This window comes from Nocardia vaccinii NBRC 15922, assembly GCF_001613305.1.
Lineage (GTDB): Bacteria > Actinomycetota > Actinomycetes > Mycobacteriales > Mycobacteriaceae > Nocardia > Nocardia vaccinii.
Genome location: NZ_BDCC01000007.1, coordinates 1 through 431,322 on the forward strand (window position 1 = coordinate 1; position 431,322 = coordinate 431,322).

At 66.2% G+C, this 431,322-nt stretch carries 358 protein-coding genes, 6 tRNA genes, 1 other RNA gene and 6 pseudogenes; 192 read left to right on the forward strand and 179 right to left on the reverse strand.

All coding sequences use genetic code 11. The features are described 5' to 3' along the window. The 4 genes and pseudogenes from NV1_RS02800 to dprE1 all read right to left on the reverse strand — a co-directional run. A pseudogene (locus NV1_RS02800) lies at window positions 1-639 on the reverse strand (glycosyl transferase); the annotation flags it as partial. 250 nt (window positions 640-889) lie between these two features. After that, a complete protein-coding gene (locus tag NV1_RS02805; RefSeq protein ID WP_067885187.1) occupies window positions 890-2,821 on the reverse strand; it encodes a galactan 5-O-arabinofuranosyltransferase in 1,932 nt (643 codons plus the stop codon). Between the two features lie 234 nt (window positions 2,822-3,055). Next, entirely contained in the window at window positions 3,056-3,817 is a 762-nt protein-coding gene (dprE2, locus tag NV1_RS02810) for a decaprenylphospho-beta-D-erythro-pentofuranosid-2-ulose 2-reductase (protein ID WP_067885189.1), read from the reverse strand. Beyond that, window positions 3,814-5,298, reverse strand: a complete 1,485-nt coding sequence (gene dprE1, locus NV1_RS02815) for a decaprenylphosphoryl-beta-D-ribose oxidase (RefSeq protein WP_084525067.1) — start codon at window positions 5,296-5,298, stop codon at window positions 3,814-3,816. The genes dprE2 and dprE1 overlap by 4 nt, the downstream gene beginning before the upstream one ends. Before the next feature lie 154 nt (window positions 5,299-5,452). On the opposite strand from dprE1, the gene NV1_RS02820 reads away from it, so the two are divergent. Then, the gene (locus tag NV1_RS02820; RefSeq protein ID WP_281181778.1) at window positions 5,453-5,932 is read left to right on the forward strand and encodes a GtrA family protein; all 480 of its coding nucleotides are present in this window, start codon (window positions 5,453-5,455) and stop codon (window positions 5,930-5,932) included. A 293-nt stretch (window positions 5,933-6,225) separates the two neighbouring features. Here NV1_RS02820 and NV1_RS02825 read toward each other — a convergent pair whose 3' ends face one another. Then, window positions 6,226-8,442, reverse strand: coding sequence for a molybdopterin oxidoreductase family protein (locus NV1_RS02825; protein ID WP_067885191.1), 2,217 nt, complete (start codon window positions 8,440-8,442; stop codon window positions 6,226-6,228). Between the two features lie 114 nt (window positions 8,443-8,556). Next, window positions 8,557-9,042 (reverse strand): hypothetical protein, encoded by a 486-nt coding sequence (locus NV1_RS02830; protein ID WP_067885747.1) that lies wholly within the window; start codon window positions 9,040-9,042, stop codon window positions 8,557-8,559. A gap of 362 nt (window positions 9,043-9,404) precedes the next feature. Between NV1_RS02830 and NV1_RS02835 the strand changes: the two genes are divergently transcribed. The 3 genes from NV1_RS02835 (at window position 9,405) to NV1_RS02845 (ending at window position 12,169) form a co-directional block, all read left to right on the forward strand. Further along, a complete protein-coding gene (locus tag NV1_RS02835) occupies window positions 9,405-9,959 on the forward strand; it encodes a DUF4282 domain-containing protein (RefSeq protein WP_067885193.1) in 555 nt (184 codons plus the stop codon). Window positions 9,960-10,141: 182 nt separating this feature from the next. Next, window positions 10,142-11,020, forward strand: coding sequence for a helix-turn-helix domain-containing protein (locus NV1_RS02840; protein ID WP_067885195.1), 879 nt, complete (start codon window positions 10,142-10,144; stop codon window positions 11,018-11,020). Window positions 11,021-11,488: 468 nt separating this feature from the next. Then, window positions 11,489-12,169, forward strand: a complete 681-nt coding sequence (locus NV1_RS02845) for an MspA family porin (RefSeq protein WP_169813277.1) — start codon at window positions 11,489-11,491, stop codon at window positions 12,167-12,169. 363 nt (window positions 12,170-12,532) lie between these two features. Here NV1_RS02845 and NV1_RS02850 read toward each other — a convergent pair whose 3' ends face one another. Next, entirely contained in the window at window positions 12,533-12,934 is a 402-nt protein-coding gene (locus NV1_RS02850) for a MarR family winged helix-turn-helix transcriptional regulator (protein ID WP_067885198.1), read from the reverse strand. 86 nt (window positions 12,935-13,020) lie between these two features. Between NV1_RS02850 and NV1_RS02855 the strand changes: the two genes are divergently transcribed. After that, window positions 13,021-14,634, forward strand: coding sequence for an MFS transporter (locus NV1_RS02855; protein WP_084525068.1), 1,614 nt, complete (start codon window positions 13,021-13,023; stop codon window positions 14,632-14,634). A 111-nt stretch (window positions 14,635-14,745) separates the two neighbouring features. On the opposite strand, the gene NV1_RS02860 is transcribed toward NV1_RS02855, so the two are convergent. Both NV1_RS02860 and rfbA read right to left on the reverse strand, forming a co-directional pair. Next, window positions 14,746-15,306: a dTDP-4-dehydrorhamnose 3,5-epimerase family protein gene (locus tag NV1_RS02860; protein ID WP_067885200.1), complete on the reverse strand. Its 561-nt coding sequence runs from the start codon at window positions 15,304-15,306 to the stop codon at window positions 14,746-14,748. A gap of 1 nt (window position 15,307) precedes the next feature. Then, window positions 15,308-16,207 (reverse strand): glucose-1-phosphate thymidylyltransferase RfbA, encoded by a 900-nt coding sequence (gene rfbA, locus NV1_RS02865; protein ID WP_067885202.1) that lies wholly within the window; start codon window positions 16,205-16,207, stop codon window positions 15,308-15,310. A gap of 342 nt (window positions 16,208-16,549) precedes the next feature. On the opposite strand from rfbA, the gene NV1_RS02870 reads away from it, so the two are divergent. Continuing rightward, window positions 16,550-17,434, forward strand: a complete 885-nt coding sequence (locus tag NV1_RS02870; RefSeq protein ID WP_245713532.1) for an alpha/beta hydrolase — start codon at window positions 16,550-16,552, stop codon at window positions 17,432-17,434. A 108-nt stretch (window positions 17,435-17,542) separates the two neighbouring features. Here NV1_RS02870 and NV1_RS02875 read toward each other — a convergent pair whose 3' ends face one another. Beyond that, window positions 17,543-18,256, reverse strand: a complete 714-nt coding sequence (locus tag NV1_RS02875) for a DUF8020 domain-containing protein (protein ID WP_067885206.1) — start codon at window positions 18,254-18,256, stop codon at window positions 17,543-17,545. Window positions 18,257-18,565: 309 nt separating this feature from the next. Between NV1_RS02875 and rfbB the strand changes: the two genes are divergently transcribed. Next, window positions 18,566-19,567 carry a dTDP-glucose 4,6-dehydratase gene (rfbB, locus tag NV1_RS02880; RefSeq protein WP_067885748.1) on the forward strand — a complete coding sequence of 334 codons (1,002 nt, stop codon included), beginning with the start codon at window positions 18,566-18,568 and terminating at the stop codon, window positions 19,565-19,567. Between the two features lie 16 nt (window positions 19,568-19,583). On the opposite strand, the gene NV1_RS02885 is transcribed toward rfbB, so the two are convergent. Together NV1_RS02885 and NV1_RS02890 are read right to left on the reverse strand one after the other, a co-directional pair. After that, window positions 19,584-21,149: a DUF2142 domain-containing protein gene (locus NV1_RS02885; RefSeq protein ID WP_067885208.1), complete on the reverse strand. Its 1,566-nt coding sequence runs from the start codon at window positions 21,147-21,149 to the stop codon at window positions 19,584-19,586. Beyond that, complete coding sequence (locus NV1_RS02890; RefSeq protein ID WP_067885210.1) at window positions 21,146-22,111, reverse strand: glycosyltransferase; 966 nt, start codon at window positions 22,109-22,111, stop codon at window positions 21,146-21,148. Before NV1_RS02890 ends, NV1_RS02885 begins: the two co-directional genes overlap by 4 nt. Window positions 22,112-22,555: 444 nt before the next feature. Here NV1_RS02890 and NV1_RS02895 point away from each other — a divergent pair, with 444 nt between their 5' ends. Together NV1_RS02895 and NV1_RS02900 are read left to right on the forward strand one after the other, a co-directional pair. Next, on the forward strand, window positions 22,556-23,065 hold the full coding sequence (locus tag NV1_RS02895) for a GtrA family protein (RefSeq protein WP_245713533.1): 510 nt from the start codon (window positions 22,556-22,558) through the stop codon (window positions 23,063-23,065). Window positions 23,066-23,131: 66 nt separating this feature from the next. Continuing rightward, complete coding sequence (locus NV1_RS02900; RefSeq protein WP_067885212.1) at window positions 23,132-25,036, forward strand: glycosyltransferase; 1,905 nt, start codon at window positions 23,132-23,134, stop codon at window positions 25,034-25,036. A gap of 203 nt (window positions 25,037-25,239) precedes the next feature. Here NV1_RS02900 and NV1_RS02905 read toward each other — a convergent pair whose 3' ends face one another. The 7 genes from NV1_RS02905 to NV1_RS02935 all read right to left on the reverse strand — a co-directional run bounded on the left by NV1_RS02905 (window position 25,240) and on the right by NV1_RS02935 (window position 31,650). Continuing rightward, the gene (locus NV1_RS02905; protein ID WP_067885214.1) at window positions 25,240-25,845 is read right to left on the reverse strand and encodes a TetR/AcrR family transcriptional regulator; all 606 of its coding nucleotides are present in this window, start codon (window positions 25,843-25,845) and stop codon (window positions 25,240-25,242) included. 94 nt (window positions 25,846-25,939) lie between these two features. Beyond that, a complete protein-coding gene (locus NV1_RS02910) occupies window positions 25,940-26,788 on the reverse strand; it encodes an SDR family oxidoreductase (RefSeq protein ID WP_067885216.1) in 849 nt (282 codons plus the stop codon). A 644-nt stretch (window positions 26,789-27,432) separates the two neighbouring features. After that, on the reverse strand, window positions 27,433-28,320 hold the full coding sequence (locus NV1_RS43160; RefSeq protein ID WP_157116458.1) for a hypothetical protein: 888 nt from the start codon (window positions 28,318-28,320) through the stop codon (window positions 27,433-27,435). Between the two features lie 29 nt (window positions 28,321-28,349). Next, window positions 28,350-29,312, reverse strand: a complete 963-nt coding sequence (glfT1, locus tag NV1_RS02920; RefSeq protein ID WP_067885218.1) for a galactofuranosyltransferase GlfT1 — start codon at window positions 29,310-29,312, stop codon at window positions 28,350-28,352. Beyond that, the gene (wzt, locus tag NV1_RS02925; protein ID WP_067885220.1) at window positions 29,309-30,124 is read right to left on the reverse strand and encodes a galactan export ABC transporter ATP-binding subunit Wzt/RfbE; all 816 of its coding nucleotides are present in this window, start codon (window positions 30,122-30,124) and stop codon (window positions 29,309-29,311) included. Before wzt ends, glfT1 begins: the two co-directional genes overlap by 4 nt. Window positions 30,125-30,132: 8 nt before the next feature. Next, a complete protein-coding gene (gene wzm / locus NV1_RS02930; RefSeq protein ID WP_084525017.1) occupies window positions 30,133-31,026 on the reverse strand; it encodes a galactan export ABC transporter permease subunit Wzm/RfbD in 894 nt (297 codons plus the stop codon). A 33-nt stretch (window positions 31,027-31,059) separates the two neighbouring features. After that, complete coding sequence (locus NV1_RS02935) at window positions 31,060-31,650, reverse strand: bacterial proteasome activator family protein (RefSeq protein ID WP_067885756.1); 591 nt, start codon at window positions 31,648-31,650, stop codon at window positions 31,060-31,062. Between the two features lie 371 nt (window positions 31,651-32,021). Between NV1_RS02935 and NV1_RS02940 the strand changes: the two genes are divergently transcribed. Beyond that, the gene (locus NV1_RS02940) at window positions 32,022-33,224 is read left to right on the forward strand and encodes a cysteine desulfurase-like protein (RefSeq protein ID WP_067885222.1); all 1,203 of its coding nucleotides are present in this window, start codon (window positions 32,022-32,024) and stop codon (window positions 33,222-33,224) included. Between the two features lie 181 nt (window positions 33,225-33,405). On the opposite strand, the gene NV1_RS02945 is transcribed toward NV1_RS02940, so the two are convergent. Further along, complete coding sequence (locus tag NV1_RS02945; RefSeq protein ID WP_067885757.1) at window positions 33,406-34,398, reverse strand: NAD(P)H-quinone oxidoreductase; 993 nt, start codon at window positions 34,396-34,398, stop codon at window positions 33,406-33,408. 199 nt (window positions 34,399-34,597) lie between these two features. Between NV1_RS02945 and NV1_RS02950 the strand changes: the two genes are divergently transcribed. Together NV1_RS02950 and NV1_RS02955 are read left to right on the forward strand one after the other, a co-directional pair. Beyond that, a complete protein-coding gene (locus NV1_RS02950) occupies window positions 34,598-35,776 on the forward strand; it encodes an alpha-hydroxy-acid oxidizing protein (RefSeq protein WP_067885224.1) in 1,179 nt (392 codons plus the stop codon). An 86-nt stretch (window positions 35,777-35,862) separates the two neighbouring features. Then, window positions 35,863-36,357: a MarR family winged helix-turn-helix transcriptional regulator gene (locus tag NV1_RS02955; RefSeq protein WP_067885226.1), complete on the forward strand. Its 495-nt coding sequence runs from the start codon at window positions 35,863-35,865 to the stop codon at window positions 36,355-36,357. Window positions 36,358-36,548: 191 nt separating this feature from the next. On the opposite strand, the gene NV1_RS02960 is transcribed toward NV1_RS02955, so the two are convergent. Continuing rightward, the gene (locus NV1_RS02960) at window positions 36,549-37,517 is read right to left on the reverse strand and encodes an alpha/beta hydrolase (RefSeq protein ID WP_067885228.1); all 969 of its coding nucleotides are present in this window, start codon (window positions 37,515-37,517) and stop codon (window positions 36,549-36,551) included. 125 nt (window positions 37,518-37,642) lie between these two features. Between NV1_RS02960 and NV1_RS02965 the strand changes: the two genes are divergently transcribed. Beyond that, the gene (locus NV1_RS02965; protein ID WP_067885229.1) at window positions 37,643-38,107 is read left to right on the forward strand and encodes a MarR family winged helix-turn-helix transcriptional regulator; all 465 of its coding nucleotides are present in this window, start codon (window positions 37,643-37,645) and stop codon (window positions 38,105-38,107) included. A gap of 393 nt (window positions 38,108-38,500) precedes the next feature. Continuing rightward, a complete protein-coding gene (locus tag NV1_RS43165; RefSeq protein ID WP_157116460.1) occupies window positions 38,501-39,106 on the forward strand; it encodes a hypothetical protein in 606 nt (201 codons plus the stop codon). Window positions 39,107-39,241: 135 nt separating this feature from the next. Here the strand turns inward: NV1_RS43165 and NV1_RS02975 are convergent, their stop codons facing one another. Beyond that, on the reverse strand, window positions 39,242-39,715 hold the full coding sequence (locus NV1_RS02975; RefSeq protein WP_067885232.1) for an NUDIX domain-containing protein: 474 nt from the start codon (window positions 39,713-39,715) through the stop codon (window positions 39,242-39,244). Window positions 39,716-40,121: 406 nt separating this feature from the next. Here NV1_RS02975 and NV1_RS02980 point away from each other — a divergent pair, with 406 nt between their 5' ends. Next, on the forward strand, window positions 40,122-40,865 hold the full coding sequence (locus NV1_RS02980; RefSeq protein ID WP_067885234.1) for a DUF5131 family protein: 744 nt from the start codon (window positions 40,122-40,124) through the stop codon (window positions 40,863-40,865). Here the strand turns inward: NV1_RS02980 and tcmP are convergent. Continuing rightward, on the reverse strand, window positions 40,855-41,895 hold the full coding sequence (tcmP, locus tag NV1_RS02985; protein ID WP_067885236.1) for a three-Cys-motif partner protein TcmP: 1,041 nt from the start codon (window positions 41,893-41,895) through the stop codon (window positions 40,855-40,857). The genes NV1_RS02980 and tcmP overlap by 11 nt on opposite strands. A gap of 799 nt (window positions 41,896-42,694) precedes the next feature. Between tcmP and NV1_RS43170 the strand changes: the two genes are divergently transcribed. After that, window positions 42,695-42,982, forward strand: a complete 288-nt coding sequence (locus NV1_RS43170; RefSeq protein ID WP_067885238.1) for a CU044_2847 family protein — start codon at window positions 42,695-42,697, stop codon at window positions 42,980-42,982. Between the two features lie 624 nt (window positions 42,983-43,606). Here NV1_RS43170 and NV1_RS02995 read toward each other — a convergent pair. After that, complete coding sequence (locus tag NV1_RS02995) at window positions 43,607-46,510, reverse strand: CHAT domain-containing protein (protein WP_169813278.1); 2,904 nt, start codon at window positions 46,508-46,510, stop codon at window positions 43,607-43,609. A gap of 573 nt (window positions 46,511-47,083) precedes the next feature. Here NV1_RS02995 and NV1_RS03000 point away from each other — a divergent pair. Both NV1_RS03000 and NV1_RS45030 read left to right on the forward strand, forming a co-directional pair. Then, window positions 47,084-47,461 carry a CU044_2847 family protein gene (locus NV1_RS03000; RefSeq protein ID WP_157116462.1) on the forward strand — a complete coding sequence of 126 codons (378 nt, stop codon included), beginning with the start codon at window positions 47,084-47,086 and terminating at the stop codon, window positions 47,459-47,461. Between the two features lie 694 nt (window positions 47,462-48,155). After that, complete coding sequence (locus tag NV1_RS45030; protein WP_157116464.1) at window positions 48,156-48,572, forward strand: site-specific integrase; 417 nt, start codon at window positions 48,156-48,158, stop codon at window positions 48,570-48,572. A gap of 234 nt (window positions 48,573-48,806) precedes the next feature. Here NV1_RS45030 and NV1_RS03010 read toward each other — a convergent pair. After that, window positions 48,807-48,891: transfer RNA gene (locus NV1_RS03010), tRNA-Ser, on the reverse strand. 136 nt (window positions 48,892-49,027) lie between these two features. Here NV1_RS03010 and NV1_RS03015 point away from each other — a divergent pair. Next, window positions 49,028-50,083 carry an alpha/beta hydrolase gene (locus tag NV1_RS03015; RefSeq protein WP_067885759.1) on the forward strand — a complete coding sequence of 352 codons (1,056 nt, stop codon included), beginning with the start codon at window positions 49,028-49,030 and terminating at the stop codon, window positions 50,081-50,083. A 15-nt stretch (window positions 50,084-50,098) separates the two neighbouring features. Here the strand turns inward: NV1_RS03015 and hisC are convergent, their stop codons facing one another. Beyond that, window positions 50,099-51,178: a histidinol-phosphate transaminase gene (hisC, locus tag NV1_RS03020; protein WP_067885244.1), complete on the reverse strand. Its 1,080-nt coding sequence runs from the start codon at window positions 51,176-51,178 to the stop codon at window positions 50,099-50,101. 122 nt (window positions 51,179-51,300) lie between these two features. Between hisC and NV1_RS03025 the strand changes: the two genes are divergently transcribed. From NV1_RS03025 to NV1_RS03035, 3 genes are all read left to right on the forward strand, one after another. Continuing rightward, window positions 51,301-52,017 carry a dienelactone hydrolase family protein gene (locus NV1_RS03025; protein ID WP_067885246.1) on the forward strand — a complete coding sequence of 239 codons (717 nt, stop codon included), beginning with the start codon at window positions 51,301-51,303 and terminating at the stop codon, window positions 52,015-52,017. A gap of 86 nt (window positions 52,018-52,103) precedes the next feature. Further along, window positions 52,104-52,193: transfer RNA gene (locus tag NV1_RS03030), tRNA-Ser, on the forward strand. Between the two features lie 36 nt (window positions 52,194-52,229). Beyond that, a tRNA-Arg gene (locus NV1_RS03035) sits at window positions 52,230-52,302 on the forward strand. A gap of 70 nt (window positions 52,303-52,372) precedes the next feature. Here NV1_RS03035 and NV1_RS03040 read toward each other — a convergent pair. The 3 genes from NV1_RS03040 to NV1_RS03045 are packed head-to-tail and all read right to left on the reverse strand — an operon-like array spanning window position 52,373 to window position 54,262. After that, a complete protein-coding gene (locus tag NV1_RS03040) occupies window positions 52,373-53,677 on the reverse strand; it encodes a tyrosine-type recombinase/integrase (protein ID WP_067885248.1) in 1,305 nt (434 codons plus the stop codon). A 1-nt stretch (window position 53,678) separates the two neighbouring features. After that, entirely contained in the window at window positions 53,679-53,876 is a 198-nt protein-coding gene (locus NV1_RS41775; protein ID WP_084525020.1) for a helix-turn-helix transcriptional regulator, read from the reverse strand. 53 nt (window positions 53,877-53,929) lie between these two features. Continuing rightward, window positions 53,930-54,262, reverse strand: a complete 333-nt coding sequence (locus NV1_RS03045; RefSeq protein ID WP_157116465.1) for a hypothetical protein — start codon at window positions 54,260-54,262, stop codon at window positions 53,930-53,932. Between the two features lie 383 nt (window positions 54,263-54,645). Between NV1_RS03045 and NV1_RS03050 the strand changes: the two genes are divergently transcribed. The 7 genes from NV1_RS03050 to NV1_RS03080 all read left to right on the forward strand — a co-directional run bounded on the left by NV1_RS03050 (window position 54,646) and on the right by NV1_RS03080 (window position 62,811). Beyond that, entirely contained in the window at window positions 54,646-55,038 is a 393-nt protein-coding gene (locus tag NV1_RS03050) for an SseB family protein (RefSeq protein ID WP_067885251.1), read from the forward strand. After that, the gene (locus NV1_RS03055; protein ID WP_067885253.1) at window positions 55,031-55,576 is read left to right on the forward strand and encodes a type VII secretion target; all 546 of its coding nucleotides are present in this window, start codon (window positions 55,031-55,033) and stop codon (window positions 55,574-55,576) included. The genes NV1_RS03050 and NV1_RS03055 overlap by 8 nt, the downstream gene beginning before the upstream one ends. A gap of 9 nt (window positions 55,577-55,585) precedes the next feature. After that, window positions 55,586-60,295, forward strand: a complete 4,710-nt coding sequence (locus NV1_RS03060) for a putative T7SS-secreted protein (RefSeq protein WP_157116467.1) — start codon at window positions 55,586-55,588, stop codon at window positions 60,293-60,295. A gap of 5 nt (window positions 60,296-60,300) precedes the next feature. Further along, window positions 60,301-60,975 carry an Imm50 family immunity protein gene (locus NV1_RS03065; protein WP_245713547.1) on the forward strand — a complete coding sequence of 225 codons (675 nt, stop codon included), beginning with the start codon at window positions 60,301-60,303 and terminating at the stop codon, window positions 60,973-60,975. A 45-nt stretch (window positions 60,976-61,020) separates the two neighbouring features. Beyond that, window positions 61,021-61,386, forward strand: coding sequence for a hypothetical protein (locus NV1_RS03070; protein ID WP_067885761.1), 366 nt, complete (start codon window positions 61,021-61,023; stop codon window positions 61,384-61,386). Beyond that, window positions 61,383-61,730 (forward strand): hypothetical protein, encoded by a 348-nt coding sequence (locus NV1_RS03075; RefSeq protein WP_067885259.1) that lies wholly within the window; start codon window positions 61,383-61,385, stop codon window positions 61,728-61,730. The genes NV1_RS03070 and NV1_RS03075 overlap by 4 nt, the downstream gene beginning before the upstream one ends. 295 nt (window positions 61,731-62,025) lie before the next feature. Continuing rightward, complete coding sequence (locus tag NV1_RS03080; RefSeq protein WP_245713535.1) at window positions 62,026-62,811, forward strand: SDR family NAD(P)-dependent oxidoreductase; 786 nt, start codon at window positions 62,026-62,028, stop codon at window positions 62,809-62,811. Between the two features lie 91 nt (window positions 62,812-62,902). Here NV1_RS03080 and NV1_RS03085 read toward each other — a convergent pair whose 3' ends face one another. Further along, complete coding sequence (locus NV1_RS03085; protein WP_067885763.1) at window positions 62,903-63,565, reverse strand: chloramphenicol phosphotransferase CPT family protein; 663 nt, start codon at window positions 63,563-63,565, stop codon at window positions 62,903-62,905. Between the two features lie 95 nt (window positions 63,566-63,660). On the opposite strand from NV1_RS03085, the gene NV1_RS03090 reads away from it, so the two are divergent. Next, window positions 63,661-64,416, forward strand: a complete 756-nt coding sequence (locus tag NV1_RS03090; RefSeq protein ID WP_067885263.1) for a class I SAM-dependent methyltransferase — start codon at window positions 63,661-63,663, stop codon at window positions 64,414-64,416. A 104-nt stretch (window positions 64,417-64,520) separates the two neighbouring features. Then, complete coding sequence (locus NV1_RS03095; protein ID WP_218026908.1) at window positions 64,521-64,991, forward strand: GNAT family N-acetyltransferase; 471 nt, start codon at window positions 64,521-64,523, stop codon at window positions 64,989-64,991. A gap of 190 nt (window positions 64,992-65,181) precedes the next feature. On the opposite strand, the gene NV1_RS03100 is transcribed toward NV1_RS03095, so the two are convergent. The 8 genes from NV1_RS03100 to NV1_RS43175 all read right to left on the reverse strand — a co-directional run bounded on the left by NV1_RS03100 (window position 65,182) and on the right by NV1_RS43175 (window position 71,089). Continuing rightward, complete coding sequence (locus NV1_RS03100) at window positions 65,182-65,760, reverse strand: hypothetical protein (protein WP_067885266.1); 579 nt, start codon at window positions 65,758-65,760, stop codon at window positions 65,182-65,184. A gap of 227 nt (window positions 65,761-65,987) precedes the next feature. Continuing rightward, window positions 65,988-66,893: a coiled-coil domain-containing protein gene (locus tag NV1_RS03105; RefSeq protein WP_067885767.1), complete on the reverse strand. Its 906-nt coding sequence runs from the start codon at window positions 66,891-66,893 to the stop codon at window positions 65,988-65,990. A 203-nt stretch (window positions 66,894-67,096) separates the two neighbouring features. Next, window positions 67,097-67,639, reverse strand: a complete 543-nt coding sequence (locus tag NV1_RS03110; RefSeq protein ID WP_218026909.1) for a hypothetical protein — start codon at window positions 67,637-67,639, stop codon at window positions 67,097-67,099. A gap of 118 nt (window positions 67,640-67,757) precedes the next feature. Further along, the gene (locus NV1_RS03115; RefSeq protein ID WP_084525023.1) at window positions 67,758-68,525 is read right to left on the reverse strand and encodes a hypothetical protein; all 768 of its coding nucleotides are present in this window, start codon (window positions 68,523-68,525) and stop codon (window positions 67,758-67,760) included. Between the two features lie 289 nt (window positions 68,526-68,814). Then, window positions 68,815-69,234, reverse strand: coding sequence for a (R)-mandelonitrile lyase (locus NV1_RS45435; protein ID WP_067885268.1), 420 nt, complete (start codon window positions 69,232-69,234; stop codon window positions 68,815-68,817). Between the two features lie 85 nt (window positions 69,235-69,319). Next, window positions 69,320-69,709 carry a MerR family transcriptional regulator gene (locus NV1_RS45440; RefSeq protein ID WP_067885270.1) on the reverse strand — a complete coding sequence of 130 codons (390 nt, stop codon included), beginning with the start codon at window positions 69,707-69,709 and terminating at the stop codon, window positions 69,320-69,322. Between the two features lie 67 nt (window positions 69,710-69,776). Further along, window positions 69,777-70,439, reverse strand: a complete 663-nt coding sequence (locus tag NV1_RS03130; protein WP_218026910.1) for a tyrosine-type recombinase/integrase — start codon at window positions 70,437-70,439, stop codon at window positions 69,777-69,779. A gap of 353 nt (window positions 70,440-70,792) precedes the next feature. Next, entirely contained in the window at window positions 70,793-71,089 is a 297-nt protein-coding gene (locus tag NV1_RS43175; protein ID WP_157116469.1) for a hypothetical protein, read from the reverse strand. 759 nt (window positions 71,090-71,848) lie between these two features. Between NV1_RS43175 and NV1_RS03140 the strand changes: the two genes are divergently transcribed. Beyond that, entirely contained in the window at window positions 71,849-76,414 is a 4,566-nt protein-coding gene (locus tag NV1_RS03140; protein ID WP_218026911.1) for an NACHT domain-containing protein, read from the forward strand. Between the two features lie 484 nt (window positions 76,415-76,898). Beyond that, entirely contained in the window at window positions 76,899-78,062 is a 1,164-nt protein-coding gene (locus NV1_RS03145; RefSeq protein ID WP_157116471.1) for an IS110 family RNA-guided transposase, read from the forward strand. Between the two features lie 161 nt (window positions 78,063-78,223). Here NV1_RS03145 and NV1_RS03150 read toward each other — a convergent pair whose 3' ends face one another. After that, a complete protein-coding gene (locus NV1_RS03150; protein ID WP_067885275.1) occupies window positions 78,224-79,246 on the reverse strand; it encodes a GAF domain-containing protein in 1,023 nt (340 codons plus the stop codon). Window positions 79,247-80,692: 1,446 nt separating this feature from the next. On the opposite strand from NV1_RS03150, the gene NV1_RS03155 reads away from it, so the two are divergent. Further along, window positions 80,693-81,508, forward strand: coding sequence for a DUF6545 domain-containing protein (locus NV1_RS03155; RefSeq protein WP_067885276.1), 816 nt, complete (start codon window positions 80,693-80,695; stop codon window positions 81,506-81,508). Between the two features lie 32 nt (window positions 81,509-81,540). On the opposite strand, the gene NV1_RS03160 is transcribed toward NV1_RS03155, so the two are convergent. Then, a complete protein-coding gene (locus NV1_RS03160) occupies window positions 81,541-81,960 on the reverse strand; it encodes a hypothetical protein (RefSeq protein WP_067885278.1) in 420 nt (139 codons plus the stop codon). Further along, window positions 81,947-82,747 (reverse strand): helix-turn-helix domain-containing protein, encoded by an 801-nt coding sequence (locus tag NV1_RS03165; RefSeq protein WP_067885280.1) that lies wholly within the window; start codon window positions 82,745-82,747, stop codon window positions 81,947-81,949. The genes NV1_RS03160 and NV1_RS03165 overlap by 14 nt, the downstream gene beginning before the upstream one ends. Before the next feature lie 813 nt (window positions 82,748-83,560). Between NV1_RS03165 and NV1_RS46685 the strand changes: the two are divergent. The 19 genes and pseudogenes from NV1_RS46685 to NV1_RS03255 all read left to right on the forward strand — a co-directional run. Beyond that, window positions 83,561-84,085 (forward strand): annotated as a pseudogene (locus NV1_RS46685) (cutinase family protein); the annotation flags it as partial. A gap of 39 nt (window positions 84,086-84,124) precedes the next feature. Continuing rightward, window positions 84,125-84,610, forward strand: coding sequence for a hypothetical protein (locus NV1_RS45445; protein ID WP_067885282.1), 486 nt, complete (start codon window positions 84,125-84,127; stop codon window positions 84,608-84,610). 124 nt (window positions 84,611-84,734) lie between these two features. Continuing rightward, the gene (locus tag NV1_RS03175) at window positions 84,735-86,663 is read left to right on the forward strand and encodes an MFS transporter (protein WP_067885284.1); all 1,929 of its coding nucleotides are present in this window, start codon (window positions 84,735-84,737) and stop codon (window positions 86,661-86,663) included. A gap of 3 nt (window positions 86,664-86,666) precedes the next feature. Further along, window positions 86,667-87,734, forward strand: coding sequence for an acyl-CoA thioesterase (locus NV1_RS03180; protein ID WP_307627950.1), 1,068 nt, complete (start codon window positions 86,667-86,669; stop codon window positions 87,732-87,734). Window positions 87,735-87,954: 220 nt separating this feature from the next. Next, window positions 87,955-88,341, forward strand: a complete 387-nt coding sequence (locus NV1_RS03185) for a hypothetical protein (RefSeq protein WP_157116473.1) — start codon at window positions 87,955-87,957, stop codon at window positions 88,339-88,341. 430 nt (window positions 88,342-88,771) lie between these two features. Then, window positions 88,772-89,794 (forward strand): hypothetical protein, encoded by a 1,023-nt coding sequence (locus tag NV1_RS03190; protein ID WP_157116475.1) that lies wholly within the window; start codon window positions 88,772-88,774, stop codon window positions 89,792-89,794. A 196-nt stretch (window positions 89,795-89,990) separates the two neighbouring features. Next, window positions 89,991-91,025: a C40 family peptidase gene (locus NV1_RS03195; RefSeq protein ID WP_084525071.1), complete on the forward strand. Its 1,035-nt coding sequence runs from the start codon at window positions 89,991-89,993 to the stop codon at window positions 91,023-91,025. A gap of 206 nt (window positions 91,026-91,231) precedes the next feature. Next, window positions 91,232-91,648, forward strand: a complete 417-nt coding sequence (locus NV1_RS03200) for a hypothetical protein (protein ID WP_157116477.1) — start codon at window positions 91,232-91,234, stop codon at window positions 91,646-91,648. Next, entirely contained in the window at window positions 91,645-92,160 is a 516-nt protein-coding gene (locus NV1_RS03205; RefSeq protein WP_067885296.1) for a hypothetical protein, read from the forward strand. The genes NV1_RS03200 and NV1_RS03205 overlap by 4 nt, the downstream gene beginning before the upstream one ends. Before the next feature lie 27 nt (window positions 92,161-92,187). Then, the gene (locus NV1_RS03210; protein ID WP_067885298.1) at window positions 92,188-92,484 is read left to right on the forward strand and encodes a hypothetical protein; all 297 of its coding nucleotides are present in this window, start codon (window positions 92,188-92,190) and stop codon (window positions 92,482-92,484) included. Between the two features lie 11 nt (window positions 92,485-92,495). Beyond that, complete coding sequence (locus NV1_RS43180; protein ID WP_157116478.1) at window positions 92,496-92,999, forward strand: hypothetical protein; 504 nt, start codon at window positions 92,496-92,498, stop codon at window positions 92,997-92,999. 186 nt (window positions 93,000-93,185) lie between these two features. Continuing rightward, the gene (locus NV1_RS03220) at window positions 93,186-93,869 is read left to right on the forward strand and encodes a DUF8175 domain-containg protein (protein ID WP_067885300.1); all 684 of its coding nucleotides are present in this window, start codon (window positions 93,186-93,188) and stop codon (window positions 93,867-93,869) included. Window positions 93,870-93,892: 23 nt separating this feature from the next. Then, complete coding sequence (locus NV1_RS03225) at window positions 93,893-95,413, forward strand: hypothetical protein (RefSeq protein WP_067885302.1); 1,521 nt, start codon at window positions 93,893-93,895, stop codon at window positions 95,411-95,413. 16 nt (window positions 95,414-95,429) lie between these two features. Further along, entirely contained in the window at window positions 95,430-96,917 is a 1,488-nt protein-coding gene (locus NV1_RS03230) for an SCO6880 family protein (RefSeq protein ID WP_067885304.1), read from the forward strand. Continuing rightward, a complete protein-coding gene (locus tag NV1_RS03235; protein WP_084525030.1) occupies window positions 96,914-98,485 on the forward strand; it encodes a hypothetical protein in 1,572 nt (523 codons plus the stop codon). Before NV1_RS03230 ends, NV1_RS03235 begins: the two co-directional genes overlap by 4 nt. Before the next feature lie 146 nt (window positions 98,486-98,631). Continuing rightward, the gene (locus NV1_RS03240; protein WP_157116479.1) at window positions 98,632-99,201 is read left to right on the forward strand and encodes a hypothetical protein; all 570 of its coding nucleotides are present in this window, start codon (window positions 98,632-98,634) and stop codon (window positions 99,199-99,201) included. Further along, on the forward strand, window positions 99,191-100,900 hold the full coding sequence (locus NV1_RS03245) for a type IV secretory system conjugative DNA transfer family protein (protein WP_067885308.1): 1,710 nt from the start codon (window positions 99,191-99,193) through the stop codon (window positions 100,898-100,900). Before NV1_RS03240 ends, NV1_RS03245 begins: the two co-directional genes overlap by 11 nt. Continuing rightward, window positions 100,897-101,466 carry a DUF4913 domain-containing protein gene (locus NV1_RS03250; protein WP_067885310.1) on the forward strand — a complete coding sequence of 190 codons (570 nt, stop codon included), beginning with the start codon at window positions 100,897-100,899 and terminating at the stop codon, window positions 101,464-101,466. Before NV1_RS03245 ends, NV1_RS03250 begins: the two co-directional genes overlap by 4 nt. Before the next feature lie 77 nt (window positions 101,467-101,543). Then, window positions 101,544-102,113 carry a hypothetical protein gene (locus tag NV1_RS03255; protein ID WP_067885311.1) on the forward strand — a complete coding sequence of 190 codons (570 nt, stop codon included), beginning with the start codon at window positions 101,544-101,546 and terminating at the stop codon, window positions 102,111-102,113. 369 nt (window positions 102,114-102,482) lie between these two features. On the opposite strand, the gene NV1_RS03260 is transcribed toward NV1_RS03255, so the two are convergent. From NV1_RS03260 to NV1_RS03295, 8 genes and pseudogenes are all read right to left on the reverse strand, one after another. Continuing rightward, window positions 102,483-102,902, reverse strand: coding sequence for a hypothetical protein (locus NV1_RS03260; protein WP_157116480.1), 420 nt, complete (start codon window positions 102,900-102,902; stop codon window positions 102,483-102,485). After that, entirely contained in the window at window positions 102,899-103,363 is a 465-nt protein-coding gene (locus NV1_RS03265) for a hypothetical protein (RefSeq protein ID WP_157116482.1), read from the reverse strand. The genes NV1_RS03260 and NV1_RS03265 overlap by 4 nt, the downstream gene beginning before the upstream one ends. Window positions 103,364-103,787: 424 nt before the next feature. Next, window positions 103,788-104,666, reverse strand: a complete 879-nt coding sequence (locus tag NV1_RS03270; RefSeq protein WP_169813279.1) for an IS3 family transposase — start codon at window positions 104,664-104,666, stop codon at window positions 103,788-103,790. 11 nt (window positions 104,667-104,677) lie between these two features. Next, on the reverse strand, window positions 104,678-105,106 hold the full coding sequence (locus NV1_RS44415) for a transposase (protein WP_084525031.1): 429 nt from the start codon (window positions 105,104-105,106) through the stop codon (window positions 104,678-104,680). Between the two features lie 190 nt (window positions 105,107-105,296). Then, window positions 105,297-106,646: pseudogene (locus NV1_RS03280) on the reverse strand (IS4 family transposase); the annotation flags it as partial. A 2,874-nt stretch (window positions 106,647-109,520) separates the two neighbouring features. Beyond that, window positions 109,521-112,004, reverse strand: coding sequence for a hypothetical protein (locus tag NV1_RS03285; protein ID WP_067885318.1), 2,484 nt, complete (start codon window positions 112,002-112,004; stop codon window positions 109,521-109,523). Beyond that, window positions 112,001-113,512 carry a relaxase/mobilization nuclease domain-containing protein gene (locus NV1_RS03290; RefSeq protein ID WP_067885320.1) on the reverse strand — a complete coding sequence of 504 codons (1,512 nt, stop codon included), beginning with the start codon at window positions 113,510-113,512 and terminating at the stop codon, window positions 112,001-112,003. The genes NV1_RS03285 and NV1_RS03290 overlap by 4 nt, the downstream gene beginning before the upstream one ends. Then, window positions 113,509-113,919: a plasmid mobilization protein gene (locus NV1_RS03295; protein WP_067885322.1), complete on the reverse strand. Its 411-nt coding sequence runs from the start codon at window positions 113,917-113,919 to the stop codon at window positions 113,509-113,511. The genes NV1_RS03290 and NV1_RS03295 overlap by 4 nt, the downstream gene beginning before the upstream one ends. A gap of 384 nt (window positions 113,920-114,303) precedes the next feature. Here NV1_RS03295 and NV1_RS03300 point away from each other — a divergent pair, with 384 nt between their 5' ends. Beyond that, the gene (locus tag NV1_RS03300; protein ID WP_067885324.1) at window positions 114,304-115,278 is read left to right on the forward strand and encodes an HNH endonuclease signature motif containing protein; all 975 of its coding nucleotides are present in this window, start codon (window positions 114,304-114,306) and stop codon (window positions 115,276-115,278) included. 431 nt (window positions 115,279-115,709) lie between these two features. Here the strand turns inward: NV1_RS03300 and NV1_RS03310 are convergent, their stop codons facing one another. Further along, on the reverse strand, window positions 115,710-117,944 hold the full coding sequence (locus NV1_RS03310) for a hypothetical protein (RefSeq protein ID WP_157116486.1): 2,235 nt from the start codon (window positions 117,942-117,944) through the stop codon (window positions 115,710-115,712). Between the two features lie 803 nt (window positions 117,945-118,747). Here NV1_RS03310 and NV1_RS43185 point away from each other — a divergent pair. Further along, entirely contained in the window at window positions 118,748-118,891 is a 144-nt protein-coding gene (locus NV1_RS43185) for a hypothetical protein (protein WP_157116488.1), read from the forward strand. A gap of 280 nt (window positions 118,892-119,171) precedes the next feature. After that, window positions 119,172-119,606, forward strand: a complete 435-nt coding sequence (locus tag NV1_RS03315) for a hypothetical protein (protein WP_169813281.1) — start codon at window positions 119,172-119,174, stop codon at window positions 119,604-119,606. A 1,011-nt stretch (window positions 119,607-120,617) separates the two neighbouring features. Here NV1_RS03315 and NV1_RS03325 read toward each other — a convergent pair. Further along, complete coding sequence (locus NV1_RS03325; protein ID WP_157116490.1) at window positions 120,618-121,316, reverse strand: hypothetical protein; 699 nt, start codon at window positions 121,314-121,316, stop codon at window positions 120,618-120,620. Between NV1_RS03325 and NV1_RS47205 the strand changes: the two genes are divergently transcribed. Continuing rightward, the gene (locus NV1_RS47205) at window positions 121,243-121,452 is read left to right on the forward strand and encodes a DUF7172 family protein (RefSeq protein WP_444980807.1); all 210 of its coding nucleotides are present in this window, start codon (window positions 121,243-121,245) and stop codon (window positions 121,450-121,452) included. The genes NV1_RS03325 and NV1_RS47205 overlap by 74 nt on opposite strands. Here NV1_RS47205 and NV1_RS03330 read toward each other — a convergent pair. Further along, window positions 121,382-121,570: a hypothetical protein gene (locus tag NV1_RS03330; protein WP_157116492.1), complete on the reverse strand. Its 189-nt coding sequence runs from the start codon at window positions 121,568-121,570 to the stop codon at window positions 121,382-121,384. The two genes, NV1_RS47205 and NV1_RS03330, sit on opposite strands and share 71 nt — an antisense overlap. Here NV1_RS03330 and NV1_RS47210 point away from each other — a divergent pair. The 6 genes from NV1_RS47210 (at window position 121,518) to NV1_RS03355 (ending at window position 130,022) form a co-directional block, all read left to right on the forward strand. Next, complete coding sequence (locus NV1_RS47210) at window positions 121,518-121,685, forward strand: hypothetical protein (RefSeq protein WP_444980809.1); 168 nt, start codon at window positions 121,518-121,520, stop codon at window positions 121,683-121,685. The genes NV1_RS03330 and NV1_RS47210 overlap by 53 nt on opposite strands. 88 nt (window positions 121,686-121,773) lie before the next feature. After that, entirely contained in the window at window positions 121,774-123,642 is a 1,869-nt protein-coding gene (locus NV1_RS03335; protein ID WP_157116494.1) for a ScoMcrA-related endonuclease, read from the forward strand. Between the two features lie 232 nt (window positions 123,643-123,874). Continuing rightward, complete coding sequence (locus tag NV1_RS03340; protein WP_157116496.1) at window positions 123,875-124,273, forward strand: hypothetical protein; 399 nt, start codon at window positions 123,875-123,877, stop codon at window positions 124,271-124,273. Between the two features lie 304 nt (window positions 124,274-124,577). Further along, the gene (locus NV1_RS03345; protein WP_067885342.1) at window positions 124,578-126,080 is read left to right on the forward strand and encodes an ATP-binding protein; all 1,503 of its coding nucleotides are present in this window, start codon (window positions 124,578-124,580) and stop codon (window positions 126,078-126,080) included. Then, window positions 126,073-127,062, forward strand: coding sequence for a PD-(D/E)XK motif protein (locus NV1_RS03350; protein ID WP_245713536.1), 990 nt, complete (start codon window positions 126,073-126,075; stop codon window positions 127,060-127,062). Before NV1_RS03345 ends, NV1_RS03350 begins: the two co-directional genes overlap by 8 nt. Next, window positions 127,059-130,022 carry a Z1 domain-containing protein gene (locus NV1_RS03355; protein WP_067885346.1) on the forward strand — a complete coding sequence of 988 codons (2,964 nt, stop codon included), beginning with the start codon at window positions 127,059-127,061 and terminating at the stop codon, window positions 130,020-130,022. The genes NV1_RS03350 and NV1_RS03355 overlap by 4 nt, the downstream gene beginning before the upstream one ends. Before the next feature lie 106 nt (window positions 130,023-130,128). Here NV1_RS03355 and NV1_RS03360 read toward each other — a convergent pair whose 3' ends face one another. The 20 genes from NV1_RS03360 to NV1_RS43195 form a co-directional block, all read right to left on the reverse strand. Next, window positions 130,129-137,400, reverse strand: a complete 7,272-nt coding sequence (locus NV1_RS03360) for a helicase-like domain-containing protein (RefSeq protein ID WP_245713548.1) — start codon at window positions 137,398-137,400, stop codon at window positions 130,129-130,131. 92 nt (window positions 137,401-137,492) lie between these two features. After that, window positions 137,493-137,813, reverse strand: coding sequence for a hypothetical protein (locus tag NV1_RS03365; protein ID WP_157116497.1), 321 nt, complete (start codon window positions 137,811-137,813; stop codon window positions 137,493-137,495). A 561-nt stretch (window positions 137,814-138,374) separates the two neighbouring features. Next, window positions 138,375-138,788, reverse strand: a complete 414-nt coding sequence (locus tag NV1_RS03375; protein WP_067885353.1) for a hypothetical protein — start codon at window positions 138,786-138,788, stop codon at window positions 138,375-138,377. Between the two features lie 131 nt (window positions 138,789-138,919). Continuing rightward, window positions 138,920-139,876 carry a hypothetical protein gene (locus NV1_RS03380; protein ID WP_157116499.1) on the reverse strand — a complete coding sequence of 319 codons (957 nt, stop codon included), beginning with the start codon at window positions 139,874-139,876 and terminating at the stop codon, window positions 138,920-138,922. Window positions 139,877-139,896: 20 nt separating this feature from the next. Further along, window positions 139,897-140,370 (reverse strand): DUF8176 domain-containing protein, encoded by a 474-nt coding sequence (locus NV1_RS03385; RefSeq protein WP_157116501.1) that lies wholly within the window; start codon window positions 140,368-140,370, stop codon window positions 139,897-139,899. Between the two features lie 204 nt (window positions 140,371-140,574). Beyond that, the gene (locus tag NV1_RS46575; protein ID WP_067885358.1) at window positions 140,575-142,527 is read right to left on the reverse strand and encodes a glutaredoxin domain-containing protein; all 1,953 of its coding nucleotides are present in this window, start codon (window positions 142,525-142,527) and stop codon (window positions 140,575-140,577) included. Between the two features lie 258 nt (window positions 142,528-142,785). Continuing rightward, entirely contained in the window at window positions 142,786-142,989 is a 204-nt protein-coding gene (locus tag NV1_RS03395; RefSeq protein ID WP_067885360.1) for a hypothetical protein, read from the reverse strand. Window positions 142,990-143,177: 188 nt separating this feature from the next. Then, a complete protein-coding gene (locus NV1_RS41795; protein WP_084525032.1) occupies window positions 143,178-143,624 on the reverse strand; it encodes a hypothetical protein in 447 nt (148 codons plus the stop codon). A 396-nt stretch (window positions 143,625-144,020) separates the two neighbouring features. Beyond that, a complete protein-coding gene (locus NV1_RS03400; RefSeq protein ID WP_169813282.1) occupies window positions 144,021-145,379 on the reverse strand; it encodes a DUF459 domain-containing protein in 1,359 nt (452 codons plus the stop codon). A gap of 38 nt (window positions 145,380-145,417) precedes the next feature. Further along, complete coding sequence (locus NV1_RS03405; RefSeq protein WP_067885364.1) at window positions 145,418-147,106, reverse strand: carbamoyltransferase family protein; 1,689 nt, start codon at window positions 147,104-147,106, stop codon at window positions 145,418-145,420. Window positions 147,107-147,109: 3 nt separating this feature from the next. Next, on the reverse strand, window positions 147,110-148,264 hold the full coding sequence (locus NV1_RS03410) for a glycosyltransferase family 9 protein (protein WP_067885366.1): 1,155 nt from the start codon (window positions 148,262-148,264) through the stop codon (window positions 147,110-147,112). Then, entirely contained in the window at window positions 148,261-149,535 is a 1,275-nt protein-coding gene (locus tag NV1_RS03415; RefSeq protein ID WP_067885368.1) for a PLP-dependent aminotransferase family protein, read from the reverse strand. Before NV1_RS03415 ends, NV1_RS03410 begins: the two co-directional genes overlap by 4 nt. Further along, a complete protein-coding gene (locus tag NV1_RS03420) occupies window positions 149,532-150,806 on the reverse strand; it encodes a cytochrome P450 (RefSeq protein WP_067885370.1) in 1,275 nt (424 codons plus the stop codon). Before NV1_RS03420 ends, NV1_RS03415 begins: the two co-directional genes overlap by 4 nt. Continuing rightward, window positions 150,803-151,912 carry a hypothetical protein gene (locus tag NV1_RS03425; protein ID WP_157116503.1) on the reverse strand — a complete coding sequence of 370 codons (1,110 nt, stop codon included), beginning with the start codon at window positions 151,910-151,912 and terminating at the stop codon, window positions 150,803-150,805. Before NV1_RS03425 ends, NV1_RS03420 begins: the two co-directional genes overlap by 4 nt. A gap of 14 nt (window positions 151,913-151,926) precedes the next feature. Continuing rightward, entirely contained in the window at window positions 151,927-152,904 is a 978-nt protein-coding gene (locus NV1_RS03430) for an NAD-dependent epimerase/dehydratase family protein (protein ID WP_067885374.1), read from the reverse strand. Continuing rightward, window positions 152,901-154,907: a PfkB family carbohydrate kinase gene (locus tag NV1_RS03435; RefSeq protein ID WP_157116506.1), complete on the reverse strand. Its 2,007-nt coding sequence runs from the start codon at window positions 154,905-154,907 to the stop codon at window positions 152,901-152,903. Before NV1_RS03435 ends, NV1_RS03430 begins: the two co-directional genes overlap by 4 nt. A 92-nt stretch (window positions 154,908-154,999) precedes the next feature. Next, the gene (locus NV1_RS03440; protein WP_067885376.1) at window positions 155,000-155,836 is read right to left on the reverse strand and encodes an SAM-dependent methyltransferase; all 837 of its coding nucleotides are present in this window, start codon (window positions 155,834-155,836) and stop codon (window positions 155,000-155,002) included. Window positions 155,837-156,053: 217 nt separating this feature from the next. Continuing rightward, entirely contained in the window at window positions 156,054-157,076 is a 1,023-nt protein-coding gene (locus NV1_RS03445; protein WP_084525034.1) for a nucleoside hydrolase, read from the reverse strand. Then, window positions 157,061-157,279, reverse strand: a complete 219-nt coding sequence (locus NV1_RS44425; RefSeq protein ID WP_067885380.1) for a hypothetical protein — start codon at window positions 157,277-157,279, stop codon at window positions 157,061-157,063. The genes NV1_RS03445 and NV1_RS44425 overlap by 16 nt, the downstream gene beginning before the upstream one ends. A gap of 213 nt (window positions 157,280-157,492) precedes the next feature. Beyond that, window positions 157,493-157,759: a hypothetical protein gene (locus tag NV1_RS43195; RefSeq protein WP_157116507.1), complete on the reverse strand. Its 267-nt coding sequence runs from the start codon at window positions 157,757-157,759 to the stop codon at window positions 157,493-157,495. A gap of 78 nt (window positions 157,760-157,837) precedes the next feature. Between NV1_RS43195 and NV1_RS03455 the strand changes: the two genes are divergently transcribed. The 3 genes from NV1_RS03455 to NV1_RS41805 all read left to right on the forward strand — a co-directional run bounded on the left by NV1_RS03455 (window position 157,838) and on the right by NV1_RS41805 (window position 160,717). After that, complete coding sequence (locus tag NV1_RS03455; RefSeq protein ID WP_245713537.1) at window positions 157,838-158,620, forward strand: aminotransferase class IV family protein; 783 nt, start codon at window positions 157,838-157,840, stop codon at window positions 158,618-158,620. Window positions 158,621-158,686: 66 nt separating this feature from the next. Beyond that, window positions 158,687-159,604, forward strand: a complete 918-nt coding sequence (locus NV1_RS03460; protein ID WP_218026912.1) for an SUMF1/EgtB/PvdO family nonheme iron enzyme — start codon at window positions 158,687-158,689, stop codon at window positions 159,602-159,604. Window positions 159,605-160,114: 510 nt separating this feature from the next. After that, complete coding sequence (locus tag NV1_RS41805; RefSeq protein ID WP_084525035.1) at window positions 160,115-160,717, forward strand: NUDIX hydrolase; 603 nt, start codon at window positions 160,115-160,117, stop codon at window positions 160,715-160,717. On the opposite strand, the gene NV1_RS03470 is transcribed toward NV1_RS41805, so the two are convergent. Continuing rightward, window positions 160,649-161,731: a helix-turn-helix domain-containing protein gene (locus NV1_RS03470; RefSeq protein ID WP_067885384.1), complete on the reverse strand. Its 1,083-nt coding sequence runs from the start codon at window positions 161,729-161,731 to the stop codon at window positions 160,649-160,651. The genes NV1_RS41805 and NV1_RS03470 overlap by 69 nt on opposite strands. Before the next feature lie 172 nt (window positions 161,732-161,903). Between NV1_RS03470 and NV1_RS03475 the strand changes: the two genes are divergently transcribed. Further along, a complete protein-coding gene (locus NV1_RS03475) occupies window positions 161,904-162,731 on the forward strand; it encodes a DUF5753 domain-containing protein (protein WP_245713538.1) in 828 nt (275 codons plus the stop codon). Between the two features lie 159 nt (window positions 162,732-162,890). Here the strand turns inward: NV1_RS03475 and NV1_RS03480 are convergent, their stop codons facing one another. The 3 genes from NV1_RS03480 to NV1_RS03490 all read right to left on the reverse strand — a co-directional run bounded on the left by NV1_RS03480 (window position 162,891) and on the right by NV1_RS03490 (window position 166,968). Further along, window positions 162,891-163,244, reverse strand: coding sequence for a hypothetical protein (locus NV1_RS03480; protein ID WP_067885386.1), 354 nt, complete (start codon window positions 163,242-163,244; stop codon window positions 162,891-162,893). Window positions 163,245-163,362: 118 nt separating this feature from the next. Beyond that, the gene (locus tag NV1_RS03485) at window positions 163,363-164,280 is read right to left on the reverse strand and encodes a phosphotransferase (RefSeq protein WP_067885388.1); all 918 of its coding nucleotides are present in this window, start codon (window positions 164,278-164,280) and stop codon (window positions 163,363-163,365) included. A 3-nt stretch (window positions 164,281-164,283) separates the two neighbouring features. Further along, complete coding sequence (locus tag NV1_RS03490; RefSeq protein ID WP_157116509.1) at window positions 164,284-166,968, reverse strand: ATP/GTP-binding protein; 2,685 nt, start codon at window positions 166,966-166,968, stop codon at window positions 164,284-164,286. A 479-nt stretch (window positions 166,969-167,447) separates the two neighbouring features. On the opposite strand from NV1_RS03490, the gene NV1_RS43200 reads away from it, so the two are divergent. After that, window positions 167,448-168,824 (forward strand): hypothetical protein, encoded by a 1,377-nt coding sequence (locus NV1_RS43200; RefSeq protein WP_157116511.1) that lies wholly within the window; start codon window positions 167,448-167,450, stop codon window positions 168,822-168,824. Between the two features lie 15 nt (window positions 168,825-168,839). Here NV1_RS43200 and NV1_RS03500 read toward each other — a convergent pair whose 3' ends face one another. The 4 genes from NV1_RS03500 to NV1_RS43210 form a co-directional block, all read right to left on the reverse strand. Continuing rightward, window positions 168,840-169,697: a hypothetical protein gene (locus NV1_RS03500; protein ID WP_067885391.1), complete on the reverse strand. Its 858-nt coding sequence runs from the start codon at window positions 169,695-169,697 to the stop codon at window positions 168,840-168,842. Continuing rightward, window positions 169,672-170,760, reverse strand: coding sequence for a hypothetical protein (locus NV1_RS45460; RefSeq protein WP_245713539.1), 1,089 nt, complete (start codon window positions 170,758-170,760; stop codon window positions 169,672-169,674). Before NV1_RS45460 ends, NV1_RS03500 begins: the two co-directional genes overlap by 26 nt. An 87-nt stretch (window positions 170,761-170,847) precedes the next feature. Continuing rightward, a complete protein-coding gene (locus tag NV1_RS43205) occupies window positions 170,848-172,926 on the reverse strand; it encodes a hypothetical protein (protein ID WP_157116513.1) in 2,079 nt (692 codons plus the stop codon). A 314-nt stretch (window positions 172,927-173,240) separates the two neighbouring features. After that, window positions 173,241-174,605: a hypothetical protein gene (locus NV1_RS43210; RefSeq protein ID WP_157116515.1), complete on the reverse strand. Its 1,365-nt coding sequence runs from the start codon at window positions 174,603-174,605 to the stop codon at window positions 173,241-173,243. Window positions 174,606-175,713: 1,108 nt separating this feature from the next. Between NV1_RS43210 and NV1_RS43215 the strand changes: the two genes are divergently transcribed. Genes NV1_RS43215 through NV1_RS03530 form a run of 3 tightly spaced genes read left to right on the forward strand, consistent with a single transcriptional unit; the run spans window position 175,714 to window position 177,674 of the window. Beyond that, entirely contained in the window at window positions 175,714-176,100 is a 387-nt protein-coding gene (locus tag NV1_RS43215; protein ID WP_157116518.1) for a hypothetical protein, read from the forward strand. Beyond that, on the forward strand, window positions 176,087-176,431 hold the full coding sequence (locus NV1_RS41810; protein ID WP_084525038.1) for a helix-turn-helix transcriptional regulator: 345 nt from the start codon (window positions 176,087-176,089) through the stop codon (window positions 176,429-176,431). The genes NV1_RS43215 and NV1_RS41810 overlap by 14 nt, the downstream gene beginning before the upstream one ends. After that, window positions 176,415-177,674 carry a type II toxin-antitoxin system HipA family toxin gene (locus NV1_RS03530; protein WP_157116520.1) on the forward strand — a complete coding sequence of 420 codons (1,260 nt, stop codon included), beginning with the start codon at window positions 176,415-176,417 and terminating at the stop codon, window positions 177,672-177,674. The genes NV1_RS41810 and NV1_RS03530 overlap by 17 nt, the downstream gene beginning before the upstream one ends. Window positions 177,675-178,226: 552 nt before the next feature. Here NV1_RS03530 and NV1_RS43220 read toward each other — a convergent pair. Then, complete coding sequence (locus tag NV1_RS43220; RefSeq protein WP_169813283.1) at window positions 178,227-178,595, reverse strand: HEAT repeat domain-containing protein; 369 nt, start codon at window positions 178,593-178,595, stop codon at window positions 178,227-178,229. 945 nt (window positions 178,596-179,540) lie between these two features. After that, window positions 179,541-180,464, reverse strand: a complete 924-nt coding sequence (locus NV1_RS03535; RefSeq protein WP_067885401.1) for a helix-turn-helix domain-containing protein — start codon at window positions 180,462-180,464, stop codon at window positions 179,541-179,543. A gap of 118 nt (window positions 180,465-180,582) precedes the next feature. Between NV1_RS03535 and NV1_RS03540 the strand changes: the two genes are divergently transcribed. Continuing rightward, entirely contained in the window at window positions 180,583-181,626 is a 1,044-nt protein-coding gene (locus NV1_RS03540; RefSeq protein WP_067885798.1) for an NAD(P)-dependent alcohol dehydrogenase, read from the forward strand. Between the two features lie 81 nt (window positions 181,627-181,707). Here the strand turns inward: NV1_RS03540 and NV1_RS03545 are convergent, their stop codons facing one another. The 4 genes from NV1_RS03545 to NV1_RS03560 form a co-directional block, all read right to left on the reverse strand. Next, window positions 181,708-182,379: a PAS and ANTAR domain-containing protein gene (locus NV1_RS03545; RefSeq protein ID WP_067885799.1), complete on the reverse strand. Its 672-nt coding sequence runs from the start codon at window positions 182,377-182,379 to the stop codon at window positions 181,708-181,710. Window positions 182,380-182,597: 218 nt separating this feature from the next. Beyond that, the gene (locus tag NV1_RS03550; RefSeq protein WP_084525074.1) at window positions 182,598-182,858 is read right to left on the reverse strand and encodes a transglycosylase family protein; all 261 of its coding nucleotides are present in this window, start codon (window positions 182,856-182,858) and stop codon (window positions 182,598-182,600) included. Between the two features lie 611 nt (window positions 182,859-183,469). Continuing rightward, the gene (locus NV1_RS03555; protein WP_245713540.1) at window positions 183,470-183,985 is read right to left on the reverse strand and encodes a DUF2231 domain-containing protein; all 516 of its coding nucleotides are present in this window, start codon (window positions 183,983-183,985) and stop codon (window positions 183,470-183,472) included. 75 nt (window positions 183,986-184,060) lie between these two features. Next, a complete protein-coding gene (locus NV1_RS03560; protein WP_067885405.1) occupies window positions 184,061-185,428 on the reverse strand; it encodes a glucose-6-phosphate dehydrogenase in 1,368 nt (455 codons plus the stop codon). Between the two features lie 567 nt (window positions 185,429-185,995). On the opposite strand from NV1_RS03560, the gene NV1_RS03570 reads away from it, so the two are divergent. Then, complete coding sequence (locus tag NV1_RS03570) at window positions 185,996-187,231, forward strand: cytochrome P450 family protein (RefSeq protein WP_067885409.1); 1,236 nt, start codon at window positions 185,996-185,998, stop codon at window positions 187,229-187,231. Window positions 187,232-187,256: 25 nt separating this feature from the next. On the opposite strand, the gene NV1_RS03575 is transcribed toward NV1_RS03570, so the two are convergent. Further along, a complete protein-coding gene (locus NV1_RS03575) occupies window positions 187,257-190,037 on the reverse strand; it encodes a helix-turn-helix transcriptional regulator (RefSeq protein ID WP_169813284.1) in 2,781 nt (926 codons plus the stop codon). 209 nt (window positions 190,038-190,246) lie between these two features. On the opposite strand from NV1_RS03575, the gene NV1_RS03580 reads away from it, so the two are divergent. Next, window positions 190,247-191,449, forward strand: coding sequence for a phosphotransferase (locus NV1_RS03580; protein WP_245713541.1), 1,203 nt, complete (start codon window positions 190,247-190,249; stop codon window positions 191,447-191,449). Here NV1_RS03580 and yczE read toward each other — a convergent pair. Beyond that, complete coding sequence (yczE, locus tag NV1_RS03585) at window positions 191,382-192,122, reverse strand: membrane protein YczE (protein WP_218026913.1); 741 nt, start codon at window positions 192,120-192,122, stop codon at window positions 191,382-191,384. The two genes, NV1_RS03580 and yczE, sit on opposite strands and share 68 nt — an antisense overlap. A gap of 60 nt (window positions 192,123-192,182) precedes the next feature. On the opposite strand from yczE, the gene yczR reads away from it, so the two are divergent. Further along, window positions 192,183-193,574: a MocR-like transcription factor YczR gene (gene yczR, locus NV1_RS03590; RefSeq protein WP_067885413.1), complete on the forward strand. Its 1,392-nt coding sequence runs from the start codon at window positions 192,183-192,185 to the stop codon at window positions 193,572-193,574. A 114-nt stretch (window positions 193,575-193,688) separates the two neighbouring features. On the opposite strand, the gene NV1_RS03595 is transcribed toward yczR, so the two are convergent. Beyond that, window positions 193,689-193,892 (reverse strand): hypothetical protein, encoded by a 204-nt coding sequence (locus NV1_RS03595; RefSeq protein ID WP_157116524.1) that lies wholly within the window; start codon window positions 193,890-193,892, stop codon window positions 193,689-193,691. A 780-nt stretch (window positions 193,893-194,672) separates the two neighbouring features. On the opposite strand from NV1_RS03595, the gene NV1_RS03600 reads away from it, so the two are divergent. From NV1_RS03600 to NV1_RS03625, 6 genes are all read left to right on the forward strand, one after another. Beyond that, a complete protein-coding gene (locus NV1_RS03600; protein ID WP_067885803.1) occupies window positions 194,673-195,815 on the forward strand; it encodes a DNA cytosine methyltransferase in 1,143 nt (380 codons plus the stop codon). An 18-nt stretch (window positions 195,816-195,833) separates the two neighbouring features. Then, complete coding sequence (locus NV1_RS03605; protein WP_067885804.1) at window positions 195,834-196,250, forward strand: very short patch repair endonuclease; 417 nt, start codon at window positions 195,834-195,836, stop codon at window positions 196,248-196,250. Between the two features lie 474 nt (window positions 196,251-196,724). Further along, window positions 196,725-197,498, forward strand: a complete 774-nt coding sequence (locus NV1_RS03610) for a DUF998 domain-containing protein (RefSeq protein WP_067885417.1) — start codon at window positions 196,725-196,727, stop codon at window positions 197,496-197,498. 244 nt (window positions 197,499-197,742) lie between these two features. Next, on the forward strand, window positions 197,743-199,590 hold the full coding sequence (locus NV1_RS03615; RefSeq protein WP_067885419.1) for an ABC transporter ATP-binding protein: 1,848 nt from the start codon (window positions 197,743-197,745) through the stop codon (window positions 199,588-199,590). Window positions 199,591-199,863: 273 nt separating this feature from the next. After that, window positions 199,864-201,666 carry an ABC transporter ATP-binding protein gene (locus NV1_RS03620; protein WP_245713549.1) on the forward strand — a complete coding sequence of 601 codons (1,803 nt, stop codon included), beginning with the start codon at window positions 199,864-199,866 and terminating at the stop codon, window positions 201,664-201,666. A 299-nt stretch (window positions 201,667-201,965) separates the two neighbouring features. Continuing rightward, window positions 201,966-202,565 (forward strand): putative glycolipid-binding domain-containing protein, encoded by a 600-nt coding sequence (locus tag NV1_RS03625; protein ID WP_281181783.1) that lies wholly within the window; start codon window positions 201,966-201,968, stop codon window positions 202,563-202,565. 3 nt (window positions 202,566-202,568) lie between these two features. Here NV1_RS03625 and NV1_RS03630 read toward each other — a convergent pair whose 3' ends face one another. Next, window positions 202,569-203,519, reverse strand: a complete 951-nt coding sequence (locus NV1_RS03630) for a prephenate dehydrogenase (protein WP_067885421.1) — start codon at window positions 203,517-203,519, stop codon at window positions 202,569-202,571. A gap of 58 nt (window positions 203,520-203,577) precedes the next feature. On the opposite strand from NV1_RS03630, the gene NV1_RS03635 reads away from it, so the two are divergent. From NV1_RS03635 to NV1_RS03645, 3 genes are all read left to right on the forward strand, one after another. After that, window positions 203,578-204,117: a tRNA adenosine deaminase-associated protein gene (locus tag NV1_RS03635; RefSeq protein ID WP_067885423.1), complete on the forward strand. Its 540-nt coding sequence runs from the start codon at window positions 203,578-203,580 to the stop codon at window positions 204,115-204,117. Between the two features lie 36 nt (window positions 204,118-204,153). Next, window positions 204,154-204,588, forward strand: coding sequence for a nucleoside deaminase (locus tag NV1_RS03640; RefSeq protein ID WP_373864581.1), 435 nt, complete (start codon window positions 204,154-204,156; stop codon window positions 204,586-204,588). A gap of 65 nt (window positions 204,589-204,653) precedes the next feature. Continuing rightward, window positions 204,654-204,744: transfer RNA gene (locus NV1_RS03645), tRNA-Ser, on the forward strand. Window positions 204,745-204,758: 14 nt separating this feature from the next. Here the strand turns inward: NV1_RS03645 and NV1_RS46690 are convergent. Next, a complete protein-coding gene (locus NV1_RS46690) occupies window positions 204,759-205,169 on the reverse strand; it encodes a DUF6374 family protein (protein ID WP_373864576.1) in 411 nt (136 codons plus the stop codon). 98 nt (window positions 205,170-205,267) lie between these two features. Here NV1_RS46690 and NV1_RS03655 point away from each other — a divergent pair, with 98 nt between their 5' ends. After that, the gene (locus NV1_RS03655) at window positions 205,268-205,855 is read left to right on the forward strand and encodes a TetR/AcrR family transcriptional regulator (RefSeq protein ID WP_157116528.1); all 588 of its coding nucleotides are present in this window, start codon (window positions 205,268-205,270) and stop codon (window positions 205,853-205,855) included. A 75-nt stretch (window positions 205,856-205,930) separates the two neighbouring features. After that, window positions 205,931-206,794 (forward strand): NmrA family NAD(P)-binding protein, encoded by an 864-nt coding sequence (locus NV1_RS03660; RefSeq protein WP_067885809.1) that lies wholly within the window; start codon window positions 205,931-205,933, stop codon window positions 206,792-206,794. A gap of 19 nt (window positions 206,795-206,813) precedes the next feature. On the opposite strand, the gene NV1_RS03665 is transcribed toward NV1_RS03660, so the two are convergent. The 3 genes from NV1_RS03665 to NV1_RS03675 all read right to left on the reverse strand — a co-directional run bounded on the left by NV1_RS03665 (window position 206,814) and on the right by NV1_RS03675 (window position 209,074). Then, the gene (locus NV1_RS03665; RefSeq protein ID WP_067885429.1) at window positions 206,814-207,449 is read right to left on the reverse strand and encodes a LysE family translocator; all 636 of its coding nucleotides are present in this window, start codon (window positions 207,447-207,449) and stop codon (window positions 206,814-206,816) included. A gap of 261 nt (window positions 207,450-207,710) precedes the next feature. Continuing rightward, window positions 207,711-208,400: a DUF4190 domain-containing protein gene (locus NV1_RS03670; RefSeq protein ID WP_067885432.1), complete on the reverse strand. Its 690-nt coding sequence runs from the start codon at window positions 208,398-208,400 to the stop codon at window positions 207,711-207,713. Between the two features lie 188 nt (window positions 208,401-208,588). Beyond that, a complete protein-coding gene (locus NV1_RS03675; protein ID WP_067885434.1) occupies window positions 208,589-209,074 on the reverse strand; it encodes a carboxymuconolactone decarboxylase family protein in 486 nt (161 codons plus the stop codon). Window positions 209,075-209,236: 162 nt separating this feature from the next. Between NV1_RS03675 and NV1_RS03680 the strand changes: the two genes are divergently transcribed. Next, entirely contained in the window at window positions 209,237-210,163 is a 927-nt protein-coding gene (locus tag NV1_RS03680; protein WP_067885810.1) for an RNA polymerase sigma-70 factor, read from the forward strand. 22 nt (window positions 210,164-210,185) lie between these two features. Here NV1_RS03680 and NV1_RS03685 read toward each other — a convergent pair whose 3' ends face one another. Beyond that, window positions 210,186-211,118, reverse strand: coding sequence for a GlxA family transcriptional regulator (locus NV1_RS03685; protein ID WP_067885436.1), 933 nt, complete (start codon window positions 211,116-211,118; stop codon window positions 210,186-210,188). Window positions 211,119-211,190: 72 nt separating this feature from the next. On the opposite strand from NV1_RS03685, the gene NV1_RS03690 reads away from it, so the two are divergent. After that, on the forward strand, window positions 211,191-211,853 hold the full coding sequence (locus tag NV1_RS03690; protein ID WP_067885438.1) for an HD domain-containing protein: 663 nt from the start codon (window positions 211,191-211,193) through the stop codon (window positions 211,851-211,853). A gap of 17 nt (window positions 211,854-211,870) precedes the next feature. Then, window positions 211,871-212,290 carry a RidA family protein gene (locus NV1_RS03695; protein WP_067885811.1) on the forward strand — a complete coding sequence of 140 codons (420 nt, stop codon included), beginning with the start codon at window positions 211,871-211,873 and terminating at the stop codon, window positions 212,288-212,290. A gap of 151 nt (window positions 212,291-212,441) precedes the next feature. Here the strand turns inward: NV1_RS03695 and rox are convergent, their stop codons facing one another. Both rox and NV1_RS03705 read right to left on the reverse strand, forming a co-directional pair. Continuing rightward, the gene (rox, locus tag NV1_RS03700) at window positions 212,442-213,869 is read right to left on the reverse strand and encodes a rifampin monooxygenase (RefSeq protein WP_067885440.1); all 1,428 of its coding nucleotides are present in this window, start codon (window positions 213,867-213,869) and stop codon (window positions 212,442-212,444) included. 204 nt (window positions 213,870-214,073) lie between these two features. Further along, window positions 214,074-214,475 (reverse strand): VOC family protein, encoded by a 402-nt coding sequence (locus NV1_RS03705; protein ID WP_067885442.1) that lies wholly within the window; start codon window positions 214,473-214,475, stop codon window positions 214,074-214,076. A 117-nt stretch (window positions 214,476-214,592) separates the two neighbouring features. Between NV1_RS03705 and NV1_RS03710 the strand changes: the two genes are divergently transcribed. After that, entirely contained in the window at window positions 214,593-215,528 is a 936-nt protein-coding gene (locus NV1_RS03710; RefSeq protein WP_067885444.1) for an LLM class F420-dependent oxidoreductase, read from the forward strand. 60 nt (window positions 215,529-215,588) lie between these two features. On the opposite strand, the gene NV1_RS03715 is transcribed toward NV1_RS03710, so the two are convergent. Beyond that, window positions 215,589-217,952 carry an MMPL family transporter gene (locus NV1_RS03715; protein WP_067885446.1) on the reverse strand — a complete coding sequence of 788 codons (2,364 nt, stop codon included), beginning with the start codon at window positions 217,950-217,952 and terminating at the stop codon, window positions 215,589-215,591. A gap of 199 nt (window positions 217,953-218,151) precedes the next feature. Here NV1_RS03715 and NV1_RS03720 point away from each other — a divergent pair, with 199 nt between their 5' ends. The 7 genes from NV1_RS03720 (at window position 218,152) to tgt (ending at window position 224,984) form a co-directional block, all read left to right on the forward strand. Further along, the gene (locus NV1_RS03720; RefSeq protein ID WP_067885448.1) at window positions 218,152-218,736 is read left to right on the forward strand and encodes a TetR/AcrR family transcriptional regulator; all 585 of its coding nucleotides are present in this window, start codon (window positions 218,152-218,154) and stop codon (window positions 218,734-218,736) included. Window positions 218,737-218,739: 3 nt separating this feature from the next. After that, window positions 218,740-219,279 carry an RrF2 family transcriptional regulator gene (locus NV1_RS03725; RefSeq protein ID WP_067885449.1) on the forward strand — a complete coding sequence of 180 codons (540 nt, stop codon included), beginning with the start codon at window positions 218,740-218,742 and terminating at the stop codon, window positions 219,277-219,279. A gap of 109 nt (window positions 219,280-219,388) precedes the next feature. Continuing rightward, window positions 219,389-221,125 carry an ABC transporter ATP-binding protein gene (locus NV1_RS03730; protein ID WP_067885451.1) on the forward strand — a complete coding sequence of 579 codons (1,737 nt, stop codon included), beginning with the start codon at window positions 219,389-219,391 and terminating at the stop codon, window positions 221,123-221,125. After that, on the forward strand, window positions 221,122-223,062 hold the full coding sequence (locus NV1_RS03735) for an ABC transporter ATP-binding protein (RefSeq protein WP_067885453.1): 1,941 nt from the start codon (window positions 221,122-221,124) through the stop codon (window positions 223,060-223,062). The genes NV1_RS03730 and NV1_RS03735 overlap by 4 nt, the downstream gene beginning before the upstream one ends. Window positions 223,063-223,147: 85 nt before the next feature. Continuing rightward, window positions 223,148-223,348, forward strand: a complete 201-nt coding sequence (locus NV1_RS03740; protein WP_067885455.1) for a hypothetical protein — start codon at window positions 223,148-223,150, stop codon at window positions 223,346-223,348. A 2-nt stretch (window positions 223,349-223,350) separates the two neighbouring features. After that, window positions 223,351-223,659 (forward strand): type II toxin-antitoxin system PemK/MazF family toxin, encoded by a 309-nt coding sequence (locus NV1_RS03745; RefSeq protein WP_067885457.1) that lies wholly within the window; start codon window positions 223,351-223,353, stop codon window positions 223,657-223,659. Window positions 223,660-223,733: 74 nt separating this feature from the next. Next, window positions 223,734-224,984: a tRNA guanosine(34) transglycosylase Tgt gene (tgt, locus tag NV1_RS03750; protein WP_067885459.1), complete on the forward strand. Its 1,251-nt coding sequence runs from the start codon at window positions 223,734-223,736 to the stop codon at window positions 224,982-224,984. A gap of 226 nt (window positions 224,985-225,210) precedes the next feature. Here tgt and NV1_RS03755 read toward each other — a convergent pair whose 3' ends face one another. Next, window positions 225,211-225,984, reverse strand: coding sequence for a queuosine precursor transporter (locus NV1_RS03755; RefSeq protein WP_157116531.1), 774 nt, complete (start codon window positions 225,982-225,984; stop codon window positions 225,211-225,213). Window positions 225,985-226,033: 49 nt separating this feature from the next. Here NV1_RS03755 and NV1_RS03760 point away from each other — a divergent pair, with 49 nt between their 5' ends. Then, window positions 226,034-226,537 carry a DUF4190 domain-containing protein gene (locus NV1_RS03760; protein ID WP_067885461.1) on the forward strand — a complete coding sequence of 168 codons (504 nt, stop codon included), beginning with the start codon at window positions 226,034-226,036 and terminating at the stop codon, window positions 226,535-226,537. Window positions 226,538-226,615: 78 nt separating this feature from the next. On the opposite strand, the gene NV1_RS03765 is transcribed toward NV1_RS03760, so the two are convergent. From NV1_RS03765 to NV1_RS03775, 3 genes are read right to left on the reverse strand one after another with little or no spacing between them, the layout of a single operon-like run. Then, entirely contained in the window at window positions 226,616-227,431 is an 816-nt protein-coding gene (locus NV1_RS03765) for an RDD family protein (RefSeq protein WP_067885463.1), read from the reverse strand. A gap of 50 nt (window positions 227,432-227,481) precedes the next feature. Next, window positions 227,482-228,402 carry a tRNA glutamyl-Q(34) synthetase GluQRS gene (gene gluQRS / locus NV1_RS03770; protein WP_067885465.1) on the reverse strand — a complete coding sequence of 307 codons (921 nt, stop codon included), beginning with the start codon at window positions 228,400-228,402 and terminating at the stop codon, window positions 227,482-227,484. Then, window positions 228,399-228,875 (reverse strand): DUF309 domain-containing protein, encoded by a 477-nt coding sequence (locus NV1_RS03775; RefSeq protein ID WP_067885813.1) that lies wholly within the window; start codon window positions 228,873-228,875, stop codon window positions 228,399-228,401. The genes gluQRS and NV1_RS03775 overlap by 4 nt, the downstream gene beginning before the upstream one ends. A gap of 367 nt (window positions 228,876-229,242) precedes the next feature. On the opposite strand from NV1_RS03775, the gene NV1_RS03780 reads away from it, so the two are divergent. Next, a complete protein-coding gene (locus NV1_RS03780; RefSeq protein WP_067885467.1) occupies window positions 229,243-229,452 on the forward strand; it encodes a DUF397 domain-containing protein in 210 nt (69 codons plus the stop codon). Between the two features lie 65 nt (window positions 229,453-229,517). On the opposite strand, the gene qcrB is transcribed toward NV1_RS03780, so the two are convergent. After that, window positions 229,518-231,149, reverse strand: coding sequence for a cytochrome bc1 complex cytochrome b subunit (gene qcrB, locus NV1_RS03785; RefSeq protein ID WP_067885469.1), 1,632 nt, complete (start codon window positions 231,147-231,149; stop codon window positions 229,518-229,520). Window positions 231,150-231,263: 114 nt separating this feature from the next. On the opposite strand from qcrB, the gene NV1_RS03790 reads away from it, so the two are divergent. Beyond that, window positions 231,264-232,619: a WS/DGAT domain-containing protein gene (locus NV1_RS03790; RefSeq protein WP_067885470.1), complete on the forward strand. Its 1,356-nt coding sequence runs from the start codon at window positions 231,264-231,266 to the stop codon at window positions 232,617-232,619. A gap of 558 nt (window positions 232,620-233,177) precedes the next feature. Here NV1_RS03790 and NV1_RS03795 read toward each other — a convergent pair. After that, window positions 233,178-234,353 carry an MFS transporter gene (locus NV1_RS03795; protein ID WP_218026914.1) on the reverse strand — a complete coding sequence of 392 codons (1,176 nt, stop codon included), beginning with the start codon at window positions 234,351-234,353 and terminating at the stop codon, window positions 233,178-233,180. Between the two features lie 95 nt (window positions 234,354-234,448). Here NV1_RS03795 and NV1_RS03800 point away from each other — a divergent pair, with 95 nt between their 5' ends. Next, complete coding sequence (locus NV1_RS03800) at window positions 234,449-235,039, forward strand: TetR/AcrR family transcriptional regulator (RefSeq protein WP_067885472.1); 591 nt, start codon at window positions 234,449-234,451, stop codon at window positions 235,037-235,039. Window positions 235,040-235,091: 52 nt separating this feature from the next. Here the strand turns inward: NV1_RS03800 and NV1_RS03805 are convergent. Both NV1_RS03805 and NV1_RS03810 read right to left on the reverse strand, forming a co-directional pair. Then, window positions 235,092-235,176 (reverse strand) — tRNA-Ser (locus NV1_RS03805). Between the two features lie 64 nt (window positions 235,177-235,240). Beyond that, entirely contained in the window at window positions 235,241-236,245 is a 1,005-nt protein-coding gene (locus tag NV1_RS03810; RefSeq protein ID WP_067885474.1) for a hypothetical protein, read from the reverse strand. A 138-nt stretch (window positions 236,246-236,383) separates the two neighbouring features. On the opposite strand from NV1_RS03810, the gene ffs reads away from it, so the two are divergent. Further along, window positions 236,384-236,478, forward strand: an RNA gene (ffs, locus tag NV1_RS03815) — signal recognition particle sRNA small type. 439 nt (window positions 236,479-236,917) lie between these two features. Then, window positions 236,918-238,207 carry an aspartate aminotransferase type Ic gene (locus tag NV1_RS03820; protein ID WP_067885820.1) on the forward strand — a complete coding sequence of 430 codons (1,290 nt, stop codon included), beginning with the start codon at window positions 236,918-236,920 and terminating at the stop codon, window positions 238,205-238,207. A gap of 108 nt (window positions 238,208-238,315) precedes the next feature. Here the strand turns inward: NV1_RS03820 and NV1_RS03825 are convergent, their stop codons facing one another. Beyond that, on the reverse strand, window positions 238,316-239,140 hold the full coding sequence (locus NV1_RS03825) for a methyltransferase domain-containing protein (protein WP_067885476.1): 825 nt from the start codon (window positions 239,138-239,140) through the stop codon (window positions 238,316-238,318). Between the two features lie 172 nt (window positions 239,141-239,312). Here NV1_RS03825 and NV1_RS03830 point away from each other — a divergent pair, with 172 nt between their 5' ends. Then, entirely contained in the window at window positions 239,313-239,888 is a 576-nt protein-coding gene (locus NV1_RS03830) for an HhH-GPD-type base excision DNA repair protein (protein ID WP_067885478.1), read from the forward strand. Window positions 239,889-240,073: 185 nt separating this feature from the next. Here NV1_RS03830 and NV1_RS03835 read toward each other — a convergent pair whose 3' ends face one another. Both NV1_RS03835 and NV1_RS03840 read right to left on the reverse strand, forming a co-directional pair. After that, window positions 240,074-240,826, reverse strand: coding sequence for a hypothetical protein (locus tag NV1_RS03835; protein WP_067885479.1), 753 nt, complete (start codon window positions 240,824-240,826; stop codon window positions 240,074-240,076). A 532-nt stretch (window positions 240,827-241,358) separates the two neighbouring features. Beyond that, window positions 241,359-242,510: an LLM class flavin-dependent oxidoreductase gene (locus tag NV1_RS03840; protein WP_067885481.1), complete on the reverse strand. Its 1,152-nt coding sequence runs from the start codon at window positions 242,508-242,510 to the stop codon at window positions 241,359-241,361. Window positions 242,511-242,977: 467 nt separating this feature from the next. Between NV1_RS03840 and NV1_RS03845 the strand changes: the two genes are divergently transcribed. The 7 genes and pseudogenes from NV1_RS03845 (at window position 242,978) to NV1_RS03875 (ending at window position 251,131) form a co-directional block, all read left to right on the forward strand. Further along, window positions 242,978-243,676 (forward strand): DUF8020 domain-containing protein, encoded by a 699-nt coding sequence (locus NV1_RS03845; RefSeq protein ID WP_373864577.1) that lies wholly within the window; start codon window positions 242,978-242,980, stop codon window positions 243,674-243,676. Between the two features lie 123 nt (window positions 243,677-243,799). After that, complete coding sequence (locus NV1_RS03850) at window positions 243,800-245,020, forward strand: acyl-CoA dehydrogenase family protein (protein WP_067885485.1); 1,221 nt, start codon at window positions 243,800-243,802, stop codon at window positions 245,018-245,020. Beyond that, window positions 245,017-246,449 (forward strand): annotated as a pseudogene (locus NV1_RS03855) (LLM class flavin-dependent oxidoreductase). Before NV1_RS03850 ends, NV1_RS03855 begins: the two are co-directional and overlap by 4 nt. Before the next feature lie 100 nt (window positions 246,450-246,549). Beyond that, a complete protein-coding gene (locus NV1_RS03860) occupies window positions 246,550-247,920 on the forward strand; it encodes a styrene monooxygenase/indole monooxygenase family protein (protein ID WP_067885487.1) in 1,371 nt (456 codons plus the stop codon). A 202-nt stretch (window positions 247,921-248,122) separates the two neighbouring features. Continuing rightward, complete coding sequence (gene sfnG, locus NV1_RS03865) at window positions 248,123-249,238, forward strand: dimethylsulfone monooxygenase SfnG (RefSeq protein ID WP_067885488.1); 1,116 nt, start codon at window positions 248,123-248,125, stop codon at window positions 249,236-249,238. Next, complete coding sequence (locus NV1_RS03870; protein WP_067885491.1) at window positions 249,238-250,458, forward strand: SfnB family sulfur acquisition oxidoreductase; 1,221 nt, start codon at window positions 249,238-249,240, stop codon at window positions 250,456-250,458. The genes sfnG and NV1_RS03870 overlap by 1 nt, the downstream gene beginning before the upstream one ends. A 157-nt stretch (window positions 250,459-250,615) precedes the next feature. Beyond that, the gene (locus tag NV1_RS03875) at window positions 250,616-251,131 is read left to right on the forward strand and encodes a flavin reductase family protein (protein ID WP_067885493.1); all 516 of its coding nucleotides are present in this window, start codon (window positions 250,616-250,618) and stop codon (window positions 251,129-251,131) included. A 98-nt stretch (window positions 251,132-251,229) separates the two neighbouring features. On the opposite strand, the gene NV1_RS03880 is transcribed toward NV1_RS03875, so the two are convergent. Together NV1_RS03880 and NV1_RS03885 are read right to left on the reverse strand one after the other, a co-directional pair. After that, window positions 251,230-251,934 (reverse strand): hypothetical protein, encoded by a 705-nt coding sequence (locus tag NV1_RS03880; protein ID WP_157116533.1) that lies wholly within the window; start codon window positions 251,932-251,934, stop codon window positions 251,230-251,232. A gap of 84 nt (window positions 251,935-252,018) precedes the next feature. Then, window positions 252,019-252,645 (reverse strand): DUF8020 domain-containing protein, encoded by a 627-nt coding sequence (locus NV1_RS03885; protein WP_067885497.1) that lies wholly within the window; start codon window positions 252,643-252,645, stop codon window positions 252,019-252,021. Between the two features lie 290 nt (window positions 252,646-252,935). On the opposite strand from NV1_RS03885, the gene NV1_RS03890 reads away from it, so the two are divergent. Then, a complete protein-coding gene (locus NV1_RS03890; protein ID WP_067885499.1) occupies window positions 252,936-253,670 on the forward strand; it encodes an LppU/SCO3897 family protein in 735 nt (244 codons plus the stop codon). Window positions 253,671-253,686: 16 nt separating this feature from the next. Here the strand turns inward: NV1_RS03890 and NV1_RS03895 are convergent, their stop codons facing one another. Beyond that, window positions 253,687-254,550 carry an SDR family oxidoreductase gene (locus tag NV1_RS03895; protein WP_067885501.1) on the reverse strand — a complete coding sequence of 288 codons (864 nt, stop codon included), beginning with the start codon at window positions 254,548-254,550 and terminating at the stop codon, window positions 253,687-253,689. Window positions 254,551-255,208: 658 nt separating this feature from the next. On the opposite strand from NV1_RS03895, the gene NV1_RS03900 reads away from it, so the two are divergent. Beyond that, window positions 255,209-257,062: an ArnT family glycosyltransferase gene (locus NV1_RS03900; RefSeq protein ID WP_157116535.1), complete on the forward strand. Its 1,854-nt coding sequence runs from the start codon at window positions 255,209-255,211 to the stop codon at window positions 257,060-257,062. Window positions 257,063-257,083: 21 nt separating this feature from the next. Here the strand turns inward: NV1_RS03900 and NV1_RS03905 are convergent, their stop codons facing one another. Then, window positions 257,084-258,310 carry an arylsulfotransferase family protein gene (locus NV1_RS03905; protein ID WP_067885505.1) on the reverse strand — a complete coding sequence of 409 codons (1,227 nt, stop codon included), beginning with the start codon at window positions 258,308-258,310 and terminating at the stop codon, window positions 257,084-257,086. 389 nt (window positions 258,311-258,699) lie between these two features. Between NV1_RS03905 and NV1_RS03910 the strand changes: the two genes are divergently transcribed. Continuing rightward, window positions 258,700-259,956, forward strand: a complete 1,257-nt coding sequence (locus tag NV1_RS03910; RefSeq protein ID WP_067885507.1) for an ROK family protein — start codon at window positions 258,700-258,702, stop codon at window positions 259,954-259,956. A 382-nt stretch (window positions 259,957-260,338) separates the two neighbouring features. Here the strand turns inward: NV1_RS03910 and NV1_RS03915 are convergent, their stop codons facing one another. After that, entirely contained in the window at window positions 260,339-261,451 is a 1,113-nt protein-coding gene (locus NV1_RS03915; protein WP_067885509.1) for an FAD-dependent monooxygenase, read from the reverse strand. Between the two features lie 98 nt (window positions 261,452-261,549). Between NV1_RS03915 and NV1_RS03920 the strand changes: the two genes are divergently transcribed. Then, complete coding sequence (locus NV1_RS03920; protein WP_169813285.1) at window positions 261,550-262,101, forward strand: TetR/AcrR family transcriptional regulator; 552 nt, start codon at window positions 261,550-261,552, stop codon at window positions 262,099-262,101. A gap of 6 nt (window positions 262,102-262,107) precedes the next feature. Here NV1_RS03920 and NV1_RS03925 read toward each other — a convergent pair whose 3' ends face one another. Next, window positions 262,108-263,715, reverse strand: coding sequence for a DUF2207 family protein (locus NV1_RS03925; RefSeq protein WP_067885513.1), 1,608 nt, complete (start codon window positions 263,713-263,715; stop codon window positions 262,108-262,110). Window positions 263,716-263,790: 75 nt separating this feature from the next. On the opposite strand from NV1_RS03925, the gene NV1_RS03930 reads away from it, so the two are divergent. Both NV1_RS03930 and NV1_RS03935 read left to right on the forward strand, forming a co-directional pair. After that, entirely contained in the window at window positions 263,791-265,038 is a 1,248-nt protein-coding gene (locus NV1_RS03930) for a neutral zinc metallopeptidase (protein WP_245713543.1), read from the forward strand. A gap of 272 nt (window positions 265,039-265,310) precedes the next feature. Continuing rightward, window positions 265,311-266,426 (forward strand): neutral zinc metallopeptidase, encoded by a 1,116-nt coding sequence (locus tag NV1_RS03935; protein ID WP_084525044.1) that lies wholly within the window; start codon window positions 265,311-265,313, stop codon window positions 266,424-266,426. Here NV1_RS03935 and NV1_RS03940 read toward each other — a convergent pair whose 3' ends face one another. The 4 genes from NV1_RS03940 to NV1_RS03955 all read right to left on the reverse strand — a co-directional run bounded on the left by NV1_RS03940 (window position 266,427) and on the right by NV1_RS03955 (window position 271,699). Further along, window positions 266,427-267,131: a TetR/AcrR family transcriptional regulator gene (locus tag NV1_RS03940; protein ID WP_067885515.1), complete on the reverse strand. Its 705-nt coding sequence runs from the start codon at window positions 267,129-267,131 to the stop codon at window positions 266,427-266,429. Continuing rightward, window positions 267,128-269,326 (reverse strand): MMPL family transporter, encoded by a 2,199-nt coding sequence (locus tag NV1_RS03945; protein WP_307628013.1) that lies wholly within the window; start codon window positions 269,324-269,326, stop codon window positions 267,128-267,130. The genes NV1_RS03940 and NV1_RS03945 overlap by 4 nt, the downstream gene beginning before the upstream one ends. 114 nt (window positions 269,327-269,440) lie before the next feature. After that, the gene (locus NV1_RS03950; RefSeq protein ID WP_084525045.1) at window positions 269,441-270,778 is read right to left on the reverse strand and encodes an ammonium transporter; all 1,338 of its coding nucleotides are present in this window, start codon (window positions 270,776-270,778) and stop codon (window positions 269,441-269,443) included. A gap of 93 nt (window positions 270,779-270,871) precedes the next feature. Continuing rightward, on the reverse strand, window positions 270,872-271,699 hold the full coding sequence (locus NV1_RS03955) for a hypothetical protein (protein WP_067885521.1): 828 nt from the start codon (window positions 271,697-271,699) through the stop codon (window positions 270,872-270,874). Window positions 271,700-272,431: 732 nt separating this feature from the next. Here NV1_RS03955 and NV1_RS03960 point away from each other — a divergent pair. From NV1_RS03960 to NV1_RS03975, 4 genes and pseudogenes are all read left to right on the forward strand, one after another. Beyond that, window positions 272,432-274,030 (forward strand): annotated as a pseudogene (locus NV1_RS03960) (DNA polymerase III subunit gamma and tau); the annotation flags it as partial. Window positions 274,031-275,994: 1,964 nt separating this feature from the next. Continuing rightward, complete coding sequence (locus tag NV1_RS03965; protein WP_067885523.1) at window positions 275,995-277,206, forward strand: acetyl-CoA C-acetyltransferase; 1,212 nt, start codon at window positions 275,995-275,997, stop codon at window positions 277,204-277,206. A gap of 111 nt (window positions 277,207-277,317) precedes the next feature. Next, window positions 277,318-279,462, forward strand: coding sequence for a 3-hydroxyacyl-CoA dehydrogenase NAD-binding domain-containing protein (locus NV1_RS03970; RefSeq protein ID WP_067885525.1), 2,145 nt, complete (start codon window positions 277,318-277,320; stop codon window positions 279,460-279,462). Window positions 279,463-279,667: 205 nt separating this feature from the next. After that, window positions 279,668-283,285 carry a serine/threonine-protein kinase gene (locus NV1_RS03975; protein WP_067885527.1) on the forward strand — a complete coding sequence of 1,206 codons (3,618 nt, stop codon included), beginning with the start codon at window positions 279,668-279,670 and terminating at the stop codon, window positions 283,283-283,285. A 19-nt stretch (window positions 283,286-283,304) separates the two neighbouring features. On the opposite strand, the gene NV1_RS03980 is transcribed toward NV1_RS03975, so the two are convergent. Together NV1_RS03980 and NV1_RS03985 are read right to left on the reverse strand one after the other, a co-directional pair. Further along, a complete protein-coding gene (locus NV1_RS03980) occupies window positions 283,305-284,624 on the reverse strand; it encodes a class I SAM-dependent methyltransferase (RefSeq protein WP_067885529.1) in 1,320 nt (439 codons plus the stop codon). Continuing rightward, entirely contained in the window at window positions 284,621-286,051 is a 1,431-nt protein-coding gene (locus tag NV1_RS03985) for an FAD-binding oxidoreductase (protein WP_067885531.1), read from the reverse strand. Before NV1_RS03985 ends, NV1_RS03980 begins: the two co-directional genes overlap by 4 nt. Window positions 286,052-286,638: 587 nt before the next feature. On the opposite strand from NV1_RS03985, the gene NV1_RS03990 reads away from it, so the two are divergent. Next, window positions 286,639-287,073 carry an SRPBCC family protein gene (locus NV1_RS03990; RefSeq protein WP_067885826.1) on the forward strand — a complete coding sequence of 145 codons (435 nt, stop codon included), beginning with the start codon at window positions 286,639-286,641 and terminating at the stop codon, window positions 287,071-287,073. A gap of 157 nt (window positions 287,074-287,230) precedes the next feature. On the opposite strand, the gene NV1_RS03995 is transcribed toward NV1_RS03990, so the two are convergent. Beyond that, window positions 287,231-287,818, reverse strand: coding sequence for a hypothetical protein (locus tag NV1_RS03995; protein ID WP_157116537.1), 588 nt, complete (start codon window positions 287,816-287,818; stop codon window positions 287,231-287,233). 123 nt (window positions 287,819-287,941) lie between these two features. Here NV1_RS03995 and NV1_RS04000 point away from each other — a divergent pair, with 123 nt between their 5' ends. Genes NV1_RS04000 through NV1_RS04010 form a run of 3 tightly spaced genes read left to right on the forward strand, consistent with a single transcriptional unit; the run spans window position 287,942 to window position 289,583 of the window. Beyond that, complete coding sequence (locus NV1_RS04000; RefSeq protein WP_067885532.1) at window positions 287,942-288,277, forward strand: YbaB/EbfC family nucleoid-associated protein; 336 nt, start codon at window positions 287,942-287,944, stop codon at window positions 288,275-288,277. 15 nt (window positions 288,278-288,292) lie between these two features. Then, a complete protein-coding gene (gene recR, locus NV1_RS04005) occupies window positions 288,293-288,901 on the forward strand; it encodes a recombination mediator RecR (RefSeq protein WP_067885534.1) in 609 nt (202 codons plus the stop codon). Window positions 288,902-288,944: 43 nt separating this feature from the next. Beyond that, a complete protein-coding gene (locus tag NV1_RS04010) occupies window positions 288,945-289,583 on the forward strand; it encodes a hypothetical protein (protein WP_067885536.1) in 639 nt (212 codons plus the stop codon). A 66-nt stretch (window positions 289,584-289,649) separates the two neighbouring features. On the opposite strand, the gene NV1_RS04015 is transcribed toward NV1_RS04010, so the two are convergent. Beyond that, window positions 289,650-290,783 (reverse strand): DUF5685 family protein, encoded by a 1,134-nt coding sequence (locus tag NV1_RS04015; protein ID WP_067885537.1) that lies wholly within the window; start codon window positions 290,781-290,783, stop codon window positions 289,650-289,652. A 552-nt stretch (window positions 290,784-291,335) separates the two neighbouring features. Between NV1_RS04015 and NV1_RS04020 the strand changes: the two genes are divergently transcribed. The 3 genes from NV1_RS04020 (at window position 291,336) to NV1_RS41815 (ending at window position 296,664) form a co-directional block, all read left to right on the forward strand. Beyond that, entirely contained in the window at window positions 291,336-292,451 is a 1,116-nt protein-coding gene (locus NV1_RS04020) for a PLP-dependent cysteine synthase family protein (protein WP_067885830.1), read from the forward strand. Window positions 292,452-292,663: 212 nt separating this feature from the next. Next, window positions 292,664-294,487 (forward strand): 2-isopropylmalate synthase, encoded by a 1,824-nt coding sequence (gene leuA / locus NV1_RS04025; protein ID WP_067885539.1) that lies wholly within the window; start codon window positions 292,664-292,666, stop codon window positions 294,485-294,487. A 584-nt stretch (window positions 294,488-295,071) separates the two neighbouring features. After that, complete coding sequence (locus NV1_RS41815) at window positions 295,072-296,664, forward strand: nucleotide-binding protein (RefSeq protein WP_084525079.1); 1,593 nt, start codon at window positions 295,072-295,074, stop codon at window positions 296,662-296,664. 485 nt (window positions 296,665-297,149) lie between these two features. On the opposite strand, the gene NV1_RS04035 is transcribed toward NV1_RS41815, so the two are convergent. After that, entirely contained in the window at window positions 297,150-298,115 is a 966-nt protein-coding gene (locus tag NV1_RS04035) for a LysR family transcriptional regulator (RefSeq protein ID WP_067885832.1), read from the reverse strand. Between the two features lie 93 nt (window positions 298,116-298,208). Here NV1_RS04035 and NV1_RS04040 point away from each other — a divergent pair, with 93 nt between their 5' ends. The 6 genes from NV1_RS04040 (at window position 298,209) to NV1_RS04065 (ending at window position 306,152) form a co-directional block, all read left to right on the forward strand. Then, window positions 298,209-299,228 (forward strand): EamA family transporter, encoded by a 1,020-nt coding sequence (locus NV1_RS04040; protein WP_084525048.1) that lies wholly within the window; start codon window positions 298,209-298,211, stop codon window positions 299,226-299,228. Window positions 299,229-299,407: 179 nt separating this feature from the next. Then, complete coding sequence (locus NV1_RS04045; RefSeq protein ID WP_067885541.1) at window positions 299,408-301,165, forward strand: hydroxysqualene dehydroxylase; 1,758 nt, start codon at window positions 299,408-299,410, stop codon at window positions 301,163-301,165. A gap of 419 nt (window positions 301,166-301,584) precedes the next feature. Next, window positions 301,585-302,805 carry a Mur ligase family protein gene (locus NV1_RS04050; RefSeq protein WP_067885834.1) on the forward strand — a complete coding sequence of 407 codons (1,221 nt, stop codon included), beginning with the start codon at window positions 301,585-301,587 and terminating at the stop codon, window positions 302,803-302,805. Between the two features lie 49 nt (window positions 302,806-302,854). Beyond that, window positions 302,855-303,565, forward strand: a complete 711-nt coding sequence (locus NV1_RS04055; RefSeq protein ID WP_067885543.1) for a type 1 glutamine amidotransferase — start codon at window positions 302,855-302,857, stop codon at window positions 303,563-303,565. A gap of 132 nt (window positions 303,566-303,697) precedes the next feature. Beyond that, complete coding sequence (locus NV1_RS04060) at window positions 303,698-305,311, forward strand: GMC oxidoreductase (RefSeq protein ID WP_444980808.1); 1,614 nt, start codon at window positions 303,698-303,700, stop codon at window positions 305,309-305,311. A gap of 61 nt (window positions 305,312-305,372) precedes the next feature. Further along, window positions 305,373-306,152, forward strand: coding sequence for a hypothetical protein (locus tag NV1_RS04065; protein ID WP_067885547.1), 780 nt, complete (start codon window positions 305,373-305,375; stop codon window positions 306,150-306,152). 71 nt (window positions 306,153-306,223) lie between these two features. On the opposite strand, the gene NV1_RS04070 is transcribed toward NV1_RS04065, so the two are convergent. From NV1_RS04070 to NV1_RS04085, 4 genes are all read right to left on the reverse strand, one after another. Further along, window positions 306,224-307,435 carry a low temperature requirement protein A gene (locus NV1_RS04070; RefSeq protein WP_067885549.1) on the reverse strand — a complete coding sequence of 404 codons (1,212 nt, stop codon included), beginning with the start codon at window positions 307,433-307,435 and terminating at the stop codon, window positions 306,224-306,226. Window positions 307,436-307,496: 61 nt separating this feature from the next. Beyond that, the gene (locus NV1_RS04075; RefSeq protein ID WP_067885551.1) at window positions 307,497-307,955 is read right to left on the reverse strand and encodes an SRPBCC family protein; all 459 of its coding nucleotides are present in this window, start codon (window positions 307,953-307,955) and stop codon (window positions 307,497-307,499) included. 203 nt (window positions 307,956-308,158) lie between these two features. Beyond that, window positions 308,159-308,341 (reverse strand): DUF1918 domain-containing protein, encoded by a 183-nt coding sequence (locus tag NV1_RS04080; RefSeq protein ID WP_067885553.1) that lies wholly within the window; start codon window positions 308,339-308,341, stop codon window positions 308,159-308,161. Window positions 308,342-308,457: 116 nt separating this feature from the next. Further along, a complete protein-coding gene (locus NV1_RS04085) occupies window positions 308,458-308,934 on the reverse strand; it encodes a MarR family winged helix-turn-helix transcriptional regulator (RefSeq protein WP_067885555.1) in 477 nt (158 codons plus the stop codon). Window positions 308,935-309,072: 138 nt separating this feature from the next. Here NV1_RS04085 and NV1_RS04090 point away from each other — a divergent pair, with 138 nt between their 5' ends. From NV1_RS04090 to NV1_RS04100, 3 genes are all read left to right on the forward strand, one after another. Beyond that, window positions 309,073-309,552, forward strand: coding sequence for an SgcJ/EcaC family oxidoreductase (locus tag NV1_RS04090; RefSeq protein WP_067885557.1), 480 nt, complete (start codon window positions 309,073-309,075; stop codon window positions 309,550-309,552). A 68-nt stretch (window positions 309,553-309,620) separates the two neighbouring features. Continuing rightward, window positions 309,621-310,886 carry an aspartate kinase gene (locus tag NV1_RS04095; protein ID WP_067885559.1) on the forward strand — a complete coding sequence of 422 codons (1,266 nt, stop codon included), beginning with the start codon at window positions 309,621-309,623 and terminating at the stop codon, window positions 310,884-310,886. Between the two features lie 141 nt (window positions 310,887-311,027). After that, window positions 311,028-312,062, forward strand: a complete 1,035-nt coding sequence (locus NV1_RS04100; protein ID WP_067885561.1) for an aspartate-semialdehyde dehydrogenase — start codon at window positions 311,028-311,030, stop codon at window positions 312,060-312,062. 238 nt (window positions 312,063-312,300) lie between these two features. On the opposite strand, the gene NV1_RS04105 is transcribed toward NV1_RS04100, so the two are convergent. Continuing rightward, window positions 312,301-312,891: a TetR/AcrR family transcriptional regulator gene (locus NV1_RS04105; RefSeq protein ID WP_067885563.1), complete on the reverse strand. Its 591-nt coding sequence runs from the start codon at window positions 312,889-312,891 to the stop codon at window positions 312,301-312,303. 90 nt (window positions 312,892-312,981) lie between these two features. Here NV1_RS04105 and NV1_RS04110 point away from each other — a divergent pair, with 90 nt between their 5' ends. After that, entirely contained in the window at window positions 312,982-313,401 is a 420-nt protein-coding gene (locus NV1_RS04110) for a nuclear transport factor 2 family protein (protein ID WP_067885565.1), read from the forward strand. Window positions 313,402-313,441: 40 nt separating this feature from the next. Here NV1_RS04110 and NV1_RS04115 read toward each other — a convergent pair whose 3' ends face one another. Then, window positions 313,442-314,782 carry a serine hydrolase domain-containing protein gene (locus NV1_RS04115; protein WP_067885836.1) on the reverse strand — a complete coding sequence of 447 codons (1,341 nt, stop codon included), beginning with the start codon at window positions 314,780-314,782 and terminating at the stop codon, window positions 313,442-313,444. 449 nt (window positions 314,783-315,231) lie between these two features. On the opposite strand from NV1_RS04115, the gene NV1_RS04120 reads away from it, so the two are divergent. Further along, complete coding sequence (locus NV1_RS04120; RefSeq protein WP_067885567.1) at window positions 315,232-316,716, forward strand: ATP-binding protein; 1,485 nt, start codon at window positions 315,232-315,234, stop codon at window positions 316,714-316,716. 24 nt (window positions 316,717-316,740) lie between these two features. After that, window positions 316,741-318,204, forward strand: coding sequence for a tetratricopeptide repeat protein (locus NV1_RS04125; protein WP_067885569.1), 1,464 nt, complete (start codon window positions 316,741-316,743; stop codon window positions 318,202-318,204). A gap of 108 nt (window positions 318,205-318,312) precedes the next feature. Here the strand turns inward: NV1_RS04125 and NV1_RS04130 are convergent, their stop codons facing one another. From NV1_RS04130 to NV1_RS04160, 6 genes are all read right to left on the reverse strand, one after another. Then, complete coding sequence (locus NV1_RS04130) at window positions 318,313-318,792, reverse strand: MarR family winged helix-turn-helix transcriptional regulator (RefSeq protein ID WP_067885570.1); 480 nt, start codon at window positions 318,790-318,792, stop codon at window positions 318,313-318,315. Window positions 318,793-319,308: 516 nt separating this feature from the next. Then, window positions 319,309-319,971 (reverse strand): LUD domain-containing protein, encoded by a 663-nt coding sequence (locus NV1_RS04135; protein WP_169813286.1) that lies wholly within the window; start codon window positions 319,969-319,971, stop codon window positions 319,309-319,311. A gap of 306 nt (window positions 319,972-320,277) precedes the next feature. Next, the gene (locus NV1_RS04140) at window positions 320,278-321,417 is read right to left on the reverse strand and encodes a transcription termination factor Rho, short form (protein ID WP_067885574.1); all 1,140 of its coding nucleotides are present in this window, start codon (window positions 321,415-321,417) and stop codon (window positions 320,278-320,280) included. Between the two features lie 357 nt (window positions 321,418-321,774). Beyond that, window positions 321,775-323,625 carry a chloride channel protein gene (locus tag NV1_RS04145; protein ID WP_067885576.1) on the reverse strand — a complete coding sequence of 617 codons (1,851 nt, stop codon included), beginning with the start codon at window positions 323,623-323,625 and terminating at the stop codon, window positions 321,775-321,777. Then, window positions 323,622-324,098 carry a MarR family winged helix-turn-helix transcriptional regulator gene (locus tag NV1_RS04150; protein ID WP_067885578.1) on the reverse strand — a complete coding sequence of 159 codons (477 nt, stop codon included), beginning with the start codon at window positions 324,096-324,098 and terminating at the stop codon, window positions 323,622-323,624. The genes NV1_RS04145 and NV1_RS04150 overlap by 4 nt, the downstream gene beginning before the upstream one ends. 393 nt (window positions 324,099-324,491) lie before the next feature. Next, window positions 324,492-326,132 (reverse strand): GMC family oxidoreductase, encoded by a 1,641-nt coding sequence (locus NV1_RS04160; protein ID WP_067885582.1) that lies wholly within the window; start codon window positions 326,130-326,132, stop codon window positions 324,492-324,494. Window positions 326,133-326,386: 254 nt separating this feature from the next. Between NV1_RS04160 and NV1_RS04165 the strand changes: the two genes are divergently transcribed. Together NV1_RS04165 and NV1_RS04170 are read left to right on the forward strand one after the other, a co-directional pair. Further along, a complete protein-coding gene (locus NV1_RS04165) occupies window positions 326,387-327,622 on the forward strand; it encodes a cytochrome P450 (protein ID WP_067885583.1) in 1,236 nt (411 codons plus the stop codon). A gap of 30 nt (window positions 327,623-327,652) precedes the next feature. Then, on the forward strand, window positions 327,653-328,144 hold the full coding sequence (locus tag NV1_RS04170) for a glutathione peroxidase (RefSeq protein WP_067885585.1): 492 nt from the start codon (window positions 327,653-327,655) through the stop codon (window positions 328,142-328,144). A 59-nt stretch (window positions 328,145-328,203) separates the two neighbouring features. On the opposite strand, the gene cyp51 is transcribed toward NV1_RS04170, so the two are convergent. Then, window positions 328,204-329,556, reverse strand: a complete 1,353-nt coding sequence (gene cyp51 / locus NV1_RS04175; RefSeq protein WP_067885587.1) for a lanosterol 14-alpha demethylase — start codon at window positions 329,554-329,556, stop codon at window positions 328,204-328,206. A gap of 249 nt (window positions 329,557-329,805) precedes the next feature. Here cyp51 and NV1_RS04180 point away from each other — a divergent pair, with 249 nt between their 5' ends. Then, the gene (locus NV1_RS04180) at window positions 329,806-330,285 is read left to right on the forward strand and encodes a DUF6194 family protein (protein WP_067885590.1); all 480 of its coding nucleotides are present in this window, start codon (window positions 329,806-329,808) and stop codon (window positions 330,283-330,285) included. Window positions 330,286-330,315: 30 nt separating this feature from the next. Further along, the gene (locus tag NV1_RS04185; protein WP_067885592.1) at window positions 330,316-331,182 is read left to right on the forward strand and encodes an alpha/beta fold hydrolase; all 867 of its coding nucleotides are present in this window, start codon (window positions 330,316-330,318) and stop codon (window positions 331,180-331,182) included. 289 nt (window positions 331,183-331,471) lie between these two features. On the opposite strand, the gene NV1_RS04190 is transcribed toward NV1_RS04185, so the two are convergent. After that, on the reverse strand, window positions 331,472-332,035 hold the full coding sequence (locus NV1_RS04190) for a TetR/AcrR family transcriptional regulator (RefSeq protein ID WP_067885594.1): 564 nt from the start codon (window positions 332,033-332,035) through the stop codon (window positions 331,472-331,474). A gap of 126 nt (window positions 332,036-332,161) precedes the next feature. On the opposite strand from NV1_RS04190, the gene NV1_RS04195 reads away from it, so the two are divergent. After that, window positions 332,162-332,830, forward strand: coding sequence for a class I SAM-dependent methyltransferase (locus tag NV1_RS04195; protein WP_067885596.1), 669 nt, complete (start codon window positions 332,162-332,164; stop codon window positions 332,828-332,830). A 21-nt stretch (window positions 332,831-332,851) separates the two neighbouring features. On the opposite strand, the gene NV1_RS04200 is transcribed toward NV1_RS04195, so the two are convergent. The 9 genes from NV1_RS04200 to NV1_RS04235 form a co-directional block, all read right to left on the reverse strand. Then, complete coding sequence (locus tag NV1_RS04200; RefSeq protein WP_067885597.1) at window positions 332,852-333,925, reverse strand: prenyltransferase; 1,074 nt, start codon at window positions 333,923-333,925, stop codon at window positions 332,852-332,854. Then, window positions 333,912-334,643, reverse strand: a complete 732-nt coding sequence (locus tag NV1_RS04205; RefSeq protein ID WP_067885599.1) for a class I SAM-dependent methyltransferase — start codon at window positions 334,641-334,643, stop codon at window positions 333,912-333,914. The genes NV1_RS04200 and NV1_RS04205 overlap by 14 nt, the downstream gene beginning before the upstream one ends. Further along, on the reverse strand, window positions 334,644-335,879 hold the full coding sequence (locus NV1_RS04210) for a glycosyltransferase family 4 protein (RefSeq protein ID WP_067885601.1): 1,236 nt from the start codon (window positions 335,877-335,879) through the stop codon (window positions 334,644-334,646). A gap of 36 nt (window positions 335,880-335,915) precedes the next feature. Next, on the reverse strand, window positions 335,916-336,776 hold the full coding sequence (locus NV1_RS04215) for an LLM class F420-dependent oxidoreductase (protein WP_067885603.1): 861 nt from the start codon (window positions 336,774-336,776) through the stop codon (window positions 335,916-335,918). Between the two features lie 92 nt (window positions 336,777-336,868). Further along, a complete protein-coding gene (locus NV1_RS04220) occupies window positions 336,869-338,347 on the reverse strand; it encodes an FAD-dependent oxidoreductase (RefSeq protein WP_067885605.1) in 1,479 nt (492 codons plus the stop codon). Between the two features lie 83 nt (window positions 338,348-338,430). Then, window positions 338,431-338,832, reverse strand: a complete 402-nt coding sequence (locus tag NV1_RS04225) for a carboxymuconolactone decarboxylase family protein (protein WP_067885607.1) — start codon at window positions 338,830-338,832, stop codon at window positions 338,431-338,433. Beyond that, on the reverse strand, window positions 338,829-338,981 hold the full coding sequence (locus NV1_RS43230) for a hypothetical protein (RefSeq protein ID WP_157116542.1): 153 nt from the start codon (window positions 338,979-338,981) through the stop codon (window positions 338,829-338,831). Before NV1_RS43230 ends, NV1_RS04225 begins: the two co-directional genes overlap by 4 nt. Then, entirely contained in the window at window positions 338,978-339,880 is a 903-nt protein-coding gene (locus NV1_RS04230; protein WP_067885609.1) for an NAD(P)-dependent oxidoreductase, read from the reverse strand. Before NV1_RS04230 ends, NV1_RS43230 begins: the two co-directional genes overlap by 4 nt. Continuing rightward, complete coding sequence (locus NV1_RS04235) at window positions 339,877-340,629, reverse strand: SDR family oxidoreductase (protein ID WP_067885611.1); 753 nt, start codon at window positions 340,627-340,629, stop codon at window positions 339,877-339,879. The genes NV1_RS04230 and NV1_RS04235 overlap by 4 nt, the downstream gene beginning before the upstream one ends. A 429-nt stretch (window positions 340,630-341,058) precedes the next feature. Between NV1_RS04235 and NV1_RS04240 the strand changes: the two genes are divergently transcribed. The 11 genes from NV1_RS04240 (at window position 341,059) to NV1_RS04285 (ending at window position 355,438) form a co-directional block, all read left to right on the forward strand. Next, entirely contained in the window at window positions 341,059-341,439 is a 381-nt protein-coding gene (locus tag NV1_RS04240; RefSeq protein ID WP_067885612.1) for a hypothetical protein, read from the forward strand. After that, window positions 341,436-342,065: a DUF3558 family protein gene (locus tag NV1_RS41825; protein WP_084525050.1), complete on the forward strand. Its 630-nt coding sequence runs from the start codon at window positions 341,436-341,438 to the stop codon at window positions 342,063-342,065. Before NV1_RS04240 ends, NV1_RS41825 begins: the two co-directional genes overlap by 4 nt. 119 nt (window positions 342,066-342,184) lie before the next feature. After that, entirely contained in the window at window positions 342,185-343,399 is a 1,215-nt protein-coding gene (locus tag NV1_RS04245; RefSeq protein ID WP_067885614.1) for a hypothetical protein, read from the forward strand. Next, entirely contained in the window at window positions 343,396-344,109 is a 714-nt protein-coding gene (locus NV1_RS04250; RefSeq protein WP_067885616.1) for an ESX secretion-associated protein EspG, read from the forward strand. The genes NV1_RS04245 and NV1_RS04250 overlap by 4 nt, the downstream gene beginning before the upstream one ends. 91 nt (window positions 344,110-344,200) lie before the next feature. Beyond that, entirely contained in the window at window positions 344,201-344,575 is a 375-nt protein-coding gene (locus NV1_RS04255; RefSeq protein ID WP_067885618.1) for a hypothetical protein, read from the forward strand. A 44-nt stretch (window positions 344,576-344,619) separates the two neighbouring features. Next, window positions 344,620-346,737 carry a hypothetical protein gene (locus NV1_RS04260; RefSeq protein ID WP_157116544.1) on the forward strand — a complete coding sequence of 706 codons (2,118 nt, stop codon included), beginning with the start codon at window positions 344,620-344,622 and terminating at the stop codon, window positions 346,735-346,737. Next, window positions 346,734-347,105 carry a hypothetical protein gene (locus tag NV1_RS04265; protein WP_067885621.1) on the forward strand — a complete coding sequence of 124 codons (372 nt, stop codon included), beginning with the start codon at window positions 346,734-346,736 and terminating at the stop codon, window positions 347,103-347,105. The genes NV1_RS04260 and NV1_RS04265 overlap by 4 nt, the downstream gene beginning before the upstream one ends. 185 nt (window positions 347,106-347,290) lie before the next feature. After that, the gene (locus NV1_RS04270; RefSeq protein WP_157116546.1) at window positions 347,291-347,737 is read left to right on the forward strand and encodes a YbaB/EbfC family nucleoid-associated protein; all 447 of its coding nucleotides are present in this window, start codon (window positions 347,291-347,293) and stop codon (window positions 347,735-347,737) included. A 119-nt stretch (window positions 347,738-347,856) separates the two neighbouring features. Next, a complete protein-coding gene (locus NV1_RS04275; protein WP_157116548.1) occupies window positions 347,857-348,153 on the forward strand; it encodes a hypothetical protein in 297 nt (98 codons plus the stop codon). 12 nt (window positions 348,154-348,165) lie between these two features. Further along, the gene (locus tag NV1_RS04280; RefSeq protein ID WP_084525051.1) at window positions 348,166-355,143 is read left to right on the forward strand and encodes a toxin glutamine deamidase domain-containing protein; all 6,978 of its coding nucleotides are present in this window, start codon (window positions 348,166-348,168) and stop codon (window positions 355,141-355,143) included. Continuing rightward, window positions 355,130-355,438 carry a hypothetical protein gene (locus NV1_RS04285; RefSeq protein WP_067885629.1) on the forward strand — a complete coding sequence of 103 codons (309 nt, stop codon included), beginning with the start codon at window positions 355,130-355,132 and terminating at the stop codon, window positions 355,436-355,438. The genes NV1_RS04280 and NV1_RS04285 overlap by 14 nt, the downstream gene beginning before the upstream one ends. Window positions 355,439-355,575: 137 nt before the next feature. On the opposite strand, the gene NV1_RS04290 is transcribed toward NV1_RS04285, so the two are convergent. Next, entirely contained in the window at window positions 355,576-356,130 is a 555-nt protein-coding gene (locus tag NV1_RS04290) for a hypothetical protein (protein ID WP_067885631.1), read from the reverse strand. A 77-nt stretch (window positions 356,131-356,207) separates the two neighbouring features. Beyond that, window positions 356,208-357,038 (reverse strand): hypothetical protein, encoded by an 831-nt coding sequence (locus NV1_RS04295; RefSeq protein WP_157116550.1) that lies wholly within the window; start codon window positions 357,036-357,038, stop codon window positions 356,208-356,210. A gap of 336 nt (window positions 357,039-357,374) precedes the next feature. Between NV1_RS04295 and NV1_RS04300 the strand changes: the two genes are divergently transcribed. From NV1_RS04300 to NV1_RS04335, 8 genes are all read left to right on the forward strand, one after another. Further along, the gene (locus tag NV1_RS04300; RefSeq protein WP_067885838.1) at window positions 357,375-357,773 is read left to right on the forward strand and encodes a hypothetical protein; all 399 of its coding nucleotides are present in this window, start codon (window positions 357,375-357,377) and stop codon (window positions 357,771-357,773) included. A 613-nt stretch (window positions 357,774-358,386) separates the two neighbouring features. After that, a complete protein-coding gene (locus NV1_RS04305) occupies window positions 358,387-359,592 on the forward strand; it encodes a cytochrome P450 (protein ID WP_067885845.1) in 1,206 nt (401 codons plus the stop codon). Window positions 359,593-359,638: 46 nt separating this feature from the next. Then, window positions 359,639-360,445, forward strand: a complete 807-nt coding sequence (locus NV1_RS04310) for an SDR family oxidoreductase (protein WP_067885634.1) — start codon at window positions 359,639-359,641, stop codon at window positions 360,443-360,445. Beyond that, the gene (locus tag NV1_RS04315; protein ID WP_067885636.1) at window positions 360,445-360,636 is read left to right on the forward strand and encodes a ferredoxin; all 192 of its coding nucleotides are present in this window, start codon (window positions 360,445-360,447) and stop codon (window positions 360,634-360,636) included. The genes NV1_RS04310 and NV1_RS04315 overlap by 1 nt, the downstream gene beginning before the upstream one ends. 51 nt (window positions 360,637-360,687) lie before the next feature. Continuing rightward, on the forward strand, window positions 360,688-361,239 hold the full coding sequence (locus tag NV1_RS04320; RefSeq protein WP_067885638.1) for a hypothetical protein: 552 nt from the start codon (window positions 360,688-360,690) through the stop codon (window positions 361,237-361,239). Continuing rightward, window positions 361,236-362,477 carry a hypothetical protein gene (locus NV1_RS04325; RefSeq protein WP_373864579.1) on the forward strand — a complete coding sequence of 414 codons (1,242 nt, stop codon included), beginning with the start codon at window positions 361,236-361,238 and terminating at the stop codon, window positions 362,475-362,477. The genes NV1_RS04320 and NV1_RS04325 overlap by 4 nt, the downstream gene beginning before the upstream one ends. A 36-nt stretch (window positions 362,478-362,513) precedes the next feature. Beyond that, window positions 362,514-364,121, forward strand: coding sequence for an acyl-CoA synthetase (locus NV1_RS04330; protein ID WP_067885642.1), 1,608 nt, complete (start codon window positions 362,514-362,516; stop codon window positions 364,119-364,121). Window positions 364,122-364,217: 96 nt separating this feature from the next. Then, complete coding sequence (locus NV1_RS04335) at window positions 364,218-364,910, forward strand: acetoacetate decarboxylase family protein (RefSeq protein WP_067885644.1); 693 nt, start codon at window positions 364,218-364,220, stop codon at window positions 364,908-364,910. Window positions 364,911-365,062: 152 nt separating this feature from the next. Here the strand turns inward: NV1_RS04335 and NV1_RS04340 are convergent, their stop codons facing one another. Continuing rightward, window positions 365,063-365,884, reverse strand: coding sequence for a crotonase/enoyl-CoA hydratase family protein (locus NV1_RS04340; protein ID WP_067885646.1), 822 nt, complete (start codon window positions 365,882-365,884; stop codon window positions 365,063-365,065). Between the two features lie 124 nt (window positions 365,885-366,008). On the opposite strand from NV1_RS04340, the gene NV1_RS04345 reads away from it, so the two are divergent. After that, window positions 366,009-367,607 carry a succinic semialdehyde dehydrogenase gene (locus NV1_RS04345; RefSeq protein WP_067885648.1) on the forward strand — a complete coding sequence of 533 codons (1,599 nt, stop codon included), beginning with the start codon at window positions 366,009-366,011 and terminating at the stop codon, window positions 367,605-367,607. Between the two features lie 114 nt (window positions 367,608-367,721). Here NV1_RS04345 and nicT read toward each other — a convergent pair whose 3' ends face one another. Continuing rightward, window positions 367,722-368,825 (reverse strand): Nickel transporter NicT, encoded by a 1,104-nt coding sequence (gene nicT, locus NV1_RS04350; protein WP_067885846.1) that lies wholly within the window; start codon window positions 368,823-368,825, stop codon window positions 367,722-367,724. A gap of 291 nt (window positions 368,826-369,116) precedes the next feature. On the opposite strand from nicT, the gene NV1_RS04355 reads away from it, so the two are divergent. Next, window positions 369,117-370,811, forward strand: coding sequence for an FAD-dependent oxidoreductase (locus tag NV1_RS04355; protein WP_067885650.1), 1,695 nt, complete (start codon window positions 369,117-369,119; stop codon window positions 370,809-370,811). 194 nt (window positions 370,812-371,005) lie between these two features. Beyond that, the gene (locus NV1_RS04360; RefSeq protein WP_157116552.1) at window positions 371,006-371,908 is read left to right on the forward strand and encodes a helix-turn-helix domain-containing protein; all 903 of its coding nucleotides are present in this window, start codon (window positions 371,006-371,008) and stop codon (window positions 371,906-371,908) included. Window positions 371,909-371,957: 49 nt separating this feature from the next. Here NV1_RS04360 and NV1_RS04365 read toward each other — a convergent pair whose 3' ends face one another. Further along, the gene (locus tag NV1_RS04365) at window positions 371,958-372,758 is read right to left on the reverse strand and encodes an SAM-dependent methyltransferase (protein ID WP_067885652.1); all 801 of its coding nucleotides are present in this window, start codon (window positions 372,756-372,758) and stop codon (window positions 371,958-371,960) included. A gap of 870 nt (window positions 372,759-373,628) precedes the next feature. On the opposite strand from NV1_RS04365, the gene NV1_RS43235 reads away from it, so the two are divergent. Further along, the gene (locus tag NV1_RS43235; RefSeq protein WP_157116554.1) at window positions 373,629-373,820 is read left to right on the forward strand and encodes a hypothetical protein; all 192 of its coding nucleotides are present in this window, start codon (window positions 373,629-373,631) and stop codon (window positions 373,818-373,820) included. Window positions 373,821-373,883: 63 nt separating this feature from the next. On the opposite strand, the gene NV1_RS04370 is transcribed toward NV1_RS43235, so the two are convergent. From NV1_RS04370 to NV1_RS04385, 4 genes are all read right to left on the reverse strand, one after another. Continuing rightward, complete coding sequence (locus NV1_RS04370) at window positions 373,884-374,867, reverse strand: alpha/beta hydrolase (RefSeq protein WP_067885848.1); 984 nt, start codon at window positions 374,865-374,867, stop codon at window positions 373,884-373,886. A 294-nt stretch (window positions 374,868-375,161) separates the two neighbouring features. Continuing rightward, window positions 375,162-375,235 (reverse strand) — tRNA-Pro (locus NV1_RS04375). A 56-nt stretch (window positions 375,236-375,291) separates the two neighbouring features. Next, window positions 375,292-376,833: a DUF8017 domain-containing protein gene (locus NV1_RS04380; RefSeq protein ID WP_067885654.1), complete on the reverse strand. Its 1,542-nt coding sequence runs from the start codon at window positions 376,831-376,833 to the stop codon at window positions 375,292-375,294. 43 nt (window positions 376,834-376,876) lie between these two features. Continuing rightward, window positions 376,877-377,839 carry a metallophosphoesterase gene (locus NV1_RS04385; RefSeq protein ID WP_067885656.1) on the reverse strand — a complete coding sequence of 321 codons (963 nt, stop codon included), beginning with the start codon at window positions 377,837-377,839 and terminating at the stop codon, window positions 376,877-376,879. A 116-nt stretch (window positions 377,840-377,955) separates the two neighbouring features. On the opposite strand from NV1_RS04385, the gene NV1_RS04390 reads away from it, so the two are divergent. Next, window positions 377,956-378,420, forward strand: coding sequence for a GatB/YqeY domain-containing protein (locus NV1_RS04390; RefSeq protein WP_067885658.1), 465 nt, complete (start codon window positions 377,956-377,958; stop codon window positions 378,418-378,420). An 80-nt stretch (window positions 378,421-378,500) separates the two neighbouring features. On the opposite strand, the gene NV1_RS04395 is transcribed toward NV1_RS04390, so the two are convergent. Then, window positions 378,501-380,864 carry a penicillin-binding protein gene (locus NV1_RS04395; RefSeq protein ID WP_067885664.1) on the reverse strand — a complete coding sequence of 788 codons (2,364 nt, stop codon included), beginning with the start codon at window positions 380,862-380,864 and terminating at the stop codon, window positions 378,501-378,503. 365 nt (window positions 380,865-381,229) lie between these two features. Between NV1_RS04395 and NV1_RS04400 the strand changes: the two genes are divergently transcribed. After that, window positions 381,230-381,553 carry a WhiB family transcriptional regulator gene (locus NV1_RS04400; protein WP_067885666.1) on the forward strand — a complete coding sequence of 108 codons (324 nt, stop codon included), beginning with the start codon at window positions 381,230-381,232 and terminating at the stop codon, window positions 381,551-381,553. Window positions 381,554-381,636: 83 nt separating this feature from the next. Here NV1_RS04400 and bagB read toward each other — a convergent pair whose 3' ends face one another. Both bagB and bagA read right to left on the reverse strand, forming a co-directional pair. Continuing rightward, window positions 381,637-382,839 carry an ATPase BagB gene (gene bagB, locus NV1_RS04405; RefSeq protein ID WP_067885668.1) on the reverse strand — a complete coding sequence of 401 codons (1,203 nt, stop codon included), beginning with the start codon at window positions 382,837-382,839 and terminating at the stop codon, window positions 381,637-381,639. Beyond that, window positions 382,839-383,885, reverse strand: a complete 1,047-nt coding sequence (gene bagA, locus NV1_RS04410) for an ATPase BagA (protein ID WP_174557401.1) — start codon at window positions 383,883-383,885, stop codon at window positions 382,839-382,841. Before bagA ends, bagB begins: the two co-directional genes overlap by 1 nt. A gap of 462 nt (window positions 383,886-384,347) precedes the next feature. Between bagA and sp36 the strand changes: the two genes are divergently transcribed. The 3 genes from sp36 to NV1_RS04420 all read left to right on the forward strand — a co-directional run bounded on the left by sp36 (window position 384,348) and on the right by NV1_RS04420 (window position 385,843). Then, the gene (gene sp36 / locus NV1_RS43240; RefSeq protein WP_085997622.1) at window positions 384,348-384,512 is read left to right on the forward strand and encodes a Sp36 family protein; all 165 of its coding nucleotides are present in this window, start codon (window positions 384,348-384,350) and stop codon (window positions 384,510-384,512) included. After that, entirely contained in the window at window positions 384,512-384,973 is a 462-nt protein-coding gene (locus NV1_RS04415) for a RidA family protein (protein WP_067885669.1), read from the forward strand. The genes sp36 and NV1_RS04415 overlap by 1 nt, the downstream gene beginning before the upstream one ends. Before the next feature lie 75 nt (window positions 384,974-385,048). Further along, window positions 385,049-385,843: an MBL fold metallo-hydrolase gene (locus NV1_RS04420; RefSeq protein WP_067885671.1), complete on the forward strand. Its 795-nt coding sequence runs from the start codon at window positions 385,049-385,051 to the stop codon at window positions 385,841-385,843. Between the two features lie 271 nt (window positions 385,844-386,114). On the opposite strand, the gene NV1_RS04425 is transcribed toward NV1_RS04420, so the two are convergent. Further along, window positions 386,115-386,789: a Crp/Fnr family transcriptional regulator gene (locus NV1_RS04425; RefSeq protein ID WP_040817786.1), complete on the reverse strand. Its 675-nt coding sequence runs from the start codon at window positions 386,787-386,789 to the stop codon at window positions 386,115-386,117. 247 nt (window positions 386,790-387,036) lie between these two features. After that, a complete protein-coding gene (locus NV1_RS04430; RefSeq protein WP_067885672.1) occupies window positions 387,037-387,279 on the reverse strand; it encodes a hypothetical protein in 243 nt (80 codons plus the stop codon). A 292-nt stretch (window positions 387,280-387,571) separates the two neighbouring features. On the opposite strand from NV1_RS04430, the gene nth reads away from it, so the two are divergent. The 4 genes from nth (at window position 387,572) to NV1_RS04450 (ending at window position 391,038) form a co-directional block, all read left to right on the forward strand. Continuing rightward, window positions 387,572-388,252: an endonuclease III gene (gene nth, locus NV1_RS04435; RefSeq protein WP_245713552.1), complete on the forward strand. Its 681-nt coding sequence runs from the start codon at window positions 387,572-387,574 to the stop codon at window positions 388,250-388,252. 5 nt (window positions 388,253-388,257) lie between these two features. Then, window positions 388,258-388,887: a TlpA family protein disulfide reductase gene (locus NV1_RS04440; RefSeq protein WP_067885854.1), complete on the forward strand. Its 630-nt coding sequence runs from the start codon at window positions 388,258-388,260 to the stop codon at window positions 388,885-388,887. 182 nt (window positions 388,888-389,069) lie between these two features. Continuing rightward, a complete protein-coding gene (locus tag NV1_RS04445) occupies window positions 389,070-389,786 on the forward strand; it encodes an NUDIX hydrolase (protein ID WP_245713553.1) in 717 nt (238 codons plus the stop codon). A gap of 58 nt (window positions 389,787-389,844) precedes the next feature. Next, entirely contained in the window at window positions 389,845-391,038 is a 1,194-nt protein-coding gene (locus NV1_RS04450; RefSeq protein WP_067885673.1) for a MarP family serine protease, read from the forward strand. A gap of 874 nt (window positions 391,039-391,912) precedes the next feature. Here the strand turns inward: NV1_RS04450 and NV1_RS04455 are convergent. Then, window positions 391,913-392,248, reverse strand: a complete 336-nt coding sequence (locus NV1_RS04455) for a histone-like nucleoid-structuring protein Lsr2 (RefSeq protein WP_067885675.1) — start codon at window positions 392,246-392,248, stop codon at window positions 391,913-391,915. A 629-nt stretch (window positions 392,249-392,877) separates the two neighbouring features. Here NV1_RS04455 and NV1_RS04460 point away from each other — a divergent pair. Further along, entirely contained in the window at window positions 392,878-393,969 is a 1,092-nt protein-coding gene (locus NV1_RS04460) for a sensor domain-containing diguanylate cyclase (protein WP_084525054.1), read from the forward strand. Between the two features lie 43 nt (window positions 393,970-394,012). Here NV1_RS04460 and NV1_RS04465 read toward each other — a convergent pair whose 3' ends face one another. The 4 genes from NV1_RS04465 to NV1_RS04475 all read right to left on the reverse strand — a co-directional run bounded on the left by NV1_RS04465 (window position 394,013) and on the right by NV1_RS04475 (window position 396,325). After that, the gene (locus tag NV1_RS04465; protein ID WP_067885858.1) at window positions 394,013-394,210 is read right to left on the reverse strand and encodes a hypothetical protein; all 198 of its coding nucleotides are present in this window, start codon (window positions 394,208-394,210) and stop codon (window positions 394,013-394,015) included. Between the two features lie 347 nt (window positions 394,211-394,557). Further along, window positions 394,558-394,659, reverse strand: coding sequence for an Lsr2 family DNA-binding protein (locus tag NV1_RS46695; RefSeq protein WP_084525055.1), 102 nt, complete (start codon window positions 394,657-394,659; stop codon window positions 394,558-394,560). 344 nt (window positions 394,660-395,003) lie between these two features. After that, complete coding sequence (locus NV1_RS04470; RefSeq protein ID WP_067885679.1) at window positions 395,004-395,228, reverse strand: hypothetical protein; 225 nt, start codon at window positions 395,226-395,228, stop codon at window positions 395,004-395,006. A 437-nt stretch (window positions 395,229-395,665) separates the two neighbouring features. After that, window positions 395,666-396,325: a hypothetical protein gene (locus tag NV1_RS04475; RefSeq protein WP_067885681.1), complete on the reverse strand. Its 660-nt coding sequence runs from the start codon at window positions 396,323-396,325 to the stop codon at window positions 395,666-395,668. 911 nt (window positions 396,326-397,236) lie between these two features. Here NV1_RS04475 and NV1_RS04480 point away from each other — a divergent pair. After that, window positions 397,237-397,590, forward strand: a complete 354-nt coding sequence (locus NV1_RS04480; RefSeq protein WP_067885685.1) for a hypothetical protein — start codon at window positions 397,237-397,239, stop codon at window positions 397,588-397,590. 459 nt (window positions 397,591-398,049) lie between these two features. Continuing rightward, window positions 398,050-398,373, forward strand: coding sequence for a hypothetical protein (locus NV1_RS04485; RefSeq protein ID WP_157116556.1), 324 nt, complete (start codon window positions 398,050-398,052; stop codon window positions 398,371-398,373). A gap of 853 nt (window positions 398,374-399,226) precedes the next feature. Here NV1_RS04485 and NV1_RS04490 read toward each other — a convergent pair. The 4 genes from NV1_RS04490 to NV1_RS04505 all read right to left on the reverse strand — a co-directional run bounded on the left by NV1_RS04490 (window position 399,227) and on the right by NV1_RS04505 (window position 403,205). Further along, a complete protein-coding gene (locus tag NV1_RS04490) occupies window positions 399,227-400,657 on the reverse strand; it encodes a site-specific integrase (protein WP_157116557.1) in 1,431 nt (476 codons plus the stop codon). Window positions 400,658-400,758: 101 nt separating this feature from the next. Then, the gene (locus tag NV1_RS46700; protein ID WP_373864580.1) at window positions 400,759-401,064 is read right to left on the reverse strand and encodes a helix-turn-helix transcriptional regulator; all 306 of its coding nucleotides are present in this window, start codon (window positions 401,062-401,064) and stop codon (window positions 400,759-400,761) included. A 435-nt stretch (window positions 401,065-401,499) separates the two neighbouring features. Next, window positions 401,500-402,474: a TRM11 family SAM-dependent methyltransferase gene (locus NV1_RS04500; protein ID WP_067885691.1), complete on the reverse strand. Its 975-nt coding sequence runs from the start codon at window positions 402,472-402,474 to the stop codon at window positions 401,500-401,502. Between the two features lie 71 nt (window positions 402,475-402,545). Beyond that, window positions 402,546-403,205, reverse strand: coding sequence for a hypothetical protein (locus tag NV1_RS04505; RefSeq protein WP_157116559.1), 660 nt, complete (start codon window positions 403,203-403,205; stop codon window positions 402,546-402,548). Window positions 403,206-403,678: 473 nt separating this feature from the next. Between NV1_RS04505 and NV1_RS04510 the strand changes: the two genes are divergently transcribed. The 12 genes from NV1_RS04510 to NV1_RS04575 all read left to right on the forward strand — a co-directional run bounded on the left by NV1_RS04510 (window position 403,679) and on the right by NV1_RS04575 (window position 419,754). Beyond that, on the forward strand, window positions 403,679-404,596 hold the full coding sequence (locus tag NV1_RS04510) for a copper transporter family protein (protein ID WP_067885697.1): 918 nt from the start codon (window positions 403,679-403,681) through the stop codon (window positions 404,594-404,596). A gap of 74 nt (window positions 404,597-404,670) precedes the next feature. Continuing rightward, window positions 404,671-405,006: a pilin gene (locus NV1_RS04515; protein ID WP_245713545.1), complete on the forward strand. Its 336-nt coding sequence runs from the start codon at window positions 404,671-404,673 to the stop codon at window positions 405,004-405,006. A 1-nt stretch (window position 405,007) separates the two neighbouring features. Continuing rightward, on the forward strand, window positions 405,008-406,882 hold the full coding sequence (locus tag NV1_RS04525) for a TrbL/VirB6 family protein (RefSeq protein WP_157116561.1): 1,875 nt from the start codon (window positions 405,008-405,010) through the stop codon (window positions 406,880-406,882). Next, on the forward strand, window positions 406,879-409,905 hold the full coding sequence (locus tag NV1_RS41840) for a PrgI family protein (protein ID WP_084525056.1): 3,027 nt from the start codon (window positions 406,879-406,881) through the stop codon (window positions 409,903-409,905). Before NV1_RS04525 ends, NV1_RS41840 begins: the two co-directional genes overlap by 4 nt. Then, entirely contained in the window at window positions 409,905-412,466 is a 2,562-nt protein-coding gene (locus NV1_RS04535) for a type IV secretory system conjugative DNA transfer family protein (protein ID WP_067885708.1), read from the forward strand. Before NV1_RS41840 ends, NV1_RS04535 begins: the two co-directional genes overlap by 1 nt. A 107-nt stretch (window positions 412,467-412,573) precedes the next feature. Beyond that, window positions 412,574-413,596 (forward strand): replication-relaxation family protein, encoded by a 1,023-nt coding sequence (locus NV1_RS04540; protein ID WP_084525057.1) that lies wholly within the window; start codon window positions 412,574-412,576, stop codon window positions 413,594-413,596. Continuing rightward, on the forward strand, window positions 413,596-414,618 hold the full coding sequence (locus tag NV1_RS04545; RefSeq protein WP_067885712.1) for a C40 family peptidase: 1,023 nt from the start codon (window positions 413,596-413,598) through the stop codon (window positions 414,616-414,618). Before NV1_RS04540 ends, NV1_RS04545 begins: the two co-directional genes overlap by 1 nt. Before the next feature lie 326 nt (window positions 414,619-414,944). After that, window positions 414,945-415,295, forward strand: coding sequence for a hypothetical protein (locus tag NV1_RS04550; RefSeq protein ID WP_067885714.1), 351 nt, complete (start codon window positions 414,945-414,947; stop codon window positions 415,293-415,295). A gap of 694 nt (window positions 415,296-415,989) precedes the next feature. Further along, entirely contained in the window at window positions 415,990-416,607 is a 618-nt protein-coding gene (locus tag NV1_RS43245) for a hypothetical protein (protein WP_067885717.1), read from the forward strand. Between the two features lie 119 nt (window positions 416,608-416,726). Then, window positions 416,727-417,515: a hypothetical protein gene (locus NV1_RS04565; RefSeq protein ID WP_067885718.1), complete on the forward strand. Its 789-nt coding sequence runs from the start codon at window positions 416,727-416,729 to the stop codon at window positions 417,513-417,515. Between the two features lie 68 nt (window positions 417,516-417,583). Next, entirely contained in the window at window positions 417,584-417,976 is a 393-nt protein-coding gene (locus NV1_RS04570) for a restriction system modified-DNA reader domain-containing protein (RefSeq protein ID WP_067885719.1), read from the forward strand. 311 nt (window positions 417,977-418,287) lie between these two features. Beyond that, window positions 418,288-419,754 (forward strand): cutinase family protein, encoded by a 1,467-nt coding sequence (locus NV1_RS04575; RefSeq protein WP_067885720.1) that lies wholly within the window; start codon window positions 418,288-418,290, stop codon window positions 419,752-419,754. Between the two features lie 733 nt (window positions 419,755-420,487). Here NV1_RS04575 and NV1_RS04580 read toward each other — a convergent pair. The 9 genes and pseudogenes from NV1_RS04580 to NV1_RS04620 all read right to left on the reverse strand — a co-directional run. Next, window positions 420,488-421,069 (reverse strand): hypothetical protein, encoded by a 582-nt coding sequence (locus NV1_RS04580; RefSeq protein WP_157116565.1) that lies wholly within the window; start codon window positions 421,067-421,069, stop codon window positions 420,488-420,490. A gap of 99 nt (window positions 421,070-421,168) precedes the next feature. Beyond that, window positions 421,169-422,536, reverse strand: a complete 1,368-nt coding sequence (locus tag NV1_RS43250; RefSeq protein ID WP_067885724.1) for a hypothetical protein — start codon at window positions 422,534-422,536, stop codon at window positions 421,169-421,171. 759 nt (window positions 422,537-423,295) lie between these two features. Further along, entirely contained in the window at window positions 423,296-425,344 is a 2,049-nt protein-coding gene (locus NV1_RS04590) for a winged helix-turn-helix domain-containing protein (RefSeq protein WP_067885728.1), read from the reverse strand. 76 nt (window positions 425,345-425,420) lie between these two features. Next, window positions 425,421-426,134, reverse strand: coding sequence for a DUF8176 domain-containing protein (locus tag NV1_RS04595; protein WP_157116567.1), 714 nt, complete (start codon window positions 426,132-426,134; stop codon window positions 425,421-425,423). Between the two features lie 85 nt (window positions 426,135-426,219). Further along, a complete protein-coding gene (locus tag NV1_RS04600; protein ID WP_067885733.1) occupies window positions 426,220-427,398 on the reverse strand; it encodes a lipase family protein in 1,179 nt (392 codons plus the stop codon). A gap of 146 nt (window positions 427,399-427,544) precedes the next feature. Further along, window positions 427,545-428,657, reverse strand: a complete 1,113-nt coding sequence (locus NV1_RS04605) for a lipase family protein (RefSeq protein ID WP_067885738.1) — start codon at window positions 428,655-428,657, stop codon at window positions 427,545-427,547. Next, window positions 428,654-429,925: a cutinase family protein gene (locus NV1_RS04610; protein WP_084525065.1), complete on the reverse strand. Its 1,272-nt coding sequence runs from the start codon at window positions 429,923-429,925 to the stop codon at window positions 428,654-428,656. The genes NV1_RS04605 and NV1_RS04610 overlap by 4 nt, the downstream gene beginning before the upstream one ends. After that, a complete protein-coding gene (locus NV1_RS04615; RefSeq protein ID WP_084525066.1) occupies window positions 429,922-430,794 on the reverse strand; it encodes a hypothetical protein in 873 nt (290 codons plus the stop codon). The genes NV1_RS04610 and NV1_RS04615 overlap by 4 nt, the downstream gene beginning before the upstream one ends. A 3-nt stretch (window positions 430,795-430,797) precedes the next feature. Next, window positions 430,798-431,322: pseudogene (locus NV1_RS04620) on the reverse strand (hypothetical protein); the annotation flags it as partial.

A 431,322-nucleotide genomic window follows, 5' to 3' on the forward strand; every position in this document is an offset into this window, starting at 1 on the left:
CCGAACGGCGAGGCGGGCCGCGAACCTGGTGCGGGCCCGGTCCGATGCGCTGAGGCGGTCCTCGGCGACGGCTCGGCGGGCCATGCGGATGAGCAGGGCGGCGATGGCGGGCAGGGCGGCGAGCAGGACGAAATTGGGATGGGCGTTGGCGTGGGAGATCATCGCCGGCGCGAAACCGCAGAACAGGCCGCCGACGGCCGCGGCGAAGCGTGAGCGCACCAGTTCGCGGGAGAACAGCCAGTACCAGGCGAAGGCGGTGCCGGACAGGCCCGCCGTGAGGACCAGCACGAAGGTGACCGTCGGACCGAACAGCATGGTGACCGGGATGAGCGGCACGCCGACGCCGAACATGGCCGTATTGGCCATCATGTTCACGCCGTCGGGGAAATTCTGCAGGTGGGTGCCCAGCGGGTTCTGTAGATGGGCGATCGCGTGGGCGGTCTCGGCGAAGAACCACTCCCACATGAACTGGTCTTGTCCGCTCTTGACCAGGTAGCCGTTGTGGGTGTCCCGCCACTGACCGGACAGCACGTACGTTGCGAGCAGCAGATAGACGCCTGCGATGACCAGATCGGCGCGGGAGAGCGGAAGCCGTCGTCGGCGCGGGACGCCCTGCTCGTCCGTTGGGGGCCGGTCCAGAACCGCGGTCGCGGCGTCTCCCGCCGTCTGCTCGGTTCGATCCGTTGCCCGCACCGATACCACTGGTAGAACTCCTCCTGCCGATCACGATCAGCGGCCCACGCTACCTCCGAGTTCCGGACGCGCGCAGATCGGACGGGGAGTTATCCACAAGAAAAAGGCTTCTTCCACAAGGTTATGCACAGGCCGGGCGGCAGGTGTGGATCGCCACCATGTCACCGGGAAAGAGCTGAAACCCCTGGTGGAAGTCCTATTCGTGGTCTCGGACGACGACCAGTGTGAACGGCCCGATATCCGTGGTCTCGAAATGAGGGTCCGCGAACAACGTCTTCGGGAACGTCACCGAATATCGCCGCACGTTCGGATCGTTCGGATACACATCCGAGGACAGGCGCAGGGTGTAGCTGTCACCGCTGCTGCGGAACAGGAAGGCATCCGGCGCGCGCCAGGGTGAGTGCGCCAGCGCGTCGCGGAGTTCACCCGGCGACTTCAGCTTGCTCCAGCGAGTGATCTCGGCGGCGCGGGCGGAGAAATCGGCCAGCGGATTGGCGTAGTGCGGGGTCAGCGCCTGGAAACCGTAGTACGGGTAGTAGGACAGGAAGCTGGTGTCGGCGGTGAGGGCCACGGTCTGGTTGCGCGGCCGCCCGGTCTGCGCCAGCAGGGCGGCATCGACGTCGTGATAGTGCGATACCGCCGACGGGCTGCGCTGATCGGCGCGCACACCGTCGCCGTCGGTATCGGTGTAAGCGGTGGTGATCTCGGTGTTCAGGATGCTCGGAATGTCCTGGGTGAACGCGAGCGCGCCGAGCACACCGACCGCGACGGTCACCGCGCGAAACCGTTCGGGCTCGTTGAGGGCTCGATACACCGCCCGGGTCCCCTCGGCGAATCCGAAGACCCCGGCCGCGGCCAGCAGCACCTGCAGGATCGGCTCCAGCCGGAACGCCAGCAGTGTGGTTCCGGCGGCCGTCGCCGTCATCGACAGCAGCGACCACAGATAGATCGCCACCACCGCGATACCCAGCGCCTGTGCCCGCCGCGAACTCGCCGCCCGCAGCACCAGCCAGATTGTGCCGATCAGGCACAGCGCACCGAGCAGCGAGAATTCGAACATCGGAAAGGCCAGCTGCGAGCCGGGCTCGGGCAGATAGTGCAGCGCGGCGTTGGACATGTGCGCGCTCAGAGACTTTCGCAGGTAGGGCCCGTAGGTGATCAGGCCGAGTACCCCGGAGATGACGCCGATCACGATGAGCCGCAACAGAATCGGTCCCAGCGCCCGCAACCACCACAGCCCCGCCCGAGCACTGTCCCGGCGTCGCCGCGCAATCGCCGCGAGCCACGCGAAAAACGCCATCAGGCATACGGCGAATACCGCGATGCCGAAGAACAACGTGTAGAACATGGCCGAGACGCCCAGGAAGATCCCGGTGCCGATGACCGCTCCCCAACCGCCCGCCGTCGCGACGGACGCGTCCGGGCCGGAAACTCGCGGCCGGTGCAGCGCGCCCCACGCCAGCAGCATCGCCGGCGCGAACAGCACCACCAGAACCGCGCTGTACGCCTCCGGCGACGCGTACGCCACCATCACGGCCGTGGTCGCCGCCGCGGCCCCGATCGCCCAATCGGCGCGAATCAGCTTGGACCACAACACCAGTGCCAGCACCGAGGCCACCGCCAGCGATACGATCGCCCACGGCTTGAACGCCTCCCACCCCGGCAGCCCGAGCAGACTCGCCACTCGGCCCCCGAGCCAGAACCATCCGGCCGAGTAGTAGGGCGGCAGATCGGTGTAGGTCATATCGTGCAGCGCGGCGGAATCGGTGAGCCGCGTGAGATATTCGGTCCGGAACTCCTGATCCACCGAGATCCCGAACAGGTACAGCTTGGTAGCCGCCAGCGGCATACCCAACGTCACCGTGACGAACGCCGAAATCCCCGCCCACGACAGCGCTTTCGCCAGCCAGGGCCATCGCCGAAGCCGAATGAGCGTCACCGCCGCGACGAGCAGCACCGCCGCGCCGACCTGTCCGACGGTCGTGATCGCCCGAGTCACATTGGACGCGTTGAACGCCGGCCAGTGCACCACCGAGAACGCCTCGAGCCCGACCACGGCCACGACAACAGCGACGACAGTCGCGAGCACCGCATCCCCGGTAGCCCCCCCGACCCGCCGCCCCACCATCGAAACCCGCCCGATCCTGTGCACTGTGCCTCCGGTCTTCTCGCCACGCTGCTCGAGCGTCCGTCGCCGCGGGCCAGCCTAGCCAGTCGTCATCGCGCCGACCGAGGAGGTCCAGTCGGTGACGGGTGGGTATCGATGCCGGTTGTAGCCGAGATTGATCTAGCAATACGCCTGCATCCGAGCCTATAGCGCCTGCTCCCCGGGACCGTTTGTGGCCGTCCCGGGGCGGGGACTCTAGATGGGGAGGCGGCGGAAGATCGGGCGCGGGATGTGGCGCAGGATCATCATCACGAAGCGGAACTGGTTGGGGGCCCAGACCAGTTCCTTGCCCTTCTGGGCGGACGAAACCGCAAGCGTCGCAATATCTTCCTTGTCGACGGTGAGCGGCGCCTCCTTGACGTGCGCGGAGAACCGGGTACGCACCATGCCGGGGCGGATGACCGTCACGCGCGGGCCGTGCGGGCGCAACGCCTCGCCGAGGCCGAGGTAGAACCCGTCCAGTCCGGCCTTGGTGGAGCCGTAGACGAAGTTGGAGCGACGCACTCGCTCACCGGCGACCGAGGACATGACGATGATCCGCCCGAAGCCCTGCGCCTTCATCTTCTCGCCCAGCAGCACGCCGACCGAGACCGAGGCGGTGTAGTTGACCTGAGCCACCCGGACGGCCTTGGCCTGGTTCTGCCACAGCTCCTCCGGATCGCCGTCCAGGGCGAACGCGACGATCGCGACGTCGATATCGCCCGCGCTCCACGCCGCCTCGATCACCTTGGAGTGGCTCTCGGTGTCCAGGGCGTCGAAATCGATGACCTCGACCGCGGATGCGCCCGCGGCCTCCATCTGCGCGACCGCGTCCGCGCGCAGCGGATCGTTCGGCAGCGCGGCCAGGACGATGCGCGCCGGACCCTTCTTCAGGTATTCGGCGCAGATCGCCAGGCCGATTTCCGAGGTGCCGCCCAGGAGCAGAATCGTCTGCGGGTTACCTACGGCGTTGATCACTGCAGCTCCAGCCTTCTCGCCATATCGGACATGAAAACGCCTGTGGGATCGACGCTTCGGCGGATCTTGATCCACTCGTCGATCCGGGGGTACATCTGGTGGAACGCCTCCGCGGTGGTCCGGGAGTCCTTCGCGGTGTAGAGCCGGCCGCCGAATTCCATGACGCGGCGGTCCAGATCGCTGACCAGCTCGTTGAGGCCGGGACGGATCGGGAAGTCGCAGCAGATGTTCCAGCCCGGCATGGGGAAGCTCAGCGGAGCCGGGTTGCCCGGACCGAACAGCTTGAAGACATTCAGCGCCGAAATGTGTCCGGACGCCTGGATATCGATGATGATCCGCTTGAATTCGTCGACGGCCTCGGTCGGCACCACGAACTGGTACTGCAGGAATCCCGCCGGGCCGTAGGCGCGGTTCCACTCCGCGATCATGTCCAGCGGGTGATAGAACTGCGTCAGGTTCTGGATCTTGCCGGTGTAGTCGCCGCCCATCGCGTAGTACGCCTCGCCGACCGCACCCAGCGTCAGCCGGTTGGCGGTGAAGCTCGGGAAGATGTTCGGCACCGTCAACAGCTGCGGCGCGTCGAACTTCAGCGGGTTCTTCTGCTTCTTCTTCGGCAGCTCGTCGACCTTCGCGAGGCGACCGCGAGTGATGCAGGCCCGGCCCAGTTTCGGCGCGGGGTTCATCACGTCGAACCACGCACTCGAGTACGTGTAGTTCGCCTCGCTGCCGTCGCTGTGCGCGGCGATGGTCTCGTCCAACGTCGTGGTCTTGACGCCGTCGTTGATGAAGTAGGCGGTCTCGGTCGGCGCCATCTCGATGCTCGCGCGCAGGATGATGCCGGTCAGCCCGTTGCCACCGACCGTCGCCCAGAACAACTTGGCGTTGCGCTTGGGCGTGATGTGCTGCACCTGGCCGTCGGCGGTGAGCAGCTCGATCGAGCGGACGTGGTTGCCGAAGCTGCCCTCGCTGTGGTGGTTCTTGCCGTGGATGTCGGAGGCGATCGCACCGCCGATGGTGACCTGCCGGGTGCCCGGCAGCACGGGAACCCACAGCCCGAACGGCAACGCGGCCTTCATCAGCTGATCCAGGCTGACGCCGCCGTCGACGTCGACCATGCGGGTGTCGCGGTCGATCCGATGGATCCGGTTCATCGCGGTCATATCGACGACCAGGCCGCCCGCGTTCTGCGCGTGGTCGCCGTAGGAGCGGCCCAGTCCGCGCGCGATGACGCCGCGGCGCAGGTGCGCCGGCTTGGACTCGTTGTCCTCGGCGACCATGACGACGGCGCGGGCGATCACTTCCGGATCACCCGTCGAGAGCACTTCGGAAGTGGTTGGCGCGGTGCGACCCCACCCGGTCAGCCGACGGGTGTGCGTGGCGAGTGCTGGGGATTCCTGCGACCCAGCGCTGCCGATCTGCGGTTCGCCGCCCTCACTGGCGGCCGTATCCGCGGCTGTGGAGGTCTGAGCTTTCGTGGACATCGGCATAGAGGCTACAGGTATCGCCGGAGGAAGGACCGGGCGTCACCGCCGCCTGCCCCGGATGGAACTCACATCACAGTGCGCTGGGAAGTTACTGGGCATCCGATCTGCACGGGGACTGGCGTGCCGATCCGGGCCCGCTACGCTCGTGCCCGTGACCGCGCACCCCCATCTTCCGCTGCCGCCCGAGTTGCCTCTGTCCGACGAGCCCGGCGGGTCGGATGTCGATCTGAAGACACAGATCGTCCGGTTCATCCTGACCGGTGTGCTGTCGGCGGTGGTGGACTTCGGGCTGTACCTGGTGCTGTGGAAGGGCGCGGGCCTCGACCGCGACATCGCCAAGGCCTGCAGTTTCATCGTCGGCACCACGACGGCGTATCTGATCAACCGGCGCTGGACGTTCAAGGCCGAACCCAGTCGCGCCCGTTTCATCGCGGTGGTCGTGCTCTACGCGATCACCTTCGCCGCCCAGGTCGGCATCAATGCGCTGCTGAATACGATCCTGCCCGCGATGAAGCTGCACGTCCTGGGCCACCCGGTGACGCTCGCGGTCCTGGTCGCCTTCGTGATCGCGCAGGGTGTGGCCACCGTGATCAACTTCGTCGTGCAGCGCGCGGTCATCTTCAAGATCTGACCCGCCTCCCCGGGACTTCAGCGTGTCGTCGAGTGCGTGGAGACTCGGGCGTCGGGGCGGCGGGGCGGCGGGGCGGCGGTTGAGAGCCGATTACCTTTCGGGCGTACCCGGGGAGTTACCCATGTCCGTACGAAACCAGTTGTCACCTGCTTCTTTCCGTGACTTCAGTGTGCGGGTCAGTGCACCGAGACTTGGGCGTCGGGTCGATGGCTGAGAATTGATTGCGTACCGGGGTTACCGATGTTCGTGCGAGATCGGTGATTCTTTCAGGCGACCTGTTGCTGTTGGATGACTCAGGCGGGGGTCAGGGTTACCGGGACTCCGTTGAAGACCGCGTTGCCGGAAGGAACGTCGACCAGCGAAACGTCGGTGAGGGTGTTCGCGTTGACCCCGGGGTGGGTGCGGGCGACCGATTGGGTGTCGTTCTCCTCGTGGCCCCAGCCGTGCGGGAGGCTGACCACGCCGGGCATGATCTCGTCGGTCGCTTCCACCGGGACGGTGACCGCGCCCGCCGCGGATTTCACCACCGCGTGGTCGGTGAGGCCGAGCCGTTCCACGTCGTCGGGGTGGATGTGCAGGGTGCAGGTGTTCGATCCGCCGACCAGGGTCGGGATGTTGTGCATCCAGCTGTTGTTGGAACGCAGCTGACGCCGGCCGATGAGCAGCAGTTCGGGTGCGGTGTCGGCGAGGCGCTCGCGCAGCCGGGACAGATCCTCCAGCAGCGGCTGCGGTGCGAGTTCCACTCGGCGCGAGGCGGTGCGCAGGATTCCGGGCAGGCGCGGGCGCAGCGGACCCAGGTCGATGCCGTGCGGATTGTCCAGCAGCACTTGGAGATTCAAATCGTCGCGGACGGCGGCGTCGTCCTCGGCTGTGGTGGGATTCCACTCCCCGTACGGGCCCAGGCGCAGCATCATATCGATGCGCTGCTCGGTGCTGTTCTCTCCGTGCAGTTCCTCGCGACGGTCCAGCAGTCCGGCCTTGTGCAGCGTTCCGGCGATGACCAGTTCGTCGACGGCGGCGATCGGATCGCGGCTCGGTTCGGGTTGCTGCCCGGAAACCGCCATCGCCAAGCGGGCGAGGATCTCCGCCTCCGAGGCGCTGTCGCCCAGCGGTACCAGCGGGCGCGAGTAGCGCGCGTAGTTGCGCACCGCGAATTGCAGCAGCGCGAAGTCGTAATGCGGCGACTGCACGGTGCGCGGAGGCGGCAGGATCACATCGGCGTGCCGGGTGGTTTCGTTGAGGTATCGATCCACGCTCACCATGAATTCCAGTTCGGCGAGCGCCGAGGCGAGCCGGGGCCCGCCCGGTGCGGACACCACCGGATTCCCGGCGACGGTGATCAGCGCCCGGATCTGTCCCTCACCCGGTGTGCGGATCTCCTCGGCGAGTGCGGCGATCGGGAATTCGCCCATGGCCTCGGGCAATTCGCGGACGCGAGTGGTCCAGCGGCCGAGCCGGAACGGACGGGTCCGCACGATCCCGAGCGCGGCGGCGGTGGCGAACATCGCCCCGCCGGGACGATCCAGATTGCCGGTGAGCACGTTGATCACATCCACCAGCCATTGCGTGAGCGTGCCGAATTCGGCGGTACACGTACCGATTCGGGCATAAACCGCGGCGCTGGGCGCGGCGGCGAGTTCACGGGCCAGCCGGATCACGGTGTCCGCGGGGACGCCGGTGCGTCCGGCGACCACGTGGGGGGTGAAATCGGCCGCGGCCGAGCGCACCTCGTCCAGGCCCTCGACCGGTACGCGGATATCGGTGAGATTCTCCGCGAAGAGCGTGTGCACGATCCCGAACAGCAGATAGGCATCGCTTCCGGGGCGGATGAACAGATGTTCGTCGGCCAGTTTCGCGGTGCGCGTGCGCCGGGGGTCCACCACCACGAGCCGACCGCCGCGCTTGCGCAGTGCCTTCAACCGCCCCGGATAATCCGGCGCGGTGCACAGCGACCCGTTGGACTCCAACGGATTCGCGCCGAGCATCAGCAGATAATCGGTGCGATCCAGATCCGGCACCGGAACGGCCAGCGGATCACCGAACATCAGTCCGCTGGCGACCTGTTTGGGCATTTGATCGGCGGTGCTGGCCGAATACAGATTGCGAGTGCTCAACGCGCGCAGCAATACCGGGACGTACAGTGCCCCGGCGACGGTGTGCGCGTTGGGGTTTCCCAGATACAGCGCCGTGGCCGAGCGTCCGAATTCCTGGACCAGCGCCGGAATCCGTTCGGCGATCAGATCGAACGCCTCCTGCCAGGAGGCGGTGCGCCAGCTGTCATCGGCGCGATCGCGGATCATCGGCTGGGTGAGCCGGTCCGGATCGGCGTCCAGATGTCCCAGACTCGCACCCTTCGGGCACAGGAATCCGCGGCTGAACGGGTCCTCCCGATCCCCGCGTACCCCGATGACGTGATCCTCGGCGTCGAGGGTCAGCTCTAATCCGCACACCGCCTCGCACAGCGGGCAGGTGCGCAACAGGGTGCGAGGAGCATTCGTGACGTCGGTCATAGCACCATCATCACCCGCACCGCCGACCGCCGAAATGTAAACGGCCATACACAACACAAAACCGCGAGAACCGGGTGATTCTCGCGGTTTTGTTGTTGAAACTTCAGCCTTGGCTCAGCTGGCGATGCGGGCCAGCTGCGGCTTGCGCCGTCCGGTGGTGGCCGAACGGACGGCCGCGCCCAGCGCGACCACCGGTGGGATCCAGCGAGCCTCGCTCGGGGCGACGCCCCAGCAGGCGTCGCCGGTCGAGAGCTGAGTCGGCGGCAGCGGGATGCCCGCGCCGTCGGTGTGGACGATTGCGCCTGCCTTGCGCAGAGCCTCGATCGCCATGGCTGCCTTGGCAATACCGGTGACGAGGTGGATCTCGCGGCGCTCGGCTCCCGGGATCTCGATGACCGGGCCCGTCAGGTCGTTGGCTCGCAAGAACCGGCGCACGGCCGCGGCGAGTTCGCCGGTGACCTCGATGCCCGATACATCCTCATCGGTGATCAGGCAGATGCCGTTGGCCGTTTCGGCGACCGTCCAGCCGCGCTGGATGTAGTCCTGCGCGCTAGCGGCCAGCGTGGCCGCCTTGACGGAAGTCGGAAACGTCGTACGCACTGTCTTCTCCATTCCCCGTAAAGATCTGGGTCCTGCTTCGATGCTCTTTGGTCTTGCTGCTGTCACTAGCTGGTCACGAGTCATATCGGGATGCGGCATCCGCGGTGTTACAAGTCCTCGAAACTTTTTCGGCAGCCGTAGAATTCATCACAAGTCGGGTGGACTGATTCATAACGGCTATCACCCGGACGGTGTCGCCTTCGGCTGTCATGGCTCCTACCTTCTCGCCGCTGCCTGTGAATCTCCGAGGTGCTGCCTGTGAATCAAATCCGTTGAGACTGGCAGATTCCCAACGGAATTCTTAACGCCGGCTGGGAGCCATCGCATTGCCGCAGGGCGCGGCCGGGTAGAGGATCACGGATATGACCGATGACCCCGGCGAATCCGTGAGCGTCGAGCCGGACCAGGAGTACCTCGCCTGGCGCGAATCCGTGGCCCAGCGGCTGCCGCTGCGCTCGCGGAGTACGGGCGAGGAGCCGCGCGCGGAGCCCTTCCGGAGTCCGGGGGCGTTCGGTGAATGGTGTGCGTCGGCCGCGCGGGCCCTGCTCGACGTGCAGTTCGCGCGGCCCGCGACCCGCACCCTGCTGCCGCTGGCCTACATTCTGGGCCTGGCCTTCGCGATCGCGGTGCCGATCGTGCTGACCGTGCTGCTGTGGCAGGTCTCCTTACCGCTGGGGATCGTATTTCTGGTGGTGGTCGCGGTGCCGCTGGGACTCACTATCGCCGCCGTGGTGCGGCTGGCGCTGGAGTTCCTGGTGAACGCCGCGCGTCTGGCCGGTCGCGTCGAGCACATCACCGAACTGGCGGACGATCTGTTCCAGGCGCTGTCCGATGTGGCCGAACCGGTCAACCAGCTGTCCGAGGATGTGCGAGCGGTGCAGTTCTGGCGGTTCCGGAAGCGTCCCCCGCGAAAATAACCCCGGTTGGCTCATCTGTGAGGTTGGCGTGAATGCGCCACACCCCATATCGGGAGATCGTTTTGTTGTGCGACAATCCGAGCTCGGGTCCGGACAGCCGAATCCGGTATCGCATAAGGGTTTTGCCGTTCGGCGTGCCGCGATGGCGAGTACGATCGGCGCACGGACGCAGGGGGAAGTACATGGGTCTACCGCACGGGATCACCGGTTCGACGATGCCCCGCCGCCAGCTGGGCCGGCGCCTGCGTGATCTGCGCAACCAGGCCCGGATGACCACGCGGGTGGCGGCGCAGCGGCTGGAATGGTCCGAGGCCAAGATCTGGCGGATCGAAACCGGGCAGACCTCGTTGCGCGGCCTGGACGTCGAGGCCATGTGCAAGGTCTACGGCGCCTCGGGAGAAGCGGCCGAACCGCTGATCGCGCTGGCTCGGGAGACCAAGGCGCGCGGCTGGTGGACCGAGTACAGCGATGTGATCGCCGAGGGTTTCGAGGTGTACCTGGGGCTCGAGGAGGCCGCCACCCGCCTGTCCAGCTACGAGAACGAACTGGTTCCCGGCCTGTTGCAGACGCCGGACTACGCCCGCGCGGTGCTGACCGGCGCGCGCCCGGACATCTCGTCCGTCGAGGTCGATCGACGGGTGGCGGTGCGAATCGCCCGCCAGGCGGTACTCACCCGCGACTCGAAGCCGCTTCGGCTGGAAGCGATGATCACCGAGGCGTTGCTGTGGCACCGCATCGGCGGCGCCGGAGTGATGGCCGCCCAGCTCGACCACCTGCGCCGACTGTGCGAGTTACCCAATATCGAGATCCGCGTCGTACCAACCGATTCCGGCTACCACGAGGGTATGGACTCGGGCAGCTTCACCCTACTCGAATTCGACGACACCACGGGCGAACTCACCGAGCCCCCGGTGGTCTTCGTCCAGAACTACACCGGCACAGCCTATTTCGATAAAGAGAACGAAATCACCCGCTACCGCCAGGCTTTCGAGAGTATCCGCGCAGTGACCATCGACGCCCGCGCCCCCCTCGAACAGGCTCGCGCAGGCCTGAACTCATAATTCCGCACCCGCCCTCGACCCACCGTCCCGAGCGCCCCCCGCGACAACTGGTTTCGCAAGAACACGGGTGACTCCATGTACTCGCATCGAAGTACCTTGCGATTGGTGCGGTTGTCAAGGTGTACACATCCGCATCACCCGCCGAATCCTCGTGGATGACCGAAGAACAGGGACGGTGGCTGCTGGACCGGCTCCCCTGACACCTCGGGAGAACCGCGACCGGTGAACTCCGGCCGCAGCCCTACCCGAAATCCCAGACATGAATCCTGCTGCCGTACCAGAATGTGCGATCGGCATTCGCCGCACGCGCGTCCCGTGGCAACGACCCGATTCACCATGACAGCAGGGATGCCCGGTCGGCAACACCTGTCGCGGCGATGCTGTCCGGCCCACTGTCCGCGTTATGCTGGTCGACCGATAGCTGCATGGGTCCGCTTCTGCGATGTCTGCCGAGAGAACAGGATCGCTATGCGATGTCCACTCACCGTCGCCGCAGCCACTACGGTTGCGGCATGTATGGCCGTCCTCGGCCTGTGGGGCGGTGGTGTCGGTCGGGCCCAATCCCCCGGCGCGAATATCGCCGGTGCGGGAGTTCATCTGACGGCCTCGGTCGACAAGATCGGGGTGAACCCGCCGGGTGACCGGACTCCGAACGTCCTGATGACGTTCTCGCATGCCGTACAGGTTTCCGGCGATTACTCCGTCGACGTCGGTGGCGACCCGATCCGGTCCGGTCAGGCCGTCGCGGGGTTCCTCCTGGGCTGCGGGATCAGTACAGCCGGCGTCAAGGTCGGAATCGGAACCGGTCAAATACTCGCCACCGGAAATTCCTCAGCACTCGCGCCGCCGAACGTCGCAATCAGCGCTCCGGCCAGGGGCAGCCTCGGGCCCCGCGTCCGTGGATTGCTGGGCCTGGGCGAATTCCTGGGCGTGAGCTTGGAGCCCGGCCAGGTCACCACCGCGACCACGGCGACAATCAAGCTCGATGGCAGGACCGCGTTCCCGTTCCGAATCAGGTTCGACAATGCCGCGCTGAATGTCTCGCAATGCACCAGCCCAGTGGCGGCCGTCCCATTCATCACCACCACCGTGTCCACCGCACAGGCAATGACGCAGACAACTTCCTACGGCAATCAGTTCACCTTCTGACACACCGGACCCGACGCCAAATCCCATACCGCGCAAGTAATCCCGTCAACGTCCCAACGCGCGACATCGTCCGCACGGTGCTCACCGGTCGCTCCGCAGGCCACGTGGCGACGTCGATCGCGGCCTGGCACACCAGGATTGCGGCCATCGCCACCAGTTCCGGCGTGAGTGTCGGCACCTCCGACTCGGAGTTCCACGAAGTCGGGACCGCTCGCCGCCTTTGGAACGACGCTACAACCAGACCGCTGGACCGTTCGATGGGAGTCCACTCCCGAGGACCTCCCGGCTCGAATCGAACGGCATGAACGAGGACGAGCATTCCCCGGCAACACGAAGAGGCGGGCGGAGTGAGGCGGGGGAGCCTCAGAGGAGCTGGGCCAGGATTTCGCGGTGGGTGTGGGCGGAGTCGGCGTGGACGGCGCGGCCCTTGTCGGTGAGGCAGACGAAGATGGCGCGGCGGTCGTCGCTGCACATGCTGCGGCTGACCAGGCCGTCGCGCTCGAGGCGGGCGACGGCGCGGGACAGGGCGCTCTGACTCAGGTAGATGTCGGCGGCCAGATCACTCATCCGGTACGTCTCACAGGCGGCGTCGACCAGGCGGTCCAGCGTTTCGAATTCGCTCAGGCCGATGCGGTGCCGGTGCTGCAGCTCCTTCTCCAGAGCGCAGGACACCGTCGCATGTTTGTCCAGGAGCTCGCGCCACTGACCCACCAGCGCGGTGGGTGCTGCCGCTCGCGGCGCTGACGCTGTCGACGCCTTTGTCATGCCGCCATCTTAGTGGTCCGAACTGAACGATGCAAACGCATTAAATGCTTGCACATTTAATGCGCACGCAAGTAATGTTCCGGGTCATGACTTCCACGGCAACGTCCTCGGCCAGCTCCGCTGCCGATACCCGGTGGTCAGCACGCCTCTGGGGCATGTTGATCACGCTGTGCATCGTGTTGTTCCTCGACGGACTCGACGTCTCGATGATCGGTGTCGCCCTGCCGTCCATCGGTAAAGATCTGCACCTGGGCACTTCGACCCTGCAATGGCTGGTCAGCGGCTATGTGCTGGGGTACGGCGGATTGCTGCTGCTCGGCGGGCGCACCGCCGATCTGCTCGGCCGACGCCGCGTATTCCTGATCGCGCTGGGCGTGTTCGCCCTGGCCTCGCTCGCGGGCGGGCTGGTCAGCTCGGCCGCACTGCTGATCGCGACCCGCTTCATCAAGGGGCTGGCCGCGGCGTTCACCGCGCCGACCGGCTTGTCCATCATCACCACCAACTTCGCCGAGGGGCCGGCCCGCAACCGTGCGCTGTCCATCTACACCGTGTTCGGCGCGGGCGGCTACTCCATGGGTCTGGTGTTCGGCGGTCTGATGACAGGTCTCGGCTGGCGCTGGACCTTCCTGCTCCCGGTGCCGATCGCGTTGGCCGCGTTGATCGCCGCGGCCGTCCTGGTTCCCCGCGACCGCCGGAAGGGCGGGTCCGAGGGCGCTGACGCAGCGGGCGGACATGATCTGCTGGGCGCGCTGCTGTCCACCGCGGCCATGCTGCTGCTGGTCTACACCGTGGTTTCCGCACCTCGGGCCGGATGGGCGTCGGCCCGCACGGTCGGTTCGTTCGCCACGGTGGCGGCATTGTTCATCGGCTTCGTGGCGGTGGAGAAGCGGGTGCGGCATCCGCTGATCCGGCTCGGCATCCTGCGCCGCGCCACGCTGGTACGGGCCAGTCTGGTCATCGGCGCGCTGGCGGGGTCGTACTTCAGCTGGCAGTTCATCGTGACGCTGTATCTACAGGACACGCTGCACTGGTCGCCGCTGCAACTGGCCATGGCACTGCTGCCGGTGGGGCTGCTGGTGGCGCTGTCCTCCATGTTCTCCGACAAGCTGGTCGACCGGTTCGGCACCGGCCCGATCATCGCGGTCACCATGATCGCGATGAGCATCGGCTACCTGCTGTTCCTGCGAGTGAACACGCACCCGTCCTACCTGGCGGTCATCCTGCCCGCAGTGCTGCTGGTCGGCATCGGCTGGATCGGTTTCCCGTCGATCAACATCCAGGCCACCGCCGGTATCGATGACGAGGAGCAAGGTCTGGCCGCCGGCGTGCTGCAAACGTCGATGCAGGTCGGCGCGGCGATCGTCCTTGCCATCAACACCGCGATCATCGCGTCCGACGCCCATACCGACGGCTCGCCCGCGGCCGTCCTGAGTGGCTACCGCCCGGGCCTGATCTTCGTCGGCGTTGTGGCGATCATCGGCGCGCTGGTGGCGCTGACCCACTTCCTGCCCGCCGTATCTTCGGCCTCCGCTTCGCTCCGGCGTGTTCGCGGCCCCCGAAGTCTCACCGCTCGGCCCCGGGTCGGGCACTCGTTCCTCGCACCCGCCACGCGTCCGAACGACGAAACGAGCCGCGAACGGGAGTTGGCGTTGTCCGGGGTATCGGAACCGGGTGAGTTGAGTGCGGGTCTCGATAGCTGAAAGGGTTCAACAGCGAAATGGGCTGTGAAAGGAGACTTCTCCATCCGCAGCCCATTTCGGCGGTGGTGATCCGAGCCGATGCCGGCGGATTGTTTTGTCCGCGAACGACGGTCAGCCGCGCAGTGTGCGCAGGCTCGGGGCCGCGGCATCCTTCGGGGAACGGACGTAGGTCAGGGGTTGGCCGTCGCGGCCGGTGGTCGGCCAATCGATGGCGAGGTCCGGGTCGAAAGCGTCTATGTCGCGGTCGAATTCGGGGGAGTATTCGAGCGAGCAGAGGTACGTGGCGGTGGAATCGTCCGCGAGGGACAGCAGGGCGTGACCGAGGCCGTCGGAGAGGTATACCGATCGGCGGTCCGCATCATCGATCAGCACGGTGTCCCAGGTGCCGAAGGTGGGGGAGTCGGGACGCAGATCCACCACGACGTCCAGGAAAGCGCCACGCACGCAGGTCACGTATTTTGCCTGGCCGGGCGGGGTTTCGGTGTAGTGGATACCGCGCAGCACTCCGGCCGCGGACACCGAGGTGTTGACCTGCCGAAGATCGAACGGCCGCCCGACCACCTTCTCGAACTCCGAGGCCTTGAACGACTCGAGGAACACCCCGCGATCGTCGCCGTGCAGCCGCGGCGTGAACTCCCAGGCGCCGGGTACGGACAACTCTCGAATCTGCATCTCACCAATCCTGTTCGTGTTCGGGCGGATTCGTCTCGCGCCCGCGTGCGAGCAGGCCGAACAGATACTCGCCGTAGCCCGAGCGGGTCAGCGGTTCGGCCAACCGCGCGAGCTGTTCGTCGTCGATATAGCCCATCCGCCACGCGACCTCTTCGGGCGCGCCGATCTTCAGGCCCTGGCGTTCCTCGATGGTACGGACGTAGTTGGCCGCGTCCAGCAGCGAATCGAAGGTTCCCGTGTCGAGCCAGGCGGTGCCGCGGGCCAGCACGTCCACCTGGAGTCTGTTCTGCTCCAGATAGGTCCGGTTGATATCGCTGATCTCGTATTCGCCACGCGCCGAGGGACGTAGTGCGCGGGCGATCTCGACGACGTCGTTGTCGTAGAAGTACAGCCCCGGGACGGCGTAACTCGAGCGCGGCTTCGCGGGCTTCTCCTCGATGGAGATCGCACGGCCCGCGGCGAACTCGACCACTCCGTAGGCGGTGGGATCGGACACCGGGTAGGCGAAGATCGCACCGCCGGTGATCCGGTGGAACCGCCGCAGCCGCGTGCCCAGGCCCGGCCCGTGGAAGATGTTGTCGCCCAGCACGAGGGCGGCCGGTTCGTTGCCGATGTGATCGGCGCCGAGGACGAACGCCCGCGCCAGCCCGTCCGGTTCGGGCTGCACGACGTAGCTGATCGCGATGCCGAACTGCGATCCGTCGCCGAGCAGCCGGGTGAAGGAGAGGGCATCCTCGGGTGTGGTGATGATCAGGATGTCCCGGATGCCGGCCAGCATCAGGGTCGAGAGCGGGTAGTACACCATCGGCTTGTCGTAGACCGGGACCAGTTGTTTGCTCACCCCGCGCGTGATCGGATGCAGCCGTGTTCCGGTGCCACCGGCCAAGATGATTCCGCGCATGTCACACAAGTCTGCCAGCTACGGCGGGATAGGGCTCGACGAGGTTCCGACTCGGCGGCGAAATCGTCACGGCGGGTTATCCGGAGCTCGATCCGGCCGATTCATATTGTGTAGATCACTTCTGCGTGGTCTGCTGAAACGACACCGTGTGAGATGTCAGCGCCGACAACTCGCCGCCGGAGTTCCGGTTGCCGGTGATGCGGCGCGTCCGGAGTGAGGTGGTGCGTGATGACGGCCCTTGGAGTACGAGATTCCGGATCGGGTGTCGTGGCGAATCCAGACGGGAGCAGTCTGACCTCCCGAATGTTGCTATTCGCTTGCCGGGGATTCGTAGGACCGTTCGTGCGGCGCTATCCGGTCACCCCGCTGACCATGCCGGCCGCGCGAATACTCGTCGACGGACTCTCCGCCTTGCGACCGGGGCCCGCGGGGGTGGAACGGGAACAGGTGTGGCTCAACGGTTTCCGGATGGAGATCCTGCGTCCCGCCGGCGCCCGCAAGGCGTTGCGCGACGGTGTGGTGATGTACCTGCACGGCGGCGGGTTCTTCCTGTGCGGCCTGGATACGCATCGTCCGATCGCGGCCGCGATCGCCCGGCGCACCGGCCTCGCGGTGGTCAACGTCGAATATCGCCAACTGCCCGGCATCACCATCGCCGAGTCGGTCGAGGACTGCCTGACCGCGTACCGGTGGTTGATGCGGCACGGGGTCGATCCCGCCCGGATCGTCTTCGCCGGCGACTCGGCCGGCGGATATCTGAGTTTCGTGACCGCGTTGCGCGCGGTCGAGGCGGGTCTGCCGTCCCCGGCCGGGCTGGTCGGCCTGTCTCCGCTGCTGGACCTGGACTGCGCGGCCAAACAGGATTACATGAACGTGGAGCGCGACGCCTACATCCCGCTCTGCGGACTCGAGCAGGTGGTCGAGCACGGTGCGAAGGTCCAGGGGCTGCTGGATCCGGCGCTCTCGCCGGTCAACGGCGCGCTGGCGAGTCTGCCCCCGGCGCTGCTGATCGTCGGTGAGGACGAATTGCTGCGCTACGACTGCGAACTGATGGCCGAGCGGCTGACCGCGGCCGGGGTGCCGAACTCCCTGGAGTTGTGGCGCGGCCAGGTGCACGCGTTCATGAGCATCCTGCCGAACATGCCCGAGAGCCGGTCGGCCCTGGGCCGGGTGGCGCGTTTCGTGCGTGCCCGGATCGAGGTGGAAACTCCCGCGCGCACCGCATGAGAATTCGTGCGCCGCAACAGGACTCGATCGAGGCCGCCGCACGTCCCGAATGCGAAAGCGCCCCCGCACGGTCGAACCGTGCGGGGGCGCTGTCCGTCTGGAGCGGTATTACTTGCTCTTGGGCGCGACGAACGGCGCGTTGATCGTGGTGAAGTACTGCGCCGCGGCCGCGATCGCGACCGGAGCGGTCACCAGCAGCTGGCCCGCGAGGGTGCCCAGCGCGCCGACGGCGATGATGCCGCCGAGGCAGCCGATCGCGGCGGCCGGAATGAACGCACCGAACAGGCCGACGATGGCCGCGGCCGCGACGGTGGCACCGGCGATGCCGCCGAGCACGCAACCGACCGCGCCGCCGCCCAGGCCACCGACCAGGGTGCCGATGGTGGCGCCGGTGCCGATGGTGTCCTTCATGCGGTTGAACGCGGCCTGCTCACGGTCGTACGGGGTCTTCCACGGCGCGCTGTCCTGGTAGGGCAGGTCGACCGGCTTGTAGACCGCGTGCTGCATGTCGAACTGCGGGGTCAGCGTCGCGGTGTGATCGGCGATGTTCGCCGCGATCGGGAACTCGAAGTCGTCGACCCGGAACTTCAGCGGCGTTCCGGCCAGCACGGTGCCGTTGGCAGCCTTGATCTTGAAGACGCCGTTCTCGACGTCCATCGAACCGGCATCGGTCTTGATGATGGTCGCGGTCTTGGTGGTGGTGGCCTTGTAGTCGACCGCGCCGTTGGCGGCGGTGGCCGGGGCCGCGTTCACGGTGCCAGCGGTGATGCCGAGCGCGGCGATCACCAGGGCCGACGTCGCGGCGAATTTCCTCATCAACATGTTCGTGGAACCTCGGTGGTTTCGAATCGGGGGGACCAGGGAATCGAAATCCAGGTCAGCTAACGCCCGGTGAATCGACCGTGACCCTTAATTCAAATTCTGTTCACCGAGCGGTACCGGCGGTTTGTGAGCTTGCCGAAAATCGCAGCGCGCGTACGGTTTTGGGCAAGCTACCGGACCACCGGTCGGGTGCCTCTAGTGATGAACATCACACCGAATGAAGGTATCCAGTGCTGGAAACTTGACCTGAATAAGGTATTGACACGGCGCGCACTCAGGGTATCCGCTCGGCGGATATCATCGGTGATCGTGCGATTGCTCATTACCGGAGGCGCCGGATTCATCGGCGCGAACTTCGTCCGGCACACCGTCGCCCAGCGACCGGATATCCGGGTCGTGGTACTCGACGCGCTGACCTATGCCGGTAACCGGGCCTCGCTGGATTCGATCGCGGATCGAATCGAGTTCGTGCGCGGGGATATCACCGACGCGGAATTGGTCGATCGGCTGGTGGGCGGTTCGGACGCGGTCGTGCACTTCGCCGCGGAATCGCACAACGACAACTCCCTGGCCCGGCCGTGGCCATTCGTACAGACCAATATCGTGGGCACATACACGCTGCTCGAGGCGGTGCGGCGGCACGACGTGCGGTATCACCACATCTCCACCGACGAGGTCTACGGCGACCTGGACGCGCAGTCCCCGGCATTCACCGAGAACACTCCTTACAATCCGTCCAGTCCTTATTCGGCGTCCAAGGCCTCGAGCGACATGCTGGTGCGGGCCTGGGTGCGTTCGTTCGGGGTGCGCGCGACGATCTCCAACTGCAGCAATAATTACGGTCCGTATCAGCATGTGGAGAAGTTCATTCCGCGTCAGATCACCAATCTCATCGATGATGTGCGGCCGCGGCTGTACGGCGCGGGCAATCAGATCCGGGACTGGATTCACGTCGAGGACCACAACCGGGCGGTCTGGACGATTCTGGAATCCGGTCGTATCGGGCAAACCTATCTGATCGGTGCGAACGGCGAACTCGACAACAAATCCGTGGTACAGCTGATCCTCACCGAATTCGGCCGCGATCCGGACGATTTCGACCACGTCACCGATCGGCCCGGACACGACCGCCGCTACGCCATCGACGCGAGCCTGTTGCGCACCGAACTCGGCTGGACGCCGCGATACGGCGATTTCCGCGCCGGACTGGCCGCCACCATCGAGTGGTATCGCGAGAACGAAACCTGGTGGCGGCCGGGCAAGGCCGCCGTCGAAAACGCGTATGCCGAAGCGGGGGAGCGGGTTCTGTAACCCGCGCCCCGGCCGGTCAGCCCCAGACCATGAAGCGGTACTTCAGGACCGCGGCCACCAGCGCCACGATCGTCGCCACGACGATCACCACGGCCGGACCGCGCACCGGTGTGCGACCGGCGGAGTCGGTCAGCCGCAACGGTATCCAGCGCAGCAGCACCGCAAGGCCCACGATGGCCAGCGGGACGAAGTAGCGCCCCTGCACCCCGTCGACGAGATAGAACCCGACCGGCGAGAAGGACATGTACAGCGTCACATAGATCATCGCGACACTCGCCACGATCACCAGCGCGACGATCGCGATGCGCAGCCGCGCCGCGGACATCCGCTCGGCGATCCCGGCGCTCACCGCGAATGCCAGCAGGCAGGCCACGATCGACAGCGCCGGCACCTCGACATAGGCGAAGCCGAGCTCACCGAAGAACTGGGTGAACCAGTTCTGATCCCGGAGCCAGATGCTGTGGATGAAGATCTGCGTGAACCGCCCCGGATGTTCCAGGATGAACTGCAACTGATCGCCCGGCCGCACCGAATGCCATTGCGCGGGAGGCCGCATCAGGCCCATCCCGTCACCGACCGGCGCGGCGATCTTCATCCACGCCGCGAACAGCGCCGCCCCGAGAACCGCGAAGCACCACGGGATCCAGCGCAGGACGCGGCCGAATCCGTACTGCCGCGCGGGAATCAGCGCGAGCAGCATCGCCAGCAGGACATAGGTCGGTTTGCTCAGCGGTAGCGCGATCGTGGCGAACAGTGCGGCCACGACCTCGCCGCGCGACAGGCGCGCGTTCAGGAACAGACCCTTCACCAGCAGGCAGGAGACCAGAACGGCGAGTGCGTTGGTGATCGTGTCGGCGGTGACCGTACCGGCTTGGAACAGCGCGATCGGCAGTACCGACACCGTGAACGCCAGCCACTGCACCCGATATCCGCGCAACGCGCGCAGTCCGAATGCGACCAGCACCAGATAGGCGATCAGTCCGGCGAGCCTGGTCAGCAGCACCGTCTGCCCGACGTTCAGCCCCGCCGCCTCCGCGATGCGCAGGCCCACGGCCGCGGGCACGTACGGAACCGGGGAGTAGGCGGCGGTATTGGTGAACCACATCTGCTTGGTCGCCGAGGAGACCGGCGCGTCCCCGAGCCGGTCGTACTGTGCGCGACCGGCGGACAGCGGTGCGGGTTCGGGCGGTTTGCGGTTGTAGTCCCGGAACGCGTAGTTCATCATCGCGTCGATGCTCACCGGAATCTGCCCGCCGTAGGCGACCCCGCGCGAGTCCGCGATCCGCTGCGGTCCGAACCCGCCGTGCGCGACCTGGTAGGACCGGCCGAACTGGGTGAGTTCGTCGTGTCCCCAGAACGGCGGCGTGAGCACGGTGAACACCGCGCCGAAGACCGCGGCGACCAGGACGAACGCGAGCGCGGCCGGGCCCAGGTGGCGCCGTACCCAGTGCGCCACGGCGCTGGTGCGGCGCCCCTTGGGTGAATCCGTCTGTGCCGCAGCGTCTTCGGACTTGCCTCCGGTCCGATGCCCGGCGTCGTCGGCGGGCGATCGGTCTGCTTCGGGTTCGGCCTGCGTGGTCATCCGGCCCGCCCGGCAGATTCGGGTACCGCCGCGCCCACGGCCGAATACCGCAGATACATCAGCCTGGCGGCCTCGTGGCGGGACCGGCGGATGCCGTCCAGGATCAGCCCCGCGGTCCAGGCCAGACTGCCCAGCAGCAACAGGGTGAAAGCCAGGAACAAGGTGGGGAATCGAGGCACCGAATGGATCTCGTAGAACTGCACGATGATCGGCACGGTCAGGATGATCGAGATCAGCCAGGCCAGTGTGCCGAACAGCCCGTAGAAGGCGACCGGACGCTCGTGCCGGGCCAGGCCGATGATCAGCGCCAGGATCTTGAAGCCGTCGTGGTAGGTGCGCAGTTTGCTCTCACTGCCCGCGGGTCGATCGCGGAAACCGACCGGGACCTGGGTCTGCGGCACCCGCAGGTGCAGCGAATGCACCGTGAGCTCGGTTTCGATCTCGAATTCGCGCGAGACCGCCGGGAAACTCTTGACGAATCGGCGCGAGAACACCCGATAGCCCGAGAGCATGTCCTCGACGTTATCGCCGAAGACCTTGCCGACGACGCCGTTGAGTACCTTGTTACCCGTTTCGTGACCGGTGCGGTATGCCGAGGCGCCCGCGTCCTCACGGCGAACGCCCAGTACGTGGTCGTAGGGCCCGGACAGCAGGGCCTCGATCATCTGCGGCGCGGCGGCGGCGTCGTAGGTGTCGTCGCCGTCGATCATCAGATAGATGTCGGCCTCGATGTCGGCGAAGGCACGCCGGACTACGTTGCCCTTGCCCTTGGTCGTCTCGGTGCGCACGATCGCACCCGCTTCGCGAGCCCGCTCGGCGGTGGCGTCGGTGCTCAGATTGTCGTAGACGTAGACGACGATATCCGGCACGGCAGCCTTGAGGTCGCTGACGACCTTGGCGACCGCGGCCTCCTCGTTATGACACGGCACCACAGCGGCGATGCGAAATTCGGTGGGGTCCACCCCGTCAATCCCTCGGTATTTTGATCGGCCGACGAAATTACGAACACCGGGAGGCTACAGGGCTCCCACGGGCCACTGTTCGCGAACCCTGGATACGAGCTGTGCCGAACCCTCGGCCTTCGGAGCGGGTATGGCCCACCCCGAGGGCGATTCGCGGAACGCTGGGAGTTCGCGGCGTGTCATGATCCCTCCGATTCCCGCGCCACGCCGACGCGGAGGTTCACTCCACGTCTCGTAGGGCGGACGCGTGGCTGGTGCGCGGCACGGGGCGAGCGGTGAGACTCGGGTGACCGCGTACACGCCGGGGCGCAGGACGGAATGCGGCTCGCGCCCGTCGCCGGTCCGACGCTGCCGGGTGCGAGGAATGAGTGCCGGGCACGGGCTCAGCGGTGAGATTCGGGGGCCGCGAACATGCCGGAACGGAGCGGAGGCGAAGATTGCAGCGTGTCCCGGAGTGAGATAGTGGCCGAGGAAACCGGGAGATCCGGTGCTGCCCTGCTCGGCAGGTTGATCGCCGCATTGCGGACCGGCGGAGCATTTCTGGTGGTCGGCGGGATCGGGTTCCTGGTCGACGCGGGCACCTACAACCTGCTGGTGTTCTGGGGCGGTCACGGTGTGCTGTACCGCTCGCCGCTGATCGCGAAGATCATCGCGATCGCGGTCGCGACGGTGGTCACCTATTTCGGCAACAAATGGTGGACCTTCGCGCACAAGAAGGGCGGCAGCGCGGCGCGCGAATATCTGCTGTACACCGTGTTCAACCTGATCGCCATCGCATTGCAGCTCGGCTGCCTGGGGTTTTCCCGGTATGTGCTGCATCTTTCGACGCCGCTGTCGGACAACATCTCGGGCACACTCATCGGTCAGATCGTGGCCGTTATTTTCCGCTATTGGGCATACGACAAATTCGTGTTCACCGGCGCGTCGGCGGCCCGCCCCGACAACCAGGCGTGAGTCGGCGATAATGATTGCCGCCGCACAGGAATCACCGAGCAGACGAAACACAGAGGGAAATCCAGTATGGAACAGTCGGCTGGTCAGGCCGTGACCGAGAACGACCGGCGCTCCGTCGCCCCCACGCCGGGGGTGCGGGCCGCGGAAAACCTCGCGCCGGACCGGTTGGTGCTGGCGCGCGGCGTGTTCACCGGCCCCGCGCCCAAGATCAGCGACGAACTGTATGCGGTGGTCAAAGGCAAATCACGGCGTGAGCGGCTGTCGTTACGGCTGGACAAAGGGGTCAGCGCGCATACCAACACCTATTTCGGCCGGTTCGCCGCCAGTTACTGGCAGCGGTGGACCACCGTGACCGAGGTCGAGGTCGCGATGACCCTCGAGGTGGGTGATCGGGCGCGCATCCGGCTGGCGGCCTCCGATATCGCCGGGCACCGCCGCATCATCGACTCCGCCGACGTGTCGAGCGATGGCCGGGTCGTGCTGCGCGCACCGTTGGACCAGTACGTCGACGGCGGTGCGCTGTGGCTCGAATTCGACGCTGTAGGTGGCGAACTCGGCATCAGCGAACTGGCCTGGAGCGCACCCGCCCCCGAACGCGTGCGCCCGCTGGCCGTCGCGATCTGCACGTTCAACCGAGCCGAGGACTGCGCGCACACCGTCGCGGCACTGGCCTCGGATCCGGTGGTGCTGTCGGCGCTGACCGCGGTGTACGTGGTGGATCAGGGCACCGATCTGGTGCAGAACCGTCCGCTGTACCAGGAGACCGCGCCGCGGTTCGGCGAGAAGCTGCACTACATCCGCCAGCCCAATCTCGGTGGCGCGGGCGGCTTCACGCGCGGCCTGTACGAGGTGTCCGCGCCGGGCAGTTTCGCCGATTCCGAGCACGCCGACATCATCCTGATGGACGACGACATCCTCTGCGAGCCGGAAACCGTTGTGCGACTTCAGGCTTTCGCCAATCTGACCGTGGAGCCGACACTGGTCGGCGCGCAGATGCTGTTCCTGCTCAACCCCGACTACCTCAACGTCGGCGCGGAGGAGGTGCATCTGGGCGAGCTCAGGCACGGTCAGAAGGTGCCCAAGGCGTTGCGCAACACCAGCATGCTCAAACGCAATCAGGAACGCCGGGTGGACGCGGGCTACAACGCCTGGTGGACCTGCCTGATCCCGGCCGAGGTGGTGGACCGGATCGGGCTTCCGGTGCCGATCTTCTTCCAGTGGGACGACGTGGAATACGGCATCCGGGCCCGCGAGGCGGGTTTCGTGACGGTGACGCTGCCGAACGCCGCGGTGTGGCACGCGGACTTCTACTGGAAGGACTACGACGACTGGGCGCGCTATTTCAGCATGCGCAACTCGCTCATCGTCGGGTCGATGCATACCGACCTGGATCCCAAAGTCGTTACCCGCCAACTATTCCGGACTCTGGCCGAACACCTCGTCGCGATGCAGTACGGCCTGGTGCACACCACGTTGCAGGGCATCGAGGATTTCCTGAAGGGCCCGAAGGTGTTGCGGGACGGCGGAATCGCGGCCCTCGCCGCCGCGCGCGGGACTCGCTCGGAGTACGAGGAGACGGTCAAACATCCGGCCGCGACGGCTCCGGTCCGGTCCGCCGACATCCAGGTGCGCCGCGACGTCGGCGATCCCAGCCGCCCGGTCCTGGTGCTGATCAAGCGTGCGATCCAGCAGTGGACCGGCCGTACCCAGCCGGGCCTCAAGGCCGTCACCCGCGAGGATGCGCACTGGTGGCACGTGGCCCTGTTCAACCACGTCATGGTCACCGACGCCTCCCAGTCCGGTGTGCGAATCCGCAAGCGGGACAAGGCCAAGGCTCGCGCCCTGCTGCTGCGCACCATCCGCGTCCTGCGCCGGCTCCGCCGCGAACTCCCCGCCCTGAGCCGGCAATACCGCACCGCCATGCCCGAACTCACCAGCCGGGAAAACTGGGAACGCTTGTACGAGCTGTAATTTCGGTGCTGTAGCTTCGGCCTCCGCTTCGCTGCGGCGGGGCGGGGACCTTTTCCAACCCCGCCCCTCCCCTCTCTGCTCCGGTCAGTGCAGGCCCGGGGTGGCGGAGCGGAGCGGCCTCGGAGTGGGCATTGCTCGGGGTGTGCGGAACGCAGGTGATCCTGGGTGTCCTGCCGTGGGCGGCGGAACTCGTGGTCGCGAGGTCAGTTGTCGTCGCGGGGCCGGCTGGCGGTCAAGAGGATTCGGGCTGCCTCGGCGACGTCGTCTTCGAGCCAAGAGGGTAGTTTCCCTTGGCGGGCGTGGCGGCGCAGGGCGGCGTTGGGGAGGTCGACCACGGCATTGGCCACGCGGTCCAGATCGCGAGGGTCGGTGCTGTGGAACAGCTCTCGGGTGAGGCGCTGGATGTGGGCGACGAGGGGGGCGTTCATCTGCTCGAGCCGGTGGCGCAAATCGGATTCGGGTTCGCCGTCGAGCAGGTCGCGAGGGCGCAGCTGCAGCAGCAGGCGCGCGTCCTCGGGCAGGTTGCGGGCGAAAACTATTGCCGCTACTGCCATTCCGACCGCTGCCTCGAGCGCGTCGGGATGTTCGGCCGCGGCGAGCGCGCGGGCCTGGAAACGTTCCAGGGCCCGAATCCAGGTCGCGACGAGGACGCCGTTGCGGTTGCCGAACCGGTGGTAGAGCGTGCCGACCGGCGCACCACTGGCCGCCGCGATCGCGGCGACGCTGGCCGCGCGTGGACCGTCCCGCAGCACCAGGCTGCGGGCGGCGTCCAGGATCGCGTCGGTGTCGTGCTTGCGGGGCGGCGCCATCTACCAGTGCATTCCTCGGTCGGGAAGTCCATCGCTGACGGCACCCCAGACTAGTCCGGCCCGGACCTGGCACGGCGTCCGGGCGCGGACCGGATCAGAGGAACAGGTCGGTGGTGAGCGGTCCGCCGCCCGGGGTCACCCGGTATTTGTCCAGGTCGGTGATGCCGTGTTCGGCGAGTACCTCGTCATCGATGTAGAAGTTGCCGGTGGCGCTCTTGGCGGGTGAGGTCAGCACCAGGTACGCGGCGTCGGCGTAGATGTCGGGAGTGCGCGAGGTGGAGACCATTTCGTCGCCGCCGAGCAGGTTGCGGACCGCCGCGGTGGCGATGGTGGTGCGCGGCCACAATGAGTTCACCCCGATGCCGTACTTGCGCAGTTCCTCGGCCAAACCCAGTGTGGTGAGCGACATTCCGTATTTGGCGATGGTGTAGCCGAGCGAGGCGCCGGCCCACTTCGGGTCCAGGTTCAGCGGCGGCGAGAGAGTCAGGATATGCGGGTTGCGGTCGGCCTCGGCCGAGGCCCGCAGCGCCGGAATGCTCAGTTTGGACAGCAGGAAACTGCCGCGGCAGTTGATGTCCTGCATCAGGTCGTACTTCTTCATCGACAGCTGTTCGGTGGGCGCGAGATCGATCGCGGAGGCGTTGTTCACCACGATGTCGATACCGCCGAACCGGTCCACGGTCTCCTGCACCGCGCGGGCAACGCCCTCGTCATCGCGCACATCGCCGACGAATTTGTGCACGACGCCGCCCGCTTCCTCGAGTTCCGCGGCGGCGGTGTGGATGGTGCCGGGCAACTTGGGATGCGGCTGATCGGTCTTGGCGATCAGGGTGATATTGGCCCCGTCGGTGGCGGCACGCTTGGCGATCTCGAGTCCGATGCCCCGGCTGCCGCCGGACATGATCATGGTCCTGCCCGATAGCGGCTTTGCTGCGTTCGTCATGCCTGTCTCCAATCTTCTCGGCGTCGCTCCCACTCGATGATCTCGAATGAGCCGCCGCCGGTGTCCGGATCGACCTGAAACGCACACTAAGCCACAGTCGGTGACTATGCAATCAGTTGCATATAACGTCACACTGCGCGAGCTCGACCGGACTATCGGACGGATTCGGCGAAATCGGATGGCGGAGAATCAGTTCACCGGTGCACAGGCCACCGATGTTGGTATCCGCCCGCGGCAGCGCGCACGCGAGAGCCCGGTGGGTGTCGCGATGCGTTCGCTCCCCTTGCGGATAATCCGCAGGGATCGCGCGGGCCGGGACCCAGCCGGTATCGAACAGCCGTGCATACCCAGCGAAAACGGCTGTATTCCAGCCGTGCGGACAGGGGTCGCGTCGACGGAGAGAGGTGTCGCGGGCGACCGGCCGGTAGGGCGGTCCGGTCGCCGCGCGCAGGACTCAGCGCAACGGGAAGCGGAGGGAGATGGGTGTGGCAACGAGGGTCGCCTCACCACCTCGCAGCCCGGTCCCCCCTGACCGGAAATTCGCCTTCACGTATCTCACCTCCTGCCCTTCGATGGCTGCTGAACTGTGATACCTACTGTCGCAGTCCCTTATCCGGACCGCAACGGAATTTTGCGGCGGCTGCTTACGCGGCCAGGCCGACGAAGAGCTCGAGCAGGATCAGAACCGCCAGGACGCCCCAGATGATGTACATGGCCGTGACGCCGGGCGTCTTCTGCGGTACCGGGCCGATCGCGCCCTTGAGCATCCACATCACCGGTGAGCGGTAGTAGACCTTGGTGCTCTGCCCGTCGGCGACGGGTACGACCGCGTCACCCGGACCGAAATCCCAGATCCACTTGGTCTTGACCTGTACGTGGTACTGACCCGCGCCGACCGGGATATGTGTTGTGCCCCAACGTGCTCCGGGCACCTCCTGCCCGTTCAGCAGAATCCTCGGGCTGCTCAGCGCGAGCAGGGCCTGCATCGGGAAGTACGACGCCTCCACCACGATTCCGGGCGGTCCGGGCTGCGGCTGGAAGAAATCCGCTTGCGGCGCACCGTAGTTCGGCTGCGGGTACGGAGCGGGTTGCCCGCCGTAGGGATTCGCCGGACCACCGAACTGCTGTGGCGCACCCGGATTCGGCGCACCGTATCCCGGCTGCGGAATGCCCTGCTGCGGATAGCCGGGCTGCGGAATGCCCTGCTGCGGGTAACCCGGCTGCGGAACGCCCTGCTGCGGATAGCCGGGCTGGGAAACGCCCTGCTGCGGGTAACCCGGCTGCGGAATCCCGGGCGAGGAAATGTTCTGCGGCTGTGGGTAACCGGGCTGCTGATAGCCGACCTGCGGATAGCCCGGCACCGAATTACCTTGCGGCTGTGGGTAACCCGGTTGCGGCACCGCGGTCTGCCCCGGACCGGTCTGCGGCTGCGGTGTGCCCTGCGTGCTGTGTCCGTTGGGCGACTGCGGCGCACCGGGACTCGGCTGTGGGCTGTTCGGCTGCCAAGGCTGCCCGTAGGGTGGTTCGCTCACGACGCCGTGCCTCCAAAGAAAGTGCTGGTCTAACCGGGTTTGTGGAATTGCTCGCGCCGCCCGAGCCGCCGCAGGCGCAACCATTCTCGCAGACCCGCCGGATCTTTCTGCTGTACCAGGAAGAACCACGAGAATCGGGCCCACTCCTGCGGCAACAGCTTTCGCATACCGGGCTGTGCCATGAGATATCCGCGATTGCGGTAGGTGAAGTACCGCTTCACCGGATCGTCCGGATACTGGGTGTGCATGCGTCCGCCCAGAATAGGCTTGAACTCCGCGGACCCGTTGGGGTGCAGATAGGCCGTGCGCAAACAGGTTCCGAACGGCAGACCCGAACGCACCAGACGCCGATGCACCTCCACCTCGTCACCGCGTACGAACAACCGCAGATCCGGCACGCCGATCACGTCCACCGCGCGAGCGGAGATCAGCGCGCCGTTGAACAGCGAGGCGATACCCGGCAGCAGATCCTCCTCGCCGTCCGAGCTTTCCGAGGAGGTGTACAGCTCCGAACGCCGGCGCCGCCACACCACACCGCGGCGCAGCGGGAAGGCCAGCTGATCCGGATCGTCGATATCGCAGACCACCGGGGACACCTCGGCCAGGCCGTGCGCCGTCGCGCAGTCCGCGAGCGTGGCCAGCACCTCGGGCCCCTCGGGACGTCCGTCGTCATCGGCCAGCCACACCCAGTCCGCACCGAGCGTCAGCGCGTGCAGCATGCCCAGCGCGAAACCGCCCGCGCCGCCCAGATTGTGCTCCGAACCCAGATAGGTCGACTCCACCGGCTGCTCACGCACCAGTTCGCCGACCTCGGGCTCGTTGGCGTTGTCCACGACGATCAGGTGATCGATCGGACGTGTCTGCGCGGTGAGCACCTTCAGCGATTCGGCGAGCAGTTCGCGACGCTTGTGCGTGACGACCACCGCGACGATCCGGGACGTCGGACCGGGGCCGGACAGCTGCGCGCCGTCACCCGAGACCTGATCACTCATGAACGATTGTGCTCCAGTTCCCGTGCGAGTTCGCGCTGTATCTGGGCGACGTGGTCACCGGCCTCCGGACCCTCGTAGGCCCGCACCACTTCCTCGATGCCGCCGCGCATCCGCACGGTGCCGTGATCGATCCAGATCGCGGAATCGCAGAGCTGGGCGAGGAATTCGTTGGAATGGCTGCAAAATACCAGGATGCCCGAGCGGGCCACCAGATCGCGCAGCCGGTTGCGCGCCTTCTTCAGGAAATCCGCGTCGACCGCGCCGATACCCTCGTCCAGCAGCAGAATCTCCGGGTCGATGGAGGTCACCACGCCCATCGCCAGGCGCACCCGCATACCGGTCGAATAGGTGCGCAGCGGCATGCTCAGGTATTCGCCGAGTTCGGTGAATTCGGCGATCTCGTCGACCTTCGCCAGCATCTGCTTGCGAGTCTGTCCGAGGAACAGCCCGCGAATGATGATGTTCTCGTATCCGGAGATCTCCGGATCCATGCCCACGCCCAGATCGAATACCGGCGCGACCCGCCCGCGCACCTGCGCACTGCCGCGGGTGGGTTCGTAGATCCCCGAAAGCAGCCGCAGCAGAGTCGATTTGCCCGCGCCGTTGTGCCCGACGAGCCCGACGCGATCGCCCTCGGAGAAGGACAGGGTGATCTCGCGCAGCGCCTCGACCACCACCACGTCGGATTGATTGCGTCCGATCGCGCCGCCCGCCTTGCCCAGGAACGCCTTCTTCAGCGATCGCGACTTGGCGTCGAAGATCGGGAATTCCACCCATGCGTCATGGGTTTCGATGCTCACTCGCTCGGTCATATGGCCCTTTACACCCAGTACGGGACGCGAGAACGGAACTGCTTCATGGCCAGGATCGCCACCGCCCAGCCCACCACGGTGATGCCCAGCACCACAACCCAGCTCAGCAGGCTCGACGGCTCACCGAGCAGCGGGGCACGCACGATCTCCAGATAGTGATAGGTGGGAATGATCTCGATCAGCCGGGCGCGTTCGCCGATCGCGCCGGTGTGATCGGCGAGTGACTTGGTATTCCACATCACCGGCGTCAGCACGAACAGCATCAGCGTCATACTGCTGAGGATCGGCGCGATATCGCGGTAGCGGGTGGCGAAGATGCCGAACACCAACGTCACCCACATGGCGTTGAGGAAGATCAACGCGATCGCCGGAATCGCCAGCAGCACACTCCAATGCAGGTGATGCCACAGGCCCGCGACCGGGATGAGAATCACGTAGATGATCAGGTTGTGCGCGAAGAACAGCAGCTGCCGCCACACCAGCCGGTAGACGTGCACGCTCAACGCCGACGGGAGTTGTTTGATCAACCCCTCATTGGCGATGAAGATCTCCGAGCCCTCCAGAATGCTGTTCTGGATGATGTTCCAGGTGATCAGGCCGACCGTCACATACGCCACGTACGCCCGGAGGTCCTGACCCAGCAGTGTCGAATAGAGCACCGCCATCGCGCCCGCCTGCACCGCGGTCGCGATGGTGATCCAGAACGGGCCCAGGACCGATCGCCGATAGCGCTGTTTGATGTCCTGCCAGCCCAGCGACAGCCATAGCTCACGCTGGGAGAAGCCGTCGCGCAGATCCTTGAACGCACGCCGGAACGATTGGGAATCGGACACTATGGCTACCGAGACGTCGGCCGGGCTCTGTTCGGCGACCGCCGACTCGGCAGGGGCAGCTGCAGGCACAGTGCTCGACTGTAGCGGAAGACGGATGCCGCTCTACAGGTACTGGCCACTGACTCCCGAGGACCCCTGCTGACCGCCCTCGCGCGGAACGTGCATTCCGGGCGGGAGTGCGTGACGCATCTGTTCGAGCTGCGCGCGGGCGGCCATCTGCTGCGCGAACAGCGCGGTCTGAATGCCATGGAACAAACCCTCCAGCCAGCCGACCAGCTGGGCCTGGGCGATGCGCAATTCGGCGTCGGAGGGGATGGTGCCCTCGCCGAACGGCAGCGCCAGCCGCTCCAGTTCCTCGCGCAACTCCGGTGCCAGGCCCTGTTCCAGTTCGCGGATCGAGGTCTTGTGGATCTCGCGCAGCCGGGTGCGGCTGGCATCGTCGAGTGGCGCGTGCCGCACTTCTTCCAGGAGCTGTTTGATCATGGTGCCGATCCGCATGACCTTGGCGGGCTGCTCGACCATATCGGCCAGCGACTCCTCCTTGGCCTCCTCTTCGCCGACCCCGGCAGCGCCTTCGCCGACCACCTGGCCGGTGAGCGGCGATGCACCGCGGGAACTGGCAGGCACGACCAGCGGCTGGCCGTCGGGTCCGATCACCACGATGGAATCCGATTCTCCGTCCGAGTGCGTCATGGCCTCCATCATGTCCGGTTCGAGCGCGATGCGCTAAGCGGGTAGGCGGGTAGGCGGGTTCGCGGCCCGTCGCGCCGTTCGCAGGCGTGGCGGGTGTGGGGAACGAGACATGGGGCCGAGCGGTGAGACCTCGGGGGCCGCGAACAGCCGGAGCGAAGCGGAGGCAAATTGAACACAGTATTCTGTGGCGGTCGTGTCCGCATCGTATGTGGTGCTCGGTTTGCTGAAAGTCGGTTACCCATGTTGCGTGATCTCCCACCCGGTAGCCCGCTCGGCGCGGGTTCCGCGGCACTGCCCTCGTCAGTGTGCGACCGGTCGTTTGCCGTGAACACGGTTACGCCGACTTGCCCCCTGCGCTTAGAGTGGCCTGCATGACTTACGACGTCGCACGGGTTCGGGGCCTCATACCGTCCCTGGGCGACGGGTGGATCCATCTCGACCCGCAGGCGGGCATGCTTGTTCCGGATTCGGTATCGCGTGCCGTCTCAACGGGTTTCCGCACGTCGGCCTTTTCGCACACGAATCGCCATGCCGCCGCCCGGCGTAGCGGCGCCATCCTGGACGCGGCCCGAGAGGCCGTAGCGGACCTGGTCGGCGGTGATCCGGCGGGCGTCGTGCTCGGTCCGGATCGGGCGGTCCTGCTGGCCTGGCTGGCCGAATCGCTGAGCTCCCGGCTCGGCCTGGGCACCGGGATCGTGCTCTCGCGCCTGGACGACGAGGCGAATGTCGCGCCGTGGCTGCGGATCGCGAATCGGTATGGGGCGCACGTGCGCTGGGCCGAGGTGGAGATCGAGACCTGTGAGATGCCGGCCTGGCAGTTCGAGGAGTTGATCGGGCCGACCGCGCGCCTGGTCGCGCTGACCGCCGCCTCGCCGATCGTCGGTTCGGCCCCGTCGGTGCGGGTGGCCGCCGATCGCGTGCACGACGTCGGCGGGCTGCTGGTCGCCGACTGCTTCGGCGCCGCGCCCTACGCGCTGATCGATATCGACGATCTCAACGCCGACGTGGTCGCCCTGTCGGCTCCGGCGTGGGGTGGTCCGCAGATCGGTGCGCTGGTGTTCCGCGATCCGGCCTTCCTGGACCGGATTCCGTCGATGTCGCTGAATCCGTACGCCAAGGGCGCCGAGCGGCTCGAGGTCGGTGGGCATCAGTACGCGCTGCTGGCCGGACTCACCACCTCGATCGACTATCTGGCCGGTTTGGACGAGCAGGCCACCGGCTCCCGGCGGGAGCGGCTCGAGATGTCGATCACCTCGCTGCAGGACTATCATGATCACCTGTTCGAGCACCTCATGGAGGTGCTCGATCGCATCCCGAACCTGACCGTCATCGGCCGGGCCTCCACCCGTATCCCGACGGTGAGTTTCACCATCTCCGGATTGCAGGCCGAGAAGGTGTCCGCGAAACTCGCCGATCTGCGCATCGGCACGCTGTCCGGTGCGCACGGCGGGAGTCGTCTGCTCGACGCGCTGGGCGTGAACGACGAGGGCGGCGCGGTGACCATCGGATTGGCACCGTACACAACGAAATTCGAGATCGACCAGCTCGGCCGGGCGCTCACCTCGCTGGACTGAGGTAAGGCGCTCGCCCGCCTCTCCGCGATTTCAGCGTGCCGTCGGGTGCCTCGAGATTTTCGCTTCGGGCCGGCGGTTGGGGGTGTGGTCGGTGTTCGGGCGTGCCCGACGAGTTACCCATGTTGTTGCGAAATCAGTTGTCGCGTTGTGCCGAAGACGACGGGTTCGGCGCGGTTGCGGGTCAGTCCTCCTCGCGTATCCGCAGGATGACCTTGCCGACGGTTTCCGCGGAATCGAGCAGTTCGTGCGCGGCGGCGGCCTCGGTGACGGGGAGTTCGGCGTGCACGACCGGGACTACGGTGCCCTGGGCGATCAGCGGCCACAGATTGCGGTGTAGTTCGGTGACGATCTCGGCCTTGCTGGATCGTCCGGTGGCCGGGCGTCTGCGCAGATTGGTGGCATGCACGGTGCCGCGCTTACCCAGCAGCGTGGACAGATTGATCTCGCCCTTGACCCCGCCCTGCATACCGATGACGCACAACTGGCCGTCGTCGGCGAGAGCCTCGATATTGCGGCCCAGATACGCCGCGCCCATATTGTCGAGAATGATGTCCGCGCCGCCGAATTCGGCGAGAGTGGCGACGAAATCCTCCTCGCGATAATTGATCAGGATGCTCGCGCCGAATTCCTTGCAGCGATCGAGCTTTCCCTGCGATCCGGCCGTCACCGCGACCCGTGCGCCCCGGCTGACCGCCACCTGAATGGCGTGCGTCCCGATCCCGCTGCCGCCGCCGTGGATCAGCAGCAGCTGCCCGGCGTGCAGTCCGGCCCGCATGACCAGATTCGACCAGACGGTCGCCGCGACCTCCGGAAGTGCCGCTGCCACAGCGAGATCCATCCCCTCCGGCACCGGCAGCAGTTGCGTCGCCGGAACCGCCACCTGCTCGGCGTATCCGCCCCCGGACAGCAGCGCGCACACCCGATCACCGGGGTGCCAATCCCGCACGCCATCCCCGACCTGCGCGATCACTCCCGAACATTCCAGCCCGAGGGTTTCGCCGGCCCCCGGCGGCGGTGGATAGAACCCCTGCCGCTGCAACACATCCGCCCGGTTCACCCCCGCCGCGGTGACGTCGACCAGCACCTCCCCGGCCGCTGGACCGGGCAGGTCGGGACGCTGCGCCCACCGCATCACCTCGGGCCCCCCGAAGCCGTCCAGCTCGATCGCATACATGACGCTCATTGTGGACTGCGCCGGCCTCCGATGCGGTCCCGGGCCCACCCGGGTGGCACCGCCGAGCCGCGTCCACGCGGATGCGCAGGCTGTCCGCACGGTGAAGTTCAGGGGGCTTGCGCCGGGCCGCTGGAATTCGATGCGTCGCGGGTGCGGATACCCGATCCGCGGGCCGACGCGGCAGGCTAGCGTTGCCCGAATGAGCAGCTTCGCCGACTTCCAGAACGAAATCTATCTGGCCGGGTTGTCCGGCGTGGTTCCGGAGCTGCCGATGTCGGCCGCGGGGTTGGAGCGGCGGGCGCGCGAGCAGCTGGATGCGGTGGCCTACGCGTATGTGGCGGGCAGCGCCTCGGCGGAGCGGACCGCGGCGGCGAATGCGGCCGCCTTCGATCGGCATCGGCTGGTGCCGCGGATGTGGCGCGGGACGAGCGGTCCCGGCGGGCGGGAGCTGTCGGTCGAGGTGCTGGGCACGAAGCTCGCGGCGCCGGTGCTCACCGCGCCGATCGGTGTGCTGGAGCTGCTGCGCGAACAGGGTGAGACGCTCGTCGCGGAGGTCACCCGGGAACTGGGTGTCGGCATGGTCCTGTCGACCGCGTCCTCCACACCGATCGAGGAGGTCGGTGCGGCCGCGGGCGCGTGGTGGTACCAGCTGTACTGGCCCAACGATCACGATCTGGCCCGATCACTGGTCGAACGGGCCGCCGGGGCCGGGGCCCGGGCCATCGTCGTCACCGCCGACACTCCCGGAATGGGTTGGCGCCCACGCGATCTCGAACTCGGACATCTGCCTTTCCTGCAGGGCAAGGGCATCGCGAACTACCTCTCCGACCCCGTCTTCCGCGCGAAACTCGCCACCCCGCCGGAGGAGAGCGAGGAGGCCATGCGGATAGCCGTGCTCACCTGGGTGGGACTGTTCGGCAACCACACCCTGCGTGCCGCGGACATCGGGCGGTTGCGTGAGTGGACCGATCTGCCGATCGCGGTGAAGGGCGTCCTGCATCCCACCGACGCCCGCGAACTGATCGATGCGGGCGCCGACGCTGTCGTGGTGAGCAATCATGGCGGCCGCCAGGTCGACGGCTCGATCGCCGCACTGGACGCCCTGCCCGAGATCGTCGCCGCGATCGGCGACCGGGCCGACGTCCTGTTCGATTCGGGCGTGCGCACCGGTTCGGACGTCATGATCGCTCTGGCGCTGGGGGCGAAGGCCGTGCTCTACGGACGTCCGTGGGCGTACGGCCTCGGCCTGGCCGGTCGCGACGGCGTCCGCCACGCCCTGCGCCTGCTGCTGGCCGATTTCGACGCATCGATGGGACTTTCGGGCTTCCGCCGTCCCGCCGACCTGGATCGCAGCGTGTTGCGGAGCGCGCCGAACTGAAGAACGGGCCGGGCCGCCCAACGATCGTGACGTGGACCGGCCCCTGAGGTGTCGGTGCGGATCGGCCCGGCAAATAGACTGTCCGGATGATCGAGGAACCGAGCGGTCGCACGGCGGCAGAGCCGAGGTGGCTCAGCTCGGCCGAGCAGCGGACCTGGCGCGCCTACATGGACGGCCATCAGCGCCTGATGGCGGAACTGAATCGTCAGCTTCAGCGTGACAGCGACCTGAGCGTCGCCGAGTACCGCATTCTGGTGCTGCTGTCCGAAGCTCCTGACCGTTCTCTCCGGATGAGCGATCTCGCCGACGGCGTCCTGTCCTCCAGAAGCCGTCTCACACACCAGATCCGGCGCATGGAATCCGCGGGCATGGTCCGCCGCACCTCCTGCGAGGAGGACGGCCGAGGCGTCCGCGCTCACCTCACCGACGAGGGTATGCAACGCCTGCGCGCCGCCTCCGCCGGCCATGTAACCGAAGTCCGCCGCGACTTCGTAGACCTGCTCACCCCCACCCAACTCCGCGTCATAGCCGAGGTTTTCGAACTGGTCGACGCCGAACTCTCCGACCGCAACACCAAATAGCCGACTTCTCCGAGGAAGCCGGCGTTGACCCGTTTCTCGGGAATGGTCATACCTGTACAGCCTGCCGCGCTTCGCGATGCGAGCGAAGGGGCCGAATAGCCGGGCCCCGATACTGGTCGGCCGGGTATGGCGTGAGCGGCCTGAGGTCCCCGGTGGCCGGCTGTGCTGTTGCGAACCACCGGGGATGGTGATCAGTTGGTGCCCAGGGCATTTCGCAGCGTAGTGATGGCCTGGGTGATGGCGGCCTCCGCGGCGTGGGTGCCGCGCAGGGCGTTGAGCATGACGAAATCGTGGATGATGCCCTGGTAGCGGATGGCGGTGACCGGAACTCCGGCCTGGCGGAGTTTGCCGGCGTAGGCCTCGCCCTCGTCGCGCAGGACGTCGGCCTCGCCGGTGATGACCAGCGCCGGGGGAAGTCCGGCGAGTTGGTCGAGAGTGGCGCGCAGCGGTGAGGCGGTGATCTGGGCACGCTCGGTTTCATCGGTGGTGTACTGATCCCAGAACCACTTCATCCCCTCGCGTGCGAGGAAGTAGCCCTCGGCGAACTGGTGATAGGAGCCGGTGTCGAAGCTCGCATCGGTGACCGGATAGAACAGGACCTGCGCGACCAGCGGGACGTCGCCGCGCTCCTTGGCCATCAGCGTGAGCGCGGCGGTCATATTGCCGCCGACGCTGTCACCGGCCACGGCGATCCGGCCGGCGTCCAGGTTCTTCGCCGCCCCCTCGGCGACGACCCACTGCGCGACGGCGTAGTTCTGCTCGATGGCGACGGGGTAGCGAGCCTCGGGTGTGCGGTCGTACTCGGGGAAGACCACGGCGGCATTCGCGCCGACCGCGAGTTCGCGAACCAGGCGGTCGTGCGTGTGCGCGTCACCGAAAACCCAACCGGCCCCATGGATGTAGATGATGACCGGCAGAGTGCCCTCGGCGCCTGCGGGCCGTACGATTCGAGCCTCGACCGAACCGGTCGGCCCACCCGGGACGGTCACCCATTCCTCGTCGATCGCGGGCTTCGCGATCTCCCCGGCCTGAACCTCGTCGACGGTCTTGCGCCCTTCGTCGACCGGCAGCTGATACAGGAACGGCGGCTTCGACGTGGCCTGGGCGAACTCGGCCGCGGCCTGCTCGAGCACCGGCGCGACGGGCGTGTACTCCGACATCTCTTGCTCCTCCTCCGTGGGGCCCGGGTGGATCCCCGCTGCGCAAAACCTAGCGTGCAATTACATTGTGCGCAAGCAAAACGTTCCCGTTGAAATAGCTCGATCGGCGATGTAGCGTCGGCGCGATGACCAGTAACCCCGGCGAGGGTCCGCCGCGGGAGTTCTCCCTGCTCCTGGACGACCAGCTCTGCTTCGCCCTCTACGCGGCCTCCCGCGCGGTCACTCAGCGCTACCGCCCCCTGCTCGAGAACCTCGGCCTGACCTACCCGCAATACCTGGTCCTACTGGTTCTCTGGGAACACGACACCGTCCCCGTCAAGGACATCGGCGCGGCCCTCCAACTCGACTACGGCACGTTGACGCCCCTGGTCAAGCGTTTGGAGACAGCGGGTTTCGTCCGCCGCGAACGCGACCCCGAAGACGAGCGAACCGTCCGGGTAAGCCTCACCCCCCACGGCGCGGACCTGCGCGACCGGGCCCGCGAAATCCCCGCCGCCATAGGCGCGGCAATGGCATTGCCGGACAACGACTTCGCCGAAGCCAAACGAATCCTGCGCCAGTTGACGATCAACGTCTCGACCCGACGCTGACCCGGGCCCGTCGGAATTCTGCGGGCGGGATTGGCCGCGTAGCTCGAGCGGCAAAGTTGCGGCACTGTGCATTCGACGCGATCACCACGCCGGTTGTAGCTGCTTCGAAGCGTGGTGTGTCGAGCGCTCAGGGGTGTCGCCCCCCGTTCCCGCTCACCGGCTGAGGGGAGTGTGATCGGCAGTCCGTGCCCGAACGCGCAAAGTTTCTGCGGTGCAAGGGTCTTCGGCCCCCGAAGTTTCCGTCTGGTCGGCCCTTACCTCGGCCGAAGATTCGCGGGGTAATAGCGGGCAGGAGTCGTCGAAGGTACTGCCCCGCAGTCGCGGAACGAGTGAGCGGCATCGAACGAATGGGGGAAAACCCGTCCCATGTCAGATTGTCGAAAGCACGGCCTTGTGCCGACACTCGTGCTGGTACCTGCCGTAGCCAGTCTGTACTTCGTCACCGGTTGTGGTCCGGACTCGACGACAGCCGGTCCGGAATCGCCTATTACCACGAGCAACTGGCTTACCCGAACCACAACGCAGACAACACAACCGGCGACAACGCCGCCGCTCCGATCGGCCACGCCACCATCGACTCCGCAGACCACGACCGAAACCACGCCCCCACAATCCGAAGACCTCGAGCTCGACGCGGACTTCGCCGCCGTATGCGCCAACGCTGTCACCGGACTCCGCGTGGACGACAGCGAATGCGATGACGCCACCGACGACTACTTCGGCGACGCCACAGACGTCGCCACCTACGCGGCCGCAGGTCTTGCTGGTGGCGCGCTGGGCGCGGCCATGTGGTACTACTTCTCGGTCCGAAACCGAGTGGCAGCCCCCGCAATCGGCACCCTGGTCCGCGACGGCACCTACACAACCCCGTACCTGATCGACGGCCGCCCCTCGGTCATCTATCGAACCGGCAGCATCGACGAAAAGGGCGGCCTACTGACCAAAACGACCATCCACCGCGGCGGCCTCGGCCTGCGCCCGCACAGCAGCCATTCGTGAGCCGGGACGAGTCCTTCGGGCGCGCGACACATATTCATGGCTCATTCAGCCGAACCGCACTGTCGATAGGCGAACGTCTCCTGTTCTGCGGTCTCTGCCGATAGATGGCGGACTGGGGAACAGCACCAGCCGCAGCTATCGATTGCGAGAGCCTTCTGCCGCTGCTTGCTCCTGGAGCGCGCGGTACCCGGCGAGCACCTGCCGAACCGCATCCGTAACCGGCGGCTCCTCGGTGAGCGCGGTCCAGGCGTAGGCGTCGTGCTCCTGGAGCCGCACGGGATCAGCACCGGCCACGTCGACCGCGAAGTTGAACTGGCGCGACTTCTTCCCACTGCCCGATTGATAGTCGAAGCTGCCGAGGTAGCTGCGCACGACAGTGACATCGAGACCGGTTTCTTCCTCGACCTCGCGGATCAGAGCTCGATCGAGGGTTTCGCCGCGTTCGGCTTTCCCGCTGGGCAATTCCCAAATCCCGCCCATGAAGTCGTCTTCGGGCCGCTGAAGCAGCAGCACTCTGTTGCTGTGCTGGACAACGGCACCGACAACCAATTGCTGGACCCCGTCGCAGATCGCGTCGGTGGTGAGTCGTTCGAGCAACACAGGGTCCACAAAACTGCCCTTTCAGTTCGCCGAATCGAACGCCTCGAGAAGATTCCGAAAGCTCCGGTGATGGAGCGCGCCAGCACAAGATCGCTGCGAACGACCTGTTCAGCGGGAGAAAACCTGCGGTGGGTGTGGGATTTGAACCCACGGTGGCGTGAACCACGACGGTTTTCAAGGTCGTTTGTCTCGACGTTTGGGCGAATCATGTTGTTGTTGGCGAGTGTTGAGCAAGCGAGCTGACCAGGCGATTTGATCGTTGGCGACGTTGGTGAGATTGGCGACGTCGGGGGCTGCTGCGGGCTCGTTGCGGGCTCGCAGCAGCCTTGCGGCTCCGAGGGGTTTGCGGTCGGAACGTCGGTCCCGGCCGTCTCGATAGAACTAATGTCAAGCAAAACTTGGGAGGAGGGGTGTTATGGCAGACAAGTCGGCGATCGAGTGGACCGAGGCGACATGGAACCCGGTGACGGGCTGCGATCGCGTTTCGGCTGGCTGCGATCACTGCTATGCAATGGTGCTAGCGAAGCGGCTCAAGGCAATGGGTGCCGAGAAGTACCAGTCCGATGGCGACCCACGCACGTCCGGGCCGGGATTCGGTGTGACTCTGCACCCCCAGGCGCTCGATATCCCACGGCGGTGGCGAGCGCCACGCGTGGTCTTCGTGAACTCGATGTCCGACCTGTTCCATGCCAAAGTGCCGGTCACTTACATCCGTGACGTGTTCGACGTCATGCGGGAGACGCCGCAGCACACCTACCAGGTCCTGACCAAGCGCGCGTTGCGTCTTCGTCGGCTCGCTGGGCAACTAGAGTGGCCTGCGAACATGTGGCTGGGTGTCTCGGTGGAGAACGCCGACCACCTCGACCGTGTCGACCATCTGCGGGAGGTGCCCGCGGCGGTGCGGTTCCTCTCGTGCGAGCCGCTACTCGGCCCGCTCGACGGTCTGCGGCTGGACGGTATTGGATGGGTTATCGCCGGAGGCGAGTCCGGGGTAGGGCATCGGCCGATGGATCCGGAATGGGTGCGCGATATCCGCGACGCCTGTGACACGGCTGACGTGCCGTTCTTCTTCAAACAGTGGGGAGGACGGACACCGAAGGCCCTGGGCCGCGAGTTGGACGGGCGGCTCTGGGACGAGATGCCCGTACTCACGGCTTGATGTTGCGATCCTCGAATATCGGTGACCGTGCACGGGCGGCCTGTGGTTTTTGCTGGCTGTGCGCGGTCCACCATTCTCTGCTGGAGGGCCACCAGTAGTCTTCGGGCTGCCACAGCACCCTGCCGGCGACATCGGGTTTGACGACCGGGGGAGCGAAGAGTGTCAGCATCCCGGTTTTCTCTTCCTGCTCGATCTTCGCCAGTTGCTTGGCTTCGGCCATCATTTGGGGTTCCCTCATGGCGGCCTTCGCGTACAGGCTTTTCATGATGTTGTCGCCGGCGTAGTGGTCGGTGGCGAAGACCATGTCGTAGATGGTGGTCCGGTTCCGCATCCGCATCGGGATACGTTGGGTGTATCGGTAGCTGAGGTGTTGGGCGAGCCGGAAGCGGATCAGATTGGTCATCTCGTCGCGATACTGGTCAGGAGTGATGATGTTGCGTTCACGTGCGGTCTGGATGTTCAGCCACTTGTCGGTGCCGTAGAAGCGAGTGACCTTCTCGCGGAACCGTTCACTGTTGGTGCCGCGCACCCCGCGGGCAATGAAGGTCGGTGAGACCAGCAGCCACAGTTCGGGTTTCGTTCGGGCGGTCGGTCCCTTGAACTGGGAGACCTTCACGATTGTCGACCACTCGATCTCAGCTGCCTGCTGGTCGATGAACACGAACATCGGAGCGCGGTTGAAAGGGCGTAGATACGCCAGGACGCTGTCGATCGTTCGGTTGCAGTCACCTGGGAAGCTGCGGAAATTCTTGTCTGGAAAGTCTTGTCGCAGAATCGCTTCCAACTGCTCGGCACGGTCCGGTAGCTCGCAAAAGACATGTCGGGTGAACCCGTTGTCGGCTGACAGAACGCGCCGCGGCGATCCGTCGATTCTCTCGCCGGTGTGCCGTGCGATGTTCTCGGGTTGCCCGGCCATGAGGTCCAGGTAGACCGTCTCTTTGGCTGACTTCGATGCGATGTTGAACGCGTTGACGTAGTCGCCGAGGATCAACAGCTTGTTGTTCGTCCAGTAGGACCATTGCCGCGCCATGCCGGCCTCCCCTGTCACCCCTGCGAGGCCGAGGTCGAGTCAAGGCCCAGCCCTTTCAGGGTAGGACTCGCCACGCGGCTTGCGTGCGCAGTTTGCACGAATTGCCGTGTTGCGCTGAATGATTCACAGCTGCTGTTCGAGACTTGTTCGAATCGCGAGAGTGTAGCCAGGGTTGGGAGATGCTGCCGTGACCTATTCGTCCCGAACGAAGATCGCGGGGTGTTTGCCCTGTTCGGGTGGATGTTGGCAGTGTTGGTGATGCGACTCGACCTGCAGTTTTCGGCGTTGGTTGAGTTGGCTGGTGCCGGGCGGGTTCGGTGATGCTGCGGACGAGTTGCGGACGGAGCATCATCGCAAGTCCCACACGTCAATCACCCATCGAACTCTATTGCTGCATACAGAGGAATCCTTTGGCTCCGATGGTCTTTGATTCTCCAGAAATAAGTTTGAAGGATTTAGTTCATACCATTGTGTCGGTGATCGTAGTTGCTTATCGCGGAAGCTTTGAAATCTGTCTTCTGGTCCGCTATCTCATTTCCAAGCAACCCCTAAATTAGCTAGCTGCCTGGCGATCCAGCACATGATCGTACGGAAAGCGGGAATCGGAACGGAGGTGGGCCTCGGGCTGGAGTGCGCACTCAGGGCCGACCGACTTCTTTGGCGACTGCACCACAATCCGTTGAGCGTCGAGTGCTCGAACATAGATTCATACACCCTTTGGCCCTATTCAGAAGAAGAGGTGGAGCGATAATAGGACGAGGAATCTGCATCGGAAGGTCGATCGGGAAAGGGGCGGGTCGTGGAGACGGTGGTTTTCCCGCTGGAGCAGGGTGGGCAGGTTCTGGTGCGGGCGGTAACCGACGATCGGTACGGCGGGGTTGTCACCCGTGGCGGAGGGGAACGTGCGGAACAGGCGGTGGCAACGGCGCAGCAGACGTTCGAGTCAGCGTTGGGGACGATCCGGGTGGTAGCGGAGGGGGTGTTGGGCCAGTTCGGCCTGGAACTGAACGCGAAAGCGGGAGCGATGGTGGCCTCGGCAGGTGCAAGTGCGCAGCTTCGCGTCGAGTTGTCCTGGCACCCCCGCTGATCAACAACCTGCCCGCCGAGTTGAGGCGAGTGATCGCGTCGCTGCGCGATCATCTTTTTCAGCGACGCGTAGAAGATCGCGAAATCCCAGACTGCTGGGACCGGACCTCAGTCCCCCTGGCAGTCCGCCCGGGTTTGCCCCGCCGACCAGAGGTATTCGAGGTGGCAGACGGTGGGTGAGAAGGCTGCTTGGTGGGGAAAAACCGGGACGAACAGAGGGACGAAAAGTGAGGTGACTAAACGGGGGAGTGACTGGACTGAGGGAATGACGAGACCGAGGAGGACCGGCACAATGTGAGACCGGCATCGGGTGGGTTGGGGCGGTGGGGCTCGATCGGCCGGCGTGCGAATAGATGAGAGGGTATCGGACGATCAACGGCGGCTCGAGAGGTTCAGGCGTGGTGCCGATCGACGTTGCTTGAATCGGATTTGTGTCCTCCCAGGTGAAAGAACTCGGCCAGAACCATGAGGCCACGATGCCGGCCGAAAAGCCGCGCCGCCACCTGTGGCAGCGGTGAGCCGGATTGAAGAGAGGCAACTCGGTGATGGTGCACGGCACCCTCTGCAGCAAGTCGACGGGATGGGTAGATGTGCCGTCCCGCGGTCAGACGTCGATGGGAATCCACTATCGATGTTCGATCACCGACACCGTGTTGTCATCGGAATTGATGACGTAGACGGTGTGGGTGCTCGGGTCCACCGCCACCCCTTTCGGGTACTTGCCGACCGGCACGGTGGCGGTGACGGTGCGCGTGGAGCCGTCGATCGCCGACACCGTGCCGTCTGGCTCGGCGTTGGCGACGTAGACGGTGTGGGTACTCGGGTCCACCGCCACCCCGACCGGGTACCCGCCGACCCGCACGGTGGCGGTGACGGTGCGCGTGGAGCCGTCGATCACCGACACCTTGTTGTCACCCTTAGTGGCGACGTAGACGGTGTGGGTACCCGGGTCCACCGCCACCCCCTCCGGGAGCTTGCCGACCGGCACGGTGGCGGTGACGGTGCGCGTGGAGCCGTCGATCACCGACACCGTGCCGTCTTGCTCGTTGGCGACGTAGACGGTGTGGGTACCCGGGTCCACCACCATCCAATCCATGTGCTTGCCGACCGGCACGGTGGCGGTGACGGTGCGCGTGGAGCCGTCGATCACCGACACCGTGTTGTCACTGTCACTGTTGACGTAGACGGTCCGGGTGCTCGGGTCCACCGCCACCCCAGTCGGGTACTTGCTGACCGGCACGGTGGCGGTGATGGTGCGCGTGGAGCCGTCGATCACCGACACCGTGCCGTCTTGCTCGTTGGTCACGTAGACGGTCTGCGCGCCCGGGTCCACCGCCACCCCCCGCGGGCTCCCGCCGACGGGCACGGTGGCGCTGACAGTGTATGGACCCGCCGTCAGCGCTGTAGGCGGACCCTGACTCGGGCCCTGTTCTCGAATGAGGAACACAGTCAGCACCACGACTCCTACCACCGCGAGTGTGCCGGCGCCCACCAGTATTGGTCTGAGTGGCAAACGCTTTCGGATTCGGCTCGCCGCGCGCTCGTGCTTTGCCTCATGAATCGCGCCGCGCTCTTTGCCGGGGTGAACGCCTGGTGCGGCTTCGGTTGTGGCGTCTTGCGGGACAGGTTCGCGTTCCGCGGTCTCGACCAGGTCGTGCTTTGCGCCCAGATCCCCCGGTCCGGCGGTTTTCTTCTGCCGCTCGTGTGCCGGCGGTGGCGATGTGGGCGTGGCGGCTTGGTTGTCGGCTGCTGGTTTCGTCGCCGCCAGCTTGTGTTGTGATGTCGTCCGCAGTGCCGCGACGTCGCGGTAGCCCGGATGGTCGCGCTCGATCGCCGCGAACAGCTCGGCGGCCTGCTGCCAGTGTTGTTGGTCGAGGTGGTTGAGCGCTTGCGCATACCGGTCAGCGAGCTCGGCCTCGGCGATCTTGGCGTGAGAGTCGGAGACGATCCCACCCGGGTCGGGATGGTCGGGGTCGAGGCGGGCCAGCTCCTCGGCGGCAGCCACCACGGCCTTCCATCGCCGCGCCTGGTGCAGGGCGGTCATCTCGTCCACCAGTGTCTTACGTCGCCGGGCGGTGCGCGCTTGCTCCAACCGTGCAGCGACATCCGAAGAGTCCGGATCGAGACGGGTCAGGTTCTCGAGCGCGGTCACCGCGGTGTCCCAGTCGGCGTCAGCCGTGGCGGCGTCGGCCTTGGCCAACCAGGTTTCGATGTCGCGGTGTCGGCGCGCTTCCGTTAGTCGTGTTTCGATTCGGACCTCATCCGGATAACCGGCTTGGAGGACCTCGAATCGTTGCACGGTTTCGGTCCAGCGTTGAGCGAAGAATGCGTTCAGCGCGTCGGCCCACCGTGGATCGGCCAGCAGGTCTGGGGGGCCTTCGGGCATGGGAGGCAGGAGCGGTGGGGGTTCGGGTGGGCGCCCGGTGAAATGGAACAACTGGGTGTTTTCGCCGCGCACATAAAGGACCGGGGTAACCCATTCCAGGGTTGCGCTACCCAATCCGAGAATTTCGATGCGCCCACTTCGAACCGCGTCGTCGACGCTGCGCCCGCGCGCCAAAGCCGTGTAGAAGCCGCGCGGAAAGGCCACCGCTGCGATATCACTGACATTGAACTGCATGGCAGCCACCGCGCTGATGCCCCGATGGACGAGCGTGGCCGCTGTGCCGGAGAACAAGTCGTGGCTGCCGCCCTGGCCGGAAGCGCACGAGTTCAGCACCACCAATCGAGGGGTCGGATCAGCCTCGCCGAGCAGGTCGGCCAGCGAGGTGGCATCGACCCAGTCCGCGCGCCGGTCCTCTCGAACCAGCGCGATCTGCCCCTCCCCCCGCTCGGGGTCATAGGCGCCGTGTCCGATGAAGTGCAGCACATGCCACTCGCCCTGCAATAGACGTTCGTGCACGCTCGACCACGAGGCGTCGGTCAGCCAATGCACCTGAACCTGCCCGGCAGCAGTCGGGCCCCTCAATGCCTGGTCCAGCCGCTGCTTCTCGGCATCGGCATTCAACTCCGGCAAGCCCCTCGGCGAGGCCACGATGCCCAGTATTCGCAATGGCGGGTGCACCGGCAGGGCCTCAGGGGTGTCAGGAGCATCGATGTGGCGAACCAGCGGTTCGGTGCGACAGATGTACGCCTGAAGGTCATCGTCATAGAGCGCCTCCCACGGCATCACCGCCAACTCCGGGGCGGTGATCCGCAGCACGACTCGAAGTTTCTTGCCACGCTCATGTGCCACCGCCAGGCTGGCGTGGTACGTGGCGCCTATCGGACCGCTGAACAGGGCTCGAAACAACTCCGACCCGATCTCGCGCAGCGGCTTCTCCAGTTCTGGAACCCCCGGGCCCCGCGCCCGCGCGGCAGAGGCCAACACCGTGGTCTCCAAGCTGTGGGACCGGTCCAGCAGCGCATCGATGTCCAATTCGAATGTCGAATTCGGCTCGCCCCCGCTGGCCGCACGCAGGACCTTCGCAGCATATTCCCCCTGACGAGATCCCGGGCGTAGCTCGAGTTCGATCTCCGCGTCGACCACCACGCCTCCTCACGCTCAGATCGGAACCGCCTCCACCGCTTCCCTCATCTGTCACGCATCGATTCGACGTTCGTACTTCCAGCCGGAACGGGCTTGCCCACGCCTTGTGCATCTTAAGCGGTTCGCGCTGATGCCGTACGAAATCCCACCGCGTCACTTTTCGGTATCCAAAGGCAGGGACAAGCGACGATCGGCCGCGGTTTTGCTTGGTCGCTAATCCGATCTACCGGAGACCTCGCCCATATGACAACGCGCCCAACATGTTCCACCGAAAGCGCAAGAGGGGCGGCCGTGGTGCCACCCCCGACCATCACTTCGATACGGGCCCCTGAGGCGATCGATTCTCGGGTCGGTGCGGGTGTCGTGGTCGCCGTGGCCGAGAAGTGCAGTATCTGCCACGTGTTGGGTGGTAGCAGTGTCTCGTGCACGCCCTCCCAGCCTCCCAGCTGGTCTGCGTCAACCATTCCAGCTCGAAGCCTAGAAAAATCCGTGCAGTATTTCCGGGTCGGCAGCATCGGAATACATTTCATTGAGAGGGCAATACCGATTCCTTCGACAACAGGGAGCGATGTGGTGGAGACAGTATCCTTTCCCACGGCTCGTGGAGGCGAGGTCTTGGTGCGGGTCGCCGCTGTCGAGCCGACCTACGGCGATGTCGTAACTCGGGGTGGGCGAGCCGAACAAACCGTCACCGAGGCCGGGCAGACCTTCGAATCGGCGCTGGGAACGATCCGCGACGTAGCCGAGGCCGTCCTTCACCAGCTGGCCAGGCTGGCTGTCCCACCCGAGGAGGTGCGAGTCGAATTCGGTTTGGAACTGAACGCCAAGGCTGCAGCCGTGGTGGCCTCGGCCTCAGCGACGGCACAGCTGCATGTCGCGCTGTCATGGAACCCGCCACGTCACCGAACCGACCAACCGCCTCAGTCAGAAACCACGTCTCGATCCATATAGTCGCGCGGGTTTCGGGGCGTGGGTGCGGCGAGTGCGGGTGGTGGCACAGGTAATCCCGCCTGCCTGTCGGGGGTAAGCGTAGGCATTCCGGGTGTAAAATTGTGCGCTCGATTAATTCTATCAAGGCGTGTTCGACTCACAGGCGCAGCCGAATTATTGGTACAAGCAGCATCGGTGCAGCCAAATTTATCTCAGCAGTCAATGGATCGCTGAGATTCGCTTCAAAGGGGGAGGCATGAATCGGACCGGCTTCTGCGTTGTTGGACTTGTGGGCGGGTCGACGGTGAGCCTGGTCGGACGGGAGACTGGACCGAGGACCGGCACGGGATAACCGGCACACGGTAAATTTGGGCGCGTGTCGAGTTCGCGATTCTGGGTTGTAGAGAGTGATTTGTCGAGTAGGCGACCGGCACCGGGGAAGGATTTCATGGAGGCGAGTTGGTGCGACCGGCCGGCTGTTATGGACGGCATCAGCGGGTCGGTCCGTTCAGCATTGATTCCGATCCGTCGGCGCGCTGAATTGAATACGCTGCGGCGGCAAGGGCATCGGCAATTGCTGTTTCGATTGTGGACCCGATATTTTCGAGGCTATGAGATGTGCGGCGGTGCCTCAGTTCGATTCGGTAACAACACGTCGACCCAGTCATAGAACAGGTGCGCACCGGCCACCGGTGGTGAGGGCTGCACAACTACGGTGGCCGAGGATGCTCGGAGCACAGACAAGGTGTGGCGAGCGGTTTCCAGCGGCAGTTCGTACGTCATCAAGACCGCGTCTGCCGAGACGAGTTCCTGTTGGGTGCGGTCGATATCTGTTGGTGTGATTGCTATTTCATCGGGGATGCGTCACAGGAATGTGGTTTCGCCCGAAGCGCCGACGAAGCAAAGGCACAGTGGGTATTCGCGGAAGGGCATCGTGGAGACCGACACGAAGAACCACACCACCCGCGAGGTGCCGGTCCCAGAATTCCTGGCGGCTGAACTGGCCTGGAAGGCCGACAATCTCGCACCGAGAGTGCTGGTTTTTCCCAACCGTGCCGGTGAATATCTGACCTCGAGCGAGTTTCGGTGGGCGTTCGATCAAGCAGTCAAGGCAACCGGGTGCATGGCGTGATTCCGCATGGATTGCGCCATACCGCGGCGTCGCTCGCGATCCGCGCCGGCAAAAGAAGGTCGTTCAGAAGATGCTCGGGCACAAGACGGCCACGCTGACGCTCGATCTGTATGGCCACCTGTATCCGGATGATCTCGGCCGGTATGCAGGCGGGTGCCGTGGCTGCTGCGGGCCAATTGCGGGCTGTACCCGAAGAACCCGACGCCGAAGACGATGAAAATAGCTCTCCACCTGCGGTGGGTGTGGGATTTGAACCCACGGTGGCGTGAACCACGACGGTTTTCAAGACCGTTCCCTTAGGCCGCTCGGGCAACCCACCTCGCCTCGCGTAGGAGCGAGGCTGTTTCAGAGTAGCGGCGGGAGGGGTGGGTTGCCGAATCGGCGGTTCGAGGTGGTTCGGGGTGTCGGTGTCGCCTCACAGGAACGATTCAGGGGACTCTGGCAGTATGTCGGCCATGAGGCGCCGTTGGACCCGGCGTCGGGTTGCCGGCGCTCTCGCGTGTGTCGCACTGGTGATCGGTGCGGCCACGGGGACAACGCCGACCGCACTCGCTGGTCCGCCAGTGAATACCGGGTCTTCGGACGGTCCCGAACCGCAGGCTCCGGTGGATGATCCGCGCCCGTTCGCGGCCTCGATCGACCACATTCAGAAGATCACCGATAACCGGTTGAAGGTGTTCGTGCGGTCGCCCGCGATGGGGCGAACCGTGCCGGTGGAGCTATTGCTGCCGAAGGGCCACAGCGGCCCGCGCCCGACGCTGTACATGCTCGACGGGCGCAGTGCGAGCAACGAAGTGAACAACTGGACCAAATACGGCGGTGCGGTGCAGTTCTTCGCCGACAAGAACGTCAACGTGGTGCTCACGCTCGGCGGCCCCGCCAGTTACTACACCGATTGGCAGCACTCGGACCCGGTGCTGGGCACCAATAAGTGGGAGACCTTCCTCACCCGCGAGCTACCTCCGCTGATCGACGCGAAGTTCGACGGCAACGGTCGCAAGGCCCTCGAAGGCGTGTCGATGGGCGCGGAGGCGGCGATGATGCTGGCGATGCGGCATCCGGGTGCGTATCGCGCGGTCGCGGCGCACAGCGGCTGCTACGCCATGGGTTCGGACGTCGGCCAGGCGCAGGCGCGCGCGATCGTCAGCACCTACAAGGGGAACCCGGACAACATGTTCGGTGAGCAGACCAACCCCGCCTGGCTCGCGCACGACGTGATGACGCACGCCGATCAGCTGCGCGGCACGGCCCTGTTCCTGTCCGCGGGTAACGGTATGCCCGGCACGTTCGACGGTCCGAGCAATCCCGATTCCCGCACCTCGGTCATCTTCGGCGGCCCGCTCGAGGCGGGCGCGTACGCCTGCACGATGGCGCTGGCCGACCGCCTCGACCGCATGCAGATCCCCGCGGAGGTCGATCTGCGCAACGTCGGCACACATTCCTGGCCGTACTGGGCCGCCGAGCTGCCGCGGGCATGGCCGACGCTGGCCGGTGCGTTAGGCATCCGCTGAGTCGGCCCTACCGCGTCACCCCAGGAAACGCCCGGAGATCTCCGGATCGGTCGCGAACGCGAGGAACTTGTCGTTCTCGTGCGGATCACCCGCGGTCACCCGCACACCGTCCACGCCGTAGGGCCGCACCAGCACCCCGGCCGCCGCGCTCGCCTCGCCGAATTCCGCACTGCGCGAACCCAATGCGAGCCAGACGAAGTTGGCCTCGCTCGGGACCACCGGATATCCGGCGGCCAGCAGCGCCGCGCGCATCCGATCACGTTCGGCGACAGTGTGTTCGGTGCGATCGAGCAGTTCGTCGCGGGCCTCGAGGGAGGCCATCGCCGCCGCCTGGGCGAGACGGTTCACGCTGAACGGGATGTGCACCTTGAGCAGTGCGGTGATCACCTCGGGATCGCCGACCGCGTAGCCGACGCGCAGTCCGGCCAGCCCGTAGGCTTTCGAAAAGGTCCGCAGCACAAGAACGTTCGGGCGGTCGCGGCCGATCTCGACACCGTTCGGATGATCGTCGGCGGGCAGCCGCAGATATTCGTGGTAGGCCTCGTCCAGGACCACCAGAATGCGCTCGGGCACCTTGTCGAGGAACCGGATCAGCTCGGCGCGGCCCACAGCCGTGCCCGTCGGATTGTTCGGATTGCAGACGAAGATCAGGCGCGTGCGCTCGGTGATCGCGGCGGCCATCGCGTCGAGGTCGTGTACCAGGCCATCGGTCAGCGGCACCTGCACGGACGTCGCGTTACCCACCTGCGTGACGATCGGATACGCCTCGAACGACCGCCACGCGAACAGCACCTCGTCGGTGGGCGAATCGCAGGTGATCTGGACCAGCTCCTGGCACAGCGCGACACTGCCGCACCCCACCGCGACCCGCTCGACCTCGATGCCGTGGAACGCCGCGATGGCTGCGCGAAGTTCGCCGGACTGGTTGTCCGGATACCGGTTGGCCTGTTCGGCGGCCTCGGCGATGGCCTTGGCGACGGTCGGCAACGGTCCGAGGGTGGTCTCGTTGCTGGCCAGTTTCACCGCGCCGGGGTGGCTGCGGCCGGGGGAGTAGGCCGGGATGGACTCGAGGTCCGGACGAATACGAGCGGTCACCCCTCCACATTAGACGTGCGGTACGGCAGCGATTACCCGGTGGATGCCACGGGAATTCCCCGCGCGAATATTCGATGTACGAGTTGTCCGGAATGTTACCCGGGCGAACTATTGTTGGCGTCATGCCGGGCAGCTATCACGACAACGCGCCCCTGCGCGCCGGCAACCCCGGCCAAGCGCAGGACGGACAGGCCACCACAATCGCGCGAGTACCCATTCGGGTGATCGAACCGGAGCGCCGTGCGCGCGGCGGAATCGTCCTGCTGCACGAGTCGCGAGAATTCGCCGAAACATTGCTGGAACTGATGACGGCGCTATCGGTCGAGGGGTGGATCGTTGTGGCGCCCAATCTGTTCCATCGCGAGGCCGACGGCGACCAGATTTTCGGCGAGGAGTTGTTCGCCGATTTCGACGCCTGTTTCGACTGGCTCCTCGAGCGCGGCGTCTTCCCGGATCTGACCGGGGTTCTCGGATTCGACAGCGCCGGAACCGCCGCGTTTCTCGTCGCCACGAATCGCCGGATCGGCGCGGCGGTCAGTGTCGCCGCGCCCGGTATCGACGAGCCGCTGACCGACCGCGCCGACGCGCTGGTTCGGGCCGCCGCCCAACTGCAGGCCCCGTGGCTGGGTCTGTACGGCGCGGACGATCCGGCCATTCCCGCCGAACAGGTCGAACGCCTTCGAGATGCCGCCGCATTCGCCGCGGTGGCGACCCTGGTCGTCAGCTATCCGGGCCTGGGGCACCGCCCCGATCGCCTCGCCTCCGACTCCTCCGACGCGGACGAACTGGTCTCCGCGCACACCAGAATCTTCGACTGGTTCGATTCTCACCTACGTTGACCAGCCGTTTTGCGTCCTGAGCTGTAGCTCTGTACTCTTTCGTCTCGGCGGTTCGAAAGGACCGGGCCCTCGAAGAGAAGGCTCCAGGAGGCGTGCCAGAGCGGCCGAATGGGACTCACTGCTAATGAGTTGTCCCTTCACGGGGACCGGAGGTTCAAATCCTCTCGCCTCCGCCACCGTCCGGTCCGCCGGGCACACAACTGGATAGACCTGCGCCCGTAGCTCAACGGATAGAGCATCTGACTACGGATCAGAAGGTTAGGGGTTCGAATCCCTTCGGGCGCGCTTTTTACCTGCGGAAACAGGTTTGTGGTCACTATGCCGAACGTGCCGTTTCCCGGCTTTTCCCCGTTATTCATGCTGCATCTCCGATGAACTTGTCGAGCGCGGGCGTGGAGTCCGGCGCCAGCTGCTTCTTCGCGATGTAGTACTCCTCGGTCACCTTCGAGCCGACCCGGTGCCCCAGCTGGAGTCCGGCCTGAGCCGCGTCGTACTCCTCTGCGATAAGGGTTGCTACCGTGGCGCGGAATGTCTTGGGAACCACGTGGGCGAACGTGTCACCGCGGGCGCTGCGAAAGGACCGGCGGAAGTTGCTCGGGTCCCGCCAGTTCCCGTTGCGGTCCGGGAAGATCGGTGACTCGTCGTCATCGGCCCAATCCTCGGCACCGAGCGAGATCAGTAGCGCTACCGCGAAACTGGGTAGATAGACGGTCCGCTTACCATCTTCTCCGGTCTTGGTGTACTCCTGCCGGTAGGTCTTGCGCCCCTTCGTCTTGGCGGGCTTGACGGTGCCGAGGATGTCGATCATCCAGCGCTCGCCCGTTTTCTTCGGACGGTGCACATCACACCGCCGGAAACCGAGTGCTTCGCCTGGTCTGGCTCCGGTGGCCAGCAGCATGTCACCGACCAACACGACGTGGGGGTCGCGATGTGGACCGGTCGTGTAGGCAGGTGTACCCGGGATCTCCTCTCCGCGTTGCCAGGCCCGCAACTGCGCACGCAGGGCCGTCAACTGCTCCTGCAGCAGAACGACCGGATTGCCGCGCTCGGACCGGATCGGTTTGAGGCATGCGATCGGATGCTGACCAGGCAGGATCGCGCCGTGGCGTACCGCCAGATCCATCATCCCGGACATCACGATCCGGTGGAACTTCGCCTTCTGGCGATGTCCCTGAGCGAGGATCGCCTGTTCGTGCAAGACGTACCGAGGTGTGCTGACCTCCGAGATCGATACGTTCTCGAACTGCTTCTTGATTGTCAGCATGTCCGGCTTGTATCGCTGGTCGGGCGTGCCGTCCTTCTTGAGCCGAGGCTTGCTGGGGTTGATCTCGGCACGGTATCGCTCGACCGTCTCCGTGCTGATTCCCTCATCTTGTTCACACTCGGCGATCCAGAGGTCTGCGAGCACGGGGATCTTGGTATGAGGCGAGATCTGGTCACTGCCGAGGAGTTCGGTATTCAACGCCTCGATGTACTTCTTCAGGGCCGCCTTCGCGGCCTCTTTGCTACGCCCTGTCTTGCCTCTCTCCAGAATCTTGCCGTCGGTCGGCCGTCGCCAGTTTCCCGCGGCGTACCAACCCGTTGCCTGGCCGGCGGTGTTCGTCACGCGCCGATAGAAGATGTCCCCCAACTGTCCTGGCTGGAGTATCGCCTTCCCCATATCACCTTCCTTGATTCGATTGGCACCGTTGCTCCCACGCGAGGACTTCCTCGCTGAGGTAGCGAACGTGCCCACCGCCGAGCCGAATGCATCGTGGCCCTTTCCCCGCGCTCGCCCAGTTGGCCAGCGTCTTGGTTGTGAGCCTTAGACGTTCGGCGACTTCCGCTCGGGTCAGGTACGTCGTATTCGTGGTGGGCATCTGGACTCTCCAGGGGGATGCAAGGCTGTGACAAGGGGGTGGCTGTTCGCCCGTCAGTTGCCCAAGAAGGAAGGCTCGCAGTCGCGCAAGCGAGCTTCGATATCGGCAAAGGCAATGGTGATCTTGTGTCGTCGCCGGAAATTCCGGTCGGCCATGACGATGCCTACATTCCCGTCGCATGTGATCCGCGGCTTTCCGGTCCACCTCTGACTGATGGTGCCGCAGCGCTTCTCGACGTCTGTGCGGATAAGTAGTGCTGCGGTGGCGAAGACCATGAGGCGATGGCTGTCGGCGGCAGGCACGCTGACACGGGTTATGGACGGAGTGAGCGTGAGCCTGGGGTAGCCACACACCAATTCGAGCGGCGGACCGACATCGGTGGACATGGTTCCCCTTCCCTTGCACGACCACGTGCTCAGGCGCGCTCACATACCCGCGGGTTCCGTAGAGATCGTCCGTCCCCTGCTAGAAGGTCGAGAGTGCGCCAGAAGCTCGACGTCTGGATACTAACTGGAAAGTTCTGGTGCGTCTACATCAATAACTATCCAATACGGATAGTTCGCACTGTCTCGTCTGCCGCTGATGACGTGTCTGCGGAGTGTCAGCGGCCAGTGGCAACCTGGTAGCTGAGACATCAGTGAGGGGCTGCAGATGCTCCTAATATGTTCTGGCGTAACGCCTTTGGTCACGATCGCCCAGGGTGCGTCGTGGCAGCGGGGACCTGTTCCGCGCGGCGTGCCGACGGTAGAAGTTCGGTATCATCCTTGCGATGAAGGGGTTGGGATCGGGTTCGTGCACACGCCGTCTCCTGGTGGAGATGAGCGCGGTCCGCTCCGGGTTCGCAGACAAGAAGGCGCTGCAGTCGACGTTCGCTGATGCGCTGTTGGTGCTTCCGGTCGCTGGCGAGCAGCACGACCTTCTGACCGCCGACCACTCGGGAGTCTCGTGGGTTCTCGCGTTCACCTCGGTGCGTGAGTTCGCGTTGTACGGCCGAGCACAGGGCGCCGACGATCGACAGTGGGATTACCTGACCTGCCGCGGGAGCCGCCTACGCGACATCGTGTCCGGCGCGTCGCGGGGGATAGCCCTCGATGTGGCTGGGCAGGCTCCGCTGCTGCTTCCTCCGGGTTGGGATCGAGATGGTGAGGACGTCCGTGGCTGACAAACTTCAGGTCGACCCGAAGGTCTTGCAGCAGGCCGCAGACGGAATCAACGGCGTCATCAAAGAACTTCAGACGATCGGCATGTCCGAAGAAGCAATGGCCGGACGTGGCTTCGACTCGTTGAAACTGTCGGGCCTGACAATCGGAACGGACGGGCTCAAAACCGCCTTCGACAGCTTCTGCGACAAGTGGGAGTGGGGTGTGCGGGCGTTGATGCAGGACGCCAACGTGATAGCGCAGAGTCTGGGGCTCGCGGCCGGCTCCTATCACATGGAAGACGAATACTTCTCCGGCGTACTGAAAATCGCGGCGGTCGACCTGGCAGGAGACCCGAATATCAGCGACGACAAGGCACGCAACATGAGCTGGTCGCAGATCGGCAACCAGGAGCTATCGGACTACACGACGTCGGGATACAACCTGCAATCGTTCGAAACCGCAGGCCACAACGCGATGACCAACTGGGGCCAAGCATTTCAGCAGATGGGCCCGTCCGGAACCATCAACAGCGCGGAACATGATCTGACCGGTAAATAGGGGGCGGCAATGGGTCTCATGGACGATCTCGGCATCGGTGGCGTCGTCCACGGTATCGAGCATGCCGCCGGCGAAGCCGTAGAAGCCGTCGGTGACACCGTCGCCACTGGGCTGGACGACATCGGACTGCAAAGCGCGGGCAATGCGGTACGCCATTTCGCGGACGCCGTCGGTGACCGGTTGGGTGCGACGCCGAGCGAGTTGAACCTCGGCCAGACTCAGGACCCCAAAGAACTCGTTCACGGGGACCCGGACTCGCTGGCTGATGTGGTCGGCAAACTGCAGACGTTCGCGAAGGCGTTCGAGGAGACCGCGCAGGCGCTCAAACAGATCGACTCGGGCAACTGGACCGGCCAGGCCGCCGAGGCGTTTCACACTGTCTACCAAAACCATCCACGGGAATGGGAGAACGCCGCGGATGCTTGCACCAACGCCGCCAACGCATTGAACTCGTTCGTCTCGGTGTTGCGGTGGGCGCAGGGGCAGGCAGCCGGCGCAATTGCCGAGTACAACGAAGCGCTCACCGCCCACACCAATGCCGTCAACGTCTACAACCAGCAGGTCGCCGCCTATAACTCGAGTGGTGGCAAGACCGCGAAGCCCGGGCCGTTCGTCGACCCCGGCAAGAGCAAGGCCCAACAGGCCCAAGCCATGCTCAATGCCGCACGGGAGCAGCGCAATTCGGCCTCCCAGGAAGCCGTCAGCGCGCTCAATACCGCCGCGGCGCTCGCCCCACCGGAGCCGTCCATGGCCGATCGGCTGCGCATGGATGCAAGCGATGCGCTGACCGAACTGAACACCAGTTTCGATCATCTCGGCGGTGGCATCATCGAAGGCGTCACCGGCATCGTCCGCATGGCCAATACGCTGAATCCGTTCACCGCGTACAACATGACCCACCCTGCGACGTATCTGCAGAACGTGTCTGCCACCGCCGCGGGACTCGGTGTCATGGCCACCAACCCGGTCGCGGCATTCCATGACCTCGTCGGAGCCGGTTGGAGCAGCGACCCCGCCGAAGCCCTGGGTCGTCTTGTTCCCAACGTCGCCCTCGCTGTCGCGACAGGCGGCGGAGGCGAAGCCGCCGACGCCGCTGCCGATGCGGCTTCCGCTGCCACTCGCGCGGCGGATGTCGGGGCGGATGCCGGACTCGCCCAAGACCTTCCAAAAGAAGTCCCCGAGATCTCCGACGCGCGCCCGACTGAACCGGCGCAGACCGATCAACCCGCGTGCAATGGTGTCGGCGAACCGGTCGATGCGGCCACAGGTGCGATGTACTTGCCGGAGACCGATCTGGTGTTGCCGGGTGTGCTGCCGCTGGTTCTGACTCGCCGCTATCACAGTCGCTACGACGCGGGCCGGTGCTTCGGCCGGCGCTGGGCCTCGAGCCTCGACGAACGCATCGAAATCGACCGCGACGGCGTGGTATTGGTCGGTGCGGACGGTGAGCTCGTCACCTACCCGCACGGCCCGGTCGGTTCGCCTGCCGACCCGTCCCACCACGCCGTGAAAAAGCCGCTGACCCGTATGGAGCACGGCGGTTACCGTCTCGACGAACCTGTGCAAGGTCTGACTCGCCACTATGGCCGGTTGCCCGATGCGGCATTGCCGGGCGGGATCTACCCACTGGTCGCGATTACCGACCGCCACGGCAACCGGATCATCATCCGCCGTGACGACACCGCCCGTGTCGTCGAACTCGAGCACTCTGGCGGCTACCGGGTCCTGGCGTCGCTCGATGAGGCCGGCCATGTCACCGCTGTGGACGTGGTAGAGGCCGACGGCAGCCGAGTTCGTGTGCGCGCGTTCGGTTACGACGAGTTCGGTCATCTGACTCAGATCATCAACGGCTCAGGGCAGGCCACTCAGTACGCCTACGAAGCGCACGAACTGATGACGTCCTGGACGGACCGCAACGGCTACACCTACCGCTACGAGTACGACAGCGAGGGCCGGGTCGTCGCCCAGGACGGCGACGACGGTGTGTTCGCAGGGACTTTCGACTACCTCGATTTGCCCGATGGCCGGCATCTGACGCGTCACACCGACTCCACCGGCGCCGTCAACACCTATCTGATCGATGAGAACTACGACGTCGCCGCCGTCACCGACCCGTTGGGCAACACCACCGCGATCGGCCACGATTCGCAACACCGCCCGGACGTCCGGATCGATGCGCTGGGTCGTGCCACCCGATATCGCCACGACGAGTCGGGACAGCTTGCCGCACAGCGTCGTCCGGATGGCCGTGAAATGCACATCCAGTACCACGCGCCCGGAAAACCTTCTCGCGTCAAGCAATTCGACGATACCGTCTGGACCTACCAGTACGACGAACACGCCAACCTCACCGCGATCATCGACCCCGTTGGCGGCACAACACAATACGAGCATCACCCCCGCGGCGGCACGTCCATCGTCACCACGCCTGCCGGCGGGCACACCCTCATCGACCGCAATCCCGCCGGCCTTCCGATCGCCGTCACCGATCCCAACGGCAGCGTCACACGTTACGTCCACGATTCCCTCGGTCGCGTCGTCGCCGTCCATCGCCCCGACGGCACAGTCGTCACCGTCGAGCGGTCGATCGACGGAAAACCGCTGCGCCGCAAACATTCCGACGGTACAACCGAAACCTGGACCTGGGACGGGGAAGGAAACCTGCTCTCACACACCGACGCGAGCGGCAATACGACCAGCTACACCTACGGTCCTTTCGACAAGCCGACCGCTCATATCGCACCGGACGGCGCGGTTACCCGCTACCGGTGGGACACCGAGACCCGGCTCACCGCGGTCACCAATCCGCAGGGATTGACCTGGACCTACAGTTACGATCCGTGTGGTCGCTTGGCGTCCGAGACCGACTTCGATGGCCTGACAACCGAATACCGTTACGACCCGGCTGGGCAGTTGGTAGCTCGCGTCCGGGATGGCGTCGAGATCGGCTACAGGCACGACGAACTCGGCGACGTGATCGCCGAGCACGCTGCCGACGGTGAGGTCATCTACACCCGCGACCCGATGGGACGCATCCTCACCGCCACCGGCGACGTCGAGGTGGTCTTCAAACGCGATGCCTTGGGGCGCGTTACGTGCGAAACCGTCGACGGAAACGGCGTGGACTCCGTCTACGACGGCGGTCGCCGCATCCGCCGCACCACCCCGACCGGCAGCATCGACTACCACCACGACCCTGCCGGGCGTCTCGTCGATATCCAGACCGCGGGCCGACACATCCGATTCGAATACGACCCCGTTGGCCGCGAGACTCGCCGGACCCTCGGGCGAGGCCTGGTATTCGAAACCTCGTGGACCTCACGTGGTCTGCCCGCCGAACAGACTCTCATCGCAGGTTCCGGCAGCGGCAACGTCTCTTCCCTGGATCTTCCTGGATTGCCGCCGCCCGTCCCTACTGAAGCTGAACGTCTACTTCTCGAGCGGACATACACCTACCGGCCCGACACAGCCCTGGCGGCAGTCCACGACACCCTGGTCGGTGCCCGCACCTACGCCCTCGACGCTGCCGGCCGCGTCACAGCCGTGACTGGCAGCCAGACCGAGGATTACGGCTACGACGTCGCTGGGAACCTCACGACAAGCCGCGTGGCAGCTGAGGGTATTCCTGACAGCGAAGGCGCCCGCAACGAGTACCACGGCACCCGTCTGGTTCGAGGAGGCCGATCCACCTGGCATCACGACCATCTCGGTCGGCCCGTCCGCCAAACGGTCGCTCGTCTTTCCCGCAAACCCGAAACTTGGCACTACGAATGGGACTCACGCGACCGGCTCCGCGCCGTCACCACGCCCGACGGCAACCGTTGGACCTACACGTACGACCCCTTCGGTAGGCGCGTGCGTAAGACCGGCGTGACAACCGCCGGCACCGTCCTCGCCGACGTCCACTTCACTTGGGATGGCGATCATCTCGCCGCCGAAACCGACAGTGCGGGCAAGACCACAGCGTGGACTTATCGGCCGGGCGGTGTCACACCAATTGCGCAGCACGAGACCGAGACTTTCGATCAATCCGCTGTCGACCGACGGTTCTACGCCATTGTTACCGACCTGGTCGGTAGCGTGACCAGCCTCGTCGATCCCGATTCCGAAACCATTGCGGGTTGCGCCAATACCACGCTCTGGGGTCAGACCACGTGGACCGGCACAGCCACCACCCCTCTCCGCTTCCCTGGCCAATACTTCGATCCTGAAACGGGCCTCCACTACAACCGCCACCGCTACTATCACCCCGACACCGCCCGATACCTCACCACTGACCCCCTCGGCCTCACCCCAGCACCCAATCCCGCCACGTACGTCGACAACCCGACAGGGTGGATAGATCCACTGGGCCTTGCCCCAATCAGCGATTGCGGTGCACAGGATGACGTGCCCAGTCGTAACGAAGCATTCCGGAACGCCAAACGCGATCTCGATATCCCCATGAATCAGCAGCCCGACGCGGTCACCCACGAACCGTTCACAGACAAATGGGGCAAGCGGATTCTCGACGACAACGGGATGCCGATCGACGTACGGGAATACACCTTTACCCGTCCGGACGGCAGCAGGGTTGTCATCCAAGACCACGGTGCCGGGCATTACTATGGACCGAGCGCAGCAGGAAACCAAGGTCCGCATTTCAACGTCCGACCCGACTGGGATACTAGGCACGGGAATGTCCCAGGTACACAAGACCATTACCCTTTCGGAAAGTGAACAAGATGAGTTGGATCGAGCTCCTGACCGATGCACGCGCGATACGAGCTATCTACAGGGATAACCCGCCATCGCTGGACAACTTGACGATGCATGAACTATGCCTGCACCGCGACGGGCCGCGTGCTGTCATCAACGCAGTCCTCGCCGAGTTCCCCTCTGACCCGCCCAAAAAATGGCGCGATCAAGGCTTCAATACTGTCTACATCAAGCTATACCTCGAAGGCGTTACCAAGGCCGATATCTCTGGTATAGATACCGACTCGCGGATCAACCTCCAACTGAACCGCGAAGACGGACAGATCCACGCCACCACCGGCCCCGGCTCGACAACCACATTCGACATATGGTCAGATTTCCTCATCTTGAATTCAATTTCTGCATATCACACGTCACCGGTGGCGGACCAACGTGTCGTCGTCGTCGAAGCGCCTGCTGAGGCGGCTGAGGCTCCTTGGGCCTTCATCGTGCGATGCGAAAGCGGGATCGTCGAGCCGGGCAACGAATTCCACTACGTCCAAGACCCGGCCGGCACCAGGACGCCTTCAAGGCTCCGCGTTACACGGATCCTCAGCTCGGGGAGCGAGACCGACACACTGGACCCGCCTAATTCGGGCTTGCTGGTCCTGACAGGCAAGACCAACAGGCCACCTGCGGTCGGCGACAGACTGGTCGGATAGTCCAACTAGTCTGATTCGAGTACCGGATGGGATTGCCCTATGGCGATGACAGAGATCGAGCACCCCATGGCGACGGCGCGCGTTCGATGGCTGCGTCCTGAAGAAGGCGGCCGGAAATCAGGGCCGCCCACGGCTAGTGTGTACTCGGCAACGATGGCGTTCAAACTCGACCCCGATGCTGCACCGGGATGGGAGCTGGCTGCGGATCCGTTCCTGAGCATTTTGGTGAAACGGCCTGATACTCGTGGGAACGTTGAAGAAGAACTGGCGACGATCGGTTTTCTTGCACCTGATTCGGCGCGCCCCTATCTTCATCCCGCAGCGGAGTTCGTCATAATGGAAGGACCGTCGGTCGTTGCCGAGGCGGCGGTGCAGGATGTCATCGAGCAGGCCGACACTCAGGGGAAATGAGTTTGGAGACCACGACGCTTTGGCGTCCCACCGGCCCAATCGAACTCGATCTTGTACGCGAGTCGGGCTGGCGGGCTTGGCCACCTCGACTTCCTGGCCAGCCGATCTTCTATCCGGTGTTGAACGAGGATTACGCGATCAAGATCGCGCGTGACTGGAATGTCCAATTCGACGGCGCGGGATACGTCACTCGGTTCCAGGTAGACACCGGATTTCTGACTCGATATCCCGTCCGGCAGGTAGGTGGCGAAACCATTCTCGAATTATGGGTTCCAGCCGACGAACTGAGTGAGTTCAACAAGCATATTGTCGGCCTCATAGAAGTCGTGCATGAATTCAACTGACGGACATCTCTTCGATACGATGCATACGCGAGTATGCTCCCGCGTAATTCAGTGAGACCGACTTCGTAACCAAGGTAAAGGGGTTGACTGCAGTATGGCGACACAAAAACCGCCGGTTACTCGTGCTCGCCGCGCGTGTCTGTCAGCCATCTTGCTGGTCGCATACACTTCCGTGGTGCGTAGCAGGTGTTGACCACAGTAGGCTGAGGGTATGCATCGCCGTTGGATCGCTTCGGCCAGAACGCTTTTCGAGCCGAAAGATAACACTAGGACTCGCTTCTACCAGGATTCGGTGGTGGCGGTTACCGGGGCGGGCTCGGGGATCGGACGGGCTTTGGCTCTGGAGTTGAGTCGGCGGGGTGCACTCTTGGCATTGGCCGACATCGACATGGCGAGGGTTCGTGAGACGCGGGAGATGTGTTCGACCTCCGACGATGTCGAGGTCTTCCAGGTCGACGTTCGAGACCATGACTCGGTCGCAGCCTTCGCCTCGGACACCATCGAGCGGTTCGGTCACTGCGACGTGCTGATCGCCAACGCCGGCGTGCTGCACGTCGGATCCGTGGAATCCACCAGCTACAGCGAATTCGACGATGTCATGGCCATCAACTACTTCGGAACGGTGAACTGCGTCAAGGCATTCCTGCCACATTTGCGCGCTACCGGCCGAGCTGCCCGCATCGCCACCATCTCCTCAGCTGTGGGTCTTGTCGGAATGCCGGAGCATGCCGCTTACAGTGCGAGCAAGTTCGCGGTCCGAGGGTTCGCTGAAAGCCTGCGCGCGGAACTCGCCGACACGAATATCGCGGTAACCGCCGTCTACCCGGGAGGAATCCGCACATCGATCGCGCGGACCGCACTGCTGGCCGCGTCCGTCGACCGGGACGAAGTGGTCGAGCGGTTCGAGAACCGGGTTGCGCGTACCGACGCGGACACCGCGGCCGGGGTCGTCCTTGCAGGGGTTGAGGCGGGGCGCGGGCGAGTGCTGATCGGTGCCGACGCTTGGCTGGCGGAGATCGCGGCGAGGCTCGCTGGCCCGCACTTCGATCGGATCGTCAAAGCAGTCGCAAGGATGGCGTGATCGCCTCTGACGCAACGCAACTCGTTGATTGATGATGATTATCCGTTGCCAGTTGAGGTGACGCAGTCTGTGGTTCGTGAGCAGGGCTGCGTCAGGTGTGTGGCAGATTCCGGTGGTGGTGCTCTGCCGGATTGTTGACGCAGGTCAGTGCTTCGGTGGTGGTACGTAGACGGTCGAAGGCTCGGCGGGTTGGCTTTTGGTCGAGGAATGTTCTGATCCGGACGGAGCAGGTTTCGATGGTGTCGGTGCTGGTGTCGATTTCGAGGTCATAGATGCGGTGGGCGTGGACCCGTTCGATCTGTTTGGCTGCCGTTCCGATCGGGCGGTCGCCGCGCTGTTGTTCTCTGCGTTGTAGTTCGTCGATCGAGCAGTGGACGCCAACGAATATGACGTCGATTCCGGTCAGGACGGTCAGGCAGTCCTGCAGCCGCCAGGGCTCGCTGAGGACGTGATCCATGATGATGTCGTTGCCCGCCAACGCCATTGCGGCGACCGCTCGATGGAACCCGGCGCGGGTTCGCCGCAGGACCTCGGTGAGCACGGTCGGGTCGAGTTCGTTGGTGCGGGTTTCCGAGCGCATCGCGCCGATCATGTCGACGCCGATGTGGAAGAACGGCCGCTCGAGATCGATTTGGAGTTGACGGGCGATGCTCGACCTGCCCGAACTCGACGCGCCGTTGAGCAGAATGATCTGACCGGGCGCGACTTCGCCGGGAACGTCGAGGTCGTCGGCGGTGTCGGAGAGGCTGTGCATGTCTTCCATGATGGTGCAACGGCCGGTCACCAGCGATACCGAGTGGCGGGAAAACCAGTCGATACTTCATATGGAGGCTGGCAGAATGCTCCCGCATGGAACGGGCTTTCGAGGAGCTCCTGGACGAAGCGGCAGCGGCACCCGTGGAAGGCTGGGACTTCTCCTGGCTCGACGGGCGGGCCAGCGAGCAGCGGCCATCGTGGGGCTACCAGCGGCTGATGAGCGCCCGGCTGAAGACCGCGACCGCTGCCCTGGACATCCAGACCGGTGGCGGCGAAGTCCTCGCCGAGGCCGAGGTGTTTCCGCCGACCATGGCCGCAACCGAGTCGTGGCCCCCCAACCTGGCCAAGGCCACCGCGCTACTGCACCCGCGGGGCGTGGTCGTCGTTGCCGATCCGGACGATCCGCCGCTACCGTTCGCCGACGCCGCGTTCGACCTGGTGACCAGCAGACACCCGGTCACCATCTGGTGGGACGAAATCGCCCGAGTCCTGCGACCGGGCGGAACCTATCTGGCTCAACATGTGGGTCCTGCCAGCGTGTTCGAACTGGTCGAGTACTTCCTCGGCTCACAGCCCGAGGCACGGCGCGGACGCCACCCCGACGACGAAGCCGCCGACGCCGAGACCGCCGCCCTGCAGATCCTCGATTTACGCACCGAGCGACTCCGCATCGAGTTCCACGACATCGGCGCGGTCGTGTACTTCCTACGAAAGGTCATCTGGATGGTCCCCGGCTTCACCGTCGACGAGCATCTGGACCGACTTCGCCTGCTCCACAACCAGATCCAGCAGCAAGGCCCGTTCATCGCCCACTCCGCCCGCACCCTGATCGAAGCCATAAAGCTCTGACGGGGCACACCTGGCAAGGTCCGATCGGATCGTGCTCGACGCGCACGAGACACCGTTACCGCGCTATGCCCCTTCGGGGATGCCAGCGGTGCGAAGATCGGCAGGTGACCGAACTCCGACGAACCGGTGAGGTGATCGTGCCTGCGACGATGCGGGATTACCGGGAGGTGCTCGACAACCATGCTCGCTTCTGGGGTGAGCGTGACCTGCGGTCCTTGCATGTGGCCGCGCTGGTGCACGAGTTCCCCGAGACGAATCTTGCGGCAGCCGCCGACGACGGAATCCGTGGATATGTCTTCGGATTCGTCACCCCGGAGCGAATGGCCTACGCACACTTGATCGCCACTCGTGACGACGCGCGTGGGACCGGGCTCGGCCGCCGTCTGTACGAGGCGTTCTCTGCGGCCGCGGCGGCACAGGGCGCGGTCGGCCTCAAGGCCATCACCTCACCGAACAATCGGAGCTCGATCGCATTTCACGAGCGCCTCGGCTTCGAAGCCCGCGTGGTCGCTGACTACAACGGGCCGGGAGTGGATCGAGTCGTCTTCACCAAGGACCTACACCGCAACTCGTGACCGGCAAGGTCATCGCAGGACGGTCGCCGATGGTGTCGGATTTCGCCGATATCAACAGCTCTCGCGCCCTTCGACGCTGGAGTTCACCGAAAGCCGCCGTCGGAATTACCAGCCTAGCCATAGCCGTTCGTCCCGCTCAGGTGACGAGACTGCTGGACCGGCCTGTATCCGGGCGTCGGAGAGTTGTGACTCAACCCGCTCGGCGTTCGAGGTCGCGCAGGCTGTGCTCCAGATTTGACGCGATTTTGTCCAGAACCCTTGGGGCGTAAGCCGCGACTTCCTCGAACGTCGACTCGGCTGACACATCCCCGTCGTGGTAGTAGCGTAGGTACTGCGCGATGTCTTCGCGTTCCTCCCAAGGCAGGCCACGAAACGGGTCGCGGGCGTGGTAGTCGTGCATGTTCGACAGGTGGATGAAGCGGCAACCGAAGCGATATACCCGTTCGGTCCACCCCTCGTGAATCCTCTGTGCGAGATCGACCATGTCGCGGTCGGTCACTCGCCGCGGCCGGCCGTTGCTCGTGGGCAGCGTCCAGATCTCGCCGGCGACAGCTTGGTGTAGAAGTTGCCTGCGGAGTCCGGTGTCGACCTGCTCCAAAAGAAAAATGACGCGGACCATAGAGTCCAATTCCTGGCGCAAGGTACCGACGGCGGTGGATAACCATCCTCGCTGAGCCGCTACCGACATGACTTCTCGGTGCTCATTCGACCGTGCCCGTACCTGTCGGCAAAACCAAACCACATCATCTTGCGACGCGACCTCGCTCATGTGGTGACCATAGGTGCTTTGCCGTTCGGAAGAGAAACGTGACCTCCCGAACTGCTGCCAGGTGACGCACACTCCCACGTGCTCAGTACGGATGAGCTCGACGGGCTGAGCCAGATGACCGGTGCCGGCACCTCCTTCCGCGGACCGGCGGGGTGGCGGCCCTGCGGTTCATGGTCGACGGAATGCGCGCGTTGACCGCTGCCGCGCCCGATACGGCGTGGGTCCGCTCAGACGCCGGGAGTCGATTGCTTGCGAGCCCGTTCGACGCGGCGTTCGACACCCTCCAGATGTTTCTGCGCACGCCGCATGGCCTCGCGAGCCGAACGCTCGGTGGCGGCCGTGAATCGGCGGCGGTGTTCGGCTTCGGTCAGCTCAGCACGCAGGGCTTGGATGCGGCCGTCGAGATCAGCGAGATCGGCGGCCGCGGTGTCATGGTCTGATCGTGCGGAAGTCACAGCGGCGCGGGCGGATTCGACTTCGGCGAGCATCTCCTCGAGCTCGCGCCGCGCCTCGGCCTGGGGATCGGGGGCGGGCCCGTCGGCAGCCGTGGGATCGGCGCGGCGACGAGTCCGCGCGGCCGATTTCTCAGTGCGATCCTCGGTGGGATCGGCTGTCGGCGAGCGCGTTCCGCGGCTGCGGTGCCCAGCGCCGGGAACCGCGGCGGGGCCGAATCCCTCGTAAGTGGCTGCGGCGGTGAGGGTTCCGGTGCGCAGCCTGTCGGCGACCGACTGATCCGCCAGTGCCGCCTGCAGGCTCGCGCCGATATCCCGGAGGACGGGTTCGGACAGCCGCTGGCCCCGGCCCGTGGCCAGCTCGGCGGCCTTGTGGGTGAGGGCGTTGACCACTTTTTGCCGCTGCGGGGTGAGGGCCCGCAGCTGTTCGGCCGATAGTCGGCGCTGGGCATCACCGAGGGCGTCGCCCACCTCCAGTAGTGCGCGGACGTCATCGCTCGCCTCACGAGACAGCAGATTCAGCGCCCACGCGGCGACCGTCGGCCGCCGGAGCTTGCCGATGGCGGCGGCCAGGGCCTTGTCCCCGGCGTCGCGGGCTTGGCGCGCCCGCTCGGTACGGGCGGCCACGAACTCGGCGGGCGGGAGCCCGTAGAGTTCGGCCACGACCTGGTCGAGCGTCATGCCGCCCCAGCCTACGGGCACGCGCGCCATCCGCCCCGTGGGATGCCATGGTCAGCGATTGGCCGGCCCGGAAAGGGACCGCGACGATCCAGCCGTGCGCACCGCTCGGATCGAGCGAGAACCAACTGCCGTGCAGCAGTGCACATCGCGCGGGTAGCGGCATGATGGTGTGTTGAAACGATCGTTCAGGAGCTGGACCTGCCCTATTCATCGTGCCTAGTGGTGAGAGTCCGGACGGCGCTGTCGTACTGGTCGCGGTCGAATAGAAACGGCCCGAAGGTTCCATAGTCACGGGTAGGGCGGTAAGGCTGCTGGAAACGATCCCATACGACCAGATCGCCGGTCAGGGTGATCCGGGTCAGCATCGGCCAACAGGCCAACTCCCCGCATTCGCAGGCGAGTACGGGTGTCTTCTGTTCGCTGGTGAGGCGTGTGGTTCCGTGGAAATGACTTATCGCCGACCCGAACTTCACGAACCGAGGGACGATGCCGCCATAGGCGCCGCCCGCCGGCTGCATGCCGACGTTGAGTTCGAAGCTGTCGACGAGATCGAGCAAGGGGACGGTATCGATGCAGGGAATGATCCGATGCACATCGGTGCGTCCGGGCGGTCCCGGACGGTAGTCGAAACTGATCTCGCTGATGGAAGCCCGCGGCCGGCGCCGCACCGGCACCTGATCTCGAGATCTCCTGCGCCTGGCCGCACGACGATCGGTGTCGGTCGTCCAGGCCTTGCCGGGGTTCACCGGCGAAGGCGCACGGCGCCCTTCTCATCCGAAACAATCACGCCACCACCATAACCAGGAACCACTTATCTGCAAGCCTTCCGGCGTTCCTATTGGTCAAGGTCGAAATTTTCAGCTGTCAGCACCAGGGCAGGCGCAGTGCCTCGACATCGGGTGCCGCCTGGAGTAGATCGATCAGCTCGGTCGGGCCAGCCACTTTCGTGCCACACAGGTCCCAATCGGACCAGGTGATCCAGGACCGGTCGGCAGCCCACATATTCGAGGGTGAGCCGACTCCGCTGGGATGGTCGTACAGGTCTGCGGCGTCGCCGAGAAGGCCGCAGACAGTGACTCCGGTGTCGAACTCACCGCTGACTGCCGGGCCGAAATAGGCCACGCACGGGGTATCCGCACCACCCCGGCACCAGGCGATCAGAACGTCGATCAGCGTTTGCCACGACTCGCGATCGAGAGAGCCCTCGGCAGGCGGGCGGATACTCACCGGCCAGCTCCCGCTCGGGTGTGCGTCGGACAGACTGCGGAAACTGGGGTATTGCCCCTCGGCAACTGCTGGCTGGCCGAGCCGGGGCGCAAGTTCGGTCCAGCGCAACCTTTTCCAACCTGGTCCAGGATGCACGGAGCGGCCTAGCTCGTTTCCGATCAAGACCGACCTGTCGTCGAGATCGAATCCGGGGATTGTCGACCGCTGCTCGAGTCCGGCGGCCAGTCGCTGCCGCTGCTGCTGGTCGTAGGTGAGTTCCGCTTGGCCCGACTCGTGCTCGTACATCGCATGCAACAGCCACGTCGCATCGGGTTGTGAGTCGATCTTGTACCCACACCACCCGAGATCAGTTTTGGGCGCGCCGAGCCACGAAACCAGTTCTCGATCAGCGACATTCCAGTTCACGACCGGAATCGTACAGAGCGTTGTCGACCAATTCTCTGTCGCGATGCTTGCACGCAGCAACGGTCCACGTGCTCCGAAGCGGAAGAGCGGCTGCCCGCCGTTCCTGCACGAACCGGCCACTCGAACACTCGCTCATCGGCAGACGCGTGCGGTCGGCCGGACTGGCTACTTTGTCGGACAGCGGATCCGACGCCCTTGGTAGAACTCACGAGAATCAGCGGATTGCGACTGCTCGCACCCGTGCCGGTTTCGGCGTACGTCCACGGTCACCGAATGCATCTTCCGGTGGTCATGAACACGATCCGGTGCCGGGTGCAGCGAGGTAGGTGTTGTCGTCGACGTGTGCGCGCCAGTAAGCGTCGACACCGTCGTCGTCGGCCTCTTGCATGGCGATGTGGGTCATGAAAGAGCCGGGCGCGGCACCGTGCCAGTGGTACTCGCCGGGTCGGGTGACGATGGTGTCGCCGGCGCGGATCTCTTGGAGCGCACCGCCTTCGGCTTGGACGCGGCCCACACCCTCGACGACGTGCAGGATCTGCCCGAAGGGGTGGGAATGCCAGGCCGAGCGGGCGCCGGGGGCGAAGTGGACCGAAAACGCGCGCAGCCGGGAAGGCTTGTCGGCGATTGCGAGTTCGTCGACGAAGACGTCGCCGGTGAACCGTTGCGCGGGTGCTGGTGTGCTGTCGGGGTGTGTGCGGATGACGATCACGGCGTCGACCTCCAGGCTTTCACTGAAATTCGGTGCCGGCGGCTGCCGGTCCCGGGCGACGCTAGGTGCTCGAGTGGGCTCGAGGTCAAACCTGCGGTGCACCAGGCCCTTGGCCGGTGCGGGCCAGGCCGGTGTACTTGACGATCTTGGCCTCGACCGTAGCCAGACACTCGTCGAGCTCGGCACGAGCGGTAAGCATGGCGTTCCGGTGCTCGCCGAGCACGCGCAGGACACCCGCGACGCCGTCTGCGCCCGATTCGCGGTGGGTGATGTAGCCGCGGAGCCGATCCAGCGGCATCCCGGTGGCCCGCATCTGCCGCAGAAACACCAGCCAGCGCACCGCGTCATCGTTGAACAGGCGCCTGCCCGCGCTGTCTCGATCGGCGTGGCAGAGCAGCCCCAAAGAGTCGTAGTAGCGAATCGTGCCGACATTGAGCCCCGACCGCGTCGCAGCCTCACCGATATAGATCGCCATGCCGCCGACCCTATCGACCATCGACGCGCTACCGGCGCGCGCTCATCGGCATGTGAGTGTTGAGTTGTCATGTGCCCGAAGCCATGTAGGCAGCGAGGATGTAGTTCGCGTGCCGGTCGAGGTTGGTTCGAGCTCGGTCGTAGCGCATCGTCGTGCGCGGGTCGGCATGGCGAGCGGCGATCTGAACATCACGCAGGTCGACGCCGGCGTCGAGCATGGTCGTGACGAAGGTGTGGCGCAGCATGTGCGGGTGCATGTGGGGAAGCCGGACCACCGAAACCTCGACCAGGGCGCGCAGGCGCCGGGTGGCGCAGTGGCGATCCATCCGCCGACCGCGGGTGTTGAGCAGGATCGGCCCGAGGTCACGGTCGGCGATGGCGCGGTCGATGCCGCGTCCGACTGCGGGCGGTAAGGGGATCAGCACGATCTTGGCGCCTTTACCGACCACGCGCAGGACTCGGTGGCCGTGTTCTTCGCCGATGTCGGCAATGTCGGTGTGGCAGGCTTCGAAGATCCGCAACCCGAGCATTCCGAGCATGACCACCAGCGCGAAGTCGAACGGGTTGGCCGAGTCGCGTGCAGCGCTCAGCAGCGCTTCGAACTGCAGATGTGAAAGTTTAAGCGTCGGTGACTCGTTCGACACCCGCGGTCGGCGAACGTACTCGGCTGGGGAGTGTTCCAGGACACCGTCGATGACGCAGGTGCGGTAGAAACCGGTAACCACCGCCATGCGCCTGGCGACGGTGGCGGGTTTGAATCGGCGGACTTCACGCAGCCGACATAGCGTTCGACCTCGACCCGGTTCATCGCCAGCGGGCTGGCCTGATGCTCGAGGCACCAAGCGAAATACAGGCGCAGGTCCGAGGTGCAGTGGATGCGAGAGGTTCCGGAGAACCGAGCGAGGTAGGCCGCTGAGGCCAGCCGCAACACGAGATCGTCACCGGCGAAGGCGACATCGATGTCAGCTGAAGTGCTCATACACCACGATGCGCCCGGACCCGGGGTCACCGGAATCCGTTACGGCTCGGACCAGCGCGGGTCGCGGCATGACAGGACGATTCGACCTGGATGTAAAGCCGCCAGTTATCGGGGCGCGTCGTTGCCTTCGTACTCACCGAGATTGATGAGCGAGACCCGCTCGGACCAGCTATCCCAGGCCACATGTTTCAGGCAGGTCCGGTAGTAGTTGTCGTAGCCCATCAGGTCGCCGTAGGCCACTTGCTCCTGCGCGAGGTCGGGTGGGCCGAAGTAGTCCAGAAACTCGCGGTAGTTGCGAAGAAAGTTGAAGTGTTCGAGGTGGCTGTTCCTGCCGTACAACGCGAATCCGGCCACCCTGCCGCTCTTGACCAGATAGCTGGTTCCGCCTGCGAAGTGAACCATTGCCCTCTCGCCTAGCGCGTTGGAGATCAACTCGTCACGCGAGACCCATCGGCCGTCGCTGTCGTAGCACCCGGTTGGGGAGTCGACAGTCCGATACATGAGCGGGTACGAAAGCTCTGTAATCCTGTCCGGCTGGATAACTTCCGCAGCTATCGCCCCGTATGGCACGCCAGCGCAACACAGCCAGGACAGCTGGAGGTCCGGCCTCGCGAGCATGTCCAGTTGATCCAAGATCTCGATCATCTGGCAGACCCTACCCGGGCCGGTGTCGTAGGCGGCCTGCAGCGTGGTGCGGGCGTCAGCGCTGCCCTTGCAGGACAAACAGCCTTGTAAGCGGCATTTGCGGATGTTCGGTGACCTGTCGAGCCGCCTGGATGGCGTCGGCCGTCGAATGGGACTGCTGCAGGATCAGGTGACCGAGCGAGACCAGTAGGGCGCGGTCCGACCGTCCGCGCCAGCTTGCCGCTGCGCTCGATCATCAAAGCGTGTCAGTGACGATGACCGCCGCCCCGGCCCCTCTGGCAATGAGACAAGCCACCCTCCCTGAACTCGTTGACGGGGACAGTATCCGAGCCGTGCGACACGGAGACCGCCGCGGCCACCCTGCAGCGCGCTTCAGCCGCGCGAGCACCAGCCGACAGGTTCGGGCGAGCCGATGTGGGGTTAGCAACGGACCGCCTGGTGAAGCTGGACCTCCACCACGGTGTCGGCGCGGGAATCGGTGTCCTGGCGAATGATTGGAGCTGACAGCTGAATGTCATGAGCAACTGTCATGATGGGGAGATCGAGAAATACGAACAGTCGAGCAGCACGGCACCTGCCACGCCAAAGCATTTGGCACCGTCCCGAATGGCCGGCGCCAGTGGTGGCGTCGCGGACAAGCTAGGCAATAAATACGAGTTGGCTTGGGCCATCCGTCACGCTCTGCTCTGCATCCAGGACGGGCGCCGCAGTCTCACGCTCGAGGAGATCGACCCTGAGCTGGCTGACGGCTCGGAGTTCACCTACGTCAACGAGCACGGCGACATCGCGGTGACCCAGGTGAAGCGCCAGAACAACATCACCGATCACTGGACGATCGCAGCCCTAAGAGGTCGCGGAGTCTTGGCGGCAGCTGCTCGCCACGTTGCTGCTGGGCGTGAGTTCCACTTCAGTTCGATGACTCCGAGTGGGGCACTTCGGGTCATGGCTGGCTTGTCACGGCAATCGGCGGACGCACAGCAGTTCGTTGCGCATCAGCTCACGCGCGAGTTGAGACCAAGCTTCGATGAGCTGACCGCGGCGAATGTTTTCGGAAGCTCTGAGGCGGCCTGGCAGACCCTGCGCGGTATGTGGATTGAGATTGAAGTCGAAGAGCAGATGGTCATCACCAACGCCATGCTCGCCGACGTGAGTTTGGAGGGCGCGACCGGCGACCTCATGGCGGTGGCCATAGGTGCGGTACTGCTCGACAACCTGCGCACGCGGATGACGCAACGCGAGCTGCTCGACGCTCTTGCTCGAAAGGGCATCACAAGGCGCGGCTCCCAGACCACGCGAACGTCCCATGAGCAGGTGGTGGCAACGACCCAGAGCTGGCGCGGCACGATCGAGCGCGAACTGCTCTCGCCACCGATCGAGAGGCAAGAAGCTGTAGCTCTCGTCGACCTCATGACTACGACCCGGCTTGCACTTGTCGTCGGGGCTGGCGGTGGTGGAAAGAGTACTGTGCTTTACCAGGCTGCCCGTGAGTTCGAGGCGCAGGACGCCGAGGTATTGGCGTTCCGGCTCGACCGCCGTGGCGCCTTCGGTTCGACCGTCGAACTGGGCATTCAGCTGGGCTTCTCGATCTCGCCGGTTGCGGCGTTGCGACAGGCGGCAGACGGCCGCGACGCATTCCTGATCATCGACCAACTCGACGCCGTGTCGCTAGTGTCTGGGCGCCTCTCAGAGCGCTACGACGTCATTGCCGATCTCATTCGAGAAGCAACGGCGGTTGACGGGGTGCGCGTCATCTTGGCCTGCCGACTATTCGACGTCGAGAACGACCACCGCATCCGCAAACTCGATGCGCGGAACGATGTCGAGCGCCTGACCGTCGAGCCGCTACCTGACGAAGCAGCGGCAGGCGCTGTCGCAGCCATGGGTCTCGATCCAGAATTGCTCACTGCTACGCAACGTGCACTCCTCCGGTCACCGCTTAACCTTGTCCTGCTGGAGACGATCGCCGACCAGCCAGGTGCCTTGAACTTCACCTCCCGAGGGTCGTTGTTCGAAGCCTTCTGGCTGCGCAAAGAACAGACCTCCGAGGAGCGACGGCCCGGAACGTTGTTCAACGACGTGCTGGCCCGGATCGCTCACACCGCGAGCGACAACCAGACGTTGTCCGTCCCTGTCGAGATCCTCGGTCCTGGCGACTTCATCAAACACGCACGGGTCCTCGCCTCCGAACAGGTCATCGCGATCGAAGACGACCGGGTCTCCTTCTTTCACGAGACGTTCTTCGACTTCACATTCGCCCGCCAGTGGCTGTCACGACACCAGTCGATGGTCGAATTCCTTTGCGCCCAAGAGCAAGAACTGTTCCGACGCGCACAGGTGCGGCAGATCCTCGAGCTTCTCCGTGAGCGAGATCCCGATCGGTTCCGGACGGAGGTCGAGGCGGTCCTAAGCAGCGCAGATATTCGCTTCCACATCAAGGAGACAGTGGTTGCCGTCTTCGCGAACGTCAGTGCTCCGACACTCGAGGATGTCGAACTTGTGCTGCGCCTTGCCGACAGGGGATCCACGCTCACGAAACGGCTTTTGTTGCAGCTCGCACGCCCTACGTGGTTCGGCCCCTTCTACGCCCAGGGTCACATTGAAAGGTGGCTCGACGGCGGCGACGCCGCACTACGCGATAGGAGCGTCAACTGGATGGGCAGCGCCGGAGCCGAGCATGGCGCCGAGGTGGCTGACCTCTTGATGGCGCGGAAGCAGTCACCCGACTATGTGATGTGGCTCCGTTGGGTGACGCAACGCGCCGACCTGCACCTCCACCGGCGGCTGTTCGAGCTGTTGCTAGACGCAATCCGTGCCGGCCAGATCGACCCAGCCGATCAGAACCACTGGCTGTCGGTACACAAGCTGGCGGAACACCAGCCACTTTGGGCAATCGAGATGCTCAAGGCCTGCTTCGTGGAGAGCCCATCTGCTCTGGCGCTCGGTGGCGACGGCAAAGTAACGCTCCTCGGCATTCATGAGTACGGCGCCACTCAGATGATCGAGACAGCGTGCAAAGCAGAACCGCAAGCGTTCGCCGAGGCGTTCGTTCCGCACCTGCTGGCAATCATGGAGGCCACGCACTACGACCGTCTCGAGCAGGATCTTCTTCGCGACCGGCACTTCAGTCTGAGGCTTCGAATGGAGCCAAGGTATGGCGACGTCGGTGACGCGTTGTACAACGGCGCGGCGGACGCGCTCGGGAAGTGTGCGCAGACGTCGCCGGAAGCCATCGAGTCGATGCTGCAGCTCCTGGCCGCTAACGAACACGACGCAGCGCAGTCGTTGTTGTATCGCGCACTGATTGCTGGGGCCGTGACCTTTGCCTCGTGGGCAGCCGAGCTGATTCTCCAAGGTGGCAACCGCCTGAAAGCGGGCTACTTGTCCGATTCGCACTGGCTCTCGCGTGAGGTCGTTGAGGCCATAGCGCCGATTGTCAGCGACGAGGTCCACCTTCAGCTCGAAGAGCAGCTCCGAGACCTTCCCGCGACATACCAATCTTCCGACCTCCACTACAGGCTTCGGTCGTTCGGCTACACCGCCTTCAAGTTCCTATCAGCGCTCGACCCCGGGCGGCTAACACCGCTGGGACTTCGACGACTACAGGAGTACCAGCGCAAGTTCGACCGCGATTTGCCCGAGCCACCGACCGGCATCATCGAGTACACGGTCGGGTCGCCGATTGGTGGCTCAGCCACAGGCAAGATGAGCAACGCACAGTGGCTGCAGGCCATGGCAAAGCACGGCAACGACGACCGTGACTTCGGCAGCGAGATAGGCGGTGCTCGCGAGTTGGCGCAGCAGCTGAAGGCGCGCACGGCTGAGGATCCTCTTCGATTCGCTGGATTGGCCATGCAATTGACGCCCGAGGTCAACGCGGCCTATCCCGGTGCGATCCTGTGGGGCTTCGGAGAAGCATCAATTCCGGAGGGAGCGCAGCACGCTGTCTTCGACGCGATCCGTTACGTCATGAGCCTCGGCCTCGATAACTGTGACCGCTGGCTTGGCTGGGCGGTCCGTCACGTCTATGACGAGGCACCTTTGGACATCGTTGAGATGGTCCTGGACCGAGCGCTGCACGCTCCTGACCCTGTCGACAACTCGCCCGTCTTCGTACGCCGAGACGACCACCAACCCGGACGTGACATGTTCCAGAACGGATACAACACCTCGCGAGGAAGCTTGGCTAAGTCGCTCGGCGACCTCCTGGTCCACGACCTTGATGGCACGCGCACGGAACTCGTGGCCCCGCGCCTCGCCGAGCTGGCGAGCGACCCAGTACTGAATGTCCGCGCCTGTGTCGCCCACACCATCGCTGCCTGCCTACGGCATGCACGGCCAACGGCCTACACAGCCTTCGAACGCCTCATCGATGCCGACGATCTCCTACTTGCCTCGGACAGGTTGGACGACCTGATGATCTATATCGGCAACGCCGATCCAGAGGTGATCGATCCGGTTATCAATCGCATGCTCGGCTCAACAGATGCCGAGGTTCGGAGGGCAGGGGGTTGCCTGGCGGCATTTGCTGCGCTGCAATGGGGGCGTCCAGCGCTAATGGAGCGAGCTCTGGCCAGCGATGTGGAAGTTCGACGCGGCCTGGCTGAGGTCTGCGCCGCAAGGGTTGATCGATCCGCCGATTCAGAACTCGTGCTGTCCACTCTGCGCCAGCTGATGCATGACGAGGACGATGAGGTTCGGAAAAAGGTCGGCACCCTGGCCGGTCACCTGCGTGGAGACGACCTGCGCCCTTACACCGAGTTCTTGGCTGACTTGATCGCGTCACCAAGCTACGTACACGCGGCCCGGCAACTGCTCATCACGCTGCAGGAAGCGCCGGACAAGGTCGACGATCTCATCGACCTCGCTGTACACCACTTTCTGAACATCCATAGTGAAGACGTGGCCGACATCAGGACTGGTGCTGCCGGGGATGCTCATTACGTCTCGGATCTGGTGGTCCGTGGGTTGGCGCAGACTCGCGACCGACAGCGCATCACGGCGCTACTCGATATCCTTGATCGCCTGCTCGAACTCGGTGTCTACGGAGTCGATCGAGCAATTGATGGAGCCGTGCGCACCTAGCTAGGAACTGGTGTTTGACAAGGCGTCCCTCCGACATGCATTTCTCGGGGTCAAGGTCAACATCCCGCACCAGCGGGCACTTCCACCCGGAGTTGATCAACTTCGCCGTGGTCAGAAGCTATCTGGACACCGCGGCGACGTGGGGGAAGGACCAATCCTCGTTCTCGGCAAAAAGTTTCGATTAGCGACCACGCCAGAATCGTGAGGATCAGTTCCCTAGCAGTCGCCCCCGCTACACCACAGAACGTCCGCTCATCGGCTACTTAAGACTGGCGCCTGGGTCTGATCCCGGCCAGGATCGGGCCCAGGTACCCGGTGGGAGGCTCCCTCAGCGGCTGCCCGCCGATCGTTGGTGTGGCTCACTCATGGCTTGTGTCCCACCGGGTTACCGTGCGGGCGTGGCTGGAAAGGGGTTTGCCCTGGCTCGAAGTAGCGGTGCCTTCCTGCACGGACACCTGTTCGTTCGGACTCTCGGAAGGAAACCGTGACGGTCATCATCGGGATGGACCCGCACAAACGCTCGGCCACCATCGAAATCATCGACCCGTCCGCCACCGTAGTGGCGACCGGCCGCTATAGCACCGACAATGCCGGCTACCAGGAAATGCTCATTGCGGCACAGCAATTCCCGGAGCGGGTATGGGCTATCGAGGGCTGCAACGGTGTCGGCCGGCACCTGGCACACCGGCTGATCCACGACGGTGAAACGGTGGTCGACGTCCCGGCCAAGCTGTCGGCGCAGGTGCGGGTATTCGCTACCGGCAATGGACGCAAAACCGATCCGGTCGACGCCCATTCGGTCGCGCTGGCCGCGCTGCGGTCGCCGAATTTGCGGCGAGTGCAAGCAGATCCGGAACTGGTCGCGCTCGGCCTGCTGGTCGATCGTCGTGACGAGTTGGGCCGCGCTCGCACCGAACTGTTGAACCGGATCCATCGGTTGCTGCTGGAACTGGTGCCCGGCGGTGCCAAGAGGTTCCTGTCCGCGATGCAGGCCCGCGCTCTGGCTGACACCATCGCACCGGCCGACCCGGCCGCCAGGGTACGGTTGCGGCTGGTGTTGGAGTTGATCGATGATCTCGAGGTCGTCGACCGCAAGACCAAAGCCGCGGACAAGGAACTCAAGCAACTAGTCCTGGACCGCGGATCAACGCTGATGGATTTGTATGGGATCGGCCCGTCCAGCGCAGCCCGGCTGCTCGCGGACGCCGATGACATCCACCGCTTCGCCAGCCGGGACCGGTTCGCGTCCTGGAATGGCACCGCTCCCTTGGATGCTTCATCCGGGCAGCAGCAGCGGCATCGGCTCTCCCGCGCCGGTAACCGGAGAATCAATCGAGTCCTGCATGTCATGGCGATCGTTCAACTGCGATACCAGACCGCCGGCCGCGTCTACTACGACGGCAAACGCGCCGCTGGAAAGACCTCGATGGAATCGATGCGGGCGCTCAAACGGCGCCTGTCGAACGTGGTCTACAACCGGATGCTCGCCGACCAGCGGCGACGAGACACGGCAGGCCCGGGAGGGCACTCGGGAACGACTATCGAATCCAGCGCGACCGGCCTGACCCCGCACACCGATCCTTCGGACAAGCCACAACCCGGACCTACCAGCATCCAGCCTAACGCCCAACTAACCACTGCCCCTTGACATAAAGGGGAGCCATGAGAGTGCGTCCGCGGACGTCAAGTCGCCGGTACGCTTGCGGATGAGTCCTATTTCGCCGATGCCAAAAGATCCCGGCCATGCCGACGTCAGGATTCACCAGCGTAGCCAATCAGGATCTCGTACAGCGTTGTTACAGTGGGGCATCATGGCTGGATCGATTCGGCGAGCTTGACGGTGACCAGCGCGGCGGTGGTGCTCTGGTCCAGCGGCATCAATACTGACCTGGCGTCCAGTGCGGTCCAACTGCCGTCGAGTGCACGGACACGCACTTGGCCGGCTGTCCGGCCTTCGCGGAGGCCGTGGGACATTGCGCGAGCGATGGGCATGTCGTCGGGGTGAATTGCCGGCGTCGGTTCGCCTTGTAGAGCCTCCCATGCGATGCCCGGCATCGGTGGGCCCATCCATCGCAGCATCTGGAGGGTTCTGGTGTTGAAGATGACGCGGAATTCGCCCTCGTCGGCAGAGGTTTCGAGAACACGGTGCTCGAGGATGGTCGGGGGCGGTGCGATGGGTGTGGCGGTCGCCGGACCGATGTCGTGTGTGATGCCCCGCACCAGTTTATGGATAGTGCCGTCGGGTCCGGGTTCGTGACTGATCCGGCAGGAGTAGTGGGCTGCCCGAAGTTCGCCATCTTGGCGTCGAACTGTCCACACCTGTTGGACTTCGTGACCTTCTTCTGCGCCGACGAGTGGGGCCAACGCGTTGCCCTGTTCGTTGTAGTTCGGTGTAAGCGGGTCACCGAACACGGCGGCTATCGAGTGCTCGCGGATCGCGTCGAATTGTTCCGGTGGATAGCCCATCAGGTCCAGCAGATCGTCGCTTCGGGTAGAGGTCCCTGCCGTGATATCGAAGTACCAGGCTCCGACGGCGTCCCGCGGTGGCAGGGATTCGCTCGGCGGCCCTGACCAGAGCATGATGCCGTGCAGGCGTTGCGGCGAGATCAAAAGCGGCACAGTGACTGTGCGGCGCGTTCCGTCGGCGGAGATCCGGTCGACCGGCAAGTAGGTGGCCGCCGTCTGTGCGATCGCGGACCTGGCTTCGGTCAATGTGGTCCGGCTGATGATGCGATCAAGGGGCAGAAAGGTCTTCGGACTGCTGCCTACTGCGATCACGGTGGGCTTCCGCCCCTGAAACACTTCGAGCACAAGCCATCTCGTCGCTGCCATATCGCCCCCTCGATGGTTGTAAGTGGTGATCCGCTGCTCGTCGGTCGCGATACGAGCTCAACTGCAGCGCCAGCTGCCAGCTGACCCCCCAAGCCTGCCTCCCGTCACGGCTACGAAACGCGCACGGGAGGAATTCTTGTTTCCCGCCCACTTCTAGCAGCCTACGGCCGCGGCGGGATCGTCGCACGGTAGCCAGGCTCGAGTGCTGGCGGATTACCTTGTCCATCAGCGTAATAGACGCTGCTGAAACCGAGATCGGCGCTGCAGCCCCCTGTTCCGTTGCCGATGGGAGAAACGGCAAAGTGACGACAGTCCAGCATGTGATGTTCGACGATCCCTACTTTTCCTCCCCGGCCGAGGTCGTTCGTCAGCTCGCTCCTGAGTGTCCGATCCATAAAATCACTGCCCCCCGCATCGGGTCAGCGGCTGGATGGTCACAGGGTACGAGCTGGCCAAGGAGACGCTGACCATCCGGCCGTGATCGTTGCGATGAACCACCGGTCCGACAGCGCGGACTGCATCGGTGGGCTGCCGTCCGCGTCCCGCGTATAGCGATCGAGTAACACCTTTCGCTCTGGGCCGCGATCGGGAACGGGCTTGGGGCAACGGCTTTCGACCTTCTCGGGCCTGGAGCGCCGCTTCGAAACTCGAAGGTCGAGCCGGAGCGCCGCGTGCAAACGCAATCTTGCGTTCTGAACCGTTAGCGAGATAGGGTCGGCGAAGCGCTCCCGGTTTGCCGGGACTCCTGTCGGCATTCGATGTGTCGCTTGCAGCGCGTCCAGAACTTCTGGTGAACCACGTCTCGTGGCATCACGGGGAGTCTATTTGACGTGAGGCGACGACAGATGACGTGTAGCCAGAAAGGCACGCCGGGCAGGTCTTGCCGGCCCACGTATGCGCTGGCTCACAGCGGTTGTCGCGATTCAGCGCGCAGGGCGGCGAATCCTCGGCGCTTTCAGTTCTTTGTCATCTTGGCCGAGGAGATGGCGGGTCGCCAAGCCGTTCATTCTGGGGGCTACCGACAGCTGGAGACGTTCGGCCGCAGTCGCGGTCCGCCGCTTCGCAGAGCGGACAAAGACGTTCGGTAGCGGTCTTACTTTCGAGATCAAGTCAGCAGTGTCGACACATGTATCGGGTGCTCGGGGGAGAGGAACGGTCATGTTCATCAGCGATGGAGATGGCAAGGGGCCGCAGCGGCGGCAGCGCGATGATCGGCCTGGGGACCAGTGCCGTGGGCGGCCTGGGCGGCCCAGGGGTGATGCCGCCTGCAGATCGGTTCCGTCGGGTGGCAAGAGCGTGCCCTCGCTCGGCGGACCTTTCGATAATTGGGACTTGGGGCGCGAGACGGGAGGCCGGCCCGGCGTCGGCCAGGAATCTGTAGCGCCTGTTATCGGGGAGTCCGCACCATGGCCATCCGTAAACCTCGAGTGCTATTCGAGGGAGATTGTGCGAGCCATCTTCGCCGCGGTGCCGCTGGCGGCGCCGTGGACGATCGCTCAGTTCTGCGGTTGGTTCGGTGCGGCGACAGGGCTGGAGGTCCGAGTAGCGCCATGGCGCGTGGACGGTGCCGCACCACCGAAGTGCGCGGCCTTGGTGGTGGTCGGTGGTCGAGTGATCGTGCGGTTCGACGAGCGACGTTCGGACCGGCACAAGTCGCAGCAGATCATGCACGAGTTCGCGCACCTGCTCTGTGATCATCTGGGCGACAACAAATTCGCCGTCGGCACCGGCCTCTTCACGCGCGGGCTGGACTTGGCCAAGATCGGTGCGGTTGTACAGCGGCAGGCGCTGGACTCCGAGTCCGAGGTGCAGGCCGAGATCGTCGGGACGCACCTGGCGGTGATGAGTCACGAGGTGATTCGCCTCTGGCCGGCCGGGGCTTCGTGTGTTCCCGCGGCGATTGTGCGGCGGGGCGCGAAACGACGAGTGCAGGTCCTGGCACCGCTGTGGGAGGCATTGACTCAAGCGGCTCCCGCGGTCCGGCTGTGTGACGCCCTGTCGCTGCGGTCGCCGGCGGTTGCGGTGCACAGGATGCTCATCGAGATGGAGGATGCGGTGATGACGCTCGCTTCGGTGCTCATTCCCCCGGGGGACGGCAGCGTCGAGGGCTGGGTGACGTCGATTGCTGACGCCCTCGTCGGTGGTGGAGTCGAGGCCCCGGCTTCGGCATTGGGGTTCAGCCCGCAGTGGCCGAGTGACGAGCGCGTGGTCCTGGATATCGCGAGAGCCTGGATGCGCAAGGGGCGGAAGGGCGTTCGTTAACCCGGTAGCGGCGGCTACGCTCCGGCGGAATGTCAGGCACTTTCCGCCGGAGCAGCCGAGATGGATTCGCCGTTCTCGATCATGGCGATCATCGCTTCGATGGTCTCGATGTCCAAGTCGTGAACACCACGGGCAGCCAGATGCCCATCCCGGTCCCGGATCAAGATCCATAGCTGGACCAGCAGATCGAGCCGGGTGACCTCCGAACTGTCGCTCTCCGAGGAGGACAGATAAAGGCCCGGAACTCCGAACTCCGCGCAAAGCGCTGCGGCGACCTCTGGGGCGAGCGAAAGTCGTTGCCCGGCACGCGCTTCGGCGATAACGAGTGGATCGATGAACTCGTCTGTTCGCTGCGACACCGCAGTCGCTACCTCGTCGACTGACCGCTCCGGCTGATCGCGATTGTGCCCCAACTCGAACAATCTGTTGATCTTGACTTCAAGCGTCAGCATTCGGTCTCCTTTGGGCAATGCGCGTGGTGAACAACTCTGAAAAGCGGGTTTGGTCCTCGGCGGACAGATCGTTTTCGTGTCCGAGTAACCAGCGCAGGTATGTCAGTTCTTCCATGTCGTGCTCGTCCGGCGCGATCGGTTTGCGAGCAAGCTGAACGGCGAGCAGCGTCGCGACGAAGGGGTCGGCGACGACTCCGGCCGCTCGTCGGCCCTCGACCTGGGCCAATGTCCAGGCGCGCAGCAGGCGATCGGTGCAGCGACCGATCGTCTCCCGCACTGCCAGGAGTTCGGGATCGTCAATGTTCTGAACCTTGGCCGCCAAGGCTTGGTCGGCCTGGATGAGGTCGAGCATGCTCTGCAGCGGCAGCAGGACTGGGAATACGTCGGTGGGAACGCGGGGCGGATCCTTAAGAACACCAGGTTGATCCGCTGGAGCTATGGTCTCGATCGGCGTCGGCGCCTGTCCGCTCTGGTACAGGCCCTTCACGGAGTCATCGGTGTATCCGTAGGCGCGATCGAGTTGTCGGTAGTTGCTGGCCCGCGGAACCGAAGCACCGGACTCGATGCGGCTCAGGCTCGGATGTGTCATCCCGGCGAGCTTGGCGGCCGCCCGCAGTGTGAGCCCTCGCTGCTCTCGGCGATCTTTCAAGATCTGGCCGTTGCGGTGGGCTTCGTCCTCCGGAATCGCCGGCGTGCTGGCCGAGCCACCGTCACCCGGCGGCGACGATAAACCTCCGGAAGGTTGTGGTGCGTTGTCGGCAGCGTTCTGATCCCCACGCTTGTCCATCTCGCAACTGTAGCAGCCAAAGCATCCACGACCTACCCGGCCAAAGCACCAAACTGCCGCTATAAACTTACCAATCTGGTTGTGTGTGGATAGTTTTATGGTTAGTATTCGTCTCGTCGAACGTACGCAGCCGGAGATTGCCCGGCGTCGAACCGACAGCGGTCCGTATCCGGCACTGACACCCGAAGGGAGGGGAACCGTGGACCCTGCGACCATCGTCTGGCTAGGGGAAACTGTTGTGGATGCGCTGATCAGTGTCGTCCATGTCGGCGAACTCGTCCTGTCGTATATTCCGATTCCGTAACCCCCTGCGGAACTGCGACAGGTTCGGAGACCGGCCCTCGTGGTGTCCTTCCCCCCACGCGCCGCGAGGGCCGGATCTCAATTTCGCGGGTATTGACCTGCACTCTCTTTCCGAGCGTGTGCTTCATCACGTTTGATCCTCTGAAAATCCTTGGTGCCCAGTGATTTTGCCGACAAGGTGACGCTGGTGTGGGCCGGATTCTGGCAGCAGCAGCAACGAGCGAGCATCGCCTGGGCACGCCTATCCAGTGAGGACACGTGTTGCCACGCTCCGCCGTCACCGACGAACTGTCTCAGCGCAACGTCGCAAAGTGTCGTCGCCGAAGGTCTCTTCGTACAGTATGGGGCGCCGCGGCCTGCACCGCGGCGGTCATGGCAGTGGCAGGAACCGCCGCGGCCGAAGAAGACGCCGTCCCCATCCCGCCCGGCCCTTGCCCGGGGCTGTACGTGCTCGGTGTTCCGGGAACTACCGAATCTAGCTCTAGCGCAGACCCTTTCGCCGATACAGGGATGCTCGGTCGGGTATACGGCCCGCTCGCGCAAGGTGTAAATGTCCAGCACCTCACGATCCCGTATCCCGCGGCTTTCGGCGGAGCGCCGGGGACCGGACCTGGCATCGAAACCTTCGCCCAGTCAGCGACCAACGCCCAGAACCGCCTGAACGCGACCGCCGGCGAGATCGCAACACGCTGCCCTCACACCAAGATTGGCGTTGTTGGGTTTTCCCAAGGCGGAGGCGTCGCTACTGAGTTCGCACGGCAGGTCGGGGCGGGGAACGGGCCGGTAGACCCGAACCGGATTGCCGGAGTCGCCGCATTGTCGGACTGGACGAGACCACATGGCGCAGAAGCCTTTCCGGGACGTCCCGGCCAAATAGTTCCGGACCCGGCACCGAGTACCGACGGTGCCGCGACCTCTCGCATTCGCCTGGCTCCGGTTCCCGGAAGCGGTGGAATAGACCCGGACACAGCAGGATTCGGTCAGCTCGCTGGGAGAGTCGGCGAATTCTGCTCGCCCGGTGACCTCAGTTGCGATGCACCGGACCATGCCGAAGCGTTACGAACGGCCGCAGAGTTGGCCGCACGATCGGATCTGCGCGATCCGATCGCTGCGGTGCAGTCTCTCGGAGCATCCTGGGCGACAACCGCGGCCACGACGAGCACCCACGTCGTGCTCGACGACATACAGATCGACAACACCGGCCAGGTCAATTATCGCCCCGGACAAACAGTCTCTCAACGATTGGCCGAGGCTGCAGACCCACGCACGCCGGTCCCCACGACACAACAGGCACAGCAGGCATCGGACAAAATAGCCCGAGCCGGGGCAGCGATTGCCGCCGACCCGCTTCGCCAGATTCCGGCGTTGGTTGCGCAGGTCGGCTCGGCGGTCGGCGCCAATCTGGCAGCTAACGCAGACCTCCTCAACCCCGTGGTTCTGGCCCGCTACGCAGGTGTCGTGGGCACCCACACCGGATACGGCACCGACGGCGCTGCGCAACAGGCTGGAAACTGGTTCGCCGCGATCTCCCACGACATCACCCCGGGCGCACACCGATGAGGGCCGTCCGCACGCTGGTGGCCCGATGCATTATCGCCTGCACACCACAGTTTGGGTCCACAGCAAAGTCACAAGCCCCACAACGACTTTCGGATACGCCGCATGGCCTGACCGGAGGTCAGCGATGACCCCGACGAACAGACCGCCGACAGCACGCCCGCTTCCCGAGCTGCCGAGCACCGGGGTGATGGTGGTAAACATCATCAGCGGACCGGCGTCCCTCGCGACGTGGATCAGGGACTCCTTCCGCGCCGCGCTCAGCACACTCGACGGAGTCGCCGGGCTACGAGAATTCCAGCTCGTACGGGTCGCGAGCTCGGAACCTGCGGTGTTCGCCTCGATCACCGTGTGGAACGCGATCGAAGACTTTCGAGCATGGCGCGCCAGTCCCGCCTTCCGTGAGGCACATCCTGATCGGGCTCTCTACCAAAAGGAATTCGGCGAGCTCCTCGCGGTACAGGAGGAGTATCCGATCGACCCACGCACTGTCGGCGTCGATCCTGGTGCCGCAACCATGCGCCGACTGTCCGCCGAACATCCGGAGCTGATCCCTGCAGATGGGCAGCTGGTGTACGAGGTGCTCTGGTCGCGTAGTGCAAACCGGACGCGAACGCCGCGCAAAGCCGGGATTCTGGCGATCGCCTGTGTCGCAACGTTTATGGGCTTTCTGGACACAGCGATCGTGAACATGACCTACAGCTCGATGGCCGCGCAGTTTCCCTCGCCGGGTTCTCAACTGACGTGGGTTATCAGCGGATACGCAGTGGCCTTCGCCGCTCTACTCACCGCCGCTGGACGATGGGCTGACACCTTCGGTCATAGGCGGGTGCTGCTGTGGGGGGTCACCGGATTCGCCGTTACGTCGCTGGTGTGTGCGCTCGCACCGACCGCCGATGTGCTGATTGCGGGAAGGATCGGACAGGGCGCAACGGCCGCGTTGGTGCTGCCCGCCGCGTTGGGCGCGTTGCTGGCGAGCGTCCCCGCGGACCGTGCCGCGAGCGCGATCGGCGCCTGGGCGGCCACCGGCGCATTGGCAGCCGCGATTGGTCCGGCGGTCGGCGCGGCACTCGTCTCATTGTCGGGATGGCGAGCAATCTTCCTGATCAACGTGCCGGTGAGCGTGGTTCTGCTCCCGCTCGGTGTGATGGTCCTGCCGCGCGCTCCTGGCCGGCGGCGCGGGCAACCTGACTTGATCGGGGTCGCGGCATTGTGCGCTGGCATCGCCGCGCTGGTGGCGGCGCTTACGCAAGGGCACGAGTGGGGAGGGATGACCAGCCTGCCCGTCATCGTGCTGATCGTTGCCGGAGTGGCGGGCTGCGGGCTTGCCTGCTCGCGCGGCCACACTCATGCGCGGCCCGCGCTGCCAGTGCGACTGTGGAGATCGGCGCCGTACGCCCTGTCGACCGTGGTCAACACCGGGTTGGGATTCGTGATGGGTGTTTTCCTTCTCGCGATTCCCGTTTTCTTGCAACAGATTTGGCGGCTGACATTGCTACAGACCGCAGGTTGCATCGGCGTAATCGGGTTCGTCGCGATGGCCTCCGCGGGGATATGCGGGCGCGGCGCAGTCGCACGCCGGGCCGGATGGATGTGCGCAGGCGGGATGGTAGCGGTTGCTGCGGTTTGCGCTGTCTGTGCGAGCCAAACATTCAGCACAACAAGGGATCTGCCGCTGTGGTGGCCGCTCGCTGCTGTATTGGGAGTTGGAGTCGGAGTCACCGTCACCGCGCTCTCGATCATCACGGCAGCGACCGTGCCCACGTCCGACATCAGCACCGGCCTGGGTATGGGACTGGCCAGCCGCCAAGCCGGTTCAGCGCTCGGCGTCGCGGTTCTTGCGGCCATGCTCGCCTCTGACGCCAATCATCTCGAGTACGTCGAGTCGATCCATCGACTGTTCGCGGTGACCGCCGTGGTGGTGCTCGTCGCAGCACTCCTCGCGGTGGCCATCCGGCTCCCGACATCTTCGCAAGTCCGGCCGGCGAAACATGATCGGCCACCCCGCGGCCCGCATCCCGTCGCACCGCCCTCGCCTGCCAGATCGGAGAAGTGAAGAGTGCCGCAACTACCCAGCAGTACAACCGATTTCGAAGCCATGCTCGATGTCCTGAACCTTGACGTGGTCGGTGACGACACCTTCGTAGGCGGACACCCGCACAAAGTCTGGCAGCGCACTTTCGGCGGCCAACTGCTCGCGCAGGCCGCCGTCGCAGCCGGGCGCACCGTCATCCCCTATCGCAAGCGGCCGCTGCATGCGCTCCACATCCAGTTCATTCGGCCCGGAGATGTTCACACGCCGATCAAGTACGTCGTCGAGCGGTTACGTGATGAGCGCACTCTCGCCGATCGGCTCGTTACCGCCCGCCAGGGCGAGGATGTCCTCGCTGTGGTGCTTGCCGGATTCCAGTCCTTTCGTCAAGGGCTTGAACACTCGGTGGTGATGCCGCCCGTGCCGCCTCCGGAAGACCTGGAGCGGGTGACCGAATCGTTTGCCGGGCGCGAAGAACGGCTGCAGATGTTCGTCAAGAGCTTGCATCCGATCGACATCCGCTACACCGATGCGACACCCTGGGAACTGCAGCGGCAAGGCCGCAAAACCGACGTTTGTCGTGCGTGGATGCGTGCCGATGGCCCGTTGCCGGACGACCCGCTCACTCATGCCGCCGTGCTGGCGTGGGCCAGTGACATGACACCGCTGGATTCGATCATCACCACCCACGGGCTCGCATGGGGTGTGGACCGTATCGTGCCGGCAACCCTGAACCACTCCCTGTGGATCCATCGGCCGCCGCGACTGGACGACTGGACTCTCTACACGACGACATCGCCGACCGCGGCTGGTAGTCGTGCGCTGGTCACCGGGTGGTTCCATAGCCGCAGCGGGGATCAGGTCGCCAGCATCAGCCAGGAAGACGTAGTGCTGGCCTACCCCCAACGCGACAAGGTTGTGAGCGCCGCCCGCGATACTCGTGGCGGCGTCTCGGCCAGCGAACAGGACTCTCGGAAAGTTGATGCCTGGGGTATCGCGAGTCTGCGGAGGCACCTGGACGGCTTACCTGGCGCGACGATCGCCGACCGGAGTGAGAGCGAACAGGGCGCCACCGCCACAGGCGAGAACCTGTGAACCACAACATGTTCGCGGCGCTTACTGCGATGGTCGGGCCGATTGCGACGGTCACGACCGGCGTCGGGATCTACCGCCTCCACCACGGACTACTGCCTCGTCAGCACGGTGAGCATGCAAGCGGTTGCGATCCTAATTATGTTGCAGAACAAGGACTTTCAATATTCCATCCGTGGCTCCGGCCGTCTTTTGACCGTTGCGTGGACAGGCGGTGGCCGCGGTGAGCAACGAACGCGCGCTACCGATCTCGGTGCAGGCCGCCCGTGTGCTCGCTTCGGCGGGAAGGGGGCTGGTGCTGGTGCTGTTGCGGGAGCAGCAAGTGGTGGGCGTGCTTCACCTGGACGTTGACAATGCCGGTGCTGCCGGTGCTGCCGCTGCGGCGGCGCAGGCTGATCAAGCGGTATTGATCATAGTCGGATCATTCAAGGTCGCCGGTCGTCTGATCCTAAAGGCGGACGAGACGCGAAAAGTGTTGGCCGCCAATGGCGTCATCGTCAGCAGCGTTGTCCATGTGACCGCCCTCAACGATGGGCGGCGGTGGATCGACCTGTCGCTGACCGGCCCTCGCGACGGCATCGTTGGTCGCTTCATGGGACGGCTCCGATGACAGCGCAGCCTCAGGTTGTGGTCGGAGCCAAGTTCGGCGAACTCAACACGACCGCTGAGCTGCGATCGGCAGATATCGAGGAATTCATGTTCGGCCGTGTCTCTGCACGGACCTCCGGGATGCAACTCCCCAACTGCTCCACATCGTCGCAGATCGCGGCGTCAACAGCGAGGGGCGCGACCAGAACAGGGCGAGGGAAGTAGACATGACCCGACTTCGCAGGACAGCGGTGTGCGTGCTGGCAGTGGCCTTACCGGCGACAGCAGCCCTCGGGAGCGGTCCGGCCTCTGCCGTGACCGACCAGCCAGGGGTGTCCGGAAGTACGCAGCAGCCGGGGGTGACTCCGGCGCTGCAGGAGCAGCCTGGAGTGTCCACACCAGCTCCGGCACCACCACCGCGGCCGCCGGACCACACTCTGGCGGGTGACTCCGTGCCCGATCCGCCGACCTATGCGCCGACGGACTACCGAACGCCGCCCACGCCGTCGAGCCGACCGAAAACGACACTGGGTGAGGATCTTTCGCGATTGCACGCGCCCGCGTCGGTGCCGCCTTCGAAGGTGGTCGTGCCGCCGCCAGCGGATTACATCGGCGTCGGTGCGGTGCGGTTCCCACGGCCACCACAGATTCCTGCGGATCTGGCTTGGAAGATCAACTCGTATCTGGCCTCATGGCAGCGCAATACCAACACGTTCTTCGATTCAGTCGGCTTCGATCCGTCGAGGTCGGATCGCATGGCAACAGCCGGCGTGCTGTGCGCCGGTGCAGGATTCGGTGCTGGCGCACTGGTGATGGGCATCCCAGCGGCCATCGCCGGGGCACTGATCGGCAGCACGATCGGCGGCATCGTGGGCGCCGGGCTCGGCACCCTCGTGCCGGTGCCGGTGCTGGGAACGGTGACCTCCGGGGTCGCCGGAACCGCGATCGGCGCGGTCGCCGGCGCGGTCGTGGCCGGAATCCCCGTAGCCGTAATCGGCGGCACCACCACCGCCATCGTCACCGGGGGCGCAGCAGTACTGGCTACCGCCGGTGACGGCTCCGACACCCCACCGCCCCCGCGTCCGGCACCCGCTCCGCGCCCAGCTCCGGCACCGGACGTGCACGCCCAGGTGCAGCAGGTCACTGATAACGGTGTGGACGCGGCAGAACAGGCCGTGCACTGGGTACAGACACAGCCCGGTGGGGAGCAGGTACTCGATACTGTCGCGAGCGCCGGCGCGGCAGCCGGAGCTGCACTCGGAGCCGTACCCGGTGCCGCGCAGGTCAGTGCGGCAGTCGGCACAGCGGCCCACAACGTAGTGGCCGCAGCGAAGACGGCACCCGCCACCGCCGCGGTAACCAACGCGGTCGCGGATGTCGTTGGCCACCACCCGCCCTTCACGCCCCAAGAGTTGGGTCCACTGGCTGGTGCGGCCAACAACGCGCTGGCCGCCGCCCAGGCGGTGTTGGGGTGAGTCCGGCTGTCCTGGCCCGAGACGTCCCGAGGCAGGTCGGACTGCTGTTCGTGGCGGCGGCCACATCCCAGAACCGAGCGGCGCATCAGCCAGCGGTCAGCGCACTGACGCCGCGGATTCGATTGTTCGCGACCTCGGGCGGCGATACCGCGGATCGAACGTAGGCGGGGACGGTGGCCTCGCGGTGCGGATGTGGATGGTTGGCCCGGGTGCGGTCCTGGCTGTCGTGGTGGTGGTCCCAGTGCTGGTTCTGATGTTCATGCTCTCCGGAGCCACCGGCACAGGAACGTCCGGGCAGAGCACATTGGCGCCCCATAGTGTCCCGCCGCAGTACGAGCGATGGGTCCGCCAGGCCGCCACGGTGTGCCCGCAGGTATCCGCGCCACTGATCGCCGCACAGATCGAGCAGGAGTCCAACTGGAACCCCGACGCGGTATCGAAAGCCGGGGCGCAGGGATTGAGCCAATTCATGCCCGGGAACTGGCCCTCGGTCGCAGTCGACGCCGACGGCAACGGCACGGCCTCGCCGTTCGACCCCGCCGACGCGATCATGGCACAGGCGACCTACGACTGCCGCACCGCCGCCCGCGCCGAGCAAGACTTGGCGTCCGGCCGCATCCACGGCGACATCACCGACATCATCCTGGCGGCCTACAACTGCGGCTACGGCTGTGTACTGGCCGCGGGCGGCCCGCAAGTCGGCAACGGCGAGACCGACGACTACGTACCGGCCGTGAAGGCGCGCATGTCCAAATACACCGACCTGACACTGTCGGCCGATGTCAGCGACTGGGGCGCAACAGGTTTCGGGTCCACAGTCGTCGCGGCAGCCTCGGCGCAGCAAGGCGAGCCCTATGCCTGGGGCGGCGGCGACGCATCCGGCCCGACACAAGGACACCGCGACGGCGGTGTCGCCGACTCCTACGGCGACTACAACAAAATCGGTTTCGACTGCTCCGGATTGGCCGTCTACGCGGTCGCGGAGGCCTCCGGCGGCCGGATCGTGCTGCCGCACTACACCGTCGACCAGCTCAACGACCCACGCGGCCAAACAATCCCGCTCGACCAGATACAGCCGGGGGACATCGTGTTCCCCGCCGGTGGAAACCCTGACCATGAGGCGATTTACATCGGCGGCGGACAGATTGTTCAGGCACCCGAGTCCGGCGGTGTGGTCTCGCGGGCCCCGCTGGCGTCAATGGGCGCGGTCGATGTGCGGAGGTTCGGATGAGTCCATTCTCCGTAGTCGGCGCCGCACCCGTGCGGTGGGCCGCTGTTGTGTCTCTGGTTGCGGCCGCGATCACGGTTAGTGCCGGGTGTGCGTCACCAGCAGCTCGGGTGCCCGGTGTCGAAACATCGTTCACAACCCCTCCGACAGCCAGTCGCGTGGGGTTCGGATCGACCTCGCTACCGACTCCCAGCACCTTGCCGCCGGACATGGCTGAGGTCAACCGATCCGATGCGTCGGCCGTAGCCGCGGTAGCAGTCCGTATCTGGTTCACCGCCGACACCAGAGTCGATTCGTCACAACACGATGCGCGACTTCGAGCGTGCCCGCTACTCACCCCGCCTTACTGCCTGGCCATCCGGGACTTCCCGCCGATGACGGGACCCGGGGCGGACTGGCTGGCGCTGACTGCCCAGCGGGCCGCGATCACTGTCGAGGCCGCCGATGTGCGCCCGGCCGCCGAGACTGGCCCGCCTGACAGCGCGACGCGGGCCGATCGGCTGTTGGAGGTGACCGAACACCTGGTCACGCCGAACGGGGTGCTGCCGGACAGACGACTCGTGGTAGCGGTCGGCCTGACCCGCGACGGCGCCCGGTGGGAGGTCGCGGATGTGAGAGCACGATGAGCGCGCCCGAAATGCAGTGGCGAACGCCAGAGGTCGGCGGGATCTGTGGCGGCGCGGGTACAACCACGGTGGCCTACCTGATCGGCGGTCGCGACGTCGGAGTTATCGCGGCCGACGGCTCGCAGCAGGTCGACGTGTTGGTGACCCGCACGACAGCGGTGGCGGTGGGGTGGGCGATCGGTACCGCAGGCCGAATGGCCGATGTCCCGGTGCTGGCGGCGGTAGCCGACAGCGGCGACCGATGGCCCGCAGCGGTGCGGCAGCGGCTGGCGATGGCCCGGGCCAATCTCGACGTGCCGGTCCTGGAGCTGGCGTGGTGCCCGCCGCTGGCGGCCAGCGACAACCCCTGGGAGCTGCTGGCCACCAGCGTTGTGGCCGGCGAGAAGTGGGCTGCGGCCGCGCGGCGATTCCGCCAGGACCTGATCACCGCGCTCATTGAGGCGATGTCGGCGCGACGCGGCGACTCACATTCCACGACCCCACACAGCCCGACTAGGAGGACGGAGTCGTGACTGGATCGACAACGAAGGAGAATCCCCATGTCGATGCTGTGGCATCTGGTCGACACTCTGGCCCAACAGGTATCAGTGCCAGATCCCCCGCCCAAGCCACTGCCCGGCAAGCTCGGCGACCGGCTCGACGACGTGATCAGCTGGGCCAAGACCCTGGCATTGGGCTTAGCCGTGCTCGGAACCCTGGCCGTCGCCGGAATGCTGTTCATCGGCCTGCGCGGACGGTCAGACACCGCCAAGAACGCGCTCGGGCACTTGCCATTCGTTGTGCTCGGAGTCGTGCTCACTGGCGGCGCGGCCGCCCTGATCCAGGCATTCCAGTGACCGCGCGACAGATGGCCGCGGTCATGTTGGCGACGGGGTTGACCGCGATCGCGACAGTTGGTGCAGCGCAGGCACAGCCGACGCTGCCTCCGGTGCCAGGGATTACCCCACCAGCGATCCCACGGCCAGGGATTACACCACCGGGTAGCGTGCTGCCGACGTCACATGCGCAACTGCCATCTCCGCAGCTGCCTGACAACAAAACCGGAAGCGGTGCGAGCGAGGTGCCGATAAAACCGGCGAAAACCGGTGCACCGGACTGGAATCGGTTCGGTGGTGATCCTGCAGACGCGCCATCCGACATGGACTCGTTCGTCACCGACGTCCTTGGGTGGATGCGCACCGCGGCCATCATCGCCGGAGTCCTGGGGCTGCTGACTATCGCGGCAATGCTCATGGTCGGGTTGCGCTGGCGCAGCGAACAATCCCGCCGCGCGTTGGAGTCGCTGCCGGCCGTGTTGTTGGCGACCGTCATCTCTGGCAGCGCCGCCACCATCCTGTCGATGGTGTTGTGACGGGAGATAGGGTCATGACCGACAGTACGAATTCCACGGCGCGAGTGCTCTTTTCGGCTGCCAACGCGTGTCGGGGTGGGAAGTCGCGAGAGTGGTCGACCGCACTGACCGACCGCCTCGAAATGAGAGTCGATAGCGACGTTCCCGAATCGGGGTGTCGCACCACGCACGGAGGGGAGACCGGCGATGTCCAAGAATCGCGAGTTCCGGGATCAGCGGCCGCGACGGCGCGTGTGGCTGATGGTCGCGATTGTGGGTGGTGTGATCGTGATCGGGCTGATCGCATGGACGGTGTCGGGTGGACGGACCTCCAGCCTGTCGAGCGTCGGCGGCGTGCGGTCCTCTTCGATTCCGACGAGTTCGACCACGCGCCCGACGCAGCAGGCTCCGGCGGGTTTGGAGTGGAAGCTGGTCAACGGGGTTCGATTGCCGTTCAGTGCATCCGACGGACCGACCGGTATGGACGGGCCGCAGCCGATCGGGTTTTCCGACACTCCGCAGGGAGCAGTGTTGGCGGCCTGGCAGCTGTCGACACGGCTGCTGACCGACCCAGACACCGAGGACTTGCTCTCGCGGGTGCATGCCCCGCTCGACGTGCAGCAGCAGATTCGCGGCGACATCGCTCAGGTTCGCCAGTTCAGCGCAGACCAGCTGGCTGCGGCGTTCGCCCCGCCGGTGGCTTACCGATTCGACTACTGGGCACCGACATTCGCGGCGATCTACTTCGCGGTCCCCTCAAGCCAGGGTGGCTACGACTTCCAGGCCCGCGCCGTGGTGTGGACTCAGGACGGCTGGCAGTACCAGCCGCAGTCTGGGCTGGATCCGTTGCCGAACTCCACCAGCCTGAGCGGGTTCACCCCTTTGCAGTAGCCCTGCACCGCACCGCCTGCACCGTGCTGGTCGGGCTGGTGCTGGCTGTCCTCGCGGTGACCGGCGCGGCCGGATCAGCGCACGCCGGACCTCCGGCACCGCCGTCCGCGCCCCCGCGGCCAGCACCGACACGACTGTCGGACCTGACACCCGAACAGCGGTCATGGCGCGACAGCGACGGCGTCATCTCCTGCTCCGCCCACCCCACATTCCCCACGTGCTCGACGACCCCCGATGCGGCAGGCGTCCGCTATCCCGATGACAACTCGCCCTTCCTGGTGCAGATGCGGGGCAAGACTTACACCGACCTCAACCCGTTGCACGCGGTGGGTGACGAGGTTGGCAGCTCGGTCTCTACAGCGTTCGCGCAAGCGGCCGAGTCGATTGGCAAGTTCGCGGGCGACCTGCTGACGCAATCGATGACCTGGTGGATCAAACAGGACTCCATCTCGTTGTCCTACGCGCAGTCCATGGCGGGTAAGGAACCGGTGCAACAGGTGGTCGGGTTGATCATGATGGCTGGAATCTTGGGCTCTTCGATCGCGATGATGATCTCGCGGCGCACCCAGCCCGCCGCCGAGATGGTCATGTACGGGGTGCGGTATCTGCTGATCTCGTCGCTGGCTCTGGTGGTACTCACCGGCGCGGTCCACGCCGGTGACGATTTCGCCCGCCAGATGGTGACCGGCGGCGCGGAGCAGTTCGGGCAACGAATGCAGTCGATGCTTGGGGTGGAAACGATCGGCAACCCGGGCGGGGTGCTGATGATCGGGCTGATCGCGGTGGTCCTCGGCTTCATCCAGTGGGTCATGGGATTCATGCGCCAGGCCGGGTTGGTCGTGCTCTATGCGATGATCTTGATCGCCGCGGCCGGGCAGCTCAGCAGTTGGGGACGGCAGTGGTTCCCGCGCGTGGCGAGCATGTGCATCGCGTTGGTGCTCTACAAGCCGCTGGCGGCATTCATCTATTCGCTGGGCTTCACTCTCATCGGACAAGACCAGTCGCTGACGTCGCTGATCGTCGGGCTGATGGTGGTCGCGATGGCGGTGATCGCCCTTCCGACGCTGATGAAGTTCTTCAGCTTCCTGGGGTTCCAGGTGACCGGCGGGACCGGTGCGCTGGGGGCGGCCGCAGGCATGATCGGCAGCGGCGCACTGCTGGCGTCGTCACTGGGTGGAGGTGGCGGCGGTGGTGGTGATCCAGCGACCCCGGCCAGCTTCGCCGCGGCGAACGGCAGTGGCGGACAGGCAGAACCCGACCCGTCGCCGGGTAACACTCCCCAATTGACCGGTGGCGATGGCACGGCTGTGAACCCGCCGCCGCAGAAGGAACTCGGCGGTGGTGAGCCTGCCGCGTTGGAGAACGGATCACCGTCGTCGGCGGCCGCTGGAGCGGCCGATGCGGAGATGGCCGCTGGAGCGGCCACGGGTGGGGTCGGGTTAGCGGCGATCAGGGCTCAAAAGGCGATCGCTGCGGCACCGGAGGCCGCTGAGTCGGTCGGCGACGAGATGACCGGCGGCGACACCGGCCCGGACATGCCATGAGCGAGAGGAGGATTCGGTGAGCAGTGACATACCTGCCTACGGCGGGTTTCGGGAAGTCCGCGGCTATGGTCTGGGACGGCTGGGGCCATGGGGAACCGGCGTAGTAGCCGTGGTCGCGGGCGCGCTGGCATTCTCCACGGCGATCTCCCTGTGGGCAGCGCTCTACGGACTTGTCGCCGCGGTGCCGATTGTGGCGATGTCGGTGATTCCAGTTGGGACGTCGCGGCGCACCGTGGCCGGCCACGCCGCCTGGGGGGTGCGAGCCTGGCGGGGTCGGCGTTCAGGCACCGACGCATGGGTGGCCGATGTGTTCGAGGAGGTTCCCCGCGGGGACAACTTGCCGGGGGTGCTGGCCCCGCTGATGCCACTGGATGTGGAGGACGGTCGCGGAGGAAAGCAATGCCTGATCTGGAACCGGCGCACCGGTGTGTTGTCGGCGATCCTGTTGGTGTCCCCGACCGGGATCACCCTGTCCGATCAGGACGACGCGAACTCGTGGGTCGCCGCCTACGGTGATTGGCTTGCCGATCTGGGATTTTCCCCGATCATCAGCTCCGTTGCGTTCACTACGGAGTCCTCGCCGAGCGGCGGAGTAGACCAACGCTCCTACATCATGGGGCGAATCGCACCGACCGCGCCGCCGGTTGCGCGGTCGATCATGGAGTCCATCGCCGCCCAAACACGTTCGACGACAGCCGATGTCGTGTGCCGAGTGACCATCAACTTCGACATGGCCCACGCCTCACCGGTGCCCAAGTCGCTGGCCGAAGGGTGCACCGAGGTCGTGCGATGGATGCCGAGATGCGAATCCGCGCTCGCAGCCGCAGGCATCACGGTGACCGGGCGCGCGTCGACTACACAGGTGATCCGGTTGCTGCGCCGCGCGTTCGACCCGGCGATCACCGCGTGGAGCGGCCACGACGATGCGGCGGGAGAGGCGCTGACCTGGCGGGATGCGGGACCGATCCGCACCGAACCGAATTTCGATGTGTATCGCCACGACAGCGGATTCAGCGTGACATGGGCGTTCGCGCAGCCGCCCGCAGGGGTGGTGCGACAGCACATTCTGTTGCCGCTGGTCTCACCGGGCCGCTACGTCCGCAGGTTTTCCCTGGTGTATCGACCGTACCGAGCTGCGGAAGCAGGACGGATCGTCGAACGCGAGATCCAAGCCGGGACGCTACGCCGGGCTTGGAACCAAAAGACGAAAAAGGATGAGACCCAACGCGAATACGACGACCGGGTCCGGGCCCGCCGCGCCGCGCAGGAGGAGTCCCTCGGCGCAGGCCTGGGCCGCTTCACCGCCTACGTCACCACGACCACCCGCAACGAGTCCACGCTCGCAGCAGCATGCGCAGATGTGGAACAACGCTACGGCGCGGCCAAATTGCGGTTCCGGCGCGCCCGCGGCGCGCAGGCCTCGGCGTTCGCTGCAGGCCTCGGCGTAGGCATCGAACCGACTTCCGGGCTGTCCAAACGCGCGACCGACCGGTGGCTGGGATGACCGACGACCAGAGCCTCCGGCGCGCCGCGGCCGACGCCGGGTTGGCCGAGCGGTGGTTGAGTAAGCTCGGTCTGACTCCGGCCTACCGCCGCCCTGAGACCTCGGACGAGCAGTCTTTCGACCCGTTCGCCATGGTGCTGGATCTGCTGCCGATGCCGCCGGCGCGCGGCGAACGCCGACGATGGGGCGGGCACACAGCAAACATCGAGACAGGGCGGCTGTGGGCCGCGACCACCGCCCAGACCCAAGGGCTATACCCGTTTCCGGCACCGGCAGGAACGACCGTGCGAGGTGTCCCGTTCGGGCGACACATTTTCACCAACGAACCGATCGGGCTCGATCCGGCGCAATGGCTGCGCGACGGCCTGGTGACCAACACGGGCATCTGGGTGCAGGGCCAACCCGGCGTCGGGAAGTCCAGTGCCGCCAAGCGACTCCTGGTCGGGTTGGTGGCATACGGGTTCGTCGGTGTAATCCCCGGAGACCTGAAAGACGAGTACACGCCGGTGGTGAACGCCCTGGGCGGACAGGTGTTCCGGGTGGGCCGCGGCCTTCACGCACTCAATCCGCTAGACCTGGGCCCACTGCGGTCAGCCATCGCGGCCGCGATGGGCACCAATCGTGACCAACTCGTCGCGGCATCACGCGGGCGACGCCTGGACCTGGTGGAATCGCTGATCGCGATCGTCGGCGGACAGGCATCGACCGCAACCGAGCGGTTGATCCTGGCCAAGGCACTCGACATCGCCGAGACCGCCCACACCAGACACCGATTGGGTGACCCCACCATTCCCGAACTCGTGGCCGTGATCGAACAGGGTGGTGACGAACTACGCAAGGTCGTGGCCGCCGACAATGACCGCGACTACGCCCACGCGATTCACGAATTCCGGAACACATTGGTGCTGATGGTCGAAGGCCCGATCCGGGGAATGTTCGACCGGGCATCGAGCTTCAGCGTGGACGCCGACACCCCCGCGGTATCGCTATCCCTGCGAGCCATCCGCGACGACGGCGATGACGTGGTCGCGGCATCGATGATGTGCGCCTGGGCATGGTCGGCCGCCCTAATCGAGGCCGCGCACGCGAGCGGCATGCGCCGCAACGTTTTCCAGATCCAAGACGAACTCTGGCGCGCATTGCGAGTGGCGCCCGGCCTGGTGGAGAAGTCGGACCGGATAACGAGGCTGAACCGAGACGAGGGAACCGTCAGCCTCCAGTCGACACACTCCCTCACAGATTTGGAAGCGTTGCCCACCGAGGCGGACCGCGCGAAGGCCCGTGGCATGGCCGCTCGCAACGCAATCCAGCTGTTCGGCGGCCTCGACAACGCCGAACTCGAGCGGCTGCACCAGATCTTCCCGTTCAGCAGTCGCGAACGCGACCTGCTGTCGCGGTGGTCCGCGCCGCCGACATGGGTTCGGGGCCAACGCCATCCCGGCCGCGGTCGCTACCTGATCAAGAGCGGGGGACGGATGGGACTACCGGTTGCGGTCGACCTGATTCCCGAGGAGCTGGCGCTCTACGACACCGACACGGCCTTCGCTGATATCACCCCGAAGGGGTAAGAACATTGAAAAGCATTGCTGGAAAGAATATTTCGAATTCATTCGCGCGGAAAACCCGTGTCACGCTGGATGATGACAGCGGGGGCTCGACGCTGGTGTGGAATCCCGACGCGGAGCCCGGCGAGCTTGGCACGGTTGGATGGGATGTGTTGAGCGGGGCTGACACAGTCCTTGCAGCCGACCGCATCAGCGAGGGCCTTCTATCGATCATCGACGACCCGCCGAGCCTTTTCCATCGCCCCGAAGCTGAACTGCTGTGCGCCGATCTGCTGGTGGCCGCCAGACGAGGCGGGTATCCGCTTCAGGCGGTGCTCGAGTGGGTCGGCGCAAGGGATCTCGCGCCCGCACACGGCTTGCTCGCCGACACGGGAGACGGAAGCCCGGCCGATGACATCACCTGGTTCCGTCGGACCTCGGCCACCGAGCAACGCGGCGTATGGAAGATCCTGGCCCGCGCGCTCGATCCGCTGCTCGATCCACGATTGCTGGCGAACCTGCAACCCTCGATGGAGAGCACGCATCTGCTGGGTGTGCTGCGCACCCTGTTCACCCACGGAGGCAAGCCGATCCAGCGGCCGCGGCAGTTGCTGGTAGTAGCCGAACCACACACACGGGGAGTCGCCGCGGCCCTCGTGGACCAGCTGCTGTGGGCTGGCTACGAACAAGGCGTGCGGGTCGACACCCGCCCGGCGTCGGGACCCCACGATGTTCGGTGAAGCGGGAGCGGCCGCTGCCTGGGCCGGGGTGCTCGTGGCAGCGCTGGTTGGGTTGGCGGTGTGGCGACTGCATGCACGCGGCGTCCCATGGTGGGTCATCGTCGCGGTGACGGTGCTGGTGCTAGGTGCGTTGGCGGGTCTGGCGTGGGCGCTGCGCGCGGCCTGGTCGGGGAACCCAGCCCGCCGCACGATGCGCTCCACCGGCGAGATCCGCGACATGATCGACAAAGATGCCGCGCGCCGCGGCGCAGGCCTGCGCGCGTCGATCACCTCGCCCAAGGGCACCGACATGCGGCAGCTGGCGGTACAGATCGGGCGCATCGGACGGCAGAAGGTCTACAAGAGCTTTGAGGACTTCACCCTCGTGTTCATGGGACCGAGGAGCAACAAAACCAGCGCCGTGGCGGTGCCGCGCATCCTGTCGGCCCCCGGTGCAGTCGTCGCCACCTCGAACAAGCCCGACCTGTGGATATTGACGGCTCAGCTTCGTGCCAAGGTCGGGCCGGTTTACGTATTCGACCCCTCACGCATCGCCTATCAGCCGCAGACCTGGTGGTGGAACCTGCTCGCCGACATCCGAACCGTCGCCGACGCTCGACGGGTCGCCGGGCATTTCGTGGATTCGGCTCGTGCGAACGGCGGTAGCGACCGTGAAGACCCCTTCTTCGCGCCGACCGGGAAAAACGTGCTGTCGATGTCGCTGCTGGCCGCAGCGTTGGGCGGCTACACGATGCGCGACGTGCTGCACTGGGTCGATACCTACAGCAACGCCGCGGTGACAATCCTGGAGATGCACGGCCAACAGCGTGCCGCCGATGCATTGTCGGCGCTGCTGGACCTGCCCGGCGAAACTCGCGGCGGAGTCTGGGGAGAGGCGCAGACCGCGCTGGCCACCGTCCAAGACGAGTCCACCCTCACCTGGGTTACTCCACCGAACACCTGGGAGACCCCGCCGCACAGCACGATTCGCGAGCTGAACCTGTGGGAGCTGTTCGCCTACGAGGCGGGCCGGGCGCCAACCCTGTATCTGATGACGCAGGAGGGCGAGGGTAGCGCCGGCCCGGTCATCGCTGCCCTGGTCTCGCGTATCTTCGAGGTCGGTGACCTTGTTGCGTCTGCACAGGGCGGCCGCGTCGATCCACCAATGACCGTGGTCTTGGACGAGTGCGCCAATATCTGCAAGATCGACCGATTACCGCAGTTGGCCAGTCATCTTGGCAGCAAGTCGATTTGCGTAGACGCCATCTTTCAGAGCGAGGCCCAAACCGTGGCGGTCTGGGGGCCGGATCGGGCGCGGGCGCTGTGGGGCGCGGCGACGGTGCGCATTCTCGGCGCGGGATTGCAGGACTATGACTTCCTGACCAAGATCAGCGGTCTGATAGGGACGCACAAGGTCCGAGAACGCAGCTACAGCTGGTCTTCCCAGGGCAACACCACCAGCGTGCAGTGTGTGCGCGAGCCGATCATGCCGGTCGAGGACATCGGACGATTGAAGAAGACCAACGCCCTGCTGATCCGCCAGGAAGCTCGACCGGTACTGATTGACTTGGTGCCGTGGTACACCGAGCCCGACCGCGGCGACATCACCGAGTGCCGCGATCAGGCAACCCGCGAGGTACAAGATGCCGCAGTCGCCAACCTCGGGACGGACAATCCCATCGCGAAGGCCCTCCGTCCATCCGCTGCCGAGTCGTCGTGACCGAGCCTGTAGACGATCCGCACCTCACTGAGCTGACCGCGCTTCGGGCCGAAGTCGCAGAGCTCAGCATCCGTCTGTCGAACGCCGAGCACGCCACACAACATCTCGGCGAATCCCTGGACGGCATCGAAACCCAACTGTTGCTGGCCCTCGAAAATGCCGCCGCGAGCGTCGAGGAGACCTCGCCACAGCCCGCGGCGCCAGCAGCTCCAATCCCGCCTGACCGGATGGATATTGACGTTCTCATCGAATGGGTGGATGCCAACATCGGGCGGTGGGCGCAACGTAAACTCGCGCGCCATCCCGGACAAGCCGGGTTCGTATGGTGCTCGCGCTGGCGCGACCACCCGGAGGCCATCACACTGCTGTGGGCCCTCCGCCGCACCTGGCTCGACCGGGTTAACCAGCCGGGCCCGGCGATGCTCGAGTACTTCCTGCACTACTTCTACCCAGCCCTGAGCGCGCTCACTGATCCTATCGGCCCCTTCCACGCCTGCGCCGCGAACCAGCACACCGATTCGCCGACATTGCTGTCGAGGCATTCTCGGCATCCCGGTGTTAGCTAGTCGTAGGTGATCCGCGGTCCATAGCCCGCGTAGTCAAATCCGTTGACGCCGCCGGGTTGTCCCACAACGATGCCTTCATGACGAACACCGCCGCCACATCGGACTGGTCGCCGGCCCACCATCCCGAGGCTATCGCCGTGTCGGAGGCGAATCGCTGGTTCTTGATCATCAAGCTTCAGCTCTTGCGTCTGCGCGACGACCCGGATCGCCGGCTACCGGCTGACTCTCACCAGCTCGACGCCCGGCTGCTGGTACTGGCGCTCATGGCGCTCACCAACGCCGCGATGCTCATGAGACAGGCGAGCAAGCGAGCCGCGAACACCAGGGTTTCAGCCGGGATGACCAAAGCGAGAAAGCGCTTCTGCAAGGCTCTGCCAGGCATTGAAGACATCCGGAACGGCCTGACACACTACGACTACTGGGCGCTCGGGATGGGCGGCGGCCCGCAGGGAGTCCGTCGAGAGAAGGGGCACGATCCTTCCGACATCGCGAGAGACTTCTGGTATTTCGGCTTCGATCGCAGGGCTGGAACGGTGACGTTTGGCCCATACAGCTTCGGCATCGACGAAGCCGAGCGGGCAGCCCGCGATCTGTATCGCAAGATCTGCCAGGCCGGTCAGGCGCTGGATGCTCAGACTTCACCGTAGGGCAGTTGCAGACGACTACTCCGCAGTCGTCCGATGCTGGCACGCCGTATCTCGCCAGCAGGTCATCGGACCGGTATAACGGCGGACGCCCTCGGCGCTGCCCGTTCATCGCGCGCACCGCGCGGATGCCGTGTTGGTGCCGCCGGAATTTACCGATCTCGGTTAGGTTCGGTTGGCTGGTCGGTGCGGTCCAGTAGTCAGATGACCGCCACCAGTGTTCGCCATCCTAACCATCGTCGGCAGGATCACCAGCCCAGGTGCGAACTCTTGTGCTGACTGATACCGCGCTGCACCACCCCGCGGCTGCCTTGGCGATGATGTGGGAAGGCCGATCGAGCCGGGCTCGCGCCCGGCTCGCGGAACAGTGCGCTATGGCCGTTCGGGCTCAGTGGCATTCTGAGCTGTCGTGTTCGGTCGGAAGGCGATGTCCAAGCCGACCTTATCCTCGACAAGGGAAAGCCCACCCTCGTCGTAGGCTTCTGGGGCGATTTCAGTCTTGCGGACGTCCTTGGCATCGGTCAGTTCGCGCCAGTTCCGCAGAACTGCTGCGACCTGCGCATCGTCCTGCAGCGCCTTACATCCCGTGAGGAAGGCGCGGACCTGGTCCTCGTTCTTCGGCAGCGCGGTGTTCTTCTGGCTGGTGAAGTGGTACACGGTGCTGCGCGGAAGTCCGGACATCGCTGCGATCTGGCCGCGGCTGCGCGGGGACTCCTCGGCGAAGCGGCGCAGATTAGCAAGGAACTCGGCGGCGTCCGCCGCGATGAGGTGTGCGTATCTGGTGCTGGTCACCGGCCCGCTCCGCCGTGCCATGCATCAAGGATCCGGACCAGCTTGGCAGCCAGGCTGTCTCCGGATCGACCTGGTGCGACGACACCGACGATGGCGGCCACCATCACGACGGCGATCAAGGCGGACAGGCGCGGATCCACTCCCAGGCATACCAGCCCGAATGCGAACAGCAGGCTAACCGGCACCAGGATAACCAGCACCACAGTGGTGTTCACTGGCGACGGAGGCTCCTGGCCGTCCGCGGCCGGCGTCGCAGTCGAACGCGTCGACGGCGGTGGTGCCTTGGTATCGGATACCGGGTTTCCGGTGCCGGGAACCCGGGGTGCGACTACCTCCGGAATCGTCGGCGATGCCAGCGATACGGCAGTCGGCACCACAGCCGCCGAATCGGTGTTGTGGCGCTTTCCAGTGCTTTTCGGCACTAGCCTCGAACTTCTGCCGTCGTCGAACGGCTCGGTCATTCTCGTCCCTTCCGCAGGTCAGGCTGGACAAGCGCGCCCGGGGAAATGACCTGGTGACACCGCTCGAATTCCGATGTGGACAGACGAGTATTCGTGCTGCCACATCGGTCTTCGAGCGGGCCGGGGGTCGTGCACCGGACTCCGCTGGGTGGGTTGCAGTCGCGAGCAGATCACTACTCGATACTCGAGGTATGCGCGAGTTGGCGCCCACGCATACCCAGCTCGATCTCGTGCGAAACCGAGGCCCCCTAATCATGCACAAAAGTTGCGGCGCCGCGTAGCCCGGGTAACGAATCCCTGTCCAACGCCAAGCGCCGAAACCCTTGCGCTGGCTAACTATCCGCCGGGCACCGCCAGACTGGTAGGACGCCATATATTTTGTGATCCGAATACCTGAGGTTCCCCCGCTGAGCCGGAGAGCGGATTATCTGGTTCCGGCTGGAACCCGTTGATGGTAGCTGGCCTCGTACTCGTCCGGTGAGCGCCAATCCAGCTTCTTTTGGATACGTTGGTTGTTGTACCAGCCGTCGATGTAGGCGAATAGCGCATTCTCGGCGTCTTCCCTTGTGCGCCAAGAGTTCCGGTACACCAACTCGGTCTTCAGTGTGGAGAAGAAATTCTCCATGAGCGCGTTATCGTAGCTGTCCCCGACCGAGTCCATCGATTGGGCAATCCCGTTGTCGGCCAACCTGTTTGCGAAACGAATCGCCGTGTAGGTCGACCCACGATCGGAATGATGGACCAGCTGCCCCTCGCGCACATCTCGCGCCCACACCGCGTACTCCAGGGCCCCGAGCACCAGCTCGGTGTCGCAGCGATCAGAGCATTTCCAGCCCACGATCCGGTTGGAGAACGCATCACGCACCGCGGCCAGCCAGAACACGCCCTCGCCGGTCGGAATCCGCGTCGCATCAGCCACCCACAACCTGTCCGGCGCTGCCGCGGTGAAGTCGCGGTTGACCAGATCCGGTGCCGGCGTGGCCCGCCGATCCTGCCGAGTCGAGGCAATACGCCACTTGCGGCGCAGGAATGCACCCTGCAACCCCGCCAGCCGCATCAGTCGTTCCACTCGTTTACGACCCACACCGATACCGCGACGGCGCAGCATCGCGTGCACCCGCGGCGACCCGTAGGTGCCGCCGGAACTGGTGTGGATGTCGACGATCTCAGACAGCAACTCCTCATCGGCCAGCCGCCGCTGCGACGGCGCTTTCGCCTGCTGCAGCCACCCGTAGAAGGTCGAGGACGCGATGCCCAGGACCCGCAATACGAGCTCGACCGGGTGCTGCGGGTGATCCTTCACGAACCGCACGATCACCTCCGGGTCTGGCCGAGCTCCGAGGCGAAATACGCACTCGCATCACGCAATACAGCGTTGACCCGCTCGAGTTCGGCCACTCGCTTACACAGCTGCTTGTTCTCCTCGATCATGTCGGTCGTCGGCCGATCGCTCCGCTCACCGGCGTCGGCCTCGGCCTGGCGGATCCAGTTCCGCAACGCTTCGTGATGCACCCCGAGCTGCTGGGCCAGCTTCCGGATCGTCGGCTTCGGGTCCGAATCCCGATACAACCGGACCGCCCGCGCCTTCAACTCGTCGGGATACTTCCAAGGCCACGTAGTTAACGTGAAGACCGTTGTGTCAATAGGGTTTTCGGGGTTTGCTGCTGGTCGGGTCCGATCCAGTCGGGGTGCAGGGAGTAGGTTCCCCGGGCTGGTCTGTTGAGCATGCCTTCCTTGACCCATCTGCCGAGCTCAGCGGTCAGTCCGCGGTAGTCGGCAATGCCCAGCCGCGTAGCGATCTGTGTGGCATGCCATGCGCGGTGCGGGTCGGTGCGCAGGAGTTGCAGGGTGCGGTCCCGGCGTCCTTCGCGGACCAGAGCGGATGTTTGGTCCACGGAGATACTGATGTCGACGATGCTGGTCGTGCCGGAGAAGCGCAGTTGGTCTGGCGGACAGGTGTAGCGGGCGATGGGGCATTTGACCTTGCGCGGGGCAATGCGCGGCCGACGAGCGGGTAGCAGGTTGTTCAGCACGGCCGTCCCGATCCGGCCCTTACCGGCCCGCTGGATCTGGTCGGGTGTTACACCTGCCGCGGCGATGACCTGGTCCCTGGCGGTCTCCAAGGCGACGGTGAAGCTGGCGCGGTCGGGATCGATATCGGGCACCGACTCCACTGCCTCGACCATCGCGCGGCGAAGCGCTTGGTAGACCGTCAGCTGCGCCCAGATCTCCTGCTGAACGCCAGCGGGGTCTTGCGAGCGCAGGACCAGGCCGCGCAGCAGGGTGTGACGCAGCGAGTAGAAAGCCGATTCGATCTCCCATCGCTCATGGTAGAGGGCCACGAGTTCGGCCGCGGGATGCCGGCGGTGATCGAGCAGGGTGGTCGCCAGCCGATACTGCCCCTGCGTGCGCAGCCCCTTGCTGGTGGTCGCGGTGACCTGTGCGTCGATGACGCGCAGCGACACCCCATTGATCCTCGTCAGATACGACCCGTCGGGCAGACAGGCCCATTTCGCCGGAGTCCGGCGGGAATTCAGGCGCACCAGCAACTGGGCTCCGGTGGCGGAGATCCCGCCCAGAAAGCAGTCGGCGTCGAAACCCCGGTCGTTGAGCAGCAACATTGTGTCGTCCAGCAACGCGAGCAACCGCTCGGCGTAGCTGGTCTCGCTCACAGCCACCGGCCCGACGACGGCGCCGAGCAGGGCGCGGGTACCGGTCTCGCACAAGGCCACGATCCTGAGCATCGGATAGCCCTCCTGGCCGTAGCGATGTTTGATCTTGCCGAGCCAGGCACAGATCCGAGGCTGGTCAGGGGCCTTGGCCGAGCTGCAACCGTCGAAAGCGACTGTCCGCCAACGTCGATAGCACACGCCCCGTGTCCGTGGGCGAGCCACCGGTCCGGCCAGAGTCTCGAACAAGAGCTTCAGCGGGGCCGGCCCCACACGGCGGCGCAGGTCCCTCAACGCTTTCTCCGACGGCCGCTGCAGGCCGAGCCCGCCCAAGCCCGCGGTCAGCTTGTCCCATACCCGCACATATCCCAGGGCCGGGAACAACACCAAGGCCAGCGTGAAGTACACGCCGACCGAGAGGGCAGCATCCGCAGTCTCGCCTGCGTGGTCCGTGTCCGCTCCAGAACGTCATCGACGAGGTCGAACGGCACATGCTGGGTCAGCTCACCCAGATGCCCGGGCGCATACCGGCCCCCGGCAACGGCGATGCTGTGCGTGAGCGTGGCGATGCCACACCGGTCGGACAACGAGACTCCTTCGAAGCGGGAAGACATGATCTGCTCCGCTTCTACCAGCAGGCCCACCGCCATCATCGACAGCCACCCAGATTCGTCAAAACGCTATTGACACAACGGTCTTCACGTTAACTACGTGGCCTTGGGATACTTCTTCGGTGCTGCCACTGATGAACTCCTTCCAGGCCCAATAGGACCACGTCAGAGCTCTCCGTGAAAGCGGGGGAACCTCAACCTGAAGGCCTAACGTAGTCATGAAAAGGCGTCGGCGGGGCGCCGACGAACCGGCCGCCTGCAGTGGCGGCCGGGCGGTTCGATCCAGAGTCAGCTGATGCCTGATGTCATCGGGTGGTAGCTATGTGGTGGACGTTGTATTCGGTTGGTGGTGGATAGCCCGGCACCGAATTTCGCTGTCGCCGTTGGATCATCCAAGGAATCGGCGATCGTCCCCCGTGCTCCGGAAGGCTCGTCTATGGATTGTGGTTGAGGCACTAGGTGCTCAATGGATGTCGTAGCGCCGACACGGGGTCATCTTCGGCCCATTGTTCATGCGCGCCGCCTCTGCCCGCTGCGAGCAGCGAACGCCATGCGCAGTTTGGTGCCTACTCCCTCGGCTAGTGAACGATGGTTCCACTAGGTGCAGAAGCGGCTTGTGGATGCGCTCCTCGACCATCGACGAAACCTTCCGGCCCGCTGGTCGGTTGTGGTCAACTAGAACTGGAAAACCTACGCCACAACATCTTCGGGGGCATCCTCGATCAGCAGCACCGATGAGGCGCCGACTCGGTTGCGCGTATGGTGCTCGCGCACCGGCGGTCTCTTCTCGCCGGCTCCGGTGCACTTTTTTGATGTTCGCCGATGTCCCTCTCGTCGAACCGCAGCACAGCCCTGGCAAGCCAAGGACCCTCGCGGCGTGAGTGTCCCCGCGGCGTGAGTGTCCCGTCGGATAGGAGCGCAGGTAGGCCCGCACAACGGGAGTCCGGATTAGCTGTGGTCGCCTCGGCCCGCAGCCGCCGATAGTGGAGTACTGAGACCCAGCCATCTTGCACGTGAATCGTTCTGGCACACCCTTCACCTGCGCGAGCAGTCGGCGGCACGGTGCTTGGTCGCTGGGTTGTCGAATTTTCCAGACATGATGAACTCCGGTCGCCGCACCAACCGGAGTCGTGGGGATGGCCTGGCGTTCCTGTCCCTAGCAAGAGGCGGCTGCGCTATCACCTGTGAACTGCTGTCAGTCTGCGCTGCATGGCTCCCCAACCCCACTCACTGCGTCGACCCCATTCGGACACAGACTCGCGTTGCCACCGCTGGCCGTCCAGTTAGACAGATTGCAGGATCTTGCCGACCAGCTCAGTGATACCTACAGAGCTGCTTGAGCAGGTCGTGCCAGATACCGCGGTAGGTTTGCACTCGACGTCCGGATGGTGCTGCAGCAGTGAAGATTTCGATGATGACAAGCCCGACCGCATACCCGTGAGACCGCCTTCGCTCGCCTCTGTGGCGCCGCTCCGATACCTGCCTTTTCCGGAATGACCAGTTCGCCACAGCGAAAGTTGGTGATTGACAAGCTAATCAGCCCCTGCTGTCCGCGCGGTTGCTACGACCAGTGCACTAAAGGCTGTGGAGTACTCAGCTTCAACCGAGCGCTCTGTTCCCGCAGCTTTTGAAGCTTGTTCGCCGCGTCGGGGTCAGTCCCGCCGCAGTGGCAGTCCCTCGCCAATCGTGCAGCGTCGTGTCAGCGCTCGTCAGCGATCTCCTCTGGGCAGCCACAGGCCACCAGTACAGGCACCCAAAGACGGATCGGGCACCTATCGACTTGGGGATTTGTCACGTCCCTTAGCGGCCTGCCCAGCCTTACCAGGGTCAAGGCCTTATTCGCTGAGGGCAGCTAGTGCCCAGCCTTGGTGTCAAGTTGCCCTTTGGGGCGCCAAGTTTTGGCCGGAGTAGGACTGACACGGTCCAAGGCACTCGATGGACTGCTGTGTCTCAGAGCTTGCCGTTTGGCACGTCAACCCAGGTCGATCCTGCCACCAGCGGGTTTGCTCATGTGTTGTGTCTAACGAGACTGGCTCTACGCAGCTCTATGACCTACTCTTCCATTCGTAGGGCAGTCCACGTAGGTCTGCTCTCCACCCGGACTCAACGCAGTGGGTTGCAGTCGAGATAAACCGGGAGCGGTGGCAATCCGTTGGCGCGGACCCACCAATATTCAGATGGCCTCGCGACTCATCCGAGCGCGGGGCCATCTGACGGTCTTGAGCAGCTGTGGGGAGCCGTTCCGGTTCTTCACGATGCCTGACAAAGCCAAGTTCCGAAGGATCCGCGCCGTGATCTCCTGCCAGGCAGGCGAACAGGGCTTATCCCATACCGAAGCTGCACAGTCAGCTTGCCCAACACTCAGTCAGCAGGATCACGAACTGTAATGGTTTGCCTTAAGCAGAGGGAAGACTCGGTGTTGCGCACACAAGATGCCCGGGCTAGCCAAGAGACCTTGATCGTCACTAGCCATCCGCTCCGCAACTACTTAGATTGCCTTCGGCTTGACCTCTTGCCTCTGGATCGTTTGGCCGGTGCGGAACCAATCAGGCAGAACAAGCCTTGGGGCTGCTGCACGGAAGGGGGGCACGTCAACTGAGATGGTTTGCCGGTAGGTGGGGCCTGAGAGGATGTCACTATGCCCAAGCCGTATCTGCAGGAGTTCCCTTCACGGCCGCAGATGGTCTATTGGCACAGGTAACACATCCATCAGTCAGCCGATGTCGTTCCAGCCCCGCAGCGACCTTCATGCTCGATGTTGGTGCGATGTAACCAATACTCTTGTGGCACATCCGGTTTCGATTGAGCGATGCGGGTGCTTCGTATTCAGCTCGAGCTCGGTTGTCGAACACATCCGGTTCCTCTGCGGGAGTGAAATCAGGGGGTGCGGCGGCGCTGGGACGGCTTGAGCTTGCGAGTGCTTGTCATTCCAGCTGGGCGCGGCTGGCGGAGGGTTGGCTTGGGCGTCGCAACGGTCTCGTCGATGGGCGGGGTCAGTGGTGCCTCGGCGCGGCTGAGCGTGTCGTCGTTGACGTCGGTGGGCTCGGCTGGTGGCGTGGCGTTTTGTGGTTCGTCGGGTTCGGGACTGCGATACGCGATCTGGGTGGGGTTGTCGGCGATGAACGTCCGGTCAACCGCGGTGAGCATGTTGGTGCGACCCCGAGCGTCGACAGCGAGGATGTGGTCCGCAGTGCGGAAGGCCGGTTGGACGGTGCCCTCGGTGTCGGCGACGAAGACGCGCCTGGTCGCGTTCAGCAGCGTTGTGTCAGGGTGATCGTCGTAGTGGGAGTGGTGGTGGGCGTCGCCGTCGAGAATGCCAGGGAAGGCGCGGGCGATGTCGGCATCAAAAGCAGCGTCGAATTCGCCGACGAGTTGGGCGGCGAGGCTGCGGTTGATGGGGTTGGTCGGGTCGGCGTCGGCCAGCCACTCGGCGACCAGACGTCGGCGGTCGGCGTCGCTGCCGGGATCGGGGACGGTGGCTTTCGCGGTGTCGCGCATCAGCCATGCCGCGTAGCCACTAGGGGCACGGATACCACCGCGGTCGAAGTCCACGGCGGCTACGGCGTCGGCGAGACTGTCCGCTTGCGCGCCTCGCTCCACCAGGCCCGCAAAGGCCTCTTCCGCGACAGACCATCGCGGGTGGTCGAGCACCCGGTCGGGGACGCGGCCGCGGAGCAGTTGCGCGAGAGTCGGGGTGGGCTCGGTGTGGAAGAAGTTGTCGGCCCGGAAGCTGTGTGCAGGATGCCAATGTTGGATCAGCTGGCGGTCGAATTCGTGGCGCGCGGTTGGGGTTGTCGCAGCGTCGCGGTCTTCGCGCCATCGACGTAAGGCGTCGGGGTCGTTGTTGGCGGCCTGGTAGCGGGCAGCGGCGAGGTCGGCGCTGAAGGTCAGGTCGTGGCCAGTGAGCTGCGCCCAGAGCTTTGCGAGCTGGCGCTGACTGCGGAACTGGTCGCGAGCGGTGGCGAGCTCGGCGCTCCATTGCCGGAAGTAATCGGGGTCATGGGTACGGAACCACTCGGCGATGTCCTCGCCCGAGGAAGGGGTTTGCGTGGGAGTGGGAGAGGTCGGCTGGGTGGGGTTGTTGGGGTAGAGCTTGGCGACGGCGTCCGCGATGGCGCGGTCGGCGGCTTCGTCGCTGAGGCCGTGCTCGCGCAGCCACTCTCCTGCTTTCTCCCCGCGGGGTGTGCCGCGTATTTCGTCGATGAGCAGTGAGGCTTCGACCCAGGTGAGTCCTGGATCGGGTTGTCGGCCAGCGTCAGTGAGGATGGCGGCCTGCACTGGAGTCATCGGGGTGCGGCCGGGATCGTTGCTGGCGTTGTCCGCGGGCGGGCTGACGGTGTCGCGCCGTCGCCACCGCGATAGCAACTCGTCCTCCAACGCGCGCAGCCCGTCGTGGGTGTCAGCCCAGCTGTAGTGGGCCGACCAGAGGTCGTACCACGTCGGATCGGTGGCACGCGCCCAGGCCCGTGCTTGCTCGAAGCCTGCCGGGCCGGTTGTCGGGGCCGCCTGTTCGTCGGGCGAGGTTCGGTCATCGGCCGAGCCCTGTGGTGGTACGGACGAGTCATCTGGGGGCCGATGACGGTCGGCGTCCTCGGCAGCTGTCGAGGACGGGTCCGCTCGGTTAACAGTGCGGCCGTGGCGGCGGATGATCTCGAATTCGGCAAGGTGCCGCGCGCCGGGTGTGGGTGCGTCGCTGTGGCGGAGCCACCAACCCCGATACCAGTCGGGGTCGGCAGCCGCCGCGTTGGCGCGGGCGGCGGCCAGGTCTGCGTTGAACGCCGGATCGCGGCCGGTGGCCTGCCGCCACGCGCGCACCAGGTCCTCGGGCGTGCGCCAGTGGGTGAGCCAGAGCGGATCGTGGCGTCGACCCCATGCCTGGGCTGAGGCGGCGCGGTCGGCGGATGGGCGGCGGACCCGGGGGTCCAGAGCGTTGCGGAGTTCGTCGAGCCGGTCGACGGTGGGATCGGCCATCAACCATTCGGCGAGCTGCCTGGCGAGGTGTTGGTCGCCGACGACAGTTTCGACGTGGTTCTCGTCCCATCCTGCCTGTACGCCGTAGCGGCCGCGCGAGAGTTCGGTGACGCGGACGGTCATGCCGGTGTGGGGATGGGCTGCACCGCGCACTCGGTTGTCGCGGTCGGCGCTGTTCCATTCGCGGATGGTGGCGGAGTCGAAGGACAGCAGTGCATTTCGCGCGGCGACGGCGCGGAGTCGGGCGGCGTGCTCGGGGTCGGAGAACGCGGCGCGGCCGCGGCGTTCGCGCACGGTGCGGATCGCGGCGGCCACCGTGCGGATCGCCGCGGCCCCGCGCATCAGGTCGTCGCGAGGCAGGTCGAAAGCGGGGGCGTCGGGATAGGTCATTGTCGGGTGCTCCTGGTGGTCGAAGGATGCGGTGGGGCGGTTGTGGCGCGAAGGGTGGACTCGGTCGGGTGGGGTTGCCGACGGGCGGTGTTCGCTGCCGGGGCACGGCGTGGCGGTCCGGATGCGGTGCCGGTGAGCGCGGCAGCGATGGCGCGGGCCCTGTCGGCGTGGTGAGGGCGTTCTCGGGTCTGATGCCAGTGGGCGACCTCGATCGCGAGCGCAGCCAGGGCGGCTGCGAGTTCGAGTACCGGGTCTCGGCGTACGCCGATCAGGGTGCGCAACGCGGCGAGGTCGGCGGCCACCTGCCGCAGCCGTCGCGCGGCCAACGCGGGGGGCGGCTCCGGGGCCAGGACGATGTGTTCGTAGTCGTGCAGCAGCTCGCGCAGTGTCCTGCCCGGGGCGACGGCCGTGTAGGCGGCGAGGACGGTGTGCAGCTCGTAGGCGATGTGCTCGGCGGCTGGCGAGTCCGGGTCGGTGTGAAGGCGTGACGCGGCGTCACGCAGGATGGTGGCAGCCCCGCCGAGGGTTTCGCCTGCTGCGCGGGGTCCGGTCGTGGTGGTGGTGGTCCATCGGCTGATCAGTCGTGGCCACGACAGGTCGGCGGAGATGTCGCGGCCGACCGACCACCAGATCGGCTCGCCGGTGCGGGCGGACACATCGCCCGCTGCGGCCACTGCCCAACCGGTGATGCGGCCGCGGGAATCGCGGCGCAACTGAACGAGCACGCCGAGGTCGCGCAGCCGCGCGAGCAGTTCGTCGGGTCCGCTCGCGAGGGCGGCCGACTCGCGGATCACCTGGCGCAACTGCACTCGTGCCGCCGTTCCCGGCTGGGCGGTGCGCACGCCGGGGCGCCCTTTGGCGGCGCGGCGGGCTGCCTTTTCCTGCTCGCCACGCGTGGCTTGCGGGGTGGAGCCCGAGCGGCGGGGCGCGGCGGTGGCTCGCAGACCGAGCTTGGTCTCCCAGCGCCGCACGACCGCGCGAACGCGGGCGTAGTCGTTCTGTGGATAGAAGCGGCGGCCGGTGTCCTGGCGTACCAGCACGGCCGCGATGTGGATGTGGTCCGACCCTGCCCGGTTCGTGCCGTGGTGCACGGCGATCCAGCGACAACCGCCGGCGTCTTCTGCCGGGGCGATGCCGGTGGCAGCCATTATTTCGGCGGCGAGGGCAGCCCAGGTGTCGAAGTCGAGAACACCGTCAACGGGGTCGAGGGTGACCGAGGCGTGCCACACGTAGCCGTGTTTGGTGTAGTCCAGTTCGCCGGGTAGCGGCTGAACGTAAGGTAGGCCGGCCGCGTCGGCGGCCGCGTTGACGTGGGCGCCGAGTTTGCGGACTTCGCCTGGGGCGTAGTCGAAGTCACCCGGACCGATGCGGGTCGGTTGCAGTGCTTGGGGGTCGTTTTGCCATGCCGCGATCACGGTCGGTCGGGTGTGTTCGTTGTGGCGGCCGGGCCCCACCAAGTAGCTGACCAGCTTGGGTGCGTTCCAGCCCTTGCGGATTTTGCCGATCACGGCCGGTCCTCCCGCAGCCGCGTCATCAGCCAGTCGTCGATGCGCGTGACGACACGGCGGGTGAACGACAGGGCGGCGGTGATGTCGCCGACGGGTTCGCCGGTGGCGTTGGCACGGGCGGCGATCTGGTTGAGGTTTCCACCGGCCAGGCCGAGCAAGCGCCGTAGTTCGCGGACCTCGGCGCGCAGGCCGAGTACCTCGGCGCCGGTGCGCGGCGCGGTCGGAGGTCGTGGCAGTACGCGAGCTTTCGCCGCGGCGACCGCGGCGGACGCGGCGAAGGCCCCGGGTTCGAGACCGGCGGCAGCCGAGGCTTGTTCGACAAGGGCGAGTTCGTCGGGGGTGTAACGGACCCGGCGGTGAATGTCGCGCTTCGCCGCGGCATGGGACCGCCGGGCTCTGCCATCCACGCGACCACCGACCTTCCTGTTGTTCCAGTTGCTTGTGCTTCTGAGCAAACAACTGGAACAACTAGACACACTCGAATCACTTCCGAGTGTGTCCGCGCCCGTCGCCGGGCGCAACGAAAAGGCCCCCCTTTTCGGATATCTTGCTCACCTCTATGGCGTAAGTTCACGGTGGCTGAAGCGATTTCAGTGGGAACCCGAGGCGCTTCACGCTGTCGTGCGCGAAACAGCATCGGGTTCCAGTGAATCGGCACCGCAACGAAGGCTCAGGACGAGCGGAGGCCGCGCAGCTGCTCTCGCATCTGTCGATATGTGTCGGTGTGGCTGCTCATACTGGGGGTGCTTAGCCGCGTGGTGTGCGCGGCTTCTGAGTCGTTATGGGGAGTTGTGGCGAAGGACGATGTGGTGGCTTTGCCCAGTGCTGTGGATCGTCAGGCGTGGCTTGTGATGTCGAAGGCGGCGTATCGCCGGTTGGGGGGCGGTGAGAAGTACGATGACGATCCTTCCCGCCGCTACAGTTGGGACAGTACGGTTCCGAATCATCGCAATGTCCGTCCGGGCGACATCGTGGTGTTGTGGGACGAAGTCGAGTCATTGGGCGCATCGGTCGTCGAGCGGATCACGACCGGACATGCTGTGAAGCGCCGCGGTCGCTGTACGAACCCGGCTTGTCGAACGACGAATTATGAACCGCGGAAGACGATCAGGCCCATTTACCGCTGCTACGACTGTGGCGCCGAGTTCGATGACCCTGTCTTCGAGGACGTTGATGTCGAGACCTATCGTTCCGACCACGGTCAAGCCTGGGTGGATCTAGCCGGGGATTTCAGCGCCAAGGAACTGCGGGCGTTCTGCGAGAAACCGAAGTCACAGAACAGCTTCCGGGCACTAAACTGGGATGCCTTCCGAGCCGCGGCGAAGGGAACGACGGGGGCGGACATGTTTGGTCCGCTCGATGCGGTGACGAAGCAGATCCAAGGAGGTCACACCACTCGACCAACTCGGGTGCGGCTCGGGCAGAAGGAATTCCGCAAGAGTCTGCTGGCCAGGTACAAGACGCGGTGCGCGTTCACCGGGGACCTTCCCGAGACGGTGTTGGACGCCTGCCACCTCTACAGCTACGCGAAGGTCGGCAAGCATCATGAGCACGGCGGGATCCTGCTACGCCGGGACCTGCATACCCTGTTCGACCGCGGAGAGATCGCGGTCGACACCAATGACCTGATCGATGTGTCCGACCACTACCGCGGGTTCGCGACTTACGGTGAGTTGCACGGCAAACCACTGACCATCACGGTCACCCCGGAACAGCGGACGTGGTTCGAGCTGCACTGGACTACACATCGCAAAGGGGACAGCTAGCGTGAGCTCGTCGCAACCGGTGCCAGTCGGCGATCCCCGCGGCCTGACCCCGCTTCAGCGGCGAGTCCTCGATTGCCTCGAAAGCGACAACGTCATGATGCCGGTATGGGAGATCGCGCAGGAGGTTTTCGGCCGTGAGGATGCCCCGTTGGCTTCGGAGAAGAAGTCGGTCTACGGGTGCTTGAAACGACTTGAGAAGCGTGGACTGATCCGCGGTCGGCCGTCGTGGCTTCGAGATATCGGGCCGGCGACTGTGTGGCGCTCGTTGATAGATCCGAGCCACAGGGTGCTCGACCCAGGCGGGTAGTTCGCGGGCTGTCGATCTATAGATGAGCTCATTCGGCCGCACATGAAGGACGCCGCGCGGGGGGCCTCGTGTGTGCGGCCTGCGACCTTTCGAACTTCTGTCCGCTCGGCCTGCCGCATTCCTGTCACAGCAGGCCAACGATTCTCAAAGCCGCATCGAGTCCAGGGTCCTCAGCGATATGGCCATGTTCAAGGCTCTTTAAAGTGGCGATGCCCCGCTTAACCCGGTCGACGTGAAACGTTGACCAGGCGCGGCAGATCGGGCAGTCAAGCCCAATGAGAAACGGCCTCAACAGATGGAGTCGACCCTCGTGGCCGCGCAAGTAGAGGCTGTCTACCTCCAACTCGTTGTCTCGCTCGGTAGCGGTTCTGGTAGGGACTATCGGATGGTCACCCATGAGCTCGCGGTATTCGATCCGCGATGACGACGTCAGCGAATCCCGGCGCACCGACGTCACCTGCAGCAGCGGCCAATCCGTCAGGAAACGCGCGGACGAGAGCAGAAGGGTCAAGTCTCCCATGGCCTCTGAGACAGCGCTCGGAAGGTCGATCGGGTCAATTCGACGCAGGTGTGCCTGGTCATTACGTCGCGCGGTGAGACGTTGTCGGGCGGCTTCCGCTCGATCATCAGCGAGCAAAGACTTGAGATCCGCAATTGGATGCGTCAGCGGTACTGAGCGAAGCCGCTTACTCGTGGATGCCTCTCTCAGTACTGCTGCCCATTCCCCCAGCCCGGGCCCACCACGACCGGCGGCAAGTTTGGAGCGGATCTCCTTCGCCGAGCCGAGCTCCACCCCCAGGTCGCGTGCTAGGGCCATTATGAGCAGTGCGCAGTAACACAGCAGGATCTCCGCAGCGTCAAGTAACGAGCCATACGCTTCTGCGGACGGGCCTGAACTGTTGAGTGCTTCTGCCACGCGCCATCGCAGTGCAATCGGGTACGGGAAGCGAGTCCTTACCGTATACGCCAGATCGTCCAGCAGCGAAGCTGTTTCAGCCCTGAGTCGCAGTATTCGCCCTGATTCGATTGCCAATGTGCGGGCTGCCCGAGGCGAGTCGCCAAGGAAAACCGACTCGAGAAGTTGGTCCGCGTCCGCCAACCAGCGCTCGAACCGAGCCTTCGCGCTGTCGATACCCGTCAGAGCGTCGGCGAGGTCTTGGTCTGGTACGGGGACAGGCAATTCCGCCATTGCCTGCGCTGACACTCTGTACAGCGCCATCCGGCCTGTGACGAGCGCCAACGCCAGCGGTGTTCGCAAGTACCGGAGTACGAAATCGCGTTCACTCTCGAGACTTTCGACCCGCGGGCGAAGAACGAGTAGCCCGTCGTCGGCCAAGGCGGGAGTGTCGGCTGGGGTCACCGGAGCGAAGACGAGTCCGCCTGACTCGCCGCGTCTGTACATCGCTCGAACTATCAAGTCACCGGGCATCAGGTGCTGTTCCGACGGAGCTCGAGCAAAACGCGACTTATCAGAAATTGCACCGATCGTTCCCGCTCGAGTTACGTCGCGGCCGGCGAGGATTCTGACTGCCTCTGGTTCCTCTGGCGATGCGAGCAGTCCCCTTCGGAGGGCACCAAGAAGGTAGATGCCGCTTCGAATCTCGAAGAAGTGTCCCAGCTTCAGAACCTCGCCGAACTCCGATAACTCCTCTCGACGGGCCGCCAGCGCCGGATGATCGCGGTCGAAATGAACCCCTGCCTTCCCATCCGGTTTGGCACGCAGCACGTACCCATACTCGCTTCGGCCGCCACTCTGCTTCAGCAGGCGTTCAAAGTCCGACCGCACCCTATTGGGTGGGATTTCTTTGGGGATCCTGAACATCTTGATCGGAATCGCTCCGGTCGCCTTCGCGCGCAGAACGACCGCAGTGAGCTCGAACGTGCGATGGACTTCGGGCAGAAGAGGCTGGACCTCGACCACCGCTGCGATGTCCCAGTGCAGGGCAATGCCTACCCGCATGGATATTACCGGCGTCACGCGGCTCGACAACACGTGCGCCGGAAGAAGAACCACCAGTATGGATTCCGACGATACAGGTGCGATCTCCGGTAGCAGCTGTTCGAACGGAGCACGGCCAGAGGATTTTGAATGTGCAGGCCCTTGAGAACCAGCTGATCGCTGTATCCATGACGGAACAAGCACCACGGCAGTATGGACGCCCAGCTGTGACGACACCTCTTCGCCAACACCACTGCTCTCCACGACGGTGGCGGTAGCTATCCAGTCCGGCGGGAAGACGTCAGCCATGTCTTGGTCGACAACTACGGCCGGTTGAGTGGCGCTTCCGGCGCCGACCGCAATCCGGATCAGCTGTGTGAGCAACCCAAAAGGCGTGTCGTCGTCATTCTCTGCGGTCATGACAGGTCCCCTTCCCGCCCCTCTCTATCAGCAATCTGTGATCTAACCAGTCGTTCGATACCGTCGCTGACGAACGGCACCGACCTGTCGAAGGTAGAACGTTCTGTAGTGGGCCCTGCTCGCGCTGACCGACGCGGACAACGCCGGGTAGTTGAAGATCAACCGGCCGTACCGATCTGAGGCCGGCGACCGTCTGCTCGTGCCGGATAGCGCGCTGACCAGAACGGTCGAATCTGCTTGCCTTCGAGACGGCTGCACCCCACCCGGACAACCGGATGGGGTGCAGCGGAGTGTCTACGAGCAGTGATGCGCGCGCCGCCTACTTATTCGCAGAGGCTAATCCGCTACGGAACTCGACCATCTTGACGTCGATCACGGGACCTGGCGGCGAACGACTGAGCGACGATCACTGAGAAGTCAGCAGAGAGTTAAAAGTCTTGCTGCGCAGTAGATCCCATGGCCATTGCTCCAGCGTCAGCGGTCATCTAATTCCCCCAGGTGAGGGCGTTTTCCGTCATGAAGTCACCAGCGTCACGATCGACGGCGCGCAGATCACAGCATCGCCTATGTCCTCGAGGGCAATCGCCTCTATACCCGCCTGGGCCGTTGGCCTGCACAGGATTTGCGCGTCCCGGCGGGTCGCCGGGCACATGGTCGGTGGAATACCTGCAAGGCGTGCCGCCCCCGGCGGGCGCGGATCAGAGGGTGGGGTTGCTGGCGCGGGAGTCTGGAACGCCTGCACCGGCGAAGGGAAAATGCCGCCTACCAAAGCGCGTGGAATCGGTGCCCCGGCAGGGGTTTCGATGAGGCTGTCCAACCCGGCCGCGCTGTTCGACAAGCAGCAGACCGGGATACCGGAGATCGACATGTGGGTGGCTGGAGTGAACCCGCACCACCGGTCCGCGCCGTCTGCGGTGTCCTCACCGGACTATCGGTCTGCATTCTGATGGACAAGGCAGCGACCGTGATCGGGTTGACCGTGACCCAGGTGCGGCAATTCTTCTCCCCGGACCAGCACGTGCCGCCACTGGGCGGTGGCACCGACGCCGTGAACATCGTGGCCGGGGAGATCATCACCCTGTCACCATGGGTCGGGGTCAGCGACGATGACACCGCGTGCGACGGCGCGGCCCGTATGTGTGGGTTCGGCTCGTGCGTCGCTGGCGCACAGAGGAATTCCCCACCGAAGCCGTCGCGGGCAACTGCCGCCTGCAGGAGGCGATCACCGTGGAGGCCGGCATCGCGCGCTGCCATCCCGTGGACCCATGCCCGGCCGAACTTGAGGAAATTGCGATGGTGCAGCTGGACGACTCATGGCGAATCGATCGGGCGTTGTGCGCGGCGATGCGAGACGCGGAATCCAAAGGCGTCGCCGCGGTTACGGGGCTGGGTGGGGTGAGCCGTTCGACCCTGAAGGGCTGGTTATCGCGTGGGGCAGGCCGCGCACGCGCAACTGTAGGAGGACGTATGGCCAAGGTGACCATCGAGGGCGCAATCAACTCGGACGTGTGCAAGCGGGGCGAACAACACACGGTCGAATGGACTTCCCGTCTGAACGGGCTGGTGCGGTCGCGGATCGTCAAGGTGATCGAATGGCACACCGACACACCGAAACCCAAACGCGGCAGACGGTCCCGGCACGCTGGCGCGCAGCGACGCTGAAGATTCGAGCCAGCACTGAGTGGAGCCCGCCGCCGCGATCGGGTGAGCTGGCGGCGCAGCGGGCGGCGCCGACGGTGCGGCGGCTGGGCCGGTCGATCACCACGACGGCCAATCGGCGAGTGAATGTGCGGTCCGGGCACCTGCGGTCCACGATCGGTGACCGGACCACGGTGGCGGGCGCGCAGGTGGTGACGGAGGTGTACGCGACGCGGTTCGTGCACGATCCGGCTCGGCCGCATGAGATCCGGACTCGCCGGGCGCGGATGCTGCGGTTCACGGTCGGCGGCCGGTGGTGTTCGCACGCCGGGTGTGGCATCCCGGCTACAAGGACAATCCGTTCCTGGCCTCGGTGGTCCGCGACGAACTTGCGCGCGCAAATCTATGACGAAACGTTTGCCACCGCTGGGCAACTTGTGGAAATTCTGGCGTTAATCCGCTGTTGAATCGCGGTTTCCAACTTGCCAAATAGCAGGCATATTTTCCCGCCGAGAATGATAGCTTGATATCATGCTGGCATCCGATCATGCGAGCATTCGTGATCGGAGCGCAGAAACGCGAAGGGTGGCCGCTGCTGCAACAGGGCCACCCTCCAGGTCAAAGCAGGCTATGCAGCACTATCGCTAGCACGGCCCATCTGACCAGCATTTCTGTGTACTGCGCGGGGATCTCGGCGGTCACACTCAGTACCGCCGAGGTTCTCCGCTTGGCTCGTCGCCTCCTTCGCTTCGACATCTGACATCACCTCCTCTCCGAGGACACAGTTATCCACAGCGCGAAACTGCTGTGGATAACCCCTTTGAGAATGCGCCGGAAGGCATTCGGTATCCGGCTGTAAGAACGATAGTCGAAACCGGGCCTGTGATGTAGAGCGCAGCAGCATAATTCGGGTCACGACCAGTTACCGCACGTCGTTTGCTCAGCAAACCGCCGGTGTGTGGCGGCGTCCAGAGCTCTGCACCCCACTTTGACAGCGTGCGCGCGTGACTGCGCCCGGCGGAATCCGTATCCCGATCACTGCTGACGGCCGCCGGGTTCGATGCCGAGCTGACCCGCGTCGTCATTGCGGCCATACGGAACGTCCAAATCCGTTTGGACGCACAGCCGTTGACCATCGGCATCGATGTCGATCTGGACGCGGACGCGGCCACCACGCATATGCGCACGCTGCGGGAACAGCTCGAACGCGAAGCGAAACCTATCACTTAGAAGATCGACGTGCGGGTGAATCTCGACCGGGCAGGCACCCCGGAAGAGTTGCGGGCGCTGCGGGAAGAGTCGCAGTGAGAGGCCTGCCCGATCGTGCAACAGGTGCGGGTCCAGACCGACCGCACCGGCATATCGGTGCCGAAGTTCGACACCAGCTCGTCGGCCAGCGTGCAGCAGCTCGGCCGCAACGCGGACACCGCTGGTGCCGCAGAATGCGACGCTGACACCCGACGCGCCGGTGAAGCTCGACATGTTGGTGCCGGGGATCAACATCACGGCCAACTGCGCCGGGCAAGTCCGGCTCAATGCGGGCGACAACGTGAGCTTGGTCGCGGTTGCGACTGGTGTACCCGCAATGTCGGTGCTGCAACGGTTTTCACCACACCTGTCGCGACGTTGATGTTCCTTTCCTTCATCGTAAGGACCTGAGATGGCACCGTGGGTATGCACGGATCGGAACCTTCGAATCACCTCCGGCACACTGGGGTTGGAGAAGTGGTCCACGCCCCGGATGGTGTCGCAGGTGTCGGCGGCGTCGACCGCTGACGGGGCGATTACCGGGGCAGGGTTCACCACGACACCGGGGAAGCTGCTGGTCGATGCCTCGATGTCGTGGACATCGGATCCCCGTTGCCGTTGATGATGCGGTAGCAGGTGATCCGGTCGTATCGCACGATCATCTGCTCGAACCCGAACGCCATCCAGATCTGGAACTCGTGGACCACCGGTATCGACCAGGCCGCCCGCACCCCTGCCACCGCCAGTCCGCGACAGCTGAACGGTAGTGAGGCACATACTGCCACCGCTCTTCTCACCGCTGCCGCCCGGATCTTTGCTGGACGAACGCCGAAACCGTACCTGCCTATCGCGTGAGCGGATCGTTGTCGGTGGTGTTCCGTAGGGTTGGCGCAGCGGTCGAAACTGCCTTGGCTGCAACGAGTTCACCGGATGGAGGGTGTCGATGCCTGCATGGGCTTGTAAGTCGGTGGGTGAGGATCGGGACTGGCACAGCAACGATGGTTACGACGATATTCCGGGCGTGCAGTACGTCTACACCAACACCGTCGGCAACTGCCGGCGTGTGGAGGTGGGGGACACGGTGGTGGTGCACGATCGCGAGCGTGCGCATGGTGTTTCCGTCATAGACGCCATCAACGTCCAGGACGATGTGCCGGTGCAGATCAAGCGGTGCCGCTCCTGCAACAGAGCTGCTGTGGAGAGGCGCAAGCGTCGCAGGCCTGAGTATCGGTGCAGCAAATGCAAAGACGAGTTCGATTCCCCGGTGATCAGCGATGAGACGAGGACGGTTTTCACTGCGCATATCGCCCAGCACTGGCAACCGATCCGCGGGGCATTGACTGCCGAGTCGTTACTGTCGACGAGAGTTAACGGTGACCGTCAGAGCTCGATCCGGGCCTTGGATGCTGATCAGCTTGACGAGCTGCTTCGGCGGATCGAGGTCGGGAGGTCTGTTTTCCCGGACGGTGGAGAAGCCAGCCAGCCGGATAAGACATCTGAGCTACAGGCTGTAAATCTGAATCTGGTGACGCGTGATGCGGTGCTGTCGGCGATCGGGGAGTTCGACCGACTCGGCAGGGACGAATTCCTGGCCGGCCATGGTTTTGGTGAGGCGCGCGCCTTCTATATCGACTTCGAGGGCCAGCGATACGACTCGAAAGCGATCGTCGGCGTTGCCTACGGTTATCTACCAGGCCGAGAGGTGCTGCGGCCCAGTCGTTTCAGCGGCGGCGAAGCGACAGTCGCGCGCCTGCTGCGGCGGTTGGGGTTTCGACTCGTACCTGCTGCGGGCGGCTCACCTGCAGCAGGCGAGGTCACCTCCGTTCCAGCGTATTGGTGGACGAGCGATTCCAGCGAGAACTGTTGGGTCGAAATCCGCCAGCTTGATGGGCTGGGGACATCCCTACTCTGCCCAGATCATCGCCAGAACGGTCGACGCGACCCGTGGTACGACCTGGTCCGGGAAGTGCGTGAAGGCGACATCGTCTATCACTACAGTGCGCCCGAGCGGCGGTTCGTAGGTCGGTCGGTCGCGGCCGACGACGCGGTGCACGACACTACCGAGCGCACCTATTCGGTTCAGCTGGTCGACTTCACTCCGTTCACCGAGGAGGTGAGCCTGGCGAGCCTACGCAGCAAAGCCGACGCCATCTACGGCGAGCGCGAACGACTGGAACAAATGTATCCCGGACAGCGACTTCATCTTCCGTTCCAGTTCAAACAGGACCGGTCGCAGCTGGCGCTGATGTCGAACTACTTCGCCAAGCTCCCGCAATCAATCATCAAAGTGCTGTTCGAGACTGAACCCGCCGCTTCGACCATCTCGGGTGACGACTCGGGAACGTTGCTGCCGCCTGTCCGTACCGGCTACCTCAAACCATTCGAACCGAAGGCTGACACCGCGTACGTCTCCAACATCGCACCGAGGTCGGCCACCCGCACCCGCAGTCACGAGACGCTGGTGAACTCCTTCGCTCGGTGGCTGACCGGTCGCGGGCGGGATCCCTTGCGTAACGCAGCGATCGATCTCGGCACACACACTCCGCCGACGATTATCGAAGCCAAACATGTCGACAACGACCGATGGGCCGATGCTGTCCGCGCCGCGGTCGGTCAGCTGTACGAATACCGCTACTTCCAGATCGTCGATCCAGCATCCGGACTCATTTTTCTCGCGGACATGCCCGTTCCCGCGCTCTGGTGTGACTATCTTCAGGAGGACCGCGATATCGGCGTGGCGTGGCCTGAGCTCGACGGTCAGGGATTCCACCTCAGCCCTTTGGCGCAGCGGCTACTTGGATTCACAGACTGACTTCTGCAGGCTGAGCCGGCGCTCTGGAGCTAGCGGAGGCCCAGATCAAATCGGGAAGATCGTGTCACCGGTGGCCAGTTCCGCTAGCTTGAGGCCGCTCGTTGTTTGGCATCATTAGAATAAGCAGTGCGCGTGGCGCTTCCCTGCGGTACCTCGGGACGTATCGCTGATCCGGCGTACACCCGTCGGGTGATTGATAGGGGAGGAACTCATTGGCGAAAGGGACGTGGCGATGGCGCGAAAAGAAGATCCGGCGTCTGCCGGACTTGAGGCGTATCAGAAGGTGATGATCGGCTCGCGGATCGAGCAGGCCGTGCGGGAGTTGGCGGTGCGTATCGGCGAGCATCAGAAGTGCGTGCGCACTCGCGAGGAGGAGACCGAGCGGCTGCTCGCCGAAGAGCGCGCAGCAGAGGAAGCGGCTTATGCGGCTTATGAAGCCGCGAAAGAGGCCGGCGCGAAGGTCGGCGACCTCGACCGCGCCGGGCTTAAACCGAAACCGACGACGACCAGCCGGCCGCGCCGGGCCCGCCCTGACACTCCGCCGGAGGCCGCTGCCAGAGTCCCACTCACACCTCCTACCGCAGGCCCAGATGAGACGGCTGGCAGCTCTGCGGCGTGCGATGTCCTGTAGCAGGTGGGTCCGAGGCGCCCGCCAACTTTGACGTGCGGAGAGGCCTAAGCCTCTCGAATGTCGGTGCTGCCGCATAGGTTTGACCGCCTTGGATGAAACAAGTCCTCGAGATGTGACGATTGAGATCTGGTACCGCTGACGCGCGGATCAATCCAGGTCTCGCGGGGTTGGCGGTGATTAACAGGAAGTCTGTGCGGGAGAAGAGTATTCGGCACTCGCTCTGCTTCGGCCAGAGCGTTGCGTGCATGGTGTAGGAGGACAGCCGCGTGTTCGGATTCGACGTCTGCCAGTTCGAGGATGCCCAGTGGTAGCCGACACCGATGTCGTCGACATCATCCGGCTTGAGCCCGATGCTGGCCTGGTGAAGAGCCTTGGCGCCCACCACACTTTCGAGTCGGCGATCGCCGACCTCGTTGACAACTGTTTGGATGCAGAAGCTACCCGGATCTCGATCCGGCTGCTTACCAAGGACGACCGGCTTGTCCAGGTCGAGGTGGTCGACAACGGCAAAGGAATGGACGGTGCTGCCGCCGACAAGGCCATGACCCTCGGTCTGCAGCGGGAGTACAGCGATAACGACTTGGGACACTTCGGCGTAGGCCTCAAGGCCGCGTCCTTCAGCCGCAGTGATGTGCTGACTGTGTGGTCGAGCAAGCGCGGCGCCGTTCCCGTCGGACGACGGATTCGTAAGGCGGACTTCTCTAAGGATTTTTCGTGCGAGCGTCTGTCGGAGGAGGCAGCGACACTCGCACAGGAGAAGCGCAGTCTGACCATCGACTACCTGTGGGGGACGACAATCGTCTGGTCCGGGCTCCGCAGCACATACCGCGGAGCCAACGTCGAGGAAGCCCGTGCCTGGATGGCCGAGACCGAACGGAAGCTTCGCTCGCACCTCGGCGTCACGTTCCACAGGCTCATCGAGAAGAACCTCCTCGAGATCGACATCGTGGTCGATGAACTCGAGTACGCGAACGAGGCCATCGGCACACCGGTCAAGGCCATCGACCCGTTCGGGTATCCCAGCTCGGGGCGCCCCGGGTACCCCAAGCTCATCGTGGCCAGCGCCGGCGATCACCGCGTCGCGCTTCGGTGTCATATCTGGCCGGTCAAGACCGATATTCCGGGCTTCCGTATCCAGGGCACTTCAGGCGAAAAGTTCCAGGGCTTCTACATCTACAGAAGAGATCGGTTGCTTCAGGTGGGTGGCTGGTCGGACGTGGCAAACCAATCACGCCAGCGCCAACTGGCACGGGTCGTCATCGATGACGCGTCAGCGATCGGCGGCCTGCTGACGATGAACCCAGAGAAAGCGGGCCTGCGCTTCGAGCCACGGTTCCGAGATGCGTTGGGACGAGCCGAAGCAACGGACGGTACGACGTTCGATCAGTTCCTTGCCGATGCCGAGGACACCTACAAGACCGGCAACAAGAGGGTGAGCAAGCGTCAGCCAGTCATTACCCCGGGCCGAGGCTTTGCGCCGGCGGTTCGTAAGCAGGTAATGATCGAGCTGGGTGTGAAAAAGTTTGAACGCCTGGATGTCCGCTGGACCCGCATGGCCGAGGGACAGTTGTTCGACATCGACTTCAACGACAGCACGCTGTTGCTGAACCAGCACTACCGCTCTCTCTTCGCTCCGGGTGGGGGCAGCCTGAACGATGCCCCCGTCCTCAAGGCGTTGATTTTCCTACTCACCCATCAGATATTCGAGGGTTCCTACCTCGGTGCGAAGGAAAAGGACAACCTCGCCCTGTGGAGCGCGATCCTCGGCGCCGCGGTCGAGGTAGAGAAGGAGATGCGCGGTGAGTGAGCCGATCGATGATGCGCGCCACTATTCCCTGGCGAACATTGATGCATTCTGGGACGCCGGAAACCCTATCGTGCTACCCATCGCAGGCACACCGGAGTGCTCCCTCGACATCTACCCTGCCAATGGAACGATCGCCCTCGTCACACCGTTCACCCCGCCGGAACCGGACCTCACGAGGTGGCGCAACATCACGTTCAATCCAGTAGCAGCAGACGGCGAAGATCTCGCTGAGCTGACCGTGATCGTCGAGGACAACCTCCATGGCGCCTACAGCCTCCTGACGAGTACCGCAGATCAGCTTCAGCTTGAGCACGCACCACTGGCCGTCGCCGTCGCGACCGCGATTACCAAGCATCGCAACGTGTTTGCCAGCAAGACAGGCTTGAGTCAGGACAGGGAGATCGGTCTCTATGGCGAGCTGCTCGTTCTTGAGTACCTCATAGGTGAGGTCGGCGCAGGACCCGCGGTCGTGGCATGGCAGGGGCCCCTCTCCGAAGAACACGACTTCGTCGTCGGTGAGATTCACCTTGAGATCAAGACGACCTCCGGGGAGCAGCGGCGGCACGTGATGCATGGGTTCACGCAGCTCGTACCGCTTCGGGAAGTCCCGCTGAGCCTGATCTCGATTCAGCTCACCCGTAGTAATCATGAAGGTGGGCGAACACTTTCCCAGATCGTCTCGCAGCTTCGTACCAAGGCCCGTGGATACCGACCGAAGCTCGACGCCGCGCTGGAAGCGTGCGGCTGGAGAGATGAGGACGCCGCGCTCTACGCGACGTTTTGGACGAAACGGAACGAGCCACGCGCGTACAAGATCGACGACCACTTCCCAGCCCTGACCTTCGACCGGTTGGGACTGGTCGTAGCGAATATGACTGCTGTGAGTGACCTTTCGTACCGGGTCGATGTCACACACTTCGCCTACCAGACGCTTCCCGGCCCCTTGGCGGGCCTTGTCGAAGCCCCAGAGGAGACTGCATGAGCACCGACGCCCTCGCTCTGTCCCAACCGCTGAAGAACCTGCTGCAAGGCCTCGGCAACCAGGAGCCGACGCCGCTGCTTCCGATTCTGAGCCTGTTCGCGCAGCATCCGGTCTCCGAGGAGGAGTTCCTTGCCTTTGTCGACCTGGCCCCGCCGAACGATGGCGGCATGATCCAACTGCGACAAGCACTGTCCAACTGGGATGCTAGCGAGGATCTCAAACTCAGCGACCAGCACGGCAAGCAGACCGTGGCAGGCACGACTGCGCGACGAACCGCGGTGGTCCAAACACTTGGACTCAGCGAACAGGTTGACGCGATTCTGCGGGTGAAGACCCCGGTACGTGTACAACACAGCATCACCATTTCCAAGGAGTTCGAGCCATGGTACAAAGAGGCGCGCCATAAGCGCAGCACTCTCTACTGGGATGACTACGAGAAGTACCTTACCCACGTGAAGAAGTGGCCGGCCTCCTCGATCACCAATCTCAACCGGAGCACCACCAAGGTCGTTGAGCGACTGACCGACCCGCTCCGCGCAGAGGTCAAGCAGACCAAAGGCCTTGTAGTGGGTTATGTGCAGAGCGGTAAGACGGCAAACTTCACCGGTGTAATCGCTAAGGCGATCGATGCCGGCTACCGCCTCGTGATCGTCATGACTGGCACCATCGAGATTCTTCGCGCCCAGACACAGCGGCGCATCGACATGGAGCTGATGGGTGTGGAGAATGTTTTGGCAGGTCAGGATCCCAATGATCCGGAGGTTGCCAAGGGACTGGATTATCAGCAGGACAAGGATTGGCTCTCTGACAAGTTCGTCAGGCACAGCCAGGTCGCGCTTGACCAGCCAGGCGTGGCGCGGATCCGTAGGGTCACCACACACAACGGCGACTACAAAAGCCTTCCCCAGGGGATGTCGCAACTGCGGTATAGCCGACTCGACCAGGACAAGCCACTCAACGCGGCTGAGAATCTCTTCCACACGGATGCTTACGTCGTGATCATCAAGAAGCATAAGGATCCGCTGGAAAAGCTCATCAAAGATCTCAAGCCGATGCAGGCCATGCTGAAGGAGCTGCCGGCGCTGATTATCGACGACGAATCGGACCTCGCCTCGGTAAACACAAAGGATCCCAAGAAGTCCGATAAACGTACGAAAATCAACGAGCGAATCACGGAAATCCTGAAGATTGTTCCTCGAGCGCAGTACGTGGGCTATACAGCCACCCCCTTTGCCAACGTGTTCATCGACCCGGACGACGACACCAACCTGTTCCCGTCGGATTTCGTACTCTCGCTGGCTCGACCAGATGAGGGTTACATGGGGGCCCGAGAATTCCATGACATCGATTCCGATTGGGAGACCACACCGAAGACGGTCGAAAACTCAAACGAACTCGCATACGTACGCCCGATTTCAGGCGATCCCGACGACGATCCTGGCCTTTGGAAGAAGGAACTTGGCGAAGCGCTTGATGCTTGGGTACTCAGCGGTGCAATCAAGAAGTACCGTGAGGCCAAGGTCGGCAAGAGTCACCAACACCATACGATGCTCGTTCACGAGAACGTGGCCAAAGCCAAGCAGCTCGACTCGGCTCTTGTCGTCCGTAGCCTCTGGAACAACGGGAAGTTCACTTCGGGTGAGGGTCTCGCCCGTCTTCGTAAGCTCTTCGACCACGATTTTCTCAGCGTTATGAATGCTCGAGCCAAGGGCGCCGGGCCGGAGTCATTCGACGAGGTCAAACCATACGTCCGGGAAGCGATAGCCGAGATGACCAGCGCTGGCGGTGACCCGGTGCTGATCGTCAATTCAGACGCGAGCGTCCAGGCCCAGCAGGAGGTACTTGACTTCGACAAGGGCAAGGTCTGGAGAGTAATTGTCGGCGGGACCAAGGTCAGCCGTGGTTTTACGATTGAGGGCCTCACGATATCGTATTTTCGGCGCAAATCGAATCAGGCAGACACTCTGATGCAGGCTGGTCGTTGGTTCGGATTTCGAGACGGCTACCGTGATCTGGTCCGCCTCTATATTCGTCGAGACCACAAGGTGGATCTCTACGAGGCATTCGAGGCACTGCTCCTCGACGAGGAAGCCTTCCGCGACGAGATTGCCAGATACGCCGAGTTCGATGAGGACGGTAAACCGATCGTCTTGCCTCGACAGATTCCGCTGCTGGTCAGTCAACATCTGCCGTGGCTGAAGCCCACAGCTCGAAACAAGATGTTCAACGCCGTCGTAAAGGCCCGCGCGACCGTTGGAGCATTCCATCAGCTGTCCTCAATTCCGAGACGGGAAGAAAGAACCAAGCACAAAGCGAATCTTGAGCATGTCGTGCTGCCACTGCTCAAACTAGCTACGACTGAGATCACCCTTCCGTACGTCGATCCATCAGACAGCAAAACGAAATATCAGCCCGCTCGTGTGGCACTGATTGGAAACGAGGAATTCCTTGTGCTGTTCGACAAGTTGACGTGGCATCCGGACTACGAGAAAGTCATCACACCGCTTCGAACCTCCATCGCAACGGCCACGGAGAAACAACGAATCAGAGACTGGGCGATTATTTGGCCGCAGCGCCAATCCCCCGGCCGGATGCTCTGGTTCGATGAGCTCGGGCTTGAGGCGCCTATCTGGAAGCGTGCGCGTAGGCCGCAACCTCCACGCATTGACTTCACAGGAGAAAATAAGCGCAACATCCTCTCAGCCAACCCGATACCAGCGGGGGCGGCGGTCGGCCCTCTTGGCGCAAGCGACACACGAGGCGTCGTAGTCATCTCGCTCGTAGCCGATCAGGACGAGACCAGCGAAGCCGCGCCCGTAGTCCGAGACAATGTCGTTGGTCTCCTCTCGCTGAGGGTTCCCGATAAGTCGATCAACAGCAGGCGTGAGCTTATACAGTGGGAGGTCAAGAGGGCCGACAAGGCAAGCGACGTCGTTGTTGACGACCCGCATACCGCCTGACGAACCCCTCGATGTCGGCCATCCCTGCTCCCGTCTGATGCAGCCAATTGTTATTGGAGCGCAATGACATTGGCTTGGACTAAGCATGTCCACTGGAGTATTGAAGTCAGCGGTGCCGGTCCCCGGTCAGCGGCCGAGTCCGTTGGTCGGGGTATCCACTGGATGGGGCGGTCCGATATGTCCGACCACCCATAAATCCGCCCAGAACGGGGGTAGTCGGTGATCTTAGGGAGGACTCCTCGGGCGATCGGACACCGTTTGAGGCAGTGCTGAGGTGGCCACGCTCGACCGCTGCGGCGAGTTCATCGCGGCTGGTGTGAAGGCATAGACGGTCGCCGAGGTAGGGGCTCTCCCAATCGAAGGTTGCGCCTGTGGCGTCGCAGATGGTTTCGAGGCTGTTGGCGAAGTCGAGGGCGGCGTCTTTGTTGGGATGTCCGGCACCGAGGGTCATGACGGTGCCGGATTGGATGTGGAAGACCTCCCAGACGGCGTTGGGGCGTGCGCGGGTAACGAGGAATCGCCCGCCGTCGGATAGTTGTGAGCCGCGGGCGAACTGGTAGTGGTGGGAGATATCGGAGCCGAAGTCGATTCGCGCCTTAGCCCTCTCGTCCGATGTCGCTCCGGCGACTGTGACGGTTCCGTGCATTCGGGGTGGTCGAGACCATCGTGGTGGCTTGCTGCCGCTGCGTAGGTAGGTGATGGCGGTGCCGACGCTGCTGTATCGGCCGGCGCTGCTGGGGCGTTGAGGCGGGGCGTGGTAGGTGTCGGGCTGCTGTTCGGCTCGGTCGATGTCGGTGTGCTGGCGCGGGTCCGGCTGGTGCGACGGGGCGGGGCTGGCGGTAGTGGACCGCAGCCGTTGTTCGTCTGCACGGATTTCTACGACGCGGCCTTGTTGCGCGAGTGCGTCGACGAAGTTGGTCACCGACAGTGCGGTCGTGACTGCGAGGGTGCTGGAGGGACTGACCCATGCCTTGGCGTTACCGGACCATGTGAACCCGCATGAGCGGATCAGTTTCTTCATCTCGTCGCCGCGTTCGGTGCCGTGGACGTGGGCGCGTCCGTCGTCGTAGTGGATCCATACCGGATCGTGGTCGGCGGGATCGGTCTGGGCGAGCAGGTGCTGCCGAATGACGTGATCGACAAGGTCGCGGGGAAACGATGGGCCGGGGACAGCGCGTCCGTCGCGCATTTCGGTGATCCACACGCTGTGGTGGCGGGTTGGGTGGCGGTGGCGGGTGCCTGTGGCGATCATCGCCCCGTCCGGTCCCCACACCGTGATGCGGTCGGCGGGGACGAGCGAGTAGTGGTAGATGTCGTCGCCGTGGGCGTGGGTTTCGGCGTCGTCGGGCAGGCTGGCCTGCCAGCGGGCTTGGGTGTCGCGGCCGGTGACGGTGTCGCACATTTTGCGGCCTTTCGGGGAGTGCATTCGGTCGCGTAGGCCATCGCTGGCCCAGTCGAACGGCGTTCCGTCCTTGGTGAAGGCGGCCAGTTCTCTGGCCCAGCGGTGTGCGGTGTCGCGGTCGGCGGCCGGGCCGGCGACACGCAGTGCCGTGCCTATGTGCAGCACGGTCCAGGCGTCCTTGCCTGTGGTGGCGATCAGGAAGGTGTCCGCGACGAGTTCGGCGGTGGTCGCGTCGAGGTCATCGGCGCGTTTGAGCGCCGATCTGATGCGGGCCACCGATTCCGAGCGTGTCTCGGCGACCCTGTAACCGTCCGCGGCCTGGCGCCAGTGGTCCAGCACCTCGGCGACGTCCGTGAACCGGGACGCCGGGATCATTTCGGCAGCATCGGCGAGGACGTGCGAGGACGTCTCGATCGGGTTCGGCTGCGGCGGGACTGTCGTTGCGACTGCCTCGGAAGGTGTAGGTACCGCTGAGCGCGTGTCGGTGGCGGCCGTCTCCTCCGGGACCGTGAGTTGAGGGGCGTCGGCGGTGATGAGTTGGCGGACTTCGGCGTCGGTTGGTGGTGCCGCCCAGAACGAGCCGCCGTCGTGGGTTGCGCCGTATTCGTCGCACGCGGCGAGGATGTCGTCGTCACCGCCTTCGGCGAAATGCTTTGCGGCAGATCCGTATGCGACCACAACCCATTCGTTGAGGCTGGTCGGGTGCGCGGGCGGGTATGGCACAAGGTATCTGTGGGCCTTCAGCCGTTCGGTTACCTGCACAGCAGCTTCCTGAGAGGGCGCGAGGATGCGGTGCTCGTACATCTCGCCGTCGAACTGGGGTGGTGTCGCTGTGTCGGGATCCAGCTCGATGTCGGCTGTGGTCGGTTCGGCGGGTGTTGCAGTGGTGGGCGGTGCCGACTCGATCGGGTCTGGCCGGGATGGGGATATCTGATCCGGCAGGGCTTCGGGTTCCTCGCCCTTCTGAATGCGGTGTTCCGTGGCGATCCCGATTTTGAGGCGGTCGACTTCGGCGCTGGTCTGGTCGAGTTCTTCGCGGACGGTTTCGGGGATGTCGCCTGCGCCGGCTCGGGCGAGCAGGTTGGAGTGTTTCTCGTTGGCGACGACGAGTTTGCCGAGAAGGCGTTCCTCGCGCTCTTTGGAACGGGCGGTAGGTCGGTAGGGGTTGTCGGTCTTGGGGGCCAGGCGTCCAGCGATGGCGTCGCGCTCGACGCGGTTGTCGGCGAGTGCGGTGTCGATCGCGGTGATGTCGTCATCGAGTTTGGCCAGGAGCCGTTCCAACGCGAGGATCGTTTGCCGGGCTGGGTGGTCGCTGTGTCCGTCGGCGTCTTTGGCAGCATCTGCATCTGTTTCCTTGGGTGCAGTTATCTGCTCGAATTCCTGTGCGCCCCATAGGGGGCGACGATCCATCATCAAGCGGGGATCTTTCCAACCGAATCCGATCCGGCCGACACGGAGAGCGGCGTCGAAGTCGGTCAGGATCGGCAGTCCGCCGAGTTCACCGACCGTCACAGGATGGTCGGGTGCGGGCCCTGCTGCGATGCGTAGCAGATGCTCGGCGAGGGCCTGGGCAGCGTCAGCGCGTTTGCGATAGATGCTGCCGCTGATGGTCATCGCGAACCGGTCGCCGGTGGTGGATATACGCTGGGTGGCCGCCGTGCGCATGACCTCGACGGCAGGCCCGGCATGATCGTGCCACTCGTCGAGTTCAGCGATGTCGGCGGCGCGTGTGTCTTGCTGGCGGTCCCAGGTGCGGGCGAGTCCTTCCAGGCGGGCGCGTTCGGCGGTGGCCTCAGCCAGGTGCAGAAGGGTGGGGTCGCCGGAGGCGAGCGCGGTCAGCATGCCGAAGTTGACGGCGTCCTCGCCGATGTCTTCGATCTCGCGCAGGTTGAACCCGCGTTTCTGCATCTGGTTGATGAAGCGCGCTTTGCGGGCGAGAGTGTTCAACCGGAACTCATCGAAGGTGCGCTCGGTGATGTAGTAGAGGACGCGGACCTCGTCGGGGGTGCCCGCGATGTCGGGGTGGTTGAGGTTGCCCTGGCGTTCGATGCGACCGTCGCGTTGGGCCATGTCGGCAGGCTTCCACGGGTATGACAGGTGATGCAGCGCGATCGCGCGGTCCTGGACGTTGGTGCCGGTGCCCATGGTTGGAGTGGACCCGATGAGCACGGTGACGCGTCCGGAGCGGGCGTCGGCAAAGAGCTTGTCCTTCTTGGTGTCGGTGCCCGCGTCGTGCATGAAACGAATTGTGTCGCCGGGCATTCCGATCGCAACGAGCCGCTCGCGCAGCTCGTCGTAGAGATTGACGCGGTGCTCTGCTTTGGAGTTGGGGGTGCCGTCGTCGAGGAACACCAGCTGCAGAGCGCCGGGGAGTTCTTGGGGTGTGGGGTCGTCCTTCGATATGGGATAAACGATGTTGCGGGTCTGCCGCCAAATTTCGGCGATCTGCTCGGCCGCGACGGGCAGTTTGCTGCCGTCCTCGCTGCTGTAGCCGACCAGGCTCATGTCTAGGCTCGCGCGCAGGCCTTCGCCGAGGGCCTTGAGCACGCCGCCGGGCTTGCGGATCCATGGCTGGGACGGCAGCAGTTTCACGAACTGCCGTTGTTCGATGCTGGCGGGGACGAGGAACTTCTCGCCGCGCTGCCCATCCTCGCCGGCCCGCACCGGTGGGGTGGGGAGCTTTAGGTCTTCGGCGGTCTGTACGTCGGCGAACCCCCAGTAGACGGCCAGTAGTTCTGGGACGTTGAAGAAACGGGCGAAGCGGGCTTTCATCTTGTAGCCCTCGCCTTTGGGGTCGGGCTCGAGTGAGCTGACGACTTCGCCGAACGTGCCGGCCCAGTTGTCGAAGGCCTCCAGGCCCATCTCGTCCAGAATCTCGGGCACCATGTAGCGCATCAGCACGTAGGCCTCGGTGACGCTGTTGGCGATCGGGGTGCCGGTGGCCAGTGTCGCGACGCGACCGGTGCGGTTGTTGCGGCGCAGGAAGTCCAGCAACATATGTAGCTTGGTGGCCTTGTCCGCGCCATCGATCGCCGCGCCAGGGATCGCGCTGACGGTCCGCAAATTCTTGAACTCGTGGGATTCGTCGACGAACACGTAGTCCAGGCCCGTGTCCTCGAGATAGACGCCGCGGCGGTCGCTGGTCTTGGCGATCTTCTGCTTGATCTTCGCCTCAGCCCGCGCCAGCGCGGACTCGATCTCCTTGACCCTGCGCTTGTCCATGCCCGCCTCTTGGGCGCGATCGACCTGGCTGCGCAGGTTGGCCATTTCGCGGTCGATGTAATCGGATTGGGTCTGCGGGCGAAGCGGGACGCGCTCAAATGCCTTGTGGGTCAGGATCACCGCGTCCCACTCGCCGCCGGCGATTCGAGCCATGAACTTCTTGCGTCGCTTCTCGCTCAGGTCCGAGGCGGTGATGGCCAGCAGCTTCGCGTTCGGGTAGAGCCGGCGGAAGTCGCGGGTCCACTGCTTGAGCATGTGATTAGGCACCACGACGGCGGGTTTCTTGGCCAGGCCAGTGCGCCGGAGTTCCATCGCCGCGGCAACCATGGTGGCGGTCTTGCCCGCGCCGACGACGTGCGCCAACAGCGCGGTGTTGGAGGCCAGGATGCGCCGGATCGCGGCGTTCTGGTGAGGCCGCATCTCCCAGTCGGTGACCAGTCCCGGCAGCGTCATAGGTGCGGACGAGTGCTCGACGGCGACGAGGTTGTTGAACGTGTCGTTGTAGATGCGCGCCAACTGCTGCGCGCGACCTTGGTCAGTCCACACCCAGTCGGCGAACTCGATGGCGATCTCGCGGGCCTTCTCCCGCGCCGCGTCGGTGGCCTCGCGGTCGACGTAGGTCTTTTTGTTCGCGGTGCGGTTGATGGTGATGGTGGATTCGGTTTGAGTTAGCAGCGTCGAGAACAGCTCTTTGGTGTTGCGGTCGGGTGTGCCCCACTCGGCTTCGGCGAGGTCGCCGTAGGTCGCGCTGTGGCCGCGGACCTCCCAGGCGGTGCCGCCCGCGTATTTGACTGTGGCATCACCGAATCCGAGGTGATGCAGGAACGCGGTGTAGACCTCGGCGGGAATCCACGGCGCACCGATCTTGGCTTTGATCTCCGACGGGTGCAGGTCTGGCGGCAGCACCGCCTCCAGCGCAATGACATTGGCCCGGTAGGCGGGATCGCGGTCGGCGACGGCCTGTGCGGTGGCGAGTTTGGTTTTGACGTTCCCGGACAGGTACAGGTGTCGCGGTTCCCACTCGCCGGGCCGATCGGGGTCGCGGTAGGCCAGACCGGCGGATTCGACACGGTCGGCGGCCTCGAACGCCGATACGTCCAGCAGTGATGCGACACGGTTGATGTCCAGGCGGCCGCCGTCGTGTTCCAACGCGATGGCGATGGCGTCTTCCGGTGTGGCCGCGTGGGTCGGCAGGACGCGCGGGGCGAGCACCCGGTCGTGCAGCACCTTCTGCTCGATTCCCTTGCCGGCCTTGTCGTCCCACACCTCTAGGCCGAACAGCAGGGCCGCGTCGGGATCGTCGTCGATCCAGGCGTAGGCGGTGCGCTGCTTCCATTCGTCGGGGACCGTTTTGATGCCCTCGAACTTGGCCCGCTGTTTCGCCTCGCGCGGAGTGAACACCCGGTACTGGCCAGGTTTGGCCAGCACCGGGTGACGGCGACGATAGGTGCGCAACGCTTCACGGAGCCGGGCGCGATGGGCGGCCAACTGCGGAGTTTCGTCCTGCGCGGTGGAGGCGGCTTCGGCAGCGTAGAGGCGGTTGGTGAGCTGCTTGAGACGGATCAGCTCGACCAGCTGAGCGCTGTAGTCCGGGTGGATCTCCACCGGGACCATCACCCCGTCCTCGACGACGGTCGGATTGCCGGCAGCGTCCAACCCGAGCGCGCCGTCGGGCAGATCCTCGTCGTCCAGCTTGCTGTCCGGCTCGGGTGCGGCGCCGACCCTGGCGGCGGCCGCGGCCAGACCGTCGGCGACTCGAGCGTCCGGGTGCGCGACGACGGTGAGTTCGGGCCCATGTCGGCCCATACGGGAACGCAGGTCGCCGACCACCTGCTCCGGGTGATCCAGGAAGTAGGAGTTGACCTCGACGGGCTGGTGGTGACCGGGCAACTCCAAGGCCTCGGTGCGCAGCCAGCTGGTATCGCCGGGCGTGTCGTCGGCAGTGCGGCGGCGTAGGAATAGCACGTCGGTGACGACGTCGGTCCCGGCGGCGGCGAGGTGGGCGCGGGCGGGCAGCCGTACCGCGCCGACCAGGTCGCCGGCTTCATGGATCGCTCGGCGAACGTCCTGCTCGTGGGCATCGAGGGTCCAGCGGGAGGTGATGAGCGCGACGACGCCGCCGGGCTCGACCGCGTGCAGGGCCTTGAGGATGAAGTGGTTGTGGATGTTGAGCTTGAGGTCCGGGTTGTGGACTTCGTCGTATACTGGATAGTCGCCGAAGGGCACATTGCCGATCGCCGCGTTGAAACGACCGGCCCGCAGTCGCAGGGCCTCGAACCCTTGGGCGTGGATCTTGGCGCCGGGATGCAGCAGCCGCGCGATACCCGCGGTGGTGGGGTCCAGTTCCACCCCGGTCATCCGTACCGGTGTGGAGGTGTCGGTGGGAGCCAGGGCGATGAAATTGCCGCTGCCGCAACCTGGCTCCAATACGTCGCCACCGTCGAAGCCCAACCGGCGCACGGTCTGCCAGATCGGGCCCACCAAGCCGACGTCGGTGTAATGGGCGTTGAGGGTGTTGCGGGACGCGGCGTTCCACTCGGCCTCCGACAGCAGGGCGCGGATCTCCTCGCGCTCGGCGCCCAGGGATGTCCATCGGTCCCCAGCTCGGCGGTACTCGTCGTCGGAATCGAAGGCCGCCCGCACCGGCTGAGCGTTGAAAATCGTCGGCAGCGCGCCCCATCCAGACCAGCGCGCGAGCACGGCCTGCTCCTCGGGAGCAGCCGGTCGAGCGGCGTCGCGCAGCATGTGCAGCATCCGCACGGCGGCGAGGTTCGCCCGCGCCCGCGACTTCTCCCCGGACGGCGCCAGGTCGGCCTGGCTCGCGGGTCGGAAACCGCTGGAAGTGACTACATTTCGAGGTGCTCGGTCCCCGGCTCCTTCGGCAACCAGATCCTCTCGGCGTAGACGATCTCCGTCGCCTGTGCTCGCGTCGCGGTCCGCGCCGTCGGACGTTGCCGCGGGGGCATCAGACTCAGCATCTCGTCGGTCAGCGTCCCGATCTGCTCGGTCACGTTCAGGTCCAGGGCGCGGAAGAACGCCTCCTGATCTCCCAGTTGCTGCAGCGCCCGGGGCCGGTAGATCTCCCAGTACCGCATCGCCGTGCGGCCATGTCGGCTCAGCTGCTGTGTCATCGTGATCCCTTCCCGAATCAGCTGTGGCAGAGTCATTTTCGTCATCCGACGGTAGTGCGACAACAGCGCTTCTGTCGTTCGCGTCGTCTGCATTTGCGGTTGGGACGGTGCGGATCGGGTCGACGGTCCCGGTACCGATCGAGAGTGCTGGAATCGACTCGGCGGGAAGCTGCGGGGGTACCGGATCCCGTGAATCTGCGGGCGGCGGTTCGAGTCCGGTGACGGTCGGCCGCGGTGCCGTCGGGAGGGGCGCGTTGGGAGTTTCAGCGGTGTCAGGCCTGGGCCGTCCGATCGTAGCAGGGCCGTCCCAGCCGAATCGCAGGATCGCCTTGGCATCCAGTGCCCGCGGGTCCACTCCGAGCGCGGTGAGGCCGCGCTCGTGCCCGGCGACGGCGTCCTCGAGCACACGGTAGTCGGCGAGCAGTGCGTCGCGGCGATCGGCGAGACGCTGGATCGAAGGACGCATCCGGGCACCCAGGCTGCGGTCCCCGGCGGCTGTTTTCCGGGCACTGTCCAGTGCCCGGCGCGTCTGCATCCCCCGCGACAGGACACGGTCGCGATCGCTGACCGCTCGTGCCCAGCCGGTGACGAGTTCGTCTAGCCCGCCGGGGCCGCGCTGCGGCGCAGTTGGTCGGTGACCATCGCCTCCAACTCCCTGCGCAGCGGGTCGTCGGGATCGGTCGGGACTGGCATCCGATCCTCGATCCGCTGCTGCACCAACGCCGTTACCAGCTCCCGAAACTCGAGCGGCAGCGGAGCCTCCCACAGCCGGTCTACGGCGTTCATCGCCTGGCCCTGCTCCGGGGACGCTGTCACCAGCAGTTCCCGCCACCTGTCTGGGTCTCGCCGATCCCGCAGCAGCCGAGCCTGCTCCTCGGTCCGGTCCTCCCAGGCCGGTGCCGACTCGTCCGGTGGAGTCGGATCCGGGCGGTCCTCCGGCTTTGACTGCGGCACTGCGGCTTTCACCTCCCTGGTGCGTCGCGGCCACATCGCGTGACGGATGCTGCGCATCGTCGGCTCCCTTCTGCTCGGGGGTCGGGTCGTCGTATTCGGCCCACAGCGATTGCTGCCCGTTTTCGGGTTCCCCGCGTGTTCGACCGGCCACTGTACCGCGATCCCTTCTAGTTATTCTAGTTATTGCCTTAATGTCCGCGCCGGGTTTGGTCTTGCTGCTGGTGAGGCAGTGCAGCCCTGGGGAGTTCGCTCGCAGGTCGCGCGTGCGTCACGCCCGGAGGAGAAGACTGTGTCGGCGTGGAGGGTGGAGTGAGAGGCCCAAGGGCCGCATCCAGTGCGGTGGTCGATTCCATCGACTGTTCGACATCGGCGCCCCGGACGATATCTCGCTCGCTGTCCAATCCGAGCTCGCGGCCGTCGATATCGTTGCCGTGCAGGAATTCTCGGACGCTGTCGGGCGTCGGCAGCATGTGTCGCGGAAGGGCTGTCTTGATCGCGACTTCGAGGTCCGTGGCTGCCGCGGTGAGAGCCTGATCAGCAGACATCCCGGCGTAGCGGGTGCCCTCCAAATCCGTTGTCCAGTCGACGTCTTCCCAGACCCCAGGATTATGGAAGCTGGCCTCGAACCAGGAACCGAGCCAGTCGCGCTGCATTTCACCGGCGACCTGGGGCCAGAGAGCCACGGCAGTAACGTAATTGGCATCGAGCTCCGGGATGGGAGGGATGCCGGACTCATGGGCGTTACGGCCGAATTCATCTGCGAGTCGCAGCGCTTCGGCTGGGTCGGAGACGGCTATCTCCTCGGCGTGACTCCATCCCTGAAGTTGCAGATCACTGTGGACGGTGCGGCCGCTGCGGACATCGCGGAGCTGCCACAGCTGGTCTGTGTCGCGGTCGTAAAGGTGGGCCAGGACCGCAGCGGGCTCGGCGTTGCCAGGCTCCGCGACGATCTCATACAACGGCTCGATGGGATGGTCCATCGATAGAAAGTGGACGTGGCCGCCGATACGGATCGCGCTATCCCAGGCCTGCTCGTCCCGCAGGATGAACTGGGGCTGCTGCCCGAAAAAGTCAGTGCTCCGCATCGGCGGTGCACTGGCCGGCGCAGTGCCACCGGGCTCGACATTGTTGTTGGGCTGGGACATTCGCTATTTCCCTTCGAGAGTCATTGGGGTACTGAGGTGATGGCAGTGATGAGCACGTGCCCGGCAGTGGTCGCGGTGGTGACGATCTGCTGGTAGATCTGCGGTGCGTCGCGGCCGTGCCGAGTGGTCACCTCGACGTGGTAGCGGTCGGGTCCGTCGACGGTGATCGACAGGCAATGCTGGGTGCCTGTGGGCACCGTGGCGATGCCGGCCTGGATTTGGTCGGCGGGTCCGACGGCCGCGGTGGGCGCGACGAAGTTGCGGGCCGCAGCACCGTCGCGCAGTACGAAGTAGGCGTAGTCGAAGCCGAGGATGGCGTGCGGCCCGGTGTCGGTGCCGCCGGGCCCGTCGCCGCGGACTGCGGTGCCGTCGTCGCTGGCGCGGCACGATGCGCCATCGGCGAACGCCGCGGGAGTTGTGCGGGTAGGCGAAGTGCGAGGTGCGGGGCGCGGGGCATTTCGGTTGTCCAGGAACAACATTGCGACGAGGGTCACCACAGTGCACACCGCCAGGACACCGCCGCCTACGACAATGACGCCTCGCCGCGACGGTCGGGCGCGCCGCGGCCGGCGCGGTCCCTGTGCTCCGTCGTCCTTCGGTGTGTTGCTGTAGATGTCCCGCGGGGGCCGCAGGACCGGGCGATGGCGCAGCGGCGAGGGGGTAGGCCGAGAGCGATTGATGATGTCCGTCATGGGCGGTCACCGCCGGTGGGCGTGGGTGGGGCGCGTCGGCGAAGCGGGCTGTATCGCCCAAGCTGGCGGTCGCGTCGAAACACTTGGCCGTCGATGGGTGGGGTCGACGGCGTTGATGACGCCGTTGTCCACGCGCCAGGTATCGGCAGGCTCGTCGAGCGGGGCGGAGGTAATGACACCGTTGTCCACGTGCCATCCCGGTTCGGACTGCTCGGAAATTGGATCCGGCGGGTGGTTGCGGGACTCGCCAAGGGCTGCAAGCCTGTCCGGGCGATATCCGGCGAAGTGACTGTCACCAGCGACAACGACTGGAGCCATGGTGTAGCCCATACCGAGCAACCACCGGCGGGCACCGACGTCGGAGCTGACATCGACTTCGGTGTAGCCGACACCGAGACGGTCCAGCGAACGTTTGGTGGCGGCACACTGAGGGCAGTCCGGCTTGGTGTAGACGGTGATCGGATCGTGAACATCGGACACGGTGGATTTATCCTCCCGAGCTGGGGTTTTGGAGGGAACAGGCAGGAGACTCTCGTCGGTTACGGTGATGTCGGCGGGGTCGAAGATCAGGTAGGTGAGATGGTTGCCGATATCGGCTTCGCCGCCTTCGACCGTGAGCAGGCCGGCGTAGCCTTGTGCTCGTAAGTGGCTGGAGAACAATTCGCCGCAACGTTGAGTGACACGTTTGAGTTCACCGACCCGTATCTCGCCACGGTGGAGGATCTCTCGCAGATCCTGCAGATTGTTGATTCGCAGCCAGGACGGGCGTTCGGCACGCTCAGCGAGGCTTTGCTCAGTGGCGAGCACAGACTGGAACCCCGCCATCACCCGATTTACCGTCGTCTGGTCGGTGAGATCGACCAGGCGACCGTCACGAACAGAAACGCTGTACAGCGTGGGCGTATCGGTACCGGCCTGGCGTGCCCGATGCTGGGCGTACCCGGTGGCGATGTCTTTCTCGGCCAGGTACACGCCGCTGCCGACCGTGTCCTCCTCGGCTCGTTCGAGCTGGCGAATCCCGGTCGCGGCTGACCCATGCCACAGTGCGGCGTCAGCGATCCGCACCTCCGCCCACCCCTCGACGATCGGGTCGGCCGGACCGACTGGCACCAGTTCGTCAGGTCCGAGTCCGGCGGCCAGATGGTCGGAGATGTCCTTGCCGACCGCGGATTCGACGATTTCCACGGAACCGACCCGCCCACGCAGTAGTTCGGCAATGGCGGCGCCGTGCCGGCGCCCGGCCTTATCCCGATCGGTCACGATCACGACCCGTCGCGCTCCGGCCAGCTGATCGGCGTGTTGAACACGGAACTTGCCAGCGCCCATTGCGTTGCAGGTGGCGGTCAGTCCGGCGCGAATTGCGTTGTCGGCGTCCTTCTCACCCTCGACGAGATAGATTGTCCGGCCGTCGCGAACTGCGGCGATAACCTCGGGCAGGTGGTAAAGAAGCGTGGGGAACCCGCCACGCGCCCAGGCATGCCCGTCCCACTGGTGCTGCCAGAAGACGCGCTTGGTCCCTTTCTCGTGCGGAATGTAGGCACGGGTGACCCGCCCGGCCGCGGTGCCGTCGGGCAATCGGTAGTAGTAGCGGGCCGCAATTCGCGGCGGTCCGCTCTGCGGGCCGAGTGGGTCGTCGCGCGGGGTTCGCGGGAACGGGCGGGGCGACGGAGTTATCCGGGGCCGGTAGGGGGCTGCATGCCGGGAGGTGAAGCGACGTGCGTCGTCGTAGAGGTCGGCAACGCGCAGACCGATCGCGGCCAGCACGTCCTCGTCGGCGCAGCCGGTGAAGCATCGGACCACGGTGCGCTGCTTGGCCGGGTTGTAGACCACGCCGAGACTGGGATCGGAGTCCTCATGCGCCGGGCAGTTGTAGACGGTCCACGCGCCGGAGCGCCTGCCGAATCGGCCAGCATCCTCCAGCGCCGCGTTGATGCGATCGAAGGAGGTGGCCGAGTTCATGGTGTTATTCCACTTATTCCAATAAGGAGCCGAGGTTGGAGAAGGTGAACTCACAGCGGCCGCGCTGACGCGGCGAAGACGCGAAAGCTGAGGTCGCGACTTGAATCTCTTGTCGACCGCGCGACATTCGATCTTCCGATCTGCTGCCCATCGTGCCTACCTCTCGCGTGTGGCGATCCGTCTATGTGATTCTACTTATTCCAATAATGGCGTGCTTCGACGTCGTCGGGAATCGAGTGGACGGCGGCGCGCGGGACCTTACGACAGACGTTTGCCCACGCCGGCGAAGCTGATCAGAGCCATGATCGGCGCTGCGATCAGTGCGCCGACGAAGAATGCGACGGTTCGCAGGAGGGCGCGACCGGTTCGGGCCGTGGCGGGCCGAGCATTGGTGTAGCGCACAATGGCCACGATCGCTGCCGCGATGAGCAGAACCGCAGGATAGACCAGCAAGATCGACATCGGATTCTCCCTCCTTATTCCAATGATTCCAGAGTGTAGAGCGTCGAAACCGTGTCAGGGAAGGGGTTCGAGGCAGACGCCGGAGCTTCCACATTCGGGATACGGCCGCGCCGCAGGTGGCTCACCCTCCAAGCGCAGGTGCAGTGCGCGCGGAAGCGCCTGTAGTGCAATAGAATTCGCCGGGGCAATCACGGGGTCCTTGATTGCCGACTATGGTCTTTCGGCGGTGTGTAGTCGGCCTTTTTGGCAATGGCGTCCTCCGCCCAGTCGGCCCAGTCGGCCCAGTCATCGCGGTCAGCCCACCAGGCGGCGCGGGCGTTGTCCCAGACCGATGGCGTGCAGGTGAATCCACGCTTGATTCGACCTTGGGGAGCTGCGGGTGGCAAGCGGCGGCCGGTGGGCAGGCGATCGGGTGCCGGGGGGAAGTCTTCGCCTTTACGCAGGCGGTGGCGCTTGCGGGTGGCAGCCGTCTTGTCGGCCAAGGCGGTTTCGAGCCAGTCGGACCACGCGGGATAGAGGTCGCGATCGGCAATCCATTTCCTCTTGGCTGCCTCCCAAACTGGGTCGCTGATGGAGAAACCGCGTCGTTGGCGTCGCCACCCCGCCGAGGGGTCGATTCGAGGCTGTTCGCCCACCCGTTCCCTTCCTCCAGTGCTTCCAATGGGTGAAGGCAATGGTACCCAGGGGCATCCGCCTCGACGGCACTCTACGTCGGCAGCGATGACCGAGCCGTTGCGCCAGCGGATTGCGGCCGTGTCTTCCTCGGCCCCGGATTCGGGATCCCCGCCAGCACGGCGCTTGGGCATATCCAACGCACTTTCGCCGCCGGGCGGACGATGTCGAGACTCGGCCCCAGGCGGCCACTTTGCGACCGTCGATGTCGCCGCTGGTGAAGAGTGCGTCGAAGCGGCGGTTGATGATCGGCCGGCGGGCCTGGTTGTCGATGATGCTGTGCCAGTACGGCTTCCGGTACACCGCGCCGTTCCAGCGCAGAAGATCGCCCCTGCCCCGGATGATCGGCAGCACGGAGATCATACCCGGTACAGCTGAGCGGCGAGGTCGCGTGGGAGCCGGTCGGCGGTGAGCAGTCCGTCGACGATCTGGTGCTCGCTGATGTAGCGGTCGATGAGCGCCCGCAATACTTCGTCGCCATACTCGGACAAGTGGACGCCGTCACTCCACATGCTGATTGCTCCGGCCGGCGGTTCCGCCGGTGCAGTTGGGGACCAGCCGAGGCACGTGGCACCGAACATGACCTCGTCCCACACGTCGACGAAGTGCGCTCCGTGATCGTCGACGGCCCTGCGCGCACGTTGGTTGTAGGCAGCGATGTCGGCGTTCGCGGGCGGGACGGTGATACTCGGTTCCCAGCCGATGGGCGGCTCCCCGACGACCAGGACCCGGCGGGCCCGGCCGGTCAGGATCTCCAGTGCCGCACGGAGATTGGCGTCGTACTCCTCGATTGCTACTGCCTCCGACAGGCGCTGCTGGTAGCCGCGCCAGACGTCGTTGATTCCGGCCCCGAGTACGGCGAGATCCCATCGCTGCTGGGGGTCCTGGGCGGCGGTGCGGATAATGGCGAGGATGTCGCGGCTGGTCGCGCCGCCCTCACCGTGGTTGTCGGAGGTGAAGGTGATCCACGGGTAACGGGCTCGCCAGGTGGTGAGCAGTCCGTGGACGTAGCCGCGGTTGCGCCATTCGGTGATTTCGATGGTGTCGCCGATGGCGGGGAGGTCGGCTTGGGCGCTCAGGCGGGGGTTGTGGGCTTCGTAGTGCTCCATCAGGCTGGTGCCGAACCACGCGATCCGCAACTGTGGCCGGGACTCGGTGGCGTCGAGCGGGCCGGGGTGGCGGGTGGTGACACGCGCCGGTGTCCCGATGGCGGTCGTGTTTGGCGGCACCGATGCGGTGACGACGGCGTTCGCGCCGATCAGCACATTCTGGCCGACGGTGACGCCGGCGATGATCGAGACCTTGTTCGAGATGATGGCACCAGCCTCGATGATAATGGGGGCGGCGTCGAATCCGCTGGCCCACGGGGTGATCGGTTCACCGGCAGTGGTGGTGTCGTGAGTGCGGGCGCGGTGGTTGTGGTCGTGGATGTCGACCATGTTGGAGATGCCGACACCGCGGCCGATGCGAATGTGGGTCATGGCGGAGATGACGACGTTCTCTCCGATTGCGACGTCGTCGCCTATGACGATGTGCCCACCGGCGTTGGCTTGCAGGGTGGTGCCGCGGCGGATGCTGACCCGATCGCCGAGGGTGATCGTGGCGTCGGTGTCCATGAGAAAGTCGACGTCGTTGGCGATGACGCAGTCAGTGCCGATGCGTACCGCGTCGCCGTGGCGGTCGCGGATCCGGTCGATGGGGGTAATCGTGTCGGTCACGCTGATCATGCTCCTGTTCTGGTGATGGGGTGTGGTGGCTATCGGAGGGTGCTCGACTGCGGTGTGTCGATCAGGTAGTCGCCGATCACGATGGCGTCCAGGCCGAGGCGGGCACCGCTGCGCAGCGCATCCGCCGGTGAACCGACGATTGGTTCGCCGGGTCCGTTGAAGCTGGTGTTCAGCACGCAGTCGATATCGGTCTCGACGGCGAAGCCGTGGAGCAGGCGCGCGTAGGCCGGTTGCAGGTCCGGATCGACGCGTTGCGGGCGTAGCGTGCCGTCGACGTGGACGACAGCCGGAATCTGTTGTCGTGCTTGAGGTGTGGCATTGTGAGCGACGACCATGAATTCTGCCGGACCGTCCGGTGTGGACGTCCAGGACCCCAAGTCAAGCATGCTCGGTGCGAGTGGTCGCCACAGTTCGCGGTGTTTGATGTCGCGGTTGACGCGGTCGCGCAGGGCGGTACTGCGTGGGTCGGCGAGGATACTTCGGGCACCGAGCGCGCGGGGCCCGGCTTCGGCGCGGCCCTGGTGCCAGCCGATGACCTTGCCGTCAGCCAGCAAACGTGCCGCCGCGAGCGCGATATCGCCGGGAGTGGTGTAGTCCGCACCGGCGGCATGCAGTGCAGTCTCGATTGCATGGTTGTCGTAGGCCGGGCCGAGCAGTGCTTGGGTTTGGCGTGGGCCGGGCACGGTGTGTTCGCCGCGGCGGTGCGCGACCTCGAGGGCGGCGCCGAGTGCGCATCCGGCGTCGCTGGCGGCGGGCTGTACGAATAGGGTCTCGATATCGGGTGTGCGGGCGAGGATTCCGTTGGTGGTGCAGTTGAGCGCGACCCCGCCAGCCAGACACAACGCACTTGCACCGGTTTCCTCGAGCGCTGTCGCGACGACGCTGATCAAGCAGCGTTGCAATAACAGCTGCGCCGAGGCCGCGAGAGCAGCGGCGAGGCTGCGAGGCGCGTCGGCGCCCTTCGGCTGGGCGGGGATTCCGGCGTCGGTGAACGCCTTGCCATAGGCGCGGCGTAGGTCGTGGTAGTAGGAGAAGTTGCGGTAGCGTGCAGTCTCATCGGCATCGGGGGCCAGGCCGTACCGGGTCAGGTCGAGGTGGTAGCCGAAGCTGGTGGGGTACAGAAAATCCAGGTCGATGACAGGACGGCCGTAGGCAGCCAGCCCCATCAGCTTTCCCGCGTTGGTCCAGTCGCCGAGTCCAGCGTGTTCGGTTGCGAATTGATAGAACCAGCCCAGGGATTGGGTGAAGGGGAACTCGCGCACAGTGCGCAGGCCTGCTCGGGTGCCGTGGTGGATGGTGGTGGACACCCCGTCTCCGGAGCCATCGACCACGACCACGGCTGCGTCGGTGAGACCTGCTGGATAGAAGGCACTGGCGGCGTGGGCGAGATGGTGGCCGACGACGGTCAGCCGGTGCGGGCGATCAGGCCCGGCGTCGGGTCCGATAAGTTCGGTGATCAGGTCCACGTCGTCGGTGTGGTCACAGTAGTTGGGCCAGTAGGGATTCCACGCGACTGCGACCTCATCGACCTCGGCCCAACCGATTCCGGCGTGGTGAAGGCACCACGCGGCCGAGCCCGCGGCCGAGCGGGAGTCGCGGTGGTGCTTGATCCGGGAGAACCGTTCTTCCTCTGCAAAGGCGATAACCTGGCCGTCGGCGACAAGACAGGCCGAGGCGTCATGGTGGTAGGCACCGCCGAGCCCGAGCACATATCCCATTGATCACTCCTCCCGCGCTGCTTGGGCCGGGGATAGCGAGTTGCGCACGGCAGTGTGCACCTCGTCGACGGTGATGGTGTCCATGCAGCCGCCGACCCCGCCGCAGGTGACCTGGTGCGCGCATGGCGAGCATTCCAGGTTCGATCGCAGCGCGGTCACGGTGTCGGCATGACGGGGGATGACCTCGGCGCCGTTGCTCGGCCCGAACAGAACCACCACGGGTAGGTCGTGGGCGAGGGCGAGGTGGAAACCCAAGGTATCGCCTGTGACCATGACGTCGCAGAAGTCGGGGACCGCAGCGAACTCTTCAAGAGGTATCGCGTCGTGGCGGACCCGGCCTGCGCCCGTGTCCAGCTCGCGCAGCAGTTGGTGACATACGCGGGCATCGCCCGCTCCGCCGGTGATGACCAGCCGATTCCCGTCGTCTAGCAACCGGCGGCCCAGGTCGCTCCAGCGCTGCGCCGGCCATAGCTTGGTGGCCTTCGAGCCGCCGACGTTCAGACACACCCAGCCGCCACCCGTGCCAAGCCGGGCAGCGACACGGGCGCGCGCCGCGTCGGGGACCGCCAGTTGGTACGGCTCACCGGTGTAGGTGTACCCGGCGACCTCGAAATACAGCTCGGTCCAGGTCTTTTCGTTGCCGTGAGTACGAAAGTCGTTCCAGGTGTTCATCGCGAAGAAGTGCCGTGCGGCCTCCCCGATCGGGTACAGCGTGTTGTGGTCGCCACCGTAGGCGAGCCCGGCGCGGTGCTCGGCGCTGATCCGCGGCACCAGCCCCGCGGCGGCCGGCTGGCGTTCGAAGGAGTAGATGGCGTCGTAGTGCTCGGCGAGCAGGGTTTGGGCCGCGTCGTCGTCCCAGATCAAGACTCTGTCGATGTGCGGGATCATTGACACGATGGCTGCGGATTCGGAGCCGACGAGCCAGGTTATGTGTGCGCCGGGGTGTTCAGCTTTGATCCGGGCCGGGAGCGGTGAGGCGATGAGCATGTCCCCCATGCGCTTGAGCATCACGATCAGGATCCGGTGAGTGACCGGTTCGTAGAGGGTGCAGCCGGCGCACGCACGCCAGTGTCGGCAGGGCAGACCGCCGACGAAATGGCGGCAATCCGGATGCCAGCTGAATCCGTTCGTGGTCAGCGTCAGGTCGGTGGTGGTCACGGTGTCCTCGGTTTCTCCCGCCCGGCTCGGCGCAGCTGGGTCGCCAGTTCTTCGGCGGCCTGGTGGTTGTGATCGGTCAGGTAGCGGGCTCGCAGGTCGGCGACCTGGGGAGCGATCGTGTGCGGGGATTCGCGATGGATGAGCAGGCGGGCCATGAGAGTGGCTAGTTCGTCGACGCCTTCGGTGGTCAAGCCGAGGAAGGTCACCTCTTGTACGCCCAGGCGGAGTCCGGGCTCGGGCAAGTACGGGATATCGATGGCGTTGACGACGATCCCGGCGTCGTACAGCAGCCGGGACGCGGCCGCGGCCTGGCAGATCGGCGTGATATCGACCCACACCTGATGCGATCGGGTACCGCCGCGCTCGGCGGCGCACACGGTGAACCCCTGGTCCGTGAGTGTGGCGGCCAGGCGGCGGGCGTTGCCCACCACCGAGGCCGCGTAGGTCGCGGCATGGTCGGTCATCCACGCCGTCGAGATGGCCAGCGCGGCGATGTCAGCGGGATGATGATGCGAGACCCAACCGGCCGCATGCAAGTCTATCTGCCGTGCGAGGTCTGGGTTGTTGGTAGCCACCACGCCCTTACCAGTCGGCCCCGGCCAGGTCTTGTGGACGCTGCCACCCAGGCTGTCAGCGCCCTCTGCGAGAGGGTTTTGGAATTGACATCCAGCGATCAACCCGAGGGTGTGGGAGCCGTCGTAATGGATCACCGCCCTCTCGCCGACCGCATCGCGTATTGCCACCAAATCGTGTGGGAACAACGCCATGAACGAATCCAGATAGATCAGCACAGGCCCGTCGACGCTGCGGGCCCGGCGTGCCAGCATCTGCACATCCACGCACCAAGTGGCGGGGTCGACGGGCAGCGGCTGCCAGTACAGCCCGAACCGGCGCGCGACGAATTGGGTTGAGCCGTGGCCGCCGTCGGGTTCGGACAGGCTGAACACTGTCTGTGCCGATCCGGATAACGCCGAGAGCGCCACGGTCATCGCCGATAGCCCGGAGACCGGTTTGAGGTTGACGAACTCCGCTCGCAGTAGCACACCCATTGAGGTGGCTGCCGCCGCTTCCAACTCGGCGAGTTCGCCGCGGCCCGGCCACGCCCAGGCGGTGTCCTCTGCGCTGCCGAAGCAGTACCGGGTGAGCGCGTCCGTCAGATACGGCACCCTTGCGGCCGCGGGCATCTGATTCTCGCTAGCGATCAGATGCAGCCGTGGCGCGGTCGCGAGTTCGAAACGGGCCAGCCGACAAAACATTTCGTCGATGTTCACCGGTGCACCGCCCGGTGTACCCGAGCATGGACCGGACCGTCAGGGGTGCGCACCGGCTGAAACTTGGCCACCTGCGGACGACTGTCGGGGTTCAGGTCGATGCGATGCTCGGCGAGCACGACCGCGGCCAGCAACAAGGTGCTCGCCTCAGCGAAACTGCGGCCCGCACACGCATGCGCGCCCCGCCCGAACGCCAGCAGTTCCGGCTCGCCGCGCGACCCATCCGGTCCGCAAAAGCGCTGCGGGCGAAAAGCTTCCGGTTCCGTGAACAATTCGGGCAGCAGGTGAGTGGTGGGTGCGCTGTAAGCGACGTGCCATCCAGTTGGGATGGTGAAGCCGCCGATTCGTACGTCCGTGACCGCCTGCCGGGTAGCAACGGTATTGGGCGTGTGCACGCGCGTACACTCGGCCAGCACGCCGCGCAGCCCTGGTGCGCCACCACGTACGATCGCCCGCATCGGGTCCCCGATCACGTCGCGGGCTTCGGTGGCCAACGCGGCAGCGAGCCAGTCATCTAGCGCGCATTCGATCAGCAGCCAGGTGATCAGGCTCGCAGTAGTTTCTCGCGCCGCGATCAACAGCGCCAGCAGGTGATCGACTACATCTCCAGCTGGGGCGCGCCCCGAGCAGATCAGCCTGGACAGTACCGACGACCCTACGCTGGCGGTCACGCGCACCGTGTGTGCCCGCAACAACTGCCTCAGCTCCTCAGCAGCATCTACGGCCGCAGCGAAGACCTCGTCCGTATCCTCGCCAGTCGCGGGCAGCTCGGCGCCTGCAACGAACCGATCGAAAAGTTCTGGCACCCGCAGCCGGGTCGGATCGTCGGCGGCGAACCCGAGGATCGCCGTCAGGCACAGCTCCATGGTGTAGTCGCGCGCAGCTTGATATAGCGGCACCGCTGGCAGCTGGCGCCACCGCGTTACGTGACTTTTCGCGATCCGGGCCATGGTGGGCAGATAGCCAGTTACCGCATCGTGCCGCAACCCGGTCGAGAGATAGGCGCGGGTGGCCTCGTGCTCGCGGCCACAAAGAGTGAACACCGCGCGACGGAACAGCGTATGGATGGTTCCGCTGTTGTGGACCGCCAGACCGCCCTCGCGCTCCCGTGCGAACATCTCTCGCACTGCGGTCGGCCCGACGCAGTACACAGTCGGCGCATCGTCCGAGGTCTCAAGGGCGAACACGGCACCGAGTCGGTGATGTTGGGCGGCGAGGAACCCCGGCAGATTCAGTGGCGGCGGTCGACGCAGGATCGGTGGCGGGCTCACGCGATCGCCTCGCAGGCATCCAACGTCGTAGCTGTGCGTTCGAGGATGCGTTCATGGTCGAGGGCTGCCGGCTCGATCGAGTGGCGGCACTCGCACGAAGCCGGCAGATCGGAGAGGTCGCCGGTGACGCTGTAGGCGACCAGACCGTCCACGATCAGGTTCGCGCATAGCTCACATGAGTCCGGATACACCGAGTCGAAGTCTGTGCCCCGCATATTGATACACGCCACCCGCACCGCCGCCTTGGTGTGCGCGCCGCGCACGGCGTCGACGACGGTCCACAGGTTCGGCGCTCGGTAGTGGCCGCGCTGGTACAGCCACCACGCCACGGTGTTCGGCGCAAGCCTGGTCGGGCACAGCGTCACCCCGGACACGCCCAGGGACGCCACATACGCCGTCGAGCCGATAACGTCGGTCATCGCTTCGGCCTCGGTGAGGAACGGCGGCCCGATCATCAGATACACCTTGGGAATCACGTTGTGCGCCTGCATCAACGTCACTGCGGCCTCGAACGACTCACGGGTGACGCGGGTGTTCACCAGGGTTTCGCGCACCAGCCGATCCGCCGACTGCAACCCGATCCCCACTTCAAGTTGCACGTCACCGAGCGCCTCGACGAACGGGACGAGTGTTCCGGTGGTGATGAACTGCGGCAGCGACTCGACGACCAGCCGGCGTACCCCGGTGGCCGCGACCCGCCGAGCGATATCGATCTGCACGTCGGTCGGCACCTCGCGGCGGGCGAAAAAGCTGCCGTCGTTGTAGAGGGCGAGCATGTCGTAGTCCGGCTCGTCGTCGGTGCGTCGCAGCAGTTGGGCGACCTGCTCACGAAGGTTCCCGGCGTTCCCGCCGAGCAGCCCGAAGTTGTTGTAGTTGGTGAACGGGCACATCGTGCACGTGGGAACCGAACATCCGCCCGACATCAGGATCGCCTTCTTGCGACCGTAGGTGACACCGTCGGCGTCGCGGACGGTGTCGTAACCGACGAATCGCGGCTGGGGAAGGTGCTCGACCGTGGTCACTTCGCGCAGCGACCGCGACAGCATTGTGATTCGGTGGCGTAGCGCCTTCTCTCCATCGAGTACGTCGGTTGTGTTGGTAGACATCGCGTTTCCTCCGATCACAGGGACTTCGCAAGTTCGCCCACGCCGACAGTCGCCCTTCGGGCGTGGTCGAACAGGTCGTGGGCGTAGCTGCGGATTTCGTTGGTGCTCAACGGTTCCAGGCCGGGCAGGGTCTTTCGCAGGTGTCGCATGTCCGCGCACGTCCAGTACTGGTAGCGGTCGCGGACCGGATTCGGCACCGGCACCATCGGCACGGGTGCACCGGCCCACTCGGTGCACCAGCCCAGCAACGTCTCGAAAGGGATCGCCGACCCGGAGCCGAGGTTGTAGACGCCCTTGATCTGCGGGTTCTCGAGCAGCCGGACCAGCGTCGTCACCAGAGCCTGCACCGGCAGATAATCCCGTGCGGCGGTCAGGGTGTCGTCGAACAGCCGCACCGGTCCTCCGGCGGCCGCCGTGGTGACAATCTGCCACAGGATCGAGGCCATGCGCCCCTTGGTCTCCTCGCCGGGCCCGAAGACGTTGGTGTAGCGCAAGCCCACATAGTCCAGCCCGAACACCGTTGCACGGCGCCGCATCGCGTGATCCATCACGAGCTTGGATTTCGCATAGGCGTTGAGCGGACCCGAGCAGCGTCCGTAATCATCGGTGTCGGACTCGAGTGAGGAAACTCCCTGCGGCACTACGCCGTACACGCTGCTCGATGAGGCGTACACCAGCCGTGTCCCGGATTCGGCGCACGCGCGTGCGATCCTTAGCGGCACCGTCGCGTTGCACCACCGCAGTCGCTCATCGTCCTGTGCGAGAGTGTTACTGATCGCCGCCTGGTGGACGACCACTACGAACTCCCCTCCGGCGATCCGAGCCAGCAGCTTCGGATCCGCGGCGTCCGCAGTGATCGACTCCCACCTCCCCGCCGCGCGGGCAGGTTGCAGGTCCACCCCGGTCACCGTCCACCCCGCGGCGTGCAGGCCGGCGACGGTGTGACCGCCGATGAAACCGGCAGCGCCGGTCACCAACACCGCGCGGGTCATGGCTGCACCGCCCGGCCCGCCGCGGCACGTTCGATCAATTCGCTGGTCGACACTCCATCCAGGTAGGGACCGAGTACGACTTGGCCACCATGGCGTTGCACCACCTCGGCCTCGGGCAATTCGGTGGCGCCGTAGTCGCCGCCCTTGACCCACAGGTGCGGTCGCACCCGCTCCAACAGCTCGGTGGGGGTGTCCTCGTCGAACACCACCACGGCATCCACACAGGTGAACGCCGACAACATCGCTCTACGCTGCGCCTGCGGGACCAGAGGCCGACTCGGGCCCTTCAACCTGGCGACGGAGGCATCGCTATTGAGCAGCACGATCAGGCAGTCGCCCATTGCGCGGGCAGCCTCCAACAGCTGGCGGTGCCCGTCGTGCAGCACATCGAAGCACCCTCCGGTGGCCACCACCCGGCCACCGGAGGACCGCACTCTCTCAGCCATCGCAACCCAGTCGCCATCGCGATCTCCCTGAGATCGGGGGCCTGGTGTGCGGCGCCCGGCCACGTAATCAGCAGCCGTGCCGAGTGCACGCTGCACCGCTCTGGACATGATCCGCGCACCGATCAACTCTTCGAGCAGGGTTACCGCGAACCGGTCGCCCGCCCCACAGGTATCGCCGTTCTCGCGTTGCGGTGCGGGAAATACCTGTGCGGGATCGGTGTCGGAGCCGACTAAGACCACACCGTCGGCACCGCGGGTAACCACGGCATGAGCGCACCGCCACCGTGACCGCAGATTCCGGGCCCGGCGAACGTCGACATCGAGATCCCCCGCAGCGCCGACGCCGTCGGCGCTGAGCAGTGCGGCTTCCTCATGGTTCGGCACCACAACGCTCACCGACTCGACTGGTGCCGGACCGTGCCGGTGCGGATCCCATACCACTGGCACGCGCCGCGCTACCGCCGACAGAAGTGCCCGCATCCGCGATTGCGCAGCCACACCGCGCCCATAGTCGGCGACCAGCACGCCATTCGCCTCGGCGAGCGCATTCGCCACCTCCAACGGCGGATCACCCACCGGGCACGGCGGTGCCGAATCGTCGACCATCACCAAGGTCTGACCTCGCGCCCGCATCCGCAATTTCACTGGCGTAGGTCCCGCAATGCCGAGGTCGATCACCGACACCCCCGCCGCAGTGAGGCCCGCGCGGGTTCGACGGCCAGGGGCGTCGTCACCGATCGCGGTCACCAGCGTGACCTCGCAACCGTCCGCCGCGGCAAGCATCGCCGCCAGACCTGCGCCGCCCGGGCGCCACCGCCGCGACACCTCGCTCAGCACCGGCACTGGCGCCTCCGGCGACACCCGCGTGACCTCACCGCACCAATCGCAGTCCGCCAGCACGTCACCGACCACCACCACGCGCCGAGCTTGCTCCGGCGTCGGCCGCGCACCGTCCGTGCCATCAGTCATCGCGATAGTCGGTGCTGCACAAGATGTTTCGCAGCTCAGAGCGGCATCGACCGCCGCGCACAGTTCGTGGGCGATCAGCAGATGGCATTCCTGGATCGTCGATGTCGCCTCCGACTCGACAGACACCACCTCATCGCACACCTGCGCCAGTGGGCTCCCGGTGGGCCCGGTCAGCGCGAAGGTGAGCATTCCCAGCGCGTTCGCCTCCACGGCGGCCGCGATCACGTTCGCACTAAGGCCGGAGGTCGAAATCGCAAGCAGTACATCGCCTTCGCGGCCGTTCGCACGAACCTGGCGTGCGTACAACTCGTCGAATCCGTAGTCATTACCGATCGCGGTAATCACCGCTGAGTCGGTGGTCAACGCCAACGCCGCCAGCGGGTTCCGCTCGGATTCGAAACGGCCCACCAGCTCGGCCACCAGGTGCTGCGCCTGCGCCGCGCTTCCACCGTTGCCGACCGCCAGTATCCGCCCGCCACCCCGCAGCCGACTGGCCAGCATCTCGCCCCACGCCCTGACCTTTTCCAAATCCGCGCCCGCCAGGGCTGCGGACAGTTTCGCGACGCGATCCATACTGGATCCGTTCATGTATCCCACCTCGCGTGATCATCCATCAGCGAATCTCCCTGCAAATCAATACATTTGATCGATTGGGGCTGGACCTGGCACACAAAGACACGTCATCGGACCCGCCCTACCGCGGCCAAGCAACTTTCACCGGTCGAGGCCGGATCCCAGCGGAGAGAATCGGCGAGCAGCCTGTCCATCTCTGGGGCCGGCCGCCAGTCGTGCGACGCGACCAAGCCGGGGTCGACAAGCTCACAGCACGACAGGATCTCGGCGATTTCGTCGCGTTGGCGCGGCCTGAATTCGATACCGCAGTCGCGGTAGATCTTCGCCGCACGCTCGACCTCGTCAGCATTCACATCGCTGGTGACGTGGCTGAGAATTGCATACGACCCGGCGGGCAAGGATGCCGATACCGCCTCCACCACTCCGCGCGGATCCGCGATGAATTCCGCGACGAACCCGAGGCAAACTGCCACGGGCTCAGCAACATTCATGGTCGCGGTGATCGCGCGCACGATCGTGTCGGTATCGGTCAAGTCCGCGTGAACGAATACGTTCTGCTCGTCCGCCAGCAGCGCCTGCCCGTGCGCGGCGATCACAGAATCGTTGTCCACGTATAGGGTTCGCGTCGCCGGAACCCTCCGGCGCGCGACCTCATGCAGATTCGGTGGGCACGGATAACCCGAACCGAGTTCCACGAACTGGCCTATCCCGCACTCTGCTGCCAGGTGGTGTACCGCGCGAACCAAAAACAGCCGGGCCGCGCGAGCGGACTGCTGGAACACTGTGCAGTCGCGCACGAGCCGTTTGCCGACCTCCCGATCCACCGCGTAGCTGTCTTTCCCCGCACCCAACAGGTAGTCGTGGATCCGTCCGCAATGAGCCCGGCTCGGGTCGTGGACTGCGATCGGTTCGGGTCGCAGGGACTTGTCGTAGCCCGTGCTCATACAGCCCCGCCCGTCTCCCGCTCGGCCAGTGGGCCGCGGCTTTGATCTGCTCGGATACGAACACGGCAGGTTGAGGAGCACCGCGGATGCAACTTGTGTGCGCGCTGGGCCTGCTCGAGGGGCAGCACGCCCGGGTCGGTTGAGCAGTCGTAAAGGTTGGACGTCACGTGTCGCAGCAACGCCGGATCCAGATAGTCCCGCCCTAGCCCGTAGGCATTCATGACCAGCGGCCTATCGGCGCGGCTGCGCCCGTGGCTGTCGCGTCGGGCGTGACCGGCAGCCGCCCGATCAACGTGGGCTCGTAGTGCATTCCGGACTCGAGTGCGTGCCGGACGACCATCGTCACCCAACTGCGGAAGCTCGCGTTGTCTGCGGCTGTGGACATACGCAGCTGGGTTCCGTTGGGGTCCAGGTGCATTCGGGCGTCCGATCCGATCGCCATCCGCATGGTGTCGAAGTGGACGAACGGCAGCCCGGCGGCCGCGGTGACCGTCAACGGATCGGCCGCTTTCGACCCCGGCCGTTTGCGCGTGAACCAGCGGTCGTAACCGGCGGCCACCAGCCGCGCCCATTTCGGCGCGTTCTCCGCCGCGAGCAACCGATACACCTCGCTGTCGCGGGTGATCTCGGTTTCGGCAGTGAAGGTGACATCGCTGGTAACCAGCGACAGATCCAGATCCGGCGCGGTCCAGACCGCACACGCGCTCGCAGGATCCATGCGCGCGTTGTGCGAGGCTCGAGCCGGATCACGATAGAGGTGAGCGGGCCCGCCACCCATCAACGTGATCACCAGCCGCCGCGCCAGCTCCGGCGCGCACGTGTACAGCCATGCCAGGTTGGTGAACGGGCCTTGTCCGATCCAGGCCGCGCGGTCGCTGTCGCCCAGCACTGCACGGACAGCCTCAACCGTCGAACCGGTAATCGGCATCGATGCCGGCGGGAAGTCGTCGGGCACCAGCCCGTCGCACACCCACCGCGACTCGGCCCCTTCGATCTCCTCACCAGCGACGACAGCGACACCCGTCCGTCCGCACAAATTCAGCAGATACCGCGCCAATCGCGCGCGCTCACCCCCGCCGAACTCGTCGCTGGTCACCACGAGTCGTAGAGGCAGCGCCGCGGCCGCCAGGATCAGCGCGAGCAAATCATCTGGGTCATAGCCAACATCTGTGCAAATGCAGGTCGGCAACCGGCCCGCCGATCCCGTTCCGACATGAAGTGACGCTACTGGAGCGACCATGGCATATCCCTTCTAGATGGCATGAAAAGTCGTTGGTAAGGAAGCTGTTTCAAGTCTTCGGTCACCCGATCGTCGACCGCGACCGCCGCCAGCCGCTGTCGCGTAGCCTCGGAGGCGAAAGCCTGCGCAGCGGACTCCTCCGCGCGGTAGTGCTGCGGCGGCACCCCGGGTAACCCGAAATCGACGACGATGTGGCGCTCCATTACGGACGCGTCCGCTCCTGGTCACCCCGTAGCTGCTGCAACTCGTCGAGCACCCGCTGTAACGTCGCTGAATCGGTAGACCACTGCCGGGGCAACTCCACCCCTAGCTGCTTTCGGGCCGCACTCTCTAGCACCTCGCTCAGAATCTCGAAGTGCGGGGCAACGAGGAACCCGAAATTCGTTGCGGCAAATCATCTTTCACAGCGAAGCTCCTCACACGGAAACCAAACGGCCGATAGACTTGCTGTGGCGCTCGTTCGGTTCGTCGAACGATGGGATATGGACGGCCGCCTGTGGCGGCGGCAGGGAGACGACGCCGCAGATCGCATGGGTGTCGAGTCGGCCGTGCGCGCCCCGGCCCGGCGTACGGTGACGACGCGCTGCGGCATCGGCAAGAGCGCAAATAGTCGCTGACGGAACGGGATTCGTCATGTACTTCAGCATCGGCACAGCCCGCCTGGTGCGGAACTGCACCGGCACCGAACCGCACTGAACTTTCACCGAACTTCGTGCCCAGGCCACTGCCGTGTACCGGTTAGCCGGTGGGACACTGGCGGCATGATGGAACTCAACGGCCGGCCGGTCACGGTGGACGACCTTGCTCCCCTCGCGTTGGTCGGACTCGGTCACTTCACCTCGATGCGCGTCGAGGACGGCGCGGTCCGCGGCCTCGAACTGCATCTGGATCGTTTGGTCCGTGACAGCCGCGCTGTCTTCGACGCCGAACTCGATCCGGACCGTGTCCGCGCCCACGTGCGGCACGCCATCCGCGCCGCCGATGGACCGGTGGTCGTCCGAGTGACCATCTACGATCCAGCGCTCGAACTGTCCAAGCCAGGCGCCGCAGCCGACCCGCACGTACTGGTCTCGACACGCCATGCACCGGCGGTGCCACAGACTCCGCTGCGTCTGCAATCGGTCGTGTATGCGCGGGACTTGCCGCGGGTCAAGCACATCGGGCTGTTCGGTGCGTTGCACCAGCGCGCCATCGCGCAGCGCGCCGGATTCGATGACATCGTGTTCACCGCCGGAGACGGCTCGATCAGCGAAATCGCTACCAGCAATATCGCTTTCATCAGCCGCGAAGGTCGCCTGGTGTGGCCGCACGCCGAAGTCCTCGCCGGCACCACGATGCGGCTGCTGCATCAGGTCCGTGACGAAGAGGTCGTGACCGCGCGCGTCACCCTGGCCCAACTCGGTGACTACGCCGGTGTCGTCGCAACCAACGCCGCGACCGGCGTCCGTACCGTGGCATGCATCGACGAGGCCCAGTGGCCCGAGCACGAGATGGTGTCGATCCTGCGCAAGCAGTACGAATCCATTCCGCCACAGCGGATTTAGCGCACCCCGGCCCTGAATCGCCGCTAGGCTGTTACGCCACCGCATTGGGAAGGGGCGCTGCCGTCGATGAAAAGCCTGGTCCGGCCGTGGACGGGAGCCGACGTGGCCGCGTTGCGTGTGGCTCGCCGCATGTCGTTGATCGAGTTCGCCGGGCACCTGGGAGTCAGCGAACGCATGGTCTCTAAGTGGGAGGCCAAGGGAACCGACATCACGCCGCGGCCGGTCAACCAGGCCGCGCTCGACACCTCGCTGGCCCGCTTGACCCCGGATGAGCTGGCCCGATTCGTCATTGTGGTACCCGCTGACGCGATCGTTGACGCACCTGATCCCAGTCTGCTCATCCAGCCCGACCGTATCCGCCATCCCGTCGACGGACGCTCGATGACTTGGATCCCCGAAGGTGTCTTCCTGTCCGGGCCGCTGGACCAGCCGGTCTGGCTGCCCGGATACCACATCGACACCTACTCGGTCACCAACGCCGACTACGCGACATTCGTCACCGCTACCCAGCACCCGGCCCCCAAGCACTGGGAGAGCGGTCGACCGTCTGCTGATATCGCCGATCACCCCGTGGTGTGGGTGACACACCACGACGCCAGCGCATACGCACGCTGGGCCCACAAACAACTGCCGACCACAGCACAGTGGGAGAAGGCCGCCCGGGGAACGGCGGGAGCCACCTGGCCGTGGGGCAACCAGGTCACCCCTGCCAAATGTAACTGCAAGGTCTTTAACGAAGACGGTGCAACGACCCCAGTCGACTGCTATAAATCCTCGGTCAGCCCCTACGGCGTCTACGACCTGTGCGGCAACGTCTGGGAATGGCTGTCGACCGAATCGGCCCCTGACCGATTCGAGCTCAAGGGTTCCTCGTTCGCCAGCCTCCTCGAAGCAGCCGCCCCTGCGGCATTCAACGACGCTCACCGACTGATGTCCGACAACGACACGGGATTCCGGTGCGCTACACGAAGTCTCACACCGTAGCTCCCGATGGACATCCAGATCAGTTGTGTCCATGGGCAAGTCGCTGCGCACGACCCCATCAGCACGCACGATGGTCATTTCCGGCTCCTGCCTGTCCATACGGAATCCACTGACGGGATGTCGAATAGCTAGTCGTCTTCGAGTCCAGCCGACAAAAGCGCGGCAGCTTGCGCCCACAATTCGTTCGGCACGCTCGTCGGACGATTGACGACCGCCCGCGCGGTCGTTGCGGTCAACGGCGGCTCTGTGACACCGAGGTTGGCTCCGAACGCCGACTGCGAGCTGAAGTCGCACTGCTGGTGCACTGAAGTGTGCAAGCGCCCGTTGACGGTTCGGCTGCGTCGTTGGCACAGTCGGCGTATGGCGTCTCGTGCTCTCGCCTCGCCACTCAACCAGGACATAAGTCCAGCGTGGTCGTAGCCAGGGCTTCCGGGAACGTAGCAACTCGTAGCATTCAGTAAACGAATTCGGCGTCCAGCAAACCAACAACCCGCCGGTACCGTGAGGAGCATGACTGATCGCCCGCCGCGCACCACGGTCCATTCCGGAGAGGTCGTGTATGACGGCCGACCATGGTTATCGGTGGAGCGCCACCACATAACGACGCCGGATGGAGTCGATCGGCATCATCACGCGGTGCGACTGAATCCCGTCGCGACGGTCACCGCCGTTGATGACCACGGCCGGGCTCTGCTGCTGCAGCGTCATCGGTGGATCATCGACACGATCGGCTACGAGTCGCCGGGCGGGATCTTGGATTCGGGTGAAGAGCCCGAAGCGTGCGCGCGCCGTGAGCTGCTGGAGGAAACAGGATTCGCTGTCGACCGGCTCACGCTCGTGGCGGAACTCGAACCGATGCCTGGTCTGGTGCAGACACCTCACTACATCTATCTCGGGCACGGCCCACAGCAGGTAGGAGCACCTTCGGACGCGGAGGAGGCGGGGCAGCTCGTGTGGGTTCCGCTGGCCAAAACTGCCGAGTTGCTGGCCGCAGGGCAACTTCTTGGAACAGGCACGGCTGTGGGAATGCTAGCCGCCGCGAGCCTAACCAGCGGTCATGAGCTGGTGGCTTCGGCGGTGGAGCACATCGTGTCGGCGTCGAAGCCGTCCTGAGCCCAGAGTGCGGATGTGACCAGCCGAAACTGACAGTAGGGACACCGCTTCTTCTCGGCGACCTGCGTTGATCGCTGCTTGTGCGAGATCGAGGTGCTGGGCGCAGCGGGCGCGGACGAAGTCCTCGGGAATCACCTGCATCGAGTCGCGGGTGAGCGCGGCGGCCGCTGGATCGCCCAGCTGGGCAAGTATGTGACCGGCCCAGCGGGAAAGGTGCGTTTCGTCGTGCGCGATGAACGGCATCGCGTCATCATCGCAAGATCCGTTGGGCAGTAAGGCTTCCGCAATGCTCAGCGCATCGCGGGCCGTCGATGCTTGTCCGGGGCAGTAGGTCGCCACCTGCGCACTTGTGGCCGACAGCCAGGATCTGAGCAAGGGCGGCAAACCCCCTGTGCGCTCCGCCTGGGCAACCTGTGCCATCGCCCTGGCCGCATCCCCGCTCTCCGCGAGCAACACCGACTCCTCACCTATGGTGTGGGCCAGCAGGATCGGATCCTCTGCCCGCAATGCGGCGGCTTGGGCCTGTTCGTAGTGTGTGGCAGCGGCTGTCGTATCCCCGACATCGAAGTCCTGCCAGGCGGCCAGCGCCGCAGCATCCGCTTGCGCCCTCGCGATGACAATACGATCCACGCCTTTGCTGGTGTGCCACATCGCATCCAGCGCGGTGACGTGCGCGGCCGTTTGCAGGCGTGCCGCCGGAGCACCGAAACGTCGATCGAGAATGCGCAGGCTATTGGTGTGATTCAGCAGAACCTCGAACAGAGTGCCGCCTTTGGAAAGATCGACGGTAACCGTCGGGAGCTCGAGCACCTGCCGCAACAACCGACTATGCAGCTTATCGGGCTTCGTGTGCCCGTTCTCCCAGCGCGACAACGCAACTCGGAGACTGGTGGAGGACATCAGGGCGATTCCCTGTTGGGTCGCGCGAGTACGCAAGGCGCCGAGCAACTGTGCCTGCGACCAGCCTCGTCGGGTGCGTGCCGACCTGATCTCCGTGCCGTCGATCGTGATCACCTCCCTTGCGACAGCCCCATGCCCGCACCCCGCTGGTACCGCTGTTCTGATAACCATAAGCTGATAATCAGAATTCAGGAACCGAATCAGGGTTATCTGAACTACAGCTACGGTAGTGACCATGGCGACGCGGACTGCCCGAGGACTACTGCTCGGGCGCGAGATCCACTACATGATTCGCGCCTCGGGCAAGAGCCAGGCCGAGGCGGGACGCATCATCGAGGTCGGGCAGTCGCGCATCAACAGCCTGATCGCAGGGACGGGAAAGATCGCGGCCGGCGACCTCCAGGTGCTGGCCAAGGAGCTGGGGTTCACCGACGAGCACTACATTCAAAGCCTGCTCGAGCTCCGGAGAGACAAGTATCAACGCGGCTTCTGGACCAGCGGACACCGGCGGGTGTACTTCGAGGAGCTTCGACTCCTCATCGACCTCGAAGAACAGGCCAACCGGTTACGCATCGCAGAATCCGAGATCATCCCTGGTCTGCTGCAAAGCGAGTCGTACATCCGTGCGCTGCACGCGCATATGCCAGGCGCCAGCAATGACGTCACAGTCGGGAACTGGGTGCAGGCGCGGCTGGAGCGTCAGCGCAACCTCGTGAAGGCGAATGCGCCAGAGTTCCATGCCATATTGTCCGAATCGTGCCTGCGGCGCCGTTACGGCGATCTCCAAGGCAAGGTCATGATCGACCAGCTCGATCACCTGATCGAGCTTTCCCAACGTCCCAACCTCCTGATTCAGGTCCTGCCGTTCAACACCCCGGTCGATGGTGGAGGAATGGAGGACCGCTTCACCCTCATCCGTGTCCCGTCACCGGGCGCGGCCGGTGACCTCGAACTCGCTGTTGTCGAAGCTCTCGGGGAGATTCGCTACATCATCGATAAACCGCCGGTCGGCACCCGCGAGACGTTGTTCGCTCGGCTCAGCGCCGCGGCGCTCAATAGCGAGGACTCGCGAGAGTTCGTCGACCGCATCGCACGAACCGTCCAGCGCGGATAGATGCGATCAAGGCTGATCTGGTTTATATCGTGAGAGGAACGAACAATGCCCCCGACCTTCACCCCTCGTGAGTGCATCAAAGCAGCGCGAAGCGCTGGCCAGAATTCATGTGTGCGAATCGGCCGGAAGAGTGGGTGGACCGTAATATGGGACGACAAACTAGCTACGCCGTATACCGATCGAGCTGCTGCGCTTCCTCCTGAGCAGGTGCTGATATTTCCGGATGAGCAGTTCGATGCGTTTCAGGAGGCGCTGCGCGCTGGCAGCGCCGAGGGGGAATGTGTGCAGATCGACCGGTCGCTCGCTGGTCGGTACACGTTTACTTCCCGAGTTTCGCCTTACCTGGATGGCATTCAGGTCGCTCTTTATTTTGATTCCGGCGAGTTTGAAGCGTTCGTTGATGGGGTCTGTAATCACGAATTCGATCTCGGTCAGTTCAGCGCGGCTGTTGTCACCGACACTGATCGTGCCGAAGACGCCTTGGACGACATCGAAGTATTCGCAACTCCCCATAGTGGTAGAGCGTAGATCAGGTCGTAAGTAGTCTCCATATCGTATTAAGGCGAATTTGGGTTTCCTGCAAGCTGATATAGCCGACTTGGCACACATGGGGACACTTCAGATTCGATGCCTAACCGGTGAAACAGTCGACCGGCATCTTCTCAACCAGCCCAACCATTTCCCTGTACCGAAGCGCTTGCCGCGGATTCGGAAAACGTACATTGTGACGGTAGTAGCGGTGGAATGCGATGATCAGTGCGGCATGCTCTGCCATGGCCGGAAGCAAGACCACATCTTCGGAATCCAGCGGACGAACCGAGCTGTAGCCGTCGAGAACGGACCGCACACGCTCACCATCGAGCTGTCCGCCCGTATCAGCGAGACCTACCAGAGCCATGCCTAAATCCAGCAGCGGATCATCCAGCGAAGCGGTCTCCCAATCAATCACCGCCAAACCGCCGTCCGGGCGGACGATCAAGTTGTCCGGGTACAGATCACCATGGGTGAGCACATCGCGGTGCCCGCTGCGCAGCTGACGCACCCTATCGAGCCGGCGCATCAACCATTCACCGAATTCCTGATCCTTGAACTCGACGATTGTAGCCTCGTGTTCAGGTGACAAGCGACGAGTCCGCACCGGAAGGTCCGGGAAACCCGGATCAGCGGAATGGAGCTGGGCCAGAATCCGGCCTGCCGCAGCGAGGAACCTGTCCGGCAGCGTGTCGTAAGCGGTGCCCTCGATCCACTGTTTGATGATTGCCGGACGCCGACCCCACGAGGTGACGAGGTCTCCGCCGACTGCGGGAATCACGTCCGTGGTCGGGACTCCGGCCGCGTAGAGAGCGCGGGTCAGTCGAGCTAGCCTTGCCGCGCTGGCATGGTCGTGATTGTCCAGCACAGTCAGTGTGAAGGCACCGGACGGTCCCTCGACTCGGAAGCTGGAATTCGCTGCCCCGCCGGCGAGTTTGGTGAGGGTGCAGTCGCCGAGGCCATATCGTTCAGCGATGCTGTGAATATCGATGTGCTCCAGTGCCGTGTAGTCGGCCATCCCTCAATTCCCTTCCACCGCAACGGCCTGGCGCCGATCGTCGACCAGCGACAACCAACGCGCCCGGGTCTGTGCCTCGCCATCTATCCAGTCCGCTCGCGGCCACTCCTCCTCTGGATCGGTGCCCGTGAACATGTGCGACATCTCGACCAGATACGCGAACTCCTGCCCGGCAACACTTGTCGTCAGACGGCGCCGCGCCACCGCCACCCCTTCGGCTTCGCCAACGACGGCCGCGTGGAAGCATTCCACCAATCGCGCATACGCGACCGGCGACGTCAACCCTGCCTCCGTCGCCTGGGCTGCGACCCGATCCACCCGCTGCGGCAACTGGTCGTCGTGACCGGCGTCGGCCAGCAGTGCCGCGACAGCGATCAACTGGTCACCGAACCCGACCGGCGCGTCGGCGAGCATCGCCTTCGCACGAGCGATCTGCTCCAATGCCCGCGGTCGGTCCTCGAACGCGGCAACGAATGCCAAATACGCCTGACACAACGCGGCCTCTCCAGCCCAGCCTCGCGCTGTCGCGTCATCACGGGCATTCGCCAGTGCGGTGCACGCGGCAGCGATTCGGCCATGAGACCACCACAATTCCCCGAGCGCCCGCTGTTGTTTCCCGTCGGCGCCGAGCCGGTCCACAAGACTGAGGGCTTCCTGGAAGTGGCCGAGCCGGCGAGCTAGATGCAACAGCCCACGTGTCGCTTCGCTGGCCAGGCGACCATCGCGTTCCACAACCTGCCGCATTCCGTTCAGCGACGCCGATAGGTTGCCGAGGTCGCGTTCACACATCGCTAGGTAGCACTGCGGCAGCTCGACCAACTCGTCCGGCAACAGCTCTTCCGCAAGAATCGCTCGGAGATCCTGCGCGGTGTCGGCGCGACGCTTTCGGTTCCGACCGGCGATTGTGTTAACCGCATCCGTCAGCGCCGCAGCGGAATTGCGCCCGGCCCCGTGTGAACCAATATCGATCGGCAGCCACACCGCGTCTTCGACATACCGGAATGCGGCATCGGCCAGCCATCCGAGATCGAAGTCGAACTCCGACGCCAACCGCAGCCCTTGCGTCATGCACGCCAACAACATTCGTGTATCTCGAACAGGTTCGGCGCATTGTTCACCGAGTGCGGTGTGGGCGCGGAGTGCAGCGAACTGCCAGTCACGCGGACTCCACCGGTCGTCACTGACGGTGTCGACGTTGCGTACCACGTCCCGCACCAGCGTGTGCAGGCGATAGGGCCAGACCCCACCCGGAGTGTGCTCCACGAATGCTCGTTCGGTCACCCGCAGCGCCGCCCCGTCCTGAGTGAGTCCCGCTGCAGCGGTCGCCAACTCGACCGAAAACCCGTCCAGCAGGCTCACCGCGCGTACAACTTGTCTTTCCTGTGGGGACAGATCACGGAACGTCCTGGCCACCAAAGCGGCAAAGTCGCCATCGAATTCGTCCACCTCCGGAACGCTACCGTCGGCTCGATACAAGCTCAGGAACCGCATGACAGCCAGATCCAGATATAGCGGCAGCCCCCTGGACCGCTCGACAATCGCCGCCCGCACCTGGGCCGGGATCACCGCCGCGCCCTCACGCGTCAATCGCCGAACCAGATAACCCTCACAGTCCGGCGGCGACAGATACCCGACAAGATGTTGACTCGGCTCGACCTGATCTCCGGCCGCCAGTTGCGGCCAATACAGCGGTCCCGCCCAGTCCAGCTGCCCTTCCAACCGAAAGTCCGCCCACCGTAACCGGTTCCGGCCAGTGATGATGAACAGAACGTTCGGCATCAACCACACCAGCCGCTGTAGCAGCCGCTCCAGATACAGGTCGTTGCGATCACTCACATCCTCGAAGGTGTCCAGCAGTATCACCGGAACGGCAGCATGCTTGGCCGGCACGTGCGCCAGGTCCCAAGCCAGTAGATGCGGATAGAAACTCAACGCTTCTACATCCGGCGCGGCTTCCAGAAGATCCGGCAAACGCTTGCATTCCAACGCCTGGAGCCGACGCTTGCGCTCACGTAGCGTCCGGATCAGCGTCGTCAAACCCTGACCCGCCAGTTTGCCCAGCATCCCCGGCATGCCGAGTGCCTGCGCGACGTCGTTGAGTGCATCCTCGATCTGTTCCTGTGTAGCGCCGCCGAAACGGAAGGGGAGTGCCCGCGCACGCAGGTAATCGTCTAACGACTCGTTCGGATGACACTGATCCCAATATCGCCGGAACGCCAGATCGAACGCGGGCATCGGCCCCAATGGTGCGACAGCGAGCCTGATCGCGAGCACCAGCGACTCGAAGTCCATACCACCCTGACGAGACAGGTCGATCCCTACTGGCATCACCCGCGGCAGTGGCGGGTCCGGCGTAACCCACTGCGGCACCGTCTCCGACGCGCCGTCCAGCTGCAACTCGATCTGCCGCAACAGCGCCGTCTTGCCGATGCCACCGACACCATAGAACGACAGCACGTTTCGTCGCGGTGACTCGACGTCCTCGGGATCGAAACTCGGGTCTGCCACTGCGGCAGCCACATTCCGGATACTGGCGACCACCGCCGACCACTCGCCCTCCCGGTTGGTGAACACATCGACAGCCCGTAGGTCGCGGTCGTTCGATCGAAACAGCCCCTGCAGATCCGAGCGCACCATCAGTGCCACATCCCCCGATGTCCGAGTGATCCCACCAGTCTGATTATCCACGCACCTGCCCTCCCGTCGCTTGGAAAGCGCTGACAGTCAAGCTATTTCGCTGGGCCAGATGGCGTCTTGATTCTAGGCGTCGATCGACAACCTCCAAGAGGGGTACCGGCGAAGATCGTCTCTGTCGGGTTATCGGAACGGCGGTTTCGCACGCAGTCGACCTGCAACTCCTTGCGGCAGTTTCTACCTCACAACGCATCCGGGACACCGCGTTCAGCCTCTGGCCTGCTAGTTCGCCTGAGAACTCGAGTATTTTACGGGTAGACGTCAGGCAGACCGGTCGGAAACCATGCGACAAGGTCGAACATCATGCAGCACAACAGGAACCGACGCAGCAGAGGCGAATCGCAACCACGTAAGGCAACTGGTCTCTCGGAACAGTTCGCCACAGTCCGCGCAGCCGCGCTGGCGAGGCTGCGCCGGGGCAAGCGGCGTGCCGTACTGTGGCAGCGCGTCAAGTCGGCGAGGTGGTCAGGTGCTTGCTTTCCGCGGCCGTGCAATATCGTCCAGCACAGGCGATTGAGCTTGGCAGTGTGGTGGTGACGTTGGCTTCACGTCACCTCACCGCGCTCGGTGCGGGATACTTGACCGTGGCCGATGTGAAATGTAATGCAGGGGGCGATGTTTCGGTGCTCTGGCGGTCAGATTCCGGAGATTTTTCCGCACAGGTCGGAGGTCATGTTCTTACCGGGTGGTCTAGCACTGCGGAAGAGATGCAAGCCATCCTCGGGCGTTTCGGTGCCATGGGGAGCCTCGCCGACAACGCAGCCGTGTCGCTGACAAGAGCTACATACGACTGCGATGGATTCGATGCAGCGAGGGCTGATCGTGAACGCAACGAGTCGTTGCGGCGCATGCGCGCGGTCGCCGATGGACCTGAGCGAGTGGTCTTGAAAGATGCCCTGGAGCGGCTACGCAGCGAGATCCCCTGCCCGGGCCCGAATGCACACATGATGCGGTGGGCGCGAGTGCCGGACCCCGGCCGCGAACTCGCCCAGTGGCTCGCGGGACAAGTTGACCGCGTGAATGAGCAGCCACCGCAGGTGCCCCAAATCCATGCCTTCGGATCGTCGTCTCTTCCGCAATCTCGTCGCAGCTCCTCGGCTCGCGCACAGTACTTCGGCTGGATCGACCCGGTGCAGGTCGCCACCACGCCAGACCATGAACGATGGGGGTATTTCGACCGCAGCGAGCGGGTTCGACGCTCCCTGGACGAGTTCTGTGTAACCCTGTATGCGGCCGACACGCCCGCGTTTCTGGACGCGTGGATCGACCGCATCGTGTTCGGTGACCTCAACCAGCCGGTACATCTCGAGCGGGTTGAGGGGCCGGCTGGCCCGCTGTTCCGGGTTGTCGGCGATGGAACACATCGTGCACACCTGGCGCGAGTCCTCGGTCTTCCGCTGTTCGCGCAAATTCAGACGAGCACGCTGCCGACGGAACTATGGCCGATCGACAGGCCCTCTTTTACAGGTGCGCCATTCGGGCGATGGAAATCGCTATGGGAGGGCCTGCAGCGACATGGGTTGCTGGAAATCGACGTGGCGTCCGCCGCCGAAACCTGGACACCGACACGTATGACAGCCGAATGGATGCTGACCGATCCAGAGTCGGCTACAGCAGCCAACAGGCTTTACGAGGCGATCTATCCAGGAGCCCTGGCGCAGGTCACAGGGCTGACCGATGCTCAGCTGTTCAGCACCTCCAGCTGGGCAGACACTATGGTTGGACCCGAGCCTCACATCCCTGGCCACGGCTGCCTGCCTCCGAGATCGTCAGCAAGGCGTGCGTCCACCAGAAGCTACTGGGCATCATTGCGGAAATGGCTGGCCAGAGAAGGCCCGGACTCGAACTGATGCTGATGCGAATTATCAGCGTCCGCGTGTCGCTCGGATAACCCCGACGAGGTCTGAAGCCAGGAAACTGATGGCGACGGCGACCTGCTCGGGATCGCCGACCGCCTCTTCAGTGCGGCCAGCCATGACGGAACCAATAGCGTCGGGGCCTGCTGCGAACAACTCGTGGAGATGATCGACTGCCTCGCTAGTCACGGTACTGCTGATCTCGTCGACGAGTAGAACGGCGAAGGAGGCGCGCAGTCGCTCGGTTGGGACCGCCACCAGGATCCGATAGACGTCGTGAGCATCCTTGTCCTGGAGTCGACTTGGCGATTCGAGGCGTTCGGTGATCTTGTGGCACTTGGCTACGATCAGTGCCGCAGGCCCTGCCACAAGCGCTGTGGTCGATCGGGTGTCGTGGGGATCGAGCGACGGGACGGTCATCTCGCTGTGGTCGACGATTGCTGCTTCCAGGCCGCGAGAGCGCCGCATTGCCATCTTGTTGTGGGGTGGCGCGACCACGCTGCGCTTGCCTGGTTTCCCTGGTCCTGCAAGGGCTTCCGGGACCATGATGTCAACGGGAATACCGTCGGCACTTACCCAGGCGCCTGGCTGTGGCTGTTCGCGGTTGTACTCGAAGCGCGCTTTCCGCATGGCTGCGTCAATCGTCGGGTCTTGTCCGAGGCCACGGGTGTCGATCGCAACATCGGCATCCTTGGTGGCCTCGGCGATCGCGACGGGTGCGTCGCCAGTATGCAGGTAGACGGCCTGGGCCCCGACGACGATCACCGAGTCGCGGTGCTCGTCGAGTGCGTCGAGGGCGTCGAGTAGTACGGTGCGCGTGCGGACGAGCAGATCGAACGGCTCAGGAGTGGCGCCAGGATTGTTCATTCTTCTCCATCCAGTTGAGCAGTTCTGTTGCTTCCGAAGGCGCCCGGCCTGGCCCATGGATTAGGTCGGTGGCGACCTGAGTCGGAGCAGCGATCCTCAGATCGTCCAGCGCTACCTCACTTCGGGAGAGAAGGACAGGGTAGGCCGGTGCGGCCAGCAGCACGTTGACTCCGGTGTCGGTAGCCCGCAATCCCCAAGCTGCAGCGGCACTCTCGGGGTCTTGGGCATAAATCATCGCCGAGCGAGGCGGGGCGTAAGACTCCCACGCCGCGGCGGCAATCGATCCGGTGACGGCGTAGTCGGAGACTTCTGAGCTACGCACGATATCGAGGAACGCCGGCAGGCCCCGCGGTGCGATCCATCGGGTGATCGTGTTGGTGTGCAGGAACTGGTAGTCCTCGCTCCAACGGCGTAGCAGCGCAACCCAGTCCGGCACCTTGATGGTGCTGCGCTCGCGGGTGATCAGGGCTTCCTGTTCAAGGAAGTCGAGGACTCGATACGCCGAGCCGGTCGCGACATCCGAGGCGTCGACCAATTGGCGGATCTTCCACGGCCTCGCGAAATCGAGCAGCGCGCGGACCACTTTTGCGGCAGGTTCGCCCTGCAAGGTGGCGCGCGGCCGGCCGGGGCCACGCCATGGATCGGTGTCAGCGCCTACGGCGGAGATGAACACGGCCTCTGCGTCGGAGCGAATCAGCAGGTTGCCCGTCGCGTCAGCGTAGGAGATGTGTGCTTCTTCCAGGCGGCGGCGCGTCGATGCTGACAGGTACCGCGCGACCAGCATGCCGCCGCTGCCGGGCTCGCGGGAGGTGGCGGCATCGAGTTGTTCACGTATCCGATCGACATCGTGTGCACGCACGACGTTCTTGGCCTCGACGAGAAGAACGCTGACCAGCCGTCCGGGAGCATACAGCCTGAACATGGCGTCGTAGCCCGCGTCCTTGGGGAGAAAGCCCTGAACATTGAGGTCCCAGGAAGGTGGTAGCCGGCTGCCGATGGCGGTCGCAGCAGCGGTGATTGCCTCTCTTTCATTGCGCGGCGGCTCCGTCTTCATAGCAACCATGTTCAGATAATACCTTGATTCCGTTCCGTACGGAGACGGCATATTTACTGAACATTGCCGGGTATCGTGAGCGGTGCTTCTGCTTGCTCACGGCGGCGCGGGCCCCGCGCCAGGCGCTATGTGCGCGCATACTCGGCCGAGCGAAGCGCTGTGTGCGCAGCGTACGCAGTCAGCCCGCGGTAGGGCCTTTTTAGTGGTCGGATCGATATATGTACAAACCGGGTACATGATGCGTCGCGGAAAGGCCGCACGGTCTTCGGTGGCCCCAAGGAGTTGGTCGGCGCTACTGCCAGTTGCGCGGACGTAGTTGTACGCAGATGCCGTGCTCTGGTGCACAAGGTGCCCATACGCGGATTCGGTTTGCGAGTTGTGCGCAGTCGGCTGATCGCTGACCGCCGGTACCACGGTGTGGAGTCCAAATCGGTTGAGGAGCCATGCGTGCCAGACGGCGCGTTGGCGTTTGTGCTGTGCGATGCGCTCCATGCGGGCCTGCGGGAGGTTGTGTGCGAGGGCAATTCTGTCGAGATGCACTGGGCCGACGGTAATCTGGCCGTGTCGATGATTTAGCAATCCGGCGGTGGTGAGGCTTGCGAGGGCCGAATATCCTGCGCTGCGGCTGATTTTGGCGGCTGCTATCGCGTCGGCTGGGGTAGTGAGGCCGCAGTGTGCGACGGCATCGTAGAGCCTGCGACAGTGCAGTCCGATTACGCTCCATGCCTCGTGAACGGGGGCGATCCGCGCGCGCTGAACCTCGGTCGGACCAGGCCGTACTCGGCGGCCGTTGATGCTTGGGAGCACGAGTGCGTGCTGATCGGCCAGCACCCCTGCGCCGCGGCGGATCCGTAAGATCGGCGAGCCCGGTAGGTCTCGCAGGTCACGCAATAGCTGCCATACCGTTGTCTCGGAGAGGCAGGCCATGATCGACAGCGAACGTCCGCCGACTTCGACAACGGGGACTCCGCGCACCACGCCGCCGGCCGCGACGGAAGCGTGAGCCAGACCTTGTAGCAGGGCGAGGATCGTGTGTCGTCGAGGTGAGCCTGGCCATTGCGCGTCCACCCACATTGTCGCTGCAGCAAGCCATTCGGTTTGTTTTCGCGCGCGTGATGGTTCCCCCCGCCACCCCCCTGTGTGCTCTGGAATCTTGTGCGCGCCAGGTAGGAATTCGGGGGCGTTGCGCGCGGCCCAGCTGCAGACTTTGGCCCAGTCGCGGTGTAATGCGTCGGAAGCGCCGTGCTTGCCGTATCGGTCGTAGGAGGCCCAGAGCCCTGCCCAATCGCCTCCGGCGGGCGGCAGTTGACGATGAATGTCGGCGAGGGTATAGCCGCGCAGTACCGCGGCTGTAAGGACGGATTGGCGGGCGGCCGACCGGTCGAGTCGTCCGTCGGGTGCGCGCCAGCGTCCGTCGGGTGAGCCGGTGCCGTCGACGGCAAATGCGCGCACTGTGCGCGGCATTGGTGTCTGGAGTCGGAACTGCGCGCGCAGCCGTGCCTGCTTACCGTCGCCTTCCCATAGGTGGAGATGTCCGGTCGGCAGTGTGCGCGTGGTGCGCGGTGTGTGCACTGGTTGTGTGCGCATTGTGCGCACAGACGTGCTGTCCTTGGCTGCGGTGGTACGAGGTTCGAGGCTGGCGAGGAGTTCGGTCAGCCGGGCTAGAAATCCTGGCGCTGATCGGATGGTGAAGGCGTCGACTGCATCATCGAGGCTGCCGAGCAGGATTCGGAATCCGCCTTCCCGGGTGCGAGATCCGGGTGGGGTGATGCATCCGGTAGAGGGATTCAGCATCGGGGTGATGTCGAGGGAGTCCAGCTGGGTCGCAAGTAGCCGCAGGATCGGCTCGATCTGGTCGCGGCGGACCTCCGTGTCGATCGGTAGCGGCACGAGCACGTGGCATCCACCGCTGGTGCTGCGGTCGACGACCGCGCGGCCGCCAGACTGTCCGATCCAGTCCAGGCACTGCCGCACATCGGTGATGACGACATCTGCGCTGCAGTGGCGGGCATCGAAATCCAGTGCCAGTACACGTGTTTTGCCGCGCACATACAACGGAACCGCGGCGGGCAGATCGGGTAGATCACGTGTAAGGCGTTGCGCTCGTGAGCGGTACGCCTGTAAGTCGGAATCTCGCAAGCGCATCGATCCACGTGCAGCCAGCAGGGTCGCCAACCGCCAGATCCGTTGTGCCTGACTCTTGGTATAGGTGTAATCAATTGCAGCGGAGATCAATTCATCAAATCCGGGCAGCGCAGAGCGTGGTTGGCGGGGCTGAATATCGCTGTATCCGGCCGCTATTGCGGCCGTTGCCGCGCCTGAGCTACCCTCGAACGTGCAACGCATTTGCAGCCTTCGGGTTGTAGGCCCCCAGTTCCCGCTGGGGGCTTTGTTCTGTATTGGGTTATCCGCTTGCTCTAGGTGAGAGCAGGCTCGCCGGGCCGCTGCGGCTTATGGTTGGACCTTTGCGGCCGGGCGAGCACTGCGGGTCATGCGCTTTGGGTAATCACCTCCTCTCCGGTGTTTGTGGTGGTCCGGAAGCCGAATTCGCGGGCTCTGCCGATGGCGCGGTCGATCGTCGATCGTGTGTAGGGTTTTCCTATAGTCGTGGTCATCTGGGTAGCGATGACGTGGGCGCTTGCGCCGGTCTGGGCGATCTGCAGCACCATCACCAGATCGTCCTTACTGAGTGTCCTGGTCTCCTTGCGCATCACGAGCTGATGCGCGATCCGCTCACACTGGTCCAGCGTCACAGTTCCCGTATCGTCTGCGGCGGAAGCGAACTCACTTCCGACCTCTGACGGACGTTCGCGAATATCGCCGGTTGGTCCGGCATCCAACGCTGATCCTGTCGCGGCGGAGTGCGACACCCTGTGGGGAGACGGACCGTGACGCACAGCCGTAGGCGCGGGGGTAAGGGCCCGGGTGTCGGAGAGATCCGTGGAGGACAATCGATCGCCTGAGACTGTGGTCGTCTTCGGGTGGTGAAGATCGATCAAAGTCGCGTACCTGCTAGCCAACCAGGAATGTATCCACATGCAGACAACGACCATTGTGGGGGCGACCGTATCGACTGCGGCCCAACCCCAGTCGGCCGAGATCAGATGCGGACCCGCGTTGAGTCCGACAGTTAATAGTAAAAGCCCAGCGCCGATCAGGGGGACTCTGCTGCGATTGATCTCATGTCCGGACTCGGCTGCAGTGCTCGACAACTGCATGATCGCCGCGATCGGCAACGAGATCATGCCCTCGAAGGCGAAGCTGGTGACCCACAAGGCCCACCAGGTCAGTCCGGCAGGCCCGCTGTGGTCGGGCTGAAGGTTGCGCCCGACATTCACTGCGCTCCAAACCATTCCAATGCCCATTGCGAACCGAAGGCTTCGCGACATCCACGTCATCCGGCGGTACAACCGTCCGATGACTGCGTCCGGGCTTGTCGCGCGGCAGCGCTCAGCCACCGCGTCGGCATGCCATCGTTTCTCCCGCTCGTCTCGTCGGCGTGACCGGGCCTCCGCTCTGAGTGAGCGAAGTTCCATCGTCTGCTCCCACCGGAAACTGCGTTTCCGCAAGCGCCGCTGTCGAGCACGCATCCATTCGTGAAGGTCACGCTCCGCAGCGATCTCGTCCTCGGTCAACTCCTCGTACAGAGCGGGTTCGTATTGGTAGCCGACGTGAGCCTTTGCTCGGGCCACACGCTCCGCGAGTCCTTCGTCCGGCTCATTCGATTTTCGAATCTGACCGTGCCGGCCGCGTAAACCCATTGGCGCGGTGGACGAGGAGTCCGTCCGGGATGTGGCACTCGCCTTCGCTGCATTGTCGGCTGGCGCTGTGTGCGGGTCGTCGAGCTTCACCACGCTTCCCCCCTCGACGAGAATGCCCAAGCGGTCAAGGGGGCGTTCAGCAAGCTCGTCTTCGTCGACTCCGCTGACCTGGCAGAGGCGATATCACTCCTGCGCGGTCCCGTGAGCCGATGCAGTGACTCGGGTGGCGATGGATTGCTAATAGATTGCTGAACTGAAAGACTCGCCGGTGCAGTTTCGTCGCGACACGCCGGGAGATGCGGTCGGTAGATCCGCGGAGAGTGTCGGCCAAGAGGTCCCACACCCGAGTAGCTCATTGGCTCCCCGCCGCGCCGCGAAGCTCGCGCGCGGCAACTAGACCTCTCCCGTAATTCTCCCGTGGTTCGAGCGGGAACTGCGGGGATACTCCGGGATGGCGGTTCGTCGTCATTCGACGAAAATCGCCTAGCTACAAGGGTTTTCCGGGATAGTGCGGGAACTGTAGGGAATCCGCGATCAGTGACCAGAAGGTTAGGGGTTCGAATCCCTTCGGGCGCGCTGGTAGGAGGCCCTTTTCGCTCGTCGCGGAAGGGGCTTCTTCCGTTCCGGTGTGCGAACGGGTTGGGCGTCGCCTCAGTTTCCGGGTGGTGCCGCTGAGGTTTGTGATGGCCGTGCTGTCCGAGGCGCCTGAACGGATCCGTTGGATCGGTGCTGCCACGATGCTACCGGGCAGACGGCCTGTTCCCGTGACGCGGCTTGTCGAGGTGTGCTTTCTCGTAATAGTCGCAGTTGGAAGGTGTTTGGCTGTGTAGTGGTGATTCGGTGATCTCGAACCGATGGCAGCTGCAGCGATCGTGTAATGAAGACGCCAGCGGATCGGCATTGGCGACAGTTTGCCGGGGGCGAGTGCGCGTGGCGCGGCGTGAGCAGGTTGATCGCATAGCGCATCGTGGAGCAAATCGGAAGGCTGAGACGTTCGAGTGGATCGCCTGCCACGCAGCTCAGAGGCAAGCTATCCACCTGTCTGCGAGGCCGTTAGGCCGCTGACTGTCGGTCGATGCTCGAAACCGTGTGCAGGTCGGTTTGGTTGTTGACCACCACAGCTCGGCGTCGGGTCTGTGAGTGACCGCGATGATCGGGGCCGCGCCCTGAGCGCACGCCTGACTACCTGCCGCTGAAGCAGATGTCTCGCAAGCGAATTCCGACGTTGCGACGGCCGGATCGGTTATGGTTCGCCATCGCCGGGCTTGCCGTCGAGGACGCGATCGGGATCGCGGTCGTCGTCGATGGGCACGAGCATCGGAAATCGATCGGCTTCGAATTCGGCACGAAACCTTGCTACTTTCGTGGTCTTGTCGATGCTGCTGACGTCGGCGTGCTGGTCGCGTCATCTCCTACCCATCCGAGTGAACTGGTCGGCCTGAGCGCTGTCTCGGTCGAAGCTGTGCGCGTGAGCTGGCTACGCGGGATGCCGATTGAAACCGGCGAGATCGATCGCTGTTCACTATTAAAGTGCAGTAGAGTAGATCTACTGCACTTTAATGGTAGGTGGACCAATGGCCAAGCGTGAAATTGCTCCGACCCGGGGGGCAGCCGATGCGTTGAGTGTGCTCGGTGCGCAGATCCGGCTTGCCAGGCATGACAAGAACTGGAGTGCTGCTGACTTGGCGGCGCGTGTCGGTGTGGGGCCGCGGACGATTACGGCCATCGAGCGAGGGGCGCCGGGGGTCGCTGTGGGCACAGTATTCAGTGCGGCCTCTGTTGTGGGGGTTCCGCTCTTCGCCGCGAGTGGTGACGAGTTGGCTCGGCTTCGCAGACGAGGGCAGGAGCGCGTTGCGCTGATCCCTGCTCGGGAATACCGGCCGCGTTCCAAGGGAGACGACGATGGCCTCGATTTCTGACGGCAGTTCTCCTCGGGGAGAAGACGCCTATGTCTGGGCGTGGCTTCCCGGTCACCTGCAACCGGTCGTCGCCGGGCGCGTTCAGCGTCACGGGAGCCGGTACCGCTTCGGATACGGACGTAGCTACCTCGATCGTCCGGATGCGATCAGCCTGTACCCGCCGGAGCTTCCGCTCATCAGCGGCTGGCAGGAGCCGTCCGGCAATGTGGCGATCGCCTCGGTTCTGCGTGATGCCGGACCGGACTCGTGGGGACAACGAGTGATACTGGAGCGGGTACATGGCGCCCGAGGTCGTGACGCCGATCCTGGGGATCTCGACCAGATCACCTACTTTCTCGAATCGGGTTCGAACCGCATCGGCGGACTCGATTTTCAAGCCAGCCCGGAAACCTATGTCCCACGCGGCACTACTGCGACAATCGACGAGTTGCACGCGGCCGCGGATGCGTTGCAGGAAGGGCGGCCGATCGGTCCCGAGTTGACTGCGGCTCTGGTGCGGGGGACTTCCATCGGTGGCGCGCGTCCCAAAGCGCTGATCGATGTCGACGGGGTTCCGTGTATCGCCAAATTCTCGTCGACCTCCGACCACTATCCGGTGGTGAACTCCGAAGCGTTGGCCATCGAATTCGCGCGGAGGGTCGGCATCGACACGCCGCATTCGTTCGTCACCTCGTCCCTGGGTAAGGACATCCTGGTGGTCGAGCGTTTCGACCGAGGGCGACCGGGCGACCGGCGCATCCTGGTCTCGGGACTGACGATGCTCGGCCTCGACGAAATGGAGGCTCGGTATGCCACCTATCCCGACCTGCTGGACGTCTTGCGCCGCGACGGAGCTGACCCGCAGGTCGGCCGAAAGCTGTTCGAGCGCATCGTGTTCAACGTCGCCATCGGCAACAATGACGATCATGCGCGCAATCATGCCGCGTTCTGGAACGGGCGAGATCTTCGACTGACACCCGCCTACGACCTGTGCCCACAACCGCGTTCAGGTGAGACGTCCGCGCAGGCGATGGCGTTCGATCGTGCGGGACAACGAGACTCGTCGTTCGCTGCCTTGCTGAATGCGTGCGCTGTATACGGCCTGAGCAAGGCCGAGGGCCGCGAGATCATCGACTACCAGATCGATGTTGTCCAACGAGATTTCTCGGAAGTCGCCGATCTTGTCAGGCTGACGCAGGCGCAGCGGAATTTCCTGTGGCACAGGCAAATCCTCCACCCTTTTGCCGGGTACGGATATGAGTAGCGATCCGTGTTCGTCTTCGGGCATGGTCCGAGCCGGGGCGTGAGCTTTTCGACGAGATGGTGAGCGGTCCGTCGCCTACCTCGGCCTCTGATGACTTCGGGATGTGTGGCACGCGGGGCATGCCTCGCGTCGACGACGTTGCGCCGATGCGCTGACGTTGCGCCGATCCGCCAGCAGTGGGTGGTCGAGCCGGAGTCGTTCTCATCCTTGGTGAGTCCGAACTTCTGCAGGGTGGTGAACAGGATGCCGTCGGTCTGCCGGTCGGCGAACCACGCGGCTCCTGCTACGGCATCATGTGGAGCATCGTCGGCAGCCATATCTGGGTTGAGGGTGTTCAACGGACTCCGGAAGACTTGAATAAGCGGCACGGGGCGCTGGGCAGAACCCGGACAGCGTCAGCGGTCGTTCGGATGGCGACCTCGACTGCGGGCGAGGTAAACAAGCCGTGACCTCACGCAGCCGATCATCATCCCGTGGACCAGAGTCCGTCGGCAGCGTGCAGCTTGCGGAATTGGATGTCCGCTCGATCGGCGGTACTGAGCGCCTGAGGAATTAGTCGTCAGCATTTGTGGCGCTGCCGTTATGAGGGTTTGCGAATACTTCGATGTCATCCAGGGCGTCTTCGGCCCGGCCGGCAGTTGCCGGATCGTCCAATAGTCGGCGGAGGGCCGGCACAACGCGCGCTTGGTCGATCGACCGATGGATGCGTGCAACGTGCCCTAATGCGGTGGCGGCGGTGATCCGCACTTCTGGGGCGCTGTTGTTGAGCAGCTCGAGCGCGCGATCGGTTACCCATCCCCCGTCTGGATCGTGAAGGGCCAGACGCAGTATCGCTTCACCCGCAACCCTTGTATCGCTCGATGACATCATTTCGAGCGCGTCATCGCGGCTCAGCGGCGTCAGGCTTTGGTATGTACTCAATTGATCGGTTTCCCCTCGCCTGTCCGGCGGTTGCGGGCGCTTCCCGAGAGACCCTGGACGGAGGTGGCCCATGGTTTCTGGACGGGTGCGGGGACACCTCCATCCGAGGTCATACGCCGACCGCTCAGGTCAGATACCGCCACGTGGAATTGCGCCGCCAGGACACCATACGCCCGGGTCGGGACTGTGCGAACCGGTCGCAACACAGTCCTGAAACAATTTCAGCGTCGGACCCAATGGATCGTCGTCTTGCCGAAAGTGGGGACGTGGGGCCCCGGGCTTACAGAAGCCGTTGTCATCACAACCGGGATGGGGGCCAACCATATCCGGCCCCGCCCAGGCGGATGACGCACCCATGGCGACGCCCGCCACAATGCCGAAACCGATAACTCCGAGACGAACAACCCTGCGCATACGCACCTTTCACGAAATCTCGATCTACGAAATAGCGAGACCATAGTACGATATTCCCAGCCATGATGACCCCGCCCCTCGGCGATATCGGTTGCCGCGGTGAAGGATTCGAGCGTGACGCTCACCGGGCCGCAGATATTCGGCAGTAGTGGTCACCGCTGCCGCGCACACCGCCTCGGGGGTCTCGGGCGAGTTCACGGCTGTGCGAGCAAAACGCGCACGGTAACGAATCGATAGGAGGTATTCGGTTCGTTCACCGAGGTCCGGAAAAGGCAAGTGAGATGACCAGGGAGATTCATCGAACTGCCATACGCATGCGGTCGCCACGGCCGTGCCGGCGGCGGCAATCCCGGTAATGGCGATGGCCGCGCCCACACCACAGTTCGGCCGACCAGCGAGTTTCGAGGAATTCAGCGCTCGGTCGCCGCCGAATTCGCGGACCCCAATGGCTGTGCGCGGCCATGGCGTCGACATTGCGGTGATATGCCGGCCCCATCGTCGAGCCCGGATGGCGTGGTTCCGGTGGTTCTGTCAGGGGCGAGTCGAATCGGAGGGTGCTTGGGCGGCGTCCGTGCCCCAGCTGGCCAAAAGGGACAGGGCCTCAGCGGACGGCGAGCCCGGTTCCGCGTGGTAGACGCACAGGTACTGTTCCGCGTCGTCCGGCAGGTACAACGTCTCGTACGCCAGGGTCAGCTCGCCGACCAGAGGGTGCCGCATCCGCTTGACACCGTGCCCCTTTTCTTTCACGTCGTGCGTGGCCCACAGCCGCCGGAACTCCTCGCTCTTGACCGACAGTTCCCCCACCAGCGCCGACAGTTCCGGGTCGTCCGGGTGCTGACCCGCGTACAACCGCAGGTAGCTGACCATGTCGGACGCCTTGGAATCCCAGTCGAGGAACAGCCGCCGGTAGTCGGGAGAAAGGAAGGTCAGCCACGCCCAATTGCGTTCGGCCGGCGGTAATTGTCCCCAGTCACCGAAGAGCGCCGCCGCCATCCGGTTCCAGGCGAGGATTTCCGACCGCGCCCCGGCCACGTACGCGGGCATCTCGTCCATCGACCACAGCAGTTGTCGCAGCCCGATCCGCACCTGCTGCCGCTTGGGTGCTCGATACTTGCGCCGCAGTTGCTTGGGCTTGGCGAGGCGGGTCAGATGCGCGTGTTCGGCATCGGTCAGCCGCAGGGCGCGCGCGATCGAATCGAGCACCTCCGCCGATACATTGCGCCCATTGCCCTGCTCGAGCCGTGTGTAGTAGGCCACGGATACGCCGGCCAACTGCGCCAGTTCCTCACGACGCAGGCCCGGCACCCGCCGATGTCGCCCGTGCCAGGGAATCCCCACATCACCCGGCTCGAGCCGGGCCCGACGCGTGCGCAGGAACTCGCTGAGCTCGGCGCGCTGGTCCAGGCCGTCGGAGTGGCTGCTGTGAGCATCGTCCGGGGCGGGGTTGTCGCTCATGCTCTCCAGTATTCCCGGTCGTACGACCATGAGCCTGATGCTGTCAGTAGTAGGAACACTGGACGTACGCAAAGCGGTGGTCTGGGCGAACGTCGATTCGTCCAGCACGCTGGACGTCATGACCACTACTGTTGCCGCATACGCCGCGCCCGGCGCCAAGGCTCCGCTGGAGCGCACCACCATCGAGCGCCGCACGGTCGGCGAATACGACGTACTGATCGATATCAAGTTCGCCGGGATATGCCACTCCGACATTCACCAGGCCCGTGCAGGCTGGGGTGAGGCCATCTTCCCGATGGTCCCGGGGCACGAGATCGCCGGCGTCGTCGAGGCGGTCGGTTCCGGCGTGACGAAGTTCAAGGTCGGCGATCGCGTCGGCGTCGGTTGTATGGTCGACTCCTGCCGCGAGTGCGAGCCCTGCCGCAACGGCCAGGAACAGCACTGCGTGCAGGGAAATGTGCAGACCTACAACGGCATCGGCAAGGACGGCGAACCCACCTACGGCGGCTACTCGCAGAAGATCGTCGTTGCCGAGGCGTTCACCGTCCGCATCCCCGAGGGCATCCCCCTCGACGTGGCGGCGCCGCTGTTGTGCGCCGGCATCACCACGTACTCCCCGCTCAAGCGCTGGGGCGTCGGTCCCGGCAAGAAAGTCGCAGTGGTCGGTCTCGGCGGACTGGGGCATATGGGCGTCAAGATCGCCCATGCTCTCGGCGCGGAGGTCACCGTCCTGTCGCAGTCGCTGCGCAAGCAGGACGACGGCCTGAGGCTGGGCGCCGACCACTACTACGCCACCAACGATCCGAAGACGTTCGAGGATCTGGCCGGTTCCTTCGATGTCATCCTCTCCACGGTGTCCGCCCCGCTGAACTTCGGCGCGTACCTGAGCCTGCTGAAGACGGGCGGCGCACTGGTGAACGTGGGCGCCCCCGAGGAGCCCATCTCGTTCAATCTGTTCTCGCTTCTCGGTGGATCCAAGATCCTCGCCGGCTCCATGATCGGCGGCATCGCCGAGACACAGGAGATGCTCGACTTCTGCGCCGAGCACGGCCTGGGCGCGGAGATCGAGCTGATCGAGGCGAGTCGGATCAACGCAGCGTACGAACGGGTCGACAACTCGGACGTGCGCTACCGCTTCGTGATCGACACGGCCACGATCTGATCGACACCCGTCGGCCGGGAGCGCGCGGCCGGGCCGTCGAGGTCGAACCCTCGGTGCGCCAGGTCCCCGGCCGAGTGATCCTCAGCGATGTTCGCCGTGAAGCCGTTCGTGGGTGGTCAGCAGGACGTGATCGAACACATTCATCATCCCGGGCTCGGGGGGCGGGAGCAGCGACAGGTCGGCGATCAATCGGGACGCCAGGGCGCGGAGTTTTACGTTGGTTTCCTGGGAACGCCATACCAATAGTCGAAATGCTTGGGCGTCGCTGATTCGGTACATGAGCATCAGTACGCCCTTGGCTTTTTCGATCACTGCTCTGGCTTCCAGCATTTCCGGCAGTACCGTTGCGACCGTTGCTTTTTCGTTTCGGACCAGTGTGTCCGTCAAGTCGATGTAGAAGCCCGACGTGCCCGCGACGGTTCCGGAGGCATCGACGATACGGTCCGCGGCCACCATGACGCTGTGTATCGCGCCGGTCGTGTCCAAAAAACGGTGGCGGCTGGAGAACGGTTCGCCATTCTGTACCGCGCGGTTTATCAGGTCGGCGACCTGTTGACGGTCTTCGGGGTGTTTATGCGACAGCACCAGTTCGGTGGTCGGCTCGATCTCGCCGGGAATATATCCGTGCATGCGGAACACTTCCGGTGACCATTCCCAGCGGCCGGTGGCGAACCAGAAGCGGAAGCTGCCTGCTGTCGAGGGATCCACCCGGCAGCTTGCGGCAACCTCCGTCGGAGCGAACGGTTCGTCCATTCGGAACAGTATTGCCGCACCGGGGCCACTGCCGAGCATGATGAAGCGATCATTCGTCGTTCCGTTATGTGGCATCGCCGCACGACCGACGGCGGTGGCGTTTCGGGCGGTACGCCCCGAGCCCGATACAAACGGGGTAACGAGAAGGACCCTCGCGGTCCCGGCGGGGTCTGCGATCGACCGGCTCCGCCGGGACTACGCGCGCTCCGCGAGGGCTGTTACAGGTATGCCCCGCATTCCGGCCAGGCGCTGCGGCCCTGGTTGGCCAGGACGGTCTCGGCGACGCGGATCTGCTCGGCGCGACTGGCCTGCGCGGGCGACCCGGTGCCGCCGGCGGCCCGCCACGTGCTGCGGGCGATCTGGAGGCCGCCGAAGTAACCGTTGCCGGTGTCGGCGCTCCAGTTTCCACCGCTTTCACACGCGGCGACCGCGTCCCAGTCGTGGCCGCTGGATTCGGCTTGCGCAGCGGGAGAACTCATCACGGAAACCGCGGTAATAGCGGCGGTGATGCCGAGAATGCGGATGTCGAAAACACGCGGGTGGTGCACGGAGAATCTCCTTCCATGATCAGCTGACTCGACCGTTGGAAACCCGCTGTCGTGCGCGCGGGTATCGTCAGGGATTTCGCGAACCGTGGTATGGAAATTTCAGGTGTGCGTAAGGATCACCGGCGCGCGGGTGATGTACCGCGGCCGGGCCACTCCCGCCGCAATCGCGCGTAACCGCCAGTCGGTAATGCGCCGGCTACTGGGTCGACACCGGCTTTCGGCTGGACGAAAGGCCTGTGGATCCGTGCAGGAGTGGATAACTCTGGGCACTCTTTTCTCCGCGACAGACGATACGTCGAACCTCGTATATGTGCCGGAGAGTTTATTGAATCGAAACCCACCGATCACGGTATTTTCTCGGAAAACGAAATACGCACGTTTCATGTGTTGGGCACAGCGATGGCCCGGGGTCTGTGTGCTGCCCTCCCGGGAGTGTGGGTGGCCGCCGACGCGGACGACCGCTGAGTGGAAGGGCTGTATCTGGAATTCGACCAGGACAGGACGCAACGAGATCGGCGCGCGGTCGCGCGGAGATCTCGCGACTAGGGACGTTCGAATCCGGTGGCCTGGGTTGCTTCGTCGGCGACTCGCACACCGTAGTGGTAGGCGAGTTTGCCGCCGAGATATCCCGAGCCGCCCAGGACGAGCAGGGCGATGATGCTCAGCACCAACGGTCCGGCCGCGGTGGCGTCGTACGGTCCGCCGCTGTCGTACCGCCACAGGAATCCGACGACGAATGCCACCAGAACGGCCAGATTCAGGCCCATGTGCAGCAGGCCGGTCCGGAACGCGGGAGTGCGGGTGGGGATGGTCACCAGGTCCAGCGTTCCGACCGCCGCGGCGACGAGCGCGCCGATCACGCCGATCGCGATCAGCCACAATGCTCCCCGGGCGAGGAAGTCCGGGTCGTCGACCACGTGGGAACCGATGTCGAACACCAGGCTCGCGATCCACGCCCCGATCGGCACGGTCACCAGGATCGGATGGAACGGATGCCCGTAGGGGCCGGTCAACATCGCGGCCAGGGGGCGTTTGCCACGCTGTGATTCGCTCGTCACGACGATCTCCTTGTCCAGAGGGGATGGGGTTCGGTCCGACCGCGGCCGGTCGCCGCGCCTGCGGCGGGCCCTGGCTCAGCGGATCGGGCGGGATGGTCCCGAGGTGCCCGCCGGGTACTCGTCGAGCGGCACGAGGTTGCGGGACCAGGCCGACAGAATCGGAGTGACCACCCGCCAGGCCTGTTCGGCCTCGTCGGCGCGAATGGCCAGGGACGGGTCGCCGCGCAGTACGTCGAGCAGGAGCCTGCCGTAGGCAGGAAGTTCCGGCGGGTGCATCTGCGCGGTCAGGGTGAGTGGTTCCAGGGTGTTGACGGTGGGTCCGATGGTGGTGAGTTCGAGCGACAGGCATTCGGGATCGAGCCCGAATCGCAGCACGTCGGGCGCGGCGGTGCCCTGGTGACCGAAGGGTATGTGGGGGACCGGGCGGAAGTGGACGGCGACCTCCTTGCGATCCGAACCCAGCGCTTTGCCGCTGCGCAGCACGAAATTCGTACCCGACCAGCGCCAGCTGTCGATCGTCAGCTCGACCGCGGCGAACGTCTCGGTCCGTCGCTGTGGATCGACGCCGTGTTCCTCGACGTAGGAGGGAACGTCGCGCTCGCCGATGCTGCCCGCCAGATAACGGCCACGGCTGGTGCGGCGCGGGATATCGGCGTCGGTCAGGGGGCGGATCGATCGCAGGACATCGACCTTCCGGTCCCGAAGATCGCGTTCGGACAGGGTGATCGGCGGTTCCATGGCGATCAGGCACAGCAGTTGCAACAGGTGGTTCTGCACCATGTCCTTGAGGGCGCCGACATAGTCGTAATATCCGGCTCTGCCCTCGAGCGTGAGGGTTTCTTCCCAGATGATCTCCACCTCGGCGATGTGCGCGCTGTTCCAGACGGACTCGAGTATCCGATTCGCCAGCCTGCTGCCGAGCAGGTTCTGCACGGTCGTCATGGCGAGGAAATGGTCCACTCGGAACACGGCTTGTTCGGGCACGAGATCCGCGAGCAGCCGATTCAGCTCCTCCGCACCGGCCAGATCTTCACCGAACGGCTTCTCCAGCACGATCCGGCTGCCCGCCGGCAGACCGGCCTCGTGCAGCGTCGTGACCGCCGTGGGAAACAGCGCCGGGGGGAGTGCGAGGTAGATCGCGACCGGTTCGTCGCCGGGTATCAGCCGCGCCACATCCTCCGAACTCTGGATATCCGCCCGTCGATAGCGGGTCGCGGCCTCGGTCGCCTTCCGCGCCGTGGCCGGTGCGTCGGCGGCATGGCGATCGAGTTGGGTCGCGACCCACTGCTGAAACTGTTCCTCGCTCCGGCCCTTCCGATCGGCACACACCATTTCGAAGCGACTGTCCAGATGCCCGTTCGCGAACAGTGCGCTGACACCCGGCAACAGGTAGCGACCGGCGAGGTCTCCCGTACCGCCTAAGACGACCAGTCGCGTGATCACGCGGCGACCGCCCGCGCTCGGCCCGGATTCGCGACGTCGGGATCGTACATACGGCCCCTTCCACGAGTGTGACTGACCAGCGACAAATTCAGTGGAATCTGTTCAGCGGCTACGTGCTCGATCTTCGTGTCCGATATCTGGAACCTCTGGTCACAACCGTCGACATCGAATTCGTGCGTCATCGCGGATCGCAGCGTCGTGGCGTCGGAAAACGCCCTCCTCGTGATTTCAGGCTAGCAGCTAGCATCATCCCAGCAAACAGCCTTGATCCGCGCACCCGGGTTGCTCGGGAAGTCCGGTAACCGGCGCTCGCCGGTGTATCCGCGCGCACGCGGCACCCCACCAGCGGGAAGGTGGTGTTACCGGCAGTCGTCGGACGATGTGTGGCGGTAACCTCTTCGGGCGTCGCGGTCGAATTCGCCTGCGCCGCTTCTGCTCGACCGCGGAGTGCGTGGTGCCGGCGTGAGGCTTTTTCTCAGCGGCGCAAGCGATTCCGCGCGTGGCTCGGTGCACTCGGCTCCGGCCGCACGAACCCCACCATCCGATCTCTCGCCTGGAGCCGCATCAGTGACACGACCTTCGATCGAGACCGCCACGACCTCGCCGACCGACTTCGCCGGTCCGCGGGTGGCGCTGTACACCGAGGAATTCTCCGCCGACCCGCACCGCGCCTATCGCGATATGCGCGCGCGGTACGGCTCGCTGGTACCGGTGGATCTCGCGCCCGGCGTGCCCGCGACCCTGGTGATCGGCTACCGCACCGCGCTGCGCATCCTGCACGATCCCGCACATTTCCCGGCCGATTCCCGGATCTGGCAACGCGATATCCCGAGAGACTGCCCGGTGCTGCCGATGTTGGAATGGCGTCCCGCCGCGATCCGCACCAGCGGCGCCGAACACCAGCGCTACCGGCAGGCCACGGTCGACGGCGTCAACGGGATCGATCAGTTCGCGTTGCGTGGCGTCGTGGAGCAGGTCGCCTTCTCGCTGATCAACGGTTTCTGCGCCGCGGGCACCGCCGATCTGATCTCGCAATATGCGCTGCCGCTCGCGTTCACCATGATCAACGCCATGCTCGGCTGTCCGCAGGACATCGGTCAGCGTGCCGCGGCCGGGATGGCGGCGATGTTCGACGGCGTGAACGCGGCCGAAGGCAGCGCCATGTTCGCCGGTGCGATGTCGGACCTGGTGTCTCTCAAGCGGTCCCATCCCGGCGACGATGTCGTGACGCGACTGCTGCAGCATCGGACCGAACTCGACAACGAGGAAATGATCCATCAGGTGCTGTCGTTCTACGGCGCGGGAATCGAACCGCTGCAGAACCTGATCGCCAACACACTGCAGCTGATGCTCACCGACGACCGGTTCGGCGGCGGCCTGCTCGGCGGCAGCCTGTCGACCCGGGACGCCCTGGACGAACTGCTCTTCACCGATCCGCCCCTGTCGAACTACGCGATAACCTTTCCGCGGCAACCGATCCTGATCGATGATGTCTGGCTCCCGGCGCACCAGCCCGTCATGATCAGCCTGGCCGCCTGCAACAACGATCCCGAGATCAACAACGGCGAGTACACCGACAACCGTTCACATCTCGCCTGGAGCGCCGGTCCCCATGCCTGCCCGGCGAATTCGGTGGCATATCTGATCGCCCAGGACGCCATCGACCAGCTGCTCGACGCCCTGCCGGAACTGAGCCTGGCCGTGCCCAGAGACGAATTGTCTTGGCGGCCCGGACCTTTTCACCGCTCACTGACCGCGCTGCCGGTCGTATTTCCCGCCACGCCACCCCTGACCTTGCCGTGACATCGCTGCCGCCGCGCGGGCCGAATCACGGCGCGCGCGGGACGGCCGCGGCTACCTCGCGCCGCGAGCGGATGCCGAGCTTGGCCAGAATATTCGACACGTGTGACTGAATCGTCCTGCGCGACAGGAACATTTGAGCAGCGATATCGGAGTTCGAGAACCCTTCGGCCACCAGGGCGGCCACCTTGCGTTCGGTCTCGGTCAGCGCCGGCCAACCGAACTTGGGACGGTTGCGTGGGCCGCGCACGCCGCGGCGGATGCCGTAGGGCCGCACCCGCGCGACCGCGCGAGCGCTGTCCCACGCGGCGCCCAGCCGCGAAAACCCTTCCACCGCTGTGTCGAGCGCCGCGCGGGCGTCGGCCACCCGCCCCGACGCGGCGAGCAGCACGGCGGCGTTCTCGTGGGACTGCGCCTCGTGCAGCGGCCATCGGGCCCGCGCGAACGACCGCGCGGCATCGAGCACGGTCGTCGCGTCGCGCTCCGCCATACCCCGGCACAGCAGTGCGGTCGCGGTTCTGGCCGGGGTCTGCCGGCGCGCCACCAGGGCGTCGGCAGCCGCGGTCACGGTCCGAGCCGCATCGTCGTCGCCGACGTCGGCCGCCAGCCGGGCGATATCGGGAAAGGTGTAATACAACGTCGGTCCGGCCAGGCTGTCGGTCAGTTCGTGATACGCGTCCAGCAGCAGCTTCAGCGCCAGGTCCGAATTGCCGGTCGTCTCGTGTACCAGCGCGTTGACCCAGGGATGGAACTGTGCGTAGCCGTTACTGCCCAACCGGCCGTCCGGGGCGGGAACCGTATCCGGGTCCGGTAGGAACGTTCCCCGATGTATGCCGATCAGCGCCGCCAAGGCCTCGGCCACCAGCGCGTAGCCGAGGACATCGGGAGCCTCCACGCCGGAGGTGCATTCGGCCAGCGCATCGTCCCAGCGACCGTCGAGCAGGTGCAATCGCGCTTTGGCCACCAGGTTCGCGGACAGATACACACCGTGTGAGCTGCGGTTGTGCCGGATGGCCGTGGTCAGCCTCTGTTCGGCCTCGGCGAACCGGCCGAGCTCGATCAGACAGTGCGCGTGCAGGATGTACGGGTCGAACTGGTCCGACCCGGTTCCGTTCTCGAACAGGGCCGGGATCCGGCCGCTGAGCTGCACGGCTTCGTCGAGGTAGCCCTCGGTGTAGCGAACCGCTCCCAGCGTGATGAGGCCCCAGCCGGTCGCGAGCGGATCCTGGGCGGACTCGCCCAGTTGCAGCGCTTGCCGCCCGGCCGCCTCGGCCGCGGCAAGCCGGTTCAGGAAGAAATTGTCCAGTCCGGCCATGCCGAGCATGCGGCCCTTGTCCGCGGGGCCGAGCCGCATCGTGGACAACGCCTCTTCGGCCACCGCGACGGCGTCGGCCATCCGGCCCTGGGCATGGCAGGCCTGTGCGAGCAACCAGCGCAGTTCTACGTCGTCGCCCGGCGCGGGCCACGCGGACAACGCGGACCGGACCACCGATTCGGCCGTTGTCGCCGATCCGTTCCACAACAGTGCCTTGGCCTGCAGCCTGATCAGCGTCGGCCGCAGGCGGGTGTCGGTGGTGGTCGCCGCGCGGGTCAGCAGCCGCACCGCCAGATCGGGTGCGCGCACGATCAACGTGTCCGCGACCGCCACCAGCCAATCCAGACTCGCTCCGTCCAGCTCGCGGTCATCCCTCGACAGGTAATAGGCGACCCGCTCGATCGGTGCGTCGGTCTGCTGCAGCACCTGCCCGGCGCGCCGGAGCAGATCCGATCGCAGCGAGGCGGGCAGTCGCTCGGCCAGCACCTGGCGGATCACGTCGTGCCGGAACACGAGTTCGGAATTCACCTGCACGAGCAGTCCGCCGTCGATCGCCTCGGTGGCCGTTGCCCAGGTCTCCAAAATCGGATTGCCCAGCACCGCAGCCAGTTCCGTGACGTGCACCACCGGGCCGAGCGCCGCGGCCATGGGCAGTACGTCGCGTACCGGGCGGGAGAGCGTATCCAGTCGCTGCGAAATCGCCTCGGACAGCGAAGGTTCCGCGGTGATTCCGGTGGGATCGGCGGTGTCGGCGACGACCGTGATCGATCCGTCGCGCAGCAGCGCGGCCACCAGTTCCGTTATGTAGAGCGGATTTCCGCCGACGCCGAGGGCCGTGCGCAGCAGGCCCGGACCCGGGGTGGCTCGCACCAGATGCCCGACCAGTGTCGTGGTCGCGGCGTCGGTCAACGGCCCGAGCCGCACCCGCGGCGCGCGGCGCGCGGCCAGGTCGGTCACCACCTCGGCGAAGGCCGCGTCTCGCGGGAGTGGGCGCGCGGCGAGCAGAACCACCAGTGGCAGGTCGTCGGCGAGAGCGCCGAGCCGGTGCAGCACCGCCAGGCTCGACCGGTCCGCCCAGTGCGTGTCGTCCAGGATCAGCGCGACCGGGCCCGCGGAACACCAGGTATCGACATGTTCCAGAATCGCCTCGCTGACAGCGAATTCGTGGGTGGCCGCGGCACCACCGTCCGTGCCGCGCAGCAGTGCCCGAATGCGATCCGTCGCGTCATCGGCCGCGCCGCGGTCCGCGTCCAGCCAGGAGCAGACCGCGGCGAACGGCATGTCCCGCCGAAGTTCGTCGGCGGCGCCACGGCGCACGCGCAGCCCGGCCGCCGCATAACGCGCGGTAACCGCCTCGAGCAGTGCGGTTTTGCCGATGCCGGCCTCGCCCTCCACCAGGGCGACCACACCCTGACCGGCAATGGCCCGCGCCGCGAGCGAGGCCAGTGCCTCGATCTCGGCATCGCGGCCGACCAAGACGGTGGTTTCCTGCATTCGGCCGAGTCTAAGGCGGTCGGAGCCGTCCGGCGCCCGGTCCGTGCTGTCCGACCACAGCGGCATCGGCTCCAGGGCCTCGGCGCGCAGGATGCGGATATTTTCGGCCGTCGCGACGGATGTTCCCGGGGTCGCGCTGCCATACCGTTCCGGGCGGAGACGGTCGCCCGGTCCGCCTCTCATCGACGAACCAGCCGCAGGAGACAGCCGTGACCGATGTATCCAGCCGCAATCCCGTGTTGGAGACGGTGCGAGGGATCGCTCGCATCGGCGGACACGTCGCCCGGGAACGGATCGCCCGGCCACGCGCCGTCGCCGCGACGGATATTCCGGTCACCGGACGTGAGGTCACCACGCAGTGGCTGACGGCCGTGCTCTGCGACGGACACGACGGAGCCGCGGTCGAGTCGTTCGCGACCGAGAACGTCAGCGCGGGCACATCGACCCGATGGAAGCTCACTGTCACATACAACGAAGCGGGCCGGGCCGCCGCACTGCCGGAGCGGTTGTTCGCCAAGACCACCGCGCACTTCAAACAGCGGCTCACCCTCGATCTCGCCGGAATCCTCGGTGGCGAGCCGGGATTCTTCACTCACCTGCGCCCGGAACTCGATATCGAGGCCCCGCGGAGTTACCACAGCGCTATCGACCAGCGATCGGGACGCACGATCTCACTGCTCGAGGATATCGACAGCAGTAAGGGCGCCAGCTTCTGCTCACCGCACACCCCCATCAGCCGCGGCCAGATCGAAGATCTGTTGCGCACCATGGCAACCTGGCATGCCTACTACTGGAACCATCCCGAACTCGATCGGCACGCCTGGTTGAAGCCGCCGCGAGCTCATTTCGCGAATCTCGACCGGTTGATCGGCATGTCCAAGCGGTCCCGGGTGGGCGCCCGGCGCGCGGCGTCGGTGCTGCCGGAAGCACTTGCGGGCCAACATGACCGGCTGTACCGGGCACTGGAACGGTCTTTGGAGATCGCCAGCTCCGGCCCGCAGACATTCCTGCACGGCGATTCCCATATCGGCAACACCTACCGCACCCGCGCGGGGCGGATGGGGTTCACCGACTGGCAGGTCGTGTTGCGTGGCAGCTGGGCCTACGACTTCGCCTATGTGGTGAATTCCGGCCTCGCCGTTGCCGATCGGCGCGAATGGGACCGCGAGTTGTTGACCGTCTACCTCGACCGGCTCGCGGAATGCGGCGCTCCGGCGCCCGATTTCGGTTCGGCCTGGCTGGCGTACCGACAGCAGTCGCTGTATCCGTACTTCATTTGGCTCTCGACCATCGGCCACAGCGTCATTCAGCCGAAATACCAGCCCGACGAGGTCAGCCTGGGCATCATCGAGCGCACCGCCGCCGCCGTCCTCGACCACGACGCCGCGCGGGCGGTCGACGAGGCGCCGTGAGCGGAGTGGCCGCTTCGACGGCGACCCGCGGCAGGAAGTAACCGACGAGGGGGCCCATGGCGAAGGCGATGAGTACGGTGCCGATGCCGATGGTGCCGCCGAGCAGCCAGCCGGTGGTGGCCACGGTGACTTCGATGACCGTGCGTACCAGGGCAATCGGTTTGCGAGTGAGTCGGACCAGGCCGGTCATCAGTCCGTCACGTGGCCCGGAGCCGAACTGTGCGCCGAGGTAGAGGGCATCGAAGAACGCCAAGCCGATGATCCCGGCGATCAGGTAGAGCACTCGGATTTCGATATCGGGTGGGTCCGGAACGATCCGTGCGGTCGCGTCGGCGGCGAAGCCGATGAGCACGACGTTGAGAAGTGTTCCCAGGCCGGGAAGTTCGCGCATGGGGATCCATGCGAGGAGTACGACAACGGCGATGAGGTTGGTCGCGGCGCCGAACGAGATTCCGGTGGACCCGGCGATGCCTTCGGTGAGCACACTCCAGCTGGCGGCGCCCAACCCGGAGGTGACCAGCACCATCACCGATGCGCCGTAACCGATCAGCCCGATCAGCAGTTGCGCCGATCTGCGCGGTTTGCGTCCGGCGCGCAGTTGTTCGACAGCGTTCATGCGGCGGAGGACGAATTGATCGCCGTGTTCGGCGGTCTGGTGATGCGGTGGAGTCACCGGGCCATCCTCCAAGATTCTGGTATGTGATTCGATAGCCAGATTTGCGATCCTGGTTCGATGAAGATCGGTTCGACGGCGGTGGCGCGGATGCTCGGTTCGTGGGATGAGGGGCCGGGTCCGGCGCACCAGCGCCTGGCGGACCGGCTGCGGCTGCTGGTGCTGGATGGACGCCTGGTGATTGCTGCGGCGTTGCCGAGCGAACGGGATCTGGCGCTCGCTCTCGGCGTGAGTCGCACGACAGTCGGTACCGCCTATCGGACGCTGGCCGACGCGCAATTCATCGACACCCGGCCACGGTCGAGGGCCGTCGTTCGGCTTCCCGACGATCCGGCGCCGCGCCGGCGGGCCGCGTCATCGTCTCCGACGATCGATCTGTCGTTCGCCGCACCGGCCGCACCCGGCCCGATACTGCACCGCGCCTTCAGCGCCGCGTTGGAACGGTTGCCCCGCTATTTCGATCGCCGGGGGTACGAGCGCGACGGCGTGACCGAACTCCGGGAATCGGTCGCGCGGTGGTATGCCGGGCGAGGATTGCCGACGCGTCCGAATCAGATCATGATCACCAACGGCGCGCAGCACGCGCTCGCCCTGATCGCTCGCGCCCTGGTCCGCCCCGGTGACCGCGTCGTGATCGATCATCCGACCTACCCGCATGCGATCCGGGCCTTCACCGACGTCCGCGCCCGCCTCGTTCCGGTCGCGCTCGAACCGGAGGGCTGGGATGTCGAACAACTGCGGGTCGCCGGCCGAGACGCCGCGCTGGCCTATCTCATTCCCGACTTCCACAACCCGACCGGACAGTGCATGCCCGCGCAGGTGCGGCGCGGCCTGGAGCCGGGCTGTCCGGTGGTGGTCGACGAGACGATGGCCGATCTGGGCATCGACCTGCCGCGGCCGATCGCGTTCGCGGCCGACCACCCGGATGCGATCAGCATCGGGTCGACGTCGAAGAGTATCTGGGGCGGATTGCGGATCGGGTGGATCCGGGCCGGATCATCAATCCTGAACCGCCTGTCGCAGACGCGTCCCGGCACCGACCTGGGCACCCCGATCCTGGAACAACTGGCCGCGAGCATCCTGCTCGACAGCCTCCACACTCATCTACCCGACCGGATCGAGCGACTTCGAGCGCAGCGTGACGTGTTGTACAACGCACTGTCCCGACACCTTCCGGGCTGGTCGGTGCCGATTCCGCCGGGCGGGTTGTCGTTCTGGGTCGCTCTCGACGATCCGATCAGCTCGCGCCTGGCCGCGATCGCACCCGACTACGGCATCACCCTGGCCGCCGGGCCCCGATTCGGCATCGGCGGCGCGTTCGAACGTCATGTGCGGCTGCCCTATTCGCTGCCGGCGGGCGAACTCGCCGCGGCGGTCGAGCATTTGGCAGCGGCGCGGCAGGCGATCCTGCGCGGTGAACGCGGAAAACACAAACCGTCGACCGTTGCGTGAAAGGTGTTCGGCACGAACATGTTCGCGGCGGGCGGCGGACGCTTCGAAAGGCGTTCCGGAAACGGCGGACGTCCCCGGAAATCCGGGGCCGTCCGCGGTGTGGGCGCCGAGTGCTCAGAAGCAGTAGGGGAATTTGCAGTAATGCGGGTCGTTCGGGCCGAAGATCAACAGGACCAGGCCGTTGACAATGCTGTCGGTCACCGCCGAACCGGTGTTGAAGTCGACGTGCTGTGCGGCGACGGGCCGGTCGGTGACAGCACCCACCGCCACATCCGCGGACGCCGTCGCCGGTGCTGCGATCAGAACACCGGCGACCATCGCCGGCAGAACCTTCCGGATCATCATGCCGCCCTTCGCTATTCGGTCGAGTGTATCGGCAGCGTAGCGGAGCGACGGGCGGTCAGGGCGGTACCGGAAGAACGCGGCAACGTTCTCAGGGAAATCTCAGCGAAGGCACAGCATGCCGGATGGGCACGTAAGGTCGGCTCACTCGTCCTGGTGGTGATGCCGCGCTTCGGTCCCGTGCGGCGAGCCGCCGGTCGTCCGATTCCAGATCTGCCCGTCTCGGGTTCGAAGCGTTGTGCGGCCGCGTCGAGATCGGCTCCGGAGTACGCTGCCGCTGTCACGAGAGTGATGCTGGGCGGTGGAACGCCGCTGTGAACGACGCCCCACCTGATGGGCTACCTGGTCCACACCCAGCGGACCAGTGCGAGCGCCCCGGCGATCACGGCAGCTGCTGTCGACACCATGCCGTAGTCGACCGGGGCATTGTTCTTTGCCGGCGATGTTTCGTCATTCCCATCACCTCCTTCCTGGGCGCGGTGTGTGGACCATGTCCACCGCCCCTCGGCTGGAGGTGTCACTACCTTACGTCGTGTATTCGAGTGGAACCGTTGGGGCACAACGGCTTCCATTGTTATGGAACGTTGTGTAAGTGGGCTCGGGTAAGTACCGCAAGCTGCACGGTGTTGTCCGTGCGGGAGCGTCGGACACGAGTTGCCCGGAGGTCGCCTGACCGGGCTCGAGTAATCTGCTCATCCAGGCGCCTCGATGCCGGTCGGGGTTCACGGCGAAAGGGCAGGTGTGGCGGGCGCGAGGATGGTGGGGCTGTTCGCCGGGATCGGCGGACTCGAGCTCGGCCTCGGCGCGCACGGGTGGAGCACCGAATTGTTGTGTGAGATCGATTCCGGTGCGCGGGCCGTGCTTTCGGCGCGTTTTCCGGATGTCGAGGTGCATCAGGACGTCACCCGGTTGCGTGCGCTGCCGGCCGGGACCGAGCTGGTCGCGGCGGGTTTTCCCTGTCAGGATCTGTCGCAGGCGGGGCGGACCGCCGGAATCACGGGTGCGCGTTCGGGTCTGGTGGACGAGGTGTTCCGGTTGGTGCGGCGGCGTCGCGGTCCGCGGTGGCTGTTGATCGAGAACGTGCCGTTCATGCTGCAACTCGGGCGTGGACAGGCGATGCGGCACATCACCTCCGCGCTGGAGGAATACGGCTACATGTGGGCGTATCGAGTGGTGGATGCGCGGGCGTTCGGACTGCCGCAGCGGCGATTGCGGGTGCTGATGCTGGCCTCGCGCACCGAAGATCCGCGGCCGGTGCTGTTCGGGACCGATGCCGGACCGCACGAGATCGGGGATCCGGCGGTCGATCCGTGCGGCTTCTACTGGACCGAGGGGGTGCGCGGGCTGGGCTGGGCGGTCAATGCCGTGCCGACGCTCAAGGGCGGGTCGGGGCTGGGCATCGCCAGCCCACCGGCCGTCCGCCTGCCCTCGGGCGAGATCGTGACGCCCGGCATCACCGATGCCGAACGGCTGCAAGGGTTTTCGCGGGACTGGACCGCCCCCGCGCTGACCGTGCCGGGGGTGCGGGCCGGGCATCGCTGGAAACTGGTCGGCAATGCGGTGAGTGTGCGGATGGCGACCTGGGTCGGCGGACGGCTGGCCGATCCGTCGGGGGTGGCGATACCCGAGGATGGCGTGTTGTCCGGGCAGCGCTGGCCGACCGCGGCCTGGGGGCGGGCCGGGACGGCGTACCGGGTGCCGATCTCGACCTGGCCGATCCATGCGCCGTACGAGGATCTGCGCTGGTTCCTCGAGGACGCCCAATTGCTGTCCGCGCGCGCCACCGCCGGATTCCTGCGCCGGGCCGGGCGTGGGACACTGCGCTTCCCGCCGGGTTTCCTGGCCGATGTGCAGAACCATCTGCTGCGCATGGGCGGATCACCGCAGGAGGCCGCTTAGCGTGCAGAGGACGTGTACATGAGTTCGGGACGACCCGGCACCGACGCGGCGACCAGCGCCCGGATGTCCCGGCAGCGCCGGGTCGGCACCAAGCCGGAGATCGCGTTGCGCAAGGAGTTGCACCGCCGTGGCCGCCGCTATTTCGTGGATCGCGCGCCGCTGCCCGGGATGCGCCGTCGCGCGGATCTGGTCTTCCCGCGATATCGCGTCGCGGTCTACGTCGACGGCTGTTTCTGGCACAGCTGCCCCGAACACGCCACCTTCCCGAAGAACAACGCCCGGTGGTGGGCCGAGAAACTGGCCGGGAACGTCGTCCGGGACCGCGACACCGACGCCCGCCTCGCCGCGGCGGGCTGGACCGTGGTCCGCGTCTGGGAACACGAGGACCCCATCCGCGCCGCCGATCGAGTTCAAGCCGCGCTGACCTCCCAATAGCGGTTCTGGTCTCGCTCATCAGGGATGATTGAGGAGTAACTCCGGTATCCGGCCGTCCAGTATGCGTGCCCGGATCGAGGAATCGAGGGCGATGACACCGCACAGGCAAGCGCCTTCCCCGGTCGAGCCTCGACGCGGTCCGGGCGAGTTCCGGTACGGAGTGCGCGTGCCCCGCACCGGACCCGACAGAACCTGTGGAGCATGCGGCAACAGTCGCGGTTGTCGTTCCGGGAGCTCGGTTCGGAACCCAGTGCACGGATGCCGGTCGCCCTCGGATGTGCGGCGGCCGACCGGGAGTGGTGTGGAATGTCGCCGGACGCGCGGGTGTTCACGGCGAGTGGGCGGGTAGGTGTCGCTATCGAGTGAACGTGGGTTGATCCGGTCCGGGCGGATATTGCCGACACGGCAATGCGCGCCCGGGGCGCGTGAGAGGGACAGATCGGTGCGGACGGTGGCTTCGAATGGGCGCAGACCATGACGCCGGGTGCGACCGCTGGGTCGGTCGGTTCCGCGCCGTGGTGGCGCTCCCGGACTGTTCGGTGCGCGATCGCTCTGGCGATTGCCGTTGCGGGGGTTTGCTATTCGTCGTGGGTGCTGGAGTTCGTGTTGCCGTTGCGGACGAATCCGGTGCGATCGTTTCTGAGTGAACTGGACGCACAGGGACGGGCCGATGCCTGGGTGTTCACCGCGGGGGACACGATCACCGGGTCGCTGGCGCTGGTCGCGGGGATCGCGGGGCTGGTGGCGTTCGCGCGGCGGCGGTTGTCCACGGTCGGGTGGGTGGCGCTGGCATGTTTCGGGGCGTCGACGATCGCCGACGCGCAGTGGCCGCTGCACACCTGTACACCGAATCCGTGTCCGCCCGAGGACGACGGCCTATTCCCGCAACTACATCAGATCCACGCGTTGACCAGCACGCTCGCGGTGATGTCGATCTTCGTCGCGATGATCGCATTCACTGCGGCGGCGTTCCGGTATCGGCGCTGGCCGATTCTGCGGCACAGCGGGCTGTGGATACTGATCCTCGGATCGGGGGTGACGCTGTGGATGCTGATCGCGGACAATCTGCCGGGGAACTACGCCCTCGGCATCGCCCAGCGCATTCAGGTGGGGGCTATGTCGCTGTGGATGGTCGCGCTGGCCGTGCAGATCTTCGTGGCCGAACGCACGGTCAGCGGCGGCGAACCCGCACCGCGACCAGCGAACGGGGAGCCGAGGAAGCCAGGAATCCGGAGGCGGCCATCGTGAGGAAGACGGCCAGTATGGCGGTCACGGCCAGGACTTCAGCAATTGTGCTCATGACACCACGGTGCCAGCTCAGCCTGTACACGATCCGTGGGCTTCATCGGTAAATCCTGAGAATCCCGCCGGAGCGGGCGAGTTGCCCGGTCCGGAAATTCGGTTGGCCGGGATCGCGATTACTGGCAGCCTGGAAGGTCGCGCCCGGAGCGTGCGGTGCGCGAGCGATCTGCCGATGAGGAGGGGGGGAGCCTTGTCCGTTTCCGTATCGGAGAATTCGGCTCGTCAGGATGTCGGTGCGACGAAATCGTCTGTCGCGCAGACTGATCCGGCCAAAGGTTCGCTACGTCGATTGTGGCCGCAGATCCGGTGGTACCGGCGGGCGATGTTCGTCGCGGCCGCACTGTCCGCGCTGGGCATGCTGTGCGACATCCTGCTTCCGGTGCTGACCGGGCGGATCGTGGACGGTCCGGTCGCGCATCGTGAATTCGATGCGATCTGGTATCCGCTGCTGATGGTCGCGATTCTCGCCGCGGTGAGCACCGTGACGTCCTGGATACGACGCTGGATGGTCGCGCATCCGGCCAGCCGCCTCGAAGTGGATCTGCGCGCGAACCTGTTCGCCCGCTTGCAGATTCTGTCGGTGGGCGTGCACGACGGGATGGAATCGGGACAGCTGACCTCCCGGGCGATCACCGATATGTCCACGCTGCGAAGGTTTTTCGCCGCTGTCGCGCCCTCGCTGCTGTCACTGGGCGCGACGCTGTGGATCGGAATCGGTCTGCTGTTCGTGTTCAGCTGGCAGATCGGGCTGGTGGAGCTGTCGATCGAGGTGCCGCTGGTGATCCTGGCGTTGCGGTTCGAGCGCGGCTACGGTCTCGCCTCGCGGCGCGCGCAGGACAAATCCGGTGATCTGGCGACCATCGTGGAAGAGTCGGCGCAGGGTATCCGGGTGCTCAAGGCATTCGGTCGCGGGCCGTGGTTCGGTGAGCGGTTCCGGCGGCAGTCCGGAGAACTGCGCGCGCTCGAGTTGTCCAAGGTGCGGCTGGCCGCGACGTTGTGGACGGCCTTGAACATGTTGTCCGCGTTGGGCATCGCGGCGGCGCTTGCCATCGGCGGATATCTGCTGGCCGAGCATGCGATGTCGTTGGGCGCGCTGATCGCGGGCATCACGCTGACGACCTATCTGCAGTGGCCGATCATGGGATTCGGTTTCCTGCTGGCGGAATTGGAGCATGCTCGCACGGCCGCCGAGCGGTACTGGGAGGTGATCGACACCCCGGTCGAGATCACCGATCCGGACGCGGCGGTGCCCCGGCCCGCCGAACTGCGTGGTGAATTGTGTTTCGACGGCGTGCGATTCCGTTTCCCGGACAGCGAACATGATCTGCTGCAACGGATTTCACTTCGGTTGAGTCCGGGTGAGACGGTCGCGGTGGTGGGCGCCACCGGTAGCGGTAAATCCGCGCTGCTGGGGCTGGTTCCGCGACTGTTCGACGTGTCCGAGGGCGCGGTGCGGATCGACGGCATCGATATCCGCGCGCTGCGGCTGGCCGATCTGCGGTCGATGGTGTCGGTGGCGTTCGAGGATCCGGTGCTGTTCTCGGCGAGTGTCCGGGAGAACATCACCCTCGGCCATCCCGAGGCCACCGAATCGCAGGTCCGCGCCGTCCTGGAGGTCGCCCGCGCGGACGGCTTCGTGGACGCGCTGCCGTGGGGTTTGCGCACCCGCATCGGGGAGCAGGGGTTGAGCCTGTCCGGCGGTCAGCGTCAGCGGTTGGCCCTGGCCCGCGCGGCGCTGGCCCGCCAGCGGCATCCGGGCGGCCACATCGTGGTGCTGGACGATCCGCTCTCGGCACTGGACGTCAGCACCGAGAAACAGGTCCAGGACCGTCTGCGCGCGGCCCTGTCGGGCGCGACGGTCCTGCTGGTCGCGCACCGGCCCTCCACGGCGGCCTGGGCCGACCGGGTCGCGGTGCTGGACCGCGGCCGGATCATCGCCGACGGCCCCCACGAGGAACTCCTGGACACCTGCCCGCGCTACCGCGAACTGATGGGCGGCGAGATGACCGAGGACATCACCCCGGTCCCCGCTCGATGATCCAGAACTCCGCAACTCGTTCGACAGGAAGTGAAGATGTCGGAAGATTGTGATACCCAGCAACATTCAAAACCGAACCGGTCCCGGCCGGCTGTGACAACGGAGCCGGTCCCCGATTCCGTCACCGCCGCAACCGGTACGGACCGGATCGGCGCGGATGACTCGGCTCCGCAGCCCGGCCGCGATTCTCGCACTGTAACTACGGGTTCGGATTCCACCGGCGAAGACGGCTGGCGTGGTGTCGCGGCGGAGGAGGCCGAGGCCACCGAGGAGGTGAATCTCGCGCTGGCGGCTCGGTCGCGGCGGTTGCTGTGGTCGCTGGTGCGGCCGTATCGGGTGTGGGCGGTGGCCGCGATAGCGCTGGTGGTCGTGGACAACGCGACGATGGTGGCGGTGCCGCTGTTCGTCGCGCGCGGACTCGACGCCGGAGTGCGTAACGCGTTGGTCGGCAACTGGATTCCGCTGACGGTGGCGGTGGGCGGCGTGACCGGGTGCGCGCTGCTCGGCGGGCTGACGACCTTCACCTTCGTGCGAATTTCCGGACGGTTGAGTCAGAATGTGCTGTTCGATCTGCGGCTGCGGGTGTTCGGGCACGTGCAGCGGCTCTCGATCGCGTTCCACGAGAACTACACCTCCGGCAAGATCGTCGCGCGGCTGACCAGCGATCTGGAATCGCTCGAGGATCTGCTCGACCGCGCGCTCAACGATGCGCTCAGCGCGGTGTTGTCGGTGCTGACCATCGCGGTGGTACTGGTCTGTCTGGACGTTCCGCTGGCGCTGGTGGTGCTGGCCGGATTCGTTCCGCTGGTCTACGTCACACGGTGGGCGCAGCGGCATCAGCGCGCGGGCTATCGGCGTACCCGCGGCGCGATAGCCAAGGTCGTCGTGCATTTCGTCGAGGTGATGGCGGGAATCCGTGCGGTGCAGGCATTTCGGCGTGAAGAGCGCAACGAAACGCTGCTGGCACAGGAGGATTCGGTCTACGGTGCGGCGAATACCAGCGCGTTGCGCGGCATGGCGACCTACATCGGCTGGGCCCGGCTGATCCAGAACGTCACCACCGTGGTGATCCTGGTCTTCGGTGCGTGGCGAGTCATACACGGCCACACCCAGATCGGTGTTCTCGCGGCATTCCTGCTGTATCTGCGGCAGTTCTACGGCCCGGTGGACGAACTGGCGCAGGTGTTCAACTCCTACCAGTCCGCGGCGGCCGCGCTCGAGCGCGTTTCCGGTGTGCTCGAGGAGCAGCCGAGCGTTGCCGAGCCCGCGCGGCCGCGAGCATTGGAGCGTCCGCGTGGTGAACTACGTTTCGAGAATGTCGGTTTCGAATATCCGGCGCGCCGGACGCAGACCGATGAAACCGGTTCCGATAAAAGCGCGGGCCAGCCGATCCCGGTGCTGCCGACGTTCTCGCTGACAATTCCGGCCGGGCAGATCGTCGCGCTCGTCGGGGCGACCGGGGCCGGGAAATCGACGCTGGCCAAACTCGTCGCGCGGTTCTACGACCCGTCGCGAGGCGGGGTGCTGCTGGACGGCGTCGATCTGCGCGAGATCTCCGATGCGCGGCTGCGGTGCGCGGTGACCATGGTGACGCAGGAGTCCTACCTGTTCTCCGGTTCGGTGGCCGACAACATCCGGCTCGGCAAACCCGAGGCCACCGACGCGGAGGTGCACGCGGCGGCCCGCGCGGTCGGGTTCTACGACTTCGCGATGTCCCTGCCCGAGGGTTTCGCCACCGATGTGCGCAAACGCGGTGGCCGGCTGTCGGCGGGGCAGCGTCAGCTGGTCGCCTTCGCGCGAGTATTCCTCGCCGATCCAGCGGTGATCGTCCTGGACGAAGCCACCTCCAGCCTCGACATCCCCGGTGAGCGGCAGGTGCAGAACGCCCTGGAGACGGTGCTGCGCGACCGGACCGCGGTCATCATCGCCCACCGCCTGTCCACCGTCGCCATCGCCGACCGTGTCCTGGTCCTGGACTCCGGCCGGATCATCGAGGACGGCGCCCCCGAGGAGCTGATCACCGGAACCGGCCATTTCGCCGGCCTGCATACCGCTTGGCGTGAATCGCTGGTCTGAGCTCGGCCGATGAGGCCGGCGGCGGCCGGGCCCGTGGACTCGGCCCCGCGGGCACGGCAGCCGGGTGCGACGTCGAATGCGGCCGTCGAATGCGGCCGCCGGACGCGGGTCGGGCGACGCCGGTGGTCGAGGTCATGGCTCGGGCGCGGTGGGGGCGGACGGCCCGCATACCGCCCCTGCGCCGCCTCCTCGGTGCGATATCCGGTCTTCGCATCGCCTGCCGGGGTGGTAAGCCGTCCGAAGTCGCCTACGGTATAGGTGTGACGAATCCAGCCCAGGGCAATTCGCAAGCCGCCCCGGTGAGCGGTGCCGACGCGGACGCGCAACCGACCGTGTCGCGATGGCCCTCGATTCTCACCTGGCGCGCGCACAACGGCAGCCGGATGGAGTCGGTGCGCGTCGTGCTGACCGGCAATCGGATCCGCGCCTCCGGACGTATCACCGGCGGCGAATGCGCTGATCATCCCGCATTCAGCGCCTCCTACGATCTGATCACCGACGAGAACGGCGCGACCAAACGCCTGTCGCTGCGCAGTACCGTCGCCGCGGGCGAGCAGCATGCCTCGATCGCCCGCGACCAGGAGAACTACTGGCTCATCGACACCGGCGGTACGCATGTGCGCTCCACCTTCGCCGGAGCGCTGGACGTCGACGTGGTGCTCAGCCCGTTCTTCAACACCCTCCCGATCCGCCGCTACGCCCTGGCCCGCTCCATCGGCGACGTCGAGGTTCCGGTCGTCTACGTCCGCCTGCCGGACCTGCTGGTTCAGGAAGCGAGCCTGACCTACTCCGCCGGATCCGACGGCATTCACGTGCTGTCGCCGGTGTCCAGCGCGACCCTCACCGTCGATCCGGACGGATTCGTGCTCGACTATCCGGGGTTGGCCCAGCGGATCTGAGGTTCAGTCCAGGTTGCGGATCACCCCACCGCGCTGACCCGCCTCGTGCAGCCGGGTCAGCCAATCCTGGTCTCCGGGGCGGACATCGGTGATCTCCCAGCGTCGCAGGTCCTCGTAGCGGACCCGTTCGCTGTAGCCGGCGTCGATGAGTTCGCCGAGGGTGCCATCGGCGGCCAGGCTCGCGCGGGCGTCGGTGAGCAGGCGCAGCGTGTCGTCGAGCGCGTCCAGCAGGGCGGCGGCGTTCGGTTCGCAGATCGCGCGGACCAGATCGGCCGACGTGCCCGCGACCCGGGTGCCGTCGCGGAAGGAACCCGCGGCCAGGCCCAGTGCCAGATCGCCGCCGGCGGCACCGGCGACGGCCAGCGCCTCGGCCAGCACATGCGGCAGATGCGAGATGCGCGCCACCGCGCGGTCGTGTTCGCCGGCGAGTACCGGCACGACATCCGCGCCGCAGTCCAGTGCGAGCCGCGCCACGCGGGTCCAGGTCTGCGCATGCGTGCCCGGGTCCACGCCGACCGCCCACGCCGCCCCGCGGAACAGCTCGGGAGTCGATGCGGCCCAGCCGGATTCGGAGGTTCCGGCCATCGGATGCCCGCCGACGTACCGGGCGCCGAGCTCGTACCGGCGCACCGTGTCCGCGACGGGAGCCTTCACGCTCACCACATCGGTGAGCGCGCAGTCGGGGGCGAAGAGTTTCACATCGGACAGGATCGAATCGAGAGCCGGCATGGGGACACCGACCACGAGCAAGGCGTCGTCGGTCGCGGCGCGCCGCAACACGGTCCCGATATCGTCGGAGACGTCGAATCCGTCGGCCCGCGCGGCCTGCACACCGCCGTGGGAGCGGTTGTACGCCCACGCCTCATATCCGGCCGCGACGGCCGCGCGGAGCACGGAACCGCCGATCAAACCCGTTCCCAGCACACATATCGCGGACTTCCGATCGAGGGTCACCGGACCAGATTCGCATACGACTTCAACATTTGAGCCGAAGCGGACTACCGTTGCGGCCATGGCAGCACAGCGCTCGAGCACGAACAGGGCGACGTCGGATGATTACGACGACGTGGAAGGGTTCGCAGTAGCGGTTGTCCGCGAAGAAAGCACCTGGCGATGCAGTCCGCTGAGTTCCGCGGCACTGCATTCGCTGGCCGAGGCCGAGGACGAGTTGCGCGAGCTGCGCAGCACCGGCGCGGTATTCGGATTGCTGGATATAGACGATGAGTTCTTCATCGTGCTGCGGCCCGCGCCCACCGGTTCTCGCCTACTCATCTCCGACGCCACCGCGGCGATCGACTACGACATCGCCGCCGACGTGCTCGAGGCCTTGAACGTCGAGATTCCCGATATCGATCCGGACGATCTGGACGACGTAGAGCCTTGGGAGGAGGGCGATCTCGGCGTGCTGTCGGATCTGGGCCTGCCCGAGCCGGTGCTCAGCGTGATCCTCGCCGAGAGCGATCTGTACCCCGACGAGCAACTCGGCATGATCGCGCAGCGTCTCGGCTTCACGAACGAGTTGTCCGCGGTTCTGGACAAGCTGCCGCGCTGAGCAGTGCGGTCCCGCGATGTGCGCGCCGACGAGGAGATGATCCGCGCGGCCCTGTCGGCGGCACAGGCCGCCGATCCGCGTGACGTCCCCGTCGGCGCGGTGGTGTTCGACGCGTCCGGCCGGGAGTTGGCGCGCGCCGCCAACGCCCGCGAGGCCCTGGGCGACCCCACCGCGCACGCCGAGGTGCTGGCGTTGCGCGCCGCCGCCGCGGTGGTCGGCGATGGTTGGCGGCTCGAGGGCACGACCCTCGCGGTCACCCTGGAGCCCTGCACCATGTGCGCGGGCGCACTCGTCCTGGCCCGCGTCCGCCGCCTCGTCTTCGGCGCCTGGGAACCCAAGACCGGCGCCGTCGGCTCCCTGTGGGACGTCGTCCGCGACCGCCGCCTCAACCACCGCCCCGAAGTTCGCGGCGGCGTCCTCGAATCCGATTGCGCCGCAACGCTCGACGCCTTCTTCCGTCGGCAGCGCTGAACGCGTTCGGGCGGCCGACCCTGCCGATTTCGGGTTCGGCGGGGTCTTCCGGTAAAGTCACCTGCGGTGGCGTGTCCGAGCGGCCTAAGGAGCACGCCTCGAAAGCGTGTGAGGGGTAACCCCCCTCCGAGGGTTCAAATCCCTCCGCCACCGCCAGAGCCCCTGACCTGTCATCGCAGGTCAGGGGCTTTTTCATGTCCCGAGCTTGCTCGCCGGATGGGCACCCCTCTACCCACCATGCGTCCGCATCGGGGATCGCACACTCGCTTTCGGACATGTTGGAGCGGTGGTCGGTTCGATCTCGCTCGTTCCCGTTCGCCTGATCGTGAGGTCCGGCTGGACGCCGGGAGTGTCAGGCTGCGGAGGCCGGCCCGGATCGCTCGGCGACGTGGGGCCGCTTCGGTGAGGATTTGCAGGCCGGCGGCGACCTTGCCGGACATGATGTTCAGCTGTTCGGGCGGGACGGGGGTGCTGGTGGCGGCGGCGTCGGCCAGGTGGTCGCGGACCTGCTCCAACCACAGCTGCGCGAACTGGATGTGGCGGTCGAGTGGCATGGGGACACTGTACCGACATTCGAACATGAGTTCGAGTATTTCGGTGAGTGTGATCGCGTCGGGGTGGCGGCGCCGGGGGTATATTACGTTACGTATCCGTTCCGTTTCGTAATTTGGAGGTGGTCGTGCCAGGTTCGCGCGATACCGAGCCCGCCCGTGGCAGGCCCCGTGATGCTGCTCGCGATCTGGCGATCCTGGATGCGACGTTGAAACTGCTGGTCGAGGTCGGATACGACCAGTTGTCCATCGAATCGGTCGCTGCCGCGGCGGGGGTCGGGAAGCCGACGGTCTATCGGCGCTACGCCGGTAAGGCCGCGCTGGTGGCTGCCGCGGTCGAGCATCGGGCGGCCAGTACTCCGCCCGCCGCTACGGGCGACGATCTTCGCGAGGCTCTGGTGCGGACCGTGGAATGGCTGGCCGAGCAGATCGCCGAGCAGGAGGTCGGGTTGCTCGGCGCGTTGTTCACGGGGATGCGGAGCGATCCGGAGCTCGCCGCGGGTATGCGGCGGATCCTGCGACGTGACGAAGCGGCGATGACCGCGCAGCCGTTCGCCGATTCGGAACATCTCGCTCCGGGGGCCGCCGCCCTCTTCGCCGAGATCGCTCCGGCGCTCATCGTGCACCGCATCGTCATCGTCGGCGAGAGCTGCGACCGGAGCTTCGTCGAGCACGTCGTCGATGACATCCTGCTGCCGCTGCTCAGGCGTCGATGAACAGTGGAATATTCCGCTTTCACGTGGCGGACAACGGAATTCGAAGCCGACGACCGATATTTGCAGGAGGCATCAATGATCGTGATCACCGGAGTGACCGGAGCGCTCAACGGGGCTACCGTCGAACATCTGCTCGAGCGCGCACCCGCGGACCGGATCGGCGTCAGCGTGCGCGATGTCGCGAAAGCGCAGCACCTGGCGGACCGGGGCGTGCGCGTGCGACGCGGTTCCTACGGCGACCCGGCCGCATTGCGGCACTCGTTCGAGGGTGCGGATCAGGTACTGCTCGTCTCCCAGAACGACCCCGCGGCCGACGGAATCCAACTGCACCGCAACGCCATCGGAGCTGCCATCGAAGCCGGGGCCCAGCGCATTCTGTACACCAGCCACCAGAACGCGCGCGGCGACAGCCCGTTTCCCCCGGCGCACGAGCATGCCGCCGCCGAAGCGCTGCTCGCGCGATCGGGGGTCGCCTGGACCTCGTTGCGCAATGGCTTCTACGCCCACAGCCTCGACTGGCTGCTCGGCCCCTGGCAGCAGACCGGCGTCATCGCCGCACCCGCCGACGGCCCGGTCTCCTGGACCGACCGCGCCGATGCGGCCGAGGCAGCCGCGATCATCCTCACCGCTTCGCGAGCGCTCGACGGCCCGGTCACCCTCACCGCTCGCCGCGCCGTCACCTTTGACGAAATCGCTTCCACCGCAGCCGAACTCACCGGGAGAGCGATCAAGCGGGTCGTCGTGGACGACGACCGGTGGGTCGCCGGCAAAGTCGCATCCGGCACCCCCGAACCCACGGCCCAAATGTTGCTGCGATTCTTCCGAGCCGCGCGAAACGACCACTTCGCCGACACCGACCCGCTCCTGGCCGAGCTCCTGGGCCGCGAACCGCACACGGTCGCCGACCTGCTCACCGCTCGGCTCGCCGACCCCCGGTGACTCCGCTCGGAGGAACGGTCTAGTTGGCGCCGGTGAGCGCCATCCCCGCGCCCACTCCGATGATCATCAATCCGCCTGTGCTGCCGACGGTTTCGAGACGCCGGGGAGAGCGGGCGAACCAGGATCGCGCCGTCGCCGCCACCAGCGCCCAGGTGCTGTCCGAAAGTGCCTGGATCGCAAGGAATATCGCACCGAGTAACAGCATCTGAGCAGGCAGGGCGCCTCGTGCGGGTACCGCGAACTGCGGGAGGACGGCGCTGAAGAATACGATCGTCTTGGGGTTGGTCGCACCGACGATGAATCCTTGCCGGAACACGCGGCCGGCGTCGGGGCTCGGGACCTTCGAGTGCAGAACCGCGGCGAGTTTCCGGCGGTGCCGGATCGTGTTGACGCCCAGGTAGATCAGGTACACGGCCCCGACGATCTTCACGATCAGGAACAGCGTCGCCGAGGCCACCATCACCGCGCCCAGGCCGAACGACACCGCGACCAGCGGTACGAACGATCCGGTCACTCCACCGGCGACCGACAAAATCGCGGACCGGCGTCCCAGGCTCAATGCCCGGCCGATGGCGAACAATACGTTCGGCCCCGGAATGACGATGATGATCAAGGCGGCCACGGCGAATGCAGCGGCATGTGACAGCGGAACCATCTCTCGAAGCGTAGCCGCCCTCGACCGTGCCGCGGCGAGAACTGGTGAAGGCTCAACCGCCTTGCCGGACAATATGTTGCGGTCGCATCGGGATCACCGACCGCGCACCGCGGCACCGTCGGCGACGGTGCACACGAACACCGTCGCCGGGAGAATCGCCCCGGTCACCCGTGCCCAGCGGCACGACCAGCGCTCACGCAATCCGAGTCATCCATCGCGCGATAGGGAACCATGCGCGGCGAGCGGGCGGCTGCATCGGTATCAGTCGAAGGCGCCGGTGAGTTTCCGGTCGCCGCTGCGGACGAAGAGGCAGGCGGCGCTGTGGTTCGCGTCCCACGAGGATTCGGTGTCGGCGAAAAGGTAGGCGGCCTGGACCCGGGTGCCGGACGGGACCTTGCCGGACATGCCGGTCAGGGCCGTTTCGCAACTCGTGCGGGCATCCGAGGTGATGCCGCTGCGGTCGCTCCAATCGTGATCGGAGAGATGGGCGAACGTCATCACCTGGGCGTCGTGCGGCTGCTCGCAGGAGATGACCTTCAGGCGTACATGTTGCGCGTCGGCGTCCGAGGTGAGGCCGGTGACATTGTCCAGGCAGTCGCCGGTGTGCAGCGAATCGAACACGGGCTTCGCTGCGGAGGTGGAGGTTTCGACGTTCCCCACCCACAGGTGCACCGAGCCTGTTGCCACCAGCAGCACCGAGAGCGTGATCCAGGCCAGAGCGGCGGTGAGTCCGGCGACGGCGAGACCGAATCCGCGTTCGCCGCGGGATCTGATCCGGATCAGCGCGACGATCGCCAGGGGTACCGCGATCGGACTGGTGCAGGCGATGACGCCGAGAATCAGCGCCGTGATCGCCAGGCCGCTCGTCCGCGGCTGCGGCATCTGCGGCTGTCCCCAGGCCGGATGACCGGGCGGTGGGCCGACGGGGTAGGTGGGCTGTTGATAGGTCATGATGTCGGCTCCTCGCTCGAACCGGACGGTGCAACTCGCCCATCGCGTTCGGCGGCGGTTGCCGGATACCGAACGCGATGGGCGGGCCGGGGTTGTCGGCTACGTCGAGCCTGAGCGTCGAGACCACGGAACGGCTTACGAAAGCCTTAATGCTCCAGCGTTGTTCGCTGCAACCGTACGGCCCGTGGTCAGTTCGCCACGGCGTCGAAGGCGCCGGGTTGATACGAGCCGCCCTTGGTCCTGGTGATCACCAACAACCGGTTGGCGGCGTTGATCATGGCGACCAGATAGATCAGTGCGGCGATCTGGTCGTCGTCGAAGTGTTTGCGCACCACGGTCCAGGTTCGGTCGGAGACGCCGTGGTCGGCGTCGGCCATGCGGGTGCCCTCCTCGGCCAGGGCCAGTGCGGCCTGTTCGGCGTCGGTGAACACCGTGGATTCGCGCCAGGCGGCGACCAGGTTGACTCGTACGGCGGGCTCACCGCCGGCCGCGAGCTCCTTCGCATGCGCGTCGACACAGTATCCGCAGCCGTTGATCTGGCTGGCCCGCAACTCGACCAGTTCGATCAGGGATTTCGGCAGCGGTGACCGCAGAATCGCCGCACTGGTATTGGCGAAGCGCTTACCGATCTCGGCGCCGAACTGGTTGGCATTCAGGTCGAAACGGGGGTCCATCGGGTGATCCTCACTCGCGGTAATGGATTGAACGATCACAAGACGGCGGCGCGCCGACCGGCATAACGGCGCCGCGGTGTGAGGTGAACCATGCCGTTCCCGTGTTACGGCGCGGCGGTCACCGGCGTCGGATGGGAGACTCTCCTCCAGAAAGCGGCAGCCATGGCAGATACGAAGCACACCTCACCGCCCGATCGCGGCGGCGGAGGCCGGGCGGACCTCGCTACCGAAGTTTTTGTCGCCCACCGCAATCTGCTGTTCACCGTCGCCTACGAGCTGCTCGCTTCGGCCGCCGACGCGGAAGACGTCCTGCAGGAAACCTGGCTGCGGTGGACCGGCGTCGATCTCGACACCGTTCGAGACCAACGCGCATATCTGATCCGGATCACCACGCGCCGAGCACTCGACCGGCTGCGCGCCCTCGGCCGCCGCAAGGAGTCCTACGTCGGCCCGTGGTTACCGGAACCCCTGCTCACCGCGCCCGACGTGGCCGAGGATATCGAACTGGCCGAACATGTTTCGATGGCGATGCTGCTCGTGCTGGAAACCCTGTTGCCGATCGAGCGAGCGGTGTTCGTACTGCGCGAGGTCTTCGACCTGGAGTACGAGGAGATCGCCGAAGCCGTCGGCAGAACCCCGGCCGCGGTCCGCCAGCTCGCCTACCGGGCCCGTTCCCACGTCTCGGCCCGCCGCCCGCGCGGAAACGTGTCCGCGGCGGACACCAGGGCAGCGCTGACGGCCTTCCAACGCGCCGTGGACACCGGCGACCTGCAACATCTGCTCGACATCCTCGCGCCCGATGTCGTATTCCTCGGCGACGGGGGCGGCGTCGCCCGAGCCGCCCTGACACCCATCGTCGGAGCGGAGGCCGTCACCGCCGTCCTGACCGCAGGACTGGGCAACCTGGCCGCCAGAACGCCCGAACCGGCCCACGTCAACGGCCATCCGGCGCTCCTGCTCCGCATCGACGATCGGATCGACACCGTGCTGGCCCTGCGGCTCGACGACGGCCTCATCACCGGCCTCTACTCCGTGCGCAACCCCGGCAAACTGACGCGGCTACAGGGCGAGACCGTGCTGCATCGTTGAGGTCGGGACGCTCGGCTTCCGGTCAGTGGGTGAAGGTGCGGCGGTAGGCGGTTGGGGTGGTGCCGAGGTTGCGGCGGAAGTGCAGGCGGAGGTTGGCGGCGGTGCCCAGGCCGCAGTCGCGGGCGATGTGGTCGATCGGATGCTCGGTGGTTTCCAGCAGTTCGCGGGCTCTACCGAGACGGGCGCTGAGTAGCCATTGCATCGGGGTCGTGCCGGTCTCGTCGGCGAATCGGCGCATGAGGGTGCGTTGTGAGACGCCGGCGTGCCGGGCGAGCAGTCGCAGCGTGAGCGGTTCGCCGAGACGTTGCAGAGCCCAGCCGCGGGTATCGGACAGCGACGTCTCACCGGCCACCGGAACGGGCGCGGGAACGTACTGGGCCTGACCGCCTTCGCGATGCGGCGCTGCCACCACGCCGCGGGCGATTCGATTGGCCGTCACCGCGCCGAGGTCGCGGCGCACGATGTGCAGGCACAGATCGATACCGCAGCACACACCGGCCGAGGTGAGCACATCTCCCTCGTCGATGTACAGCACGTCGCGCTCGACTCGCACCGCCGGGAAGCCCCGTTCGAAGTCATCGATGTACTGCCAGTGGGTCGTGGCGCGCAACCCGTCCAGGATGCCCGCGGCGGCCAGCGTGAAGGCCCCGGTGCAGATCGAAACCATGCGTTTGCCCTGCTCACGGGCCTGTCTCAGAACTTCGATCGCGGCCTCGGGCGGACGGTAATGCGGTTCGCAGCCCGGCACGATCACGGTATCGGCGGCGCGCACCTGTTCCGGACCTCCGGCGGCGGTCACGGTGAAGCCCGCGCTCGTGGTCACCGTCGGCGTGAGGGCGCAGAGCGTCATCTCGTAGGGGGTCTCCGGGCGGGCGTTGAAGATCTGCGCCGGAATGGACAGGTCGAGCGGGGTGACCCCGTCCAGCGCCAGAACCGCGACTCGATGCACAGTCATGGCAATATCCTAACGAAATGGGGCAATCTTGCCACTTACCAGTTCAGGACGCTGAACGACAAGCTGGAGACCATGACCGACCCGGCCCGCGAACTGATCGCACTACCCAGCACGCCACTTGCCGACGCGATCGTGAACCTCATCCGCGGCGTGGAATCGACCTCGGTGTTCAACCACAGCATCCGCACCTATCTGTTCGCCCGGCTGGCTGCCGCGCGCCGGGCCCTGACCGCGGGCCGTGACTACGACGACGACCTGCTCTTCGCCGCCTGCACCATGCACGACCTCGGTGTGGCCACCGACGGCCCGCACAGCCAGCGATTCGAGGTCGAAGGCGCGGATCGGGCCGCGAATTTCCTGCGCGAGAGGGGAATCGGCGATGCCGAGGCCGATCGGGTGTGGCAGGCCATCGCCCTGCACACCTCGCCGGGCATCGCCGAACGTCGCGGAGTGCTGTGCGTACTCGTGCGTGCGGGTGTCGCCGTGGATTTCGGCGGACCGCTGGGTGCGGACCATCTCGCGGATCTCACCGATGAGCAGGCCGCGGCGGTGCACGCCGCCTATCCGCGACTGGACATGGTCCGCTCCCTCACCGACGCGATCGTCGCGCAGGCCGCGAAGAATCCGAAAAACGCGCCGCGGTACGCGATTCCGGGCGAATTCCTGCGCGAACGCGAAATCTTCGGCCGGACCAGGCTGGAGCACTCCTGCCGAACGTCCCGATGGGGCAACTGATCAGAAAGGCACCACCGATGACCATCCAGACCATTGAAATCTCGGACAGTTCCGAGGTTTTCGGAAAGACGACAGACGCCTTCGCCCGCTTCGGGCATTCCGCCGCGGTTCGTGCCCACGGCCTGCTGTTCATCTCCGGCCAGATCGGTCGTCGCCCGGACGGGACCGCCGGCGAAACCGTCGAGGAGCAGACCGAACTCGCGCTGCGGCGCATCGAGGAGATCCTCCGTCAGGAGAACCTGGACCTCGACGCGTTGGTCGACGTCACCAGCTACCACGTCGACATCCGCCGCAACCTCCCCGAATTCCTCACCGCCAAACAACGATTCATCCACGCCCCCTACCCCGCCTGGTCGATCATCGGCGTCGACGGCCTGGCCGGTCCGGAGCTGCTCGTCGAAATCCAGGCAACCGCAACATATCCCGAACGCGGCTGACCCTCGGGCCTGCCCGGCAGTGCCGCGCCGCAGCCGGTGGACGCCGGTGTCACCCGCCCTGTTCGGCCGTGATCCCGCCGCTGGGCAGGGGGCGTGATGCGGTGGCGGTCCGGCCGCGGCGGGCGATCACCCCTGGGTGATCGAGGTGGAATCAGCCGGCGGGCTTGCCGAACCAGCGAGACAGGTGAGCGTTCAGATCCCGCTGATTCTCGCCGATCCAGGCGATGTGGCCGTCGGGGCGTAGCAGCAGAGCTGGAACATCCAGTGCCGCAGTGGGGTCCGCGATGAGGTCGACGCGGTCGGACCAGCCGTCGACGGACAGTTGTTCGGTGCGGTCGAGCACCAGGGCGCGGCCCTGGTGCATCCGGTCGTAGAGACGGCCCTGTTCGAGATCGATATCGCGCAGCCGGCGGCCGAGCTGATCGGGCCCCTCGCCGAAGTCGTAGCGGATGCCGGTCGCGGTGATCTTCTCGATGAGATAGCGATTCACCTCGTCGAATTCCATCAGTTCGGTGAGCAGTTTGCGCACGGCCCGCGGGCCCGGTTCGGTCGAGAGCAGTTCCATCTGAGCGCGGGTGTTGTTCAATACGTCCTCGGCGACCGGATGACGTTCGGCCGCATAGGTGTCCAGCAAGGTCTCCGGCGCCCAGCCGCGGATCTGCGCGGCCAGTTTCCAACCGAGGTTGAACGCGTCCTGAACGCCCAGGTTGAGACCCTGACCGCCGGTCGGTGGATGGATGTGCGCGGCATCGCCGGCAAGCAGCACCCGCCCGACCCGATACCGTTCGGCCAGCCGGGTGGCATCGCCGAACCGGGACAGCCAGCGCGGGGAGTGCACACCGAAATCGGTTCCGGCGATCGCCAGCAGTTGCCGCTTGAAGTCCGCGAGGGTTGGCGGCTGCGCACGATCCTCGCTCACGCCATCGGCGGGAACGACGACGCGATAGATCCCGTCCCCGAAGGGCCCGATGCCGAATCGTTTGTTGGTCTCGCGGATCTCGGTCACCTTGGCGACGACCTCCTCCTGCGGCACACCCACTTCCATCTCGCCCAGCAGCGTCTCGGTCCTCGACGGCTCGCCGGGAAATCCGACGCCGAGCAGTTTGCGTACGGTACTGCGCCCGCCGTCGCAGCCGACGAGATAGCGCGACCGCAGCCGCTCGCCGCCGGCCAGTTCGACGGTCACGCCGTCGTCGTCCTGCTCGAAACCGACCACGGCACAGCCGCGCCGGACCTGCGCACCCAGTTCGACGGCATGGTCCACGAGCAGCTGATCGATGACCGGCTGTGGAATGCCCAGCACATAGGCGTGCGCGGAATCCAGGCCCTCGGGTGTGGGTCTGGTGATGGCGGCGAAGAATCCGCCGACCGGATGCTGTTTTCCACGCTCGAGGAAACGATCCAGCAGGCCGCGCATGGCCATCACCTCGATACTGCGAATATGCAGCCCGAGCGCGCGCACGAACGGCACGGGTTCGGGCTCGGCCTCGACAACGAGGACCCGCACATCGTGCAGCCGCAACTCGGCGGCCAGCATCGCGCCGGTCGGCCCGCACCCGGCAATGATCACATCGAACATGAACCACCCATTCGCCCACTCCTCTTCTGCCCAGTTGCCCGCGCTCCGGTGTGCGACGCATACACGCGCCTCGTGAATTCCGGATTTCCGCAGGTTCTGGCTTCGGCCGCCTATTGTGCGGCACCTCCCGGGCCTTGCCGCAAGCCCCGGTGTGCGATATATGTTGAAAAGGGAGGGGAATTCGCCCGGATGTTCGCAGGGCTCTCAGCGAACGGCGAATTTGGCCTTGGCCGCCTCGGTGACCGGTGCGAAGAGGTTGACCAGATTGCCGTCCGGATCCCGCAGCAGCAGCGACCGGTTACCCCACGGCATGGTCGTCGGTTCGTTGACGAAATCCGTTATGGCGGTGCGCAATCGGCGATATTCGGCGTCCACGTCGGCGACCATGAATTCGATGATCGCGGTGTGGTTGTCGGCCGGGCGTGCGCTGCCGGCGGCGAAAAGCGCCACGGTACCGGTGCTTCCGATGGCGAGCGTTCCGGCGGGAGTCACGATCTCGGCGAATTCCGGTGTAGCCCAAGCGATGTCGAATCCCGTGACGAGCCGGTAGAATTCGGCCAGGCGGCGAACGTCATCGGTGATGAGACGGATCGATACGAGGTTCACGGCGATGCCCTTCGGTCGGAGCCGGGGCGAATCCCCCGGCTTTCGCCACGCTATAGGGGCAAGCGGACAGGTTCTGTCCGCTGGATCGATGGCGCCGTGGGCGTACGGTGGAAGCCCGTGGACCTACGGATCTTTACCGAACCCCAGCAAGGCGCAACCTACGACGATCTCCTGAAGGTCGCCAAGACCACCGAGGATGCCGGATTCGACGCGTTCTTCCGGTCCGACCACTTTCTGAAGATGGGCGAGGTGTCCGGGTTGCCCGGCCCCACCGACGCGTGGATCACCCTGGCCGGTCTGGCCCGCGAGACGTCGCGCATCCGGCTCGGCACGCTCGTCACCGCCGCGACCTTCCGGCACCCCTCGGTGCTCGCGATCTCGGTGGCGCAAGTGGACCAGATGTCCGGCGGCCGGGTCGAATTCGGCCTCGGTGCGGGTTGGTTCGCCGATGAGCACACCGCCTACGGCATCGAGCTGTACGAGGTGAAGGAGCGATTCGACCGGTTCTCCGAACAGCTCGAGGTCATCACCGGACTGTGGGAGACCCCCGAGGGGGAGAGCTTCGACTACGCCGGTAAGCACTACCGGCTCCAGAACGCCCCGGCCCTGCCCAAGACGACGCAGCGTCCGCGTCCGCCGGTGATCATCGGCGGTTCCGGCAAGAAACGCACCCCGGAGCTGGTCGCTCGCTTCGCCCAGGAGGTCAACCTGCCGTTCGTCGACGCCGCAACGGCCAAGGCGCAGGGTGAGCGCGTGGACGCGGCGGCGCGGGCGATCGGCCGCGATCCGGGGGAGATCATCCGCTCCGCCGCGCAGGTCCTGTGCACCGGCCGCGACGATGCCGAAATCGCCCGGCGCGCAACGGCGATCGGCCGCGAAGTGGACGAGATGCGGCAGAACGGCCTGGCCGGGTCCCCGGCGCAGATCGTCGACAAGATCGGCCGGTATCGCGAGGAGACCGGCATCACGCGGGTCTATCTGCAGGTGTTGGACCTGTCCGACCTCGAGCACATCGAGTTCGTCGCCTCGCAGATCGCGCCGCAATTGGACTGATCGGACATGCCGCGGCCCTCGCCCGCAGTGCGAGCGAGGGCCGCGTGACCGTTCGTACGATCAGCCGACCGGCACGGGTTCCTTCTCCCGCGCCGACTGGCGCTCACGCTCCTGCAGCGCCCGCAGTTTCGTGCCCTCGACGTCGATATCGGGCAGGATCCGATCCAGCCACCGGGGCAGCCACCAGGCCGAGCGGCCCAGCAGCACCAGCAGCGACGGAATCAGCACCATGCGCACCAGGAAGGCGTCGAACAGCACGCCCGCGGCCAGCGCGAAGCCCATCGACTTGGCCGTCACGTCGGGCATCATGACGAATCCGCCGAAGACCGAGATCATGATGACCGCGGCCGAGGTCACCACTCGGGCGCCGTGGTGGTAACCGGCCACGACGGCCTGCTTCGGCGACTTGCCGTGGGTGTATTCCTCTCGCATCCGCGAGACCAGGAACACCTGGTAATCCATGGCCAGGCCGAAGACCAGCCCGATCAGGATGATCGGCAGGAAGCTCACCAGCGGATGGGTCTCCTTGACCAGCCCGAGCTTGCCCTCCTGGAAGATCAGCACGGTCGCACCGAAGGTAGCGGCCATCGACAACAGGAAGCCCAGGGCCGCGGTCAGCGGCACCAGAATCGAGCGGAACACCAGCATCAGCAGGATGAACGCCGCCGCGGCCACGATCGCCATATAAGGGACGATCTTGCCGAGCAGCGCACTGGACACATCGGCGTAGATCGCCGTGGTGCCGGTGATGCCGTATTCCATCCCGTACTGCGATTCGAACTGGTTTTCCGCGCTGCGCGCGTTCTTGACCAGATCCTGGGTGGCTTTGTCGTTCGGCCCGGTCTCCGGCACCGCCGACAGTCGCGCACCCGTCGAAGCCGGGTAGTCCGGAGCCTGTGTGGTCTTGTCCACGACATTGGTCATCGCGGGGGTGACGAAATCCATCCCCGGATAGGAGGCCAGCTTGTCGTGCAGCGCGGTCACCGCGGCCTGCCGCTGCGCGGGTGCGACACCGCTCAGATCCGCGACGACGGTCAGAATTCCGTTGCTGCCCACGCCGAATCCCTCGGTGCGCAGGTCGTATGCCTTGCGCACGGTGCTGGTGGTGGGCTGGCTGTCCTCACCGGGCAGGCCGAGGCTCAGCTTGGTGGCCGGCAGCGCGAACAGACCCAGCACGACGATGCTCAGCGCCAGCGTAACCGCGGGCATCCGGCCGATCAGACGGCCGAACCGCATGCCGTTGGTGACCGAGGAGGGGTCCTCGGGATCGTGTGTGGCGACCAGCGGCAGCTTCGGCTTGAACAGATATTTGCCGAACGCGCCCATCAGTGCGGGCAGCAGCGTCAGCGCGACCATGATCGCGAACGCCGCCGCGAGCGCGCCGCCCAGGCCCATCCAGGTCAGGAAGCTGACCCCGACGATGCTCAGACCGCACAGCGCGATGATCACCGTCAGGCCCGCGAACACCACCGCGGAACCGGCCGTGCCGATCGCGGTACCGGCCGCCTCCTCCGGTGAATCCTGCAGCGCCAGTTCATGTTTGTACCGCGAGACGATGAACAGCGCGTAGTCGATGGACAGCGCGATGCCGATCATCGAGGCCAGAATCGTGGTGAAGCTGGGGATGTCGGCGATCGAGGTTCCGGCCATGATCAGCGCCGAGGCCGCACCGACGCCGACGATGCCGGTCAGGATGGGCACGAAGGCGGCCAGCAGGGCGCCGAACGCGATCATCATCACGATGAAGGCCACGACGTAGCCGACCATCTCCGAGGCGCCGGTGTCGATGGCGTTGTTCTGTGCGATGGTGCCGTCCATCTCGACGGTCAGCCCGGCGCTGCGCGCGACGTCGGCCACGTCGTACGCGGCCTTGCGGTCGGCGGCGGTGATATCGGAGAACTTCTTGATACTGAACGGAACCTGAAGGTACGCAACGGTATCCGCGGGTGCGGTGGAACCGTCGCCCTTGCCCAGGACGTTCAGCGGGGCCAGGCCGCAGCGCGCGACGAACGCCGCGTCGGCGCGGTCACCGGTGAGGCAGCCCATCTTGTCCGCGGCGGCGAGGGGATCCATCAGCGGTTTGCTGTGGTCGACGATGTTCAGCTCGCCCAGCTTCTGCACCAATTCGGTGACCGCGGCACGGTTCGCGGGGTCGGTGAGCTTCTGCCCGGCAGGTGCGCCGATCACGTAGGTGCCGGTGACGGCGTCGAAGCTGAACTGCGCCGACAGGCCGGGGAATTGTTTGTCGAGGATGTCCGTCGCCCGCTGGGACGGCAGGTTCGGGATGTTGAAATCATCCTTCACCGGCTTCTTCAGCCCGAGGCCGAGTCCGCCGATGATCAGGACGATCAGCAGCCAGACCGGTAACACGATCCATTTCCGGCGGTAGGCGAACTTGCCCCACCGGTAGAGGTATACGGACACGAGCGGTTTCTCCTAGCGATCGCTGGGGCGTGTGCTGGCGAGATGTGTAGACAGCTCTTCCGCGGCTGCCGTGCGTGCCGCCTCCACAACGTTTTCTGCCTACCGTGCGGTAGGTAGACTACCGAGCTGTAAGCGGAGCAACAACCTCGACTTGGTCACTGTCGCCCGCGTCACGCACAGTGGATGAGAGGATCGCAAGATGGCAATGCGCAGTGCTGCCGGATCGGTCGCCGCAGGTAGAAGCACCAAGGAGGCGATTCGGGAGGCTGCGATCCGGCTTTTTTCCGTCAAGGGGTTCGATCAGACGAGCCTGCGCGAGGTCGCGGATGCGGTAGGAATCACAAAGGCGTCGCTCTACTATCACTACGCCTCGAAGCTCGATCTCCTGTTCGCCGTCATCGAGCCGATCTTCGACGACCTGCGGACCAACGTCGATGTCGCCGAAGGCCTCGAGCATGATCTGCGATCGGTTCGCGAGGTGCTCACCACGCAGTTGCGGGTGCTGCTGCGGCATCGCACGGTAGGGGCGATGTGCATGCGGGACGGTGTCACGATCCTCAACGCGATCGGCGACCGCTACCCGGACCTGCTCGATGTCAATCGACGGCTGTGCGTGTGGCTGGCCGGTCCCGATCCCGATGACGCGGCCATGCTGCGGGCGAGTGCGTCGCTGGAACTGCTCAGTTCGGTGTTCTGGTCGCGGGAGCTCGCGCCCGGCGCCGATGACGAACTCATCGAACGGGTGCTGTTGAACGCGGCGCTCGGCGCCCTCGGCGGGGAGTAGGCCGTGCATATCTCGCCGCGGGTCGACAACGCCGTTCGGATACTGCTGGAAATTGCTCGTCTGCAATCCGATTCACTCGGTGCGCATCACGATTCGGTGAAAGCGGAAGCCATCGCCGCGGCGCAGGAGATACCGCCGAAGATTCTCGAGGCGACCGCCGCGCAACTGCGCCGGGCGGGCCTGCTGACCAGTCGTCGCGGCCCCGAGGGTGGTTACCGGCTCGCTCGCCCGGCCGAGCGGATCAGCATCGCCGAGGTCATCCGCGCGGTCGAGGGGCCGCTGGCCTCGGTGCGCGGGCGGCGTCCCGAGGACGTGCGGTATTCCGGTGTGGCCGAACCGCTGCAACAGGTGTGGATAGCGTTGCGGGTCAACATCCGCGCGGTACTGGAGGAAGTGTCGATCGCGCAGATCGCCACGGGGGACCTACCGGAATTCGTGCACGCGCTGACCGCCGATCCCGGTGCGTGGGTCCGGCGTCCGGCCCCCGAAGGGGCCGACGACGCAGGCGAGCGGAAACCCGCTGTGCGGCCGGACCCCAGGTGAGGTCGTGCGGTGTTGCCGAACCGGCCTGTGACGTGGGTACGCCATCTGTGTCCGCTCCGGAAAAAACCCCGGGGAACGTGTCGCCGGTAGACGGTAGCCTGCATCCATCATGTTGATCCGACTGCTCCGCACCTTCGCCGCACCGTATCGTGCACAGCTCGCGGGCGTCGTCGCGCTGCAGCTGATCTCGGTGATCGCGATGCTCTACCTGCCCACGCTGAACGCCGACATCATCGATAACGGCGTCACCAAGGGTGATATCGGCTACATCTGGCGCACCGGGCTGTGGATGCTGCTGGTCTCGGGCGTGCAGATCCTCGCCTCGGCGACCTCGGTCTACCTCGGCGCGCAGGCGGCGATGGGCGCCGGGCGCGATATGCGCGCGGCCCTGCTGCACCGGGTGGGCGCCTTCTCCGCGCGGGAGGTCGGGCTGTTCGGCGCGCCCTCGCTGATCACCCGCAACACCAACGACGTGCAGCAGGTGCAACTGCTGGTCGTGATGAGTGTGACCATCCTGGTGATGGCGCCGATCATGTGCGTCGGCGGCATTGTCATGGCGTTGAAGCAGGCGCTCGGGTTGTCCTGGATCCTGCTGGTCGCGGTGCCCGTGCTGGCGTTGACCATGGCGGTGATCATCTCCCGGATGGTGCCCGGCTTCCGGGCCGTGCAGTCCCGCATCGACGGGGTGAATCGTGTTCTGCGCGAGCAGATCACGGGTATCCGGGTGGTCCGGGCGTTCGTGCGCGAACGGCACGAGACCGCGCGTTTCGACCTCGCCAACACCGATCTGACCAAGGCATCGCTGTACGTCGGGCGGTTGAGCGCGCTGATGTTCCCCGCGGTCATGTTGATCAGCAACGTGACCACGGTGGCGGTGCTGTGGTTCGGCGGGCACGCGATCGACGACGGGACCATGCAGGTCGGGTCGCTGACCGCGATGTTGGCCTACATCATGCAGATCCTGATGGCCGTGATGATGGCCTCGTTCCTGGCGATGATGGCCCCGCGCGCGGCGGTCTCGGCCGAACGCATCTCCACGGTGCTGGCCACCGAATCCTCGGTGATCCCGCCCCGGCAGCCGCAGACCTTCAGCCGTGATCCCGGTTCGGTGGAATTCGCCGCGGCCGAGTTCACCTTCCCCGGTGCGCAGGAACCGGTGGTGCGCGATGTGCGGTTCCGGGTCGAGCCCGGGCAGACCGTCGCGATCGTGGGTTCGACCGGTGCGGGCAAGTCGACGTTGATCAATCTCGTTCCGCGACTGATCGATGTGACCGGCGGGGAGGTGCTGGTCGGCGGCGTCGACGTACGGCGGCTCGATCTGGATGTGCTGCGCGCTCGGATCGGCCTGGTCCCGCAGAAGGCGTACCTGTTCACCGGCACGATCGCCGATAACCTGCGCTACGGAAAGCCCGAGGCCACCGACGAGGAGCTCTGGCACGCCCTCGAGATCGCCCAGGCCGCCGATTTCGTGCGGGCCATGCCACAGCAATTGCAGACGCCGATGGCGCAGGGCGGCACCACGGTGTCGGGCGGCCAGCGCCAGCGCCTCGCGATCGCCCGCGCGCTGGTGCGCAGACCTCGGATCTACCTGTTCGACGACTGCTTCTCCGCACTCGACGTCGCCACCGACGCGCGGGTGCGCGAGGCATTGCGTCCGGAGACCGCCGATGCGGCGGTGATCACTGTGGCACAACGGATTTCCACGGTCCGCGAGGCCGATCGGATCATCGTGCTGGAGGACGGCGCGGTGGTCGGGCAGGGTACCCACGACGAACTGCTGCGCGAGTGCGGTGAGTACCGCGAGATCGTGGAATCGCAGTACAGCCCGGAGGAGGCCGCGCGATGAGACCCGGTATGCCAGGTCCGGGCGCTCCCGGAACCAAGGCGAAATCCTTCGGCCCCTCGCTGAAGCGGCTGCTGCGGCGGCTCGCGCCGGATCGGATCCTGGTCGCGGTGATCCTGGTGCTCGCGGTGATCGCGGTCGTGCTCAATACGCTCGGCCCGCAGATCCTCGGGCGTGCCACCAACCTGATCTTCGACGGCGTGATCGGCAAACAGCTGCCCGCCGGCCTGACCAAGGATCAGGCGATCGCCGGACTGCGCGAGCGCGGCGAGAGCCGGATGGCCGACATGCTGGCCGGAATGGACGTGATCCCCGGCACCGGCGTGGATTTCGGCGCGGTCGGCCGGGTGCTGCTGGTGGTGCTGGTGCTGTACATCTGCGCCGGGGTGTTCGGCTGGCTGCAGGGATATCTGCTCACCACGGTGATCAACCGCGTGATCAAGCGGCTGCGCGCCGATGTCGAGGACAAGGTTCACCGGCTGCCGCTGAGCTATTTCGACAACAATCCGCGCGGTGATCTGCTCAGTCGCGTCACCAACGACGTGGACAACATGTCGCAGAGCTTGCAGCAGACGCTGAGCCAGATGGTGACCTCGGTGCTGACGGTGATCGGCATCCTGATCATGATGTTCTGGATCTCGCCGCTACTGGCGTTGATCGCGTTGCTCACCGTGCCGGTCGCGGTGGTGGTGACCGCGCAGATCGCCAAACGTTCCAAACCACATTTCATCAATCAGTGGAAGTACACCGGTCTGGTCAACGCCCAGGTCGAGGAGGCGTACACCGGGCACGAGGTGGTCACGGCGTTCGGCCGGATGAACGAGGTCGGCCGGGAGTTCGATCAGCGCAACGACAAACTCTACGAGGCGAGTTTCCGGGCGCAGTTCATCTCGGGGCTGATCATGCCGGTGATGATGTTCGTCGGGAACCTCAACTATGTGCTGATCGCGGTGGTCGGCGGGTTGCGGGTGGCCTCGGGCAGTCTGTCGCTCGGTGAGGTGCAGGCGTTCATCCAGTACTCGCGCGGGTTCAGCCAGCCGCTCACGCAGATCGGCTCGATGATCAATCTGCTGCAATCCGGGGTGGCCTCCGCCGAGCGGATCTTCGAGATCCTCGACGCACCCGAGCAGGTTGCCGATCCGGCGCGGGAGGATCCGCGACCGGTCGATCGCGGGCGAGTGGCGTTCGAGGACGTCTCGTTCCGCTACGAGGCCGATAAGCCGATCATCGAAGATCTGTCGCTGGTCGCCGAGCCCGGGCATGTGGTCGCCATTGTCGGCCCGACCGGCGCGGGCAAGACCACGCTGGTGAATCTGCTGGAGCGGTTCTACGAGGTGGACGAGGGCGTGATCAGCATCGATGGCGTCGACATCACCCGCCTGACCCGCGATCACCTGCGGTCGCGGATCGGCATGGTGCTGCAGGACACCTGGTTGTTCGGCGGCACGATCCGGGAGAACATCGCCTACGGCAATCCGGCGGCGAGTGAACGGGAGATCCTGGAGGCCGCCCGTGATGCCTTCGTCGACCGTTTCGTGCACTCGCTGCCCAACGGCTACGACACCGTGATCGATGAGGAGGGCTCGGGTGTCAGCGCCGGGGAGAAGCAGCTCATCACCATCGCCCGCGCCTTCCTGGCCAAACCGTCGATCCTGATCCTGGACGAGGCCACCAGTTCGGTCGACACCCGCACCGAACTGCTCGTCCAGAACGCCATGGCGGCGCTGCGCCGGGACCGCACCAGTTTCGTTATCGCCCATCGTCTTTCGACCATCCGTGACGCGGATCTGATCGTCGTGATGGAGGCCGGGCGGATCGTGGAACAGGGCACTCACACCCAATTGCTCGCCGCCCGAGGGCACTACTACCAGCTCTACCGTGCCCAATTCGCCGGCGCCGCAACCGACCAGGACCTCGAGGATTCCCTCGACGCGGTGTAGAACTCCGGCGATACCCGGCGGTGGCGTTTCAGGTCGGCCTGTGAGATGTGTACTACAAACGTACTACAGCAGGTAGACTAGCTGAATGGCTATCAGTTTTCGACCATCGGATCACGACAAGGAGCTGATCGACCGGCTGACTCATACGGGCGAATCCACAACTGATGTGATTCGCCGGGCTCTTGCCGCGCTCGATCGCCTCGAATGGGAACGCAGCGCGCAGAGCGCCGCCGAGGTGATCATGCTCGCCGGTGAAGATCTGAACGACGAGCCTGACGCCTGGTGAACATGATTCGCGCAGCCGTTCACCGCATCGATCTCGGCGGAGACAAGAGGGGACGTGAGCAGCGGGGCAGGCGTTACGGAGTGATCCTGTCCGTCACCGATTGGAATATGGTCACCGTCGTGCCCACGTCGACCAGCGCTCAACCTTCACCGTTCCGGCCACAGGTCGAGCTGATGGGAACTCCGACCAGGTTGCTCGTCGACCAGATCCGGTCTCTCGATACGCAATACGTCCACGAAGTGGTCGACTTTCTCCCGCGCGTGGAGATGGAAGCTCTGGAACACGCCACACGGCGCTATCTTGGGCTCTGAACACGGCGGGGCGAGGTACCTGCGGAGGGCACGGTCGCGGGGTCGGCGCTCGGGCGGCCTGGCAGTATTGCGGCGTGGCTGATCCCGCTGATTTCTCGTTTTCCATCGGTACCCGGCTTCCGGGGCGGCATGGCCGGTCGGGAGTGTTGCGGACGCCGCACGGGAGTATTTCCACTCCGGCGTTCATTCCGGTGGGGACGAAGGCGACCGTGAAGGCGGTGTTGCCGGAGACGATGCGGGAGATCGGGGCGCAGGCCTTGCTCGCCAATGCCTATCACCTGTATCTGCAGCCGGGGTCGGACATCGTGGACGAGGCGGGCGGATTGAGCCGGTTCATGAACTGGCCGGGGCCCACCTTCACCGACAGCGGTGGATTCCAGGTGATGTCGCTGGGGGTCGGCTTCAAGAAGGTGCTCGCCATGGAGGCCGTCGGCGTGCAGAGCGACGATGTGATCGCCGAGGGGAAAGAACGTCTGGCGGTCGTGGACGACGACGGGGTGACCTTCCGATCGCATCTCGACGGGTCGAAACATCGTTTCACCCCGGAGGTGTCGATGGGTATTCAACATCGGCTGGGCGCGGACATCATGTTCGCCTTCGACGAGCTGACCACATTGTTCAATACCCGCGGCTATCAGGAGAAGTCGCTGGCGCGCACGCACGAATGGGCGCAGCGCTGCCTCGATGCGCACGAGCGGCTCACCGCCGAACGCGCCCATCGGCCGTATCAGGCGTTGTTCGCGGTGATCCAGGGCGCCCAGTACGAAGACTTGCGCCGCAAGGCATGTCGCGATCTGGAAGCGTTGCGGGGAAGCGCCGGAACGGGTTTCGACGGTTACGGTATCGGCGGCGCGCTGGAGAAACACAATCTCGGCACGATCGTCGGCTGGTGCTGCGACGAATTGCCCGAGGACAAACCGCGTCATCTGCTCGGCATCAGCGAACCGGAGGATTTCTTCGTCGCCATCGAGAATGGCGCGGACACCTTCGACTGCGTCAACCCCTCCCGCGTAGCCCGCAATGCCGCCATCTACGTCTCCGCGGGCCGTTTCAACATCAATACCAGCCGTTTCCGCCGCGATTTCACCCCCATCGACGAAACCTGCGACTGCTATACCTGCGCGCACTACACCCGCGCCTACATCCACCACCTCTTCAAAGCGAAGGAAATGCTCGCCGCCACCCTCTGTACAATCCATAACGAACGCTTCACGATTCGCCTCGTAGACGATATCCGCGCCAGTATCGACGGCGGCTACTACGATGAATTCAAAGCCGAAGCACTCGGCCGCTGGCAGGGCCGCATCACCACGCCAACGGCCTGAATCATCAACTCGCGCAGTATCTTCGGACTCAGATTCAGTGCAGTTGCAGCACGATGGGAAAGCGACCGATACGCCTATTGCCGTCGTCGGCCGGAGGTGATCGGCGTGCCCTGCTTCGGTGTAGATGAGGCCGAGGTGAAAGGCGTGCAACATCATTCGGACACCCGATCGTTCGGGTGTCCGAAATGTATCGGGCCGATGTGGATTACGTAGGTAACAGCCGGGATCAGCTGTAGAGTGCCGGGCGGTCCAACGGGCCGTAGCTCGGCTCGCGTTTCTTCAGGAAGGCGATGCAGCGGTAGCTGATCGGCATGACGATGACCTCGCAGAGGGTCTTCCAGATGAAGCCCACCAGAACGTAATTCAGGAATGCGCCCCAGGTGTTGATGCCGATGGCGGTTGCGGCGATCGAGCAGAAGATAAGGGTGTCGCCGAATTCGCCCGCGACCGTGGAGCCCAGGAGGCGGGCCCACAGGTGCTTCTCCTTGGTGCGTTCCTTGATCAGGACCAGCGTCACCGAGTTCAGGAACTGGCCGACGACATATCCGGCCAGGCCCGCGGCGACCAGTTGCGGGGTGGTTCCGGCGACGGTGCGGAAGGCGTCCTGATTGCTGTAGAAGTCGGCCGCCGGCAGGCCGATGGCGATCCAGAAGCACAGCACCATCAGCGCCAGCATGCCGAAGCCGTAGTAGATGGTCCGGCGGGCGGCCTTGAAGCCGTAGACCTCACTGAGGATGTCGCCGATGACGTAGGCCAGGGGGAACAGGAAGAACGCGCCGTCGGTGGTGATCGGCAGGATCTCGAGCGGTCCGAGGGACAGATGCTGCCCGCCGAAGAATTGCACTCCCTTGGTGGCGCAGATGTTCGAAATCATCAGGGTGGTGGTGAAGAGCACCACGATCAGGGTGTAGGGACTCCCCACGGCCCGGGCAAACGACGCGTGTTCGGCCGCGGGGTGTCCAGACTCGTCGATTTCCGGCGTTTGTCTTGTTTCGCTCACGAGGTACTGACGATACCGGGAGCAGGGTGACTTCGAATAGGCTGGACGAATGACGAATCCCGGCGATTCCGACGAGTGGTGGAAGCAGTACGGCGGCGAGGGTGTGTCGTCGGAGTCGGGGGGCCGGCCATCGGCGCCGCCGCCTCCGCCGTCCTACAACTCGAGCCCGCAGTACCCGGCCGCGCCGCCACCACAGGCGCAGTCGTATCCGAGTTACCCACAGCAGCCGGTCCAGCCGATTCCGCAGCAGCCCTATCCGCCCGCACCCGGATATCAGCCCTACGGCGGCTATCCGCCGGTGCGCAGCTCGAACGGCATGGCCATCGCCTCGCTGGTCACCTCCCTGGCCGGCCTGGCGACCTGTGGTGTGACCTCGATCGTCGGGGTGATCCTGGGATTCATCGCTCTGAACCAGATCAGGGAGCGTAATCAGGACGGCCGCGGCATGGCGCTCGCCGGGATCTGGATCGGAATCGGGATCATCGTCCTGGTCATCGCCTACTTCGTCATCGTCTTCGTCGTCATCGCGAACAGTTCTTCGAACACCTATTGAGTGCCGGGAGAACGACGAGGGGCGCACCCGTGATCGGGTGCGCCCCTCGGTATTTCGCCGTGATCGAGGTTGTCGGCCTCAGGCCTTGATCACCTGGGTGCCGCCGGCGATCCGGTCGTGCCAGCCCTGCTTGATGGGGGACTGCTCGACGGTGACCATCATGACGATGATGATGACCAGCGCGGCGATCTCTCCGACGCAGAACAGCAGGTTGCAGACCGCGTACAGGTTGCGGATCAGCGCCTGCTGGAAATCGGGCTTCGGCGCACCATTCGGGCCCAGGACCCGAAGTCCGAGGATCTTCTTGCCGAGCGTGTAGCCCTGCGTGGACTCCATCAGCACGAAGTACAGCACGCCCACCAGGCCCAGGAGCAACCCGCCGACCAGTTCACCGGCGATGTTGGTGCCCATCCCGAGCCGGATGAGGAAGAAGAAGATGTATCCCGGAATGGCGACGATGATGGTATCGATCACCCGCGCGCCGATCCGGGTGCCCAGATCACCGGGCTGCGTGCCCGGCGGCAGACCCGGAATCCCGGGCGCTCCGGGGAAACCCGGCGCACCCGGCGCGCCGTATCCCGGCTGCTGACCGTAGGGCTGCTGCCCGTACGGCTGCTGCTGCTGACCGTAAGACTGCTGCTGCCCGTAGGGATCCTGCTGTGGATACGGCTGTCCGCCGGTCTGCTGGCCGTACGGCTGCTGCTGTCCGTAAGGGTCCTGCGGTGCCCCCTGCGGATACGGCTGTCCCCCCTGTGGGTACGGTTGCTGGCCGTACGGCTGCTGCTGGCCGTAGTCCGGCTGGCCCGGGTAGGGCTGACCGGCTTGCGGGTACGGCTGACCGTACGGCTGACCGCCCTGGGGATATTGGTTGGGGTCGTACCCACCGCTTGTCATATTTCGTGTAGTCCTCGTAGAAGTGGTCGTGGCTTCGGACTCGGCGTACGTTACGGATTTCGGCTCGGTTCCACCACATCACCAGTGACGAAGATCCACGGTGTGGTCGGCAACACTGCGGGCCGGAACTGCTCCAGTAATTCGTGCGGGCGGTTTGCCCGATATCCCAGCGAGTCCGCGAGCAGTGCGAATACCTGTTGCGGTGATTCGCCCAGTGCGCGCCGATCGGTGAGCGTCACGGCTCCGTCTCGCTTGGCCAATCGTTTGCCGTCGCGATTGAGCACGAGCGGAACATGCGCATACCGTGGCACATTCGCGCCGAGCAGCGTGGCGAGATAGGCCTGGCGCGGCGTGGACGGCAGCAGATCGTCGCCTCGGACGACCTGATCGACGCCCTGATCGGCGTCGTCGACCACGACCGCCAGATTGTAGGCCGGGACGCCGTCGCCGCGGCGCAGCACGAAATCGTCCACGATTCCGTGATACCGCCCGCGCAGCCCGTCGACGATCTCGAACTCGGTTGTCTCCGAGCGCAATCGCAGGGCCGCGGGTCGTCCCGCGGCTCGCCGCAGGGCGCGTTCGGCCTCGGACAGATCGCGGCAGGTGCCCGGATACGCGCCCATCGGACCGTGCGGCGCCTGGGCGGCCTGCTGGATTTCCCTTCGGGTGCAATAACATTCGTAGGTCAGCCCGGCCGCGGTGAGTCGGTCGATGGCGGCATGATGCAGTGCCGGCCGTTCGGACTGCCGGACCACCGGCCCGTCCCAGTCCAGGCCGAGCGCGGCCAGATCGGCGAGTTGACGTTCGGCCGCACCGGTACGCACGCGGTCCAGATCCTCGATCCGGATGCCGAAGGCGCGTCCGGTGGACCGGGCGAACAGCCAGGCCAGCAATGCGGTGCGCAGGTTGCCCAGATGCAGATCGCCGGACGGGCTGGGAGCGAATCGTCCGGCGCCGCGGTGCGCGTTCATGTCCAGCCCCGTAGACGAGGAATCAGATCATCCTCGCGGATCTCGCGTCCGGCGGACAGATCCGCCAGCAGACGCTCGGCATGTGTGCGCAGACCTGCGCCGTCGATCTCGTAGGGCAACGGTTCCGCGGCCGCCAGACGCCCCACCGCCCGCTCGAGCAAGGTTCTCGCCCCCTTGGGATTACCGCGTTGGATATGGGTGATTCCGACCGCGTATTGGGCCAGCCCCTGCCACAGCATCCTTTCGGCGAACGGTCCGCTCTTCCACGCGGCCTCCAGAACCTCATGCGCGTTGAAAGCCAGACCGTCGTCCAGTAGCCGCTGTGCGTAGTCCAGCGTCTGGTTCGGCGTGAGTTCGAGATCGTCCGGAATGCGCTCCACGCCGGGGCTGCCGAGTGGTAGCGGGCGCCCGAAACGGTCACGGGGTCGGGCATTGCGGGCATGTCCGGCATCGTCTCGATCGCGTTCCACCACGGCTCCATGATCCACGGTGGTCGCGGCGGGTGACGGCCCGGGCGGATCCGCACGTCGGAACATCGGACGAATTATGTACCTAATAATGTTTGCCCGGTCCGGGAAATATTTGCTGGCTATAATTGTGCAAACAAATTCGATGGGTCCCGTCTGGGAAGATATGCACGATTGGATTCGAAAAGAGGACAGCGCAACATTGCGGAAACCTGCTAGTGTGCTCAACGGGGGCGAGGCCCCCGCAAGGTGCGGAAAGTGGACACGCACCACGAGTCATGCAGTGTGCAGACTGCGCCGTGCAGGCGTGGTTGCGGGGAACTGAATGAAGTCAGCAAATTCTGAGGCTCGAAGCAGTGAAGGAGCAAGTGCTGTGAAGGTTGATACGACCGATGCCGTGTGGTTCAAGAGCAGACACAGTGGTCCCGACGGAAATTGTGTCGAGGTTGCCTTTCTCGGTGACGGCAATGTCGCCCTGCGGGACACCAAGGATCATGGCCGCGGTCCGGTGCTGGGGTTCACTCCTAGCGAATGGGATGCGTTCGTCGCGGGGGTGACGGATCGGCTGTCGGGGCGAGCCTGACCGGCCGATAGTATTCGACACATCGGGCCCCGGGCCGTGCGGCTCGGGGCCTTCGCGTGTCCGGATCAGTCCTCGTTTCCGGGCCCTTCGCGGCGACTTCGCAGCACGGCGAGTTGCTCGTGCTCGCGATTGCGGTCGGCTGCCTCCAGTTGTGTGGCCTCCACCTGCGGATCCGCTCGCAGGAAGCTGCCGAGGCCCGGTTTGCCGGAAAGACCCAACCGGTTCATTTTCTTCGGAATCGCCGCTCCCTGATATTCCAGTGGAATCGGATGTCCGTCCTCGTCGACCGGGCCCAGCGGCTGATGGATCTCGATGTATTCACCATGCGGTAGCCGGCGCACGATTCCGGTCTCGATGCCGTGCTCGAGCACCGCTCGGTCGCTGCGCTGCAGCGCGATGCACATCCGGTAGGCGAGCAGGTAGGCCAGCGGTGGCGCGATCAGCAGGCCGATGCGGAATATCCAGGTGGTCGCGTTGAGCGAGATGTCGAATTTCAGGGCGATGACGTCGTTGACGCAGGCCAGCGTCAGGACCAGATAGAACGTCAGCGCCATCGCGCCGATCGCGGTTCGCACCGGGACGTCGCGGGGGCGCTGCAGCAGATTGTGCGGTACGCGATCCCTGCTGAGGCGTTTCTCGATCCACGGATAGCCGATAAGCAGCCCGAAGACGACCACCATCAGCACCGCGACCGCGACGGGCCCGGGAACGGTATGCTCGAACGGATACAGCTCCCAGGCCGGGAACAGGCGCAGGAATCCGTCGGTCCACATCATGTAGAAATCGGGCTGGGTGCCCGCCGACACCTGAGATGGGTTGTAGGGGCCCATATTCCAGATCGGATTGATCTGCAGGATGCCGCCCATCAGCGCGACGATGCCGAGGGTGAACATGAAGAACGCACCCTGATCGGCAGCGAAGACCGGAACGATGCGGGCGCCGACGACGTTGCGTTCGGTGCGCGCTGGTCCTGGGAACTGGGTGTGCTTCTGATACCAGACCAGGGCCACATGTGCCGCGATGAGCGCCAGCATGATGCCGGGCAGCAGCAGTACATGCGCGATGTACAGGCGCGGGATGATGATCGTTCCGGGGAAATCGCCGCCGAACATCAACCAGTGCAACCAGGTTCCGATCACCGGTGTGCTCATGGTGATGCCCGCGAACGCCGCGCGCAGGCCCGTGCCGGACAGCAGGTCGTCGGGGAGCGAATAGCCGAAGAATCCCTCGAACATGGCCAGGATCAACAGCAGCGCGCCGATCACCCAATTGCCCTCGCGCGGTTTGCGGAACGCGCCGGTGAAGAAGATCCGGCACAGATGCACGATCATCGAGGCGGTGAAAAGCAGTGCGGCCCAATGGTGTACCTGTCTTACGAACAATCCGCCGCGCACGTCGAAGCTGATGTTCAGCGCCGATTCGTAGGCGCGTGACATGGAAACGCCGCGCAGTGGCTGATATGCGCCGTGATAGATCACCTCGGTCATCGACGGATCGAAGAACAAGGTCAGATAGATGCCCGACAGCAGCAGAATGATGAAGCTGTAGAGCGCGATCTCGCCGAGCAGGAACGACCAGTGCGTCGGAAAGACCTTGTTGATGGAACGTTTCGCGAAATTGGCCGCCCGATATCGCTGATCCGCCGAATCGGCCTGTCCGGCGAGCGTTCGGCCGATCCGGCCTTCTCGTACTGCCATGGCAGTCACCCCGCCCCGGGAGATGGGTAATCTTCTACTACAGAGCGTAGCACTCGGGGATGCCGAGATCGATGGGGTTTTCCGGCCGATCTCGGCGATGGATATCGTCGTCGGGTGAATTCGCTGGCACCGCAGGACGCGACGAGATACTGGCTGTCCCATCGGACGGTCAACGATCTGTTCCTGCTGTACTGCTTCACCGACGCCGGACAGTCGTTCGAGCAGTTGCGGGACGAGGTGTGCAAGCGTGCCGCGAGCATCCCCGACCTCTGTGTGCGGTTGCGGGAACACCGGTTCGCGTATCCGGAGTGGGTGCCGTGCGCTATCTCGGCCGAGCAGATCACCGAACCTGTCCTGGCTGCCCCGCGGTGGCCGAATGTCGTTGCGGCGCTCGAGGACCTGCTGTCGCGAGGCGTCCGAGCCGACGAACATCCATGGCGATTGCACCTGTTCCGTGGTATCCGCGATGCGCCGGGTGGCGTTTCGCCCGCGCTGGTCGCGGTGTTGCAGCTGTCGCACGCGCTGGCCGACGGGCGGCGGTCGGCCGAGATCGCGCGGGCACTGTGGAGTGATGTGGCGCACCGGGAGGTGCTGGGCAGTTCGGCGCGCATGGCTGCTGTTCGCAACTTCGCCGCATCACTCCGGCCTGTCGAAGCCGTCGCGCTGTTGGGTATGCCGGTTGCGATGGCCCGCACGGTGATTCGCGGACTGGATGCGGAGCGCGCTCGGCGGCGACTCGAAGAACTCACCGACCGAGGCGAAATTCCTCCGCCCGCAGTGGAATTCCCGTTGACCCGGATCAACCATCCGCCCGCGCCGAATTCGCATGCGATCCGCATGATGGTTCGCGAGGATCTGCGCGTCCCGGGCTACACCGTGACCGTGGTGGCCGCAACGGCGACAGCCCGGGCCCTGTCCCGCTACCTGGCCGAACACGATGAGCCGAATGTACCTCTGGGCGCGCAGGTTTCGATGGCGCTGCCCGTGTCGAGCCGCCGTCCTCGCAACAACTACGTCGACCTCGCCGTCGAACTCCCCGTGGACGAACCCGACCCGCATCGCCGGGCCACCCGCATCGCGGCCGACCTGGCCGCCCGACGCTCGCGCGCCCTGCACCCCCTCATGACCGCCCGCAACAGAGTCACCGAGGTGATCCCCGCCCCCGTACTCCGCCGCGACATCGCCGGTTATCCCCTGGATCTCACCCCCGAAACCCTCACGGGCCACACCGTCATCTCCAGCGTGAACCGCGGACCCGCCGACCTGCTCTTCGGCAATGGCCTGGTCCGCTGGACAGCCGGATTCCCCGCCCTCGGAACGGTGATGCACCTGACCCACGGCATCCACGGCCTGGGCAACACGGTCACCGTCTCGATCCACGCCGACCCGGACGTCATCCCGGATATCGACGCCTACGCCGAGCTTGTGGACGCCGCCCTCACCGAGACGACAGCAGCTCTGCGCTCCTGATTCGCATTGGCGATCCGGTGACGACTTACAAACGCCACTCGCACACCTCAGTGAGGATCATGCTCGAATAAGTTGGGCTGCTTGCTTTTCCAATGCCGAAGCGGGTTGGAAACGCTTCCGTCGGGATGGGAGCCGTGGCTTGTGTGGAGCAACCATAGACCTCAGTCGCGGCACACGTAACTGCCGCCCTCGCCGGTATCTACGGAAAGGCCGTCCCGCATCTTCAGCAGGAGCTTGCGACGTCCAGCGCTTTCCCTCCATCAACGCCGATGCACTCGAAAGCTGGCTTGCACCATGGAATCCCGCATTGCTCGAGCGACGCAGAGGGCGACCGGATGTCTGATCGCCGGCTGTGATCGGCACGGCCTGCGTCGACGCGCGAACGCGGTGTGCCGGTGACGATCGTGTGGGAGGAGAACGCGGGGCGCGGCTGAACTTTCCCTAGGATTCCGGCGACGTATGCGGGTCCGGATTGCTGACCTCGTGGCCGATGACCGCGCCGGCCGTGTCGAGTGCGGCGCGAAGGCGAGTCCGCCGCCCGGCGCGAGGGCGGGTTCATCACCGCGACCGCCGGGGGATCAGCGCCGTGATCGCGAGCGCGATCAGCATGATGCCGTAGCCGGTCGCGGTGGTCAGCAGGCTGACGCTGGTCGCGATGACGCCCGCCGCGACGGCCGGGATACAGAATGCGAGGTAGCTGAGTACGTAGAACGCGGCGACGAGCTTGCCGCGTTCGGTGGCCGGTGCGAGCGGGAAGACGGTGCGGGTGATGCCCTGAAAGCTGGCGCCGAAGCCGATCCCGGCGATCACCGTGCCCACGAAAAGCATTGCCGGTGAACGGCTTTGGACGGCGGCGATGGTCACCGCGATCCCGATCGCCAGCGCGGCGGCCGCGAAGCGCATCACCCGGGTGGCCGCGACCGTGCGCAGCAGCCAGATCGCCGCCGCACCCACTCCGGCCAGGGTGAACACCAGCAACCCACCGAGCAGGATCGAGTTCGAGCCGGTGACCACACGCACCAGGCTCGGGCCGAGCGAGAGGTAGAAGCCGCTCAACGCCCACGCCGCGATGTCCAGCAGAGCGGTGGCCGCGAAGGCGTTCCGCGCTGCGGCCGGGACGCCGACGTGCGGCCGCAGCGCCCGCCGCGCGCCGGGCATCATCGGCGAGGTCTCGGTCACCAGGATCGTGCCGATCGCCTCGATCGCGAACAATACGACGAGCACCAGGTACACGGTTTGGCGCGGCCACGGCAGGAACTGGACGAGCGCCGCGGAACCGAGTCCGCCGACGGCCAGGCCCGCAACGGGAGCAACGCTGTTCACGATCGGCCCGTGTGGACGTTCCGCGTCCAGGACGGCGGCGGCCAGCGCACCGGTTGCCGCGCCGGTCGCGATGCCCTGCACCATGCGCGCCGCGATCAGCAACGGAACGCCGTCCGCGGTGCTGAACACCACCATGGCCACCACGTCGAGCGCGATCGCGGCGAGGATCACCGGGCGGCGCCCGACGTGGTCGGACAGCGACCCGACGGTCAGCAGCGCCAGCAACAGGCACACCGCGTAGACGCCGAAGATCACTGTCAGCATGCCCGGGGAGAACGACCAGCGTGCCTGGTAGACGCGGTAGAGCGGGGTCGGCGCGCTGGACGCGGCGAGGAACGTCAGCATGGTCGACGCGGGCAGGACGGTGGCCAGCCCGGACGACATGCGCCGGGTTGTCGGAGCGATCAGCATGGAGAACCCCACGGTCAGCTAAAGCAAAGATTATTGCTTTAGCCGACGGTACACGGGGCGGACCTTAAAACAAAGACCTCTGCAATAATGGTCGAATGTCGGCCACCACACCAGCCCGGCGGCCGGGCGGGCGCAGCGCGAAGGTCCGGGACGCCATCTACACGGCGGTCGGCCAGCTCATGGGCGAGGGCAAGGCGGACCGCATCACCATCCCGCTGCTCGCCAACCGGGCCGGCGTCAACCCGACCAGCATCTATCGCCGCTGGGGCGACCTGGACACGCTGCTGGAGGAGGTCGCTGTCGCCGCGCTCACCAAGGACGGTGACGAACTGCCGGACACCGGGTCATTGCGCGGTGACCTGTCGGTGTGGGCTCGGATCGTGGTCGACGACATCACCCAACCGCGCCGGACCCGCTACCTGCGCGCCATGATTTCCGCCCGGGACGAGGTGGGCAGCTGCCCGTGCTGGGAGCAGCGCCGCACGCAGGCCGAGGAGATGCTGGATCGGGCGAGGGCGCGCGGGGAGCGGGTGCCGACCGAGCGCCAGGTCCTCGATCACGTGATCGCGCCGATGTATCACCACGTGGTCTTCGGCCTGTCCGCCGACCGGGACTACGCGGACCAACTGGTCCACGACGTACTCACCATGGCCGAGGCGTCCGCCCCGTCACCCCCGTTGAATTGACAAAGCCCTGGTCGGAGACTGAATTACAGTCCCCGACCAGGGCGGTCAACAGCGGAGGATAGGGGATTTGAACCCCTGAGGGCGTTAACCCAACCCGCGTTCCAGGCGAGCGCCATAGGCCACTAGGCGAATCCTCCGGTCAGGAATATACCGGCTGACCCCCTCCGGGTGCCAAACCGGCCTGTCGGAGGGGGTGCGGGATCATTTGTGCAGGCCGGTGAGGACCTTTTTGAGCTGGTCCTTGCACGTGGTTCCGGCCTCTTGGGTACTCGGGGCGCTGTCGGCGTCGATGCGCAGCTCGATCTTCACCGAGACGTTGGAGTCCATCGCCGCGCAGGTGTAGTTGAGCACGTTGAAGCTCGAGTAGTTCCGCTGCTCGATGGCGTAATAGGCCTGCTGGCCGATTCCGGTGATGTCACCGGAGCTGCGACCGCTGCCGGTGGTCTTGGTGTCGGTGTCCTTCCACATGTTGTAGTCGGGCGAGCCGTACTTGCTCTGGAACTCCACATTCAGGGACAGCTGGGAGCTGTCGGTGCTGTATTTGCCCGCGCCCTCGTAGGTGCCGTCGCAATCCAGTGAGCCGCCGCCGATACTGCCGTCGGGTGCGCGTTCGGTGTGCGTCGGGTTGGGTTTGGCCGTCGGCGCCCACTTGCTCAGCACCGTCAGGTCGACCAGGCTGCACGCGTTCGTGACGCTGGACATGCTGTAGTCGCCGTCGACCTTGTTCTTGCCGAGAACCGAGCTGGAGTTGTCGCCGCCACCGGCCACGGCCACGATGCCGATCACGACCCCGATGACGACCACCAGCCCCACCACGCCGCCGATGATCCACAGCGCGGCATTGCTCTTCTGCGGCGGCCTCGGCGCGAAGGACGGCTGCTGTGGATAGCCGCCGGTGAACTGCGGCTGGTGCTGCTGTCCGGTGTAACCCATCTGCGGTTGGGCGATCGGTTGCGGCGTCGGCTGGGAGGGCGGCTGCGGGATCGCGGTCGGCTGCGCCGCCGACTGTGCGTAGGGCTGTGGGTTGTAGGACTGCGGGGTGTACGGCTGCTGGGTGTAGCCCGCGGCGCCATAGCCCTGGTTGCCGCCCAGAATGGTCGGATCGGTGCCGGTGAGCGGCGTGCTCGAACCGGTGCTGGCCGGTGTGGACCACCATTGATTGGAGTCGTTGGGCGGCTCGTCCTGCGGCGGGGTGTTGTCCGTCATATTTTCCTTCCCTCCGGTTGTGGTAGCCGAAGCCCCCTCGGAATGTCGGACAGATCGTAGCGACTCCGCCGCTCCCGCGTCTCCCGCGTTTGGCGGGGGCGCGTGCGGACCGGATCGCGACGAGTCGCTACACTGGTCGACGGATCCCGCGCGGCGCGCATCCTGTGAACTCCCCCAGGGCCGGAAGGCAGCAAGGGTCAACGGGCTCTGCCGGGTGCGCGGGGTCCCCTTAGATCTACGGGGCCCTCGCACAACACTCACGCCGAGTGCGCTGCCCCTCTCGCCGCTCAGACGCTCAGACATCTGGCGATGACATCGAGAATTACCCCGAAGATCCCCCAAGTTCGCTCACCCGAATAACGCTGCTACTACGGTTCGCGGCCCGTCCGTCGGTCTGGTGATGGTGTGGAGAATCACCGGCGACGGTCACCCAGGCTCGCTCACCCCGGATAACGTCAACTCCGAGGTTCGCGGCCCGTCTCGCCGGTCGGACGCGTGGCGGGTGCGAGGAACCAGTGCCCGACACGGGGCCGAGCGGCGAGACTTCGGGGGCCGCGAACAGCCGGAGCGAAGCGGAGGCAGAAGATAGAGCACCCGAGTAACGTGGACGGCTGGACCGGCGCGGGCCGCGTCCGGACAAATCCCCAAGCTGCTTGGAAAGGCTGTTGAGTGATGCCCCGGCAAACGCAGATCGGTTTGATGAGCCATGCGGAACTCGTATCCGAACACGAGACGCAGACCGCGAACTACGCGAAGCTCGAAACCGAGAAGCTGACACTGGATCTCACCCGCGGTAAGCCCTCGCCCGAGCAGCTCGACCTGTCGCTGGATCTGCTCACCCTGCCCGGCAGCAACGAATTTCGCGATGCCGCCGGTACCGACCTTCGCAATTACGGTGGCCAACAAGGACTTCCGGAGTTGCGTGCGATCTTCGGCGAGCTGCTCGGCATTCCGGTGGCCAATCTGCTGGCCGGGAACAACTCCAGCCTCGAGCTGATGCACGACGTGCTGACCTTCGCCCTGCTGTACGGCACCGCCGATTCGGCGCGCCGCTGGGTGGACGAGCCGGCGGTGAAATTCCTGTGCCCGAGCCCGGGATACGACCGGCATTTCGCGATGACACAGGCGCTCGGCGTGGAGATGATCCCGATCGCGATCGGCCCCGACGGCCCGGACGTGCACGCCATCGCCGAGCTGGTGGCCGCCGACCCGCAGATCAAGGGGCTCTGGGCAGTGCCGAACTACGCCAACCCGACCGGCGTCACCTTCTCCGAAGAGGTTGTCCGGGAACTGGTTTCGATGCCCGCGGCCGCTCCGGACTTCCGGCTGTTCTGGGACAACGCATACGCGGTGCACCCGCTGACCGACACCGCCGAACCCTCGCTGGACGTGTTGGGCCTGGCCGCCGCGGCCGGAAACCCCAACCGCCCCTACGTTTTCGCCTCCACCTCGAAGATCACCTTCGCCGGTAGCGGTGTGAGCTTCCTGGGAAGCTCGACCGCCAACCTGGACTGGTACCTGAAACATGCCGGGAAGAAGAGCATCGGCCCGGACAAGATCAATCAGCTGCGGCACGTGAAATTCTTCGGCGACGCCGACGGCGTGCGCGCGCACATGCAGAAGCATCGCGCGATCCTGGAACCGAAATTCGCTCTGGTGCTGCGGATTCTGGAGGATCGGCTGGGCGCGTCGAAGATCGCGTCGTGGACCGAGCCCAAGGGCGGCTACTTCATCAGCCTCGACGTGCTCGACGGCACCGCGGCTCGGGTCGTCGCGCTGGCGAAGGCGGCCGGAATCGCGCTCACTCCGGCGGGTTCGGCCTTCCCGTACGGAAAGGACCCGGACGACAAGAACATTCGCATCGCGCCGAGCTTCCCGCCGCTGGGTGATCTGGAGAAGGCGATGGACGGTCTGGCCACCTGTGTACTGCTCGCGGCCACGGAGAAGCTGCTCGACAAGTAGATCGGTATCTGCGGCCTCCGCTTCGCTCCGGCGGGTTCGATTGCCTCCGCGTCTGCCGCTGTTCCTCGAGCTCCGCTGCGGCATATGCCGCAGCGGAGCGTCGGTTGGTTAACCGGGTTTGTGGGCCAGGACCGCGAACATGGTCACCGACAGGTGGATGTCACCGGATTCCGCGCCCGCGCGCAGGTCGGCGAGCAGCTGCTCACGCTGCTGTTCGGTGATCGCACCGCGCGCCACCGCCATCGCGGAGATGCGCGCGACGAGCGCGCCCGCGCCGATACCGGCGTCCTGGACCAGCGCGTACGAGCCGACCTCGTCGACGATCAGCCCGGCCTGCTGCAACTGTCCGTGCAGGCGACGTCCGGCGAACGGGTTGGTGGTGTTGCCGATCAGCGTCTCGATCACCTCGTGCACCACCTTCCGGTCGCCCGGATGCACGATGGCGGTGCCCCAATCGCTGTCGGTCACCACGACCCGGCCGCCGGGCCGCAGTACGCGGGCGATCTCGGCGGTCGCGCGCGTGGGCGCGGTCAGATGCTGGAAGACGCGCTCGCACAGGGCCGCGTCGAACGATCCCGCGCCGAAGGGCAGGCCGTAGGCGTCGCCGGTGACGAATCGCGCGGCCGAGCCGGCCTCGGCGGCATTGCGTTCCGCTGCGGCCAGCAGATTCGGATCGGGTTCCACGCCGACGGCGTAGCCGTCCGGGCCGACCGCATCGGCGAAGGCCAGGACCTCCGATCCGGTGCCGGAACCGATGTCGACCGCGCTTTCGCCGGGCCGCACGGCCAGAGCCTCGTGGGCCCAGGACCGCAGCCGCGCGATACCGGGCAGGGCGGCCTGTAGATCGCGGACGTCGATGAGTTGATCATGCCCTTCGCGGTCGAATCGATCCGGTCGGCGGGCAGGGTTCGTGGTGCTGTGTGTGGGCGCCATATAACTTGCCGTTCTGTCTTTCGGCGCCTTGTCCACTGTGGGGGGTATCACCAGAGTGTCAGGCATGCGCCGAGCCTACGCGGCGCACCCGGCTACCCGCCGGTTTCGAATCGGCAGGCGTCATAATGACCCAGCAAGACCTGCCACACTCGCCACATGCGGAGGGCGCTCGATGAGTTACAAGCTGTGCCTGGCGCAAGAGCCGGAAGCGGACAAACTGCTGTCCGAAGACTTGTTCGCATTACTACTGGGCATGCTTCTCGATCAGCAGTATCCGCTCGAGCACGCGTTCCGGGGGCCGCGCAAACTCGCCGAGCGAATGGGCGGATTCGATATCCGCAAGATCGCCGAGGCGGATCCGGCCGAGTTCGAGGAGTTGGCGGCCACGCCGCCCGCGATTCACCGGTACGGGCGGTCGATGGCGCGGCGGGCGCAGGATCTGGCTCGGTACGTCATCGAGAACTACGACGGGCAGACCGAGCGGATCTGGACCCAGGGTGATCCGGACGGCGCCGAGGTGCTGCGGCGGCTGAAGGATCTGCCGGGATACGGAGATCAGAAGGCCCGGATCTTCCTCGCGCTGCTGGGGAAACAGCTCGGGGTGCGGCCGAGCGGGTGGGAGAAGGCCGCGGGGGCGTATTCGGAGAAGGATTCGCGGCGTTCGGCGGCCGACATCGTGGACGGGGAGACGTTGCTCGAGGTGCGCGCGTTCAAGAAGGAACAGAAGGCCGCCGCGAAGAAGGCGTGAGCGCCGGCCCGCGATGCGATGGCCGGCCTGAACCCATGGATAGGTGAAAGGCCTTGGCGGACAATCTTTCCGGATGACGAGATCGCCGCAACGTCCTGGCGATGAGAGGTTGCGGCGACCACGTGGTTTTCGAAGGCCGCGATTCGGTCCGGTGGTCCCGTGATCAGGGGATCGGGCCGGCGGTGTCAGGCGACGGTGATGATGGTCCGCTCGTCGCGGACATCGTGCGCGGGCAGGGCGTTCACCCGCTGCCGCACCAGCCGCATCGTGTACCAGGTGTGTTTGCGGACGCCCGAGGCGATCGCGGCCACCGCACCGCCGAATGCCGCTGCGCCGCAGAGCATCGCGGCGGGATCGAGGCCCGCGCTGGCTACCTCGTGGGTGCCGTACCGAGAGGTGCCGCCGCCCAGGAACAGGCCCAGGAGGCTGCCGAGGCCGTCGCCGAATCCGTGTTCGCCCTGGACCATCGTGCGCAGTTCCGGGGCCTTGCCGCTGAGGTAGAGCAGGTCGGCCAGGACGAACATGGCGGTGGCCAGGGACGACCCGAGTACCAGATAGGACAGCGCGTCGGTGCGGATGCGCAGATACATCAGCACCGCGCTGATGGTCACCACCGCGGCCAGTATGGCCAGGACCGCCCAGACGCCGCTGATGCTCGGCTGGCTGTAGCCGTCCGAGTACCAGTCGTCGAAACTTCTCGTCGCGCCGTCGATTCGGCCGAACGCATCCGAACGCAGCCGCCCGTTCGGGCCCGATGCGGTCAGCCACGGCTGGAACATCAGGATGAGGGTGAGTGCCGCCGCGACGGCCGCGGCCACATAGCCCTTGTCGGCTCGTGCGGACGAAATGCTTTGTGTCACAAGGTTGGTGTGCCGGAACGGCGACGCGGGGAGGTTTTCCGAGTCGTCGTGAACATGCCAGGGTGTCGAAGAGGTCATTGTTCCAGTCGTAATTTTCCGCATCGCTGATATCGAGAGCTTGTTTTTCCGATATGCCATCTCGTGAATGGTGCGATGCGTGTTCATTTCATTGGTTCGTGACAATGAGCGGCGGCGGCCATTGCCTCGTTCACGGTAGTCCGGTTCTCCTCTGGAGTACAACGTGGTTCGAATCCCAGAGAGACTCCGGGCACAGTAAAATCCGGATGTTTCGGAACGCGGGAAAGCGGTGCTCAGGCGTGCCAACGCTGTTGTATATCAGCATCTTTCGCGTGCCGACAAGCACTGGGAACGATCGGCCACGGGAGGCTCGAGCACTGCCGGAGGAGAATTCTTGTGATCGAGCAGACAGTATTCGCGGCTCGTAGTAATCCATTACCGGCGGGTTGCCGAATTCGAATGTTCCCAATTCTGAGAATGGCCTCGAATGTGGGGTATCGTGCCGCGACCCGATCCATCTCACGAGCCGCGGATACGACAGCTGCGACCACCCGGAATTGGGGCGGCCGCCGTTGCGATGTCCGTGCGGGGCTCAGCTGCTACCGGCCGCCGCTGTGGCGAACGGGGTGGTCGCCACGGGACGCACTCGCCGCGTGGGGTGCTTCCACAGACCGCGGCGCTCCAGAATCGGCAGAACGCCCTCGCCGAACCAGTACGCCTCCTCCACATGGGGATAACCCGAGAGGATGAACTGCGTGATCCCCAGGCGCGAATATTCGATCAGGCGCTCGGCGACCTCTTCGTGCGAGCCGACCAGCGCGGTACCGGCGCCGCCGCGCACCAGCCCGACGCCGGCCCACAGATTCGGCGCGATCTCCAGCCGATCGGTGGCGCCGCCGTGCAGTTCGAGCATCCGGCGCTGGCCCTCGGACTCGCTCTTGGTCAGATTCGCTTGTACGCGTTCGATATCCGCGGGATCGACCGCCGCGAGCAAACGGTCCGCCTCGGCCCAGGCCTGTTCCGAGGTGTCCCGGGAGATGACGTGAATGCGCAGGCCGTAGTCGAGCTTGCGGCCGTGGTCCACCGCCAGGCGGCGGATCCACTCGAGTTTCTTGCTCACCGCGAAAAGTGGCTCGCCCCAAGTCAGATAGGCGTCGGCATACTGGGCGGCGATCGGGCCGGCGGGAGCCGACGAACCGCCGAAGAATACCGGCGGGATCGGGTCGGGACGGTTGTTCAGCAGAGCGTTGCGGATCTGAATGTGCTTACCCTCGAAGCTGATCGGCTCGCGCGCACCCCACAGCTCGCGCACGATGTGCAGGAATTCCCCGGTGCGCTCGTAGCGCTGTTCCTTGTCCAGGAAATCGCCGTACGCCTGTTGTTCGTGCGGTTCGCCGCCGGTGACGACATTCAGCAGCAGTCGACCGCGCGAGTGGCGTTGGAAGGTTCCCGCCATCTGCGCGGCCAGGGTCGGGCTGACCACGCCGGGGCGGAAGGCGACCAGGAATTTCAGTGTCTCGGTCGTCTCGACCAGCATGGCCGTGGTGAGCCAGGCGTCCTCGCACCAGGCCCCGGTCGGGGTGAGCACGGCCTCGAAACCGTTCTCCTCGGCGGCTGCGGCGATCTGGTTGAGATAGCGCAGCGAGGCGGGGCGGTCGCCCGACATCGAGGTGCCGTGGCCGCCCGCGACCAGGTTGCGGGAATCACCGTAGGTAGGCAGGAACCAATGGAAATTCAAGCTCATTCGAGCGCAACCCTTTCGAGACGGAGCACGGGCGGTCGACCGCCGTACGGTCGGCGATCCAACATCCGATACTGCGCAGTCCGGCCCGGGGCGTCACCGGTTGAAATCTGGGTGTTTCTTAACCTGGCTCGACCGTAGCTCGATCTTCGATGCTCGCTCCGGTGACGGTTGCGGTGGCGATTCAGTATTTCATCACGATCAACGCGCCGTTCACCCCGGCGCGGTAGCATTCGTCGTTATCGGATCGTCACCGTGCAATGACGGTCCGATCGGCGAATCCGACCCGGTGCTACGGCACTGGGGGGACACCGCCCAGCCCGGGAGTGCCAACCCGGGCGCGGCGGGTCCGGGATCGGCCCTGTGCGTGGGCGAACTCGGAATTCCGTGACGGCGGATTCGCTGGATGCCGGGGTGCTGCAAGCGCCCCAGTCCTACTGCTCGATGATGAGGGAAACAGAAAAGTGAAGATGAGAAAGTTCGCGGTGGTCGCGGCTCTGGTAACGACTGCCCTTGGCGTGACCGCCGGGGCTGCCGGCGCTGCTCCGGAGAGTGCGCCGGAGGCCGTCAACTACAAGGCGTGGACGACTCCGACCGCGTCGATCGTCAAGACCGACGCCGGTTCGATGGACGTCGAGAACGGCGTCTTCAAGATCAAGGCCGCCAACGGAAAGACTGTTGCCGGAACAGAACTGAAGTTCCGGGTCGACGATTTCGAGTTCCCGATCGCGGCGAATATCGCCGATCGCACCGCGACGCTGACCCCGCAGTTCGACATGCAGCACGCGGTCTACAAGCCGGTGGATCTGCCGTATCAGAACAGCGCGCCGTGGAAGACCCCGTACGACCGTGAGCAGGCCGCGTTCAACCGCATGAAGGACACCATCGGCACCGGCGCCACCGTCGGCACCCTGGTCGGCGGTCTGACCGGTGGGGCCGTGGGCTGTGTGCTCGGCGGTATCGCGGGTGCGACCGTGTCCGCGGCGGCGATCGTGGGTCTGTTCGGTGCGTTCATTCCGGCCGCGGCGATCGGCTGCCTCGGCGGCATCATCGCCGTCGGCGCGCTGGGCACCCTCGCGGGCCAGCTGCTGGTGACCGCTCCGGTCGCGATCGCGGCCGCGGTGCAGTACTTCCAGACGATCAACGCGCCGTTCACCCCGGCCAAGTAATTTCGAATCCACAGGGCCCCGTCCGGAATCCGGGCGGGGCCCTGCGGCGTTTGCCCGGTGTGTGTTTCGATCCGGCTGCGCGTAAAGCGTGCGCGAAATCCGTGTTCGGGTGATCGTTCGGGTATGACCTCCACCGCCGTACGCACCACCACCGATCGCGAGCTCGCCGAGATCTTCGCCCCCATCTTCGACCGGATCGCCGCCGGCGCCCTACAGCGCGAGATCGACCGTCGCCTGCCGTACGAGGAGGTGGGCTGGTTGCGCGAGGCGAAGTTCGGCGCGCTGCGGGTGCCCGTCGAATTCGGCGGCTACGGTGCGAGCGCGGGTCAGCTGTTCGGCTTGCTGATAGATCTGGCCGCAGCGGAATCCAATCTGCCGCAAGCACTTCGGGTGCATTTCTCGTTCGTCGAGGATCAACTTCTGGCGCAGCCGTCCGCGGCCGGCCAGGAGTGGCTGCGGGCGGTGGCGAACGGGACGTTGGTCGGCAACGCGATCACCGAGCCCGGCGTGGGCGCGGTGGATCGGTACCGGACCACCCTGACCCCGGACGGGGCGGGCTGGCGGTTGAACGGCGTCAAGTACTACAGCACGGGTTCGCTGTACGCCGATCACATCCTGGTGGCGGCGGACAAGGACGGCGAGCGGGTATCGGTCCTGGTCGACGCCGACGCCGAGGGGGTCCGGCAGCACGACGACTGGGAGGGGTTCGGGCAGCGGCTGACCGCCAGCGGCACAACCGAATTCGAGAACGTCGCGGTCGCCGAGGACCGGATTCTCGGACCCGGATACGGCGGGCCGGGGGCCACCTACGCCACCGCCTATCTGCAGCTGGTGCAACTCGCCGTCCTGGCGGGCATCGCACAGCGCGCCGAATTCGACGTGCGCACCTGGGTTTCCGAACGCACGCGCGCCTACACCCACGCCGCCGCCGATCTGCCGCGGGAGGATCCGCTGGTGCAACAGGTGATCGGTCGGCTCTCGGCCGCGGCATTCACCGCCCGCGCCACCGTGCTGGCCGTCGCCGATCGGCTGGACGAGGTACTCGATGCCGGTGCGAGCGATGAGAACGACCTGGTGGCACTGGAACTCGCGGCCGCGCAGGCGCAGCTCGGCGTGATCGATATCGTGCTGGCGGCTACCACCGAGCTGTTCGAGGTCGGCGGCGCGTCGATCGTGTCCGAACAGCTGCGGCTGGATCGGCACTGGCGCAACGCCCGGACCGTCTCGGTGCACAATCCGGCGATCCAGAAGGCCCGCGCCATCGGCGATCACCTGCTGAACGGGACCGCTCTGCCCTTCGCCTGGAGTGCGGGCGCGCGCGGGACGCGGGAGGCCGGGAAATGACCCGGCGGATCAGGTTCAACGCCTTCGATATGAATTGCGTTGCGCACCAATCCCCGGGACTGTGGCGTCATCCGCAGGACCAGTCGCATCGGTATACCGAACCGAGCTACTGGACCGAACTCGCGAAACTGCTCGAGCGGGGCGCTTCGACGGCATCTTCATCGCCGACGTGCTGGGCACCTACGACGTCTACGGCGGTGACGACACTGCGGCGCTGCGGCAGGGCGCGCAGATTCCGCTGTCCGATCCGTTGCTGCTGGTTTCCGCGATGGCCGCTGTCACAACACATCTCGGCTTCGGCATCACGACCGGTACCGGCTTCGAACATCCGTACCCGTTCGCCCGACGGCTGTCCACGCTGGACCATCTCACCGGCGGACGCCTGGGCTGGAATGTGGTGACGGGGTATCTGCCCTCGGCCGCAAGGAATTTCGGCGAGGCGGACCAGCTCGACCACGATGACCGCTACGACCGGGCCGATGAATACCTCGAGGTGCTCTACAAGCTGTGGGAGGGCTCCTGGGAGGAGGACGCGGTGGTGCGCGACGCCGACGCCGGGATCTACGTGAATCCCCAAAAGGTCCACCACATCGGGCATTACGGCACGCATTACACGGTTCCGGGAATTCATCTGTCCGAGCCCTCGCCGCAGCGCACACCGGTGATCTATCAGGCCGGGGCCTCCACCCGCGGCATCCGGTTCGCCGCGGAGAACGCCGAGGCGATCTTCGTCGCTGCACCGTCGAAACGCGTTCTGGGGCAGACCGTCTCGCGAATCCGAGAGGCATTGCGGGAGGTCGGGCGCGACCCGTATTCGGCGCGGATCTACGCGCTGGCAACCATCGTCACCGATGCCACCGACGCGGCCGCCGAACGCAAACACCGGGAATACCTGGAGTACGCGAGCGTCGAGGGCGGACTGGTGTTCATGTCCGGGTGGATGGGGATCGATCTGTCCCATTACGACCTGGACGATCCGATCGGCCAGGTGCACAGCAACGCCATTCAGTCGGCGGTATCGGCATTCCAGGAGTTCGACGACGACGGCCGGGAATGGACGGTGCGCGATATCGCCCGCTGGGCCGGTATCGGCGGTATGGGACCGGTGTTCGTCGGATCGGGCGAGTCGGTGGCCGATCGGCTGCAGGAATGGGTCGAACAGACCGATGTGGACGGGTTCAACCTCGCCTACGCGATAACCCCGGGAAGTTTCGAAGACGTTGTGCAACACGTGATTCCGGTGTTGACCGAGCGTGGTGCCTACCCCACGGGGTATGTGCCGGGGACACTGCGCAACGCGCTGTTCGGCGCGGGTGATCGGCTGCCGCGCGAGCATCGGGGCGCGCGGTACCGCCTGGACGGCCCGGGGTCCACGGCGTATCCGGCATCGGTGCGACGTCCGGATCTCACGGCTACCACGAAGCCCTGAGTTCGCGGCGTGGCCGCGAATGCGGGAAACCGGCTCCACAGATTGGTTCTCGGTGATTACAACACTCCTCGGCGGACCCGCTCGATTGCAGAATTCCTTTATGACCGAACAGAATTCGTCTCGCACAGCGGCCATCATCGGTGCCGGGCAGACCGGCGCCACCGCCGCGCTCGGCCTGCTGGACGCGGGCTTCCGAGTCACCATCTACAGTGATCGCGATCAGCAGAGTCTGCGCGATGACGTGCCCGCCACCGGCACCGCCCTGGGATTCGGTGAGGCGCAGGCCGCCGAGGCCGCGCTCGGCCTGGATACCTATGTCGATCGCGCCCCCAATCACACCGGGCTCAGCGTGCGTATCGCCGGACCGGAGAATGCCGAATTGATCGGATTCGACGGGGATTTCGACGGATTCGTCGGTCTCGCGGTGGACACCCGGCTCAAGGCCGACGAGCGGCTGACCGCGTTCGCGCAGCGCGGCGGGCGATTCGTGGTCGAGCAGGTGACGCCGCGGAAATTGGACGAGATCGCCGCCGCCAACGACCTGACTCTCGTCGCCACCGGTCGCGGTGGCCTCGCGGATCTGTTCGAGGTGGACGCCGACCGCACCGTGTACGCCGAGCCGCAGCGTAAGGTGCTGACCGTCACGCTGACCGGATTGGGCACCGGCCCAGAGGTTTTCGCGCATCGCAGCGCGGCCGGCGGTGCGCACAGCCTGTTCTCGATCTTCGCCGAGCAGGGTGAGGCGTGGTGGGGTCCGTACCTGCACAAGGACGCGGGGCTGTCGTGGGTCTTCCTGGGCTGGGCCCGCCCCGGCAGCGACTGGGACGAGCGTTTCTCCGCCGCCGATTCCGCGGCCTCGGCGCATCAGGTCGTCAAGGAGCTCTACCGCGACTACATCGACTGGGATCTGCCCGAGGTGCTGTCCACCCGGGTGATCGAGGATGATCCGCATTCGTGGCTGAAGGGCGCGGTGCGTCCGGTGGTGCGCAAGGGCGTCGGGACGACCGAGAACGGGCATCTGGTGGCCGCGCTCGGCGATACCGCGGTGGCGTACGACCCGATCGCCGGACAGGGTGCGCAGAGCGGACTGGTTCAGGCGCAGCGCCTGGTCGCGGCCGCGGCGGCGCACGAAGGGGAATTCGATCGCGCCTGGATCGAGGCGCAGTACCAGGACTTCCTGAACTTCCGGTCCGATGCGGCCAGTCACGCGACCCGGCTGTTCCTGAGCGATCCGGAGCTGGGTGACATCGCCAACCGGTTCTTTCCGGCCGCCGCGGTGGACAAGAAGTTCGCCTCCGCGCTGGTCTCTCTGCTGCACCGCCCGCAGCCCTTCCTCGGCATCGACACCGTGGCGGCGGCGGACGCCTACATCGAGCAGGTCACCGGCGCCGAGGCCGACGAGGTGCTGGCCGAATTCGCCCCGGCGGGGCGTTTCGAGCGTTCGAAGTACAGCGCGGCCGCCCAGGTCTAGCGCGGGTCAACCGAGTTCACCGAGTTTCGTCCGCCCTTGGGCACCAGCGCCTCGCCGGAGCGAAGCGGAGGCCAAAGGTACAGCCAAAAATACTGCTGATTCAAAACCTCGTGCCGGCTGGCTCGCGGTGCTGAAGTGAAAGGCATACGCCGTGCCTGGTCAACGAGGGCGCAGACTCCGGCCGACACCACTGGGAGCAGAAGTGAGTACCGAAAAGATTGCTGAGCAGACCCGGTTCGCCTACTGGGTGCCCAATGTCAGTGGCGGCCTGGTCACCAGTGATATCGAGCAGCGCACGTCGTGGGATTTCGAATACAACAGGAAGTTGGCCCGCACCGCGGAGAACAACGGCTTCGAGTACGCGCTGTCCCAGGTTCGCTACACCGCCTCGTACGGTGCGGAGTTCCAGCACGAGTCGACCTCGTTCAGTCTGGCACTGCTCGGCGCCACCGAGCGGCTGAAGGTCATCGCGGCGGTGCACCCGGGACTGTGGCATCCGGCGGTGCTGGCGAAATTCGGGGCCACGGCAGATCACCTGTCCGGCGGGCGATTCGCGATCAACGTGGTTTCGGGCTGGTTCGCGGGGGAGTTCCAGGCGCTGGGGGAGCCGTGGCTCGAACACGACGAGCGGTACCGGCGCAGTGCGGAATTCCTCGAGGTGATTCGCAAGATCTGGACCGAGGACGGGGTCGACTACGGCGGCGACTTCTACCGTATCCGCGATTTCACGCTGAAGCCCAAACCGCTGAACACTCCGGAACGGCCGAATCCCGAACTCTTCCAAGGTGGTAACTCCACCGCTGCGCGCCGCAACGGCGGACGTTTCGCCGACTGGTATTTCTCCAACGGCAAGGATTTCGACGGCGTCACCGAACAATTGGACGATCTGCGTGCCGTGGCGCGGGCGCACGATCGCGAGGTGAAGTTCGGGCTCAACGGGTTCATCATCGCCCGCGACAACGAGAAGGAGGCGCACGACACCCTCCGCGAGATCATCGCCAAGGCGAACAGGCCTGCGGTGGAGGGGTTCCGGGACGCGGTGCAGCAGGCCGGCGCGTCGACCGCGGACCGCCGGGGAATGTGGGCCGATTCCACCTTCGAGGATCTGGTGCAGTACAACGACGGTTTCCGGACCGGTCTGATCGGCACGCCGGAGCAGATCGCCGAACGCATCGTGGCCTATCGCGATCTCGGCGTCGATCTGATCCTGGGTGGATTCCTGCATTTCCAGGAGGAGATCGAGTACTTCGGGCAGCGGGTGCTACCGCTCGTGCGCGAACTCGAGGCGCAGCGTCGTCCGGTGGCTGTGGCGGGCTGATGACCGCCACGGCCGCGCAACGCATCACCTCCGCGGGGCACGCCCGGCAGGTGGCCCGGGATCTGTCAGCGGAGTTCGCCGTCACCGCCGCGGAGCGGGATCGCTTGCGGCAGTTGCCCTATGGTGAGGTGGAGCGGTTGGCGGCCAGCGGACTGCTGGCGATCACCGTCCCCGCCGAATACGGCGGCGCGGATCTGCCGCCGAGTGAATTGGCCGAGTTGGTAAGAACTCTCGCGGTCGCGGATCCCAATATCGCGCAGATTCCGCACAGTCATTTCGTCTATGTGAATTTGCTGCGGCTGGCCGGATCGCCGGAACAGCAGCGGCGATATTTCGCGCAGGTGCTCGATGGTGCGCGGATCGCCAACGCGCAGTCCGAACGAGGTGGCGCGACGGTTGCGGAGGTGGCGACCACGTTGCGTCCGGACGGGCCGGATCTGCGCGTCGACGGGACCAAGTACTACTGCACCGGTTCACCTTTCGCGGGAATTCTGGCGGTGCTGGCCCGGCTGGACGATCCGGAGGAACGTACCGGACTCGGTCCGGGGGAGTACGTGGCCTTTCTTCCGGCGAGCAGTCCGGGGGTCGAGATCGTCGACGACTGGAATGCGCTGGGGCAGCGTACGACCGGCAGTGGCACGGTGCGATTCGACGGTGTCCGCGTCGAGGCCGGGCAGCTCGTAGCCCGGGATTCGGCGGTGCGCGCGCCGACCGGATACGGGGCGTTCGCCCAGTTGCTGCACGCGGCGATCGATACAGGTATCGCGCGCGGAGCATTGAGCGCGGCAACGGAATTCGTGCGCACTCGCAGTCGCCCGTGGTTCGAGGCGCGGGTCGAGCGCGCCATCGACGATCCGCTGCTGATTCAGCGCATCGGTGAGCTGGCCGTCTCGGTGACCGCCGCCGAGGCGACGCTGACCGCCGCCGGACTGGCCGTGGACGCGGCCACCGCGAGCCCCGATCCGGGACAGGACGTCGTCGCGCGGGCGTCGCTCGCGGTGGCCGCGGCCAAGATTCTCGCCGACCGGGCCGCGATCGAGGTATCCGCCGCACTGTTCGAGGTCGGCGGAACTCGCAGTGCCGCAGCAGATCTCAACCTGGACCACTTCTGGCGCAACGCCCGCACACATACCCTGCACGATCCGGTGCGCTGGAAGTATCAGCACCTGGGCCGCGCCCTGTTGCACGACACTGCACCGCCACTGCACGGGGTGCTGTGATTTCGGCCTCCGCTTCGCTTCGGCGGGGCTGTGTCTTCGGCCTCCGCTTCGCTTCGGCGGGGCCCTATTGACCCCCCGGTCTCGGGGTTGGCGTTGCCCGGGTGGACGGAACTCAGGGGGCCTTGTGTTCCCCTTCGCCAGAACAGAGAGGTACCCCATGTCCGAACTGCAGGAGATTCCCGCCGACGCCGCCGGTTTGCGTGGCGCGTTCGCCTTCTTTCCCAGCGGGGTGGTGACCGTCTGCGCCGAAATCGACGGTGTGCGTCACGGATTGGCGGTGAGTACGTTCGTGCCGGTGTCGCTGGATCCACCGCTGGTGTCGTTCTGTGTGCAGAACAGCTCCTCGACGTGGCCGCTGCTGTCGCAGGCCAGCCATCTCGGATTGAGTCTGCTGGGGACCGATCAGCAGGATACTGCGCGGTCGTTCGGGTCTCGCACGGGTGATCGGTTCGCGGGGGTGCGGCTGCATCGCGGGACGGGACACGCGGTATTCGTCGAGGGCGCCTCCGCGTGGATCGAGGGGACGCTGCACGCGCAGGTGCCCGCGGGGGATCACCAGGTGGTGCTGGTGCACGTTCGGCGCTCGGCCACCCGTGCCGATATCGATCCGCTGGTCTTCCACGGCAGTCGGTACCGCCGTTTGCGCGCCGAGGAATTGCGCGCCGCCGGGTAGTCGGCCGGATCGGGCCGGGCGTGTCCGACGTCGTGTCGTCGGTGAGATCGATCACGTGTGCGGGCGCATGCCCACAGGTGGGAAACGCCCCGTCCCTATCAGATCGGGTGCGCCGGACGGAAACACAGGCGCTCGCGCGGACCCGCACTCGCTTGCGTATGAGCGATGACACCGGCGACCAGGCCGCGGGCGGTCAGACCGTGGCGCTGCATGTCCTGGCTGAATCCGTCGAGGTGAATGAGGGTGTGCTGGATCAGATCCGCGGCGATACCGGCCGGTTCGGTGCAGGCCACGCGGTAGGCCGCCACCGCTCGGGGGTCCTCGGTCAACGCCGCGAGCGCGCCCAAACGCACTCGCTGCGTGAGATTTTCCCAGAGACGTGCCTGGTCGGCGCTGCGGATGACCCGCCTGCCACCTCGGTAGTCCAGGTCACGAATGATGTTGTCTGCAGATTTGCCGAGCCGGGTTTCGCACACCACTGCCCATAGTGCGCACAACCAACTCAGCCCGCGCAGGATGTCGATCCGCTCTTGCGATCCGCGCAGGGCCAGATAGGCGTCGGCGGATGCCTGAGTGGTGATGTTCTCCCACTGGAACACCAGCGTCTCCAGCTCGACCAGGAAATCGCCGGGCAACTCGCTCTCGTCGGGGCGGACGATGCCGACCGCGCGCTGCGACAACGGGTCCCGCAATTCGACCATCGCCGGATCTGCGGTACGGATCCAGTCGTGCTCGTGCCCGGTCATCAGCGAACCCTCGAGGTCGATGCGGACGGGCGGCCGGTAGGGGCCGCCCCTTCGCATTGAGCCACGAAATGTGCGGGCGCGCAACGTCCCAGCGCCGGACCCGCGACCTCGTGTCGAGGCCGCGGGCTCGCGGGTGTGCGATCAGGGCTTGCCGGACATCACCGCGGTGACCGCGTCCATGAACGGCTGCCCGCCCATGGCGTATCCGCCGCCGATCGCGCCGATCAGCAGGCCGACGGGCCCGGTGAGCCAGCTCAGGAAGAAGAAGCCGCACACGGCGCCGATCAGGCCGCCCAGCACGCCGCCGACCACCACGCCGACGATGTTCTTGTTGATCTCCGCCATCAGCCGGGCCATCGAGCTGACCGGTCGCAGCTCGCCGACATCCTTGGCGCTCGGGGCCTTGGGTTGCAGTACGAGCTGGTGACCGTCCGCGCTGATCTGCTGCGCGAGATGCAGTGTGCCGCCGTTGATCCGGAACGCCAGCGGCACCTTGGCGAGGGCGGTGCCGTCAGTGTTCTTCAGATCGACCTCGGTGCCGTTCGCGGCGAGCTCGAAGCGGCCCTTGTCCACGACGGTCGTCAGTTTGTGCGACAGGTCCGACAGGACCGAGTGATAAGCGACGCCGTGGTCGACGCCGGAGGCGGTGGTTTGTTTGGCCACTGCGGGGGAAGGGGGTGCCGATGGGCTCGCGTCCGCCGTCCCCGCGGCGATCCCCACCGTCACAACCGCGAGAAGTGCGGTTGCGGCGAACTTGCCGAACTTCATACAGATTTCCTATCGGAGCCTACCGCCGGCATGTGCAGCCGGACGGCGAATGACTGTACCGGGTCCGAAGCCTGTTGGCAGACATGGCTATACGCGAGAGCCCGTCCGGCATCGTTATTGAATTGTTATATGTAAAGGTGCGTCCCGCTTCTGAGTAAAAATATGCAGCTTCACAATTCGCGTATGCCGTCGCAGGTGGTGTATGCACTGTGTGATCGCAAAACACATGTGTTCAAACTTGGAATCTCGCGATACGGGTTCGAAGTGTTACAGCTCTGGAGGACGGTTTCGTGCCGCGTCGTCGTGTCCACGCCGGAATCATCCTGGTGGGCTTCGTGATCGCTTCCGGCTTGGCGATGGCATGCCTGATCTTCGCTGCGCTGTCGGTGGGCGGCCACCATGTGAACGCGGCCGACGCCAGCGCCTCGCAGACCTCGGTGCCGCCGAGCGCCGAGACCACCAGGCCCGAGGCGTCGCACACAGCGAAGACGACCGGCCCCAGATCGCCGGCCGCCAAGCCCGGGACCACCATCGCGCCGCTGCCGCCGTTGGCCGCGGCCTCCTCGGCGGCGCCGACACCGACCTCCACCCCGGCATCGACGACCAACAAGGGTGCGAATCAGCGCGATGCCGCGGACCCGGTCTCCGCGGGTGACTGTGTCGCCGGGGTCGGCTCGGACGGTTCGGTGACCAAAACCTCTTGCGGCAGTTCGAATTCCGCTTATCGGGTGAACAGCAAGGCGAGTGCGGGCGGACAGTGCCCGAGTGATTCGGATCGTTCGGTGTCGCAGACGCTGCCCGGCGGCGCGAAAGACACGCTCTGCCTGGACACCGACTGGGAAGTCGGTCGCTGCATGGCGGTCTCGGGCAATTCCGCGACCCCGACCGACTGCACCGCGGCCCCCGGGACGATGCGGGTGCAGGCGATCAACCGCAACACCGCGGATGTGAACACCTGCACCGATGCGAACCACGGCGTGGTCTACAAGCAGCGCAAGTTCGTCGTCTGCCTGGCCCAGATGTGATTCTCGCGCGAATTCTTCAGCGCGACACCGGAGTTCGACGCTGCGCGTCGAGCAGGCGACTGAACTGCCGGTTGGCCAGTCGCATGGCGATCTCGTACGGCAACGCGAATTTGCGGGCGAACCAATAGCCGATCCGGATATCCGCCGAGGTGTGCACCAGATAGCGGTTGCGCTCGACGCCGGACAGAATCCGTTCGGCCACCTGTTCCGGCGTCGCGGCGTGGCCCTCGAACAGTCCGGTCAGCCGTTTGACCCGAGGGTCGTCGCGATCGACGCCGACCACCTGCACCGTGCCCACCAGCGGTGTGCGCACCGCGCCCGGGACGACCAGGCTCACCCCGATGTGATGGCGTTCGAGGTCGAATCGCAACACATCGGAGATCCCGCGCAGGCCGAATTTGCTGGCGCTGTAGGCCGCGTGCCAGGGCAGGGCGAGCAGTCCGGCGGCCGAGGAGACGTTGACCAGATGTCCGCCGTGCCCGGCGCGCACCATCGGCGGCAGGAAGCTCTCGATGACGTGGATCGGTCCCATCAGGTTGACCTCGACCGCGGATTGCCAGTGCCGGTGTTCCAGATTCTCCACGGTGCCCCAGATGGCGATGCCCGCGATGTTCATCACGACGTCCAGGCTCGGATACCGCCCGTGGATCCGCTCGGCCCACGCTCGCACGGCCGCGTAGTCGGAGATGTCCAGGGCCCGCGCGTCGAGTACCTCGCCGCCGGTGGCGCGGATCTGCGCCACCGTGTCGTTCAGCCCCTCCTCGGAGATGTCGGTGAGGAACAGGCGCATACCCCGGTCCGCCGCGGCGATGGCGGTCGCCCGTCCGATTCCGCTCGCCGCGCCGGTGATCAGGCACAGGCGGCCGTTCAGATCTTTCATGACGGACTCCTCCGGGCTGGTTGAAAACGGCGTTGTTCTGATCATGTCCGGGCGGGCCTCAGCTCGTCTCAGGTCATTGCGAACGATAGTGTACATAGAAATTTCGCGGATCATGGCGCGGCTCCGCGAGCCCGGACCAGCAGTTCGATTCACGCTGAGCAGGAGTACCGGCAGCCGGACGCGGCTGTTCCGGCGTCGATGCAGCGGCATCGCCGCCGCCGGGTGCGAGCGCCACCGCGGGATCGCTGGGGGAGTCCATGAGCACAGAGACCGCTGTCGGCAGTCCGCCGGTACCGGAGGCCGACGAGGGGCCCTGCCGGTCGCGCGCACCTGGCATGCCGAACGCGAGGCACGGTCCCGGGAGGTGCGGCCGTGACGATCTCGGGCGGGCGCGTCCCGCTGCCGGTCCGGGACCTGTCGCCGGTCGGCGCGGGATCCGCACCGCGCCAAAGCGATCCGGAACACGCTCGAGCCGGCGCACCGGGCCGAGAGCTGGGTTATCGGCGGTTCCGGGTGGCGGAGCATCATTTCGGGTATCGATCCGGCGAAGGTCTTGTCCTGCACGCGGTCCGGGTGAGGACGCGCAGATCGAACCGTGGCCGGCAAGACGTGACAATTCGGTTGACGGCTGTTCGGAATTCGCCGGATATTGGGCATCGTGACCACAGCCGCACTCGCAGTCTCGCCTTCCGCCGCAGTTGCCCGGTGGCGGCTCTGGCGCTCGCCCGCTGATCAACCTGGGTGGGCACGGCCGCTGCTCCTGGTGGTCGCGGCGCTCGCGGCGGTGAGCTATGCATGGGGCATCGCGGCGCAGAAGCCGCACATCTACTACGCCGCCGCCGCGCGGTCGATGTCGATGAACCGGCACAATTTCTTCTTCGCCGCCTTCGATCCGGATGCGATCATCAGCGTCGACAAACTGCCCGGCGCGCTGTGGATTCAGGCGGCGTCGGTGCACGTGTTCGGGCCGCACGTCTGGGCCGTGGTGTTGCCGCAGGTGGTCGAGGGCGTGCTGACGATACTGCTGCTGTATCGCGTGGTGCGCCGCACGGCCGGGCCGGTGGCAGGCGCGGTGGCCGTTGCCGTCCTGGCCGCTACTCCGGTCGTGGTATCCCTGGATCGGGGGAATATCCCGGATACGCTGCTGATTCTGTTGCTGCTGTCGGCCGTCGACCGCACCTTCACCGCGATCGAGAGTGGCCGAGCCCGAAATCTGTGGCTCGCCGGACTTCTCGTCGGGCTGGCCTTCCAGGTGAAGATGGTGCAGGCGTGGGTCGCGATTCCGCTGCTGGGGTTGGCCTATCTGATCGCGGGGACCAACGCGCTGCGCCGCCGCCTGGCCGACGTGGCGGTTTTCGGTGTTGTCGCCCTGATAGTTTCGCTGAGTTGGATGACAATCGTCGGCCTGATACCAGCGGGTCGGCGGCCGTATGTTGATGGCAGCAGCCATAACTCGCTCTTCGATCAGGTATTCCGTTACAACGCGTTGTCGCGCGCGGACAGTGGCTTCAACGTCGGCTCGGGGAATTTCGAACTCGGCGGTCAGGGTTATCGCGACAAGCTGGTGCTCGGTCCGGACAATCGCCTCGATCACGTATTCACCGGCGGCGGAGGGCGTTCCGGCGGCTGGCTCGTGCCGTTGGCGCTGATCGCCCTGGTCGTGCTCGTGGTGCTCGCCCGCCGCCGGGCGCGGGACCTTCGGGTCGTCGCGGCGCTGATCATCTGGGGCGGCTGGCTGCTGATCCATCTGGCGGTGTTCCTCGCCGTCGGAACGGTCAACCCGTACTATCTGGCCGTGCTCGTTCCGCCGGTGGCAGCTCTGATCGGTTGGAGCACAGCCGAATTCGTAAATGTCGAGTCGATGTGGATACGGCGGTGCGGCGTGCTCGCGGTGGTCGCCACGGTGCTGTACGGTGCCTGGTTGCTCGCGCCCGCGCCGTCCGCGGTGCGGTGGGCGACAGCCGCGGTGGCACTCGGGCTGTGTGTCGTCGCGGTACTCGCCCGGGGCCGGTATTCGATTGCGGCCCTGCTGATCGCCGCGCTGGCCGCGCCCGCGGTCGCGGCGACATCACTGGTCGTCGACGGATACGGCGTACTGGATATGCCGTTCGAGGCCGCCGCGACCCGTCGGGTGACACAGGATTCCATCGCCTCGGCCCTCGCGGAAGGACCCGAGCTGACCGCGCTGGCGCACAGGATATTTCCCGGCGCGCACTATCCGATAGTCGCGTACACCGGAATTCTCGCCTCGCCGTTCATCTTCACCACGGGCGCACCGGTTCCGGCCTTCGGCGGGTTCACCGGCTCGGCCCCGGCCATGACCACCGACGATCTGGCTCTGCTCGTCCAGCGGGGCCAGATCGGATTCGCCCTGGTGACTCCCGCCGATGACGATCGCGTCCGGTGGATTCAGCGGCACTGCAAGGCATTGCCGCCCGACGGTAAGGATTCGGTGCTGGCGTACGCCTGCGGGCCGGTCCGGCAGGTGCGGCCGCCTGCCGCGCATCGCTGACGGGACTACCGGCGTGCCAGTCTATTTCGTGCCAGGCGCCCAATCCTCGAGGTAGGCACGGTACGTGCCCATCGGCAGCACGGCGTCGTAGACGAGCGCGCCGGAGGGGGTGAACTCCGAGATGTGCGGCGCCATTCCCCAGCCCACCAGAGTGTTGCCGCCCGGCAGCCCCTGCGCATTACCCATCGCGACAGCGACCAGGTTGCTCGGGTGAGTCTGGTTGCGCACCAACGTCGCCCGGTGCGCGGCGGTATCCAGGCGGATCCACTGCACACTCGACACACCCAACGTCTGCTGACCGCTGGAATTGTCGTTGAACAGCCGGATCGTATCGGGACCGTCGAATTCGGCGTCGTGCTGGAAGGCGAACTGCACTCCGGGGCCCATGGCCAGGGTGGAATGCTTACCGCCGAGCTGCCAGCGGATCTTCCCGGTGTGGATGTCGACGTCGTACACCGCGGAGGTGTCGCGCATCGAGATCACCAGATTTCCTTGTGGATCGAGGGCGATCGAATTCATGTGGTAGGGGTCGTAGACCGCGGAACCGGGCGATGAGGTGCTCGAGGTGGTGTCGGTGAGCGGCACGTGCTGGGCCGCACTCCACTGGAACAGCACCTTCTTGGTGGCGACATCGACCACCGAGGCGACGGTGTCGTACATCCGGCCGTTCTTCGGTCCGCCGATCGCGCTGAGATCCGCGCCGACCTCCCGGTAGGAGGTGATCAGCGCGCGGCCGTCGGGCGTCAGCCGGAACTCGTGCACGTCGGAGCTGGATCCGTCTCCGGCACTGAGTGTTTCGATGACGCGGCCGTGTTCGTCGGCGATGTAGTCGGTACCCGTGCCGTGCCCGCCGACGGTACTGCCCTGCCACCAGGTCAGCACCCGCTTGCCCTGGTAGATCTGTGTCCGGAAGTTCGACACGTCCTGTCCTTTGGGCGGGGTGTACCGCCAGACCTCGTGCCCGGATTTGTCCATCACCACATTGGCGGGCGCGGCCTGCGGGACGATCGACAGCGCCTGCCCCAACCCCGGCACCAGCGCCGCGGCACTGACCCCGCTCGTGTAGTAGATGTACCCCGGACTCGCGCCGGGTTCGTTCACATCGACGGTGTAGCTCAGCGCGCCCACCGGCATACTGGGCAGCGGCGCGGCGGCGGCAGACGGAGCGAGTGCGGCGGTCGCCAGCCCGACGGCGGCCACGGCCAGGGCGGCAGCGCCGCGGCGCCCACGGTGCGAATTCCGGATCATGGGATCTCCTAGCGAGGCTGATGTAAGGTGCGCGCGGGAGCGTATCTCCGGTTTCTGTGGCCACTCTGTGATCGGGGCGTGTACGCGGGATTGGAATCACGTTGAGCGTATTGCATGCAGACCGCTCGGTCTGGCGTCCGCTATACCTGGGATGATAACGTTCTCGACCATGTTCTCCAGCCGATCGAATGCCGCTGAGGTCACCTATGTGACCGTTGCGCTCGGTGTGCGGCTGCCGCGGCAGCGGGAGCTGTGTTGCTCTCGGCCGCGCAGCTGAGAACCGCTCCTGCTCGTTCGTGACGGCCGGTCGCGTTCTGTCCGGGCCCTTCTCACTGCCTTGTTGTCGTTGCCGAACACAGCCCTGCGCGGGCTTTCAACAAGGATTTCACATGACGATCCCCACCATCGAGCGACCGTCGACCACCGCCGCGCCCGTCCGGGTCGTATCCGTGCGTCCCGCGGTGCCGGCGGAACTGCGCATCTCCGACAACCCCGCCGCCGCTGTCCTGCGTGCCGCCACGCGCGGACCGATCTTCCGCGATTCCGCCGCGCGGACAACGGGTTCCAGTATCGCGACGGTGAATCGCCAAGTGTCGGCGCTGCTTTCGACGGGTCTGCTGCGTGAGCGGGCCGACCTGACCGTGTCGGGCGCGGTCGGACGTCCGCGCATCCCGTTCGAGGTCGATACCGACACCTTCGCCACGCTGGGCGTCCACATCGGGGCCACGGTGACCCGGATCGTCGCCGCGGATCTGTCCGGGCGCATTCTCGGCGGGCTGGAAATCGCCACGCCGCAGGCCGGGCAGGACGCCGCGTTGACCATCATCGCCCGCAGCGCCAAGGCATTCCTGGATCGGCTGCCGCGCCGGCGTCCGCTGTGGACCGGCGTCGCGCTGGCCGGACGGGTGGATCCGGCCGCCGGAGTGGTCGATCATCCGCGTCTGGGCTGGCAGGCCGCACCCGTTGGCGCGGTGTTCGGCACCGTGCTCGACCTGCCGGTCTCGATATCCGCGCACGTGGAGGCGATGGCCGCGGCGGAATTGCTGCTCACGCCCGGTGAACAGCAGCGCCCCGGCAGCAGCCTGTACATCTACGCGCGGGACACCGCCGGCGTCGCGGTCACCCTGCACGATCGCGTGCACACTCCCGCCGGCGGGCCCGGTTCCATCGCACACCTGCCCACCGGCTCCGATATCGAATGCGCCTGCGGACGTCGCGGTTGCCTGGAAGCCACCGTCGGCGAGGCGGCGATCCTCGGCCGCGCCGTGCGCGCCGGAATCGTGCCCCGCCGCGAGGCTCCCCGCCGCCCGGTGATCGCCGACCTCTACCGCGCCGCGGATTCCGGATCCGGCGCCGCACGTGAGCTGCTCGATGAGCGTGCCGAAATCCTCGGCCGCACAGCGGCTCTCATACGCGACATGTTCAATCCCGACCGAGTTGTCCTGGGCGGCCAGGCATTCACCAGCTATCGCTCCGGGATCGACCGCGTGGCACAGGCATTCGCCGAGAACACCAACCTCCCGCCCGCCGACGTGCGCATCAGCCGCTTCGGCGGCCGCGTCCAGGAACACGCCGCCGCGGTCACCTCCCTGAGCGTCTTCTACGCCGACCCCATCTCGGCCATGCGCCGCGCCACCAGGCAGTGATTTCGGCTTCCGCTCCGCTGCGGCGGGGCTGAATCCTTGGCCTCCGCTCCGGCGGGGCCGGGGCCCTGTCAACCCCGGTCCTTCCCTCCGCCGCTCAGTCGCTGCGGTCCTTCCCTCCTGCGCTCAGTCGCTGCGCTCCTTCCCTCCGTCAGTTCCAGGACCGGGGCGGGCCCCGGCCTTGGAGTGGGTCAGGACCGGGGCGGGCCCCGGCCTCGGGGTGGGCGTTGTCCGGAGTGGGCGGAACTCATGCGATCCATGGAGCCTTCTCTGTGGTCGGGTCATGTCGACGGAGCCTGTCCCGTTTGGGCTTCGGTCTGTTCCACGCGGTCTGGACCGGGTCTTCGCCCGCAGTCGGCGGCGCTTGGATAGGCGTAGTCGGGGGTCAGTGGGCGAGGACTCGGATTGCGGTGTTGCGCAGTGCTATTGCGGGTCGGGAGCGGGGGACGAGGAGTTGACTCGCCAGGGCGAAGCCGCGCTGTTTGGGCTTCAGAATGGTGCGGTGTCGGCGTTCGTAGCGGTGTAGGGCGGCGGTCGGGTCGGCGGGGGTCCGGGCGAGTTCTTCCGCGAGGGTGTGGGCGGCGGCGATGGCCAGGGTGGAGCCGTCGCCGAACAGGGACAGGCTCGAGGCGGCGTCGCCGATCAGCGTGATGCGGCCGTTCGTCCAGGACGGCAGGCGGACCTGGCTGACCGAGTCGAAGTACATGTCCTCGGCGTCGGCGACCCGGTCGAGGAAGTCCTCGAACATGCCCAGTCGTCCGGCGTACGTCTCGGTGACCAGGCGCTTGTGCGCGGTGAGGTCGCGGTGGTCGAGACCGGGCACGGGCGCATGCCGGAAAATGAACGCCGCCAACGGAATTCCATGCGCCGGATGAACGCTGAAGGATCGGCCGGGCGCGTTGTACATGGCCACGGCATGCTCCCCGGCGAGCGTGCGGTCCACCGGCAGGGTGGCCACGAACATGCCCATGTGCCGGATGAACTCACGCTCGGGGCCGAAGGCCAGCCGCCGTACGCCCGAGTGCAGTCCGTCCGCACCGACGACCAGGTCGAACCGGGCGGGCGCACCGCGTTCGAAGGTGACCTCGACCCCGTCCTCGCGCTGAGTGAGTCCGGTGATCGTCTCGCCCCAATGGATTTCGGCGCTGTCCTGTGCGGTCGAGAGCAGCGCCGCGGCGAGATCGGCTCGGGCGATCTCGATTGCGCGACCGTCGGGTGAGCCCTGTATCGAGTTCGTATTCATCGACGCCCGCTCGCGTCCCGATCCGTCGAGGAACGCGATTCGCCGCACGGCCGTCGCGGCGGCCCGGAGCCTGGGCTCGATCTCCATCTGCTCGACCACCGCGAGCGCCGGGCCCTTGACGTCGACCGGGTTGCCGCTGGAGCGCTGCCCGGTCGCGCGCTCCACGACGGTCACCGTGAAACCCTCTCGCGCAAGCCAATACGCCAATGTCGAACCGGCGACTCCGGCGCCGGAGATCAGCACGCTCTGGTACATGTCGAAAACCTCCGCAAATAAGTGGACGACTTTCGTCCACTTAATCGACGGTACGCTAACCGGAAGAAAATCGTCCACTTGTCTCGGAGGTGTGTGGAGTGCGATCCGATGCGCGCAGTAATCGCGATCAGATCCTGGCGGCCGCGCGGGTCGTCTTCCTGGAGCAGGGCGTCGAGGTGCCGATGAAGGAGATCGCCGACCGGGCGGGCGTCGGCGTCGGCACCCTGTATCGCCGATTTCCCGATCGCGGTGCGCTGATCACAGCCGCCGCACACGCCTATCTGTCCGGCCTGGCGGATCTCGCGGCCACGGCCATCCAGGACGAGGAGAGTGCGTGGTCCACGCTGTGCCGGTTTCTGCGCGAATGCGCCGAGATGCGGCTGGGTGCGTTGGCCGCGGCCATCGAGCCGACCCTGCACGCCGATATCCGCAGCGATCCCGCGCTGACCGAGGTGCGCGGCCGGATCGCCGCCCACGTCGACGATATGACCGCCCGGGCCCAGGCATCCGGTGACCTGCGCGCCGATGTCACGGCCCGGGACATCGCCGCGCTGATGACGCTGCAGGTGTTCGTCTTCCCGGATGAGCCCTACGTCGAAACCGCGCGCCGCACAATGGAAATCGCTCTGGACGGCCTGCGCGCCCGCTGAGTGGGACTACTTCGCGAACAGCCCTTCCAGGGCGGTGATGAAATACGGGAAATGCGCCGCGAACCGGCTCAGATCCCGATCCTGCTCGAATCCGCCGAACCAGTAGAGGCCCGGTTCGCGGTCGGCGGACAGATCGATCTCGCGGAAGGTGCGGATCCAGTTGTCGGAGCGAGCGCCGATGATCGTGTACGGCAGCCCGCGCGAGAACACCTGCTCCCGTTCGGCCGGCGGCACCAGTTCCACCCGCATCGTTTCGAGTCCGCGCTGCAGGCCACGGACCCGCCCGGCCAGCGCCCGCCCGGCAGCTGTGCGGGCCGGGAGGTAAGCGGGCAACAGCAACGCGGCCACGCCGCCGAGGCCGATGGCGATGCCGACCAGCGCGTATCCGCCCGAGACCGCAAGTCCGACGGTTGCGGCGATACCGACGATCAGGAGTATCACGCCCAGCCCGAACGCCAAGCCCCGGCGTTTGCGGTCGATCAGAATGCCGTGCGCCAGAGCGTCGGCCCGCAGTGCCGCGCGGGCGGGCTCGCCGGACGCGCGACCGCGCAACTCCGACAACAGAATCGACTCCGTGCCGTCGGGCAGAGCGGCCCGGTAGACCTCCCGCTCGAACTCGCGCAACTGCTCGTCGGCCGGATTCAGGCGGGTGATGCGCCAATCGGAATCATCGACCGGCGCGACCCAGATATACCGTCGCACAGCCAGATCCACGATGGTCGAGGCGAGATCGGCCGCGTCGACGGAATTGTCGAGCAGCAGGCCGGCCTCGCCCGGCAGCACACCGTCCGGCGAGACGAACTGTGCCTTACTTCCCCTGCGCTGCACCGGATCCACGACCTCGTCGCCGCCGAGCGCCGCCGCGTCCTGACGACGCGACCACAGCACGTATCCGGCCAGTGCGGCGAGGGCCACGATCAGCACGCCGAAGGCGATCAGCACCGGCGCGGTGATCGAGAACGGCCCCCGCGAACTGTCGTCGGTGATATCGGCGTTGGCGGGTACGGTCCCGGGCGGCAGCTGCAGGGTGACATCGACGATATCGCCCTTGTGCAGGTTGGTTTCGTGCAATGTCAGCACGCCGTCGGGTTCGACAGTGGCATCACATTTGTGCGCGCCGGCCTGCGGTCCGACCTTGCAGTCGATGATGCCCATCCGATAACTGGGGCTGATCAACGTGGCATCGAATGAGGCCACATCGGATTGCAGGACACCGGTCCAGCGGAAGATCTGAGTGCCCGGTGCATCACTGACCGTGTTGTGCACGGTGTATTCGAAGGAGGACGTCCCGGCCGGCGCGTCGACGGTGAACACCTCGCCGCTCACCTTCGCCGAACCCGGACCGGTGCTGGAGATGTCGCTGACCTTGAACCGGCGCTCACCGCCCTTGTCGCCCAACGCGACTCGCAGCGGCAGCGCCATCCGGAACTGCCCGCCCTGCGGAACCGTCACCTTCTCGGTGACCTCCAGATTCCCGTCCCTGCTGAGTTTCACATCGGCCTGAATCGCCACCCCGTCGGCCGGTTGCTGCGCCTGCGCGGCAGGTGCTGTCAGCACTATCCCGGCAAGAGCCAGCGTCACGGCGCCGAGAGCGCCCCCCCGAAAAATCAGCATGGGGCAACAGCATAGACAGCTTGGTATTCTTCGGCATCAGCTAATCAGTTGACCGAGAGACGGGGGCGCGGGGGAGTGAGCCGACCACCCTATGGGAACGGTCCCGGTACGCCTGGTGGTCCGGTCGGGCCGCGAGGTCCGCAACCGGGAAATCCGCCGGGATACGGACCCGATCCGAGTTATCCACAGCGCCCCGGGCATCCCCAGCCCAGTCATCACCAGCAGGCCGGTTATCCCCAACAGCCTGGTTATCCACAGCAGCCCGGTCCGCCGCAGTACGGCTGGCAGTCGGGTTATCCCCAGCAGCCGGGCTATGCCCCGCCGCCGGGACCCGGCGGCCGGATGCGGCCGCGGCCGTACGGCCCGGCCGGGGTTCGGCCCGCGACCTACGGGCCGCCGATGGGCCGTATGCCCTATGCGCCACCGCCCGGACGTCCGCCGCGCGGCGGCCAGGGCGGGGTGATCGGCGCGCTCGTCGTCGTGGTCGTGGTCGTGGTCGTCGTCGCCGGTGCACTGGTCCGGCTCGGGCTGCACGCCGCGGTCGACCACACCACCACGTCTCAGGCGGGCCCCTACACCACCTACCCCACCTCGACGAAGACCGCCGGAGTCGCCGCGACCGGCAACAACCCCATCCTGGCCGATCCGGGAACGTCGGTGAGCGAGGCGAATTGCCCATACGCGAGCTGGAGCACCCAGGTCGACCAGGCTCGAAAGTTCTTCGAGAGCGCCGCAACGTGTCTCGCCGCGGCGTGGAAACCGGTGCTGGCCAAGGCTGATCTGCCGTTCACCCCGCCGGTGCTGAACGTGACCGCGAGTACGGCCGGGCTCACGACCCCCTGTACGGGCAGCACGACCAATTTCGCCGCGTTCTACTGTAATGCGAATCAGACCATCTACATCCCGCTGGACCACATCCAGACCGATTTGATCGGGAATCGTTGGGAGCGTTATCTTTCGGTCTTCGCGCACGAGTACGGACATCACGTCCAGCAGCAGGCGGGCATCCTGGCCAAGGCGCACGAGGACGAGTACGACGCGGGCGTGGACACCTCGAAGGGGATGGAGGTCTCGCGCCGGATCGAGTTGCAGGCGCAGTGTTTCGACGGCATGTACCTGGCGGCGAGCGCCGGTGGCGGATCGCTGACCTCCGCACAGATCACCATGGCGCGTAAGGACGCGTACTCCCGTGGCGATGACGATTCCGATATGCGCGACCACGGCACGAACCAGCATTCGGGCGACTGGTTCAGCCTTGGCTACGACCGGAACAACACCGCCCGATGCAATACCTACACCGCCTCGCCGAGTCAGGTGAGCTGACTTCCGATGTCCGGAAATCTGGTTCACCACAGCAGGTCTCGCCAGAATTCCGGATCGAGTGAGGCGTCCGAGCGGTGAATCGGCCATCCTGTCCGCCAGGTCCGGGCCGCCCACCCCCGCGAGGTCCGCACGACAAGCATCCGAGTGCAGGCGGGCTCGGCCATGGACCGGCGCAACCCGGTCGCCCCGAATATGCCGGCCCGTCACCGGGATACAGCGGTCCGCCACTCGGATATGGCGGCCCGCAACCGGGATACGGCAATCGCCCCGGCATGGCTGCGGGGCCCGGCCCGCATCCGCACTATGGCGTACCCCTGCCCGCCGGATATCGGGCGGGAGCGCGTCGCCCACCCCCGCTGCCGCCGCCCGCCGGGCACTACGGCCGCCCGCCCTCCCCGAGCGGCGGCGGTGCCGCGATCGTCGCGGTGATCGCCGCGACATTCGTTCTCGGCCTGGTCGCTTCGCTGGTGGTTTTCGCCACGACGGTCGATCGCGATGCCGATTCCGCCGGTGCGACCGGCATCACGCCGAGCTATACCTATCCATCGACGATCTACCGAACAACCACGCCCGCAACGACTTCCGAGCACACGACCGCAGCGAGCGCGACGGCGAGCCGGACCGCTCTGGCGGCTCCCACCACCTCCGCGGCAGCCGGGCCCACCCCGGTCGCGGCCACGTCGAGCAATCCGCTGTTCGCGAATCAGAACAACGGGCTTCTCGACATCCGCTGTGACCTCCCGCAGTGGGCGGCGAATTCGGCAGCCGCGACCGCCTTCTTCGACGCCGCATCGACCTGCCTGGGCAGGATGTGGCAGCCGATGCTGCGGGCGCAGAATCTGCCCTTCCGCAGCCCCGCGGTGGTGGTTCCGGCACATGCGGCCGACGCGTCGTCGCCGTGCGGCGGTTCACCCAACTTCGCCGCGTACTTCTGCAGTGCGAACGACACGATCTATCTGCCGCTGGACACCATCCAGACCGATGTGTACGGCAGTCGCTGGTACGTCTACCTGGAGGTTTTCGCCCACGAGTACGGCCACCACATCCAAGCGCTGACCGGAATCATGGACCGGCAGGCGCGGGAGCGCGAGGATGCGGGCGCGCGGTCGGCCACGGGACTCGAATTGTCCCGCCGGACCGAACTCGAGGCGCAGTGCTTCGCGGGCATGTTCGTCGGATCATCCCGCTATGCCGGGCTCTTCACCGACGATCAGGCCGTATACATGCAGCGGGACCAGTACACCCGGGGTGATGAGAAGCAGAAGACCGATATGCACGACCACGGCACCAGCCGGCACTACGCCGACTGGTTCGTGAACGTCGGCGAGAAGTACAACCGGGTGTGGCGGTGCAACACCTGGACCGCGCCGTCCGGCGAAGTGAGCTGATCAGTCCCCCGAATCACGTTGTGCACCACGCAGTTCGGCCAACCAACGGGCGCCCTCATCCGGTTCGGGAACGGGATCGCAGCCGATGATGTCCAGGACCGCGTGCCCCATACATGCCGCGCCGAGGACGCGTTCGATGAGTCTGTCCACATCACCCCACGGCAGTGCGGGTTTGGCGATCAGCAGCGAGGCGATGCCGTGCGCCGCGGCCCACAGCTCCAGGGCGACCGGCAGCGTATCCCCATCGGCGATGACGCCGGAATCCATTGCCTCCCGGACAGTTGCGCTGAACCGGACGACAGCACCGCTGCCGAGTACCTTGTCCACCGCGCTCGGCCCGTCCGCGTCGGTGGGCACGAAGGCCAGCCGGTACTGTTCGGGATTCTCCAGGGCGAATCGCACGTAGGCCATACCCTGATCGCGCAGCCGGGTGATCGGCGAGTGCGCCGGATCGGTGGCAGAACCCATTGCGGCGTCGAGGTTTTCGAAGACCTGTGCCACGGCGGCGTCGATCAACGCATCCTTGTCGGCGAAGTGCCGGTAGATCGAGGGAGCACTCACCCCGACCAGTTTGCTCACCTCCCGGATGGAGACCGCGTCGGCATTTCCGGTGCGCGCGAGCAGTTCTCGGGTCGCGTCGAGAATCTCCTCGCGCAACTGCGCTCCGGTGCCGCGGGCCGAACGCTGCCGGCGGGGGCGCATCATCTATGCATCACCAGCTCGGGGTCGTGGGTGGGCGGCGCGGATTCCTCGTGGAATCCGAACCTTTCGTGCAGTCGGCGCAGCGGTGCGGGCGCCCACCAGTTGGCGGTGCCCAGCAGCCGCATCAGCGCGGGTACCAGAAGTCCGCGAATCACGGTGGCGTCGGCGAGCACGGTCAGGGTCAACCCGAGGCCGAACATCTGCATGAACGACACCTTCGCGGAAATCATGGCCCCCAACACGATAGCCATCAGCAGTGCTGCCGCGGTGACGATCCGCCCGGTGTGTGCGACGCCCAGGGCCACCGACCGGGTATTGTCCGCCGGAGTGCGATCCGAGGCCAGCCAGGCCTCCCGGATCCGCGAGAGCAGGAATACCTCGTAGTCCATGGACATGCCGAATGCCAGGCAGAACATCAGCAGCGGCATGGTCGGGACCAGATAGCCGGTCGTGGTGAAGCCCAGCAGATTCGACAGATGCCCGTTCTGGAAGATCCACACCATCATGCCGAACATCGCGGTGAGCGAGAGGGTGTTGATGAGCACCGCCTTCAGCGGGATCACCACGCTGCCGGTGAACAGGAACAGCACCACGAAGGTGGACAGCGCGATCAGCGCGATCGCCAGCGGCAGCCGAGCGGCGAGCGAACGCAGTCCGTCCGAGTCGATCTCGGCCATGCCGCCGAACAGCGCCGGCGCGGGTGCCGGAACCGCCCGCAAAGCGCGCAGCTGCCGCTGCCCCGCCGCGGAATAGGGGTCGACCGTCGAAGCGACGGTGAGGTATTGGCCCGAGGAGTTGGCCATACCCGGTGGCGTCGAGGCCATCCGGCCGCCGGAGAGGTAGACCCCGGCGTCGGACAGCACCGCGGAGACGCCGTCAACCTTGGACAACGCCGTGGCATAGGAACTCACGTTGCCCGAATAGTCGTGCAGCACAATGGTTGTGCCGTTGCCCGCGTTGACGCTCGGGAAGTCGCCGCGCAGCGCGTCGCCGACCGACCGGCTGGTCGTGCCCGCGGGCATCACCCGATCGTCCGGATAACCGAATTTCACGCCCAGGAACGGGGATCCGAGCGCGAGCAGCACCGCGATGATCACCAGCGCCACCGGAATCGCATGCCGCATAACCCAATCGACCGTGCGATACCAGCGTGACCGCTCCGGGGCCACGGGCACGGGTGCGGGCCGCCGCAGCAGACGCCGTACTCCGGCGCGGGCGTCCAGGGCGTTGACCCGGTCGCCGAGCAGTACGAGCGCGGCGGGCAGCAGCACGATCGAGGCCGCCGCCGCGGCCACCACCACCGCGACGCCCGCGTAGGCGAAGGATTTGAGGAAGTACAGATTGAACACGCTGAGTACCGCCATCGCCAGCGCCACCGTGAGCGCCGAGAACAGCACCGTGCGTCCGGCGGTCTGCACCGCGCGGATGGCGGCGTCCCGGTGTGTGCGCCCGCCGCGCAACTCCTCCCGGAAGCGGCTGACGATGAACAGGCTGTAGTCGATCGCCAGAGCCAGCCCGAGCGCGGTGGTCATATTCAACGCATAGATCGACACGTCGGTGAACAGGGTGAAACCGCGCAGGATCGCCAGTGCGCTGGCGATCGCGAACAGGCCGACCACCAGCGGCAGGGCCGCGGCGATCACACTGCCGAAGACCAGCGTGAGCACGATCGCGGTCAACGGCACCGCAACTCCCTCGGCGAGGGTGAGGTCCTTGGTGATCTGGCTGTTCACGTCGTGGTACACCGCCGTCTCGCCCCCCGCCCGGACGGTGATCCCGGGCGGCGTCGTGTCCGCGAATCGCGTCGCGAGTGTTCCGGCGGTTTTCTGCGCGACGTCGTCACCGCCCTGCAAGTAGGCCAGGATCAGTGCCCGGTGCCCATCGGTGCCGCGCAGGGCCGAGGCGACCGGCCCCGGGCTGGTCCAGTACGACCGCACCCCGACCACGTCGTCCCGGGTCTGCAGGGCATCGACGATCCGCGTCCCCGTGGTGCGCGCGGCCGGGCTGTCCACGCCCTGCTCGGCATCGACCAACAGGACGAAGTTCGGCTGCGCGCCGTCGAAGTCCCGCGCCAGCAGTTGCGCCGCTCGCGAGGATTCGGCGTCGTTCGAGGTGAAGCCGCCGGCCTCGAGGTGCGCGGCGGCCGACGCGCCGAACAGACCGCAGAACACGGCCAGTGCGAGTGCGGTGAGTAGCACCGCTCGCGGGTATCGGGTCGAGAATCGGGCGATTCGGGTCAACATGGGAGCCCCCAGTCCGCAGTGAGGTAACAGCGTTAGCCTAACGCTGTTACCTCACCGGCGCGCAAGGGGTCAGTGATCCCCGTCACCGCGTTGGCCGGGCTGACCCTGCTGACCCTGCTGACCGAAGAGTCCGTGCTGGCCGTGCTGGCCGAAGAGCCCGCGCGGCGCATGACCGTGCACTCCTTCGGCATAGGCGGTCTCCGCGTGCAGGGCGAAGTCGATGCCGCCGACCTCGTCCTCCTTGCTGATCCGGAAGCCCATGACCCGATCGATGATCTTGCCCAGGATGTACGAGACGACGAAGGCCCACGCCGCGACCACGACCACCCCGACCGTCTGCTTACCCAGCTGGGTCAGGCCGCCGCCGTAGAACAGCCCGCGCGGACCGCCGGTCATCACCCGGCTGGCGAGCAGGCCGATCAGCAGCGTGCCGACGATGCCGCCCGCGAAGTGCACGCCGACCACGTCGAGCGAATCGTCGTATCCGGCACGGAATTTCCAGCCGACCGCGAACGAACAGACAACGCCCGCAACCAATCCCACGATCACGCCGCCGAGGGTGTTCACCGAACCGCAGGACGGGGTGATCGCGACCAGACCGGCCACCGCGCCCGAGGCCGCGCCGAAGGTTGTGGGCCGGCCGTCGCGAATCCGTTCCACCACAAGCCATCCGAGCATGCCCAGGCAGCCCGCGACCAGGGTGTTGAGAAAGGCTGCCGCAGCGAGTCCGTCCACCCGAAACGCCGATCCGGCATTGAATCCGAACCAGCCGAACCACAGCAGCCCCGCGCCCAGCAGGACGAACGGCAGATTGTGCGGGCGCATCGCGTCGACCTTGAAGCCGATTCGCGGTCCGAGTACCAGAGCCAGGGCCAACGCCGACGCGCCGGAAGCGATCTCGACCACCAGGCCGCCCGCGAAGTCGAGCGTGCCGAACGAGGCGAGCCAGCCGTGCGGACCCCACACCCAGTGGGCGACCGGTGCGAACACCAGCAGCGTCCAGAGCGGGACGAACACCATCCATGCGGAGAACTTCGCGCGGTCCGCGATCGCGCCGCTGACCAATGCCGCGGTGAGGATGGCGAAGGTCAGCTCGAAGGTGGCGTACAGCAGTTCCGGTACGCCGCCGCGCACGGTAGCCGGGCCGATGCCGGACATCGCGGTATGCGCGAGTGTGCCGATCACACCGCCGCCCGCGTCGGGGCCGAACGCCAGGGTGTAGCCGAACAGCAGCCATGTCACCGTCACGAGGGGGATCGCGATGAAGCTCATCATCAGCATGTTCAGCACGCCGGTCGAGCGCACCATACCGCCGTAGAACACGGCCAGGCCCGGTGTCATGAGCAGAACGAGTGCGGTGCTGGCCAGTAACCAGGCGGTGGTAGCCGGGTCGAGGGTCGAGGGCATGGGGACTCCTTCCACGCGCGAAAAGCGCTGCATGGAAGTTACCGAACGCGGGTGTCCGGGCGTGTCGGGTGTCCGGGCGCGTCCAGATGGAAGTTATCCGCGCCGGGCGCGGCGGGCGAGCGCGCGGCGTCCCCGGGGTCCCGGCACCGGCAGATCATCCTCCAGGGCCAGCCATCCGGCGGTGCGCAGCCACTGCTGCTGAGCTCGCGCGTCGGCGGTGTCGTTGAACACTCGGCGGCCGCGGTCGTCGCGCAGCTCGTGCGCGAGTACCGACCAGCGCGGCGGCCGATCGTGTTCCGCCCGGTAGTCCTCGAGATAGGTGGCCACGATCGTGCCGATGGTATTCACCGGCCGCAGCGAGACTCGATTGCCGAATTTCGCCGAATGGAAACGCCGTGCCGCGCACAGCGACCGGGGCGTCGCGTCGAATGCGATCCACCCGGCGCGCTGCACCCGCTCGATCAGCCAGAGGTGTTTCACGGCCGTCGGCGCGATATCGCCGACATGTCGGGCGATGAGGTTCATGACCTGTTCGGTCTGCAGGATGTCGCGGCGGGTCGGGCCGTGGCCGTGGTCGTCCCAGTAGTGCTGGGTCAGGGTTGCCAGAACTCGGCCGAATTCCTCGACATTGCGCTGCGCGCGCCGGCCCAGACGTTCGATGCGCTCGGCCTCCGCGCGCATCTGGTTCTGCACGATGAGGGTGCGAACCGCCGCGGGCGTCGGCACCTGGCCACGGTCGAGGAGTTCCAGGATCGCCGCCGCGGAATTCGGGTCGGCAGCGGCCGAGACCGGTAGCGAATCGCGGTTGAGGGCGAAGTCGGAAGGGCTGATCGCCCTGCTCAGCAGGCCGGTGGCCGTGCTGTTACCAGCGAATTCGGTATGTGAGAGCCACGCGGCGGCGGTGGAGTCGCACGACTGCACGGTGGATATTTCCTCCGGGACATTGGCGGGAGCGCGACGCGGAGATGGGAGGACTCCCGATGCGTGCTGTGGATTGTCAGGTTGTGCCCCGGCCGGGATGAGGGACCGGCCGGGACCACCAACCTGATGAAGGTTTGGCTACCGAAGTTGCCGTGGTCCACGTTAGCCAGCCGATTGCCTCGAATGCCAATTGCTTTATGTGATCGTTATGTATGTGTTGCCCGACTAAAACAGATGTTCAGTCTGTTACCACGCGCCCGAACCGATTCGAGTCCAGCGATACGGCAGCAATTGATTGCATTTCGAATTTCTTCGCGGCGTCGTCCATCACACGCTTCCGCTCCCGGCCCCACGAACAAGCCGCAGGAATGCTGCGCATTTACGCTACGCACCAACCTCGACCGCTCCGCCGCGTGCGTGCCCGGCAGCGCAGCGCCTTCGGTCCCCTTTCCGCCCACCCGGCCACGTGGTATCGGCCGCCCAGGGCGAAGCCTCCCCGTCCCTCTCCGCCCGGCCCCTCCCCTCGCGGCCCAGCGGCGAACCGTCTCCGTCCCGCTCCCCACTCGAACCGACCATCTCGTTACGCGCCCAGCGGCGAATCGTCTCTGTCCCGCTGGTAGTCGCCCGCGAAGCGAAGGGTTCAACAACGCCAACCCCAAGGTTTTCGGCGCCTTACAGCGTCGAAAACCCGCCGGAGCGAAGCGGAGGCCAAAAACCCAGTACCCTCGGGCCGTGGCTCTGTACCGGAAGTACCGACCGGCAACATTCGCAGAGGTGGTGGGGCAGGAGCACGTCACCGAGCCCCTCAGTACCGCGCTGGACACCGGGCGGATCAGTCATGCCTATCTGTTCTCGGGTCCGCGCGGATGCGGTAAGACGTCCTCCGCGCGTATCCTCGCGCGCTCGCTCAACTGCGTCGAGGGGCCGACCTCCCGCCCGTGCGGGGTATGTGCGTCCTGTGTGGCGCTCGGGCCGGGCGGTCCGGGGAATTTGGACGTCATCGAACTCGACGCCGCAAGTCATGGCGGTGTGGACGACACTCGCGAGCTGCGCGACCGGGCCTTCTACGCGCCCGCCGAGTCGCGGTACCGGGTGTTCATCGTGGACGAGGCGCACATGGTCACCACGGCTGGGTTCAACGCCCTGCTCAAGATCGTGGAGGAGCCGCCCGCCCATCTGATCTTCGTCTTCGCCACCACCGAACCGGACAAGGTGTTGCCGACCATCCGCTCGCGCACCCATCACTACCCGTTCCGGCTGCTCCCGCCCGCGACCATGCGCGGGCTGCTCGGCACGATCTGCGAGCAGGAGGGCGTGGCGGTCGAGGAGGCGGTCTATCCGCTGGTCATCCGGGCCGGCGGCGGTTCCCCGCGCGACAGCTTGAGCGTGCTGGACCAGCTGTTGGCGGGGGCGGGGCCGGAGGGCGTGACCTATCCGCGGGCGCTGGCGTTGCTGGGCGTCACCGATATCGCGCTGATCGACGATGCGATCGAGGCGCTGGCCGTGGACGACGGTGCGGCCCTGTTCGGCACGGTGGATCGCGTGGTCGAGGCCGGACACGATCCGCGCCGGTTCGCCGGTGATCTGCTGGAGCGGATGCGCGATCTGATCCTGTTGCGCGCGGTTCCCGATGCCGCCGACCGCAATCTGGTCACCGGGCCGGGCGACGTCCTGGAGCGGATGCGGGATCAGGCCCAGCGGCTGGGCCCCGCGGCCCTGACCCGCTACGCCGAACTGCTGCACGAGGGCCTCGGCGAGATGCGCGGCGCGACCGCCCCCCGCCTGCTGCTCGAGGTCATCTGTGCCCGCATGCTCCTGCCGATCGCCTCGGATTCCGAATCCGCCACACTGCAACGACTCGAGCGCCTCGAACGTCAGGTGGCGAGCGGCGCGGTGGCCCCCGCGGCGAATGCGGCCGCACCGACCCGCGCCCCCGCGCCATCCGGCGAAGCCGAGCAGCCCCGCCAGGCGCCCGCGGAGCGCCCGCAGTCCGGCCCGCCCCGCCGCCGCGGTGCCGAGGCGCTGGCCGCGATCCGCGAAAACCGCTCGGGTGGAACGCAATCCGGGCCTCAGGCGGACTCAGCCGGCACGGCGGCAGTCCCGCCGACCGCCGAGCAACGTCCGCATCCGGCCCAGCGCGCCCAGTCGCCCGGACCGGAATCGCCTCGCTCCCAGCAGAATTCGGATCCTGCGGTGCATTCGTCCGCGGAGCCCGCGCCTGCCGGTGCGTCGAGGGTCGGTGAGACGTCGCCTGCCGATCGTCCGGCCGCGGCGCGGCCCGGCGACCCGCAGGTGGGGCCCACCTCTTCCAGCGTGGGGACGCCCGCGCGGTCCGCCCCCGAACAGCGTCAGTCGGTCGCCGACACGGCCGCGCAGCCGTCTGCCGGCGGCGATCAGGCGGAACGTGCGATCGCCTCGGCCGAGGAGTCCGCGCGAGCGGCAACCGAACCGCAGCGCGCTGATCCGGGTTCTCGGCGATCTCCGAGCGGGGATTCGGCGACCGCGTCCGCGACCGATGCACCCCGGGCCGGCGTCGGGTCGTCATCGGATCTGCCGATGGATGCGGGAACTACCGCGCAACAAGATGACTCGGTCCAACCGTCGTCGTCCGACCCGGCCGCGTTCGCCTTCGCCCCGGGCATCCGGGAGACCGAAGGCGATGCGCCGCAGCGTGATTCGGTGACGACCGCGTCGCCCGGCCCGAGCTCGCCGGCACCCGATGACGCCCGTCCGCCGACAGCCGGCGAATCGTCCGATGCCGCGTCGCGGACGGCCCGGTCCGACGCCGCCGCGCAGGCTGCGCAGCCGTCCCGTGTGCCGGAGGGCGAGTACGCGACCGACTCGGCATCGCCGGAGGCAGGTGCTCCGGCGGCCGACTCCCGCGCGGGTGCGAGGTCCCCGGACTCGACTGTGTCGGCATCCGGGGCCGAGGTGGCTCGGGATGCGTCGTCCGCCGGGGAACCGGCTGCGCGGCACCGGGACGCGTCGGCAGGCAGTGCCTCTGCGCTGGAGCAGTCGCGGGATTCTGCGGCTCCGGCATCCGGACCCGCCGGTGTTCCGCCCGCTCCCGACCCGGCGGCTGCCGGCGATTACAGCGCTTCCGGCCGGGCATCGACGGGCGAGACCGTTTCCGGCGCCGCGGATTCCGAGTACTCGCCGAGCGGCGACGAAGCGGCCGGTTCGCGCGACGTCGCCGAAGCCGTTGTGCCGCAGGACGAGTGTCCCGGCGCTGCCGAGGGAGCGTCCGGTGGCGACGCGCTGCGCGAGGTCGAGGCGGCTTGGCTCGATATCCGTGCCAAGGTGCGGGAATTCGGTGCGGCCGTGCACGCGCTGCTTTCGGGCGCCTCGGTGGCGCGGCTCGAGGGGGAGACGGTCGTGCTGGCTCATCAGCACGCGCCGCTGGCGCAGCGGTTGGCGAATCCGAAATATGTCGAGGCGGTGCAGTCCGCGATCCATGCCGTGCTCGGGCGGCGCTACGAGGTGCGCTGGGAGGTTGCGGGGGCCTCGCCCGGTGGTGCGCGGCCGGAGCCGCCCGCCCGGCCGCAGCCCGCTTCCGGGCGAGGTGGTCCGGCGCGTTCGGCCGAGCCGCCGAAATTCACCCGGCCCAGCCAGGCCCGGGGCGCGACGTCCGAGACCGGTGCGGCATCGCGCGCGCAGCGACCGACGGGCGGGGGTTCGGGCGAGCGGTCCGGTGGTTCGGTGAATCGCGCCACGCCCGCGAGCGATGCTTCGGCGCCGCCCGATGACGATATTCCGCTGCCGGACGGGCCCGATCTCCCCGACGACCCGGGCCTCGGGGACTACTCGCCGGTAGGTTATGACGGTGTCCCACCTGCGTCGACACCCGAGGAGGAGCGGGAGATGCTCGCCGAGTCGGCGCACCCGGTCCCGCAGCAGGATCGTCGCGACCCCGATGAGGTGGCCTTGGAGCTGTTGAGCGCCGAGTTGGGCGCGACGCGGCTGGAGGCTTGACAGACACCCTCCCGACGGCCTTAAGTTAACCGGAGTTCGCATCCGGCTGTACTATGAACGGGTGGTCGTCAGCATCGACGCTCCGAGGTTCTATGGTATGCCCAGGTGTACGGGCCGCCCGGGAGTCAGTGGGGCCGATGCGTGCCGACGTTTGTACAGCGTTATACGACGGAACCGGGACATGGCCTGCGTGCGAACGCAGGGTCCCGGGAGCGTCGCGTGACAACTGCCAGCGGTCGGTCGCAGGGCCGGTCGGCGAGGTTACCTGCAGCGATGCCGCACTGTGCGGTATCGGGGCACCGTAAGGAAGGAAAAACTCCGTTATGACCACAGAGGCCTACATTTTCGAGGCCATCCGCACCCCGCGTGGCCGCAACAAGAAGGGCTCGCTGCACTCGGTCAAGCCGATCGATCTCACGACCGGTCTGGTGAAGGAGCTGCGCAACCGCTTCCCGAACCTCGACGAGGACCGGATCTCGGACATCATCCTGGGTGTGGTCTCGCCGATCGGTGACCAGGGCGCCGATATCGCCCGCACCACCGTGCTCACCGCCGGCCTGCCCGACACCGTCGGCGGCATCCAGATCAACCGCTTCTGCGCGTCCGGCCTCGAGGCCGTCAACCTGGCCGCCCAGAAGGTCCGCTCCGGCTTCGACGACATCGTCATCGCCGGTGGCGTCGAGTCGATGTCCCGCGTGCCGATGGGCTCGGACGGCGGCGCGCTGTTCGCCGACCCGATCACCGCCTACGACAACTACATCGCCCCGCAGGGCATCGGCGCCGACCTGATCGCGACCATCGAGGGCTTCTCCCGCGAGGACGTCGACGCCTACGCGGTGCGGTCCCAGGAGCGCGCGGCCGCGGCCTGGACCGGCGGCTACTTCGCCAAGTCGGTCGTGCCGGTCAAGGACATCAACGGCCTGACCGTGCTGGACCGCGACGAGCACATGCGTCCCGGCACCACCGTCGAGGACCTGGCCAAGCTCAAGCCCTCCTTCGCCACGATCGGTGAGATGGGCGGCTTCGACGCGGTGGCGCTGCAGAAGTACCACTACGTGGAGAAGATCAATCACGTGCACCACGGCGGCAACAGCTCGGGCATCGTCGACGGCGCCGCGGTGGTGCTGGTCGGGTCCGAGGAGGCCGGTAAGGCCTCGGGTCTGACTCCGCGCGCCCGCATCGTCGCCACCGCCACCTCGGGCGCCGATGCCACCATCATGCTGACCGGTCCGACCCCGGCCGCGCGCAAGGCTCTCGCCAAGGCGGGCCTGAGCGTGGAGGACATCGACCTGTACGAGCTCAACGAGGCCTTCGCGTCGGTCGTGCTGAAGTTCCAGAAGGACCTGAACATCCCGGACGAGAAGCTGAATGTCAACGGTGGCGCCATCGCCATGGGTCACCCGCTGGGCGCCACCGGCGCGATGATCACCGGCACCATGGTCGACGAGCTGGAGCGCCGCAACGCCCGCTACGCCCTGGTGACCCTGTGCATCGGCGGCGGCATGGGCGTGGCCACCATCATCGAGCGCGTCTAACCCGACCGCGGCGCGCACCGGCGGGCCGAAGGAGACAGCTTCCGTAACCACGTAGGCCCTCGCCAAGCGCCGCCATTCAATTCAGACTTCCTTCAGGAGAACTCTAAAACTATGACCGACAACATGATTGCGTGGGAGAAGGACGCCGACGGCATCGTCGTGCTGACCATGGACGACCCGAACCAGGGCGCCAACACGATGAACGAGCTCTACAAGACCTCGATGTCGGCCACCGTGGACCGGCTCGAGGCGGAGAAGGACGACATCACCGGTGTCGTCATCACCTCGGCGAAGAAGACCTTCTTCGCCGGTGGCGACCTCAAGAACATGATGCAGACCGGCCCGGACGACGCGCCCGCCATCATGGAGGAGCTCACCGTCATCAAGGGTGCGCTGCGTCGGCTGGAGCAGCTCGGCAAGCCGGTCGTGTCCGCGATCAACGGCGCCGCCCTGGGCGGCGGCCTGGAGATCACCCTGGCCACCCACCACCGCATCGCGGCCGACGTCAAGGGCCTCAAGCTCGGCCTGCCCGAGGTGAAGCTGGGTCTGCTGCCCGCCGGCGGTGGTGTCACCCGCACCGTGCGCAAGTTCGGCCTGCAGACCGCTCTGCTGCAGATCCTGTTGCAGGGCAACGAGTTCGACGCGAACAAGGCCAAGGGCATCGGCCTGGTCGACGAGGTCGTCGGCACCGTCGAGGAGCTGATTCCGGCCGCCAAGGCGTGGATCAAGGCCAACCCGGACAAGGGTGTGCAGCCCTGGGACGTGAAGGGTTACAAGATCCCCGGCGGCACCCCGTCCAGCCCCGCGCTGGCCGCCAACCTGCCGGCCTTCCCGGCCAACCTGCGCAAGCAGCTCAAGGGCGCGAACATGCCGGCCCCGAAGAACATCCTGGCCGCCGCGATCGAGGGCGCGCAGGTCGACTTCGACAACGCCTCGCTGATCGAGTCGCGCTACTTCATCAACCTGCTGACCGGCCCGGTCGCGAAGAACATGATCCAGGCGTTCTTCTTCGACCTGCAGTCGATCAACAACGGCGGTTCGCGGCCGAAGGACGTGCCCAAGCGCGAGATCAAGAAGGTCGGCGTGCTCGGCGCGGGCATGATGGGCGCGGGCATCGCGTACGTCTCCGCCAAGGCGGGTTACCAGGTCGTGCTGAAGGACGTCTCGATCGAGGCGGCCGAGCGCGGCAAGGGCTACTCGGAGAAGCTCGAGGCCAAGGCTCTCTCGCGCGGCAAGACCACCGAGGAGAAGTCCAAGGCGCTGCTGGATCGCATCCAGCCGACCGCGGATGCCAAGGATCTGGCGGGCGTCGACTTCGTGATCGAGGCCGTCTTCGAGAACACCGAGCTCAAGCACAAGGTGTTCCAGGAGATCGAGGACATCGTCGAGCCCGACGCGCTGCTGGGCTCGAACACCTCGACGCTGCCGATCACCGGCCTGGCCTCGGGCGTCAAGCGCGAGCAGGACTTCATCGGCATCCACTTCTTCTCCCCGGTCGACAAGATGCCGCTGGTCGAGATCATCCGCGGCGAGAAGACCTCGGACGAGGCGCTGGCCCGGGTGTTCGACTACACCCTCGCGATCCGCAAGACCCCGATCGTGGTCAACGACAGCCGCGGCTTCTTCACCTCGCGCGTGATCGGCACGTTCGTCAATGAGGCGATCGCGATGCTGCTCGAGGGCGTCGAGCCGCAGACCATCGAGCAGGCCGGTCTGCAGGCCGGTTACCCGGCGGCGCCGCTGCAGCTGTCGGACGAGCTGAACATGAAGCTCATGCAGAAGATCGCCAAGGAGACCCTGGAAGCGGCCCAGGCCGGCGACACCACCCTGGGCGTCACCCGGCACCCGGCGCAGGACGTCATCGACTACATGGTCGGCGAGGGTCGGCCGGGCCGGCTGGAGAAGGCCGGCTTCTACGAGTACGACGAGGACGGCAAGCGCCTGGGTCTGTGGAACGGGCTGCGCGAGCACTTCAAGACCAGCACCGAGGACAAGGGTCCTTTCCAGGACCTGATCGACCGGATGCTGTTCGCCGAGGCCATCGAGACCCAGAAGTGTTTCGACGAGGGTGTGCTGACCACCACCGCGGACGCGAACATCGGTTCGATCTTCGGTATCGGGTTCCCGGCCTGGACCGGTGGTGTGCACCAGTTCATCGTCGGCTACCCGGGTGGACAGCAGGCCTTCGTGGCCCGCGCCGACGAGCTGGCCGCCAAGTACGGCGACCGCTTCCAGGTGCCCGCCTCGCTGCGCTGATCAGGTGAGTTCCGGCGGTGACAGTCGCCGGAGTCGCTGCCACGGCCCGGACCTCCGCTGATGCGGAGGACCGGGCCGTCGGTGCATGCGGGTAAGCCCGTTGCCGTGGTGTGTGTTTGGGTGGGGCGCGCGCGGGGTGGAATTGCGGACACGCGACGCTCGGGCGAGCTACGTTGGACTCAGCGGAGACATCGAGGACGGTCCTATGAATGCACGCGGGGACAGGGTCCGCGGCACCTCCTCGGAGTCGGACACACAGCGGTATCAGCCGGTGGATATCCCTGAGGAGCTGCAAGCCATCGGCTTGTTCGACGCCGAGGAGATCGGCCGCGGGGGCTTCGGGGTGGTATATCGCTGTGTCCAGAAGGCGTTGAGCCGCACCGTCGCGGTGAAGGTGCTGTCCTCGGAGATCGATTCGGAGAGCCGCGAACGCTTTCTGCGCGAGGAACATGCCATGGGCCGGTTGTCCGGCCATCCCAATATCGTCGACGTACTGCAGGTGGACGTCACCGCCAGCGGGATGCCGTGCCTGGTGATGCCGTACACCGCGCACGGTTCGCTCGAACAGCTCGTGCGCGACAACGGACCGCTGAGCTGGGCGGACGCCCTGCGCGTCGGGGTGAAGCTGGCCGGGGCGATCGAGAGTGCGCACCGGGTGCAGGTGCTGCATCGCGATGTGAAACCCGCGAATGTGCTGCTGAGTCGCTACGGCGAACCACAGCTGACCGATTTCGGCATCGCCCGGATTCCGGGCGGTTTCCGGACCTCCACCGCCATGATCACCGGCTCGCCCGCATTCACCGCACCCGAGGTGCTCAAGGGCGGCGAGGCCACGGTGCGCTCGGACGTCTACGGCCTGGGTGCGACATTGTTCGCGCTGCTGACCGGGCATGCGGCGTACGAGCGGCAGTCCGGGGAGAGGGTCGTGGCGCAGTTCCTGCGGATCACCACTCAACCCGTGCCGGATCTGCGCGAGCAGGACATCCCCGCCGATGTGGCCGCCGCGATCGAGCGGGCCATGTCGACGGATCCGGCCGAACGTCCGGCCTCGGCGCTGGAGTTCGGCGAATTGCTGCGCGCGGTACAGCGCGACCACGGACTGCCGCCCGACGAGATGGCGCTGCTGGAGCCGGGCCCCGAACCGAACCAGCCGGGGGCGCTGGAGAATTCGCCCTCGGGCACCGGTGTGCTGTCGAGTGGCCCGCGTACCGCGCTGACCGTCCGCTCGGACGGGTCGCCGAACCCGCTCGGAGCGTTACCGCCGACTGCCGCAACGAAATTCCGGCCGCCGAAGCCCACTCGCCAACCGGTCTCGCGGCCGCGTCTGCTGGATATCCTGCGGGCGGGTGGTCGACGTCGGCTGGCGATCATCCACGGCCCGGCCGGGTTCGGTAAGAGCACCCTGGCCGCGCAGTGGCAGGCGGAACTGGCCGAGCACGGAAATGCGGTGGCGTGGATCGGTATCGATCGCGACGACGACAACGAGGTGTGGCTGCTCGCCCATCTCGTGCGCGCGATCCGGCGGGTGTGCCCGGATATCGGAGCGGGTCTGGAGCACGTGCTCGAGGAGCGGTCCGAAGAAGCGGTGCCGTACGCCATCTCGACGCTGATCGATGAGATCCACGCCGGAGGACGGACCGTCGTGGTCGTCATCGAGGATTGGCATCGGATCACCGACACCGGTGCGCAACGTGCGATGGATACGTTGCTGGACAACGGATGTCATCATCTGCGGTTCGTGATCACCACGCGTGAGCGGTCCGGTCTGCCGCTGAGTCGCCTGCGGGTGCGTGACGAACTGGTCGAGATCGGTACCGCCGAGCTGCGCCTCACGCAGGCCGAGATACGACGGATCCTGGTGGAGCGCAACGGCTTCGAGCTGACCGATGCGCAGTTGGAGCGGATCGGCCAGGCCACCGACGGCTGGCCCGCGGCGATCGCGCTGGTGAGTCTGTCGCTGCGGGCTCGGGCGCAGGCGGCGGACAAGGGCGAGGCGGCGCCCGCGGTGTCCGAGGTGGACACCGATCAGCTGATCGGAACTCTGTCCGAACGCAACGAGCCGATCGGCGAATACCTGGCCGAGAACGTCCTGGACACCCTCGAACCCCGCATGCTGACCTTCCTGATGTCCCTGTCGGCGACCGAGCGGGTGTGCGGCTCACTGGCCGCCGCGGTCAGCGATGATGCCGATGCCGAGCAACTGCTCGAAGAGGCATGCCGCCGTGAGCTGTTCGTGCGGCGCCTGGATCACGACCCCGGCTGGTTCCGATTGCAGCCCCTGTTCGCCGAACAACTGCGCACCCGCCTCGAGCGTGAATCGCCCGGTGCGTCGAAAGTGCTGCACCGCAAGGCTTCTCGCTGGTACGCCGAACATCAGCTGCTGCGCAAGTCGGTGGATCACGCCCTGGCCGCGACCGATCTGAAGTTGGCGCTGGATCTGCTCGAGGGCGGCGGGATGGATCTGATCGACACCTCGAAACTGGCCACCCTGCTCGGTACGGTCTCCAAACTCCCGGTGCAGCAGGTCGCGACGCGGTCGAAGCTGATGCTGGCGCTGGCGCGAGCCAATATCAATCTGGAGCAGTCCAGTGCCGCGCGCACCGCCCTGGGCCGGGTGAGCAGCATGTTGGCCCGCACCTCGCCCGGCGACGCCGATGCCGTGCGTCAGCAGTGCGAGGCGGATGTGCTCGCCGCCGCCGACATGGTCGCCCGCGACCACACCGACGGTGTGGCGGAACGGGTTTCGGAAACCTTGGCCGCCGCCGGTGACCTGCCCGCCTGGACCGTGTCGACCGCGGCGAACCTGATGTCGTATGTGCGTCTGTGCGATTTCGACTTCGACGGCGCACGCGAGATGCAGGAATGGGCGGCCCCGTACCACGCACGATCCAAGGAACCGCTGGGCGAGGTGCTCGGATTGTTGAATCTCGGTGCGGCAGCTTACGAGCAACTCGATATCGCCACGGCCGCGCGGTGTTGCGAGCGGGCGTGGCAGGTCGCGCGGGATCGCTCGGGGCCGCGTTCACATGCGGTGCGCGCGGCCTCCGCACTGCTGGGTGAGGTGAAGTACCGGGGCGGAGACCTCGACGCGGCGGATGAACTGCTCGACGAGAGTCATCGATTGGTCACGCGGGTGGGACCGGCGGACTTCATGATCAGCACGTTCGTGGTGGGCGCGCGGGTGAAGTCCGCCCGCGGCGATATGCAGACCGCGGTCGCACGTCTGGCCGAGGGGGCCCGGTTCGGCGCCGACCGCCGACTGCCCCGGCTGTCCGCGCACATCCGCGCGGAACAGTTGCGGCTCGGCCTGGCCCTGGATGCGCCGATCCCGGTGGGGGATCCGGGATTGCGGCCGATGCGGCACGTCAGCGGAACCGCCGCGCTGACCGCCGAGGCCGAGGAGATCGCCGCGGTGCGGGGACTGCTGGCACGCAGCGCCGCACACGGTGGCCTCGATCCCGCGCGAGGATACGACCCGTACTTCGGCAGCGCCGAATTCGCCCCGCTCGGCGTCGACGATTCGGCCGTCAAGCGCGCTCGCTCGCTCTACAGCCGGATCGCCGAACAGCACCGTCCCCGTGCGCAATTGGATACGGCGCTACTGCTGGCCGAATGCCTCGCGGTCGCGGGCTGGACCGGCGAAGCCATCGTCATCCTCACTCCGGCTGTGGTCCGCTGCGCCGAATTGGGCTGGCGCAGAACGCTTCTGGACGCGGGACCGGGAGTGCTCTCGCTCCTGCACGCCATGCGCAATGAAATGCTCTTGGGCACAGAATATTCCGAGTTCACCGAGGAGACCCATCGTTTCCTCGACAGTATTTGACCGCCTCCGCCTCGGAGGACTACGCCTTCCACCAGGGACGCAGCGGGACGTCCCAGGTTTCGTTCGGGCCCAGCTTCATGCCGAGGACCTGGTGCAACTGAACGACGTTGCGCTCGAAGCCGAGCCGGCTGCCGGCCATGTACAGGCCCCAGACCTTCGCGGTGCCCTCGCCGACCTCCGCGACGCAGGCATCCCAGTTGGCGACCAGATTCTTGCACCATTCGGCGAGAGTCAGCGCGTAGTGCGGGCGCAGATTCTCCTCGTGCAGTACTTCCAGTCCGGTGTTCTGGATATCGGAGATGATGCGGCCCGAACCGATCAGCTCACCGTCGGGGAAGACGTAGCGGTCGATGAAATCGCCGGCCCGCGTGGTGCGGGTGTTGTCCGGGCGAGTGATGGTGTGGTTCAGGAACAGCCCGCCGTCACGCAGCTTGCTCTTGATGAAACCGAAGTACGACGGGTAGTTCTGCACGCCGATGTGTTCGGTCAGGCCGATCGAGGACAGCGCGTCGAAATCGGTTTCGCGCACGTCGCGGTAATCGGAGTGGCGCACCTCGGCCAGATCCGACAGCCCCTCTTCGGCGACCTTGCGCTGACCCCATTCGGCCTGCTCGGCGGACAGCGTCGCGCCGATCACCCGCACGCCGCGCTTGGCGGCGTAACGCACCATTCCGCCCCAGCCGCAACCGATGTCGAGCAACCGGTCGCCCGGCTTCAGGTTCAATTTGTCGAAGACCAAGCGGTACTTGTTCTCCTGCGCCTGCTCGAGCGTCTTGTTCTCGTCCTCGTAGCACGCGCAGGTGTACGTCATGGACGGGCCGAGGACGTATTCGTAGAAGGTGTTGGAGACGTCGTAGTGGTGGTGGATCGACTCCGCGTCGCGCGTCTTGGAGTGCCGCAGCCCCTCCAGTGCGATGCGACGCCAGCGCGGCACGGTCTCCTGCGGTGGCGGCGCGATCGGCTTGAGCGCATCCCAGCCGAGCGACCGCGCGATGGTGACCAGCGCCAGCGCCGAGGGGCGCCGGAACTTCAGTTCGCCCATGGCGCGCAGGATCTCGTACGGGTCGCCGGGGTGGATGCCGTCGGCGGTCATATCACCGGCGATGTACGCGCGGGCCATGCCGAGATCGCCGGGCGCGGTGGCGATGTAGTTGATTCCGCGCGGATTGCGGATCTCGAGACCGAATTTCGAATCCTCCGGCCCGGTGCTGCTGCCGTCGTGGGCGGAGAAGCGGATCGGGACCTCGCCGTCCACCAAGGTTTCGAAGATCTCGGCAATGCTGAGCTTTGTCCCCAGCTCAGCGAGTAGAACGGACGGGTTGTCTCTGAATGTGGTCATTTGCGTTGCACCGCCTTCGAATACAAGTCCAGCAAACGCTGATCTGGGTCATATCGCTTCTTGAGTTCGGTGTAGACGTCGCCACCGTAGAGTTCGGCGAACTCGTCCTCACCGTAGTAGGAATCCGAGTACAGCGACTTGTGGCCGTCCAGTTCGGAGACCTTGTTCTCGATGGCGCGATTGGCCGCGCCATCGGGCCGGCCGGGAACGGTCGGCACGGCGGACCAGAATCCCACGTTGACGTAGGCGCGGCCGGGCTCGAGCGGATACAGCGGCCACGGCCGGGAGGCGGATTCGCCCTCCCGCAGACGTAGCGGGCACAACCAGAGCGGCTCGATGGGGATCTCGTCCAGGAACCATTGCACGAATTCCGCGGTGCGTTCGATGGGCACCTCGATATCCTGCACCACCCGCTCCTGCGGCGGATTGCCTTTGCGCGCCTCGAGTTTGTCGGCGACATGGTATTTGTGATCCAGCGCGATCAGCTTCCAGTAGAAGCTGGACCGGCGATACCGCTTGGGCCACATCCGGCGGATGCGCGGATTCTGCGTGCCGAACGCGCGCGAGCACCAGAACCAGTCGGTGTCCCAGCGCCAGATGTAATCGTGAATGGTCAGCCGGTCGCGTTTGGGGCGATCCGAATCGTGCTGGATGGAACGGTAGAAGATATCCATCCCGGTGTAGTCGCTGACCGGGCCGGGTTCGTCGGTCTGACGGCCCAGGACCAGATAGCTCTCCCGCGCGGTGAATACGGCGCCGTCGAGATAGTCGACTCGCTCGCCGTCGTAGGACCCGTCGGCGATGATTCGCGCCATCGTGGCCTGGAGGTCGGTCAGATCGTGGAATCGCACGTGCCGCAGCGCGACATAGGGCGGCACGGATTCCAGCTCGATCTTCAGTCGCGTTGAATAACCCAGCGTCCCATAGGAATTGGGGAATCCGCGGAACAGGTCCGCGTATTCGCCGTCGGGTGTCGCGGTGATGATCTCGCCCGCGCCGGTCAGCACGTCGATCTCCAGGACCGATTCGTGCGGTAGGCCGCTGCGGAAAGAGGTGGACTCGATGCCCAGGCCGGTCACCGCGCCACCCAGGGTGATCGTCTTGAGTTGCGGCACCACCAGCGGGACCAGCCCGTACGGCAGGGTCGCGGCCACCAGGTCCTCGTAGGTGGTCATTCCGGCGACGTCGGCCGTCTTGGCCGCCGGGTCGACGGAGATCACCTGTGTCAGACCGGAGACGTCCAATCCGGGCGCGTCGGACTTGGCCCTCGCCCGGAACAGATTCGAGGTCTTCTTGGCCAGCCGGACGTTCGCGTCCCGGGGGATCGCGCGGTAGCTGGCGAGCAGACGATCGACTCCCGCCCGGTGTGCGGCAAAACCTGACTCGCGTGCGGCCGGAGCGCGCCCGGCCTTCCTCAACAGACTCACTGCCACACCCAGACGCTATCGCGCAAGGGGGCACGGGGCCACCGGGAGGGTGCCCGCGATCCGGATTTCTTTTCCGGCCCTCGCATTGCGTCGATGTTGCTCGCCCGATTCGCCCGTCGCGGCGTATGCACTGGTAGTCGGGATGGTTTCGGCCGGAAACAATTGGCGAGCCGATGCACCGAGTCGCGTGCGGCTCCGGCGTCGCGACGCGCGGCGGAATTGGGACAGTGATCACAGCCGAGGCGGAAATACCGAGCTACGAGGCGTATGCGGAGAATGCGTTCCGAATCTTTCGGACGATGACGCGCCGTCCGGATGCCACGCGGATGCTCGCGGCCTTCCGCCGCCCCGCTGTGGCCCTCGTTCCGGCCCGAACGCCCTCTCGATGACGGATGTCCGGTTTGCTGGGCCGACCGGGGGTTGAGCGGATCGGCGCGCCGGTCCGATTCGCCGCCGTGCCGGCAAGCCTCCGGCGGTCGCCGCTTTAGGGGCGATTCGAGCAGCTTCGATACTCCGGCGCGGGTCGATTGCGGCGTAGCATGTCTCGGCGGCAGTCGCCTCCGCGGACTCGAATGAAGGAGCTCATTGTGGGACAGGTCAGTGCATCCAGTTCGATCGTCGTTCCGGCGGATCCACAGCGCACGCTCGACGCGATCGCGGATTACGAGACGGTCCGTCCGCGCATCCTGACCTCGAACTACCACGACTACAAGGTGATCGAGGGCGGTAAGGGCGCCGGAACCGTGGTCGACTGGACCCTCCAGGCCACCCAGAAGCGTTCCCGCAACGTACATGCCACGATCTCGGTCTCCGATTCCATGGTGACCGAACGGGATTCGAATTCGACCATGGTGACGACCTGGACCGTGACGCCCTCGGGCTCGGGCTCGCTGGTCACCGTCCGCACGAGCTGGAAGGGTGCGGGCGGCGTCCCCGGATTCTTCGAGGGCATCTTCGCGCCGTTGGGGCTGAAGAAGATTCAGGCCCAGGTGCTGGAAAACCTCAAGACCGAGCTGAGCTGAGCTGAGTTTTCGGCCTCCGCTCCGCTCCGGCGGGTTCGCGGCGCTGTAAGGCTCACCGCCCGGCCCGTGTCGGGCACTCGTTCCTCGCACCCGCCACGCGTCCGGGCGGCAAGCCCGCGCCGCAAACGGGTGTCGGCGGTGTCCGGGGTGGGCGGTGTCAGGGGTAGGTGAGTACGAAGGTGAGTAGCAGCGTGGTCTGGAAATGGCCGCGCCACCACGAGTAGCCGAACCAGACGTTCGGGGTCACCTCGCGGATCTCGTCCAGGATCTGCGGGGTGATGGACGGGCCGTAGTCCAGGAGCCAGGCCGGGCGGTGGTCGGTGATCGCCGCGCCGGAATAGACGTTGGCGGGCCAGCCCGGGATGTTCGCGCCGGTGACGCGGTTCATCAGCGTGCCGCCGTCGGGGCCGGTGTAGAAAGTCTTGCCGATCCAGAACGGCGGTGCGACGACCTGCATGAACTGCGGGCTGGTGACCCAGCCGTCGGTCACGCCGTGGGGTGCGTCGCCGCGCTGGGCGGTGGCGAAAATCTGGACCTGCTGTTGAATCGAACATCTGTTGCGCAGTGAATCCACCGTCGCCGCAGGGTCGTTCGGGTAGAGCACGCAGTCGCCGCCGTAGCTGGTGTCGGCGTGTGCGACGGGCGTCGCGACCGTCACCGGAACCACGGCCATCACCGCAGCCAAGCCCGCCGGGGCCAGGAACTGTGCCAGGGATGCGCGTAAACGCCCACCGGTCATCCGCATCGCTACCTCCACCAGTACGCCCGACCATGTCGATGGTAAGTGGCTATCGCCATGCCGGTAGGGCCGTAGACCGAACCGTGACTACGCTGGAGCGCACTTACTCCCGCCAGAGAGGACAACCCCGTGCAACCCGGTGAACAGGTCGATATGCAGGCGTTGCTCGCGCAGGCACAGCAGATGCAGCAGGCCGTGATGGCCGCCCAGGAGGAGATCGCGGCGGCCGAGGTGGCCGGCGAGGCCGGTGGCGGTCTGGTCAAGGTGACGATCAAGGCGAGCGGCGAGGTGACCTCGCTGCAGATCGACCCCAAGGTGGTGGACCCCGAAGACGTCGAGACCTTGCAGGATCTGCTCGTCGGTGCGCTCAATGCGGCGATGGCCAACGCGCAGCAGCTGGCCGCGGAGAAGCTGGGGCCGCTGGCCGGCGGGATGGGCGGCGGCATGCCCGGTCTGCCGTTCTGACGGGAGACGACGCAGGTGTACGAGGGTCCGGTTCAGGATCTGATCGATGAGCTGGGCAAACTGCCCGGCGTCGGTCCGAAGAGCGCGCAGCGCATAGCATTTCATCTGCTGTCGGTGGAGCCGCCGGAGATCGACCGGTTGCAGGCCGCATTGCAGAAAGTGCGCGATGGGGTGCGGTTCTGCTCCATCTGCGGCACCGTCTCCGAGGGGGAGCTGTGCCGTATCTGCGCCGATCCGCGCCGCGACCGCACGATGATCTGCGTGGTCGAGGAGCCCAAGGACGTGCAGGCGATCGAGCGCACCCGGGAATTCCGCGGCCGCTACCACGTGCTCGGGGGTGCGCTCGATCCGCTGTCCGGTATCGGGCCCGATCAGTTGCGCATTCGGGAACTGTTGTCGCGCATCGGAAATCAGGCCGACGGCGTGGACGTCTCCGAGGTGATCATCGCCACCGATCCGAATACCGAGGGTGAGGCGACGGCCACCTACCTGGTGCGCATGATGCGCGATTTCCCGGGTCTGTCCGTGACGCGGCTGGCTTCGGGACTGCCGATGGGCGGGGATCTGGAATTCGCCGATGAGCTCACCCTCGGCCGCGCGCTGTCCGGGCGGCGCGCGCTCTGATGCCGGAGCGTCGCCCGGCATCGGACCGGTTAGCCTGGCCGACGTGAGCTATGACCACATCCTGCTGCCGTCCGGCGCCGCGTCCACGCCTGCCGAGGCCGACGCCTACCTGACCGCCCAGCAGGGCAAGCCGGAATCCGAGGTGGCGGCGTGGATCGCCGCCGAGGTGAATCGGCGCAACGAGGAACTGCCCGAACAGGACAGTTTCCTGAGCGTTGCGCCGGTCGAAGCGCACGGCGGCGCACTGCATGTGGCCAGTCCGTACGATGCCATCGGGCATGTGCGCGCACTGCTGTTCGAACTGGCCACCCCGCGCGACTACGCGGTGTACGACCCGCAGCTGGCCTGGTTGATCGATCCCGCCGGGCACGTCCCGGTGACCGTCACGCACGGTGGTGCGGGAGAATTCCCTTATCTGACCGAAACCCTTGTCCACCAATGGGTTCCGACGCTATCGGATCCGGGCCCCTATCTCATCGTGGAACGCGAGCCCGAGGTCTACATCCAGACCTTCCGCGACGACGAGAACAGCTACATCCTCGAATACCGAGACGGGTCCCCGAACGAGCACTTCGGGACCCGCCTGACCGAACCCGACCGCGTCGCGGACCTCATCTGGGACTGGACCACCGGTGATCATGCCCGCCTCGAGAAACTCACCTGGGACAAAGTCGATCTCTGAGCCGTCTCGGCGCAAGTAGGTGCCGAAAGCATCCCTACGCGGCATATTTCAGCAACGCAAGGTATTTCAGCAGTCGCAGCAGGTGTCTCCGCAGCATTCGCACCCCTCGCAGGCGCAGCAGCAGTCCTCGCCGCAGCGGCAGCATTCACAGCAGGCGATACCCTCGCAGAAGGGCAGGCAGAAGCCGCTGCGGCGGCGGGGCGGGGGACCGTAGCCGTAGCCGGGCGGGGGATAGCCGCCGTAACCCTGTGGGGGATAACCATATCCAGGCGGGGGCGGTCCGTATCGACGCCAGCGCCGATTGACGACTTTGTGGTCGGTGCGGTGATCGACCCGGCAGCTCTCGTGGCCGGAATGTCCGAACGTACGGTGGATCGAGCGGCCCAATTCCTTGGTCAGCAGGCGGCGGACCAGACGACCGTCGGTGAATTCGACTTCGGCCAAGGCCAATTCGATGCCGAGCAGGGCGTCGGTGCACAGCCGGTGCGTTTCCTGTGCGGGAGTTCCCGTGATCGCCAAGGGATTCCACTTGCCGTGCGCGAGATCGTCGTGCAGATCCTCCACGGCGTCGACCAAATGCGCGACGCGACCGAACAACCGGCCCGCCTCGGTGAGCGCGGCCTCGTTACCGGGACGTCCGGCCAGCAGGGCGGTATGTCCGAACGCCGCGGCGGTGGCGGCCTCGGTCGGCTCGGTGAGCTCGAGCAGGGTGGTCCGCGGTCCGGCGGCCGATTCCACGGCGATCTGCCGATCCACCGCGTCCAGCAGGACCGCGGTGTCGAAGCCCAGGCCCGCACCGGTTTCCGCGCCTTGCCGCGCCCAGCGCTGGGCGATTCGCCGCGCCGCCGGGCGGATGCCCGCGGTCCCGGCGACGCCGTCACCGTCCTCGACGTGGTCGCGCACCTTGGCCGCGGCCAGCACCAGGGAGACGGTAGCGGCCAGCCGCACGCTGTCGCCGGTGGCCACATCCGCCGTGCGCATGGCGCGCAGCGGGCACGGCCCGGCCGATCGCCTGGTGGTGGCGGGCGCCTGGGCGTCGACCAGCGCGGAGATGATCAGGCCGTCGTAGTTGGTGGCCATGCGGGCGGCTTGGCCGTGGTCGTCGCGCAATGCCAGGCACAGGCCGCACAGCTGCGCCATCCACGCGGAACTCAACTCTTCGCCCAGCCGGTGTCTACACGGACGGATGATGCCGAACACGCCTCGACGGTAACCGAACCGGCCTCGGTGCGCGCCGGCGTTTCGCTGTGAATTCTATAAGGGCACTGAATTTTCGGCCTCCGCTTCGCTCCGGCGGGCCGCGGCCCCCCCAAGGGCCGATTCTTCCCTCCCTCCGCTCCCCCGCTTCGCTCCTCCGCTCCGGTCAGTCCAGAATCGACCCGGGCCGCGGCCTCGCAGCTGATGTCTCCGAGGGTCGACGGGCCCGGGTGGACCCGGTTGGTCTGCAAGACGCGGGTGAGGCGGGCGCATCGTGAGCCGGTGCTCCGGTGAGTCCGGAATCGACCCGGACGGCGGCCTCGAAGCTGATGTCTCCGAGGGTCGACGGGCCCGGGTGGACCCGGTTGGTCTGCAAGACGCGGGTGAGTCGGGCGCGCCGTGAGCCGGTGCTTCGGTGAGTCCGGAATCGACCCGGGCCGCGGCCTTCGGGGTTGGCATTTCTCGGGAGTGAGCGGACCCGGGTGGCGTTGGCCGGAGGCAGGGGCGGCGAGGGTTCGCTGTGTAATGTCGCAGGTACTCAGTCTGGAGGTGCTCATGACGAGGTCCGCGGAACCGGAAACGGTGGATATCAATCGGTACGACCCCGAACGCCGGCGCTGGTTGGCGGACGCGGTCGCGAAGGTGCGGGCCGATGCACGGCGTTCCTCCGATACGCATCTGCTGCGGGTGCCGCTGGCCGTGCTGCCGGGTGTGGACCTGTATCTGAAGGACGAGTCCACCCATCCGACCGGTTCGCTGAAACATCGGCTGGCGCGGTCGCTGTTCCTGCACGCGCTGTGCAGCGGTTGGATCCGTCCGGAGCTGCCGGTCATCGAGGCGTCGAGCGGTTCGACCGCGGTGTCCGAAGCGTACTTCGCGCGGTTGATCGGAGTGCCGTTCATCGCCGTGATGGCCCGCGGGACCAGCCGGGAAAAGGTTCGGCTGATCGAATTCTACGGTGGCACTTGTCATTTCGTCGACAGCGCGAATGCGGTCTACGAGGTGGCGGCGCGGCTGGCCCGAGAGAGCGGCGGGCACTACATGGACCAGTTCACCTATGCCGAGCGGGCTACCGACTGGCGCGGAAACAACAACATAGCCGAATCCATCTTCGATCAGATGGCTCAGGAACGCTTCCCGGATCCGGCCTGGGTGGTGGCGACCGCGGGCACCGGCGGCACCTCGGCGACGATCGCCCGCTACATCCGCTACACCGGCCGCTCGACCGGGCTGTGCGTGGCGGATCCGGACAATTCGGCGTTCTTCCCGGGCTGGCGCGACGACGACGCCGAGGTCACCACGGAGATCTGCTCGCGCATCGAGGGCATCGGGCGGCAGCGCGTGGAACCCAGTTTCGTCGCCTCGGCCATCGACCGGATGATCCACGTCCCCGACGCCGCCGCCATCGCCGCGATCCACGTGCTCGAGGGGGTGATCGGCCGGAAGGCGGGCGCATCCACCGGAACCGGCCTGTGGGCGGCGTTCCACATCATGTCCGAGATGGCGCGCGAGGGCCGGGAGGGCAGCGTCGTCGGACTGATCTGCGATCCCGGCGACCGCTACATCGACACGTATTACAACCCCGACTGGCTCGCCGCCCAGGATATCGATATCGACCCGTACCGGGCACGATTACAGGGGTTCCTGACCACGGGCGAATTGATCGCTTGAACAAGTCACCCGCTCGAGCGGCGCCGGCAGCGTGGCAGCCCCCCGACTCGCCGGAGCGAAGCGGAGGCTATTATTACATCATCATGCAGCGGGCACTCCTCCTCGGCCGCCGCGACGGGGTCTGATACGGACCGGCTCCCGTCGCGGGGTTCAGCTGTGCCGGTCGACCCATTTACCTGGGATACACCACCCCACACCTCTCGGAGAATTGCATGCCATCCGCTGACGCCTTCGTAACGCGCGCCATCACCGCGCCGTCCAAGCCCGCTCCCGCCGACCAGCCCGCGTGGAACGCGCAGAAGAACTCCTCGATGCCGACCTTCCGGTATCGGCCCTTCGCCGAGGAGGTCCCGGGCGGCAGCCCGGTCTCCGGCACTGCGCAGATTCCGTTCGACCGGACCTGGCCGAACAAGGTCATCGATCGTGCGCCCGGCTGGTGCGCGGTGGACCTGCGCGACGGCAACCAGGCACTCATCGATCCGATGAGCCCGGCCCGCAAGCGGCGCATGTTCGATCTGCTGGTGCGGATGGGTTACAAGGAGATCGAGGTCGGTTTCCCGTCGGCCAGCCAGACCGATTTCGACTTCGTCCGGGAGATCATCGAGGAGAACGCGATCCCCGACGACGTCACCATCCAGGTGCTGACCCAGTGTCGCGCCGAGTTGATCGAGCGCACCTTCGAGGCGTGCCGGGGCGCGGCCAACGTGATCGTGCACTTCTACAACTCGACGTCGATCCTGCAGCGCAAGGTGGTTTTCCGCGCCGACCGCGAGGCCGTGCGGAAGATCGCCACCGACGCGGCCACGCTGTGCAAGCGGATCGAGCAGAACTACCCGGACACCAACTGGCGGTACGAGTACAGCCCGGAGTCCTACACCGGCACCGAGCTGGAGTACGCCAAGCAGGTGTGCGACGCGGTCTCGGAGATCATCGCGCCGACCCCTGACAAGCCGCTGATCGTCAACCTGCCCGCGACCGTGGAGATGGCGACGCCGAACGTCTACGCCGACTCCATCGAGTGGATGAGCCGCAATCTGGCCCGCCGCGAGTCGATCGTGCTGTCCCTGCACCCGCACAACGACCGCGGCACCGGCGTCGCCGCCGCCGAGCTGGGTTATATGGCCGGCGCGGATCGCATCGAGGGCTGCCTGTTCGGCAACGGTGAACGCACCGGCAACGTCTGCCTGGTCACCCTGGGGATGAACATGTTCTCCCGCGGCGTCGACCCGCAGATCGACTTCTCCAGCATCGATGAGATCCGCCGCACCGTCGAGTACTGCAACCAGCTGCCGGTACACGAGCGTCATCCGTACGGCGGTGACCTGGTGTACACCGCGTTCTCCGGCAGCCACCAGGACGCGATCAACAAGGGTCTGGACGCGATGAAGGCCACCGCGGACGCCGCGGGCTCGGATGTCGCGGACATCACCTGGGAGGTCCCTTACCTGCCGATCGATCCCAAGGATGTCGGCCGCACCTACGAGGCCGTGATCCGGGTCAACTCGCAGTCCGGTAAGGGCGGCGTGGCCTACATCATGAAGACCGATCACGGTCTGGCCCTGCCGCGCCGGCTGCAGATCGAGTTCTCCCAGGCGATTCAGAAGATCACCGACGGTGAGGGCGGCGAGGTCAGCCCGAAGGAGATGTGGGACGTCTTCGCCGAGGAGTACCTGAACCCGATCCTGCCGCTGGAGCGGATGCGCCAGAAGGTCACCGCCGCCGAGACCGACAGCGGGACGGATGCCATTTCCGCGGTGGTCAAGGTGGACGGGGTCGAGCAGGAGATCACCGGTGCGGGCAACGGTCCGCTCGCGGCGTTCGTCGACGCGCTGGCCACGATCGGTTACGACGTGCGGGTGCTGGACTACTCCGAGCACGCCATGTCCTCCGGCGACGACGCGCAGGCCGCCGCGTATGTCGAATGCGCCGTCGGGGATTCGGTGAGCTGGGGTGTCGGCATTGCCACCTCCATCACCACCGCGTCGCTGCGTGCGGTCGTCTCCGCGGTGAACCGGTCGCACCGCGAGCGGAAGTAGATCGCACGGAACCGCGTGTCGGGCACCGCTTCCGGCGCGTCGCGGCAGTAGTCGTACGGGGAGTTGTCCACATGTGGACAACTCCCCGTCCCATGAGGCGCGCACCGCTCTGTGGCACTACGAGCATCCGCGCAGCGTGCTAGCGTTGAACAGCATCAGCGCCGAGCTCACTGCTCGAAAACTCCCGAGCAGATGGGGGATACGTGACGACCAACGACAACTCGAACTCACCGGCTTGGCTGCAAGGCCAAGGCACGGATACAGCCACCGAGCAGGACGACCCGAAATCGGCATCGGCGCACGAGGACGCGAGGGCGGACGAACCCGCCGTGAGCGCCGATACCGGATCCGAGCCGGGCGACCACGATTCGGCACCTGACCAGGAACCGGCATCGGGAATCTTCCCGCCGATGCCGGATTCCATGGATGAGCAACAGCCTTTCCCGCCGGGGCCGCAGCCCGGCCCGGAGGGGCAGTTCGCTCCCGCGCAGCACTTCGGCTCGGAGCCGCACCACTTCGCTCCCGGGCCGCCGTTCGGTCAGGAACAGCAGGGGCCGTTCGCGCCTCCGGGTGCGCCGCCGCAGATGGGCGGATTTCCCCCGCCGCAAATGCAATACGGCCCACCGGGAGCCGGGCAGTTCCCGCCGGAGCCCAATTTCGGCCCGCCCGGCAATTTCCCGGCACCCGAGCACGGCGGGCCTTTCGCGCCGCCCGGTGGCCCGGGGGAACCGACCTCGTTCGCACCGCCGAACTTCGCCGCGCCGCAACAACAGCCGTTCCCCGAGGCTCCGCCGCACAATTTCACCGAGCCGCCCGCCACGAATTACGGTGAGGCGCGCCAGGAGTCGCCGTACGGCGAGGTCCGTCAGGAAATCGGCAGCGACGGGCCGGTTCGCCGGACGTTCGACGAGGAGCAGCCGCCCGAGCAGTCCGCTGCCGGTCAGGAACCGCCGCAGTTCGCTCAGGAGCCGCACAGCTGGGCCCCGCCGCCACCGCCGCAGCCGCAGATGTATCAGCCGCCGCAGCCGCCGCCCGGTTGGCAGAGCGGTCCGCCCAGCCAGCCGAATCACCCTGTGCAGCAACAACCTCAGCCGCCGCAGCAGGGATTTCAGCCGCAGTACGGTCAGCTGGGTCCGGGCGGGCAGTCGGTCAACGATCTGAACCTGCTCAAGCGGGCCCGGCGCTCACCGCGTGGTGGTTGGCGCCGCGCGGTGCACAAGATCTCCGGCGGTGCGATCAATCCTGGTGAATCCTCGGCGGACGTCCTGCTCCGCGAGCTCACCGAACGAGTGAATCAGCCGGTGCGCGGCGACTACCGAATCGCCATCCTGTCGCTGAAGGGCGGCGTCGGCAAGACCACGACCACGGTCGGCCTCGGATCGACCTTCGCCTCGGTGCGTGGTGACCGCGTCATCGCCATCGACGCCAATCCGGATCTCGGCACGCTGGCCCACCGAGTGCCGCGCCAGACGCGATCCACGGTGCGCAACCTGCTCGAGGATCAGGGCATCAGCCGGTACTCGGATGTGCGGGCGCACACCTCCCAGGCGCCGAGCCGCCTGGAAGTGCTTGCCAGCGAACAGGATCCGGCCGTTTCGGAGGCGTTCAGCGAGGCGGACTACCGGCGTGCGATCAATATCCTGCAGCAGTTCTACAACATCATCCTGACCGACTGCGGTACCGGTCTGATGCACTCGGCGATGTCGGGTGTGCTGGATATGGCCAGCTCGCTGATCCTGGTGACCTCCCCGGCCATCGACGGTGCGCGCAGCGCCTCGGCCACGCTCGACTGGCTCGAGCACCACGGCTACAACAAGCTGGTGGAGCGAACGGTGGTGGTGGTCAACGCTTCTCGCCGCGGCGCCTCCACGGTCGACCTCGATCAGCTGCGCAAACTGTTCCTGGACCGCACCCGCGCGGTACAGGTGGTGCCGTTCGACGATCACCTCGCCGAGGGTGCGGAGATCGATCTGGAACTCGTCAGCAAACCGACCCGGATGGCACTGCTGGAACTGGCCGCCATGGTCGCCGACGATTTCGCGTACAACATCCCCACCCCCGCTTTCCAACCCGCTCAACACCAATACCCGGGACCGCAGAACCCCCCGTACCCCGGCCCCCAAACCGGTCAGTACGGCATCCCGGACCAGTACGGCCGCGACCAGTACGGCCGCTAGTTCTCCGTGGCTTCGCAGCTCACCCGTCCGGGTGAGCTGCGAAGCCGCATTGAGACAGTGCCTGCGCCGCAGTCTATTTCGGTGCGCGCGGTCTCGGGCCGGCACCGCGGGGCGCGCGTACCCGCGCGCTCCGGCAGAGCGCCCATTCTTCTTCTGAGCGTAATGACTCGCTATGCTGTGGTGCAGTCCTTTTCACGCCGCCGTGTTACGGCCTGCCGATGTATCGCGCTGATAATCCCTGTCGCGCAATTGATTTCGGTGTGGGCGGTGTCGAGCGAGCGCTCCTCCTCGGGCCAGGGGCAATCGCGTCGGGGATAGCGAGTCCGGGGCAGGCCGACCGATGCGGCGGTATACAGATGCAGGTCGGCGACTGGTGTGTGACCGGTGGCGCAACCCGATCCGCCGACGAGCAGCACTCGCACAACATCTGGCAGGCATGGGTTCCGATCGGAGTCGGGACGCTGGTCACGGGGGTGGTGTAGCGCTCAACGGGGTGCAGCGTCTTCGTCGACGTGCGGGGGGACCACAGGTCCGGGAGCCGGCCCGGGAGTGATCGCGGTGGAGGCTACCTCGCGGGCGGCGGTGCGGAAGGCGGCCAGGACGGTGGCTGTGGCGGGGCGGCGGACGGCGTGGGGGCGGGTGGTCAGGTCGTAGATGCGGCCGGCTCGGACGCCGGCGAGGCGTAGCACCGCAAGGCCCGGGTGGCGGACGGCGTGGCGGGGTATGAGCGCAATGCCGTGGCCTGCCGCGACGAGTTCCTCGATGACGCCGAAGTCGTTGAGCCGCTGAGCGATTCGTGGTTGTACGCCGGTGACGGTGGCGATCGTGCGCAGGACGTCGTCGACGGGGAAGCCGCCGCGCACGCTCAGCCAGGTCTCGTCGGCGAGTTCCTCGGCCGTGACGGACTCGCGACCGGCGAGGTCGTGTCCGAGGGTGACGGCGATATCGATCGGCTCGCGCATCAACGGCTCGGCATATACCCGTGCTCCGGAGATTGATGGTGCGTGCTCGTCTCGGTGGGTCAGCACCACGTCGTAGTCGGCGAGCAGGCGCGGGACCGCGGTCGGCGGCACATCCTCGTCGCTGGCGGCGATGTGCACGCCCGTCCCCGACAGCGCGGTGAGGATGCGCGACAGCAGCAGGGCTGCTCCGGACGGGAACATCGCCACTCGCACCCGGCCGTGTGCCGCGCCGCGGTACAGCGCCATCTCCGCGTCCGCGCGGTCCACGGCGGCCAATATCTCGTCGGCGCGCACGACGAGCGCATGTCCGGCATCGGTCAGCCGCACTCGGCGCCCGTCGGGTTCCAGCAGCGGCACACCGGCCTCCCGGGCGAGCACCTTCAACTGCTGCGATACCGCCGACGGCGTCATCGACAACGCCTCGGCCACGCTCGCGACCGTGCCGCGGTCGGCGAGCTCTCGCAGGATTCGCAGCCGATCGACGGACAGCGGCACGGAAGTGGACATAGTTAAGTTCTACTACAGCATTTATCCACAAAGATTCGATTGTCCTTATCTATTGCGGCATTCATCCTGGACGACGTGAGTTACCGTGATCGTCTGCTCGGCCTGGCCGTCGTGCTGTTGTGGGGGTTGAATTTCCTGGCGCTGCATATCGGGGTGGAGCATTTTCCGCCGCTGTTCTTCGCCGGGTTGCGGTTCGTCGTCATCGCCGTGCCGGTCGTCGTGCTGGTGCCGCGACCGCGGCTTCCGATCCGGTGGCTGTTGCTGTACGGGCTGGGTTTCGGAGTGGCGCAATTCGCCTTTCTGTTCGTCGCGATGCGAGCGGGGATGCCGACCGGGTTGGCTTCGCTGGTATTGCAGTCCTCGGCGCCGTTCACGGTTCTGCTGGGATCGCTGTTCCTCCGTGAAAGGCTCAGGGCCACACAGTTTCTCGGGCTGATTGCGGCGGTGCTCGGCATGGCGCTCATCGGTTGGGATCGGGCGCGTCACGCCGCGTTGCTGCCCGTTCTGCTGACGCTGGCCGGAGGTCTCGGGTGGGCGTTCGGCAATATCGGCTCGCGGCTGGCGGCCGCGGGTGCGGGGTCCGCGGAGAAGCCCGATCCGCTGCACTTGACCCTGTGGATGGCCGTGGTGCCACCGGTCCCGCTGTTCGCGCTGTCGCTTCTGGTCGAGGGACCGACCTCCGGCGCACATGCCCTGCGGGAATCGTTCTCGGCCACCGGTTGGCCCGCACTGGCCGCCCTCGCCTACACGGTGATCCTCGCGACGGTGCTCGGCTCGGGCCTGTGGACATACCTCATGAGCCGCTATCCCGCGGGCGCGGTCGCCCCGCTGTCCCTGATGGTTCCGGTGGTGGGCATCACCTCCTCGTGGATCTTCCTCGGCGAACGGCCGGCGGCGTTGTCCCTGGTCGGAGGTTTGATCGTGATCGTCGGCGCATTCGCGGCCACATCGAGCGGGCGGACGCGCTCCGCCGCCGCACCCGCAGTGGCGGATGGGAGAACTACGGGCGATGCTCCAGCGCTCCGCCGGGCCGGGGGCGCGGTGCCTGTTCCCGACGCCGTGCGCGCTGCCGGTCGGCTTGCCGAGCTCCGGTGATACGCGGGGCTGCCGGTCGATTACCGACTCGGTGATGTGCGGCCGCGAACGATGCGCGCACCGGAAACGCCCTGCACTGGGGCCGCGCTCTGATTCCTGCGCCGCCCGTGGTTGCCGCCTGCGCATGCACCGCCCGGTGCGACCGCTTACAGTGTTGCGCGGCGTGGAGGTCCGGAACGATGGTTGAGCAGTACGGGAAGATTTCGCGGAGAACGATTCTTCGCGGGACGGCCGTGGCGGGTGCGTTGACGGCGAGTGCGCTGAGTGCGCGAGCGGTGCCCGCGTCCGCGGCGACCGGGCGGCGGGTCGCGGTGTTCGGCGGCGGGGTGGCCGGTATGACGGCCGCGCACGAGCTGGCCGAGCGCGGCTTCGAGGTCACCGTGTACGAGCCGCGGGCGCTGGGCGGTAAGGCTCGCAGTATCGCGGTACCCGGCAGCGCGCGCGGCGGGCGCCCGGATCTACCCGGGGAGCACGGGTTCCGGTTCTTTCCCGGGTTCTATCACCACATTCCGGATACGATGCGGCGAATTCCGTTCCCGGGCAACGCGAACGGCGTCTGGGACAATTTGGTAGCGGCATCCGAGGCGCGTTTCTCGCGCAGCGGCGGGCCGGACACCATCGTGCCGATGGGACATGGGAAGGCGTGGTCGAATCCGGACGATTTCCGGCAGACCCTCTCCTCGGTGATCGCGACCTCGTCGAAGATGCCGATGGCCGACGCCGCGTATTTCGCCGAACGGCTGCTGGTCTTCATGACCAGCTGCGATGCCCGGCGCATGGGTCGGTGGGAGAATGTATCGTGGCGCGATTTCATCGGCGCGCAACAGCATTCGCCAGAATTTCGGGTGCTGATGTCCCGCACGCTGACCACGCTGCTCGTGGCCGCGAAGGACGATCGCGCCAGCACCCGCACGATCGGCTCGATGGGTGAGCAGTTCCTGGGCAATCCACTCCGGGTCGGCGACGACGGCCCGCTCGACCGGCTGCTGAACGGCCCGACCTCACAGGTCTGGATCGAGCCGTGGACACGGCGGCTGCGCGAACTCGGAGTCCGGTTCGTGACCGCGCGGCTGCGCCGGCTCGAGGTGCGCGATCGCCGGATCTCCGGTGCGCGGGTGGCCGATGCGGCGGGCCGGGAAAGTGCTGTCGCGGCAGACTATTTCGTCATGGCGGTGCCCGCCGAGGTGGCCCGGCAGCTGTGGACGCCCGATATCCTCGCGGTACAACCGGAGTTGGCGGCGATGAACCGGCTGGTGGTCGACTGGATGTCCGGCATCCAGTTCTATCTGCGACGTCCGACGGGGATTGCCCGTGGCCACGTCGCCTACGTCGACTCGCCGTGGTCGCTGACCTCCATCGCGCAGAACCAATTCTGGTCGCGCACACCGCTTTCCGGATTCGGCGACGGAACCGTCCAGGATTGTCTCTCGGTGGACGTGTCGAATTGGAATACGCCCGGCATCCTGTACGGCAAACCGGCCCGCGAGTGCACCCACGAGGAGATCGCCCGGGAGGTCTGGGCGCAGCTCCAGGCGCATCTGGGCGGTAAGACTGCCCTCCCCGATGCCGATCTGCATTCGTGGTTCCTGGACTCGGGCGTCACCTGGGACGCCGCGCGCCGGAGCAATTCGAATGCCGACCCGCTCCTGATCAATACCGTCGGCTCCTGGTCCGCCCGCCCGCAATCGCACGGCGCGTTGGAAAACCTCTTTCTCGCAGGTGATTACGTCCGTACCACGATCGACCTGGCCACCATGGAGGGCGCCTGCGAATCAGCCCGCCGGGCCGTGAACGCCCTGCTGGACACCGTCGGTTCGAACTCCCCGCGCTGCAACCTCTTTCCGCTCTACCGGGCCCCGCAACTGGACCCCTTCCGCCAGCTCGACGCCGCGCGCTACGCCGCCGGGCAACCGAATACCTTCGACACTCGGATCTGAGATCGAACGGCCCGCCGCCGACATCGGCCCGAGCTGTTGAGCGAAGCGAGTTTCGTGCTGGATGCCGTTGCGGCGTAGCCGGTTTCGGCCGCGCGGCCGGACAAAGCGAACGCTCGTCCCGGAGTTGCGTCGGATCACTGAAGTAGCCGCGGCTGAGCCCAGGGCCGGCAGACCCGCGGGCTACCCCATCCGTGACCGCGGGACACGTCCGGGTGAACGCTCGGGCCGGAATGCAGATGACTTTCCAGCGGTGGTCGAGGCTCCGGACCGGCGTACCTCCGGGGTCGTCCATGCGCGCTGGATCGTCCGGCAGGCGACGGCCGCGCCGGACTGTGATCCACATCGCTACGCGCGATGACGCTCCCGGAAAGTGCGACGAGCCCGCCTGGCAATAAACTCGCGGGGTGGCAGACATCTCGATGCGCGGCCGGGTCGCGTTGCGTGCGGCGGCGGCTGCGGCCTGGGCCTCGCAGCGGGCCGGGCGCGGTAAGGGGTCGATGATCGGCGGGTTGATCGCCCTGCGGATCGATCCGACGATCATGACGCAGCTGGGGCGCGGCCGGCGCACGGTGCTGGTGACCGGCACCAATGGCAAATCGACCACCACCCGGATGACCGCGGCGGCGCTGGGCGAGCTGGGACCGGTGGCCACGCAGGCCGACGGGGCGAATATGGACGCCGGCATCGTGGCCGCGCTCAATGCCCATCGGGACGCATCGGTCGCGGCCATCGAGGTGGACGAATTGCATCTGCCGCATGTCAGCGATGCGCTGAATCCGGCCGCGGTGGTGCTGTTGAATCTGAGCCGCGATCAGCTGGACCGGGTCGGCGAGATCAATATGATCGAGCGCAAGTTGCGCGCCGGTATGGCACGGCATCCCGACGCGGTCCTCATCGCCAACTGCGACGACGTGCTGATCACCTCGATCGCCTACGACCATCCGAATGTGGTGTGGGTGGCCGCGGGCAGCGGCTGGGCGGTGGATGCCACCAGTTGCCCGCGCAGTGGTGAGCCGATCGTGTGGGAGGGCGCGCACTGGCGCAGCACCGGCGCGGATTTCCGGCGTCCGGAGCCGGACTGGTGGGTGGACGAGGAACACCTGCACGGTCCCGAAGGCGTGAAAATCCCGCTGCACCTTGCCCTTCCGGGGCGCGCCAATCGCGGTAACGCCGCACAGGCGGTGGCCGCGGCGGTGGCGTTGGGCGTCGTGCCGGAGGCCGCGGCCGATGCCGCCGCGACGGTCCGCGAGATCGCGGGCCGCTATCGCACCGTGCGGGTCGGCGACCGTACCGCGCGTCTGCTGCTGGCCAAGAATCCGGCCGGCTGGCAGGAGGCGTTGTCCATGATCGACCCTGCCGCAACGGGTTTGGTGATCGCGGTGAACGGTCAGGTACCCGACGGCGAGGATCTTTCCTGGCTGTGGGATGTGCGATTCGAACATTTCGAGGGCACCCAGGTGGTGGCCGCGGGGGAGCGCGCCACCGATCTCGCGGTACGCCTGACCTATGCCGGAGTCGAGCACACCACGGTCTCGAATCCGTTGCGCGCCATTGCCTCCTGTCCGCCCGGACAGGTCGAGGTACTCGCCAACTACACCGCGTTCCGCGATCTGAATCGCGATCTGGAGGCCAGAGGATGAGGTGCGCGATTGTGACCGCGAACCGGGAACGGCTGGAGGGATTTCGCGCATGAGCGAGTCGACCGTACGGATCGGGCTGGTGCTGCCCGACGTGATGGGCACCTACGGTGACGGCGGCAACGCGGTCGTGCTGCGGCAGCGGCTGCGGATGCGCGGTTACGCCGCCGAGATCGTCGAGATCACCCTGAACGACCCGGTCCCGGACTCCCTGGACGTCTACCTGCTCGGCGGTGCGGAGGATTCGGCACAGCGACTGGCCACCCGCCATCTGCAGCGTTATCCGGGCATGCAGACCGCGGCCGAGCGCGGTACGCCGGTGCTGGCCATCTGCGCGGCCATTCAGGTGCTGGGCCACTGGTACGAAACCTCCGGCGGCGAACGCGTCGAGGGCGTCGGCATGTTCGACGTCACCACCGCACCCCGGGCCGAGCGCGCGATCGGCGAGGTGGCCACCATGCCGCTGATCCCCGGCCTGACCCAGCCGCTCACCGGATTCGAAAACCACCGTGGCGGAACCACTCTGGGCCCAGACGCCGCCGGGCTGGCCCGCGTCACCCGCGGCGTCGGCAACGGCGCGGGCGACGGTCTGGAGGGCGTCGTCCAGGGGTCGGTCCTCGGCACCTACATGCACGGGCCCGCGCTGGCCCGCAACCCCGAACTCGCCGATCACCTGCTGACCAAGGCGCTCGGCGTCGACTCCCTCGCGCCTCTGGACCTCCCCGAGGTCGACCAGCTCCGCCGAGAACGCCTGCGCGTCTAGGGGGATCGCGGCCGCCGGGCCTGGATTTTCAAGGCCGGGAGGCTCGTTCGGTTGAGGTGGCACCCTCGACCGGGTAATCTCGCGCGCGGCCATGCGTGATGAGGAGGTGGCCGGGTGCGTAGACGCGCGTTCGTGAAGGCTACGGGTGCAGCGGTCCTGCTGGGTGCGGCGGGCTCTGCCACCGCGGGCGTGAGTGGTTCTCCGCGCGCGTCGGCCGATCCGATCTGGAGCGATCTGTTCCGGCAGTGGGTCCCGGAAATCTTTGCGCCCCTTCCCGATCCGCCGGATCACACCGAGGCGATCATCGTCGGGTCCGGCTTCGGCGCCGCGATCACCGCGCTGCGGCTGGCCGAGGCCGGGGTCGCCAACACCGTGCTCGAGCGCGGGTCGCGCTGGCCCAACGATCCCCATCGGGAGATCTTCACCGGTGACGACCTGCCCGACGGGCGCGGCTTCTGGCATCGGACCGAATTCACCGGGGTCACCAAGGTGGCGATGAACTTCGCGAACTTCGGCGGCGTGCTGGACGTCACCCCCTTCGACGGCATCGATGTGTGGCGCGGTGCCGCGGTCGGCGGCGGTTCGGTGGTGTACACCGGCGCGATGATCGAGCCGGAGCGCCGCTTCTTCGACCAGATCTTCCGTGGCACAGTCGCTTTCGACGAGATGGATCGGGTCTACTATCCGCGGGTGCGGCAGATGCTGCGGCTGGACGCGATGCCCGCGGACATCTACAACTCCGCGCCGTTCACCCATTCGCGATGCTGGGATGCCCAGGCGCGCAAGGCCGGATACACCCCGCGGCGCAACGACTCGGTGTTCAACTGGGATGTTCTGCGCGCCGAATTGGCCGGGAGCTCGAAAGCTTCGGCCACGGCGGCCCGCAGCAATCTGGGCAACTCCAACGGTGCGAAGTTCGATCTCAACCAGAACTATCTGAAATATGCGCAGGCTTCCGGCAAGTCGAGGGTCTTCGCCGGGCACCGGGTCGAATCCATCGCCCAGGAATCCGGCGGCCGGTACGCGGTGACCGTGACCAAGATCGATCCGACCGGCGTGGTCCTGCGCCGGCGCACCCTCACCTGCAATCGGCTGTTTCTCGGCGCCGGATCGGTGGGCACCTCGGAACTGCTGGTGCGCGCCCAGGCCACCGGTGCACTGCCGCATCTGAACGAACACGTCGGCGACGGCTGGGGCACCAACGGCGATGTGGTGCTCGCCCGCGGCGAGAGTTCGCTGCGGGGGCTGGGGCAGGGTGTACCCAGCGCCAGCCGCATCTTCGACGAATCCGGTATGCCGCTGAGCCTGGAGAGCTGGTACATCCCGGGGATTCCGGTGGAGACCGGCGCACTGGCCTCCCTCGGCCTGGTCTTCGATCCGACCCGGGCCCGTTTCGGCTACGACAAGGCCCGCGACGCGGTCGGGCTGCGCTGGCCCAAGCAGGCGCAGGATCGGGTCACCGCGGCCTGCCGCGCGGTCGATCATCGCATCGCCGAACGCGGCGGCTCGCTGGTCGAGTACGGCGCCCTGGGCTACGACGCGAACGCCGTATTCACCGCGCATCCGCTCGGCGGCGCGGTGCTGGGCCGGGCCACCGACAACTACGGCCGGGTGATCGGGCATCCCGGCCTGTACGTCATGGACGGCGCGGCGGTGCCGGGCAGCACCGGCACGGTGAACCCGTCGCTGACCATCTCGGCACTGGCGGAACGCAATATCGAGAACATCATTCGCGCTGGTCACTGATACCCGCTGCGCCGACGGGTTAGTCTCGGCGGGATCATTTCGCCGCTAGAAGGGGTCCGTCGTGCCGAAGAACACCGTCGTCTCGGCGCAGGAATATCCGCGCAAACCACCGGTTCTGTGGACCGACTACCTGATGCTCGTCGTGGCGCTGTTCTCCGCGGCGCTGATCTTCTGGGTGGACATCCTGCCGGTACCGCATCCGGCGCTGCGGCCGATCGCCATCGTGGAGTACGCGACGTGCGCGATCTTCGCCCTGGAACTGCTGTGGCGCTGGCGGCGCGAGGACTGGTCCTGGAACTATCCGTTCCTCTACTGGTACGAGGTTCTGTGCCTGATCCCCGCGGCCGCCACGTATTTCGCCGATTCCCATGTGGTGCGGATCGTGGTTCTGCTGGTCCGGTTGCTGCGTGTGGCCGATCGCGCGCTCGGCGACCGGGTCACCGTGGCGATCGTGAACCGGGCGTTGAACGCGATCGTGGAGGCGATCAAACGTCCGGTGACGATGGCGGTGCTCGAGGAGGTCTCCGAGGTGCTGCGCGTCGGCCGGTACACCAGCAATATCGCCTCGGCCCTCGAAGAGAACCGTGCCGAACTGGACGAGATGATCCTGGAATTGATCGAGAAGGATCCGGCCCTGGGCCGGGTGCGCTATCTGCCCTTCCACGAGGACATCGTCCGCGGCATCGCCAGCACCAGTTTCCGTATCGTCTTCCAGGTGCTCGCCGATCCGCGCACCGACGAACTGGTGGGAGATGTGTTGCGCGAGAACGTACATCAGATGCGTCGCGCCGTCATGGAGGGAGTGCGCGTCGAGGAGGCAGTGGACCACAAGGCGCTGTAACCCGGACCTGCGCGCTGCGGCCTCCGGGGTTGGCGCGGGCGAGCCTGGGCGAGGTAGACGGGCCTGGGTGTTCAGTGCTCCACGCTGTGCCGGACCTGCTCGCGCGGCTCCGCGTAACGCACTGTCTCCCAGGCGATCAGCACACCCAGCACCGCGCACAGTACCGCGAGCGCTGCCATCGCGGGCACTATCGAGGCCAGCGGGATGAGCACCAGAACAACCACCGCCGCCACCAGCCGCGGCCACAGCACGACTCTCGTCGCGTAGTGCCGGAATCCGACCAGCGCGAGCAGATAGCCGGCGGCGCCGCCGTAGAGGGCGAACAGCGGAATCCCGTGCAGCGCATCGCGCAAGCTGTGTTCCTCGGCCCCGCCGACGTACTCGAGCACGTTCTTCAGACCCAGCGACATGGCGATGATCGCGACGACCATCGGGAAATGCCAATAGGTGTAACAGTTCCGGGCGATCTTGATCTGCCACTGTCCGGTCGCGCGGGCCAGATGTCCCTCCACCACGGCCGCGCCGACGTCGAAGTACGCCCACCACAGCAGGCCTGAAACAGCAAGTCCCAGAAGCGATCCCACTGTGATCGGCCAGGAGATCGGGAGTCCGGCCACGCCGAGGCCGATGGAAACGACCGATTCACCGAGCGCGATGATGACGATCAGGCCGTGCCGCTCGGCGAAATGCGAGGTCGAGTTGACCCGCCATTCGTTGCCGGAGAACAGCGTCCAGGCCATATCGCCGGCGACGGCCGCGACCCACAGCCACAGCTGGATGCTCCCGTGGTTGACCGCGGCGATGATCAGCAGTGTCGTACCGATCGTGATCGAACCCACCGCCCAGCGCGTCACCTGTGCGCGCAACTGCCGGTCCTGCGCACTGGCGCACCAGAACATCCACAGATGCACCAGCCGGATGAACAGATATGCCAGGGCGAAGACCAGCGGTCCATACCAGCCGCCGGGCATATCGTCGAATGCCTCGGGAATGGTGATGGCCACGATCAGCGCGGCGCCCATGGCCCCGAACATCGCGAGCCTCGCGATGCCCTCGTCGGCCTTCACGACGTTGCCGAGCCAGGCATAGGCGATCCACACCCACCACATGACCGCCAGAACGAGGAAGGCGCGCAGCATGTTCAGCGCGGTGGTCTCGTGTGCGGCCAGATCGTCCACCTGGGTGAAGGCGAATACCAGCACCAGATCGAAGAACAGCTCCAGCTGCGTCACCGAGGCCTGTTCGGTGACCGCCTCAATCCGGGATCGTTTGCCACGAATCATGAGCACTATCGTGACAGGTCACCGACCGCACCGCCCGGATCGTCCGGAGCGCGAGCGGAACTCAGCTCACCTCGTAGTTCTCCCCGAACTGGAACTTCTCGATGAATTCGATAAGGTTCTGGACCGCTTCCTCGTTGGCCTTGGCCATACTGCGCTTCATCAGGATGCCCGGAACCGGAATCGGCAGATAGACCTCGGAGTGGTACCAGACCTCGGTGCCCTCGGGGGACTGCTCGAGTTCGAACCAGCCCTTGCCGCCTCCGCCCGCGCCGCTCTCCACCACTCGCCAGGAGATGCGTTCGCCGGTGCAGTCGTACTCGAGTACTTGCCGATCGGAATTTCCCATCGGGCTCACCGTGGCGTACACGCGCTGGGGGCGTCCGTACGCGTCATGGGTTGCCACGCGCACATCCTTGTGCGAGGGGGACCAGTCGGGGATCCGCTCGACCGCGAGCAGTGCCTCCATCACTTGGTCGGGATCGACATCGACGATGAATCGGTGGTCGGTCTTCGTGCGCATAGCCTTGCCCTCCACCCCCCGGAAATACCTGACCGATTGTCTCCGTGGTCACATGCGGTCGTCAACCATGCCCGCTAGCTCTGGATTATGCAGACCGTCCAGTATGCACAACTGGCTATCGAGCCACCCGGAGCGTCCTGTGCTCCCGCCGACTCGATCGAGGGATGCGTCCCGGCGCCGCGGCGGCGGGCCGGGGACTGTGCTCAGTGGTGCTGAACGACCCAGTCGGGGCCGGGGAACACCAGGCTCTCGTGGCCGTCGTCGAATCGGACCATGTACGGCGGCGCGCCGTCGGCCCCGCGCACCTCGAGGATTTCGCCCATTCGATCCGGCATTCCGACCGTGTGGCTGTGCACAGATAATCGATCTCCGACATTTGCCTGCATGAGGTGAATTATCCGTCCGACGTGACGAACATCACAAGGGATACTAACGTTTCAGATTGCCCGGCCGCGTCGGATATAACACTCTCGGATATTTCTGACCTCCGCCCGGCTCGCGTCTAGTCCGCTTCGCGCAGCATGGCCGTCACGCGCAGGGACGTGTCGTGCAGCCGATTGAACAGGCCCAGTATCAATTCCAGTTGTTCGGCACTGTAATCGCCCATGACCCTGCCGAACTCGCGGGCCAGCGGCTCGTAGTGCCGGGCGATCTCGGCGGTGCGGCCCTCGGCCAGGGAGATGATCACCCGGCGACGATCGTCCTGGTCGTGTTCGCGGGTGACGAAGCCGCTCTTGATCAGCCGGTCGACCATCCGGGTGACCGCCCCGGTGGTCAGGCCCGTGCGGGCGGCCAGTTCGCCGGGGGTGGCCGGTCCGCCCAGGCGTAACAGGTTGAGGCAGCGCAGATCGGTGACGTGCAGTCCCAGCCGGTCGGCCACGGCCTGATGCATCATCACCGCGTCGGTGGCGTTGCGCTGCGCGGCGACCGTCAGCCGTCGCCCCAGGTCGGTGGATGCCGCGGTGGCACGTCGTGTCATCGGTGCTGTGTTCCCGTCTCTCGTCGGATCCGCTCGTTTCCCCGCTCTTGACAGCTTAACCTCACCAATTCATCATCTTACTCGTGCAACTTCTGTATTAAGAAGTTGCTGTCTCATTCAACTATCTGGGGAGCGTCGATGACCGCCGAAATCAATGCCGATGCCGAGACCGCTGTTCGTGCGCTGATCAGCCGTGCCGAGGAGGCCTGGGCGGCCGGCGACGCCCACGCCTATGCCGCCGTCTTCTCCCCCGACGCGGACTACGTGACGTTCATGGGCACCCATCACAAGGGGCGCGAGGCGATCGAGGCCTGTCACGTGCCGTTGTTCGAGAAGTACCGGAAGGGCTCGCGGATCGACGGCGAGATCACCCAGGTGCGATTGCTCACTCCCGATGTCGCCCTCGTGCACGGCAAGGGTGCGCTGGTGAAGGGTGTTCGGCGTCGCACCTCGCGTCGCACGAAGGTGCAGACCTGGGTTGCCGTGCGGCGCAACGGAGGATGGGAGATCGCCGCCTTTCACAACACGAAATATCATTGGATCACCGCGCCGCTGACCGCCCGTTTCGACGCTCGGATGGCCTCCTCTCCACTGCCCGGGTTCGAGGTGCGCCGTTAACTTCCGGCCGCGAGTCGGTACTCTGGGGTGCTGTTAACAGCTGGTAAGTCGATCTTGGAGGATCCCTCGTGGCTCTCGTCGTCCAGAAGTACGGAGGATCCTCGGTGGCCACCGCCGAGCGCATCCGGCGCGTCGCTGAGCGGATCGTCGAGACGAAGAAGCAGGGGCACGACGTCGTCGTGGTCTGCTCGGCGATGGGCGATACCACCGACGAGCTGATGGACCTGGCGCAGCAGGTCTCGCCCGCCGCGCCGGCGCGCGAGATGGACATGCTGCTGACCTCGGGTGAGCGCATCTCGAATGCTCTGGTGGCCATGGCGATTCATTCGCTGGGCGCCGAAGCGCGCTCGTTCACCGGCTCGCAGGCGGGCGTCATCACCACCGGTGCGCACGGTAAGGCGAAGATCATCGACGTGACCCCGTCGCGGCTGCGCGAGGCACTCGACGAGGGCACGATCGTGCTGGTCGCCGGATTCCAGGGCGTGTCCCAGGACAGCAAGGACGTGACCACGCTGGGGCGCGGCGGCTCGGACACCACCGCGGTCGCGCTGGCCGCGGCGCTCGAAGCCGATGTGTGCGAGATCTACACCGATGTGGACGGCGTATTCACCGCCGACCCGCGGATCGTCTCCGATGCGCAGCGCCTGGAACAGGTCTCCTACGAGGAGATGCTGGAGATGGCGGCCTGTGGTTCCAAAGTGCTGATGCTGCGTTGCGTGGAGTACGCGCGCAGTTACAACGTGCCCGTGCATGTGCGCTCGTCCTACACCGACAAGCCGGGTACCTACGTTTACGGATCGATGGAGGACATCCCCTTGGAGCAAGCAATCCTCACCGGCGTCGCGCACGACCGCAGCGAGGCCAAGGTGACCGTCGTCGCGATACCCGACGAACCGGGGTACGCCGCCAAGGTGTTCCGCGCGGTCGCCGATGCCGAGATCAACATCGATATGGTGCTGCAGAACGTCTCGAAGGTGGAGACCGGCAAGACCGACATCACCTTCACCATGCCTAAGACCGACAGCGCCCGCGCGGTGGAGATGCTGACGAATCGGCAGAGCGAGATCGGCTTCTCCCAGGTCCTGTTCGATGATCACATCGGCAAGGTGTCGCTGGTCGGCGCCGGTATGAAGAGCCATCCGGGCGTCACCGCGACGTTCTGTGAGGCGTTGGCCGACGCGGGGATCAACATCGATCTCATCTCCACCTCGGAGATCCGGATCTCGGTGCTGGTCCGGGACGACGAACTCGACCAGGCCGTGCAGGTGCTGCACCGGGCCTTCGATCTCGGTGGCGACGAGGTCGCGGTCGTACACGCGGGAACGGGGCGCTGACATGATCGGGTCGAGCCGCGGCGGGTCCGGAGGAGGCGGTTTGCGTAACCTCGCAGGACCCTCGCAAACCCCGCCATCGAGTAGAGCGGCGGCAGCGGAGCCCGGAGACGAGCGCGCGGCCATGTCGAAAGGGGCCTAGCCGTGGGTGTACGTGTGGGCGTGGTCGGCGCGACCGGACAGGTCGGCGCCGTCATGCGAAAACTGTTGCAGGAGCGGAACTTTCCCGCCGACGAGGTGCGCTTCTTCGCATCCTCGCGGTCGGCGGGCAAGACGCTGCCGTGGCGTGACGGCGAGATCGTGGTCGAGGACGCCGAGACCGCCGATCCCAGCGGCCTGGACATCGCGCTCTTCTCGGCCGGTGCCACGATGTCCCGGGTGCAGGCGCCGCGCTTCGCCGCGGCCGGGGTGACCGTCATCGACAACTCCTCCGCCTGGCGCAAGGACCCCGAGGTGCCGCTGGTGGTCAGCGAGGTCAACCCGGAGCAGACCCGCAATCTGGTCAAGGGCATCATCGCCAACCCGAACTGCACCACCATGGCCGCGATGCCGGTGCTCAAGCCGCTGCACGACGCCGCGGGCCTGCAACGCCTGATCGTGTCGACCTACCAGGCCGTCTCCGGCAGCGGGCTGGCCGGTGTGGACGAGTTGGCTTCGCAGGCACGCGCGGTGATCGACGACGCCGAGAAGCTGACCCACGACGGTTCGGCGGTCGAATTCCCCGCACCGAACAAGTACGTCGCGCCGATCGCCTTCAACGTGCTGCCGCTGGCCGGTTCACTGGTCGACGACGGCTCCGGGGAGACCGACGAGGATCAGAAACTGCGCAACGAGAGCCGCAAGATCCTCGGCATTCCCGAACTGCTGGTGAGCGGTACCTGCGTGCGCGTCCCGGTCTTCAGCGGTCATTCGCTGTCGATCAATGCCGAGTTCGCCCGGTCGCTCCCGGTCGAGGAGGCGCGCAAACTCCTGGCCGACGCCCCCGGCGTGAAGCTGGTCGAGGTGCCCACCCCGTTGCAGGCCGCCGGCATCGACGAATCCCTCGTCGGCCGCATCCGCCAGGACCCGGGCGTCCCGGACGGCCGCGGCCTGGCCCTGTTCGTCTCCGGCGACAACCTCCGAAAGGGCGCGGCCCTCAACACGATTCAGATCGCCGAGGTCCTGCTCGCCGACCGCTGAGTCGAGATACCTCCACGGTTCTGGTGCCATATCCGGTACCAGAACCATGGAGGTTGGCATGGCGCCAGCGATTACGGCGCCTGAAGCGCGGAAGAATCTATTTCCGCTGGTGAAACAGGTCAACGAGTCTCGCCGGATAACTCACTCGCCGGATAACTCAGGCGCATCGTCTCGTGTATCGGGTTGTGGGCGAGGAGCTTTGGATCGCCAAGGTCGGCACGCACTACGAATAATCGGCTCAGCGGGCGCGTAGGCCGTCGAAGAGGACGGCGAAGGTGCGGCGGCGTTGTTCGTCGTTCGCGCCGGTGGTGTGGGTGGCGAGGAAGCCGCCCTTGAGGATTCGCATGAGGTCGTCGATATCGATGTCGGCGCGGGTCGCGCCGGCGGCCTGGGCGCGGCGCAACAGGACGTCGATGGCGGCGAGCAGTTCGACTGTGGGGCCTGGGTTTTCGAGGCTTTCGTGGCCGCCGACCGCCTCGGCGAGATCGCGTTTGACCCCGCCCTCCACGACCATCAGGTCGAGGTAGTCGAAGAAGGCGCGGCCGGGATCCTCGGCGTCGGCCAGAGCGCGGGCCTGGGCGACCATCCGCTCGACGCGGTCCAGCATCGCCGCGTGGAACAGCGCCTCCTTGGTGGGGAAATGCCGATAGACCGTACCGGGACCGACCCCGGCGCGCCGGGCGATCTCGTCCAGCGGGACCGAGATGCCCTCGGCGGCGAAGGCCTCCTGGGCCGCGGCCAGCACGCGTTCACGGTTGCGGCGGGCGTCGGCGCGCAGTGCGCGGCCCGTCCCGGTGGTCGTGGCCGCCTTCGCCTGTGTTTCGGTCACGGCGTGAGTCTACCCGGAACGCCATTGACAAACGGGGCGTTCGTTCCGGATCATAAGCGGGGCATACGTTCCGATTTTTCAGGGGTAATCATGACAGCAGATCAGGAGCTCACACCACGCGCAGTGGTCGAGCAGTTGTTCCGCGGCCTCGGCACGCCCGACGCCGACGCGTTCGCCGACGCGATGGCGCCGGACGCGGTGTTCGAGATTCCGTGGACCCGTCCCGGCATGCCCGAGCGACTCGAAGGCAGGGAGGCGATCCGCGAACATCTCCTCCAGCGCTGGGCGGATGTGTCCCGCATCCAGGTGCACGGCATCTATCCGGAGATCTACCCGACCTCCGATCCCGAACTGTTCTTCGTGGAGAACGAGGTCGATATGACCCCGCCCGGCGGTGTGCGCTCACGCACTCGGACCTCGGTCAACACGGTTCGCGTCCGGGACGGGCAGATCGTGCTGTTCCGCGACTACATGGACACCGGCCGCCTGGCTGCCCTGGTCGAGCGGTGATCCGTGCCGCCCTGTCCGGTCGCGGCGCCGGACAGGGCGGTCAGCGGATGCCGGGTGTGCGCGGATCCGGTCCGAGGCAGGCCAGGATCACACAGCCGGGAGGTGCGTCGGAGAAGGGCGGTGCGAGCGGAGTCTGCAAGCAGGACAGCACATTACAGTTCGGATAGGCATCGGGTCCGATACCGAACAGGGCCAGGGTGATATTCGAGTCGAAGTACGCGCGCGGATCCAGCGGCAGCGGCGGCTCCACATAGGGCCCCGGATCGGGAATCGGTGGATGAACGAAGGCTGCCAGCAGCTTGCGGAAGAATTCGTGGGACAGCTCACCCATGTTCTGCAGAACGCCGGGCAGCCCCTCGGTGCTGTGATTGCCGAACGCGCCGGTCCACTCCACCGTCAGATCCAGGTTCGGAACGACGAACACGTCCTGCAACCCGATGCCGGACATCTGATAACTGCCGGGCAGGAATACCGGCACCTCCGCGCATCCGGGACCGACCCAGAACAGATATCCGTAGCAAGGATTGGTCGCCGATGGCCGCCGCGCGGCGTGCAGATACTCCGAGGAGACGATCTGCCGGTTGCCCCACCGACCCTGATTACTCAGCAGCAGACCGAGTTTGGCCAGATCGTCGGGCGGAATCAGCAGGTGTGCGTAGCCGTAGGTGTGTCCGGAGCGATCCCTCGCCCAGTAGTAGTCGCCGCGCTCGATGCCCAGTGGGCCGAACAGCTCGCGCTGGGCGAATTGCTGCAACGGCTCCCGCACGGCCAGTTCCACCACATAGGACAGCAGATCCACATTGCGCTGGCTGTAGGCGAACATGGTGCCGGGCGGATTGTCGAACGGCACGCCCAGCGCCTGCACCGCGCTGTCCGGGTCGATCGGGATGACGCCGGTGGCGCCCTCGTTCACCGCGCCCACATGCAGTCCGGAGGTCTCGGTGAGCAGATCGGTGACGGTGATCGAACGATGTTCCGCATCGCCCAGACCGGGTGGCAGGTAGCGGCCGATCGGCGCGGTCAGGTCGAGTTCGCCCTTGTCCGAGGCGATTCCGGCGATCAGCGAGACCACGCTCTTGGTGACGCTCCAGACATTCCACGGTGTCCTGCCGGTCCGGTCGTCGGACGGGCCCGTGCCGACCAGGCAGTTGTGCCGGAAGACCTGGACGTTCGAGCGGTTTCGGCGCATCGCGAAGGCGAGCGCGTCGGCGAGTCGGGCGGGATCGAATCCGGCCTGCTCGGGAGTGGCGCGCGGGAAGGTCCGCCCGGAACTCACCCCGCAGTGGAGTTCGGTATCGGTCGTCGCGCGGGCCTGCCCCGGCGCCACACCGATCGTCGCCAGGATCACTATCGTCGCAAACCACCCCAGAATGCGGCACATGGCTGTGAGGCTAGCGCGTGATCGGTGGTACAACGCGAAGATGAAACGCGCGCAGTCGAAATCGATACCTGATGCGCCGAAACGACCGAATTCGCCATCCCGCATGCGGCCTGACAACGCGGAAAGCCGCCGGACCTCATGAATCCGGCGGCATTCGTTCTGCAGCACTACTGCAAAGGTTCGCGAATGCCACGCCGGCCTCGCGAACCGGGGCGCCGATGCCCAACAAGCGCCTCTCGGCGAGTGGTCGCTCGTAGCGACGAAGGGTGCGGCCCGGGGCTGTCCCGGCATCGGCAGTATGGGTCAACCGCTGTGCGCCGCGATCTATTCCGGGTTCACGGATGTGAGCTAGCGCATAGTGCCGCGGGCCGACCGATCCGACATAACGCCTGGTTATGCCATGGTGTCACGGGATAGCATCGCAGGAGTCTGCCGAGCGAGGGGGAGTTGTGACCGACGATCCGGTTCTGAGCGAGATGCTGCGCATCCTCGAAACCAACCCGGAACTGCTGCCGGTGCGGATCCGGGTGATCGAGTTGCTCGCGGACCGTTCGCGGCACGCCGAGGCCCTTCCGCACTGCGCGGCCGCCCTCGGTAACGATCCCGGTAATGCCAGGGTGCTCGAACTGCTCCAGCGCTGCACCGCCGCACTCGCCGCCGGGGCCGGTGCGCCGCCCGCACCGCAACCCGGGCAAATCTCCGGTGCCGCCTCGGGCGGCGCTGCGGCCGAGACGGGTAGTGCCGCGAGTCAGCCGGGCGGCACCGGGAATTCGGCGGACGGCGCCGCGAGTCGGTCGGGCGGTGCCGCGAACTCCGCGAGCGATCCCGCGAGCCGGGGCGGCGGCGCTGCGAGCGAGCTGAACGCGAACGAGACGGGGGCCGCGGAGACCGCCCCGGATCCGGACGCGGACCCGCCTCCTCGGTTCGACTGGGCGGCGGCCGAGCGTGAGGTCGGGGATATCATCGCCCCGGCCTTCGTCGACGACGGGCCGGCCGACGGTGAGTTGTCCCGGAACGAGGACGGTGAGCCGGTCGCCCATGCCGAAGGCGATGTCGGGTTGTTCGAGCGCCCGAGCGTCGCACTGGCCGATGTCGGCGGGATGGCGAACGTCAAGCAGCAGCTCGAGCTGTCCCTGCTCGGTCCGCTGCGCAATCCCGATCTGGCCAAGGCGTTCGGCACCAGCGCGCGCGGCGGGCTGCTGCTGTACGGGCCGCCGGGGTGCGGCAAGACGTTCATCGCCGCGGCGGTCGCCGGTGAGCTGGGCGCGAATTTCTATCCGATCGAGATCGCCGACATTCTCGACATCTACACCGGTTCGAGCGAACGCAATCTGCATCAGGTCTTCGAGGTCGCCCGGCGCAACGCGCCGTGTGTACTGTTCATCGACGAGGTGGATGCGCTGGGGCACAAGCGGAGTCAGATGTCGGGCTCGGCCACCATGCGCACGGTGGTGAATCAGCTTCTCACCGAGATGGATTCGGCCACCGTCGACAACGAGGGCGTCTATCTGCTCGGCGCGACCAACCATCCGTGGGATATCGATGTCGCGCTGCGCCGCCCGGGCCGTTTCGACCGGATGATCCTGGTGACCTTGCCCGATCGTGAGGCGCGCCGGGCGATTCTGCGGCACCACTTGAAGGACCGCCCGGTCAGCGGCATCGATCTGGCCGCGATCGCCAAACGCACCGACGGTTTCTCCGGTGCGGATCTCGCCCATGTGTGCACTTCGGCGACCCAGCTGGCCATGGCCGATTCGATTCGCACCGGAACCGTCCGGCCGGTCACGATGCGCGATATCGATACCGCGCTCGCCCAGGTCAAGCCCAGCGCGGGCGCCTGGTTCGAATCCGCCCGCAACGTCGTGGAATTCGCCAACAACGACGGCACCTACGACGAGCTGGCCAAGTACATGCGCGAGAAGAAGCTCCGGTGAGCCGCCGGTATCACCGGCACGATCATGGCTGATCTGGAGCGGGCCAAGGTACTCGTCGAGCTGCGTCGGCTGACCGAGGCCCGCGAGCAGTTGGCCGCGGTACTGGCGGCCGAACCCGATAACGCCGAGGCCGCGACATATCTCGCGCAGGCGGCCTATCTGGATCAGCGGTATCGCGAGGCCGCCGAGCAGAGTGCCGCGGCCCTGCGCATCCAGCCGCGCAACCAGTTCGCCATGCGTATCCACGCCCTGGCGCTGCTCAATACCGGCGATGCCGGGCGTCGTCAGGCGCAACAGGTGGCACGTCAGGTGGTCGCGCTGGGGCCCGAATTCGCCGAGAACCACCGGATTCTGGCGATCGTGCTGCGTGAGTGCGGCGATCTTCCCGAGGCGCTGGTAGCCATCGATCGGGCGGTGGAACTCGATCCCGACGAAGCCGACATCCATGTCGCTCGCGGCTCGATCCTGCGTCGAATGGGGCAGTGCGGCACCCGATTCCGGCCCGGTCCCGCCGCCGAGGCATACCACGTCGCGCTGCGCCTGGAACCCGAGAGCGCCTATGCCGTACACGATCTCGCGATCGTCGAACTCAATGGTCATCGCCTGCGCAACGCCCTGCGCGGGGTGTTGAAGGCGGCCACCATGGAGCCCGGTTTGGGAGATCTGGTGCGCACCAACGTCGCGACGGTCGTCCGGCACGCGCTGCGCCGCATGCACTGGGTACTCGTCGCCGTCGCGTTCGTGACCCTGGTCCTCGGCGGCTTCCGGCTCCCGCCGAGTGCCGTCCCCGCCGGTTCGGACACCGAGCAGGCCGTCTACAAGTCACATGATTACCCTGCGCCGCAACCGTTTCCGGTCGGTCAGGGTACTGATCCGGCGGGGCTGCCCGCATCGGCGGCGCCGTCCCTGCCCGAGACCCGGGCTTCGGTTGCCGCACCGGGCGCCGCGACCCAGGAGGCCGGTTCGGTGACGCAGGCGCCATCACCGGGGCCGTCGAGTGCGCATGTGCCCGGTGCTGCCGAACCGCACGGGCCCGGTGTCTCGGCCGGAGCGGATTCCTCGGTGGCGCGGGATCCCGCGCACGCCGACCCGCAGACGACGGCGAACAGAATTGGCGGGCAAGGCGATTCGGCGACGACATCGTCGGCGCGCGGCGAATCGAAACCCGCGAACGCAACGCGGGATTCGTCCTCCGCGACGACGCACGATCCGGCGCGGCTGGAGACGCCGGCCCGGGTTGCCGGCGCGGTGGGATTCGGGATGATCGTCGCGATCTCGTTGTGGTGGCTGGGGGCGGTGCCGCGGCGTCGGTGGCGATTCGTGTTGCGGGCGGCATGGGCGAGTCCACCCACGGCCGTGCGGTTGGCGGTGTTCGGCGTGGGACTGGTCGTATGCGTGCTGGGCGTCGCGACCGGGATGCGCGTATTCCTGAGCGTGGGCGAGCCCACGCTCGTGGCCCTCGGGATCATCCTGCGCCGCATCGCTTGAGGACGGCCCGCGGCGCGATCACTCCCCGGCGGACGGGGCGACCGGAACGGTCACGCGTATCCGGGCCGCGGACGGCATCCGAGATCATGCGTTCGCTCGGTCGATCGGTTACGGATTGCCGTCCGCGCCGATCCCCGGGATCAGGCCCTGATCGACGGCGATGCGGCTGAGTAGGGCGACCAGTAGCGCGCGTTCGTCGGAACTGAGGGCGGCGCAGAGTTCGTCCTCGTTCGCCCGTGCCGCGATGCTGAGTTCGCTCAGGAGTTTTCGGCCCGCGGGGGTCAGGTGCACGGCATGCAGCCGACGGTCCCGGGGGCTGCGACGGCGTTCGATGAGGCCGCGTTCCTCGAGGGTATCGGCGAGGGGGACGAATCGACTGGGCGGCATGCCCAGGGCCTCGGCGAGTTCGCGTTGACTGCGGCCGGGCCCGGTGACCAGCAGTCGCAGCAGGCTCGCCTGGTGCGGACTGAGGTCCAATGCCGCGATGCCCTCGGCGAAATGGCTGGCCGCATGGGCTCCTACCTGCGCCAAGAGGAAACCGACTCCGCCCGATGCCCGGCCGCCGCCCGCTTCCCGGTTCGTCTCCACGGCGACATGGTAGACGGCTCAGAATCGTGAAGCGCCGACATCGTTACAATCTGTAATCATTTCGCTGACTGCAGACTAGAGCAGGCCCCACCAATACACCAAGCAGGCCAGTACGAAGACGACCACAGTTTCCATCGTCGCTCCCAATCTAGTTGGCGCCTTCCTCACCCATTCATTTCCGAGGATACGGCGATGTGCGGGAGATCAAGATCACAAGGGGGCAACGGATACTGCCGCCCGGGCCTGTCACCCCTCGTGCACAGGCCCGGCCGGGCGGTTGTCCTGCCGGGTGTGGATTCGCCGCCACCTCCTCCTGCGGCGGCGAATCCCCGAACGGACTGGGCGAGCCGGGCAGCGACCGGATCCGCACCCCTCGAGGCGGATCGTGGCCGATGTCCGGGCCGTGCGGGTCAACAGCGGTGAGTGCTACCGGTGTCGAAGAAGACGATGCCGCCACGGACTTGCGGCGGGCTCAAGGAGAACTTGCGACAGATCGTGAACGGGCGCGGAATCGGGTCAGCGAGTCTCGGCGGAGTCCACGATGAGCACGATCAGCTGCCGCTGCCGATGACGGCCGTGATTGCGGGCCTTGGCGTCCGACGGCGCGGTGGGTCCGCCGCACCACGTGATCGGGCGGCGGGAATCGAGTTTGTCCAGGACCTCGGGCAGGGAGGAATCGATCTGTGCCGTGCGGACCACGCAGATATGGCATTCGGGCGCGAGGGTGCGACCGCGGAAACCCTGGCCGGGCCCGCCGTCCAGCACCACGGCCCCGGCGTCGGCGACCGCGCCGGCGCAGGTGGTCACCATGGCATCCGCGTCGTCCAGTTCCGCGGCGCTGATATGGGAGTCGTCGGTGAGGATCTGGTTGTCCTGCCGCTCGGCCCAGAGCCCGAGCCAGTCCTCGGGCAGGCCGTGCGGTGCGGCGACCGCGGTGGCTCGCTGAGCGCGCAGGGCCGCGTCCACGGCCTCGGGAATGCCGGCTTCACTCACTCGCGCGATGCGCGCGCCGTGGTATTCGAGACGTTCGATGAACAGTTCGACGATCGTGCTGCGATCGGCGGGGGACAGATCGGCCGCGCCGCGCCGGTGACCGGGGAAAAGGCTGACCGTGCGATCGTCGTCGGGCAGCGCCTTGAGGCCGTCACGGACTCGGCGCAGGAATTCCTCCCGTGACATCAGCGGCACCCTCCGGGGGCACATCGGCCGGTCGTATCGTCGAGCGTGGACTGCGGATCGGTGCCACGGATGACGAGCGCCGTGCGCATGTGGCGGCCCCCTTTCTGACCGGCTGCGCAGCATCGTGCGACACCGGAATCCGGGGCGAGACGAGCTGTGCGGGTGCTGCTGGCGCACACCCGTGCGGGTGGGCGCGCTGGTGAAGATCTTGCACACAGGCTACCCGGGGCGAGCGACGCGATTGCTCGAGGGACGCTCCGTGGCACGCCGCCGGAACATTCGTGGAGTGGAACGCGCTGGTCGTGATCAGTGCGCGGCGGTGCGGATCTGGGTGAGGAATTCGGCGTTCGTCTCGGTCTGCCGCAGGCCGGTCAGCAGCAGTTCGACGGACTGGCCGGGATCGCGTCCGGCGAGCGTGCCGCGCAGCGATCGGGTGGCGGCGAGTTCGTCGGGAGTCAGCAGCAGCTCCTCCTTGCGGGTGCTGGAGCGTTCGATGTCGACCGCGGGGAAGGTGCGTCGATCGGCGATGTGGCGGTCGAGTTTGAGCTCGGCGTTGCCGGTGCTCTTGTACTCCTCGAAGATGACGGTGTCGGCGGTCGAACCGGTTTCCACCAGGGTGGTGGCGATGATGGTGAGCGATCCGCCGTTCTCGATGTTGCGGGCCGCGCCGAGGAACTTCTTCGGCGGGGCCAGGGCTCCGGCGTCCACGCCGCCGGACAGGATGCGGCCCGATCCCGCGGCCGCGAGGTTGTAGGCGCGTGCCAGCCGGGTCAGTGAATCCAGCAGAACCACGACGTCGCGGCCGGTTTCGACGAGACGTTTGGCATGTTCGATGGCGAGTTCGGCCAGCGCGATGTGATCGCGGGCGGGCAGGTCGAACGTGGCCGCGGCGATATCGGCGGGCACCGCGCGGGACAGGTCGGTGACCTCCTCGGGCCGTTCGCCGACGAGTACCAGCATCAGCTGGCATTCGGGGTGGTTCTTCGCGATGCCGTGCGCGATCGACTGCAGCACAGAGGTTTTGCCCGCCTTGGGCGGTGCGACGATCAGGGCGCGTTGCCCCTTGCCGATCGGCATGATCAGATCCGTTATGCGCGTGGTCATCTCGTGCGGTTCGGTCTCGAGTCGCAGACGGTCCTGTGGATAGATGGGCGTCAGATCGGCGAAATGCGGTCGGCGCCGGGCATTTTCGGGCGGTAGGCCATTGATCCGATCGACGCCGGTCAACGGGGCGAATTTGACGCCCTCTCGCGGCGTGCCCGCGGTTCCGGTGACGGTGTCGCCCCGGCGCAGGCCGTATTCGCGGATCAGGCGCGGCGGGACGTGGACGTCGTTCGGGCCGGGCAGATATCCCTCGACCCGCAGTGCCGCGTGGTTTCCGGTGATGTCGAGGATGCCGGTCACCGATGTGCCCGGCTCCTGGGTGTGATTCATGTTGTCTTTCATGGGTTTCTACTCCTGAGAGGGAATGCGCGGTCTGGTGGCGGCGGATGCGCGCATCGTGCGGGCAGCGCTTCGCCGAAGGGGCCGTACCGGTTCGAATGCGGCGGATCGGAAAATGATCCGATCGGCGCGGATTCCGGGAGGTGCGGGCTGGAGAACTCTCGTGGGAGGGACCGTGTCCACCTACATCCACAAGCTGCGAACGATGCCAACCATAGCCGTACTCATCACAACACGCAATGGTGCTTCGTTGTTCCCGGTGCGGCGGATCGGATCGCGGGACCGGCGAGGGGCCCGGACTCGCGCTGTCGCGAGCTCGGGCCCCTCGAATTCGGTTTGCGGTGTATTACCTTGCAACCGTTAGGTATTCGTCGTCACGGAATCCACCTTCGGTTGCGGGGCGGTATGCCGGAAGCGCGGCGGCCGACGACGCGACGTGGGACGCTGATCACGCAGCGTCAGCACCCGCTCGCGGTGGTGTTCCTCGTGCAGATCCCGGCGACGAGCATGCAGCAGCTGCTCGAACGCGATCACCCCGAGCAGACGGGTGGGGCTGTCGCGATCCACCACCGGCGCGTAGGTGACATCGGCGGTCGCCAGTTTGTTGGCCACCTCGCGCAGGGTGTCGTCCGGATGCACGATCGCGCGGGCGGGAACCACCGACGCGCCGACGTTTCCGTCCGCGCACAATGCCAGCCGGTTGCGGGTGGTGACGCCGATGAGTTGCCCGGCCGGATCCACCACCGGATACAACGTCGCGAAACGGGTGCGGGGCAATACCTTTTCGATCGTTTCAGCGGCCGACAGCACCACCGGATCGGTATGCATCACCTCGGCGGCGAAGAACGTCTCCAGCGGATCGGTGGTGTATTCGCGGGTCAGATGCAGGCGCCGGCGGGCGATCTTCTCGGTGAGCACCGAACGCTTGAGCAGCAGCACCGACACCGCGTAGGCCGAGACCGAGGCCACCACCAGCGGCATCAGATCGTTCCAGGCGTGGGTCAGCTCACAGGTGAAGACGATTCCGGTCAGCGGCGAGCGCATCACACCGCCGACCACCGCGGCCAGACCGCACATCGCCCAGAGCCCGGCCGTCGCATGCGGCAGCAGCCCGCCCTCGGCGGCGCCGAGCGCCGCACCGATCATGAACACCGGCGCGAGCACGCCGCCGGATGTGCCCGATCCCAGGGAGATCGACCAGATCAGCGTCTTGACCACCAGAATTCCGATGATCAGCGAAACCGTGCCCCGTCCGGTCAGCAGCTGATCGATGACGTCGTACCCCACGCCGAGCGCACGCGGTTCGATCAGGCCGCCCACACCGATGATCACGCCACCGATGGCGGGCCACCACATCCAGTGCACCGGCAGTCGCCCGAAGCCGTCCTCGGCGAGGTAGACCAACGCGGTCGCGGCGATAGCCAGCAGACCGCCGGTGATACCGGGAATCAGGGCCAGCGCGTCGGTGAGCGCGCCGGGCGTGCCGGCCGATGTGGGCACGGCGAACACCGGACTGTTGCCCAACAGCAGCCACCGGCACATCGTGGCGATCACGACCGCCGTGGCGACGGGAATGAAACTGCGCGGCCGCCATTCGAACAGCAGCAGTTCCACCGCGAGCAGAATCGATGCCAGCGGCGCGTTGAAGGTCGCGGCCATACCACCCGCCGCACCGGCCACCAGCAGGGCCTTGCGCTCGTCGGCGGTCAGTTTCAGCAACTGCGCCAGGATCGAGCCGATGGCGCCGCCGGTCATGATGATCGGACCTTCGGCGCCGAACGGCCCGCCCGAGCCGATGCTGATCGCCGAGGACACCGGTTTCAGGATCGCGACGCGCGGGGCCACCCGGCTGCCGCCGGTGAGGATGGCCTCGATCGCCTCGGGCATGCCGTGCCCGCGGATCTTCTCCGATCCGTAGCGGGCCATCAATCCGATCACCAGACCGCCGATGATCGGCGCGATCAGGACCAGCCACCACGGGTGATGCTGTGCGCCAGGGGCGATCATCGCGGTGCTGACGCGTTGGTAGAAAACGAGATTCGTGATCAGCCCGATCAGCTTCAGCAGGCCGTAGGCCGCCAGGGCCGCGGCCGCGCCGACCGGGATCGCCAGGCCGGCGATGGCCAGCATCCGTGGTCTGACGTTGAAGTCGCCCAGATGCGCCGCGTGTTCGCGCGTCGCCCGGGCAGCGGAACCGTGCCGGAATTTCATAACGCACCCACCAGACTCACCGAGGTCTCCGCGGCGGCACGCACCAGGTCGTGTGCGGCCGCCGAAATCGCCTGCCGTTTCTCTTCCGGCAGTTGATCGAGGATGGTGCGGAACGCGGCGTGGCGAGCGTCGAGCACCTCGTCCACGATCTGTCGCCCGGCCTCGGTCACCTCGACGGTGACCACGCTGCGGTTGTGCGCGTCGGTGCCGCGGCTCAGATAACCGCGGCTCTCGAGCTTGTCCGCCAGCCGCGTCACCGACGAGGCGTTGACGCCCAGCGCCGTTGCCAGACGTGAGCACGGCACCCGGCCCAGGGTTTGCAGAACCAGCAGCAGCCGCATTTGCGGGAAGGTGACTCCGGGTGGGGCGACATGTGCGCTGTCCCAGGCGATTCCGACCAGTGTGCGCGTCAGGATCTCCAACGCCGCCACGTCCGGGCGCGGCTCGCCAACCGGTTCCTCGTCAACTTGCACTAAACAAGAGTTGCCAACAGCAAATGTTCGGTCAAGTAAAGTCGCCGGATTGTGCGGGTGATCACACGTGCCCGGCCGATCGCGAGTTCCTCGGTCCTACCCATCGCGCCGTGCAACCGCACCGCGTTGCGACCCGGGAAGCGGGCCGCGCGGCCGATCGTGGCCCGCGGCCGCGGCGCGGGCACGTTCGTCCTGCGGCGCACTGAGCCTCAGCGTCACCACCGAGTTCGCCCGCGAACAGTCGCCCTCGGGCCGGCTCCAGATTCGCGGCCCGGCAACGTGCGTGGACCGGCTGCAAGTCTGTGGGCAGGCCGCGGGTGTGTTTTCCAGCGCGCACACAGCAGTGGACCCGGGCTCGCAACGAGGGCGGGCCCGGGTCTGCGGTTCAGCGAATTACTTTCCGGCGGTGATGAACTGGGCCGCCATCTCGCCGATCATGTAGCACGGGGCGTTGGTGTTGCCGCCGGTGATGCTCGGCATGATCGAGGCGTCCGCGACGCGCAGGCCCTCGATGCCGTTGACCTTCAGCGTCGGATCCACGACCGCGCGCTCGTCCACACCCATCCGGCAGGTGCCGACCGGGTGGTACACCGAGTGGATGCGGTTGGGCAGCTCGGCGCGCAGCGCCGTCTCGTCCATCAGATCCGGGCCGGGAGAGTATTCCTCGGTGATATCCCCGGCGATGGTCTTGTTCGCCATGATCTCGCGGATCAGCCGGATGGCCTCGACGAGGAATTCCGTATCGGCCGAATCGGACAGGTAGCCCGGGTCGATCAGCGGCGAGGCCAGCGGATCGTTCGAGGCCAGGCGCACCTCGCCGCGGCTCTTGGGGTAGATGAGGGTCGGGAAGACGGTCAGCGCGGAGCGCTTGTCCACCATGTGCAGCTTGTCCTCGTCCTGGTTCGGCACCGGATAGCTCCAGGGCAGGGCGTGGATCTGCATATCCGGCACGTCGCCGGTGGCGAATTTGGTCTTGACGAATCCGGCCACCTCGAACACAGTGCGGCCCATCCAAGAGCTGCCCGGTTTCATCAGCTCGCGCATGATGCCGCGGGCGAAATAGGCCGGGGTGCCGTGGTGGATGGCCTTCTTGGAGACGAACGTCATCGGCACGAACAGATGGTCGTGCAGGTTCTGGCCGACCGGTAGATCGGCCTGGACGTCGATGCCGAGATCGCGCAGGTGTCCGGCCGGGCCGATGCCCGAGAGCATCAGGATCTGCGCCGAGGCCATCACGCCGCCGGAGACCACGACCTCCTTGGCGGCGCGGATGATCCGGCGGCCGCCCTTGGAGTCGATGACCTCCACGCCGGTCGCCCGGCCCTTCTCGATGACCACCCGCGCGACGTGTGTGTGGGTCAGCACGGTCAGGTTCGGATTCGGCCGCTCGGTGATGAAACCGCGAGAGGAGCTGTAGCGCAACCCATTTCGCACGCTCTGCTGGAAGATGCTGATGCCCTCCTGCGATTCGCCGTTGTAGTCGGCGATGCGCGGGACGTTCAGGGTCTCCGAGGCGGCCTGCATGAACAGCTGCGAGATCGGAGTCAGCTCCTGCTGCCGGGTGACCTGGATGGGGCCGCCCGCGCCGCGGTATTCGCTGGCGCCCTCCTCCCAGTTCTCCAGCTTCTTGTATGCGGCCAGGACGTTCTCGTACTCCCAGCCCGCACAGCCCTCGGCCGCCCAGGAGTCGAAGTTGGCCCGGTTGCCGCGCACGAACAGCATGCCGTTGACCGAGCTGGAACCGCCGAGCACCTTGCCGCGGGTCATCGGGATCGCGCGGTCGTTGGCGTACTTCTGCGGAATCGAATACTGGCTCCAGGTCACCCGATGCTTGAGCTGGGGGACGGTGTGCACCATCGTGATCATGCCCGGACTGGTCACCAGCCGGGTGTTGTCCTTGCGCCCGGCCTCCAGCAGGATCACGCGAGCGCCGTTCTCGGCCAGCCGGCCCGCGACCACGGCGCCGGAGCTGCCCGCGCCCACGACGATGTAATCGGCCTCGCTGGTTCCCGCGCTGTGCGGAGAGACGGTCATGGTTCGTTACCTCATCCTCGAAGTAGTCGTGGGCAGATCGGGGCGCGTGCCTCGAAGCCACTGTAGAACAAGTTCTAATTCTGGTGAAGATCCGGTTTGTCGCGCTCTCGTCAAGGGGCCGATCAGGCGGTCTTGATCACCGTCGAGGGAAAGGTTCCCGGATGCCTGCGGAGAGGGCCCGCGAAGTGCTTCAATCGTAGAACCCGTTTCATTTCCGTCCCGGTTCGCATAGTCGCGAACGGTGAGGAGGGGTCATGCCCGAGCCTTCGATCCCCGCCGGGTTCGACTTCACCGACCCCGCCCTGTGGGAAGTGCGCAGTCCTGTCGCGGAATTCGCCGAACTCCGGCGCACCGCCCCGGTCTGGTGGAACGCCCAGATCCCGGAATACGCGGCCCCGTTCGACGACGGCGGGTACTGGGTGGTGAGCCGGCACGAGGACATCCGGGAGATCTCGCGTCATCCGGAGATCTACTCCTCGCAGGCCAATGGCGCGCTCATCCGGATAGACCCGAACGGCACGCCCGAGGAGCGGGAGGTCGCGAACACCTCGCTGATGCTGAACATGGATCCGCCGCGGCACACCAAACTGCGCCGGATCATCTCGCAGGGATTCACGCCGCGCGCCGTCGAGAGCCTGCGGGCTGTGCTGACCGAACGCGCGGAGCGAATCGTGCACGCCGCCAAGCAGATCGGTGGCGGTGACTTCGTTCAGCAGGTGGCGTGCGAATTGCCGTTACAGGCCATCGCCGAACTGCTCGGGGTGCCGCAGGAGGACCGGTACAAGCTGTTCACCTGGTCCAACGAGTTGCTCAGCGCCGACGATCCGGAATATCGCGACGGCAAGCTGGCCACCGTGGAGTTGATCGGTTACGCGTACGCGATGGCCGATCAGCGGCGGGTGCATCCGCTCGACGACATCGTCAGCAGGCTCGTCAACGCCGATGTCGATGGTGAGGCGCTGACCTCGGACGAATTCGGATTCTTCATGATGCTGCTGACCGTCGCGGGGAACGAGACCACCCGCAACGCGATCACGCACGGGATGAAGGCGTTCGTGGATCATCCCGAACAGTGGGAGCTGTACCGACAGCGGCGTCCGGCCACCGCGCCCGACGAGATCGTGCGCTGGGCGACTCCCGTGAGCGTCTTCCAGCGCACCGCGACCCGCGATGTGGAGCTGGCCGGTCAGCGGATCGCCGCCGGGCAGCGGCTCGGGTTGTTCTACAGTTCGGCCAATTTCGACGAAGCCGAATTCGATGATCCGTTCAGTTTCGACGTTCTGCGCGATCCGAATCCGCATTTGGGCTTCGGCGGGACCGGGACGCACTACTGCGTCGGGGCGAATCTGGCCAGGCTGGAGATCGATCTGATGTTCAATGCGATCGCCGACACCATGCCGGAGCTGCGGGAAGTCGAGGAGCCGGTGCGGTTGCGGTCGGGGTGGATCAATGGAATCAAGCACTGGCGGGTGGATTACGGGACGGCCTAGCGGAGTGAATCGGAGGTAGCATCTCCCCTTGTGAGCATTCGAGAGATTCCCGTCAAAACCCTTGCCGACACGCCCACCACCTTGGCCGAATTGGCCGGTGACAAGGCGCTGCTGGTGGTCAACGTGGCCTCGAAGTGCGGCCTGACCCCGCAGTACACGGGTCTGGTCGAACTCCAGCAGACCTACGGGCCGCGCGGATTCAGTGTGGTCGGCGTGCCGTGTAATCAGTTCATGGGCCAGGAGCCCGGTACCGCGGAGGAGATCGCCGAATTCTGCTCCACCACCTATGGTGTCGATTTTCCGCTGCTGGAGAAGGTCGACGTCAACGGTGAGGCGCGGCATCCGCTGTATCAGGAGCTGGTGCAGACCGCCGATGCCGAGGGCACGGCCGGTGACATCCAGTGGAACTTCGAGAAGTTCCTCGTCGATGCCGAGGGCAATGTCGTGGGCCGATTCCGGCCGCGGACCGAGCCGAAGGATCCGGCGGTCGTGTCTGCCATCGAAGCCGTTCTGCCGCAGTAACTTATCGAACATACAGCGCGGGCCACACCGAATCGGTGTGGCCCGCTTACGGTTGCCGGTCAGCGCTGTCGGCGGCGGTAACGCACCGCGCACGGCTGCTGCAACTGCACGACCATCTTGGAGTGATCGTTGCGGTAGCTGTCCGATGGCTGGGCCATCTCGAATTCCCAGTCCCGCAACAGGATCGAGAAGATCGCCTGCAACTGCATGGTCGCGAACGCCGCACCCACGCAGCGGTGCCGGCCCGCGCCGAACGGGATCCAGGTCCAGCGGTTGAGCAAATCCTGCTGGTTGGGGTCGATGTAGCGGCCCGGGTCGAAATCGTCCGGATTCGGGAAGTCCTCGGCGATCCGGTTGGACACCGCTGGGGTCGCGGCAACGAGATCGCCCGGGGCGATGCGGTTTCCGCACACGTCGAATTCGTCGCGGGCGACCCGCATCAGGATGATCAGCGGCGGATGCAGCCGCAGCGTCTCCTTCAGAGTCGCCTCGAGCTGCGGAATCTGCCGCAGCGCATGGAAGCTCACATCCTTGCCGTCGGCGTAGAGCTCGTCCAGTTCGGTGACGACGCGGTCGAGCTGGTCGGGGTGACGCAGCAGTTCGATCACCGTCCACGCGGCGGTGCCGGAGGTGGTGTGGTGTCCGGCGAACATCATCGAGATGAAGATGCCGGTGATCTCGCTGGCCGAGAAGCGCAGATTGCCCTCCTCGTCCTTGATCGAGACCAGCACGTCGAGCATGTCCCGATCCTCTTTGCCCACAGGGGGATTCGCGATCCGGCCGTCCATGATGCCCTGCACCAGCTCGACCAGTTGCGCACGCGCCTCGTCGCGGCGGCGGAAGCTCTCGATGGGCGCGTAGGGGTCGACGTAGCACAGTGCGTCGGTGCCCTGCTCGAGTTCGTGGTACAGATGCGCGAATCGGCCGTCGAGTTCGTTGCGGAACTTCTTGCCGATCAGACAGGCCGAGGAGGTGTAGATGGTGAGCTCGGCGAAGAACTCCAGCAGATCGATCTCGCCCTCGTCGTCCCAGCGTTCGACGATCGCGTTCACTTCGCGCGCAATGGTTTCCGCGTGGCCGCGCATATGCTCGCCGCGCAGCGCCTGATTGTGCAGCATCTCCTTGCGACGTTCGGGGCTGGCGTCGAAGACCACGCCCTCGCCGAAGATCGGCTTCATGAACGGATACGCCGCACCCTGGTCGAGATCGGCATCGCTGGAGCGGAAGAAGAACTCGTTCGCCTCGGACCCCGACAGCAGGATGACGTCCTTGTCCGCCAGCCGGAACGACCCGACATCCCCGCACTCCGAGCGCACGCGCCGCATCAGGGCGATCGGATCGGTGCGGAACTCCTCCAGATGCCCGTGCTCGTGCTCGCCACCGGACACCTGCCGCGGCTTGACCAACGTCATCGTCAACACCCTTCCGACGTACCGAGCCCATCCTCATGGACACGTGTCTGGACGCTACTACAGAACTGTGATCGCGACAACCCCGGTGGGACCGCGGGCTGTGCGGTTTCGGCATGTGATGGCTCGGCTCGTGGCCGTGCGTGTGTCCGGGTCCCCGGTCGGGGTGTAGATGCTGTGAACTTCATGGACGATCGACGTGGTATTTCTCGGTAAATCCTCACTGGGAAGTTCAATGACAGGCTGGAAGGCATGACTCCGGATGACATCATCGAATTCCTCGAAGCCCTCGAAAATGTGCTGATCATGCGTCCCGGCCCGGGCGACGGCTCGCCTGAGATCAGCTGGGGAGACACGTTCTTCTACTACTCGGGCGACGGCGGTACGCCGAGTTCGGCGCAGCCCTTCGCGACGATCGTCACCAAGAACTATCCGGGCGACGAGGCGTCGCGCTTGGACCGGCCCGGTGCGTTCCGGGTGAACATCGCCGCCGGGCGTGCGGAGTTCATTCGTCAGGTGGGCCGTACGCCGCGCGAGATCGACAGTGCGTCAACCGATTACGGCATGGATGACACCGTGCTGCCGCACCCGGTGTACGGCTCGGCGGGCTGGCTCGCGGTGGTGAATCCGGGGACCCGCACCGACCCGGTGACTCGCGATCTGCTCCGCACCGCCTACGACCGGGCCCGCGCGCAGTACGAACGACATCTCGAGGCGGGCCGGGACCGATGAATTCCGGGGCGGTGTGACGTCGACACTGGCATGACGACGCACACTCTCGATATCGAGGGCGCGAGGATTGTCTACGACGTCCACGGCCCCCTGCCCACCGCCGACGGGCGACCGCCGCTGTTCATGATCGGCCAGCCCATGTGCGCCGAGGGATTCGGTGCGTTGGTCGCCGAACTGCCCGATCGCACCTCGATCACCTACGACCCGCGTGGCCTGGGCCGCAGCACCCGCAACGACGGTCGCACGGACAGCGTGCCCGAGACCCAGGCGGCGGATGTGCACGCGGTGATCGAGGCGCTCGGCGTCGGACCGGTGCAGATGTTCGCCAGCAGCGGCGGCGCGATCACCGCGCTGGCTCTCGTGGCGGCCCATCCCGGCGATGTGACAACTCTGGTCGCGCACGAGCCGCCGCTGCCCACTGTGCTGCCCGACGCCGAGGCTGCGATGCGCGCCTTCGCCGGAATGCGTGCGGCATACCAGGCCAAGGGGTTCGGCGCCGGAATGGCGGCATTCATGACGGTGACCATGTGGAAGGGCGAATTCACCGACGAGTTCTTCGCCCAGCCCCCGGCCGATCCCGCCATGTTCGGTATGCCCACCGCGGACGACGGCTCCCGCGACGACCCGCTGCTGTCCGACCGCTCGGCCCCGGTGACCGGCTACCACCTGGACATCGAGGCCCTCACCGCCGCCGGGACGCGGATCGTGATCGCCGTCGGCGAGGAGTCGGCGGGCACTCTCACCGACCGGACCTCCGAATCCACCGCAGTCCTCCTCGGCGCTCGCCCGGCCGTATTTCCCAGTCACCACGGCGGCTTCACCGGCCCGGAGAACGGCTACCCGGGCCAGCCGGAGGCGTTCGCCCGGCGGCTGCGCGAGATACTCGACGGCGACTGAACCCACGAGCCACGGATGGTTGCCGAGATCGCCTCGCCTATCCGGCAGCCAAGCGTGCCCGAGATGGGAATACGCGGCCGCCGGGATTCCGTGGTACTGGCTGGTGAGTGTTTCGGACAGCGAAGTGACATCGATCGAGACGTACGCACTCGATCACGGTGTGGGGCACTATCGGCCGGTGCACATCCTGAAACCGGGGACCGGGTTCGCAGTGGATCTGCCGATTCGGATTCGAATCGATCGGAATCGGTTGACTGATCTCGTCCTGTGAATTCCGGTCTCCGGAATTTCAGTCGGTGAGCACCTGAAGAGCGGATTTTTCCAGGCGGTCGGCGATTTCGGCGTAGGAGGCGTAGCCGACACCCGCGCGGACCAGGGCGCCCGCGTAGAGCAATTCCAGGGTTTCCACGATATCGAGGTCGGCGTCGGGGCCCAGGGCCTCGAGCAGGCGTTTGCGAATTTCGGTGCCAATTCGGGTGCGCAGGTGCGAGACGTCCGGATCGGTGCCGAGCAAGGCGCTGGTTACCGCGCCCGCGAGAGCCGGTTCATCGGCGACGAGCATGGCGATCTGGCGTAGCACCGCGACGACGCGCCGGGTCGGGTCGGTGAGGCCGGCGATGGGCGGCTGGGTGGCGGCCAGGCGACGCCAGAACACCTCCGCGACGAGATGCTCCTTGGAGGAGAAATAGGTGTATGCGGTGGCCGTGCCGACGCCCGCGGTGGCCGCGACCATGCGCACGGTCAGACCGGCGAAACCCTCGCGAGAGAGCACCTCCAGCGCGGCCTTGGTCAGCCGGTCGACGGTGTCGGCCTGTTTCTCGGTGAGGCGGCGGCGGGTAGCCTCCATATTCACCGCGGGCGGCTCTGCGGAAAGGGGATCGGACACGTGTCCGGATGCTACTATGGTGCCGCTTCGAGGGCAACTCGCACCGCCGCGGTTATCTGCGCGCAGGCTTGCCGACAGAAAGGTTCTCCGCTGATGACTCGTGCCGATTCGGTGATCTCCACGGCTACGACGCAATTGTTCGACATTGCCGAGCAAACAACCGGCTTCATGCCGCCCGAGGAAGGGCGAGCGCTGTACGAGGCCGCGTGCCGATACGCCGGTGACGGAATCATCGCCGAAATCGGCACCTATTGCGGGAAGTCGTCGATATATCTCGGCGCGGCCGCGCGGGAAACCGGTGCGACCGTTTATACGATCGATCACCATCAGGGCTCGGAGGAACATCAGCCCGGCTGGGAGTATCACGACAGCTCGCTGGTCGATCCGGAAACCGGGAAATTCGATAGCGTCACCGAATTTCGCCGCGCCATCGTGCGCGCCGGACTCACCGATACGGTCGTGGGCGTGCTGGGCTCCTCGGCCACGGTCGCGAAGATGTGGCGCACGCCGATCCGGCTGCTGTTCATCGACGGCGGGCATACCGAGGAGGCCGCCCAGCGCGATTACGACAACTGGGCGCACTGGGTTGCCGCGGGCGGAGCGCTGGCGATCCACGACGTGTTCCCGGATCCGGCCGACGGCGGCCGCGCGCCGTACAACATCTATCGAAAGGCGTTGGACAGCGGCAACTTCCGCGAGGTTTCGGTGACCGGATCGTTGCGCGTGCTCGAGCACGACACCGGCTGCGGAGGCCGGAACTGAATGCGGAGTTCGCGCCGCGGATCAGCGGCGCGAACCCACGCAGTCACAGGCGAATCCGTCGGTGATATCGATCGGGGCGGCTAGCTCGCGGAAGATCCCGTTACCGGGCGTCGCGCGGGACAACGCGTCGGCGGCCAGGATCATCGCCGCTCCGGTCCATGTGGTGCGCTCCTCGGGCCAGCGTTTGCCGTCCGCGAATACCAGTCCGGTCCAGTAGGATCCGTCCTCCTCGCGGAGGTGCTGCATGGCCGCGAGTAGTCGCAGCGCGCGATCGCGATGGCCGAGCCGGTCCAGTGTCAGCACCAGCTCGCAGGTCTCCGCACCGGTCACCCAGGGCCGATCGGCGACGCAGCGGATGCCCAGATCGCCGACCACGAAATCGTCCCAGCGGGAGTCGATTCGGGCCATCGCGGCCGTACCGTCGTACGCACCGCACAAGACCGGATAGTACCAGTCCATCGAATAGCGGTCCTTCTCGCCGAACGCCTCGGGGTGATGCCGGATGGCATGGCCGAGCCGCAGCGCCGCGACCTCCCATTCGGGCTGGGCGATACCCAGCAGCTCGGCCAGGGCCAGTGCGCAGCGAATACTGTGGAACATGCTCGCGCAGCCGGTCAGCAGCGCCTCGGGCACCACGCCGTGCGGCCCGCGCAACCAGTAGATCTCGCCGTTGCGACCCTGTTGCAGCGAGACGACGTAATCGATGGCCGCGCACACCGTGGGCCACATCCGGGCCCCGAACGCGCGATCACCGGTACTGCACACGTAATGCCAGACCCCGGTGGCGATGTAGGCGCAGAAATTGGTGTCGGCGTCCTCGACTGCCACGGCTCCGTCACGAAACTCACTGGGCCAGCTGCCATCCGGACGTTGCGTGCGCTCGGACCAGGCGTACGCGGCGCGGGCCGCGTCCAGCAGTCCCGCCGATGTGAGCGCCATGGCGTTCTCGAGATGATCCCACGGATCGGTGTGCCCGCCGCTGAACCAGGGCAGCGCGCCATCGGATTCCTGTTGTGCGGCAATGGATTCAGCGGTGTGGCGAATCTGGGCGGCGGTCAGCACACCGGCGACCGCCGGCAGCTCAGAATCCGCCACGCCGCACCGCCGGTTTGGTGAAGTACAGCGCCACGCTCTTCCCGATCAGCGGATCCAGCGCGGATTCCGCGGTTCGGGTCAGCCACGGCCGTTTCATCATGTCCCACACCAGCATTCGGTGATAGGAGGTGACCGCCCAATGCTTCTCGTTGGATACGCCCGCCAGGCACTTGAGCCACCAGTACGGCGAGTGCAGCGCGTGCGCATGGGCGCTGTGGATGAATCGCATACCGAGACCGGCGATCTTGCGGCGCAATTCGTCGGCGCGATAGATCCGCACGTGCCCGCCCTCGTTGGCGTGGTACTCGTCCGAGAACAGCCAGCAGATCCGCTCGGGAAGCCAACGCGGCACCGTCACCACCAGCGCACCGCCGGGCGCGAGCACCCGCACCAGTTCGGCGATGGCCCGATCGTCCGCCGGGATGTGCTCGAGGATTTCCGAGGCGATGACGACGTCGAATTCGCCGTCCTCGTACGGCAGCGCCAGCGCATCGCCCTGTACGGCCTCCGCACGCGCGTGCCCGGGTGCCTCGCCCGCCTCGGCCATCGCACCGAACATCACCTTGACCTGGGCCAGATCATCGGCGTTCTGATCGAAGGCGACGATATCCGCGCCCCGGCGGTACGCCTCGAAGGAATGCCGCCCCAGACCCGCGCCCACATCGATGACGCGGGTGCCCGGTCCGACCCCCAGCCGGTCGAAATCTACGGTCAACATCTAGTTGCTCTCCTCGTCTATGCGGTACCTCGAGATGGCCTGCTCGTACACCGAAACAGTCTGTGCGGCAACGGCTTCCCAGCTGTATACCGACAGTGCCCGGCGTCGCCCGGCGGCGCCGATCTCGTCGAGCCGGCGGCGCGAATCCAGCAGACCGCCGATGGCCCTGGCCAATTCGGCCACGTTGCCCGGTTCGACGAGTTCGGCGCAATCGCCGACCACCTCGGGCAGTGCGCCGGCCCGGCTGGCGACCAACGGGGTGCCACTGGCCATCGCCTCCACCGCGGGCAGCGAGAAGCCCTCGTACATCGAAGGGATGCAGGAGATCTCGGCGGAGCTGAGCAGTTCGGCAAGATCGGTGTCGGACAGGCCGCTGCTGACCGTGACGACGTCGGCCAGGCCCAGTTCGGCGATCAACTTCTCGGTGGGCCCGTCGGGGTCCAGCTTGGCGACCAGCTGCAACTCCACGTCGTGCGCCAGGCGCAATCGCGAAATCGCCTGCAGCAGATGTGATATGCCCTTGAGCGGTTTGTCGGCGCTGGCGACCGCGACGATGCGGCCCGGGACGCGTCCCTCGCGCGGGCGGAACAGTTCGGTGTCCACGCCGAGCGGCACCACGCGCAGCTGTCCGGCCGCGACGCCGAAATCGTCGGCGATATCGGTGGCCGAGGAGGAGGAGACCGTGATCAGGTCCGGAATCTGCCGGGCCACGCGCCGCTGCATGCCCAGGAAGCCGTACCAGCGCTGGACGAACAGCTTGCGCCGCCACGGCGCGGCGGCCAGATCCACGGCGCGGTCCCGGGTGATCGGATGGTGGATGGTGGCGACCACCGGCAGCTGCCGGGCGATGTCCAGCAGGCCCGAGCCCAGGCACTGATTGTCGTGCACCACATCGAAATCCGCTGCCCGCGTGCGCAACAGCTGGGCCGCGCGCAGGCTGAAGGTGCGTGGTTCCGGGAAGCCCGCGGTCCACATGGTGCCCAGTTCGAGCAGATCGATCCGATCCCGGATCTCGCTCGGCCGCGGCGTGCGGAACGGATCTTCGTCGCGGTACAGATCCAGACTCGGCACCTCGGTCAGCCGCACCCGCGGATCGAGCAGTTCCGGATAGGGCGGACCGGAGAAGACCTCCACCTCGTGGCCGAGTTCGGCCAGTCCCGAACTCAGGTACCGCACGTACACCCCCTGCCCCCCACAGTGGGTCTTGCTGCGGTAGGACAGCAGGGCGATACGCACGCTAAGGTCTCACTCTCGGCGATCGGGCGGGGATGGTCAGGCCGGTAGGCCCAGTGGCGCCAGTTTGGCAGACAGCCGGTCCAGGTAGGCCAGCACATCGGCTTCGGGCTTGTCCGGGAGGCCGAACAGCACGTCGGTGACCCCGGCCTCGGCCCAGGCGGTCAGCTGCGCCGGATCGGGCTTTCCCGCCAGGGCGACCACGCGCGGGGTGTCGGTGCGCTCGGCCTCCTGCCACACCTTGCGCAGCAGTTGCAGCCGCTCGAGCAGCAGGTCCTGCTCGTACGGGGTGGTGATCCAGCCATCGGCCGAACGGGCGATCCAGCGGAAACCCTTCTCGGTGCCGGCGGTGCCGATCAGCACGTCGATCTTGTCCTGCGTCGGCTTGGGCCAGGCCCAGCTGGGACCGAATTTCACGAATTCGCCGTCGTAGGACGCTTCCTCCTCGGTCCACAGCGCCCGCATCGCCTCGATGTACTCGCGCAGCGCGGTGCGGCGCTTGGCGCCCGGGATGCCGTGGTCGGCGAGTTCGTCGGTGTTCCAACCGAATCCGGCGCCCAGGCTGACCCGGCCACCCGAGAGGTGATCGAGCGTGGCGATGGTCTTGGCCAGGGTGATCGGATCGTGTTCGGTGGGAAGCGCGACCGCCGTGGACAATTCGATCCGCTCGGTCACCGCGGCGGCTGTGCCCAGGGCCACCCACGGGTCGAGGGTGCGCGTGTAACGGTCGTCGGGCAGGCTGGCATCGCCCGTGGTCGGGTGTGCCGCTTCACGTTTCACCGGGATGTGGGTGTGTTCGGGAACGAAGAACGACGCGAACCCGCGATCCTCCGCGCCCTTCGCGGCCGCGGCCGGGCTGATATTGCGATCGCTGGTGAACAGGACGATGCCGAAACGCATGGGACTGTGCTCATCGACGGCATGAGCGGGGCCCTCCGTGGTTCCGCTCTGCTGCTGCCTCCGGTCCTGACCGTTCATGCCGTGGACTCCTTTCAGTCTTGAATAGGGGCCGCTGCGGCCTTGCCCGCGCGACGTCCGTAGAAGCTGCCGTCCCCGAGCGAGGTGCCGCTGGCGTACCCGCCGGTGCACACGCCGGAGGTGCATCGGCCCGCCGCGAACAGCCCGGGAATCGGATCCCCGGACACGTGCAGCACCCGCGAATCCAGATCGGTCTTCAACCCGCCGAGCGTGAACCCGCCGGTGTGCTCGCGCAGATCGAAGCCGGCCAACGGCGTGCCGATCGGCTTGACCCACTCGGATTTCTTGCCCAGCAACGGATCCGAACCGTCGGCCGCATGCTTGTTGTAGACCTCGACGGTGGTCTGCAGCGTGCCCTCGGGCAGGCCCATATCGGATTCGAGTTCCGCCACGGTCTCCGCGGCCCACTTGGGCGGCTGCCGGAAGAACGTCACCGAACTCTCGGTTGCCAGCGCGGCCTCGAGCGCCTGCTCGTCCATGATCAGATAGGCCTTGTTGTCCTGCTGGTTCAGGGTGGCCTGGCCGACCCGGCCGCAGTAGGTGTCCTCGGTGATGTAGCGCTGGGCGCGGGCGTTGACCATGATGCCCCGCGCCACCATCTGCGGATCCACGAAGAACGCCACCTCGGCCGCGTCCATGTGCGCGACCTGCGCGCCCAGGGCCTGCGCGACCCTGATGCCGATGCCGTCGTGCTCCTCGATCGAGGCGGCCGGGCGGTTGAGCAGCCGCGGCACGTAGGCCTCGATCATCTCCTGGTTGTACGCGAAACTGCCGGTCGCGAGCACCACGCCGCGGCGGGCACGCACGTTGAAGAGATTGCCGTAACGCTTGGCGACCACGCCGACGACGCGGTCGTCCTCGTCCACGATCAGGCGCTGAATGCGGATGTCGTATTCCGCACGCACACCGAGACTTTCGGCGGTATCGATCAGCGGCTTCATCAGCATGTAGCCGCCGCCCTGCTCACCGATCCGCTTGTTCTGCATCTGCGGCAGGTGGCCGCGCGGCGCGGGGGTGGCGATGTCCTTGAACGGCGCGGAATTCTCTCCGCCGGAGTACATCAGGCCCTCGTCGTGTGCGGGCTCCCAGCCGGGCTCGCCCCAGAACTCCTCCTTGAACGGAACGCCTTGGGCGACAAGCCAATCGAAGTGTTCGACACTGCCCTGGCAGTAGTCGTGGATCTTCGCGGCGTCCACGCCGGGCCCCAGGGCCGCGGTCATGAACTTCTCCATGTTCTCGGGGGTGTCCTCGAAGCCCAGCGCCTTCTGCAGTGCGGTGCCGCCGCCGAGGTAGATGAATCCGCCCGACATCGATGCCGCGCCACCCCAGCCGCCGGTGCGCTCGAGCACCAGCACGTCGGCGCCGGCCCGCTTGGCCTCGATGGCCGCGCAGGCGCCCGCGACGCCGTATCCGGCGATCACCACATCGGCCTCGAAATCCCATTCGGTGATCGCGTTCGCGCGCTGCGGTCGTACGGTGGTGGTTTCGGACATTGGTGTGGTTCCTGTCTGGTTCGATCGCCGATTTCGGGGGGCTTCATCCTGCTGCGCGGGTACCGGAAACTCCGGTCACGGGCTCATTCGGTGGGACTTTCCGCGGCGCGGGCGACCTTCTTCTCGTGCCGCGCCACCACCTTGCCCACCACGCTGTCCAAACTGGTTCCCGCGGGCCAGCCTACGTAGTGGCAGAGAAACAGCGAGATCTCCCGCAGTTGCGCCGGGGTGAACTCGCCATTGCCCAGGGCCGAGCCGACCTGAATCTCCGCGACGTCGAACAGGCCCTGCGCGGTGAGCGCGCCGATCAGCAGCAGCCGGCGATCCCGGATGCTCAGTTCGGGCCGGGACCAGATATCGGCGAACAGGTGGTCCGCGGTAACGGCGAAATGGTCGCCGGGGCCGTCGGCGAAGTCCCAGCCGTACACCTCGGACATCTTCGCCAGCCCGCGTGCGCGGCGTTCGGCCGCAGTCTCCTCGCTCATGCTGCTTCCTTTCCGGCATGTGCGGGGGCCTGCGTGGTGACGCTTCGCTGCCGCCTGCGGCCCTGACCGCTCATGCTGTAGTCCTTTTCGGCATGTGCGGGGGCCTGCGTGGTGACGCTTCGCTGCCGCCTCCGGCCCTGACCGCTCATGCCTGCTCCTTGGCTATATCGCCGGGGCCGACGCCCAGGCCGGTGCCCAGGCCCTGCAGGGCCAGCCGGGCGAACGGTAGCGGAACCTCGAGCCGATCACCGACCGCCAGGGCCAGTGCCAGATCCTTCTCGCCCAGCCCGCGAACGTGGGTCAGGATCGAATGCCAGAAATCGTCCTCGGCCACCGGTGCGGTGGTGTCGCGCAACATGATCGCCCCCGCACCGCCGGTGATGGCATCGGAATGCCGGACCACCTTGCCCAGGTCGGTGATGTCCAAGCCGGCGGCCTCGGCCAGGCGCTGTGCCTCCGCTGCGGCGGTGAAGGAGACGAAGTGCAACAGGTTGCGCGCCAACTTCATTCGCGTACCCGCGCCGACCTCGCCGGCATGCACGACCAGTCCGGCGAAGCGGCCGAACGGCTCCCGTACCTTCTCGTAGGCGGCCTCGGTGCCGCCCACCATGATGGCGAGATTGCCCTGCTTGGCTCCGCCCGCGCCGCCGCTGATCGGAGCGTCCACCAATTCCACACCGCGAGAGGCGCATTCGCCCGCCAGATCCACGGCGGTGGTGTCGCTGATGGTGGAGTGCACGGCGACGACGGTGCCGGGCCGCGCGGTACTCAGGATGCCGTCCGGGCCGGCGACCACCGAACGCACCTGCTCGTCGTCGACGACCACGATCGAGATGACCTCGGCCTGTTCGGCGACCTCGGCGGCCGAGGCCGCGGCCTTCGCGCCGCGCGCCACGAATTTCTCCAGCGCCTCGGGCCGCATATCGCAGACCACCAGTCCGCCTGGCCAATCCAGCAGCCGTTCGGCCATCGGCGCGCCGATATTGCCCAGCCCGATGAACCCGACGCCGATGTCGTTGCCGCTCCTGCCTCCGCTGCGCTCGCTCATGACCGGATGATCTGTCCGCCGTCGACGTTGAGGATGTGGCCGGTCACCCAGCTCGCCTCGTCCGAGAGCAGGTACAGGCACGCGCCGACCAGGTCCTCCGGAGTTCCCATGCGCTTCAAGGGAAGTCGGTTGACCATGTCCTTGACCATATTGCCCGGGGTGACGGTCTTGGTGGCCTCGGTGTCGATCGGGCCGGGCGCGATGGCGTTGATCCGGATCTTGGAGCCGCCGAGTTCGGTGGCCAGTTGCTGAGTCAGGCCGTTGACCCCGACCTTGGCCAGGCCGTAGAACCCGGAGTACAGCCAGGCGGCCGTGGAGGACTGGTTGACGATCGAGCCGCCCCCATCCTTGGACATCGGCTGCCACACCGCCCGGGTCATGTTCAGCGCGCCGTCGAGGTTCACGCTCATGAACTTCTTGTAGTAATCCCACGGGACGGTCAGCAGCAGGTCCAGCTTCATATCGCCGTAGATCGCCGCGTTGTTGACCAGATGATCGATGCCGCCGAATTCGGCCACGGTGAATTCGGCCAGTGCGGTGGTCGACTCGGGATCGGACACGTCGACGCGATGGAACGCGGCGGTTCCGCCCTCGGCGACGATCTGCTTGGCGACCTCCTCGCCCTTGTCCGCGTTCAGATCCGCGACGACGACCTTCGCGCCCTCGGCGGCCAGCGCCTTGGCGTAGACGGCGCCGATACCCTGCGCTGCGCCGGTGACGATCGCGGATCGTCCGGTGAAACGGGCCATGGTGAAAACTCCTCTGCGGCAGATTGTTCGGCTTGTTCGGCGGTCGCGATCAGTGGTGCTCGGCGGACATTCCTCGAATCCGGCGCGTCGAGCTCACGAGCGCGCGGGTACCCGTCCGTGCACGTCGTCCCCTCGCCGGTGCCGTGCGACGCCGGACGCACACCTGCGTCGTTCGCTCGCTCACCGGTAGCTCCTATGCTGTCTGGACACGTGTACGGACTATATGGTCGAAGTCGCTGCCAGCGCAAGAACCTGTTGCAGTTTGGTTGGGTGGAGGTGTGGGTTGGGGCTGGTGTCCGGGGTATCCCGGGTGGTGAACGAGGCCAGGGGAGGGATTGCGGGCGCGATGGACTCCAGCGATTGGATAGCCCGTGAAGTAGGGTCTTCCAGAGTGCGATGATCCACATGGGACTCTGAGGAGGGGGCGCGATGGGGGACGTGGATGCGGGGGTGTCGGCGGCGAAGAGTCTGTATCAGCAGGCTGCTGCGGGGACGTTCACGATGGAGGAGGGGGTCGCGAGGAAGTGCGCTGAGGCATACCAGCGGCTGGTCACGAATACGATCGACCCGCAGATACAGGCCGCGAAGAACCTTGGCAGGCTGGACGGATTCGGACAGATCCATTCGGCCAATGAGCTCAAGTCTGGATTCGAGAAGAAAGCTGATGCCCTGGTCGAGACGCTGGTAAGAGCCAAGGAGGCTGCCCTCGAGCTGGCCGCAGCGCATCTGTTGGCTGCAAAGCAGATTCAGGATGCAGATGAACTGCATAAGAAGGCGATCGAGACTGCGGCGAATGGAGTCGGTAAATGAAGGTTTCTGTCTGGATCGGCATCTGTGCGGCCGTCGTGGGGACAACTGTCGCTTGCTCGTCGAATAGTGATGAGAACTCCACCGGAAATGCGGAGAACGTCTCGTCCGCATCGGCGGCAGTCAGTACCGCTGCTGCGCGGCCGACGATTACTGACCCAAAGGTTCAGCCACCGTCGCAGGACAACAATCAGTACTCCAACGGCTTGCCAAAAGTGGTGTTCGACCCTTGTACATGGATCAGCGACCAGGCAATCCAAAAAGCTGGGTTCGATCCGTCCTCGCGGCACAGGGTAACAGATTTTGTCGCAGAGCAAACATGGTTGACCTGTGGATTCAAGTCCAAGTTGAGGGACCTCACGGTGAATTCAGGAAATGTTCCCTGGGAGCAGGATCTCCAGAAGCATGCATCCCACACCACGCCGGTCACCATGAATGGGCGGGAGGGTGTATGGGTTAATGACCAGAAATTCAAAGGGGGCTGCGAACTCGATCTTCGCACAAAGGTTGGGTTCGTTCAAATAAATACCGATCTCACCGATGAGACAGATTCCAGCCAAACGCCTCCTTGTGATGGCATGCTGGACATAGCGAATATTATCGAGGCGGAGATCGGAAAGGGCAACTGAGCATGACCAACCCGGGGGGCGGCTCGCCGAATTCCGTACTAACCCAGCTTTTCGGAGTAGATCCCAGAGCTGGCTCTGCGATAAACGATGCGAATACAGCCAGGGCAGGTGCGCAAAGCTTGCAGAGCCAGCTGTCGTACAACGACACCGATAATCCTTACATCAATGACCTCGAGAACTGGGCTGGCAAATCTCATCAAGAGATCTATTCCGGCGCTCAGTCGCTGCTGCCCGGCATGTTGCAGACTCACGCAACGCACTGGAATGACATCGCCGCCAACCTTGGCGGCGGCCTGTTCGGTTCGAATCTAGCGGTTCAGAATGCACTGGCCGAAGGGGCGAAAGGCCGGATTGCGAACGCGGCAGCGGATGCCGCGCAGAAATTCTTCCAGCAGATGACGCAGTTGCAGGACGTGATCACCGCGGTATCTGCGCGGATTCGATCGGTCGCTGATGGCGCCCAAGCCGTGAAGTTGTCGGTCCCGCCTCCGAGCAATGCGGCGGCCGTGCCAACCCCTACGTCACCCGGAGTTGCTCAGGTCGGTGCGCTGATCGGCGTAACCACGCCGAACAACGTGATGACCGCCGGCCGCTCCGAGGATGAGCTCCACCAGACCGCCATCGCGGCGATGAAGAACAACTACGACCCGGTATTCGCCCCGGCGGGCACCGGCGTGCCGACATTCGTGTCGATCACGAAGCCCGGCAGCAACAATGACCAGAACCCGTCCGGTCCGGCATCGTCCGGTCCGTCGGCCAACGCCAACTCCGCGAGTAACAACGCGCAGAACGCGGACAACTCACAGCAGAACAACTCGCAGCAGAAGGATTCGTCGAATTCGGATCAGTCCCAGCAGTCCCCGAGTTCGGCGAATCAGGGCACGTCGAATTCGAATACCTCACCGCAGTCGGCGGATTCGTCGAGTCTCAACCCGTCGACCTCGACCGGGACCGCCGGATACAACGGGGGTATGGGCTCCGGCGGCGGCGGTGGCCTGGGCGGTCTGGACAGCGGGACGGCCGGCGGCGGTTCCGGTGGTGCGGGACAGAGCATTCCGGGCACCGGCAGCGGGAATGCCGCTGCGGCAGCGGCTTCGGCGAACGGCGCCGCCAAGGCGACCAGTTCCGGAACCTCGGGCATGCCCGGCATGGGTGGCGCCGGGGCGCGCAAGTCGGAAGACGAAGAGCGCGAACACAAGACGCCGGACTATCTGATCATGGATCGCGAGGAAGAACTGATCGGCCGGATCGATGCCGCCTCGGGTGATGCGATCGGTGCGAATTTCCCTGCGGCGCAGACGCAGCGGGACAATGGTGAAGGCAATTATCGGTGAAATGGGAGTTCACTCCCGACGAGTTCATGCATCAGTGGCGGGAGACCGACAAGGATCGGTATCCCTTTCCGCTGCGCCTGATCTCGTCGGCGCAATGGCAGAGCGAGGCGGCGAAAGCAACCGAGGAGCTGCGGGCGCGATTTCCCGCCGGGGGTGATCCGGACCTGTCGGCCGCGCTGCGCGTCGCGGCGGATCCGGAGGTGTCGGCGGCGCTGCTGGGCAAGCGCCGCCATCGACTGCGCGTCTACGGGGCGATCGACGGCAGCGTCGGCGTAACCCTGTTCCAGCGCCCGGGACAGACCGACGAGTTCGGCGGCAACGTCGTCATCGAAATCGGTTCTCCAGCAGTGGTTTCCAATGTCTTCGCCGCAGTCGTCGGATCCGTTCCCGCAGGTACCGGGCCCGCTCTCGTCGAATCGGTGGACCGGATCGAGGTGAGCCTGGAATCCTGGACCGGCACGCAGGAGAACACCGCCCAGCGAATGCGCAACCTCCTCACGGTGCGCCGCGCCGGCTGGGGCCATATCGAGGTCCGCGCCGCCCTGCGCGACCGCCGCCCTTTCCCACCGCAGTACTTCAGCTGGGTCGACGTGGACGGCGACGGCTGCTACACGTTCCGCGAGCAGTACAACGACTTCCACGTCGAACCGTGCTCGCGCCAGATGGTCGCCCACGAGGTAGCGCGAATGGCGTTGAGCTGGCGCGACTGACCCGCAGCACCCGGTCGGCCGCCGCGGTGAAAGCCTGTGAATGTCACCCGCTCCGGTGTCCTCGCCGGTGCGCATCTGACATCATCGAACGATGCGGCACACCTCGGAAGCGGTGTGCCTGTGGATGTTTGCCGAGAGGTCAGGAGGGGGAGCGATGCTGTTCGTCCCACATGCCGTGTCGGACATGGCGAAAAAGATGGAGCCGCACGCCGAAGCGATGAAGGCGCATGCGACGGGGATCGCGAACGTCGGGTTCGAGGCGTCTCACGCTGGTCAGGACTACCAGGAGCAGGGCCAGAAGATCGCCAACGGTGTCGAAGATGTCGTGTCGATGCTGAATTCGTGGTCGGAGGCGTCCAGTTCTACGGTAGATGTATTCCGGACCGGAGTAGCCATGCATACCAGCGGTGATCAGCAGAACGCGTCCCAGATCACGACAGCGACAAATGCATTGGGTACCGCGTGACGAATAATCCACAGCAGTACGGGACTGCCTATTACAATGAGCAGTTGACTGCGCAGAACAATTTGACCCGGTGGCTGGCCGAAGATGATACCGGGAAGTTCACCAAAACGATCTGGAATCCCAACGTCAACGTATCCGGCACGACTGCTGACGAGCTGCTGAATGGTGCTGTACCCGGGTTGGAATGGTTCGAACGGGCGTTGGTTCGATATCACCGGGTACACGACGTATTGAATCTGAGTGAATTTGCCAGAATCGATATTCCCGCCGACCCGAGTATCGATTTTGCTGGTGAGATCGTTGATGCGACGAAAGAACCCCTGGGTAAGGATGGGGAGATTCGGCGGCTGGAAGTGCGTTGGTTCGATCAGCAGCGCGGCATGAGTGTCCAAAGTTTGCAGAGTTTGGCTGATCGGCTGAAAGCCGCGGCCAGCGGCAGCGGTTCGGACGCCTCACTGGAGAAGGTGACCGAAGACGTTGCCGGAGTTGCCAACGCGGTGCCGGAGGTGTGGCAGGGGCCATCCGGCGATATTGCGCAGGATCATATGGCTGGGTTTCATTCCTACGCGAGTCAGCAGAGCCAATATGTGCAGGCGTTGGCGTCGGCGCTGGAGGGAGTGCCGGACGTTATTCTGGAGATCGTCAGGGATAAGGCGGTTTTCATTGCAAAGTTCGCTAGTGATCAGCTGCCGGTTGCCGGTCATGCGATGAAACTGGGGGGTGGATCGGAGGATCCTGTCAGTCAGATTATTTCGATCGCAACTGGCACGGTAAACAATTCCGAGTCGGATACGGTGGTCCAATACCAGTTCCATACTACGATTACGGATCATGCATCGGATACCTGCAAGAAATGGTTGACAGAACATTTCGGCCCTGCCGTGCGTGAAGCATTCACCGTGTTCATACACCAGTGCGCGGCAGCGGACTATTACATCAAGCAGGCATATAAGCCTGTAACGGACCTGCTCGATGGCAAGGACACGACCACCGTCCCGAAAGCCAAGGACACCAACCAGCAGAACGGCCCCTCGGCAAGTGGGACGTCGAACTCGAACACGAGCACCGCAAGTGTGGATCAAAGCAAGACACCGAGCACGACCACCCCGACCACCCCGACATCGGTGAATCCCAGCTCGTCGCAGAGCAATCCGCTCTCGACGTTTCTGAGCCAGGCCGAGCAGACCCTGCAGACGGCTTCCTCTGGAGTGAGTCAGCTGACAAGCGCATTGCAGTCCGGCGCGAGTCAGCTCTCCAGCGTGCTCCAGTCCGGGATGAGTGGCATCTTCGGCAACACCACCGCGGCCGCGTCATCGACGAACGGCTCGAAGACCCTGGCCAGCTTCAATATCGGCGGCGAAAAGCTCTCGATGACACAGGGTTCCGACGGATCGATAACCACGACGGTGACCGGTCTGGACGGGAAGTCCCAGCAGTACACGATGGGCATCAAGAACGGGGTCCCGTACTTCACCCCCGGCGGCGGTGACTCTTCGACCCAGTCGTCCACCACGCACGATTCGACCTCCTCCACCGGCAGCGGGACGGGCACGGACAGCGCCGGGAGCGGGAGCTATTCGACGTCCGGGACGGGTGGCGGGTCGTCGACCCAGTCGGTCACCAGCGATTCCTCGCCACAATCGGGTTCGTCGGTGCCGAGTACGGGTTCGTCCACGACGACGACCACGTCCGGCTACGACTCCTCGACGACTACGTCCTCGACCTCTTCGGGAACGTCCTCGACCGGTTCCATGGGCCACATGCCTTCGACCGGAGGCGGCGGCGGGAAAGGCTCGGAGGGCGAGCACAAATCCACCGGCCTGGTGCAGTCCAAACCGATGTGGACCAAGAACCCCGGCTCGGACCGCAAACCCGTGATCGATGCCGCCGCACCGCAAACCTCCGGCGGAAAGTTCGGTATCGAGGATCCGCTCGAGCCGTATGTGCCGAATCTCGATTTCGAGCCTGCGGCGACGCACGAGCCGAATCCGGCAGGATCGCAGAATCCCCAGTACGACCGAGATTCCGGCCATCAGCCGAGCCCGCCGCCCGCCGCGCCGGTTCCGACTCCGACTCCGACTCCCGCGCCGGTCCCCACACCGACCGCAGCGCCGCGTACCGATGGTGTGAAAATCGAGATCGACATGGGTGGTGGCAAATGAAAAACTATGCGGCACATATGGATCAACTACTGGCGGAGTACCGGGCGCACTCCCGATCGACCCAGCAGAAGTTCTTCATAGCCGATGCCCGCACCACCCGCGACGGCTCGGCGGCATTCGACGACCTCCGGCGACAACTGGCCGAGCAGGCTCGCCGGCAGGAGGTCGAAACCGCCCGCGAACTCGCCGCCCGCCAAGAGCGCGAGGAACGTGACCGCCTGGCGCGCTTGGAAATCGAGCGAGTCCGCCTGGCCGAAGAACGCGCCCGCCCCGCCACCTACGGCCGCAACGCCATCGTCCAGCCGACGGACTGGACCGACGAGGACGACGCCTTGGAGGCCGGGATGCCGATATCGTGGCTGCAGTAGTGCGGGAGCTCTGGCGTTCGGTAGTAGTCGGCGAGAAGGGGAATGGCGTGGCACCGGTGCGTGGGGATGCCGACGACCGCGTATTCGCGGATGATCCGGCGCGGACTCGGGTCGATCTCCTGGGCGGTCGGCTGATCCGCAAATCAGCAGAGCCTGCCCACTGCGGAATCTGGTGGTGAGTGAGCATGCAGGACTGGGAACGCGAGGAGATCCGTTCGGCCAACGACGGTGCGAAGGCCGCGATGGAGCAGGTCCAGGCGGATCTCGATCGCGAGATGGCCGAAGCGGGCGAGGTATACCGCAGGTTGCAGGCGATGAAGATCAAGGCGACGAGCCCGAACAACCTTGCGCGAGTGACGGTGAACTCGTCCGGTGTGGTGACCGAGATCGTGATCGCCGATGACGCGTATCGGCGCAGCACACCGCAGAAACTGACCGAGGATCTGAACGCGGCGATTCGTGGTGCGGCGCAGGCCGCCGCGCAGGCCCGCGCGCAGGTGGTCGCCCCGATCCAATCAATCGTGGACGCCATGCCCGATGTGAGCGAATTCGTCCCGGGCGCACCGAGTCTGCGAGATCTGCAAGCCCAGCTGTCGGGCGCGGCGGATCCGCCGGAGCAGCCGCAGCAGTAAACCCGCTGAGCGGGAGACATTTTCGAGGAACCCGGAGGCGCGTCCGTGCGTCCAAGGGAGAGAGCCGGTCGAACGGGAGGTTGTGGACTGTGGGAGATTTCTTTGCCGATCCTGATCGATTGCGTTCGATAACACCGCATTTCGAGCAATTGGGCGAGGATGTGGAGTCGGCGCTGGAGCTGCTGAAGGCGGGAATCACCAAGGAGGGCAAATGCTGGGGCTCCGATGCGCCGGGCAAGCAGTTCGAGGAGAACTACCCACAGGACGAGACCAAGGACGGCAGTGTCGGTAAGGGGTTGAAGGCGCTGGAGAGTTTCGCGGCGGCACTGAAGGCGACGGGTGACAACATCACCACGGTCGCCAACCAGGTGCAGACGCAGGACGAGGACAACGCGGCGAAGATTCGCAAGGTGTAACGGGGCAATCGGATGACGTTGTGGTTCCCGCACTGGTCGGGACCTGTGGGGTGGATCGAAGACTTCCTGATCGGTCACTGGCCCGAGGGCGACGAGGACGCGATGCGTCGGCTCTCGAAGAACTGGTCGGATATGTCCAAGGCGCTGACCGAGCTGAAGGACCCGGCCGACAAGGCGATGAGCAATGCGCTGACCGCGATCGACGGCAAGACCCATGATGCGATGTCCACGTATTGGCAGGACATCGTCGGCGGGGACGGCAGCGATCTGAACAGCGTCATCGCGATGTGCGACAGTTTCGCCAAACAGCTGGAGCAGGGCGCCACCGATATCGAGCACACCAAGATCGTCATCTACATCTCGGTGGCCACGATGATCGCGATGGCGTTCGTTCCCGGGATCGGCGAGGCGTTCGACGCTGCGGCTTCGGCGCTGGTGAAGGCGACGATTCGCAAGTTCGGGCAGGAGCTGATCGACAAGCTCGCGATGAAGGGCGCGTCGGCGCTGGCCGAGCGGACCGGGTTGAAGATCGCGGAAAAGGTCGCCGCGAAAGTTGCCGTCAAGGAGGCGAAGGACCTCGGGGAAGGTGCTGCGGCGAAGTTCGCGGTCAGCACCATGGCGCAGAGCGTGACCGCGGGTGCGTTGGGTGGCGCGACGGATCTGGCGGCCAACGTCGTTCAGGCCGCTGAGGGGGAGGATGTCGACTTCAACAGTTCGTGGAAGGCCGCCGGGGCAGGGGCGATCGCCGGGACTGTAGGTGGGGTCGTCAGCCATCCGTCCAATGCGGGCATGGCGAAGGTCGCGAAGAACGTGGACCTGGGCACGAATTCCGCAAAGGCGGTCATCGCGCGGGGTGTGGCGGCGGTCCCGGGCAACGTCTTGGGCAATGCGGTGTCGACCGTTGCGACCGGCGGAAAGCTCGATCAGGGGGTGCTCGACGGGGCCGGGGGCGGACTCGGCAGAGTGAAGCCCGGGGAAGGCAGCGCGGCTACGACCCCACATGTGACCGAGACTTCGCACACCACACCGCAGGTCGAATCGCACGACTCCGCGACTACGCCGAGTGCCGCACATTCCGACAGCGCGACGCAGACCACGACCGCGAGTGATTCGTCAGCGAGTAATGCCGATACAAGCAGCAAACCGGCATCGGTCGCAGCTCAGGACAATGGAAGCGTCGCGCCATCTTCCGGTGCCGAGAATGCGAGTTCGACACCGGTCGCGCAAGATTCGGTAGGGGCGAACTCCACGCAGGACTCTCGCCCGACGGCCGCGCCCGAGGCTCAGTCCGCATCCAACAATGTGGGCGCGGCCGCATCCGATCGCGCGAGTACGCAGAACCCCGCGGCGCAGGGAACGACAACACCCAACACAGATCGTGCCGCAACGCCCGCAGCGGCGGGCACCCAGGTCCCGACCACCCCGTCCAACCGCGATGTGGTGTTACCGACGGACCGTTCGGCACCGGCGGACACTTCACGTCCGGCTGCGGACACACCGCAGCGCCCGGACAGCACGCAGCGGCCGGATGCAGTGCAACGTCCGGAGAGCACGCAGCGACCGGAAACCCCTGCGCCGCAGAATGTTCGCAGTACAACAGCGAATTCGTCCGCAACCGAGACACCACGCGCGCCCGAACGATCCGATACGACCGATCGAGATCCGGCGTCATCCAGCTCCCGCGATTCGAGCGACAACACGCCACGCAACTCGGAACCGACCGACCGCACCACGACGAGCGCGCGCGACGCGCAGGTCCGAGAACCCCGCCCCGTCACCGAGGACTCCGGCCGTCGAGCCTCGGACACGTCCGATCCCCACCCCGGCCCGTCACGAGAAGCTCCAGGTCCGGACAAGCCGACCGGACCTACGGCCGATCGGAAGGGCCCGCCCGAATCGCTTCGGCAACAACGGGATTCCACGCAGCAATCGGACCGCCCGCCGACATCCGGCAATTCCCGGACGCCCACTCGCGACCGCGATTCGACCCCGCGTTCCTCCGAAGCAGCGGACCGGTCCCAGCGTGACCAGCGCTCCGAGTCGACGCCCGATCGAAATAAATCGGATCGCACTGAACGCACTGAGGAGTCGAGTCACTCGGACCCGAAGGATTCGTCAGGATCGCCGACCGACCGCTCCCCTCGGCAGGACGAGCCCGAGGTGCCCCGATCGGCCGCCGATCAGCATGTCGATGTCGATGAAAACCGTTCTGAAACAGATGATTCCGTTGCAGCTGACGAGTCGCTACCGACAGACACGCTGGGTTCCTCGGAAGACTCCGCGGATGATGTGCCGCCGGTTACCGAGTTCGACAATTACCTGGAGAACGGTGAAGGAGTCGTCTACCGGGCCGACCGAACGTCCATCGGTGACGATCCCCGTACCCATCGGGTGCGAGAGAACACCCTCAACGAGGGGGAACACGACGTCATCGTGCACGGGAGCCCCGAGGGCGCGCCGATTCCCAGCCTGGGGCCGGAGGTTCATCCCGAACAGATCGTCGATGCGATTCTCGGAAATCCGAATTACGAACCGGGTACGCCGGTTCGGCTGCTGTCCTGCTTCAGCGGCAATGAAATGGGTTGGGCGCAGCATGTGGCGGATCGTCTCGGCGTGCCGGTGCGCGCCCCGTCGGACGCGGTCGGTACCGCGCGAAAGCCCAACTCTCCCGCCGCGGTTCGTGGTGACGGCGAATTCCGCACCTTCCATCCGAATTCGGAGGCACATCCTGGCCGCGAGAATCCGCTCGACCCCGCGGGCCAGTTGCCGGACAAGCAGCCGCACGCCTCCGACAATCGCAGGTCCGCTTACGACGAGCCGCCCGGCTGGGATTTCATGGGGGGAGGCGAGGATTCCGGTACACGCGAATCCAGCCTGAACGGTCTACCCGATCAACCGGATCGGCCGGAGGCTGGGACGCATGCGAATGGACTGCGGGGTCTGGATCTACCCGGTTTCGAGCCACGGGAGACTCGAACCGGTGGGGGTGTATCCGAACGATCGGAAGCTGTTGAGCCGCAGCATGAGCCGACTACGGACAGGTCTCACGGTGATACCGGCAGCCTCGGTAACTTTCACGGTGATGGCCGACCTGCGCATCAACCGGACCTCACTCGTGCCGAGGTCATACGAGCCATCAATGAGAATTCGCCGTTGGTCATGCCCGAGGACGTCAGATGGTTTCCGAAAGACCAATCTGCCCTTATGGGGTACCCGGGGCTGGAGCCCGTCGACGTGCACTTCGATGTCCGGCCGATAGACAGTGGTGCGGTCGCGGAATTCCATGTACGGGAGGATGGGAAGACATACGACGTCCATATTTCGCCACGCGCCCGTGATGAGGATATCGTTCGAGCACTGGCTCATGAAGTCGCGGAGATCAAACTCCTGCAGGACCCGAAAGTCTCGGCGGAGCCGTCCCTTGATCATGCCGAAGGTCTGACGCCTCGCCTCGGCGGGCAGTTGGCCGAGGTAAAGGTTGTGACGGCGCATATCGAGCGTGCTGAGCTCGACCCGCAGCGAGCGCACGAGCTGCCTGGACTTCGTCGAGATCTGGCCGACTTGCTCGATGGGCTCGGTATGCGCGACCCGGGCAATTCGCAAGCGCGATGGCGTCTTCTGAACGAAACAGATGCACGGATGGCGCCTCGGCTGGAACGTCAGCTCGACCGAATTCCTCCCAGTCGGGATTTGGCTGCCGAGCACCATGGAGAACCCGGTACGCGGTCGGCGCCGGACGAGCATGCGGGGCGATCCGAGGAGGCGGCGCGGCATTCCTTGGCCCCGGATGAAACGGCACGTCGTTTCGAATCCGGGCAGGACGGTGTGCAATATGGAGAGAGGGTTCTGGGGGAGGTTCGGGATTCGTTGCCGCCGGATCAGATGGAAGCAGTGCAGCGATATGTCAGAGCGCAGTGGATCAACGATGTTCTGCGAAGTCCTGATCCGGGTGGAATGCTTGATCGTTTGGTGGACGACCACCAAGGTTTCGAAGCAATACGGAATCACATTGGTACCGGCGTGGAACCGACTCATGAGATGATCGAAAACTTGGCCAAGCGCCCTGATCTGCATCCGGACGCGCGGGCTGCTGTCGACAGCGTTCTCGGCCACTCGAAGCCACAAATTCGAATCCAGGAGATGTCGAACAACTGGAACGATTGTCGTACCATGCGCACGCATCTGGGTGATATCGATCCGACTATAGACGTTATAGGCGATTACATCAGACACCTCGATCCAGCCGTCAGCCATCCTATTCCGGAGCCGATAGTGCTCGTGCGTGGGCTGCACCGGGTAGAACATCTCGTCATAGATGACCATGGCACCGTATTGGGTGATGATAAAGACATCTGGAAGCTGAAAAATCAGGTTCAATCCGAACCGGGCGTCATGTCCACAAGCTTGAGTGATCGATCCCTCGAGGGCTTCGGAAGGTATCAACTCGAGCTGGAGGCTCCTGCCGGTACGAAGGGCTTGTGGATCGGTAATAGAAGGGAATTCGGTGGTGAGAATGAATTTCTGGGTGAGCGTGGCCTCAAATATGTGATCACTGATGTGGTCGAGGCTCCATCGGCGGACGGACAGCACGGTGCGGGATATATCCTCAAAGGGAAGATCGTCCCATCGGATTTCGTCCTCGAACCCGAAGGCGGTCGGGCCGGGGTATCCCCAGAGTATGACGGTACAGCCGATGGCGGGTCGGACGAGAATGTGCCGACCGAGAGTTCGAGCGTACCCGAAGTTCCGCCGACCAGTGTTGAAAGCGGAAGTGAGCACGGGTCTCTCGCATTGCCCGACCCCGTACATGCTTCTTCCGCGCAGCCTGGTCCGGATGTGGATGAATTAGCCCATTCGTCTGTAAAGCCGGAGGATTCGGCCGAGACCGTGCAGGCCGCCTCGCCACCGCACACTTCGGAATCCGAGCCGGTATCCGCTGAGAATCAGGCGATTCCGGCGCACGGCGACACCGAGGATGCCGGCGAGCCGCACGCTGGTGCGCCGACAGATTCGACGAGAACGCCGGATTCGAAACCGGACGAGTCGTCCGTGCAGCGCCCACACGAGTCCTCGCCCATCGATCCACAACGGGTGTCGAAGCCGCCGACCCGCGAGTCGCTCGCGCCTGATCTGCGAAATCCGGATCACCAGGACACGCCGCACCACGTCGACGTACGTCAGCCGTCTGATCACGGTGCATCGGCGTTGCCGGATCACCAGGTGCCCCGGACCTCTGAGATTCCCGGTAAACCGTTGCAGGACAATGGCACTCGGTATTCCCAGCAGTCCGAACAGTCCCCGGTGTCGGCACCGCAGCGTGAGCGTCCTCAGGATCGGCCGCGAGCGGCCGAATCGAGCCGGCCGCAGGAAGGGGGTCATTCTCCGACTCGGGATCATCCCGGCCCCGAGCATGCAGGTCCTGCCGAGCGGCAATCGGCCGACCGGAGTGCCGGAGACAGCGGGGCGGAGCCGAACCGGCAAGGCTCGCAGCATGATCCAAGTTCGATGCGCCGGGACGAGGTACCCTCGCGTGGTCCGTCCGAGGATGACGTTCGCCGCGCTCAGCACGCGCGCCGGTGGCGTGATTGGCTCAGGCCGTTGCGACCCGACGCGAATCGAGTCATGCCGGTGACCACGAAGCTCGGACCGAATGCCAAGCCCGCGTTCGATATTCGGCGGTATTCGAACACCGAGGGTGGTCCCGTCGCGGTCGCGCGGATCAAGGTTCACGTGACCGCGGATCCGAACATCCATCCGCAGTGGCTGAGCCACCTGTGGGAAAATGCCCAGAAAGCAACGGATTTCGGGTTCAATCGCGAACAGCGGCTACTGTCCGGTGATCGGATCTTCGTCGACCTCGTGCACACTTCGGATCCGGCCGAGGCGAATCTGCACATCGATGTCGGTGAGCGCCCCGGGCAGTGGCGTCCGGACATGCCCGTCGATGCGATCACCCGGCAGTTGCGCGACCACCTCGGGCTGTTGCCGCCGGATCCGAATCATCCGGGGCTGAACCCGCACGAGATTCGGCAGTTGAGCAACGATGTCGCGTATGCCAACACGCCCAGGCGTTTCGACAATCCGTCCGACAGCCGTTCATACGGGGAACACCGGTTGGGCGCAGTGGAGCGGCCGGAACATCAGGCTGCGGTGGAGGACGCGTTGCGTGATGGCAACCGCTTCCTCGTGTGCGCCGACCCGCGGACCAACCGGTACGGCGAGTTGATCAACGACGGCGGTATCGAAGTGCCGGGTCGGCGGAACAACTGCGCGGACTGCGCGCTCTCGGCACTGTCGGCGTTCTACGGGCATCCGCAGGTCAGTGCGCCCGGATGGCTGGACAAACTCCCTGGCGGCGGTATCGACATCCACGGTGGAGAGCGCGGCGGACCGGAACGCGCCGCGGAGTGGCTCGGCGATGGTCTGCATCAATTCGGCGGCGGGGCCTCGGTGCCGGCTCAGTTCGGCCACCTGCACGATCTGGTCGATCGGATGGGGCCTGGTTCTTCGGCACTGGTGGTGAACGAGTGGCAGGCTCGTGACCCGGAAACCGGTGAGCCGCTGTACAACTCCGATGGCACGCCACGCCGGGGAGCCCTGCATGCCACGGTGATCGTCTACCCGCGTGACGCCAGTGGGCCGGTGTGGTGGGATCCCCAGGCGGGGACCATGTCCGATCACCCGCCACGGAACATGGTGTACGGGTCGACCGACCTGTCGTTCACACCGATCTCGGCTCATCCAGGAGGCACACATGGCGGAATACCGCACGAGGGAGCAGGTCGAGGCGTACCTGGCTCGGATATTCAACCCCGACAGGCGGTTTCAGCTGTACCCGTTCGGGGGGATCGGCTGGCTGGTCCTGGCGGCACAGAGTCCGCAGGAGGGCGGGAGCGGGCCGGTGCCGGGCGGGACGAGTCTGGTGATCGACGCGGAAACCGGAGTGGTGATCGAGTACCCGAGCTGGAGCACCACGATGATCGCGGATGACTTCCGGGAGGCCAAGGCGACGGGCCGACGGCCCGCCGGGGGGCAGATCTATCCGCCCCTGTGGCGGCTGAGCATCCAACGCACCCAGGAAACTCCGGAGACGATCGGATACCGAGTCCAAGCCGTGTCCCAGGCGAATCCGCCGGAGGGGAGCGAGGAGTACGAGATGACGATCGACAAGCAGACACTGCGGCGTCAGGGGTACGGGCAGATGGCGGGGAGCGTGATGGCCTGGGCCGAGTGGCAGAGCCGGCAGAACGGAAGCTGGCCGGAACAGGGGACCTGGGAGGAGTAGATGCCCAGCACGCGGCTGAGCCGGTAAGAAGGGTCGGAAACCTTGATCGACCGGGTAGCCGGCGGTGTCGATCTACAACGCCGGTCCGTCACGGGCAGTGGCAGGCGCTGGTCACCGAGGCCGGAAAGCGTCGCTGATCACCAGCGTGCGAGTGCATCCGCATAAGCTTCACGGACGGCTTCGAGTCGAAATCTGTCGAACCGTCCCGGCTCTTCCTGGTAGATCATCCGGCCTCCGGACGACCAGAATTCCGACTCGGGTACTCGATCGGCTTGTGGCGGAATGAATTTCAGTACTTCATCCACGGCGGCCACGGCCGTCGCCAACGTATGTCTGGCGGCTCGGCGGCCCTGCTCATCCAGTCCGCTGCTGTCCATCGGCACCTGACTGCTGCAGATGTCGGAGTATCGCAGCCAGATTGCGGGGTCGAGAAGTACCGACGGTTCCGCACCGCCGAACAGCACTCCGTCGGTCGGCGGAGGCAAGGGCTGCTCCGGCAATCGGAAGTCGTATTCGAACGGGTTCTGGCAATGGTCACATGTGCCGCGGTACCTGCCGATCAGCAGGCCGTCCGACCTGATGACCGAACTACGAAACGTCGCGCCGCGCTTGCCGCATCGTGCGCACTGCTTGAGCTCCACGAACAACCGGGCCTCGGCATTGGTCCGCGCCAGCGGGGGAACATTACTCACAGTCGAAAATCCTCTATCGGTATTCGGTGTCGTCTACCGCTGGGCGTGGGTCCACTGCCATTGCATCGTGCGAAGTGTTACCGACTCGGATAGCCGGAGAGTATCCGCAGGTCCTGAAGGCTCGCGATACGCTGCTCGGTTGCGTCCTGCTCGATCCGGCCGAAGGTGTCTTCCGCAGGGTTACGTAGGAGACGCATCCGGCGCAATGCGGCCAACGGAGCCATCCCCTCCGAATACGCGTTCATCAGCCGTGACCGCCACAGGCCACCGGCAACGACACCGTCCGGCCCGGCCTCGGCCAGAGGTAGCCACCCGGCGGCGTTGTCCGCCGCCGCGGCCCACACATACCCGACGACGGAACCGCGGAGTGAGGCTGCCAGAAAGACGAGTTCGCCGACCGCTTCGTCCGGATAGGTGGAGATCGGCGTAGCCGGTTCGGGTGGATGTGCGCGCGAACCGTCCGGGTACTCACCGTCCTGGACGAGGGGTTCGTAGCTGGAGTCGGGGTCGAGCCGTACCGTAGGGTTGAGTTGGCTCCACAGTTCGGCCGAACTTCCGGCCGTCGATTCTCTAGCGTCGGCGGCGACCCCTCCGTACAAAGGATGCGCGGGTTCCCCGATCCACCGCCGAATCCCCTCCCGCGGCAGCAAACCCTCCTGGAAAGACTCCCGCAGGCGGTCATCCCAGAATCCGGTGCCTCTCAATCGACTTATGTTGTCGCGGAAGACCTCCTCATCCATCTTGGGGTCGAACCCTGCTGACAGACCGTTGTCGGCGGCTGACGCCCACAAGTTGCCCAGCAGCCGCCCTTCGCAAGTCACGGGCAGATAGATGACTGGTTTTCTGGTCCGAGTGTCGTACTGCGTCCGCTGCCGCTCGTAGCGTCCTCTCGGAACTGGTCCTGTCATTGCGTTCCCTCCACATTTTTGTTCGGCTAACTGGTTCGCCACGATATCGGCCGTGCGTTCGTCGAGGTGCCGTCCGCTGTGGTGCGGTCGGTCGACTGTGCGCTGCGGGTGGTATGGCCGAATTCACCGGCCCCTCCTTGCTTTTCGGCCTCCCGCCGCTCCCCCGTGAGAGTGCTGTCCGATCATCCTAGGGTAGTGCGAGCGCTGCTCCGGATTGGGCAGTTGAGCCACTGAGGCTCGCTCGAACCCATATCACTCACGTGCAGATCACACGATAGGGTGATCATGAACAATAATTCTCCAGACCGTCGCGACAAATCCGGGGGCGAGATATCGATGACAGAGTTGAAGACGGTCGGGATGTACCGGGAGATGTACGCCGATCGGCGCAAGGGACGGCACGATGAGTTGCCCTCGCTTGTCGAGTCGTTCACCGATCGTGTGATCGAGGATCGTGCGGAGATTGTCGCGTATATGCGTTCTGCGCCCGGTGTTTTCGACGTGTTGGATGTGCTCACCGATCTGGTCGACGGGGACCAGCGGATCATGAGTGCCTCGTCGCTGATCTCGGATGGTGAGTGGATCTGGCGGGTCGATTCGGTGCATTATCTGGCGAATTACGGGCTGGATATCCCGGAGGAGTTCCTGCGGCACGTGCGGGGGCGGAAGTACACGCCTCCGACAGAGGTCGACGACAGCGACGAGTTCGATTCGGCTGTGCTGCAATACTTTTGATCTGGCAGCGCGCAGGTGCGTCGCTGCTGAACTGTCACGTCGCCCGGCCGGAGTCCGCACCTGCCTGGACACCCCGGCGAAGCCGGCGTGGGTGGGCTGTGCTGATGGTGTGCAGTCGGGCCGATGACACGGCGGGGAACTCGGCTGCGCGGATGCCGGCAGCGCCGCCGTTCCATATCCGGGTGGTGTAGATCGGCTCGGCGTCGACGGTTGCCGGTGCTTGCGTGGTTGTCGCACCCGATGTCCGGCAGGTCGATCGTGTTGTGCGCCTTCGTGTTGCCGAGTGCTACCTCCGATGCGGTCCGCTCCGCTAGTGGGTGTCCGCTGTGGTCGGCCGACCAGCGCATGAACTTGTTGCAATTCGCCTGATGGGCACGGCCCCGCCGGTGGCGGGTGTGTGGTTCGACGCCCACCTCCGAGCCCTTCTCCGACACTCCCGGTGTATGGCCGAAACTCCCACCCCGAATCCCCGAAGCCTGGGAAAATCGATGAGACATTGTCGGCGAGCCCTGCCGATGGTACGGTCCAGACACATGTCCAGCTACGTGTCTCTCGAAGCGGCCGGTGGTGGTCGCGGGGGACTGAACACGTTCTCGAATCGGAGGTGATGGCGATGACCGGCGTTGCCGCGGAGGCACTCACCTTCGACCCGTACGACTACGCCTTCCACGAGAATCCGTATCCGCTGTATCGGCGGATGCGGGCCGAGGCGCCGCTGTATCACAATCCCGACCTCGGATTCTGGGCGTTGTCGCGGCACGCCGATGTCGGGGCGGGGTTCCGGGACAACGTGCGGCTGTCGAGTGCGAACGGAGTGTCGCTGGATCCGGCCGCCTGGGGGCCGCACGCGCACAAGACGATGTCCTTCCTGGCGCTGGACGATCCGCGGCATCTGCGGCTGCGGCAACTCGTGTTCAAAGGGTTCACCCCGCGGCGGGTCGCCGCGATGGACACCCGGATCCGGGAATTGACGCTGCAACATCTCGAACCGGCCCTGGCCGCGGGCAGTTTCGACTGGATCGAGCAGGTCGCGGGCAAACTGCCGATGGACGTGATCTCCGAGCTGATGGGCGTGCCCGAACCCGATCGCGCCGAGATCCGGCGGCTGGCGGATCTGGTGGTGCATCGCGAGGACGGGGTGCTGGACGTCCCGGTGGCCGCGGTAGAGGCCACGTTCGAGCTGGTCGGCTACTACGCGGAGATGATCGCCCAGCGCCGCCGCGCCCGCACCGAGGACCTGACCTCGGCGCTGCTGGACGCGGAGGCCGATGGGGACCGGCTCACCGACGAGGAGATCCTCGGATTCATGTTCCTGATGGTGATCGCGGGGAACGAAACCACCACCAAACTGCTCGGCAACGCCCTGTACTGGGCCGCGATCAACCCCGAGCAGTACGCGAAGGTCGCGGCGCATGCCGAACTGGTGCCGGACTGGGTCGAGGAGACGCTGCGCTACGACACTTCCAGCCAGATCCTGGCCCGCACCGCCGCGGTCGACCTGGAATTCCACGGCGGCACCGTGCCCGAGGGCGCGAAGGTGCTGCTGCTGGTCGGTTCGGCGAATCGCGACGAGAACGTCTTCGCCGATCCGGAGATCTACGACATCGAACGCCCGGACAAGGGCGGGCTGCTGAGCTTCGGCCGCGGCGTGCACTTCTGCCTCGGGGCGCATCTGGCGCGCCTCCAGGCCTCGATCGCGTTGCGGGAGTTCGCCGATCGCGTCCGCGCCTACGAGGTGGACGTCGCGGGCATCGAGCGGGTGCATTCCACGAATGTCCGCGGTTTCGCGAAACTTCCTGTGCGGGTGCGGGTTCGATGACACGCCAGGATGAGACCACTGTTACAGCCGACGAGGTGAGCCACTGATGCCCAGATTCGAACCACACCCGCAGCGCCGTCCGGCGCTGATCGCCGGGGCCTCTTCGGGAATCGGCGCGGCCACCGCTGTGGCCCTGGCCGAACAGGGCTATCCGGTTGCCCTGGGCGCGCGGCGGGTGGAGGTCTGCCAGGAACTGGCCGAGAAGATCCGCGCCGACGGCGGCGAGGCGTTCGCCCACCGGCTCGACGTATCGGACAACGCCTCGGTCGAGGAATTCGTCGCCGAATCCGAAAAGGCTTTGGGCCCCGCGGAAATAGTCGTCTACGGCGCGGGCGACCTGGAGTTCGGGCACGTCTGGGACATGAGCCCGGACGAGTTCGGCTCGCAGGTGCAGGTACATCTGCAGGGGGCGCAGCGATTCGCGTATCACGTTCTGCCGCAGATGATCACCCGACGTCGCGGTGATTTCGTGGTGATCGGCTCGGACTGCGTGGACGTCCCGCGTCCGGGCGTCGGCGCGTACAACGCCGCCAAGACGGGCCTCGAGGCGATGGCCGTTCAACTGCGTAAAGAACTGGAGGGCACCGGAGTTCGCGCCTCGATCGTCCGTCCCGGCGCGACGCAGACCGGGATGGGGATGAACGCGAAGCCCGAGGTGGTCGGGCCGCTGCTCGAGGACTGGGTGAAATGGGGATTCGCCCGGCACCCGTATTTCCTGCGGGCATCGGATCTGGCCGCGGCCGTCACCGCGGTGGTGGGCACCCCGCGCGGTGCGCACCTGGTGCTGGTCGAGGTGCAGCCCGAGGCCCCGCTGACCGAACCGAAATCCGATGGCGAACAAGGGAGCCGGTGATGCGCATCGTTGTGGATTCCGATCTGTGCCAGGGGCATGCGGTCTGCCAGGCCGAGGCCCCGGACCTGTTCGAGGTGCCCAAGGCGGGCACCGTGCGGATTCTGCGCGAAGATCCCGGCGCGGATCTCGAGGCCGCGCGCGCAGCGGTCCGCTACTGCCCGACGCAGGCACTGTCCATCGTCGACGACTAGATCATTCGGGCCCAGGCCCTCTCGACAGCCCTGAGAACAGAGGAATTTCGGATGGCAGGCTATTCCCGCGACGAACTCGATCGGATGATCGAGCGCTGGGTACAGGAGAACAAGAATTGTGAGGCGCAAGGGGTTTGGCGTCCCCTCGCGCAGATGTACACCGCCGACGCGACTTACGGCTGGAATTACGGTCCACAGCAGGAATTCATGGCCGTGGGCCGGGACGAGATCCGTGATCTGGCGCTCGGGCAGGAGATGGAGGGGCTGGAGGGCTGGACTTATCCCTATCAGGAATTCGTCGTGGACGAACGATCCGGCAGCGTGATCGGGTTCTGGAAGCAGATCAACGAGCGCACCCGCCCGGACGGCAGCCACTACAGCCCGGAGGGCATCGGCGGCAGCTGGTTCCGCTACGCGGGCGACTTCCAGTGGTCCTGGCAGCGCGATTTCTTCGACTTCGGCAATGTGGCAGCGCTTTTCGTGGAAATGATGTCCGCGGACGCGCTCTCGCCGGGGATGCAGAAGCGCATCGCCCGCTCCGCGTCCGACGAGCCGTTGCCCGGGTGGTATCGGATCGGCGAGTCTCCGGTGCCGCTGTGGTGAGCGCGAGCCGGTTCGCCGAACTGAGCCGGGAGCAGCTCGCGATACTGCTGCCCGAGCTGCTGTTGTGCGGCCATCTCATCGACCGTTCCGGAATGGCGCATACGATCGGGGCGTTCGGCCGTGAGGGGATGGCCGAAGTGGCGATCGAGGAATGGCAGCTGGCCAGCCCGGTCTACACCCGCCGCATGCGCGAGGCGCTGAACATTCCGGGTAACGGCGTGGAGACCATCTTCAAGGGTCTGCAGCTGGATATCGGTGCGCCCCCGCAGTTCATGGACTTCCGCTTCCGGATCACCGACGACAATCACGGCGAATTCTGGCTGGACCACTGCGGCGCGCTGGCCGACGTCGAGCCGATGGGTGCGGATTTCGTGGTCTCGATGTGCCACACCATCGAGGACCCCACCTTCGACGCCACCGCGCTGGCCACCAATCCGCTGGCGCAGGTGCGTCCGATCCACCGGCCGCCGCGCGTTCCGGCCGATCGGGTTCCGGTGTGCGCGTGGACCGTTGTCATCGATCCGTCGCACGAACCGCCGCCGATCCCGGTGCACACGCCGCAGATCGAGGCCACGGCCGCGGCGAAACTCGCACTCGCGCCGGTGGATTCGTCCGATGCCGGCAACGGCGACTACGCCGGTCCGCTGCTGAGCGATCTCACCTTCGGTGACTTTTCCAAATCCGCACTGGTGCGCATGGCCGATGAGGTCTGCCTACAGCAACATCTGCTGACGCTCGGCTTCCTGATCGCGGTGCGCGACCGCGCGAGTGCGGAACAGGCGACCGAGATCGCCCGCAAGCAGTTCACCGGTATCGCCGGGCTGACCTCGGAACGGCTGCGCAAGGCGCTGGGCCTGGGTGACGACGCGGCCGCGCTGGCGCAGATCCTGCGCCTGCACCCGGCGTGGAATCCGCTGCCCTACACCGATATCGACATCAGCATCGAGCAGGAGACGGTGGTGCTGCGGCTGCGTCGCGACTGTCCCGGTGTCGCCGACGGCGGCTGGCCCGCACTGGTGGACGCCGAGCACCTCGAGCCGATCAATGCCATGGCGCGGGGTGTGAATCCGCATTTCGACACCAGCGCCCGTGATGCCGGAGACGGTGAGGTCGTTTTCGAGATCTCCCAGGCGGCAACGCCTTTCAAGGAAATTCCGGAAGTGGCCATCACCCGGTTCAGCACCGGCGCCGACTTCAGCTTCACCGAGCGGCGTTCGCTGCCGCTCACCGTCGTCTAGACCCTTTCGGGTCGTTCGCAGCGAAAGGGCCGAAAGATGCCGAACAACTTCGCCGACCTGTTCGAACATTCCGTCGACATCATGCCCGACCGGGTGGCGGTCATCCAGGGTGATCGGCGGGCGACGTTCCAGGAATTGGAGAACCGCTCCAATCAGCTTGCGCACCACCTGGATTCGGTCGGGATCGGCGTGGGCGACCATGTCGGGTTCCAGATGCACAACTCCGTGGAAACCCTCGAGACGCTGATCGCCTGCTTCAAGGTGCGGGCCGTGCCGATCAATATCAACTACCGGTACGGCACCGAGGAACTGAAGTACATCTACGACAACGCGGATCTCGTCGCGCTGGTGCATCATCGGTGCTATTCACCGACGGTCGAGCAGGCCCGCGAAGCGGTGCCCTCGATCCGCCACGCACTCGTCGTGGAGGACGATCAGGGCGGCGCGGATCTTTCCAGCAGCTCGACGCCGTATCAGTCTGCCTTCGAGAAAAGTTCCACGACAAGGGATTTCGGCGAGCGCACTGCCGACGACCTGTTCATGATGTACACCGGCGGTACCACCGGCATGCCCAAGGGGGTGATGTGGCGGCAGGAGGACATGTGGCGGGTACTCGGCGGCGGCATCGACTTCTACAGCAATGAACCGGTCACCGACGAATACCAGCAGTCCCGCGTCGGTGCGCAGGGCGATCCGAGCATGTGGTTCGTGTTGCCGCCGCTGATCCACGCCGCGGCGATGATGCCTACCTTCACCGCCCTGTGGTCGGGCAATGCGGTGGTGTTCGAGCCGCGCTTCGATCCCGAACGGGTCTGGCAGGTCATGGCGACCGTGAAGCCGCACATCCTGGTCATCACCGGTGACGCGATGGCCCGTCCGCTGGTGGAGGCGTACCGGGCGAATCCGGTCGATGCCTCCTCACTGCTTGCCGTCGGGTCCGGTGCGGCGTTGCTGTCGCAGTCGGTGAAGAACGACCTGATCGAGCTGCTGCCGACGACTGTCATCACCGATTCCATCGGGTCGTCCGAAACCGGTTTCGGTGGAATCGGATTCGCGCAGAAGGACGACGATCCCAGCCGCGGCCCCCGGGTGCAGACCGGCCGCGGTGCGCTGGTGGTGGACGAGCAGGGCGCTCCGGTCGGTCCCGGCGGCGAGGGCTGGGTCGCCAAGACCGGTTCGGTGCCGATCGGCTACTACAAGGATCCGGTCAAGTCCGCCAAGCTTTTTCAGACCGTGGACGGCGCCCGGATGGTCGTCACCGACGACCGCGCCCGGGTCGAGCAGGATGGCTCGATCACGCTGCTGGGCCGCGGCAATATGGTGATCAACACCGGCGGTGAGAAGGTTTTCACCGAGGAGGTGGAAGCCGTGGTCAAGGCGCACGACACGGTCTTCGACGTCTTGGTCATCGGTGTTCCGCATGAGCGCTGGGGCCAGCAGGTCGCCGCCGTGATCTCCGCCGAACCCGGCGCGACCGTCGATTTCGAGGCCCTGCGCAAACACGTGCGCGCCCATCTGGCCGGATACAAACTGCCACGCCGGATCTGGGTCGTGGACGCGGTGGTTCGCGCGCCCAGCGGTAAGCCCGACTATCGCTGGGCCAAGGAGTACGCCGCAGCTCACGTCCCGGACCACGAGGGCTGAGTCCGCCTGGCCGGGCCCGAACGGCCGGGCCCGAACGGCCGGGCCCGTCCGCCGCGACGCCTTCCGCGCAAAATGAGAACGTGTTCTAATTGAGATATGGCAGCGGTGCATTCGATTCTCGGTGAAAAGGTCACGATGCCGGTCGAGATCCGCGTCGCGGACGCGGCCTCGGCCATGTTCCTCGCGGACAGCGACGCGGCGCGAAACATCTTGGGCGGCAGCGGATTGGAGCCGGTCACGATTGCCGGGCGGGCGATCTGCACGCTGGTGTTCGTCCGCTACATCGATGGCGATCTGGGGCCGTATCACGAGTTCGGCCTGGCCGTGATGGCGCGGCTGCCCGGCGACCGGTCGAGTATCGGTATCTACATCTCGTGGCTGCCGGTGAATCAACCCTTCACGTTGGCGGCGGGTCGCGAGATCTGGGGTTTCCCGAAGGAGATGGCCGACATCCGGATCACCTCGCTCGGTCGCGGCAAGCGGTGCGAGGTGCTGATGGACGGTCGTCTGGTGGTGGCGCTGGAGACCAGCGGGGGCATCCCCGCGCCCGCGAAACTGGGCGGTGCGTCGATCGCGGCGTACACCAACCTCGACGGCGTCCTGCGCAGCACGCCGTGGGTGATGAATCCGTCCGATGTGCGGATGCGGCCGGGCGGGGCGCGGGTCGAACTCGGCGAGCATCCGATCGCCGAGCAGATGCGCGCGCTGGGCCTGCCCCGGCGCGCCCTGTTCACCAGCGAAATCGGTTCGCTTCGAATGACTTTCGAGGATGCTCGGGAGATTCACTGAATGCTGCGCGGCGGGCCCGAGCCGGGCGTGTTCGCCGGCGTCGGCAGGGCAGGTCGAAGCCGCGTCGCGCGGACGGTCGCCGCGAGCCGTGAAACGAATGACCGGCGGGTGCTCGACGCCCCCGCCGGTCTCGTATTCTCCCGCTGAGTCGCTCAGCGGCCCTTGAACTCCGGCTTGCGCTTCTGCGCGAACGCCCGCGGTCCCTCCTTGGCGTCCTCGCTGGCGAACACCGACAGCCCGACCTTCGCGTCCAGCTTGAACGCCTCCTCCTCGTGCATCCCCTCGGTGTCGCGGATGGTCTTGAGGATGGCCTGCACGGCGAGCGGACCGTTGGCGTTGATCATCTCGGCCAGCTCCAGGGCCTTGTCCAACGCGGTGCCGTCCGGGACGACGTGGCCGATCAGGCCGATCTCCTTGGCCTCGGCCGCGGTGATGTGGCGTCCGGTCAGCAGGATCTCCGCGGCGATGGTGTACGGAATCTGCCGCGGCAGTCGAACCGCCGACCCGCCCATCGGATACAGGCTCCAACGTGCTTCGGACACACCGAATTTCGCGCTCTCACCGGCAACGCGGATATCGGTGCCCTGCAGGATCTCGGTGCCGCCCGCGATCGCCGCACCCTCGACAGCGGCGATCAGCGGCTTGCTCAGCCGATATCCCTTGAGCAGCCCCGGAATTCGCGAAGCGTCGAATTTGCCGCCCTCGCCCATGGCATTGCTCGGATCGTTGCGGCTCATCGCCTTGAGGTCCGCGCCCGCACAGAACGCACCGCCCGCACCGGTCAGAATGCAGCAGTGCAGGTCCGGATCCTCGTCGACCCGCTGCCACGCGTTCAGCATGATCTCGAGCATCTCGCCGGTCAGGGCGTTGCGGGCCGCGGGCCGGTTCATCGTGATGATCATCGTCCCGCCGCGCTGTTCGACCAGCGCGTGTGGCTCGGTACTGCTACCGGTTTCAGTGGCTGCCGTGGTCATCGCCGACTCTTTTCTCTCTCGTGGATAGGGGCAAGCTACCCCGGGACGTTGTCCTGAACAATAACGTGTTCTAGTTTAGAGGAGGTGACCGCCGTCACGGGGCGGCAAGTGAGGGAGAGTGCGGATGGAGACAACCACGCAGAGCGGGGCGACCACGCTGCCGCCGCGGATCACGAAGACGCTCATCGACCGGCTGACCGCGATGGTGACCGCGGGCACCGCAGGTGAAAAGCGCGAGCCCTACGAGATGATCGAGGTGTACACCGGCGCGGTCGTCGGCGCGCTGCCGCAGTCCTCGCCCGAGGACGTGGTCGCGGCGGCCGCCCAGGCGCGCGCCGCGCAGCAGGAGTGGGCCTCCTGGTCCGTCGAGCGCCGCCTGGAGGTCTTCCAGCGCTGGCACGAGCTGATCCTCACCGAGATCGAGACCATCGCCGACCTGATCCAGGTCGGCTCCGGCAAGACCCGCCGCATGGCGATCGAGGAGTCCTGCGATCCGCCGATGGTGATCAGCCACTACCTCAAGACCGCCGAGCGGGTGCTGAAGCCGGTGCGTCGCGGCGGCTATATGCCGGTCATCTCCAGCTCGATCGAACAGCACCGACCCAAGGGCGTGGTCGCGGTCATCGCGCCGTGGAACTTCCCGTTCGCCATCGCGATGTCCGATTCCACCCCGGCGCTGATCGCGGGCAACGGCGTGGTTCTCAAACCGGACAACAAGACCGCGCTGTGCACGCTGTTCGGCGTGGAACTGCTGTACAAGGCAGGTCTGCCGCGCGGGCTGATGCAGGTCGTATGCGGTGGCGGTCCCGATGTGGGCCCGACGCTGATCGAGAACTCCGACTACGTCATGTTCACCGGATCGACCGCGACCGGACGCACCATCGGCGAGCTTGCCGGGCGCAATCTGATCGGATGCAGCCTCGAGCTCGGCGGTAAGAATCCGATGCTCGTGCTGGACGATGCGAACCTCGACGACGTGATTCCGGGCGCGATATTCGCGGTGTTCGGTAATACCGGTCAGGCGTGCATGCACATCGAGCGCATCTATGTGCACGACCGGCACTACGACGAGTTCGTGCGCCGATTCGTCGCCGCGGCAGAGGAATTGGGCGCCAAGGCGGGTGCGTCGTACGGGACTGATCCGGAGTTCGGCTCACTGGTTTCCCCGGATCAGCTGGAACGGGTGTCCGCGCATGTCGAGGATGCGCGTGCCAAGGGGGCCACCGTGCTGACCGGCGGTAAGGCGCGTCCGGATATCGGTCCGGCGTTCTACGAGCCGACCGTGCTGACCGGGGTGACCCCGGAGATGACCCACGCGACGATGGAGACCTTCGGGCCCGTGGTCACCATCTACAAGTTCAGCTCCGAGCGGGATGCGATCGAGCAGGCCAATGCCACCACCTACGGCCTCAATGCGAGCGTGTGGAGCCGCAATGCGGCTCGTGCGGAGAAGATCGCCGGTCAGCTCGAGGCCGGGAACGTCAACATCAACGACGGTTTCGTGGTCACCTACTCGTCCAAGGCGACGCCCTCGGGTGGCCTGAAGCAGTCCGGGGTCGGCACCCGGCACGGCGACGCCGGTCTGCTCAAGTACACCGATTCGGTCAATATCGGTGTGCAGAAGCGGCAGGTGATGGCGGCCCGCGCGGCCATGCCATACGCCAAGCAGTTGCAGACCACGCTGCTGACGTTGCGGATGATGCGGCGATTGCGGTTGCGCTGAGCGCACTTTCGCCAGTGACGTCCGCGGACCGGTTCCTCGTCGACCGGTCCGCGGACGTTTCCGTTCGGTACCATCAGTTGTAGCGCAGTCCGATTCGAGCACCGACTCTGAGGGTTACTCGGAAGTTTCTACCGCCCAACGCTTTTCAACCTTCGCCAGGCGCCAGTAGGCCACCGCGGCGATCCACGCCAGCACGAAGAGCCCGACGATGGCGAATCCGACGTTGTTCAGATTGATATCGGAGATCCAGCCGGTGATCGGATCGGAGAGTCCGGCGTCGTCGTGCAGCACCGTGATCAGTTCGATCGAGCCGACCAGGATCGCGACAGCGATCGAAAGTCCGGTGATGGTCAGGTTGTAGAAGATCTTGCGGACCGGGTTGGCGAAGGCCCAGTCGTAGGCGACGTTCATGAACAGGCCGTCGATGGTGTCCATCACGCTCATACCGGCCGCGAACAGCAAGGGCAGCACCACGATCGCGTACCAGGGCAGCCCGGCCGCTGCCCCCGATCCGGCCAGGGAGAGCAGTGCGACCTCGGTGGCGGTGTCGAACCCCAGGCCGAACAGCACGCCGACCGGATAGACGTGCAGCGGCCGGGTCACCATACCCATCACCGGGCGCAGCAGCCGGGCCAGGAAGCCACGTGCGTCGAGCGCCGCCTCGAGTTCGGTGTTGTCGAAAGCCCCGGTGCGCATCTTGCGGAAGACTCGCCAGATGCCCAGTAGCGCGACGATATTGAGCAACCCGATCAGATACAGGAATGAGCCCGAGGCGACGGTCGATACGGTGCCCAGTGTCTTGCGTGCGGGCGAGTCGTCGTCGACCAGTGTGCCGACCACCCGCGCGCCGACCACCACCAGCGCGGCCAGGACGAACACGATCGTGGAATGGCCCATGGCGAACCAGAATCCGACCGCCTTGGGGCGTTTGCCGTCGCTCATCAGCTTGCGGGTGGTGTTGTCGATGGCCGCGATGTGATCGGCGTCGAAGGCGTGCCGCAGCCCGAAGGTGTAGGCGGTCAGGCCGAGTCCGACACCGAAGACCTGGGTGCCGATGTGGTAGCCGTGCGGTGCGATCGCACCGAACAACAGGCCGAATCCGATCAGGTGCATCACCACGACGACGCCGATCAGGGTGGCGGCTTCGAGCCAGTCGCGGCGATTCCAGTCGTGCAGGACGTCGTGCAGGACGCGTCGGGTATTCGCTTCGGGGGCCATGACGGGCACCACCCTTCTGGGGATCTCGCGTCCCCGTCCGTGGGATGCGACGAGTCGGGGTCTGGCTCCCAGCAAGGCTGGACACAGTGGCGCGACCGCACCGGATTCACACCGGCTTCCCGTTCTCATCGCGAAAAGAACTTCGATGGAATATAGCCCGGCCGTTGAGCGGTCGTCCCGTCACCTGCGGTTCTCGCCATTCGCCGCCTGTTCGCCGAGTGGCCGAATATATCGATTTTCTGGCCGCGAGACTCTCGTTCGATGTCCTGGGCACTGCCTATGGTGTGGCCTATGACGCATTACGACGTGCTGGTCATCGGGTCCGGATTCGGGGGCAGTGTCACGGCTCTTCGGCTGACCGAGAAGGGGTATCGGGTCGGCGTGCTCGAGACCGGCCGTCGCTTCGCCGACGACGAGTTCGCGAAGAACTCCTGGCATATGCGCGAGTATCTGTGGGCGCCCAAGCTGGGATGCTTCGGCATCCAGCGGATGACGCTGCTGAACGACACGTTCATCATGAGCGGATCCGGTGTGGGCGGCGGTTCGCTGGTCTACGCGAATACGCTCTACGAGGCGCCCGAACAGTTCTACCGGGACAAACAGTGGGCGCACATCACCGATTGGCGCGATGAGCTCGCTCCGCACTACGACCAGGCCCGCCGGATGCTCGGTGTGACAACCAATCCGGCCACCACGCCCTCGGATCGCGTGCTGCTGGAGGTCGCGGAGGATCTGGGTATCGCGCACACCTATCGGCGCACCCCGGTCGGCGTGCTGTTCGCCGGCGAGGACGCGCGGCCCGGCAACGAGGTCGACGATCCGTACTTCGGCGGCGTCGGGCCGCAGCGGCGGACCTGTACCCACTGCGGCGAATGTATGACCGGCTGTCGTCACGGCGCGAAGAACACGTTGGTCAAGAACTACCTCTACCTCGCGGAAAAGGCCGGCGCCACAGTGCATCCGCTGACCACCGCGGTCACGGTGCGGCCGCTGCCGGAGGGGGGCTACGCGATCGACACCGTGCGGACTGGGCGATGGATTCGTAAGGGGCGCAAGACGTTCACCGCCGATCAGGTGGTCTTCTCGGCTGCCGCGCTGGGCACCCAGCAGTTGCTGCACAACCTGCGCGATCGCGGTGTGCTGCCGAATATCTCGCCGCGGCTCGGGCATCTGGCGCGGACCAACTCGGAAGCGGTGCTCGCCGCGCGTTCGCGGCGCAAGGACACCGATTTCACTCGGGGCGTTGCGATCACGTCATCGATCCATCCCAGCGACCACACCCATATCGAACCGGTGCGTTACGGCAAGGGGTCCAATGCGATGAGCCTGCTGACCACGGTGCTGGTCGACGGGCAGGAGGGCAAGCGTCGCTGGGTGCTCGGTATGCGCGAAATGGTCAGGCAGCGAAGGGATCTGGCGAAGCTACACAATCCGCGGCGCTGGTCCGAGCGGATGATCGGGGTGTTGGTCATGCAGAATCTGGACAACTCGATCATCACCTACAACAAGCGCGGACTGTTCGGCCGGCGGATGACCACCAAGCCCGGCCCGGGACAGGCCCCGCCCGCGTGGATTCCCGAGGGCAACGACGTCACTCGTCGCATCGCGGAGAAGATCGACGGCATCCCGCAGGGCAGCTGGACCGAGCTGGCGAACGTTCCGATCACTGGCCACTTCATCGGCGGCTGCGCGATCGGCGATTCGCCCGAGACCGGCGTCGTCGATCCCTATCAGCGGCTCTACGGCTACGAGGGCCTGCACATCGTGGACGGCTCGACCATCTCGGCCAACCTCGGCGTCAACCCGTCGCTGACCATCACCGCCCAGTCCGAGCGCGCAATGTCCTTGTGGCCCAACAAGGGTGAGCCCGATCCCCGCCCCGCGCTCGGTGAGCCGTACCGTCGCGTCACCCCGATCGCCCCGAAATCCCCGGTCGTGCCCCAGGCCGCCCCGGCAGCGCTACGCCTGCCGATCACCCCGGTCTGACCCGGCCGGATGCGGTGACCTGCTCACCCCCCTGGCCGGAGTTCTCACCGCCGCGGTGAAGCAGGTCCGCCGATAATCGGCACGCGCAGGATTCGAGCGCGCCTCCAGCTGGGCCATTGCAAAGTCGATTCGCCGCCGGGCAGGGGCTGTGGCAAACTCGGAGACAGCGATAGCAGAGTCCCCTGGGAGGGGCGGTGACCAAGGGTATAGCCTCCCTCGCGCGCTCACGTGAGGGAGATGATGACTCCGGCGAGGATCCGGCGCTTGCGCGCCGCCTGCTGGGGACTCGGTTGCGGACGCTGCGGGTAGCTGCCGGTCTCAAGGGGTACGACGTCGGCCGGGCGATCGGTGCCTCGCATTCGAAGATCAGCCGGCTCGAATCCGGATTGCTGGGATTCCGGCTGCCCGACCTGGAGAAGTTGCTGACGTTGTACGGGGTCGGCGATACGGCCCGGCGCACCGAGTACGTAAACCTCGCGCGACGAGCCAACGCGCCCGGACATCGGCACATCGATGCCGAGGTGGCACCGCGCTGGTATGACACCTACCTCGCCTTCGAGGATTCGGCCACCCTGATGCGGAGTTATTCGCCCGGTATCGTTCCCGAGCTGTTGCAGACACCCGAATACGCGCGGGGGGTGCTGGATATCGCCTGTCCGGGCGCTCCCGACGATTTCGGGCACACCGAACTGCTGGAACGGCGGCAGCGCCGGCTCACCGGACCCGATCCGTTGCGGTTGTGGGTACTGCTGGAGCAGTCCGTGCTGCGGCGCCAGATCGGCAGTACACAGGCCTGGCGGGCGCAGCTCGAGCACATGGGCCGGGTGAGCGAGTTGGTGAACGTGACGATCCAGATCGTGCCCGACCATGTATGCGGGCCGGTGCTCAGTGCGGTGCCGTTCACCCTGATGCGGTTCGGCAACCCGGATCTGTCCGATATCGTGCATCTTCACCACGCCACCAGCGGGCAGTTCCTCGACCGCCGGGGCGATCTGGATGCGTATCATTCGATCTGGGATCGGTTGTGCATCAAGGCGCTTCAGCCCGAACGTTCCAGCCGGATCATCGAAGGCGTCGCCTTCGGGGCCGTGGTCTGAACTCCCGGCGTACGCGATCGTTGTTACCGTCGAAGTCTTGTCGCTCGACTCAGGGTTTACGGCCGACCGCGCCGTAGGCGTCGAGTGGTTCGTCGGTCCCGATCCGGCGTATCGGCCGCCAGTCGGTGATCGGGACCATGCCGGGCTCCACCAGCTCCAGTCCCTCGAAACAGCTGGCGAGCTGCTCCGGACTGCGCAGGATGTAGGGCACACCGCCGGACTCGACGAGCTTCTCGCCACCGGCCAGAACCGCGTCGCCGGTATCGGTACCGTCCCACAGCACCAGATGGCTTCCGGCGCTCATCGGCGCCATCATGCGGCCGACGATATCGCGCACCACCGCCAAATCCGGTTCGTAGCCCATGACCCCCATGAACAGCACCGCCGTCGGCCGGGAGAAGTCGAGTACTCGCGCCGCCTGCTCGAGTATCAGATCCGGATCGTGGTAGTCGGCGGGGACGTAGGTGGTCACACCCTCGGGGCTGGTGTTGGTCAGCAGTGCGCGGGCGTGGGCCAGCACCATTGGGTCGTTGTCCACATAGACGATCCGGGATTCCGGTGCGATGTGCTGTGCGACCTCGTGGGTGTTCTGCATGGTCGGCAGGCCGGTGCCGACATCGATGAACTGCCGGATCCCGGCTTCCCCGGCCAGGTAGCTCACCACCTGGATCAGGAACTCCCGCGACAACTTGGCCATCCGCACGATATCCGGATACACCTCGGCCACCGCATCACCGGCCGCGCGGTCGGACGGGTAATTGTCCTGCCCGCCCATCCAGTAGTTCCAGATTCGCGCCGCGTGCGGTGTCTCGATGTCGATCTCCGCGATCGGCTCGCCCTCTTCGCCCATCCTGATCCCTACCTCGGTGGTCGGTTGTGCCGCGCCCTCGCCGAGCGATCGCGCCGGACCTTGTCATCGATCGTACGCAACAACGTCACCCGTTGCCGCACAACAGATCTGAATGGGTGCGAGCCCAGGTGGAAGGGGTGCGGATGATGAGCGCTCTCGCGTGCTCGCTCTGAACCGTCGCACTATGGAACGTTAGTCGAACGTCCAAATAGACTGCGCGACAACGATTTCCGTGAAGTTCGCGTAGGGTGATGGCACCTCGCTTCGAGGGGCGGAGGACCAGGTCCTACTCCGCGCCCAGAGGGGAGGTGGTGGGGAATGGCGAAACATCGCCGCGCAAAGAGCAAGGCCCCGGTCGACTACGGCATCATGCTGGGTTAGTGCTGCCGTAGGCGCCGGGGCGCTCGAAATGGTCCGCTGGCTCATCCGGCGGGCTAGCTGATCCACCAGGTGGGGCGTCGCTGCAACGGCGCCTCACCGCCAGCATCACTCACGTGACGGCTCAACTCTAAGTGATCCTCGGGGTCCGCGCCACCATGCACGCGTGAGATGTGCGCGCACCGGTCCGGCTCGGTCCCGGTAAGCGACGACTTTAGTCCCTCGTCCAGTTCGCGTGGGCGGCAGTAACCTCTTAGCATCCTTTCTCCGACGTCGTGGAAAGGGTTCCCGCCCATACAGCTTGGTGATCTTGGGTCCATCCGGCGCAGGTCGTGTCGGGGCGAACTCTCACAAGGCGGGCACCTCGATTGCACAAGGGCGGCTCGAGGGCTTGGCCGACCGGCCGCGGCCAGGCTCATGGCTATTCAACAGCGCTCGTGAAACCGACGGTTCGACAGGACCTTCGGCCGAGCAGATATCGAGGTATGGACCATGTCAACGAAAATGATCAAGACCGTGGCCGCCGCCACGATCGCCCTGCCGATACTTTTCGCAGTAGCTCCGGCCGCCTCCGCGGCCACGACGGTCGCTCAACCCGCCGCGTCGTCGGCGAGAACGGCAACGCCCGTCAGCGGATCGGTGAATTTGTGCTTCCCGCTCGGTAGCGTCGTTTTCTGCATCTGATCCGAATCCGCCAAGGGAAAGAGCAAGGCCCCTGACCGTGCAGGTCAGGGGCCTTGTCGCGAGCTATACGCCGAGGGCAGCGGCGGCCACCGGCCAGAATCCGTGTAGGTCGTCCTGCCAGTAAGGCCAGGAGTGGGTGCCGCGGTAGTAGTTGACCGTTGCCGGGATGGCGAGGGTGTGCAAGCGCGCTGCCAACGTGTTCATGCAGTTTCGGACGACCGTTTCCATGGCTCCGCCGACGGCGAGCCGGTCGACCAGCGCGGCGGGGTTGGCGGCGATGGACCGGTCGGCGAGGGTGTCGTGCACACCTGCCTGGCCGTCTCCCGTAGCGAGGTAGAGTGCCACCCCGCGCAGTCGCTCGGCGTTGATCACCGGGTCGTGGGCGACCCAGGCAGGGTCACCGTCGCCGCCCCACATGTTGTTCGCATTGACGCCGAAACTCAGCAGTTCCGCGCGGATGTAGGCGCGAGCCTCCGTATCGGCGGTGCGGGTGCATCCGCTGAACGCGCCGACCGCTCGGTACATGCCGGGCGCTTGGATCGCCAGGTCCAGTGCCGAGGTTGCCGACATCGAGGTGCCAGCGACGGCGTTGCGGCCGGTCAGCTGGAAGCGTTGCGCGAGCAGCGGCGGCAACTCGCGGGTCAGGAACGTGGCCCACTCGTTACGGCCCAGGAGCGGGTCGGGCGCCTGCCAGTCGGTGTAGTAGCTGGCTCGGCCGCCCATCGGGACGACGACGTTGACCGGTTTGTCGGCGAAGAACGCGCCTACATCGGTCTCTGTGGTCCAGGGATCACCCGCGTCGCCGCCGTCGCCGGCGTTGAGCAGGTAGAGCGCCGGTGCGGGCCGGTCCGGATGGGATACCCACACCGGAATCGTCCGTCCCATCGCCGCTGAATACACATCCACCTCGTATTGGCGCCCACCCAGCGGACGCTCGCGAACGATTGCCGAAGCACCGGCCGGGGCGGCGGATACGGCGCTGGGTGCGGTGCCGGACACCGCACACACCACCAACAGGCCGACCAGAATGCGCGGAAGTCGGGGCATGAGGTGAGTATTGCGCATCCACCGGCATTTTCAGCGGCACCGCTTGCCGTGTTCGGCCACCGAGTTGACCCGATCCCGGACGCCGAGGCTGTCGCCGCCTGGGAATTCGCATCGGCACCGATCGCGGACGAGGCCGCAGTATGCCGGAAATCGTGTGGCGCCCTTCGGTTCCGCACCGCGAAAGCGGATACAGCCTTTTCGCTGCCTATCGCCCGGGGAATGGGTCACGGCAAAGAAGAAGGCCCCCGACCATGTGGACTGGTCAGGGGCCTTTCCCGTGTCTCCACACACGAGTCGGGGTGGCGGGATTTGAACCCACGACCTCTTCGTCCCGAACGAAGCGCGCTACCAAGCTGCGCCACACCCCGTGATGTGAACCTGGAGTAGCTTACAACAGAGCGGGGTCAGACGTTAAATCGGCAGGTCACTTGGTCTGAAGGGGACGGATGCTGGCGAGTATCTTCTGGGCCGTGGCGCGGTCGATCGAGCGGGCGACGCCGGTGTCCGCGGCGATGGTGATGACGAAATTGCCGTTCTCGTTGGGGAAGGCGAAGGTGTAGACGGCGTAGGTTTTGGCGCATCCGGGAGCCGGTGGCTTGAATGTGCCATCGGTTTCGGCGAAGGAGCCGTGTAGCTGGCCGTCGAGCGAGGTGAGCGGTTCGGCCTTACCGGGGGTGGTGCCGGTGGAGGTGGCCCAGCCGATCTTGGCCAATCGGGCGCCGATGTCGACCGCGGCCACCGCGGGATCCGGTTTCGCGGACATCGTCAGGAATGCGCTGGTGCGAATGTAGTTGGGGCAGTAGCCCTTACCGTCCTGAACCAAACCGGCGATCTCGACGGTGTTCGGTGCCGTTCCCCACGTCTTCGTGCCGTTCGGGTCGACCTGCCACTGCTTGGGCACGTCGAATACCGCGCCCCGTTCCGGAACCTGCACGACCTGATAGCCCGGAATCAGCGACGGCAGACCGGCCACCGTGGTCGGTGCGGCGGTCTCCGCCGGAGTTGCCAGCGGCACGGCGCTCGCCCCGGAGCTCAGCGCGCTCACCGTGGAGGTGGAATCGTTCGAGTGTCGGCCGGTCAGCAGCGGGGTCGCCCCGATGCCGAGTATCACGACCGCCGCCGCGCCGAGCCCGGCGAACAACCACCGCTTGCGTTCGCGCGCCGACAGTGGGCGGTCGGCATGTTTGGCCGCGGCGTCAGCGGGGTCATCGGTGGCCGGGCGCGACTCGGACGCATCCTGGCGATGTGCCGAATCAGCTTGCCGCGCAGAAGAACTCGCCGCGCCACCCGATGCGTCCGGACGCGATGCGGACTGCTCCGGCGCACCCAACTGCCACGCCTGCTCCGGCTGTCGCGCACCCTGATCCGCGTGGGGCTGCCGCGGAATCGGACTCGTCGGACCGCCGTGCGGACGCCCCCTGCCGACCGGCTGCGGAGGTTGCGCGGGCGGCGGCCCGAGATCCTTGTCAGCGCCCGAACGTGGTCGGCGCGCCGGTGAAACCTTTTGCTGTGGAATCGGACTCGTCCGAGCGTCGGGTCCGGACCGGCCGTCCGGGGCGTACCGCGCGATCTCCGGTGACAGCGCGAGCGGTTGCTGTCCGCCGGGCGGCCCCTGCTGGCCGAAACTCAACTGCTGGAAGGCTTCGGTCTGCGCCGAATCGGCCGGAACACCGTCGCGCCCAGGGGGATTCGGATCGTTGTGGGGCGGCTGGGCGCGCGCCCCGGCAGGCGGTTCGACTTGTCGTATCGCCTCGGTCCGCGAGTTGTCGGCGCGCGGTCCGGCCTGCGGAATCGCCTGCGTCCGCGCGTCGTTCGCCGCGCGGATATCGATCATCTCGGTATGCGTCGTATCGGCGGGCGAGGTCGGATGGGGAAGATCCAGCCCGCGCAGCACCGAAGCCTGCTGTGACCGGGGCCGGTCCTTGGAGGAGGACCGCTCGCCGGAATCATCGCTCGTCGAACTCATAGATCACCCTCGCCCCTGACGTATCGGATCGGCGCGAGCAACCCTAACGCGCCACGGCCTCCGAGGCCGACACCCCATGGCCGCTGTCGGCCGCGGGACGCTGCGGCGGCGCCGCGACCAGCGTCAGCAGGGTGGCCTCCGGACGGCAGCAGAACCGGTACGGCGCCCACGGTGAGGTGCCCAGACCAGCCGAGACGTGCAGCCGGGTGTGTGCACCCCAGCGTGAGGCCCCCTTGACCCGGGAACGGTCGATTCCGCAATTGGTGACCAACGCGCCGAATCCCGGCACGCACAGCTGCCCGCCGTGGGTGTGTCCGGCCAGCACCAGGTCGTAACCGTCGGTGGCGAACCGATCCAGCACCCGCGGTTCGGGGGAGTGAGTGAGCCCGATACTCAACTCGGCCAAGGGATTCGGCGCACCGGCGATGGTCTCGTACCGATCGCGACGCAGATGCGGATCGTCCACGCCGCCGGTCGCGATCTTGATACCACCCACCTCGACATCGCGCCGCACATGAGTCAGATCGTGCCAGCCGCGTTCGGCGAAGGCCGCGCGCAGATCCTGCCAGGGCAGCGGATCGCCGTAGACGCGCTTGTGGTTCTTGTTGAAGTACTTGAACGGGTTCTTCGGCACCGGCGCGAAGTAGTCGTTGCTGCCGAACACGAACAGACCCGGCCGCGACAGCAATCCGGACAGCGCCTGCACCACCGCGGGAACCGCACGCTGATGGGCGAGATTGTCGCCGGTGTTGATCACCAGATCCGGGTCCAGGCCCTCGAGCTCGCGCACCCAGGCCTGCTTGAGCTTCTGGCCCGGGGTCATGTGCAGATCGGAGAGGTGCAGCACCCGTAAACTCGACGAGCCAGGTTGTAGCACCGGCAACGTGGTCTCACGCAGAACGAAGGCGTTGCGTTCGATCAACGTGGCATAGCCGATTCCGGCGACTGCGGCCCCGGTGGCCCCCAGCGCGGCTCGTCGGAATGCGGCAGACGAGAGTACGGGCATTCGATCAGGATAGGCGAGATACGTGCGGAATACCGAGTGTGATTCCGCACAGCGTCACATCCGCGCCGCGGTAAAAATACTGGGAGTAGCCCGCCGGACCCGATAGCGTGTGCGCTATGTCGGAACTCAAATCCAAGCTGCGGGCCGATCTGACCACCTCGATGAAGGCCAAGGACGCCCTGCGCACGAACACGCTGCGCATGCTGCTGGCGGCCGTGCAGACCGCCGAGGTCGCCGGTAAGGAAGCGCGCGAACTCTCCGACGCCGACGTCATCGCGGTTCTGACCAAGGAGGCCAAGAAGCGCAACGAGGCCGCCGTGGTCTACGAACAGGCCGGTCGAGGTGAGCTCGCCGCCAACGAGCGCGCCGAAGAGACGATCATCGACGAATATCTGCCCACCCAGCTCACCGACGCCGAGGTCGCCGATATCGCCGACACCGCGATCGCCGACGTCGCCGAGCAGAACGGTGAGCGTCCGGGGATGCGGCAGATGGGCCAGGTCATGAAGATCGCCACCACGCTGGCCGCCGGTCGCGCGGACGGTTCGCGGGTGTCCGCGGCGGTCAAGGCCCGGCTGTAATTTCGGCCCTCCGCTCGGCCCCCGGCACACTTCGGGCGGACCTCCCGATCCGGAGGTCCGCCCGAGATGTTTCCGAACGCCTATCTGGGCAGCGGAATCGGGATGGGGATCGGTGGCAGCCGCGGAATCGGAATTCCGGGCAGGCTCGGCACCTGCGGCGTGCCCGCCTGGGGGATCTGGCGTTCGGTGCCGTCGCTGAGGTACAGCGTGATCACCGAACCGGGGATCGCCGATCCGTTGGGTGAGGTGCCCTGCACCGTGCCCTTGGCGGCCGAGCCGGGCTGGGTCACCGCCGACACCTGGAAGCCCGCGGCGATCAGCGCCGAGGTCGCCTCGGCCTGGGTCATGCCCGTCACGTCCGGAATCTGCGAATTGTTCGATCCGCGAACGTATTTGTCGTCCAGTGGCGGCAGCACCGACGGCGGGAAGTTGCCGAGCACCGGTTTGATGCCCATGAACCAGCTCCGAGCCGGTTCGTTACCACCGAACAGGTTTCCACTGCCGCAGTTGCGCAGCGGGAACGAGCAGATCTCGTCCGGCGTCGGCGAGTCGCCGTAGATGTACGCGGCGCCGGCCAGCGAATCGGTGAAGCCCAGGAAGGCCGAGGACCGGTTGGTCTCGGTCGTACCGGTCTTGGACGCCACCGGAACGTTCCAGCCCGCCGCGTGCGCCGAGGCGGCCGCGGTACCGCCGGTGGCGTCCTGACTCAGCGCATTGGCCAGGGTGTGCGCCAGGCCCGGATCGATGACCTGCTCACAGGCCTGCTGGGTCAGCGAGACGGGTTTGCCGTTGCGATCGAGGACCTGCTTGATCGGCGAAGGCGGGCACCACTTGCCGCCCGAGGCCAGAGTTGCGGCGACATTGGACAACTCCAGCGGATTCACCGCGACCGGGCCCAGCGTGAACGAACCCAGATTCTGCTGTTTGAACATGTCGGCCATGCTTGTGTTGCCGTGTCCGGAGGTTGCGGCCTTGGCGTAGGACCGCAGGCCGAGGCGAATGGCCATATCGACGGTCGGCGTCACCCCGACGGCCTGGATGAGCTTGACGAACGCGGTGTTCGGCGACTGGGCCAGCGCCTCGGTCACCGACATCGGCGAACGGTAGTTACCGGCGTTCTTGACGCAGTACGTCATCGCCGGACACCCCGGCGTACCGCTCGAACCCATGCCCTTGGCCGCGTAGAAGGAGGGCACGTCCAATTTGGCGTTGATACCGAGGCCCTTCTCCATCGCCGCGGCCGTGGTGAAGATCTTGAAGATCGAGCCCGCGCCGTCACCGACCATCGAAAAGGGTTGTGGCTGAACGGTTTGATGGATGTTCGCGTCCAGGCCGTAGGTGCGGCTGGACACCATGGCCATGACGTTGTGCGAGTCCTGACCGGGCGCGATGATGCTGGAGACCTCGGCGATGTCGGCCAGGTTCGGGTTGGTCATCGAGTCGATCGCGGCCTTCATCGAATTCTGCACGGCCGGATCGAGCGTGGTGCGGATCAGATAACCGCCCTTGTCGAGCTGGTCCTTGCTGATGCCCGCGTCCTCCAGGTACTGCATCGCGTAATCGCAGAAGTAGCCGCGATCGTCAGCGGCGATGCAGCCGTTGGGCAGGCCCTTGGGCTCGGGCAGCACGCCCAGGGGGGTCGCCTTGGCGGCGCGGAATTCGGCGGCGCGATCGGGGATGTTCTGGATCATCGTGTCCAGCACGGTGTTCCGGCGCGCGAGCACTTCCTTCTCGTTGGTGTACGGGTTGAAATGCGAGGAGCTCTGCACGATACCGGCCAGCATCGCGGACTGCGCGACGGTGAGATCCTTGGCGTCCACGCCGAAGTACGTCTGCGCGGCATCCTGGACGCCGTACGCGCCGTTGCCGAAGTACACCAGGTTCAGGTAGCGGGTGAGGATCTCGTCCTTGGTGAGCTGCTTGTCCAGCGTCAGCGCAAGGCGGATCTCACGCAGTTTGCGCGCGGGGGTGGTCTCGATGGCCGCGCGGCGTTCGGCATCGGTCTTGGCGACGACCAGTAGCTGGAAGTTCTTCACGTACTGCTGGTCGATGGTGGAACCGCCCTGCTGGACCTCACCGCTGGAGGTGTTGCGCAGGAACGCGCGGAAGGTGCCCTGCCAGTCCACGCCGTGGTGCTGGAGGAAGCGGCGGTCCTCGATGGAGACCTGGGCCAGCTTCATGTTGTTGGAGATCTTGTCGCTGGGAACTTGGAACCGACGCTGGTCGTACAGCCAGGCGATGGGTGCGCCGGTGGCGTCGACCATGGTGGACACCGCCGGCACGGTGCCTTCCAGCACTTCCGCCGAGACGTTGTCCACAGCGTCGGCGGCGCGGTTCGAGATATACCCGAAACCACCGGCGAGCGGGAACAACAGCCCGGCGATCAGAGCGGCCGCCAGGATGCACGCCCCGGCCAGTCTGGCGAGCGTTTGTGAGATCGGCACGCTCCAAGACTAAATGCAGTGCCTCGAAGCGAACGTTGCGCGGTGCGGGCGGCCGGTTCCCGTCCTGCTCGCGACGTGCATCTCGTCACATGCAGGCGCGTCGCTCGGAGAAAAGCCCGGCGTGTCGCCCAATTGGTTCAGACTGCCCGGTTTTATGTCACTTTTGCATGGACGGCCGTACCAGAAAATCGGGAGACGGTCTTGCGCTCCGCCCATACCTTTACCTAGATTGAGAACCCAGTGTGATAGAGCTAACACTCAAAGTGGAATGTGGTGCAGTTCGCAGCGGGGTTGGGTTGTTGCGGACTGCTCGCGATTCCGGAGCGCCGTTGACCCGGTGTTCGGACTGCAAAGGGGCACACCAAATGCATATGACTACCCCCATCGCTCGATTGGACGTGGAGCAGGCCGAAGCAAGGATCGCCTGGGTCTCCCAGGCCCGATGCAAGGAAGTGGACCCCGACCAGCTGTTCGTACGCGGCGCGGCGCAACGCAAGGCGGCGACGATCTGCCGGCACTGCCCCGTCCTGATGGAGTGCGGTGCCGACGCCCTGGACAATCGAGTGGAGTTCGGCGTGTGGGGTGGGATGACCGAACGGCAGCGGCGCGCGCTGCTGAAACAGCATCCCGAGGTGACGTCCTGGGCGGAGTTTTTCCGCGCCCAGCGGCAGCAGAAGGTGGCGATCTAGCACATTGCCGACAACGGTCCGAGCCCGCAATCGCGGGCTCGGACCGTTTCCGGGGCCGGACGGTGTGCCGGCGACCATCCCGGTCAGGCCGTATGAGCCGCGGTCGAGTCGAAGAGCTGATCGGCGACCGCGCGCAACGCTCGCAGATCCGAGACCTCGAACGGCAGCGCCGTCACCGCGACGATCGGCACCCGGGGGTGCGCGCCGGTGAACCGATGCAGCAGATGCTGTTCGCGCTTGGCGATGGTGGCGCGGTGCGCGTGGATGCGCAGTACGTCCGCAGCCAGCGCGCTGGGGTCGGAGGTGGCGTCGTGGTCGGATTCCGCGCTCACGGTCCCGCCGGGTACGCCGTTGCCGGTCGCGGGGGCGAGCCGGTCGGCGGTCGCGGCGGCCTGTTCGGCCGACAGCGAGCACAGCACCGGATGCGTGCGGTTCAGGACCAGTCCGGCCAGCGGCATCGCATCGGTGGAAAGCCGATCGACGAAGAACGACGCCTCGCGCAGCGCGTCGGGTTCGGCCGTGGCCACCACGAGGAAATGCGTCCCCGGCCGGGACAGCATCGCGTAGGTGCGGTTCGCGCGATCCTGGAAGCCGCCGAACATCGACTCGAGCGACTGCAGGAACACCGACGCGTCCTTGAGCATCTGGCCGCCCACGATCGTGGACACGCCGCGCACTGCCAGGCTCATAGCGCCGGTCACGAACCGGCCGACACCGCGTCCGGGGGCCATGATGACGCGAATCATCCGGCCGTTCAGGAAATTCCCGAGCCGTTTGGGCGCGTCGAGGAAGTCCAGCGCGTTGCGGGAGGGCGGGGTGTCCACGATGATCAGATCCCACTCCTTCCGGCCGACGAGCTGGCCCAGCTTCTCCATCGCCATGTACTCCTGCGTACCGCCGAAGGACGAGGCGACGGTCTGATAGAAGTGGTTGGCGAAGATCTGCTCGGCCTTGTCCGGGGTGGTGTGCTCGAGCACCATCTCGTCGAAGGTGCGGCGCATGTTCAGCATCATCGCGAACAGCTCACCCTTCGCCTCCGGGCCCAGTTGCACACGTTGCGGGCTGTTGCCCAGATCGCTCACGCCCAGCGATTGGGCCAGGCGCCGGGCCGGATCGATGGTCAGCACGACGACCTTGCGACCCGCTTCGGCCGCGCGCAGGGCGATGGCCGCGGCGGTGGTCGTCTTGCCGACGCCGCCGCTGCCGCAGCAGACCACCACACGGGCCGACGGGTCCGCGACGACCTTCGAAATATCCAGGTGCACAGCGGTATTCGGAACGGTCATCAGCGAACTCCCTGAGTGCTCAGATGTTCGGCCAGCTCGTACAGCCCGCCCAGGTCCATACCGTCGGGCAGGGCGGGCAGATACAGCTGATGGATGTCGACCCGCGCCAGTTCGGCCGCGCTGTCGTCCTGGGCCCGCAGGGTTGCGCTGTGCTGTATGGTTTCCTGCACGATTCCCTCGAAGTCGTTGTCGGACAGGATGATTCCCGCTTCGTGCAATCCGGTGCGCAGGGCCTCGACGTCGAGGTCGCCGGCCGCGGCGCGGGCCCGCATGGTGGCGGGCAGATAGCCCTCGGTGGCGCGGTTGACGATCACCGTGCCGATGCGGAAATCGGCCCCGGTCAGTTCCGCGACCGCGTCGGCGGTCTCCTGTACCGGCAGCGCCTCGAGCAGGGTCACCAGGTGTACGACGGTCTGTTCGGAGTGCAGCAGATTCGACACGCCCTCGGCCTGCGAGGCGATCGGGCCGCCCTTGGCCATATCGACCATGGCCTTGGTGACGTCCAGGAATCCGGCGATGCGGCCGGTCGGCGGCGCGTCGACCACGATCTCGTCGTAGACCGGCCGGGTGCGGTTACCGGCCCCCTCGGTACGCACGGCGCATTCCTTGATCTTGCCGGTCAGGATGACGTCCTTGAGACCCGGCGCGATCGTGGTGACGAATTCGATGGCGCCCATCCGGCGCATCGCCCGGCCGGCGAAGCCGAGGTTGTAGAACATGTCCATGTACTCGAGGAAGGCGTGTTCGATATCGAGCGCCAGCGCCATTACTTCGCCTCCGCCGTCGGCGGTCGCGATCTTGGTCTCGGTCGGCGGCAGTGGCGGCAGATCGAACAGTTGCGCGATGGACTGACGCCCCTCCACCTCGACCAGCAGCACCCGGCGACCACCCGCCGCGAGCGCCAGCGCCAGTGCCGCGGCCACCGTCGACTTCCCGGTGCCGCCTTTACCGGAAACGTAGTGCAGCCGGGCCTTGTCCGCCCGCTCCGGCCAACCTAACTCGGGCCCCGCTTCGCTGGAAACGGGCGCTGCTATCGGTGCTCCCACGTTCGCGAGCCTATAGCCCGCTGTGAAAAAGCCACCATGGGATGCGTCAACTGTCTGGTACACCACAGGGTCTGTGTCCGATGGCCTTCGCTTCGCTTCGGCGGGTTCGCGGCCCCTGCGGGGCTCGCCGTTCGGCCCTGTGTCGGGCACTCGTTCCTCGCACCCGCCACGCGTTCGAGCGGCGAGACAGGCTTCGAACCGTGTCCGATTGCCTCTGCTTCGCTCCGCTTGTTCGCGGCCCCCCGGGACCTCGCTGCTCGGCCCGTGTCGTCGCGACGGCCACGCGTGCGAGCGGGGCGGGATGGGCCACGAACAGGGTTGGCGTTGCCCCCGGTTGCCGGGACGAGGTTCGTGGGGGCGGGTGACCTGATCGATGTGACGTGTTCAGGGGCGCTGGACCGGCATCGAATTGAGGCGAGCCCAAAGGTTCTCGGGGGTGGGGCGCACCTATACGCTCGGGCCATGAGTGATGTGACGCAGTGGGAATATGCGACCGTGCCGTTGCTGACGCATGCGACCAAGCAGATTCTGGATCAGTGGGGTGCGGACGGCTGGGAGTTGGTCACGGTGCTGCCGGGGCCGACCGGTGAGCAGCACGTGGCCTACCTCAAGCGGGTGAAGGGCTGATGGCGCAGCTCTGGCGGGAGAATCTGGCCCGGCTCGGACTCGACGTGCCCGCCGTGACCGCGCCGGCGGGTGTGTATGTCCCGGCGGTGCGCAGCGGATCGTATGTCTACACCTCCGGTCAGCTGCCGTTCGTCGGCGGTGAGCTGTCCGCAGTCGGCAAGGTCGGCGCCGAGGTGAGCCTCGAACAGGCCAGGCAGGCGGCCCAGCTGTGCGCGCTCAACGCGCTCGCGGCGGTCCACGATCTGGTCGGGCTGGACTCGGTGGTGCGGATCGTGAAGGTCGTCGGATTCGTCGCGTCCGCACCGGGATTCAACAATCAGCCGCAGGTGATCAACGGCGCGTCGGAACTGCTCGGCGAGCTGTTCGGCGAGGCCGGCGCCCACGCCCGCTCGGCGGTGGGCGTTTTCGAACTGCCCGCGAACACGCCCGTCGAGGTGGAGCTCATCGCCGAGGTGAGCTGATCGACGGTGCGGTCGGAGCCGAAATGCGGTAAGCAGAAAGAAGATTCGCGCCGAGCGAGGCAGAAGGACACGGCAATGACGCTCACCCATCCGGCTTACGGGCAATTGCGGACGGTCACGCCGACCGCATCGGTACTACTGGCGAACAACCCCAATCAGATGACCCTGCAGGGCACCAACACCTGGATCCTGCGCGCCCCCGGACGATCCGATTGCGTCGTGATCGATCCGGGGCCCAAGGATCGCGAGCACAGCGAGGCGATCGCCAGGGTAACGGGGGGAAATATCGCCCTCACCCTGATCACGCACCACCATCACGACCACACTGGCGGCATCGATCGGCTGACGAAGCTGACCGGGGCCGCGGTGCGCTCGGTGGATCCGGAACATCTGCGCGGTTCGGTCTCGCCGTTGAGCGACGGTGAGATCATCGAGGCCGCCGGGCTGCGCATCACGGTCCTGGGGACTCCCGGGCACACCACCGATTCGGTGAGCTTCGTCCTCGACGACGCCGTCCTCACCGGCGACACCGTGCTCGGCAGCGGGACCACCGTGCTCGAATCGCGCGACGGTGCGCTGGGCGACTATCTCGCCTCGATGGACCGTCTGCTCGAGGTGGCCCCGGGCCGGGCCCTGCTGCCCGCGCACGGACCGGACCACCCCGAGGCCGAGCCCGTCCTGCGCTACTACATCCAGCACCGCCAGGAGCGCTTGGACCAGGTTCGTGACGCACTGCGCGAACTGGGCCCGAACGCCAAACCGCTACAGATCGTCGCGAAGGTCTACGCCGACGTCGACAAGAAGCTGTGGCCCGCGGCCCGCAGTTCGGTCAAGGCTCAATTGGCCTACCTGCGTAGCCAACAGAACTGAGCGAGCCACCCGGGGCCCGAACAACTCCGGACAACACCGCTCTCGGCGAACCTCGCTCCGAGACCTTGGATAACGCCGACGACCTTGGATAGCACCGACACCCGGTGAACCTCGTTCCAAGGCCCTGGGCAACGCCAACCCCAAGGTTCGCGGCCCGTCTCGTCGTTCGGACGCGTGGCGGGTGCGAGGAACGAGTGCCCGACACGGGGCCGAACGGCGAGACTTCGGGGGCCGCGAACACGCCGGAGCGAAGCGGAGGCCGAAGATACAGCTACCGTGCGCGGCGGGCCAAGCGCTCCGAATCGGAAATCAGCACGCTCTTGCCCTCCAGCCGCAGCCAGCCGCGGTGCGCGAAATCTGCCAGGGCCTTGTTCACGGTCTCGCGGGAGGCGCCGACCAGCTGGGCGATCTCCTCCTGGGTGAGGTCGTGAGTGACCCGCAGCGCGCCCGCCTCCTGCGTGCCGAACCGCTGGGCCAGCGTCAGCAGCGCCTTGGCGACACGGCCGGGGACGTCGGTGAAGATCAGGTCGGCCAGGTTGTTGTTGGTGCGCCGCAGACGCCGGGCCAGCACGCGCAGCAGCTGCTCCGCGATCTCCGGGCGCTGGTCGATCCACGCCTTGAGCGCGTCGCGATCCATGGTGACGGCGCGGACCTCGGTCACGGTGGTCGCGGTAGAGGTACGCGGACCCGGGTCGAAGATCGACAGTTCGCCGAACATGTCCGACGGACCCATGATGGTCAGCAGATTCTCCCGCCCGTCCGGCGAGCGGCGGCCGATCTTCACCTTGCCGGAGGTGATGATGAACAGCCGGTCGCCCGGCTCACCCTCGTTGAAGATGATGTGGCCGCGGGGAAAGTCCACGGGCTGTAGTTGTTTGGCGAGAGCTGCCACTGCGGTGGGCTCGACGCCTTGGAAGATGCCTGCTCTGGCGAGGGCCTCGTCCACGAATGTGCTCCTTATGGGAATTGACGGTGTACTGGCGGCGCCAGCGGGTCCCTACGTGGTGACGACGCAAGCTGCCGCCTGCGGGCCCGTCGCTGTCGCCCCGGTCTGGACCGAAGCGGCCGACAGTGCAGTCTACTTTGCATTCGGACAGCGTAGTGACAGACACCACGTAGATGCGGTTGGTGAAACGACCGCGATGCCCGAATGGTTCCCGTCGCAACCGTGTCGTGCGGCGCGGCGTGGCGAATCAGCTCGCCTGTGCGACGTCCAGTTCGTCGCTGCGGGTGCGTCTGCGACCAGGATGGGCCGCGGCAGCCGGTACCCCCAGCTTCGCGAGCTCGTTGACCTCGGCATTGCTGGCACGTTCGAGATATTGCTGGACCTCTTCTTCCGGTTCGAGGAGTTTGCGAAGCCGATTTTCGACGCGTTCCATGAACAGCGCGAACAGCATCAGCACCACCGGGAAGAGCACCACAGCGAGTCCTTGCATATCGAGGAGTAAACACGGAGAAGGTCTCAGATGGAACACGGGAGGCATTCTCTGTCGCCTCGATCACGCCGCGAACGTCGCTGTCGCACACTCGATCGAGCTGATTTCCCCGGGTCGCGCGACTCATTGGCGGGCTGTTGTCGGAGTGGTTCCGTATGGTGGACGCGTGCGTAAACCCGCCGCCATCGCTCCCAGCGCCGCCGCCGAACCGCGGCGGCGCGATACGTCCGCTTCCCGTGCGTCCAAATTCGCCGCCGAGACCAGGCTCGGCCTGGTCCGACGCGCGCGTCGGATGAATCGGACACTGGCGCTGGCATTCCCGGACGCGCACTGTGAGCTCGATTTCACCACCCCGCTCGAATTGGCGGTCGCGACAATCCTTTCCGCGCAATGCACCGATGTGCGGGTGAATATGACCACGCCCGCGCTGTTCGCCCGCTACCGCGATGCGCGCGCCTATGCCGAGGCCGATCGCGCCGAACTCGAGGAGTACATCCGCCCGACCGGCTTCTATCGCAACAAGGCGTCCGCACTGATCGGTCTGGGCCAGGCTCTGCTGGAACGGCACGACGGCGCACTCCCGGCATCTCTGAACGAATTGGTCGAATTGCCGGGAATCGGACGCAAGACTGCGAATGTCATTCTGGGCAACGCTTTCGATGTGCCCGGTATCACAGTCGATACCCATTTCGGGCGATTGGTCCGGCGCTGGGGCTGGACCACCGAGGAGGATCCGGTCAAGGTCGAGCGCATCGTCGGCGAGCTGATCGAGCGCAAGGAGTGGACGATGCTCTCGCACCGGGTGATCTTCCACGGCCGCCGGGTGTGTCATGCCCGCAAACCCGCGTGCGGCGTCTGCCTGCTGGCCAAGGACTGCCCGTCCTTCGGGACGGGCCCGACCGATCCGGCCACCGCGGCCGCCTTGGTCAAGGGACCGGAGGCGGAGCATCTGCTCGAACTGGTGGGCCGGTGAGATCCATCCCCGCGGCTTGGCGATGGACATTCGTCGGCCTGATCGTGATCGTCGCGCTCGCGGTGGCGTTGTGGCCGCGCGGACATCGCGACAACCTTCCCATCACGACGACGATCGGGGTGAAGGGCTCGACGGCGGTGAGCGCCGGGCAGCGTGAGGCCGCTGCCCTGGCCGATTGTCCGGCGGTCACCGCGCCTGGCCCGGGGAAAGGACCACTGGCGGGTATCGGCCTGGACTGTCTCGCCGATGGTCGCCGGGTGGATCTGGGCGCGGCCCTGGCCGGTAGGCCCGCCCTGCTGAATCTGTGGGCGTACTGGTGCGCGCCCTGTGCCGAGGAGTTGCCCGCACTGCAACAGTTCGCCGATCGCGTCGGCTCGGCGATGACGGTGCTCACTGTGCACAGTGATCCGAACGAGTCGATGGCTCTGGCCCGGCTGGTGGATCTGAAGGTTCGTCTACCCGGTGTGGAAGACGGCGACGGCAGGGTGCGAACCGCGGTCGGAGCGGTTCCGGCGCTGCCGATCTCGGTGTTGGTGCGCGCCGACGGTTCCATTGCCGAGGTCGTGGCCCGCCCGTTCCAGGACGTCGCGGACATCAGCGCGACGGTCGCCGCCGAACTCGGAGTGCACGCATGACCGATCGGGACGGGGGTGGCCGTCGCGCGCCCGGTGCCGGATGCGGTTACCGTGCTCGGGACCGTTCCGATGCGGCTGCCGCGGGCAGCCCGGCCGCCGCGGGCGGTGATCACGGCGATGGGGCCGGAGGAGGCAGAGTGCGCGACCGCGAGGGACGCGAGGAGTCCGGCGCGCGCCCGGAGTTGGTGACCGAGAACATTCCGACCTGGCTGCGCGGCGTCGTCGAGCGCAAACCGGCCGCTCCGACCGGGACCAACCCGGTGCTGAATCGGACCGCGATGAAGCAGGTAGCGGCCGCGGCGATGCGGCCGCGTCAAGCGTCGGTGCTCGTCCTGTTCGGCGGTGCGCCCGAGGCCGATCCGTCGGCGCCGGGCGGACTGCCCGCGGATGCGGATGTGCTGCTGACCCAGCGCGCGGCCACGCTGCGCCAGCATCGCGGCCAGGTCGCCTTCCCGGGTGGTGGGGTGGAAGCCGGCGATCGCGGCCCGATCGACACCGCGTTGCGCGAGGCATGGGAGGAGACCGGTCTGGATCGCACGAGCGTCGAACCGCTTGCGGTGCTGCCGAAGATCTTCGTGCCGCCCTCGCGTTTCGACGTGGCGCCGGTGCTGGCGTACTGGCGTACACCCGGTGAGGTGCGGGTGGTCAGCGAGACCGAGGCCGCGCGGGTGACTCGGGTGCCGGTGGCGGATCTGATCGATCCGGCGAATCGGTTCGTGGTACGGCATCCGCTGGGGTATATGAGCCCGGCGTTCGCGGTCGACGGCATGCTGGTCTGGGGTTTCACCGCCGGTGTCCTGGCCGGTCTGCTGGCGGTTTCGGGCTGGGAGCGGGAATGGGATCCGCACGACGTGCGTGATCTGCAGGCCGCGCTCGAAGCAGTGGGGATGACGTTATGAGCCGGCCGGGTTCGGGGCCGGCAGGGCCGCGTCCATCGGCGGCAGTGGGGATGACATTATGACCTCGTCGGACTGGCTCGATATCGCGGTCGTGATCATCGCGCTGCTGGCCGCCTCCTCGGGTTGGCGGCAGGGCGCGGTGGCCTCCGCACTGGCCTTCCTGGGGGTGATCCTGGGCGCGGTGGCGGGCATCCTGATCGCGCCGCACATTCTGATCCACATCGCCGAGGGCCGTAAACGCGTTCTGGTCGGCGTGGTGCTGATCGTGGCGCTGGTGATCGTCGGCGAGGTGGCCGGCATGGTCCTGGGCCGCGCGGCCCGCAGCGGGATGCGCAACACGTTCATCCGAGCCGTGGACAGCGCGGTGGGGGCATGCCTGCAACTGGTCGCGGTGCTGGCCACCGCCTGGCTGCTGGCCCTGCCGCTGGCCTCCTCCTCGCAACCGGCGATCGCGGCGGCGGTGAACGGTTCGCGGGTGCTCTCGGAGGTCAACAAGGTCGCGCCGAACTGGCTGCGCAAGGTGCCCAACGAATTCTCCCAGCTGCTCAACACCTCCGGGCTGCCGGATGTGATCGGCCCGTTCAGCCGCGCGCCGATCGCCGCGGTCGCGCCGCCGGACGGGAGCGTGCTCGACAGTCCGGTCGCGGTCAACCTGCAGCACAGTGTGCTGCGCATCCGCGGTGTCGCATCGAGTTGCCAACGGATGCTGGAGGGTTCGGGCTTCGTCGTCGCACCCGAGCGGATCATGACCAACGCGCACGTGGTCGCCGGTACCAACTCCCTGCAGGTGGATACCGCCAAGGGGCCGCTGGACGCCACGGTGGTGCTGTTCGATCCGTCCAAGGATGTGGCGGTGCTGGACGTGCCCGGACTGCAGGCGCCGGTGATCCCGCTGGCCTCGGAAGCCGCGACGTCGGGGGAGAGTTCGATCGTGCTCGGCTATCCCGGCGGCGGCCCGTACACCGCCAGCGCGGCGCGCGTGCGCGAGACGCTGAATCTGACCGGCCCGAATATCTACAAGAGCGATACCGTCGAGCGCGAGGTCTACACCGTGCGCGGAAAGGTCCGCGCGGGCAATTCCGGTGGGCCGCTGGTGGATACGCAGGGCGACGTGCTGGGCGTGGTGTTCGGCGCGGCCGTCACCGACGAGGACACCGGATATGTGCTGACCCTGAAGGAGGTCAGGTCCGACCTCGATGTCGCGGCTGCTCGCACCGCCGCCGTGGGCACCGGGCAGTGCGTCCTGAGCTGAGCTCCCCCGCCTCGCTCCCCCGCCTCTCCGCGACGCTCCCCGCCTCTCCGCGACTTCGGCGTGTCGTCGGGGACGGGGAGATTTGCTTGTCGGGCCGGCGGTCGGGCGGTCGGTTGCGGTTCGGGCGTCCCCGGGGAGTTACCAACGTTCATACCAAACCTTAGCCGCAGGTCGTGGCGGCATGGTATCGCCTGACCTGCGGCTATTTGTCATCTATTTGTCAAAAATTCAATCGACGTGCGCCGGGCTGTAGCACCTGGCAGGCGGCATACGGCTTGAGACTGGATTGTAGTGGCTGAGCGGCGGGTCTTGGTCCGCGATGCCACGTTGTTGCTGCGCACCGCGATGATCGGACTACTAGCGTTTGATTCTTGCCCGCAGGGCTAGCACGGCCAATGCGAGTAGCCCTGGACAGATCAGGTGGGGTGCCCATGCGATCCAGGTTCCCCAGTGGCCGGTAGTGATCGATGTGTTGGGGTGCCAAAGCAACGAGATACTCTGCTGGGCTGCGAATTCCAATGCGTCCGGGAACGGCACGGGCGAGGTCGAGGGTTTGCTGTAGAGGAGTGCGCCGGTGTCGAAGTTCAATGTCAAATCGTCGACCGACCGATCCCAAGTAGGGGGTGGAGGTCCATGGGCTGGGTGCGCCAGTGTTGAGTATTCCGCCAAGCCGAAGAGCAACGGCCGATACCCAGCCGGGTTGCCCAGTAATTCCGCGGCACCGGCTGTAACCAGTCGTGGTGGTGGATGTTGGTCTCAGGCCGTCGGCAAACCGCTCCCTCGCTGGTGTTGCCGACCGGATGAAGGTATGGGACTGCGCGCTGAATCGGACAGTCTCTCACCCGCTGACACGATCCTGGTGCAGGCTGGTTAGCTAACTCGCGTTGTTGTATGCCTCCAGGACGCTGGCGTGGATTCGCCCGCGGCTGGCCACGTCGTAGCCGTTCTTGCGGGCCCACTCCCGAACCGCTTTGGTCTGCTCCTTGTCCGCCGCGGCGCGGCTGCTGGGCTTGCTCTTGGTCTTGGAAGCCCGGCCGACCTTGCGGGCAGGCTCGGTCCACTGCTCGAACGCCTTACGCAGTTTGCCCGCGTTCTTCACCGACAGATCGATCTCGTACTCGATACCATCGATGCCGAACCCCACGGTTTCCTGCGCCGCGGACTTGCCGTCATAGTCGTCGATCAATTCGACGGTGACCTTCTTCGCCATACGAGTCTGCTCCTCGTCTTCATCACAATGCCGCAGCGGCAAGCCTAGACGAGCGAGCCCGAAGCCCGGGCGGATGTCCCGGCACGGTGTGATCGAGTTCAGCGACCGGGTTGCCTCGCACCTAGATCGCGGTGCCCGCCATCACCACCGTCGTACCGAGCAGGGGGCCGGTGGCATGTGGAACCGCGGTGAAGCGCCAGGCGCAGCCTTTCATGGTCTTGCACCACACCTGTACCCCAACCTGACGCCTTGCATGGTTGGCCGTATCGTCCGCATACCCCGACGACCGCGCGGCTGTGACCAGGAGTGTCGGCGTGTCCTGCCTTGTCGTCCGCCCCACCAGCTCCGTTGATCCTCGCAGCGGACGCGGCGTGCATGAGATACTTCGACGGTTTTTGTATAGGTACCCGTCTGGGTATCTTCACCGATGCGGGGGTGTGTGTTTGCATGCATGATGGTGGTCCTCACGCAGGAGAGAAGGCCCGGGTGGTCGAGGAGACACTCAGGATTCTTCGTTCCGACAACGGTTGTCGGCAGGTCGCCAACGGAGCCGACCCCACGAGCCGGACCTTCACCTGCCGCAGTGCCGAAATTCGGACAGAGACGACCAGACCAGGACCGGCGGCCTCATGAGTTGCTATCGATCGATACCGGAATCCCCTGCGGGACAGGGATACGGCCTCGATGCGTCACCCGCCCCCAGCCGAATCGGCACCCGCGCGCCAGAGGAACTGTCCCGCCAGGCACATCACACAAGGTGCGCGCATCCCGCTGCGGAGCCTCGAACGCCCGTTCTGGCGGACGAGGTGTTTCGGTGTGTGTTCGACAATGCTGCGATGGCGATGGCGATCGGTGACACCGACGGAACACTTGTCTACGCCAACCGCAGCTTGGCGGAGATGATCGGTGTTCCGATGGAGCAGTTGCAGGGGATCTCGGTCTATCGCTTCGCTCACCCCGAGGACCAGGACGAGATCGACACAGTCGTATTCGACGGCTTGGTCCGCGCGCGGGATGGCACGGTGAAGCTGGAGCGCCGACTGGTCCGGGTCGACGGCAGCATCGGGTGGGTGGCGTTCACGATCACCTATGTGCAGGGTTCTGGCGGGCTGCCCGATTATCTTCTGGCCGTCGGGGAGGATGTCACCGAGCGGCACCATCTGGAGCAGGAACTGCATCGGGACGCGCGGCACGACCCGCTCACCGGGGTGCCCAACCGGCGGTACCTGCTCGAGCGGATCGAAGCGCTGAGCGATACGGTCGACGGCGATGAGCAGGTTGGGTTGTGTTTCGTCGATCTGGACCAGTTCAAACAGATCAACGACCGCCACGGACACGGGACCGGCGATCAGGTCCTGCGGGCGGTGGCTACGCGCCTGCACGACGAGCTAGCCGGCGAGGATTGCACGCTGGCCCGCATCGGGGGTGACGAATTCGTCGCCCTGCTCGCACCGCCGGTCGACGACGGACGCGTGGCCGCGGTTATCGACCGGATGCTCTCGGCGCTGGCAGGCCCGATCACCGTGGGCGAGCACAGGCTGTGGGTGTCAGCCAGTATCGGGGCGATCCTCGCGACCGCGTCGAACACCGACGCCACGACCCTGCTCGATGCCGCGGACCGTGAGCTGTATCAGGCCAAGACCCGCAGCAAGGACCGCTGGGTCCTGCGCATCCTCGACACAGGTCCCGGTCAACCACCGGGCATCAGCGGGTTTGAGTGATCACGATGATCAGGTAACCCATGTTCGGCAACTCCGGCAGTTTTTATACCTGGAGCTTGAGATTGCTGGCGGCGAGGCGCCAGAACATGGTGCGGTCGATCGCTCGGAAGTCCCAGCTCTCGCTGATGGCATGCGAGGCGGCGACGATCGCGGCGACGTCGAAATCCTCCCGGGTGGCCGTGCCCTTGGCCTCCAGCTCGGCGATCACGTACGCAGTCGCGGCTTGCACGGTATCCAACACGATGCTCTCCACTCGCTCGAAGGAAACGGTCGATCACGGCCCGTCCAACTTTAAGGGTCAACCTCTCTTCGTGATGTCGGAAACCTGCTCTCTCCCAACCGATTGCAGCACGATCCGCCTGATTTCCGGCGTCTGCCACAGGTTGCACGGGTCAGATGCGATCGGGGCCGGGGGTCGCGGTCGCGAGTGGACATCCCGCGCCGATCCGATGCGCATCGCTCGTGCCACACCCGCACGGGGATCTGCTCGTGAACGAATCGGCCGGAAACTCCCGGATCATGGCCCGTAGCCAGCCATGCTCAAGGTGTTTGTTCCTTGTTCATGTGCGGCGGGAGTTCGAACTTGACCTATTGCTTCTTGTTGGCTTTCCGGTATGCCTCAACCACGTCCGACCGAATCCGTCCGCGCGCGGCTACGGTGTAGCCGGTCGTTCGTGCCCATTCACACACAGCCTACGTTTGCTGACGTTTGCTCTCGGGCTGCGGTCGGCGGTGGCCTGCCGTTCTTGCCACGCGCTACGTGACCGACCTTCCTGGCATTGGGTGTCCGCCGCGTTTCGAAGATGCCGTGTAACCGGCTCGCGTTCAGAGAAGTGATGAAGCGCCGATTGCCGGACCGGCGGGTGTAATGCGTTCGAAATGACCTGTGTAGCAGCGTAATTGCGCGCGGCTGGTTGGGAATGAAGTTTGTCCGTGGCGAAGCCGGGGAGGGCCGGTCGCGAGTCCGGGATGAGGGGGCCGAACTCGCGACCGGCGTGGGTCAGGCCGCTGCCCGGTGCGGCCTGAGGATCTCGTCATCGGGGGATGTCGGCGATGCCATCCATGGTCACCTCGATGACCCGCGCGGTGGAGGACTCGAAGTACAAGCCCGACACCGTGATACCGCGGCCGGCGGCGGCCCGCGAGACCATCAGGTAAGCGAGCAGGGTTTCCAGCGACACGGCGACATTCACCATGCTCAGCTGGGCGAGCTCGCCATACCCCGCGCGCGGCGGCGGCAACGACCGGACGCCCGGCACGGAACCGGTCGATGCTGGGCCGCGCGTGCGCCAGCCAGTTGTCGAGGGGGGCGGGAGTGGCTGCGCCGTGGCGGACCGGCGAGCGCATCGGCCATCTGCACCGGGCCGAGCTCCACGACATCAATGGTGCCGCCGGTGTCTTGGCATGAATATCGAACGAGCAAGCCCCAACGAGGCAGCCGCCACGCAACGATCGCGACCGCCATGCGAGCAGCAGCGGTGCCAATCCTGGTTCTTATCCGCATCCTCCCGCAGCGCCTCCAAACGGGCGGGATTTCCGCCGTCCCCGGGACCGGTCCCGCACTCGCTCGGCTATCACAGGTGACATGGGTGATTCGAGGGCATACGAGTCGGAGCGGTCCCGACCGGATCCCCGAGCGGAGTGATGGGGATGAGCGCGGCCAACGAATTCCGGCCGCGCCCATCACGTCGAGGTCTCAGGCGATCCGATCCAGCAGCCACCATCCCTGTTCCTCGGTCATCCACGAGGAATCCGCGGGCGATGCGGACGCGTACAGCGCGTCATCGAACATCGACAGGCCCGGATCGTCGTGCGCGGTGAGTCCTTCCAGATCTGGGACACCACCGGTGGTGATCTTCAAGCTTCTCGGCAGCATGGGCATGCTGCCGACATCGAACAGTTCGTTCTGTTCCGCTGCGGTGGGCTGAGTGCTGTCGAGGCTGATGTAGACACCGACCCGGTGATCGGATCCCGCGTATTCCAGCTGCGCCAGGACATACCGTGTCAGCACGCCCGCCCATCCGGCGCCACCCAGGACTACGCGTTGCTCACCCGGGTAGCGCCGCTTGGTTTCCAGGACCGCGGATCTGACCGTGCCGACCGCACTCTCCCAGTCCGCGCCGGGCTCGCAGCCGACGAGGATGACGTCCTTGCCGCGCCGGGCGAGCATGACGCCGAGTGGATAGTCGGGACTGTTCACCGTATCAGCGAACGCATCCAAGCGCGTGGCGTCCTGGTCGCGGTCGGCCACCAGGATCACCGGTGCGCTCAGCTGCGGTCCCTGGACCAGATACGCCCACGCGGCGCCCCCGTTGTCGAGCGTCCACTTCTGTGACGGTTTGCTTTTGACGGCCATGATCGAGCCCCTCCTGACGAGTGAGAACGAAGGAACCACCGGAAAGACAATCCGTGAATCTGCCGCCTCCCCCGAGCTGGTAACCGGTAGGAAGGCGCGCCACTACCACGCTCGCGACCCGGCGACCGACCACATGAGCCAGTGACCACCAGACCGGAACAATGATAGAAGAGCCCGCACCCAAGCGAAATAGTCTGCGTGAGTTGCCCGCTCACGCACCCAAACCTGCACCAAAAGGGGCATGTCCGCACTACGTCGACTCGGGCCCTTTCGTCATGCGCGGTGACTTGTCAGCGGTGATACCCAGCGGCGCAGCGGGCGGACGACCAAAGCTTCATGCGTGTCACGACACCGATATTTTCATCCGCGGCATGTAGAGGTGGCACCGGAACCTCAGTCCACGCCCGCACCGCCACATACGTCGCTGCGCCGGGCGGCGGCGTTGCGCCTGGTACTGGTGGGCTGCTCAACGCACAGGCATCAGACCGCTCGACCATCACCCCGTACTCGAGATCGTTCCGACACGCCCTCGTGGTGGACGTGGAACTCGGCGAGTCGCGCTAACCTTCCTACCGGATCACATGATCCGATTCACAACCGCAGACGGTTGTCACTCACTCATTGCATGTTGGGCACGGCCCTCGCTCGGAGTCGTCACACGCGGGGGCCGTCCAACAGAATCCAGCCGCCCGGCCGTCGGCCGGTTCGCGCGCTCGCCGACGACCATTCCGGCGGCCATCGGCTGCGCCGGATATGGGCCATCGGCAGCGCCGAGGTTGTGACCGGAGCGTCAGCGTCGTTACGCCCGATCGACACTGAACGCTGATCGCCTGGGAGATATGGGCGTGGGGATCCGTTGCGGCAGTCCGATTCCTGCCACGCGGGGATGCGGTTCGGTGCAGGATCGATGTATGTCGCGAGCCTGGTTCAAGCGATTGATCCCGCGACTGGCCACGCCACCGCCGCCGGTAGTGAGCGGGCCACCGACACGAGTCGTGGATGTCGAGCTATACCGCGGCCTGGCCGGTGGCAGGGACTGGACCGCCGAGTGGGGACTGCTGGACGAGCAGATGACCGAGGAGATCACCACCAACGATCTGGGTGCCTTGGTCGAGTATGTCCTGGCCGACGCCCGCGATCACGTGGGCCAGAACCTGGAGGTGACCGTGCAGTGGAGTCTGCACCGCGACGACCAGCAGCAGGGCACCGACGTCACCGGCAGCGAACTCGACGGCGTGACATTGCCGCTCACCCTCCACACGTAGACGCCGAATCCCGGATCCTGCGCCGGATCATTCCGGGCTCGCCGACACGGCATGCGGCTGCGCCAGTGAGCCGGAGTGGTCGATATCGGTGATTGGGACGGGGTGGTCTCAGGTGGCCGTCAAATGGAAATCGGGAAAAATAGGTAGGTGATCCCGCATATTTGCCGATGAGGGCCGACTACTCGCCCGGGAACACTTGCTGGTGTCGGCGGACACATCACATCCCGAAGATTCACTGCAGAGAACGAATACGACCTCTGCGAGTGCACAACGAGGTGTGGCCGAGGTCGAGCAACGACGCTCGGCGATAGCTCGCGGCTAACACCACAAGCGACAGACGAACCGGCGACGAGTATGAGAGCCGAACCCGACTCCACAACATGGTTGCCGGCCGGTGATGACAGAACACGGCTGATCGACGGGATCTCCCGGACCGGCCGAACGAAACCGGATCCTCGGATGACTGCACTACTTCCTCTCGTCTACGGCTACCTGCGCGACGATCTACTCGATGAGAGTGGCTCGCCTCCGAGCGAGGACAGGCTGCGCAACGCCGCCAGATCGCTCGGGTACGAGCTGGGCACCGTGTTCCACGAGCCTGCATTCCAGAAGGGGACACTGCCCCCGGCGTTCGTGGATCTGGTCCACGAATGCCGTCGCGCCGCAGCGCACACCGTGATTACCCTGCGCGGGCATCTATCGGACATGGCGGTGTGCTGCATGATCCTGCTGACGGTCCTGGACGTGCGAGCCAACGCCGCAGTGCACGAAATCAAGCCCTGACCATTCCCGCACGCTTGCGTCGCAGCTCCCTGAACAAGCTGATCGCGTCACCACCCGCGCGTCATACTTCGGTCATGGGGTAAGTGGCCACCGCACCACGCCTGAAAGTGGTCCGGGCCCGTCCCCAGACAATTGCCAGCTAGCGGACAGGCCCGGCGCGGACAGCATAGAACACACCCACAACATTGCGTGCCGCAGGCCCCGGGGCTGGTCAGAGCGCAGACCAGCGCTTATGCTCACTGCGCCGGGCTCGTGAGTAGCCCGGGCTTCGGTGACTGCACACCCTGTGCTCCCGGAGCCGAAGGAACGCGGGTAGTTCCAACTCACTACTCCGGTCCCGCCTTGCGCGAATCGCGGGACCGTGGAGAAAACGGCTCCCCCGGCCCGCACCCCAACCTCCGGGGGAGCCACCCCGAGCAGGACCGCTGAGGCCGCAGTGCTGTCAGACCCCTGTGTCAGGCTCGGCCCGTCCAGATCCGCGTCCACGAGTTCCAGCCCTCCACGCCTCCCCGGCGGCTGGGTAACACGGGTTCGCGCTACATCGTGCTGGCACACCACCGGCGGGGGTCTGTAGGGGACACCATTCACATCAAGTCTCGGTCAGCAGCGCGACCAAGTCGCCGCGATCGTGGTGGTGTCCGGGCGGCAGCAGTGCCGCGATGTCGAGTCCGCTGGCGATACTGCTCACCATAAGCGAATCGCCGGTGCGGCCCTGATTACGGTGGCCCGCGTGTCGGCAACCGTCCCGTGGAGGCCAAACCCCGCTGAGCAAGGAGACCCGTCCGTGCGGGCGTGCCACGGACGGGTCTCGCAGGCAGGGAATTCTCGGGTTCGATGTGATAGCCCCGGCTGTTCAGCTGGAGCGGCGGCGTGTCACCTCCTCGAGCGCGGGGCCGATCTTGTCGGCGATCAAGGCGGTGACGTCCGGGTGCGGCTGGTGCCGTTTGACGTACGAGTTCCGCAGTACCCGGGCGGTGTTGCCCAGTTGGTCAGCGACCTTGGTGGCATCGAGCCCGGCTGAAAGCCCTTCGGTGCCTAGGTGTTTGCGCAGGCTGTGGGGTGTGACGTCGTCGGGTAGCCCGAGCGCGGCGGCCACCCGCGCCCACCGCCGGTCCATACTCTTCAAATTTCGGGGCCCGCCGTCGTCCAAGTCGAAGAACAACAGATCCTCGGGCCAGTCCGCATCCTTCGGCCGTGGCGGCAACCCAGCTTTCAACCGGCGCTTGCGGATCTCGTGCCGGACTATCTGTATCCGTTCGACCCGGGCTGCCAGGATGTCAAGCATGATGCGGGGCAGCACAACGGGTTTGGCGATGAACTTGCCCTGGTGCAGGTCTTGCGCGTCGACGGTGGTGTAGTCCACCCACACCTGCGCTGAACCGTCTCGGGACCGGATCGCGCCGTGCGGGCTCAACAGCCCCGTGGTGAAGTCGATGTCGGATTCGCACACCCCGAGTGACTGGCCCAGCCGCCACCCGGTCGCGGCGATCAGCGCCACCCAGTCGGCCAGGTCGTAGGTCTCGCAGAACTGGGCGACGGTGGGCACTCGGTGTTTCCACGCCCCCTTCCCGGTGCGTTTGTCCCGGGTCGGGCAGGGTGCGTCGGAGGTGTAGACGTCCAGGATGATGCTCTCCACGGTCGCGGTGTCCACGAACGCCGACCCGCCCCGGCGGCGGGTGAAGTTGGCGGGTTTGGGCAGCAGTGCTTCGCGGACGGGGTTGCCGCCGGGCAGGGTGACGCCGACGCGGATGGCGTAGCGGAACATGCCGGACAGGATGTTTTCTTTCAGGATGCGTGGTGCGCTGCCGCCGCGCATCCGGGCGACGTGCCCGAGCATGTCTTCGATGACGGCGGTGTTGGTCAACCCGATCTGGCGTGCCCCGTATTTCGGGATCACGGTGTCGCGCATCACCGGTTCGTAGTTGTTGATCGTCTCCTCGAGCCGACCGCGTGCGCGCAGGTCCTGCTTGTACGCCTCCCACGCTTGCGCGATGGTGGAACGCGCGGTCAGCGCGGTGGCCAGGGTCGCCGACGCGTCGACCCATTCCTGTGCGGCGTCGAGCCAGGCACGGCGGGCGCGTTCCCCGGTCCGGTCCGGTTTGGCGCGGCCCCGGCTGTCGGTTTCCGGTGGTGAGGAGCGGTAGATGCGCTGGTAGTTGCCGTTCCAGTCACGGGGCCGCCCCGACGCGGTCCATACCCCCGCCAGGGTCGGGTGGGGTTTCACGTTCGGTTCGGGGATGTCGCCGGGTTCAAGCTCGGGGCGACCTCGTCTAGGCTGGGCCATACCTCTCATTCCTTTGCGTGAGTGGAGGGGTGCTGGCTTCCGCCGCCCGCTGCGCTAACAGCGGGGTAAACCGGTGGGGGCCAGCTTGGTTTCGGGGGTGTTCAGGCGGCGTTCGTGCCGCCGCGTCGGGTGCGGCGTTCTTGTTCGGCGATCCAGGCGTCGAAGTCCCCGCGCCGGTAGACGACTTTCCGGCGGCCCAAGGTGAAGGAGGCGGGGCCGTACCCGATGTGCCGCCAGTACCGCAGAGTGCCCGCTTTGATGCGGTACACCTGGGACGCCTCGGGTGTGGTCAGCCAGTCCTTCTCCCCGGCAGGCGCGGCGGGGCGGATGCCTGCGTCCGGCGCTGTCGGGGTGTCGGGTGGGGGAGGTTCGGCAGCATCGTCGGTGAGAGGTGGTTCAAGGGTCACCGCTGTACTCCTTCCTGTGCTTTCGGCGTGTACGGTTCCGGCCCCGGATTCGGGGCGGACTGTTTCTCTGGGGGGGTGTTTCGCGCCGTCGCTGGACATCGGATTCATCACGCGCGTGGTCGGGGTGCGGGTGGAATCGGGTATCGCTGGAATGTCGGCGCGGACGGTCATGAACGCTCCGTACACCCGGATTTGTCAAGCAAGTGTCTCGTGCCGCCCCGCTGCCCATCCCGGCCCGCCGTCCGGCACCCCGGGATCGGGTCACCGCCGCCGATGTGCCCAGCGGCCGGTGTGGGCCACCGCAACGCGGCACCGCACACCAGCCCAGCGCTGCGGCCGACGCGGCGCATGGGGCGGGCCTGCCCCGGGGCCGCCCGACGATGCCCCCGGGGTTCGATACGGGTGTACCGAACCCCGGAGCGGGCGATGGGGTTACTAGGCGGCCATGTCCCCGGGGTGCGGTTCCTGCCCGGGAAGGTCTCCGGGCATATACTCATGCTGAAAGTGGTTGGCGTCCAGTACCTTACGGGGGAGTTCGACATCCGCGCGAAAGATCAGGACATCCTCGTGCGCGATCAGCGCCAAGGGCAGGCCCGCGTCGCGGTTCTTCAGGACGAAGTCGCGTTGGAAGAAGCTCGAGTGCGCGACGATGTCGTTGTCGGTGAGCCGCCCCAAAAGTGCCACGGCGCGGTCGACGGGGGTGAGCCCGGCGGTGGCGGCGCACCGGGTCAGCAGCGTGGGCAGGTCGACCAGTTCTGCGTGTTGCCGCCAGGGGCGGGCGGTGATCACGACGTGTCCGCCGGGTTTGAGGTAGGCGGTGGCTGCGGACAGGATGCGGGTGAATCCGGACAGCAGGCGGGGCACGCCGAGGTTGGCCAGGTTCCCGCGGTCGAGGGTGTTGCCGTACCGGTGGTTGCGTTTGCGGATCCCTTCCCCGGCGCGCACCCGGACGTGGCCGTGGATGGAGTCGCCGTATGGGGGTGAGGTGAGGATCAGGTCGACGGTGCCGCGCACCTGTTCGGGTAGGACGGTGGCGAGTTTGCGGGCGTCGCCGGTGTACACGAGCGCGTCGGTGTCGTTCCCGGCCTCGCGGGCGAGGGCGAGGTTGTCGCGGGCGATCGCGGCCCACCGGTCCTCGTACTCGACGCCGAGGGCGCGGCGGCCGGCGTGGAGGGCCTCGACGAGGGTGGTGCCGATGCCGCACATCGGGTCCATCACCACATCGCCGGGGTTGCTGTAGCGGGTGATGGCGTGCGCGGCGATGTTTGGCAACATTTTCGCCGGGTGGGCGGAGGAGTCGCGAGTGTAGCGAGGGCCGCGCTGGGCGGCGGGACTCGCCTGTGCGGTCGCCCACACCGACACCGGCCGAGCGGGCGGGGTGTGGGTGGGCGTGGTGTCGGGAGCAGACATGTGAGAACCACCTTTCGAAGCAGTGGACGGCCCGGCGGGAGTACCGGGCGTGGGCGGGCGGGATCCGGGGTTCATGCGGCGGTGGTGAGGTCGTGCGGCTGCAAGAAAACCAGGACGTCGACGTGCACCGTGTCGGTGTGGACCATGCCGGGCAGGCGGGCCTGGTCGTGCTCGCCGGACCCCTCCAGGACATCGGGGGTGTCGGCATCGGGGGTGGGGGTGGCGACGATGTCGGTGCCGTGGACGGGGGCGGCGACGAGGTGCTGCAGATACAGCAGGTCGGTGTTCTGGGCCTCGGTGACCAGGTCGCCGGTCTGGTCGTGGAAGGTTCCGTCGGGGTCGCGGTGGGGGCGGGCCAGGACCACGAGCAGTCCTCCGGCCCGGAGCCGGGCTGCGGCGACCTCGGCGACCATCCAGGGACGCAGTCCCCGGGCGTGTGGCGCCAGGGTGGTGGCGACGATCAGGTCGGTGTCGGCGATGTGCTCGTGTCCGGGCGCGTGTGCTGATACGCGGTCCAGGTGGCCGATGAGGTGCTCGGCCTCGAGGGTGCGGGGCATCAGCAGGACCCGGTCGCTGGGGCGGCTGTATTCCAGCAGCGCCCGCGCCACGATGCGCGGCGGCCAGCCCTCGGCGATCTCGATCGGGGCGGGCCCGCATGCCCACAGGGTCGAGGGGATCGTCGCGGGCACAGCGCGGGGCCGGGACGAGCGGACAGGTTTACGTGCGGTCATGGGATGTACCTCGTTTCAGGTCGGGGAGGTGAACCACGGCTGGTTCTGCGGAAGGACTCCTGTCCGCGACCCGTTCTTGGACATCCACGACCCAAAAATTTTTCTCCTGCCGCCGGGGCAGCTCGGCCGACATTGATCCACACAGGCGAATACGGTCGCCCCGCAGCGAGGTCGGTGAATTCTTTTTGCGTCTCGTCATTCTCGATCGCTGTTGCGTCTGTGTTGCGCTGCTGTGGCAGCGCCACAGCGATGCAACACCGGCACAACACCGCAGGTAGACCGCTATTTCATGCGCGATGTCCAGCGAGGAGGGCGTCCCTGATTCGTCGAGGATGAGGGGTGTGTGAATTCGGTCGTGTATTCGTCTCGAGGTTGTCGTGTATTCGTCGTGAATTACTTCTGAGGTCGTTCTGTGGATAGCGGCTTCTTTCCTTGCCCGGTCGATTTCTTTTCACCGAGCACGGGGAGGCACGATGCCGAACTCACAACCAACCGACCTGCGCGAGCTGCCGCCGTTGACGCTGATCCGCGAACGCTTCGAAACATTGACCACCCACGCGGTCGCGGGGCTGCCGCCGGGCTGGGAGCAGATGAACGCCGCGATGCTGGCCCGGCGGCTGCTGGACCGCCACGCCCCGGCCGGTGAGGTCGACGCGGTGTGGGCGCAGTTGATCGAGCACGCCCGCACGCGGGACGAGACCGCGGTGCTGGTGTGCGCGGGCGCGGGGTTGCCGATGCTGCACACGATCGCGGCGAAGCTGTGCGGGCACTGGATCTACCGCGCCGACACCGAGGCGATGGTGCTGGTCGGGTTCCTCGAGGCGCTGGCCGAGGTGGACGTGGCCCGCCCCAATGTGGCCTATCGGCTGCGGTGGGCCACCTTCCGGCGGGCCTGTATCCCGGTGCGCGAACGCCAGCGCGCACCGATACCGGTCGACTGGTACCACGACACCGCCCCCACCCCGGAGAACGGCGAAGGCGTGGGCTCGCCGCCCGGGCACCCGGACGTGCTGGTCCAGCAAGCCGTCGCCGAGGGCGTGCTCACCGCCGCCGACGCGGGACTGATCATCGGCACCCGCCTGGACCACCGGCCGATCACCGCGGTCGCCGCCGACACCGGCATCGGGTACGAGGGACTGGCCAAACGCCGCCGCCGCGCCGAACAGCGCCTCGCGGCCTGGCTGCGCGAACGCCTCAGCGACGCACAGTCCTCGACACGCGTCGAAATCGCCGCCCTGGACCACCTCACCCGGCACAGCAACCGCCCTCCTGAGCACCAACCTGCGGCCCGGGTGTCCAGAACCCGGCCCCGATCCCGAGTCCTCCCGATGCCGAAGTCCGCCACCAGCGCGGACCACACCCCACCCGAGGAGGCTCGCCGATGCGCATGATCACCCGTTCCCCCAAAACCCGGCCCCCCAGCACGCGGGCCGCAGCCCCCCGGCGCTCGCGCCACCATCACCATGTGGCCGCGACCATCCTCGCGGCCGGTGCCGCCACCGTCGTGATGCTGTGCGCGGCAGCGGGCCCGGCCGCAGCCACACCACCTGTTGTCGTGCTGGCGGTGGCGACCTCGCTGAACCAGGTCGCGGACAACCTGCGCAACTGGCTGGTCGCGATCCTGGCGACGATCGCGACGACCTACTTGACCGTCGGCGGAGCGCGGTACTTGCTCTCGGGTGGGGACGCCGGCGAGGTCGAACGTGCCAAGGCGTGTCTGCGCTCGGCGATGATCGGCTACTGCCTGGCCATCCTCGCGCCGGTCGTGGTCAGCATTCTCAAGTCCCTGGTGGGAGGCTGACATGCTCCCCACCTCCTCCTCGATCAGCGCGATGAGTCACGACCCGGCCCGCTGGGTCCGGCGGTGCGTGCTGCTGATTCTCGGTGTGGGCGTGCTGATCTGGGCTGGCGGTTCCGCGCCGGGGTGGGCGGTCCCGGTGACGACTCCGCCCTCGCCGCCGTCGGTGACCACGCCGATCACCCCCGGCCCGCCCACGCCCGCGCCGGTGACGCCCGCGACGCCGACGACACCGACGACCGCACCGACGACACCGGGCCCGGTCCCGGGTGAGCCCTGCCCAGACACGAGCCAGGGCTGCACTTCCCAGCCGGGTCAGGATCGGGGTCCGGCCGCGGCACCCGAGCCCGATTGCGGCCTCGATGCCATCAGCGGCTGCTTGATCAACGCGATGGACGGGCTCTTGAGCACCGTGGTGTCCTCGGCGCTGGACCCGCTGCTGCAGTTGCTGTCGACCACGCTGCTGGCGACCCCGGACCCGGCGAGCCTGCCCCGGGTCGGGCAGTTGTGGACCTCCTCCTGGCAGATCACCCTCACCGTGTACGGGCTGCTGGTGATGGCCGCCGGACTCCTGGTCATGTCGTACGAGACGTTGCAGTCACGCTGGTCGCTGCGCGAGGTCGCCCCCGGGCTGGTGATCGGGATGGTCGCGGCGGGGTTGAGCTTCCCGCTGGTCACCCAGGCCGTCCGCGCCGCGAACGCCCTCTCCGCAGCGGTCGCTGGGGGCGGGGTCGATCCCGACTCGGCCGGGCAGGCATTACGGCAGCTGGCCTCGGCGACCATCGGCACGGGCGGCATCTTCGGGCTGCTGCTGGCGATCGTGTTGGTGGTGCTGGTGGTGATGCTGCTGGCCGGGTATGTGATCCGGGTCGCGATCACGATCGTGCTGATCGTCGCCGCGCCTTTGGCGTTGATGTGTCACGCCGTGCCGGTCACCGAACCGATCGCCCGCTGGTGGTGGCGCTCCATGGGTGCGTGCCTGGCGATCCAGGTGGTACAGAGTTTGACGCTGATCACCGCGACCCGCGTGTTCCTCACCTCCGGGGACTGGCACCTGCTGGGAGCCTCGCAATCCGGGCTGGTGGACCTGATCGTATCGATCGCCCTGGTCGGGGTGTTGGTGAAGATCCCGTTCTGGATGCTCTCGGCGATGCGCATCGGGTCGGGACACTCCATGGCCGGGCGGATCGTCCGCAGCTATTTGACGTACAAGACGCTCGGGTTGCTGCGCGGCAGTGGTGGAAAGTCCTCCAAGCCCCGGCCCAAGCCCGCACGCGCGGAGCCGGACCCCTACGACAAGGCCGAGACCGCCCCTGATGGGCAGATGATGCTGCCCTTGCAGGGCCTCAAACGCGTCCGGCCGAAACCGCCACCACCGGCCCCCGCCCAGCGTGCGCCCAGATCGGCGGACTCGGGACAGCAGCTGACGCTGGACCTGGACAAACCCAGCCTCCCGCTCCCACCCGAAGCACCTCGCCCCGAAGGCCAGCGCGCCTTGTTCTACGCCACCCCGATCAAGCCCACACACCGCCGCCCGACCTCGGCGAACACCAGCTCTGCCGGTAGCGGCCGGGCCGGGGCCTCGACAGGGAAGCGGGCACCGAAGGGCCGCCAGCTGACGCTGCGGTTCCCGCCCCCACAGCCACCAAAGACGCCGCCCGCGAGGGTGCAAGACCCATACGCACGCCCAACCTCCACCACACAAGGCCAGTACGTGCTGCCCCTCGAGGTCAAACGGGTCCGGAAACCAGCCCCTCCCCCGACACCCGCGTGGATCGCGCCACCCGCGCCGCGCCGGGCCGGGCGGCAGCTGCACCTTCCCCTGCCCGATCTGCCCGTGCGCCGCCGTCGGCGGCCCGATCCAGGAGGCACCCGATGAATTCCTACCGCATTCCCTCGGATGTGGAGCGGCCCGACCGGATCTGGGGCCCGCTCACCGCCCGCCAACTCGCGCTGCTGTCCGCGACCGGCCTGATATTGCTGCTGATCTGGGCAGCCACCCGCGCGCTCATACCGATCACGGTATTCGCCGCACTCGCAGCCCCGATCGCAGCGGTAGCCACCGCGATCGTGCTCACCACCCGCGACGGCCTGTCCGGCGACCAACTACTCGTGGCCGGGCTGCGCCACCACCGGCAGACCCGGCACCTGATCGCCGTGCGTCCCGGCGACGACACCCAGCCACAGGCGGTACCGCGCTGGGTGACCGACCGCGCACGCGGGCAGCGCCCGCCCACCGCGCACCCGATCACCCCCGGCACCGCCGCGCTACCGCAGACAGTCACGCCAGGCACCGGCGCGGGCGGCGGAGTCGGCGTGGTCGATCTGGGCCAGGAGGGGATCGCGGTGATCGCCGCCGCGACCACCATCAACCTCGCCCTGCGCACTCCCGCCGAGCAGGCGGGTCTGGTCAGCGCGCTGGCGGGCTACCTGCAGAGCCTGTCCGGGAACGGAGTGCAGATCCTGTTGCAGTCGGTCCGCCTCGACGTGACCGGACACATCACCGACCTGCACACCGCAGCACAGACGATGCCGACGGAGTTGGCCGAGTACGCCCTCGACCACTCCCGCTATCTGGCCGAGCTGGCCCAGGACGACACCACCGGGCAACGCCAGGTCCTGCTGGTGTGGCGCGAGCCCCTGGATCCCGCGACCCGGCTGGCGACCTCGGTGGTGGGTGGGCTCACTGCGCGCGGACGTCGCGAGCGCCGGATCTCCGTGCAGGCTCGTCACGCGGCTGAATCCCGGTTGCTGGCGCGGCTGTCCGATGCCACCGAGCTGCTCGCGCCTCTGGGGGTCGGGGTGCGTGCCCTCGATGATGCCCAGGCGCGGGCGATCCTGACCAGCTGCACCAACCCGGCCAACCTCGTGCCCTTCGGCGCGGCCGACGCCGCGGGCCCCACCGAGATCATCACCACCGAGGCCAGCGGGTACACGGGCCTGCAGTTCGAGACCGTCGGCACCGACGACGAACAGGACGACCTCGACGACGGTGGTTTCGGACACCGGTCCCGGCGTGGCCGGGTGCTGCGCCGGGGCGGTGGTGGTGTGGAGTTCGCGCCGGAGTCGTTGACCATCGGTGCCCGGCATCTTCAGGTGGGCTCGGACTACTGCGCGACGATCGCGGTCACCGGGTACCCACGCGAGGTCACCCCAGGATGGCTGACACCCCTGGCCGCGTTCGGGGGCCGGGTCGATATCGCCCTGCACATCGAGCCGATCGACCCCCACCTCGCCGCCCAACGGCTACGCCGCCAACTCGCCCGCCTCGAATCCACCCTGACCTCCGCAGCGATGCACAACCGAGTCGGCGACCCAGCCGTCGAAGTTGCCGCCGAAGACGCCGCCGCGCTCTCGGCGCAGCTCGCGCGTGGCGAGTCTCGCCTGTTCCGCGCCGGACTGTATCTGACCGTCCACGCCACCAGCGAGGACGAGCTCGCCGGGCAGGTCACCGCGTTGCGGACGCTGGCGGCGAGTCTGCTGATCGATACCTGCCCGCTCACCTACCGGGCGGTCGAGGGCTGGACCGCGACGTTGCCGCTGGGCCTGGACCCGGTCCGGGGACACCGCACCTTCGACTCCCATGCTCTGGCGGCGGCGGTCCCGTTCGCCTCGGCCCAGTTGCCGCCCGCGGATCCGGTGTCGGTGACTCCGGCCGGGGTGTTGTACGGGCGCGACGGCGCGGCCGGGCTGTTGTTCCACGACCGCTTCGCGCCCGAGATGCACAACCACAACGAAGTCATCCTCGGCCGGTCCGGATCGGGCAAGTCCTATCTGGCGAAAACCTCGATCTTGCGGTCGCTGTACCGCGGGATCGAAACCATCGTCATCGACCCCGAGGACGAATACGCCGCACTGTGTGATGCGCTCGGGGGCACTCACATTCGTCTCGGCGCCCCCGGCGTGTGCCTCAACCCGTTCGACCTCGACATCCACGTAGGTCCGAGCGGACATCGCACCGCCGCCGCCGATGCGCTGTTGCGGCGAAAGCTGCACTTGCACACCGTCATCGCGGTCCTGCTCGGCGAGCAAACCCCCGCCCAGCGCGCAGCCCTGGACACCGCGGTCACCGCCACCTATGCAGCGGCTGGGATCACCGACGACCCGGTCACCTGGGTGCGGCCCGCACCGACACTGAGCATGCTGCGCGACCAGCTCGCCGCCACCGGCGGCCCGGTGGCGGCCGACCTGGCTGCCGGGCTCGCCCCGTATGTCGGCGGGGGCGCGTTCGCTGGGTTGCTCGACGGTGCGAGCACCCATATCCCGGGCGGTGCGTTGATCGTGTACTCGCTGCGCGAGTTGCCCGAGGAACTCAAAACCATCGGCACCCTGCTGGCGTTGGACGCGACCTGGCGGCGGGTCACCGACCCGGCTACTCGGCGGGCGCGCTCGGTGGTGGTCGACGAGGCGTGGCTGTTGATGCGCCAGCGCTCGGGAGCGGACTTTCTGTACCGGCTGGCCAAATCCGCCCGCAAACACTTCCTCGGGTTGACCGTCACCACCCAGGACGCCGCCGACGTGCTGGCCACCGACCTGGGTAAGGCGATCGTCGCCAACAGCGCCACCCAGATCCTGCTGCGCCAAGCCCCGCAATCCATCGACCAGGTCGGCGACGCGTTCAACCTCTCCGACGGCGAACGCCGCTTCCTGCTCGCCGCAGACCGCGGCCAAGGCTTACTCGCCATCGGAGCCCACCAGCGCACCGTCTTCGGCACCGTCGCCTCCCTCGCCGAGCACCAGATCGCCACTACCTCACCCGAGTACGACCTGCCCGACACCGACGAGGACGCCGGCTACCTCGACCTCGATGCCGAGGACACCCGAATCGACCTCGACACCAGCACCGGTCCCCTCGACACCGAGTGGGACGACGCACGGTTCACAGAACAGGAGACACAGTAATGAACCTATTCCTGCACACTCAGACGCCCCCGGACTCCGACAGCGGCGGCGGTGGCGTCGTCGGTGGGCTTCTCACGCACCCCGGCCTGCGACTCGGGCCTCTGCTCGTCGTCGCCGAACAGCACGCGATTCCCCTCGCCGCCGCGCTCGCAGCCACGGTCATCGCCTTCGTCGCTGTGGCTGGTTGGGTGCGGCGTCGCCGGGAGCGGCGCTGGGCCCAGGGCGCTCGACAAGTGGAGGTCCTCATCCCGCCGCAAGTACAACCCGACAGCGCGCAAATATTCTGGGAGCAGCTACACGGTGCGATCGCCCGCCGCTGGTGGCAGCGGTGGTTGTCCGGGCAGCACCTGCTCGGGTTCGAATACCGCATCAGCGCCGAGCACGGCGCGAGGATCCGCCTCTGGGTGCCCTCCTGCGTGCCACCGCACCTGGTCGAGAACTCTGTGACGGTCGCTTGGCGCGGTGCGCGCACTCACACGATCCCCGCCGCACCGCCGCTGCCGCCGGTCCCGGGCGGGCATCGCAGTCTGCTTGCCGGTGGCGAGCTGCGGCTCGCGCGGCACGGCCGGTGGCCGATCCGCACTGATGCCCCGGGCGATCCGGCCGCGTTCCTGATCAACGCCGCTGCCGGGATGGAGCCGGGCACCGTCGCGTGCGTGCAGGTTCTGGCCCGCCCGGTCACCACCCGCCCGACTCGGCACGGCTCCGGGAGTTCCGGCACTCCCGCGGCCCTGGGCCGGTTCCTCCTCGAGGTCGGGCGGGAGTTCTTCGGCCTGTTCACCCCGGGCCCGGTCCACGCCACAAGCACACCAGCCCGACCCAGCAACACGCGGTATGGGGTTCGTGATCGGCAGGGGAGTCTGGAACAGTCCGCCCAGGATCACGCCGCCGCCGCCAAAGCACGCGGCCCTTTGTGGGCGACGGTCGTGCGCTACGCGGTCACCGCCCCTGTCTCCCTCGACGCCGACCGCACCGCCCGTGCTCGGACCACCGCCATGCTGCAGGGTCGCGCGCACGCGGTGTCCGGGTATCTGTCGACGGCGTCCCAGCACAACCACTACCGGCGTCACTGGCGTCGCGGTGCCGGGGTGCGTGAGGCGATGTTCTGGCGGCGGCTCGGCCGCGGTGACCTGCTGTCCTCGCCCGAGCTGGCGGTGGCCGCGCATGTGCCGACCGATGCGGGGATCGCCGAGATCCACCGTGCCGGTGCCCGCGCCTTGGCCCCCAGCGAAGTCGTGGCCTCGGGTGGGCCGGGCACCAAACCCCTCGGCCGCGCTGATTCGATTCGGGGGCGGGCGGTTGCGATGCGGGTGGACGATGCCCGCCACCACGTCCACGTCATCGGCCCTACCGGGACCGGGAAATCCACCCTCCTGGGCCGGATGGTCCTCGCCGACGCCGACGCCCGGCGCGGGCTGGTTCTCATCGACCCCAAAGGCGACCTGGTCACCGACGTGCTGACCCGGCTTCCCGAGGACTGTGCGGGTCGGGTGGTGTTGTTCGACGCCGCCTCGGCCGGCGGACCGCCGTGCATCAACCCCCTCGATGTGATCACCTTCGGCGGGGACACGGATCTCGATCGGACTGTGGACAATATCGGCACGATCTTCGCGCGCATCTATCACCAGTATTGGGGTCCACGCACTGACGATGTGTTCCGTAACAGCCTCAAAACCGTGTGCGGGCAATCGCGTCCGGCCACCCTCGCCGACGTCGCGCGGATCCTGACCGACGACACCTATCGGGCCCGGCTCACCGCCACTGTGAAAGATCCTGTCGTGCAACAGTTCTGGCGCGAGTTCGAAGCCCTGGGCGAGTCCGGTCGCGCCCAGAGCATCGCCCCGCTGATGAACAAGCTCCGCCAACTCCTGACGCGCCCGTTCGTGCGGGCCGCGCTGGCGGGCGGGCCCGCCACCGTGGACCTGCGCGCGGCCCTCGACGACGGCGGCCTGGTGCTGGCCCGACTACCGAAGGGACGCCTCGGGGAGGAAACCACCCGCCTGTTCGGCGCGCTGCTGGTCGCGCGGACCTGGCAAGCGGCCACCGCCCGCGCGGACACCCCCGCCACCGAGCGCGCTGATGCGGCCCTGTACCTGGACGAGTTCCACAACTTCCTGCACTCGTCCACCCCGGTGGAGGACATGCTCGCCGAGGCCCGCGGCTTGCGGTTGTCCATGGTGTTGGCGCACCAGAACCTCGGCCAGCTCACCCCCGCGCTGCGCGAAGCGATCTCCAGCAACGCCCGCAACAAGATCTATTTCGCCCTCTCACCCGAGGACTCCCGCGATCTGGCGAGGCACACCCTTCCTCAACTGTCCGAGCACGACCTGGCCCACCTGGACGCCTTCCACGCCGCCGCGCGCCTGGTGATCAACGGCGAGAACATCGCCCCCTACACCCTGCACACCGAGCCGCTGCCTGCACCGGTCCCGGGACGAGCCCGCCACATCCGCGCCGCCGCCCGCGCCCACACCACCCCCCACCCGCAATCCCCACCGGCTCCCGCACCCCAGCACGGCACTGTGTCGAAGGTTCCCCCGCTCGACCCGCGCCGCCGCTGAAACCCACAGCAGCACACCAGTTTCCGACCGACACACCCGAGGTCGGTCCATGCCCGTTCTGCCTTGTCCGGCGTGTGCAGCGCCGTTGATTGGAGGTGTCTTGTTCCATGACCCCCGCTCCCCGATCCCTCACACCCCCTGCCCACACCCCCACCCAGGAAGGCGCGCGCACGGCGGGGCCGGTGCTGGCTGGGCGAGCCCGGCTCGCTGGCATTCTGACCGCGCGGGATCGGTGGCTGCTGTGGATGCTGTACGAGCACCGCGTCCTGACCACCAGCCAGATCAGCGCCCTGGCCTTCACCGCGACCCGCCGCGCCACCCGCCGCCTCCTGCGATTGCACGAGGCCGGGGTGATCGACCGGTTCCGGCCCCGCCGCACCGTGGGCACCGCGCCCTGGCATTGGATCCTGGCCCCCGCCGGTGCTGCGGTCCTGGCCGGTGAACACGGCCTGGACCTACGCGAGCTGCGGTGGCGGTACGACCGCGCTCTCGCGTTGGCGCACAGCCTGCACCTCGAGCACGACGTCGGTGTCGCCGACTGGTTCACCGCCCTGGCCACCAGCCCCGGGCCCAGCATGCTGAACCTCTGGTGGTCCCAGACTCGATGCGCGCGACTGTGGGGAGACCTGGCTCGCCCGGACGGCTACGGCCGCCTCGACCCCACCACCTCCGGGGCGGGTGGGCTGGAGTTCTTCCTCGAATTCGACTGCGGCACAGAATCTCTCACCCAGCTCGCCAAGAAACTCCACGGGTACGCGAACCTCGCCGCCGCGACCGGGATCACCACCCCGCTGCTGATCTGGCTCCCCACACCGCATCGCGAGGCCACCGCACGCACCGCACTCGCGGCCACCGCCACCGGACTCGAACACCCCGACACGGTCCCGATCGCGACCGCCGCCGGTGATCCCACTGCCGAGGCGGGCCCGGCCGGGGCGGTATGGCTGCCACTGCACCCAGGGCCCGCCCGCCTCGCCCGGATCTCGTTGACACGCCTGGCCGCTGCCTGGCCGCGCCTGCCTCTCGATCCGGCTCCGGCCAACACCAACGAGAAGAGCACTGTGGCCCTGGACCGGCGCGTGGTGATCCCGCCGCCTCCACCGCGCCCACCCTGGCACGAGGGCCTGTGATGTTCGGGCTCGCACTCGGGGCCGGAGCCACCGCCCTGTTCACCGCCGTGACGATCGGCGCGTTCACCGTCACCGTCGTCGCGGTCGACTCCGCTCGATCCCACACGAGCATCACCGCTCCCAGCCCAGCCGCCGGGCAATCGGCCCCGAGTCCCGACGCGGTCACCGACATCCCCGCGGACAAGCTCGCCCTCTACCGGCAGGCCGCCTCGGACTGCCCCGGCCTGGACTGGACGATCCTGGCCGGCATCGGCAAAGTCGAGACCGACCACGGCCGCAGCCGCCTCCCCGGAGTCTCCGAGGGCCAGAACAGCGCGGGCGCCGCAGGACCCATGCAGTTCCTGGCCTCCACCTTCACCGAGGTCACCGCACGCCACCAGCTCCCCGCGGGCGGGGCGAGCCCACCCTCGCGATACAACCCGAGCGATGCCATCCACGCCGCCGCGTACTACCTGTGCGACTCCGGCGCTCCGGCCGACCTGCACCGCGCGATCTACAGCTACAACCACGCCGACTGGTACGTCCAGCAAGTCCTCGACCACGCCGCCCGCTACCGCAGCACCACACCCGAGCCCGGCACCGGGGACTGCCAGCACCTCACCACCTCGAACCCCACGGCCGCTAGGGTCCTGAGGTTCGCCTGCTCCCAGTTGGGGCAACCGTATGTGTGGGGAGGCAACGGGCCCCGAGCCTCCGGCGGCTGGGACTGCTCGGGCCTGACCAAGGCTGCCTATGCCGCCGCCGGAATCGCGCTCCCGCGCACCGCCTCCGACCAATACCACGCCACCACCCCCATCCCGATCAGCCAGATCCAGCCTGGCGACCTCGTCTTCTACAGCAATCAGAAAGACGGAATACACCACGTTGCCCTCTACCTCGGCAACAATACAATGATCGACGCACCCGACTTCGGACAATCGGTGAAAATAGAAGACTACCGGCATCCGAATGACGACTTTCTGTCCGTCAACCACGTATTCACTCGCGGTCGAGGAACCTCGAATGTGCTTGGTGAGTCGTGATCATATCACTCGCTGCTCTTGCTTCATTTTCACTGCTCACCGGAGACTAACGAGCGGAAAAAGATGATATGCGTTCTGTTGGGAATGGGTTGACATTCGCCCGGTATCGAGGGTCCATGTATGTGGTGCACCGTTACGCGAATCGTGTGATGCGATCGGGCGGCGGGGCACCGTCCCGGCCGGGGCCCCAATCAATCACATGCGGAAATCCTGACGGGAGATGTCATGCCCACACCTGAAACAACCACCCCCGACGCCATGCGCGTCGCGCACCGAACCAGCGACGCCGTCACGCGGCGATCCGTGGCAGCGGGGTCCGGCCGGTGATGAACAACAGTCGCAGCCACGACGCGGACGGGGCAATCAAAAAGGGCGTAGTGCTGTCCGGTCACACCTATGTTCCCGTGCAACTCCGTGACCGTAATATCAGCGCCGAGAAGGTGCTTTTCCGGCCGCCGGACAAGTGCAACCACGAGGCCACGATCTGCCGCGAATGCGCGGAATCGTGGGGCTGGGACCACGTCGTGCATTTCGACCGCACGGTCGCGGGCCGACGGCTGCGCGCCGAAATCGACGCGCACACGACACCGGACACCGCGCCGCACCACCGGCCCGACCCCGCCGATACCCCCACCGCCACCAGCACACCGCCCACGCCGGACACACCCGCCACATAACCAGGTTCCCGATGTCACCCCGGCCCATTCAGGCCGGGGTGGCGCTCGTCCGTCATCGCAATGCACGCCGCCCCGGTGAGGCCGGGCTATCGCGCTACGGACCGCAATCCCGCGCACCCGTATCTGCCGAAAGACCGACCTCTATGTGTCCCGTTGAGGCTGTTCCGGGAAATCCGGCCCCCGCAACTGTGCGGGTATGGCGCGCGATTGCCGCACTTCCCTTTGTCGGGCATCCGGAAATACCGCGCCCCGAACCATTCGATGATCTCGCCGAGCCCCGAAAATGGGCCAAAGACCAGATTCGGCAATTCGTCGACGATTTCGGCCGAGATGGCCGGGTCGATATCGTGAATCTCGGATACCGGCCCGGCAATCTGGCGTGCGTCACATAGCCCGGTCCGCTGGCCCGTGTGCTGACACGGTACCGGCCCCGATATGAACCTCCCGACGCAGTCGTATGTGGTACTCGTTTCGTCGTATCAGAGTCGCGGCTATCCGACAGTGCCGGGCATTCCCGTTGCGGTAGCAATTAATAGAAGACGGGCGTCTTGTTTAGATAATGGCTTGACATTTCCCCGGGTGACGAGCGTCCATGGATGTGGTTTCCCCGCAATTCCCCGGAATTGCGGGGTGAACCGTCCCGGCCGGGACATGGCAACACCGCATTGAATTCCCTATCACCGACGGAGATGTCATGCCCAATGCGCGACCGATAAACGACACCAACGACGCCGCTGTGCGCGCGGCGCTGGCCGCCCATCCCGGGGCCACCGCCAGCGCGCTGGCATTCCATGCGGGAATGAGCGTGTCCACCGCCCGCACCATCCTGGGCCGGATGGCCGACGACGGCACCGCCGTGCGCACCACCGACCCCGACGCGTCCCGCGCCACCTACCTGTGGACCCTGGCCGACACCGCACCGGCCCGGACCGCGAAACCGGCCGCGCGCACCGCACGCACGCCGGGCCGCCCCAAGAAGACCGGCACCACGCCGCCGCCCGCCGCCACCGCCAAGCCCCGGGCCGGTACCGCGACCGGTACCAGGAGCGCCGCCAGCGCGGGGGGCGGTGCGGGCACGGTGGACAAGTTGCCCCCGGGTGGGTTGCGGGGGCTGGTCGAGGACCATCTGCGGGACAACCCCGGCGAGTCGTTCAGCCCGACCGCACTCAAACACGCCCTGGACACCGCGCACGCGCCCCGGCAGTTCTCCAGCGGCGCGATCAACAACGCCCTCGAGAAACTCACCGCCGACGAGGTGGCGATCCGTACCAGCGACGCACCGAAGACGTGGGCCCTGGCCGCCGGGGCGTAACCGGCCCCGCCAGCGCCGGGCGTCCGCCCGCTCACCGATGCCGGGGCCCGGAACATCAGGCCCCGGATCGGTTCCACTTCCCGAAATTTGCACTCACACAACAGAATCGAGACTTTGTCATGACCACACCCACCACCTCCGAACCGATCGCGCAGTTGCGCGCGGCCCGTGACCAGGCCGCTGATGCCCGGAATCTGCCGCGCGCGCTGGAACTGGACAACGAGCTGGAAGACCTCGGCCAGCTGGGCGGCTCGCGTCGCACGTGCTGGCCGTGCGGGAGCTGGGCCGATCACGTCCACGCACCCGGCACCGGGGAGCGCATGCTCGTGCACGGGCCGCACCCCGCCGACGACGAGCACATCGCGGTCGCGGTGCAGGTGTTCACGCTGGCCGCCACCGCCCTGCCGCACCACTGGTCCCAAACCCCCACCGCCGCCCACGTTGCCGTCGATCTGGGTGCGCACCGGTACGTGGTGACCATCCGCACGCTCGACACCGGCGGCGCGGCGGCCCGCGTGGTCTACCTCAGCGCCTGCACCCACCGGGACACTGGGCGGGCGCGGGCATTCCCGGCCATCCACGCCACCGCACGCGCCAGCGCCGCGATCGTCACCGCGTACCACCACGCCCGCTACGTCGGCAACGGGCTCGCCGCGCCCGTGCCCGTGGTGGCAGCACGCGCCGAGGATCCCGACGGTCCCGACGCGTTGCTGGCGCGGTTCCGCGTCTGCCAGAACGAGATCGACACCGAGATCGACACCCACGACGGCGACCCCGACACCGGCGCACACCACGACCGCCTCGCCGCGCTACACCGCGAAGCCAGCGAACTCATGGCCGCCCTGGACAACCACCTCAGCACCGGCGGCGCACTGCCCCGGGCATGGACACACGCCCGAACCGCGTAAGCAACTGCTCCCCGGCGGGCCCGGCCCGCCGGGGACACCAGCCACCCGACAACGACAGGGAAAGATTCATGTACCAGACACTGACCGCGCGACTGGACGAGTCCTACACCGTCCTGGGCACCGCGCAGCGGGTCACCCGCATCCGCGAGCACTCGTTCCTCGTGGTGCCGCACACCGAGTGCGCGCACGTCACCGGTGGGACCATCTGCGCCGAGTGCGCCGAGAACTGGCAGGTCGATTACGAATTCGACGACCCGTTCCCGTTCGCACGCGCCCGGCATCGGTGGACCGTGCGCGATCTCATCGACGCGGGCCAGCTCCGCGTCGGGGCCGCGCTCACCCTGGCCGGAACCGACATCGCGGCCGTGGTCACCGCGACCGGTGGGCTGATGCTGCCCGACGGACGCGTGTTCGACACGCCCTCGGCCGCCGCGAACGCCGCACTGGACCGCGACCGCTGACCGACACCAGCGCGCGAACACCAGCACCAAACCCCTTCGGGCCCCGGCCGATTCCACGGCCGGGGCCCGATCCATGCCCACAACAACCGCCGCACCCCGGCGCGCACGCGATCACCGCCGACCGGCACCGGCCGCGCGCCCACGGGCACGGGGCACCGCGCCGACTACACGGGCACCGGCTGTGCAGCTGTGTCCACACCCGGTCTGGTGTCGGGTGTCCAAATTCGGCCCCCGAACAGGAGTCCTCAGACAGCGGAACCGCGTCCCGGCGGTGTCCGCGTCCCTCGTCCGCCCTGTTCAGGAGGTTCCCCATGATCGGTACACCCATCCGCACCACACGTCACCCTGCACGCTCGCACCCCGCGCTGCGGCGGTGGTGGCTCGGTGCCGCGCTCTGCTCGGCGACCGTGCTCACCGCGGCCGTGGTCCCCGCCCTCGCCGTGGCCGCACCAACGGAAACCTGCGCGAAGGTCACCACGGTGACGGTGCCCGGGACCTGGGAACAGGCCCCCACCGGCACCTCGCCTACCGAAACCGCACCGCAGACCATGCTGGCCCCGGTCACTCGTGACCTGCAGGCCCGCTACGGCAACGACCTCGCCTCGCAGACCGTGGACTACTCCGCCTCGATCACCCCGACCTACGCCGCCTCGGAATCCGATGGCACACAAGCCCTCTCGACCGCGCTGTCACAGCTGTGCCCCACCACGACAGTGGTCCTGCTCGGATATTCGCAAGGCGCGCAGGTCGCCGGGGACCTCGCGGCCCGGACCGGGCACGGCCAAGGCCCCATCCCGGCCTCGCGGGTCCTGGCGGTCGGGCTCGTCGCGGACCCCCACCGCGCCTCCACCACACCGCAACTCGGCCACCATGCCGCCGGCGGGGAAGGCGTCGAGGGCCCTCGCGCCCAAGACTTCGGCCAGCTGACCGACCGAGTTCGCACCCTCTGCGCCCAAGGCGACCTGTACTGCTCGGCCTCCCCACAGACCGACCCGCTCCTCACCACGATCGGGCGTGCCTTCACCAGCACGCCGGACCCCACATCGGGCCCCGAGGCCACGACCCAGACCGGCCCGACCTCGCAGTCCAGCGACACCGGCAGTGCTCTGGCGGGGCTCGATGCGTCCACACTCACCCAGCAGGTGCTCAACGTGCTGGCGGGAATGACCTCGCTCGCGGCGAACCTGCCCGCGATCGGCGGCGACCTCGTAGCGCTGCCGCAACGCCTGGCCGCCCTGGACGTCCCGGGCACCCACCAGCTCGCCGGGGACCTCAACAACCAGTTCCGCCCGCTGGTCACCATGGCCTCCCAGGTCGACCTGCACCTCATCGCGCGCATACTGACCATCGTTGCTCCGGCCGATACCAGCGGAATCACCAGCGCGGCAGCACAAATCGTCGACATCCTCGCCGGAGTCGACATCAACCGAGTCGCCACCGACCTCGGCACCGCCCAGGAAACCGCCTGGGCGGCAGTGCAGAAACTCACCACCGGAGATGTCCTGGGTGCCGGGGCCGTCTTGACCGGCCTGCTGCCTGTGGCCGCTGACCTCGCGCAGGTCGCGGCGAACGCGCTCACCGGCAGCACCGCCGCGCCCCTGGCCGCACTCACCCCCACCAGCACCGGCGCGAGCGCGAACAGTGGGCTCGCCGACCTGGCCCGGCAAGGAATCGACGCGGCGAACTTCTTCTCTTCCGGTGTCCACCAGAACGGGTACGCCTCGGGCCTACAGAACCTCACCAACTGGCTGACCGGCCGAATCAACCACGCCCACTGATCGAGGTCACCTCCGAGCGGCCGACACGGATTTCCAGGGCCGCGTCCGCCCGTCGCGACGATCGCGCCGCACTCGGCCGGGCAGTGCTCGCAGCCGCCCGATCGCCCCGCACAGCCCGTCCACCGACATCGGCACCGGCCGGAGCGGTGCCACCCACGGTATGACGTGCGCGGCGGGGTGCCCGGGTGCCGGTGCCGGGGGTGTGGCGGCCAGCGCCGGTGCTGCCCCGAGGTCATCAGCACCGACGACCCGATTGGGCCCGGGGTGATCCGCGCTGGCGGATCACCCCGGGCCCGTTCTATCTCGGCGTCAGGGTTTGCTACGTCGGGGCGTCGGGCCGGTTCGGTCTCTCGACGCGCGGGCAGGCAGGCGTATCGCTGGGGGTTTCGGCGCACTCATCACACACGCCGATGACCGGCTGTAGCATCACGGCGCGGCCGGAAGCGTTGACCCGCTTGACTTTACGGCACCTCTCGCACCATCCATGAAGTTTCATGACCTTGTTCCTTTCCGGGGTGTTGGTTTAGCTGTTGCGTGCTGATTCACCGCCCCGGCGTGTCGATGGCCGCCGGGGTGTCCGGAATTGGTTGGCACCGTGGGGAATTTGCCCAAGGCAGGTCGGCGGGGTGGCGGCGGTGGCACGGCGTCGGCGCGGTCGTGGCGGTGGTTCGGGACCGCGCCCGGGCGGTGCGCGCGACGTGCGGCGGCACTGCCCGGGCCGGGGCTGGGTGGGCTATGTCGCCGCGTATTCGAAGGCGTCGGCGATCGCGGCGGCGGCGCGGGTGTTGGCGTAGATCACCGGCGGTGTCAGGCCACCACCGGCCGGTCCGGTGCGGGAGTCGTCGATATACGCGGTGCCGGGCCGCCCGGTGTCGTTGTCGACGGGCACGCGGACGCAGTAGTAGCTCGATTCCAGTACGACGGTGATCGCGAACCCGTCCTCGAGCCCGTCCCACGCTGAGCGCGGGGCCGCCCCCGCCAGCGCGAACAACTGCCAGGCGAGGTGCCGCACGTGTGCGATATCGGCACGGGTGAAGGTGCGCTCCCACCGCGCGAGCTTCATCGGTTCATCGGTCAACGGGTCGTGGAGGTGATCGGCCCAGCTCTCGCACGTGGGGCACGTGTGCCGGACGCCCTCGGGCCGGTCTGCCAGTTCGAGCCGGGTGTCCAGTACGGTGTCCGCGCGCAAGGCGCGGGACAGGTCCCCGGCGGCGACGGCCTCGGCGCGCACGGCCAGCACGTCGGCGCTGCTGAGCTGATCCAACGCGACGGCGGGGAGGTTGTTGTCGTGGTGGTCGTGGGGGTGGTCGGTCATGTCGGAATTCCTCGATTCGTGTGTGCCGGTGCTGGTTTCGGTGTCCTGTTCGGGCACCGGCCGGGGCCACGGGTTCGCGGCCCCGGCCGGTGCGGGGAATCAGGCGGCGGCGCGGGTTTGCACGGTCGCGGGTGCGGTGCGGGTGCGATGGGTCCGCGCGGGCGTGCCGGTCGGCGCGGTGTTCGCCGGGGCCGGTGCGGCGGTCTTCGCCTTGCCCTTGGCCGTACCCTGTTTGGCCGCAGCGGGTTTCATGGCCTTGCGGGCGGGTTCGGCGGTGTCGGCGGTCTTGGCCCGCGTGGTCTTGGCGGGGGTGGCGGTGGCCGGTTCGTGCGCGGTGGCGGTCTTGCGGGCCGCGCGGCGCGTGGTGGAGGCGGGTGATTGATCGGCCGGGGCGTCGGTCACCGGGGCCGGGGCGATGGTGTCGTTGGCCTTGCCCTTGGCCGTACGCTGTTTGGCCGCAGCCGGTTTCGTGGCCTTGGCGGGCGTGCTGGGCTTGGCGGCAGCCGGTTTCGTGGCCTTGCGGGGCTTGGCCGGGGCCGCCTCCGGGGCCGGGGTCGCGGTGTCGGCGGGCGCGGTGTTCTTGCGGGCCCGTGGCTTACGGGCGGGGGCGGTGGCCGCCTCCGGGGTACCGGCCCCGGTGTCGTCGGCAGGCACGGTCGCGGCGGTCGAAGCGCGTTTCGCCGCAGCGGGTTTGGTGCTCTTGCGGGGCTTGGCCGGAGCGGTGGCGGGGGCCGGTGCGGACGCGCTGTCGGCGGTCTTGCCCGTTTCGGCCGGGGCCACGGTGGCGACCGCCTCCGGGGTGGCGACCGGCTCCGGGGTGGCGGCAGGTTCGGGCGTGGTGTGCGCGGCCGGGGCGTCGGTATCCGGGGCAGTGTCGGCGGGCGCGGGCGGGCGCGCGGTGCGGGGTGCCGGGGCGGGGGTGGCCCGTTCCGCCGTGATCGCGCGGCGGGCGGGCACCGGGCGGGGATTGGGCCGGGGCGGTGTGGTGCGGCGGGCCAGGGTGGTGATGGTGTGGCGGCCCAGCGCGGCGGCCACACCGACCACAGCCACCACCAACACCACAGCGGCGCGGCCGAATGCGACGGCGGCCCGGCCCAGGGTGAGGCTCGCGGCGGCCGGGGTCATGGCGGCCGGTGTCGGTGTCGCGGCGGGACGGGTGCGGCGGGCGGCGCGGGCCGGGGCCACGGACACCCGGGCCGGGATTGCGGACGCGGCGGCGGTCGCGGTGGTGCGGGTGGCGCGGTAGCGGCGCGGGGTGGTTTGGGTTTGTTCGGCGTGCCCGGCCTCGGTCAGCCGGGCCAGGGCGTTGCCGATCGCCCCGGCCGACCGGCCCAGGATGACCGCGATCTGGCGGGGCCCGTATTCGGTGCGGGGGTTGTCGGCCAGGATGTGTGCCACCATGGCGCGCAATTCGCCGTTACCCAGACGGGCGGGCGCGGTGGCCGTTGCGGGGCTGTGTTCGGTCATTTCGGTAACTCCTGTCGGAATGTGATTGCGCCGCATATCGAGCGGATCGCCGTATTCGGCGCGGGGTGTCCCGGGGGGTGAAATGTGTCATTCTCACCCGGGCGGTACCGGTCGAAAGTAACTCGCCACATCACACGAATTCAACCCGAACACCGAAAAATGCCAGAAAACGCGGCCAGAACACCGACCTCGCGCGATTATCGAGCACGGCAAGGAAAGCGAATTAGTTATTTCCAGGGATTGAACCCCGCCCGGCCGGCGGGTCGCAATACGGTCGCGAAAAGCGTGCTCGCCGCTCGCTTCGAAGCGAGCGGAGCGGGACGCTACCCGGACCGGTCGATCGTCGCCCGGCCCGGCCCGTCGGGCCACCCCGCGCCGCCCCCGACGTGTTAACCCTGTTGTATTCCATACAGCCTGGGCATGAAGTCAGCCCGCAACATGCGGTTGACCTGCGAGTATTTGCCGTGTGGGGTGGGCCGTTCTTAACCGGCCCCCGCATCGGCCCCCCTAACGGCCCCCGCATCGGCCCCCGTATCGGCACCGCCAGAACCAGACAGACCTCCCCAGGAGAGGATGAGCCCGACCACGAGGCCGGCCGGGGACCTCACGCGCCTCGGATCCGCCTTTCCGACCGAGTCCCGGCTATATCCCAGGCATTTCCGGACGCATCAAATATTTGCCGTTCTCCGATTACTGCACACTCACAATATTCCCCATTATCGGTGGACGCCGAATATTCGTGTTCGAGCCGGTTTTCTGTCAGCTCGGGCCGGGGTTGGTGTTGTTCTTGCCGGGGTTCTGGTTGCGGAGCAGGGTGGCGATGTCGAGGGTGTGTTGTGTGGGGATGTCGCCGATGGATTCGAGGCATTGTTTGAGTAGCGCGAGGGTGGGGTTGATGACGGTGTGTTCACCGAGGCGCGCGTGCAGACGCAGAATGTCTTGGTATATCGGTTCGTTGGTCGGGTCGAGCAGCAAGGCGGTTTCCAGCAGGGCGAGGGTTTGGTCGGGGTCGGTCTCGACCAGCATCGCGGCGAGTTTCCCGAGGGCTTTGAGGCGGTCGCGGCGGGCTTGTTCACGGATCGGGGCGATCCAGTCCGCGCCGAGTTCCTCGGCCAGCACCCCCTCGGCCGCGCCCAGGATCGCTCGGCAGGCCCGTTCGCGATCCACGGCGTCGGTCGCGGCGCGCAACGCGGCCACCGCCGCATCGAACCTCACGTAATCCACATCCCAAACGCCAGGGGCGAGGCGAAAACGGACAGTGCCGGCGGCGATGAACTCGACATCAGGCTCGTCCACGGCAGTGGTGAGCGCTTTGCGCAGCCGAGACATCAGAGTGTTGAGGGTGTTGGTCGGGCGGCGCGAGCGATGCTCGGGCCACAGCGCGGCGATCACCGCCTCGCGGGTGACCCCGCCCGGACGCACCGCGAGCAGGATCAGCAGTTCACGCTCCCGGGGCCGCAACGCGTGAGTGATCTCGACCGGCGCCGCCCCACCGGCGGAGAGCCACAGCACGCGCAACGGCCCGAACACCTGCACCGACAACACCGGCCCCGGTGCGCATGGAGCCGGTGTGGGCGGCATCGCCGCAGGTGGTTCGGGTGCGCCCGGTGTCGGGGTTGTGGCGGCAGGTTCGCGAGCGTGACTGGTCGTGCCCGGACCGGTCGCGGTCTCCTCGGTGCGTGAGGGCGGCGAGTCCGATTCGGGTGCAGCGGTGGGTGCGGTGGTGGTGTCGGGCTCGGCTGGGCCCGCCGGGGTGCGCGATGCGGTGGAGTGTTGCGCATGGGGTGCGGCAGTGGCGGTCTGCGCGCGGTGGCCGCCCTCGGCGTGCACGGGGTCAGGATCGTCCTGGGGCATCGGGTCGAGTGTCGGGCCCGGGATGCTCCGGGCGGCGGGGTCGAGTCCTGGGTGTGAGCGGACCGGGAGATCGATCCGGTAGACCGTGGGCCCCGACGCCCGGTGAGCGGGAATTCGGTTACGAGGCGGTGTCTGGGCGCGTTCATGCCGGGTATCGGTGTCGGTGGCCACGGGTGGGGATGGGCGCAGGTCGGTGTGGATGACGGTGGTGGCGGTGCGCGCGGCGCGCAGCAGCCGGTTGCGGCGGGGCCAGCGCGGGGTGCGCAGCAGTGCCGACGCCGAGTGGGGGTCCTCGGGCAGGCATGTGAGCACCGGCAGCGCGAGAGCGGCCCGAAAGGCGCCGTCGGGGTCGGCGCCGATGAGCACGATGCCGCGGTGGCCGCGATGGTCGGCAAGTTCGAGGATCCGCCGCCGTGCATGCGCTGGGTCGTCCCGGTCGGTGTGCACGACGATCAGGCGGGCGTCCGCGCCCCGCAGGATCGCCGCTGTCACTGATCTCGCCTCGGGTGCCCCGCAATCGGCGAAGACCGTGAGATCGCTGTTCCTCCACTCCGGCAGGTTCGCCGCGCGCTGTTCCCGTTCGGTCCGGGCCAGCAGGGCCGCAGTCCACACCCCGCGAGGACCCGCGTCCGGGCCGGGCGGTGAGGCCAGGAACCCCACACCGCCGGGCAGGCGCTGCAGGTGCTCGGTCAACTCCAGGCTGGTCGCCTGTGCGCCGGTCTGCGCGGTGCGGGCCAGGCTCGCCAGGCCCCGGTACGGGTCGGCTCCGACCGCGTCGGCCAGCTGCCCGCCGGCCGAGTCCGCCTCCACGATGACAGCCCGGTCGGGTCCGGGCCAGGCACGGGCGACCGCGACCGTCGTGGTGGTGACACCCGATCCCGGTCCCACACCCGCCACCGAGATCAGCAGACCACGGCCACCCGTGCGGGCGGAAGGCACTGCGCGCGTGGACATCACACCGACACGGGAAGATTCGGGCCGGATGCGGGGGCTGTCGGGCTCTCCAGTGCGCAGGTGGCGGGCTTCGGGGTCATCCTTGCTCCTGGACGTGGCTGATCAACAGGCCACCGCCGGGATTGGGTGCGGGGATGGTGTTGATGACTTGCAGGTAGTCGACCCGGTGCTGGTCTGGGTGTAGCTCGACCAGGTGCACTGTCGCGGTGTTCGCGGTGACTGGGGTGATCGCGACGCAGTGCGTGGTACCCGGTGGGATGGAGGCGATCCCGGCGGCGAGTCCCTGCTCGGTGATCCCGGCTTCGGGGGCCACGACCCGTAATGCGTCGGGCGCGGATCGCGCACTGTAGTAGGCGGCCTCGAACGTGGCGATCACTCCTTCCAGGGTGGCCGGGTTCCCCGCGCTGGTGGTGACCACGGCCCCGGACAAGCCAGCGCACACCCCGCTCGCGGGTGTCGTGGTCCCCGCCCGCAGCACCGTCGCAGGGCTGGTGCGCGGGCCGGGCTGGTGGGTGGTGTGCGTCGCAGCGAGCACGCCGATGGTCACCGCGGCCAGGGCCACCAGGGCTGCCCAGCCGCGCAGCCGAAGCCCGCGTCCGCCGCCGCGCCGCGCGTGAGGGGAATGAGGTTGCTCGCGCTCGGGTGGTGGCTGGTACCAGCCGTCCTCGGCCGGTGACTGCGGTGCCGGGTCGGCGTCCAGGTCGAGCTCGGGAACACTGTCCTGGTCCGGTCCTGGTGGGGTACGCGGTGATCCCCACTCCCGGGATGGGTCGTTCTCGTTGCGGGGCAACCTGTTTCACCTCCGGAGCAATGGCAGGTATCGACCGGTCGGGCCCGCCCGCAGACCACGGGCGGGCAAGGACCCGGTGCGAGCCTCACGCGCGGGCAGCACGTCCAGAACCCGGGCTGGGAAGGTCGCGATCGTGGTGGACCGGCCGGGGCCGGGAGAGGTCTTCGTCGAGGTGGGTGATCGATTCGGTGATCGCGTCGACGGCGGTGCCGGTGTGCCCGGTCGGGTACTCGCGCCAGGACACCTGGGCCCCGCTCTGGCGGTAGGCGATCATCGTGCGCCGTCCCGCGCCGACGGGGACGACCTCGTCGCGGGTGCCGTGGTAGAGGTGCAGCGGCATGGTGGGCCGGGCGTGGGCGAGGGTTTCCATCCCCAGCACATCACGCCAGCGCGGTTCGTTCCACGGATCCGTGCGATGACACCAGTGCGACAACGGTTCGCGATACCAGTCCATCAAATGCTCGGCGGTCAGAGTGGCGGCTTGGGCGGCGAGATGCTGGCCCTGTTCGTTGAGCACGTACTCCAAACGCAGGTCCGGGTAGGCGCGTGAGAGCCCGATTACCGCGGCCAGGGCGAGTACCGCGTACGCGCCCGTGCTGACCGTGGGCGCGATCGCGGCCAGGTCCGACACGACTGCCCCTGCGCACAGGCCCCGCAGGTCCAGCTCGGGGGCGTATCGGGCGTGCAGTTCGCCTGCTGCGGCGACTGCCCGGCCGCCGTCGGCGTATCCCCAGGCCACGACCGGGATCGGGGTGTCCCGAATTCCGGTGTCCGGGTCTGCGGTGTCCAGGTCCGGGACGTATTGTGCGGCGCGGGCCATATCCAGGACGATCTGCCCGCCCGCTCGTGCGGCCAGGAAGGTGTGCGGGCCCACACCGGTCACGCCCAGGCCCGCCCCGTCGGGCACCGCGACCACCCATCCTCGCGCCAAACCGGCGGCGAGGACCGCGACGTCGGGGTGTTCGGGGTTCGCGCCGATCACCAGCGACCGCGACGGCGCACACGGGCCGCCCAGCCCGCGAAACGACGGGTAATACACCAGCATCGGCCCCGAGACGAGGCTGGTGTCGTTGCTGGTGTCGGGGATGATGACGATGCCCGAGGCGGGGATCAGGTCGCCGCGGGAGTTGGTGGACACGTACAGGATCTGCCAGGCCGCTCCCGCGCCGGGGAGCTGGGGCACGAACGCGGGGCGCATCCGCAGGACATCACCGGGCAACCGGCTCGGTTGGAGGGTCGGTGGGGTGTAGAAGTCGTCGGTCATGACAATGCCTCCGCAAGGGTCATCGGATTGTTGTGTGGCACAGAGCCTTTTTGGTCGGCGTGCAGGGCGCCTGTCCTGCCCGGTGGAGGGGGCACCGGGCAGGACAGGGCCTTCTCGGGCTGGTCCAGAAACGCGCGGCGATCACCTCAGCGAGGGCCGACGGCCGGGGTGTTGAGGTGGTCGGTGAGCCGGGCTAGGACGTCCTCTATGGCCTCGGTGCGGGTACTGAAGTGATCGCCGGTGTATTCGCTCCAGCTCACCCGCACACCGCGGGCGCGGTAGTCGTCCACGAGTTCGCGGCCCGCCTCGACCGGGACGATCGCATCGGTTCGCCCGTGGTAGAGGTGCACCGGCACCACCGGGGACACCACGGCGCTGGTGCGTTCCTGCCCGAACACGTACCGCCACATCGGGTCGTCCCACACGGGCCGGTCGCACCAGGTCTGCAGCCGGTGCCCGAACCGCAGGCACAGCTCCTGCGCGCTCAGCTCCCCGGCGTGCTCGACCAGTGGGCGAGCCTCGTCGAAGAACACGTGACGCAGGGGAAGATTGCGGTGCGCGTGGGAAAGGCCGATGACGCCGGCGAGCGCGAGCATCGGCCAGGGGCTCTGATCCACCAGGGGCAGGATCGCGCCCGGGTCGGTGACCACCGCCCCGGCGGCCACGCCCCGCACATCCAGCTCCGGCGCGTATCCCGGCTGCAGATCGCCCGCCCATTGCGCGGCCCGGCCGCCGTCGGCGTATCCCCACAGCACCAGCGCGGACTGCTGCGCGTGTAGCGCTGGGATCCGGGCCACCGCGCGGCCCAAATCGAGCATCACCTGCCCTGCCACGCGACCGGCCAGGAAGGTGTGCGGCCCAACGCCGTGCACGCCGAGCCCTTCGCCATCGGTGACCGCGACGTGCCACCCGCGCGCCAGCACAGCGCCGATCTGGTCGATATCGGGTTCGTTGCCCGCTGCGAGCCGCTGTGATGGGGCGGTGCTGGGGCCGCCGAGCCCGTGGAAACTCGGCGCGTACACCACCACCGGAGCATCGGGGTCGTCGCCGACAGCGGAGCTGATCACGGTCCCGGACACCACGATCAGCTCGCCGTAGGTGTCCCGCGAGCAGTACAACAACCGCCATGCCGGACCCGCACAGGGCAGACCAGGCGTCGGAGTCGGGAGCAACCGCAGGACGTCCCCGGGCCGATGATGATCTTCCAGGACCGGTGGGGTGTAGAAGTCGATGTCGGTCAACGAGGGTGTGCCGGTCACTGGTGACCCCCTTGAGCGAGGTCGTGGGCCAGCGCGACCAGCCAGGCGATCCCGGAGGCGAGCTGGCCGGTGGTCGCGTACCCGTCGTGCGCGGTCACCGTGGCCGCGAAACTCGCCCACACGGCCGGGTTCGTCAGGTCGGCGTTGTCGGCGACCAACTGCCCCCACGCCCCAGCGAGTTGGCTGGCCAGCTTCGGCAGCTCGCCCGGGTGCGCGGTGAGGGTGGCGGTGATCTGGTTCCAGCGCTGGCTCGCCGCGCCGACCTGCTCGGGGGTCGGGGCGGGGATGCGGGGATCGGCGGCGTCGATCAACCGTTTCGACAGCGCGGCCCGGGGATGGTAGTCCACGGTGGCCGGGCCGACGTCGAAGTCGTTGAGCACGACCTTGTTCCACGCGGTACCCAACGCCCCCGACAGCACCCGCTGCAGACTCGCTACAGCGGCGATCGGGTTCGACAGGTCGGCTTGGGCGGCGATCTCGGCCCCGACCCGCAACAGCGCGGCATGGTCGGGGGCCGCGCACGCCAGGTCCCCGTCGACGCAGATGTCCGCGACCCGACCGGTCAACGACCCGTAGCTGGCGTTGTCGGCGGCGATGCCGCTGCCCGGCGCGAGCGGTGCGGTGATCCGCACCGCCGAGACCGCACCACTGGCCGCGCCGGGTGCACTATCGGGCACTAGCTGGCCGGGCCGTCCCGGAAACACTGGTGAGTTCGCCGGGCGTTCGGGATCCGCATACAGCGCCACCGCGGCGACCTTGTCCGCCGGGACCGGACCGTGTCCGGCACCGACCTCTCGCGCGAACTGTGAGACCGCCTGCGCGCCTTGGGAATACCCGATCGCCGCCAGCTCGGTAGCCGGGCAGCGAGCCACGACTCGTGCGGCGGCGGTGCGCAGTTCACCGATCGCATCGGTGACCGAGACGGTGTAGGACTCGCGCCCGCCACCCGCACCAGGGATACCGCCGAACCCGGCCGGATACGGAATATAAGTGCGCTGCACCAGATTCGGCACCGCCGCGACAACCGGGCCCAGCAGCGCACCGAGCACCCCGGTATCAGCGGTCGGGCTCGCGGACGGGGAGGACTGACCGGTGCCCTGGACCGCCAGGACCCACAACACCGGGCACCCCGGATCGGCCGACGGTGGTGAGGCCGCGGCCGGCCCGAACACCGTGAAGCCGCTGAGGGACAGACCAGCCAGCAGCGCGGCGGCACGACGGGCGCGGCGAGGACGGGTGCGCGACGAGGGTCTCGTTATAGGTGTCATATCGGCTCCGGGAAGTTCGCGCGGGTCAGACCACCCTTGGGCAGCAGCAGCTTGGTCATCGGACGCCCGCGGCGAAACGCGTTCCAGGTGAGAATGAACAGGGCCAGAAGCTCCCGCTCCGAGATGGTGATCTTGTTGGTTTTGATCCGATCGAGCCGTTCACGCAGCGCCAGGATCGGTGAATCCAGACCCAGGTCCGCCCCCGAAAGCACCCGGTCGAAGAAGTCCGCGCAGTCATCCGGGGCGATCTGGTGCAGCCGTACCGCGACCGCAGCGGTCACCGACGGGCGTGCCTTGATCCGTGTGATCCCCCGGCTCACATACAGATTGATGATTTCCACGTGCTGCGGGTAGTGCTCGGCCCACTGCACCACTTTCGGTGCCGACAACGCCGAGAGGCGGTTGTGATCACCGAACAGGTTGCCCGCACCCCACTGCTCGAGCACCCTGATCGTGCTCGCGATCAACCGCGCGTTCGCCGTGCTGATACCGCGTAGCTCGAGCTGATCGGCAGGGGTGCGTTTCGCGCCCTGATCCATCGTGACTTGCGCATCCGGGGGCAGGCCGCGGATCACGAGCATCGGGAACTCGAGGCCGGTCCCGGCGGTGCGGGCGATCGCTTCGAGGCGGTGCTGCCCATCCAGCAGGTTCCCGTCGGTGTCGAACTTGATCGCCTCACCGTTGAGTTGCCAACGGCCCTCGATCATTTCGACGTGATAGGCGCGGACCTTCTTCTCCCGCACCGGACGGTTGTTGATGTTGCACCCCAGCCACTGCTGCGCGAGCACCGCATCCACGGCAACCACGTCCGTAGTCAGTGCCGTGGCCGGATCGGGGGTTTCCTCGGAAAGTGTGCGAGCGGGTTCCATCGCCTATCCTTCCGGTGTCAGTCGATCGATGACGCGTTGCACCGCGTCTCGGGCACGCACCAGATCACTCAAATGCGAGCCAGCGATCCGATCCGAGTGCTTCGCGAACCGGTCATCCGCGGCCAGGCGCGCGATCCGCTCGGTGTCCTTGGCCAACGTGCGAGCCGCTTCCCAGAACGCCTCGGTGATCGGACGCCGACGAACCGGACGTGGGTCGGGCCCCGCCTTGCCCGCCGTGCCGGAAACCGGCTCCGGCGCAGGCGGTTTCGGCTGATAGGTTTTGCCATCGATACCGGTCACTGCATCAGGTGCCCCATTTGGTCCACCTGCTTCGAGCTCGCGCTGCACAGTGCCCTTACCAAGCCCGGTCGCTGCCACGATCGCCCGCGAGCTCATCCCGATCTCGCGCATGGAGGCGATGACCTCGGACCGGTTCTCGCGCGGCAGCTGCAAGCGGCTGTTGCCGAATTCGCGGGTGCAGTAGTCGTCCCACGAGTCGTAGCCCAGCACTGACCACGCCCTCGATAT

Bases quoted from the DNA above. Each gene is read 5' to 3' on its own strand.
- NV1_RS03910 (WP_067885507.1), top strand. From the start codon at position 258,700: ATGACGATCCCCACCATCGAGCGACCGTCGACCACCGCCGCGCCCGTC.
- NV1_RS03060 (WP_157116467.1), top strand. From the start codon at position 55,586: ATGGGTCTCATGGACGATCTCGGCATCGGTGGCGTCGTCCACGGTATC.
- NV1_RS03500 (WP_067885391.1), bottom strand. From the start codon at position 169,697: ATGAACAATCCTGGCGCCACTCCTGAGCCGTTCGATCTGCTCGTCCGC.
- NV1_RS03455 (WP_245713537.1), top strand. From the start codon at position 157,838: ATGATGGAACTCAACGGCCGGCCGGTCACGGTGGACGACCTTGCTCCC.
- NV1_RS03665 (WP_067885429.1), bottom strand. From the start codon at position 207,449: ATGGTTCCGCTGTCACATGCCGCTGCATTCGCCGTGGCCGCCTTGATC.
- NV1_RS02825 (WP_067885191.1), bottom strand. From the start codon at position 8,442: ATGACCGACGTCACGAATGCTCCTCGCACCCTGTTGCGCACCTGCCCG.
- NV1_RS04215 (WP_067885603.1), bottom strand. From the start codon at position 336,776: ATGCGTTTCGGCATCGTCCTGTTCACCAGCGATCGCAATATCAGCCCG.
- NV1_RS03355 (WP_067885346.1), top strand. From the start codon at position 127,059: ATGAGCACCGACGCCCTCGCTCTGTCCCAACCGCTGAAGAACCTGCTG.
- NV1_RS03310 (WP_157116486.1), bottom strand. From the start codon at position 117,944: ATGACCGCAGAGAATGACGACGACACGCCTTTTGGGTTGCTCACACAG.
- nth (WP_245713552.1), top strand. From the start codon at position 387,572: ATGAATCGGACACTGGCGCTGGCATTCCCGGACGCGCACTGTGAGCTC.
- NV1_RS45460 (WP_245713539.1), bottom strand. From the start codon at position 170,760: ATGGTTGCTATGAAGACGGAGCCGCCGCGCAATGAAAGAGAGGCAATC.
- NV1_RS02835 (WP_067885193.1), top strand. From the start codon at position 9,405: ATGACCGATGACCCCGGCGAATCCGTGAGCGTCGAGCCGGACCAGGAG.
- NV1_RS41825 (WP_084525050.1), top strand. From the start codon at position 341,436: ATGAAGGTTTCTGTCTGGATCGGCATCTGTGCGGCCGTCGTGGGGACA.
- NV1_RS02885 (WP_067885208.1), bottom strand. From the start codon at position 21,149: ATGACCACGCAGGCCGAACCCGAAGCAGACCGATCGCCCGCCGACGAC.
- NV1_RS02860 (WP_067885200.1), bottom strand. From the start codon at position 15,306: ATGCAGATTCGAGAGTTGTCCGTACCCGGCGCCTGGGAGTTCACGCCG.
- leuA (WP_067885539.1), top strand. From the start codon at position 292,664: ATGCCATCCGCTGACGCCTTCGTAACGCGCGCCATCACCGCGCCGTCC.
- NV1_RS03885 (WP_067885497.1), bottom strand. From the start codon at position 252,645: ATGAAGTTCGGCAAGTTCGCCGCAACCGCACTTCTCGCGGTTGTGACG.
- NV1_RS02845 (WP_169813277.1), top strand. From the start codon at position 11,489: ATGCGATGTCCACTCACCGTCGCCGCAGCCACTACGGTTGCGGCATGT.
- NV1_RS03485 (WP_067885388.1), bottom strand. From the start codon at position 164,280: ATGGCCGACTACACGGCACTGGAGCACATCGATATTCACAGCATCGCT.
- NV1_RS04345 (WP_067885648.1), top strand. From the start codon at position 366,009: ATGGAGACAACCACGCAGAGCGGGGCGACCACGCTGCCGCCGCGGATC.
- NV1_RS04305 (WP_067885845.1), top strand. From the start codon at position 358,387: ATGACCGGCGTTGCCGCGGAGGCACTCACCTTCGACCCGTACGACTAC.
- cyp51 (WP_067885587.1), bottom strand. From the start codon at position 329,556: ATGACGTTGGTCAAGCCGCGGCAGGTGTCCGGTGGCGAGCACGAGCAC.
- NV1_RS03635 (WP_067885423.1), top strand. From the start codon at position 203,578: ATGGCAGCACAGCGCTCGAGCACGAACAGGGCGACGTCGGATGATTAC.
- NV1_RS02875 (WP_067885206.1), bottom strand. From the start codon at position 18,256: ATGTTGATGAGGAAATTCGCCGCGACGTCGGCCCTGGTGATCGCCGCG.
- NV1_RS03935 (WP_084525044.1), top strand. From the start codon at position 265,311: ATGGCTGCGGGGCCCGGCCCGCATCCGCACTATGGCGTACCCCTGCCC.
- NV1_RS03595 (WP_157116524.1), bottom strand. From the start codon at position 193,892: ATGGTCGCCGGTGTTCTGATCGCAGCACCGGCGACGGCGTCCGCGGAT.
- NV1_RS04075 (WP_067885551.1), bottom strand. From the start codon at position 307,955: ATGCGCACGAAGACCGACCACCGATTCATCGTCGATGTCGATCCCGAC.
- NV1_RS02850 (WP_067885198.1), bottom strand. From the start codon at position 12,934: ATGACAAAGGCGTCGACAGCGTCAGCGCCGCGAGCGGCAGCACCCACC.
- NV1_RS03905 (WP_067885505.1), bottom strand. From the start codon at position 258,310: ATGATCCGGAATTCGCACCGTGGGCGCCGCGGCGCTGCCGCCCTGGCC.
- NV1_RS03735 (WP_067885453.1), top strand. From the start codon at position 221,122: ATGAGACCCGGTATGCCAGGTCCGGGCGCTCCCGGAACCAAGGCGAAA.
- NV1_RS04475 (WP_067885681.1), bottom strand. From the start codon at position 396,325: ATGGCCGTCAAAAGCAAACCGTCACAGAAGTGGACGCTCGACAACGGG.
- NV1_RS04230 (WP_067885609.1), bottom strand. From the start codon at position 339,880: ATGAGCGAGCGCAGCGGAGGCAGGAGCGGCAACGACATCGGCGTCGGG.
- NV1_RS02905 (WP_067885214.1), bottom strand. From the start codon at position 25,845: ATGGCGCCGCCCCGCAAGCACGACACCGACGCGATCCTGGACGCCGCC.
- NV1_RS04430 (WP_067885672.1), bottom strand. From the start codon at position 387,279: ATGCAAGGACTCGCTGTGGTGCTCTTCCCGGTGGTGCTGATGCTGTTC.
- NV1_RS03840 (WP_067885481.1), bottom strand. From the start codon at position 242,510: ATGAGCTTGAATTTCCATTGGTTCCTGCCTACCTACGGTGATTCCCGC.
- rfbA (WP_067885202.1), bottom strand. From the start codon at position 16,207: ATGCGCGGAATCATCTTGGCCGGTGGCACCGGAACACGGCTGCATCCG.
- NV1_RS41840 (WP_084525056.1), top strand. From the start codon at position 406,879: ATGAATTCCTACCGCATTCCCTCGGATGTGGAGCGGCCCGACCGGATC.
- NV1_RS03940 (WP_067885515.1), bottom strand. From the start codon at position 267,131: ATGATGCGCCCCCGCCGGCAGCGTTCGGCCCGCGGCACCGGAGCGCAG.
- NV1_RS04225 (WP_067885607.1), bottom strand. From the start codon at position 338,832: ATGAGCGAGGAGACTGCGGCCGAACGCCGCGCACGCGGGCTGGCGAAG.
- NV1_RS03605 (WP_067885804.1), top strand. From the start codon at position 195,834: ATGAGTTCGGGACGACCCGGCACCGACGCGGCGACCAGCGCCCGGATG.
- dprE1 (WP_084525067.1), bottom strand. From the start codon at position 5,298: ATGTCCACGAAAGCTCAGACCTCCACAGCCGCGGATACGGCCGCCAGT.
- NV1_RS04370 (WP_067885848.1), bottom strand. From the start codon at position 374,867: ATGCCCCGACTTCCGCGCATTCTGGTCGGCCTGTTGGTGGTGTGTGCG.
- NV1_RS02940 (WP_067885222.1), top strand. From the start codon at position 32,022: ATGACTTACGACGTCGCACGGGTTCGGGGCCTCATACCGTCCCTGGGC.
- yczR (WP_067885413.1), top strand. From the start codon at position 192,183: ATGAAGATCGGTTCGACGGCGGTGGCGCGGATGCTCGGTTCGTGGGAT.
- NV1_RS04085 (WP_067885555.1), bottom strand. From the start codon at position 308,934: ATGACACGACGTGCCACCGCGGCATCCACCGACCTGGGGCGACGGCTG.
- NV1_RS03680 (WP_067885810.1), top strand. From the start codon at position 209,237: ATGGCAGATACGAAGCACACCTCACCGCCCGATCGCGGCGGCGGAGGC.
- NV1_RS03480 (WP_067885386.1), bottom strand. From the start codon at position 163,244: ATGGGGAGTTGCGAATACTTCGATGTCGTCCAAGGCGTCTTCGGCACG.
- NV1_RS43185 (WP_157116488.1), top strand. From the start codon at position 118,748: ATGAGGCTGTCCAACCCGGCCGCGCTGTTCGACAAGCAGCAGACCGGG.
- NV1_RS03430 (WP_067885374.1), bottom strand. From the start codon at position 152,904: ATGACCCGCGCGGTGTTGGTGACCGGCGCTGCCGGTTTCATCGGCGGT.
- NV1_RS04135 (WP_169813286.1), bottom strand. From the start codon at position 319,971: ATGTCACGGGAGGAATTCCTGCGCCGAGTCCGTGACGGCCTCAAGGCG.
- NV1_RS04610 (WP_084525065.1), bottom strand. From the start codon at position 429,925: ATGACACCTATAACGAGACCCTCGTCGCGCACCCGTCCTCGCCGCGCC.
- NV1_RS04295 (WP_157116550.1), bottom strand. From the start codon at position 357,038: ATGACAGGACCAGTTCCGAGAGGACGCTACGAGCGGCAGCGGACGCAG.
- NV1_RS03730 (WP_067885451.1), top strand. From the start codon at position 219,389: ATGTTGATCCGACTGCTCCGCACCTTCGCCGCACCGTATCGTGCACAG.
- NV1_RS02960 (WP_067885228.1), bottom strand. From the start codon at position 37,517: ATGTCGGAGTACACGCCCGTCGCGCCGGTGCTCGAGCAGGCCGCGGCC.
- NV1_RS04195 (WP_067885596.1), top strand. From the start codon at position 332,162: ATGACTCGTGCCGATTCGGTGATCTCCACGGCTACGACGCAATTGTTC.
- NV1_RS03040 (WP_067885248.1), bottom strand. From the start codon at position 53,677: ATGGGGAAGGCGATACTCCAGCCAGGACAGTTGGGGGACATCTTCTAT.
- NV1_RS03265 (WP_157116482.1), bottom strand. From the start codon at position 103,363: ATGACCGAGCCGTTCGACGACGGCAGAAGTTCGAGGCTAGTGCCGAAA.
- NV1_RS03880 (WP_157116533.1), bottom strand. From the start codon at position 251,934: ATGCGAAGGGGCGGCCCCTACCGGCCGCCCGTCCGCATCGACCTCGAG.
- NV1_RS03745 (WP_067885457.1), top strand. From the start codon at position 223,351: ATGATTCGCGCAGCCGTTCACCGCATCGATCTCGGCGGAGACAAGAGG.
- NV1_RS03970 (WP_067885525.1), top strand. From the start codon at position 277,318: ATGACCGACAACATGATTGCGTGGGAGAAGGACGCCGACGGCATCGTC.
- NV1_RS04390 (WP_067885658.1), top strand. From the start codon at position 377,956: ATGTCGGAACTCAAATCCAAGCTGCGGGCCGATCTGACCACCTCGATG.
- NV1_RS03380 (WP_157116499.1), bottom strand. From the start codon at position 139,876: ATGTCCCAGCCCAACAACAATGTCGAGCCCGGTGGCACTGCGCCGGCC.
- NV1_RS04180 (WP_067885590.1), top strand. From the start codon at position 329,806: ATGACTCCGGATGACATCATCGAATTCCTCGAAGCCCTCGAAAATGTG.
- NV1_RS03220 (WP_067885300.1), top strand. From the start codon at position 93,186: ATGTCCAAGAATCGCGAGTTCCGGGATCAGCGGCCGCGACGGCGCGTG.
- NV1_RS03395 (WP_067885360.1), bottom strand. From the start codon at position 142,989: ATGTCGATCTTGCTGGTCTATCCTGCGGTTCTGCTCATCGCGGCAGCG.
- NV1_RS04385 (WP_067885656.1), bottom strand. From the start codon at position 377,839: ATGCCCGTACTCTCGTCTGCCGCATTCCGACGAGCCGCGCTGGGGGCC.
- NV1_RS04270 (WP_157116546.1), top strand. From the start codon at position 347,291: ATGCAGGACTGGGAACGCGAGGAGATCCGTTCGGCCAACGACGGTGCG.
- NV1_RS43230 (WP_157116542.1), bottom strand. From the start codon at position 338,981: ATGAGCGGTCAGGGCCGGAGGCGGCAGCGAAGCGTCACCACGCAGGCC.
- NV1_RS03795 (WP_218026914.1), bottom strand. From the start codon at position 234,353: ATGCTGATCGCTCCGACAACCCGGCGCATGTCGTCCGGGCTGGCCACC.
- NV1_RS03050 (WP_067885251.1), top strand. From the start codon at position 54,646: ATGAAGGGGTTGGGATCGGGTTCGTGCACACGCCGTCTCCTGGTGGAG.
- NV1_RS03965 (WP_067885523.1), top strand. From the start codon at position 275,995: ATGACCACAGAGGCCTACATTTTCGAGGCCATCCGCACCCCGCGTGGC.
- NV1_RS04420 (WP_067885671.1), top strand. From the start codon at position 385,049: ATGACGCTCACCCATCCGGCTTACGGGCAATTGCGGACGGTCACGCCG.
- NV1_RS03340 (WP_157116496.1), top strand. From the start codon at position 123,875: ATGGCGCGAAAAGAAGATCCGGCGTCTGCCGGACTTGAGGCGTATCAG.
- NV1_RS03895 (WP_067885501.1), bottom strand. From the start codon at position 254,550: ATGAAAGATCTGAACGGCCGCCTGTGCCTGATCACCGGCGCGGCGAGC.
- NV1_RS41805 (WP_084525035.1), top strand. From the start codon at position 160,115: ATGACTGATCGCCCGCCGCGCACCACGGTCCATTCCGGAGAGGTCGTG.
- NV1_RS03090 (WP_067885263.1), top strand. From the start codon at position 63,661: ATGGAACGGGCTTTCGAGGAGCTCCTGGACGAAGCGGCAGCGGCACCC.
- NV1_RS45440 (WP_067885270.1), bottom strand. From the start codon at position 69,709: ATGGCGATCTATATCGGTGAGGCTGCGACGCGGTCGGGGCTCAATGTC.
- NV1_RS02945 (WP_067885757.1), bottom strand. From the start codon at position 34,398: ATGTATGCGATCGAGCTGGACGGCTTCGGGGGGCCCGAGGTGATGCGG.
- NV1_RS04365 (WP_067885652.1), bottom strand. From the start codon at position 372,758: ATGGGCGAAGAGGGCGAGCCGATCGCGGAGATCGACATCGAGACACCG.
- NV1_RS03085 (WP_067885763.1), bottom strand. From the start codon at position 63,565: ATGCACAGCCTCTCCGACACCGCCGACGACCTCGACGTTCCCGGCGAA.
- NV1_RS04505 (WP_157116559.1), bottom strand. From the start codon at position 403,205: ATGACCGCACGTAAACCTGTCCGCTCGTCCCGGCCCCGCGCTGTGCCC.
- NV1_RS04165 (WP_067885583.1), top strand. From the start codon at position 326,387: ATGCCCGAGCCTTCGATCCCCGCCGGGTTCGACTTCACCGACCCCGCC.
- NV1_RS03980 (WP_067885529.1), bottom strand. From the start codon at position 284,624: ATGACCACATTCAGAGACAACCCGTCCGTTCTACTCGCTGAGCTGGGG.
- NV1_RS43245 (WP_067885717.1), top strand. From the start codon at position 415,990: ATGCCCAATGCGCGACCGATAAACGACACCAACGACGCCGCTGTGCGC.
- NV1_RS03550 (WP_084525074.1), bottom strand. From the start codon at position 182,858: ATGAGTTCTCCCGCTGCGCAAGCCGAATCCAGCGGCCACGACTGGGAC.
- NV1_RS03210 (WP_067885298.1), top strand. From the start codon at position 92,188: ATGTCGATGCTGTGGCATCTGGTCGACACTCTGGCCCAACAGGTATCA.
- NV1_RS03875 (WP_067885493.1), top strand. From the start codon at position 250,616: ATGTCCGAACTGCAGGAGATTCCCGCCGACGCCGCCGGTTTGCGTGGC.
- NV1_RS03200 (WP_157116477.1), top strand. From the start codon at position 91,232: ATGGCTGAGGTCAACCGATCCGATGCGTCGGCCGTAGCCGCGGTAGCA.
- NV1_RS04380 (WP_067885654.1), bottom strand. From the start codon at position 376,833: ATGAGTTCGACGAGCGATGATTCCGGCGAGCGGTCCTCCTCCAAGGAC.
- NV1_RS43250 (WP_067885724.1), bottom strand. From the start codon at position 422,536: ATGACCGAACACAGCCCCGCAACGGCCACCGCGCCCGCCCGTCTGGGT.
- NV1_RS04570 (WP_067885719.1), top strand. From the start codon at position 417,584: ATGTACCAGACACTGACCGCGCGACTGGACGAGTCCTACACCGTCCTG.
- qcrB (WP_067885469.1), bottom strand. From the start codon at position 231,149: ATGGCAGTACGAGAAGGCCGGATCGGCCGAACGCTCGCCGGACAGGCC.
- NV1_RS02955 (WP_067885226.1), top strand. From the start codon at position 35,863: ATGATCGAGGAACCGAGCGGTCGCACGGCGGCAGAGCCGAGGTGGCTC.
- NV1_RS04450 (WP_067885673.1), top strand. From the start codon at position 389,845: ATGACCTCGTCGGACTGGCTCGATATCGCGGTCGTGATCATCGCGCTG.
- tcmP (WP_067885236.1), bottom strand. From the start codon at position 41,895: ATGGCGCGGCAATGGTCCTACTGGACGAACAACAAGCTGTTGATCCTC.
- NV1_RS04455 (WP_067885675.1), bottom strand. From the start codon at position 392,248: ATGGCGAAGAAGGTCACCGTCGAATTGATCGACGACTATGACGGCAAG.
- NV1_RS03870 (WP_067885491.1), top strand. From the start codon at position 249,238: ATGACCGCCACGGCCGCGCAACGCATCACCTCCGCGGGGCACGCCCGG.
- NV1_RS02840 (WP_067885195.1), top strand. From the start codon at position 10,142: ATGGGTCTACCGCACGGGATCACCGGTTCGACGATGCCCCGCCGCCAG.
- NV1_RS04490 (WP_157116557.1), bottom strand. From the start codon at position 400,657: ATGGCCCAGCCTAGACGAGGTCGCCCCGAGCTTGAACCCGGCGACATC.
- NV1_RS03765 (WP_067885463.1), bottom strand. From the start codon at position 227,431: ATGACAAGCGGTGGGTACGACCCCAACCAATATCCCCAGGGCGGTCAG.
- NV1_RS03195 (WP_084525071.1), top strand. From the start codon at position 89,991: ATGGTTGGCCCGGGTGCGGTCCTGGCTGTCGTGGTGGTGGTCCCAGTG.
- NV1_RS03600 (WP_067885803.1), top strand. From the start codon at position 194,673: ATGGTGGGGCTGTTCGCCGGGATCGGCGGACTCGAGCTCGGCCTCGGC.
- NV1_RS43215 (WP_157116518.1), top strand. From the start codon at position 175,714: ATGTCTCGCAAGCGAATTCCGACGTTGCGACGGCCGGATCGGTTATGG.
- NV1_RS04320 (WP_067885638.1), top strand. From the start codon at position 360,688: ATGGCAGGCTATTCCCGCGACGAACTCGATCGGATGATCGAGCGCTGG.
- NV1_RS04525 (WP_157116561.1), top strand. From the start codon at position 405,008: ATGCTCCCCACCTCCTCCTCGATCAGCGCGATGAGTCACGACCCGGCC.
- NV1_RS03175 (WP_067885284.1), top strand. From the start codon at position 84,735: ATGACCCCGACGAACAGACCGCCGACAGCACGCCCGCTTCCCGAGCTG.
- NV1_RS03360 (WP_245713548.1), bottom strand. From the start codon at position 137,400: ATGCTGCACATGCTGCGCGACGCCGCTCGACCGGCTGCTCCCGAGGAG.
- NV1_RS04335 (WP_067885644.1), top strand. From the start codon at position 364,218: ATGGCAGCGGTGCATTCGATTCTCGGTGAAAAGGTCACGATGCCGGTC.
- NV1_RS04535 (WP_067885708.1), top strand. From the start codon at position 409,905: ATGAACCTATTCCTGCACACTCAGACGCCCCCGGACTCCGACAGCGGC.
- NV1_RS04600 (WP_067885733.1), bottom strand. From the start codon at position 427,398: ATGACCGACGACTTCTACACCCCACCGACCCTCCAACCGAGCCGGTTG.
- NV1_RS04045 (WP_067885541.1), top strand. From the start codon at position 299,408: ATGGTTGAGCAGTACGGGAAGATTTCGCGGAGAACGATTCTTCGCGGG.
- NV1_RS04280 (WP_084525051.1), top strand. From the start codon at position 348,166: ATGACGTTGTGGTTCCCGCACTGGTCGGGACCTGTGGGGTGGATCGAA.
- NV1_RS04285 (WP_067885629.1), top strand. From the start codon at position 355,130: ATGATCGCGGATGACTTCCGGGAGGCCAAGGCGACGGGCCGACGGCCC.
- NV1_RS04510 (WP_067885697.1), top strand. From the start codon at position 403,679: ATGCCGAACTCACAACCAACCGACCTGCGCGAGCTGCCGCCGTTGACG.
- NV1_RS04415 (WP_067885669.1), top strand. From the start codon at position 384,512: ATGGCGCAGCTCTGGCGGGAGAATCTGGCCCGGCTCGGACTCGACGTG.
- NV1_RS04400 (WP_067885666.1), top strand. From the start codon at position 381,230: ATGCATATGACTACCCCCATCGCTCGATTGGACGTGGAGCAGGCCGAA.
- NV1_RS04090 (WP_067885557.1), top strand. From the start codon at position 309,073: ATGACCGCCGAAATCAATGCCGATGCCGAGACCGCTGTTCGTGCGCTG.
- NV1_RS03610 (WP_067885417.1), top strand. From the start codon at position 196,725: ATGACGCCGGGTGCGACCGCTGGGTCGGTCGGTTCCGCGCCGTGGTGG.
- NV1_RS03460 (WP_218026912.1), top strand. From the start codon at position 158,687: ATGAAAAGCCTGGTCCGGCCGTGGACGGGAGCCGACGTGGCCGCGTTG.
- NV1_RS03440 (WP_067885376.1), bottom strand. From the start codon at position 155,836: ATGAGCACGGGCTACGACAAGTCCCTGCGACCCGAACCGATCGCAGTC.
- NV1_RS03575 (WP_169813284.1), bottom strand. From the start codon at position 190,037: ATGCAGGAAACCACCGTCTTGGTCGGCCGCGATGCCGAGATCGAGGCA.
- NV1_RS03075 (WP_067885259.1), top strand. From the start codon at position 61,383: ATGAGTTTGGAGACCACGACGCTTTGGCGTCCCACCGGCCCAATCGAA.
- sp36 (WP_085997622.1), top strand. From the start codon at position 384,348: ATGAGTGATGTGACGCAGTGGGAATATGCGACCGTGCCGTTGCTGACG.
- NV1_RS04550 (WP_067885714.1), top strand. From the start codon at position 414,945: ATGAACAACAGTCGCAGCCACGACGCGGACGGGGCAATCAAAAAGGGC.
- NV1_RS04340 (WP_067885646.1), bottom strand. From the start codon at position 365,884: ATGACCACGGCAGCCACTGAAACCGGTAGCAGTACCGAGCCACACGCG.
- NV1_RS03160 (WP_067885278.1), bottom strand. From the start codon at position 81,960: ATGCTGACGCTTGAAGTCAAGATCAACAGATTGTTCGAGTTGGGGCAC.
- NV1_RS03150 (WP_067885275.1), bottom strand. From the start codon at position 79,246: ATGGCAGCGACGAGATGGCTTGTGCTCGAAGTGTTTCAGGGGCGGAAG.
- NV1_RS03800 (WP_067885472.1), top strand. From the start codon at position 234,449: ATGTCGGCCACCACACCAGCCCGGCGGCCGGGCGGGCGCAGCGCGAAG.
- NV1_RS03825 (WP_067885476.1), bottom strand. From the start codon at position 239,140: ATGGCGCCCACACACAGCACCACGAACCCTGCCCGCCGACCGGATCGA.
- NV1_RS04255 (WP_067885618.1), top strand. From the start codon at position 344,201: ATGCGGCACACCTCGGAAGCGGTGTGCCTGTGGATGTTTGCCGAGAGG.
- NV1_RS03860 (WP_067885487.1), top strand. From the start codon at position 246,550: ATGACCGAACAGAATTCGTCTCGCACAGCGGCCATCATCGGTGCCGGG.
- NV1_RS43180 (WP_157116478.1), top strand. From the start codon at position 92,496: ATGGCCGCGGTCATGTTGGCGACGGGGTTGACCGCGATCGCGACAGTT.
- NV1_RS44415 (WP_084525031.1), bottom strand. From the start codon at position 105,106: ATGGGTCAAGGAAGGCATGCTCAACAGACCAGCCCGGGGAACCTACTC.
- NV1_RS41775 (WP_084525020.1), bottom strand. From the start codon at position 53,876: ATGCCCACCACGAATACGACGTACCTGACCCGAGCGGAAGTCGCCGAA.
- NV1_RS03675 (WP_067885434.1), bottom strand. From the start codon at position 209,074: ATGGACCCCCGTTTCGACCTGAATGCCAACCAGTTCGGCGCCGAGATC.
- NV1_RS04485 (WP_157116556.1), top strand. From the start codon at position 398,050: ATGACTGCACTACTTCCTCTCGTCTACGGCTACCTGCGCGACGATCTA.
- NV1_RS03070 (WP_067885761.1), top strand. From the start codon at position 61,021: ATGACAGAGATCGAGCACCCCATGGCGACGGCGCGCGTTCGATGGCTG.
- NV1_RS04140 (WP_067885574.1), bottom strand. From the start codon at position 321,417: ATGAAAGACAACATGAATCACACCCAGGAGCCGGGCACATCGGTGACC.
- NV1_RS03285 (WP_067885318.1), bottom strand. From the start codon at position 112,004: ATGACCTATCCCGACGCCCCCGCTTTCGACCTGCCTCGCGACGACCTG.
- NV1_RS02965 (WP_067885229.1), top strand. From the start codon at position 37,643: ATGACCAGTAACCCCGGCGAGGGTCCGCCGCGGGAGTTCTCCCTGCTC.
- NV1_RS04205 (WP_067885599.1), bottom strand. From the start codon at position 334,643: ATGTTGACCGTAGATTTCGACCGGCTGGGGGTCGGACCGGGCACCCGC.
- NV1_RS03810 (WP_067885474.1), bottom strand. From the start codon at position 236,245: ATGACGGACAACACCCCGCCGCAGGACGAGCCGCCCAACGACTCCAAT.
- NV1_RS04145 (WP_067885576.1), bottom strand. From the start codon at position 323,625: ATGAAATTCCGGCACGGTTCCGCTGCCCGGGCGACGCGCGAACACGCG.
- NV1_RS03335 (WP_157116494.1), top strand. From the start codon at position 121,774: ATGCCTGCATGGGCTTGTAAGTCGGTGGGTGAGGATCGGGACTGGCAC.
- NV1_RS03015 (WP_067885759.1), top strand. From the start codon at position 49,028: ATGAGGCGCCGTTGGACCCGGCGTCGGGTTGCCGGCGCTCTCGCGTGT.
- NV1_RS03045 (WP_157116465.1), bottom strand. From the start codon at position 54,262: ATGTCCACCGATGTCGGTCCGCCGCTCGAATTGGTGTGTGGCTACCCC.
- NV1_RS03530 (WP_157116520.1), top strand. From the start codon at position 176,415: ATGGCCTCGATTTCTGACGGCAGTTCTCCTCGGGGAGAAGACGCCTAT.
- NV1_RS46575 (WP_067885358.1), bottom strand. From the start codon at position 142,527: ATGAACTCGGCCACCTCCTTCGATCGCATCAACGCGGCGCTGGAGGAT.
- NV1_RS04240 (WP_067885612.1), top strand. From the start codon at position 341,059: ATGGGGGACGTGGATGCGGGGGTGTCGGCGGCGAAGAGTCTGTATCAG.
- NV1_RS03995 (WP_157116537.1), bottom strand. From the start codon at position 287,818: ATGCGGATGACCGGTGGGCGTTTACGCGCATCCCTGGCACAGTTCCTG.
- NV1_RS04110 (WP_067885565.1), top strand. From the start codon at position 312,982: ATGACAGCAGATCAGGAGCTCACACCACGCGCAGTGGTCGAGCAGTTG.
- NV1_RS03130 (WP_218026910.1), bottom strand. From the start codon at position 70,439: ATGGCGGTGGTTACCGGTTTCTACCGCACCTGCGTCATCGACGGTGTC.
- NV1_RS04460 (WP_084525054.1), top strand. From the start codon at position 392,878: ATGAGTTGCTATCGATCGATACCGGAATCCCCTGCGGGACAGGGATAC.
- wzt (WP_067885220.1), bottom strand. From the start codon at position 30,124: ATGACCGAGCGAGTGAGCATCGAAACCCATGACGCATGGGTGGAATTC.
- NV1_RS03065 (WP_245713547.1), top strand. From the start codon at position 60,301: ATGAGTTGGATCGAGCTCCTGACCGATGCACGCGCGATACGAGCTATC.
- NV1_RS02980 (WP_067885234.1), top strand. From the start codon at position 40,122: ATGGCAGACAAGTCGGCGATCGAGTGGACCGAGGCGACATGGAACCCG.
- NV1_RS04500 (WP_067885691.1), bottom strand. From the start codon at position 402,474: ATGTCTGCTCCCGACACCACGCCCACCCACACCCCGCCCGCTCGGCCG.
- NV1_RS03025 (WP_067885246.1), top strand. From the start codon at position 51,301: ATGCCGGGCAGCTATCACGACAACGCGCCCCTGCGCGCCGGCAACCCC.
- NV1_RS03660 (WP_067885809.1), top strand. From the start codon at position 205,931: ATGATCGTGATCACCGGAGTGACCGGAGCGCTCAACGGGGCTACCGTC.
- NV1_RS04160 (WP_067885582.1), bottom strand. From the start codon at position 326,132: ATGACCGTCTCTCCGCACAGCGCGGGAACCAGCGAGGCCGATTACATC.
- NV1_RS03720 (WP_067885448.1), top strand. From the start codon at position 218,152: ATGGCAATGCGCAGTGCTGCCGGATCGGTCGCCGCAGGTAGAAGCACC.
- NV1_RS03950 (WP_084525045.1), bottom strand. From the start codon at position 270,778: ATGCCCTCGACCCTCGACCCGGCTACCACCGCCTGGTTACTGGCCAGC.
- NV1_RS03475 (WP_245713538.1), top strand. From the start codon at position 161,904: ATGATTCGCGCCTCGGGCAAGAGCCAGGCCGAGGCGGGACGCATCATC.
- nicT (WP_067885846.1), bottom strand. From the start codon at position 368,825: ATGGCCCCCGAAGCGAATACCCGACGCGTCCTGCACGACGTCCTGCAC.
- NV1_RS03975 (WP_067885527.1), top strand. From the start codon at position 279,668: ATGAATGCACGCGGGGACAGGGTCCGCGGCACCTCCTCGGAGTCGGAC.
- NV1_RS04355 (WP_067885650.1), top strand. From the start codon at position 369,117: ATGACGCATTACGACGTGCTGGTCATCGGGTCCGGATTCGGGGGCAGT.
- NV1_RS02900 (WP_067885212.1), top strand. From the start codon at position 23,132: ATGGAACAGTCGGCTGGTCAGGCCGTGACCGAGAACGACCGGCGCTCC.
- gluQRS (WP_067885465.1), bottom strand. From the start codon at position 228,402: ATGAACGCGCACCGCGGCGCCGGACGATTCGCTCCCAGCCCGTCCGGC.
- NV1_RS04315 (WP_067885636.1), top strand. From the start codon at position 360,445: ATGCGCATCGTTGTGGATTCCGATCTGTGCCAGGGGCATGCGGTCTGC.
- NV1_RS04185 (WP_067885592.1), top strand. From the start codon at position 330,316: ATGACGACGCACACTCTCGATATCGAGGGCGCGAGGATTGTCTACGAC.
- NV1_RS03535 (WP_067885401.1), bottom strand. From the start codon at position 180,464: ATGAGCGACAACCCCGCCCCGGACGATGCTCACAGCAGCCACTCCGAC.
- NV1_RS03105 (WP_067885767.1), bottom strand. From the start codon at position 66,893: ATGACGCTCGACCAGGTCGTGGCCGAACTCTACGGGCTCCCGCCCGCC.
- NV1_RS03640 (WP_373864581.1), top strand. From the start codon at position 204,154: ATGATCCGCGCGGCCCTGTCGGCGGCACAGGCCGCCGATCCGCGTGAC.
- NV1_RS02805 (WP_067885187.1), bottom strand. From the start codon at position 2,821: ATGGTGGGGCGGCGGGTCGGGGGGGCTACCGGGGATGCGGTGCTCGCG.
- NV1_RS03670 (WP_067885432.1), bottom strand. From the start codon at position 208,400: ATGACCTATCAACAGCCCACCTACCCCGTCGGCCCACCGCCCGGTCAT.
- NV1_RS03850 (WP_067885485.1), top strand. From the start codon at position 243,800: ATGACCTCCACCGCCGTACGCACCACCACCGATCGCGAGCTCGCCGAG.
- NV1_RS03245 (WP_067885308.1), top strand. From the start codon at position 99,191: ATGTTCGGTGAAGCGGGAGCGGCCGCTGCCTGGGCCGGGGTGCTCGTG.
- NV1_RS03835 (WP_067885479.1), bottom strand. From the start codon at position 240,826: ATGACCTCTTCGACACCCTGGCATGTTCACGACGACTCGGAAAACCTC.
- NV1_RS04235 (WP_067885611.1), bottom strand. From the start codon at position 340,629: ATGGCCCGTTTCACCGGACGATCCGCGATCGTCACCGGCGCAGCGCAG.
- NV1_RS03425 (WP_157116503.1), bottom strand. From the start codon at position 151,912: ATGTCTACCAACACAACCGACGTACTCGATGGAGAGAAGGCGCTACGC.
- NV1_RS04020 (WP_067885830.1), top strand. From the start codon at position 291,336: ATGACGAGGTCCGCGGAACCGGAAACGGTGGATATCAATCGGTACGAC.
- NV1_RS03695 (WP_067885811.1), top strand. From the start codon at position 211,871: ATGACCATCCAGACCATTGAAATCTCGGACAGTTCCGAGGTTTTCGGA.
- NV1_RS03435 (WP_157116506.1), bottom strand. From the start codon at position 154,907: ATGAACGGATCCAGTATGGATCGCGTCGCGAAACTGTCCGCAGCCCTG.
- NV1_RS04545 (WP_067885712.1), top strand. From the start codon at position 413,596: ATGTTCGGGCTCGCACTCGGGGCCGGAGCCACCGCCCTGTTCACCGCC.
- NV1_RS03545 (WP_067885799.1), bottom strand. From the start codon at position 182,379: ATGGACGAACCGTTCGCTCCGACGGAGGTTGCCGCAAGCTGCCGGGTG.
- NV1_RS03205 (WP_067885296.1), top strand. From the start codon at position 91,645: ATGAGCGCGCCCGAAATGCAGTGGCGAACGCCAGAGGTCGGCGGGATC.
- NV1_RS04220 (WP_067885605.1), bottom strand. From the start codon at position 338,347: ATGTCCGAAACCACCACCGTACGACCGCAGCGCGCGAACGCGATCACC.
- NV1_RS03235 (WP_084525030.1), top strand. From the start codon at position 96,914: ATGACCGACGACCAGAGCCTCCGGCGCGCCGCGGCCGACGCCGGGTTG.
- NV1_RS02910 (WP_067885216.1), bottom strand. From the start codon at position 26,788: ATGACGAACGCAGCAAAGCCGCTATCGGGCAGGACCATGATCATGTCC.
- NV1_RS43235 (WP_157116554.1), top strand. From the start codon at position 373,629: ATGTCAACGAAAATGATCAAGACCGTGGCCGCCGCCACGATCGCCCTG.
- NV1_RS41810 (WP_084525038.1), top strand. From the start codon at position 176,087: ATGGCCAAGCGTGAAATTGCTCCGACCCGGGGGGCAGCCGATGCGTTG.
- NV1_RS02855 (WP_084525068.1), top strand. From the start codon at position 13,021: ATGACTTCCACGGCAACGTCCTCGGCCAGCTCCGCTGCCGATACCCGG.
- NV1_RS04050 (WP_067885834.1), top strand. From the start codon at position 301,585: ATGCGCGGCCGGGTCGCGTTGCGTGCGGCGGCGGCTGCGGCCTGGGCC.
- NV1_RS04540 (WP_084525057.1), top strand. From the start codon at position 412,574: ATGACCCCCGCTCCCCGATCCCTCACACCCCCTGCCCACACCCCCACC.
- NV1_RS03365 (WP_157116497.1), bottom strand. From the start codon at position 137,813: ATGACTCTGCCACAGCTGATTCGGGAAGGGATCACGATGACACAGCAG.
- glfT1 (WP_067885218.1), bottom strand. From the start codon at position 29,312: ATGAGTGATCAGGTCTCGGGTGACGGCGCGCAGCTGTCCGGCCCCGGT.
- NV1_RS04580 (WP_157116565.1), bottom strand. From the start codon at position 421,069: ATGACCGACCACCCCCACGACCACCACGACAACAACCTCCCCGCCGTC.
- NV1_RS04480 (WP_067885685.1), top strand. From the start codon at position 397,237: ATGTCGCGAGCCTGGTTCAAGCGATTGATCCCGCGACTGGCCACGCCA.
- NV1_RS04055 (WP_067885543.1), top strand. From the start codon at position 302,855: ATGAGCGAGTCGACCGTACGGATCGGGCTGGTGCTGCCCGACGTGATG.
- NV1_RS04125 (WP_067885569.1), top strand. From the start codon at position 316,741: ATGGCTGATCTGGAGCGGGCCAAGGTACTCGTCGAGCTGCGTCGGCTG.
- NV1_RS41815 (WP_084525079.1), top strand. From the start codon at position 295,072: ATGGGCGGATTTCCCCCGCCGCAAATGCAATACGGCCCACCGGGAGCC.
- NV1_RS03140 (WP_218026911.1), top strand. From the start codon at position 71,849: ATGAGCAACTGTCATGATGGGGAGATCGAGAAATACGAACAGTCGAGC.
- bagB (WP_067885668.1), bottom strand. From the start codon at position 382,839: ATGACCGTTCCGAATACCGCTGTGCACCTGGATATTTCGAAGGTCGTC.
- NV1_RS04575 (WP_067885720.1), top strand. From the start codon at position 418,288: ATGATCGGTACACCCATCCGCACCACACGTCACCCTGCACGCTCGCAC.
- NV1_RS03375 (WP_067885353.1), bottom strand. From the start codon at position 138,788: ATGCGCAGCATCCGTCACGCGATGTGGCCGCGACGCACCAGGGAGGTG.
- NV1_RS03760 (WP_067885461.1), top strand. From the start codon at position 226,034: ATGACGAATCCCGGCGATTCCGACGAGTGGTGGAAGCAGTACGGCGGC.
- NV1_RS04330 (WP_067885642.1), top strand. From the start codon at position 362,514: ATGCCGAACAACTTCGCCGACCTGTTCGAACATTCCGTCGACATCATG.
- NV1_RS03255 (WP_067885311.1), top strand. From the start codon at position 101,544: ATGACGAACACCGCCGCCACATCGGACTGGTCGCCGGCCCACCATCCC.
- NV1_RS43175 (WP_157116469.1), bottom strand. From the start codon at position 71,089: ATGGTTCACTTCGCAGGCGGAACCAGCTATCTGGTCAAGAGCGGCAGG.
- NV1_RS03445 (WP_084525034.1), bottom strand. From the start codon at position 157,076: ATGGTCGCTCCAGTAGCGTCACTTCATGTCGGAACGGGATCGGCGGGC.
- NV1_RS04115 (WP_067885836.1), bottom strand. From the start codon at position 314,782: ATGTGCCGCATTCTGGGGTGGTTTGCGACGATAGTGATCCTGGCGACG.
- NV1_RS04565 (WP_067885718.1), top strand. From the start codon at position 416,727: ATGACCACACCCACCACCTCCGAACCGATCGCGCAGTTGCGCGCGGCC.
- NV1_RS03845 (WP_373864577.1), top strand. From the start codon at position 242,978: ATGAGAAAGTTCGCGGTGGTCGCGGCTCTGGTAACGACTGCCCTTGGC.
- NV1_RS04590 (WP_067885728.1), bottom strand. From the start codon at position 425,344: ATGTCCACGCGCGCAGTGCCTTCCGCCCGCACGGGTGGCCGTGGTCTG.
- NV1_RS03165 (WP_067885280.1), bottom strand. From the start codon at position 82,747: ATGGACAAGCGTGGGGATCAGAACGCTGCCGACAACGCACCACAACCT.
- NV1_RS03925 (WP_067885513.1), bottom strand. From the start codon at position 263,715: ATGCTGATTTTTCGGGGGGGCGCTCTCGGCGCCGTGACGCTGGCTCTT.
- NV1_RS02935 (WP_067885756.1), bottom strand. From the start codon at position 31,650: ATGACGCACTCGGACGGAGAATCGGATTCCATCGTGGTGATCGGACCC.
- NV1_RS04080 (WP_067885553.1), bottom strand. From the start codon at position 308,341: ATGCAGGCAAATGTCGGAGATCGATTATCTGTGCACAGCCACACGGTC.
- NV1_RS02950 (WP_067885224.1), top strand. From the start codon at position 34,598: ATGAGCAGCTTCGCCGACTTCCAGAACGAAATCTATCTGGCCGGGTTG.
- NV1_RS04070 (WP_067885549.1), bottom strand. From the start codon at position 307,435: ATGATTCGTGGCAAACGATCCCGGATTGAGGCGGTCACCGAACAGGCC.
- NV1_RS03740 (WP_067885455.1), top strand. From the start codon at position 223,148: ATGGCTATCAGTTTTCGACCATCGGATCACGACAAGGAGCTGATCGAC.
- NV1_RS03405 (WP_067885364.1), bottom strand. From the start codon at position 147,106: ATGGGATATGTGCTCGGGCTCGGCGGTGCCTACCACCATGACGCCTCG.
- NV1_RS03690 (WP_067885438.1), top strand. From the start codon at position 211,191: ATGACCGACCCGGCCCGCGAACTGATCGCACTACCCAGCACGCCACTT.
- NV1_RS04615 (WP_084525066.1), bottom strand. From the start codon at position 430,794: ATGGAACCCGCTCGCACACTTTCCGAGGAAACCCCCGATCCGGCCACG.
- rox (WP_067885440.1), bottom strand. From the start codon at position 213,869: ATGTTCGATGTGATCATTGCCGGGTGCGGGCCGACCGGCGCGATGCTG.
- NV1_RS03100 (WP_067885266.1), bottom strand. From the start codon at position 65,760: ATGAGCGAGGTCGCGTCGCAAGATGATGTGGTTTGGTTTTGCCGACAG.
- NV1_RS03830 (WP_067885478.1), top strand. From the start codon at position 239,313: ATGAGTTACAAGCTGTGCCTGGCGCAAGAGCCGGAAGCGGACAAACTG.
- NV1_RS44425 (WP_067885380.1), bottom strand. From the start codon at position 157,279: ATGGAGCGCCACATCGTCGTCGATTTCGGGTTACCCGGGGTGCCGCCG.
- NV1_RS03685 (WP_067885436.1), bottom strand. From the start codon at position 211,118: ATGACTGTGCATCGAGTCGCGGTTCTGGCGCTGGACGGGGTCACCCCG.
- NV1_RS04310 (WP_067885634.1), top strand. From the start codon at position 359,639: ATGCCCAGATTCGAACCACACCCGCAGCGCCGTCCGGCGCTGATCGCC.
- NV1_RS04300 (WP_067885838.1), top strand. From the start codon at position 357,375: ATGACAGAGTTGAAGACGGTCGGGATGTACCGGGAGATGTACGCCGAT.
- NV1_RS04265 (WP_067885621.1), top strand. From the start codon at position 346,734: ATGAAAAACTATGCGGCACATATGGATCAACTACTGGCGGAGTACCGG.
- NV1_RS47205 (WP_444980807.1), top strand. From the start codon at position 121,243: ATGGCACCGTGGGTATGCACGGATCGGAACCTTCGAATCACCTCCGGC.
- NV1_RS03915 (WP_067885509.1), bottom strand. From the start codon at position 261,451: ATGTACCAGAGCGTGCTGATCTCCGGCGCCGGAGTCGCCGGTTCGACA.
- NV1_RS03820 (WP_067885820.1), top strand. From the start codon at position 236,918: ATGCCCCGGCAAACGCAGATCGGTTTGATGAGCCATGCGGAACTCGTA.
- NV1_RS46690 (WP_373864576.1), bottom strand. From the start codon at position 205,169: ATGTTCGAATGTCGGTACAGTGTCCCCATGCCACTCGACCGCCACATC.
- NV1_RS03540 (WP_067885798.1), top strand. From the start codon at position 180,583: ATGACCACTACTGTTGCCGCATACGCCGCGCCCGGCGCCAAGGCTCCG.